Consider the following 440,629-nt stretch of genomic DNA (forward strand, 5'->3'; position numbering starts at 1 on the left):
CCCGGCATCCAGAACACCGTTGATCCAGTTTTCGTACTCGGGCAGGATCTCGCGCTTGACCTCGATCTTGCGCTCGATGCTCTGGATGTCCTTGAGCCGACGGCGGTCAGCATCCAACTTGGCCAGCATCAGTTCATAGGCCGTGTTACCGGCCAGGCTCTCACCTGGATCACTCTGTGCAGCCGCCATTGCGGCAGTCACAGTCTCAAAGCGCCGTTGTGCTGGGCTGCTCATATCAACCTCCGTTAAACAAGGGTGATGTTCTCGGCCAGCGCCGCGCAGCCGTAGTCTTCCAGCTCGTAGGCATCATTGGACGACTGGAACGTGTCGATCCGGTCGCGGGCGGGGTTGTCGATCACTGATCGGCGCTGTGCGCCTTCCTGGTAATACAGGGACAAGTTATCCAGGCGTGTGACCAGAATCGCATTGGGCGGGAAGAACGGCACGCGAACAGCTGGCAGATTGCCAATACGTTTCTGACTGATGATCAGATCAGCCGCCAACTGTTCGGTCGGAGCCTGGCTGGTGTTCACCAGGGGGAAATACTTGTCAGCCAGCAATTTGCGGCCACAAATGGCCACCAGCTTGGTGTCCTCCTGGTGCCAGGGATCGACCATGTTATTGACCAGGTCAAACACGACCGCATCCAAGTTTTTGTATTCGGCTGACACACCGACCTTCAGCTCGCCCGAGCCTGCGTCCGTCTCAAACAGACGGCGCTGAGGAGCTTTGGTACGCAGCTTTTGCAACCAACCAATGCCCACATCCTGCAGCAGTGGATTAGCAGCAGGATCAGACGTAGCTGCGCGACTGGTGCCGTTAAAGCCGATGGTGATTCGGCTAAGCGCAATGGCCTGCAAAATCATATTCGTCAGGCGTACCTGGAAGTCAGGAAACTTAGCCCACTGGTCCAGCTGGGCATACGTCACATAGGTGTCGTAGTTGGTTTGTTCACAGCGATATTTGTTGTTGTCCAGCTCGGCCACAGACTTGGGCTGACGTTCTTTGTTTTTCGTGTCAGTCGTGCTGGCAATAGGGCCACCAATGCCCAGGCCGATTTTCTCGCCTTCCTGCTCGCGCACGCCAAAGAGATTGATGCTTTTCAGGAACTCGCTGGACTCCTGAATTTTGTTTTCCATGGTCTGCTGCACACTCGGGTCAGCAGTGAACTTGCTGATAACAGCGGCCAGTTGGACATGGTTCAAAGTAGCCAAGCGGTTCAGCCAGGCGTCAAAGGCAATGCGGGTTTCGTTACGCATGAATGTTGCTCCGTGATTCGGTGATGGGGATCAGCAATCGGTCTGTACCAGGCCGTTATCGCCTGTGGCGGGAGGGCGATGCTGTCTACCAGCATCAGTGCTTTCGATGAGCTGCTTAAAATCGTTGAAGTCTTGGCGCAGCTCAGCCAGCTCTTTGCCCTGGCCCTTGAATGCAGCCTGAACGCTCGCCAGCACCTGCTCTTGCTCAGTGCTGTGTTTAATCACATCCCCGACCAGTTCGACCAGCTCAGTCAAATCTTGATCCGTCGCCTTGTTTTGCTTCTTGAACATGGCGGCCAGGTTCTTCAAGCTCTCGGAAAAACGAGATGGCTGCTCGTCCTGGTCTTCTTCAAAGTCCAGATCCAATGCCGTAGCCACGCTGAACAGGTTGCCCTTGTCCTGCTTGCGCCCCGCCAGCGGTGAGTTGTCGGCCTGCTGCTGGGAAAACTGCAGCATTTCTGTACCTAAAGAGGCTGGGCTGTCCGTGACGCCCAGGCCGGTCAAATAAGCCTTGCCCGAGCCAGTGAAGTCAGGATTAATTTCGATGGAGCTGTAGACCTTCTGGCGCTTCTTGTTCAGCGCAACCAGCTCATCAGTAGGATCCAGCTGAGCGAACAGCTCCAGCTTGCCACCCTCGCCTTCTCGGGCTTCAAGCGCCAACACGTCGCCATAGGCGCGGAAGCTGCTGTCTGGGTGGATGCCGCGCAAGTGCTCCAGCCAGATACGAGCGCCGAACTTCTTCGGATCGTAGCTGGCGGCCATTTGCTGGATCCATTCGCGGGTAATCGTGCGCCCGTCTGTAGCCGCACCTTCGGTGGCTACACGGAAAAACTTGGGTTTGAATTTCATGCCTTGCTCGCTGTGTTTGACGACGATAGGGACATGATTGCCTCGCCAGCCTGATGCCTCAAGCAAGCGGGTTTCGCCATGCTCGATGGCGAATATCAGACAGTGTTTAATTAGGAGGGGCCTGCCTATTCTGGCGGCATGCTCACCGTAGAACACGATCACGACAACCGCCGCCTGGCCAAGTTTCTGTACTGGCAAGGCTGGTCTTTAACAGCGATTGCCCAGCACCTGGGCGAGCGCCGATCTACCGTGGGGTCGTGGAAAAGCCGTGATGGCTGGGACTCAGCCTCCGCCCTGGAGCGTATTGAGGGCGCTACGGAATGCCGCATGGTGCAGCTCGTCCTGAACCCCAACAAGAGCGGATCCGATTACAAAGAGATTGACCTGCTTGGCCGCCAGATGGAACGCTACGCTCGGGTGCGTAAATTCTTGGGCGCGGAGGGCAACGAGGTCGACCTGAACCCGAACCTCGCCGCCCAGAACAGCAAGCCGCGAAAAAAACCTCGCAAGAACCACCTAACCGACGAGCAAATCGCCAAACTGGTGGAGGCTTTTGAAGGGTCGATCTTTCAGTACCAGCGGGTATGGTGGGAATCCAAGAACCAGCGCACACGCATCATTCTGAAGTCGCGCCAGATCGGCGCTACATGGTTCTTTGCACGGGAAGCCCTGCTGGACGCCCTGCTGACAGGTCGCAACCAGATTTTTATCTCTGCATCCAAGGCCCAGGCTCACGTCTTCAAGCAATACATCCTGGCGTTTGTGCGGGAGGTACTGGACATCGAGCTGCGCGGTGATCCCATCGTGCTGTCCAATGGGGCCACGCTCTACTTCCTGGGCACAAACTTTCGTACCGCACAGAGCTATCACGGCAATCTGTACGTGGATGAGTTTTTCTGGATCCCGAACTTTGAGCAGTTGAACAAAGTCGCCTCCGGCATGGCCATTCACAAGAAATGGCGTAAAACCTATTTCTCAACACCATCGGCCATGAGCCATGAGGCCTACCCGTTCTGGTCCGGGGAGAAACTGGGCAAGATCCAAGCCAAGTCCACCATCAAAATGGATGTCAGCCACAATGCGCTCAAAATGGGCCGTCTGTGCGCAGACCGGATCTGGCGTCAGATCGTCACGATCTATGACGCAGAAGAAGGCGGCTGCGACCTCTTCGACATCGAGGAACTGCGCAACTTCGAGTACACCGAGGAAGAGTTTCAGAACCTGCTGCTGTGCATCTTCCTGGACGACACCAAATCGGTATTCCCGCTACAGCTGCTGCAGCGCTGCATGGTGGACTCGTGGGAGGTCTGGACTGACCTTAAACCCCATGCTGCACGTCCCTTTGGCAATCGAGAGGTCTGGATCGGCTACGACCCAGCCGACACTGGCGACCACCAGGGCTGTGTCGTTCTTGCCCCGCCTGCCGTCCCTGGCGGCAAGTTCCGACTCCTTGAGCGGCTCCAGTTCAAAGGCCTGGACTACGAACAGCAAGCCGCCGAGATCCAGAAACTCTGCGGCAAATACCACGTCACGCATATCGGCATCGACACCACCGGCATGGGCGGGGCCGTCTATCAGTTGGTCCGCAAGTTCTTCCCGGCTGCAGTAGCAATCAACTACTCGGTCGAGGTCAAAACAGAGATGGTGCTCAAAATGCAGAACGTCATGCGCAATGGCCGGTTTGAGTTTGACGCCGGTGCCGTTGACCTGGCCCAGTCGTTCCTGTCTATCCGTAAGCAGCTCACGCCAAGCGGTCGCCAAGCGACCTATGCCTCTGGCCGGACACGCGCCGTAGGCCACGCCGATCTGGCCTGGGCCTGCATGAATGCCATCTATCACGAACCGCTACACGGCAGTACCGAGTCGTCTGCCAATATTTTGGAGTTTAGCGAATGAACGCAGTCACCGAAGCGACAGACCAGGTGCAGGCTGAGCAACCAGGCATTGAAGCCTTCACGTTTGGCGAGCCTGAATCCGTCCTGGACAAAAGCCGCATCATGGAACACTTCCAGGTACTAGATGCCGGAAAGTGGTATGAACCGCCGGTGTCTCTGGATGGCCTAGCCCGATCCTTCCGTGCAAGTCCTCATCACAGTTCTGCCATCTATGTGAAGCGGAACATTCTGGCCAGCGCCTTTATCCCACACCCGCTACTCAGCCGCGAGGACTTCAGCGCCTACGTGCTGGACTACCTGGTGCTCGCCAACAGCTATCTGGAAGTGCGCCGCAATCGCCTGGGCGCACCAATCAAGCTCAAACCAGCGTTGGGGAAGTACGTAAGGCGGGCCAGCCAGGAAGAAGACCGCTATGTCTTTCTGCATTCATGGTCCAAAGAACACTGGTTTGAACCAGGGCAGGTCTATCAGCAACGTGAGCCGGATCTGCATCAAGAGATCTATGGGGTGCCTGAGTATCTATCAGCATTGTCATCGGCTTGGCTGAACGAAGAAGCAACCTTGTTCCGCCGCCGCTACTACAAAAACGGCTCACATGCAGGCTACATCATGTATGTAACCGATGCGGCTCACAATGACACCGACATTGACGCGCTGCGAAAGGCGGTCAAGAGCAGCAAGGGTGTGGGGAATTTCCGCAACCTGTTTATGTATGCACCAGGTGGAAAAGAAAAAGGCCTACAAGTCATTCCGCTGTCGGAGGTAGCGGCCAAAGACGAGTTTTTCAATATAAAGAACGTCACTCGAGATGACATCCTGGCAGCACACCGAGTGCCACCACAACTGATGGGTGTAATGCCAACAGTCACGGGGGGCTTTGGATCGGTCAAACCCGCAGCAGAGGTTTTCCTTATGAACGAACTGGTACCGTTGCAAAACCGACTCCGCTCAATCAACGAGTGGCTGGGCATTGAAGTAGTGCAATTTGATACGTACAAGCTAATACAGGGTGATTAACTCTACTTAACCCCTATCTAAGTGAAAGGAGCTCGCCTTAAATGCGCACCGGCCTGTACTAACACAAGACACCGCTCCTTTGCGCGTGTCACAGCATTATATAAAAGCCTACGCTTTTGCTCATCAGTTCCACTTACAGCCGCAGGCCAAAGCACAATCACGTTATCAAATTCCCGATTTTTTGCCCCATGAACGGTCATACCATGCCACTTCCTCCCCCCCCCATTACCTAGTCGACGCCGTTGAGAAAATGACTTCTTAATAGCCTGCTCAATTTCCTCTTTGGAAAAATCGGTTCTACCCTTAGCTCGTCGTTGAATATCCATCCAATCAACGAGATCATGCAGGAGCCGTCGATCACCAGCATCTGACAATAAGGAAGTTATATATGGAATGTCATTCACAGATTGAAGAACTATTCTCTCCAGAAAATTGGCTACAGATCTTGCTTCCGACTCTTCCCAAGAAATCGTATAAGGCCCAGCTCCGCCACGAGTTGTATTATTAGCCGCCCACAAGATTGATGCCTGTGCAAAATCTCCTAATGCAGGAGTAATCACTGCAACACTTCTGCCTCCGCCATAAAAACGCAGATTGCCATTCACCCAGGCACCGGCGAGTGGCGGTCTTGGAGTTAACTCAATCCTAAACGTGTTATCTGATACTGGAGGCCTGCCTTCTCGTATAGCAGTCGCAGCATTAAGCAATTCTAAATTGGATGTTCGCCGTGGCTGTGTAAGCTCTATCACAGACTCGAATGCCCCTAGCCATTCACAAGCAGGGTTTGGTCTTAAATTTTCATTCAAACATTGAAATTCATCAGCAGCGACAAACAGAGTCAACCTATTAACCAAGCCTTGCACAATTCTCAGCCTACTCTGCGTCATATCCTGCGCCTCATCGACTAAAAAAATCGGGAAAGTAGAGGCTACCCAACCACATACATCGTCAATCTGCAGTAGCTGTCCAGCAGCGTCGCAAACTCGTTCATAATCATCTGGCTGGATATCGGTAAACCCTAACTCCTCCACCAAGGATGACCACCTCTGAACCAAGCGCCAAGCGAAGCTGTCTATTGTCGAACAATCTGTCCTTCTAATAAGAGTAGGCAGGCGCTTGAGTCGGTCCTCAAGACGTCGTCGTGACCCATGCATGAAAGTCAGTGCCAACACTTTCTGCCCTTCCTGAAGAGGAAACATTTCCAGGTGATCCCCCAGGGCCTCCATCAACTGGTGAGTTTTTCCGCAGCCTGCGCCGCCAATAAATCCTTTAATCATCACGACTAAACACCCACACTCCATCGCTATCAGGAATAAAACGCCGAGTATCCTCTGACCCTACGCAAGCACATGCAAGCCCACCAAGTAAATCTGCGGCGCGCGCTCTACAATCAGAGGTGGAAGCGATTGCTTCAGCAACAAGTTCGTAGGCGATGATATCCATTTTCTTATCCTTCAGATAAGCAACAACATCCTCGACACTATTAACGGCCTCGATCGGTAGTTCCACTAATTTAGGTATCGCTTCTGTTGGGTTCGCTTCCAACACCCACCCCACAATGTCTTCAATCATGGCATCATCATTCCACCGTATCAGCGCAGCCGGAGGAGGGTTAGTTTGTTGTAAGCGCGATATGTATAGCAGTCCTTGAGCATCACCATCCACTAGACAGCAAACATTTGGATGAAGCCGACCCATTAACTGATGAGTTTCAACTACTTTTGCATCATCAGTTGGCAGTACTCCAACTTCAATTCCAAAAGGCCGAAGCATAGACTCCGCCCAACCCATAGCCATCATTAACGGTTTCAATATGCACCGCAGCAATTGGAAGTCAGCCCTGCCCTCTGGAATTAACACAGACGGCTGCATTAACGCGGCCAGGACATCCACACGGTTATGCTGGAAAAATTTGCGTTGCCAATTAGGAGCCTCATTTGGCAATGGACGATCCAGAAAAGGCTCAGCGGACAAAAAACCATCCTCCTTTCTTAGGATCAATACAGAAGTAGGATCCGCCATACTCGCCACTAGTGGCGAATGAGTCGTGACAAAGGTCTGCGTTGATAAGGCTTGGACTCGCTGAACTAAACGCTGCTGTGCTGCAGGAGGTAGATGCACTTCCGGCTCCTCCAGAGCCATCAAAAAACCTCCTCCGCTTGCTGCTCGTGCTCGGCCTAATTCAAGCAATAAAAGTAAGCCTTGCATTGAAATAAGCCCACTTCCCTGTCGAGCTGCAGGGATGCTAACTCCATTAACACTAGAAAAATGAGCCGTTACCGCCTCCATAACTGACCGACTGTCAGTTCCTGTCAGGCGTAGCTGAACCGTTGGTGCATTTGGAAACGAAAGAGCCAACTCATTATTTATATTTTGGATTAACGGCTCTATACCTGGGTCGGCGTCAATAGGTTGAGTTGGAGTTCTTAAGCGATCACGCTCTGCTAACAAAGCCGAAGCAGGTTGGGCAGCAGCAGCAAGCACGGTTCGCTTAAATAATTCATTTCCCCACGAAAAGACCTTATCCCAAGTGCGACTTGCTCTAACCAAATAGAAACCTAACTCTTGAATTAACCGTCCTGGTACAGGTATAGGTGAGTCATCAGAAAAAGGATCGAAAGGATTTTCATGATCATGAAAATACCGCACCATTTCCACTGCTAAAGAGTCGCTATCAAATCTGGCCTGAACGGCAATCTGACAACACAACATTGAGGCACTCTCACTACGTGTAGGGTGCACTGATCCATCAGACTCATCTAGCCATTTAATGACTGCCCGCCCTTCCCGAAACCACTGATTACTTTGTTCAGGATCGTTGTTCGGAAAGCCTGAGATTGTGGCAACAAGCTTCATACGATCTAAAGCCTCTGGCCGAGAGCCGAAAAAATCATGTTCCGTCAACTCACGTACGAGGCGGTCTCGCCCACACAGAAGAGCTAAAGCTTCAATCAATGTTGTCTTGCCAGAATTATTATCACCTATTAGGACTGGGTGTTTTCCAAAACGGACAAACGCATCGCGTATGCCACGAAAATTTTCAATTTTAAGTGATGCAACTCTCATAAACCCTCAACCCAGACAGTCGATTCAAAAACCAATCCGCATACAGAAATCCCATTAACTACTTGAGGGGAAAACTATTTTCAAAACTCAATAACATCAAACATTTGGTGAAACACCAACTAAAAAAGTAACAAATAAGACATCAATAACGACGTAATAAGAAATTTCAAAATTAATCGATTAAATGCATTCTAGCCCAAGATCGCCGTCCCCTCCGCGCCTGCGACGCTCACCGAATAAGCACCTTTTAACGCAGCCCCTCAAGCCCTGGCAGGCCCGCCATTGGCGCGGCTCACAAGGAATAAGGGGTACGCAACCCTAACGCACTTTGACGCAGCTTGGGACGTATTAAACACGGCCAGTTGGGCTATCTAGTTCTGGCTTGGACATGGGTAGGGCATGGGAAAACAGTAACCTCAATAACCAGAGCCAAAAAAAACTCGTAACCTATTGATAAATATAACCTTCCGAGGTTACCCCTATAAGATAATCTTAAGTAACCAAAAAGATAACCAAACCATAAGCAGTTGATTAATAAGGAAATAATAAAAACAAGAAATTATCTATAGTTAGGATAACCAGATTACTGTTAGGTTATTAAAAAGTTATCTTTTCTGTTTTCTCTGGAAGGCGCTTAAACACTGGCTTACAAGGTGATTGCCAAAGACAGGTTATCAAGGTTACTGTTTTCCCATGCCCTCCCGACTTTTTTGGTAGGACGGTATCCAGGCAGGGCCGCAGCGCAGAACTTGTTGGATAACCTATCTGGGTAGCAGCTACTGCCGGTGACAGTACTAATGACAGTATTTATCAACTCGTAAAACCCATACACCGCCACAAACAAGGCTTATAATGGATGATATGAGTGCGCCCCAGGCCACCAAGAATTCAAACAAAAAGCCCAGTCAAACGACTGGGCTTTTTGTTTTTCCGGGGCCCGCCCTGAGGGCTCTACCTCTTAAACAAGAGGTGGGCACTCACCAGACACAGTGGATCACACCGTCAGTAATGCCCTTAGACCTGGTGAGGTGCCAAGCAGCCCTTCACTCGACCTGATGAACGCGGTTGCGGCCATCCGCCTTGGCCCGATACAAGGCCGCATCAGCTAGAGCCAGGGCTTCATAAAGATCATTGCCATGTTCTGGGTAACAGGCCACCCCCAAAGACACGGTCACACTCCCAACTGTCTCAAATACCGTCTGCGCTACCGCACGGCGTAAACGCTCTGCAAATTGGCCCGCCGCCTCAAGACCTGTCTCTGGCAACACAACCACAAACTCTTCGCCTCCCAGGCGAGCCACGACGTCTTCCCGACGCGCTTGGGTCATAATCAACTCTGCAATCGCTTTAAGCACCTCGTCCCCAAGCGCATGGCCAAACCGATCATTGACCGCTTTGAAATGATCAACATCAATCATCACCACCGCTACGGACTGCTCGGCATCTGTCATTTCTTCCAAAGCGGCATCCAGACCGCGCCGATTCATCGTCCCAGTCAAGGGATCTGTTGCCCCCTGCTGGTACAGTTTGCGAATTCGACTGCCTATCGCAGAAAAGCTTTGCATCAAGCCCTGTCGAATCAGGGCAGCCTCAACATACCAACCCTTAACAAAGCGAATGCGTCGAAAATCAGCGTGATTATCCAGATTGGCCGCCGCAGTGGCCAACTGGCGCAATGGGCTGGCAATAAGCCCGGATAAATACCAAATTGCCAGCAGACTCAATGCAAATACTGGCAAAGCAAGCAAGAGTGTGCGCAACAACAGCTCACTCGTATTCGCGAACACACGCTCTGTGGGACGCTGTGCAATGACGAGCCAACCAGCGGCCGGAATCGCTGCCACACTGACCAGCTCCTGATCCGGATTGATCTCATCAGGCTCGGGCAAGGACTGTCTGCCGGTGATCTGTGGCTGTTCGGTCACTGTCGCCACGTCCTGGGCCGTAGTTCCTATCTGACTTTGCTCCGGATGATAAATAATCGTCTGCGAGCCATCAACGATGCGAAAGTAAGTTCCTTCCTCATAGCTCAATTTATCAAGCGACTCTTGCAATGCACTGCGGCTTTGCAAGTACATACCCCCACCAATAAACCCCGCGTAGGCTCCATCAGGTGCGAAAACCGGAGTAGCAACCATCGTCATCCACCGCCCTTCCCCTCCCTGAAATGCGCTTGCGACCATTGGCTCTGGCACGGCCTTGCCCTGAAACAGTTCCGGCCACAAGGGCAATGCCACATTCCGAAATACAGCGCCTGGGCTAGCGGCCAGCACTGAGCCTGACACATCAACCAAGACAAGCGCATCGAACGCCTTGGTGACCTCCATCACTTGCTTGAACTCTTCCCGTATAACGGCTACATCGAGTTGTCCTGCCGTGATATCCAAAGCAGCGCTTTTCAGTACCGCAGCCGATGAGCGAAGAAAATCATCACTGGCGTGCGCCAGCCTTTCCGCATAAGCCTGATTGACTCGTACACTTTGCTCGAGCAATAGCCCCTGCTGCACCCGATAAGCGGCATGCAAACTGCTAAACAAAACCAAAAAAACGAAAGACAGGCACAACCACAAGATCAGACTTCGCAAATTAACCGACCTGCGTAGTGTGAACATTCGTCTAAAGCGCGGGATTTTTATCATTGAGAATAGCGGCAGGGCGGTGGTGGATATCCATACTATTTTACGTAAGACCATCTGAAACATGCAGATTCCGACGTCAGTCCGCATTCACAAGTAACCCAGAACGCTTTACTCAGTGCCTAGCCCCGCTGATACTGCAAGCAGCGCCCCTTGTAAGGCAACTCCTTGCCCTCGGGCGTGAAGATAGGCCGGTCACGCAAACACACTTGCCGTACCAGCTCAAAGCCGTAGTGCTCCATTTCCTGGGTGAACTTATTGCGATGCCCCCGGTCCGGATCCACCAGCCAGACTTCGGCCTGCTCTTTCGCACGTTGATTGACCAGCTCTGCCAATTGAACGGGTGTATTGCCTTCATAAAGCAGGTCGCTACCCACGATCAGATCGTAACGCTGCTTGGCAGGTATCAGGCCCAAGGAAGCCAGCAAATCGGGGCAGGACTGCTCACCCCACTGCGCATGAACATACGGCAAATCGGACAAACCGTTCAACGCCTGATTCAGCTTCAAGAAATGCGGCACCATAGGATGACAATCGCTGGCGTGAATGTTTGCGCCACGTTTATGCATCATCAAACTGGTCAGACCCAAACCGCAGCCCAACTCCAGAATGCTTTCACCCTCCCGAACCGGACGGTTTTTCAGTTTGCGCGCCAGTTGAATGCTGGATGGCCATAGCAAACCGAACAAGGGCCAGACAGCCGAGCCTATCCCCAAAGATTGTGCGTGTCCCAACGGGTCGGCGTATTGCATGTGATCGGCCAAGGAACGAATACGTAACGATTCTCTGGACGAGATTCGTATATGCTGGATACGGGTTGTTAACTTGGCGGGCGTGGATGAGGTCGAGCCATATGAGTTTGACATAGACTCATAATCGTCCATATTCACGCAAAAAGCGAATTTTTAATTATTTTGTCGTCGTTTAAACTATAGATAGCCGAATTTAAACGAATTTCCGCTTAACGCCGCTGATAAGGACCACTATTGTTCAAAGACCTGATTAACGACCTCAACGACCATTCCATCGTGGAACCTGACATCTTTCTGGACGTCCCCTTCGTCCCCAGCGATGACCAAGTCATCGACACCCTGCTGCAACTGGCTCAGACCGGGTACAAGGACATCTTGTATGACCTAGGCTGTGGCGATGGGCGTATTGTCATTGCCGCCGCCAAAAAATACCGCTGCACCAGCATCGGCATAGAACTGGACCCGCTGCGCGTTGCCGACGCCATGGAGCATGCTGGCCATGCAGGTGTGGAGTATCTGGTGGACTTTGTGGAAGAGGATCTGTTTACCGCAGACTTCAGCCAAGCCACCATCGTGACCTTGTACTTGATGGACACCATCAACGCCATCCTGCGCCCGCGCTTATTGCAAGAGCTGCGGCCCGGTGCGCGCATTGTGTCGCACGCCTTTGATATGGGCGATTGGGAAGCTGATGAGATCCTGCATGTGGGCGGCATCAAAATCTACAAATGGATTGTGCCGGCACAGGTTGCAGGTGAATGGGAGTGGGAAGGTCTGGACGGGACGGACTACCGCTTGCAGCTCAAGCAGCGTTATCAAAATGTCAGCGGGAAAATCTGGATGAATGGCAAGCCCGCGCTGCTGACCGATCTTTATCTGTCCGGCGATTGTCTGGAACTAAGCGCACAGGCCGGTGCGGCCTCCCCCGTAATCAACTCCAACCTGTACTTCGACCATCAGGAACTGCTGTCCGTAGAAGAGGTACAAGAAGAAGCCTGATCCCGCAGGCCCCCTGCCGATGGCTCGTCCACTGCCTGCGCAGGCACTCACAGATTACTGACAAAGAGAAACGTCTCTTAACGGCATATCGCGCTGACAATGCTAGGCTGTTCTAACCCTTGTTTATCAAGCAAAGGAATCAGCCTTATGCGTTTTTCTTCCCTCAAAGCGCGATGCGCAATGGCCTTGGCCACCGTCAGCGCCACCCTTGCCTTGTCGGCCCCGTCACTGGCGGACGTCATTATTCCCATGAACCTGGCTACCGAAAGCGGTGCTGGCGAGCAAATCGGCCAAGTCAGCGTTCGGCAGACTGAACACGGCCTGGTTTTCACACCAGATCTGAAGAATCTCAAACCCGGTGTACATGGCTTTCATGTACATGAGAACGCCAGCTGCGCGCCCAGCGAGAAAGATGGCAAGGTAACGCCTGCCGGGGCAGCCGGTGGCCATCTGGACCCTAACAAGACCGGCAAGCACGGTTTCCCATGGGGCAATGGACACCTGGGTGATTTGCCCGCCCTGTATGTCCAGGCCGACGGCAGTGCCAGCACTCCCGTTCTGGCTCCGCGCCTGAAGTCCCTGGATCAGATCAAGGGCCGAGCCCTGATGATCCACGAAGGCGGTGACAACCACTCCGATCACCCTGCACCACTGGGCGGCGGTGCCGGACGTTTTGCTTGCGGAGTGATCAAGTAAGCGCCTTCATCCCTTTAACTTTTTCAAGGAGAGACCATGAACGAAACGATTGAATCTTCCTTTGAACAACTGCAAGAGATGATCAAGGACATTCGCTTTGCGATGTTCGTTACCCATTCGGAGGGCGGCCAGCTTCATGCCTGGCCCATGACCACGCAACAGGCCAAGATGGGTTCAAGACAGGAGGACGTTGAGCACGACAAGCTCTGGTTCTTCATGGCCAGATCCAGCCAGGTGGTTCACAACCTGGTGGTCAACCCTCATGTCAACGTCAGCTACGCCGACCCCAAAACTGACACCTATGTGTCGGTTTCGGGCATGGCCAGCGTTGTGGACTCCATGAATCAAAAGGAGCGCTTCTGGAACACGCTGGTCGAGGCCTGGTTTGAAGAAGGCATTACCGATCCGGATGTTGCTCTGGTCTGCGTACAGATAGACAGTGCCGAGTACTGGAGCGTGCGTGAAGGCAAGCTGGCCCAGGCAGGCAAGATGCTCAAAGCAACCCTGATGGGTGAGCAACTGACAGAAATGGGGGAGCACGGCAAAATCAGCCCTGCCACCCAACCAGATCGTTGAATGTAGCCTGCTTGTTCACTGAAACCTGACGCCCGGCCTTGCGCCGGGCTTTTGCTGGCAGTCTGGGGGATGCAGGCGTTCCCCCTCGGTCAACGTCCTTCCAGAAGCCGGGCAATGCGCGTGTACAAAGGCCCGGTCAGCACCAGCACACATACCATGCGAGCAACTTGGAAAGAGGTCACCATAGGCGCGCCCAACTGCAGGACTTTGGCGGTGATGGCCATCTCTGCAATGCCGCCAGGGCTGACACCCAGCACCAAAGTCGGGTAGGCAATATCAGACAGCCGATACAGGCCGTAGGCAAAGCCAAATGCCAAGGCCAGGTTGATTATATTGCTGACGGCGGCAACGCCCAGATAACGGGGTGCCCGACGGAAAAAATCCGGGCCGAACTTATCACCCAAAGCCCAGCCAATGCACAACTGCCCCAGGTTGGAAATTTCTACCGGCAAGCCCGACAAAACAATGTCCTTGTACGTCAGGACGGCCACCACCAGCAACGGCCCTAACACCCAGGGATTGGGCAGGCGCAACACTTGAAAGATAAACCCTGCGGCACTGCTCAAGAGCACCAAAAGAGCCAGACCGGGCAAGTTCAGAAAGTCGGGTCTGACCACCGCCCCGGCCTGCTCACCCGAAAAACCCAAGGCCTCGAATGCAAAGGGAATAATCACCACCACCATCAACACCCGCAGGCCATGTGCAGAGGCAACCAGATCCGGGCGTGCGCCGTAACGCTCCGCCAGCCCTGTCATCTCGCTGGCCCCCCCTACCGCGCTGGCAAACCAGGCCGTACGCAGGTCCGTACCGGCAAAGCGAGTCAACATGAAGGCACCCATACAGCACAAGATCAGCGCAAACACCATGCCCATCACAATGAACACGGCATTGCTGCCAATCAGGTGAACCATGGCGGGGGTGAAATAAAGCCCTAGAGAGGCCCCAATAACCCACTGCCCTGCGTTACGCGCCAGCGGCATGCAGGCGGCCGGACTACCGGCCATTTTTGTGGCCGCCGTCAGGATCAAGGCACCCAACATCCAGGGCAAGGGCATACTCAGCCAAGCAGCCACCCAGGCCCCTATCAAGGCCACGCCAAAACCTAGGGCAATTCGAAACCAGTTAGCCATAACAAACACGACAAGACCAGGCCGCAGCCTGGCTCTCCCTCCCAATATCCCCCACCCAACCGGTGGGGGCCACCTCATTATATTTTGTCGTGTCCTTGCTTGCGGGCCGTAATACGACGCAACACGATCGGACCTACGCTAACTAAAACAGCAGCGATCCACAAGCCAATGGAAATGTTGCTCTCGAACAGAATACCGATTTCGCCATTCGTAATAGAGAGCGCACGACGCAAATTCTGCTCCATCATATTGCCCAGAACCACGCCCAGCACCATGGGCGCCATAGGCACATTCATCTTACGCAGGAAATAGCCCAGGACACCGATACCGACGACCAACAGCAGATCAAACGTCGTGCCGTTGATGGCATAAACACCGATATAGCTAATCGCCAAAATACCCGGCACCAACAAGCGCGGAGGAATCGCCAGCATGGAAGCAAATACCCGCACCATAGGCACGTTCATCAGAAACAGCATGACGTTGGCGACCATCAAGGAGGCAATCAAGCCCCAGACAATCTGTGGCTGCGACTCAAACAGCGCTGGCCCCGGCGTGATGTTGTAAAGCGTCAAAGCCCCCATCATGACCGCTGTCGTGCCCGAGCCGGGCACACCCAGCGTCAACATGGGAATAAAGGAGCCGGTTGCCGCACTGTTATTGGCCGCTTCGGGCGCAGCCAGGCCTCGCAAATCGCCCTGCCCAAACATGGCATTGGGGTCCTTGCCTTCGATGTATTTTTTCTCGTTAGCATAGGTTACTGCTGAAGCCACACTGGCCCCGGCACCGGGCAAGATACCGATAAAAAAGCCCATCACGCCCCCGCGTATGGTGCTCCACCACGTCATGCGCAACTCTCGCCAATTAAAGAGCTTACGTTTGCTTTTAGGCACCTCAATCGACACACCGCCCAGCAGGTTCTCCAGCATCTGCAGCATCTCGGCCACAGCAAACAAACCGATCACGACAACGACAAAATCAATACCGTCTGCCAAGTTCGGAATGTCAAAACTGTATCGGTACACCCCCGAGTTCGCATCCACCCCAATCGTAGAGATGAACAGGCCCACCATGGCTGCCAGGATACCTTTGACAGGCTCATCCCCCAACAAGCTGGTCAAGGCGCAAAAGGCAAAGACCATCAGTACAAAATACTCGGCAGGACCGAATGCAACGGCCCAACCCGCCAGCATGGGGGCCAGCAGCACAATCCCGCAAATGGCAATCGTGGAACCGATAAAAGACGCAAAAGCGGACAAGGACAAGGCCACACTGGCCATGCCTTTACGTGCCAGCGGATAACCATCCAATGTCGTCATGACCGCGGCTGCTTCGCCCGGCACATTGATCAAGATGGATGTAATACGTCCACCGTATTCAGCACCCACGTACACGGCCGCCAATAAAATCAAGGCAGACTCGGGCGGCAATTTCATTGCAAACGCAATAGGCACCAGCATGGCGACACCGTTGATGGGCCCCAGCCCCGGCAAAACGCCCACAATGGTGCCAATAAAAGCACCAATAGCGGCCACCAGCAGATTCTGGGCAGAGAACGCAACACCAAAACCGACACTTAAATAGTCAAGAATAGAGCTCATAACCACTCTCCCAGGATGCCGTACGGCAGAACCACATCCAGGCCCAGGTCAAACAACAGAAACAAGCCCACGCCCATCGCCAGCCCGCCAATAAGGGCCTGCTTCCAGGAGCCGCCAAACAAACGCCCAACCAGTGTCGCCATAATCGTAGTGGCGACAATAAAGCCCAACCATTGAAAGAGCCAGGCATAGGCCGCCAGATACGCCACCATCATCAAAATGCGGCCGTTGGCACCCGGTGGATTGGCAGCCACTTGCCCTCCGCCCTTGATCATCAAGCGCAAGCCACACAGGGCGATAATCAGCGCCAGCAGCAAGGGAAAGGCTTTGGGCCCGACGGGCTCATAGGAAAAAGGGGGTTCTAGGTCGTAGCCAAAGGCGGTGATCAAGGCGGCAAGCACCAACGCACCCACGCCTAACACGCGATCATTTAGCGTCATGATGGAATCTCCGGATTCACCCGCCATGGACGGCGGGGCAAAAGGCGGTGTTCCCGATCCAAAAAACGGGGGAACACCGTACAGATTTACTTCTTGATCAGGCCGAAAGAATCAGCCAACTCGCGATACTGAACCACGCGTTGTTTGACATAGGCGTCCAGTTCGGAACCGGTCATGTTGAACGGGAACAAACCTTGCTGTGTTTGCAAGCGGGTAAATTCAGGCGTTTTCATCAGACGATCAAAGGCCTGAACCCACCATTGATACTGCTCGTCAGAGACTTTGGGACCAACGTAAAAACCGCGAATAATCGGCCATTCAATATCAAAGCCTTGCTCTTTGGCAGTAGGAACATCAGCCAAGGCACCGTCCAGTCGCTTGTCATTGAACACGGCCAATACGCGGATGGGAGCCCCCCCTTCCAACATCGTGTGTGCCTCGGCAGCGTCACCCATATAGGCCTGAACGTGACCACCTCGCAACGCTGTGATGGCTTCGCCACCGCCTTCAAACGCTACGAAACGCATTTTGCGAAAATCCACATCGGCGGCACGCGCTGTCAAGGCGGCTTTCATCCAATCCTGGCCGCCAACAGACCCGCCCGCCCCCAACACGATTTTGCTCGGGTCAGCCTTGAAGGCCTCCATCAAGGACTTCAGATCCTGATAGGGCGAGTCGTTACGTACGATAGCAACACCGTAATCACTACCTATCGATGCCAGCCAGCGCACATCTTCTACCGAATACTTGCCAAACTTGCCCTGCGCCAGATTAAGCAAGGAGCCGCCGGAGAAGGCAGCAATCGCATTGCCGTCGCCTGGGCGCTGCGCCACGATGTGGTTATACGCGACCGCTCCCACACCACCGGGCATGTAAACGGTTCGCATGGCATTTTCCAGCAACTTGGTTTCCAGAAAACCGTTGACGGCCACGCGGCAGGTCAAATCAAAGCCGCCACCGGGTTGGGCCGGAGCAATACACTCAGGTTTGGACGGTTGCTGGGCATGTACACCGCTCAAACTGCTCAGGCCCAAAATGCTGCTCGCAAGCAGCACCCGTAGTTTCGTGTGAATAGTCATTGGATCGCCTCCTGGATGATCGTCGTCGTTGTAATGGTTGCGACCTTACCGGAGCGAAGCTTTCGCCTAGCTTTCAATTACCCTGAAAACCGCCAATCTCAAGGGTATACCCTAGATTAAAAGATCAATGCTTGAGCGTCTCAAACTCCAAACGCACGATCAAGCCGCGCTGCTGTGGCCCAGCCTGCAAGCTCATGCGAGCACCATGAATTTGAGCGATGGCCTGCACAATCGCCAAACCCAGCCCCGAACCCTGCAAAGCCTTGCCCGCCTCTCCCCGCCGAAAGCGATGGCCCGCCTTGGCCATATCGTCTGCACTCATGCCCGGGCCGTCATCCTCCACTTGCAGATAGCACATTCCGCCCTCTTGCCTGACAGACACGGTAATGCGAGCACCCCGTGGGCAGTACTTGATGGCATTGCTGACGATATTGCTCAAGGCCTGCTGCAACAGCCAAGCCTCTCCCGCCACTCGCACCGGCTTTGAAGGGACATCCAGCCCCAGATCCTGACGACGCGATCGAGCCAGGCTCCACAGCTCGTCAACCACCAACCCTGCCTGCTGACACAGATCCACTGTTCCCAGGGCAGCACGGCTGCGCAACTGATCAGCCGCATCGCGCACCCGCGACAGGGCCACCATTTGATGCGTCATCTGGGCCGTATTATTCAAACGCGACTGAATCGCCTCCAGCACCTCTTTCATTTCTTCTGTCTTGGCCAGGGTCAGGGCAAAATCCACCTGAGTCAGCAAAACGGCCAAAGGCGTTTTCAACTGGTGAGAAGCATCATCCAGAAATTGCTGCTGCTCGCGTGACTTACGCGCATAGCGATCCATATGCAAATTAATGGTCTGCACCAAGGGACGCACTTCTCGGGGCAGGCTGGCCTCGCTGATGGGCTCCAGATTATCGGGAGAGCGATACCGTACCTCTGCGCTCAGCTTGCGCAAAGGGCGCAACGCCAGCAAGGTCCCCACCAAAATCAGCACAGTAAAAAGGCTGAGAACCGCCACATCCTGAATCAGATTCTGAATAATGACTTTACGGATGAACTCGTCACGCTCGCTCAAATTCTCGCCCGCCTGGATCAAGACACGACTGTCCTGATACGTCTGCAGCCGCCCATCCGACTCCAGCGCCACCGCCGCAATACGTAAAGGCTCTCCCAAATAGTGCGCGTCATAAAAAACAGGCTGATTGCTCACCAGCCTGCCCGGCGGCAAAGGCATGCCGGTAAACCCTATTTCCGACAAACCATCTTCGGTGGCCACCCGGAAATACACCTGACTGCTGATGGTGTATTCCATGAACTCCATCATGTAGTAGGACTGCTCCATGGCCAGCCCACCACTAATCGTCATCAAATTGGCCGACATGGATTTCAACGCCCCCGCCAAGGCCCGATCAAACGCCGCATTGACCTGATCTTTCAGTGTCATGCTGGAAATGAACAGGGACACTGCCGAAGTCAGCAAGGCCGCCGGAATCAGCATGACCAACAAAGTGCGACGCAGACTACTCAAGGCCATAGAGGCTCCTGCAAAGACATGAACTTACGGTTCATCTTCGCTGACCGGCTCCAGGCAATAGCCTATGCCGCGCAAGGTAATGATGTGGACATCCGAGGCCTGCAGCTTTTTGCGCAAACGATGCACCAGCACCTCGATAGCCTCGATATTGATTTCATCTTCATCTTTCTCATTGAGCCGGTCCAAAATGAACTGCTTGTTCACAGGCTCACCACTACGCTGCACCAGAATGCGCAATACCTCGGCCTCACGCGGTGACACGGACAAGAGCGCACCGTCCAGCGTAAAACGCTGTGTGGACAAGTCATAGACCAGGCTGGCACACGCCATACGGGGCTTGTCCTTGCCACGGCTACGACGAATCAAGGCGTTGACGCGGGCCACCAGCTCTTCAATACGAAACGGTTTGGGCAGAAAATCGTCGGCACCACACTCCAGCGCTTCTACCCGCTCCTGCAAAGAATCACGCGCCGTGAGAATCAACACAGGAGTGCGGTTATCCTCCGAGCGCAAGCGGGCCAGCAAGGCGCGCCCATCCATGCCCGGCAAACCCAAGTCCAGAACCAGCGCATCAAATTCCTCGACCTGCAGACGGTGATAGGCCACCATCCCGTCGTTGGACCACTCAACCGAAAACCCTTTCTTTTGCAAGCTGCGGGTCAGCCACAGGGCCAAATCAGGCTCGTCTTCAATCAATAAAATTCGCATGGCGGATAGTAAAAAAGAAAACAGAACAGAAGCAATAGTACGCCGCTGGACCTTATTGACCGCGCTTTACGCGCTAATGGGTTCGGTCAGCTCCAGTACAAAACGACGTAACCAGCGACTTTGCTCATCGTGCTCTTTGTTGATATCCCAAATCATGGACACCACAAACGACGGGACACGCAACGGGACGGGCGAGACAGCCAGGCGGCTATTGCACTCGGCAAAAGAGCGGGCGGCGTAATCAGGCATGGTCAGCACCAAAGGGCTGCCAATAATCGCGTTGATCGCGCCGGAAAAATGAGTGAACGAGGCCTTGACCTTACGCTGCAGACGCTCGGCATCAAATAGCTCATCCACAAAACCCCGCAAGCCATCAAAAGACACACGTCCATGATGGGCATGCAGATACTCCTGCTTGCTAATAGGCGTCGAAAACTGGATGGACTCCTTATCGTATATGCAGATATATGAGGCAGGAAACAGCACTTGAGACTTGTGCATGGTGCTCAGGAATTTGGGGCTGGAACAGATCGCCAGATCCGCCCCATGCTCTTGCATGCTTTGCGGCCATAAATAGCTGTTGGTTTGATAGAAAGAAAAGCCGATCGTCCAGCCCTGCTCGTCAGCCATGCGAATCATGCGTTTGGCCAGCATATTTTCCAGATCGTCAGACAAGGCAATACGAAAAACCCGACTGGAGCGTCGTGGATCAAACTCTTGATCGGAGGTGACCAGCGCCGAAATGCTTTTCAAGGCTTCGGATATCTGCGGGGCAATCTCCAAGGCACGATGCGTAGGCGTCATTCCGTGCGAGCCACGCGTGAACAACTCGTCGTTAAAGACCACCCGCAACTTGCGCAAGGACGCACTGACCGCACCCTGGGTCAGAAACAAGGCATTGGCGGCTTTGGTGACGCTGCGCTCGTTCATCAAGCACTGAAACACCAGCAGCAGGTTCAAATCCACGCGCCTGATATTAGCAATATTAATTGAAGCCATTTTCCTAATTAGTTTGAATAATTATTTGGCTTGATTAGACTAAAAATCACCCACAACCACAATAAGGGTCAGGTATTTATCTGCCCCGCTCGAGGAGACCTCTATGGGCACTGCTACCATCGCCCCTTCACATGCCAATTCGCCCCCTCCAGGCCAGCCGGCCCTAAGTCGAAAACAAGTGCTTGCCGTGGGTATCGGCAACTTTATGGAATGGTTTGATTTCGCAATTTACGGCTACTTTGCAGCCGTTATCGGCAGCATTTACTTTCCCTCTGACGCCACGGGCGTTTCCCTCTTGTCGTCCTTGGCCGTGTTCGCGGTGGGCTTTGTCTCGCGTCCCTTTGGCGCCCTGATTCTGGGGCCCATTGGCGACCGCTTTGGCCGCAAGACCGTGCTGATGATTACCGTTTTTGGCATGGGCGTCTTTACCACCTTGATTGGTCTGCTGCCCGGCTATGCCACCATCGGCATTGCCGCTCCCATCCTGTTAGTCATTCTGCGCTTTCTACAAGGGATGATGGTGGGCGGTGAGTGGTCGGCCGCCGGTATTTTCCTGGTGGAAAGCGCCCCCGCCAATCGTCGCGCCAGCGCCGCCAGCGTGGTGACCTTCACGGCCGGTATCGCCTTTCTGGTGGGGACTGCCACGGCCGCCGCCATCAACGCCAATCTGAGCCAAGAGCAGGTTTACAACTGGGGCTGGCGTGTACCTTTCGTGTTGTCCATTGTGATGACCTTCATTGCGGTGTTTATTCGTCGCAAACTGAACGACACCCCCATCTACCACGAGCTGCAGGAAAAGAAAGCCAACAACACCCTGGAGCGCGTCTCGCCCAAGGACAAGTTCAACGCCTTTGTACTGTCCTTTGCTTTCTCCGCGCTGTTTCTGGTGTCGCTGTACTACTTCATCACCTACGCCAATAACCACCTGGTTTCCGTTCTGGGCATGGGCAAGACAAACGCTCTGTGGCTATGTAGCGCCGCGTTGGTGGTGTATTGCATTTTGCACCCGCTGGTTGGCCGTTTCTCGGACCACTACGGTCGTCGCAAACTGGCCTTGTTCGCCGCCGCTGGCCTGACCATCATGGCCTACCCGATTTTTCTCATGATGAATACCGGCAAACCGGCTCTGATCCTGTTGAGCCTGACTATCCTGGCTTTTCTAGTCGCCATTTCCGCCGTCATGAACGTGGTGCTGCTGGTAGAGGTATTCCCGGCCTCGATCCGCTCCACCGGCGCTGCCCTGGGTCACAACGTCTCGTCGGCACTGCTGGCCGGCCCAGGCCCCTTCATTGCCGCTGCCCTGATCCAGTACACCGGTAACCCGAACGTACCGGCCTGGTACCTGGCTGCCGTATCCCTGGTGTGCTTCCTGATCCTGTATACCCGCCTGCCCGAAACCAAAAACGTGGACTTGTCCGCAGGCTGACTTTTAAAGGAGAGCTAGTTATGAGCAAAGTTGCTGTTATACAAGCGGCGTCCATCCCGTTTGACTCTGCCAGCAGTGTCGAAAAAGCCGCTGCCATCTTGCAGCGCGTGGCTGCCAACGGCGCCACCCTGGCTGTCTTTCCTGAAGCCTTTCTGGGGGGATACCCCAAAGGCATCAGCTTTGGCAGCGTCATCGGCAACCGTCGTCCCGAGGGCCGGGCCCTCTACCAGATGTATGTAGAAGGCGCCGTCACCCTGGGCGGCCCTGAGCTGGAAGCACTGGCCGATGCCGTCACTCAAACCGGTGTGTACACCGTGATGGGTGTGATCGAAAAAATGGGCCGTACCCTGTACTGCACCGCGCTGACACTGGCTCCCGGCCAAGGCGTGGTGGGTATCCACCGCAAACTGATGCCGACAGGCCAGGAGCGTCTGGTCTGGGGCTTTGGCGATGGCTCCACCCTGGGTACCGTCGATACTCCCATGGGTCGCATCGGCAAGGTGATCTGCTGGGAAAACTACATGCCGGCCCTGCGTCAGACCATGTATGCCCAAGGCACCGAGCTGTACTGCACTCCCACGGCAGACGACCGTCCCACCTGGGCCTCATCCATGATTCACATCGCCGTTGAAGGCCGTGTATTTGTGCTGTCCGCCTGCCAGGCTATCCGCCTGAACAACTACCCCGAATCCTTCCAGAAAGAGTTTGCTCTACCCGGCGAATTTGCGCCAGACAGCTACGTCATGCACGGCGGCAGCATGATCGTCAGCCCCACCGGCGAAGTGCTGGCCGGCCCGGTGTTTGACGAAGAAACCGAACTGTACGCCGAGCTGGATATGGACCTACTCAAACAGGCCAATCTGGACTTTGACGTCTACGGCCACTACTCGCGCCCTGACATCTTCTCCCTGCATGTCGACACCCGCGCCAAACAGGTTGTGAAACTGCAAACCGAAGACTCGGGCGAATAAAACCACTGCATCTCGCCCCTCAAAAAAACCGGCCCCATCGCGCTTTTGACGTGATGGGGCCAGACCTGCTTCAGAGCCAAGTACAGCCTGCTCTCTGTGCCTGCTCTTTCCTGTGACAGCTTTCTTCTTTATCCCGTTGGCTCTAGCTCAAGGCCAACGGGTCCAGCACGGGCTGATACGTAGACACCTGCAACTGCGTCTCGTCCAGACCCATTCCCTGCGCCAGAAGAGCCAACATAGCCTGGCTCAACGGAACAAGACCTTTCTCGATCACGTTATATTCCGCCACACTGATCCCCAGCCGGCCGGCCAGGCGTTCGCGCTTGATCTCCAGATACTCGCGCCAGGCTCGAATCAAAGTCCAGCGATGCGTGCGCATATCCTTGAGCACCGCATACGGAATCCCTTTATCCGAACGCACAAAACGCGGTGCGGCCACCAGCTTGCGCACACACTCGTCTTTCATGGCATCGCGTGTCAACAGATGGGCATACAACACAGCCTGCTCGGGCAATGTGCGAGGATCGGTATCTTCAGTGGTCAATAAATACGTGTTCATCATGGCTGACAAATCTAGGGATGTAAGGTGACGGTGAACCATGAACTTACCGACCCGCTCCAGCCCAGTCTGTCAGATAATTCTGAAAGTGCCCCCTGCCCGCCCTCCCGACTGATCCTGATCAACAAAATACGCCCACACAAACCATAAAAAATGCCCCTGAACACGTTCAGAGGCACTCGTCCAAAACACAGCACGGCGCATATCAACAACAACAACAACAACAACAACAACAACAACAACAACAACAACAACAACAACAACAACAACAACAACCAAACCACACGACACCACGTCTAGATACATGAAGGCCTAGGGCCACCCAAGCACAGCGCCATAAAGCCGTGAAGTCGTGAAGTCGTGAAGTCGTGAAGTCGTGAAGTCGTGAAGTCGTGAAGTCTCCAAAGCATCGCGCAATGAAAGCCCAAATCAAAAGCCCAGAGTCAGCCCTCCTAAGGCATGAATTCCCTGAGAGCCCCTCTGGCCTGCGCCGGGGCCTTGGGGCGATTCAGAGCGCTTGCCGCAGGCGGGAGATCAGGCAGGGGTACAAGCACCCAGTTGTTTGAACCCGACGCTTGTACTTGGTCCGGGGGACCAAGTACCGGGTGAGTTCTGGGTGCGCCCTGCCTGATCTCTCGACAAGGGGACCGGTGCGCAGCACCGGCAAGAGCTCAAGCCCCAAGGCCCCGGCGCAGGCCAGAGGGGCGTCTTCACTGAGACAATTCCTGCCTGAGTCCTTATTCCGCCCCCCAACTACAACCTGCAGGCATCAAAACAATCAGAAGTTATATTTCACCCCACCAAAAAAGCTTCTGCCATTGCCCGCCAGATAAGTCGGCATCGCCTCCGAAGCCGAGCGACGAATCACATAGCTGCTGGCGTAAGTCTTATCAAAAATGTTATCCGCCATCAGATAAGCACTCCAATGCTTGTCATGCTGATAAGCAACCTTGAAGCCCCAAATGGCATAGGCATTTTGATGCGTGCCTTCCACATTCTGATGATTGGTCGGCGTATCCGAAGCCAGCCAGCGCACATTCGGCCCCAAACGCCAGCCACCACGGCGATACATCAACTCTGCACCCAGCAAATGCTTGGGCACCCCGGCAATACGATTGCCCTCATACTCGCCCCCACGGAAACGGAAATCGCTGTAGGTATAGGACAGGCGATAGTCCCAACGTCCTGCCGCCGGAGCAGGCAAAGAACCGCTCAAACCCGCTTCCACCCCCTGGTGCCGTGTGCGATCGCCATAGTTGAACGTCACTGACGACGCCCCCGTCGCATCACTGACAGCCATCAGCTCATCTTTCACATTGCTGCGATACACAGCCAAGGACCAGTCCACCGCCGACTCGCCACTACCCAAACGCCCGGCTCCGCCCAACTCAAAAGTCGTGGCCTTTTGCACATTCAATTCCGTCAGCCCCGTCACTGCCGAACGCACATTCATGGGCTGGGGCACTTGCGCACTGATGATCTCCCAATACGTAGGCGCCTCATGACTGCGGCTGACATTGGCAAACACCCGCAAATCCTCGGACGGCTGCCACACCACGCCCAGTTTCGGGCTGGCATACGACCATTTCTGATCCAAGGTCTCGCCACCCAAACGATTGCGCGCGTCACGAATCGCCTGGCTGTACTTCACATCCCCCACCACCGTCCACTGGGGTGCCACATTCCAGCTCAAGCCCAAGAGCGCATTGCGGTTTTCAGCACGCAGGCGATAGTCCCCAAAAAACAAGGCGCGGCTGCCATTGGCGGGATTAACCGCGTACAGCTCACGGTCCATATCACTGCGCGCCCAGTCCAGCGCAAAGCGATAATCCAGGCTGCCTTCACGGCCCGCTACCTGCCATTGCGCCCCATAGGTATGCCCTTTGGTGGGCGAGGACACCTGCGGATTCGTAAAAGTATCGTCCACGGTCTGCCAGTACAGGCCCACGGTGTGGTTGAACTCCTCCGTTCCCCAATAGCTGCGGTTAGCCAAGCGGAACTGCGTGGCCTTGCGATTCGGGTCACGCTTATAGACATTCGCCGCCCTGTCCTGCGGCGTGTCGTAATCACCCATCACACTGCGCGGATCGCTGTAGAGACGTTCACGCGGGACCACATTGGGAATATCAAACTTCAAATCCACATAAGACAGGTAGGTACGGTTCTCGAACTGCCCGCGTTTGAAGCCAATATTGCCCTGCACATTCGTACGCTCGGAATCCGAGTGATGGCGATAGCCATCGGCCTTGTCATGGCTGACAGCCAAGCGCCCATCGAATTCGTCCGTCTGAAAACCCTTGGCCGCATGCAAACCCAGACGCCCAAAGCTGCCGCCTTCCACGCTGATGGTGTCGCCTTGCGTGCCGCTCATGGAGCGGAAATCCAGCTCACCACCCAAGGTGGTCGCACTGGCCGACAAGGCATTCGCACCTCGGCGCACACTGATCAGGGAACTGTTACGCGGTTCCAGAAAACCAATCACAAACGAGCCATCCGCCTCATTCAAAGGCAGGCCATCTTGCAACAACAAAACACCTCGATTGACCGGATTACTTTGAATGCCCGAACCCCGGATATTGAGCCGTGGCTGATCAATGCCACCAAAAAAATCCTGCACCACCAGACCGGGCTGATAGTCCAGAGCATCGCGCAAGGTCACCAGACGCACTTCGTGCTGCGGCAGAATCAAGTTGGTGCCACCGGGCACGGCATCCAGACGGGCTTTTTCTTGTCGCAGATCAGCCTGCAGCACGCTTTGCCCAACAGGCGCCTTGATGACAATGGGAGACAAGGTGGAGGTAGACGGCTCGGCCCAGGCGGCGCCCGACCACAGCCCTCCCAGCGCCAGGCTGACCGTCAGCCGACGCAATACAGGAACGTGTGACATCGTATTCTCGATAGAAAGTGAAATTACCAGTGCAGATAAAACATGGTCTTGGCCAGGATCACGATCCCGACCATGTGACAGAACACGCTTAGGTGAATGCGCTTGAAATGGATGGACTTCATGCGTCCGGTGCGTCGCAAGGTCATGGCGGTCAGAAAGTGAGCAAAAACGCTCAACGCCAACAGAATCTTGATGGTCAGGAACAGACCCAAAGTGTTATCAAAAGGGTGGGCCAGCGCCGCGCGGTGATGCCAGGCCAAACCTATCCCGGCGCTGTACAGAACCAACAGAACCCAGGGCATGATGCGCCGGGCACGGTCACCAATGGCAATCTCCAAAGTACGCATGGCCTCTCGTGGCACGTGCTTGCGTATGCCTTCCAGCATCAGGACTTCAAAAAACACCGTGCCGATGAAAAATAGTGCGGCAAACAAATGGAACAGCAGAATCACGGGATAGACAGTCATGGCGTCAAAGCCTCCTGAGACAAGAGTTGGGCATACAAAGAATCGGCCAGACGCTCGCGGGCAGCGGCATCGACAGGGCTGGCAGGCTCAAACAGTTGGCCCTGCCCTTTTTGCAGTAGCAGGCAAGAGTCGGCCACCCGCATCAGTTCGCGAGGTTGATGGCTGACATACAGCAGTGCCGCTCCAGTTTCTTCCAGACAACGCAGGCAGACTTGGGCCAGACTATGGCGCAAGGCCGGGTCCAGGGCACTGAAAGGTTCGTCCAGCAGCAGAAGGTCCGGCTGCAAGGCAAAGGCGCGGGCCAGTGCCACCCGCTGCGCCATGCCACCAGACAACTCCCCCGGCCAGCACTGGGCAACACTGGCCAGCTCTACCTGAGCCAACCAATACATGGCACGCTCTTTGGCTTGAGCAGCCGACAGGCCCTGTGCCCTCAGCGGAATCTGCACGTTATCCAGCACGCTGCGCCAAGGCAGTAAACGAGGCTGCTGAAACACCAGCACGGGGTGACGAAACGGGTTCCAGATCTGGCCGCTATCGGGTTTGATCAGCCCTGCCACCAAACGCAGCAAGGTACTTTTGCCTTCACCACTAGGCCCCAGAACGCCCAGGCGCTGCCCGGCTTTCAAAGTGAAACTTAAATCCTGCAAAACCGGCTTTCGTCCAAACAGGACCTGGACATGGCGTAGCTCAAGCATGGCTGTCCTCCCGCCACTGTCCCAAACGACGCTGCAAGGGTTGCAGCAGAACAAATTCAATCGCGGCCACCAAGCCCAGAATCAACACCACCCAGGCATATAGCTCGGCACTGTCAAAGGTGCTGCGCGCATTGGCCAAGGCATAGCCTGCACCACTTTCTGCGCCCAGCACTTCGGCCATCACCACCAGACGCACACCGCCGCAGCAGGCAATCAACAAGGCAGCCGTCAAGGGAGCCGTTAAAGAAGGCAGATACAGGTGGCGCAGACGACGCCACCAGCCAAAACGATAAACGTGGCTCATCTCGATCAAGTCGCGGTCCACCTGCAACATGCCTTTGACCGTGTTGACGTACATGCCCGGCACCATCATCAGCACCGTCATGAAAATCACCATGCCCGAGCCCAGACCAAACCACAGCATGGCCAGCACAACGACCACCACAGGAGGGATGGCCATCAGCAGCCAGCGCAAAGGCTCCAGCAGGCCACGCAGGCGCGGGCTATGTGCCGCCAGAATCCCCAGCGTAAAACCGATGGAGCAACCCACACTGACGCCGACTGCCACGCGCAAGAGGCTGGCTCCAGCGTCATTCAGAAAGTGGCCGGACATCATCAAACGCGGAATCGCGCGGGCGGTTTCTATAGGCGAGGCCATCAACAAAGGCCCCAGAAACAGGGCGCTGATCTGCCAGCACAGCAAGATCAGCAACACACCCACAACACCCCAGACGCGTGAGCTACGGGCCGTCAAATGAGGCTTGACCTTCATGGCCCATAAAACCCGGCAGCAGGCAGACCACCCCCCAAGGCTTGGGGGTGCTGATCCGCCAGCAATTGATACAGCGCTTCCAGTTGAGGGCGGATTTCACTGGCTGGATGACTATCCAGACGGGTCTTTTCAATCGCAGTTTGAATTGCCGGAACAGGGAACTGAGGCAAATAGCCATGAACCATTTGGGCGCACGCTTGCGGTTGCTGACTGCACCAACGGGCCGACTCGGCATACGCCCGCTCCACAGCCTGATTCAGCTCGGTGTCCTGAGCCACGGTGACGTTAGCCATGACACCGGCTTGGGGCAGTGCCTGTTGCGAAGGGAAAACCTCCGCCCAGGCTTGCTCCAGGCTTTGGCCGCGATGCAGATCTACCTTCTTCTGCTCTGCCTGCCACAAGAGCAAAGAAGCGGTAGGCTCCACCAGCAAGGCCTGATCCCCCTGCCCGGTCAGCATCAAAGCAATGGCATCCTGAGCATCGCGGGTACGGCGCAAGCGCACGGCATCCTTGCCCGGCTCGGCTTGCTTGGCCAGCAAGGTATCCAGCAGAACAGCAGGCAGATCACGCTGGAATGGCACCAGCAGTTCTTTACCAGCCAGATCGCTAAAGTCCTTGACCGCCGGATCTCGGCTGACCAGCCACAAAATCCCCCAGACCGAGATATTCAATTGCTTGACGGCTTGCCCCTTGTTGAACATCAAGGCGGACAAATTGCTGGGTGCGGCGCTGTAATCCACTTCTTTTTTGGCCAGCAAAACACGCAACTGATCCGGGTTTTGCCACAGACGAAATTCCAGCTTGTCCGTGTATTGGCTCAAGGCCTGGGTTTGCGCCATATGCATCAAGGGATAGGACACCACCGCAGCGGGGCCAGCCAGAGTCAGGGACTCGTAGCGGGGCGCGGCCTGGGCACCTGCGACACACAAGGCCAAGAGCAAACCAGCCCAAACACGCCCCGAGATGCGGCGGATGACTATGCCACGGCCATCTCTTTTGGAAATACCCAGCACCGTAGCGCTAAACCGCGCCAAAACCCGCTCCTTAACTGCATCAAAAACGTGAAGCTGTTCCCCGGTTTTTAGATCAGGTTCATCCAGACGGGGCATGGCAGCATGCTTACCCGATACGCCAGCATCGATTGCCCTGGGAACAGCCTGGTTTAAAGTCAGCCCACGCGCGTGGCAGGCTATCGCCTGCTGCCCTCTGTCTGAACGGGCGTTTTTTGCCTGAGGAGCAGCCCAGCGGCAAAACCCTTGATAGCTATATGGCATGAAGATTCGTATAATGAGAACTATTATCAAATGGAAATTCTCCCATCTTCATCTCAGCGCCCAAATGACAAAAGTCAACATGCCCGGCCTGTGCCCCGCTTTGTTTGAATTACTGGCCCGCCACCGCCTCCTTCAAGGTTTGCCCATCGAGGCCATCGAGCATTTGTGCCGTGACGCCTTGGCTCAACACGCCTATCCGGGACAGATCCTGTTCGATGAAGGAGACGAGGCCCGCTATTGCTTGCTGGTCGATAGCGGCCAGGTAGAAATCCTGCGCTATAGCCAAAATGGCGACGAACGTGTTTTTCACGTGTTCGATCCCGGTCAACTGGTGGCGGAAGCGGCCATGTTCATGCCCCACGGCCGCTACCCCATGTGCGCCCGTGCAAGGGGGCCCGTGCATGTTTACAAGCTCTCACGCAGCAGTTTGCAAGAAGCCTGCCGTCGCTGGCCCGACCTGGCCATGAACATGATGGCCGGCCTGAGCAGTGCCTTATATGCACAGGTCAATAAAGTGGACTGGATTTCCGCCAGCTCAGCGGCCGAGCGCCTAGCCAACTACTTGCTGAATCTGCAAGCCCGCCAAGGGGAAAATATCCAGCTTCCCTTGAACCAGCGGCAACTGGCCGCCCATTTGGGCATACGGGCAGAAACCTTGAGCCGTTTGTTTACCGACTGGCAGGCGCGCGGCTATGTCAGTGGCAAACGCAGCGACTGGCAAGTACGCGACCAGGCGCATCTACGACGTTTAGCCAGCCCTGCACAACGCTCCTTTTAAGTAGCCTCAGGCCTATCAACGCAACATCGTCCAACTGAATCCATCAGCCCCTGACGCAGGGCCACAGGCCCCCTCTTTTTTAGTCGCTGCCTTAAAAACGGAGCAAGTGTTCATCGCTGCCTCAAACCAGAAGCAAATTCGCGCCGCCGCCATACCGTCATGACTTTTGTCATTGGAGGACCTTTCAAGCAGACCGAGAATGCCGGCTTTTAGCCCCTTTGCTTGATATCCATGACACACGCGCTGCCGCAGGCCGATTACACCGAAGCCGACATCCGCCAATTGGTGACCCAGTTCTACGCCCAGGTACGGCAAGATGCACAGCTAGGCCCGATTTTTGAACACACGGTGAAAAACTGGGACGAGCACCTGGATATGCTGTGCGATTTCTGGTCGGCCATTTTGCTGGGCACACGCCGCTTCAAGGGCGCCCCCATTGCGCGCCATGCGGCCCTGCCCACCTTATCCTGGCCCTTGTTTGAGCGCTGGCTGGCAATTTTCCACCAAACCACAGCGACGCTGGGCAAACCCGCCCTGCAAGAAAAGGCAAACGCCATGGCAGGCCGCATTGCCGCCAAACTTTGGCAAACCTATCAGGCGCAAAGCAATCAAACACGCCTGCCCGACACCCTGCCCGAAGGGCTGGAACGCTACAGCCAATCCCCCGTTTTCACGCCAGACAATTTGCCCGAGGCCCTACGCCGCGCTCACAACACCAAAGTCGGCACCTGGGGGCTATTGCGGGTCCAAACCGGCGTGCTGCGTTTTGTGCTGGACCAGGAGCCCTTTACCGAAGTGGTCCTGACCGCCGGGCAATGCGTGGCGATTGAGCCCCAGGTCCTGCATCACGTGGAATTCGAGCTGCCCGGCAGCTTCCAGATCGAGTTCTTCAAACAAGCCCGCTGAATTGAAAAAATCCCTTACAAATAGTAGGTGAATACCCGCATCACCGACTACACTTGCGGCTCTGGCGTGAAAACCTCAATAGAATCAAGATTATTCTTGATCAATATGACACGCCCTTCGGGCAGCAACCCATAAGCTCAACGCTTATACTGTTCAACTATAAACCAGGGGCACCGCTCACAAGGCGCCCCCTTCAGATTTCAAACACGAAAACACAATCCTATTGGAGAGCCGCATGGTGAACATGAATCGGCGTCAGTTCTTCAAAGTGACGGGGGCCTCGCTGGCCAGTTCCAGCATGGTTTTGCTGGGCGCTGCGCCCACCCCCGCCATGGCGGAAGTCAGGCAGTACAAACTGACCCGCATGACAGAGACGCGAAATACCTGTCCTTACTGTTCTGTAGCCTGTGGGGTGCTGCTGTACTCCCGTGGTGACGGTGCCATGAATGCCGAGCCCAGTGTGGTTCACATCGAAGGCGACGCGGATCACCCGGTCAACCGCGGCACACTCTGTCCTAAGGGCGCAGGCTTGGTGGATTTCATCAAAAGCCCCAACCGACTCAAATACCCCGAATACCGCGCCGCTGGCTCGGACAAATGGGAACGCATCTCCTGGGAAGACGCTTTCACGCGTATTGCCAAGCTGATGAAAGAAGACCGCGACGCCAACTTCCAGACCACGGCTGAAGACGGCACCGTCGTCAACCGTTGGCTGACCACGGGCATGCTGGCGGCGTCGGCAAGCAGTAACGAAGTGGGCTATATCACCCATAAAGTCATCCGCAGCATGGGTGTACTGGCGTTCGATAACCAAGCACGTGTCTGACACGGCCCGACGGTGGCAGGTCTTGCCCCGACGTTTGGCCGTGGAGCGATGACGAACCATTGGGTCGACATCAAGAACGCGGATATTGTGCTGATTATGGGCGGCAACGCAGCCGAGGCGCACCCCTGTGGGTTCAAATGGGTGACCGAGGCCAAAGCACACAACAATGCAAAACTGATCGTTGTGGATCCACGCTTTACGCGTTCGGCATCCGTGGCGGACTATTACGCACCGATACGTACCGGTAGTGACATCACCTTTCTGGGTGGCGTCATCAAATACCTGCTGGATAACGACAAGATCCAGCACGAATACGTGCGCAACTACACCGATATGCCCTTTATCGTGCGCGAAGACTTTGACTTCGAGCAGGGGCTGTATTCGGGCTACAACGAAGAAAAACGCAGCTACGACCGATCCTCCTGGGACTACGAGCTGGGCGAGGACGGCTATGTCAAAACCGACCCGACCTTGCAACACCCACGCTCGGTGTACCAACTGCTGCGCAAGCACTACGAGCGCTACACGCCCGAGATGGTGGAACGCGTCTGTGGCACGCCCAAGGACAAATTCCTGAAAGTCTGTGAAATGCTGGCCTCGACCGCTGAACCGGGTCGCGCGGGCACCATTTTGTATGCACTGGGCTGGACGCAACACACGATTGGCTCGCAGATCATCCGTACCGGCGCTATGGTGCAGTTGCTGCTGGGCAATATTGGTATTGCCGGCGGTGGCATGAACGCGCTGCGCGGACACTCCAATATTCAGGGTCTGACTGACCTGGGTTTGATGTCCAACCTGCTGCCCGGCTATCTGACCTTGCCCAACCAGGCCGAGCAAGAGTTTGACGGCTACATTGGCGCACGTGCCCTTCAACCGCTACGCCCTAACCAGCTGAGCTACTGGCGCAACTACAAGAAGTTCCACGTCAGCCTGATGAAGGCCTGGTTCGGTGATGCCGCCCAGGCCGAGAACAACTGGGCCTATCACTACCTGCCCAAGCTGGACAAGCTCTACGACATGCTGCAAGTGTTCGAGCTGATGGACGAAGGCAAGATGACGGGCTACATCTGTCAGGGCTTTAACCCCCTGGCGGCAGCACCGTACAAGGCCAAGCTGCTGCGTGGTTTCTCCAAGCTCAAATACATGGTCATCATGGACCCGCTGGTCACGGAAACGTCAGAGTTCTGGAAGAACTATGGCGAACACAATGATGTCGATTCCGCTTCCATCCAGACCGAAGTGTTCCGTCTGCCCACCACCTGTTTCGCCGAGGAAGAAGGCGCACTGGTGAACTCGGGCCGCTGGTTGCAATGGCACTGGAAGGCCGCCAACCCTCCGGGCGAGGCCAAGAGCGACATTGAGATCATGAGTACGCTGTTCACGCATATTCGCTCGCTGTATCAGAAAGAAGGCGGCGCCTTCCCTGACCCGATCCTGAACCTGTCCTGGCCGTACTCCAATCCGGATGATCCAACCGCCGCTGAACTGGCCAAGGAATACTCGGGACGAGCACTGGTTGACCTGGTCGATCCCAAAGATCCGACCAAGATCATACGTAAAGCAGGCGAACAGCTCGATGGCTTTGCCCAATTGCGCGACGACGGCACCACGCTCAGTGGTTGCTGGATCTATGCCGGCGCCTGGACACAGCAAGGCAATATGATGGCTCGCCGAGACAATAGCGATCCAACCGGCATCGGCCAGACGCTGAACTGGGCCTGGGCCTGGCCAGCGAACCGTCGCGTGCTCTACAACCGTGCCTCCTGTGACCTGAACGGCAAACCCTTTGACCCACGCCGCAACCTGGTTCACTGGGACGGCAAGCGCTGGGGGGGGGCAGATGTCCCTGACTACAAGGCCGATGAAAACCCGGCCGATGGCATGGGACCGTTCATCATGAACCCCGAAGGGGTAGCCCGCTTCTTTGCCCGAAAAGGCATGGCAGAAGGCCCCTTCCCCGAGCACTACGAGCCCTTTGAAAGCCCGCTCAGCTACAACCCGCTCAGTCCTGACGAGCCCCGTGCCATTACCAACCCGGCCGCGCGTATCTTCAAGGACGACCTGGCCGCCATGGGTACGGTAGACAAGTTCCCTTATGTGGGCACAACCTACCGCCTGACCGAGCACTTCCACTACTGGACCAAACACGTGGAGCTGAACGCCATCGTGCAGCCTGAACAGTTTGTGGAAATTGGCGAGGAACTGGCCAAGGAAGTGGGCATCGTGCACGGTGACCGCGTCAAGGTGTCCTCCAACCGGGGCTATATCAAAGCCGTGGCGGTGGTGACCAAGCGCATCAAGGCCCTGAACGTGGATGGCAAAGTTGTCCACCAAGTGGGGATCCCGCTGCACTGGGGTTTTGTGGGTCTGGCCCGACCCGGTTTCCTGATCAATGCGCTGACACCGCCCGTCGGGGACGGCAACTCGCAAACGCCGGAAACCAAGGCCTTTCTGGTTCAACTTGAAAAGGTTAAGGAGTAAGCCATGGCCTTGCAATCACTCGATATCAAACGGCGCTCCGCAACCACCACCCCATCGCCCAGCGTGCGCGAGCCCGTGGGCGGGGAGGTGGCCAAGCTGATCGACACCAGTAAGTGCATTGGCTGTAAGGCCTGTCAGGTCGCCTGCATGGAATGGAACGATACGCGCGACGAAATCGGCCACAACGTCGGGGTGTATGACAACCCGGCCGACCTGACCGACAAGTCCTGGACCATCATGCGCTTTGCGGAGTATGAAAACCCCGCTGGCGATCTGGAATGGCTGATTCGCAAAGACGGCTGTATGCACTGCGAGGATCCGGGCTGTCTGAAGGCCTGTCCCTCGCCGGGCGCCATCGTGCAGTACACCAACGGCATTGTGGATTTCCACGAGGAAAACTGCATTGGCTGCGGCTACTGCGTGACCGGTTGTCCTTTCGATGTGCCCCGCATTTCGGAAAAGGACAAGAAAGCCTACAAGTGCACCTTGTGTTCAGACCGTGTCGCGGTCGGACAGGAACCGGCCTGTGCCAAGACCTGTCCGACCGGCGCGATTGTGTTCGGTACGAAAGAAGACATGCAGCACCACGCTGCAGAGCGTATCGAAGACCTGAAATCGCGTGGCTTTGAAAACGCCGGTCTGTACGACCCGGCTGGAGTGGGTGGCACCCACGTCATGTATGTGCTGCATCATGCCGACAAGCCCGAGCTGTACAGCGATCTGCCCAAGGACCCGCAAATCAGCCCGATGGTCTCGCTCTGGAAGGGGGTAGCCAAACCGCTGGGGGTTGCGGCTATGGCACTGACCGCCCTGATTGGTTTCTTCCACTACATCCGAACCGGTCCTAACGAGACTGACGAGGAAGACGAGCGCCGCGCCGATGAGGACGCCCGCAAGATCCAGGAGGCTCACCATGACTGATCACAACCGCAAGGGCATGATTCAGCGCTACACCACCAGTCAGCGCATTAATCACTGGATCATTGCCATGAGCTTTGTGCTGCTGGCCTTGTCCGGGCTGGCGCTGTTTCATCCGTCAATGTACTGGCTGACCAATCTGTTTGGTGGCGGCCCGTGGACACGCATTCTTCACCCGTTTATTGGCGTGGTGATGTTTGTGTGCTTTTTCCTGTTTGCAGCGCGCATGGTACGGCACAATATGTTCTCCAAGGGTGACGCGGCCTGGCTGCGTCACTTCAAGGACGTACTGAACGCCAAGGACGAGCGCATCCCCGAAGTAGGCCGTTACAACGCCGGGCAAAAGATCCTGTTTTTTGCCCTGGTGATCTTCATGATCGGCCTGCTGGCAACCGGTGTGGTGATGTGGCGCGAATACTTTTCCGCCTTCTTCCCCATCTGGGCTATCCGCCTGGCCTCCGTGCTGCATGCGGTCTGCGCCCTGCTGATGATTTGCGCGATTATCGTGCACATCTACGCCGGTATCTGGGTAAAGGGTTCGGTCAAAGCCATGACCCGTGGCACGGTCACCCGTGCCTGGGCCTGGAAACACCACCGCGCCTGGTTCCGTGAAGAAATGGAAAAAGGTCCCAGCCGTCCTGCTGAATAAGCGGGGCTCTGTTTTATCAGCAACCCGGCTGCCATGCGCCATTTCGGGCATGGCAGTCTTGTTTTCAGGAGTCTGTCTTGCAACGCATCCTTCCGCGCGGCGAAATCGAAAGTCTGGACCACACTTCCATCCCCCGACTGCGCCTGCCTGTGCGAGCCAGCGTCTTTGCAGACCGGGCAGCACGTCTGCGTCAATTGTCTGCCGACAATCCCGTCGGTGCCTACCTGCTCTTGCTGGCGCATCTGGTGGACGGGCAGCACAAGCAGCTCACTGCGCTTGCCCCCGCCGAACTGCCCGCTGATGTGCTGGAAACGGCACAACGCCACGGCATGCCGCCCTTGCTGGCCTCGGGCTGGAAGCGCGATCCGCAGTGGCTCAGTATTCTGAGCAACCTGCTCAATCACATGATCCAGACCTCGGATGTGCCTGCTGCCGCCCAAGAGGTTTGCCAGGGTCTGCTTAAAAAGGCCGAGTCCAACCCGCAAAAGCTGGAAGATCTGGCTGACGCGATTCTGGCCGAGCAATTGCCTGAACAAGACGGTGCCGCTGCACCTTTTGTCATGGCCGCCTTGCAGGTCTACTGGACGCATCTGGCCTGCTCGCTGACCGAAGGCCAACTGTCTGTGACCAGCCCCTTTGGCGTATGTCCGTCCTGCGGCAGCCTGCCCGTATCCAGCGTGGTACGTGTGGGTGGTCGTGAAGATGGTTGCCGCTATATGTGCTGCCCACGCTGCAGCGTGGAATGGCATCTGGTACGTGTGACCTGCTCGCACTGCGAAAGCACTAAAAGCGTGGCTTACCACGCCATTGAAGATGGCCCGGAAGGCATCAAGGCCGAGTCCTGCGACAACTGCCATACCTACCGCAAAATCTTCTACCAGGAAAAGCAGTTGGGCATAGACCCGGTGGCGGACGACCTGGCCAGTCTGGCTCTGGACGTTTTGATGGGCGAAGAAGGCTATTCCCGCGCCAGCGGCAATCCGCTTCTTTGGCAGCAGTCTTAAGCTAAGATTCCCCTACGCCTTGTACGCAAGGCGTAGCTGACGGACCCTGCCCATAGACTCAAATGCCTGCCTTTGAATGATGAGCCCTACTCCTGAACTCTCCCCCGCCCATATCCCTTCCCTGGATCGCTTACTGCGCTCGCCAGAGTTCGAGCCTTTACTAAGCCAGTTCGGTCACACACGCCTCAGTCAAAGCACTCGCGCCCATTTGCAAGTACTGCGGGATACGTTGTTCAAGGGAGCACTACGTCCTCAGGACCTGGCGCCCGCCCAGCTCGCCCAAGCACTGCAGGCCAAGCTACAAGAAGCATCCCGACTGCAGCTGCGCCCGGTTTTCAATCTGACCGGCACCGTGCTGCACACCAATCTTGGGCGTGCGATGCTACCGGATGAAGCCATCCAGGCTGTCGTCCAGGCCATGCGTTCACCCGCCAATCTGGAATTTGACCTGCAAACCGGTGGCCGAGGCGACCGGGATGACCTGATCAACCCCTTGCTTTGCGAACTGACTGGTGCTGAAGCCGCCACGGTGGTCAACAATAACGCCGCCGCCGTGCTGCTGATGCTCAGCACCCTGAGCCCCCGGCGCGAAACCGTGGTGTCGCGCGGCGAACTGGTAGAAATTGGCGGTGCCTTCCGTATCCCTGACATCATGAAGCGTGCCGGTGCCCGCCTGCATGAAGTGGGCACCACCAACCGTACCCACGCAGCCGACTACGAAAACGCCATCAACGAGCGCAGCGCCATGTTGATGAAGGTGCATTGCAGCAACTACGCCGTCAAAGGTTTCACCAAAAGCGTTTCTGTCCAGGAAGTGGCACAGATCGCCAAGAAGCACGGCCTGCCCACCAGCGTGGATCTGGGCAGCGGTACCTTGGTGGATCTCAGCCAATGGGGCCTGCCGCCCGAACCCACCGTGCGTGAAACCATCGAAGCCGGGGCCGATATCGTGACCTTCAGCGGCGACAAGTTGCTGGGTGGCCCCCAGGCCGGTCTGATCGTAGGCCGCGCAGACCTGATCGCCAAGATCAAGAAGAACCCGCTCAAACGCGCTTTGCGTGTAGGCAAAATCACACTGGCCGCGCTGGAACCGGTACTGGCCTTATACCGTTCGCCCGAGCGCCTACCCGAACACCTGACCACCCTTCGTTTGCTGACCCGGCCATCGGCGCAGATGCGCGCCCAGGCGCTACGTTTGGCACCAGCCTTGCAGCAATGGGTGGGGACACAATTTGCAGTCGAACCCACTGCGATGCTGAGCCAGATTGGCAGCGGTGCTTTGCCCGAAGACGTGCTGCCCAGCTTTGGACTGCGCTTTGCCTACCAAGGCACAGGCCGTCCGGGTCGCCATCTGACAGAGCTGGAAAAACGCCTGCGTACCTTGCCCCAACCCGTTATCGGGCGCATTGCGCAAGATGCCTTTTGGCTGGACCTGCGCTGTTTGGAAGAACAATTTGAAGCTGACTTCAGCGCACAACTGATCTGCGAGCAAGCATGATTGTTGGTACTGCAGGACATATTGATCACGGCAAAACCACCTTGATCCGCGCCTTGACGGGTGTGGATACCGACCGTCTGGAAGAGGAAAAAAAGCGCGGTATCTCCATCCAGTTGGGCTATGCCTATACGCCCTTACCCGACGGGCAGATTCTGGGATTTATTGATGTTCCCGGCCACGAGCGTCTGGTACACACCATGGTCGCAGGTGCAACCGGCATTGATTTTGGCCTGCTGATCGTGGCCGTAGATGATGGCGTCATGCCGCAAACCCGCGAGCATTTGGCGGTGCTGCAACTACTGGGTTTAGACGCCGGAGCCATCGTGCTGAGCAAGGCGGATCGCGCCGATGCCGCTCGGATTGAAACCGTCAAAGCCCAGCTGCAAACACTTGTCCAAGGAAGTTTTCTGGACAATGCGCCCGTCTTCGTTGTCGATGCCCTGTCCGAGGACAAACCCGGTCTGGAAGCGTTACGCCAGCATCTGCACACACAGGCCTTGCAATCCACCACACAAGATGGCCAAGGCTATTTCCGTCTGGCCATTGACCGTGTTTTTACCCTGCAAGGCCACGGCACGGTCGTGACCGGCACGGTACACGACGGCGTGCTGGATCTGGATGGCCCGGCGATGGACTTGCGCCTGATGCCACGGGGCACGCCAGTGCGAGTACGCAGTATTCATGCCCAGAACCAGGCCTCGCGCCAGGCCCGAGCCGGCCAGCGTTGCGCCCTGAACCTGGGTGGAATTGATGTACAGGATATCGAGCGTGGTGACTGGCTGGCCGACGCCCGCTGCTTCATCCCCTCCACTCGTATCGACGTGGAACTGAGCCTGCTGGACAAAGATATTCCCGCCCTACGCACCTGGTCGCCCTGGCATGTCCACATGGGGGCCGCTCACCTGACGGCCCATGCCGTGCCTTTGGATGGCGAATCCTTGCAGCCCGGCCAGACCGGCAAAGTCCAACTGGTCTTTGACCGTCCCATCTGCACCGTAACGGGCGAGCGTTTTATCCTGCGTAATGCCCAGGCCAGCGAAACGGTCGGCGGCGGGATTGTGCTGGACCCGAATGCACCGGACCGCAAACGACGCTCTACGACGCGTCTTGCCTGGCTGGAGGCCTTGGCACAATGGACGCGCGGCGGACCATTGGAGGGCCTGCTGGCCCACGCACCTTACGGTCTGGACGAAGCGACACTGCTGCGTCTGTCGGGAGGATCTCAACACGGCTTGAGCGCCCCTGCCAATGCCCGCTGGCGCACCGGATCTCGCCCACAAAGTCAGCCTATCTTGCTAAGTAATGCGCGCCTGGAAACGCTGTGTCAGCACATAGAAAGCGTGGTGCTGCAGTATCACGAGCGCAATCCGGACGAACCGGGCCTGTCCATCAGCCGCTTGCGACGCATGGCCGCCCCCACCATGCCCGACGCCATCTGGCAACTGCTGACCGAGCACCTGCTGGCGGAACAGCGCTTGGCCCGCCAAGGGGCCTGGTTGCATACGCCGGGACACCGCGTCACCCTGAGTCCCGAAGATGAAGCCCTGGCTGCCGCCCTGCTGCCCTTGATCGAGGCAGGCCGCTTCGATCCTCCGTGGACACGCGATCTGGCCAAAGCAACCGAGTACCCGGAAGACCAGACTCGCAACGTGCTGCGCCGACTGGTGCGCCAAGGCGAACTGTTTCAGATCGTGCACGACCTGTTCTACCACCGTCGCCAAATCGCAGTCTTGGCCCATATCGTCAAGGAGCTGCACAGCGGCCAGGGCGTCAGCGCCGCGCAGTTCCGGGACGCAACGGGGTTGGGCCGCAAACGGGCCATTCAGATTCTGGAATTTTTTGATCGCGTCGGCTATACACGACGTGTACGTGATCGCCACGTCTTACGCGGCGAAGCCTGGACACAAGCTGACTGATGCAGCGTGTTGATCATAGGCTTGATCGTTGAAGCGTAATCGGCCCTAACGTATGATAGGGCCTCTTGAAGGAAAGCATTCGTGCCCGGTGGCACGGCCGGGCTTCAAACCCGGTTGGGGGCGTCAGACGTTCCCAGGTAGGTTCGACTCCTGCTGCTTTCCGCCAATTTCTGCAGCGGCCTCCAGCACACTGGCAGGCCCTGAACTACGGTAACGTCTGTGTGGGCTCAGCCTGCGCCTCAGGCGTTGAACGACGCCCTGCTGTCGGCCCCGAGTCAGAGCACGTCACCGCCAGTACCTGCGCTTGTTGATCCCCCAAGCTAAGCACACTGTGGGGAAGCTCCGAGTCAAAGTAAACGGAATCGCCCGTCTCCAAGGTCATGCTGTACTCTGCAATGGTCACTTGCACTTGCCCTTGAATCACAAACAAAAACTCTTCTCCCCCATGCGGGAAGGTTGGCGCAGGCTGCTGGTGATCATGCGGAGGGTAAATGACAAAGGGATCCATCAAACGAAAGCGTCGCCGCCCGGCCATGCTCTCGTAACGGTAAGCGCTATGGCCGGCTACGCTGGGCAAGGGCATACGATCGTGCCGCCGCACGACACACACACTTTCGTCTTGATCCAGATCCGCCTCTCCGATCAACTGCGACACCCCCATGCCATACGCCTGAGCCAACTTGACCACAGTCGAGATGGACGGCGCACTGACGGCCCGCTCCAGCTTGGACAAATAACTTTTAGTCAGACCAGTACGCTGAGCCAATTGCTCCAGCGACAAGCCATGTTGGCGACGCAGAGCGCGCAAGCGAAAGGGAAGATGGGTCATGTGGGCTAAAAAGAGGTGTGGCGCCCGAGGCCAGCCTCAGGGCGCGTAGAAAAAAGCAGCCTCTTATTCTACTCAAAAACATCCGTATGGCGTTTCAGCGCTTTACGGGCATAGTATTCAAAGCCGATCTCGGAGCGACGCGGCCTCAAAATCCAGTCATGAGCCTCCCGACCCAATTCCGGCGCAATAGGCTGAATCTTTCCGGCGGACATCGCCAACAGTTGCATGCGCGCAGTACGCTCAAATTGCAAAGCCAGAACACAAGCCTCTTCTACTGAGGCCGCTGCCACCAACATGCCATGGTGTGACAACAAAATGGCGCGTTTATCGCCTAAGGCCTCAGCAATGATCTGCCCTTCTTCATTGCCCACGGGCACACCAGGCCAATCTTTCAGGAATGCACAGTCCTCATACAAGGGGCAGTTGTCCATATGAGAGACCTCTAGCGGCACCTCCAGCATGGACAGGGCGGCCACATGCAGGGGGTGCGTATGAATGATGCAGTTCACATCGGGTCGAGCACGATACACCCAGGAGTGAAAGCGGTTTGCCGGATTAGGCATGCCGTACCCTTTCAACACGGTCAGGTCCTCGTCCACCAACAAAACATTCGTCGAGGTGATCTCATCAAAACCCAGGCCCAACTGCTGGGTAAAGTACGTGCCCTCCTGTTCCCCGCGTGCGGTGATCTGGCCAGCCAGCCCGGAGTCATGGCCACCATCAAAAAGAATACGGCAAGTCAGCGCAAGCTTTTCGGGAACACTGCGTTCAGGGATTTCAAAAATTGCCTGCATCTGACTTTGTGCCTGTTCAATCAGCACAGATTTAGACAAGCTCATGGTGTCACTCATAACCACTCCTTTTGTAAATGACAATCCTGCTCACAACAGCGGGACATAGCCCGCCAGGGCCTGCATACGTTCAAGCCAACGTCGGACCGATGGATAGCAGCGCAGCTCATAACCACCTTGCTGCGCCATACAGGTATAGGGAAACAAGGCAACATCCGCGATGCTGGGCCTGTCTCCAACAAAATAGCGATGTCGCTGCAAATGCGCCTCCATATGAGCCAGAGCCTTGTTGCCCTGTTCACGCCACGCCAACACCGCAGGAGCATCCACCGCCATCGTGCCGCGCAATGTCACCCACAGTCTTGGCTGGGCAAGGTTGGCCATATGCTGCGTCTGCTCAAAAGACAACCACTGCAAAACCTGTGCCTGGGCCAGTGCATCGGCGGGCAAGAACGCCGTACCCTGTGCCAAATACCACAAGATGGCGGCCGACTCCGCCAGCCAGGGCCCCTCCCGAGTCCGCAATACCGGCACCTGTTCCCAAGGGTTGATACGCCGAAACGCCTCGGTATCCAGATCCCCCTCCACGATGGACAGGCTGCGCCGCTGTAGCGCTATACCCAAATAGCCGCACAGCAGTCGTACCTTCCAGCCATTGCCGGTATAGATCGTGTCGATAAGCTCCAGTGCCGGTTGGTTCATCGTCTGCTCCTTACTCCAGACTGATGTCTGCGGTCTGCACAATACGCTGCCACTTGCTGCGCTCGGCCGCGATAAAGTGTTGGTACTCGTCCTGGGTTCCGGTGTAGACCTGACTGCCTTGCTGCTCCAGATGAGCTTTGAACTGCGGGTCAGCCAGTGTCTTTTGCAATGCCGTCTCCAACACTGCAACGATCTGCGGTGGCGTACCGGGTGGAGCCAGCAACACGTTCCAGGAACTGATGCGCAGCTCAGGTGCACCCAACTCCGCGCTGGAAGGGACATCAGGAGCAGCCGGGGAACGCTGACTATCAGCCAAGACCAGGGCGTGAAGCTTGCCCGCCTTCACTTGCGGCATGATCACTGGAATGGCATCCATCACCATGTCAGCATGGCGGCCCACCACCGCGCTGACCGCTTCCCCCCCGCTCTTGAAGGGAATATGCCGCACATCAAGTTTCTCCGTTAGCTTGAACAGTTCAATCCCTAAATGTGGAGAACTCCCGACTCCTGCTGACCCAAAGTTCAGCAGACCCGGCTCCTGCCGGGCATGGCTGACCAGTTGGGCGTAGGTCTCTGTACCCAGATCCGAACGAACTGCCAGCACATACGGAGACCCCGTCACCATACCGATAGGCACAAAAGCGTGTGGGTCGTAGTTGATCTTGGAGGCCAGCAAGGGATTGACCACCTGTGTGCCTACGGTCCCCATGAACACGGTGTACCCGTCCGCCTTGGCATTTTGCGCGGCCTGAGCGGCGATCATGCCGCCAGCACCGGCCCTATTTTCAACAATCACGGTCTGATCCAACTCCTTACCCAACTGCTGGGCAAGAAGGCGTGCCACCAGGTCTGTAATGCCTCCTGCGCCAAAGGGCACGATCAAACGCAACGGCTGGGCGGGAAACGTCGTTGCCTGCGCCGACCCCGCAATCATCATCAAGGCCGCCCACCCGGCCATCGCTAAACCAAAAATCTTTTTCATGAAGTGTCTCCTGAACTTTTTAAGTTTGAATTGTTCAGGACACATTCTCATCAAAAATGACCCGTCGTGTCAAATAAAGAAATTAATGTCCTTCAAGACTTCTATCAGGACCAAGAAAAGAGGCGGCATGCTTATTTTCAGGACTCATACCGCTTTCCTAGGCATGACACCTTTCTGAAAAAAAACAGAATTTTTCCTATAGAACAACGATTGTCCAGAACACCATCGAAGGCTCGTCCGTGCAGCCCGTGTTTCTGACACCACACATTCGTCAGCTTTCTCGACAAGCAACACATTTTTAAACAAAATGCTGATTGCGAACAATTCTCATTATATTTATCGTTATCAGGGAAGAGATTATGAATGTATTGACGCTCCCGGCTCGCCGCCCGATCTTTGCATTAGGCCTGCTCGCCACGGCCTTGGCAGCCAGTTTCAATGCGCAGGCACAAACCTCCAGCGTGCGTGGTGGGGTCACCTCACTAGAAGAAATCCGTGTCTTGCCATCGGCAGAAGAAGCCGTCAAACAGGCTCCTGGCGTGTCCACTATCACCGCCGACGATATTGAAAAACGTCCTCCCGCCAACGATCTGTCCGAACTGATCCGCACCATGCCCGGTGTGAACCTGACCGGGAACAGCCCATCGGGCTCCTACGGCAATAGCCGCCAGATCGACTTACGCGGCATGGGTCCGGAAAACACCTTGATCCTGATTGACGGCAAGCCCGTGAGCTCTCGGGACTCCATTCGCATGGGGCGTAACGGGGAACGTAATACCCGTGGCGACAGTAACTGGGTCCCTGTCAACGCCATCGAACGCATTGAAGTGTTGCGTGGGCCGGCAGCCGCGCGCTACGGCTCCGGTGCCGCCGGTGGTGTGGTGAACATCATCACAAAAGCGCCTACCGACACCTTTTCCGGCTCGGTAACCGCCTATGGCTTAATCCCCGAGGACAGCGATTACGGCTCCACACGTCGCACCGGCTTTAACCTGTCTGGCCCCATCGCCGACAAACTGTCTTTCCGCGTCTACGGCAATATCGCCAAAACCGATGCAGACAAACCTGCCTTGAACGCTAAATCCTCCGGCATTAATGTCAGCGAAACAAACGTGCCTCCAGCAGGCCGCGAAGGTGTGCGTAACAAGGACATCAACGGCCTGGTCCGCCTGGATATCAACCGCGACCATCGCCTGGAACTGGAAGGCTCATTTAGTCGCCAAGGCAATATTTTTGCTGGCGAGCGTCTGTTCACCAACGGCAATGCCACCATCGCTTCACTGGCCGATGACGGGGCCGAAACCAACATCATGTATCGCCGCGCTGGATCGTTGAGCCACTATGGGGACTATGGCCAAGGCCGTCGTTCGCGGCTTACCTTTGCCTATGAAGGCACCACCAACTCCCGCTTGAATGAAGGGCTGGCCGGAGGTGGCGAAGGCAGTATCTCCAACCCTGGCGCAGGTTCCGTATCAGAGTTGCGTTCGTTGAACCTGTCCGGCGAATACAACACGCCCTTACAGATCGCCAACAAGCACGTGCTGATGACCGTGGGTTTTGAACACCGCGACCAACGCCTGGATGATGACTACGCCACCCGCTCTGGCCAGACCATCAACAAGAACGCTGACTCCAAAAGCAAGGCTCGCACCACTGCCGCCTATGTGGAAGGCAATATCGAGCTGACTGAAGCACTGACCGTCACCCCCGGTGTCCGCTTTGATCACCACAGCAAGTTTGGCGACAACTGGAGCCCCAGTCTGAACGCCTCCTACTTCCTGACCGACCATCTGACCCTGAAAGGCGGTATTGCCCGCGCTTTCAAAGCACCTAACCTGTACCAGTCCAACCCCAACTACCTGTACCAGACGCGCGGTAACGGTTGCCCGTACGACCCCGTAACAGGCCAACGCGTGAGCGGCCCTTGCTACATCTTCGGTAACGACGATCTGTCACCCGAGCGCAGCATCAACAAGGAAATTGGTCTGGCCTACGACAAGGCCGGCTGGGCAGCAGGGCTGACGTACTTTCAGAACGACTACAGCAACAAGATTGTGGCCGATATGGGCGACCAGACTATTCCGGATGCGGTGAACATCGGCGGCTCGCTGGTGCGTCCCTTCCAGTGGGTGAACTCCGGCAAGGCCGTGATCCGTGGTCTGGAAGGCAATCTGACCATCCCGATCCTGGGCGAGAACGGCGAGACACTGAGCCTGAGCAATAACCTGACTTACATGATCACCAACAAGTCCAAGGAAACGAATCAGCCTTTGACTGTCATTCCACGCTACACCCTGAACAGCACGCTGGATTGGCGCGTGAACGACAAGCTGTCCATGCTGGCAACCGCCACCCTGTATGGCAAGCAAAAGCCACGCTCACAGAACCTGTCCAATAACTCGACCGTCACAGGCGATGGTCTGCGTGAACGTGGTTCGTATGCCATCTTCGGCCTGAGCGGTGCTTATCAAGTGACCAAGTCCACCCATATCCGCCTGGGCGTCAACAACCTGTTCGACAAGCGCTTGTACCGTGAAGACTCCGGTAGCGGCCAAGGTGCCAACACCTATAACGAGCCTGGCCGTCAATACTACGCAACCTTGACGGCCAGCTTCTAAGGCGTCTGGCTGTACCCCGGACGCTTTCGGGGGTCCGGATGACTTCTTGTTGTATCAGCCCCTGCCCTTCCCAACGGGAGCAGCGGGGGCTGCTTCTTGCCCCGCGTTAACCCAAGTCAGCTCTCCCCGGCCCGGCCCCAACAACGCTAGACTAAAGCCTTGTTGGCCATCCGTCCGGCTACAGAACCATCACATTCGGGAGCTGATCTTGTCATACATTGAACCGGATCTGGCGATCTACGCCGGGCCTCGTGCCTATCGTCACATTCAAAACCAGGGTTTGCATGCCAAAGATATCAGCACACTAATTGGCAGCGCGGGCGGGCCCAAGGCGTTGGCCTTGACCGGGCTGGATCAGTATCTGTTTGGGGACTGGCTCAACACACATGACGAACCGCTGTGGTTGTTTGGCAGCTCAGTGGCCTCCTGGCGTTTTGCCTGCGCGGCTCAACACGATCCGTACAAAGCTTTTGCGGACTTTGCCCAGCTCTATATACACAGTCCCTTTTTACCCAACTCCACGGTCGCGGACATTACCCGGTCTACCCAGACTATGCTGAAAACGTTCCTCGGGGACGCCGACTCACAAGCAGCAATCCTGAACCACCCGCGCTATCGCTTCGCCATTACCGTGGCACGCAGCAAAGGCTGGGCAGGCTCCCGCAATCAAAAACAGCTTGGCGCAGCCCTGCTCGGCTGCATGGTCGGCAACTATGTGCACCCGGCCATCCCGCGCTGGTTCTTTGAGCGGGTCATCGTACACGACACCCGCAGCCCCTTGCCCATCCACGGCAAGCATCACGATCAGGCTCGCTACGCGGCACTGGATCAGCACAATCTGTTCCAAACCTTGGCTGCCAGCACCGCCATTCCAATGGTCATCGACGGTGTTGATGCCGCTCATAACTGGCCCGCCGGGCTCTACCGGGATGGGGGGCTGGTGGACTACAACTTTTGCGCACTGGATCTGGACAGCCCTGGCCTGACCTTGTTTCCCCATTTCACGCAAAAAATCAGCGCCAGTTGGTTCGACAAATACCTGCCACGCTGGCAGAAGGCCCGTCGTCCCCACAGCCTGGATAATCTGATTTTGTTATGCCCTACGCCCCACTTTTATCAGCGTCTGCAAGACCACAAAATCCCCGATCGTTCCGACTACAAGCGTCTGTCTGATGCAGATCGACGTCTGGCCTGGCAACACGCCGTTGAACAAAGCCAGCGCCTGGGCGAGCAGTTTGCACAGTGGGTCGCTGCGGACCAGCTTGCCCAGGTGGTGCGTCCCCTGCCCTTCCCATAACTGGCGCTTGCCAAGCCAAAAGGACAAGTCAGCTCAAAACTGATAGCGCAAGGACGCCATCACATTACGCGGGGCGCCGTAGGTATGACTGCTGTACGCCAGGCGATAGGTTTTGTCGAAAATATTATTGAAATTGACGGTCAGATCCGCCCGAGGCGTAATGGCATATCGCGCCATCAGATCCACCACCGCATAGGCTTTCTGTGTGTTGGTTTCACGGGCTACGCCGGTCAGTTGATTATCAAAGATCTTGCTTTGCCATTGCACAGAGCCTCCTACCGTCAACTTATGCCACGCACCGGGCAAGCGATAAGTCGTAAACAACTTGACCTGATCAGCCGGGATATCCGTCTTGATCTTCTCGCCATCAGCACCACGGAAGCGGTAATGGGTATAGCCGGCGCCCATTTGCCAGCCAGGGGCAAGCTCGCCATTGATCTCGAACTCAATCCCCTCAGAGCGCGTATTGCTGGCAGCGGTGTACGCCTGGGCACCGCTAGGCGTCAGTTCTTTGCCATCGACGACAGCCAGATTGTCCTTGCGAGTCTGAAACACCGCCAACGATGCGGACGCCGCCTCCCCAGGGAACAAATACTTAACCCCTACCTCGTAGTTAGTACCTTGTTCAGGATCCAGATAATTACCGTCTCTGTCCTGGCTGGACTGAGGATTGAAGATTTTCGTATAGCTGGCATAGCTGGCCCACTGCTCATTCCAGTCGTAAACCAGACCGGCATACGGAGTAAACACACCATTCTCTTTGCGTAATCTCGCATTGGAGTGATCCTTCCAGTTGGTGACTCGTCCACCCGCAATCAAGGCCAATTTGTCCGTCAAGCGCAGGCGCGTTGCGGCATAAGCCCCCCACTGTCGCGCACGCTGATTATCCGGTCCGGTAATTTTCAAGTCCGGGCGCGGCACGTTACGGTCAAAGTCTTTGATCTGCGCAATAGGGATACGCTGACGCGCATAAGCCGTGTCATGCCGGGAAAGCTCGTAGTAATTGGCGCCCAGCATAACGTCATGCCCTTGTCCCCACGCCTGAAACCGCCCTGTAATGGTTATGTCGGCCGTATCTTGAGTCGGTGTTTTTTCGTTGAAACCCGCCGTCATGGAACCGCGTCCCTGCGGGGTCGGTGCCGGAGCGGCAACACCATACAACTGCTCGTTATTCAGCCAAGAACGCCCCATCGCCATTTGAATGGACCAGTCGTCGTTGAATTCGTGTTCAAGTTGAGCAAACGCCATCGTTCGGCGCTGTTTGCTGTACGCCCATGCTGCCGTCGCAGAATCGCTGCGATCCCACTGCACCAGATTTCCGGCCGTATCCGAGACACTGAATGCGTGCATGCTGGATCCATCGTAACGATTATCCATGTGCTCAATGCCTAATCTGGCTACCGTTCGCGCCCCCAGATCCGCTTCGATCACACCATAGAAAACGTCCCGTTTACCCTTGTAGCCTTCCTTCCAGGAACGAGACTGATCATAGGCTGCAACCAGGCGCCCCCGCACAGAACCACTATCGTTGAGCGGACCTGAAAGATCCGCCATGCCCCGATACCGGTCCCAGGTCCCCACCCCTGCTGAAACCTGTCCTTGAAACTCGGCTGTTGGCCGTTTGCGCTGCATCATGATGGATGCCGACGGCTCTCCGGCTCCACTGAGCAGGCCGGTCGCACCACGCACAATGACGACATTGTCATAAATGGCAGTGTCCATGACACTGACCCCGCCATAACCTTGCAAGGCAGCAGCCGTCGTAGGCACCCCATCAATCACGTAATTCGTGATGTTGAAGCCACGCGCCTGAAATGAGGTGTAGCCTGCGCCGTCATCACCATATTGCTGGCGACTGACACCGGGACTTTGCTCCATGACCTGCCCCAAGGTATCCAAACCTTGGTCTTCGATACGTTGTCGCGTAATAACCGTTGCAGACTGAGGCAGCTCCTGTAGTGTCATTGGCAGCTTCAGAATCTGAGGAACGGCCTGCTGCTGATAGCTGCCTGTCCCCTCTGACTTCTCATTTTGAGCCCGCACTTTGATGGATGACAGGGTGGATACCTCTTGAGGCGTTTCCTGAGCCTGCGCCGCGCTCATCAAAAGCCCCAAAACCATAGAGTACCCGCCAGCCCAAACCACTACTTTCATGACTTCCCCTATTAATTAAATACGAATTGTTCTCATTATTGTAATGCGAACAAATTATTTTTAAACACGAACATTCGTAAAAAACAGGAAGGTACTCAGACACGAAGTCACCTCGTTCTCAAGACACAACCACTCTCAGGAGACAAACCCGTCGGTCGGTCCATGACGTCCAGACCTCGCTTAAGTGCATTTATCGATTTACCATGACAAGTTCCGATCACAACCTCCCCCCCGAGCACTATGGATACTCCTATTCGTCTGACCCAATACAGTCATGGAGCCGGTTGCGGCTGCAAGATCTCTCCCAAGGTACTGGACATTATCCTGGCCGGCAGTGGTGCCCAAAACGTAGACCCGAATCTGTGGGTAGGCAATACCTCGCGTGATGACGCGGCTGTCTACGGTTTGAATGAGGAAACGGGCGTTGTCTCGACCACCGACTTTTTCATGCCCATCGTGGACGATCCCTATGACTTTGGCCGCATTGCCGCGACCAACGCCATCAGCGACATTTACGCTATGGGCGGCAAGCCCATTATGGCGATTGCCATTCTGGGCTGGCCCATCAATGTGCTGTCTCCCGAAGTTGCCCGTGAAGTGGTGCGTGGCGGTCGTGCTGCTTGCGATGCCGCTGGCATCACCCTGGCCGGTGGCCACTCCATTGACGCACCCGAGCCTATTTTTGGTCTGGCTGTAACCGGCGTGGTCAATAAAGGCCAGTTAAAGCGTAACGACACGGCCACCGAAGGGTGCCAGCTCTATTTGACCAAGCCGTTGGGCATTGGCGTGCTGACCACCGCCGAGAAAAAGGCCAAACTGCGTCCCGAAGATCAAAACCTGGCGCGCGACTGGATGTGTACGCTGAACAAACCTGGCAGCCGCTTTGCACAACTGTCTGGCGTCAAAGCCATGACGGATGTAACCGGCTTTGGTCTGCTGGGCCACCTGATCGAAATGGCAGACGGCAGTGGCCTGACGGCCCGTTTGAACCTGGACCGTGTGCCCCTGCTGCCCGGCATCGAATACTACCTGGAGCAAGGCTGCGTCCCCGGCGGCACACAACGTAACTTTGACAGCTACGGCCACCGCATCGCCCCCATTAGCCAGGAACAAATCAATATCCTGTGCGACCCGCAAACCAGCGGCGGTTTGCTGGTCGCGGTAGAACCTTCTGCCACCGCCGAATTTATAGCCACGGCTGCCGAGCTAGGCCTGCAACTGCAAGCCATCGGGGAGTTCATCCCTGCCAAAACCCACGCCGTCGAAATCGCTTGATGCGCCCTGATACCCACCACTACCGCGAGCTGTTCCTGAATGATGCGCCTTTGATGGACGCTCGCGCTCCCATCGAGTTCAGTAAAGGGGCCTTTCCTGGCGCATTGAACCTGCCACTAATGAACGATGAAGAACGTCATCAAGTAGGAGTCTGCTACAAGCAACATGGTCAGGAAGCGGCTATTGCATTGGGCAACAAGCTGGTCAGCTGCCAGATCAAGGAAGAACGCCTGCAAGCCTGGGCGCAGTTCACGCAAGCCCATCCCGACGGCTACTTGTATTGTTTTCGGGGTGGTCTACGCAGCCAGATCACACAAACTTGGCTACGCGAAGAAGCAGGCATTCGATACCCCCGTGTCGTAGGTGGCTACAAGGCCATGCGCGGCTTTTTGCTGAACAATCTGGAGCAGACTGTCAGCAGCGCCCGCTTTCAGATTCTGGGGGGCATGACAGGCACCGGCAAAACCGATGTGTTGCAGCAGCTTGATCACAGCCTGGACTTGGAAGGCTACGCCCACCATCGCGGCTCCAGCTTTGGTAAACATGCCACTGCTCAACCCAGTCAGATCAACTTTGAACACCGCCTGTCCATTGCCATGCTCAAGAAAACAGCGCAAGGGCATCAAGGCTTTGTGCTGGAAGATGAAAGCCAGACCATAGGTCGCTGCAGCCTGCCGCTGAACCTGTACCGAGGGATGCAGCAGTGGCCCCTTATCTGGCTGGAAGACAGTCTGGAAAACCGCATTACCCGCATTGTGCGCGACTACGTCCAGAATCTGCACGCGGAATTCACACAGCAGTCCGACCCGCAAACCGGCTTTGCCCTGTTTGCCGAGCAACTGCGACAAAGCCTGTCCCGAATCACCAAGCGATTGGGTCATCAACGCTACCAGCAGTTGGCAGCCATCATGGATGCCGCCTTACAGGAACAGGAACGCAGTGGTGCGCTGGACGGCCACCGGGAGTGGATTGGAGACTTGCTGACGCAATACTACGACCCCATGTACAGCTACCAACGTGAACAAAAAGCCGATCGGGTCATTTTTCAAGGTGATGCCGACGCAGTCCTGAATTATTTGCGTCGCCACGGCTAAATCACACCTTAGGCCCAGCCCACCAGGCTTGCCATCATTTATCGCAGATCAGCGACAGACTGACACTGGCCCGCACCCACTCTTGTCAGAATCTGTCCTTGCTCTGACACAAAGAGCAAACAAAGGGTAACCCCTACCATCTCGCAAGAATCTTGTTGCAGGTGGTAAGAAATGACGTCCCTCAATCGCTTGGCCCGGCATGTCCAGTTGCGTACTATCTGGCTCCTGCTTTTCCTGCTGGCAGCCTGTCTAAGCAGCACTTCCGCACACTCCAGTTCGCGCATTGCCCACTTCCTGCCGGACATTGCCCTCAACGAGATCTTCCCCACTGCCACCCACACCAGCGAGCCCGCAGGCACACTGCCTGTTGCCAGGGTGTTCAAGGATCAAGAACAGCTAGGGTATGTGTATGTAACGACCGATATCGTCAACACGCGCGGTTACTCCAGCTTCCCCATCGACACTCTGGTCGCCATGAGCATGGATGGCAGCATCGTCGCCGCCAAGCTGCTGGAACACCATGAACCCATTGTGTTGATCGGTATCCCGGAATCCCGGGTCGAAGCCTTTATTCAAGGCTATATCGGTCAGAACTACATCAAGAACCGTCCCAAGCCCGGCGCACCGCCACCCGTCGATATCATCAGCGGTGCCACGGTGACCTTGATGGTGGTGGGCGACAGCATCATGCGCTCCTCCCAATTGGTGGCCCGGCAAGAGGGCATAGGCCAGCCTGCCGCCCCCGCCACAGCACCCGTGGCCGTCAAGCGCAGCATCGATACCAGCAATCACACGATTTCCAGCTGGGACGAGCTGCTCCAAAGCGGAGCCATCCAACGTCTGCACGTCAGCGTGGCCGACATCAACCAGGCTTTTATTGATAATGGCCGTACAGAAGCTGCCGCCCATCCGCAGGAAGGCGATCCGCAAGACACCTTTATTGATCTGTACGCCGCCTTGGTCAGCGTGCCTAGCATCGGGCAAAGTCTTTTGGGCGAGGCCGACTACAACTATCTGCAGCAAGAGCTAAAACCCGGCCAGCAAGCGATGCTGGTGTTGGGCAATGGTCTGTATTCCTTCAAGGGATCGGGCTATGTGCGCGGCGGGATTTTTGATCGCATCGAAATCATCCAGGATCTGGACAGCTTTCACTTCACTGACCTGGACCACCAACGCCTGCCCGGCGTAAAAGCCGCCAATGCGCCGGATTTCAAAGAAGCCGCCCTGTTCAAGATCCCGGCTACCGCCACCTTTGATCCTGTCCTGCCCTGGCGACTGCAACTGCTGGTACAGCGCGTCCTGAGCGTCAAAGACAAAGCCTTTGTCACGCTGAGCCTGAACTACCAGCTTCCTGATGCCTATTTGACGGCGCCCCCTCCCGCTGCAGTTGCCCCGGAAGCCGCAGAGCACGATGAGCTGGAAACCGCCAACCAGCCTTTGTACAAGCAAATCTGGGCCGGCAAGAAAGTACAGATTGCCGTGCTACTACTGTCCTTGCTGACCCTGGGTGGCGTCTTTTTCTTCCAGGACACGCTGACCAAACACGAAGTGTTCTACCAGCGCTTTCGCATCGGTTTTCTGCTGTTCTCCCTGGTATGGATTGGCTGGTACGCCTCGGCCCAGCTATCGGTAGTGAACGTACTGACGTTCTCCCACGCCCTACGCACCGATTTCCGCTGGGAATACTTCCTGATGGATCCACTGGTCTTCATCCTATGGATTGCCACCGCCATCTCTCTGATTTTCTGGAATCGGGGCGCTTTCTGTGGCTGGCTCTGTCCCTTTGGGGCGCTACAAGAACTGGCCAACAAGCTGGCCCGCTTCCTGCGCATTCCCCAGATCAAGGTGGCTTACAGCGCCCATAAACGCTTGGTTTCCATCAAGTACGTAATCTTCATTGTGCTGTTTGGCGTTGCCCTGTACGACATGGCCGTAGCCGAAAAGATGGCCGAAGTCGAACCCTTCAAGACCGCCATCATCCTGAAATTCATCCGCGACTGGCCCTTCACGATCTTTGCCGTGCTGCTGCTGATTGCCAGCCTGTTTATCGAACGCTTTTACTGCCGCTACCTCTGTGCGCTAGGTGCAGCCTTGGCCATCCCCGCCCGCCTGCGCATTTTTGACTGGCTGCGGCGCTACCCCATGTGTGGCAATCCCTGCCAGCGTTGCGCGACCGACTGCCCCGTACAAGCCATCGAACCCGAAGGCCCGATCAATCCCAATGAGTGCATCCAATGTCTGAACTGCCAGATGCTGTATCACCACGAGAAAAAATGCCCGCACCTGATTCAAAAGATCGCCAAACGCAAGCGAGATAAGCCGGCTCCCGTCGCCGTTGCCAGCTCGCTGCAAGACGATGCTGCTGCCCGCCCTACCGTGCGTCCACGCAGCGTAGACAGTACTGATTCCACCCCCGCCACGCCGTGAGACGTCTGGGCGCGTCCCAGCGCCAAGTCGGTCACGTCATCACACACAAGGAAAATCACACCATGTCCGAGAACAAGCAGGATAAACAAGGTTTGAGCCGCCGCGCCTTTCTGGGCACCGCCGCCTTATCCGGCGCTGCTGTGGTCAGCGCCACCCACATTGGCAACGCCTTGGCCGATACCAAAAAAGCGCCGAACGGGCAAAATGCTCACATCGAGCCAGGCGAGCTGGACCAGTACTACGCCTTTAACTCCGGCGGTCAGTCTGGCGAGATCCGCATCATGGGGCTGCCCTCCATGCGCGAGCTGATGCGCATCCCGATCTTCAATATTTGTAGCGCCACCGGCTGGGGGATTACCAACGAAAGCCGCCAGATCATGCGCGCCAACCTGACGCCTGAAACCCTCGCTTTTGCCGATACCTTGGGCGGCATTCTGCCTAACGGCGATGCTCACCATCCCCATATGTCCTTTACCGACGGGACCTACGACGGGCGCTTCATCTTCATCAATGACAAGGCCAATAACCGCGTGGCTCGCGTGCGCTGCGATGTCATGAAGTGCGACAAAATTATTGAAATTCCCAATGCCGACGGTGTACACGGCCTGCGTCCCCAACGCTACCCCCGCACCGGCTATGTATTCTGCAATGGCGAGCACATCGTCCCTCTGCCCAATAACGGCACGATCTTTGGCAACCCCAAGGAAAACTACTTTTCTGTCTTTACCGCCATTGATGGCGACACCATGGAAATCGCCTGGCAGGTGATCGTAGACGGCAACCTGGACAACTGCGACGCCGACTATCAAGGCAAGTACGCCTTCTCCACCTGCTACAACTCCGAAAAAGGAGTGGATGTCGGCGAGATGAGTGCCAACGAGCAAGACTGGGCCGTGGTGTTCAACCTCAGGGCCATTGAAGACGGCGTCAAGAAAGGCGATTTCAAGGAGATCCAGGGCGTCAAAGTGCTGGATGGCCGCAAAGGCTCACGCTACACCCGCTATATCCCCGTGCCCAACTCCCCGCACGGTTGCAATGCCAGCCCCGACGGCATCCATGTGGTCTTTAACGGCAAACTCTCGCCCACTGTCACCATGATTGATGTGCGCCGCCTGGACGACCTGTTTGCCGACAAGATCAAGGCACGCGACTGCGTCGTGGCAGAACCTCAACTGGGCCTGGGCCCGTTGCACACCGCCTATGATGGCCGTGGCAATGCCTACACCACCTTATTCATCGACAGCCAGATCGTAAAGTGGAACATTGCCAAGGCGATTGAAGCCTACCAGGGCAAGGACGTCGATCCCATCATCCAGAAGCTGGACGTGCACTACCAGCCCGGACACAACCACACCACCATGGGCGAGACCAAAGAGGCCGATGGCAAGTGGCTGGTGTCACTGAACAAGTTCTCCAAAGACCGCTTCCTGAACGTAGGTCCACTCAAACCAGAAAACGATCAACTGATCGATATTTCGGGCGACGAGATGAAGCTGGTTCACGACGGCCCAAGCTTTGCCGAACCGCACGACATGCTGCTGGTTGCCGCCGAGAAGGTACGACCCAAGCGCGTCTGGACCCGCGACGACCCCTGGTGGGACGGAGCGCGGAAAATGGCCGAGAAAGATGGTGTCACCCTGGAAGGTGCTTCCAAAGTCATCCGTGATGGCAACAAGGTACGGGTCTACATGACCGCCGTAGCGCCCGTGTTCTCCGTGCCCAGCTTCGAGGTCAATCAGGGCGATGAAGTCACTGTTGTCGTCACCAATATGGAAATGATCGAGGACTTGACCCACGGCTTCACCTTGTCCGGCTACGGCGTAGCCATGGAAATTGGACCGCAGCAAACTAGCTCGGTCACCTTCACGGCCTCCCGCCCCGGTGTGCATTGGTACTACTGCCAGTGGTTCTGCCACGCCTTGCACATGGAAATGTCCGGTCAGATGAATGTGAAACCCAAAGCCTGACGGTGACATGACGTCTTTTCACCTGCTCCCCACCCGTACACGGTGCTTGTGCCCAGCCTCTGGGCGCAAGCTGGCCTTCAAGCGGTTGACGGTCCTGGCCCTGGCGGCCAGTGCCCTGGCTGCCGTTCAAGCGGCCACCATTGAAGTGCCTGCCGATACCGCGCTGCAAACCGCCATCGATGCTGCCCAGCCCGGCGACATCCTGGTGTTGGCCCCCGGCACGTATCAGGGCAATATCATCGTGAACAAACCTTTAACGCTTCAAGGCCCCAGCAACCGGCAAGCCGTGTTGATGGGCGAACGTGAAGGCCGCACGGTGTGGGTGCAGGCGGAAGATGTGCAGATACGTCAGATTACCGTGCGTAATTCCGGCTTGAGCCTGCCCGACATGGATGCGGGCATCTTCCTGGATAAACCCGCCCATAACGCCCTGATCGAACACAACGACATTCTCGACAATCTGGTGGGAGTTTACGTTTGGGGGCCCCATAACGCACTGGTGCAACACAACACCATCGTGGGCAATAAAGAGCTGCGTTTGAACGAGCGCGGCAATGGCGTGACGGTCTGGAACTCCCCCGGCTCACGCATTTTGCACAACGATATCTCCTGGGGTCGCGACGGGATTTTTTCCAATGCCAGCCGCGACAATGTCTTTAGCCATAACCGCTTTACCCAACTGCGCTATGCGGTGCACTACATGTACACCAATAACAGCGAAGTCAGCAGCAATGTCTCCATCGGCAATGACATTGCTTATGCCCTGATGTTTTCGCAGTTTCTGACGGTACGTGAAAACATCAGCATCAACAGCACACATCAGGGCTTGATGCTCAACGCCGCCCAACAATCGACCATTACCGACAATATCGTGGACGGGGCCGAGAAAGGCGTTTTTCTCTACAACGCCAACTTCAACAAAATCTCCGGCAACCTGGTTCAGAACACCCAGATCGGGGTGCACTACACCGCCGGTTCCGAAGGCAATGAAATCACGGAAAACGCCTTCATCCAGAATCAGAACCAGGTGAAGTATGTCGGCACCCGCTACCTGGAATGGTCCAGCAAGGACCGGGGTAATTACTGGAGCGATCACAGCGCCTTTGACCTGAACGGTGACGGCATCGGTGACACCGCTTATCGCCCCAATGGCCTTGTTGAACAACTGGTCTGGCGAGCTCCTTCGGCCCGCGTGCTTTTGAACAGCCCTGCCGTCTCTATTGTGCGCTGGGCGCAAACCCAATTTCCCGCCATTTTGCCCGGCGGCATCATCGATAGCGCACCACTGATGCGTGCACCCGACAATCCCGTCTGGGAGCGTTACAAGGCCAATCATGACTCCATCCAATAACGGTCCCGCTCCGGTCGCGCTGGCCAATGTCAGCAAGCTGTACGGCCAGCAGCGCGCCGCCAACGCGGTGAACTTCGAGCTTTATCCCGGCCAATGCACCGTGCTGGCTGGCCACAATGGTGCGGGCAAAAGTACCGTCATCAAGTTGATTCTGGGCCTGATCCGCGCCGATGAAGGCAAGGTCACTTTGCTGAACCACGACGCCAGCTCGTCCCAGGCTGCCCGACTGCGAACCCATATCGGCTACTTGCCCGAAACCGTCGCCCTGCACCCTGCCTTGACCGGCACCGAAACCCTGGCGTTTTACGCCCGCCTGAAAGGGCTACCTACCCGTGACAACCAGGCTTTACTGGCCCGTGTCGGCATTGCCCAGGCTGCTCACAAGCGCGTGGGCACCTATTCCAAAGGCATGCGCCAACGACTGGCACTGGCCCAGACCTTGCTGGGCAAACCCCGTGTGCTCTTACTGGACGAACCTACAACAGGCCTGGACCCAGCCTCCCGCCTGCTGTTCTACGAAATCGTGCAAGAACTGCGCGATGCCGGTGCCACCATCCTGCTCAGCACTCACGCCCTAGCCGAAATGGAGCGTCTGGCAGACCGCATCATCGTGATGCAGCAGGGGAGCAAGATTGCCGATGGCACCTTGTCCGAACTGCGCCAACACGCGGGCTTGCCGGTACGTATTCGCCTGACTGTGGAACGAATCCCCGATCCTGTTCCGCAACACTGGGATGTCATCGGTTCCCGGCGCCTGGAGCGTCACTGCACCGAAGCCGAAAAAATCCAGATCCTCCGCCAGGCCCATGCCATTGCAGGATTGACCGACCTGGAGCTGGAGTCCCCCGGTCTGGACGAGCTGTATGCGCACTTTTTAAAGCGCGAGGATTACTAAGCCATGAACCCTGTTCTGATCATCATCCAAAAGGAAGTGCGCGACGGACTGCGCAATCGTTGGGTGCTAGCGGTCACCCTCTTGTTGGCGGCACTGGCTTTGTCTCTGGGCTTTCTGGGCAGTGCCCCCACGGGCAGCGTCAAGGTAGACCCGCTTACGGTTACCGTGGTCAGCCTGTCCAGCCTGTCCATTTTCCTGATCCCGCTGATTGCCATGCTGCTGTCCTACGACGCCATTGTGGGCGAAATCGAACGCGGCACCATGTCCTTGTTGCTGAGCTACCCCGTCCATCGCTGGCAGGTTCTGGTCGGTAAATTTCTGGGCCATGTCCTGATCCTGAGCCTGTCTACCGTCGTGGGCTACGGTCTGGCAGGGGTCACGTTACAGATGGCGCATGGCGGCCTGGACTTCAGCGTCTGGACGCCCTTTCTGGCCATGATGGGCGCCAGCATTCTGCTCGGTGCCAGCTTCTTGTCCTTGGGGTATTTCATCAGCACCTTGGTCAGAGAACGTGCCACTGCGGCCGGGCTGGCCATCGGTATCTGGCTGTTTTTTGTAGTGATTTATGACATGGCGCTACTGGGTATTCTGGTCGCTGACCAAGGTGCCATGATCACCGCCTCCTGGCTGAACATCATCCTGCTGTTCAACCCTACGGACGTGTACCGCTTGCTGAATCTGACCGGCTACGAAAATGTTGCCATGTTTGCCGGCATGGCCGGTTTAAGCGAACAGGCTCGCCTACCTGCCAGCGTCTTGATGAGCGTTCTGCTGCTGTGGATCGCCGTGCCTTTTGGTCTGGCCAGCCTGGCCTTCAACAAAAAAGCATTATGAAAAAACTGCACACCCTACTCTTGCTGTGTCTGGGCCTGATACTGGCTGCCTGCGGTCAGCCCGAACCCATACAAGCCCCACCGCCACCCGTCGTCCAGATTCCCCAAACCGCCGTGGGCCACTACTGCGGCATGTACTTGTTCGAGCATCAAGGCCCCAAAGGGCAGATTCTTCTGCGCGAACGCGAAGCACCACTCTGGTTCACCACCATACGCGAGGTTTTCGCCTACACCTTATTGCCCGAAGAATCCAAAGCGATTGCCGCCACCTATGTCCAGGACATGGCCCAGCGCGATCAGGACGGCCTGTTTCCCGAACAAGCCTGGATACCGGCACAAGAGGCCTGGTATCTGATCTACAGCCGCTATACCGGCGGCATGGGCACTATCGATGCCCTGCCCTTTAGCCAGGAGCGGGCCGCCAAGGACTTCCAGCAACAACATGGCGGCCAACTGGTTCGCTTTGCCGACATGCCGGAGAACTACATCTTTGGTGCGGTCGCACTGCCCTGAAACGCTTATCTTCCTGATCCCAGGTACTTGCCATGACTTCTACTCCTGTTTCCCGTCGTCGTTTTATCGGCATTGTGGCCGCGACCAGCGCCCTGACTGGTGTGCCATGGGCCGCCAAAGCGATGCAAGCGGCCACTACCCCGCTCAGCTCCTGGCAAGGTGTGGCTTTGGGTGCGGACGCACAACTTCATATCCATCACCCCGACCCCGCGTTTGCACAGTTGCTGATAGACCAGGCCCTGTCCGAAGTACAACGTCTGGAGCGAATCTTCAGCCTGTATCAAAAGGACAGCGCCTTGCGCCGCTTGAACCGCGACGGCTATCTGAAGCACGCTCCCGGTGATCTGACACGACTGCTGCTGGAGTCAAAGCGCATTAGTGAACTCACGGATGGGGCCTTTGACCCGACCGTGCAGGTGCTTTGGGATCTGTATAGCCAAGCGGCTCAACGCAGCGACACGGCTTCCATTCCCGACGCTGCCCAGATCAAGCAAACGCTGCAGCAGGTTGACCACCAAGCCATTCACATTCAAGACGACACTATTGAACTACAACGTCCTGGCATGGCCTTGACGCTGAACGGGATTGCCCAAGGCTACATTACCGATCGCATCACCGAGCAGTTGAAACAGGCAGGCCTGGAACACGCCCTGGTTGATATGGGCGAGATACGTGGCCTGGGTATGGCTCCGGGTAATCGTCCCTGGCGCGTCGGCCTGGCAGGCGATCAAGCAGAGCCTGTCAGCTTGTTGCGACTGGATGTGCACAATCAGGCGGTCAGCACCTCGTCTGGATCAGGCACGGCACTTAGCCGCGATGGCACTGTTACTCATCTGCTCAACCCTGCCAATGGTCAGGCCCGACCTTTGTATCGCAGTGTCTCTGTCGTAGCGGGAAATGCCACCATTGCCGACGCCTTGTCCACGGCGTTCTCATGGATGTCGCCACAAGAGATTACGCGGGTTCTGGCAAGCGACCCCGGTTTGCGGGCATGGGTACTGCCCTACGATGGGAATCAACTGATCGCCCTGCACTCGTAAACACCAAGACAAACCCGCTTACCGGCAGACGCTCAAGCCCGATAAAGCCTCGTACAATGGCGGTTTCGTCTACTGCAGGCTAAATCTCCATGTCCGTGAACTCTCCAAACCTTCCCTGTGCTGCCCCTTTACCCGGTCTGCCAGAATGGGCCGGTTTTTGCGAGGCAGCACGCCGGTCCGACCATTACGCGCTGGACCTGCATTGCCTGAAGGCCGCGGGCCTGCAAGTGGACTTGAGTGGACAGCGGCATTCACCAGAATTACAGACGGCAGGAGCCGCCCTTTTGGCGGCTCGCCACTTCGACACGGCACGTCAACAACTGCTTAACGGCGGCATCGTCAACAGTACAGAACAACGTGCCGCCTGGCACAGCGCCCTGCGTGCGCCCGCCCCCACGGCGGAAGTCGCCAAGGAACGCGAGCGCATGAACGAATTCGTGCGCGTAGCGGATTCCGAGCGCCGCTGGCGCAACATCATTCATATTGGTATTGGTGGCAGCGACTGGGGCGTGCGCCTGTCCCTGGCAGCCTTTGGCTATCGCCACAGCTGGCGCAATGTACGCTTTCTGGCCAACATCGACGGCCATGCGCTGGAGCATGCCTTGTCCGGCATGGACCCTCACGACACCTTGATCGTGATCGCCTCCAAATCCTTCACCACAACCGAAACCCTCAAAAACGGCCAGCGCGCCCTGGAATGGCTGCAAGCCGCTGGCGTTGCCAACCCCTACGAGCAAATCGTTGCCGTCACCGCCCGCCCTGACACTGCCTCCAACTGGGGCGTGCCACAAAAACAAATCTTCCAGTTCTGGGATTGGGTCGGTGGCCGCTTTTCCCTATGGTCTGCCGTCAGCCTGACCACTGCCCTGGCCGTCAGCAGTGATGTCGTCGCTGGCATGCTGTCCGGCGCTGCCGCGATGGACCAACACTTTCAGGAAACCCCCATCGCCACCAACGTGCCCGTACAAATGGCACTGGCCGGCGTGGTCAATCGAAGTGTGCTGGGCTATGGCTCATTGAATATCTCGCCCTACGATTTCCGCCTGGGCAATCTGGTCCCCTATATACAGCAACTAGATATGGAGTCCCTGGGCAAGTCCGTCACCACCAGTGGCGAACCCGTTGGCTTAGCCACCGGCGCCGCCGTCTGGGGGCTGGCTGGAACAGACGCACAACACACCTTCTACCAATGGCTGCACCAAGGCAGCGATGGCGCTCCAGTGGACTTTATTGTGTGCCAGCAGGCGGATCACAATCAGGCCGAGCACCATAATCTGCTGCTGGCGAACTGCCTGGCCCAACGCGAAGCCCTGATGCGCGGCAAGACCTACGAGCAAGCCTTGGCCGAATGCGAAAAACAAGGTCTGGGCGAACAGGCATCCAAACTGGCCCACCACCGCGTGCACTCGGGCGGACGCCCCAACACGCTGATCGTATTGCCCCGCCTGAATCCCTTCTCGCTAGGCGCCCTGCTGGCCTTGTATGAGCACAAGATTTTTGTGCAGGCCTTGATCTGGGGGATCAACCCCTTTGACCAATGGGGGGTGGAGTACGGGAAAGTATTGGCGAACGGAATTTTGCAGGAACTGTCGGGAGAGAAAGAAACCTCTGCTGAGCATGATGCGTCTACTCGGCATTGGATAGACGTTTTCAAAGCTTGAATCCAGGCCGGCGCTTACAGCGTCTGCTTAAACATTACCCCACTTGAGCACATCCACTCCCGCGCCAGGTCATGAATCGCCGCATCCCGATGCGGCGTTTTTGTCTGACCTCCAGTGGAGTTCCAGATAAAGTAATCCACATCCCCACACGGCGTCCCCAGAGCTGCGTAGACCGAGGGCATGATGGGAACGTGGTCACCATACCAGCACAGGCTGGTTGGCCTATCTGAAGAGCTCAAGGCCCCGCGCAGACGGGTCAGCATGGCATCAGCATTACGGATATGACGCAAGTAAATCGTCAGATCCTCGCAGCCAGGCGGGGGGGCTTGCTGATACAAGGCCTCGATATCCCCCGCTGCAACTTTTTCCAAGTGCAAAGGCCCGTGGTTCTCCATCGTAATCACGTGAATGAATACCGGCCCTGTGGCCTGCTCCAGCACACTGGCAACTTTCTCCGCCACTGCCAGATCGCCGATATAAGGGCCTGTACGCGCTACATCGGCAAAGGTTTTGATATCCAGAAACTCGTCAAAACCAAATAATGGAAACACGCGATGGCGTTGGTAAAAGCTGGCGGGATAAGGGTGAATGCAGATCGTGCGGTAACCTTGCTGCTTCAACCAGGAAGCCAAAGTCGCCACGGACCATCCCGCGCATACTGCGCGATAAGGATTAAAACGGTGCACACCCAACGCACGGTTTTCTATACCGCTTAAGAAGGAAAACTCCGAGCGCACCGTGTTGGCTCCCCAGGCGGGAACCTGCAGATATCCGCTGGCAACTGCTTCGGATTTGAAGCGATCAAACTCCGCCAGAATCTCTGGCCGAATCCTGTCAGAAATTCGCCGGGCATCAAAGAAAGACTCGCTTTGCACGGAAACCAGATGCGGCAGATCGGCCAAGGAATCCGCAGCGCTCAAAACAGACGAGGTCTTCGGAGCTGCATTTTCAAAAGGGGAAGACAAGCTTGGACGTTCTCGGCCTTGCTGCCAATAACGCCAGAAGCTGGCTAACAGCCCCAGGGCTTGCACGTCCTGCTCCGGTGCAATCTGCACCATCAAACGCGCCCTATTGCCCCACAGCAACAAACCCAGACTAAGCGCAGCAAGCAACGCCAAGGCGCCCCATTGCCCGGTCCAGGCCGCCCGCAAGGCGGGCACGGCTTCCAGCCATAAACCAATCGTCAGGGCAGCAATAAAACCCGCTGCCGCCAAAAAGAATTTGCCCCATCCCAGAAAAGGAATATAAAGCCGAGGGTGACGGATCGCATCCGTAAAATATTCGTAATCCTGAAACACAAAGGCTTCACGCAATGCCTTGAACTTGGCATTGCTGACCACAACCAGCAGCAGGAAAAACGCGCACAGCAAGGCCGTGGCAAAGATAGGCCGCCCCAGCACAAAAACCAGCACGACATACGCCAGGCCATACAGCCCCATATGCAAAGCCCAGGCCGCTGCAGGACGACGCCAGCGGGCTGCCGTTTGCAAAAAGCGCTCCAGCCCCACTGTTAGAGCCAGCCCCGACAACGCAGCCAGGATTGCAGTCCAGAATCCCGGCTCAAGCGTCATAACCGATCTTGCTCAGAATAAAGACGGACACCCGGGCGGGCAGCACGGCCAGAAACCAGCAACCAAGATTCAATGGAAACGGAAAGCTGATGCGCGCTTTATTGGCTTTGAGACCGCGGGCAATACGACGAGCCGCTTTTTTCGGAGTCCACAAGAACGGTTTAGGGCCCGGCATGGCATCGCACATGGGCGAGCTGACGTAGCCTGGCATGACCACATTGACCTTGATCCCCTCCGGTGCCAACCAGCCACGCAGGCCTTCGCCATAGGCTTTAACAGCCGCCTTGCTGGCGCTATAGGACGGTGTCGTTGGCAAACCAAAATAGGCCGCCAAGGAACTCATCAAAGCGATCTGTCCGCGCCCTCTCGCCCGCATGGCAGGCAGCACCGATTGCACGACTCGCAGCGAAGCCTTCACATTGATATCCAGCAGCAGCTCGGTATCTTCCCAGGCCTCCGGCTCGCCATTGGGGCCAACATGAATATTCATGCCCGCATTCACGATGACAAGATCAAACGCGGCACATTGCGACAAGCAGGCATGCAAGGCATCCAGATCACGCAAATCCAACTGATACGTCTTTACCTGCGCGCCCGCTAGCCGGCAGCGCTCGGCCAAAGGCTCCAGAATCGCAGCATTGCGACCATGCAAAGTCAGCTCTGTACCGGGCTTGGCATAGTGAAGCGCCAGCTCACCCCCAATAGCACTGGTAGCTCCGGTAATCAGAATTCGCTCCTGCCCTGCGGGTTCAGCTACGCCCACGCGCTCTCCTTTCTTGAAAGGACCAGTACAAAACCATGCCAAAACCGACACACACCGTCGCATTCAAGGGAACCAACAAGTAGTTGCCCATACGTATGGCCACATACAGAGCCAATGCGGAATACAGGAAGGTGAACACTTCACCAATCAGCAAATACAGATTGATGCGGGGCTGTCTTGCTGCCTTCTCGCCCTCGCCTTTGGGCGTGCGGTTAAATTCCCCGTAGACCTTGAAGGCGGCTCGGACGCCACCGACAAAATAATACCAAGCCATGGGCGGGAACATGGCGACATACAAGTAGGTATGCCACAGAGTGCCCAATACACCCGGCCTGTCATCGAAACGCGCGCCCTTGCGAGCCCCAAAGGCATTATTCAAGGCCCAGACAGCGACCAGCAAGAAGAACAGCGGCGCCCCCCACAGCAAGACCACATGGTCAAAATCCAGCAAATAATTCAGCGGCAGGCTTAACAAAATCAAGGCGTAAATAGACGCCAGCATGACCGATGAAAACATCATGGAGAAGGCATGCATGCGCTTCATCAAGGGCATATCCTGCTGCCACATCTGGCCCAGGTGCTTGAAGGCGCTGTGTATCAGCCCTCGCCCCCAACGCTCCCGCTGCACACGGAAGGCGCTGATGTTCTCGGGCAAGGTGGACATGGACACCACATCGCGCAGATAGGCGTACTTCCAATCCCCAAACTGGGCCCGATAACCCAGGTCCACGTCCTCGGTAATGGTGGAGGCATTCCAGCCGCCCAGTGCCTCCACGCAAGCGCGCCGCCAGACACAGGAGCTGCCACTTAAAGAGGCCATATCCCCGTCTTCACTCAGCCCCACCGTCACATATTGCTGGTGACCCATTTCCATGGCCTGAAAGCGGGTCAGGAAAGAATGGTCGCGGTTTTCATAACCAATACCTGTCTGCAAAAAACCCAGCTTCGCGTCCTTGAAAGGCGGAATGGTTCTTTGCAAAAAATCAGCGGGCGGCAAAAAATCTGCATCGAAGATCGCAAAAAACTCGCCCTGGGAATGCTGAATGCCATGCACCAGATTCCCGGCCTTATAGCCCGTACGATCAGCACGCTGAATGCGGCGAATCGGCACACCCTGACTGGCCAGTTGATTCACCTTGTTTTGGGCCAACAGCGCCGTCTTATCTGTTGAGTCGTCCAGCACCAGAATTTCCAGCGCAGATACCGGGTAATCCAGACGACAAGCCGCATCGATCAGACGCTCGACAACGGCAGCCTCGTTATAAATCGGTAGTAGAACACTGACCTTGGGATACCAGTCTTGCTGCACGGACGCAGACGTTTGCACCAGCTCACTTAGCTTGCGTCGTTCCACCCGGCGCGAGATCAACAGTACCCGTAGCTCCAAGACTACGTACAGGGCAAAGGCCCCGACAACCAGCAAGAACAGCGCCTGAATCAGGTACGCAAAAATGCTCACAATCATGGAAACAAGCGCACCCTAGAAGCCGACCACATCAGCCAACTCCTGGAGGCGATGCTCCCAAGTGTGGAACTGGCGTACATAAGCCGCCCCCGCCGCCGCACGCTCGCAGTCCTGTGCAGAGGGGCCTTGGCGCAGACGAGAAAACAATTCACTGGCCTGCTCACGGGAATGCACCACGTGGCAGAAATCACGAAAATAACGATCCACCGCCCGACCGGGGTTAGTCACTGCAATACCTCCGCTGGCCAGAATTTCCAGCAAGCGGCGTGAGCACATGGTGTCGGAGTCCGTGACCGAATTCACGTTCAGACACATTACATGCTCTTTGTAGATACGCCCGGTCTCACGGTGCGGCACCTGGCTATGCACCTGTAAATGCGTCGAGCGAGGAAAGCGGAACTCAAGATGCCGAGACAGCCTGTCGTGATTTCTGTCATAGGCATTCAGATGCATTTGAGCATCCTCACAGGCCCCGAAAATCATGTCCAGAAAACGGCGACGTTCACTCAGGATACGGCGGTAATAACTGCCTGTAAAACACCCTTCCTTGCGCGTAAACCCAAAGCCCGTGAAATGATGAAACGCAGGCTGATACGGCATACTCAAGGTGTTCACGGGCACATCAGGATTCAGGCGGGCGCGATAGCGCGGCAGGCAATCGCTATCGGTGGTGAACACATAATCAAAAGCCTTGGCTACATCAATGAAGTGTTCAAAATACGCCCCGTCGTCCTTGTTCCAGAACACCGTGGGCACGCCCTGATCTTTAGCAAACTGCACCAGCTTATAAATCGTGCGAGGCGTACGCAAACGAATCAGACGCGACTGCTTGGCCAGCTCGTAACGCCACGCCCCACCCAACCCATGAAACACGGACTCCACAAAGAGCAGATCAGGCTTCCAGGAGGAGATGACCTCCTTGTAATTGCGCGGGCTAAGAATACGAATCGAGCACTCGGCCGACAGGCAGTCTGCCGTAAAGTAGTCCGAGACCAAGGCGACTTTCAATTGCCCAAACTGCCCTGCGGGCTTGCCATCTTCGCTGACGGTGGGGTGCGTATAAATACGAGCACCCAGAGCCCGGATTGCGCGGCCAATCATGAGTTCGCCCCGGCCGGCAAAGCATGCACCACAAAGTCCGCCCAACTGCGACGCTGCGAGGCTTCTTCGCGCGCCAAAGCACCATCCTGCGCCAAGACTTCCGGACCTGCCTGAAACGTTTCCTCCAGCACACGGGCCAAGTCCTGCACATCCCCTGCTTTAAAAAAGCGCACCGAACGACATGGCCCAACCTCGTCTTGAAACACCGGCAAATCCGGCACCAGAACAGGCTTGCCCATCGCCATCGCCTCGACCAACTTGATGGGAGGCACAATGCGACACACTTCAAAGGGACGACGAGGAATACATACCAATGCGGCCTTGGCCTGCAAGGCGCGGGCTTCTTCAGGCGAGACCCGACCCGCAAACAGCACGTGATGCTCCATACCCAGACTTTGCACCTGGTCCTGCAACTGAGCGCGTGCCTCCCCATCTCCAATAATGGTCAGGGTCACATCCTTGCCACGGCCCACCAAGTCCGCCACGGCGTCAATCAAGACATCCAGCCCCTCATAAACAATCAGAGAACCGGCGTAGACAATGGTATTGGGCTGCACATCCTGGACAGCGCCAGGAGTAAAACGCGAGGGGTCCACGCAATTGGGCATCAGGCCCATGCGTGCCGGGTCAACATTCCAATGCTCGCGAGCGTATTGGCCCAACTGCTCGGAAATAACAAACAAACGGTCTGCCTGACTGGCGACCAAACCTTCCAGCTCCAACCCCTGCTTGAAACCCTGAGAATCCCGAAACTCCGGCATGCGGGAAGCCCGGCTCAGCTCCCACAAGCCACGCATTTCATATTGGAACGGAATGCCTAACTGACGCGCGGCGATCAAGGCCGGCAAGGCATTGACGTGGTTGGAAGCAGCATGAATGACGGCGACGCGTTGCTTGATGGCTTCCTGGGCGATGGAGGTGGCAGCTTCGATGGCGAACTGCATGACGGGGCGCTTGTTGGAGGGATTACGCGCGTGGGCGTAGCGCACCCCATCCACCAGGGTTTCGTCTAGCTCGGTGTCCACCAATCTGTCTTTACGATCCCATGGATAACCGGGGCGTGTCAGCACGCAGATATCCCCGCCTGCCGCTTGCATGGCGCGGATAATTTCATGAGTCCGAGTGGTGTAACCACTGATGTGATACGGCAAGGCACTGGCTGGCACATACAGCAACCGTCCTGGTACGGGCTCGTAAGGTGTTTCACGGCGCTGACCGCGTCGAGTCTGCCGACGCACCGTAAATAAGGTCAAACGCCGGCTCAGAGCCATCCAAGGCTCCCGCAACAGCCCACGCCATAACTTAAAGAGCATTTTCCTCAGGCCTTTTTCTGAATTTTATTGTCCGGTTCTACTTGCAGCTCTGCCAGCGACAAGTCCACCGTATCAGGCACAACAATTTTTCCACGAGCCTTCAAATCCAGAAACTCTGCCGTCGTAATAACGTCATAGTCTTTAGTCAGGCGGGCCAGCAACTTGCGATAGCCCTCCATGCGACTATCGTCACGATATTCACCCAAACCGTTCTCGTCCCAGAACAACAAGGACCAGGAGTGCAGCAAGAAAACCGCAAATGAAGGGTTGCCACTAAGCGTATTCAACAGTAACTGCCCCCACCAGGGGCGGAAGCGGAAATAGCTGGACTCTGGGTAAGTAAGGCGAGCCCACCACTCCGGCTTGCCTACCTTACCTAGAATCCGTTTCTCGGTCATGGGCACCTCAATCACGCCATTGGACCAAGTAAAGGGATTGTTCGTGGGCTTGCTGTAAATACACTGATTATTATGCACGGCGCATACAGAATTGTTGAAGGACAAAGGAATACCCACTGCCTTCAGGGCACGAATCGTATCCGCATTCCAGCGGAACGAACCCGCACGATGCGCCAGAACCGGCTTGCCTGTTACCTCGGACATCAAACCCGCAAAGTGCTTGAACACGAACTCGGCACGAGCCTGCTCGGTGTACTGGTTCATGTACTGTGGACGGTTCGACAAACCATGCTCTTTCCAGAAGCTGTCAGGCAAGTACTCGGGGTGCGTGTGCAGTTGCACATCCTGGCCTTGTTCATCCAGCCAGCGCACAACCTCCTTCAGCTCATCCAGACGGGAGTAAGCCCCGCACAAGTCGGTAAAGAACACATGCTTGACGCCGAACTCGTCACCGATCTTGCACATCTCGGCCACCCCGGCCGTACCTCTTGGAAATCGCCCCCAGATCAGACGATTAACGTGATCGTCAGAGGCGCGCTTGGGCAGTGCCTCTGTATCGACCGTAATCATTGCGTAGCGATCCCTCATACCTGTGTTTCTACCTGCTCTAAGTTAACTGTTCGCGAAAGACGGATTTTACCCCGCGCCTGCAGATCTAAAAAATCCGCTGTGGTGATCACGTCGTAGTCCTTAACAACTCGTTGCATGAACAGGCGGTAGCCCTCCAGCAAACGATCGTTGGTGTAGTGGAAATGGCCATTTTCATCCAAATCCAGCAAAGACCAAGAATGCATCAACACCACCGAGACTTTGGGTAAAGACCACAGAGGATCCTTCCAGAAAGTCGTAGGCCGTGAACCATATTGAAAATAAGAAGACTCCGGGTAGGTCAGACTGGACCAGCGGTCCGGTTTGGCATCCGACACACCGGGTGTAAAACGCTCTGTTACCGGGACTTCAATCGTGCCGTTGGACCAGGCATAAGGCAAGCAATCAGGCTGGCCTGTTGGACAGCGCTTCAACAAGGCGGCACGCATGGACTGGTTGAACGACAAGGGAATACCGACTGCCTGCAAAGCACGGATTGTGAGGGCATTCCAGCGGAAAGAACCGGCGCGATGGGCAAGGATGGGTTTGCCAGTGACGTCAGAGATCAGCTTGCCGAAGTGTCGGAAGACGAATTCGGCGCGGGCTTGGTCTTTGAATTGGTTCATCAAACCGGGACTGGGAGGCAAACGGTGTTTGGCCCAGAAAGACTTGGGCAAGGTTTCAGGATGGGCATGTAGCTGCACATCCTGACCTTGTTGATCCAGCCAGCGAACTGCTTCCAGCATGTCAGCTTGCTGCCCCAGCGTGGCGCATAAGTCCACAAAGAACACATGCTTGGCACCGAACTCGTCGCCAATAGCGCTCATCTCGCGGATGCCGGCAGTTCCCGTGGGGTGTTCGCCCCAGACCAGGCGTTGGACGTGTTTGTCCATAGCACGCCTGGGCAAAGCTTCCGTATCTACCGTTAACAGCGCATAGCGCTTGACCAAATCAAACTCTCCTGGCTGTATATAGCAGCCCTTCTCTCTACGAGCTGGCAGGCTGACCAGCAGAGTCGGCCTTCACATTTGCAAAATTCAAGAACTACTTCTTCCATAGGTATCTTGGAAGCGCACAATGTCATCTTCACCCAAATAGGATCCTGACTGCACCTCGATAAGATGTAGCGGTATTTTCCCTGGGTTCTCTAAACGATGGGTCTGCCCAAGGGAAATATATGTGGACTGATTTTCCCCAAGCAAAATTTCCTTATCATCCAGCGTGACCTTGGCCGTACCACTAACCACAATCCAATGCTCCGCTCTATGGTGATGCATCTGGAGAGACAGTTTTTCCCCTGGCTTGACCATAATGCGCTTGACTTGAAATCGCTCACCGGCGTCAATGCCCTCATACCACCCCCAAGGACGATAAACACGCAGGTGCTCCATATGCTCCTTACGGTCATTACGGGCGAAGTGCTCCACAGCCTTCTTCACATCCTGCGCTTTGTCTTTATGCACCACCAGCACAGCATCAGGCGTCTCGACAACAATCACATCATCCAGACCAATAACCGACAATTGTCGACTTTCGGAGCGCAAATAACTATTACGCGTATCGCTGACAAACACGTCACCTTTCACAGCATTACCATCCGCATCTTTGGCGCTGATATTCCAAAGAGAATCCCAAGAGCCTACATCACTCCAGCCCATATCTACCGCGACCACAGCGGCACGGGTAGTTTTTTGCATCACGGCGTAATCAATGCTTTCAGATGGGCAGGCCAAAAAGTCTTCAGAGGATGGTCGAATAAAATCCAGATCCTCCGAACGGTTCTCCCAAGCCTGCACAACAGCCCCATAAATATCAGGACGATGCTCTTGCAGTTCCTCAAGAAAGCGACCGGCCGTAAACAGAAACATGCCGCTATTCCAGGAATAGTCGCCACTGTCCACATACTGCGTGGCCGTTGCTACATCGGGCTTTTCCACAAACTGCGCTACGGTATGCGAAACACCCCCCCCGTCTAACAGCGGCTCTCCTGCCTTGATGTAGCCGTAGCCTGTTTCAGGGGAACTGGCAGGAATCCCAAAAGTCACCAGATAGCCAGCTTGCGCAAGCCTAGCTGCTTCATGTACGGCGCTGGCAAATGCAGCGCCATTTTCAATACTGTGATCAGCTGGCAACACCAGCATTAAAGCGTCAGTGCTTTGAATTTTAGCCAAGTGCAAAGCTGCCAAGGCAATAGCGGGAGCGGTGTTACGTCCACTAGGTTCCAGATACAAAGCAGCCGGAGACTGGTTCAACGCAAGCACTTGTTCACGGACACTGAACCGATGCTCCTGATTGCAAACGAGCACTGGCTCGCTGACCAGGGTTTGCGCATTAGCCAAGTTCATGGCCCTCTCAATAGTCGCTTGTAGCATTGTCTTCTGCTCAATCAAAGACAACAACTGCTTAGGATACTTAGCTCGTGATAAGGGCCACAAACGCGAGCCGCTGCCACCGGAAAGAATAACGGGATGAATGGCTACTTTCATTACTAAAAAACCAATTCCTTTTGATGTCTAGCCGCAAGGGTAATTGCAATAAAATTCCTCGACAAAGTTTCCCTTGTCACCCCTCTATTTCGAGCATCTAAAATATCATCATCCGAACTAAAATGAATACTAATTGGCTCAATAGCTGTAATTTTATCTCTAAAATTGCTCAAAGCCCAATGCCCATACCAGATAGCCTCCCATGGAGAATACAAAAGGAGATCTGAAAAACTCAGCCCCTCACCCCTCAAAAACCTCCACATATGAGAAACAACCAAGCTAGACCAAACAATAGGGGTTGGCATAAAAAAAACTTTACTACTATCCTTCCTTCCGAAAGAAAGGTTAATTAACCCCCCAACCTCAATTGGCTTTTTACTTAAAACATCTTTATTACCAATTAAAGACCTATCTATCTGGAACATCCTATCAAAATAAAAATTAACCTTCTCTTTATCCATAGAATCGGGCGAAATTTCACCCAAAGCCACCGACAAAGAAAAATCATTTCCTTTTGAATACCTATAATATCTCTCCGTCAGAACAAGAGGAATTTCAGAGTCCTTACCAAACAAATCAAAATCAGAAAAATTCCTAATAAACTGACAATCCGAATCTAAAACAAGATATTTATCAACACCTGGAGAAACACCAAACATAAATTTAATTAACTGTTGCTCTCGCCACCCAGGCAATCGCTTGTTTATAGAAAAACAAGCTATATCCTCCTCAGCCATTAACCCCACCCACTCAGGAAGAGATTTCTTAAAAACCTCAAAATCCTTATCAGGCACAGCCACAACCAAGGGAATATTGTCTATGTTGTGCTTTTCCACTGACTCGCACAACAAAGAAACTCTCTCTAGGTCAGGAGCAAAAGTTTTTAGAAAAAGATAATTTCTTGACATTCAAGGTCCAAAAAAAATTAAAAACAGCCCCAAAACCTATCTAACGACCATTTGATCTAAGGCATTAAAAAATCTCGTCGACACAGCATCAGCCTGCACCTGCGCTAGGGCATCCTCATCGTAACGTCCTCGACGGCCCTCCATAACTTCAAACATTACGGTCAATAGGCCATTAGGAGTCGTGCTGTCAAAGCGCACCACTCCCAACCCATCTAAAGACCGCGACGCCATGCCGTCGGGCATGATAACAGGGAGCCTGAAACCGGCCGCCATATACGCGGCTCCCGAGTTAAGTGTTTCCCCATATGGCAAAACCATCACGTCAGCAGCACGATGAATGTATTGAATTTCGTGATCGGGGATATTGCGCATCAACAGCCGCACCCTGGGGCTCATGCCCCAACGTTGCTTCAAAACTAACACTGTTTCTGCATCACTGGGGACGCCCCCCACAATTGCCGTTACTGGCCGCTGGGATTGTTGCTGTAGCTGGTCAAAAACAGACAGGAATCTCTCAAGGTTCTTGTATGGCTGAATAGAGCCAAAGTAACCAAACACAAACTCCTCTGGCCCAATGTCATAGTAATTTCGAGCAACATCAACACTGATGCCGTCGGGATAACTGCCGGAGTACAGCATGTGGGGAACCACAAAGGTCGCAGGCGCCTTTCTGGAAAACTCGCGCTCCAGCACAGAGACATGCTCTTGCTGCATGACATGGATCGCATCGAAGTTTTCAAATATCCATTGGCGCAAGCGAAGAAACACAGCGGGAAATCGGTTTTCGTGCGGAAAAATGTTATGCGCTGTCCATAACAGCTTGGCATCTGTACGAGTCCGGAAAGCCAAAATATCTTCACATAAGACATCCAGGCGTGTACTTGCCTCAACCTCATCACGACTATTGTTGAAATAACCGCTAAACCAATGAGCATGCAGCACAATGGGACCTGGCCAAGAAATATGTTTCAAGATTCCTGGATCACCTACTCCAATCGGGATGTACTGCCGCAAGCCTGCTTGCTCATACAACAACGCTTGGTAGCGGTTGTTCCAGGTCGGAGGCATAACAAGCAACAGGCAAGGCGTATTGGCTTGTGTCGCCGAAACAGCCCCAAGATACTTGCCATAGGCTGCAGCCAACACACGGGGGGCATCATCCTGCGAAATCAGTGGTATAGGCATTGTCATTACTTGGCACCTCCTTGCTTGCCATCCCGATGAAAGCGACGGGCTGCCTCATAGATATCCCCATACCGCGCCACTACACTTGACCAAACTCGTTCACTCATTACCCAGTCGCGAGCAACATCAGCACGTGCCTTCAACTGTTGTGGATTCGACAATTCAGACGCAATCAGCACTGCCAGGGCATCCACATCGCCAGCAGGGAAAACACGTGCGCGCTCCTCTTGATCTCCTGCTATTTCAGCCGTAACAGGGCGATCAGACATGATTACAGGGATGCCCTGCGACATCGCTTCAAAAGGCTTTAGCGGTGTTACATAATCCGAAGCAAAATCCTCAATACGTGGCACAACAAACAAATCAATGGTGTGATACCAATTTCGAATTTCTGAATGGTCTACATTGCCCGGCATCACGACATACTGCCCCAGACGTCGCTCTGACACCATCTGGGCAATACGACTCCACTCTGGCCCATCACCGGCAATCACCAGATGAATATCGAGCCCCTGATTACGTAGTTTTGTAAAAGCATCCAACAAAACTCGATGGCCTTCACGCTGCGAAAAATTGGAGATATATCCAATTGTCTTCTTATTGAGCACTCCAATCTTATGGCGCAACTGCGTCACTTCCTGTGGCTCTGACATCGTCTCAAAGGCCTTATCAATCGCATTAGGCACAAAGAACAATCGCTCCCTCGGCACTCCTCTTTCCATCAAATTGACCATCATGGCTTTGGAAATCGTCACCACCACATCGGCTCCCGCCATGCAACGGTCTTCTTGAAGGGTGCGTTGCTGCGTTAGCCGGTCTCCCATGTGGTCACTCAGCAGTGGTCGCCAAGTATGTTCATGGAAAGAACGTACTTCATAAACAAAAGGTAAATCATTGGCCCGAGCCAAGGCCAGACCTTTCACCGCATTCTCATAGCCGCGAAAACCTGAAGCAGCATGAATCAAACTAACCTGATGGGGTGCGACTGCCTGATTCCACATTTGCGTTTCCAGGCTCAACAGGTCAGTTACTTTAATTTGCTTGCGATTCAGCCCTGGAAAATGCGGGTAACAAATCTGCACTCCGTTACGCTCGACAATATCCAAGCCATCCTGCGCTGGCAGTTCATTCTCTGGTCTTGGAGAGTTGAGAGGCATACATACAATCGGCTTCAAGCCCTGTCGAGCCTGTGCCTCAACAATAGCTGTTGAACGTACCGCCCCACCTGAGCTTTCGTCTGGATAAATCACCTTGAACAAATGCATGACAGACAGAGAATCTGACTCATATCTCGCCTGCAGAGGCAAAGACGGCAGCCAATTCAAATCCAACTCTTTCAACTCACTGGCAATGTAACTAGCCCGTAAAGCCGCCTTGGCATCTTTCTTCTGATGCGCAGCCCAAGCTTCTGACAACAACCAACGTGACTGTAAGTCGCGGGTCAAGGCTGCCAATTCCATGCCTTGGCGTACCTGATCTGGATCCATTAAAGATACATCCTGCCCGACCAGCACATCATCAGGCTCGATCCCGGAGACATTTAAACCTGTGATTGACACCAGATCAGCAGAGGCCTTGGAAACCAAATAAAACACGGCGTTCACAGCACCGGGGGGCACAAAGAAACACTCACTCAAGGCATGCTCGCCCGACTGAGCCTTGTTTGAACTGGCATAACGCACCCAACCCAGATCAACCAACAACGTGCAACCCGTATTATTACCCTGCTGGATTAACTCATGATCGTGATTAAAGTACATGGGGTAGATCATCAGGCGTGACAGATCACCAGCAAAGTCTTGCAGCGATAACTTGCCTGACACCCGCACCCATTTCTGGCTATCAACACCAAGTGCTGCTTCACCCACAATGTTCAAATTCTTTTTGATCAAGCTAGCGTAGAAGCCATTGGCATGCACTCCCGACGTAATAGTTCGGTAGTCTTGCCAATTAATGTAATCAAGCGCGCGCTCAGCGATCTTCTCTTCCCTAAGGAAATCACTGAAATTTTTTGGGATACGCCTGATCTTAAGCCCTTCTGGAGCCAGCAGCGCCACCCCTTCCTCCGGCCAAGAACGCCATTGAACCTTGACAGCGGAGTCCGGTACTTTAAGAAACAGGTTGATCGGTATGTAACCATCAAGCTGGCGACATACAACAGGGGTATACGCCACCATGTCGTTTGCGGTTTCCAGGCCAGGAACCACTGGAACAAGCAGCTTGCCGTTTCGGTCCAGAAACCTGATTTCCAAACGCCCCACTTTAGAGCGCAATTTGCCAACCGCCTTCAAATGGCCAACAAGCTCGACATCACCTGAGCCTGAAGGCAAATCAATAAGTCCCTGTAGGCCACCGACCTTGGCCAGTTCTCGTATTTTGGTAGCCTGCACCGACGTTGTGCGATACACGTCACTACCCTTCCAACGTAGTACTCTTAACTCCAGCCGTGTTGCACCAGGGGGGGCGACAAAAGACGTTTGCATCACAGGTTTAGGCGATTGCTTTAGCTCAGTCGCTTGCAAGTAGCGATATCCCCCTACCTTGCTAGAGACAGGCACATCCCCAGCTGGGGACAACAAACGGTTCTGCTGATCAAAAAAACTAGGGTGGGCCAATATCGAGTTCTTCAGCGTTGGCTGGTCGCACTCCGCCACGAACTCAATATTATAGGCTTCACCCTCCAGAACATCACTGACGCACTCAGCAAGAATTTCTGAGCCTTTGAAGAAGCGCACAGCATCTTCAACAGCCAACTTGGGCTCACTCAAGAAACGAGCATTACTATGCCCCCAAGGAAACAGTTCAACCGAAAATGCGGTTGCATTTGGTGGAACTATCACTCGACGTTTGGCCTGAACCTTACCTATCGTCCGTGTCGGTCCAAAATAAAAATACGAGCCAAACTGCTTAGAATAGGCAATATCTGACCCCGGGTCCTGAATCACTTCACCACCCGCAGTCCAAAACCTGATGGCCGCTACAAAAGGAGCGCCTTTAGACTCTCGCAACAGCTCTAGATCACTTGATAAAACAACCTCTCTGACAGCACTAACATCTATTTTCCTGACCCAGACAGAAACAGGCTTGGCCGAAACTGCTGGGGCGGCGACAGGAGCAGGAGCCGGAACTGCTGCAACAAGTTTGGGAAGCTCTGGCAGCTTGATGGGCTCAGGCACTACTGGCTGAACCTCAATATCGAAAATATCTAACCGCGGGCGATTAACCAAGGCCAGTTTTTTAGCCCCCCAACGGTGCAAGTAGATCGATGCAATTTTGAGTCCAGGGGGGAACCGCAATTGCAAACCATCAAAAAACAAAGCTCCATCCTCTCCGCGCTCACCCAGATAAAGATAAATGCCATATTTTTCTGAATAGTTAAAATTTGGAATTCTACGAGACACCACAGATCCCGTATGATCCAGAAGCTCAAATGAGATTAAAGCCGGAGGCTTGGCCCTTTGCACTCCTTTCGCTTTGAGCGTGCAGAAAAAAGCAGCGCCACCATCGATACGCCGATCACCAATCTCTATTTTCTCTACAAAAGTTTCATATGAATTCTGAGAACTCTCTCGCCAACCCATTACATCACCATTAAAAATTAAATTCGTAAATAAGAAAAATAGAGACCGCTACACAAACAAACTCATTTCCCGCTCTGCCATCAAAACAGCATCACTTTGCTCACGGGCGCGCTTGGCTGAGTTGGCGGACAAGCGCGCAAATAGCTCTGGCTCAACATAGAGACGTTCAATAGCATCAGCCAGACCCTGAGCATCTTCGGCAGCCACCAGAAATCCGCTGTTTTCATCCATGAACTCAGGTACCGCCGCAACGGCATTACTGATAGGCACCAAGCCACTGGCCATGGCCTCGTCCCTGGACACACCTTGTGAATCCCAGCGAGTCGGATTTAAAAAGATGCCATACTCCTGCTGGATATCTGCCACTTCTTGATGAGTAATAAACCGGCGTTCAATGCATACATTCGTAAAGTTTTCCACCGGCGCTACCGTCTCTTCAAACAAAGCACCATCACCGATCAGCATGAACTGCAGTTGTTTGAAAATTGGTTTTTCAGAAAGGGCCAGAATGGCCTTAACACTTAGATCGTTCGCATACTTCCTGGATGCATAAGAACGTATAGACAGGATCCTCTTTCTTTGCTCAAGACTTTTCTCACGGTAGCGGAAAATCTGCGTATCGATCGGATTATGGATAACGCTGTATTTATCCTCAGATAAGCCAATTTGCAAATCCTCAAAAATCTCTTGAGCAAAATAAGACGATACAAACACCATGTGCAGGTTAGCTGGTGGGTTTGCAAAAATACTCCGCCAAAATACCTGGCGCTGATCACTTAATCGCTTCTGCCGTGTCACTTCGGAGTCTGCCATAGTCTCAAACTCAAACTCCCGCCTCCACCAGGCCTGGATTTCCGAACCATGAGCCCAGACCGTAACCTTCACGCGATCTATGTACTTTTCCAGCACCCTCCACATTTTCTGATCCAGAATGTGAACTAAAACATGGCTAATTTGTCCAGAAGCCAGGGTTGCATCCAGTAACTCTGCATCTGCGGCCGCAACGTCGACGCCTTCGAACTCCCGATACTCAACCGCCCCTTGTCCAAACTTATATATATCAACGAGTTGGCCCGCCCGCTTGTAAGAGCGCACGCGACTATGCAAAAAACCATAGCGGTAAAGGTCGTCATAAGCTGGATACTGCTTAGCTAAAACTAAATATGGCGACTTGCTAATTAGTACCGCCGGTCGTTCCGATGCCCCACCCAATATCAGCTTATCAACCGTTGCGTCACCCGGCCCCTCAAAACGCAAACCAAAACGCACATACTGACACTCAGGAGGGATCACTAAAGAATGTTTCTGCCCTGCATGATTCATTTGGTGCGAGATCTTTACACCATGCTCATCCTGAAACTCGAAGACTGTACGTACATCCATCGAGTATTTTCCCTGCAATTGAATCTGGCTATTCAACACCAAATTCAACTCCTCTCGAGTCTTGGTACCTTTGGCGTACAGGTAAGAATATTGCCCCTCCTGCAAGGATGAGGTCAGACGCAAACGCTCACCCTGCACAGACAGCAAAACCGCCCCCTTGGAAGACATCCAACCGTGGAGCTCACTACCAGTCAACTGGGTTAACTCATCCCCTTCGGAGACAGGGTTTAATTCTTGTGCCAGCAAACCTTCCGCAATCGGTGCTAGCTTTGTCTGAAACGAAACACCTTGATCTACAACGGACAAGTCGACAGCTTGAGCCCGGGCCTTCTCAGATAAGTTTGCCCCCGCTTCAATATAGTTAAACTCATCAAGGGCCAACATATCCGGAAGCACAAATGCCCCTTGCTCAAAACAAGCCGCCCATCCACCCACCACTTCGCGCAAGACCGACAGGCGAGCCAAAGCAGCCCGCACAGATAAACGATCAACAGCGTGGTAGGGGGCCTGTCCGGTGGACAAAGAAACCTGCCCGTCTTGGGCAACATAGCGAACTGATTTACCAAAAGCGACTGCTTGGCTGTAGGTGCTCGCCAATACCAAATCAGTTAAATACTGATCACCATACCAATCATCAGGGTGCAAAGCGCCCATCAGAGTGTCCGGTGGCAAAGCCGCAAGTTGCAATGCAGCATCCTCCAGCGAACGATATACACAAACATCCTGGCCATGTGTCAAAGACATATGGCCCAAGTCACCAATCAAATAAAGTTGTTTATTGGCATAAGCTTGTCGCGCATAGGCCTCTTTCACCAGTGAAACATCTTGTTCACTCTGGACCTGAGCAAGAAGCACAACCACAGGCTCATAAAGCTGAAAGGCCTGTCCCGTGACTTTGGCACGAATGTACGCAAGACGATGAGCATACGTATGCTCACTCATTACTTTTCGCAACCCAAGAAGACGCAGCTTCCTGTACGCAAGCTCATCATCAAGAATGTCGCGCAAACGCCCCGTCAGTTGTGATGGATTGTCCGAGGACACAATCAAATCCCCAAACAACAAACGAGCACCACGAGAAAAGTTGGAGACCACAATCGTGTTGGAGGCCAGCAATTCATAAACACGCCGCGCGAACATCGTCTGCGACTGTTTAATGGTGTTCATATTGATACCGTACCGGTATCCCTTGTAGGCGCGATCTATTTCCGCAAAGGGTAACTTGCCCAAAATCATGGGTCGATATTCATCAGGGAATCGATAATGAGGGTGCTCGTTATCCGCATTTCGGTCATAAATATCAACGGGTCGCAGCCCCTTGACCGCCTCAATCAACGCTGCGAAATCGCGCTGCCGCTCCGGATAACGCAAATAATAAGAGCCAGCAAAATTAAAGGCGTCTTTTCGATCGTAAGTCTCAATCGGATTATGTGTTCTGGGTTGGGCAGCGAAGGGTAAGAAATACACGTGGTCGTGCCCAACATGAGTTTTGTATTTGGGGACGCAATCCATATCCGTCGTAAATACATAATCCACCTGTTTGGCCAGAGGTATAAAGGTGCCAAAATGCACCGGGTCTTCTTTATTCCAAAGCAGCGTTGGTACACCATGGCGTTTGCACCAATCAATACAAGCATTGATTTCAGGCCCGTTAGTACTGATTTTCAGCTTCCAGAGCTGGTCACACCCATGCCATGCTGACTCAATAAAAAGCAGATGTGGGCGAAACTTCTCCAACTGTTCAATACACTGTTCAGGATGAAGTTGTAAAAGCTGACACTCCGGGTCATAAGAATGAAAAGTAAACTCATCCATCACCCCCGCAACTCGTAAGCCCTGGGCAGGCAAGTCTCGTAACTCTGCCTGCACCACAGGGTCGGCCAAGCGCTGCTGACACAAAATCACATTTGCCGCAAAGTACTTTCTGCCCACTACACGACTCAGCTCGCTATAGATCTCCATAGCGAGCGCATAATCCCCATTACGAAATGCTTGAGCAGCGCTGCTCACTTTCGATTGCAACATATCAGCCTTTTCCGCCTTCCTAACGCTTATTCCGCGAACAAACCTACAACATCAATACACTGAGCATGCTTGCGAATCTCAGCAACTTGCTCGATGAATGGGCGATGTTTGACAAGAACGCAGACGACGTCAGCATCAGCCAGCGCGCTACCCAGAGCGGACAGCTCAATTCCAGTGCCTTGTAGCTTGGCGGGCAATTCTTTGATGTTGGGTTCTACGGCGTGTACTTTGCATCCCAGGCTGGCAATCTTCTTGGCAACACCAACAGCAGGGCTTTCGCGCAAGTCATCAATATCGGGTTTAAAGGCCAAGCCCAGGCATGCCACTTTAATGTCTGCCATGCGTGCGTCAGGACGCAGCGACAGCACTCCGGCAATAGCGGCTTTGACTTTCTCCACAACCCACTCAGGTTTGTAGTCGTTGATCTCGCGAGCCAAGCGAACAATGCGGGCCTCTTCAGGTGTTTTGTCCACGATGAACCAAGGGTCCACAGCGATGCAATGACCACCCACCCCGGCACCAGGCTGCAAAATATTAACGCGTGGGTGACGGTTAGCCAGGCTGATCAGTTCCCACACATTAATATTCAAGCGATCACAAATCAGGGACAGCTCGTTGGCAAATGCGATATTGACATCGCGGAAGCTGTTCTCGGTCAGTTTGCACATTTCAGCGGTACGGGCATTGGTTGGCACCAAAGCACCTTCCACAAAGATCCGGTACAGCTCGGTAGCCATCTCGGTGGCTTTTTGTGTCATGCCGCCAATGACGCGGTCGTTACTCACCAATTCATGAACAACACGACCTGGCAAAACACGCTCTGGGCAATAGGCCACCTGAATGTCAGCTTCCTCGCCTGCTTGCTGAGGGAAACTCAAATCAGGACGGGCCTCGGCCAGCCACTGGGCCAACTGCTCAGTCGTACCCACCGGGGAAGTGGACTCCAGAATGACCAGATTGCCTTTGGCCAACACGGGAGCAATGGCTTTGGCTGCATCGGCGATATAGCTCAGGTCAGGTTTGTTGCCTTCCAGGAACGGAGTGGGGACAGCAATCAAAAACGCGTCAGCGGGTTCTGGCGTCAGCGTAGCGCGCAAATAGCCACCGTGCACAGCAGCCTGCACCAGCATATCCAGTTCAGGCTCAACAATATGAATCCGGCCCTGATTAATCGTATCGACCGCGTAAGCATTCACATCAACGCCAATGACCTTCTTGCGGCGGGAGGCAAATAATGTGGCAGTAGGCAGGCCAATATAGCCCAGGCCGATCATGGAGAGAGTTTCAAACATGCTGGTTTTCCGAATCAAGAGATCAAAGTTTTTAAAATTTCGCTAATGCGGGTGGCGGCCTTGCCGTCCCCATAGGGGTTGTGCGCCCGCGCCATACGCTCATATTCCGCAGCGTCATCCAGCAACTGCGTGGCAGCGCTAACAATGGCGTGTGTTTCTGTTCCCACCAAACGCACCGTTCCTGCATCCACGGCTTCCGGGCGCTCGGTTGTGTCTCGCATCACCAATACCGGTTTGCCCAAAGAAGGCGCTTCTTCTTGAATGCCCCCGGAGTCAGTGACCAAAAGATCACAACGATCCATTAGGTAAACAAAGGGCAAATAATCCAATGGTTCGATCAAATGAACGTCGGAAACGTCGGATAAGATACGACGTACTGGTTCCTGAACATTTGGATTCAAGTGCACGGGATACACCACCTGCACATCGCCACGAGAGGCAATCTGGCGCAAAGCCAGGCAGATGTTTTCAAAACCAGAGCCAAAGTTCTCGCGACGATGCCCCGTCACCAGAACCAAGCGTTTGGCTGGATTGATAAAAGAGAACTGAGCCTCAAAGCGGCTACGTAGTTCCGAGTCCTGACGTACGCGCGCTGCTACATCCAACAGCGCATCAATGACGGTATTGCCTGTAATATGCACCGTCTTGGGATCAACACCCTCATGCAATAAATGAGACTGCGATTGCTCGGTTGGAGCAAAGTGCACATCAGCCAATACGCCCGCTTGGCGACGGTTCATTTCCTCTGGCCAAGGCGAGTACTTATTATGAGTACGCAGGCCAGCCTCTACGTGACCGACCTTGATCTTGGCGTAATAAGCTGACAACGCTGCAGCCATCGTAGTGGTCGTATCACCATGCACCAAAATCATGTCTGGTTGCCATTGCTTGTACACATCACGCATACCCAACAACACATTACTGGTGATGTCATACAGGTCCTGACCTGGCTTCATCAGGTTCAAGTCAAAATCAGGTTTGATAGAAAAAATATCCAGAACCTGATCCAGCATCTGGCGGTGCTGACCCGTGACACACACGCGCGCTTCAAATGCAGAGTCAGCAGCCAATGCCTTAACCACCGGAGCCATTTTGATGGCCTCCGGTCGTGTGCCAAATACAGTCAAAATTTTCATTTTTAAAACCTTGCAATCCTAAGAGAAATAAGCCGTATAAGCTGATAAATACACGCCCTGCACCGACCCTGACAAATTACTCAAACTAAGACCCAGCTCTCTGCTATCAAGCCAATAATCAACACTCACTTCCATTTGCTCTCGTATATTTGACGAGCTTGATCGAAACGATATTGCTTTGCTGCATTTCTAAGACTTAGAAGTTGTTGTTCTTCAGACTCACTGAAAGCCATGCCCTCTGGCAATAAGCTTATCAATGCCTCCGCCTCCAATAACTCTCCCACCTCATACAATCGAAACGCTAACCACTTTTGTCGGAATGGAAGCGGTTCCAATTCATAGGCCCGTCGAGCCAGATTAACCACAATCTTGTCATCTATCTGAAGCTGACTACGAGCAACGGCAGTCCAAGCATTTGCCTGTAAAGAGAGACATAGAGGAACTTCACTCAACAAAGCTTCAACCGCTGCTTGTCCACCTGAAGCGTATGCCTGTACTACCTTCTCAAATGACTTGCCTCCCAAGGCTTTGGAAGGACGCGTATTCCGGTTCTGCCGCCATGCCCGCCACAGAGACACAGGAGCGGAGATAAAACCACTTACTGAGCCTGCAGCATCAATAAGTATTCTTCCCAGCTGATTCTCCAAAGCCTTTTGTGACTTCAAAAAAAACAAATGCGTCTGTGCTTCCACCAACGCGTGGCAACGAATGTTCTCAGCTAAAGCCTCAAACAAATAATCAAGCACATCCTCCGACACGGCCGGTTTTGTCCCTGCCTCGCGCAAAACCGCAGCAGAGATGTCACCGGCATCACCTAACAAGCACACCAACTCGCGTTGAAGCAACTCCAAGTGATCAAATAACAATCGGTTTTCATCACTTAGCAACTTTATTTGTGCCTCCCGCTCCTGATCCGGCACTTGCTCACCACACGAAGATACCTTGCTCATTCAAGCGCACCCCCGATCAATCCACATGGTCCAAGACAATGCTCTTGAGCAGCTTCAAAATCCCGGCCAGGATCAGCGCCAACAGCAAAGTCACCAAGGTGTTGTACAGACGACGCGGCTCCATCGGATACTCGGGCAAGGTGGCGGACTGCAGCACAGACACTTTCTCCAACATGCGAGTGGCATCAATCCTGCCTTTCTCCAAAGCAGTTAAAGAGGATTTGTAGAGCTCTTGTGTGAACTTCACATTCATATCCAAGCGATAAAACTCTTCTACATAGGCATTCAACGTGCCGCCGGACGGCGTCGCCAACTTCAGCTTTTCTTGCTTAATTTGCTCGTCCACTGCTTTCAAAGACTGTTTAAGCATCAGAATATTGGGATGGTCACGATCCAATGACTTGGGCAAAGAGGCCAATTGGGTCTGCAACTGAGCCCGCTGCCCTTCCAAGGCAGCCACAATCGCATTAATACTTTCTGCTGTGGCTTGTGGGGACAATAAACCGGCTTCATTCTGGTAGTTCAGCAAGTCCTGGCTCGCTTGTTGAAAGCGCTCCTGCGCCTGGTCAACCTGAGTAACCAAGAAATCGACCTGAACCTGGGCCATTTCATGGCCCAAGACGTTCATATAACGCTCGCCTTCCTTAACCAGCAGCTCCGTAATCGCCTGAGCCATCTCGGGGCTATAAGCTTGGACCTTGATGCGCAACACACCAGAGAAATCATCAAACTCCACTTCGACACGACGCAGGTAATGACGGTGAAACCACTCTAGCGACGCATCCTGGAACCACATCCGCGACACCAGATCATGATCCGAGGAACTGTAATGCGTACGTAAATCCAAAGACTGATCGAGCTTTTTAAGCATGTCCACGGACAACAAGTAATCACGCAACAACAACTGGTTCGCGCGATCAACAGTAGCCACACCCGATACCAACATCCCTAAGTCAAAAGAGGGGGCTCCTACCGAGTCTGTCTTTCGGATAATGACGTTAGCCTCGGACACATAGCGGTTCGAGGCAAAGATCAACCAGTACGCCGACGTCAAAACAGCCAGGATCAGAATCACACGTACGGCGTAATCAAATAAGCGCAATGAAAACCACGAACGCAGGCGAGCTCCAAAGGTAGGTTTCTTTGAAACGGCTTGATTAGAAGCGGTGCTAGCCGCCTGCGTAGTGACTTGAGGTGTATCTGTCATTTTGGAAGCGAATCCTTGTAGGCATTGAGCGCATCGTCAATCTGGTCAAACCAGTGCGCTCGTCCTTGATGCAGCCAGACACCCGCCTGGCAAAATTGTTTTAAGGTTTTATTGTCGTGAGCCACCATGATCAAGCCCGCGCGATTGGTCATGGTTTTAAAGGCGTCCGCGGCTTTCTTACGGAATGCCGCATCACCCGCTGCCGTCACCTCGTCCGAGATGTACACATCGAAATTAAAGGCAAACGACAACGCAAACTGAAGGCGGGAGCGCATTCCAGAGGAGTAGGTATAGACCGGCTCCTCAAAAGCTCGACCCAGTTCAGAAAAATCTTTAATAAAAGCCAGCCGATCTGCCAGATCTTCTTGATGACCATGCACTCTGCACACAAACTTGGCGTTTTGGCGGCCGGTCAAGGTGCCCTCCAACCCCCCGTTACCCATGGGCCACGACACCCTGCACATACGCTGCACCGTTCCCTTATTGGGGTGATCCACCCCACCGATCAAGCGCAACAACGTAGATTTCCCAGCACCGTTAGAGCCAATCAAACCCACATTTACCTTGGGTGGGATTGTCAGGTTGACCCCTTCCAACACCCAACGGCCCACACCATGGGCGGTCTTGTAGCGCTTATAAACATCCTTGACGACGATCATTTCATCACCAACTGCTGTGTAAAGCGTCTATACAAAACCAGGCCCAGAAATAGACTGACGATCCCCCACAGATACAGGTATCCCATGCTGACGCCAGGCACCATGTGGTAGTAATTCGCAAACCCTTTACGCACCAACTCCAGTCCATGCACCAAAGGATTGAACAAGAGCAGATCCCGATAAGGCTGGGGAACAGCAGAAATCGGCATGATGACCCCAGAGATCAAGTACAACGGCATCATCATGAGTTTCAATATGTGCTCTGTCTCACGAACCAAGGCCATCAAGACAGAGGCCACCAAGCCATAGCCCACACCAAAAAGCCATAACCCAAACATCGCCATCAAAACCTGCAAGGGGTCATCAGGCCGTACGTCATGCCCAAGCAAGGCTGCTCCCGCTAAGATAATGGCGGACACCAAGGTCATCAAAAATGCTTCCAAAACACCTCGTGCGACATACGTGTCAAAGGGATGAACCTGCCTGTAAGCAAACAACGGCTTATTACTATCGGCAGCGTGCATCACCTGCATCGCCGTACGACGAAACATAAAAAACGCCAGCATCCCCACCACAATCCAAACGGTGACATCAATGCCACCGACCGTACGCAGACGAATCACGGTGAAGATAAACGTGATGAAACTGATATGCAGCACCGGCTCCATCAACAACCAGAACCAGGCAGCCCGCATATCAAACAGACGGTCCAAGGATTCGCGCAAAAGCAGCGCCCGCCAGACCGACCAGGTGACGGCCATGGGGCTGCGCACCTGATTACTCATCTCGACCTCTACTAAAAATTTTGCGTTCAACCATGAGGCTCATCACTTCATCATGTTGTTCAAGGTCGTACTAGGCACGGCCACCGACACCACAAGACGCAGGAACTTCTGGAATTCAGCCGCTGGCGAGTTGGAGACGTAGATCACGTCCTTGTCCTGCACCGGGAAGTTCTGGGTGACAAAGAAAGAAGCCGGGTCACGCAGGTCGATCTCGTACACCACGGGTACGAGGCCCTGCTTGTCCAGCAGGGTCGACTCTGGCGCACCGTCCACCAGCGCAGCATCTTCAAAGCGGAAGACAAATACACCGCGAGCATCAGCACGTGAGGTATCCAGGCCGCCGGAGCGGGCCAGGGCCTGCACCAGGGAAATACCTTGGGCTTCAAACGGAATCTCTTCGTTCTTGCCTGTGGCGCCCAATATAGAGAAGCTTTGGTTCTGATACAGCGCCGTGATCACATCGCCCGGCTTTAACATAATGTTCTGGCTCGGATTACGGATGATCGTATCCAAGGCCATCGTCGATGTGTTCTGCTCACGCGAGAGCTGAATGGCGATACTGTTTACGGCTTGTTTAACGCCACCTCCGGCGGCCAAGGCATCCAGCAGGCGCTCGCCTTTCGGTGTCAAGGGCATCAAGGTGCTTTGATTGACTTCGCCCACCACCGTCACGTTGGAAGAGTTGTTCTGGGTGACACGCACCAATACTTGGGGGTTATTGGCCTTGCCTTGCAAACGCTTGGCAATGCTTTCTTCAATCTGTTGGGTGTTGTGGCCCTGGACAGCAATACGGCCTGCAAAAGGCATGCTGATCATGCCATCTGAGGTCACCATTTGTGACGGGAAGGCAACGGCATTCGTCGTCGCTGCCGTCGCCTTGGGATCCAAGGAAATACTGCCAAACAGCATGGCAGGCGGCGCTTCCCATACCGACACTTCCAGCACATCGCCGGGGCCAATCAGGTAGTTGTTCGAGCCCGAGCTAGGGAACTGGGCAGCAAAGTCACCCATGCGCTTTTTAGCGGCCAGTTTCTTGGTCAGGGAGTCAGTCACATTGACCAGAGTGATGCCTTCGATACGGCCATCACGTCGTTCTTGCACTTGCTGGCGGCTGGGGCCATCGGCTGGCATCCAGTCGGGCATCGTGGCACATCCGGCCAGTACGGCGACCAGGGTACTGGCCAGTACGGGCCGTCCTATTGCGGCGATCTTGCTAACTGCTGTGTGTAGTAATTGAGCCATGCTTATTTCTTCATGAGCGTATGAACGGTTTCACACGCCAGGTCTATGTCATCCTGGCTATGCGTGGAAGACAGAAAAAAGCGCAAACGTGCTGCTTTTTCTTCTACCGCAGGATGGATAATGGGTTGCACATTCAGACCGGCATCAAACAACTGACCGGACAATTTGACTGCTTTCAGAGAGCTGCCGGTAATCGCAGGAATAACGGCGTAGCCTTGGGCAAAACCGGTATTGATCCCCAGCGAGCGCATCGAAGTCAGAAACTGACTGCCACGCTCTTGCAGGTTTTGTACACGCTCGGGTTCCCGACGCATGATCTGCAAGGCTTTGAGCGAAGCGGCCGCCAACACGGGAGAGATTCCCACGCTGTACACAAAACCGGAGGCGGCGTATTTAAGCAATTCCACCAGCGCACGATCACCAGCGATGTAGCCGCCGCAACTTGCCAAGGTCTTGCTCAAGGTGCCCATCCAGATATCGACATCTCGACCCACCACACCAAAATGCTCGTGCGAGCCACGGCCCGTTTTGCCAAGCACACCCAGAGCGTGAGCTTCATCGACCATCAAAAACGCTTTATAGCGCCGTTTTATGTCAATAAATGCAGGCAGATTCGGGATGTCTCCATCCATGCTGTACAAGCCTTCAATCACAATCAGCACACGCTCGAACTGGCCACGAATATCGGCCAGAATGCGCTCCAGGGCGGCACTATCGTTGTGAGGAAATGAACGGCGGGCGGCACCCGATAACTGGATGCCTTGCAAAATACTGTTGTGGATCAGGCTATCGTGAATCACCAGATCCTTGGGACCAAACAAGTAACCAATGGTGCTGACGTTGGTGGCGTGCCCACTGACGAAAACCACGCAATCATCCACCTCATAGTTCTGGGCCAGTTCCTCTTCCAGCTCGCGCTGAACACGGCGCTCGCCCGCAACCAAACGGCTGGCCGAGGCCGATGTGCCGTACTGGTCCATCGCGGCTTTAGCGGCTGCATTGACTTCAGGGTGTGCTGACAGACCCAGATAGTTGTAATTGGCGAAGTTCAGATAGTCGCGCCCGTTGATCCGGGTATGCGCAGCCGCTACACCGTCGTGGCTGCGAAAAAATGGATTGCGCACGCCCATACGATCGGCCATGGCCTTGGGCACCAGCATTTTCTCGTAACCAGGGTGGCGGTCAAAGCGGGTGAAGGCATCCGGAATATGGCTGGCCGCGCCCTGACGGCTGGCAGACTGATCGGCCATGCGACCATCGCCGGTCGCTTGCCCAGTTTTACGTCCCAAAATGCGCTGAATCAGTTGTGCTTTACTACCTGGCGCCAGATCGTTCTTACTCATGAATCAGTGATGTCCCTGTTTCTGCCAATCGCTGTACATCCTTGGCCAGTCCTTGCAAGTCCGTATCGGACATCTCATCCCCGTGCTGACGTACGACATCGGCGACCAGATGCCCTGCATCGTGCTCTGCCGAGTCCTCGCCACCAGCCGTCAACTTATCGACAATGCGGGCGGCGACGTTCCAGACGGTGGGAGAATCGTTCAGCACCATGGCGGGCAACTGCACGCCAAAGCGTTGCTCCAAGCCCAAGGCCAACTCCACGGCCATCAAGGAGTCCATGCCCAGATCATGCAAGGAGCGTTGAGTTTCGATACGGTCTACTTCAGTACGCAAAATGTTGGCGACTTCCTGCGCCACCCATTCGGCCACCAAAGCGTGAATTTGCTCGGGCGTTTTACCAGCGATCAAGGCGTGAATATCCTGGCCGTCGCTACCGGAGTCCTGGTCCTTGCGAGCACGATTCAAGATGGCAAAGCGTTCGCTCTGGGCCGAGGCCAGCAAACGGGCCAGGGCATTCCAATCGAAGTTAGCCACAATGGACACTTCACCGTTAACAGCCAGCACGCGATCCAGTTGATCCAATGCCTGATCGGATTGCAGAGACGCTTTGCCCAGGCGTTTGCCCAAGCTGTCCTTCACGGTTTCATTGCGGGTCAGGTAACCTGCGTCGCCAATCGGCCCCCAAGCAATGCAAGAAGCCGCCAGACCCAGGTTCTGACGCAGGCGCGTCAGCCCTTCCAGGCCCGCGTTGGCGGCCACATAGTTCGCCTGTCCGGGGTTACCAATAGAAGTCGTCACCGAGGAATACAGCACGAAGTGGGACAAACTCACATCCTGAGTGGCCAGGTGCAGATTCCATGCCCCCACCAACTTGGTTTGCAGCACCTTGTTCAAGCTGTCCTGATCCATATTCGCGATCAGGCGATCATCAAACACGGCGGCAGCATGCAGCACACCCGTTAACGGACTATCACTTGCCTGAATCTGGGCGACGGCAGCTTGTACCGCTGCACAATCCGTGACGTCACACGCCACGATTTGCACACGACAGCCTTGTGTCTGGAACTGTTCCAGCAGCGCTTGTGCACCCGGGGTATCGGCACCACGGCGTCCCGCCAAAACCAAAGAGCGCACGCCACGCTTGACCAGCCATTGGGCTGAAGCCAAACCGAAGCCAGACAAACCGCCCGTTACCAACCACGTGCCCTGTGTGGACAAGTCGATAGGGGTCGCTATTTGTTTTGCGGGCAGGTGGGGCCGGGCATCCTTCAAGGACACCACCAGCTTGCCGATGTGACGAGCCTGTTGCATGGCGCGGAATGCATCGACCACATGCTCGGCACCGAAACTGCGGTAAGGCAATGGGAACAGCGCGCCGTCATGGAACAGTTCCATGACTTCTTTGAACAAACGTCCTGCCAGGGCTGGACGTCCTGTCAGCAACTGGTCGGCATCAATACCGAAGTAACTGATATTGCTCTTGAAGGGACGCAGACCAATCGGTGTGTTCTCGAAAAAGTCACGCTTGCCCAGTTCCAGGAAACGGCCAAATGGGCTCAAGACATCCAGGCTGCGGCGCATGGCTTCACCTGCCAGGGAGTTCAGCACCACATCCACGCCCTCACCGCCAGTGGCATCCATCACATCCTGAGCAAAGCTCAGGCTGCGCGAATCGAACACATGGTCAGCGCCCAACAAGGAGGCGAACACTCGCTTCTCGTCCGTGCCAGCGGTGGCATAAATCTCTGCGCCCAAATGGCGGGCGAGCTGGATTGCAGCAATTCCCACGCCGCCTGCAGCACCATGGATCAGCACCTTCTCGCCGGGCTGGATATGGGCCAGGTGCGTCAGCGCGTAGTACACGGTGAAGAACACAGTGGGAACGGTAGCGGCGGCTTCAAAATCCCAACCTTCAGGCATGGGAGCGATAGCATCCGCACGTGTCACCACATGGCTGGCAAAGCAGGAGGAACCAAAACCCATCACCGGCTGGCCGACCGACAGGTTAGTGACATCGGCCCCAAGGCGTGTGACCACACCCGAGAACTCCAGGCCCAGGCTCGCACCGGCGAACCCGTTTTCTACGGCTTCGTCCGGCAACAAGCCCATCAAGTACATCACGTCACGGAAGTTCAGGCCCGCTGCCATGGTGCGGACTTCGACCTGATCCGCAGCCAGAGTGGGCGCTTGAACAGCTTGCCATTCCAGATTGCGCAACTGTCCGGGCACGTGGAAGTCCAACTTAAAGCGGGCATCCTGGCCTAATTGAGCACTTACAAGCTGAGTGGCCTCTTGCAACACCAAGGTATGGCGTGCGTCTTGAGACAAGACAATTTCTGTCGCACCATCTGGCCACAGCAGCTCGCACTCCAGGCGCTGAGCGATGTTGCCGGCATTCAGATCGCCGGCCAGATCGATCAGAATGCAGGACAAGGCAGGCAGCTCGTTCATAACGACGCGGCCAAAGCCCCACAAGGCCGACTGGGCAGGATTCACCGCCCAATCCAATTCTTCCGCCATCGCAGGCAATGCTCCGCCGTGCGTCACCAGGAACAAACGGCTTGCAGCAGCACGGGCGGACAAGCTTTGAGTCAGGTTCAGCAGTTGCGCACTGGTCTGGCTGACAGCAGCAACGGTATCAGCCCAACCCAGCATCGGCACCACATTCAGCGTGTGCTCATCAGCCAAAGCGTCGGCACTGGGTGGCCAGGCTTGGGCGCAAACCGTCTGTCCGACTGCCTCCAAACGAGCTTGCAAAGAATGGGCATGCGTTTGGGAAGCCTCGTCAAACAACAGTAGCCACTGGGCTGTAGCGACGGCCTCCAGATTCTGACCTGTCTGCTTTGTCGCGGCGCTGGCCAAAAGCAAATAAGCACCTTCGCTCAACGCCTGAGCGGCAGGCTCTGGGGCTGTTTGTACCTGCTCAAAACCCGCTTGCTCCAAAGCCCTGTGCCAGCCTTCAGGCGACAGCAAGGAAGAGGATTGCGACTCAGCGGCTGTATGCCACCAGCTTGGGTCCAGACCGGACAGAAAATCCGCATGCCAATCAGGGTGACACTCGGCCAGCAGCAAAACACCACCTGTAGCCAGCCACTGCTTGCTACGCAGCAAAGCAGGTGGAACATGCACGGTACGGTGCAGGCTGTGACGCAAAATCACGACATCAAACTGTGTGTCGTTGGACTGATCCAGTTGCCACTCTTGCAAATCAAAACCGACAACTTGCACATTGGCTAGCGCATGATGTTGCGTCGCCTGACGTGCCTGCAAATCGGCATCCGGCAAGGCCAACACATACTCAAACTGATCTTCAGACAAACAAGCCGCCAGCGTCTTGGGCAAATCGCTAGGGCCAACAGCGACTTCCAGCACACGCAGCCGCTGGGAAACCGGCAAGTTCGCAGCCAGCTCTCGCAACTGGGCTTCCAGTGCCTGACGCACACCCAGATACATGGGGTCATCGTCATACAGCACTTCAACCACCGGGGAACGGCGCAAGGAAGCCAGCAGTTTTTCGCCTGAAAGATCACCACGTAACAAGGCGGGCAGTTGGCGGCCCACCGAACCAATCTGGGTCAACTGCGGCAGGCTGCTCGGGGAGTCCTGCAAAATCGTGCGCCACAAGTCCTGGGCAGAAGGCATATCCGCCTGCTCCGCCACTCGATAGCTTTCCCCATCTTGCAGCAGCGCTTCACTGCGCAACAGCTCACTCATCCAGCAGCCATACGGACTATTCAATACCTCGGCACTGAGCTCGGCTGGTTTAACGTCCTGGAAGGCTTCATAAATAAAGGACAGACTCAAGGCATCCAGCAAAGGCAAAGTCTGCTGGAACCAGGTTTCGCGTTCTTGCTGCTGATCGACCAGTGCAGCCCAACCGCTTTGGGCCAGTTGTTCAGGCGAGAGCGTAACGGCGGCTCGCTCATCATGAGGATGAGGACGCAGATACGGGTTAATTTGCCAGTTGGAGACCGCGTGTCGGTCCTGACGCAAGAAATGTGCCGCGCGGAAACGACAAGCCTGGGCGCTGGCCAGCAAGCGGCCATCAGCACCATACAGCTCAAAGTCCGCCAGTACCGAACGGGCACTGCTGCGACGCAGATGCGCACGGAAATGCGTCACTTGCCCTTCGGTGGACAAGGTAAAGCGGCCTACTTTCACAGGCAATAAGGCAACGCCTTGGCCTACTTCAATATCTTGTGCGAAGAAATCCACCAGAGACTGGTAGCACACGTCCATCAAGGCCGGGTGCAGCAGATAACCGTCTTGCTCCAGGCTGACGGGCATTTCCAGTTCCGCATGCAGGTACGTATCTTGCACCTGTGAGACCTTCAAACCCTGGAAGGCTGGACCGTAGTCCAAGCCCAAGGAATGTGCCAGACGATAGTGGCGATCACGATCAATCTGCCGTTCCGCCGAGCTTAGGGGCGAGAGCTCTGGCTTGGGCATGCGCTCATCCGAAGCCAGAATGCGGCCACTAGCGTGTACCACCCACTCGTCCTGGCTCAGGCGTTGGCGGCTCTTGATATAGAAACTGCCATCGCGCGGACTCAGCACAAAGCGCAGGCTGCGGGCATGCTCACCGTCAAAGACCAGCGGAGCCAGAATATCCAGCTCGTCCACCTGGATCAGTGCTTCGCCCAGCCACTCGCGGGCTGCGGCCAAGGCCATCTCCAAATAAGCAGCGCCGGGGTACACCATGGCCCCACCCACTTTGTGATCAGCCAGCCAAGGCAAAATCACCGGGTCTAGTACGTTTTCCCAGCTGATATCGCTATCGGGCAGGCGCCAACCCAGCAAATCATGTACTCGTCGGCGCTCAATGGAGCGCATCCCTTCTGTGCTGGTCTTGTACCAATGACGCTCGCGCTGCCACGGATACACAGGTAGATCCACCGGATTACCAGCCACGGGGAAACGGGCCTTCAACTGGGAAGGCAGCAGAGCCAGGGTATGCAGGGCCGTATCGACCAGACGCTGTGGGCCATCGTCATGCTTGCGCAGGCTGGACAGCACAACACCCTGAACATCGGCCTGAGTCAGGGTTTCACGGATGTAGCGCTGCAAAATGGCATGCGGGCCAATTTCCAGAAAAACACGGCAGCCCTGCTTGGCCAGGCAAGCAATGGCCTGCTCAAACTGCACGGGCTCGCGAATATTGCGCCACCAGTACTCCACACCCAGCTCGTATGGAGGCAACTCTTGACCGGTAACGGTCGAAACAAAACGCGCCTGTGGTTCCGGCTGGCCGGGCTGCAAGTCGCCCAGGCTCTTTTCCAGATGCGGCAACAAGCCATCCATATAGGGGCTGTGAAAGGCGTAATCCAGATCCAACAAGCGAAAGAAAACGCTTTGGTCTTCCAGGGCAGACTGAATGCGTTGCAAGCCCTCCAGGCTACCGGACAAGGTGATATTGGAGGGGCTGTTCACACCCGCCACATTCACGCCCAAGTCCGCACCCTGGCTTTCCAGCAAGGTGTTTACCGCTTCCAGCGATAGACCAATAACGGCCATCCGGCCTTGACCACGAGTCAGGCCTTGGGCCTGGCTACGGGCACAAATCACACGTATGGCTTGTTCCAGATCCAGAGCACCAGCGGCCCAGGCTGCAGCAATTTCACCTACGCTATGTCCCGTGACGGCATCAGGCTGAACGCCATCTTCGCGCAGCATGCGCGTCACAATAACCTGCAGGGCAAACAACAGGGGCTGGGCAACGGTCGTGTCGTCCATACGGGAGGCAGCAGGCTCGGCCTGCAATTGCTCCAGTAACGAGAAACCCGCCAAGGGCTGCATCAAGGTGTCCAGCTCGGACAGCAGTGCGGCGAAACGAGGGGACTCGCGCAACAAGGTCACGCCCATACCCAACCACTGCGCTCCGTTACCCGCATACACGAAAGCCAGTTGAGCTTCTTTATCCAGGGCATCTACCGTTTGCAGACCCTGCGGGTCTTGCCCCTGCGCGTAAGCACGCAATTGCGCCACGCCTTCTTCAACCGTTTCGGGCTGAATGATCAAAGCACGAGCCAAAGTCTGCCGACCGTGCGCTACCGCGTAACTGACATCGTAAAACGCTTGTGCCGTCTTGCCATCCAGCAAATCCGCATAATTACCAGCCTGTTCCCGCAGGGCGGCTTCTGTTTTGGCCGACAAGACTAAAGGCGGCAAAACCGAGTTCGGCGCAACAGTCGATTGACCAACGCGTGCGACAGGGGCCTGTAGCAAAACGTGTGCGTTGGCACCACCAAAGCCAAAAGAATTAAGGCCCGCCACCAAAGGCTTGCCGTCGGTACGATGCAACTGACGGCCTTGCGGTAACAATTCCAGATTCAAGCCGTCAAAATCAATCGCGGGATTGGGGGTGTTCAAATGCAAAGCAGGCGGCAGGGCTTGATGCTGCAAAGCCAGCACCGTTTTGACCAAACCGGCCATGCCGGAGGCTGACTCCATATGCCCCAAATTCGCTTTGACTGAACTAATAGGCAAACGCTGTTGGCGCGTTTTTCCATACACCGCACTGATTGCGGTAGTTTCAATAGGGTCGCCTACTGCCGTACCGGTACCGTGGGCCTCGACAAAGTCCACATCACCCGCAGTCAGGCCGCTGCGCTCTAAAACGGAGCGCATCAACTCAATTTGTCCCTGGCAGCTAGGGATGGTGATGCCGGTCTTGCGAGCACCATCGGCATTCACGCCCGTAGCCAAAATGACAGCCTGTACCTGATCACCATCGGCTAGTGCTTGCTCCAAAGGCTTGAGCATCAGTACCGCACCGCCCTCGGAACGGACATAGCCATTGCCGGCCTCATCAAACGCCTTGCAGCGTCCGTCTGCCGACAACATCGACGCTTTGGTAAAGCCGACAAAGGGATAGGGGTGCAGCAACAGATTGACGCCACCGACCAAAGCGGTCGAGGCCTCGCCATTACGCAGGCTTGAGCATGCTTGATGCAAAGCCACCAAGGATGACGAGCAGGCGGTATCCACCGCCATGGACGGTCCGTGCAAGTCGTAGATATAAGACAGACGGTTGGCCGCAATACTCATGGTATTGCCGGTCATCATATGGGCAGTCAGGCTGGCCAAATCATCCAGGCCGCGCATGCCGTAATCCAAACCGGAGATACCGACATAAACCGCACAGTCACTACCAGCCATGGCGGACGGCACAACGCCCGCGTTTTCCATGGCTTCCCAGGACAGCTCCAGCAACAGACGCTGTTGCGGGTCTAGCCAGGCGGCTTCGCGTGGGGAGATACCAAAAAAATCCGCATCAAACTGGTCGATACGCGACAGAACGCCAGCCGAAAACGTGATGCTGCGACCCGGCTCGGACCTTTTGTCGTGTTGCAATTCGGCAGTCGCCCAGCGATCAGCGGGAATTTCCGTGACCAGATCGCGCTTTTGAATTAAAGCATTCCAAAACTGGTCGGGCTGCGATAAATCGCCCGGGAAGCGAAACGCCATGCCAATAATAGCGATTGCTCCAGACGCAGTATTGCTTTTATTAATATCCGTACGGGATGCTTTTAACTCCTTAGCACCCTTTCCTGTATTTTGAGACACGCACCCTACCCTTTCGATCTTTACTGACTTGCCCTGTCATCGCGGAGCACGGAATAGTCATGTTTGATAAAACGCTATTTCGGACAACGACTCCTGACATAGCCGTGTCGCAGACAGCACACCAGTAAACAATGGCGAAAATTACACCTAGTTACTATGACTTACAAACCCCAATTACATGTAAATTACACAAACTCAATGCAATCAGATAATATTTATTTTCGATTTTTATTTAAGCAATGACGCAAAAATAAAAGATCAAAATTAAATACCCACTATTAATATTGTTCTATTTATTGTTTACAACAAAAAATGTGTGTTTGAAAAATGACAAAACCTTGGTCATATTCACCAAGGAAGTCCAATCAAGCCACTAGGCAAAACATCAACGCTGCTTTCATTTCGCTGCCACCTTGAGAAAAATGAAACTATTAACGTGATATTAAGCAAAGTCTTTTTCTCACTAAAAAACTTTTCCTACTGGTGCTAACCTGCTGCACTGCAAAAAGATTAGCAGCTCGGAATGTTACCATTACGCAGTTGTTCTAATCCATAAAGAATTGAAATGAGACACAGGCGCACTGTAACAATCCACTGCTGCGCGAATGCCTTTAAACAAGCTTCTTCAAGACTATCAGGCCACTTACAGGTCAGTCATAATTGACAATCAAGTGCGTTACAACAAGAGAAAAAAGACCAGGTAATCGCATCTAAAATCTCATTTTTGATACAAACAAGACAGACGCACGACCAGCGCAAAACCGTTACTGGTGCCGGTATACGATGCCCCCCTTCTGGCCTACGCCCCCAGTACTACCAAAGCAGTGTTTTCCCTTAGCCGCATCAAAAACACCCGAATCAGGGCAGTTTTTTTGGGGGTTATCCCTCATCTATAGCTAGGCACACCTAGGCTCTATACGAATTGCCTTATGGCCTGGCTGTCGCACGCCGTTACATTGAAGTGGCTTGATCTAATAATTAATCCACTCTGGAGACATTTCATGGGTACGAACGCGACCACCGCACCCGTCGACGAACGATTACCAAACGGCCGACTGGCGGCGCTGGGCTTGCAGCACGTTTTGGTAATGTACGCCGGTGCTGTCGCGGTTCCACTAATTGTGGGCCGGGCATTGAACCTGACGTCTGAAGAAGTATCTATCTTGATTGCCGCTGACCTGTTTGTCTGCGGCATCGTGTCCATCATTCAATCGATGGGCTTCACGCAGTACTTTGGCATCAAACTGCCCGTCATGATGGGCGTAACCTTTGCCGCTGTGGGCCCCATGGTGTCCATGGCACAGGCCAACCCAGGTCAGGAAGGGGCCCAATTGCTTTTTGGCACCGTGATTGGGGCGGGGATCATCACCATGATCATCGCCCCTGCCGTTAGCCGCATGCTGCGCTTTTTCCCGCCTGTGGTGACCGGCACCATTATTGCCATGATCGGCATTACGCTGATGCGCGTGGGGATCAACTGGATTTTCGGTAACCCTGTCGGCCCTACCGCCCCCACGGTCATTAACCCCGACCACCTGGCCTGGATTCAACACGCACAATCGGCTGCGGCCATGCCCGGCTCTGCCTTGCCCCCACCCCCAGAAGGTCTGGCCTTGAAAGCAACGGTACCCAACCCGCGCTATGCCAACCTGACCGGTCTGGGCATTGCCGCCATCGTGCTGACCTCGATTCTGCTGATCGCTAAATTTGCAAAAGGCTTTCTGGCTAACGTGGCCGTATTGCTGGGTATTGTCATTGGCGCGGTTGTGGCGTCGGCCATGGGCATCATGACTTACGAAAAAGTGGCCAACGCTGCCTGGGTGGATCTGGTCTTGCCATTCCACTTCGGGATGCCTCGATTCAACCTCCTTCACATTGCCACCATGACGCTGGTCATGATTGTGGTGCTGATCGAATCGACCGGCATGTTCCTGGCGTTGAGCGATATGACAGGCAAGAAAGTAGATCAGAAAGATCTGGCACGCGGCCTACGTACCGACGGTCTGGGCACCTTGCTGGGCGGTATTTTCAATACCTTCCCCTACTCCAGCTTCTCGCAAAACGTGGGTCTGGTTGCCGTTACTGGCGTACGCAGCCGCTTTGTCTGCGTGGCCGGTGGCGTGATTCTGATTATTCTGGGCCTGCTGCCCAAGATGGCGGCCCTGGTTGAGTCCCTGCCTACCGTGGTTCTGGGCGGCGCCGGGATTGTGATGTTCGGTATGGTGACGGCCACTGGTATCCGCATTCTGTCCGGCGTGGACTACAAGACCAACCGCAATAACTCCATGATTGTGGCCATCTCCATTGGCGTGGGCATGATTCCTCTGGTGGCCCCCAACTACATGCAGTGGATGCCTCACGCCATTCACCCGCTGATCGAGTCGGGCATCTTGCTGACCTCGATTGCTGCCGTTCTGCTGAACTTGTTCTTTAATGGTGCTAAAGAAGATACGCATGCAGCGGTAGAAGCCGCCAAGCACGCTGAAGCCTGAAACGCTTGCCAAGCTTGTCGTGAAACCGGCCTGTCGAATCCATGACAGGCCGGTTTTTTATCGTCCGATACACCAAGCGAAAACGCCCCTTTCAGGAACTGCCAACTGAAAACGGCGTACAAGTTACTTGTCGCTGGGCTGTCCAAAGAGAAAGATCGCCTCCTTGCTGGGCATCAAACCAAAGGCGCAGCGCGTGGCTGCTCCCCTTTTCTGACATCACGAAGCAAAACGCCGTGCACCAGCCACACACAAGGCAGCGCCTAAAGTGACCCAGATCATGCTGGCATTGACGGACTCGCCCAATAAAGCGGCAGCCAGTCCCAAGCCCATAAAAGGTTGCAGCAACTGTAATTGCCCCACCGCAGCGATCCCGCCGTGTGCCAACCCTCGATACCAGAACACAAAACCCAGGAACATGCTGAATACTGATACATAGCCGAAACCTAACCAGGCGGCAGTGTTCACATGACTGAAGCTCTGGGGCCAGAACCACAGCATCATGACGAACATGAAAGGCAAGGAAAGCACCAAGGCCCAGCAAATCACTTGCCAGCCGCCCAGACGACGTGACAGGCGTCCGCCTTCGGCATAACCCAGGCCACACACCACCACGGCGGCCAGCATATACAGATCCCCTTGCCAGGCCGCATCCAGACCTTCTCGCGCGGCATAGGCCATCACAAGCAAGCAGCCTAAAACAGAGCACACCCAGAACACGGGTTTATGCCGTTCACCAGCCAAGACCACCCCAAAGAGCGCTGTGCACAAAGGCAACAAGGCGACGTACACAATGGAATGCGCCGAAGTGATGTACTGCAGGGCCAGCGCCGTCAGCAAGGGAAATCCCAGCACAACACCAAAACCAACCACGGCCAGGGGTAAGAGGTCCGATCGTTGTGGCCGTGCCACGCGCCCAATCACTAACCAGGCAGCCGCCAGCAAGGCGGCGACCACCGCTCGCGCTCCGGTCAGGAAAAAAGGATCCATACCCAGCACAGCAACACGCGTCGCCGGTAAAGAACCGGCAAAGATTGCGACGCCCATAAAGCCGTTTAGCCAGCTGACTGCCTTGCTATCCATCATTCGCTCCGACAAAGATGCTTGTCAGTACAACACAGCTATGCCAGCATACCTAGGCACAGTCCAGTACAGTTTTAAAAAACTGTACTGCCCACTAGACCCATACACCGTGCCCAAGCCCGCCCCATGTCTGCCGTTACCCGTATAGACCACATCATGCAATCCGTGCGTGAACACATCGCGGCACGGACATATCCGCCCGGCACCCGCCTGCCTTCGATACGTGCCCAAGCCCAGGCAGCGGGGGTTTCCGTGTCCACCATTGTGGAAGCCTATGACAGGTTGGCGGCTGAAGGCCTGATCCAAGCTCGTGCAGGGTCCGGCTTTTACGTGACGGCTCCGTTGGCCCCGCTGAACTTGGCCGCCCTGGATCCGGCTTTGGAGCGGGATATTGACCCGTTATGGATCTCGCGCCAATCCTTGGAAGCAAATGCAGATGTATTAATGCCGGGCTGTGGCTGGTTACCCTCAGACTGGATGTACGACCAGGGAGTGCGTCGGGGCCTGCGCAAGGCAGCGCGTAGCCACAGCTCAGACTTAACGGACTACGGTTCGCCACTCGGTCTGGAGGCGTTGCGACAACGACTGGCCCGCCGTCTGGTGCTGTCCGAAATTGATGCGGCGCCTCATCAAATCATGCTGACCGACTCGGGCACACAGGCCATTGATCTGCTCTGTCGCTTTTTCCTGGAGCCTGACGATACCGTCTTGGTCGATGACCCGTGCTACTTCAATTTCCACGCCTTATTGCGAGCGCACCGAGCCAAGGTCGTCGGTGTGCCCTACACGCATCAAGGCCCCGATCTGGCGGCTTTTGAGGCGGCATTGCAAGAGCACAAACCCCGCCTCTACATCACCAACTCTGGCATACACAACCCAACTGGCGCACGCCTGTCGGCCATGACGGCACATAGCGTACTGGCCATGGCGCAACGTGCTGACCTCTATATTATTGAAGACGATATTTTCGGAGATCTGGAAACCCGCCCCGCAACCCGGCTAGCTGCACTGGATGGCCTGTCCCGCGTGGTGCAAATAGGCAGTTTCTCCAAAACACTATCGGCCTCGCTGCGTTGCGGATACATTGCGGCCCAGACTGCCTGGATCGAAAGCTTGGTGGATTTGCGTACCGCAACCAGCTTTAGCAGCAACCGCCTATCCGCTCAGATTTTGAATAGCGCACTTAGCGACAGCGGCTATCGCAAGCATCTGGAGCGCGTTCGATACCGGCTCTCCAAAGCAATGGATCACAGCCTGACCCAGTTGGAGCAGCTCGGCCTGACACCCTGGCTGCACCCCCGCGAAGGCATGTTTCTATGGTCACGGCTGCCCGCTGGACATGACGCCTTGAGTCTGGCCCGTGCGTGCCTGCCGCAGGGAGTGGTACTGGCCCCAGGCCCTGTGTTTAGCCAAGCTCCTGATGCCAAGCAGTTCCTGCGTTTCAACGCCGCACAATGCACGGACAAACGCGTCTTTAGCGTACTGAAACGCGCACTGGACAAAGAGCTGTCTGTCTAAAGCGCCCAGAGGTTTCAGGCCTCCTGCCGCCACACCCATATCAGTGTCCCGGTCGCGGCCAGGGGATTACAATCTGCCCTGTTATGCGGCCCATGTGGACCGCCACCACTGCCCCCATTCCCATGTCCCCAAAAGACTTACGCGATTTATTCCTGCTGGCCGCCATCTGGGGCGGCTCGTTTTTATTTACGCTGCAAGCTGCCCCCGACTTTGGTCCCTTCCCGCTGACCGCCGTGCGTGTCGGTTTCAGCGCCTTGGCCTTAATGAGCTACATCACCGTCACCGGACGTTTACCCTCCTTTCTGGCGAACTGGAAACCCATCTTTGCACTGGGTATTCTGAATGCCGCCGTACCCTTTTCCTTATATGCCTTTGCCGCCTTGCGGCTGGAATCGGGGCTGCTGGCCGTCTTGAACGCCATGGCTCCCTTGTTTGGTGCGCTTGTCGCCCGAGTCTGGCTGAAAGAGCGCCTGACACCCAGCCGCATTTTGGGGCTTTGTCTGGGTTTTCTGGGCATTCTGATTCTGGTGTACGACAAACTTAGCTTCAATAAAGGCGCCGAGGGCTGGGCCGTACTGGCTTCTTTGCTGGCTACCGTGTTCTACGGTATTGCCGCCAACTTTACCGCCCGCTACCTGCGTGGTGTACAGCCACAGGCCGTCGCCGCAGGCAGCATGGTCAGCGCAACATTGGTGCTGTTGCCAGCGGCTATTTACTGGTGGCCCGCACAGTTTCCGGGTCTGCATGCCTGGGGCGCTGCGCTGTCCTTATCCTTGCTGTGTACAGCGGTCGCCTACCTGATTTTTTACCGCCTGCTGTCCAATGTCGGCCCCTCTAAAACCATTACGGTGACCTTTCTGGTGCCGCCGTTTGGGGTGCTGTGGGGTGCCTTGCTCTTGGACGAAGCGCTGACCGCGCAGATGCTGATCGGCATGAGCACCGTACTATTTGGCACCTTGCTGGCCACAGGACTGATCGGCAAACGCAAGGCAGCGTAGGTCAGCTACGCCGCCTTGCGCACCCAGCTCTACATGTGGGCCGCAATGATGGAAACAGATAAGCAAGACTAGCCGTCCAGCCCCTGCTCCTGCCGCCAATGCTGGTAACGTTGCTCCAGCACCAGGCGCAAGGTTTCATAGCTGTTCCAATCGTCGGGCACGTGATAAATCGATGGCAAGGCCGCGTCGTCCAGCGTATCCACGTAATCGTCCAGAAACAGCTCGTCGTAATAAAAATCACTGAAAGCCTTACCCAGCTCGGACAAGTACTCGCTGACCAGCACATCATCGCAACACTCTTGCAGCAGTTGCGAGCCTTTGAGCATGTGATCACGGCACTGGCGAACCTCATTAGGGTAGCGATCTACGAAAGCACTCGCCAACAGGTCTTTTTCCACCAACCAGGCCAAATACATACCTATGTGTGTACGGCCGCCTTGCGGACCCAGATCGGCGGGATAATCTCCCCCAACATGCCAGTCTACGGCGTCATATTTAACGGGATCAGTGTGCGTTTTCAATGTCGAACCTCCGTAGGGATGCGTATGTCCTGAATCAGTATATCGATCACACAGCGGGTTTTAAGAAAACAATCTTAATAGTATCAATCCATTAGACACTCACACAGGGGACAGCCCAATAAAAAGCCGCCCGAAGGCGGCTTTGTCCAGCAACGATAGAAACAGCAGCAGATCGGAAATTATGTTCGCTCGAAAATCCCGGCGGCTCCCATGCCAGTACCAATACACATGGTGAGCATGCCGTATTTCAACTGACGACGCTGCAAGGCATGAACCACGGTCGCGGCACGCATGGCACCCGTTGCACCCAGAGGGTGGCCCATGGCAATAGCACCGCCCAGCGGATTAACGCGCTCGGGGTCCAGGCCCAGATCACGGATCACCGCCAGAGATTGAGCAGCAAAGGCTTCGTTCAGCTCGATCCAGTCCATCTGGTCTTGCTTCAGGCCAGCCAAGGCCAGCGCATGAGGCACAGCTTCTTTAGGGCCGATACCCATAATCTGCGGCGGCACACCACGGACCGAGAAGGTCACGAAACGGGCCAGCGGCGTCAGGTTGTGCTCACGCAACGCACGCTCGGAAACGACCAGCAAGGCACCTGCCCCATCTGAGGTCTGCGAGCTGTTGCCAGCCGTGACCGAACCACGCGCAGCAAACACGGGACGCAGTTTGCCCAGCACTTCCAGGCTGGTATCAGGACGTGGACCTTCGTCACGATCAACCACTTGGGTCTTGACGGAGATTTCCTGAGTGCTCAGGTTCGGCTGACGGCGTGTGACCGTCACAGGCAGAACTTCGCCCGTGAACTCGCCGGACTCCCACGCCTTGACGGCTTTCTGGTGCGACGCCAAGGCAAATGCGTCCTGATCCTCACGGGACACTTTCCACTGACGCGCCACTTCTTCGGCAGTCAGACCCATGCCGTAGGCAATACCGTAGTTCTCATCCGAGGTAAAAATCTCGGGGCTGAACGAGGTGTTTACACCCATCACCGGCACCTGGCTCATGGACTCCACACCCGACGCCACGAGGATGTCCGCCTGGCCCGTACGGATACGGTCGGCAGCAATCGCAATGGCACTCAAACCCGAAGCGCAGAATCGGTTGACGGTCATCCCGGCCACGGTGTGCGGCAGGCCTGCCAGCAGGGCAGAAATACGCGCAACGTTAAAGCCTTGCGGGCCTTCAGGCAGAGCGCAACCGGCTATCACCTCTTCAATGGCCGCAGGGTCCAGTTTGGGAACATCGGCCAGCATGCCGCGAATGGCCTCAGCCAGCAACTCGTCAGGGCGGTAGGACGAAAACACACCACGAGGCGCTTTTCCGATGGGCGTCCGCTTGGCAGCGACGATATAAGCTTGTTGTACAGTCATGTCTACTCCTTGATCCGCTCTAGTTACGCACTGGCTTGCCAGTGCTCAACATCCCAGTGATACGTTCCTGGGTCTTGGGGGAATTGAGCAGCTCCAGGAAAGCCTGCCGCTCTTGCGCCATCATCCAGGCTTCATCCACCAGCGAGCCGGGATCCACATCGCCCCCGCAGATCACGGTTACGACTTTCTCGGCAATATGGAAGTCATATTCCGAGATGAAACCACCTTCTTTCATGTTCACCAACTGTGCTTTCAGCGTGGCGATGCCATCGCGACCGGCAACCGGGAAGCGACGTGGCAATGGCGCACGCCAACCAGCGCTGGCCAGAGCCTGTGCCTGACGTACGGCCACGTAAACCAGTTCCTGGCGGTTCATGACGATGGTGTCAGACTCTTTCAGGAAACCAAGCTGACGGGCGTCCAGAGCGGAGCGCGACACCTGGGCGCTGGCTATAGCCAGAGCAAAACGCTTCAGATAGGCCAGCAGCGGGGCATCGGGTGCACCCATGGCTTGCAGTTCAGCAGAGCGACGAGCCGAGTAAGCCAGACCACCTGCGCCTGGAACCAGACCCACACCCACTTCAACCAGACCAATGTAGGACTCGAAGTGAGCGACGCGGTGCGCGCAATGCACAGCCAGTTCGCAACCGCCACCCAGTGCCAGACCGGCCACAGCAGCCACCACCGGCACTTGGGCGTAACGGATACGCAAAACCATGTCCTGCATGGCACGTTCCACAGGCTCAACGCCGGCCACACCTTCTTTCTCGAACACAGGCAAAATGGCTTTCAGGTCCGCGCCTGCGGAGAATGGATCACCCTCCTGGGCCACCACCAGCGCCTGATACGAAGCTTCGGCCAATTCAATGGCCTTGAACATGCCATTGACCACACCGGGGCTTAGCGTGTGCATCTTGGTCTTGAAGGACACGATCAGCACATCTTGTGGGTGCGGCGCGGGCAGTGTCCAGCAACGCACCGACTCATCTTCAAAAACGGTGGTGGTTTCCAGAGATTCGACCTCGCCAACCAGCAAAGGTGTGCCAATGTGACGCTGGTAAACAGGCAGATGGCTACGGCCTTCAAAACGGCTTTGCGAAGGATTCCAGGAGCCAGCGGCGGTGTGTACACCTTGCGCTTCCCACACAGGACCACGAGTCGCCCAGTCTGGCAGCGCCTGGCTGCTCAGCGTCTTGCCCTCTTGAATGTCCTGGTTGATCCACTCCGTCACCTGACGCCATCCGGCAGCCTGCCAGATCTCGAACGGGCCTTGCTTGTGGCCAAAGCCCCATTTCAAGGCCAGATCCAGCTGACGTGCGTTGTCGGCAATGTCTTGCAGATGAATGGCGCTGTAGTGGAAGGTATCACGTAGCACCGCCCACACAAATTGAGCCTGAGGTTTGTCGGACTCGCGCAGCTGACGCAGGCGCTCAGCCGGGTCACGTACGGCCAAAATGGCGGCCACATCGGGATCAATTTTCTGGTCAGCGGCCACGTAATCACGCTGCTGGACATCGAAACGCTGAATCTCGCGGCCCTTCTTGCGGAAGAAACCGGCGCCGGTCTTTTGACCCAAGGCGCCCGCATCAATCAGGCCCTGCACTTCTGGCGGCAGGCCAAAGTGTGCTTTGAAGCTGTCATCGGGCAGTTGATCCTGCATGGTGCGGATCACGTGTGCCAGCGTATCCAGACCAACCACGTCGGCGGTACGGTAAGTACCCGATTTGGCGCGGCCCAGGCGTGTGCCCGTCAATTCATCAACCTGCTCGTAGGTCAGGGAGAAACGGCGAGCCTGCTCGAACACGGACAGAATGCCAAAAACACCAATACGGTTACCGATAAAGTTGGGGGTATCTTTGGCGCGAACCACGCCCTTGCCCAACTGCGATACCAGGAAAGTTTCCAAAACATCCAGCAGCTCAGGCTGGGTGTATTTCGTGGGGATCAGCTCCACCAGGCTCATGTAGCGCGGTGGGTTGAAAAAGTGCACGCCGCAAAAACGTGGGCGCAGCGCTTCAGGCAGAACATCCGCCAAGGACGTGATGGACAAACCGGACGTGTTGCTGGCAATAATGGCATTAGGGTTCAGTGCTGGCCCGATCTTGCGATACAAATCCTGCTTCCAGTCCAGACGCTCGGCAATGGCTTCGATCACCAGATCGCAATCGGCCAGACGATCCAGATTGTCTTCGTAGTTGGCGGGTTCGATCAGGTCAGCCAAGTCTGGCGTACCTAAAGGAGCGGGATTCATTTTGCGCAGATTGGCAATGGCACGAATGGCAATGCCATTTTTTGGACCCTCGCGGGCGGGCAGATCAAACAGAACTACTGGTATGCCTGCATTGACGCAATGAGCGGCAATTTGCGCGCCCATGACGCCGGCACCGCACACGGCGACCCGACGCAAGGTACGGGCACTGCCCGTCACTGCACTGGCTGAACTAGATGTCATAGGTTTGTCTCCAGGAAACTAAAACCCCACGCAGCATAAGGCCCCAAAAGGACGCTCTACGATGCGAGGCAATCGAATAATCGTACACGCACAACCGGCTTTAAGACCATAAAGTCTTTTTTATTTTCAATCAAAGATGAGCATAGATCAAATCCGTCTTCATAAAACGGTCCATGTTCTGATCCTGGCCGGCCTGTCTATTCACTTAGATTTCTTTGCATAAAATTCAAACGGTTGTTTCAATGTCTTTTATTTCAATAGATTGAACCTATAAAAAGCCTATTTCCCCCTCCATTATCAGCAATTGCTTCATACCCTATCAAGCTGGCACCACACATGGTTTCAAGTTGTTTATTTAATTTTTTTCTTATTTATTTCAATTCATTTTTATTTAATTTTTTGATTTACTTTAATTAATTTTTTTCTTTAAACATTTCAAACAAATAAGGAACACTTGGGGATGGCAAGAGCTTAGAGCCATCCCTGCCCAGCAGCCATGCTCTTACTGATAAAGGCACCGCAGCACCTTTGGCAAGGAGGATCAGCCCCCTACCCCAGCCCACAAGAGGGCAAAAACGGCTTAATTTGTATGCCAGAATGCTCAAACTTCCACTTTTGACGAGCCCTATCCGCCTTCATTGCCCTATGACCCGGTCTCAAGAAGCTCCCCCTTTATCCTTAAGCGCTCTGTTTCTGATCTTTGCCCGCATTGGCCTGACCAGCTTTGGCGGGGGCTTGAGTGGCTGGCTAATGCGCGAGTTTGTCGTCCAGCGACGCCTGATGAGCCAGGCAGACTTTCTGAGCGGTCTGGCCCTATCCCAGGCACTACCCGGCATCAATGTGGTGAATCTCTCTATCTGGATTGGTTACCGTCTGCTGGCCGGACCTGGAGCTTTGCTTGCCACGCTGGGCATGGTGCTTCCCCCGCTGCTCCTGGCCATTTTCATGCTGATTGGTCTAGAACAACTGACAGGCTCTACCCTGGTGCCTCAGGCCATGGCCGGGATTGCCGCAGCCGCCATCGGTCTGTCGCTTGAAATGGGCGTACGCTCGGCGCGCAGCGCAGCTACCGGAATTGTGCCAATTGCGATCATGTTGGCGGTTTTTCTCGGCATTTTCGTCATGGAATGGAGCCTGATCCCCGTTATTCTGATCTGTGCGCCGCTCTCCGTCTGGTACGCCTGGCTGCAGCTTGGGGATTCATCGGCAGCACAATCATGATCACGGTCCTGTTCCAGCTCATGCGCGTGTTCGCGCCTCTGTCTTTTCTGACTATAGGCGGCGGGCAGAGCATCATCCCGGAAATTCACCGGCAATCGGTAGAAATCCATGGCTGGCTCAACAATCAGGAGTTTCTGGACCTGTTCGCCCTGTCGCGCCTGACACCCGGCCCGAAATCCTTGCTTGTGACTCTGGTGGGTTGGAAGGCAGCAGGCTGGGCCGGTGCCCTGGCCGCATCCGTAGCCATTTTTCTACCATCGGCCTTACTGATCTACTACTTGGCGACTATCTGGAAACGCCATGAAGGCACGCGCATCATCCGCGCTATTGAAATCGGGCTACTACCCATTGCCGCAGGCATGATCCTGGCCGCCAGCGGCACAATCCTAAAAGCGGCTCAAGGCGGATTGTGGGCCTGGGGCACAGCTCTGGCCTGTACGGCCATTCTGCTGCTAAGTCGCATCAACCCTTTATGGTTACTGGCAGGTGGCGGATTGCTCTTTGCCTTGATGCAACCTGCCACCTAAGATAAATTCGCCCCGTAAACATGAGGACTTCATCGCTAGACCCGACTTTAAGTAAGTGGCTGTATCAGGCGCCACAAAATGGGTCATAAAAGCGTCACGATCCTGTGTTCAGAAAGCGCAAGACATTGAGCCGCCAGAGCTGCAAGCAGTACAATGGCAGGTCCTTTTACCTCCCTTTTGCCCGCGACATGGCTGTAAATACTGACCAAGCCGTACTAAATCTGGATTCTGCCTCGCTGGGTTATGGTGCTTTTACCGTACTGGCGGACGTGTCCATGACCGTCCAGAAAGGCCAGGTCGTTGCCATGATGGGGGGATCGGGTTCCGGAAAAACAACACTTCTGCGTGCTGCTACTGGGCAAATTCGCGCCCAAAAAGGCACGGTCACGGTTTTTGGCCAGGACCTGGCCAAGCTGGACGGCGAGGCCCTGCGCCAGACGCGTCAACGCATGGGTGTACTGTTTCAGCAGGGTGCCCTGTTTACCGACCTGAACGTATTTGAAAACGTGGCTTTCCCTTTGCGGGAGCTAACAAACGATTCTGAACCCGCCATTGAAGATCGTGTGCTGGACAAGCTGGACGCCGTTGGCCTGCGTGCCGCCGCCCATTTGGGCATCAATGAAATCTCTGGCGGTATGGCCCGCCGGGTTGCCTTGGCTCGCGCCATTGTGCTGGAGCCCGAGCTGATTCTGTACGACGAACCCTTTGCCGGCCTGGATCCTATTTCTATGGGCATTACCGCACAACTGATTCGAGACCTGACGGACCGCCTGAACTGCGCTTCGGTACTGATTACGCACGATGTGGCCGAATCTTTTGCCATTGCTGATCAAGTCTATATGGTTGGCCAGGGACGTTTGCTAACCCAAGGCACGCCCACCGAGCTGCGCGCCTCCAAAGATCCCTACGTGCAACAGTTCCTGCGTGGCGAACCCGATGGCCCCATCGCCTTTAACTATCCCGTCACCCCGGCTTTTGAAGCCTGGCTCCAAAATCGGACGACGCGCTCATGAACTTCATTACCGCCCCGATTAGCGCGCTAGGCACTGCGATACGCAACAGCATTTACGGGCTGGGCGCATTCAGCCGCCTTTTTGCTGCCTTGCTAGCACGTTCATCGCTGCTGTGGCGCCGCCCCCGTCTGGTTTCCCAGCAAATTCACTTTATCGGCAACTATTCGCTGCTGATCATTGCCGTTTCCGGCCTGTTCGTCGGTTTTGTGCTGGGCTTGCAAGGCTATTACACACTGAATCGTTATGGTTCCGAAGAGGCGCTGGGTCTGCTGGTCGCCCTGTCTTTGGTACGAGAACTGGGCCCCGTTGTGACCGCTTTGCTGTTCGCTGGTCGGGCCGGTACGTCGCTCACGGCCGAGATCGGTTTGATGAAAGCCGGTGAACAGATTGCTGCCATGGAAGTCATGGCAGTCGACCCCTTGCGACGCCTGCTGGTGCCGCGTTTTTGGGGTGGCATTATTGCCATGCCTATTCTGGCCGCCGTCTTTTCCATGGTCGGTATTTTGGGCGGCTATATCGTCGGCGTACAAATGATCGGCATTGATGCCGGCGCCTTTTGGTCACAGATGCAAAATGGCGTCGATGTGATTGATGACGTACTCAACGGTGTGATCAAGAGCCTGGTATTTGGCCTGATCGTGACCTTGATTGCGCTGTATATGGGCTGGCATGCCAAGGCCACGCCCGAAGGCGTTTCTCGCGCGACCACACGCACCGTTGTCAGCGGCGCTTTGGCGGTATTGGGCACGGACTTCCTGCTCACCGCCCTTATGTTCAGTTAACTATTTAGGAATTGCTCAGCTATGAATCGCGAGAAAACCGATTTCTGGGTTGGCCTGTTTGTTTTGCTGGGGCTGGTCGCACTGGCATTCCTGGCTCTGCGGGCGGGTAACCTCAGTTCTTTTTCCTTTGCCAAAACCTACCAGGTCTCTGCCAAGTTCGATAATCTAGGTGGCCTGAAACCACGTGCGCCCATCAAGGCCAGCGGTGTGGTCGTTGGTCGAGTCAGCTCCATTGGTTTTGACAATCAGGACTTCAAAGCCGTGGTCACACTGGATATGGACGAACACTACAAATTCCCCGTAGACACGTCGGCCTCCATTCTGACCTCGGGCCTGTTGGGTGAACAATACATAGGTCTGACTGCCGGCGGCGACGACAAGAATTTGCAAAGCGGTAGCACCATTACCTATACCCAAAGCGCGGTTGTGCTGGAGGAACTGATCAGCAAGTTCCTTTACAACACGGCCTCCAATGACGGCGGCTCCAAATCGGAGTAGTAAACCGCTGACTCATGCTCATTACAGACGACACAACCATGAATACAACAACTCGCCGCTCTTACTCCCTGCCTCGTGGAGTCCGTTTGAGCCTGGTCGGTGCCAGTGCTGCCCTTGTGGCCGGTTGCGCCAATGTGCCCAACCCCAACCCCCAGGACCCATGGGAGAGCATGAACCGTGGCATCTACGCTTTTAACGAAACCGTGGACGGCGCGCTGATCAAACCCATTGCAGAAGGCTATACCGCCCTGACACCGCAGCCTGCACGCACCTGCATTAGTAACATTTTCAACAACCTGGGCGATGCCTGGTCGGCCGTCAACAGCTTCCTGCAAGGCGAGCATGTTGACTTCTTCAACACCCTGGGCCGTGTCCTGTTCAACTCCACCATGGGCCTGGGTGGTTGTATCGACGTTGCCACCATGAACGGCTCTGAGCGCATCCCCAACGACTTTGGCGTAACGCTGGGTGTATGGGGCATCAAGCCTGGACCTTACGTGGTTCTGCCCTTCTTTGGCCCAAGCACGGTTCGTGACGGTTTGGCACGTGGCACCAGCTTCCTGGAAGGCTTTTCCTCCACGGGTCCGATCATGGCGATCAAGGATGTACCGGTACGCAACAGCATCATGGGTCTGTGGGCGCTGGATGCCCGCGCCGGCGTGCTGGATACAGAAAAACTTGTTAACGACATCGCCCTTGACCGCTACAGCTTCATACGCGACGCTTACCTGCAACGACGCCATGCGATGGTTCAAGACCGCCGCACCGGTGGCGACACCAGCCAGGATCTGCCTGACTACTCGGACGCAGACGAATAAAAACGCCCTGCCCGCAGAACATTATTCCGGAGTTTTTTTATGATTTCCCGTCCCGCCTTGGGCGGGACTGCTTTGCAGTCCTCTCCCTCTCGCCTGATTTCCTGGGTTCTGACCACCTGTGCCGCGCTGGCCCTGTGTTTGTATGCTGTCGCCGCGCACGCCCAAGCCGCCGACCCTAAAGGCGAGCCCAACAAGTTTGTTGAAACGGTTGGCAATCAGGCATTGCAAGTTGTCAAGGCAAGCGAGGCCATCCGCAAGGGTGATCGTGCTGCCATCACGGCCGCTGTGAACGAAAACATCATGCCGTACGTCAATCTGGAAAAGACCACTCGCCTGTCCGCTGGCCGCTACTGGCGCCAAGCCAGCGCAGATCAACGCCAAAGACTGGTCGAGGCTTTCAAGGGCACCTTGGTTCGCACCTACAGCGGCGCCTTGTCCCGTGTGGATGACAAGACCCAGCTGACCATTCTGCCTTTCCGTGGTGATGCCAATGCGGACGACGTGGTTGTGCGCTCCTCGCTGACCCAGTCCAACGGTGGCCCGGTTGGCGTAGATTACCGCCTGGAGAAAACACCTGAAGGCTGGAGAATCTACGACTTGAACGTGGAAGGTATCTGGCTGATCCAAAACTACCGCAACCAGTTTGCCCAGCAAATTGAACAAAGTGGCATTGATGGCCTGATTCAGGCGCTGAACAAGCAAAACAGCTAAGACAGGCCGTGGCAAGCTCGGGCGCTTTGGTCGAGCTTTCTTAAGCAGACCAGAGTCGTACTCTATAATAAAGAGCCTGATCACCCCCAAACAGGTCTACGCCCATGCGTAGGCCTGTTTAGTTAACAAAGACGCTACCGCGACGACTTGTACCGCCACACTCGCGTCAGGCCAACCAAATTGCCATGTCCGCCTTCAAACTCGATAACGTCAGCAAACGCTTCGCCCCCCAAAGCCGGGGACTCAAAAGCCTGTTTTCCCCTCCCCGCTCCGATGCCGGTTTTCTGGCCGTCGATCAGGTCAGCCTGACTATCGAACATGGTGAGTTTTTTGGCTTGCTCGGCCCCAACGGCGCCGGCAAAACAACCCTGATTTCCATGTTGGCAGGCCTGACCCGTCCCACCAGCGGCCAGGTCAGTGTCTGTGGTTACGATGTGCGCACCCAGTACCAAAAAGCCCGCCAATCGCTGGGCGTGGTGCCACAGGAAATTGTTTATGATCCCTTTTTCACTGTTCGTGAAACCTTGCGTCTGCAATCGGGCTATTTTGGCCTGAAACACAATGATGACTGGATCGACGAGATCCTGGCCAATCTGGCCTTGAGCGACAAGGCCGACACCAATATGCGTGCCTTGTCCGGTGGCATGAAGCGCCGCGTGCTGGTTGCCCAGGCACTGGTCCATCGCCCCCCTGTCATTATTCTGGATGAACCCACTGCCGGTGTGGACGTGGACCTGCGCCGCACGCTGTGGGAATTCATCATTCGTCTGAATCAACAAGGCCACACCATCTTGCTGACCACCCACTATCTGGAAGAAGCCCAGGCCCTCTGTGGCCGACTGGCCATGCTCAAGAGTGGCAAGATTGTCGCCCTGGATACCACACAAGCCATTATGGAACGCGCGGGTGGCCACGATCTGGAGGATGCATTTGTGCGCATCATGCACAACGAAGGAAAAATGGGAGTCGCACTGTGAACCAGAACCCCTCTCCCAAACACTGGGGTGTGCCACAAAACACGGACGCACCCACAAGCAAGATCGGCACCCTGAGCCTGCCCCCTCAGCCCAAGATGGGCTCGGGCTTCCCGACACTGCTGCGCAAAGAGCTGATGCGTTTCTGGAAAGTGGGCTTTCAGACCATTGCCGCTCCGGTGCTGACAGCGCTGATGTATTTGCTGATTTTCGCCCACGTACTGGAAGGTCGCGTCACGGTGTACGACTCCGTGCCCTATACCGCCTTCCTGATTCCGGGCCTGATGATGATGAGCATGTTGCAAAACGCCTTTGCCAACCCCTCGTCATCATTGATTCAAAGCCGCATCACAGGCAATCTGGTCTTTATCCTGTTGCCGCCACTGTCGCACCGCGAAATTTTCGCTGCTTATCTGCTGGCGTCCATCGCCCGTGGCATCTGTGTGGGCCTCTGTGTCTGGTTGGTGTCCCTGTTCTTTGTCTCCTTGCCCCTGGCCAAGCCTTTGTGGGTATTGGTCTTTGCCGTCCTGTCTTGCGGCATCATGGGCACCTTAGGCTTGATCGCCGGCCTGTGGTCTGAAAAATTCGACCAGTTGGCCGCGTTCCAGAACTTTCTGATCATGCCCGCCACCTTTTTGTCAGGTGTGTTCTATTCAATTCATAGCCTGCCGCCGTTTTGGCAGACTGTTTCACACTGGAATCCGTTGCTCTATACCATTGACGGATTCCGCTACGGTTTTTTTGCCGCCTCGGATATTTCTCCCTGGTTCAGCCTGACCGTTGTCGCCAGCGTCTTTGTTGCGCTGTGTCTGATTTCGCTACGCCTGCTTGCCTCAGGCTATAAATTACGGAATTGATCTCATGTTGCCGACTCCCGAACAAGTTCACCAATACATTGCCGACAACCTGCCCTGTGAACACTTGCAAGTGCAAGGCGATGGTTCGCACTTTGAGGCCCTGATCGTCAGCACCGCCTTTGAAGGCAAACGCCTGATTGCGCGTCACCAACTGGTCTACAAGGCCCTGGGTGACCGGATGAAAGCTGAAATCCACGCCCTGTCCATGCGCACGCTGACCCCCGACGAATACAAGGCCAATCCGAATGGATAAATTACGCATCACAGGTGGACAACGCCTCAATGGCGAGATCACCGTCTCTGGCGCCAAAAACGCTGCTCTGCCTATTCTGTGCGCCAGTTTGCTGACTGCCGATACGGTGTACCTGGACAATGTCCCGCGTCTGCGCGATATCGACACCACCCTGAAGCTCTTGGGCCAGTTGGGTGTCACCCAGGAGCGAAATGGCACGCTGGAGCTCAATGCAGGCAACATCACCAATCTGGAAGCGCCCTACGAACTGGTGAAAACCATGCGCGCCTCGATTCTGGTGCTGGGCCCCCTGCTGGCCCGCTTTGGCCAGGCCCGCGTCAGCCTGCCCGGTGGTTGCGCCATTGGCCAACGCCCGGTAGATCAGCACATCAAGGGTCTGGCTGCCATGGGTGCAGAAATCCATGTCGAGCATGGCTTTGTGAATGCCCGCGCCAAACGCTTGCGTGGTGCAGTGGTGCGCACGGACATGGTGACAGTCACCGGCACCGAAAACCTGATGATGGCCGCTGTCCTGGCAGAAGGCCAAACCATTCTGGAGAACGCGGCCCGCGAACCGGAAATTATTGATCTGGCCGAGTTGCTGATCAAGATGGGCGCCAAGATCCAGGGCCACGGCACCGACCGCATCGTCATTGACGGTGTCGAGCGTCTGCACGGTGCCAAGCACACCATCTGCCCCGACCGTATCGAAGCCGGTACTTTCCTGTGCGCCGTTGCCGCTACGGGCGGTGAACTCACCCTGCGCAATACCGATGCCGACGCCATGGGCGCCACGCTGGACAAGCTGCGCGAAGCCGGTCTGCACATTGAAACCGGCCCAGACTGGATCAAGGCCAGCATGAATGCTCGCCCCAAGGCCGTTAGCTTTCGCACCAGCGAATATCCCGGTTTCCCTACCGACATGCAGGCTCAACTGATGGCCTTGAACACCATTGCCGACGGCACCGCCTCGGTTGTGGAAACCATCTTTGAAAATCGCTACATGCACGTGCAGGAATTGAACCGTCTGGGTGCACAGATTGATATCGAAGGCCATATGGCCGTGGTTACCGGCGCCCCCTACCTGACGGGCGCTACCGTCATGGCAACCGACCTGCGTGCGTCGGCCAGTTTGGTCATTGCGGGTCTGGCTGCTCGGGGTGACACCACCGTCGAACGCATCTACCATCTGGACCGTGGCTACGACCGTATGGAAGCCAAGCTTCAAGCCGTAGGCGCCAACATCGAGCGAATCAGCAGCAAGGAAATCTAATGAGTCCCGCCGGTTTAAATCAACCTCTGACGCTGGCCTTGTCCAAAGGCCGGATTTTTGACGAAACCCTGCCTTTGCTGGAAGAGGCGGGCATCAAAGTGCTGGAAAGCCCGGAAACGTCGCGCAAACTGATCCTGCCCACCAACAATCCGGACCTGCGTCTGATTATTGTGCGTGCCACGGACGTGCCGACCTACGTGCAGTACGGTGCCGCCCATATCGGGATTGCCGGCAAGGACGTGTTGTACGAGCACATGGAACAGCACCCCGGCGGTCTATACCAGCCCGTGGATCTGAACATTGCCCGTTGCCGTCTGTGCGTAGCCGTGGCGGAGGGCTTTGACTACCATTCGGCTGTCAAACAAGGTTCGCGCTTGCGTATCGCAACCAAATACACGCGCGCGGCTCGCGAACACTTCGCCAGCAAAGGCGTGTACGTGGACCTGATCAAGCTATATGGCTCCATGGAGCTGGCCCCGCTGGTCGGTCTGGCTGACGCCATTGTGGATCTGGTCTCCAGCGGCGGCACCCTGCGTGCCAACAAGCTAGTGGAAGTGGAAGACATCACCCCCATCTCCTCGCGTTTGATCGTCAATCAAGCTGCCATGAAAAACCGTGGTACCCAGCTACAACCCCTGATCGACGCTTTCTCTCGCGCCTCGGTGGACGAGTAAAATCTCCCCTGCTTCTTGCAGGGGACAAACAGCCGGACAATCCTGCTTGCGCAAAAGACGCAGACCGCCTTTTGCGCAAGCGAAATGTTATACACTGGCCCTTGATCCTTAGCTTTTTCCTATAGCGACATGTCACTGATCCATCGCCTGAACTCTCAATCCGCCCAGTTCGATGCCGAACTGCGCACGCTACTGGCTTACGAAGCGTCTGAAGACGCATCTATCGAGCACGCTTGTGCCGAGATTCTGCATCGTATCCAGCATGAGGGAGACACGGCCTTGTTGGATTACACCCAGCGCTTTGACCGACTGGCCGTTGAACAGGCTTCGGCACTGGAAATTTCTAAAGAAGAGCTGTTTGCAGCCCTGGACAGCCTGCCCGCCGATCAGCGCAAGGCACTGGAGCAGGCCGCCGAGCGCGTGCGCCGTTATCACGAACATCAACGTGCCCAAACCTGGACCTACACAGAAGCCGACGGCACCGTGCTGGGCCAGCAAGTCACCCCCTTGGACCGTGTGGGACTGTATGTTCCCGGTGGCAAGGCCGCTTACCCCTCCTCGGTTCTGATGAACGCCATTCCCGCCAAAGTGGCGGGTGTTCCTGAACTGATCATGGTCACGCCTACACCCGATGGCGTGCGCAACCCTATCGTGCTGGCCGCCGCCGCCATAGGTGGTGTCGATCGCGTGTTCACCATTGGTGGCGCACAAGCCGTGGGCGCCTTGGCTTACGGCACGGATACCATTCCTGCGGTGGACAAGATTGTCGGCCCCGGCAACGCCTATGTAGCCGCTGCCAAACGCCGCGTCTTTGGTGTGGTGGGTATCGACATGATTGCCGGCCCCTCCGAAATCCTGATCATCAGCGACGGCAGTGCTCCGGCCGACTGGGTGGCCATGGACCTGTTCTCCCAGGCCGAACACGACGAGCTGGCCCAGGCCATCTTGCTGTGCCCCGATGCCGACTTTCTGGATCAGGTTGAAGCCGCTATCGAACGCTTGTTACCCACCATGCCACGCGAGGACATCATCCGTCGCAGCCTGTCTGGCCGGGGAGCCCTGATCCACGTCCGCGATCTGGACGAGGCCTGTCAGATCAGCAACCATATCGCGCCGGAACACCTGGAAGTCTCTACCCGGAACGCCCAGGACTTGTTGGGCAAAATCCGCCATGCTGGCGCCATTTTCCTAGGCCCCTACAGCTCCGAATCGCTGGGCGATTACTGTGCCGGGCCTAACCATGTCCTGCCGACGGCACGCACTGCGCGTTTCTCGTCACCGTTGGGCGTCTACGATTTCCAGAAACGCAGCAGCATTATTCAGGTTTCAGAATCAGGCGCCCAGACACTGGGACCCATAGCCGCTACGCTGGCACAAGGCGAGGGCCTGTACGCCCACGCTGCCAGCGCGCAATTCCGATTGAACCAATCCTGATACCGGCCTTGCCGCCGGCTCTGATATGCGTACCGCCGAGATTACCCGCAATACCAATGAAACCCGCATCCGCGTGGCCGTTAACCTGGACGGCACCGGCCGTCACTCGCTCAACAGCGGTGTGCCTTTTCTGGACCACATGCTGGACCAGATTGCCCGCCACGGTCTGATCGACTTGGATGTGCACTGTGAGGGCGATACCCACATCGACGACCACCATACCGTCGAAGATATCGGCATTGCGCTGGGCCAGGCATTTGCCAAGGCTGTCGGTAGCAAAGCCGGTCTGCGCCGCTATGGCCACTCCTACGTGCCGCTGGACGAAGCCCTGTCGCGCGTCGTCGTGGACTTCTCCGGTCGCCCTGGTCTGTTTTATTTTGTGCCCTTTACCCGCGCACGAATCGGTCAGTTCGATGTAGACTTGGCACGCGAGTTTTTCCAGGGTTTTGTCAACCACGCCCTGGTTTCTATGCACATCGATAACCTGCGCGGCGAAAACGCACATCATCAGTGCGAAACCGTGTTTAAAGCCTTTGGTCGAGCATTGCGTATGGCTCTGGAGCTGGACCCACGTAGCGAAGGCGTGGTGCCTTCGACCAAAGGGGTTCTGTAAACGTCCTTTGGACACACATCGTGACCACTATCGCTATTGTCGATTACGGTTCGGGCAACATCTTCTCGGTTGCCCGGGCACTGCATGCCGCTGCACCTGATGCGCGCATTGTTCTTGCTCAAACTCCTCAAGCCATTCTGGATGCGGACCGGGTTGTATTACCCGGCCAGGGAGCCATGCCCGATTGCATGGCCCACCTGGACCAATCCGGTTTGCGCGATGCCTTGCTGACTGCAGCCCGCAGCAAACCTTTATTAGGTATCTGCGTAGGCGAACAAATGCTGTTCGACTCCAGTCAGGAAGGCAATGTCCCCTGTTTAGGTCTGATTCCCGGCCAAGTGCGCCGTTTTGAGGGCCCAAACTACAAAAGCAGCGACCACGCCTCCGGCACCGGGCTGAAAGTGCCCCATATTGGCTGGAACCGCGTACACCAGACTCAAGACCACCCCTTATGGGCTGGCATTGAAGATGGCGCGTTCTTTTACTTTGTGCATAGCTACTTTGTCGATCCGCTGCATATAGATCAAACTTGTGGTTCGACGCACTATGGCCAACGCTTTACCTCGGCGATCGCAAACGCTAATATTTTTGCGTTGCAATGCCATCCTGAGAAAAGTGCGGACAACGGCCTGCAACTGTTCCGGAATTTCGCCAACTGGAAGCCATGATTTTTCAATAAAGCTTCCTAGCGTCTTTTCGACTTTTTCCGACCCAGTATTTCTTACGTTTTTTACGGCTAAAGACCATGCTTTTGATTCCCGCCATCGACCTTAAAGACGGGCGTTGTGTGCGCCTTCGCCAGGGTGACCTGGACGACGCCACTATTTTCTCGGATGATCCGGCCAAAATAGCAACACAGTGGCTCGAGCAAGGGGCCCGGCGCCTGCATCTGGTGGACTTGAACGGCGCTTTTGCCGGCAAGCCCAAGAACAGCGAAGCCATCAAATCCATTATTGCGGCCATTGACGGTGAGATTCCCGTACAGATCGGGGGCGGTATCCGCGATCTGGACACCATCGAACGCTACTTGGACGCCGGAATGAGCTATGTCATTGTTGGCACAGCCGCCGTCAAAAGCCCAGGTTTCCTGCAGGACGCTTGCAGCGCTTTTCCTGGCAGCATCATTGTTGGCCTGGACGCCCGTGACGGCAAAATCGCCACCGATGGCTGGAGCAAGCTGACACGCCACGACGTACTGGACCTGGCCAAGAAATTTGAAGACTACGGCTGCGAATCCATTATCTATACGGATATTGGCCGCGACGGCATGTTGACAGGCGTCAATATCGAAGCCACCGTCAAACTGTCTCAGCACGTCAAGATTCCTGTGATCGCCTCGGGCGGCGTCACCAACCTGAAAGACATCGAAGACCTGTGTGCTGTCGAGCACGAAGGGATTGAAGGTGTCATTTTGGGGCGCAGCATTTATGAAGGCACCCTGGATTTTGCCGAGGCACAAACGTTTGCTGACGAGTACCCGGCATGAGCCAGGTTGCTGCCAACGAATTAGCCTGCCGCATTATCCCCTGTCTGGATGTCACCGCCGGTCGCGTGGTCAAAGGGATCAACTTTGTGGATCTGGTCGATGCCGGAGACCCGGTAGAGATCGCCCGCAAATACAACGACCAGGGTGCCGATGAGCTGACCTTCCTGGACATTACCGCCACCTCGGACAACCGGGATCTGATCTTGCCGATCATCGAACAGGTGGCCAGCCAGATTTTCATTCCGCTGACAGTCGGTGGCGGTGTCCGTGAAGTCACGGACATCCAGCGCCTGCTCAATGCCGGTGCGGACAAGGTGTCCATTAACAGCGCCGCCATCAGCAACCCTGATCTGGTGCGTGCTGCCAGCGATCACCACGGCACGCAGTGCATGGTTGTCGCCATTGATGCTCGCCGTGTCAGTGCCGAAAACGAAGCTCCCCGCTGGGAAGTCTTTACTCACGGCGGACGTCGTGGAACGGGTCTGGATGTCGTGGAATGGGCAGCCCGCATGGCCGACTATGGCGCAGGCGAGCTGCTGCTGACCAGCATGGACCGCGACGGCACCAAATCCGGCTTTGATCTGGAACTGACCCGTGCCGTATCCGATGCGGTCTCCGTGCCCGTTATCGCCTCTGGCGGCGTGGGTGGCCTGCAAGACCTGGCTGACGGCGTGATCAAAGGTGGTGCTAGTGCCGTGCTGGCCGCCAGCATCTTCCACTATGGTCAACACACTATTGCCGAAGCCAAGGATTTCATGGCTGCGCAAGGTATTCAGGTGCGACGCTAATGGCAGACTTACCGGCCTGGCTGGCTGAAATCCGCTTTGATGAACAAGGTCTGATCCCTGCGATTGCACAGGACCAGGCCACGGGCAAAATCCTGATGGTCGCCTGGATGAACCAGGAGTCCCTGCAAGAGACCGTCAGTACTGGCCGTGCCGTGTACTGGTCGCGTTCCCGCCAGCGCCTGTGGCGCAAAGGCGAGGAATCCGGCCATGTGCAGCACGTCAGCGACTTGCGCCTGGACTGCGACGGCGATGTTATTTTGCTCAGCGTGGAACAGCTTGGTCAGATTGCCTGTCATACGGGACGTGAAAGCTGCTTTTATCGCCAGTTGCAAGGCCAGAGCGATCAAGCACAATGGGTGGTGGTTGATCCCGTCCTGAAAGACCCGGAGCATATTTACCGATGAACGAACAACCTACTGTCGAGACTATTCTCGATCATCTTGGCCGCACTCTGAAGTCCCGTTTGCCGGCACAAGGCGGGGACCCTTCCTCGTCCTATGCCGCCAAGCTTCTGGCCAAAGGGCCGGATGCGTTCTTGAAGAAGATCGGCGAGGAGGCAACCGAGCTGGTCATGGCGGCTAAGGATCAGGAACGCGAACGCATTGTCTGCGAAACCGCAGACCTGTGGTTTCATAGCCTGGTGGCCCTGACCTATTATGGTCTGGAGCCTCGTGATGTCCTGACAGAGCTGCTGCGCCGTGAAGGCACATCGGGATTGGAAGAAAAAGCTTCGCGACCTAAGGATCAAGCGTAATCCTGTCATCTAGTCGCGCTACACTGTCCTAATACCTAGATTTTCAGCATTCGCCCAGCGAGTGCTTCGCTACCGAGGTTGCTATGAGCGAGAACTGTCTTTTCTGTAAAATTGCTGCCGGTCAGATCCCGTCCAAAAAGGTATACGAGGACGAGGATTTTCTGGCATTTCACGACATCAACCCAGCGGCTCCTATTCATATTCTGGTCATTCCCAAAAAACACGTCGTCTCCATGCAGGACGTATCGGACCAGGATAGCGAATGGTTGGGTAAAATGATGGCTTTGGCTCCTTCCCTGGCCGCAAAGGCTGGTTGTCGCCCCGGCCCAGAAGGCGGTTTCCGCATTGTCATCAACAACGGTTTGGATGGCGGGCAGGAAATCAACCATTTACACATGCACATCTTGGGCGGTGAGCGCCCATGGCAACAACGCGCAGCCATGGCTGCTTAAGGGAGATACATTATGGGTAGCTTTAGCATTTGGCACTGGTTGATCGTTCTGGTCATCGTCGCCCTGGTTTTCGGCACCAAAAAACTGCGTAACATCGGCTCGGATCTGGGCGGTGCAGTCAAAGGTTTTAAAGAAGGCATGAAAGAAGTTGGCGACGACGAGAAAAATCCCGAGTCTGTCAGCCAGCGTACGGCAGATCCCCAAACAATCGATGTGCAGGCAAAGGAAAAGTCCGATCGCACCTGACTTTTACGTGAGTCTCCATGTTTGATATCAGCTTTACTGAGCTACTCCTGATTGGTGTAGTTGCTTTGATCGTTATCGGTCCGGAGCGCCTTCCCAAAGTGGCTCGCACGGCCGGGCATCTGCTTGGCCGCGCTCAGCGTTACGTCACCGAGGTCAAATCCGATATCCAACGTGAAATCAATCTGGATGAGGTCAATAAGCTCAAAGACCAGATGGAAGACGCTGCGCGTTCGGTACGCAGCTCGGTCCAGGACACAGGCAAAAGCCTGAGCCAGCCTCTGACCGAAGCGCGCGACACGCTACAAAATGCGTCGGAGTCCGCACGTAAGGCCTTTTCAGATACCGCTGACAGCGCGACTACAACGCCCGACGCCGCTTTAACAGAACCGGCTGCCAGCCAGCCAAGCACGGATGCAGCCGCCCCACCAGCGCCTAGCGCGCCTGCCAGTGACGACGCTCCCCGTCCTACGGATGCTCCCGCCCACCCCGCTAAAGGACCTACGGCATGAGCACCGACGCGCCTCAAGAAGACACCTTTATCTCTCACCTGGTAGAGCTGCGCACACGCCTGTTACGCGCCGTTATTGCCGTGGTGGGAATTTTTATCGTGTTGTTTACCTATCCGGGTGCCTCGGCAATTTACGATGTGTTGGCACAGCCCATGATGAGCTCGCTGCCCGAGGGCACACGCATGATCGCCACGGGGGTAATTACCCCTTTCATGGTGCCGGTCAAAGTCACCCTGATGGCAGCCTTCGTGCTGGCCTTGCCGATTGTGCTTTATCAGGCATGGGCCTTTATTGCGCCTGGCTTGTATAACCACGAGAAGAAACTGGCGTTGCCCCTGATCATGACCAGCACCTTGCTGTTCATCGCTGGCATGGCATTTTGTTATTTCGTGGTGTTCCGCACCGTTTTCCATTTCATCGCCACGTTTGCCCCACAATCGATTACGCCAGCTCCGGACATCGAAGCCTACCTGGGTTTTGTCATGACCATGTTCCTGGCATTTGGCATTACGTTTGAAGTGCCGATCGCAGTGATCTTGCTGGTAAAAACAGGCGTTGTGACGGTAGCCAAGCTGCGTGAAATCCGTGGCTATGTCATTGTGGGTGCCTTTGTCATCGCTGCTATTGTTACTCCACCGGACGTGGTCAGCCAGCTTCTGTTAGCAACGCCGCTATGCCTGCTCTATGAGTTAGGGATTCTGGCCGCCAGCCTGATCAAAAAACGAGAAACGGAAAGCAGCGAAGGCCGTGAGCTGGACCTGTAAAACGATCAAAGCAGCATCGGTCTGTACACGCTAGGTTTTTGTCAGTGCAGGCCCAAAAATGGCTCTCTTGCCCTGCTCCAAAAAGAGCAGTCCTAGAGAGCCATTCTTTTATAGACGCGTTGCAAAGCCCTTGTGCCGCTACGATCTGTAAAACAGCCAAAAACCGGTACAGCCCTCAAGGCCATGGCCCTTCAACCCTTCTTCGAGGGGCACCCCACCAGGAAAAAGCAGGGAAGCTGCTGACCTTACTTGCGCACCTGAGGCCGCATACCAACCTTGACAGGAACATCCAGCTCCTTGCCATCGCGCAGCACACGTAACGTCACGGTCTGTCCAGGTTGCACGGGGCCAATCTGGTTGAGCAGATCAATTGAATCGGTCACTGACTGACCATTCAACCCCAACACGATATCCCCAACCAGCAAATGGGCCTCGGCAGCCGGGCCATGACGCTGCACGCTGGCAATAATCACACCCGCATCACTTTTCAGCTTGAAGCTCTTGACCAAGTCTGGCGTGATGTCCTGCGGCTCCAGCCCCAGCCAACCCCGCGTCACTTCTCCATTACGAATGATCTCGTCCATAATGGCCAGCGCTGTCGAAGCAGGAATGGCAAAGCCGATTCCCAGCGACCCTCCGGTTTCAGAATAAATAGCGGTATTGATCCCCACCAGTCGGCCCGTCACATCCACCAAGGCACCACCAGAATTGCCCGGATTGATTGCCGCATCTGTCTGGATAAAGTTCTCGTAAATATTGATACCCAGGCGATTGCGCCCCAGCCCCGACACAATACCCATTGTGGTGGTTTGCCCCACTCCGAAAGGGTTGCCGATAGCCAGTACGACATCTCCCACCTGCAACTGATCCTGGGACTGTGTCCGGATCACCACCAGTTTGGGCAGATCGATCTTGAGCACAGCCAGATCGCTTTCCGGGTCCGAGCCAATCAGGCGAGCCTTGGCCTGACGCCCATCCGACAAGGCCACCTCAATGGCTTCGGCCGCCTCGATCACATGGTAATTGGTCAGGATATAGCCTTGTTCGTGTACGATCACGCCCGAGCCCAGGTTGATTGTGGAGCGACGCCCCATCAGATCAGGCAGTTCACGGAACAGACGTTGCAAATCGGGGTCTTCCAGCAAGGGAGAATTGCCTTCCAAATGCTTGCTGGTGTACACATTAACGACAGCCGGCGCGGCCTGGGTGACCGCCGAGGCATAAGACAAGGGGCTCTCCTGGGCGACAGGGGCCAGTAAAGAAGGAACCGGTGCCGGCATGACCACCGCATCAGTTGTGCGCACGGGTAACTGGGGTGCTCCCAACCACTGAGGCCTGAATGTCACCACAATAAAAAAACCCGCTAAGCAGATCGTCACCGCTTGAGCAAATACTAGCCACAATCGACGCATAGCACTCTTTCAGATAAGGATTTCCATGACTCAGGTTTCAACGGCAGAACTGGCCAACTGGCTCAATAGCACCTTGGATATCACCCGTTTCAAGGACTACTGTCCCAATGGGCTCCAGGTCGAAGGCAAGCCCTATATTGGCAAACTTGTCACCGGCGTAACGGCCTCGCTGGCGCTGATTGATGCCGCTATTGCCCGCCAGGCGGACGCAATTTTGGTACACCACGGCTGGTTCTGGAAAAACGAGAACCCATGTATTGTTGGCACCCGAAAAACTCGTATCGAACGCGTCCTGTCGCATCAGCTTAACCTCTTGGGCTATCACCTGCCCCTGGATGCGCATCCCGAGTTTGGCAACAACGCTCAACTGGCTCGGCAATTAGGCATTGAGGTGCTCCGTGATGCAAACGGCTTGGCACAAACCTGTGGCCCGGACGGACTGGTCTGGCTGGGTGAACTGCCTGCCCCCGTTTCACTGGAAACATTCGGCCTGACAGTTTGCAATAACTTACACCGCAAACCACTAATTGTTGGTGATTTACAACGAAAAGTCCGCCGAATCGCCTGGTGCACGGGAGGCGCACAGGGTTTTATTGATAGTGCCGTTGCCGCCCAAGCCGATCTTTATATCAGCGGTGAGGCCTCAGAACAGACCTTTCACAGCGCACAGGAAAACAATATTGCCTTCATGGCTGCCGGCCACCATGCCACCGAACGCTACGGCGCCAAAGCTCTGGGTGAGGAAATTGCGCGTCAATTTGGTATTGAGGTGGAGTTCATCGACATGGACAACCCGATCTGACTTCACCAAAAACCAGCACATATGACCTTGAACAAGCTTTAAAGCCCCGCATGGCTAGACAAGCCCAGGCCAGGAAAGGCTAAAATCAGGCATCCGGCGCGGGCAAACTTGGCCCTGCCGGTGGGTTTACATAAACAAAAGGTGCCGAAAGGCACCTTAAAGCTTTGATACGTTTGGGCTTTTATTTTTTCAGCGAATCCCTGATCTCACGCAGCAACAGCACGTCTTCAGGGGTTGGCGCGGGAACGACTTCCGCTGCTTCTTCCTTGGCCACCGTGGCGCGCATACGGTTAATCATCTTGACCATGCAAAACACCACGAAGGCCAGCAAGATGAAGTTGATCAAAATGGTCAGGAAGCTACCCCACGAAAGAACAACAGCCCCTGCCGACCTCAAAGCTTCCAGGGTTTCTGGGCCGGTAAAGCCCTCTGGTCTACGCAAGACTGTGAACTGATTGGTAAAATTCACCTCGCCGCCAAGGATGAAACTGATGACGGGCATGATGATGTCTTTTACCAGCGAGTCGATAATCTTGCCGAAAGCAGCGCCAATAATGACACCGACCGCAAGGTCCATCATGTTGCCTTTAACGGCGAACTCCCGGAATTCGTTCAGGAAACCTCGAGCCTTGTTCATATGTTCACCTTTGATCAAGTTATGCTGCGCTGGGTAACGCGTATAATGTGCGGTTGAATAATATACCCAGGCCCAAATCCGTAAATTGTGGTATTGCCCGAGTCGGGCAGGAATAAGGATACTAGAATGAGTCAGAACACGACACAGCCCGATGCCAGAGGCGCGGTTGATTTCAATCTTCCGCCCGATCCTTCGCGCCGCACCTGGGTCGCCACCGCCTGTGCATTAGGTGGTGTTGCTGGTGTGGCAACAGCTGTTCCCTTTGTCAGCTCCTTTGCTCCTTCGGAGAAAGCAAAAGCGGCCGGCGCTCCCGTAGAGGTTGATATTTCCAATATCGCCCCCGGTCAGATGCGCACCGTTGAATGGCGCGGGAAACCGGTCTGGATTCTGCACCGCACCCAAGAGCAACTGGACGCCCTGCCCAAGCTCGATAGCCAATTGGCCGACCCTGACTCGGACCGTCCCGGCTACACCCCCGCGTACGCCAAGAACGAATACCGTTCGCGTCGCCCTGAAATCTTTATCTGTATCGGTATTTGCACCCACCTGGGTTGCTCCCCTACCCCGCATCTGGCCGCTGGCGCTGGCGCCGGTCTGCCCGGTGGTTGGGAAGGCGGCTTTCTGTGCCCCTGCCACGGCTCCACGTTTGACCTGGCCGGCCGGGTCTACAGCAACAAGCCTGCTCCGGACAATCTGGAAATCCCGCCCTACGAGTTCTCGGCCGACGGCACGATGGTTACCATCGGCGTAGACGAAAACAACAAGGCCTAAGGCGGCTGTAACCCAATACGTACTATTTAAAAGATAAAGGAGCCGTTTCATGGCTGGCGAGAAAACCGTCGAAACGACAGGACTCTTGGGATGGATTGACAGGCGCTTCCCCCTGACATCCATGTACAAAGAGCACATGTCAGAATATTACGCGCCGAAGAACTTCAACTTCTGGTACTTCTTTGGTTCCCTGGCACTGCTGGTGCTGGTCATCCAGATTGTGACTGGTATTTTTCTGGTCATGAACTACAAGCCTGATGCCAAACTGGCCTTTGAGTCGGTTGAGTACATCATGCGCGAAGTGCCCGGTGGCTGGATCATCCGCTACATGCACTCCACAGGCGCTTCCATGTTCTTCGTGGTGGTGTACCTGCACATGCTGCGCGGCTTGTTCTACGGTTCTTACCGCAAGCCTCGTGAACTGGTGTGGATCTTTGGCGTTGCCATTTTCCTCTGTCTGATGGCTGAAGCCTTCATGGGCTACCTGCTGCCATGGGGCCAGATGTCCTACTGGGGCGCCCAGGTGATTGTTAACCTGTTCTCGGCCATTCCTTTCATTGGTCCTGACCTGGCTATTTTCATCCGTGGTGACTACGTGGTGTCCGACGCCACCCTGAACCGCTTCTTTGCGCTGCACGTCATTGCTGTGCCTCTGGTCCTGCTTGGCCTGGTTGTGGCTCACCTGATCGCGCTGCACGAAGTCGGTTCCAACAACCCTGACGGTATCGAAATCAAGAACGGCCCCAAAGACGCACAAGGTCGTCCTTTGGATGGCATTCCCTTCCACCCCTACTACTCGGTACACGACATCCTGGGTGTGGCTGGCTTCCTGATTGTGTTTGCCGCGATTGTGTTCTTTGCCCCTGAAATGGGCGGCTACTTCCTGGAGTTCAACAACTTCAGCCCAGCCGATGCGCTAAAGACTCCTCCACACATTGCGCCTGTCTGGTACTTCACGCCTTTCTACTCCATGCTGCGTGCCACAACCGCTGACTTTACCTGGGTTCTGGCCGGTGCTTCCGTGCTGGGCGCGCTGGTGCTGTTCGTCAAAGGCAAGCTGCCCGGTATCTGGCGTCTGGCTGTTCCAGCCATCCTGATCGCTGTTGCTGTGTTGCTGCGTGTTATCGACGCCAAGTTCTGGGGCGTGGTGGCCATGGGTGGTACGGTCGTGATCCTGTTCTTCCTGCCTTGGCTGGACAAATCGCCTGTGAAGTCGATTCGTTACCGTCCTACTTGGCACAAAGTGCTGTACGCGATTTTCATCATCAACTTCCTGATCTTGGGTTACCTGGGCACGCAGGCCCCGAACGACTTGTTCAACCTGCTGAGCCAGATCGGTACGGTAATCTACCTGGCATTCTTCCTGTTGATGCCAGTATGGAGCCGCATGGGTACATTCAAACCCGAACCTGATCGCGTGACTTTCCGCCCTCACTAGGCCCCCAACACGAAACGGAATGACCATGATTAAAAAACTGCTTGGCGCTCTGGCCTTGTCCCTTACCTGCACGGTGGCTGTGGCCGCCGAAGGTGGCTATGCCCTGGAGCGCGCGCCCGACCGCATGAATGACATGGCGGCTTTGCAAAATGGCGCAAAACTGTTTGTGAACTACTGTCTGAACTGTCATAGCGCCAACTCCATGCGCTACAACAAGCTGACAGATATCGGCCTGACCGAAGAAGACATCAAGAAAAACTTGCTGTTCTCCTCGGACAAGGTGGGTGATCTGATGAAGATCGCCATGACCCCGGAAATGGGCAAAAAATGGTTTGGTGCTGCTCCTCCTGACCTGTCCGTGATTGCACGTGCCAAGTCCACCAACCTGGGCCCTAGCGGCGCAGACTACATCTACACCTACCTGCGCACTTTCTACCGTGACGCATCCCGTCCTACAGGCTGGGATAACCTGGTTTTCCCAAGCGTGGGTATGCCTCACGCCATGTGGGAGCGCCAAGGTGGTGTGACTTTGCACCGTACGACCGTGGCTGAAACCGCCAAAGACGATGGCAGCAAAGAGTGGGTCAAGACAGTCGCCAGCTACGATCCCGCCGGCTTCTCGTCCGTCAAAACAGAAGTATTGGACAATTACACTGGCCATGCCTCCGACTCGGTCAAGCTCGAGCCCGTCAATGCCAAGATGGCTGCCAAGTACGACAGCGATGTCGCCGACCTGGCCAACTTCATGGACTGGATGGCAGAACCTGTGCAACTGGAGCGCAAGAAAATTGGTGTGGGCGTCATCCTGTTCCTGCTCTTGTTCTTTGCCGTTGCATGGCGCCTGAACAGCGTTTTCTGGAAAGACATCAAGTAAAACGCTATGCTAGACGGGCAGGCCTAACTAGCCTGCCCGGCTTTTTATTGTTAAAACCCTCTGCAGGGTTTTAAGTTCTGAGCCGTGAGGCTCTTGTTTTTATTTCTACGACTGGAATCTCCTACCATGATGGTGCTCTACTCTGGAACAACTTGCCCATTCTCACAGCGCTGCCGTTTTGTGTTGTTTGAAAAAGGCATGGATTTCGAGATCCGCGACATCGACTTGTACAACAAGCCTGAAGATATCGCCGTCATGAACCCCTACGGACAGGTGCCCATCCTGGTAGAACGTGACCTGATCTTGTACGAATCGAACATCATCAATGAATACATTGATGAGCGTTTCCCGCATCCTCAGCTGATGCCTGCGGACCCTACCATGCGCGCCCGTACTCGCCTGTTCCTGTACAACTTCGAGAAGGAACTGTTTGTACACGTGGCTGCCCTGGAAGACCGCCGCAACACGGATGCCAAGGCACAAGAACTGGCCCGTCAGCAAATCCGCAACCACTTGTCGCAGTTGGCTCCGATCCTGCTCAAGAACAAATACATGCTGGGTGAAGAATTCTCCATGCTGGACGTGGCGATCGCTCCCCTGCTCTGGCGCCTGGACCACTACGGTATCGAACTGCCCAAGAGCGCTGCTCCTGTGCAAAAGTACGCCGAGCGCGTGTTCTCGCGTCCTGCTTACATTGAAGCGCTGACGCCTTCCGAAAAAGTCATGCGTCGCTAATTCATTATGCAAGAGACCTCTACCAAACCCTACCTGTTGCGCGCTCTACACGAATGGTGTTCCGATCACGGATACACACCACACATTGTGGTCACGGTAGACGCCAACACTGTTGTTCCACGCGGCCATATTCAGGATGGTCAAATCACCCTGAATATTGGGCATCTGGCCACCAATGGCCTGATCCTGGGTAACGATTACATTGAATTCCAGGCCCGCTTCGGCGGTGTCACGGAAGACATTTTCGTGCCCGTAGCGGCCGTATCGGCCATCTACGCACGCGAAACAGGCGCTGGCATGGGTTTTGAGGTCGTCGAATCCGAGCCTTACGCGGAAGGCGAAGCACCAGAGGCAGCCCCTGAAGCGACACCGGAAGCGCCCGTTGCCAAAAAAGACGCTGACAAGGTCTCGCACCTGAAAATCGTCAAATAAGGCGCGTTCGACGCAGACAAAAAAGGCTCCGTAAGGAGCCTTTTTTACCTCTTGGATAACCAGTTCTACTACAGATATCAAATAGTAGAACCGGTCACCCAAGCACTTGCATTGTCACTGAGCGCAGCCAAGAACACTCTCTTTAATTAAGCACGCTAAGTTCTACCCCTACTGCACCGCCTCAGCCTGATTGCGACGACGCCCAGCCGCCACACGCCACTCCAACAAGCTCTTGAGCATCACGGACACGATGGCGAATAGAGCCAGTAGCGCAGCCGCTGTAAAGGCCGCAGCCGCCTTGTTATCGTTGTTCAACTGATCCACCAGCAGGGACAAGGTCAAGGTCTGATTCATGATGGTGCCAGACACCACGGACACCGCGCCGAACTCGCCAATCGCACGAGCATTGGTCAGCACCACGCCATACAGCAAGGCCCATTTGATATCCGGCAGCGTGACGTGCCAGAAGATCTGCCAACCATTGGCACCCAGACTTAACGCCGCCGCCTGCGCGTCCGAACCTTGCGCCTGCATGATAGGAATCAGGATACGGGCCACATAAGGCGTGGTCACAAAGATCGTGACCATCAGGATTCCCGGCCAGGCGAACATCAACTGGATATCACGTGCGCTTAACCACTGTCCCAGAGACGACTCCACACCGTAGACCACCAGATAACACAGGCCAGCTACCACCGGAGAAACCGCGTAAGGCAAATCCACCAAGGTACTGAGCAAACGGCGGCCACGAAACTCGTAATGCGTCAGACACCAGGCCAGCAGAATGCCAAAGACCATGTTCAGGGGCACCGTCAGCACCGCCACAAACAGGGTAAGCCCAATGGCGTGCAGCATGTAGTCCTCTTGCAGATTGCTCCATAAAGCTGGCAAACCATCGCCCAAGGCTTTGGAGAAGATCAGTATCAGGGGGACCACCAGCAGCCCCAGCACCAAGGCAATGCCCAAGGCCAGAATCAGGCGATCAGCCGTGCTTTTAGGTGTTTTTCTCATGACGCCCTCCGCTGCCAGCCCAACAAGCGATTCTGCACTAGTTGCAAGGTGAACAGCAGCAGCAAGGAGGCGATCAAGATCACCGAGGCAATCGCCGCCGCCGCCGGATAGTTGAATTCTTGTAGGCGCACAAAAATCATCAGGGACGACACTTCGGTTTTGTAGGGAATGTTGCCAGCAATCATGATAACTGCGCCGAACTCACCCAAACTGCGGATAAAAGCCTGGGAGGCTCCCGTGACCAGCGCAGGAATCAGCGGAGGAAACACCACTTTGCTGAACGTCTGCCAGCCACTGGCACCCAGTGTGTGGGCAACCTCTTCGTACTCGGCCCCCAGCTCTTCAATCACGGGCTGCACAATACGCACCACAAAGGGCAAACTGGTAAAGGTCATGGCCAGAACAATGCCGGGGTATTGATAGGCGATCTTCCAGCCTTCCGGCAGAAACTGACCAAACCAGCCGCCGGGCACAAACAGCGTCGCCAAGGTCAAACCCGCTACCGAAGTCGGTAAGGCAAACGGCAGGTCTACCAAAGCATCGATCAGGCGACGCCCCGGAAACTCAAAGCGCGTGATGATCCAGGCAATAATGAACCCCACCACGCTAGCAGTCAGGGTGGAGTAAAGGGCAGCGCTGATCGTAACCTGATAGCTGCTGACGACGCGCTTATCCGTGACCGCACGCCAATAATCGGCCAGACTCATTTCACTGACGTACATGAACAAGGCCGACAAAGGCAGCAGCACAATAATGGACAGGTACAGGACGCTAAAGCCAAAGCTCAGCCCAAAACCCGGCATGACGGGGCGACGCAGAAAAAAGAGTGGCTTTAGCGCAGTCTTCGCCCCGGAATCCTGCACCCCGCCCACAAGAGTACGGCTCATGAATTACTTGGCCAGCAACTGGTCCAACACGCCATTCGCGGCAAAGTGGCGGCTTTGAATATCAGTCCAGGAACCCAGGAGGTCGGTGGGGTTGATCAACTTGACCGGTGCGTATTTGGACTCAAACTCCTTGGCAACAGCAGGATCCGTCACACGGTAGTTGAAACCAGCCAACAGACGCTGAATCTCCGGGGTGTACTGGAACTTCAGGTATTCGGTCGCCTCCTTGCGGGTGCCCTTCTGGTCAACCACACGATCCACCACGGCTACGGGGAACTCAGCCAATACGCTGACGGGGGGCACCACCACTTCCAGTTCACTGCCCTTGAATTCATCGCTGGCGGCAATATTAAGCACTTCGGATTCAAAAGTCAGCAACACATCACCCTGACCATTCTGGGCAAAAGCCACAGTCGCACCACGGCCCCCGGTGGGGAAGCTCTCGACATTAGCCAGCACCTTACCGACAAACTCTTTGATCTTGGCTTCATCACCGCCAAAGGCTTCATTGGCATACAGCCAGGACGCCAAATAGGTGTAGCGAGCATTGCCCGAGGTCTTGGGGTTCGGGAACACCAGTTTCACATCGTCACGCACCAGATCATCCCAGGACTTGATGTTCTTGGGATTGCCCTTGCGCACCAGGAAAGCGATAGTGCTGTAGTAAGGCGAGCTGTTGTTCGGGAATTTAGTGGCCCAGTCCTTGGCCACCGCGCCGCGCTCGGCCAGGAACTCAATATCGGTGACCTGGTTGAAGGTCACGGTATCGACTTTCTTGCCCTGAATAATGTCCTGGGCCTGACGGGAAGTTCCGGCAAAAGACTGATCAATCTTGATGTCTTCGCCCGTAGTGGCTTTCCAGTGCTCGACAAACTTGGGGTTGATCGCCGCAAATGTCTCGCGCGCCACATCAAACGAGGCATTCAGCAAAGAAACCTGGGCGCTGACGTTACCACCCAGCAAAGACGTCAACAACAAGGCAGAGCCAACAACAGACTTCAATTTCATGGTGTTCCCCAACGTTCCCGGACGCGGCCTTCGGAGCCCGTCACTGATGTTCAATTGTGCGCTTTCTATATAAGCACAGCTTGGATAGATCAGATTATGGGTAGGGAGAAAGGCATTTAAAACGACATTTTCATCATGCGCTTATAACCAGAACCTACTTACTGGCTGAGCCTGTGAGTCTTGGACCACATCAATATTTTTCTGGTGATTGCTTCTTCTCGAAAATTCCGGCTATAATCGTCAATTCGCCGGCTTAGCTCAGTTGGTAGAGCAGCGCACTTGTAATGCGAAGGTCGAGGGTTCAACTCCTTTAGCCGGCACCACGAATAAAACAAAACGCCAAGCTTTCAAAAGCTTGGCGTTTTGTTTTTCTGCTGTCCGAGTCTTGCTGCTAGCCAGGCGGGAACCCCTCGTACTGAATAAGCCCATCAGCAATCTCATGCCACGCGGCTTTTGAGCCCACGAAAACGTGACAAGTGGGACGCAGACCAGGGTCATCGTCCAACACCCCTAACGCCAAGCCCAGCTCTTCTGGTTTTTGATCGAATTTAGTCAAAATATTTGACCCGCACCTGGAGCAAAAACCCCGGTGCTCTCCTGGCGATGACTCATAAAACCGCAGCAGTTCCTGACCGCGACGCCAATGAAATTCCTTGGTCTTGACCTTGCCCCGCGCCCTGAATGCAGAACCATGCGACTTGCGACACATGCTGCAATGGCAATAGAGCAGGTTCGTAATAGCGCCGGTAATCTCAAAGACCACGCCTTGGCAAAGACAGCTTCCTTTCACACGCCATACCTCCAAAGAGTAAGTTTCCCGCCGCAGATTTCAGCGGGCGTCGGACACCTTACTCGATAGAGGATACAAGACATTGGGTCAAATCTGCCGGGCATGAAGCCCCCAATAAAATCATCGTCCGTTCCAGCTCCTGAGCGACCAAGCCCAACACGTCAAAGACGCCCTGCTCGCCGCCTTGAGCCAAACCGTAGGCGACGGCACGTCCCAGGAATGCGCCCGTCGCTCCACAAGCGATGGCCTTGGCGACATCTGCACCACGCCGAAAGCCGCTATCGATAAACACCGGCATCTGCGTTTTGACGATATCCATGATTTGCGGGAGAACGCTGATTGTTGAAGGCGCACAATCCAGTTGTCGGCCACCGTGATTGGACACAATCAGTCCATCTACACCGTAATGCAAGGCCTGACGCGCATCTTCAGGATGGAGCACACCTTTGATCAGCAACGGGCCGTCCCACTTGGAACGCAGCCAGGAGACATCATCCCAAATCAAGCGGCGGTCCATGCTTCGCGCCAGCAGTGCTGCCTGTGCCTGAGCAGAAGTGGCTCCTTGCGTGGGCATCAGGTTGACAAACTGGGGTTGGCCGGCCAAAGCCTGACGCCACAGCCAGCGGGGCTGAGAAGCCATATCCAACAATAAGCGGGGGCCTGGACGAAACGGCAATTTGAAGCCGTGGCGTATGTCCTTTTCTCTATAACCACCTACAGGCACATCGACGGTCAAAACCAAGGCTTCGAACCCGGCTTGGCGGGCGCGATCCAGAATGGAATTGGCCATGCCCCTGTCTTGCATCACATACAACTGCATCCAGCATGGGCCTTCGCAGACTTCACGCACCTGCTCCAAAGGGCTATTGGAGGCAGTGGACAAAATGTACGGCAAGCCCGCCTTGCCTGCGGCACGCGCTGCGTGCAGATCCCCACGTGGACGCACGACATCGATCAAGCCAACGGGAGCGACACCAAAAGGCGCAGCCCATCGGCGTCCAAATACCTCTATTTCTGTTGATACCGCCGACGTATCACACAAACTGCGTGGCGACAAAGTCAGCGTCTGCAAATCTGCCTGATTACGAGCCAGACAGAGTTCGTCTTCTGCCCCACCAGCAACATAGTCATAGACAAAGCGTGGCAGGCTGCTTTGGGCCGCTACCTGAAAATCTTGAATATTGAGCCGCATGATGCAAGCTGCCTCCCACCTGATGCCGGGCGTACAAGGCCCGATTCAATTTAATTGTTTAAGCATCAAGTATATAGTTGAAAGCACCGCTCCATGCAAAGAAAACACGTCTGTTTCTGCTCAGCCAAAGGAGAACGTGTTGGCAAGAACAGGCGACCAAGCTGACGACGGGCAGACGGAGGGTCGTATAAGGGGCGACCAAGCAGATACGCCGGCACCTTGGCTAGCTAACTCCTGCTCGTCACGGACTTCCCACTAATACGACCCATCTCCAGATTCGGTATTTGGTCATTAGTCGAAAGCAGAGCGATTACTCCAACCCTGTAAATAGGGCAACTTCGTGACCTGGTGCTTAACAGGTACTCAAAACTTTGCAAACCAGGCAATACTGGCTAACACTGGCTCAGAAAGAAGCAGCAGTTCAAGCCAGAAGCTTGAAACCGCTGCGTTATTCCTGAGGCAGTCTTTACAATCTAACCGGCGTCACAAGACTGCCTTGCGTAAGGTAACTCTCAACATTCTTTAACACCAGCTCGCACATGGCGGCACGGGTTTCACGGGTTGCGCTCCCTACATGAGGCAGCACGACTACCCGCTCGTTACTTAACAACTCGGCAGGCACATCGGGTTCGTTCTCGAACACATCCAACCCGGCGCCGCCTAATTGGCCATTATCAAGAGCCGCCACCAAGGCTTTTTCATCCACCACAGAGCCGCGAGCGACATTGACCAGGTAGCCGTTGGGCCCCAAGGCTCTCAAGACCTCGGCAGACACCAGATGGTAAGTTTGCGGGCTGCCGGGGCACGCCACGATCAGGAAATCGCACCATTGCGCCAAAGCCAGCAATGAAGGCTCGTGCTGCCAAGGCAATTCGGGTTTGGCGCTACGTGTGTGATAGCGGATCTCCATATCAAAGCCGATAGCGCGACGCGCAATAACCTGCCCGACTCGTCCCATACCCAGCATGCCCAGGCGCTTGCCACTGACCCGAGTGCTGGGCATGGTCGGGCCGACACGAGGCCAGTCACCACGCCGGACATGTCGGTCGGAAGCCGAAATGCCACGCACCACATCGATCAACAAACCAATCGCCAAGTCGGCCACGCAGTCGTTAAGAACGTCTGGAGTATTGCTCAGCATCACCCCACGCGCACGGACTGCATCCAGGTCGATGGCATCGTAGCCCACGCCCAGGCTACAAATAGCCTTCAAATTAGGCAGTGCCTCAATCAGCCCCTTGTCTGCGCCCTGCGTTCCTGTGGTGACCAGCACCGTAAACTCACCGCCACGCTCACGCAAGAACAGCGCTTGATCGGGCGCATCACTCAGGGTTTCAACCGGACACAAGGCAGGCAGTTTGCCCGCCAGAGGAGGCGGCAAGGGGCAGGCTTGAAGAATCTTCGGGTTCATGGTCATGCTTCGCTTGTAAAGACGTCGAAATCAACTTGTTTAAGCAGGGCATTGCTCTGGCGTATGACATGACCGGCAGCACAGGCCTTGCGACGATAAGCCAACCAGCGCGGGTCAGCCTCCAGTGCGTTACGACGGGCTTCCCGGTCAGCCATATCCTTGTATGCCCACAGATGCACCACCTGATTCAGTTCGCCTACTTCCGTGGTGTAGTAGCCGTGACAAGCGCCCAGATGTTCGATTTGTACGGCACGCCCTTGCGTTGCATACAGGGACAGGAAGTCGCGCAGCAGGCCGGTAGGGATGGTATAGGTTCTTTGGTCGATAATCATGTTGCGAATCCGTTGTTATCCAAGGTATTTGGGCAAGAGCAGCGAAATAACTGGAAAAGCCAAGAGCACCGCCAGGCGGAAAATATCCGCTACCACAAAAGGCAAGACTCCCCGATACAGCGTGCCCATCTTCACGTCGGGCAGCAGGCTTTTCAGCACCATGACGTTCATGCCCACAGGCGGGGTGATGAAACTGATTTCTGTGACCACCACTACGATGATGCCGAACCAGACCAGATCAAAGCCCAGGTGCTGCACCAGCGGGTAGAAAATAGGCACGGTCAGCAAGACCATGGACATGCTCTCCAACACACTGCCCAGCACGATATAAATCGCGCAAATCAGCAAAATCACTACGATCGGGCTCATCTCGAACTGCTGCACCCAGTCCTGCAAGTCGCTGGGCATGGAGGTGAAATTGATAAAGCTGGAAAACAGCAAGGCGCCGATCAGCACCAAGAACAACATGCCCGTCGTACGCGCCGACTCAACCAGCACATTGGACAGTGTCTGCCAGGTCAAACGGCCACGCAGCAGCGCGAACAGAAAGGCACCGCAAGCACCAATCCCAGCCGCTTCAGTAGAGCTAAATACCCCGCCATAAATGCCGCCCATCACGATAATGAACAACACCAGCACCCCCCAGACATCGCGCAGCGCACTCAAACGCTCTTTCCAACTCATGCGTTCACCGGGAGGCCCGGCATTAGGGTCGCGCCAGATCGTCCATCTGACCGCCAAGAGGTAGAGACCCACAGCCAACAGGCCGGGCAGAACACCGGCGGCAAACATCTTGCCTATGCTTTGTTCGGTCAAGATGGCGTAGACCACCATCACAATTGAGGGTGGAATCAGAATGCCCAGCGTGCCACCCGCAGCGATCGAACCAGAAGCCAAGGCACGGCTGTAACCGAGCCTACGCATTTGCGGGTAGGCCACTTTGGACATGGTGGCCGCCGTCGCCAGACTGGAGCCACACACCGCGCCAAAACCACCACAGGCCACTACCGTAGACATGGCCAGCCCACCCTTTCTATGCCCCAAAAATGCATAGGCGGCAGCGTAAAGCTCTTTGGACAATTTGGCTTGAGTAATGAAGTTACCCATCAAGATGAACAGCGGCAGCACCGACAGCAAATATTGAAAACCGCTTTCACGCACCACTGCGCCGGTCATGGCGTAGGCCGAGGGCCAGTTGCGCATGATGCCAACACCGATAAAACCCACCAGGGCCATGGAAAACGCTACGGGCACCCGCAGGAAGATCAAAAGGAGCATGGCTGCAAAGCCAATCAGCGCTTCAGTCATTCTGTGCCTCTTGTTCCAGATGGGCCGTCTTTGCGTTCCTGCTTCGGCCAAGCTGCCCCAACTCCACCAGTGTGTTGACGAACAGCATGATGCTCATGAAGTAAACAACCGGAGCCAATGGCAGCCCCAGCAAGGTGGTCTGATCAGCGTACTCGGCCGCCGACTCGGCTTGTGTCCAGCTGACCATAGCCAGCAAGGCACTGATCCCCGCTGCCAGCAAGTGGCTGGAGATATGAACGACTCGCGCGCCCCTATCCCCACCGGGAACGGGCACCAGGTCGACCACAATGTGTTCACGCGCCATGGTGGCAAAGACAATGCCGCAGAAGATCACCCCCACCATGAGTATTTCCGTCAGTTCTACCGCACCCATCACCGACACGTTGAAAATGTAGCGTCCTAGTACATCGGCCAAAGTCAGCAAGGCCAGCGAGACCATGCATAACTCAGTCAAACGCCGAAGACCCGCTCTTAATAAAGAGAGAATGGAGTTCATGCTTTGTAGCTCCGGGACTGCTGGCGCACGCGGCGTCCAGCAGGTTCAAGACAGTCTGAATACGCTGATCACTGGCCGCTTTCCCGCGCTTTCAGATCGGCACGAAACTCGGCCAGCACGGCAGGCCCGTCTATGCCCTTGGCCTTTGCAGCAGCAAGCCAGGTTTGCTCGAACGAAGCTGTGCGCTCTTTGACGGCGGCAATCAGCTCTTCACTGGCAGGGTGAAACTGCACATGACTTGCCTGCAGGGTTTTCAGGGCGGCCACATCCGCATCACCCCAGGCCTTGCCCCCCATGCGCGCGATATGCTCACCCGAAAGCCCCATCACAATCTCGCGGTCTTTTTCAGACAAGCGATCAAAGGCACCCGGATTCATGATGATGCCGTGCAAATCGGCATAAAGGCCGCCGGGAAAAACCGTCGCATGTTTGACGACGCTGTCCAGACGAAACGAAACAACCGATTCAGGCGGGAAAAGAACCCCATCCACCACGCCGGTGCTAAGCAGTTCATACGATTCGGAAGCAGGCTTTACCACCGCATTCACATTCAGCGCCTTGGACAGATCGGCCTGCATGCCACCGCCAATACGCAGCTTCAGGCCATCGAAGTCGGCAATGTTTTGTACCTGTTTTTCTGTGGTGTAAACACTGCCCGGGCCGTGACCATAAATGCCCAGCAACTTGATACCGCGATGCTCTTTGGCATCTTGCAGATACTTGCTATAGATATCCCACGCTGCCAGCGAGGTGGACTCGGCGCTATTGCCCGAAAACGGCAGCATGGCAAATTTCATCAAATCGAAATTGCCGGGGTAATAGGAGTAGGAAATAAAGGCCAGATCAACCAGACCATTGCGTACCGCATCCAGATGCCCAACCGGGTTAGTGGCCGCCTTGGTCAGGAAGTTGATCTTGACGCGCCCTTCGGTGGCCTGCTCCACCTCTTTGGCCCAGGGCTTCATGAAATTAGCGACCAAAACATGTGTCTGCGGAATCCAGGCCGAAAAAGTCAGCTCCACCGGTTTGTCCGCTTTTGCGGGACCTGCCGCCACACCCAGGCTCGTTAAGGCAATACCCAACAGGCGAGAAATCCATCGGTTCTTCATGGGGAATCCTTTTTAGTGGTAGATCGTTATAGGTATAGTTAGCCAGGCCCTTCAGGAAACAAGAGCCTGTTCAATCAAGGTTTTGACGTCACCGTCATGCTGCATACCCAACTGCGTGGCGATTGCCGTTGTCAACGGTGGCCACTGGGCAAACTGCCGATCAAACTGGGGGTTGGACTGAAAACGCAAACCCGCATCGGCCCCCCGGCCATAGCGGGATTTCGCAGCCTGTACCAGGTCTGCAACTTGAAGACGCTGGGCGGGCAGATTCCATACTCGCCCCTCCGGCAAGCGGACCGTTTCGATGCTTGCCGTTGTCAAAAGATGTTGTACGCAGGAAGGCAAAGAAAGCAGCCATATCCACCCCTGCGGGCCGATGGGACACTCGTAAGTGCTACCAGCGGCAAGGGCATGAATCAAGGAGCTGGCAAATGAAGACAGCGCCGTTTCGGCAGTCATGGGCCTGGCAACCACGGTAGGCAAGCGAACCGAGCGACTATCCAGAAAGCCACGGCGGCTGTAATCGGCCAACAGCAACTCCACCATCCGCTTCTGCGTCCCGTAACTTAAGGTGGGTGCCACTGGGGTGTTGTCATCTACCTGCTGGGGCAGCGGCGTACCGAAGACACCAATACTGCTGGCATACACCACAACGGGGCACTGTTCTTGTTGTCGCAAGTGCTCGAACAAGCTCACCGTGCCGGCGATATTGACGCGCAGGCCCAGCGCGAAATTCTCCTCAGCAAGCCGACTGGTCACCGAGGCCAGATGGAAAACCGTATCAGGAACAGGGGTCAAAGCGGCCTGCAGCACGGTTTCATCGGACAAGTCACCGCTAATGCAGCGCAGGCCAGGCTCGTAGTGATAGCTTTGCTCTTCAAAAGCCAGATCCACCAAGGTCAGGCTTTGAATTTCTTTGGCCGCCAAACGTTTGGCTACCGCACGGGCCAGCGCTTGACCGATGTAGCCGTTGGCGCCGGTAATCAAGACATGCTTCATGGCTTATCTCCCGGCAGCCTGCGGGCAAGCTACAGCATGGCGATGGGGCACAGCCAGCACACTGCGATCACGCAAGGGCTGACACCAGGCCAAACCTTCTGACGGCAATGCGCGAGGCTGATACTCGCAGCCCAGCCAAGCGTCGTAGCCCAAAGTGGGCAAGGCAGCCACGCCTTCCAGCAAATCATGTTGTGCAAGATCCGGCTCGTAGCGCCCATCGGCACCCGCGATCTGCACATAGCCGATCCAGGGCGCACAGGCCGCAACGCTGGAACGGACGTCCAAACTTTCTTTGACGCAGTGGTAGTAATCAAATTGCAGGCGCAGGCGCGGGGAATTGAAATGCTGGAGCACCTCTATGACCTGTTCGGGCAAATAATAAAAATACCCGGCCATATCACTGCGATTGAGCGCTTCCAGCGTCAGGATCAAATCATCCGCTTCAGCCAAGGCTAAAGCATGTTCCAGATTACTGATCAGTGCGGCCCGACCGTCTTCCTGCGCAAAGGGGCTGACATCGCCCGCCATCACGTGGATACGACGGCACCCGGCCGCCTGTGCAACCGCACGGGCACGATCAAAGGCTTGCCGAAACTGGGTCTGTGCGCCGGGAATCGCCGCCCAGCCCAGCCTGCCCTGCCCCTCGCCTATTGGCGTATTGATGAGCGTCAGCTCCAGCTTTGTGGTTTGCAGTTGCTGCGCGTACCACGCCGGAGCGTAGTCATAGGGCAGCAAAATCTCAACACCCTTAAAACCATCGGCCGCCGCAGCCTCAAAGCGTTCGCTCCAGTCCAGGTGCCGATACAACCAACTGAGATTAGCGGATAGTTGCATGGGGCTGCCCGCCTTATGCGCTTATCTGGCGAAGGAAGGCGTCACGCTGCTCAGGCAGAACGACACTGACCAAGGCAGACACTTCGGCCTGACCTAAACCCATGGCGCTAGCCACACGCAACATTTGCTGCACGCTGGCCGCCACCGGCATAGGCGCACCACTTTGTTGAGCATTGGCGATCAGGGTGTCGATATCCTTGAGCATGGTGGACAGCGCACCGATGCTTTTTGCCTGTGCTTCTATCATGCGCGGGGCAAAGATCTGCAAGGGCTTGGAGTCCGCCCAGCCGCCCGCCAGTGCGGGTGCCAGTTTGTCCACATTGATGTTATTGCGTCGTGCAAAGCCAATGGCTTCGGCCAGTGCCGCGATCGAGGTCGCCACGATAGCCTGGTTGCACAGTTTGGTCGCCTGCCCGGTCCCAGAAGGCCCCATATGCGTGATATTGCCGGCATAGGCGCGCATGGTAGCCTCGGCCTCGGGCATATGGGTTTCGCTACCACCTGTCATGATGGCCAGCGTACCGGCCTCCACGCCTGGAATACCGCCAGACACTGGGGCATCAATCCAGTCAGCCCCGCAACTTTGCGCCAAACGAGCGGCCAAGTTGCGCGTGGCTTCCGGGTCGATGCTGGAGTGATCCACCAGCCAATTAAGACCTGCTGCCTGAGCAATGCCATCCGCACCGAACACCACGGCCTCGGCAGCCTTGGCGTCAAACAGGCATAGCAAGACACCGTCGGTGCCTTCAGCCGCTTCGCATGGCGTGCTCACAATCTGCGCACCGAGCGCCGCCAAGGGCTCGGCCTTTTCCCTGGAACGGTTCCAGACTTTGACCTCGTGGCCCGCTTTCAGCAGGCGCTGCACCATAGCAGCACCCATCAATCCTAAACCGCAAAAACCGAGTTTCATCTTATACGTCCTCAAGCTGTTCTTGCGGCCACTGGGCAGCACCCGAATGGGTCACTGCCCCTTCATTGGTCGGCCCAACCAGACGTGCGTACTTCTCCAACGCGCCCGCCAAACGATCTCGTACATAGGGTTTCCATTGCGCCCGGCGTACGGCCAGTTCCTCATCGGACACATGCAACTGCATGCTGCTTTGCGTAGCGTCGATGGTGATACGGTCACCGTCACGCACCAAGCCGATGTTCCCACCGGCTGCCGCTTCAGGGCTGGCATAGCCGATGCACATGCCGCGTGTCGCACCCGAGAAACGGCCATCGGTCAGCAGTGCCACTTTCTCGCCATTGCCATGGCCGTAAATGGCGGCGGTAACGCTTAGCATCTCGCGCATGCCGGGGCCGCCTTTGGGGCCTTCATTGCGAATGATCAGTACATCGCCAGTCTCGTAGGCCTGCCTGGACACCACGGCCATACAATCTTCCTCGGTTTCAAAGACACGGGCGCGGCCTTCAAAAACCAGAGACTTCAAACCGGCAATCTTCAGCAAGGCCCCGTCCGGACACAGATTGCCCTTGAGCACAACCAGACCGCCTGACGCATGAATAGGCTGATCACTGCTACGCACGATACGACCATCAACATCGGGGAAACTTTCCAAGGCCTCGGCCAAAGTTTCACCGGTAATGGTCAACACATCGCCGTGCAGGTGCCCGCTCTTCAAGAGAGCCTTGAGCACGACGGGCACCCCACCGATCACGTCCAGATCGCGTGCCAGATAACGGCCACCGGGCTGCAAGTCGGCGATAAGAGGTGTGCGGTTAAAGACCTCAGCCAGATCATCCATGGTGAAGCGGATACCCACCTCGTGCGCTATAGCAGGGATATGCAAGGCCACGTTGGTTGAGCCGCCCGTCGCAGCCACAGCCGCAGCGGCATTTTCCAGGCTCTTGCGTGTGATGAGATCACGCGGCAGTGGACCACCATTTTCCAGAATTTCCATCACCCGACGACCGGCACGGCGAGCCAGTGCGTGTCGTTGGCTGTAGACCGCTGGTGTGGTCGAAGACCCCAGGAAGGACATGCCCAAAGCCTCGGCCACCATACCCATGGTATTGGCAGTGAACTGGCCCGGACAGGAGCCGACAGTCATGGCACAGTTGCGCTCGATGCCGTGCAACTGCTCCAGGGAAATCGCCCCGGTCTGGTAGCGGCCCACCCCTTCAATGGCGGTCAGCACGGTATTTTCAGTGCCATCGGGCGAGTAGCCCGGCAACATGGAACCGCCATAAATGAACACCGAGGGAACATTAAGCCGTGCCATGGCCATCAAGGTGCCGGGCAAGGTCTTGTCACAACCACCCAAACCGACCAAAGCATCATAGGCGTGACCACGCACGGCTATTTCCATACTGTCGGCAATCATCTCGCGCGAGACCAGACTCATGCGCATGCCAGCGTGGTTCATGGAGGTGCCGTCAGACACGGAAATCGTGTTCATCATGACGGGCACGCCACCACCTTGTGCAACCCCCAGGCGCACACTGTCTGCCTGCGGGCCCAGCGATTTGGAACAGGGTGTGTTGTCTCCGGCGGTTCCGATGATGGCGACCATCGAGCGGTCCAGGTCATCATCATCCAGGCCCGTTGCACGCAGAAAGGCTCGGTGTGGGGTGCGGGTTACGCCCTCGGTCACTGCTTTTGATCTATGTTTTTTTAGCATGGTCTTTGGTGGGGAATGAGTAGTTGAAAGATCGATTCAATCGGGCAGATCCAAGCGGTCAAATATCCAGGAGACATCTTCCTGAATGTATTGACGTGCCTGGGCGAAATTGCCGTTACGCAGCGCGATTACGGCGGACTCGTGCAATTGGTCCGAGGAGTCCTCGTTGTGGAGTAATTCGCGGGTTTCGCGCAGATAAGCACCTGACTGCAGCCACAGGCTCTCGATCATGGCGAGCATGACCGGAGACTGGGCGGCGGCGTAAATCGTGAAATGAAAGATCCGATTTTTTTCCAAGCTGCTGGCCACGCCTTTGGGCGTACGACGCTCTTGTGTAATTTCTTGCGCCAACTGTTCCAACTGATCCAGCACAGAGGATGTCAGCAAGGGGCCGGCCCACTCGGTGACGGTGCCTTCGATCAGAACGCGTGCACGACGAATATCGCTCAAGCAGGCTTTGGTGATCAGCGGAACACGCGTGGTGCCGTTGGGCAACGGCTCTAGCCCCTGTTGTGCGACCAGGCGGCGTAATGCTTCACGCACGGGCATGGTGCTGGTGCCCAGCGCGTCGGCCAGGTATTGAATACCCAGCACTTGGCCGGCACGGTATTCCCCGTGCATCAGCTTGTTTCGCAGGGCTTGATAGACCGCTTCGTTAACGGATTGCCGAACGATAGGTTGAAAAGCTTCGAGCGGAGCACTGGCGCTTGCAGCATCTGAATGTTTCATTAGATTCCGTCACAAAGTTAGTTCGAGCAATGATTTGTGATTTTTGATCAATTCTAAGGACGGACTTCTTTGACAATAAATCAGAGCTAACCCTTAGCTGCCTAACTCATCATGGGTAACGCGGCAAAACGTAGGATCACGTCGCATATCAAGGTTTACAGCGTAGTGAATCAGGGTGCAGGCTTGACCATTACCGGGATTGGCAGCTCGTTAAGCCCCTTGAACTCCTGCAAGGAAAAGCTGGTTTGCGCTTGCCGGACACCCGGCAAACGGTGCAGTTTCCGTTGCAACAACTCCGAATAGCTGTCCAGGTCCTTGGCCACCACCATGAGCAAAAAGTCGGCCGGGCCTGCAATGCCATGACACATCACTACCTCCGGAATATCGCGTACCGCTTCTACAAACTGCACCGAACGCGCTTCGTTCTGAAAGTCCACACTGATGCTGACGAAGGCCACCACACCGTAGCCCAGGCCGCGACGATCCAGCCGGGCGTGGTAGCCTGAAATAAGCCCGGCTTCTTCCATGCGACGGATCCGGCGCCAGCAAGGCGACTGCGATATACCCACTTTTTGCGCCAGCTCGCTTGTGGTGAGCCTGGCGTTTCGTTGCAGCTCGGCCAGTAAACTGCAATCCACCTCATCCAAATCTATTTGCATAAAAAAACCTGTTTTTAAAGTTTTCTAGAAAAAATTATGCTTCTATAAAAAACAGCTTGGCGCAAGACCCTTAAATCCCTAAGATCAACGCATAAATTTAAGTGGGATTGAATAATGAAACCACAGACAACATTCAGCTTTACCCCTGTGCCCGCCTGCTCGGGTGACTGCACCGCGCCACTGATGGAAACCTTCGGGCACGATGCATGGCACACTCCCCTTGGCGCGCAACGCGACTTTGGTTTTCCAGCGACCCACGCGACCTGCTCTACAGGCCGCACAGGTCATGATTAATGTACCGGGAACAGAACAAATGAATGCTTCCAAGGCATCGGCTGACAAGGGAATCAGCGAGACAGAGCGCATTGTTTCGGAAGAAAAAGCGCAGTTGGATTTCAGCCAATCCATGAGCTATGGCGATTACCTGCACCTGGACGAGGTGCTGGGCGCTCAGCACCCGCTCTCGCCTGCCCACGACGAAATGCTGTTTATCATCCAGCACCAGACCAGTGAACTCTGGATGAAACTAATGCTGCACGAACTGAACGCGGCCACTGAATCGGTCGCTGCTGACCGATACGCCGACAGCTTCAAGATGCTGGCGCGTGTCTCGCGCATCATGGAACAACTGGTCAGCGCCTGGACGGTGCTCTCGACCATGACCCCGCCGGAATACACTGCCATGCGGCCTTATCTGGCCAGCTCCAGCGGCTTTCAAAGCGCACAATATCGCTGTATTGAGTTTGCTTTGGGCAACAAGAATGCCGCCATGCTCAAGCCACATGCACACCGCCCTGAGCTACTCCGCCAGGTTGAGGCCGCTTACCGTGCCCCCTCGCTGTACGATGAGTCGCTGCGTCTGTTGGCCCGCCAGGGTTTTGACATTCCCGCAGACTATCTGGAGCGTGACTGGACGCAGCCCTACGTGGCCAGCCCCGAAGTCGAAGCTGCCTGGTTGCAGGTTTACCGTGACCCACATGCACACTGGGACCTGTACCAGTTGGGTGAGAAACTGACCGACATTGAGGACGCCTTCCGTCTTTGGCGTTTCCGCCATGTCACGACGGTTGAACGCGTCATCGGCTTCAAGCGCGGCACCGGTGGCACAGGCGGCGTCAGCTACCTGCGCAAGATGCTGGACGTGGTGCTGTTCCCTGAAATCTGGACGGTTCGGACCGCGCTGTAATGCCAGCCTCACACGACTTACTCTCCGCGCAGGAGCGCGAGCGCGAATACTCGCCCAGCTCCTGTATAGGCGGAAACTACGCGCCTTACATCGAGGACTACGCCACGCTTAGCGCAGCGGCCTTGCAAAGCGGATCACGTCATACCGAGCTGGCCTATGGCAGTGCCGCCGCACATAAGCTCGACCTCTTTTTGCCTGCGCCGCGCGACTCGGAATCCCTCCCACCGCTGCTGCTGTTTATTCACGGCGGCTACTGGCAGGAGCTCTCCAAGGCGTCCTCTTTGTTCTCGGCCCCGGATTGCACCAACGCGGGCATCGCCTTTGCGGCCATCGATTACACCTTGGCACCGCAAGCCTCTGTCCATGACATGGTGCTGGAATGCCGCCAGGCACTGCGCTGGCTGTATGAGCACGGTAAAGAACTGGGTTTTGATCCGCAACGTATTGTCGTTTCCGGCAGTTCTGCCGGTGCGCATCTGGCAGCCATGTGCTGCCTGCGCGGATGGAAAGACGACCCTGATTTGCCTGTCGGCGCACCTGCAGCCGCGGTGCTGGTATCGGGCATTTACGATCTACAGCCCCTGATTGGCACCAGCATCAATGAGGCACTGTCTCTGGACGTGGACAGTGCACGAGCGATTAGCCCTCAACTGCTTGATCTGAACGGATTTCCTCCCACCATCATTAGCTGGGGAGAAATCGAAACCTCGGCGTTCAAACGCCAGAGTCAGGCTTTTGCCGACGCGCTGAACGCACTGGGCGCCCAATATCTGCCCCCCATCGAAATGCCCGCACGCAACCACTTCGATGTCATTGTTGACCAGGCTCGCCCCAACACCCGTTTGGGCGATGCAACGCAGGCGCTCTTTGCGTCTTTGCCGGTCATCTCTACTCGGAGCAAGTGATGAAACAAGTTGTCGACGTCGGGCTTCCTCCCCTCAAGCAAGCGTTCTCCTGGGCTGTCAAAGCCAAAGGGGAAATGCTGTTCATGGTGGCCGGGCCTGTGCGGCCGGACGGCAGCATCGATACGGGAAGCATCGAGCAACAGGCTCGCCTGACCTTTGCCAATATGCAACGGGCCACTCAAGCAGCGGGAGCTAGCCTGGAAAACGTCACCCAAGTGCTGATTTACATGACTGATATCGCCGATATGGACGTCATCGACAAGGTCTACAGGGAGTCTTTCTCCGCGCCCTTTCCCAACCGAGCCAGCGTGGGCGTGGCCGCTTTAGTGGAGCCGGGCATGAAGCTGGAGGTTGTGGCTTACGCCATGATTCCTTGAGGCTGACAAAGGCGGGGCGCCGCAGCAGCCCCCATCTGTTTACAGCGAGTCAAACGGATCCTGCGTGCTGGGCAAGCCCGTATCATCTCCCAGTACAAAGCGCGGGATGAACTGCAGCACATACTGTCGCATGGCCTCGACCAGACGCTGTGCATCGGGGCGTAGTTCGCGTGATCGCAGCGACACCACGCCGACCATATAAGGCACGTGGATATCAATGGGGCGCAACACCACATTCGGCAGTGGCAGGCCGTGGGCAGTGAAGGGGTCGATCAAGGACACGCCTACCCCTTGGCTGGCCAGAACCAGCCCTTCCAAAGACGATGCAACCTCGATATGACGAATATCTTCCGGTGCTTCCGGACTGGCGCGCAACAGAGCGGTTGCCAGGGTATGACGCAGGCGATGGCGGTTCTGAATGGAAATCAGGGGCGTGCCTTGAATATCACTCAAACGCACCAGTTCGTGCTCGGACAGGGGATGATCCAATGCCATACCCAACAGACACGGACTTTGTCCTGACCAGTGCAAGGTGCAACCATCAATATCGAGCGGCAAACTGGTAACAGCCAGATCTGCCCGCCCTTCGTCGATGGCTTGCACCACCTCTTCCGGCTTTACCGTATCAATAATCAGCTTTTGCTTGAAGGCGGGATTGTGATGCTCCATGATGCCCAGCGCTTGGGGCAGCAACCCAATAGCCAGCGCATGAGTGGCCACGATACGCAGGGGCCGCAGGCCGCCACGGGCGATTTCCAGAGCGCGACTTTGCAGCACCTCCAGATTCATCAGCACCGGCCTGGCTTCCAGATAAAACTCGCGCCCTTGATCGGTCAGGGTGACCTGCGGACGGGTACGAGTAAAAAGCCTGAAGCCCAGTTCCTGCTCCAGCTCCTGAATCTGGCGGCTGACCACAGGCTGAGAGCGGTCCAGCAAACGGCCGGCAGCGGTCACACTGCCTGCGGACATCACAGCTGCAAAAGCTTCTAATTGGCGAATTTCCATGTCGGTCTATGTGAATGCCGCATTTATCAACATGAAATATTCTAATGCGGAATAGTTAGCCGGACTAGCGTTTCACGCCGAAACACTGCTCCAACGTGGGGAAAGAACCATCACGCACCTCCGCCGCGTACTGCGCTGCCGCTTGCGAGATCAAGGCACCCACATCCGCGTAAGGTTTGGCAAATTTGGGAATCTTGCCGTTTGTCAGGCCCAGGATATCTTCAGTTACCAACACCTGGCCATCACACGCAGGCGATGCACCGATACCGATCGTAGGAATGGCGATGGTTTCGGTAATCCGGCGGCCCACACTTTCCGCCACCCCTTCCAACACCACACCCCAGGCACCGGCCTGGGCATGTGCGACGGCATCGTCCAACACGCGCTGGGCTGCAGCATCGGTCATGCCTTGAGCCTTGTAGCCACCCATGGTGTTGACGTACTGAGGCATCAAACCCACGTGGGCCAACACAGGCACGCCGCGCTCGACCAGAAAGCGGGTCGTTTCAGCCATGGCTTGACCGCCTTCCATCTTCACTGCCTGGGCACCACTGGCCGCGAGCATACGCGATGCGTTGGCAAATGCCTGCTGGGGTGATTCCTGATAGCTGCCAAAGGGCATATCCACGACAATACAAGCGTGCTTAGTAGCACGCACCACGGCCGCAGCATGGGCAGCCAACATATCCACCGTAATGCTCAGGGTGTCAGGCATGGCATACCCTACCATCGCGGTCGAATCGCCCACCAGGATCATATCCATGTGCTCGTCCAGCATTCGTGCGATAGGCGCGATATAGGCTGTTAACGACGCAATTTTTTGTTTGCCCTTATAGGCGGTCAGAGCGGGAACGCTAATGCGAACCTGCGTGGTATGTACGCTCATACTTACTCCAGCTGGAACCCCATAGGACAACGCTTATATGGGATTATGAATGATGCAGATTGCAACATCTTAATAAAAAATCCAGTCGACGCCTCTATAATCGCCGCAGGACAAAAAACAATAAGCCAATTTCCTGCCTACGTACAAGCTTCACGTGTCCATCCCGTGTGGATTCAGGTCCCTTTAAGGACTTTTGCCTTGACACCGCCTGTACTCTAGGACCTGTTAACACGATGTAAGGAGATTGCGTTAACAGGCCCTAGGCCCCGATCGTTCCCCATGCGCGGTGGTTTCATCAGCCAGACCCTGGCTGTTTTGCCGTGCACTCTACCGAGGAGAGACTTATGTCGACTACCCCCCCAACAATCACCTTCCACGACGATAACCGCGCGCCACAACTGGGCCTGGGTGTCTGGCAGGTGCCTGCCGAGCAAACGGCCGATGTGGTGTGCAGTGGCATCGAGGTAGGCTACCGCCTGATCGACACTGCTGCCATCTACGGCAACGAGGCCGAAGTCGGTCAAGGGATTCGTCAGTCCAAGGTGCCACGCGAGGAGCTGTTTGTGACCACCAAGCTGTGGAATGACATGCATGGCCACGACAACACCCGTGCAGGCTTTGAAGAAAGCATGGACAAACTGCAGCTCGAATATGTGGATCTGTACCTGATTCACTGGCCTGTGCCCAAGAACCGCCAGTACATCCAGACCTGGGAAACACTGATCAATCTGCGCAATGAAGGCCGCGTCAAATCCATTGGTGTGTGCAACTTCCTGCCCCAGCACCTGCAAACCTTGCTGGACAAGACCGGCGTGTTGCCTGTGCTCAATCAGATTGAGCTGCACCCCGGCTTTCAGCAGGCAGAGTCTCGCCACTACCATGAAGACCACGCTATCCAGACGCAAGCCTGGAGCCCACTGGGACTGGGTACGCTGTGGGACAATCCGGTACTGAACAAGATTGCCAAGGAACATGGCCGCTCTGTGGCGCAAGTCATGCTGCGCTGGCAGATTCAACTGGGCAATATGGTGATTACCAAGTCCACCTCCCCCGAACGCCAGCGTGACAATATGGACATTTTCAGCTTCGAGCTCAGCGAGCAGGACATGGCAGACATTGCCGGTCTGGACCAGGCCGAAGGTCGTCTTGGCCCGGATCCAGAATTGTTCCGCTTGCCCAAAAGCACTGTCTAAGGCTAAGCCTTGGGGCGCACCCGTCTTGCAGGCCCGGACAGGAAGGCGGCAAGAAGAGGCGCCAGAGCAAACAGCCACAGCAGAGCCTGCGCTGACTGGCGCGCGCCCTGCACCCCACCGGGGTCTGCAAAGCCCGAGGCCGTGGTGATGATCCCGGCCAATGCAGCCCCCAAGGCCATCGTAAACAGCTGCAAGGTCGTAATGGCAGCCGAGGCAATATTCTCCTGGCCCTTGGGCGCGGAATGAAAGACCCGTGTCAGCAGGTGCGGCCAGGCCAGACCAATCCCTATTCCAACGCCCAGTAAGGACAGGTACAAGGCCCAGGAATAATCCCTGCCTTCGCTCAAACCCTCCCACGGGATAAACACGCCCAGGGCAGCCAGCGACAAGCCCGAGAGCACAGGCCCGGCAATAATCAATCTGTCCCCGGTTTTCAGCCCACGGCTGGAACTGGCAATCGAACCCAAGGTCCAGCCACCGGACATCAAGGCAGTCAGGTAGCCGGCTTTCAGCGGGCTCATGTGATGGATGATCTGCAGGAAATACGGAATGAAGATTTCCGTTGCCACCGCCACACTGACCAAGCCAATACCAGCGTACAAACTACCCAAGGCGGTGTTGATGGAATAGGTGCCCTGCGGAAACAGGCGGCTGGTGGACTTGCTGTCGGCACGCGCCATCAGATACACCAGCATCGCGCCACCCACGACACCGGCCAGATTGATCATCCACGACGTGGACAGGCTACCTGCCGACATGACCAGTACCGAGGCGGTCAGCAACAAGACCTTGCCCAAGGTCGAACCGGATTGACGCGTTTCAGGGGCACGCGCATCACGCAACTGGGTCCAGACCAGAATCGCCAGCAAAGCAGCACACGGCAGGACACTCCAAAATGCCAGACGCCATTGGCCCATCTGGGCAAACACCCCGCCAATCGCCGGTCCCGACAAGGTCGCCACGCCCCACATGCTGGACACCAGGGCCATCACGCGCGGCCAAAGCCGCTCTTCAAACACCAACCGGATCGAGGAGTAGCTCAGACCCAATAGCAAGCCACCCCCCAATCCTTGAATCGTGCGGGCAACAAGCAGGAAAGGCATGGAAGGCGCCGCCGCGCACAAGGTCGTGCCAATCGCAAAGAACAGCAGCGACACCAGAAAGCTGTGTCGCAGGCCCCATTTTTCCAGGACTTGGGGTGACAGGGCCGAGCCCAGAATCGATGCCACCACAAAGAGCGTGGTATTCCACGCGTAGTACTCCAACCCGCCTATATCTTCCACCACGGAAGGCAAAATCGTGGTCGCCACGTACACATTGATCGCGTGAACAGCCACGCCTCCGGCCAAGGCCAGCGAGCGCAAGCCATTACGGCCAGACAACAACTCAGACCAAGATGCTTCTTGGGTATTCGCCATTTTTCTTTATCCACACAAAAGGCCGGCAAAAGAGCCGGCCCCTAAACACACAAATGCGCCAGAGGCATGACACCACTGGCGCACCTGCTGGCGTGTCAAATCACGCCGTGGCCTGCTGCCGAGCTTACGCTTTCAACAAGCCCCGCAACACGTACTGCATGATACCGCCATGACGGTAATAATGCGCTTCGCTAGGCGTATCAATTCGGACCAGGGCCTCGAACTCAATATCGCCAGCACGCACTTTGACCTTCTCGGGGATCTTGTCCTGATTCAAGGCGGTAATGCCTTCGATGTCGAAGACTTCATCGCCCGTCAGACCCAGGGTTTGTGCGTTTTGGCCAGCCGGGAACTGCAAAGGCATCACGCCCATGCCCAGCAAATTGCTGCGGTGAATACGCTCGTAAGATTCGGCAATGACTGCCCGTACACCGAGCAGCACCGTGCCTTTGGCCGCCCAGTCACGCGAAGAACCCGAACCGTATTCCTTGCCCGCCAAAATGACCAGCGGGACATCGGCACTCAAGTAATTGCGCGAGGCATCGTAAATCGTTGCCACGGGCGCGCCGTCTTGTGTGAAGTCGCGTGTGTAGCCCCCTTCCGTACCCGGAGCCAGTTGGTTACGCAAGCGCACGTTGGCAAAGGTGCCGCGAATCATGACTTCATGGTTACCGCGACGCGAGCCGTACGAGTTGAAGTCCTGCGGCTGTACGCCGTGGTCCATCAAATAGGTGGCCGCTGGCGACATGCGTGCAATCGACCCAGCCGGACTGATATGGTCGGTCGTCACCGAGTCACCCAGCTTGGCCAGCACGCGTGCGCCACGAATATCCGAGACAGGGCTGGGGTCACGCTTCAGGTCAATGAAATATGGGGGTTTGCGCACGTAGGTAGAGGAATCCTGCCATTCGAAACGATCCCCTTCGGGTGTAGGCAGAGAGCGCCAACGCTCATCACCGGCAAACACATCGGCATAACCATCGCGGTACATATCCGAGGCAATCGCCTTGCTGATCACGTCCTGCACTTCAGCAGCAGAGGGCCAGATGTCTTTCAGATACACATCCTTGCCATCGCTACCCTGCCCCAAAGGCTCCTTGTACAGGTCGATATCCATCGTGCCCGCCAAAGCGTAGGCCACCACCAGCGGTGGCGACATCAGGTAGTTCATTTTCACTTCGGGGTGAATACGGCCCTCGAAGTTACGGTTACCCGACAAGGTGGACACCACGGCCAGATCGTTTTGATTAATCGCCTGGCTGACTTCTGGAATCAGTGGGCCGGAGTTACCGATACACGTGGTGCAGCCGTAACCCACTAGGTCAAAACCCAGCTTGTCCAGATAGGAGGTCAGGCCGGCACGGTCGTAATAGTCGGTAACCACGCGCGAGCCTGGGGCCAGACTGGTTTTCACCCAAGGCTTGCGGCTCAAGCCTTTTTCCACCGCTTTCTTGGCCAGCAGACCCGCGGCCATCATCACACTTGGGTTGGAGGTATTGGTACACGAGGTAATGGCGGCAATCACCACCGAGCCGTGATCCAGCTCGCACTGGCTACCGTCGGCCAACGTGAACGTCACCGCCGCTTTACGAGGTGCGGGTGGCTTGTGCGAAGGCACGTCCGACGCAGGGAAACTCTCTTCCACGGCCTCGTCATAGGTCGCTACATCGTCGCCCAGCAGATCACGTACCGAGGTACGGAAGGCGGATTGGGACGAGGACAGGGCAATGCGGTCTTGCGGGCGCTTGGGGCCGGCAATCGAGGGGACGACCGTGGACAAATCCAGCTCCAGGCGCTCGGAGTAGCGAGGCTCGTGCTGCGGGTCATGCCACAGACCCTGGGCCTGGGCATACTCGCGCACCAGGTCGATCTGCTCTTTGGAGCGCCCCGTCAGCTCCATGTAGCGCAGGGTTTCCTCGTCAATCGGGAACATGGAAATGGTGGAGCCGTATTCGGGGCTCATATTGCCGATCGTGGCACGGTTGGCCAAAGGCACAGCGCTGACGCCAGGGCCATAGAACTCCACAAACTTGCCCACGACACCGTGCTTGCGCAGCATATCGGTAATCGTCAGCACCAAGTCTGTCGCCGTAGTGCCTTCAGGCATTTGACCTGTCAGCTTGAAACCCACAACACGGGGAATCAGCATGGAAATGGGCTGTCCCAGCATAGCGGCTTCGGCCTCGATACCGCCTACGCCCCAGGCCACCACGCCCAGACCGTTCACCATAGGCGTGTGCGAGTCCGTACCCACACAGGTATCGGGATAGGCCAGTTGACGGCCTTGTTCGTCGCGCGTAAAGACCACGCGGGCCAAGTGCTCCAGGTTCACCTGGTGAACAATACCCGTGCCCGGTGGCACGACCTTGAAGTTATCAAATGCACTTTGGCCCCAGCGCAGAAACTGGTAGCGCTCCATATTGCGCTCGTACTCGATCTGTACGTTGCGCTCAAAAGAACTGGGTTTGCCAAAATCGTCCACGATCACCGAGTGGTCAATAACCAGCTCTACCGGTGCCAGGGGGTTAATTTTTTGCGGGTCGCCACCCAGCGCCTGCATGGCTTCACGCATGGCGGCCAAGTCCACAACGGCTGGCACACCGGTAAAGTCCTGCAGCACAACACGTGCGGGGGTAAAGGCGATTTCACGATCGGGCTCGGCAGCAGGATCCCAGGCGGCCAGGGCGCGAATATCATCCGCGGTCACATCGGCGCCATCCTCGGTGCGCAGCAAGTTTTCCAGCAGGATCTTCAAACCATACGGCAGGCTGGCAACATCCAGGCCATCTCCACGAACCGCATCCAACCGATAGTAGTCGTAGGACTGCCCGCCGACATCCAACTGGTGCAAAGCCTTAAAACTATCTACGCTTTTCATATCGGGATCTCCATGGAAAGGTGCCGGCCGATACCATTCAATTTACCCAGCCAGCGATACTCATGTGGTAATTGTCTATTGGTCTAGACCATTTCACATCTTACACGTTGCTGTTGCCCCCTGCCGGGCGGACTGTCCTTGCCGTGGTCTCCAGCTGCATTTAAACGACCCCAAAAAAATTCTTTACGTATAATGAATTAGGGCAGTTCTTGCCTTCCCCAGCTCCTTCCAGCCCTTTTTCATCCTAGCACTCGCCCATCCTCATGTTTTTTGTCGATCTGCGCCGGCTGATTTTGCTGCTGGCTACTGCCAGCAGCCTGCTGACCATGGGTTACACCTTATATGGAGCCTACTGGGCAGAACGTACCCTGTTAATGGACCAGGCCCTGGAAAAGAACCGGGCCTATGCGCTGAAACTGGCAAGCAGCACAGATGCCTTTATTGCCAATTTGCAGCAGCAACTTCGTTACAGCGCCAATCTGCTCTCGGGCCCCGCCCCAAAAACTGAGCAGCAGCTCAATGCGGAGGTCAACCGCCTGCACGAGCAAAACAACAGCTTCAACTCGGTGCTGATTCTGGATACCAAAGGCCAGGTACTGGCCAATGCCCCTTACAACCTCGGCCTACTGGGCACCGTATTGCATGGTGAGGGCACCCGACATGCTCTGAACAGCAAAATCCCCCTGGTCAGCTCCCCGTACATGTCGGCCACTGGCCGGCTGCTGATCTTTCTGTCGTACCCCATTCTTGACGTTGATGGTAACTATCAGGGCCTGGTAGGCGGCTCCATCTATCTACATGAACCCAATAGCCTGAATGCGCTGCTAGGCGAGCACTTTCATCGTGACGGCTCCTACATCTATGTCGTCGACAAAAACAAACGTCTGCTTTATCACCAGGATACAAGTCGCATCGGCGAGATTATCAGCGACAACCCTGCCATTGATGCCGTCAACCAAGGCAGGATTGACGCCTTGGCCTTGGAGAACTCTAAAGGCACAGACATGCTGACCGGCTTTGCCCCCAGCAAGGATGTGCAATGGGGCCTGGTCGTACAAAGCCCCACCGACACCGTTTTGAAAGAACTTAGCGGCCTGCTGGGTAAAGTGTTGCGCAACTCCATCCCATTTTTTGTCGCTGTCCAGATCCTTATCTGGATGCTGGCCATGCTTATTGCCAAGCCTTTGCGCCAGTTGGCCCGCCAGGCTCCCCACTTGGACACAGACTTGGCCGGCTCCCGCATCAGCCAGGTTCATGCCTGGTACTTTGAGTCCCGCCAGATCAAACTAGCCATGCTGCTGGGCCTGAAACGCGTCAATCGCAAGATGGGCGTCATGGATATCGAGCGCAATACTGACCCACTCACCAGCCTGACCAATCGTCGTGGCATGAATGCCATGCTCCAGCAGTGGAGAGACACAGACACCCCCTTTTCCGTTCTGGCGGTCGATATCGACCACTTTAAACGTGTCAACGATACCTACGGCCACGACGTGGGCGACCTAGTGCTGTGCTTTTTGGCCAACACCATGCGAGCCTGCACCCGTGACACGGACCTGGTTTGCCGCGTCGGGGGAGAAGAATTCAGCATCTTCCTGCCTGAGCAGGATATCGACCAAGCCGTACAGCTAGCCGAGCGTCTGCGCATATTGATCAGTAAAACCAACAGCCCCACAGGCTCGCCCATTACCATCTCCATCGGAGTGGCAAATTGGCCCATCCATGCTCGTGAACACAGCACTGTCTTGAAATTGGCCGACGAGGCGCTCTACACAGCCAAACGCAATGGCCGCAACCGTGTTGAAATCAGCTCTCAGAACGATCAGGTGAGAGAAATGCCCCCTCCCCTCTGAACAAGAGGAGGGCTGGGCCAACTTAAAGACGACGCAGCACCTTGATCTGCACATCTACCTGCAGGTCAAGGCGCGTCAACTGACGCACTCGCTCCAGACCCGGCATACTGGCACGAAACATATGAGGGGTCATCAACAACAAATCTGCAATTTGTTCCTGCGTATGTAGCGATACCTCAAAACGGATACGCTCGCTGTGCTCCAAGCAAAAGCCGGCTGCCACGGTTTGCTCTTGGCTCTTGTCGACCTTCAGACTGCTGTAAATGATACGGCGCAGCTCCAACAAATGGTCTGCACCTGTCTCCACCTGCACCCAAATGCCGCCGGGTTTCAGCGCCCGTAAAAACTCATCGGGAACGGCAAAACCAAACAGGCACAGCACGGCATCCAAGGCACCGTCAGGCACGGGCAAATGTGCGTTGCTCCCTACCAGCCAACGTATGTCTGGTGAGCTGCGTGCTGCTGCCATGACAGCCCATTTGGAAATATCCAGACCGATCAGGGCCAGTTGCCCCTGTTGATCCTGCTGACGCAAATAACGCGGATAATAGCCTTCCCCACAGCCTGCATCCAGACAAGCGTAGGGCGCCTCCCCTTCCAATCCATCCATCAAAGCACGCCACACACCTGCGGCAATAGGTTCGTATACCCCCGACTCCAGATAACGGCGACGCGCCGCCACCATCTCCTTGCTATCTCCTGGATCACGTGAGCGCTTGTTTTGTACAGGAAGCAGATTGATATAGCCCTGGCTGGCCGTATCGAAACAATGGCCCGAAGGGCAGCGCCAGCTGGGAGCCTCGAACAAGAGCGGCAAGCCGTCCAAGGGACAGCACAGTTGCTCAAATAGGGGTGGGGAAAAGTCAGACATGAATGAATCGCTCTACGGCCACCGTGGCCAAGGCGATAGTGTAGCGCCCCGGCTTGCCTGTACCGGGGGTCACGACAAAGTTACGACTCGGACGCAAAGGCCAGCGCGTCGCGCAACAAGGCCTCGATCAAGGGCTGAATGTTGTGAGCAGCCGCTTCGTTGTAATCAAAGGGCCACTGCTCTTGCATATAGCAGCACTGCGCCATCTCCAACTGCACAGCATGAATGTTCTGCTGAGGACGTCCGTAATGGCGGGTAATGTAGCCACCTTTGAAACGACCATTCAGCACACTACTGTAGTCTTTGTTGGCCAAGGCCGTTTTCATCAGACGATCGCTCAAGGCAGGATCACAGCTCTGACCATTGGCCGTCCCAAAATTCAGATCCGGCAGACGGCCTTCAAAAAAGCGCGGAACCACCGAACGAATCGAGTGCGCATCCCACAGAACTACACGACCATGCAAGGTCAGCAGACGCATCAGCTCTTCTTCCAGCTTCTGGTGATACGGTAGCCAGATGCTCTCGCGGCGCTGGGCAATCTCACGTTCGTCCGGCTCTTGTCCAGGCTGGTAGATAGGCTCATCGTCAAAGGTATCCAAAGGACAGAGACCGGTCACACTTTGCCCTGGGTACAGGCTGGCATTGTCCGGCGGGCGGTTCTGATCGACAACAAAACGCGAGTACGTCGCCACCAGCACAGACGCGCCCAATTGCTGAGCGCACTCGTATAGACGGGGAATATGCCAATCCGTATCCGGCACCTGACGCGCTGACTCCGTAAAACGCGCCAACAAGGCCGATGGCACATAGGTGCCCGAATGGGGCATGGAAATCAACAAGGGGGCAGTGCCCGGATAAAACTCAAAGGCCGCAGGAACGGTCATGGCAGACTCCAGTCTGTTTCAGCACACAATCAAGAAGAAATAGGATACAGATCACCCCGGCGGTGCAGCCAGGCCGGGAGCGACTCTCGCATGCGCTGCACGCGCGCGGGATCCAGATCGGCACAGATATAGCCAGGGTGATCGGGCATGCAGGCCAATACCGTACCCCAAGGGTCAATAATCATGCTGCGGCCCAGACAAGGCATTGCGGGGCCAGGGCCACCGATCTGCGCGGCGGCCAGTACGTAGCACTGGTTCTCAATGGCACGGGCACGCAACAGGACCTCCCAGTGATCACGGCCAGTATGCACATTAAAGGCTGCCGGCACCACCAGCACATTCGCGCCACGGGCACGCAAGGTACGGAACAGCTCGGCAAAGCGCATGTCGTAGCAAATGCTCAGGCCCAGATTCAGCTCCCCAACCTGCACATTTTGCAAATGCTGACCATGGCAGAAATCGTCGGACTCACGATATTCCAGACCATTTACCACGGCGTCGTACAAGTGCACCTTGCGGTATTGCGCCACGATTTCACCGTCTGGCGAAAACGTCACGCTGGTATTGCCCAGGCGATGATCAACAGGACGGCGCTCGTGCATGGAACCCAGATGAATCCAGGCACCGGTGCGGCGAGCCAGGCTGGCCATGTGATCGGTCACCAGACCCGGAATGGGTGTGGCGTTTTGCTGCAACCATTGCGTATCACCACGCACATCGCTGTACTCGGGAGTCACAATCAACTGTGCCCCGTCTTTGGCGGCGGCCAGCACCCAATGTTCTAGCTGATCCAAATTGGTTTGGCGGTCGCGGCCGCTATCCAATTGCACCAGGGCAACACGTGTCGTAGACATACTTTTATCCTTTCGGACCGGCTCAGTACTGCAAGGCGCGGGCCGTTTCCAAGGCCAGACGGGACAAGACACCCGCCCCCTGGCCACCGTATAAAGAGGTGCTGGTGCGGCCATCGGTAAAGCCATCGGCCATCACGGCCAGCACCACACTGCGTTCGCCCATCGTCAAGATACCGGCATCGTGACGCAAACCGGGCAAGGAGCCGGTCTTGTGAGCCAGTTGAGCGATAGAAGGCAGCATTGCCGCAAAGTGACCGCGTTCGCGCTGGTCCGCCAGCATATCCAGCCCCTGCTGACGCAGGTTTTCCGGCAAAGCAGGCGAATGCAACAGGTACAGCAAGGCCGAGCAAGCATCCTGGGCCGTGGTCCAGTTGTCCTTGCCGGCCTCGCGCGCCTTCATGTCCATCATGTGACGCTGCAAGTCCGTATGCTGCAAACCAGCCTGGGCGCTCCAGGCATTGATGTTATCCATGCCCAGCAAATCGATCAGGGCATTGGTGGCGACGTTATCGCTCAGGATAATCATCAGCAAGGCCAGCTCGCGCAGGCTCAGGCTGGGTACGCCGGGCAACTGACTCAAAATGCCGGTGCCGGGTGTGCGGTCGCCCTCGGGCAGAGGGTAAACCGACTCCAGCGACAGCTTGCCCTGGGCCACCTGCTCCAGCAAACACAAGAGCATGGGCGTCTTGATCAGGCTGGCCGACGGCATGACGCGCTGCGCATGCCAGTCAAACAGGGAAGTGCCATCGGTAGCGTAGACCGCCATCGAAATACGGGCGGACTCCTGGGTCAGCAAAGGCTCCAGTCGCTCTTGCAAGCGCTCACGAACCAGCGGCGCATCCAACAACTCGCTTCCCACGGTAAACATACACTCTCTCCTTCAGTACTCAGACCAGAATCATGAACAGGCCAGCGAACATCAACAGATTGATGATCATGACCGCCCAGCCGTTATACAGCATGTACTTAAGTTGAGTGGAGCGTGCCAGGCCCATCTGGCCGAACATATCTGAAGAAGGGAAAGGACCAAACCAATCAATCTGCGAACTGCCCAAAATGACGGCAGCGGTTGCAGCAGGACCCACCCCAGCAGCAGCCAGAACCGGGCCAAAAATCTTGGCGGTAAAGGTCATCTGCGCCACAGCAGCACCCGGGATATGGCCCACCACGTTAAAGGCCACAATCAGCATGCACAGCACCGCGCCACTGATACCGATCAGGTACGGCTGCACCGAATCGAGCAAGGCGTGATAGGCGTTCAGTTGGTCCACCAGTACCAGCACCGGGTTGAACAGCCAGAACAGGAAGAAGATCCAGATCAGCTTACCCGCACCGGCATACATGGCCTGCAGGATTTCGCGTGGGTTCATGCCACCGGCCAGACCTGTCGCTGCCCCCAGGGACACCATCACAATAATGGCGTAAGCAAAGCCAGCTTTAGAGGCGATACCCACAGCAGCCAGACCCACAATGGTGATGCAAAACGCCCAGGCAGCACGCACCGCCTTGGGTGAAGCCTTGGCATTCACGTCAAACGCAGCCGCACCTTGAGCGGCCTCTTCGTACTGAAACTGGTCTTTGGTGATCTTCTGAATGCGACCGGACATGAACCAGCCCGTCAGCAAGGTTGCAGCCGCCATAGGCAGACCGGCCACCAGCAGGTAGTCGGTGTAGCTCAAACCCGTCAGACCCGTTACCGTCACCACGTTAGGGGTGAATGGACCCAGCACCAGACCGGCTGAACCAGCGCTTTGGAACAGGGCCGCCACAGCGGGGGGAGACAGACGCACGGCAGCAGCAATCGGGATCACCACCGCCGCAATAATGGCGTTACCGCCCGCCAAGGTACCCAGAGCGCCACAGATCAGGGTGGACGCCACCATGATGCCCAGACGCACACGCACCGGATTGGACAAGCCAATACGCTTGACAATCGCTCGTACCAATTGCTCGGCAGCACCGGTACGGGCGGCCACTTCACCCACCCCGGCGCCCAGCACAATAATCAAACCCACCACCGCAATGAACGAGCCCAGGGACTCGGCCAGCAGTTTACCCATAGCAATCGGCGTAGTACTGGTCATGATGGCGCCCAATACAATCGCACCAATCGTGGCCAGAACAATATCCACACCCAACAGGGCGATAAGCGCAAACACCACCACCGGCGTCAAGCCCCACAGGGAGCTTTCACCCGGCATGTAAAAGTGGGTGTACAAGGCAATCGCCATGCCAATTAAAAACACCACCATGGCTGCATTGCGCTTGCCCGTTGGCATTTGTTGCTGAATGACACTCATGTCGTCTCCTTAACGATCCTTCCTGACCAGTGTTCAATAACCGGCCTGCATGTGATGCAATCGCACCGCTCTGGTTGACTACCCCAGATCCTGGCGACTGCTTTCTTGTCCAATGCGCCGCTTATAGCGGGATAATCGGCGCATCCAGGCTTTGCGCCTGAGCGGCAAAGGCGCGGTTAAGCACCTGTCCGGGCCGCTGCTCCGGGGCGGCAGGATGAACCTGCACGCCATTCACAAACACGGTCTGCACACCTTGAGACGGTAAGGTGGGCTGCTCCCAGGTGGCGCAATCTTGCACCGTTTCGGGATTAAACACCACCAGATCCGCCCAGGCGCCGACTTGCAACACGCCGCGGTTTTCCAGCCCGAAAACCGAGGCAGGCATGGCCGTCATTTTGGCGACCGCCTGCTCCAGGGACATCAGGCCATCTTCGCGTACGTACCGCCCTAAAATGCGCGTGAAACTGCCCCACAAACGAGGGTGGGGATGCGCATCCGCAGGCAATCCGTCCGAGCCCACCATGCAACATGGGTGGCTGAAAATGCGCTGGACTTCTTTGTCGTCCATCGCAAAGTAAATCGCGCCAGCAGGCAGTAAACGCCGTGCGGCCGTTTCCCGGTCACAGCCCCACTGCTCGGCAATCTCGGCCAGATACAGGCCATTGCACTCGGGATGAGGCTCGGACCAGGTAATACGAATCTGGTCTATGGTGTGGGCACGCTCAGGGATCAGGATCGTGGAACTGCCCGAATAGGGATAAATATCCAGGGTGGCCTGCACGCCATCGGCGCGGGCCCGATCAATATTGGCCAAGGTATGGCTGCTGCGGCCCCAATTGGCCGGCATCATGCACTTGTGGTGCGACACCAAGGTGGCACACTGCGTCTGACGGCCTACCGCCAGCACTTCTTCGACGGACTCCTGCACCGTGTCGCCCTCATTGCGAATATGGCTGGTGTGCAGGGAACCTTTGGAAGCGGCAACACGGGCCAGACCTTCCAGTTCGGCCGGTTCGGCCATGCAGCCGGGCTCGTAAGCCAGGCCGGTACTAAAGCCCACGGCGCCTTCTTCCAAGGCCTTGGCCAGCAAGGCCTCCATAGCCTTTTGCTCGTCGGCGTCAGGCTGGGACAAGGGGTCCTGCATCACGGCCATGCGCAAATTCGCGTGCCCGACCAACGCTGCCACGTTGATCATGGGCTTGAGATGGCGCACCGCTTGCACGTACTGCGCCATGTCGTCAAACAAGGGCGAATCGCCCAGCAAGGCCAAAGCCGCTGCCGAGTTGCCCGGCAAAGGAGCGGGGAAGGCGCTGACACCACAATTGCCGACCACAACCGTCGTAATGCCCTGGCTGGTTTTCCAGTCCAGAACGGGCCGTTCGATGAACATCAAATCATCATGGCCGTGAGTATCGATAAAACCAGGAGCCACCACATGGCCGCTGGCGTCCACCGATTGCTCGGCGTGCCAGGCACTCAAGTCGCCAACCGCGACAATACGCCCCTCTCGAATACCCACATCACCACGCCAACGCGGGGTGGCCAAGCCATCAATAATCCAGCCATTGCTGATCTTGACGTCCAAGCTGCGGTCGTCTGTCTGCATTTACGTCTCCACTTACCCTCCCACAAAAAGGGGAGTTGACCGCATTATCCAAAGGTATTATTAATATGAAAAATTGTTTAAGTTAATTGATTAATCAGAAAATGAAATGGACAGACTTCCCAAGCACATCACGCTCAAGCACCTGAATGCCTTTGTTGCCGTCGCTCAGGAGGCCAGTTTCACCCATGCCGCGCGTCGTCTTTTTCAAACACAATCCTCGGTCACGGGCCTGATTCAGCAACTGGAAGTTGCCCTGAATACCACCTTGTTCAACCGCACCAGCCGCCGCGTATCCCTGACGCCTATTGGTCTGGAGTTCCTGCCGCGCATCACCCGCCTGCTGGCGGATTTTGATGGCGCCATCAGCGATGTCATGCGGTATGGGGAATTGAAAAGTGGGCGGGTCAGCGTGGCTGCCGCCCCATCGGCCATTACGGATTTGATAGCACCGGCTGCCGCGAATTTCTCGCAACAGCACCCCGCCGTGCGGCTGTACTTACGGGATGACAACTCAGGCCGCATTCAGCGTCAGATCGTGGCCGGGGAAATCGACTTTGGTCTGACCAGCCCCTGGGCAGATGTCCAAGGACTGGACAGTCAGCCCTTGCTGGAAGACCAGTTTGGTGTGCTCTATCGCAGCGACGACAAGCTAATCAAACCAGAGGCCAATAACACGGTCAGTTGGTCTGCCCTGAATGAGCGCAAGCTGGTGGGCGTCGTAGACGAGACAGGCATCATGGCAGTGCTGCAATCACGGCCCGATCTGCCTATAGAAGCGTCAGCCCCGTTTTATGAGGCCTCCAGTACCACCTCTCAAGCGGCACTGGTGCAAAGTGGTCTGGCCATTGCCCTGCTGCCAGCCTTGGCCGCACAACGAGTCTTGATGCCCGGCCTGAGCTTTTCCTTGCTGCAGGCACCTACACTGGTCCGTACTCTCTGTTTGATGTTCCATCTGGAACATGATCTAACCCCCGCTGCTGCTGCCCTGGTAGAGGAAGTTCGAGCCTACGTGAAAAAAGCTCCTTTACCGCCTGGGTGCCGTGCTCTGTGAGAGACGCACCGCGAAGCCGGACATAGAATCGCCCCACGCCTGGCCTGATCAGAATGCCGTCATACGAGGACTCCGTTCGGTGCCCTTTTTGGTAAGGCCTGTCGGCGCGGCGTGCTCTTTTCGTCCTATCTGGCCGTCGACCTCTGAAATCATGGCCTCTCCCCTGCCCGCCTCCTCTCCTTTAACTCTCCACCTATATACCAGCACATTAAAAACGGGCCTGAGCAAAACGCTCAGACCCGTTTTTTCTTGCTGCCAGTATCCATCACTACTAAATAGAAACCACCAGCGATTCAGTCTTTATCTACACGGCATTAAACCGTCAAACCACCCGATACTTCCAGCGTGGTGCCATTGATGAAACTGGCTTCATCCGAGGCCAAAAATGCATACACATTGGCGATTTCCTCGGGTTTGCCCATGCGACGCAGCCAACAATGGTCACGAAAGCCTTGCAGCACTTTTTCCGGGATGGTTTTCAGAATGTCTGTCTCGATAAAACCGGGACAGACGGCATTGACGCGTATCCCTTTGGGGCCCAATTCCCTGGCCCAGGTTTTGGTAAAGCCAATCACCCCGAACTTGCTGGCTGCGTAATTGGTTTGGCCATAATTGCCGTACAAACCCACCACGCTGGAAGCGTTCAGAATGCAACCGCTTTCCTGCTCCAGCATCACTGCCGCCACCGCCTGGGTGAAGTTAAAAACTGCTTTCAGGTTGACATCAATGACATCGTCAAACTGCTGCTCGGTCATGCGTACCAACTTGGCATCTTTGGTGATCCCGGCATTGTTCACCAACACATCAATGCGGCCAAACTTTTGCTTCACATCCGCCACCATGGCATCAATCTGCGCACGGTCTGTCACGTCCACGGTATAGCCCACAGCAGTAACGCCATTGCCACTTAAAGACTGCGCTGCTTGACTGACGGCATCCGCATTACGATCGCATAACACCACAACCGCTCCTTCCTGGGCAAACTTCCTGGCTGTTGCCAAACCAATACCTGCTGCCGATCCGGTAACAACCGCCACTTTATCTTTCAATCGCATTCCAGCTACCTTTTAAAAATCGCTCCACGCTGTCATGCAAACACAGGTTTTTACAGCACCCAAACAGACCATTGCCTGCAAACTCGTTCACACCAGCACACTGTTTTGTACTCCGATCACTTCCAGATCGCCAGTCAAAGTGAGCAAATTTTGTCCCAAAGGCAATGGCCCCAAAATGAACCACACTGCACGCCGACGCTTACTGGCCGGACGTAAACTTGGTGTGGCTGTTGATCAGGTTGCGGTAGTCGGGGATATGGTTGGAGAACAAGGCGCCCAGACCTTCCACGTCGTTACGCCAGTCGCGGTGCAGTTCGCACGCCACGCCGAACCAGGTCATCAACTGAGCACCGGCGGCAGACATGCGATCCCAGGCGGAATGGCGCGTCAGCTCGTTAAAGGTGCCCGACGCATCGGTGACCACAAACACATCAAAGCCTTCCTCCAGAGCCGATAAGGCCGGGAACGCCACGCACACCTCGGTGACCACACCGGCAATAATCAGTTGCTTCTTGCCAGTAGCCTTGATCGCTTTCACGAAATCTGCGTTATCCCAAGCATTGATCTGCCCAGGCCGGGCAATATACGGCGCATCAGGAAAGGCTTCTTTCAGCTCGGGGACCAACGGACCGTTCGGGCCTTCTTCAAAGCTGGTGGTCAAGATGGTGGGCAAGTTGAAGTACTTGGCCAGATCAGCCAGCGCCAGCACATTGTTCTTGAACTTGTCGGGATCAATATCACGCACCAGAGACAGCAGCCCGGTTTGGTGGTCTACCAGTAGGACAGCGGCTTGATCTTTATCCAGTCGTTTGTAAGGCGTCGTCATCTCAGTTTTCCTTAACGATGATTGAAAGGGATGGATGCAAAAACTGCACCCGGTACTGCCACAGCGCTTGAGGTAATCGCGCTGCAAATCAAATCGGTGAAACCGGCCAGCATGGGCGGTGAAGGCGGACCAGGCCGCCCTCACCCACTTGCCTTACGAGGCCGCCGTAGTGGGTGCCATCGCACCGAAGCGACCGCTATTGAAGTCATCCATCGCCTGCAAGATTTCCTGCTTGCTATTCATGACAAAAGGGCCATGCCCCACAATGGGCTCATCAATGGGCTGACCACTGATCATCAAGACGACGGCGTCGTTGTTGGCTTCGATGCTGAACTGGCTACCTGCCCGATCCAGCACCACCAGTTGCCCTTCACGTGCCACGCTTTGGCCATTGACCAGCACCGTTCCATGCAGAACCACCAGCGCAGCCGTCCAGCCCTCTGGGCTTTCCAGCTCGGCAATGTCACCCTGATTCAGACGCATATCCCATACATTCATGGGAGTGAAGGTCTTGGCAGGGCCTGTGGCACCGTCCTTTTCTCCGGCAATCACGCGCACCATGCCAGCGGCATCAGGCAGTGCGACCACAGGAATTTGCTGGTCGGTAATGGCCTGATAGCCAGCAGGAGCACTCTTGTCTTTGGCAGGCAGGTTGACCCACAGCTGCACCATTTCCAAAGTGCCACCCGAACGAGCAAAAGCGTCGGAGTGATACTCCTCGTGCAAAATGCCCGAGCCAGCCGTCATCCACTGCACATCACCGGGGCCGATCGTGCCGCCCTGGCCCGTGGAGTCGTGGTGCGACACCTCGCCCTTGTAGACGATGGTGACGGTTTCAAAACCCCGGTGCGGATGCTGACCAACGCCGCGTTTGTGATTGCTAGGGGCAAACTCGGCAGGGCCGGCATAGTCCAGCAGCAGGAAAGGGCTCAACTGTTTTGCGTGTGTGTGGTACGAAAACAGGGAGCGAACGGGGAAGCCGTCGCCCACCCAGTGAGGACGGGGAGCGCTATAGATACCAAGAATTTTCTTCATGTCCATCTCCTTGTTTCAACATAAGAGACAGCATAAACTCGGGACAACGAAGCCAGTAGCCCCCTAAATCGGCCATCTATGTTCCATTTATGGAACGATAAAACTGCCATGCAAGATTTAAACGACTTGTACTTCTACGTTCAGATTGTGGATCACGGGGGCTTTGCCCCGGCCGGTCGCGCACTAGGTTTGCCCAAATCCACCCTTAGCCGCAGGTTGGCGGCTTTGGAAGAGCGCTTGGGGGTACGGCTGATTCAGCGCTCCACCCGCCGCTTTACCGTGACCGAGATCGGCCAGACCTACTACGAACACTGCAAGGCCATGCTGGTGGAGGCTGAGGCGGCACAGGCAGCCATCGAACTGACACGTGCCGAACCACGTGGTGTGGTGCGCATCAGTTGCCCGATCACCTTGCTGAACGCTCATGTCAGTAATATGTTGGCCGACTTCATGGTCAGCTACCCGCATGTCACCGTCCAATTAGATGCGACCAACCGGCGTGTCGACCTGATCGGGGAAGCGCTGGATATTGCCATTCGCGTCCGCCCCCCTCCATTGCAAGACAGCGATCTGGTAATGCGTGCGCTGTCCGACCGTAGCCAATGTTTGGTCGCCAGTCCGGAGCTGATCGCCCGACACGGCTTGCCCGGTTCGCCGGCCGATCTAGCGGACTATCCCAGCCTGGCCTTGGGTCTGCCGCAGCAAAACCATACCTGGACCTTGTTCGGCCCCGACGGGGCACAGGCTGTGCTGCATCACAGCCCTCGCCTGATCACCACCGACATGACAGCCCTGCGCTGTGCCGCCTTGAAAGGCGTCGGTGTAGTTCAACTGCCAACCCTGGTAGTTTGTGATCAATTGGCCGACGGCTCTTTGGTGAAACTGATTTCGGAATGGGCTCCCCGACGCGAGATCATTCATGCGGTGTTCTCATCCCGTCGCGGGCAAATGCCTGCCGTGCGGGCGCTGCTGGATTACCTGGTCGAGCGCTATCAGCAGATGGATGAGGACTGACTGGACTGCACGAACCAGTTGGAAACAAGAGGGGTAAGCATTCCTGAATGCCCCCACCATGACACCGCCCAGTCCTGCCGCACACACAAAAACGCCCTGCTTATGCAGGGCGTTTTGTATGCCTGGCAATCAAGCCTGAGGATCAGACGCCGCCATTGAAGTCGCGGACTTGCTTTTCAGCTTCTTCACGTGCAATGCCATAGCGTTCCTGAATTTTCCCAACCAGATATTCGGTATTGCCTTCAGCAACATCAATATCGTCATTGGTCAACTTGCCCCATTTTGCCTGAATCTTACCGGACAACTGTTTCCATTTACCTTTAATCGTATCTTCATTCATAGTCGCTCTCCTATTTCAAAAGGAATTCACAATAAGGATTGATGGCGAAATAATTATTCCGGCTTGACTTTCAATCCCGACGAATCGACTTTCACAACACCTTTTACACTCTCCGTTGCAGCAACGGCTTTTTTGTGCTCAATTTCGCTGGGCACGGTACCGGTCAATGTTGCAACACCATTATTGGTCTCAACAGAGATATCCGTGCTTTTCAAATCCTTGGTGCTGGCCAGGTCAGCCTTGATTTTGGTGGTGATCCAGGTATCGCTGACGGCTTCGCCCGCAGTTGCGGAATGGTCCTGATTAACGGCAGGCTCATTAGCCATTGCGCCGCCTTGCAGGCCAAGACTCAGGGCCGAGGCCATTAAAAAACTGGATAGGATGGCGGATTTTTTCATAGATTTTCTCCAATATCAGAAAGAGTATTTTTAGAATTAAAAATTCCCTTAACCCTGCTATTAAAAGGAGTCCAATGCAATCAAAAAAATTTCCTTGTTTGCAATGGATGGTTCTACCGTAACATTTCCAACCCACCCGTAAACTACGAAATGCTACAAGCATTTTCCTTATAAAAATTTAATCTATTTTTAATTCAACCCTATTCATCCAAGCTATAGCAGCCAGTTTTTAGCCATCAGATTCAGATCATCATGCTGACTCGACTCAATCTGCCCTAACACGCTCCACGACTGCTGTTCACACGTTTTCAACCAAACCACTATGCACCCTTGAAGCAGGGAGGAGCCGGGGCAAGAACAGAGCCCTTAAGCCAGGCTTTGTTGTCTGAAGGAGGCACTCAGACCAGATACATAAGGTAAAAGATTTAGCAGAGCGGCTAACAAAACCACCGCCTTGGCGACCGTGCTTGCGATGCAAACACGGCTACCCCGCCTAAGACACACAAAAGAAAAGAGCCAGATCATCATGTCGATAATCTGGCCGAAATCAGAACAGGGTGCAGACCTACACGCCCCGCCTCGAACAACAGGGCAAATATCAATCAACGCAAATGATGCACCTCCTGCATTCCATACACCTGCACCGGCAGGCCCGCCTGACGCGCTTTAAGCTGCAAGGCCAGGTACTGGGAGTAATGACGCGACTGGTGCAAGTTGCCGCCGTGGAACCACAGATTTGGCTGCTGCGTCGGTTTCCACATATTGCGCTGCTCGCCTTCCCACGGCCCGGGGTCTTTGGTGGTTTCCGAACCCAGACCCCAGCACTTGCCCACCCGGTCCGCCATTTCCTGGCCTGCCAAATCAGCCACCCAGCCATTCATGGAACCGTAGCCCGTGGCATACACCACCAGGTCCGCTGGTAATTCCGTACCGTCGCTCAACACCACGGCGTTCTCGGTCAAATGACTGATGTCAGTCCGCGACTTCAGCTTGATACTGCCATCGATAATCAGCTCGCAAGCACCCACGTCGATGTAATAGCCGGAAGCACGACGCAGATATTTCATGAATAAGCCGGAACCATCGTCGCCCCAATCCAGCATGAAGCCTGCCGCCTCCAGCTTCTGGTAGAACTGTGCATCACGCTCGCGGATCTTGTCGTACACAGGAATCTGGAAGTCCGCCATGATGCGGTACGGCAGGGAGGCAAAGAGCAAGTCTGCCTTGCGCGTGGTGACTCCCGATGCCAGTGCCCGTTCGGAATACAGATCGCCCAAACCGATCTCCATCAGGGAGTCGGATCGCACAATGTGGGTGGACGAACGCTGCACCATGGTGACGTCCGCCCCCGCCTCCCACAATGCCGCGCAAATATCGTGCGCCGAGTTATTGGCCCCGATCACCACTACTTTCTTGCCCGCATACGCTTCCGGCCCGGGGTGCTGCGAGGAATGTTGCTGCTCACCCTTGAACACATCCTGCCCCTGTATGTTGGGCACATTCGCCTTGCCGGACATACCCGTGGCAAAGACCAACTGCTGGGGCCGCAGGGTCATGGGTTTGCCGTCACGTTCGATCTCCACTTCCCAGGTCTGGTTGACTTCGTCATAGCGCACCTTCTTGCACACGGTGCTGCTCCAGTAATTCAGCTCCATCACCTTGACGTACATTTCCAGCCAATCGCCAATCTTGTCCTTGGGCGCAAAGACAGGCCAGTTGTCAGGGAAAGGCATGTAAGGCAGGTGGTCGTACCAGACGGGGTCGTGCAGGCACAAAGACTTATAGCGTTTGCGCCAGCTATCACCAGGCCGGGCATGCTGATCAATGATGAGCGCAGGCACATTCAATTGCCGCAGACGCGCACCCAGCGCAATACCACCCTGCCCGCCGCCGATCACCAACACATAGGGCTGCTCCGTGGTGCCCAGCTCCGCCTGCTCTTGCTGACGGCGCTCCTGCCAGGTCTGGCGACCCCGCCGGATGCCATGCTCGGCCCCCATGGGACGGCGCACACCCAGCGGCTCCTCGTGACCTTTCAGTTCAGACATGGTGGTCAGCAAGGTCCAGATCTTGCCATGCTTGACGCGGATATGGCCGTAGCCACGCGCCACATCGGTTTCCACACGGAACCAGCCTTCCACCAGACCCTGGCCGTCGTCACTGACCGGCTCGGCACTGTCGCGCTCAAACCGGGCTGACATGGCGCCTTGTTGCTGCTGCGTCAGCATGTCGCGGATCTGCTCGCGCCCTTCCATGGTTCGGATATTCCAGGTGAACATGACCAGATCACGCCAAAAGCAGTCTTGGGCAAACAGGGCTGCCGCATCGTCTGGTGCATTGCTGGCAAGCGCATGGGTCAACTGTTCAAGAACCGTGTCCAACTGTCGCGCAGACGGCTGCAGTTGCTGCTGTGTTTGCATGATTTGTCTCCATATCGTTTTAATGTTGCGCCGGGCTTTTGCTGCCCAGCTATGGAGTACATAGCAAACACCGTGCCAAACCGGAAACGGCTTGTTTTAAAGGAGTGTCGCTTGTTTTAAGGCGATGAAACTGTGCCAGTTGTGGCACAGGTGGTGCATCAGGTGTCGCAGCCTGTGTCTCAGGTCGAGTCTTAGTGAGTCAGACCTGCCCGTTTGATATAACGATGCAAGGTGGACCGGCTGATTCCAAGCTGCCGAGCCGCTGCGCTGACGTTGCCACTACAGGCCTGTAAGACCTGCTGCCAGGACGATTCCCCGGCCGAATGCACCGTTATCGGGCTGCCTGTAGAGGTGGCAAGGCGCCGCTCTCGCAAAGCCTCTGGCAAATCCTGCACCTCAATGCAGGAGCCTTCTGCCAAGGCCAGTGCCAGCACCAAGGCATTGTCCAGTTCGCGCAAATTACCCGGCCACTCGTAAGCTTGCAACGCTTGCCAGGCCTCGGGGGACAAACCGGGCACATCACCCTTATTACGCCGATGCAATATCTGCTGCACCAACCATTCCAGATCACTGCGCTGACGCAAGGCAGGCAAGGTCAGCACGGCCGCATTCAGGCGATACAGCAAATCCGCACGGAAGCGGCCTTGCTCTACCAGGGCACTTAAATCATGGTGGCTGGCTGAAATCACGCGCAGGTCCACGCGCTTGCTTGTGCGCGCGCCCAAGGGCATTACCTCGGACTCGGCCAGTACGCGCAGCAAACGACTTTGCAGGGCCAGCGGCATATCGCCAATCTCGTCCAGGAAGAGAGTGCCGCCATCAGCCGCCTCAATCAAACCCGTGCGACCTCGTGCAGCGCCGCCGGTATACGTGCCGGCCAGATAGCCAAACAATTCGCTTTCAATCAGGCTCTCGGGCAAAGCCGCACAATTGACGGCCACAAAATTCCCGCGACGGCCGCTAGCCGTGTGAATCGCACGCGCCAGATATTCTTTGCCCGAACCCGTCTCGCCCTGCAACAGCACCGGCATCTCCCGCGTTGCCAAACGCGCGGCTTTCAACAGCATGGATTGCATGGCCGCATCCGTGCCCGCCAAGCCGCGCAGAGCCTCTGGCAAAGCGGCATCCACGGCCGCCCCATCCATCCCCACAGACCGATTGCTCAATACACGCCGAGGCTCAATGGCATGGGCAAACAACACGCTGCCATCCCGCGCCATGATGACCCGTTCCTGCGTAGGGCGATAGCGCATCAAGGTCGGTAACTGATCCACTTCCAGATGCACAAAGCGCACCAAGCTCTGCCCCAGCAAGCCTGCAGGATTGCGCCAGTCCACCCCCGCCGCCCGCGCCAGAATCCGGGCACCCGTATGGGTCATGCCCTTGATACGGCCAGAGCCATCAATCGCAATCGCCGCTTCCGGATCAATGTCCAAAAACTCTGGCGACTGCGACAAACATAAAATCCATTCCTGCCGATGGCAGGCCATCAAATTGGCCAGTTCAATACGGCGGGTCGCCGCGTTGGCAAGGTGTAGCGCCAAACCCTGGCTGGCCTTGGCCTGTGGAGACTGCAACAAGGACAAATCCAGCACCGCCGCCAGTTTGCCGTCGTCATGATAGATAGGCGCCGCCGTGCAGGACAGGGGCGCATGCATATGATCGAAATGATCGTTTTGATGAATGGTCAGCGCCTCGCCCGTATGTAGGCAAGTGCCCACCGCACACGTCCCTGCGCGCTCTTCGGACCATTCCGAGCCCATATACAGACCAGCCTGCCGCAAGGCATCGCGCTGGCCTTCCGACCCCAGAAAATCAACCGTGACGCCCTTGTTATCGGACAGCAGCAACACGTAATTCAGCCCGGAAACCTGCTGATAAAGACGCTCCAGCCCGGAGCGCGCAATATTGATCAGGGCTTCGGACTGCTGACGGTGCTCGCGCAACTGGGAATCGGGCACGATATAGGCCTCGCAGGCCTGGGCCGGGTCCAGCCTGTGATGCTCGATGCATCGCCGCCAGCTATGGACCACAGCCTGATCGCGCCGGGACAGGCTTCCCTGCCAAACAGCCGTAATCTCCTGAACATGTGCCACATGTGAAGACTGCATATCTGCGCTCATCCCGAAAACAGGCCACCCCCGGACGGGCGCGGCCTATCTTCCAGTGTGCCGCCATGCTTAGCTACCGTACATGGAGGTTTTCCTTGAGATGCGGTGCAGCATCAAGCACCGGGACTATCTGATCAGGTCGGAATACGATAACTACGCATGCGCCGCAGTCCTTCAGACAACCGCTCCTGCATGAGCGATTCCAGACGAGATCCAAGCAGGAGGCGCACCTGATCAAACTGCCCTTCTATCCTGTCCAGCAGCCGGTCAAGCAGCTCCACCGCCTCTTCATCGCCTGACAAACCAAAGGCTTTGGCATCGTGTAACGCATTGGCTCGGCTGATCTGGCGGCTTCCATGACTCAACTCCATCGCTAGATACTGAGGGATGAAATCTGGATTAGGAACGACATCAAAAGCGGGCGTCAAACGCCATCGGCCCTGATCATGAAGATAATGGATTGCATGGTTGCGGGGATGATCATCGTCATTGCCAATAACCGCATTGAAAATCATGCGACAGAACAACTCAATGGCGTCCTCCTGAGGAGCGCCTATCATCGTCAACGTTCTGGCCAAGTTCGGATAACTCCAGGCCGATGAGCCTGAATGACCGGGACACTCCGTCTGCAGCAAGGATGCCGCACTCAATGTCATGACCCTAAGGCCATGTTGGCGATCAAACCTCAATGAGCGCATCACACTCAGTGCGGAGTCCTCACCAAAACCCGTGTACGCGGTTTGTGCAAAGTTCAAACCCACTGCCCGGCCCCACTCTTGAGTTGCATGTTCAAGACGCGGAATATCCTCGGTATCAGATGGCAGGATCGGTTTCACAAGCCAGAACTGATCACCATCACGAACAGTTGCTTTCGGTCTTGCTCCACCCATATTGGGTGTGGCCATCAGCCGGCGACGCAAATGCGGATCGACCGGAGGGCGGCGCAGTTGCATTGCTTGCAGCTCTGCGCTGAGCTTTTCAATTTCTGCGATGGGCGGGGCGGACAATTCTGCGATCGAGGGCTTAGGCGAAGAGCCGACCGCCAGTGCTCCCCAACGCTCGGCATTACCAGCCTTCAGAAGATAAGCATGGTTTGGAGAGCTATCACTTAATCCGTGTTGCCGTTGAATGAGTAAGCGGCCCCATGCGTCGGGACAAGCATCACGTAGCGCATCATGCAGGCCACCATAGCGACTCGCCTGAATTGGAACAGAGCCACTCAGCGGTAAGTTAACCGGATCAATTGACCATGGTAGACCTGCATCCTGATAGCTAGGCGCATACATAAACTGACCAAGCTTGGCTGACGAGTCGTGGATATACCGGCCAACGGTCACCCATTGACCCGTGTCAGGCCGCTGCAAATAAACGTATAAGGGCTTAGAAATACTCATCGTCATCTCTGCCCAGTCTTGCACGCCCCTTCGTATCGCCGCTACTCCAATGAGCATCGGGCATTGGCACGATGGATTCGAGCAGACCGAGTGCTGCCAGAGCAGTCAAATAGCTCCCCATCGTCACAGCCGGATCGCCTCGCTCCATTCGGCGTAATGTACTTTCCGAGACCTCGACTCTTGAACTAAAGACTTGAGCTGTAATTTTCTGAGCAACACGTTGAGTACGAATGCAGCGCCCCCAAACCAGGGCCCGTGACTCGACGGCTGGCAAGTAAAAAGGGGTAGGGGCAAGTTTTTTGGGCATGGCACAGACAACAAATATCGTTCATAGATAACCGTTTATATCACATAAACTATAATCTATGAACGCTTTTTGACGGATCCTCCTGGCTTTCTGACCCTCACACAAGCTGAGAATCCTTAGCCAGCTCCGCCAAGTGTTGAGCAAAACCCCCTTCTGCACCCGCTGCATTCACATGGTCGAAATACTCGTACCAGCCGCTGGCTTTGATACCGGCCAGCAATGCTTGGCATGCCTGTTGATTTGGAAAACGCCAAATGCCCATAAAGCGGTGGTCGCTGGCGTGATCAATATCGTGTTCAGTCGCAGCCAGAGACAATACCTCAATACCCAGGCTGGAAAGACCGCCCATTGCTTCCTGCAGACTGGCCAGAAAGTGCTGTCGCTGCTCGGCAGGCAGTGCATTCCACTTGGCATTGGGTGAATAAAGCTCGATCAGATAGTGAGACATAGGCGGGTTTCCTTTCGCTAAAGATACGCACAACGTGCTGAAAATCTCAATTTAGTTAGATATCTAATCTTATAGTTTCACACTAAATACCGCAAGCAATCCAAACACGTAGAAAAGCCCGAGCTCAGCATGACGCCGAACTCGGGCTTAGATCCACCTTGTCAATCAATCATGCAGCATGGCTGCTGGTGAAACCAGCTTAGAACTGGATACGCACCATCCGTTCTTTGGTCCCTTTTTCCTTGCTGTTACCATCGTTCTTCACCGACACGTACAAGGCTTTTTCAGCGGGGATGTATTCCAGGCTGTTAGGGTGTGGGGCCAGCTCAATGGTTTGCAGCGGCTTGTAGTTCACCGTGTCAAATACGCTGACCGAGCCCTTGCCTTCTTTCTCGCGCACACCACCTCGGTTGGCTACAAACAGACGCTGGGATGCGGCATCAAAACGCAAACCAATCGGCACTTCGCCGGTGGGCATGACCGCCAGGGTTTTGCCGTTAGAAGCGTCCAGCACAAACACTTGGTGGCCTGGGCTGCGACGCTTGTACTCACGCTCCAGGTGCAGGTTACGGGCGTCATCACGGTCAATCCCCTGGTCTACCCCGAAGAGGCGGTTGTGCTCGGGGTCATAGCTCAGGTTCAACAGTTGGTCCGCCTGTGTTTCCCACACTTGGTCAATGTTCAGCGTCTGGCTGTTCACCACCATGATCTGGCCTTGCATATTGGAGACAAACAAGCGGTTATTGGCCTCATCCAGGGTGATACCCACGACGTTATAGCCAAAGCCGGGCAGCACTTTTTCCAGTTCCATGGTCTGGGTATTCACCACGAACAGCACGCTGTCGAAACCCAGGCCCAGACCAGGCGCAAACACGCGGTGGTTTTTCTTGTCCACCACCAATTCACGCATTTTGTATGGGTAGTCCTCGGTGACGTTAAAACGCTCCAGCATCTTTAACAAACCCTCTTTGCGTGCCTGACCAAAATCCGCAGCCGCAATGGCTTCCTGGAAATTGATTTTTTCTTGTACGGCAATACGCTTGATCAGTTCCTTGCGAGCGGTATCAACCACGGCAATACCGCCATTAAAGCCCTGTGTCAGATAAAGTCGGTCGGCCGCATCGTCCAAAGCCACGCCAAAGCTTTTAACGTCCATCGGGATTTCTTGCTGGATCGCCAAGGTCATGGGATCCAGCACCAAGGTGCGCGACAAGGTTTCATCCTCCCAGTTTGGCGAGGACACGAACAAACTGGATTGCTTGGGGCTGTAGACAATTTCCAGCACCTCAGCGGCCGTGGGTTTTTGCATGATCTGTTCTTGAGTGACGGCTTGATAGGCAACGGGAGCGGGTGTCTTGGCATGAACATAGCTCGTGGATACTCCCATTGCCAAGGCAAGGTAAACCGCAGAAACAAGAGAGCGAGAAGTAAACAAGGTCATAGAATCGGCTCGAAAGAAGATAGGAAAAAGGCTTACCACTGGTAATCAATGGACAGATGCACATTGCGCGGCGCGCCGTAACGTGCCCGGAAGATCACGAAGTTGTCGTAATACCGTTTGTCAAAGAGGTTGTTGACGGTGAGCTTGGCATTCCAGTGCTGGTTTACGCGGTAATTGGCGTGCAGACCCACCAGGGCGTAGCTGCTATGGGTGTCTTCCAGCGCCTTGCCATTGCTGGCGGTATAAGGGCGGCCGGCCGTCCACAGATCCCGCTTGCCAAACCAGTTCACGGTGGCACCGGCGCTCAGGCCCTGCAACGCGCCAGAGAACTGGTACATGGTGCCCAGACGGAAGGTTTGGCTGGGAATGTAGGTGTGGATACGCTCGCCCTCGCCGTCTTTAGTGCTGGCGTAGCTATAAGAAGCAAATACGTTCCAGTTCTTGCTCAGTGCGCCGTTCAGTTCCACTTCAAAACCCTTGGTTTTGTTGCCTGCGCCCGAAGATACATAGGGGCGGCTGCCATCAGGCAAGAGGAAATCATCCGGCACCGAAGGGTCCAGCACGGCCAGATTGTTTTGACGGGTCTCGAAAGCAGCCAGGGAGAACTGCAGAGCCTCGTCCATCACGCTGCCTTTCAGACCGATTTCCCGGTTAACCCCGGTGATAGGGTCCAGAAAGTTCTCGTTGATGTCTTTGTAGCTTTGCGGTTGGAACAGGCGGGTATAGCTGGCGTAGGCAGTCAGGTTCGGGTTGATGTCATACGTCACTCCAAAGTACGGCGTAATTTCATTGCGGTTGCGCAATTCATTGGACACGCCGGTGAACTGGCCGTCTTTACCGTAGTTGTCGCGGTAGGTTTTGTAGTCCGACAAGCGCATGCCCATGATCACATTCAGCGGATCAATAATGTTCAGACGCGTGCCGGCAAAGAAGCCGTATTCGCGTGTGTGGACCCGGTTCCATTCCCCTGTACGGCTGACACTGGGCTCGGGCATATAGCCGTCCCAATCGTAAATATTGGGAATGAACCAGTTGCGGGTATCGCTGACCTGCATGGTGTACGTGGTGTCACGCTTGCGAGTGCCGTTAAAACCAAACATCAACTGGTGCTCACGGCCAAACATCTTGAAAGGACCATTGGCCGACAACTCCAGGTTGTCCTGATGGCGATAGCCATTGGCGGCCAGGTTAGCGCGGATACCCATACCGGATCCGTCCGGACGCACCACGGGGTTCACGCCCTGCCCCAGACCGGTAATCAAGGCATCGCCATCGTCACGTTGATGGCTGTAGCTAAGCTTGGCATTCCACTTGTTTTCAAACTCGTGCTCGACCGAGAAGAAGGCGTTTTGATGCTTTTTATCCCAGTAGGTCCAGTCCGGCACCAGCGACATGGAACGCGAAACGTCAATACGGTCACCCTCGCTGGTAAACAAAGGCACGCCCATATTGCCTTCACCACGCAGCTTGGCGGTTTGATAGTCGTAGCCTGCGGTCAGCAAGGTTCGATCAGTCAGGTCAAACTCCAGCATGCCGGACAGCAAGTCGTTCTTGTGATCCTGGTGATCCATGAAGGAGTCCGCCTGCTTGCGCGAACCAATAACGCGCATCCGTAAACGGCCATCCTCGGTCAGCGGGCCAGTCACATCGGCTGTCACACGCTTATCGTTCCAGGAACCATAGTGGGCGCTTAATTTGCCGCCAAACTCAGCCTGAGGGCGTTTGCGAATCAGGTTGATCAAAGCGGAAGGCTCGCCGGTAGGAGACAACAAACCTGTCGCACCGCGCACGACTTCCACGCGGTCGTATAAATCCATATCCAGAGAAATAGGATTGAATGCGCCACGTCCAGCCGCCCGGTAGCTGCTTTGCACGCCATCCACCTGCACATTGCTGATGTCAAAGCCACGAGCCTGAAACTGAAAGCCGCCACCGACTGCCGCCGTATTGGCCGTCACGCCGGTGGTGAAGTTCATCACATCATCAAAGCTACTCAGGCCAAAGTCATCCATTTGCTGACGCGTCATCACACTGACCGATTGTGGGGTGTGCTGGGTGTCCATGTTCAGACGGGTGGCGGTACTGCTGGTGCCATTGAGCGTGTACAGGCCGGTGTCTTCAGTTGCCCGGGTCAGGCTGCCCTTAACACGCACGGGTTCCAACTGAGTGGTTTCCGTAACAGGCCACAAGTTCACCGTATTGGCATCACGCGAGTAGCGAATGCCCGTGCCAGCCAGCAAGGTATCCAAGGCCTGCGCGACGCTGTAATTGCCTTTCAGGCCCGCACTTTGCTTGCCTTCGGTCACACTGCCCGCGCCAACCAGATACACCCCGCTCTCTTGCGAGAAACGCATCAGCACACGGCTCAAGGGGCCGGCTGGAATGTCATAACGCTGGATCTTGTCGGCCATCGGGCTGTTTTGCGTAGCCGCCTGGACAGGCTGGATACTCACAACAAAGGCGCTGCCGGCCATCAACACAGACAGGGCCAGGGCCAGTGGACGCAAAGAGGCGCAATGCGATCCTGCATCCTTGGACAGGGAAAGGGGATCGGGGCGACGATGCATAAGGAGACATCCTTCAAAAACACGGGTCAGTCACAATAAAAACGATGAACCTGAACGATGTTTTTGCGTTGATGTTCAGTACTGAGCGGGCACTGCGGCCCGCCTCCTGCTTCATTGGCCTCACGCCAATCAGGTCCTCTTACTGTCTAAAACCACTCAGTCTCCATAACCCGGAACCTGCTTTTGCCTGTTTTTTTGAGTTTTTTGTTAAAAAACGGCAAGTCATTGAATTTTATAGGATTTTATTTTTATTTTTTTTGCTGAAAGCGGTTTTGAAATGCCCTGAGCAATCAATCCAGAGCTTGCACACTGGTCCACCAGGGCATGGGCTGGTCGATACGAATCGGCAATGCCGAAGCCAGCATTTTCAGCACACGGTCCGTATCATGAATGGGGAAACTGCCATAGACCTTCAGGTCAGCCACGGCATCATCCACACCCAGATAGCCTTTGCGGTAACGACCTAATTCCTTGATCACGCTACGCAAGGCGATGTTGTCAGCCACCAGAACGCCTTTGGTCCAGGCCTCACGTGCCTGCTCGGCGTCCATGCTGTGCCGGATGCGCTGCGCACTAAAGTGCACCTGCTTGCCCGCCTGTACCGTGGCGGTGTTTTGACCTTTTGCCGTAGACACCTGCACGGCCCCTTCATAGACCGCCAACTGCGTACAGTCCTGGTCCATACGCACATTGAATTGCGTACCCAAAGCGCGCATATAGCCCTGCGGGGTTTGAACGGTGAACGGCCTGTCCATGTCGTCCTTGGCCGTCTGGATAAAGATCTCGCCCGACATCAACACAATATGGCGAGCCTGCGCGGTGAACTTCACATCAATTGCCGAGGAGGTGTTCAACCAAAGCCGAGAGCCGTCTGCCAGCACAATCTGGTTCTGCTCGCCGGTTTGTGTAGAGTGGTCAGCCGCCAAGGCCAGAACACTGGATGGCAGCCAGGACTGACGCCAGCTCAACCAGCTAGCAACTCCCGTTCCTGCCAGCGCAACCACACCGGCCAGAACGCGACGACGTTGATGCAAACGCTCGTTGGCCGTGTGCAATTTCTCCACCACACAGCGCGAATCCGGCGCCGTACGTACCGGCTCAAAACTGCGACTGACTTCCTCCACATAACGCCAGGCGGTACTGTGCATCTCGTCCTGCTTAAGCCAGCTCTGCCAGGCGGAACGTTGCTCGGCACTGGCCTTGCCATCGCGCAGACAGGCATACCATTCGGCGGCTTGCATCAAAACGGCGTGGGGAGGAGTGGACGAGGAAGACAAACTGGAACCGTGCTTCATGAAACTTAGTACTGAGGTTCCTGACGCAATTCGGCGACGGTCTGGCAAGCCTGCAAGCTGATGCAGCCCAACATGGCTTGCGCCACATACTTGCGCACCATGCGACCGGAAATACCCATTTCTGCGCCGACCTCATCGTCTGTCATCTCGCAAATGACGGCCAGGGTAAACGCCTTGGCCGCTTTGGGAGACAGGCTGCTGAGCATGGCGCTGATCTCTTCCAGGGCCTGCAAAATCATGGCCTGACGTTCTGCCGAGGGGTAAACATTCTCGGGCGTCGCGGCCAGAATATCCAACCAGGCCTGTTCAATTTCCTGACGTCGCCACAAGTTGATGCACAGGTTTTGCGCTGTCTTGCGCAAATAGGCACGGGCTTCGCCGGGACTGGCAAATTGCCAGCGGGAACGGCTGCTTAGCAAGCGTACAAACGTATCCTGCGCCAAGTCAGCCGCCTGGTCTGCCCCACCCAATCGATGATGCAGCCAGCGCTGCAACCAACTGTGGTGGTCGCAGTAAAGTGACTCGACCGAATCGGCCAAAGACACACCTGACAAGGGTAGAACTGAAGATGACACGAGGGTACTCCGCACTGACAGATAATGAGAATCGTTATCAATTATTATATGGTGCTGTCTGTACAGTTCGCCAGCGGTGTGTGTTTGGGGCGACAAATGGGGCTATTTTGAGGGACTCCGCTCGCTTCTTCAGATCTTCAAATACAAAGCTCCCTCTACTGGGCACAAACCTCACTATCGGGTATATCGCTATCAATAAGACTCCGATTTTCTTCTTATTTATGAATAGAATTTTGTAACGGTTAACTTTTTCTGAATACTTCATGGCCCACCAAATTACGGGCTCCAACCGCTTAAAAATCAAAACCCACCGAAATCAATGTCAATTCGGTGGGTTTTGATGAAACTCGGACAGTGTCAATTGACAACAGACCGGACAGATTTTACTTCCGGTCTTTGCCGCTTAAATCTCGCTCACTCCACCGTCACACTCTTGGCCAAATTCCGTGGTTTATCCACGTCTGTACCGCGCGAGCAGGCGGTGTGATACGCCAGCAATTGCAGTGTCACGGTGTGCAAGATGGGGGACAACTTGCCGTAGTGCTCTGGCATGCGGATCACGTGCACACGCTCGCTGCTGCCGATACGGGTATCGGCATCAGCAAACACGTACAGTTCGCCACCGCGTGCGTGGACTTCTTCGATATTGGATTTCAGCTTTTCCAGCAGCTCATCGCGTGGGGCGATGGTGACTACAGGCATGGCTTCGGTGACCAGGGCCAGAGGGCCGTGTTTCAGTTCACCGGCGGGGTAGCCTTCGGCGTGGATGTAGCTGATTTCTTTCAGCTTCAGCGCGCCTTCCATGGCGATGGGGTAATGCATGCCACGGCCCAGAAACAAGGCGTTTTCCTTGCTGGCAAAACGATCAGCCCAGGCCATGATTTGCGGCTCCAGTGCCAACACGGCTGCGATAGCGGTAGGCAAATGGCGCAGGGCTTTCAGGTAGTCGCCTTCCTGCTCCTGATTCAGATGTCCTTTGACTTGAGCCAGTGCGATGGTCAGCAAGAACAAGGCGGTCAACTGGGTGGTGAAGGCTTTGGTCGAAGCCACGCCAATTTCTACGCCAGCACGGGTGATGTAGGACAGTTTGCACTCGCGCACCATGGCGCTGGTGGCCACGTTGCAGATGGTCAGAGTCTGCTCCATGCCTAGGCTGCGGGCATGCTTCAAGGCGGCCAGGGTGTCGGCGGTTTCGCCGGACTGGGAAATCGTCACCACCAAAGTGCGGGGGTTGGGCACGCTGTCGCGGTAGCGGTATTCGCTGGCGATTTCCACGTTAACGGGGATTTTGGCCAGGGACTCGATCCAGTAACGGGCGGTCAAACCGGCGTAATAGCTGGTGCCGCAAGCCAGAATCAGCACATTGTCGATATCCTGAAAAACCTTGTAGGCCTGGTCGCCAAACAGCTCGGGCGTAACGCTTTCAATGTCTTGCAAGGTATCGCCCACCGCACGGGGCTGCTCGAAGATTTCCTTTTGCATAAAGTGGCGGTATGGGCCCAATTCAGCCGCAGCGGTGTGCAAATGCACGGTGTGTACGGGACGATCAACGGTGCGGCCGTCCTTGTCCATGATCCACACTTTATTGATCTGCAGATCGATCACATCACCGTCTTCCAGGTAGATGATTTGATCGGTGGTTCCGGCCAATGCCAGGGCATCCGATGCCAGGAAATTTTCGTTCTGGCCCACGCCGACGACCAGGGGCGAACCATGGCGAGCACCCACCACACGATGCGGCTCATCCTGGCAGAACACGGCAATGGCATAGGCACCGGTCAAACGGCGAATAACCTGCTGCACGGCCTCGAACAGGTCACCGTTGTACAGGTGGTCGATCAGGTGAGCGATCACCTCAGTATCGGTTTGGCTCTCGAACACGTAGCCTATGTTTTGCAGCTCGGTGCGCAGTTCGTCATGGTTTTCGATAATGCCGTTATGCACCAGCGCAATACGCGCTTTGCCCTTGCCGGAGAAATGCGGGTGGGCGTTATGAGTCGCCGGTGCGCCATGGGTTGCCCAGCGTGTGTGAGCAATGCCGGTAAAGCCTTGCAGTTGATCCGCCTTGACCTGCTCTTGCAGCTCGGCCACGCGCTGTGTACTGCGTGCCCGCAACAACTGGCCCTGCGCATGAACAGCAACCCCGCAAGAATCGTAGCCCCGGTACTCCAGGCGCTGCAGCCCCTCCAGCAGCACGGGAACAATATCGCGTTGCGCCACCGCGCCAACAATTCCACACATAGCCAACTCCTGTTCATGGCCCCTTTTGGTGGGCCAGCTAATCAATTCAATCCGCCTATTCTGATCTGAAACACAAAAAATTTTATGTCTATTTTTTTCTAAAATGAATTAAAATTTCATTTAATAATCGATATGAAAGAAAAACAAATTTCATTTTATTTAACGGAATTTTATTTCATCATAGATAGATAAACATTGTCATGATTGAACTGGACGAGCTGGACTTACGCATTCTGGAGCAGCTGCAAAATGATGCTTCCATCAGCAATCAGGCGCTGGCTTTGCGCGTGCATGCCTCTGCCCCAACTTGCTTGCGGCGAGTACGTCGTTTAAGTGAACAAGGGGTGATTCGCAGGCAGGTCGCCTTGCTGGATCCGGAACAACTGGGCCCCAGTTTGACGGCGATTGTAGAGATTACGCTGGACCGTCAGGGTGAAGAATATCTGCAGCAATTCGAGCGCCTGATGGCACCGGAAACTGCGGTGACGCAATGCTATCGGGTCTCTACTGGCGTGGATTTCATTGTGATCCTGCAGGTCAGCGATATGACGGCATATCACAAGCTGGCTCATGCCCTGTTCACCAACCAGGCAAATATCCGCAATATTCGCAGCTTCTTTTCGATTCATCAGGCCAAGTTCGAGACACGAGTCCCTTTACCGGCGGCGAAGATCTAAACCAGGCCAAGTTTTTACGCCGAAACGCTATCGGCAAAGAACATGGCTGTGGCTGTGGCTGTGGCTGTGGCTGTGGCTGTGGCTGTGGCTGTGGCAGGAATTAAAACACACGTGAAGGTCAGCACAAGAGCAAAGAGTAGAACGCGCAGAAGCAGATTAAAACAGCCGCGTTCAGGTTTGTGCGCGTTGTTGCACCAGTTGCTGATACAGACGCAGGTAACGCTGCACCATGACAGCGGGGTCATGCTCCTGCTGCACCCAGCGATGTGCCAGTGCGGCCTGTTGCCGCGCGGCCGTCGGATTGCTCAAAGTGTCGTCCAAAGCCTGGGCGATGGCTTGCGCATCCCCTACCGCGCATAAGGTACCTCGCCCATTGTCCAACAGCTCGCTCAAGCCCCCCGCCATCGTCGCCGTCACGGGAACGTCGTACACGAACGCATCCAGGACACTGGAACCCAGAGCCTCATGCCGAGAACTCAAGACAAAGCCATCCATCAGGCGATACGCTTGTTCAGGGCGAGCTTCAAAACCCGCCAGCTTGTAGCAGGACTCCAGGCCCAATTGCACAATCAGTTCCTGTGCCGCTAAGGACTCGGAACCAGGCGCACCAAAATGCAAAAACACAAAGTCCTGACGACGCTGATACAGGGCATGAACGGCACGAATCAGGGTCAAGGGATCTTTCTCTGCCGTCAATGCTGCCATCGTCCCCAGAACGTGCAAGCCTTGCGGATTCCAACGCTGCCGCAAGTGGTTCACATAGGCTTCATCCTGCTCGACGTACTCGATGGCACTAGGAATCACATCTACGGAAAAGCCCAGGCGACGCGGCTCTGCCGCTGCTGCCTGGCTAATCGCTACCAAACGATCCACCTTGCGCCATTTCCAGCGCGTGCGGCGCTCTTTGAAACTTAAGGGGATGCTTGCGTGCCGCCCACTACGCTGCTCGATACGTTTACGATCAACCGGAAAAGCCGTGCGACGTGTAAAGACGACCCGCTTGGGCAGCCAGAAATGCAGCAGGGCCAACCAGCTCATGCAGGACGCGGTTTGAGAGTGGACGATATCAAAGCCACGGCCATGTACCAGCAAGTAGCGCAGTGCGGCACCCACAGAAGCACACTCCACCACGCTCAAGCCCTGCTCTTTGGCACGCTTGGCCAATTCCTCATCGCGTCTGGCCAGCAAGCTGACCTGATGGCCAGCCTGCTGCATATGCAGCAGACTCAACAAGGTCTGCCGCTCACCACCGCGCCAGCCGCGCTCGAAATTAAGCTGCAGAATGCGCATGGCGACCACCCAAAATCCGCCCATCCGGGCTTGCTGCGCCACCCAAGCAGGCAGCACGACTCCCCTTGCAGCGCAAAGGGGGCCATACCAAAGATGGGCTAACACACATCAAGATTTACGGACCGGGCGCTTCCAGCCGGACACGCTGCGCTGTTCCGAACGCGACAGGGTCAACTGATCATCCGGTGCATTGCGCACCAAGGTCGTACCCGCACCAATCGTTGCGCCACGGCCTACGGTCACCGGGGCTACCAACTGCGTGTCCGAACCGATGAAGGCATCGTCACCAATCACGGTACGGAATTTATTCACGCCGTCGTAATTGCAGGTGATGGTGCCTGCGCCAATATTCACACGCTGGCCCACATCGGCATCACCGATATAGGCCAGATGATTGGCTTTGGAGCCTTCGCCCAGTTGGGTGTTCTTGATTTCCACGAAGTTGCCTACGTGGGTGTGATTGGCCAGCACAGCACCCGGACGCAGGCGGGCGTAAGGGCCAATACGGGCTTCTTCACCGACCTGAGCTTGCTGCAGATGGCTGAAGGCCTCGATCTGTGTACCAGCACCGATGGTCACGTCACGCAGCACGCTATGCGGGCCAACACGCACGCCGTCTTGCAGCACGACCTTGCCTTCAAACACGCAGCCCACATCAATGAACACATCGCGGCCACATTCCAGTGTGCCGCGCAGATCAAAGCGGGCTGGGTCAGCCAGTGTCACGCCTTTTTCCAGCAAGCGACGGGCCTGCTCGGCTTGCCACAAACGCTCCAGCTCAGCCTGTTGAATGCGGCTATTCACACCCAGGGTTTCCCAGCCAGCAGCGGGTTGAGCAGCTTGCACCGACACGCCATCGGCAACCGCCAAGGCGATGATGTCGGTCAGGTAATACTCGCCTTGTGCATTGTCATTGGTAATACGGGTCAACCAGTCTTTCAGGCGGGCCGTGGGCGCCACCAAAATGCCGGTATTGACCTCTTTCACGGCACGCTCGGCGTCGTTGGCATCTTTGTGCTCAACAATGCGTTGCACGGAACCGTCAGCACCGCGAATGATGCGGCCATAGCCGGTGGAGTCTGCCAGCGTTTCAGTCAATACAGCCACGCCTTGGCCACGCGCGGCCAACAAGCGTCGCAAGGTGTCAGCCTGGACCAGAGGGACGTCGCCATACAGAACCAGCGTGGCGTCATCTTGCTGGTCGCCACCGACCAGTTCAGGCACAGCCTGTTGTACAGCGTGGCCCGTGCCATGTTGAGGTTGCTGCAAGGCAAAGGCCAGCTCGGCCTGAGCGAAGGTTTGCTGAACGCGCTCGGCGCCATGCCCCACCACGACCACAACTTTTTCCGGCTCCAATTCACGTGCGCTGTCGAGCACGTGGGCCAGCATGGATTTGCCGGCGATAGGGTGCAGTACTTTGGGCAGGTCAGACTGCATACGCTTGCCCATGCCTGCTGCCAGAATCACGATATTAAGCATAAAAATTTACCTACTAGGTTGGTCGATCCGTTTTTTTGGTACTACTTTTGGTGCTGCGCGTGGCGGTTTTTTTAGCCGCCGTTTTGGTGGCCGCCTTGCCCGCCGTTTTAGTCGCTGCTTTTGCGGCCGGTTTTACCGGTTTGGCTGTTGCCGGAGCACTGGTCTTGGCAGAAGTCTGGGCATCGGCGGCGGCCGGTTTAGGGGGCTTGGCCGACCCGGCCGCTTTGGCCTTGGTCGCCTGCTGGCGATAGTTTTCCACCTGCTGCATCGATGCGGCTGTAGCGGTCGCCATGGCATCGAATTGCTGTTGCAGCATGTTCCACCACGCTTGCGCAGCGGGACTACCTGCACCTGCGTCCTGCTGAGCGCCGGGCTGTTTATCTTTGGGGCTGTCCTGATTGGCAGCCGCGTCGGGCTGTGGCGACGCTTGTTGTGGCTGTGCCGATGCTTGCTGGAAGGCCGTTTGCGCTGCGGTTTCAGGCTGACTGACCCCAGGCTGGGTGCTCGAGACACCAGCGGCACTCTCGGCCGCTGCAGCACCGGCCGCCATGGGATTGAAAGCCATAAAGGCTTCAAAAGGATTTTTCCCACCAGCAGCCTGGGTGCCTTGCTGCGCCATGGTCTTGATCGCCGCCAGGGTGGAGCGCTGAATCTCCAGCCCCTGGATGGTGGTGCTCAGCATGGACAGGTTCAACTGCAACCAGCTCTCCACTGCACGCAAGTCACGGATACGGCGATCCAGATCATCAGGGGACAAGCTAGGCATCATGCCCGAGCTGACATCGCCCGCTCCCCCGCTGGCCATGTTTTTCCAGGCCTGCGCCATCATATCCATGCTGCGCAGCAATGGATTGTTGCCGCTGCCCAGGGCATTGAAATCAGGTATACCAAAAGGATTCGGGTTCATGCGTCGCTCCCATCAGGTTGGTGCCTGCCCGGTAATGCCCAGGTTCAGGCCAGCTTGTCCAGATGCTGCTTGATGCTGTCGATCAGCACCACTTGCGCTTCCAGGGTGAACAAATCTGCTTCTATCATTTGCCAGGCTTCATCCAGCGTCAATAAGCGAAACTCACTAACCTCGCCGTCCATATTGCGGGGCCGCACATCGTCAGCCAGCACGCAATCGCTAACCAGGGCGTTCTCCACCTGATAGCCTTCCGGCAGGCGACGATGCATGCGCAAGGACACGCGCAAAGGGGTGCAATTGACCAGCACGGACTCGGCCAAACCTGCTTCTTCATAACTTTCGCGTATGAGGGAGGTCTGCAACGATTCACCGCTGACCGCCAATCCCCCGACCAACGTGTCCCACATATTCGGGTCTGTCGATTTGGTGGGGGAACGACGCGCGGCCCAGATTCGGCCGTCTGTGGACCAACCATTCAAATGCACCGCTTGCGTCAGAAAACCCAAGGGCCGCACTGCACCACGTTCAATGCGGGACAGACATTGCCCTTCTCCGACCACGTCCAACAACTCGTCACGCCAGGCCCGGATGCAACCGCCTTCCTGCAAACGCAAGGCGACCTGATCCAGGACCTGAGCCAAGCTCAGTTCCTGGCTGGGGCAATCGCTCAGACGCAAGACATCTTCTTCAATCGAGACCCCGGGCAAGGGCTCAATACAACGAGCGGCCTTGGGGGTGATCCATCCGGCCACGCGCCCATCAACAGTGACAGGACGGCTGCCCGGCGGGGGCAATTGTTGCAGCTGACTGGTCAGGCTGGCCATGCGCTGACGCAAGGCCTGAGTAAGTGATCGGTTCTGGAACAAAGTCATAGTCGGCGATTGTAATTCAAGCCTTGCTCCGTTACGGCTTTTGTAGCGTTTAGTCCAACCTTGTCGTCTAGGGACATACCCTGCCCTTGAAGGCTAAAGCAAGTTCTATATAATTTCCGTGAACAAATAAGCAATTAAAAACTTCGAGCGGACCAGCACTTAGCTGCCACAAGCCCGCCACTGCAACACAGCAGTTTCTTCCAGCGTTGGATTTTTCGGAGCGTTGACGCAGCCGAACCCCGGTTTGGCATGGCAACACCAAAAGAGGGACAACAATGAAGATGTGGAGAAGTTTATTTGCTCTGACCGCCTGTTCGACGGCAGGGCCTAGCTTGGCTCAGGTCACCAATATGGAAGGTGGCCCCCGTGTCAATCAGCTCAATTTGCATAACGGGGTTACCCCCATCGCCCAGGACATTGCCTGGCTGCATTGGATGATGCTGATCATCTGTACCATCATCTTTATTGGCGTGTTCGGTGTGATGTTCTATTCCATCATCCGGCATCGCAAGTCCAAGGGTGCAATTGCCGCGCGCTTTCACGAGCACCTGGGGGTGGAAGTAGCCTGGACTATCATCCCCTTTCTGATCGTGATCGGCATGGCGCTGCCTGCCACCAAAACGGTGGTGGCCATGAAGGACACCAGCAGCGCCGATCTGACCGTCAAGGTCACGGGTTATCAGTGGAAATGGGGCTACGAGTATCTGGACGGCCCGGCCACTGGCGTGAAATACCTGTCCAACCTGTCCACCCCCCGCGCCCAGATTGAAGGTCGCGAACCCATTGGCCCCAACTATCTGATGGAAGTGGACAAGCCACTGGTCGTGCCGGTCAACAAGAAAGTGCGCGTCATGCTCACTGCCGAGGATGTCATCCATTCCTGGATGGTGCCCGAGTTTGGCGTCAAGCAAGATGCCATCCCTGGTTTTTTGCGCGATACCTGGTTCCGTGCGGATAAGGTCGGCACCTACCGTGGCCAATGTGCCGAGCTGTGCGGCAAGGACCATGCCTACATGCCCATCGTGGTGCAAGTGATGGAGCAAGACGACTACGACACGTGGGCCAAAGAGCAGAACGACTTGATGACTGCCCAGGCCGACGATCCCAATAAAGAGTGGACAAAAGACGAGTTGATCGAGCGCGGCCAACAGATCTTTGCGCAAAACTGCGTGGCTTGCCACCAGGCCAACGGTAAAGGCATGCCCGGCACCTTCCCCGCTCTGGATGGCGATACGAAGTTTGTCCTTGCCCCCAAAAAAGGCCAGATTGACACGGTGTTAAACGGTCACCCTGGCACCGCGATGGCCGCCTTCCGCAATCAACTTAACGACGTTCAGATTGCAGCGGTCATTACCTACACACGCAATGCCTGGGGCAACGCGGGCAAAGGGCCTGATCCTGTCGTGATGCCCGCCGATGTCCAGCAACAGCGCTAATTCTGCGCGCACCGCCTATCACACTATCAATCCATCCCTGACTACGGCCAGGGGGAGTGCAGCAAGGAGTCAAGCATGAGTAGCGTCACCGTCGACCATGTAGCGAACCCGAGCGGACATGATGATCACCATCATGCCCATGCCACCCCTAGCGGCTGGCGTCGCTGGCTGTTCGCCACCAATCACAAAGACATCGGGACCATGTACCTGATCTTCTCCTTTGTGATGTTGCTGGAGGGCGGCGTGCTGGCCTTGCTGCTGCGTACTGAACTGTTCCAGCCGGGCTTGCAATTTTTCCGGCCCGAGCTGTTTAACCAGTTCACCACCATGCACGGCCTGATCATGATTTTCGGCGCGATCATGCCGGCCTTTGTGGGCTTTGCCAACTGGATGATTCCGTTGCAAATCGGTGCCTCGGACATGGCCTTTGCCCGCATGAACAACTTCAGCTTCTGGCTGCTGCCCGTAGGCGCGATTCTGTTTACCGCATCTTTCTTTGTGCCGGGCGGCGCACCTGCCGGTGGCTGGACCATGTATGCCCCGCTGTCCTTGCAGATGGGCCCCGGCATGGACTTCACGATTTTTGCGGTTCATATTCTGGGCGCGTCCTCCATCATGGGAGCCATCAATATTGTGGTGACGGTATTGAACATGCGCGCCCCTGGCATGACGCTGATGAAAATGCCGCTGTTTTGCTGGACCTGGCTGATTACCGCGTACCTGTTGATTGCGGTCATGCCTGTGCTGGCCGCTGCCGTGACCATGCTGCTGACCGACCGCCACTTTGGCACCCACTTCTTTAACGCAGCCGGTGGTGGCGATCCGGTTCTGTACCAGCACATTTTCTGGTTCTTTGGTCACCCCGAGGTCTACATCATGATCTTGCCGGCCTTCGGGATTGTGTCGGCCATCGTGCCGGCCTTCTCGCGCAAGGCCCTGTTTGGCTATGCCTCCATGGTGTATGCAACCGCCGCCATTGCAATTCTGTCCTTCCTGGTGTGGGCGCACCACATGTTCACCACCGGCATGCCAGTAACCGGGCAGTTGTATTTCATGTACGCCACCATGCTGATTTCCATTCCGACCGGGGTGAAAATCTTTAACTGGGTGGCCACCATGTGGCGCGGTTCGCTGTCTTTTGAAACGCCCATGCTGTTTTCCATCGGCTTTATCTTCGTGTTCACGATTGGCGGCTTTACCGGCCTGATCCTGGCCGTAGCCCCCATTGATATTGCGGTTCACGACACCTATTACGTGGTGGCTCATTTCCACTATGTGCTGGTAGCCGGATCGCTCTTTGCCCTGTTTGGCGGTGCCTACTACTGGCTGCCCAAGTGGACAGGCCGCATGTACAACGAACGTCTGGGCAAGATCCACTTCTGGTCCACCATGATCTCGTTCAACGTGACCTTCTTCCCCATGCACTTTCTGGGTCTGGCAGGCATGCCACGCCGCTATGTGGACTACGCTGGTCAGTTCACGGATTTCCACCAGATTGCCACCATTGGCGCCTTCTGGTTTGGCCTGTCGCAACTGCTATTGATCTACATCGTGATCCAGGCCGCTCGCGGTAAAGGGGAAGTGGCCAGTGCCAAGCCCTGGGAAGGCGCAGAAGGTCTGGAATGGACGGTGCCCTCGCCCGCCCCGCATCACACCTTTGAAGTCCCCCCTGTCGTCAAGTAACACTGGAGGAACGCCCATGACCCCCGAACAACGCCGTCGCAACCGCCGTCTGGGATTGCTCCTGGCCGTGTTCGTCATTGCCATCATGGCCTGGACCTTTCTAAAAGGCAGTCAATTTCTAGGACAGTGATATGGATGACGATTTTCGGGACCTCACACGGCGCAAGCTCAGTTTTTTCCAGACATTGAAAGCCATTGCCTGGGGTTTTTTTGGAGTCCGTCGTGGCAGCGACCATGAACAGGACATTGCCAAGATCAATCCGGTCTATCTGATTATTGCCGCCTTGATCGCCACGGTTGTTTTCGTTGTGGGCCTGATTATGGTGGCCCGCTGGTTCATTGGTCAGGCCGGCTGAACCCTGGCCGGATACTGTGCCCCAGGGCACATGACCCGAAGGAGAACACTATGCATGTCGAGACTACGGCTCACCCATCCAAGGCGCCGTATTACTACGTCCCCGGCTTGTCGGGACACCCGGTACGCGCCAGCCTTTCCCTATGTCTGACGCTGCTGGGTGCGGCAACCTGGATCAATAACTGGCCGGGCGGTTTCTGGGTGTTCCTGGTCGGGATTCTCAGCTTCCTGCTGGTCCTGTTCTTCTGGTTCAGCGACGCCGTGCGTGAATCCGAAACGGGCCTGAACAGCACACGCGTAGACATCTCCTATCGCTGGAGTATGTCCTGGTTCATCTTTTCCGAAGTCATGTTTTTTGCCGCTTTTTTCGGGGCGCTCTGGTATACCCGCGAAATTTCCACACCGCTGTTAAGCGATCTGGATCACCGCGCCCTGCTCTGGCCGGACTTTACCGGGACATGGCCCAATCAGGGGCCAGCGGGCACGATCGCTCCGTTCCAGACAGTTGGCCCGCTATGGCTGCCAACGATCAACACGGCTTTGCTGCTGACCTCGGGCGTTACCCTGACCATCGCTCACCATGCACTGCGCGCCAGCAAGCGTAGCAGCGCAATCTTCTGGCTGTTCATGACGGTCGCACTGGGCTTTGCCTTTGTGGCCTGCCAGGCCTACGAGTACCTGCACGCCTACGCCGAACTGAACCTGAAGTTCACCTCCGGCGCCTATGGGGCCCTGTTCTATATGCTGACGGGTTTTCACGGCTTTCACGTGATTATCGGTGCCACCATGCTAACGGTGATGCTGATACGGTTGATGCGCGGTCACTTTACCGCCGAGCACCACTTTGGTTTTGAAGGTGCCGCCTGGTATTGGCACTTTGTGGATGTGGTGTGGTTGGGCTTGTATCTGTACGTCTACTGGTTCTAGTGATTCATGCCCCAGGCCCATTTCTTCGGGCCTGGGTTTTTACTTCAGGCCAAGGGCACGCCGGTGCTTTCAATCCAACCCAGATAATGGGCCAGCAACACAAACAGGAACAGGGCCACGGACAAGCCCACTCGCCAGGTCAAGGCATAGGCCATGCGATTGGAGTTACCCCGGTCCCGCATCAAATACACCAGGGCCGAACCCAGCGACACAATAATCCCCAGAAACACGATCAGAACTAGCACACGCATTACGTCTCCCCCGCTTCAGGTTGAATGGATGTCCAGCAACAATTCTCGTTCTTCTTCGACTCGACCCCTGCTTGCCCTGGTTTGTCTGGGTTTGCTGATGCTGCTGTTCATTAGCCTGGGGCGTTGGCAACTGAGCCGCGCACAGGAACGTCAAAGCCTGGCACAACAAATTGAACAAGGCCGCCAACAAGCTCCCCTTCATATTGATTCCCAGGCCAGCCTGGATAAAGGTGCCTTGTGGCAGTCTGTCGCCGTGCACGGCTCCTGGCGCAGTGAGTTAACTGTACTCCTGGATAATCGCAATTTCAAAGGTAAGCCGGGCTACTGGATTGCGACTCCTTTTGTGCTGGACGAAGGTGATCTGGCAGGCTCCAGCCTGCTCGTACTCCGAGGTTGGCTGGCTCGCGTACCGGGACAGGCGCCTAGCGTACCGGACGCACCGTCCGGCTCCGAGACCATCTCCGGTGAATTGCTGGAACGCGTGCCGCGTATGTTTGAGCTAGGCAGCAGTCCCTTGCCCGAGCACTTGCCCAGCCCTTCTGGTACGCCCCCTGTGGTGCAGAACCTGGCCCTGGAAGATCTGCGCAGCCGCATTGATATGCCTGTACTGCCCCGTGTGCTGGCCCAGACCGCCCCCGCCTCGCAGTTACAAACCAACTGGCCCGACCCGAATATCGACTTTGAAAAGAACCGGGGCTATGCCCTGCAATGGTTCGGTTTTGCCCTGATTGCCCTGTGTGCCTGGATCGGTGTAGCGTGGAAATGGCTACGACGCTCCAGACCCAACTTTGCCCCTACAAGGAAAACCTGACGTGGACACGACTCAAACCCCTGCCCGCCCGCGTTCCCTGACTCCGTTGTATCTGCTGCTGGCAGTCAGTCTGGCACCGGTACTGTTTGCGCTGGCGGCCTACTACATGCCTTCGTTGGGGCTGCGGCCTGAGCAAAGCAATGCCTATGGTCAGTTGATTGAGCCACAACGTAGCGTACCGACACCTGCCACCCTACCCTTGCAGACCCTGCAAGGCGAGGCCTTTGATCTGCAGTCCCTGCGGGGCCGCTGGGTACTGGTCAGTGCCGACGAGAGCGCCTGCCCCGAAAGCTGCGTACGCAAGCTGTTTATCCTGCGCAACTCCCATGCCAGCCAGGGTAAGAATGTAGACCGACTCGCCCGCGTCTGGTTTGTGACGGACCAAGGCCAGCCTTCGGAACAAATTCTGGAAGCCTATCTAGGCACTCATATGCTGCGCGCCGATCCGGGCCAGTTGGCCGAGTTTCTAGCCCCTGGAACCGACAGCCGTGCTGCCGAACAAGCAGTCAAAAATGGCATGTGGATCATCGACCCCAATGGCAATTTAATGATGGTTTTCCCCGGTGATGCCGACCCTATCAAAGTTCGCACCGACATACGCAAACTGCTGAACAACTCACGCATCGGATAAGTTTATGGCCGATATCCGCCAACGCTACCGCAAACTGGTCTACCTGACCTGGTTCCTGACCTTGGACCTGATCATGTTCGGCGCTTTTGTCCGTCTGACAGACTCGGGCCTGGGCTGCCCGGACTGGCCCGGTTGCTATGGCAAACTCTCGCCGCTAGGCGCGAGCGCACATATCGAGCAAGCCTATCAAGCCATGCCTTATGGCCCAGTCAGTTGGGGCAAGGCCTGGATTGAAATGATTCACCGCTATGTGGGCGCGGCCTTGGGCATGTTGATTATTGCCATCGTCTGGATGGCCTGGCGGCATCGTCACACCTTGGGCCATTCGGCTCGGCTGGCCCTGTTCACCTTGCTGGCCGTCTGCGTGCAAGGTGCCTTTGGTGCCTGGACCGTCACCCACAAATTGATGCCTATTATCGTCACCACCCACTTGCTGGGCGGCATGAGCGTACTGGCCTTGATGACCTGGCTGGCCGTACGCGAGAACCCCGGCCCGCCGGTCTCTCCTGTCACCCGCCGCTGGCGACCTTGGCTGATTGGCGCCTTCATTCTGCTAACGATTCAGATCGGCCTGGGTGGATGGGTCAGCACCAACTATGCGGCGCTGGCCTGCATGGACTTTCCGCAATGCCACGGCCAATGGATACCCGAGATGGATTTGCATGGCGGGTTTTCGCTGTTTCGCGCGCTGGGCGAGCTGCCTTCTGGCGAGATGATTTCCCAGGCTGCACTGACCGCCATTCACTGGGTTCATAGAAATATGGCCTTTCTGGTGTTTCTGATTTTGGGTTCAGTCGCGTGGAAACTGCGCGCCGATCCCGTACTGCGTCGCCCGGCAACATTAGTCCTTTTGTTGCTGTTGGCCCAGCTCGTCACGGGGTTAACCACGATCTTTTTCCAGTGGCCTCTTTTGATTGCCGTCCTGCATAATGGGGGAGCTGCCGGTCTCGTTTTATGCTGCGTCACCCTGTTGGTACGGCTTTCCCGCAAGTCGACTGTCCCCCAAGGAATACAGTATGACAAACACCGCTACCCTGGCTCCCGCCTCGCTCCTGCGCCAGTATCTGGTACTGACTAAACCACGAGTCACCCAACTGGCTGTTTTCTGTGCCGTAATCGGCATGTTTCTGGCTGCTCCCGGCCTGCCCGATCCGGGTACGGTGGTCGCAGGCACGCTAGGCATATGGATGCTGGCGGCTGCCGCCTTTGCCATCAATTGCCTGATCGAAAGCCAGATTGATGCCCGCATGCTGCGCACCGCCCGACGCGGTACGGCACGCGGCACCATTACCCCACCCCAAGTGCTGGCCATGTCCGGTTTGCTGGGCGGCATAGGCATGCTGGTGCTGTACTACTGGGTCAATCCGCTGACCATGTGGCTGACCCTGGCCACCTTCATTGGTTACGCGGTGATCTATACCGTGATCCTCAAACCCCTGACCCCACAAAACATCGTGATCGGTGGTTTGTCCGGTGCCATGCCGCCTGCTTTGGGCTGGGCCGCCATCGCCAACGCTGTACCGGCAGAAGCCTGGCTGCTGGTGCTGATTATCTTTATCTGGACGCCCCCGCACTTCTGGGCCTTGGCGCTCTACCGTCAACACGACTACCAGCGCGCTGGCCTGCCCATGCTGCCCGTCACTCATGGCAAAACATTTACGACGCTGCATGTGCTGCTCTACAGCTACATCCTGATGGCCTCCAGCCTGCTGCCCTTTATCATCCGCATGAGCGGCCCTCTGTACCTGGCTACCGCCCTTTTGCTGGGCGCCCGTTTCATTCAATACGCCCATCAACTACACCGCCACTACAGCGATGAACTGTCCCGTAAGCTGTTTCGCTTTTCCATTATTTATCTGGCGGTTCTGTTTGGGGCGCTGCTAGTGGATCACTGGGTGCGCTTGATCTGATCAACACAAGGATGTAATACGTAGACTTTTGAGACATGTTGGAAAAAACACTATTTTTCGACATATCTCAAAAACATGTCTATCGCTTGTACACATAATTCATATGTGTTTAAAAAATAGAAAAAAATCGACATATCAGGCAGGTCTCAATAGAATTCATAGCGTGATCCACATGTTTCTTTAGGGACCTAAGTATGTTCAATCCACAAGTGCCGTACAACGATCTGCCCCGGCTCCCACCACAAACTGACATTGAAACCAAGGCCATTCTGAAAGCCTGTATCCAGGCACAGGCATCGTTAGCAGAATTAAAAGGCATGGCAAAGCGCATTCCGAACCAGGAAATGCTGATCAATATCATCCCCATGCTGGAAGCACAGGCAAGCTCAGAAATCGAGAACATCGTCACAACGGCAGACCGGCTCTTCCAATACGCGAACGACGCCTCGAACACACAGGCTGATCCGGCAACAAAAGAAGCCCTGCGTTACCGTACAGCGTTACACAAAGGGTATCGCTCCCTCAAAGAAAGACCTCTGACAACAGCCACGGCTGTGGACATATGCCAAACGATCAAGGGTGTGGCAATGGATATCCGCAAGGTGCCAGGAACCGCCTTGATGAATGATGCAACCCAGCAAATTATCTATACCCCACCTCAAGGAGAAGCGACGATACGTGATCTTCTCTCAGACTGGGAGAACTTCATTCATCAACAAAGAGATATCGACCCTCTTGTTCGCATGGCAGTCATGCACTATCAATTTGAAGCTATCCACCCGTTCAGTGACGGTAATGGACGAACGGGCCGGATACTGAACCTGCTGTTCTTGATCTCTGAAAACTTGTTGGAAGTCCCTATCCTCTATTTGAGTCGTTACATCATTCAAAATAAGCAGGAGTACTACCGTTTACTCCTGCAAGTAACAACAGAGCATCAATGGGAACCGTGGATTTTGTACATGTTGGAAGCTATCCACCGCACATCTGAATGGACCGCTGCAAAAATCAACGCAATCTGCGACCTCATAGACAACACGCGGGAGCGACTTCGCAACGAAGCCCCGAAGATATACAGCCATGAACTGGTTGATCTAATTTTTATGCAGCCGTATTGCCGAATCCCAAACCTAGTGGAGCAAGGAATTGCACAACGGCAAACCGCATCAAAAATACTGAAAGATCTTGTCGCCTTGAAAATCCTGAACGAAGTCACTGTCGGGCGCGAAAAGGTCTTCATCAATCTAGGCTTGATGGCCTTGCTAAAGGGAGACAACGCCCGCTAAAAGCAGGCGTTGTCTCTACTCAACTTTCTTGCGTCTTAGGTGGTAGCGGCGGCCCTACAAAATTCTCCGCCTCACTCAAAGCATGCGCCAAGCCAAATAGCGGTGGCAGTGCTTCGTGCTGGCGTTGGCCGGACTCGAACTCTTGCCAGACTTGGTAGGCTCGCTGGCGTTGACGCACGACTGCCTCGATCTTTTCACTGAAGATAGGATCTTTGCCACGCAAGGTGTCGAAGTCGCGCTCGGTCAGCATCAGCAGGCGGCTATAGCCCAGAGAGCGGACTTCGCCCGCATGGTCGCTATGCTCGACGACATTCACCTCGCCAATCGTCTGCCCTGTTCCCAATTCGACCAGACTGCCATCGGGCAAGGTCAGCTCCAGTGCTCCGGAAGCCACAAAGAACATGACGCGCATGCCGCCGTAGCGCAGATGAATCTTCTGGTCCGGCAGAGCCAGACGGGGGCGCAAGCGTCGCGCCAGTTCTTTTTTGGCCTGCTCGGAAATGCCATCGAACATGGGCACCTGGGCAATCAACTCCATGGCACTCATGGTCATGTCCAGAGTGGGACGCTCCTCCAGATAGCGCCAGCGTTGCGTGATCTGTTTGACCAGATCCGCGTACATCTCGCTGGTAATCAGAGAGTGCGACAGCATGGTGCGATAGTGGGCTCTCTCTTGTGCCGCCGCCACTCGCGCCAGATAGGATTCCTGCAACCATTGTGCAAACACAGGGTATTGCAGCGTCAAGGAATGCAAGGCATCTTCCAGTTGCGACAGACGCAATTGATGGGCCTGCACAATCGTACCGGTGGCCTGCTGCCCCAATAAGGGAGCCAGCTCCGTTTGGGCAAACTGTATCAAACGCTGGGCCACTGACCGCTTGGCGATCAGGTTCGAGAAACGCTTGTCCAGTTCCCGGACCAGCCAGCCTTGCCGGCCAAATAGATAATGCAAGCGCAACGCATAACGAAACCCTCGGGAGTAACGCAGGTCTGATGCAATGGCGGCCTCAAAACCAGCCAAACCCGCCTGACGCACCGTATCGTTCATGCGCTCGGCCCGGCTTAACAAGGACTCGGCTGTTTTCCAGTCCACAATCTGCGATTTCAACTGCTCGTAAAACAGCTCCACTTCACGGGCCGATAGAATCGCCATGCCCATTTTCACTTTCTGCGCCTCGGTCAGGCTTTGGATCTGACCCGACGCCACACCGGCCTGACTGACCTCAAAAACGGTACACAGGCGCTCAATAACTTGTGGCTTGATTTGCTCTTGCCGACCCAGTTCCTCGGTCTTGTCGCGCAGCTCTTCCAGGGCCAGACTCACCGCCTGATCGCGCAAATGGCGCTCCAGAGGAGTCAGTTGGTTCAGACCCAAACGACGAATCAAAGGCCGCAGACTGATCCCGTTCACAAACAAAGTCAGCAACACAAAGCCCGTCGTGGCCACGCCGATGAACTGGCGCACATCATGCGGGATAGCGTGTTGCTCGGTGACGGCCAAGGCCAACGCCAAGGAGACAGCACCACGCAGCCCACCCCACAGAATCACCACCCGATAGGGACGACTGACTCGGGTCCCAAAGCGGGTGCGCCCCAGCAAGGGCAACACGGCAAACACCATGACAGCCCGTGCCAGCAAGGTCACCACAAACAGCAAGGCGACCAGGCCGATCTGCATCCAGGTGATTTCAGCCATCAGGCGCGGAATCAACATGGCAGCAAACAAGAAGATCAAGGAATTGGCCAGAAAGCCCATCTGGGACCAGGAGCTGCTCAAGAGTTCGAAGGTCGCGGGCGACATGCGGGTGCGGCCTGTGGAGCCCACCACCAAACCGGAGATGACCGTGGCAACCACACCAGATACACCCAGATAGTGCTCGGACACAAAAAAGGCCAGATATGCCAAGGCAATGGTCAGCGTCACTTCCGCTGCGGGCCAGCCTCGTAACAGCACGAACAGGCCACTGGCCAGACGCCCCATCAGGAAACCCGCAACACCACCGCCCAAGAAGCTGAACAGGAAACTGCCCAGCACGGTGCTGCCACTTAATTCGCCACCGCCGGTCAACACCGCCAGCAGCACCGAGTACAAGGCAATCGAGGCTGCGTCATTGAACAGGGCCTCGCCCTCGACCAGCGTGGACAGACGTTTAGGCGCACCCACTTCACGGAAGATACCCACCACAGCGACTGGGTCTGTGGTGGCCACAATGGCGCCCAGCATCAAACAGACCACCAGCCCATAGGAAGAGGCCACGTTCAGGGCATAACCCACGGCAAAGGTACAGACCACCACGGCCACAATGGCCATCATCAAGATGGCGCCTATATCATCGAGCAACCTACGCAGGTTCATGGCCAGCGAAGTCTCGAACAGCAAGATAGGCAGGAAGGCGTAGAGGAATGTCTCGGAGGAGATGTCGAAGGCTTGCAGGGTGCTCAGAAAGTCCGACACCATCTTGGGTGCCCAGGCATGCAGATGCAACAGGATGCCCAGCGCAAAGCCGATCAGAGCCAAGAGTACGGAGTACGGCAGTCGCAAGCGTCCCGCCAAAGGCGGCATAAAGGCAACCAGCCCCAACAGGCCTGCCAACCCAAACACAAACTGCCCAATCTGCATCGCGACATCCTTTGTCATCGGCATTGAGTCTACCGGCATGTACCTACGCATTCAGGCGTGGACAGGCCAGATCGACACGGAAAATCCCCCCGCTTTCCGCATAAGGCAGAATAGCGCCTTTTCCCCGCATCACAGCCACCGAACTATCTTTTTCTCGCAAAATTTACGTTTTTTGGCCTCTGGCCCCGCACCCAGAGCCACATCTACACAAAGATACGACAGCGAGCCGGAATCTGCGCCAACGCAAATTCGCCTTTGACATAACTGGTTATACTTTCGCATCATGAATTTTCCGCGTCCCTTTCCTGCTGCGACTCGCTGGCCCCATCGTCTGGGCCTGTGCTTGTTGTTGCTGGCTGTGGTGCTGCGCGGAATCGTGCCTGCGGGCTACATGCCCACGCAAAACGATCAGGGCTATGCCCTGGCCTTCTGTTTGCCTTCAGGACAAAGCCTGCCCCCTGAAATGGTGCAGCACTGGGCAGCCTTGTTGGGCGAGGACACCGCTGACCATTCGGACGAGGCTACTACCAGCGCCACCTGTCCATTCTGCGTCATGCTGCAAGCCGCGTTGACGCCCGCGCCTGTGGCTGTCGCCACACCCTTGAGCCTGGGCCACTTCCGGCCCTTCCTGCTTCCCCCGCTTGATCCCGCCCTGGCACAGGCCTTTATTCGTGGCCCGCCGGTGGGACAACGAGCCCCACCCTTTCTTCTTCCTGCCTGATTTCCCGCGTTCGGCTCTGCCGCTGCGCCTTTTCTCCTTTGCTGCTATTGCCCAAGCGGATTTGCCGCTGGGCGACGGCTGCTCTTCGGAATTTAGTCATGAAGAAATTAGTAAACCCCGGCCTGATCAGCGCCGGTGTTCTGGCCTGTGTGCCCTCTATTGCCCTGGCCCAATCCACCGTTATCGAACAACTCAGCCCCATTGTGGTGACAGGGGTGGCTCCTGAATCTCCCTTGCAGTTCAGCACCAATCCCAAACTGCCGCGCCTGCCCCTGCCCGCCAGCGACGGCACAGACTACTTGAAAACCATCCCTGGCTTTGCCGCCATCCGTAATGGCGGTAGCAACGGCGACCCGGTGCTGCGTGGCATGTTTGGCTCGCGCCTGAACGTGCTGACCAATGGCAGCTCCATGCCTGGTGCCTGCCCCTCGCGCATGGATGCGCCCACCTCCTACATTTCGCCCCAATCCTTTGATGAGCTGACCATCATCAAAGGCCCACAAAGCGTGCGCTGGGGGCCAGGCGCGTCTGCCGGGACGGTACGTTTCGAGCGCAAAGCGCCTGGCTTTACCGAAAGCGATGCCACGCTGGACGCCAGCATCCTGGGCGGCTCGGCTGGTCGTCACGCAGGCAATGTGGACTTTGCTGCAGGCAATGCCTCTTACTATGCCCGCCTGACCGCCAATCAGGATCGCGCGCAAGACTACAAGGACGGGGATGGTGAGCGTGTGCCTTCGCGCTGGAAAAAATGGAATACAGACGTCGCCATTGGCCTGACACCGGATGCCGATACCTTGCTGGAGTTAAGCGCAGGCACGGGTGACGGCTATGCCCGCTATGCCGGTCGTGGCATGGACGGCACCAAATTCAAGCGCGAAACCTTGGGTCTGCGCTTCCAGAAAGACATGCATGAAGGCGTGCTGCGAAATGTGCAGGCCCAGTTGTATTACAACTACGCCGATCACGTGATGGATAACTACGAACTGCGCCCCTTCAAGCCCAGCGGCGGTATGTCCATGCCTATGGCTTCCAATGTGGACCGTCTGACCTGGGGCGGCCGCTTCAGCATGGACTGGGCCTTGAGCGACGACCTGACGCTCACCACCGGCGCGGATGCCATGCGCAGCCGCCATCGCAAACGCAGCGCAATGGGGATGCAGGACTACCGTGATCAGGATTGGGTAAAAGATGCCGAGTTCGACAATATCGGCATCTTCACCGAGGCCCGTTGGGATCTGAATGACGCCAGCCGTTTGATTGGTGGTGCGCGTCTGGATTGGGCCAGCGCCCGCGATCTGCGCCCCAGCCTGGGCAGTGGCATGATGAGCAAGCCCAACCCCGGAGCCAACGAGCGCCGTCGGGAAACCCTGCCCAGTGCCTTCTTGCGTATCGAGCATGATCTGGATTCCCTGCCTTTGAGCCTGTACGCCGGTATTGGTCATGTGCAGCGCATGCCGGATTATTGGGAACTGATTTCCCCGGCCAGCGGTCCGCAAGGCAGCCCCAGTGCCTTCCTGGGGATTCAACCTGAAAAGACCACGCAGCTGGATTTTGGCGCGCAGTACAAGGATGAAACGGTCTCGGCCTGGGCTTCTGCCTATATCGGCCAGATTCAAGACTACATCTTGTTCGACTACCTGCCCGGCGGCATGATGGGCAAGAAAACCCAGGCCCGCAACGTCAAGGCCCGCATTATGGGCGGCGAATTGGGTGCGGACTGGAAAGCGACGCCCAACTGGACCTTGGGCGGCAGCCTGGCCTATGCCTGGGGCCGAAATAGCACTGATGGCCGCGCTCTGCCACAAATGCCCCCGCTGGATCTGCGTCTGACAGCGGATTATGTGCAAGGTCCTTGGTCCGCAGGCGGTGTCTGGCGCATTGTGGCCAAGCAAAATCGCTATTCGCAGGGACAAGGGAATGTGGTGGGTTACGACTTTGGGCCTACCGGCGGTTTCAGCACCTTGTCGCTGTACGGCGGCTACAAAATCAACCGCAATCTGTCTGTGACAGCCGGTGTGGATAATGTGTTCGACAAGACCTATGGCGAACACCTGAATCTGGCCGGGAACAGTGGGTTTGGTTTTGGGGCAGCAAGCCGCTTTAATGACCCTGGTCGCACCGTCTGGCTACGCGCTGCTTTGACCTTCTGATCGTTTTTGCCTGCTAGGTCAGATGGACTCAGCAGGCAAAAAGGCTGAAAAATCAGGGCAAAAAAAAGGGACACCTAGCTGGTGTCCCGTAAACATCCGCTTCAAAAGGGAGGGGAAGAGGAGAAGCCGAAGCGGATGTGCAAATGCCGAATTGCATAGGTGGCAAAAATCAGCAAATGTATTGTTTAGTCCGCGAAGATCAGCTTAAGTTCTGCCGGTTTCCCTGGAAATTTGTAACTCTTTAAAACGACTTAAACTGCTGCCGCCAAAGCGACACGCAGCTTCTTGAATGCAGCCACTTCAATCTGACGGATACGCTCTGCCGACACGCCGAATTCGGCAGCCAGATCGTGCAAGGTCGCGCCACCATCGTCCTGCAACCAGCGGGCGCGCACAATGCGCTGCGAACGCTCGTCCAGCGTGTCGATCGCTTCTTCCAGGCCGCTGCCTTCCAGCATGTCCTGAGCACGACGTTCCAGCACACGCGAGGGTTCCTCCTGCCCTTCGTCGGACAGGTAAGAAATAGGCGCGAAATGGTCATCGTCGTCATTAGTCGGGGCTTCCAGAGCCATATCGTGACCGGACAGACGCACTTCCATCTCGCTGACGTCCTGTGGACGTACATCGAGTTCACGCGCAATCGCGTCTACCTGCGCCGTATCCAGCGTTTGTCCGTCCGGACGCATGCGGCGCAGATTGAAAAACAGTTTGCGTTGGGCCTTGGTGGTAGCCACTTTCACCATGCGCCAGTTGCGCACGACGTATTCATGAATCTCGGCCTTGATCCAATGCACGGCAAACGACACCAGACGCACACCGCGTTCTGGGTCAAAGCGTTTGACGGCCTTCATCAGGCCCACGTTCCCTTCCTGAATCAGGTCGGCATGCGGCAAGCCGTAACCCAGGTACTGGCGGGCAATGGACACCACCAGACGCAGGTGCGACAAAATCAGTTCGCGCGCAGCATCCAGGTCATCCTGGTCGCGCAGGCGCTGACCCAGCTCGGTTTCGCGTTCGGCGCTGAGCATGGGCAGACGGTTAACAGCAGAAATATACGCTTCGATCGTCCCCAGTGCGCCTGGATTAGACACGGCGGCGACGAGTTCATTACCAGACGCCAGGGCCAAAGCGTTCGCTTGTTGTGTCATGGAAAATCCTTCAAAGGTCAGCCGGCGAGAGCACTCAACAAGGCCCTCAAACCGCCAAAAACGTATTTCAACAATCATTGAGTTTAGCACTCGATGGGCTGGAGTGCTAAAAATTTCGGATACAGGAATAAGAGCGTCGCAGCAAGAAAAAGTTCACTACTTGAGGGGAAACAGCGGTCAATCGGTGGGCAGAACGCCACAAACAGGCAAAAAACCGTGTCTGCCTGAGAGTAACGCCTTAAGGCCCACCTGAAAATAACAAAGTACGACCTTGTTTATCCAACGATCACAGTCGCTCGGCGTGGAAATTCAGATGGTCCTGAATGAAGGTCGAGATGAAGTAGTAGCCATGGTCATAGCCGTCGTGACGGCGCAGGGTCAAAGGCTGTTTGGCCTGCTCGCACGCCTGCTCGAATACGTCCGGATACAGTTGTTCGGCCAGAAAACCGTCGCTCAAACCCTGATCCACCAAAATTCCGGCAGGATACGGCGCGCTGGTCTTGGCCATCAAGGCGCTGGCGTCGTGCTGTTCCCAGGCCTGACGATCCTGACCCAAGTAGGCACCAAAGGCTTTTTCACCCCAGGGGCAGCGGGTTGGCGCAGCAATAGGCGCAAAGGCCGACACGGAGCGGTACTTGCCGGGATGGCGCAACGCCAGCGTCAAGGCACCATGACCGCCCATGGAATGACCAAAAATACCCACACGGCTGGCATCACCGGGCAGGATGGTCGTGACCAGCTCAAACAGCTCCTGGGTCACATAGCTTTCCATGCGGTAATGCTTGTTCCAGCCCGGTTCAGTGGCATCCAGATAAAAACCGGCACCCGTGCCCAGATCCCAGCCCTCATCCTCCCCTGCCACACCAGCGCCACGCGGGCTGGTGTCGGAAGTCACCAGCATGATGCCGTGCTCGGCAGCGTAACGCTGGGCACCGGCCTTGATCATGAAGGTTTCCTCTGTGCAAGTCAGCCCTGCCAGAAAAAACAGCACAGGCACACGGCCTTGCCCGATGGCCTCTGCCAGACTGGCGGCCCCTTTCTGAGCGCCGGCCTGTAGTTGTGGCGGCATATACACAGAAAACCGCATGGGCAGACCAATCGTCTGCGAAGCGTGTTGGTAATAACGCTGCCAGCCATCAAAACAGCGGTGTTCGTTGAGCAGTTCCAGTGTCTGAGTCATAGCCCCCTCTTGTTCTCAATTGCAGATCCGGCCCAAAGCCGGTGGCACACCCCCAGGGCGGCAACGGACTCTGGCACCGGGATAAAGGGTGCAGGCAGCGGCCTGCGCCCTCTTCCTGCGACGTCTATCAGTACATCACCACCGAACGGATGGATTTACCGGCATTCATCAGGTCGAAACCTTCATTAATGCGTTCCAGCGGCAAAGTGTGGGTGATCAGATCGTCGATATTGATCTTGCCATCCATGTACCAGTCCACAATTTTCGGTACGTCGGTACGACCACGAGCGCCACCAAAGGCAGAGCCCTTCCATTCACGGCCGGTCACCAACTGGAACGGACGAGTGGAGATTTCGGCACCGGCCTCGGCCACCCCAATAATGATGGACTGGCCCCAACCACGGTGGCAGCACTCCAACGCCTGACGCATCACCTTGGTGTTGCCAATACATTCAAAGGAGTAATCCGCGCCGCCGTCCGTCAGTTGAATAATGTGGTCCACCACGTTTTCAACGTCATTGGGGTTCACAAAATCAGTCATGCCGAACTGGCGAGCCATGGCTTCGCGCTCGGGGTTGATGTCCACACCAATGATCTTGCCCGCGCCCACCATCTTGGCGCCCTGGATCACGTTCAGGCCGATACCGCCCAAACCGAACACCACCACGTTGGCACCGGCCTCCACTTTGGCGGTAAACAGCACGGCGCCCAAACCGGTGGTCACGCCGCAGCCGATGTAGCACACCTTGTCGAACGGCGCGTCGTTACGAATCTTGGCCAAGGCAATTTCTGGCACCACGATGTGGTTGGCAAAAGTCGATGTGCCCATGTAGTGGTGCACAGGCTTGCCACCGATGGAGAAACGCGACGTTCCGTCCGGCATCAGGCCCTTGCCCTGAGTAGAGCGAATGGCGGTACACAGGTTGGTCTTGCGCGACAGGCAGGATTTGCACTGGCGGCACTCGGGCGTGTACAGCGGGATCACGTGATCGCCGGGACGCAGGCTGGTCACACCCGCGCCCACATCCAGCACCACGCCTGCGCCTTCATGGCCCAGGATGGCCGGGAACAAACCTTCTGGATCCGCGCCAGACAGGGTGTAGTAATCGGTATGGCAAATGCCCGTCGCCTTGATCTCGACCAGCACTTCGCCCGCTTTGGGACCTGCCAGATCGACCTCTTCAATCGTTAGCGGTGCGCCCGCTTTCCAGGCAACTGCTGCACGTGTTTTCATGTGGTCCACCCTCCGGGTAAAAGTAATTATGGTTACGGCAAACTCGGTCCTTCGGGACCAAACTCTTAAAGTATAGAGAGTATTTTATAAGGCGCTGCCCGGCTGGCGGCACCTTGTATGGGTAAAGACCCGCACAACGTACAGGATTGCCCTCAATACAAAGACGATTTACCCGTCAGCAGCACGCCCAGGCGCAACATACCATAGGCCAGGTAATCAACCAGCCGGCTGAACACCCCCAGACGCTGATATTGCTCCGGGTAGACTCTGGCAGCATTGTGTTCGATCTCGTACTCCAGCTTGGTCTGCAAATTCTGGGTAAATGGCTGATCCTGAATCAGCACATTGGCCTCACGCGCCAGGAGCAGGCTGAACGGATCCAGATTGGACGAGCCCACCATGGAGTAGTCATCGATGACGGCTACTTTGGCATGCAGATAGCTGGCCTTGTACTCATACAGCTCAATGCCATGATCCAGCAACTGCCCATACATGAATCTACAGGCCCGATATTGCAGGAAATATTCGGCATGGCCTTGCAACAACAAGCGTACTCGCACACCACGTTCGGCGGCTTGCTCAATATGCCGTCGCAAGGTGCGGCCCGGAAAAAAATAGGCATTGGCCAAAATGACCTGCTCTTTCGCCTTGCACAACAACTGCAAATAAGCCTGCTCAATTTGCTGACGATGGCGCACATTATCCCGCAGCAACAAAGTGGCCCGTATGCCTTCAAAGACCTGGCCGGCCTGCTCCGCCTTCTTGCGCTGCTGACGGCGCTTGCGCCATTCGCGCCACAAGGTGAAACGCTGGGTGAAGCTGTCCCAATCCTTGCGTCTGCGCCAGGCCATACGCAGCCATAAAGCCTGCTGCGCCCGCACCATGTCATCGACAATCGGCCCTTCACAGCGCACGGCGAAATCAAAACGCGGCATACCCTGCCCATTGATCAAGGGCACATCATCAAAGTCATCCAGAATATTAATGCCACCCACAAAACCAATGCGCTCATCGACCACCAGCATTTTCCGGTGCAGTCTGCGCAGGCGTCGCAAGGACAGGCGGGGTTCGCGCCACCCTTGCGGCTTGGGGCGATAAATCCGGTAGCGCGCACGCATGGCCTTTAACTGCTCGGCAATTTGCAAGGCATGCACATCGCTGCCAAAGCCATCAATTACCACGCGTACGCGCACACCGCGCTCACTGGCTCGACGCAAGGCGTCCAAAACACAGTGACCACTATCGTCCAGATTGAAGATATAGGTTTCCAGATGCAGACGCTTTCTGGCCTGATCGATGGCTTCGCAGATAGCCGGAAAAAACTCCTGGCCATTTTGCAGCAAGGTGATTTGATTACCTTCGTGCCAAAGTGGATCGCGCTTCAGACTCGGCATGCTGGCTAGGCCTATACGTTAGGAAACCACTGAATGCCCCGTTACGGCAGCTCCAGCTCGGTCAGGATAGGGGCATGATCGGACAACTGCTTCCAGGGGTCTCCCACCAGCACGCGGGCATTACGCACTGCAAAACCACGCTGATAGACACGATCCAGCCGTAACCAGGGAAATGCTGCGGGGAAAGTACGAGGTGGGGGTGTCATGCGTGCAGCACCATTGACACCCAGTTGGATGCCTTGGTCCGGCACAACCAGCCCGCTTTTACGCATGGTACGCAGCCATTTGATGGGCTGGCGCAAGCGGAAACGGTTATCGGCCTGACCGCGAGGCGAGAAGGAAAACACTTCGTACAGATTCAATTGCTGCACAAAGATAGGCGCCAGACGGTTATTCCAGTCGTTGAAATCGCCCGCGATCAACAAGGGTTCGTCCGCAGGGACAATGCGCTTGATACGATCGAGCAAGGCCTGAACCTGGCGAACCCGGCCACTGTTGAACAGGCCCAGATGAACCACAATGCAATGCACCGGACGGCCGCCAACATCAACAACCGCATGGAGCAAACCGCGCTGTTCCATACGATGGTCGGAGATGTCCTGGTTTTCGTACTGCAAAATGGGAAAGCGCGACAGCAAGGCGTTGCCGTGATCCGTATGAGGACGAACCACGTTGCACCCATAAGCCGTATTCATGCGCAAGGCAGCGGCCAGCGATTCGTGCTGGGCGTCCAGACTGCCTTGCAGTTGGTTACGCCCCTGCACTTCCTGCAAAAACAACAAGTCGGGAGACAATCCGTAAAGTCCCAGGCGCAGATCCGCCAAAGACTCCCGTTTGCCAGAAGCCGAACGGCCTTTGTGAATGTTGTAGCTGACTACCCGAATCACTGACACGCCGTCCCCCGCTCTGACTTACTTGTTTTCAACAGCCCGCAGACGAATATGCAACTCACGCAGTTGCTGCTCATCCACAGCCGATGGGGCCTGGGTCAGCAGACACTGAGCACGCTGTGTCTTGGGGAAAGCAATCACATCACGAATCGAATCGGCACCGGCCATCAAGGTGACCAAACGATCCAGGCCCAGAGCCAGACCGCCATGTGGAGGCGCACCGTATTGCAGCGCGTCGAGCAGGAAGCCGAACTTCAGTTGTGCTTCTTCAGGACCGATCTTCAAGGCATTGAACACCTTGCTTTGAACGTCAGCACGGTGGATACGGACCGAACCGCCGCCCACTTCCCAACCGTTCAGCACCATGTCGTATGCCTTGGCAAAGGCCTTGCCGGGATCGGTTTCCAACAGGTCTTCATGGCCGTCTTTGGGGCTGGTGAAGGGGTGATGAGCCGCAAAGTAACGGTTTTCGCCCTCGTCGTATTCGAACATGGGGAAGTCCACCACCCACAGAGGCTTCCAGCCTTCCTCAAACAGACCGTTCTCTTTACCAAACTCGCTGTGACCGATCTTGATACGCAGGGCACCGATCGCATCGTTGACGATCTTGGCCTTGTCCGCACCAAAAAAGATCAGGTCGCCGTTCTGGGCGCCCGTGCGCTCCATCAACTGCTTCAGAACGTCAACATGGATGTTCTTGACGATCGGCGACTGCAAGCCTTCAGGAATCGAGGCAACATCGTTGACCTTGATGTAAGCCAGGCCCTTGGCACCGTAGATACCGACGAATTTGGTGTAGGCGTCGATTTCGCTGCGGGGCATGGCGCCACCACCAGGAATGCGCAGGGCAACCACACGGCAGGATGGGTCATTGGCTGGGGCGGAAAAGACCTTGAAGTCCACTTCACGCATCAGATCAGCCACGTCCACGAATTCCAGTTTGACGCGCAGGTCAGGCTTGTCCGAACCGTAGCGCTGCATGGCCTCGGTCCAGCTCATGGTGGGGAACGTAGGCAGTTCCACGTTTTGCACCGTACGGAAAATGTGCGTGACCATGCCTTCAAAGATCTCGCGAATCTGCTCTTCGTTCAGAAAAGAGGTTTCGCAGTCGATCTGGGTAAATTCTGGCTGGCGGTCAGCGCGCAGGTCTTCGTCGCGGAAGCACTTGGTGATCTGGTAGTAGCGGTCAAAGCCCGAGACCATCAGCATTTGCTTGAACAACTGGGGCGACTGAGGCAATGCGAAGAATTCGCCCGCGTTCACACGCGAGGGAACCAGATAGTCGCGAGCGCCCTCAGGGGTGCTCTTGGTCAACATGGGGGTTTCAATATCGATGAAACCCAGGTCGTCCAGATAGCGACGGGACTGCATGGCCACTTTGTAGCGCAGCATCAGGTTGTTCTGCATTTGCGGACGACGCAAATCCAGCACGCGATGCGTCAGACGCGTAGTTTCGGACAGATTGTCATCATCCAACTGGAAAGCCGGGGTGACCGAGGCATTCAGGATTTCGATCTCATCACACACGATTTCGATCTCGCCCGAACGCAGATCCGGGTTGACGGTGCCTTCAGGACGGGCCTGAACGCGGCCGGTAATGCGCAGGCAGTACTCATTACGGATACGTTCGGCCACTTCAAAGGCCTGCACGTTGTCAGGATTGACGACAACCTGCGCCAGACCCTCACGGTCGCGCAGATCAATGAAAATCACACCCCCGTGGTCGCGGCGACGATGTACCCAGCCAAACAAATTGACCGTCTGGCCCAGGTATTCTTTGGAAACCTCGCCGGTATAACACGTACGCATCTAGGATGACTCCGAAATAGTAAAAACTGCAAATTGGAAAATTCAGGTTCCAGCCAAGGGAGGTGTCCCTTCAGACTGGTCAGAAACTGGGGGTAAGGCGATCGACTCGGCAGGGCCGACCACACCCATGGATACGATGTATTTAAGCGCCGCATCCACTGTCATGTCGAGCTTGTGTACATCGGCCCGAGGCATCATCAGGAAAAAACCGGAAGTTGGGTTGGGTGTTGTGGGCACGTAGACGCTGACAAAGTCGTCTCCCAATATCTGCGCCACTTGTCCGCCCGGTACTCCGGTCAAAAAAGCAATGGTCCAGGAGCCAGCCCTGGGATACTGCACCAGAACGGCTTCGCGAAACGCCTGACCATCGGGTGCCAACACCGTATCACTGACTTGCTTGACCGAATTATAAATGGAACGCACCAAAGGAATACGCCCAAGTAGCAATTCCCAACGATCCACCACCGCACGGCCCAGGTAATTGGCCGCCAGTAAACCCGTACCAAACAAGACCGCCAGCACCAGCACAATTCTAAAGCCGGGAATTCGCAGGCCGAACAGGGCCTGCGAAGACAGAAACTCCGGGACCACGCTCTCCAGCGTTTCGATCAGCAAAGTCATCACCCAGACGGTGATGACCAAGGGCACCCAAATGAGCAGGCCAGTGACGAAATAACGCTTGAAGGGGCGCATAAGAAGTGGTGTTAGCTGGACGATGAGGACGTGGGTGTCGCCGCAGGCGCAGGCGTGGACGTAGCGCCACTGTCCGCGGACTTGCTGCCACCCTGGTTACGAAAATCCGTTACATACCAGCCCGTACCCTTGAGCTGGAATCCTGCCGCCGTTACCTGTTTGGTAAAGGTAGGCTGATTACATTCTGGACAAACCTCTAAAACGGGGTCCGACATTTTTTGCAGCACATCTTTTTCGTATTGGCACGAGCTGCATTTATACGCATAGATAGGCACGACTCATCCTAACAAAAAGCCGAAACAAACTTCGAGAGATAAATAAGTAGGGTCGAAACCAGCAAATTTCAAGCTGGGGACCCGCTCAAAAAGAACCCGAAAAGAGTTCACAGGGGCACTTCTGACGTGATTTTAGCCCTTTTTGGGGTGCAATCGCACTGAACTTCACCCCGCCAGACAGGCCGCCTGCGGCGGCCATCCGATTTAGATCAAAAATAGGCAGGCAGCAATCAAGGTCGGTGCTGCGGCGCTAAGCAGCAGGCGCAGGGGTGAGATGGCCCCGTCCGGAAAGCTGCCTTTCAAAATGGAGAAGCCAGCGGGGTTCGGTGCATTGGCAATCACGGTCAAGCCACCGCCAGTTACAGCACCTGCCACCAGCATGTATCGCCAAATGTCCGACGTACCTTCAACCAAAGAGCCCAGATAGGTCAAGGCAGCATTATCGGTCACAGCGGTCAAGGCCGTTGCACCCCAGAACAGCACCGTCGGCGACAGGCCGCCCAGCAAATCCTGCAACCACCATTTTTGCAAACCACCCAGCACCACCAGACCGGCCAGAAAGAAACCAACCATCAGACCTTCGCGCACCAGCAAGGGGTTCTGGTAATGCTTGTACGAATGGGCATAACCAATGAACAGCATCAGCAACGCCATGAACACAATGGGGTGATGCGCACCGAGCACAACCGCTATCAGGAAAGCCACGTGAACCGCCATGACACCAATCGGTACCGGGCGTTGGGTTTGGCTGGGCTCGGGCATGCCCTGCCCCATTTCCAGCAAAGCTTTACGGCAAATCAGTGTGACCAAAGTGGCATTGATCAAGACGGCCAAAATAGCGCGCCAACCAAAATGCGTTGCCATAAAGGCGCTGTCCCAGCCAAACGTGCTGGCAACCATCAGGACAGGCGGTGCCGCATACGCGGTCAAGACGCCGCCAATGGACACGTTCACAAACAGCACACCCACGGTCAAATACTTGAAACCGGCATGGCCTTGATGGCGGAAATACGCCTTATGCAGCAGCAAAGCCGCCAAGGTCATGGCAGCGGGCTCGGTAATCAGGGAACCCACCAACGGCACCACGGAAATGGTGATGAAGTAGGTGGAAATCTGGTTCGACACGGGTACCGCTCGTGCCAGCACCGACACGATCTTGTTCACCAGCTCCAGAATCGGGCGGCTGGCGGCAACCACCATAATCGCAAACACGAACATGGGCTCGGTAAAGTTGCGGCTCTCCAAATACTCGATGGCCGACTGCAAGTCCACAAAAACGGCCATATAAGCCACCAGCACACAGGCCCAGACGCCAAACACGGCTTCGACCTCGGACAACATGTGCCATAGCCCTGCATGGCTGCCGCCTTTATTGGCCAAGCGTGCAAACACCGGAACCGAGAAGGTGTGGACGATGGCAATGGCAAACAGCGCCGTTGCAACATACTCAAGAGGAGAAGCCATTCTTCGAACCTTTAAAGCTTTATGTAAATTGCTGCGTATCAAACCAAACTGATTGTGCCCGCCAACGCGGCCACCACCAGCAAAACACCAACCCAGATGTTGGCACGGAAAAGGCGCAGGCCTCGTTCGGGATAGCGCACGTCAAAATGTTTCATCTGCCACAGCAGATGGGCACCAATAACCGCCATCACGGCGTAATACAAAATCCGCTCGTCCAACAGCAAACCGCCTACCAGCCAGCACAACATGGCGGCTATATAAAAACCGCTGATCCAGGTCTTGCCGGCCTCACGAAAACGCAAGGCGGTCGAGTGCAGACCCAGCTTGGTATCGTCGGCCACGTCGATATAGGCATAGATGGAGTCATAGCCTACCTGCCACAAAATCGCGCCCACCCACATCAGGATGGCACCCAAAGGCACTATGTTCTGCGTGTCGGACCAGGCCATCAGCATGCCCCAGTTAAAACAGATCCCCAGAACCACTTGCGGCCAATAGGTAAAGCGCTTGCACAGTGGGTAGATCATCACAATGGGAAACAGGGCCAGCGCCAGCCAGCGGCTGTACTCATTGATGGCAAAAAGCAGCAAGGCACACACAGCCATCTGCGCCAGCACGAAGATCACGGCCTTGCGCATGGTGAGCTGCCCGCTGGTCAAAGGCCGGAAACGGGTGCGTTCAACCTGGTGGTCAAAGTTGCGGTCCGCCATATCGTTAAAGCAGCAGCCAATGCCACGCATCAACAAGGCACCCAGGGAAAAGATCACCACACGCCACAAGGTAGGAAGACCGTCCGCCGCCTGCACCAGAGCGGCCAGGGCGGGCAAGAGGGTCAACCAAGTGCCCACAGGCCGGTCCAGCCGGCACAAGCGCGCATAAGGCCCCCAGGAGGCGGGCAAATAACGGGCCACCCAGTCATTGGTGGGGCGCATATCGGACAGATCTGGGCGCGGAGAAGACTCCGAAGCGGATGGAGATGTCATAGAGGTAAAACCTAAATCCAGGCCTTGAGCCATAGACTAGAAACAGGCATACCCTCTGGCTGAGGGTATGCGGTGGATTCCAGGAACCTGCTCATGCTCCAGGAGCAAAGAGAGCAAAATGGACGACCCTTGAAAACCACAACGCTGGCCAGCCAGCGCGTGAAAAGACGCAGACCATCAGTCTGCGTCCATTGCCTGCCAAACACCCATCAGGCTTCTTTGATGAGTTTACCCAAGATGGCGATGCCTTCGCGAATTTTTTCCTCGGGCACAGTCGCAAAGCTCAGGCGCAAGGTGTTGCGTTTGACGTCCTTGCCCGCGTAGAAGGGCTCGCCAGGCACAAAAGCCACCAGATTTTCAATCGCTTTTTGCAACAGGGCCGTGGCATCCACGTGCTCGGGCAAGGTCACCCAAATGAACATGCCACCTTCAGGACGAGTCCATTGGGCCGTATCCGGGAAGTTCTTGTCCATCGCATCGAGCATGATGGCGCACTGTTTCTGGTAAATATCGCGCACTTTGGGCAGGTGCTGTTCCAGGAACCCGTTATGTACGGCTTCGTAAACCGCCATCTGCGTCAACGTGGAGGTATGCAAGTCCGTGGCCTGTTTGATCTGCACCAGCTTGTCGATGATTTTGGCAGGAGCCACGATGTAACCCAGACGCAGGCCGGGAGCCAGAACTTTAGAGAAGGTGCCCAGACGAATCACGGTGGCACCTGCCTTGCGGCCCAAAGACAGCAAGCTGGGCAGGCGTTCGCCAGCGTAACGCAGTTCGCCGTAGGGATCGTCCTCGACGATTGGGATATGTGCGGCAGCACATCGTTCCACCAGATCCTGACGACGCTCCAAGGGCAAACGCAGGCCGGTCGGGTTCTGGAAGTTAGGCAGTGCGTACAGCAGACGGGCACCCATAGCTTCAGGAGCCGACACGTACTCGGGAATCATGCCCTGACCATCGGTAGGAATCGCCACAAAAGAAGGGTCGTACACCGACAGAGCCTGCAAGGCACCCAGGTAAGTAGGCGATTCCACCAACACCTTGCTGCCCTCGTCAATGAACAACTTGCCCAGCATATCCAGCGCTTGCTGCGAACCGTTTACCAGCAGGATTTCGTCGGCGTGTACAGGGGAGCCTTCGGCGCTCATTTGTTCTGCCAACCACTGACGCAGGGGCAGATAGCCTTCCGTGGTGGTGTATTGCAAGGCCATACGACCCTGCTCGCTCAGTACCTTATTGAACGCGCTTTGCATTTCCTCGACAGGAAAGCCAACTGGAGTGGGCAGACCGCCCGCAAAGGAAATAATCTCGGGACGCGCAGTGACCTTGAGAATTTCACGAATTGCGGAGCCACTCAGTTTCTGGGCACGTTGGGAAAAGGTAAAAGACTGCGAGAGGGTATCCATGATTCGGAAAAGTCCTGAAGAAGAACGATTAAATACTTCATATGCAAACTTTCTAGCTTGCAACAATGAACGCAGGATGCCGGACAAACCAGGCATCCTGCACCTTTGAATGAGTTATGACGCGGGTTTATTAGCGTATACCTTGCCACCAAGCGGCTTGCAGCGCAAGTAGCCAAACCGTATCAGCTCGGGATTTACCCTGAAAAATCGATCTCCCCTTCAAGGCAATCGTCGCACTTTGTCTAGACTCAGCTATTGTATATACAATTAAAAATCTGCTCGGAGCCATGCCACCATGAGCGACCCTCACCCTGCCACTTTGCTTGACCTGCTAAACATCAGCAGCCTGCCCGCGCAGCCCTGGAAAAACGGTGGTGGCACCACGCACGAAATACGGTGCTCCCCAAAGAATTCCGATTATGAGCACTTTGACTGGCGCATCAGCCTGGCCCAAGTCCACACTTCCGGCGATTTTTCACGCTTTCCCGGCATAGATCGACACATCATGTTGATCAAAGGCGACAACATGCAGCTAACCCACCATGACCACATTCATGTGCTGCACCCTTTCCAGCCCTACGCCTTCGCGGGCGAGGACCGGGTGGCCTGCGTGTTACCGCTCGGACCCACGCAGGACTTGAATCTGATGCTGCGCCGGGGCCGAGCCCAGGGCAGCCTGCAAGCCTGGCAAGGACGGAATGCTCCCATGACCTTGGCCGCAGGCACGCACTTTCTGTATGCACCGCAAGGCGGCTACCAGCTCCAGTCCGACATACATCGCTGGACCTTGAACACCGGGCAGGCCCTGACAGGCAGCACATCCGCCCCCTTGTCGCTGCAACTGCAGGCCGAGCACGCTGATGCTCCACTGGTCTACGCCTATATCGCTCCCACGGAATAAAACCATGCGCTACACACTTTGGACTGATTTACGCTTGGCCCCCAACGCCGACCCCGAGCAAGTCATTGAAGATGCCTGCCTGGTCGAACAGGCAGGCCGTATCGCCTGGATGGGCCCGCGCCATGCTCTGCCCGCACAGTGGCAGCAAGCCACAGAAGAACACAGGCTGGGAAACCGCTGGGTCACTCCAGGCCTGATCGATTGCCACACTCATCTGGTTTACGGCGATAACCGCGCCCAGGAATTTGCCTTGCGGCTGGCAGGGGCCTCCTATGAAGACATCGCCCGTCAGGGCGGGGGCATTGTGTCCTCCGTTAACGCCACCCGCTCCTTGAGCGAGGACGAACTGCTGGCCCAGGCCCTGCGTCGTCTGGATGCTTTGCTGGACGAAGGCGTCACCGCGATCGAAATCAAATCCGGCTACGGCCTGAATCTGGAGAGCGAGCGCAAGATGCTGCGTGTGGCCCGTCGTCTGGGTGAGTTACGTCCGGTAACCGTACGTACCACCTTTTTAGGGGCCCATGCCCTGCCCCCTGAATTTGCCGGGCAAACCGATGCCTATCTGGATCTGGTGTGCGATCACATGCTGCCCACGCTGGCACAAGAAGGACTGATCGATGCGGTTGACGTCTTTTGCGAGCGCATTGCCTTTGATTTGAAGCAGTCCGAGCGCGTCCTGAAAGCAGCCCAAGACCTGGGCCTGCCCGTCAAAATGCACGCCGAACAGCTCTCCAACCTGGGCGGTACAGAAATGGCAGCACGCTACCACGCCCTGTCTACCGATCATCTGGAATATCTGGATGAGGCCGGTGTCATCGCCATGAAACAAGCAGGAACCGTGGCCGTACTCCTGCCCGGTGCCTACTACTTCCTGCGTGAAACTCAGTTACCCCCTATCGGATTGCTACGTAAACACGGCGTGCCCATGGCCCTGTCCACCGACAGCAACCCCGGTACCTCCCCCTGTGCTTCCCTATTACTGATGCTGAATATGGGCAGCACGCTTTTCAAGCTGACAGTCCCTGAGGCCCTGGCAGGTGTCACCCGCCATGCTGCCAAAGCCCTGGGTGCCCCGAATATCAGCGGTGAATTGAGTATCGGGGCCCGCGCCGACTTTGTTGCCTGGGATATAGACTCCCTGCCCGAGCTGGTCTACTGGATGGGCCTGCCACGCTGTGCCCTGGTCGTGTACCAAGGAATCATCAGCCGTGACCTGCGTAAGGAATCACCATGACTATTCTGCGGCACTACGATGCGCTCTGGGCCCCCTGGGCCTATCTGGACAGCCAATGGCAAGCCAATGTACTGCTGCGCTGGGACCGGGACGGTACGCTGACGCATGTTCTCCCCGAAGCCAACCAACAAGACATAGACACCGCAGGCTCCGTATATAAGGCACTGGGCGCCGCACTGCCGGGCATGCCCAATCTGCATTCACACGCTTTTCAAAGCGCCATGAGCGGGCTGACTGAATTCCGGGGACAAGGCCAGGACAGTTTCTGGAGCTGGCGTGACCTGATGTACCGCTTCGCCGCCCGTCTGGAACCCGAGCACATGCAGGCCATTGCCCATTGGCTCTATATACAGATGCTAAAAGCAGGCTACACCAGCGTGTGCGAATTCCACTACCTGCATCACCAGCGCGACGGCCAAAATTACGCGCCCATAAGTCTGCTGGCCCAAGGCGTCATGGAGGCGGCCAGCGCCAGCGGACTGGCCATTACCCTGCTGCCCGTGCTGTATCAGTACAGCAATTTCGGCAGTCAGGCTCCCCGCCAGGATCAACAACGCTTTTTGAATAGCCCCACACAGTTGCTGTACCTGCTGGAGTCCTTGCACTCCAGCCACCCGTTGAATGCTGACCGGCGTTACGGTATTGCGCCCCACTCCCTGCGCGCCACCAATATTGCTTCCATCAATACCCTGATCGACGGCCTGCACAGCCTGCCATCACGCCACCCGATTCACATCCACATTGCCGAGCAAATGGCCGAAGTGCTGGCCTGCCAGGACGTCAAAGGCTGCAGCCCGGTGGCTTATCTGTATGACAACTTCAACGTGGACGAACGCTGGTGTCTGGTCCACGCCACTCATATCGACGAGCAAGAGCGCAAGCAAATTGCCCGCAGCGGTGCCGTAGCCGGCTTGTGCCTGACCACCGAAGCCAATCTGGGCGATGGCCTGTTCCCCGCCGCCGCCTTTCTGGCCGAGCATGGTCATATGGGTATAGGCTCGGACAGCCATATCTGCGTGGACTGGCGCGCCGAGCTACGCTTGCTGGAATATGGTCAACGATTAATCAGCCAGCAACGCAATGTGCTGACTTCACCCCAACAGCCTTTTGTGGCGGACTACGTGTTTGAGACCTGCACGCGCGGCGGCGCACAAGCATCCGGACGAGCCAGCGGGCAACTCAGCCCCGGCCATCAGGCGGATTTAATGGTGATTGATCTGGAACACTCCAGTCTGGCGGGGCTGGACAGTCAACATTGGCTGTCAGCTCTGGTCTTTTCCGAGCGCGCCCACGCCAACCCGATTCGTGATGTATTCGTCAGCGGTAAAGCCTGTGTGGCAGACGGCCATCATCCGCAAGAAGAAGCGGCCTTTGCCGCCTATCAAGAAACGCTGAGTAGTCTACTGAACAAGGCTTAGGTACAAAAAAATCAGATAATGGCCTGTAAGCCCTTGTCGGCAATGATGTTCAGCAACTTGAGCGCCGGGCCGGTAGGATGGGTTTCACCTTGCTCCCACTTGCGTATGGTCGATGCCGTGGTATGCAAATAAAGCGCAAATACCGGTTGGCTGAACTTCAAGCCTTCTCGCAGCCGCTTGATGTCGGCTGCATCGAACTCCCGAACTGGCGGCGGACAAATCGCGTCAAACTCGCGCATCGTCACCTTGCCAATCGCTCCTGCCTCCTGGAGCGCCGCCAGGTCGCCGCGTAGCGATTCGATGATCTTGCTCACAATGCACCTCCAATAACACGTCAGCCTGCAATGCATTAAACAAGGCTTCAGGGGACAAACCCAAGAACACCTTACCGACAAATTGCAGCGCTTTCTTCTCATCCTGCGTGATGTTCCCCTTGTCGCTCTTGGAGAACCCATGCAAGAACACATAACGGCTACCTATTCTGGCCGAAAGCAAGCTGCGATAGCCGCCGCTTTTGCCACCACCAGGGCGAGCTACCCGCTTCTTGTATAAGGCGCCCCCCAAGTCCACATCGATCAAACCGCTTTCCATCTCATGAACTGCCTTGCACAAGGCAATATCGGGCAGCTTCTCGGCCGCCTGCCATCGTGCAAAGTCTTTGCGCTTGAGAACGCACGTCATATCGACCTCCAAACTATACCCGTATCGGATACACTTATCAATCTCTCGCCGTGGAACAACCGATTCACCACCCGCTCAGCCACATTCCACGCCTCGTTATGAACATAGCGCATACCGTGCCTGCCTACGTATGGGACGCAGCAGCAGCCGTAGCATTCAGCGTGGACTTGTGCCGGCAGGGTGTAGTCCAGCGAAATGCAATGCTGGAGTCGTCGTGAAGCCCCCCCCCACGCTACGCCTTCGGCTTGCTGCCCCCGAGGGGGAGCTTTTTGTCTTGGGGCGGCCCGGCGACAAAAAAATCCCCGGCTTGGTGATCCAGGCCAGGGACAAGTTCGTGGAGACAAAAACAATCAGCAGTACTTCATGAAAACTAAAACAGATCCGCCGCCGTCGCTGCCAAGCTTTCGTCCAGCACCAAGGCTTTCAGGGCCTCGATATCGGGAGCCAGATAACGGTCCTGATCGTAGAAAGGAACGGCCTGACGAATCGCATCCTGCACCTTCTTCAAACGCGCCGAAGTCAGCAAAGGCGCATGAAAATCAATGCCCTGTGCCGCACACAACAATTCAATTGCCACAATCGCAGCCGTGTTCTGTGCCATGTCTTCCAGCCTGCGCGCCGCAAAGGTTGCCATGCTGACGTGATCTTCCTGATTCGCCGAAGTCGGCAAGCTATCCACACTGGCGGGATGGGCCAGCGACTTGTTTTCCGAGGCCAAAGCCGCCGCCGTCACATGGGCAATCATGAAGCCCGAATTCAGGCCTGCGGACGGCACCAGGAACGGAGGCAGTCCGGAGATGCTGGCATCAATCAGCAAGGCGACTCGACGCTCTGCCAAGGCCCCCATTTCAGCAATGGCCAGAGCCAAACCATCGGCGGCAAACGCGACCGGCTCGGCATGGAAGTTGCCGCCTGAAAGCACCTGATCCGGCTCGCCATCCTTACCGGGGAACACCAGTGGGTTATCCGTGACGGCATTGGCTTCGGTCAGCAAGGCACGTTCGTTTTGCGTGATCAGATCCTGAATCGCGCCCATGACCTGGGGCTGGCAACGCAAGCTGTAGGGGTCCTGCACCTTGTTGTCATTGTCCCGGTGCGACTGACGAATCTGGCTGCCGGCAAGCAGTTCCCTATACAGGCGGGCCGCGTAAATCTGTCCTGGCTGCCCACGCACCTCATGGATACGCGGATCAAAAGGCGCATCACTGCCTTTGGCGGCGTCCACGCTTAAGGCACCGGCCAGAATCGCATTGCGGAACAAGGTCTGGGCGCGGAACAGGCCGTTCAGTGCCAGGGCCGTAGACACTTGCGTGCCATTGATCAGCGCCAACCCTTCCTTGGCAGCCAGCACAATCGGGGTGATACCGGCCTTGGCCAAAGCCTGCTGGGCCGGCATCCATTCACCCTGCCACTTGGCTTGTCCTTCACCGATCAGGGTCAGTGTCATATGCGACAAAGGTGCCAAATCGCCCGATGCGCCCACGGAACCCTTGGACGGAATGAAAGGCACCACGCCCGCATTCAAAATATTCAGCAAGGTCGTGACCACATGCGAGCGAATACCCGAAAATCCCCGTGCCAGACTGGCGATTTTCATAGCCATGATCAAGCGCGCAACCGCATCGGACACCGGCTCACCCACTCCCACGGAGTGCGACAAAATCAGGTTCTTTTGCAACTGCTCCAGATCGTGGTCGGGAATGCGTTGCTGGGCCAATTTGCCAAAACCGGTATTGATGCCATAGGCGGGATTACCTTCACGGATAATCTTGGCCACAATGGCCGAGGACGCATCCATGGCCCCGATCGCCTCTGGCGGCAGAGTCAGAACAGTCGGTTCCTGCCAGATTTGGCGCAGTTGTGCCAAGGTCAGTGCGCCGGGAGAAAGTTCGATACGCTTGCTCATTTATCTGTCCTGTTGTTCTTACTTGATCATGGGCAATGTCAGCCCGAAACTCTTGGCCGTTTGAATCGCCAGCTCGTAGCCTGCATCCGCATGACGCATCACACCACTGGCGCAATCGTTAATCAAGACCCGCTCCAGACGGGCCGCCGCCTGCTCGCTACCGTCGGCCACAATCACCATACCCGCGTGCTGGCTGTAGCCCATACCCACCCCGCCCCCGTGGTGCAGCGAAACCCAACTCGCCCCGCCTGCGGTATTCAACAAGGCATTGAGCAAAGGCCAGTCCGACACGGCATCCGTGCCATCACGCATACTTTCAGTTTCGCGATTGGGGCTGGCCACCGAGCCGGTATCGAGGTGGTCACGACCAATCACAATTGGCGCTTTCAACTCGCCGTTACGCACCATTTCATTAAAGGCCAGACCGGCGCGATGACGCTCGCCCAGCCCCAGCCAGCAAATTCGTGCAGGCAGGCCCTGGAAAGCAATGCGTTCCTGCGCCATGTCCAGCCAGCGATGCACGTGCTGATTGTCCGGAAACAGCTCTTTGATTTTTTGATCGGTTTTGTAGATGTCTTCCGGGTCGCCCGACAAGGCCACCCAGCGGAATGGGCCTTTGCCCTCACAAAACAAGGGGCGAATATAGGCGGGCACAAAACCGGGAAAGTCAAAGGCATTGGCCACGCCTTCATCAAACGCGACTTGGCGAATGTTATTGCCGTAGTCCACAACCGGAATACCCATTTTCTGGAAATCCAGCATGGCCTGCACATGGACCACGCAAGACTTGGCAGCCGCTTGCTGAATACGAGCATGTTGAGCGGGATCTTGCTGCGCCGCCTGCCACTGCTCCACCGTCCAACCCGAAGGCAAATAGCCATTGAGCAAATCGTGGGCGGAGGTCTGGTCCGTGACCAGATCAGGTTTCAAACCACCGGCTTGGGCGCGTCGCACCAGCTCAGGCAGCACGTCAGCCGCATTGCCCAGTAAGCCAATCGACACGGCCTCCTTGGCGGCCGTGTGCTGAGCAATCAGCTCCAGCGCATGGTCCAGATCCCGCGCCTGCTTATCCAAATAACGAGTCTGCAAACGGAAGTCAATACGGCTTTGCTTGCATTCAATCGTCAGCGATACCGCTCCAGCAAAGGTCGCGGCCAAAGGCTGCGCACCGCCCATGCCTCCCAGGCCAGCGGTCAGAATCCAGCGCCCGGCCAGCGAACCACCAAAATGCTGACGGCCTGCCTCGGCAAACGTCTCGTAGGTGCCTTGCACAATGCCCTGGCTGCCAATGTAGATCCAGCTACCTGCCGTCATCTGTCCGTACATGAACAAACCGGCCTGATCCAGCTCGTGAAACTTTTCCCACGTGGCCCATTTGGGCACCAGATTCGAGTTGGCCAGCAACACACGCGGTGCATCGCTATGCGTACGGAATACGCCCACCGGCTTGCCGGACTGAATCAGCAAGGTCTGGTCATCCTCCAGTTCGCGCAAGCTGGCCAGAATCTGGTCGTAGCACTCCCAGTTCCGGGCTGCACGCCCAATGCCGCCGTATACCACCAGATGTTGCGGATTCTCGGCCACGGCTGGATCCAGATTGTTCTGAATCATGCGGTATGCGGCTTCCGCCACCCAGTTTTTGCAACTAAGCTGTGTCCCCGTGGGGGCATGAATCTGCCGCGCAGGATCGAAACGAGGATCTTGGCGGGCCGCCGAAGTGTGATGATCTGGCATGGTGATGTCCTCCGTCTGAGGTGTCTCTGGGTACGCGCTGGTTCTATCTGGCAGGCTGCTCCACACACTGATGGCAGGCCCAGGCGCCGACAAAACAACGGTTTTCTTGTAAGCTCACGTCAATGTATAGTCATTTTTTCAAGTTGTCTATACATATACCAAGCAGAGTCTTGCATAAGCTCATGACCGTGAGCATGGCTTCACTCACTGCCCAGTTCACGACCTTAAGTCTGGTCTGCGCGAGGCCCTTTTGAGTGTGGACACGTCCTACAGGAAAGCATAAGAATGGATGCCCCCCAGACGAGCAATACGCCCTCCGAATCGGCGTTACCCGCCTACCTGCAAATCAAAAATTTTGTGCTGGAAAAAATCCAATCCGGCCAATGGCGCGAAGGCGATCTGATTCCCACCGAACTGGCTTTATGCGAGCAGTTTGGTGTGTCACGCATGACGGTCAACCGCGCTCTACGTGAACTGACCACCGACAAGTTGCTGGTCCGCATCAAAGGCTCGGGCACCTATGTGGCGCAGCCCAAATTCCAGTCCACCTTGATCGAGATACGCAGCATCGCGCAGGACATACGGGAGCGCGGCCACCAACATAGCTGTCAGGTGCTGAGCGTAGAGCGGCTGCAGGCCAGCCCGGCTCAAGCGCGCTTGTATGGCATTGCACCGGGCTCAGCCCTGTTTCATTCCATTATTGTTCATGCAGAAAATGGCTTGCCCATCCAATATGAAGATCGTCTGGTGGATGCGCACATGGCCCCAGATTACATGGAGCAGGATTGGAGCCAGATCACGCCTAACGAGTATCTGCTGCGGGTTGCCCCCTTGCCGACCGGCTTTTACAGCATTGAAGTGCTGGTGCCTCCCGCCAGAATCGCACAAGCCCTGCACATGAAAGAGCAGCAGCCCTGTTTGGTGATGGACCGCCGCACCTTCTCCAGCGAGCAGTTCACGACTCACGCAAGACTGTGGCACCCTGGCGACCGCTATAAATTCACCGGCAAAATGTAGGCTGTAAACCTGCTCCGCCTGGAGTTTGAGTCCCAAACGCATCGATCAGGCGGACAGACTTCTCGCCTTCCTGAGCCATACAACATCGCCATTTTCTTATCGTATTGACCAGGCACGACCCGCCCTTGAGCTGATCACTTGCAACCCCCACCTTCCCTCTATCAGCCTATTGCCACCACACCGGAACGGGCCTGCTCATGCTGGCGATAGCGGGTCAACGACAAGCCTGTGTGACGCTTGAAGTAACGGCATAGATACGAGGGATCCTCAAAACTCAACTGATCGGCAATCTGCCCGATTGCCAACTGACTGTAGGAAAGCAGCGCCTTGATCTCCAGAACCACCTGTCTGTCGATCAAGGCCTTGGGGCTGTCGTTGAAGAACTCTTTGCTCAGTTGGGAGAGGTAAAACGGCGTGATATTGAGCGCATCCGCATAAAACTTCACCTCTCTGTGCTTTCGACATTGCTGGCCTACCAGCTCCCAGAAACGCCAGCTGATCATTTCCTTGCGGCTGAACGACTGGCTACCCTGGTATTCGGACGGAATCTGCTCGGCAATACGCAGAAAGAAGTTCTGCAGCTGATTACGCAGCATGATGTGTTGATACCGCCCTCGGGCCTGCACAATCTGGCGCAGTTGCACCAGCCATGCGGCCAGCAAAGCCCGATCCTTTTGCAGGGGCACACACAAGGGATTGTCGTGCAGGAACACAAACAGGGAATTGGGCAGCGGATAAGCCACTTCTGACGCCAGGTTCTTGGGCATCAACAGGAAAAACACCTTGAAGCCTTGCGAGCGTCGTTTCAGCAAGGTCATCGTATCTTCGGCCAGCACCAGCACATCATGGGTACGTACGACCTGATCCTTGAAGTTCAGGCTGACCAGGGCGCGACCCGACAGGCAGATCATCAAGGTCATATAGGCATGACCAAAAGACAAAGGCATGCCCACGCCTTCGGACAGCGTTGTCTCGCCCGTCAGGCAGCCGTCTTGGGCGCTGAATAATTGTGGAATGTGATGCATGGGGCTGAACTGTCCTTGACTGGCTAACAACAGGCAAGACTTTCTAAAAGTACCGAAACTGCCAAGGTCCCGCTCTGTTCGTCAAACCCGCCAGCTTCTATTCTGTTTGCTGCTTGACCGTGAGTAAACAAAATGAAACTTCAAACAGAAAGACTTATTTTACGCCCCTGGCAGGACAGCGACGCCGAGGATCTGTACGAATACGCCAAAGATGAACGAGTCGGCCCGATTGCAGGTTGGCCGGTTCATACCAGCGTTGAGGAAAGTGCCGAAATTATCCGCACCGTTTTCAATATGCCCGAAGTGTATGCCGTCGTACACAAGGACAATGGCCGCGCCGTCGGTTGTATTGGCATTCTGATCGGCAAGTACAGCAACTTCGAGATCAGTGCAGAAGAAGGCGAAATTGCCTATTGGATTGGCGTCCCTTACTGGGGGCAAGGCTTGATCCCCGAGGCCGTGCGCGAAGTGATGCGACACGCTTTTGAAACGCTGAAACTGAAGGCCCTGTGGTGTGGCTACTTTGCCAACAATACCCAATCGCAAATTGCGCAAGCCAAGTGTGGCTTTCGCCATCATCACACCGAGGAAAACAAGTACAACCAGTTCCTGCAGGACTACCGGACTGAACACATCAGCCGTATTACGGTCCAGCAATGGCGGGCCTTGCCCAAACAACCGGCCTAATCCCAGCCATCATCCTCCGGTCAGTTGGAAGCGGCATCCTGGGACTGACTCACACACAAGAACAGCTCCTGGGCTTCTTCGATGCTTAATGTCAGACCCAAGCGTGTCTGCAGGCATTCAGCCCAGGATGCCACCCATCAGAAACTCGGCACTGCCCATGGCAAACAGGCTCAGGGCAAGCAGATAGACGCCAGACGGGATGGTTCCGGTAGTTTTCAGGCTACTCATGACAGATGTCCCAACAAATTACATCGCCTTAGGCCACTTGCTGGATCAGCAAGGCCGCAAAGTACATGCCCAGACCAAAAATTGCGTGTGTCAGCACGCTGCGCAAACGATTGATCCAAGGCGTAGGGGTACGCGATGCAGCCACTCCGGCACCCATGGCAGGCTGCATGACAAAAAAGGGCATCACCACCGTCACCGTGCCCACCATGACGGCGGGCAGCCAGCGGGGATCTTGCAGCCATGCGGTGCCATAGACCGCGACCAGCAAAAAGGCGAAAACAATGCCCACGGCATAGTGAATGAACCAGCCCAGGGCAGACTCCCCCGCAATCGGTTCAGCCTTGCCGATATGGCTGTGCGTAATCTGGCCACGCAGCAAATGTCCGGCCCAGCGGCCCACCATGGCGTAGTTCAGCGTAGCAACGCCCAGCGCTTTTTGAATCAAGCCCCAAATATCCATAAAAATGGTGGCTCCGACCCCAATCAGCATCACCTGCACCCACTCATTGATCGATAACATTGGCAATCCTTTCCGTTGATAAGCACCTTGTTTTGAGTGATCATAGAAGTTGAAGTCAACTTCAAGTCAATAGGTACACGATGGATATTTCAGAAGTCGCCAAACATACCGGCTTGCCCTCCTCCACCGTGCGTTATTACGAGAAGGAGGGCCTGATCAGCGCAGTCAGCGCCCCCGGTGAACGACGCCGTTTTACACCACAAGTGCTGGATCAACTGGCCTTGATTGCCCTGGGGCAAGCGGGTGGTTTATCGCTGGAAGAAATACGGGCCATGCTGCCTCCCGATGGGGCTCCGCAGGTAGACAGGCAATTGCTGCTGTCCAAGGCCGATCAACTGGATGCCACCATCAAGCGCCTGAAAGCCATGAGCGAAGGCTTGCGCCACGCTGCCCACTGCCCCGCCGCCAACCATACGCAATGCCCGACATTCCAGCGCTTGCTGAAAGCTGCCGCCATCCGGGTGAAGAAGAACAAGACCGGCAACTCCAGCGAGGCAGTGCGTCTTGCCAAAACCGGATAGGACAGAAACGCAACAGCCATACTGGGTTGAAGCTTCAAAGCCATAAAAACCTCCCCCTATAATGGGCAACTGCCGCAACAAGGCCATATACCCTCTTGGGGATTGCGCTGACCGGTACACGTACCGCATTTCGCCAACACCCCCCAGCAAATTATTTAAGTGAGGAGCCGTCTACATGACGAGCACTAAGTCAGCAACTGAATAAGCCGCAACAAGCTCTTATCTTGTTGCGGCGTTCTGTACTTCCAATCCCGCTGATTGATAACAAACAGACGCCGCCCGATTTCTTTTTCGAGTGGTAATTTTGTTATGTCTTCCTCACGCTCTTCCTGGGCTTTTACGCTGCCAGCCGCCTTGCTGCTGATGGCGCCCTTCGACATCCTCGCCTCCCTGGGGATGGATATTTACCTGCCCGTCGTCCCGGCCATGCCGGCGCTTCTGGGCACCAGCCCTGCCGTCATCCAACTAACCCTTAGCCTGTACATGCTGCTATTGGGTGCCGGGCAACTGATCTTTGGCCCCCTGTCGGATCGCATAGGCCGACGGCCTGTTTTGCTGACAGGGGCCGCCCTGTTCGTGCTGGCTTCAACAGCCGCCGCCCTGTCCAGCTCCGCCTGGGCTTTTGTGGGTTTTCGGGTGCTGCAAGCACTGGGGGCTTCGGCCACCCTTGTGGCCTTGTTTGCCACAGTGCGCGATGTCTATGCCGATCGCCCTGAAGGAGTAGTGATCTATAGCCTGTTCAGCTCCATCCTGGCTTTTGTCCCCGCCTTGGGGCCGATTGCCGGTGCTTTGATTGCCCGTGCAGGCGGGTGGCAGGCCATCTTCCTGAGTCTGGCTGGCATAGGACTGCTGGCCTGGATCCATGCACTGCTCAAATGGCCAGAAACGCGGCCTGCCAAACCAATACATTCACAACAGTCCGCACTGGCCGTACTCAAAAGCCCGGCCTTTTGGGTCTACACCCTGGGCTTCTCTACCGGGATGGGGACATTTTTTGTCTACTTCTCGACCGCGCCACGAGTCTTGATCGGACAAGCGGGCTATTCGGAAATGGGCTTTAGCCTGGCCTTTGCCAGTGTTGCCCTGGTGATGATTGCCACCACCCGCCTGTCCAAAGCCATTGTTGCTCGCTGGGGCACAGCCGGGAGCCTGAAACGCGGCATGGGCTTGATCGCCCTTGCCGTCCTGCTACTGGCAGCCGGACAACTCTGGCTGGATCCCTCCTTTGCCAGCTTCATCCTGCCCATGTGGCTGGCCGCCATTGGTATTGTGATGACCGTATCCGTCACCGCCAATGGCGCCTTGGCTCAATTCAACGACGTGGCCGGTTCCGCCGTGGCGATCTACTTTTGCGTGGAAAGCCTGATCGTTAGCGTGATCGGTACGTTGGCAGTGACCCTGTTGGATGGGGATACGGCGTGGCCGCTGGTGGTCTTTGGACTAGGAATGAGCAGTGTGGTTTTGCTGGCTTTGATGCTGCTGGAGGCAAGAATCAAACGCGAAGTTTGAAGATAAAAAAGGGAAGGCTTTCGATAAGTCTTCCCTTCATTTGGATCACCCGTCGTCACTTTTCATAAATAATTCCAGGAGCGAGCTATGGCGGACAATAAGGCAATCAAGCGTACCCATGTCCGTAATCCCAGCCCTTATGTGTTCTTAGGGCTGGGATTACGGACATTAAGTCTGCAAGTCGTCGGGTTTCTTCTAGCGAAATAGCCCGCAAAAGACTTGCGCGACAAACCATCACGCTCACCATCGAGCAGAACAGACACTCTCAGTTCTGTGTATCGCCAGCCTTCTCCAGATTCAAGTCATACGTCACCCACGCTGTTGCCTGAGCCAGACCATCGTACAGCCTCCGCGCCTGGGCATTGTCAGCCGCCGTGATCCAGCGCAGAAACGGCCAGCCTTGCTCCTTACCGGCTTGGGCGACGGCCTCAATCAAACGACGGCCCAGTCCGCTGCCTCGCTGTTCAGGAGATACAAACAAGTCATCCAGAAAGCCTGCTTCTTTGCCCAACAAAGGCTCCGGGAAAGGACGGTAATGCGCCAGGCCCAGCAACGCACCATCCGCCGTCGTTGCCACCTTGCCCTGCAAAGGATGCCGCGCATCCAGCAGCCAGGACCAGGTCCGAGCCAAGATATTTTCGTTCATGGGTTCTTTGTAAAACTCGGCATACTGCCGATACAGCCGCTCCCAGGCAGCCCGGTCTTGCGGCTGCAAATCCCGGATCTGAATACCATCGGCTCCGGGCTGTTCTGCACTGCTAGTCATGCTTGTATTCCCCTGTCGCTACCAAGCTGTTGCAAGGGCTGGCTGCTCCTGGTGAGAGGCAAAATGCGGCAGCACATATTCAGCCAGCTCCTGGACAATTTCCGCCGCCGGTCGCTGCGAAAACTGAATACCCAAAGCGGCATGATTCACACCCGCTGCCTGCCATTCCTCCAACAAGGTCATCAGCCCCTTGCGCCCGGTACGCAGTGTAAAGCCACCGCGCAAAGGGGTGCGTGGATAATCAGGGTCGTCCACCAAATCCAGCCACTCGTTGGTCATATGCGGACGAAAGCCGCCATCTGGAATCCGAGCGCGCCAGGCCCGAATTTTCGCAGCCAGCTTTTGCGGGCCCAGCGGCGTATGAGTCGCTTCCGGGTAGGTCAACCAACCATCGGCGTGTTCTGCAATCCATTCGGGCGACTGTCCCGAGGAACTGGTGACAATCAAAGGAATGGAACCATGCACGGGCTTGGGTAGCAGCTCTGCCGTATCAAAGCGGCCTAGCGGAGAGTCGATATTCAATTGCCCCGCTTGCGTTAACTGACGGAAGTAGCTGACAGCCTGCGCGAAACGCTCTGCCCGTTCGGCTCGCTCCACGCCATAGGCGGGAAACTCCACGGGCCTGTCCCCGGAAGCAATACCCAACACCAGGCGTCCGCCCGATAACTGGTCAATGGTGAAGGCGGATTTGGCCAGGTCGATCGGGTGACGCAAGGAGAAAATCGTACTGCCCGTGGCCAAGGCCACCCGCTTGGTGCGAGCAGCCAAAAAAGCCAGATAGGTAAAGGGGTCGAACACTTGCCCCGCATCCCCGAAGCTGTGGTCATACAAAGGCACGTCACGTACCCACACCGCCGCAAAATCCTGGCGGTCTATCTCCTCTACCAGCGCCGCCTGCCCAGCCAGCACACTCATATCGCCTTGATAAAAACGCAGGGGCAGAAAGATACCCATGGTCAGACAACCCGGCGCAAACATGCGGCTATAACCAGGATGAGTGGCAAAGGCAGGGAAAGATGAGCCTTGAGTCTGGCTTGTTTCAATCGTCATGATGTTTTCTCCTCAAGCGCCGGTAGCAGGTTCAGGCAAGGTGATGCCTTTACGAACGGCTGGGCGCTGGGCCACACGTTCATGCCAGGCGCTCATGTGCGGGTACTGGCTGAAATCAAAGTCGATAATTCGCGCAATATGCGTCCAGCCAAAATGCGCAATGTCGGCAATGGAGTAGTCCTGTCCTGCCAGATAAGGATGGTCTGCCAGACGTGTATCCAGCACGGTGAACAGATCATTCACCAGACGGCGGTAGCGCTCGATAGCGGCCGGAATCTTCTCCTGGGCGAACAGCTCGAAGTGTACGCGCTGGCCCAGAATCGGCCCCACGCTGGAGGAATGAAATTGCAGCCATTTGATCGTTTCCCAGCGTTGCTGGGGATCGTTTGAAAGCAATTGGCCGGTTTTCTCTGCCAAATACAACAAGATCGCGGCAGACTCGAACAGGACAATGCCCGTTTCATTGTCCTTCATCACCGGGATACGTCCATGCGGATTCAAGGCCAGAAACTGCGGCTGCTTATGCTCATTCGCATCAATACGCACATGATGCAGGCGATACGGTAGCGCCAGTTCTTCCAGAGCGATGGTTGCCTTAAAGCCGTTAGGCGAACTATCGGTGTACAGATCAATCATGGTGTGGCTCCCAAACAGCAAGTTCGCTCTTCTTTTGCATATAGATAAGCTAAACTTTAAAAACGATTCAGAAGCCCATTCTCCCAAGCTATACAGACAAAGAAAAACGATTAAATCTGCTTTAGAGATTTAGATAAACTAAACCATGAACCCTGTCTTTCCTTTGCAGGCTCTGCGCGCCTTTACCGAAGTCGGACGCCACGGCAGCATCAAGCTGGCCGCCCAGGCACTGGGCGTGACCTCGGGCGCAGTCAGCCAGCAAATCCGGCTGCTAGAAGATCGCTTGGGCGTCACACTGTTCGTGCGCAGCCACCACAAAATGAGCCTGAGCGAAGCAGGTGAACAGGTCTACCCTGTCCTGCTGACGGCGTTTGACCAGATCGAACAGGCCATGCACACGCTAGACGCCACCAAGCAGCGCAAGACACTGACAATCAGTACCGTGCCTTCCTTTGCCGCTTCCTGGCTGATTCCCCGGCTGGCCGACTTCAAGCAACAGCATCCTGATATCGAAATCCGTGTGGAGGCCTCCCCCACGCTGGTGGACCTGCGCCGCGACAACGTCGATATCGCCATTCGCCACGGCTTGGGCGTGTATCCCGGCTTGCAGGCCGAGCCCTTGATGGCCCCTGTCTTGCTGCCTGTAGCCAGCCCCGCCTTGCTGAAAGACAAACTGGCCATTCAGGAACCGGCGGATTGCCTGGCATGGCCATTGCTGCAGGATGCCGACCGGGCCGACTGGGCACTTTGGCTGTCTGCCAACGGGGTAAAGGACGATGCGCGCGCCGATCGCGGCACGGCTTTCGAGGATGATTACTTGCTGATTCGCGGTGCGATTGCGGGCCTGGGACTAGCCTTGATACCGCAGGAGTATGCGCAAGATGAAATCGCCGCAGGCCGCTTGGTGCAAGTGCTGGACAAGCCCTGGCCAGCCCGCTTTGCCTACTACCTGGTGACCTTGCCCAGTACGACGCAAAGAGCAGAGGTCCGTGCCTTTAGTGATTGGATCATTGAACAGGCACAGCTATAGCAAGGTCGCCAGGCTTCTTACTGCTGCTGCGGCTGTAGTAGTTGTTGTGATGGTAGTGGTAACAATGACGGCTATCTCAGAGCAGAAGGGAAAATAAAACAGCGCATGATCGCTTCCCCATCCAGCCTATGTAACACCACCACTTCAACAGTCCCGATATCACGCCCCCCTGCTCCAGACATCGAAAATCCGCCTGACTTCCAACAAGGAAGCATATGATTTTTTTTTGAAAAAAAACCCCGTCCCAACAGGACGGGGCAAACCTCAACAAGCAATTGAAAAACGCTTAGGGCAATTCCACGGCCACCGGGCCACGGGGACGGGAACAGCACAACAAGACTTTGCCCTCTGGCACCGGATCCAGAGGCTCTTCAAAATAATCAACCTCGCCCGATACCAGGGTACACATGCAGGTATTGCACAGGCCCGCCCGGCAATTGAAGTCCGGGCTCAAGCCCGTTTCTTCAGCCAGATCCAGCAAGGAAGGACAGTCCTCATGCCATTGAGCCTGACGGCCATCGGGCAGAAACGTCACGGTCTGCGTGGCAGCCGTGGCAGTTTCATCCACGACGGCGGGCGACTCCGGCTCTGACGCACTTGCAATCGCACTGCCAAGCACCTCAGGCCCTGCCCCTGACGGCTCTGGCTGAACAACGCTGGCCGCAACATCACCGGCCAAGGTGTTTTCCAGCACCGTCGCCGGACCAAAAAACTCATAGTGAATGCGCTCTCGCGCCACACCCAGGCTACGCAGCACACCGTAATTGCTCTGCATGAAGGCACTAGGCCCACACAGGTAAAACTCGTAATCATCCAGTGGCAGCCAATGCTGCAACTGCTCACGTGTAATCAGTCCCGCCACATGGTGCAAACCGGCTTGTTCATCATCTTCAGTCGGGTTGCGATAGCAGAAGTAAAGTTGCACACCCTCGCGTTGTGCGGCCAGTTCGCGCATTTCATCCGCAAAGGCATGCACCGTGCTGTTATCACAGGCATGGATCACAGACACCTTACGCTGACTGTGTTTAAGCAAACGATGCAACATAGCCAGCAAAGGGGTTTGGCCCACGCCACCGCTAAGCAGCACCACAGGCCGCTGGCTGCTTTCATCCAGCACAAACTCGCCCATCGGTCCGGCCGCGCTCAGCACATCGCCCGGCTGCACCTGTTGGTGCAGATAGGAGGAGGCCAAACCATCAGCCACGCTTAACCCTGCTGGGGCCTTCTCGTGCTTGACGGAAATGCGCAGTCGATCCGTGCAGTCGGGGTCCCCCGACACGCTGTAGTTGCGCAACACGGTTTGCCCGTCAATCTCCAGGCGAAACACCAGATACTGGCCCGGCTGATAAGACGGCACAACACCGTCCACCGGCTCCAGGACAAATGAAGTAATCACGTCACTTTCGCGCTGTTTTTCCAGTACGCGATAGGCCCGGAAACGGCGGCTGGCCGTGTTCTCGGTGGGCGCAGGCGATGCAGTCGTATTCATCACGCTCAAGCCGTCGTGGTCTCGCTGGTAACGGCTTGCTCGGCCTGAATCATCTGGCTGATCTTGCGACGGAAACGCAAGGGGCCGGAATCCAAGGGTAAATCCAAAGCGGCAGGACGCTCTTTCAGGGCCTTATGCACTTCTTCCAGAACCACTTTGTCTTCCAGGAAGGCGTGGCGCACGTCTTCGTTGAAAATCTTGGAAACGGCCTCGTCATCCGGGCTGAAATTACGCAGTTGGAACCAGAAGTAGCGGGTGTGATCTTCGTCGATAGGCGTCAGGAAGTTATAGGAGTCCATCAGGAAAACGTCCTGGTGGTACTCGCTGGGCTCTTCGGTGGCGGCACCGGCGGGCAGGAAGATAGCCTTGATCACGGCCAGCGATGGGAAACGCACTTCGTATTGCTGCTTACGGTCGCAATTGCCTTCAAATTTCACAAACTGCTTGTAAAACGGTGCAACTTCCACATTTTTGGACCAGCGCGAGACCGTCACGCCATGGTCCTCAACCTTGACGGTCAAGGGCAGGCCGATGATGTCAGGGCTACCAAAGGAGCTTTGGTGGACCCAGGACACGTGCGACGGGTCCAGCAAATTGTCGGTGACGTACAGGTAATTACAGTCCAGCTCCATGGCATCGCCACGGTTCACACCCCACTCGGGATTATCCCACTCGGGGATGTCGATCAGTTTGGACGGATCAGCCAACTCAGGGTCACCCATCCAGACCCAGACCAGACCAAAACGCTCCGTACAGGGGTAGCTGCGCACCACCGCACTTTTGGGGATTTGCGCCACACCGGGCGCTTTGGTACAGGAGCCGCTGCAATCAAACGTCAGGCCGTGATAGCCGCATTCCACCTGGTCGCCAATCAAACGGCCTTTGGACAAAGGCAGACGGCGGTGTGGACAGGAATCTTCCAGAGCGACTGGCTGACCGTCTTCACGGCGATACAGCACCAGGTTTTCGCTAAGCATACGCACGGGCAGCAAGCTGCGACCGAGCTGCGTAGCCAATGCGCCTACATACCAGGCATTGCGTACAAACATGATTTACCCCCAACTCTGAATGCGGTGCATGAAGGCTGAACGAGCCCATTCATGCTCTCTTGTCTTTGAAGCGCTCCGACCTGCTGGCCAGGGCTTCTGCGCCACTGTGCGGGAACACCTAGAGCACCGTATCAATCTGGCCCCGCTTGAGCTCGCCAGCCGTGGCGAGACTTGCGCTTACGTTCTTGCTCATCATAATCGCAATTAAATTCAGCCTACTATCCATATCGTTTAGAATTTCTAAAGTTAAATGACTTTTCTGGACGGGGTCTAAGCACCATGGATACCTTGCCTCCCTTACGCGCGTTGCAAGTCTTTGAAACTCTGGGCCACAGTCAAAGCCTGCAAGAGGCTGCCCGTCGCCTGAAAATTACTCCCGGTGCCATCAGCCAGCAATTGCGCCTGCTGGAGGACAGGCTGGGCTGTAGCCTGACCTACAAAGAAGGCAAACGCTTGCGGCTGACGGCGGCGGGGGTGCGTTTTCATGAAATCTGTACTCAGGCGTTTGAGCTGTTGCGCGACGGCCAGCAAGAAATGGAGCGTTCGCGCAACACCAGCCTGCTGTCCATCAGCGCTTTGCCCTCCATGCTTAAAACCTGGATGGCCCCGCTGGCGTTTCAATGGCAGGAGCAGTACGACCCGGAGCTGACCCTGCACCTGAAAGGCAGCCATGCCGAGCCGGACCTGGAAGCCGAACAAATCGACTTTCGGATCACCTACGGTCAGGCCGCCGCCCGCCCCCGCAGCTTTACCGAGCTTTATACAGACCGTGTCGTTCCCGCCTGCAGCCCGACCCTGCTGCAAGGGCAAGCCGCCTTGCGACATCCCCGTGACCTATTGAACTATCCCTTGCTGTCCTCGGACTGGCAGCCACGCTTTACCTCGCCCCCATCCTGGCGCGACTGGTTTAAGTCTTTGGCTATACACATAGGCAATACGCCCCTGGATCGCTTCCGTGTTTTTTCCCTGTCGCATATGGCACTGGAGTCCGCCGTGGCAGGCCAGGGGTTTGTATTGGCGCAATGCTCGATGATAGAAAAAGAAGTGCGCAGCGGGCAGTTAATTCTGCCCTTCTCCCATTCCTTGCCCCTGCCCTGGCCTTATGTACTGACCCGACGGGCGGGTGCGTTTGAGTCACCTCATAGCCAGGATTTTCATCGCTATTTATTGAAACAGGCACGACAACAGGAGCAAATCAATCAGGAGCTGTTGCTGCAAGCATTAGCCTGAGCAATGTCGCAGTACGACGAAATACAGCCAGATTGCCGATAGACCTGCTGGCCTGGCCGTGGCTAAGCACTAAACCATTGAGTGCTTCAGCTACATAGGCGTAGGACTATTCGATGGCTTAGCTCTACATCGTTCCACTTTCAGTTCAGTTTCCAGCACTCAGCCAGGTGAGCAAAACAGGTCGAGCGCCTGGATCAGACAAGTACATATAAGCGGCTTCTACCGCCCGATAAACGCAACTGCGGATGCATTTCTAGCATCAACAAAAAAGCGTGTTTACCGCCCCCGAAGGGGCCATCAACACGCTCTTTAATCCTGCTGAAGAAACTTCAGCGTCTTAGGCCACGACGGCAGCCAGCGACTCCGCGAAGTAATCCACGTTGGACTGGTTCAAGCCTGGCACGCTGATGCGGCCAGACTCCAGCACATACACGCCAAAATCATCACGCAGTTTCTGAATCTGCTCTTTGGTCAGGCCGGTGTAGCAGAACATACCTTGCTGTTTGACAAAATAGCTGCTGTCGTACTGGGGAGCCAGCTCTTTCAGGCGATCATGTACACGCTTGCGCATGGCAGCAATACGCTGACGCATGGTTTCCACATCTGCCGCCCATTCGGCCAGCAAAGACTCATCCGACAAGACCGAGGCAATAGCCTGTCCACCGTGCGAGGGCGGGTTGGAGTAGATGCGACGCACCACGGCTTTAAGCTGGCCCAAAACGCGGTCAGCTTCGTCCGCGCTCTTGCACACCACCGACAAGCCGCCGCAGCGCTCGGAGTAGTAGGAGAAATTCTTGGAGAAAGAATTGGCCAGCAGGAAAGTCAGTCCTGCATCGACCATGGCGCGCACGGCAAAGGCATCTTCATCCAGGCTACGACCAAAACCCTGGTAAGCCATGTCCAGGAAAGGTATCAGCTTGCGCTGCTGCAGCACAGGAATCAGTTGCAGCCACTGCTCGTCGCTCAGATCAGCCCCGGTGGGGTTATGGCAGCAGGGGTGCAGCAGGACAATGCTGTACTCGGGCAGGACGGAAATATCTTCCATCAGGCCGGTGAAATCCAGACCGCGAGTAGCGGGATCGTAGTAGCGGTAAGTGTGGGTAGGAATGCCCGATCCACGGAAAATGGAGTGGTGGTTATCCCAGGCTGGATCGCTGATCCACATTTCGCTATTGGGGTAGGCTTCGTGCAGGAAGTCGCCACCCACTTTCAAGGCACCCGAACCACCCAGTGTCTGGATGGTCGCCACACGACCTTCTTGCAACACTTTGCTGTCGGCACCAAAAACCAGTTTTTGCACGGCGCTGCGGTACGAAGCCAAGCCTTCGATAGGCAGGTAGCCACGTGGTTGGCCCTTGGCTGCCCATTGCTCTTCAGCGCGGCGAGCCACATCCAGCAAAGGCAGACGGCCTTGCTCGTCGTAATACAAACCAATGGTCAGGTTGACCTTGCGGTCGCGCGGATCGGCGTGAAATGCCTCGTTCAAACGGAAAATCGGATCGCCACCATAGGCCTGCAAATGCTCAAACATGCTTGTTCCTTGAAAAATTACGGTTGTGGGCCGCCCGGTCTGGTCGACGGTCTATTCAAATAAGCATTGACCTTATACCTTGGGCCTACTTTAGCCAATATCTTGGGGATTTTTTTTGCAGCACATGGGCACGCGAGCGATGCGTGAATGCGTCATCAGACTTGTCCCCCCTTGGTTCGGCACCGCACCTGTTCTTGTCTAGTCGGTGCAGGCAGTCAAACACCAGCGTCACCATGCAGTCTGTTCATACCTCCAGCAAACCGAAGGTGCAAGAACGTGAACACGGTGTACCAGCTTGTCTGCCTGGGCCTTGCCAGCAACGAATATACATGGCTTTCTGACGATACAGAACCATGCACTTTCATTCATTCTGCTTTTGCTCCGCCCGCGTTGCCCACATGACACCGCATGGTCATATGCAGATCCCGCCCAAGACCGTTAACATGGGACTTTCACCGTTTCAACAGGAGTCCGCCGTGTCCGTATCGCCGCTGCCCAGCCCCGTATCCTGCCCTTTAGAGGGGGCCAGCAACTTCCGTGATATTGGCGGCTATGCCGCAGGCTCTGGTTCCTTTCGTAAAGGCCGTGTCTACCGCTCGGACCATTTGGCGAATTTAAGCAGCCAGGATCTGGACACGCTGCAGGAACTGGGCATTGCCTGTTCACTGGATTTCCGTGGCGCACACGAGCGCAAACGCTCTCCCTACCAATACAGCTTTCTGACCAGTCATGCGCTGACCGTCGAACCCACCGTATTGCCCGATTTTCTGGACATGCTTGCCAAGGGTGAAGTGGATGTCAAAGCAGCCTATGGCACGATGAACAAAACCTACTCTGAATTCGTGACCGCACATGCAGCCACGTTTGGACGGGTCTTTGACCAGTTGCTGGACACCCATACTCCCCTTGTCCTGCACTGCACGGCGGGCAAAGATCGCACCGGCTTTGCGGTTGCCTTGCTGCACCGCGCCGCTGGCGTACATCCTGATGATGTGATGCACGACTATCTGCTTACCAATCAATTTTTCCGCCGCCCCGATCTGCCCGATAACCGTGGCATCAGCGACGAAGTGCTGGATATTCTCTGGGGTGTGCAGCCCGAGTTTCTGGAAACCGCCTTCAAGACCATTGATAAGACACACGGCAATCTGGAGAACTTCTTCCAGAACGCCTTGAAGCTCAGCCCCGCCCGACGTGCGGCCTTACTGGAACGCTACACCGCCTAAACCACGCCTACCGAGGCCTCTGGCAACTCCCAGTGGCCGTCCAGGCTCAAGGCTGGCCCTATCACATTGCGCCAAGTGGGCAGATCATGCATTTGCGTGAACAAAGGCATGCAATAACGTGGCTGCACCATATCCACCAGCCAACGCAAATCCGTCAAACGCGGGTGAGCATTCCAGCACAAGGTATGCGTGCCGCGCGGAGCATGCGGGGCCACATAGCCAGTGTGAATCAACAAGCGATCGCCAGGCTCGGCATTGCCGTCCGAAGTCCGCGCTTGCTGCTCACGAATCAACTCTCCTGCCTTACCCTGACAACCGTCCGGTTCACCAGCCAAAAGCAGGTGTGCTTGGGGATCAAACGTAGCCGCACGCGGCATCAGTTCGCGCAAGGATTGCTGCACGCCTGGCAACAACAGATCGCTGCTTTGGCTGATCATGCGGGTCAGGTTTTCGTAGCAGGACGCATCCATGCTCCAATCCTCAAAGCCTTGCTGCTGACGCCACAAGGCAATCTCGATCGCCCGGCCCGAAGGCGGCACCGGCAACAAAGCAGGATGGGACTGCAGCAAGGACTCCAGAATGCTCCAGGCAACGTGATGAGACTGATCATACAAACCATAAGACGCATCCAGTAACGCCAGATACGCAGGAGGTGGCAAATCAAAGGGAAACAGCAAGGACTCGCAGGAAAAGTCCCCGCTATAAAACAGACCGCCACCCACATCCAGATGCAGCCAGACACCCCCCAAGGCATGGCCGGACAAACCAGTGCGAACGGCAATATCGCCAATATAAGTCGTGCCGCGTGTCGGCAATTCACGCCAGATCCGACCGGCAGGCAAGCTGCGCGCGGTCGAGGCCGTGGCGTAAACAGGAATGTGTTCGGGCAGTTTGGATAAGGAGCCCATGTGGTCCTGGTGATCATGCGTCACCAAAATGGCATCCACCTCCAGCCCCTCATGCCAATCGCACACCTGACCGGGGTACAAGGGCCCACCGGCATCTAGCAGCAGTCGCAAGCCACATGCCTGCACGAGAATGGCGGCAGGCACTTTACCTCCAGAGCCGCTTAACACCGTCACCCGTGTCTGGTTCATGCTCCGTCCCCTACAAGGCATTGTGGCCAACCTATCACCCAACCACACCCGGCATTCTGCTTTGCAGCACGGCGTAACGCGGGGCGCAAAAGCAAAGCATCAATAAGCGCAATGGGCCGCAGCTCACGCTGCCGGACAGAGAAAGGCATCAACTTAAAGAACCAGAGCCACCGAAGTGCCCTGCCTTAAAAAAAACGACGACAGGATCAGATTAAACAAGTGTTCTTTCAGCCCTGTTACAGATTTATGGCAGTTCGATGGCAGTGCCCGGTGAGCAAACCGAAGCCACCCCCGCTGCTTCAACTATGTCTTATTGGCACTCAGGTGCTGAATCGACCCTGGCGAAACGCCCCCGGTGCAACGCCAGTCCAACCCTTGAAAGCACGCTGAAATGCAGCACTGTCTTTAAAACCCAGTTCCTGTGCCAGTTCCGCGAAAGACATCGAATGAGCATTCAAACGAATAATGGCCATATCGCGTCGCAACTCATCTTTCAAAGACTGAAACGATGTCCCTTCCATCGCCAAGCGCCGCTGCAATGTCGCTGTCGACATATGTAAAGCACGAGCCGTAATTCCCAGATCTGGCCAGCTAGGTCGAGTGCGTTGAAGATACTCACGTACCCTGGCACTGACCACATCGGTGGAGCTGCGCGGCATGATGATATTGGCCTGAGCATCCGCTAGAAACAGACGTAACTCCGTCTCACCCCGTCGCACTGGCGTCTTTAACCAGGCGGCTTCAAACCACAGGGCAGTTTGTCCGCGCTTGAACTCTAAATGGGCAGGGAACACTTTGCCATAACTACCGGCATGGGGAGGATTGTCAAACGCGAAGTCAAAGCGCACCACCGGCAAGCGGCCACCGATGAGCCAGGCCAGCAAACGCCAGAACACTCGCAGTAATAGCTCATGCAAAAAAATCGGCTCTCCAAGAGAACCGTTAAAACGCAAACCAAGGCCGGCAAGATCACCCTTGCTATGCAATTCCAATGCCACGTCCTCCTGCAATAACCAAAAGGTCCTGGCTATACGACGAATTGCGACTTCCAGATTATTCGCCCCCAGGGCCGAGCGACTTATCAGCGCAAAGCTGCCCAGTTTCAAGGGGCGCGATAAAAAACCAAGACCTTCATCCTCGCGCTGTTCAATCAACAAACGAAACAAAGCACTGTATTGACAAGCCGTGACTCGGGCTCCCGCATGTCCAATCAGCTCAGGAGAGATGTCTGTAGCGTTTAAGAACGGTCCAATATCTTCGCCCCGCATTTGTAAACCCATCAGCATGCCACTGACTAAGGCAATCGGCACAGTAGCCGGAGCCTTAAGGGGGGCGCGGGGAGCGCGTCGCTGATTGAGGTGTTCTGCCATTCGATCGATGCCTTGTGTCATTGCTGGAGCGGGCACGCATTTTTACTATAGGTCACATAAACCAAGCAGTCGATCCGCATCAATACGAACATGACGGGAGACAAAAAAATGTACCTGACTCAAGCGTTACATCGCGCGGTTCAACAAAAGCCTGAACGTATTGCTGTGCGCTACGGCAATCGGGCCTGGACCTTCCGCCAACTTGGAGACCGTGTAGCCCGCCTGGCCGGTGCGCTACAACATCTGGGTATGAAAGAAGGCGACCGCGTCGCCATCCTTGCCCTGAACTGCGATCGCTATCTCGAATACCAGATGGCCGTCCCTTGGGGTGGCGGGGTACTTAACCCATGCAACACCCGCTGGTCCGCCTCGGAAACGCTGTACGCACTGAACGACTCAGGCTCTACGATCTTGCTCGTCGATGACACATTCTGTGACCTGGTCGAAAAAATCCGAAGCGACGCCACCACTCTACGCGAAGTGATTTACTGTGGGGATAATCAGGCACCTGCGGGCATGCACGACTATGAAACCTTATTAGCCACCCATGCCGCCATCGCTGATGTCATGCGCCGCGACGAGGATCTGGCCGGAATCTTCTATACAGGCGGCACCACCGGCTTTCCTAAAGGCGTCATGCTGAGCCACAGCAATTTGCTCAGCTCTGGCCTGGCCCTGCGAGCTGAAGGTATCGCGACTCCTGATGGCATCTATCTACATGCCGCCCCCATGTTCCACCTGGCCGACATGGGCATCGCCATGCCTCACTGGATCGAAGGCAATACTCAATCCATCATCACCGCGTTCTCTCCGGAAAAGGTGCTAGATACACTGGAGCGTGACCGCGTGACACACATGCTGCTGGTGCCGACCATGATCCAGATGCTGGTCGATCACCCGTCCATGCAGCAAGCCCGCGACTTAAGTGCACTGCAAACTATTATTTACGGGGCTTCGCCCATTTCTACGGCCGTCCTTGAGCGCGCCATGAAAGCCTTGCCTCACGTCAGTTTCATGCAGGCCTATGGCATGACCGAACTGTCTCCACTGGCAAGCATCTTGCCCGCCTTTCACCATACACATGAAGCACGCAGCCTCAACAAGCTGAAATCGGCTGGCCGCGCCAGCTTATGTACCGAAGTACGCATTGTGGACCCACTGGATCAAGAGGTTCCGCGTGGCACGGTGGGCGAGATTGTCGTACGTGGCCCCAATGTGATGCAGGGCTACTGGAACAAGCCTGAACAAACCGAACAAGCCCTGCGCAATGGCTGGATGCATACCGGTGACGGTGGTTACATGGATGAGGATGGTTTCATCTTTGTCGTGGATCGCCTGAAAGACATGATTATTAGCGGCGGCGAAAACATCTATTCCGTTGAAGTCGAAAACGCACTGGCCCAACACCCCAGCGTCGCCGCCTGTGCAGTCATTGGCATTCCCAGCCCCGAGTGGGGCGAAGCGGTCCATGCCGTCGTCGTTCTCAAGCCCGACGCATCGGTCCATGCTGGCGACCTGATGGCTCACTGCAAGACCCTGATTGCCAGCTACAAGTGCCCCCGCAGTGTCGTTTTCCAAGAGACTCTGCCCTTGTCAGGGGCCGGCAAGCTTCTCAAAACCGAGCTGCGCAAGCCCTACTGGGATCAGCAAGACCGAAAAATCAGCTAAGTCATTTCCCTTTAAAGGAGTCTGTATGAGCTCTTCTGTCATCGTGGCCGGTGTCGGCATGATTCCCTTTACCAAGCCTGGGAGCAGTGAACCCTACCCCGTCATGGCTACCAAGGCCATTCGTGCCGCACTGGCTGACGCCCATCTGGGCTACGACAAAGTCCAGCAAGCCTACGCCGGGTATGTTTATGGAGACTCGACTGCAGGCCAGCGCGGGCTCTATGAAGTAGGCATGACAGGCATCCCTGTAATCAATGTGAATAACAACTGCTCGACCGGATCCACCGCTCTATATCTGGCACGTCAGGCGATTGCCAGCGGAGCGGCCGACTGTGTACTGGCCTTCGGCTTTGAACAGATGACACCCGGCGCGCTTGGCTCTGTATTCAATGACCGTCCCAGCCCGTTCGAGAAGTTCGATGCCATCACCGCTGAGCTGATTGATGTTCCCGATATCCCTTTCGCGCTGCGTTACTTTGGCGGTGCCGGCCTGGCCCATATGCAGGAGTTCGGCACCAAGTTGGAGACCTTTGCCAAAATACGTGCCAAAGCCAGCCAGCACGCTGCCAACAACCCACTGGCCCTGTTTCGGACTGTTGTCACTGCGGACGACGTCATGGCCTCCCACATGATCTGGCCTGGCGTCATGACCAAACTGATGGCTTGCCCACCCACCTGTGGTGCAGCTGCTGCGCTGCTGGTCTCCGAGTCGTTCGCCAGAAAACAAGGCCTGAATACGAATGTTCGTATCCGCGCCCAAGCCATGACGACCGACACGCCACCTACCTTCGACGCTCGGGACATGCGCGAAGTCGTGGGTTTCAGCATGACTCGCAACGCCGCTGAACAAGTCTACGAAGCAGCAGGTGTGGGGCCAACCGACATCAATGTCGTAGAGCTGCATGACTGCTTTGCCCACAACGAACTCATTACGTACGAAGCACTCGGTCTGTGCCCCATCGGCGGCGCCGAGAAATTTGTCTGCGATGGTGACAATACCTATGGTGGCCAGGTTGTCACCAATCCATCCGGTGGCCTGCTTTCCAAGGGACATCCACTGGGCGCAACCGGGCTGGCGCAGTGTACTGAGCTGGTTGAACAGCTAAGAGCCAATGCCGGGACTCGCCAAGTCGACGGGGCCCGGCTGGCACTTCAACACAACCTGGGTTTGGGCGGTGCCTGCGTCGTCACCCTGTATGAAAGGACACAATCATGATCGATAAGAAATGGATTGGTCATGAAGTCGGCCACTCGGTCTTGCCCATTGAACGCAGCCGTCTGCAGTTTTTTGCCAAGGCCATCGGTGACACCAACCCCATCTACACCGATCTGCAAGCCGCCAGACAAGCAGGCTATGCCGATTTGCCCGCTCCTCCTACCTTCCTGTTCGCTGCCGAACTGGACTCAGGTGCCCTATTCGGCCTGCTTGACCTGCTGCAAGTCCCTCATGCCAAGGTTTTGCACGGCGAAGAAGGTTTTGAATACTTTGGCTCGGTTGTCGCAGGCGATACCGTCACCGTCAGCTCTTATGTCAAAGATATTTATGACAAAAAAGGCGGTGCACTGGAATTTATTGAAATCGAATCGAATGTGTGGAACCAGCGCGGGGAGCAAGTGGCCCGAATGCGTTCCGTCACCGTCGTGCGCCACTGAAGGAGACACCATGAGCAGCATCAACTATGACGCGGTACAGGTGGGCGACAGCTTGCCCCCCTTGACGCTCGTCCCCGTGGATCGCCGCATGCTGGCGCTGTTTGCCGGTGCTTCGGGGGACCACCATCCCATTCATATCGATCTTGACTACGCCCGTCGTGCAGGGATGCCGGATGTTTTTGCACATGGCATGCTCGGCATGGCATGGCTAGGTCGTTTGCTAACCGGATGGGTAGAACAATCACAACTACGCCGCTTGGATGCCCGATTTCAAGGTATTACTCACCTGGGCCATGTCATGTGCTGCAGCGGGCATGTTATTGAAAAACAAGAGGTCAATGGTGAACGCTGCCTACGTATCGAGCTGCGCAGCACCAACCAATACGGGCAAATCAAAATCGCGGGCGAAGCATTAATCGCTTTCCCTGATCTCTGAATCAAGAAAAACGGCAGGAGACACTCATGACTCAAAAACTCGACGGCAAAGTTGCCCTTGTCACTGGCTCTGGCCGAGGCATAGGCCGCTCAATTGCACTGAAACTGGCCAGTGAAGGCGCACGTTTACTGATCAACGACCTGGATGCCGAACCCGCTCAGGAGGTGGTTCAAGCGATCCGTGATATGGGCGGCGAGGCAGTCGCCTGCATGGGCAGCGTCACTTCCCCGGACTTTGCCGAGCGATTCATTGGCACAGCAGTCAGCGAGTATCAAGGGCTGGACATCATCATCAACAATGCCGGCTACACCTGGGATAGCGTCATTCAGAAAATGACTGACGAACAATGGTACGCCATGCTGGATTGCCACCTGACAGCACCCTTTCGCATTCTGCGAGCTGCACAACCGGTCATCCGCCGCCTGTCCAAGGCCGAAGGTGAGGCCGGTCAGCGTGTCATGCGCAAAGTGGTCAATATTTCTTCGGTTGCCGGTCTATTTGGCAATGCAGGTCAAGCGAACTACTCGGCGGCCAAGGCAGGAATCGTCGGCATGACACAAACCCTGGCAAAGGAATGGGGACGGATCAATGTCACCGTCAACTGCGTGGCTTACGGCTTAATCAACACCCGCCTGACCAGCAGTGTCGCAGGCGAGTCCACGACCAATATTGAAGGACGCGAAATCAAAGTCGGCGTAAATCCCGATTTGCTGGCTGCCATGGAGCGCAACATCCCCTTGGGTCGTGCCGGCACCCCAGACGAGGCGGCCGGAGCCGTTTACCTATTCTGCACTCCCGAATCGGATTACATCAGTGGCCAAACACTGCTTTGCAGTGGCGGCCTGACCGGTATTTAAAGAGGCCCACCATGCTACCGCAACTGCATCGCCATCCCTGGATGGATGAGGAGATTGAAGCTTTTCGCGAACAGGTGCGCCGCTATATTGCGGGCGAGCTGACGCCACACATGGACCATTGGCGACGCCAAGGCTACATTCCCCGCGAAGTCTGGCACACATTCGGACAGATGGGGTTTCTACTGCCAGAAATCGAAGAAACCTATGGCGGTGCAGGCGCAAGTCTGGCCTATCAGCTCGTCGTGCAAGATGAGCTGGCCAAAGCGGAAGTGCCCGCCACCACAGCCGTACACAGCATCGCCACGCATTACATACTGGACTACGGCACGGCTGCACAAAAACAACGCTGGCTGCCCAAACTGGTCAGTGGAGAGTTGCTGGCTGGCATCGCCATGACCGAACCCGGTTGCGGTTCAGACCTTCAGGCCTTACGTACCCGTGCGCGGCTTGAAGGAAATGAATACGTAATCGACGGCAGCAAAACCTTCATCACCAATGGCTTTACCGCCAATTTGCTGGTGGTGGCGGTACGTACCGGAGAGGCGGGCAGCCGAGGAGTCTCACTGATTATTCTGGAAACTGAAAATCTAGCTGGGTTCCAGGTGGGCAAACGTCTGGAGAAGCTGGGCCAGCATGCTTCCGATACCGCTGAACTGTCGTTTAACCATGTCAGAGTCCCGGTTGAACACCTGCTAGGCGAAACAGCAGGAAAGGGTTTTGCCCAGTTAATGAGCCAGCTTCCCTACGAGCGCCTGTTGCTGGCCGTTCCCGCTGCCGCCGTCATCGAGCGTGCTGTAGAGCTGACCCTGGAATACACGCAGCAACGCAAGGTGTTCGGCCAGACGCTCTATGAATTACAAAACACGCGCTTCAAACTGGCCGAGTGCGCCACTCTGGCCCATGTGGTGCGCACCTTTGTCAATGACTGCACCCAACGTTTGCTTGACGGTCAGCTTGATGACACTGCGGCCTATATGGCCAAGTGGTGGTGCACCGAACAACAGCACAAAGTCACGGACGAGTGCTTGCAGCTCTTTGGCGGCTACGGCTATATCACGGAATACCCGATTGCCAGAATGTACGCGGATGCCCGAGTACAACGTATCTACGGCGGTGCCAACGAAATCATGAAAGAACTGATTGCCAGAAGGCTGCCCGCATGATGCCGCCCCTGACTGGTATCCAGATTGTGGAGTTTGAGGGAATAGGGCCGGGGCCATTGGCTGGCCGCATGCTGGCTGACATGGGCGCACAAGTGACGGTTATTGCTCGCCCACAAAAAAGTGCCGTAGACGAACGAATGGGGGCCGCCACCAACCCCATTCGCCGTGGAAAAAGAACCGTAACGTTGGATCTGAAACAAGCTGACGATGTCGCCACCGCTTTACAACTGATCACCCAAGCAGACGCACTACTAGAAGGTAACCGTCCCGGCGTCATGGAAAAATTGGGCCTGGGCCCGGCTGACTGTGCTGCACACAACCCCCGGCTGGTATACGGCCGCATGACAGGCTGGGGACAATCCGGCCCCCTGGCACAGTCGGCAGGTCACGACCTGAACTACGTCGCGCTCACCGGCCTGCTGTCACTATCGGCACACAAGGGCCAAATGCCGATGGTGCCCCCCACTGTCGTAGGCGACGCTTCGGGGGCACTAGGCCTGGCCTTTGGCATGGTCTGCTCATTACTGGAGGCGCGCTCAAGCGGCAAGGGACGAGTCGTGGATGGGGCAATCGTCGATGTGCTGGCGATGCTCGGCAGTATCGCCCAGTGGGTCCGTGCCAGCGGACAACTCGATGGAGTTTCACCCAGCCCCTTTCACGACTCGCCTTTTTACGATGTGTATCGTTGCGTCGATGGCGGTTTTATAACGCTCGCAGCCTTGGAGCCGCAATTCTATGCCTTGGCGCTGAGCAAGCTGGGCTTAAGCGATGTGGACCCGGCCGCGCAGTATGACACGCGTCAGTGGCCAGATTTCAAAGCCCGGCTGACACGCCTCTTTGCCAGCCAAACACGAGCGCACTGGTGTGCGCTTCTGGAGGGCACGGATGCCTGTTTCGCACCGGTACTGAGCCTGAAAGAGGCCGCGTGCCACCCCCACAATGTGGCACGCGGCATCTACCACACCGCCGCCGACAACAGCATACAGGTTGCCGCTGCCCCACGCTTTCTTCCCTTAATCACGTCGTCTGACACAGGCGCCGACCGTCATGAGCAACGCTAGGGGCAGCATGTCTGTCAAGCGGGAAAAAACCAGATCAACACCCAATTGCGTCGCCACCATGACGCACACAGGAGAAATCATATGCAGCAATCCGATGGAGTCGCCTGGGGTATAACCGAGAGCGTGGGTCGGATCGTGCTCAAACGGCACGAATACGCCAACACACTTTCACACGCAGCCAGCCAGGCTTTGATACAAGCCATCAATAGTGTGCTCGACCAACAGCCACGCGTTGTTCTTCTTGCAGCCGAGGGAAAGATCTTTTGTGCTGGAGGTGACATTGCCGAGTTCGCTGCCGCTGGTCCAGCCCTTGCAGATTTAGTCGACGATATCCTTGAACCACTACACCCCGCACTGTATCGCCTGGCAACAGCCCCCATGCCTGTCATTTCGGTACTGAACGGGCCTATCGGGGGTGCAGGCATCGGTCTAGCACTGTGTGCGGACTTTGTACTGGCTGCGCAATCGGTCAAGCTTCGTACTGGCTACGCCGCACTGGGTTTATCGCCAGACCTGGGAGCCTCGTACTTTCTGGCTCGTCGCGTTGGCGCAATACGCGCCCAGCAATGGCTGATGCTCAGCCAAACCATCAGTGCCCAAGACTGTCTGACTCACGGTGTGGTGGATGCACTCTACCCAGAGGATGAATTGACACAAGCAGCAGAGGACTTGGCGACACGACTGTCGCAATCTGCCCGTGCCTCGTTAACCAGCATTAAAACCTTATGCTCCGGTCTGCCCGCCCGCGACTTACACACCCATCTTCAACTGGAGCACCAGTTTCTTACAGCATGCGCACGCCGCACGGATGCACAGGAAGGAATACACGCGTTCTTCGAGCGGCGAGCACCCCGCTTTACAGGGAACTGATGCCGTTTTGCCGTGCTACGCACAAAAAAAAGAGCGCCAGATCAGCGCTCCTGAAAAGGGGGACTACAAACAAGAACTTAAATAATGAGGGGCGTCAAAAATACCGCCAGAATCACGGCCATTACCAAGCGCATGACGATACCCAAGGTCGCAGCCAGCATGACTTCTTTTTCATTCAGATCTGAACACTCGGCCCAGACCACCGGAATCTGTCCAAATACCGCCGATAAGGGCAGGCCGGACGAGGCCAGAACGAACGCCCCCACGACCAGGGAGGGATCCAGTGTCGAGGCAATAGCCTGCAATTTACCCATTGCCAGTGTCGGGCTGACCAGGATGGCCAACACGCCCGTTTCGGGATGAATGTTCAAGGCCAGCAAACCACGTTCAAGCACATCGCTGATCGGAGCCCAAATGCCGATATGTTCCAGCAAGCCAATGACACAGAACACCAAGGCCACAGCCGGAATCAGGATCAGCAGCAACAATTCCACCCCTTCACGGGCCGCCTTGAACAGCATGGGCGCAAAATCAATATTCGGCGTGAAACGAGGCGCAGCCAGCAAATCCACCGAACGGACGTTGCGATAAACCAGCCGTGACAACAGCAGGGGGGACAGCAGCAAGGGGCCAAAGACCGCAATCAGCACCACGGCAAAGACATTCACTCCAGCAAAGGTCAATGCCATCATGCCCAGCATGAAGGTCGAGAAAGATTGCTGGGACTGCACCATCGTGGCAACCGCAATTTTCTGCTCGTCTTTGGTCGCCCCTGCCTGGCGCAGCAAGGGCCCCGAGATACGACCAGCCGCATTGATATCGCCAAAAATGTTGTACACGCTGGGAATGATGACGGCCGGATTGATCCCGATAGCCCGCATCGCCGGCATAAAAACCCGCATCATGGCATCGGTAAAGCCCAGACGCTCCAGCAGCCGCCCAATAATGACGCTGATAATGACCGCCACCCCAACCTGCCCGGTCAAAAACACATCCACCACAACGGGTTTGACCTTGTTCAACACGGTATCAAAGGCACCGGACAAGGTAGCGGGAAAGAAAAACAGCGTCAGCATGGCCGCAACCAGCAAGCTCAGGCCCACCACCTCGATACGCTCCAAAGGACGGCGGCCCGCAGGCGGTGAATGCACAACCTTATCGATTTCTATTGTTTTGTTATCCATGTCTGTCTCCGTTCAGGAAGCTGGATTTACTGGAAGCTCAGCACGTTCTTGCCCATGAGATGGGCAGTCGAGAAATGCCGGGCGTATTCACGCAAACGGGCACCCCCCACTTGATGCACCGGCGTAGACGTCACCCGATCGCGGAACATCACCACCTCGACACCATCGAGCAAGGCGCTCAAGGCATAAGCCAGTGGCAGTCCGTTCTCCAGAATTTCCAGTACATGGCTGTTACCTACCAGAAAATTCAGCCCCAGTTCACGGGCGCATTCAATCAAGGCATGGCCGTCATAGACTCGGCTAATCGACGCCAGCACCGTATCCACTCCTGGGTTCTGAGCAACTGCCTGGCGCAGATGTTCAGGACTGAATCCCGTATGCGGGAAGATATGCAAAATACGGCTGACTGGACTGCTACGTTCGCCCAGTCGAATCGCACCGCGCGTCAAGGTGCTGGTCTCCAGAATATTCTCGTTGTCCTTGATGCGACGCTCGGCCTGCAAGATCTGATCTTCCAGATCCAGCCCCATGAAACCGTCCAGCCTATCGAGCATATCGCCCAAGGTTTTCACCCCTTCCAAGGGCTCGCCCACGAACATTACATTGCCATGAATACCTCCATAGGCGATATCACTTTTAGCCACTTTGTGGCCATGCAGATACGCAATGCCCGGATGCAAGCCATGAAATGCCTCATGACACTCCAGCGCTGCCACGCCATACAGGTCCAGATAATCCTTCAGGGTCACGCCCCCACAACTGGCGGCATCTGCGATGGGATGGTGCGCCACAATGGCATCCACCCCAGTCGCGCCGGCCAACTCAATACTCAGTTCGGACATGGTCATGCACACGGCCACCTTGCGCACTTCCTTGTTGGGGTCTCCATGAATCAGCCCCGGAATTTCCAGCACTTCCTTGCCGTAAATTCCCGAGGACTTCCAGATCACGAAAGGATGATGGCCGCACTTGACCTCATCCATACAGGACACCATGCGTCCCCCCGTAATGACATTCAACGCATCCAGCAAATCGGCTACATAGGCCATGATTTTGTCTCCAAATAAAAAGCCGGCCTCAGGCCCTGGGAAATCCCAGGGTCCGAGGCCGGCGGTATGCGAGCACTTCCTGTCGGCAACTTCCCCAAGCGGGCCGGTCAGGGCCTGGGCTCGGTTCCAAAGCCAATTGCACACCGGGCAATCCACTCTGGACGGAAGGACAACAAGACTGTCTACCAGTCAGCTTCTTTTTATCGATTCGGAACTCAGGGCAGCGGTTTGCACCGGCGCCACTGCGTTCACACTCCTTTTTGCAACAACACCATGGTGGAAGACAACTGCGCTGTCGCGTCGTAATCCTTGAAAATGGCGACGACATCCAAGCCATACTCTTCCACCAAAACCTGCTTCATCTCCTTTTTGAAAGCCTTGATCAGGTACAGATCGGCCAGATCGGCAATATGTGCGTTTTCACGGCTCAGCGTCTGCAAGGCAGGCTGGCGTTTATGAACGGCCAACATGCTGATCCTGTCATCGAGCACATCAATCTTCAGTGTCACCACACCTGATGCAAAAATACTGCTGTTGATGCGGTTGTAGTCCCGGGTCAGCGCCTGCTTGAATTCGCCCATAGAAGAAAAGCCTGCCATCACCATTGCCTACCCCCAACCTATTTGAATTATTGTCGTTTACTCGTATTCAGCGACCGCCTCCTGCGCCATCCTGCCATGCTGATAACGGCGATACGCCAAACCAGCAACAGCAATATCTTCAATCGCCACACCCACTGATTTATACACGCAAATACCCTGTGCGTCGTAACCTTGTCCACGCCCCAATTGCAACCAATCGCTTAACTCGGATACCTTGCCCTGAATGCCGCAATCGGCTGCAGCCAGAATCAGATCCCCGGCCTCGGCAAGCGTCTGCTCCCCCCACTCCACAATGATCTTGCCTGCCCGCTGCAAGCAAACATCATCCAGCTCCCGCGCCGTGGGCAGACTAGAACCAACAGCCGCGACAAAGCAACCTGGTTTGAGCGTACGCCCATCAAACAAGGGCTCACGGCTGCGACTGGCGGTAACCAGAATATCTGCCTGAACCGCGATCTCATCAGGGCGTGCTGCACGTACCGGTACGCCACAGTCCAGCTCCAGCTTGCGGCAACGCTCCTGATCCACATTCGGGCTCCAGACCAGCACACGGCGCAAATCAAAAGCCTGGCAAAACTGCTGGACATGCGCGGTGCCCTGAGCCCCGAGCCCCAGCACTCCCAAGGTTCGAGATTGGGGGTTTGCCCCCCGCTGTGCGGCCAGCACCGAGCACGCGGCAGTACGCCACTGCGTAATCGCACCGGCATCCAGCGTTGCCAAGGTTTGTCCACTGCGCGCATCAAACAGCACAATCACAAAGTTGAACCTGCCGTGTACGGTCGTATAAATTTTGACCCCAGCGACTTGCTGGCCTGAGATAACCGCCCCCAAGGTAGATAAGCGCGTATCGCCCACCTGCGTGCGCACACGACGTTGCTGCGCCGCCTGCCCCTGTCCAAACTCAAGAAAAGCCTGCTCCAGCACCTGCTGTACCGCAGGCGCATCCAGCAGTGTGTGTAATTGCTTATCGGTCAAATGCAGCATGGGCGGCTCCTTTTACCAGCTCACCGTCACGTCACCGCGCACAAAAGTCTGGCACGCCATACGAAAACCCTCTGCCAGATCCTGCTCGGACAAGTGTTTATGTTCCTTGGCCTTGACCTCATCCGTATTGCTCAGCCCTTCCGTAATTCGGCACTTGCAGGTACCGCAGATACCGCCCCCGCACTTGAACGGGATGCCGCCTCGCTCGCGAATCGAAACCCGCAGCAAATTGCTGTTCTCGGCGGCAGACACCACCAAATCATTATTCGACGCAAATGTAATCTGAACCATATTCTGCTACCTCAGGATTGCTGCTTTACCAGGGGCTGCGTCCCTGTTTTGTGACCCGTAAGCTCACATTGGCGCAACTCGGCCTGTAGGCTGCCAAAGTGCGTCAATCCGGCCAGTTCTTCATAAGCCTGCTCGGCTGTGGCAAATTTTTCCATTTGCCGAGTAGGAATGTCATTGATCGTGCCATTTGGCGCCTCTTCCACAATGCGAACCCGCGACCCGTCCTGGATACGCGCAATGGCAAACACCGCTTTGAAACGACCCTGAAAATGGTATTCATACGCCGCCACCATTTCCACGCCCACACCCGGCTCCGTACGGTATTCGCCTGGCTTGCTCGTTAGCACCACATACATCACTGCACCTCCTGTATCTCTGCCTGCTCCAGAACGATGTCCTGGTTAATCCACAACTGGCACGCCAGCCGCCAGCCCTGATCCAGCCGCTCGCCTAATTGCTTTTTCTCTTTCCAGTTGGCCGCTGGCAGATGCTCAGCCCCCTCCAGCACCCGACACGCACATTTGGCGCACTTGCCCATCCCACAGCCATAGGTCAGATAAGGAAAAGGAAACTGCTTGATCCCTGCCCGGACCACCAAATTGGTGTTCTCCTGCACCTCGCCCACATGTGTCTGGCCGTTTTTATGAAAAGTAATGGTTGGCATAAGACCTCCTGCTTGCTGCCAATGATGCGACCGGATTGCGAGCCCTGACCGCCTGAAAAAAAACAAGAACGGTATACCAAGTTAAAAATTGCACTTTTCCCACAACAGATTTCTTTAGTTTTAGATACAGTTTCCTGCCTATTTGAGTAGAAACCCCTATTGCGGTATACTTAATTCAATTCAACCCCTAAACGAGATTGCTATGAAAACCCCCGTCGAACTTCGCTACTTGCAGCGTCCCGTCGGCGAGCAGTTGCTGCCACATCTGGCTCAGCGCAAGCATCTACGCCGTCGTATTCCGCTCATCAATCTGCCCTCACTCACTGAACTGTTTGGCAGCCGAAAAAAGCGCGAACCCGAAGTCGCCCAAGATCAGCTCCCACACAGCGCCTAAGCAAGAGAAGGCTCTGCCGAGCGGCTATCGGACTGAAAGTTGAACGCATCGGCATACATGAACTGCTCATTGGCACCATGCTCCTTGAACAAGCCACGGGCCTGCTCAATCATCACGGGTGAGCCACACAAGTAAATGGCATGCTCAGACAGGTCAGGTTCATCCTGGCATACCTGTTGTTGCACATAGCCCCGAGCGCCTTGCCAGCTCTCGTCGGCATGCGAGAGCACAGGCACGAAACGGAATTCGCACAAGCGGTCTGCCCAGGATTCGATCTCCTTGGCCAGATACAAATCCTCGGGTCGGTTCATGCCCCAGTACAGGCTCACAGGTGGGCAGTCGTCCTTGTCCAGCAAGGACTCCAGAATCGCCTTGATCGGTGCAATACCCGTACCGGTTGCCACCATGACCATGGGTCGCCAGTCGCGCTCGCGCCAATAGAACACCCCCAAAGGCATCTCCAGCAGCAGCTCGTCTCCAGCCTTCAGGCCGGGCAAACACACTTGGGTAAAACGGCCGCCTTCCACTTCCCGTACATGCAGTTCAATACGCCCATGGGCCGCATCGGCATTGGCCATGGAAAAACTGCGCGCACGCCCGTCCTCGAACAAGATGTTCAGATACTGACCAGGACGGAACTGCACGTGTACGTCCTGGGGTAACTGCAAGGTCAAGCGCCAGATTCCTTGGCACGCCCGCTCCACGCTATGCACCTGCGCCCTGACCTGCTGCGTGTCAGGCAGCTCATCACGATGGGCGGCCAGACTGATTTCAATATCCGCATCCAGTCGAGCCTGACAGGCGGCGGCATGGCCCTGCTCGTGCTCCTCATCGGCAATACTCATGGGCAGGCAGTCGTCCTCGTAACAAACCTTCCCTCGGGTAACCTGAATGCGGCAGGTACCGCAACCGCCAAACTCACAGTCGCTATAAATGCGCACGCCTTGCCGCTGAGCGGCCTGCAAGAGGGTCTCTTGCGGCTCTACCCAGAACTGCTCGCCGGTTTCCTTGATGTCGACACGATGGGCCATGACCCGTCCTCCTGATGCCACTATTTCTTGATGTCCGCCTGAACCAGCACGTCCAGACCCTCTGCCTTCAAGGCCTCGGCCAAGGCCTGCAAGCCGGCCACACCGGCTGCCGTGTCCTGCTCGCCGTTACCGCCGCTCAGGCCAATACCACCGATTACTTCCCCATTGACCACAATGGGGTAGCCGCCCACAAAGGCCGCAAAGCGTCCCTCAAAGCTGAGCTGAATCCCGAAGGCCTCGTTACCAGGCAGTGCCGGACCATTGGGCGGCGTGGTGAACAAATGGGTGGAGCGCTTGTGGCCGGCAGCGGTAAACGCCTTGTTCCAGGCAATTTGTGCGCCAGTGATGCGTGCCCCATCCATGCGCTCCATCACGATGGGATAGCCCCCTTCGTCAACCACGCAAACAGTCTCCAGCACGCCAATCTCTTTGGATTTGGCAATCGCCGCGTCCACCATCAAGCGCGCTTCGCGCTGTTCGAGACGTAGGATTTTTTTCATAAGTCTTCCCAGTATTTCCGGTTAATAAAATTCAGATGCCGCGATACACGGTCTTGATCTGGGTGTAGAACTCCAGACCAGCCCGACCCGACTCGCGGAAAGTGGATGTGCTGGACTGTTTCAGTCCACCAAAAGGGGCGTTGATCAAGTTGCCGGTTGTTGTGCGATTGATCTTGACCGTCCCGGCCTCAATGTCATTGGCAAAGCGATGCGCATAGTCGGCACTGCGCGTCACAATGGCGGCCGACAAGCCATATTCAGTGTCATTGGCCATGGCCAGCGCCTGCTCGTAGGAATCAATTTCCAGCAAGGCAATCACCGGACCAAAGATTTCTTCGCGGGCAATACGCATCTGCTGGGTCACGTCTGTAAACAAAGCCGGGCGCATGAACAAGCCACGTGCATAGTCGCCTTCGGTCAAACGCTCGCCGCCCAGTAAATGGGTGGCCTCCTGCTTGCCGATGGCCACATAGTCCAGAATGCTTGCCAGTTGGCTTTCGGTGGCAATGGGGCCCAGGTCGGGGTTGCCATTCAAACCATTACCCACGGTCAAGGCGCTGACTTTCTCTACCAAGCGCCGGGTGAATTCCTCTTTGACCTGACGATGCACCAGCACACGGCTGGTGCCCGTGCAGGCCTGGCCACTTAAGGAAAATCCACCTTGAACCACCAGCTTGACGGCCAGATCCAGGTCGGCGTCTTCCATGACAATCAGGGGGTTCTTGCCACCCAACTCCATCTGGGTACGAGTGCTCATGGGGGCTTGACGACAAATATCTTCACCCGCCTGGGTCGAGCCGGTAAACGAAATGGCGCGTACCTGAGGGGATTGCACCAGCGTGGGCCCCACTTCACTGGCCCTGCCATGTACCAGGTTCAGTACACCGGCCGGAACCCCTGCTTGTGCAAAGGCTTCGCACAGGTAATAACCCGTCAACGGCGTCTCCGACGAAGGTTTGAAAACGACGGTATTACCCGTAATCAAGGCAGGCGCAATTTTGCGTGCCGGGATGGAGATGGGGAAATTCCAGGGCGCAATTACGGACACCACACCCAAGGGTTCGCGCTGGGTATACACCAGTTGCTGCGCATCATCCTGCGGAAAGGTCTCGCCGGTATAGGTCTGGCCTTCAACCGCATAAAAACGCAGGGTCTGGGCCGAGCGCCCTACTTCCATCTTGCTTTGCGCCAGCGTTTTGCCCTCTTCTCGCGTCAGACCCTGAGCGATACGATCAACATTGGCATCCAGCCAGGCCGCCGCCGCATTCAGCACACGGGCCCGGGTGGAAATCGGTGTTGCTCGCCATCCTGCAAAAGCAGCCTGAGCAGCAGCAACGGCTGCCTGTGCGTCCTCAGCCGTGGACAGAGGGAAAGCCCCCACGACATCGTCCCGATCGGCCGGACTCAAATTGGGCTTCGTGCGCCCACTCTGGCTGGGCTGCCACTGCCCATTAATGTAATTGTCGAAAACGACGTCCTTGAGATTGTCCACCGCTGTACTTCCTTGTTTCTAAATCGGCGGGCAGCCTATCTGCCCGCCCGGCTGGCCGACTTACGCTGCTTCCAATTGCAGATCCTGCAAGCTGATCTCGTCTTTGACGTAATCGTTGTACAGGGAAGTGGTATACAGTAGACGCATCTCGGCACCAATTTCGCAGATACGCAAGCAACGCTGCTGCAGTTCCACCGTGTTCGCATGCTCAAGCACGATCTGGTAGCCACGCTCGCCGTGGATTTCGTCCGACACAATGTGCAGGTCGAAAAACTCCACTTCTTCGTCCGTGAAGCCGTATTTTTCGCGCAAGGTTGGGGTCTGCTTGCGGTAAATGGATGGCACTTGGGACTCCAGGCCCACCACCAGTCCCGCCACGGCGACGACGGGGTCTTCACGCATGGCAATGGCATAACACCAGGCCTGCAAGGCGCGGGTGGTGGCATTCATGTTGTCGGGGTCTTCAATACGTGCCCGTGTCGTGCCGCAAGCTTCGCCAAAGCGGATCAGCAGATCTGTGTGGCGGTCACCGCCAATTTCCTCTTCGTACATATTGGCCAGCAAGAAGTCTTTGGCTTCCACGTATTCAGCGGGAGTGCGGGCATACAGATAACCCAGGTAATCGGCAAAAGGGCCGACATAGTGATAGTGGTTTTCAGCCCAGCGAGCCAGATGCTCACGGCTTAGCTTGCCGCTGGCCCAGGCAATACTGAAAGGGGAAGTATTGGCACTTTTCCCTTTAATGGCGGTTTCCAGTGCGGTGCGAAATTCATCGCGATTCAGCAGTTTTTCCATGACTGTTTCCTTGTTGAAAGACGTCGCCCTGACAGCAGCCGACGAAATATGAGGTTTGGACTATTTAAGTATATTGTATACCGTCTACTATTTTAGAAAGTAGGGAATAACCCTGCCTGTTTATCAAACCAACGCCACGCAGCCATCTTTGCGCGGGTCCGATACGGCTTTCAGGCGGCCATCCGCCAAGCGCTCCACCGCTTGTGCACCGCCAAAATCGCTACGGCCTGCCAGTTCGCCGACTCCCTTGTCGGGCGCCCCATACCCGTGTTCACGCAGGAAGGCCGTACGGCTCGCATCAAAGCCGTCTTCCAGAGCCAGACGCCCAGCCCCCTCCAGACGCCAGCGCGGTGCGAACAAGGCTCGCTCCAAAGGCCAGCCATCGCGCAAGACACGGGTCCATATCTGTATCTGGCCCTGGGGTTGCATCAAACCGCCCACCACACCCAGCCCCATATGGAACTGGCCCGCCTTCAAGGCCAGAGACGGGACAACCGTGTGATACGGACGTTTTCCCGGACCGGGGCCATTCACATGCCCAGGCTCGGAGAAGCCAAAGCCTCGGTTTTGCAGCACAAACCCACAGCCAGGCACGGCGAAACCGGAGCCAAACCGTTTGAAAATACTGGACATGAACGTGACGGCCAATCCGTCCTCGTCAACCACAACCGTGCAAACCGTATTGCCTGCCGGATCACACACGACCTGAGCGGCATGAGTCATTGCCCCTTCGGTCGCCTGGATCAATGCCAACTCCGCCTCATCATCATCCAAGGGTCGGTGCCAGGCGCTTTGGACCGCGTCCAGCACGGCCACCCCATGTGTGTTGGGCGGACACTCATACAGACTGAACTCACCCAGCGATGCGCTGACCGGTTCACAGAAAAATCCTTTATGCTGACGAAAGTCCTCCGCCCGCAACAGCCCCTGTACCCGTTCCATTGCCTGTTCAGCCTGCCATGCGGGGCGCCCCAGATAGAAGGCATCGGGTCCTTGCGTGGCGATGTCCTGCAAGACAGCCGCCAGCTCCGGGTTCAGGTACTGCTCTCCTGCCTTGGGCGGCTTGCCCGCCCTATAAAGAGCGGCACACTCGGGATCGCGATGCAGCACAAAATCAAAGATTTGCCATTCACGCGCCGCCACCGACGCCACCGCAAAACCTTCCTGTGCTGCCTGGATGGCGGGCTGAAGCAAGCGGGCCCAATCCAGACGGCCATAGCGCTGATGCATATCCCACCACCCTCGCACCAGGCCGGGCGTGGTAATGGACAGCACATGGCGCTCGGGAATCCGTCCCCCAGGCAAGGCCTGAACCTGCTCTGCCTTCAACAGCAAAGGCGCCGCTCCGCTACCGTTATAAGCCACTGGCTTACTGTCCGGCGGTGCAACCATCGCCAGCAAGTCGCCGCCTATCCCCGTTGCCATCGGTTCAACGACGCCCATGACGGCATCAGCCGCAATGGCCGCATCCACCGCACTACCCTTGAGTTCCAGCATGGCCTGCGCGGCCCGAACCGCCAAGGGGTGTCCGGCAGCCACGGCCCACTGTTTCCCCAAACCCTGTTTTTCACCTGCGCTATAGGCTGTCGTTCCCATACCGATCATCCAAACACCAGTACGGCACAGATTGTCGAAATCGCCATCCCGGTCAGTACCGGTACCGTCAAGGCCCGCACCAGATCGAGCACATGCACCCGAGCAAAACCTGCCACCGCAATCAGGGACGACCAAGCGATCAAGGTGCCACCACCGGTCCAGATCGCACCGATCTGTCCTACCGCTGCCAAGGTTTCGATGTCCAGACCCGACACAGGGCTCAACGCCGAGGCCAGGGTGCCCGTCAGAGGCAGACCCGAGAAGCCCGACCCATCAATACCCGAGATCATCCCCACCAACAGGACACCAAACGCCACCAGAAAATGATTGTCCGGAATCAGATGCTGACCGGCTGAAATCAACTCGAACAAGAGGCTAGGTGTTTGTGCCAGTGGAATGCCTAAAATGGCAGAGGTCGCTTCACTGGCGCCCAGGAAGAAGAAACCAGCGATTGGCAACACCGAGCCCATGGCACGAAACGCGAAGACAAAACCATCGGTCATATGATCCGGACAGGTGTCCAGCATGCGCCGTGGACCTTCTGCCATACAGGTGGCAATCATCATCAACACAAAGGCGACGCCCCCCACCAAACCGGCAGCATCTCCACCACGCAGAACGGGTAAGGACGGGATAAAGCGGGGCAGCAGCATGATGCCAATCACCGCCAGGAACGCCAGTGGTGTGATCCAGGCCAGAATGCGCGAATAACGTTCTTCCTTGGCACTTAAGCCGGAGTGCACCGTGTGTTCATTACCCGCCGTCCCACGGGCCATCTCTGCCTTGTCATACGTCCCTTGGGATTCCACGTCATCCAGCGTGCTGTCCGGTGCCTGACGCATCCAGGCGTCCAGCAAACGGCTGTCTGCCGGCTTGAAATGGCGACGCATCAACAAGAACGCCAAGGTCAGCGCGACACCCCCCGTAATCCAGGACAACACCAGCGCGCGGTCAGCCAGCACGGCAACATCAGCACCGACACCGGCTGCCTTGGCGCTGATGCCCGGAGCAACCCCAATGATGTAGTCCGACGATAACGCCATGCCCTGCCCACAGATGGCGATCGCCATCGCACCGACCAATGGTGGCAAACCAGCCGCAATAGCCGCCGGCAGCAAAATGGCCGACACCAGAGGCACTGCAGGCGTAGGCCAGAAGAACAGGGAAATAAAATAGGTCGCTGCAGCAATCATCAAAAAGGACGAGGCACTATTGACCATGACCTTGCGAAAGGGGGCCACCATCTTCACATCGGCTTCCAGGCGCTTTAAGGAATTGAGCAACGCTGTCATGAAGGTGATTACCAGGAAGATGTTGAACAGTTCCTGAGCCGCCACGAAGCTGGCCGAAAAAATACTGATTAAGCCCTGAATAGGGCTGCCCGTTATGGCCGTGACTACCGCCAAGGTCCCAATGACGGATGGCACCACTACGTTGGCCCGGAAAATCATCGTAATGATGATCACCAGGACGCTAATCAAATAAGCCCAGTGCGCCGCACCGAGCACCACGTCGCTTTGCATGTATCCCCCTTTCCTTCTCTTTTTTCTGAATATTTAGTATTCCTGAAACGGTATACTATCTTCAATTAATGATCGAAATCAGAAAAAACCATCAAAAACTGGGGAAAACTCTAAGAATTTCATGCTTGAAACACTTAGATTGAATACCTTATACAAATAGAAGGATGTGTATGGCGGCTTTAATTGACCTCGTGGACCCGCTGTCCTGGCTGCTGATGGCCTGCCTGGTGGTTTTGGCCGCGTTTTTACAAGGAGTGGGAGGGATTGGATTTGCCATGCTGGTGGCGCCCATTGCCGCCCTGATCTTCCCACAGCTAGTACCAGGGCCGCTGTTGGCCTTGGGCGGTAGCGTCTCTTTACTGGCGGCCCTGCGAGAACGTCAACATATCGTGCCTAATGTCGTGGTCTGCGCGCTGGGCGGGCGGGCCGCGGGCTCGCTTATCGCTGTCTTGGGTATGACGCAACTACCGATAGCCGCCGTCAACCTGGGTTTTGCATTTGCCATCTTGGGCGCAGTCGCTCTCAGCGCCTGGGGCCTGCGAATACTACCCTCCACACGCAACATGATTCTGGCGGGTATTGCATCGGGGATCATGGGCACGCTAACCTCGGTCGGCGCCCCTGCCCTGGCAATTGCCATGCAGAATCTGGCGCCGGCACAGCTACGCGCGTCACTCGGCCTTATTCTCTTTCTAGGCGCGAGCCTGTCTTTGGTATTGCTGATGCTGGTTGGCCTGTTCTCCTTGCAACAAGCCATGCTCAGCATTGTGCTCTACCCATTCATGTTGCTGGGTTTTGCTCTATCAGGACAATTACGCCATCAAGTCAGCCTGCCATTAATGCGCAGGCTGCTATTGGGTATTTGTTCCATCAGCGCCCTGGTCTTGATTGCACGCACACTGTGGCACTGAATACTTAGCCCCTAAACTGTATACCATATTCAGAAAAGTGCGCCTACACCGTATAATCGTGTCTGGCCCTTTTGCCCGATTGCACAGGTCGTACCATGAATATCCCCAGTTTCAACCTTCCCAATTCCCTTGTCGATGCGGATAACCGCCGCTTGGGTGATCAGCATGCCTCATTGTTTGCGGTAATACGCGACCAATTGCGTGAACGTATTCTGAGCGGTGAATTCCATCCTGGCGACCGCCTGGTGGAGGGCAAACTGGCGAGCGAGCTGGGGGTCTCGCGTATTCCTGTACGGGAAGCCCTGCGCGAGCTGGCCTCCGAAGGCCTGGTCACTATCGAACCACGACGGGGGGCCTCCGTGGCCATATTGTCGGCCGAGATTGCCTATAACATGGCTGAAGTGCGCGCCACGCTTGAGGGGCTTAATGCCAAGTTGGCCGCTCAACGCCAAGACCCGGCCAATATTGAAAAACTGCAAACCATTCTGAGTCAGGGCCATGAAGCCATGGATGCCGGCAATCTGGAATTGCTCAAATCCCTGAACCGGCAATTTCATGAAACCCTGGCCACCATGTCGGGCAATATCGTACTGACCGAGCTGATGCGCTCCTTACGTGATCGCACCGCGCTGCTCTTTGCCCCCAGCAATCTGCAGCGCATCCGCCAGAACTGGGAAGATCACGCCCAAATCCTGAACGCGGTTGTGGCCGGTAACAGCGATCTGGCCAACCTGCTGGCGACCCAGCACGTACACAATGCGGCCAAGGCCTATCAGGATGCCCAAAACGGCGAGAAAACCTGATCAAGCAGAGCGGCCCGCTCTTAACGCGGTCTCAAAGACCATCCAAACCGATGCCAGGCGCCGTTGGTACTTGTGTGCGCCACCAAACAACAACTCGCTTTGCAGGCTGTCGATCAAGGCCATGTAAGTCATGGCCAAGGTATCCACACGTAAACCCGTCTCGGACTTGGCCAGGGCAGACAGCTCCAGGGCCTGATGGATGATGCTTTCCAGGTCCTCCATGAACACGTGCATGGGTTCCATCACCACATCGTACAAATGCACAGGCGGGGCAAATAAGGTACGAATCCAAAAACGTACTTGATGCGATTGCTCAAAGCGCTCCTGTACCCCTTCCAGATAGGCCCGCAACTGCTGCTTGATCTCATCGCCCCCTTGCAGAACCTGACGTGCATGGTTCAGCTCATCATCCACAATCTTTGGAATCAGGCTCAGAAACAGCTCATCCTTGTTGCGAAAATGGGCATAGACAGAGGGCTTTTTAATGCCCACATCCGCGGCAATCTCGTTCATGGTGGTGGCATCAAAGCCCTGAATAGCAAAGCGTGCCAACGCGGCATCCTGCAGTTTTTCAGTCGTGGTTTTGCTCACAGTCCAACACGCTCTCAGTCAAAGACTCATCATCAAGGCCACCGTCACGGCCCGCCGCAAACGCTTATTTTACAGTCCCCAGCTCCCCGACCGATCTTGTTACCGTGCGGCAACGGCCGGCCAGAACATACAACAGAATCGACAGCAGACCGCAGCCACCAATCGCCAAAGGCACAACGTGCGGCCCAGGCACCGCCAGACTGACGATGTAGCCCACCACCGCCGAAATCAGATAATGGAACATACCCATCAAGGCCGCAGCGGTACCAGCCTGAGGGCCAGCCACGTTCATGGTCAAGGCCGTCACGTTACCAAAAACCATTCCTAAAGAACCGACCGACATGGCGATCAAGGCTGCATACAGGATCAGGCCCGCCACGTCTGCTTGCACCGCCACATACAAGAGCCAGGCCGAAGCCGTATGGACAATCAGCCCTAAGGCCAGCACCCGAGAAGTAGGCATCCCGGCCTTCAACACGTAATTGCTGACGACCCCACCCAGGACCAACGCCACCGAGTTACCGGCAAACACATAACTGAACACAGCGGGCGACAAAGCAAAATGCTGCGTGAACACAAAAGCCGAGCCACTGATATAAACAAATAAGGCAGCCAGTGCAAAACCACCGGAACCGGTATACGCCATGAATGGCTTATTGCCCAGCTCGCGTCCATAGGCGCGAACAATATGACCGGGATTCAAAGGAACACGCTGCGTCACGGGCAAGGAGTCCGGGATGGTCTTGAGCCCCCACAACAAACCCATCGTCCCTAAAAAAGCCAACATCCAAAAAATGGCCCGCCAATCTGCATGGCGCAATAAATACGCGCCCCAAATAGGAGCCACAATCGGTGCGATCATCATCACCTGCATCAATAACGAAAAGATGCGTGCCGACTCTTTCATATCGCACAAATCCGCCACAATCGCGCGCGGTGTGACGAGCCCTGCTGCCGCACCCAAGGCCTGAATAAAACGCGCAAGGAGCAAAGCCTCAACCGATGTGGCCAAAGCACCAAGAATCGAACCAATCACAAAGATGACAACGCCCAGCAGCAAGGGAACTCGGCGCCCGAAACGGTCCAGCAAAGGGCCATAAATACCTTGCCCCAAAGCCAGGCCCGCCAGAAAGATAGACAGCGTTTGCTGAATCCGGCCCGAGGAAACTCCCAGCTCCTGCGCAATGGCAGGCATACCCGGCAAATACATATCGATTGCCATCGCATCCAATGCCGTCAACATGGCCAGCAACAAGATCAAGGACCAAGCCAGGCTCCTGGTACGTGACAAATCACTCATGTTGCACTCTCTGTCGCACGGAAAAACAAAAACCCAAACACACTGACACCCCTGTCCATAGCAATTTCAATCCAAACTACCTACCGATAGGTAGGAAAGTCGTTACTGTACTCTTTTTCAGGATGTGGGCGAAAAAAAACCCCGGTAAATACCGGGGTTCCTGAGCGCCTGAGCAGTTAACACTTAAATGTCCAGCAAATCACCCATGTCATCAGCGTGCTCTTCTTCCACGGCCATGATCTCGACCAGCATCTGGCGAGTGGTCGGGTCGGTGTCACCAATGCGTTCAATCATTTGGCGATAGGACTCGATAGCAATACGCTCGGCAATCAGGTTGGCGCGAATCATGGATTTGATGTCACCGCTATCGTCATATTCCGCATGGCTGCGTTGGGCCAGGTTTTTGGGATTGAAATCCGGCTCGCCGTTCAACTGCACAATACGTTCGGCAATGCGGTCGGCATGCTCGGCCTCTTGCTGGGCATGCTCCAGAAACTCGGCTTTGATAGGCTCGTTGTTCAAACCGGTGGCAGTAAAGTAGTGGCGCTTGTAGCGCATCACACAGACCAGCTCAGTGGCCAGAGCCTCATTGAGCATTTGGATGATCTCTTCACGATTGCCCTTGTAGCCGGATGCCACCGCACCATCGTCCACAAACTTCTTGGCAGCTGCGCGGATAGCGGCAACATCGATAGGACCTTGGCTGGGTTTATCAGCTTTGTGCTTACTCATTGCATTCCTCCGTATTGATTCCCACCGCAAAAGCGCGGCACTGTATCGTGCAACAACCGGAAACGAACACACGGACTCCATAACCAACAAGTGCTTGCCCTAAGGACAAGCGCTTTACCTAGACCTGGGCTTGAAGTCTGCACGCTGCTGGTGATCCAAACCGGTCGCGCAAGAAACTGAACAAAGTGAATAGGTGCCTTTCATGGTAGCGATTGCCCCTTGGCTTGGAAAGCGCAAAACAGCCGCCTCCAGTTGCAGGAAACTAGGTCTTTGAGCAATAAAAAACTGAAAATCAGGCCGTATGAAAGCCGCTCAAAATCACCATCCATGCGGGCTAAGCACGAAATTTGCTACTGGTTTTCCCCAATAAAAACGGCTATCGCCCTTCTCAAGCAGAGATACAAGCTCAAACACTTGGATACAGGTTCGACGCTATCAACGGCCTGTCTCAAGCCAGTATTGATATGTTTTTTATTTATCGCCTCCTTTCATAAAAAAACGACAACATCGATTAATATGAAACGGTCGTTACTACTTCTTGATTGTTATGACATCAATGAGATGGCTACTTCTGACCTATAAAGTCCCCTCTGAGCCTAGTGCCAAACGCCTGGCACTATGGCGACGTTTGAAAAGCCTGGGCGCGGTGTATCTGCAAAACGGGGTGTGCGTGCTGCCCAAAACCGACGAGCATGTACGCCGCCTAAAGGTGCTGGAAAACGACATCGCCACCATGCAAGGCGAATGCGTCTTGCTGGAAACCATTGCACTGGACAAGGCCCAGGAAAACAAGGTCATCGCCCGTTTCACGGACGAGCGCAACGATCAGTATCAGGAGCTGCTGGGCCGGTGCAAAGACTTCGAGGCCGAGATCGACAAGGAAATTTCGATTCAGAAATTCACCTATGCCGAACTGGACGAAGAAGAAACTGACCTTAAGAAACTGGAAAACTGGTACGAGAAAATCCGGAAGCTGGATTTTTATGGCGCCCCCCTGGCACCGCTTGCCCAAGAGCGTCTGCAAGCGTGTCAGGCACGGCTGGATGCGTATGCCCAGATGGTCTATGACGCTCATGAAGAAAACTGCTGATCCTGCACCGACACCGGCCGCCGCCCCCTCCAGGGCCAGCATTCACCGCAGCGTCTGGGCATTGGGCTTTGTATCCATGTTCATGGACATTTCCTCAGAACTGATCCACGCTCTGCTGCCCATTTACATGGTTACCGTCCTGGGTACCTCGGTACTGGCAGTAGGCGTTATCGAAGGCATTGCCGAGGCCACCGCCTCCATCATGAAAGTGTTTTCCGGCGCGGTCAGCGACCGTTTTGGAAAGCGTAAACTGCTGGCCCTCATTGGCTATGGGCTGGCAGCCCTGACCAAACCCATTTTTCCCCTGGCAAACTCACTGGACTGGCTGGTCGGCGCCCGCGTTGTAGACCGCATCGGCAAAGGCATACGCGGTGCCCCCCGTGACGCCCTGATCGCCGATGTCACTGGCCCCGAATCGCGTGGGGCGGCCTACGGTTTGCGGCAAACGCTCGATACCGTTGGCGCCTTTGTCGGCCCCCTGCTGGCCATCGGGCTGATGTGGTGGACAGCCAATAATTACCAGTTGATCTTCTGGGTTGCCGTGCTGCCTGCCTTTGCTTCGATCGCCGTTCTGGTGCTCTTTGTGCGCGAGCCCACCTTACCCGCCAACACCCGCCCCCGCAAACTACCCCTGAACCGGGAAGACCTGAGCCGTTTGGGTTCCCGCTACTGGTCGATTGTCGCCATTGGTCTGGCCTTTACATTGGCCCGTTTCAGCGAAGCCTTCCTTCTCTTGCGCGCAGAGGCCAGCGGCTTACCACCCATGTGGGCTCCAGCCGTCCTGGTTGTCATGGGAGTGGCCTTTTCCCTGTCTGCCTACCCTGCAGGTGTGCTGTCGGATCGCATGCGTAAAACCGACCTGCTCCTGATCGGAGTGACCCTGCTGATTGCAGCCGACCTGCTCCTGGCCTTTGTCCCCGGCTTGCTGGGTTTGGGTCTGGGCGTTGCTTTGTGGGGCCTGCATATGGGCTTTACCCAAGGCCTGTTCAGCGTCCTGATTGCCGACAGCGCCCCCGCCGAACTGCGTGGCACCGCCTTTGGCCTGTTCCATCTGCTAACCGGCATCGCCTTGCTGCTGGCCAGTGTTATTGCCGGTGTGCTCTGGGACACCATTGGCTTCCAAGGCACCTTTGCCGCTGGCGCACTTTTTGCGATTTTGACTGGGGTAGGTTTGGTCACCCTACGACACTCAACCCAAGGAGCGTTCTAAGCCACGGCCTGAGTCCCTCAAGCGACAGGCCATTATTGGCAGCCAATGTGCTTGTGTCGAAACCCCACAAAAAAGCCCCTGCCAGCACGGTACTGGCAAGGGCCTTTGAACTTTGGCTTAGTAGGTTTTAGAACGGAATATCGTCATCCATATCGGCCAGATTGTCCGACATAGGAGCGGTATTACGTGGAGCCTGTTGTTGTTGCTGTTGTTGTTGAGGCGCTGGACGCTGAGCACGTTGCGGTGCCGGCGCACCACCACCGCCACCACCGTATTCACCACCGCCCATACTGCCACCACCCATCTCACCACCACCGTCGCGGCCACCGAGCATTTGCATTTGCTCGGCGATAATTTCCGTGGTGAAACGCTCCTGACCGTCCTGGCCCGTCCATTTACGGGTGCGCAAACGACCTTCTACGTAGACGGGGCGGCCTTTGCGCAGGTATTCGCCCGCGATTTCAGCCAGACGGTTATAGAACACCACACGGTGCCATTCGGTTTCCTCGCGGCGCTCGCCGGAGGTACGGTCTTTCCACTGCGAAGTCGTGGCAATGGAAATATTGCAGATGGCCGAGCCTTCTGCGCTGTAGCGTACTTCTGGGTCGCGGCCAAGATTGCCCACCAGAATGACTTTATTTACCGATGCCATGAAAAAAATCCTGTAGTCAAAAATTCTATATCAAGCCGTATTATCGTGGATTCGTGCCTTAATTAACACTCCCTCCCCACTCCAGGAAGGGCCGTTTTGTCCACGCAAACGATCCCGTTACGGCACCTTGAACGGCGTATATGGCTAAGCACCCGGCAAAGTCACCTGTTACGCCCAGCTCTTGATTCTTGAGGCCAATCCGGCCACTTTACTTGCTGCTGCCTGCCACGTCTTTGCACAAGCGTAACAGGCAATACCTTCTAATATTTATCTTTGAAACCACGCGCGGTCAGCAACCACAGCACAGCCAACGCAGCGCCGGTCCATAACACCCATTGGGTGAGCCCTCGCCCAGCCAGCACGCCCCCGATCAGGCCTCCGGCAAACACGCCCAGGGACTGGGAGGTGTTGTAAAAACCCAGCGCCAAACCTTTATATTCTGGCGGCGCGACGCGCGACACCAACGAAGGCTGCAAAGCTTCCAGCACGTTAAAGCCAATAAAGAAAAAAGTCAGCGCTGCCACCATGGGAACCAGCGAGTCACGCGCCCAAGGCATGACGGCCAGCACCACAATCAACAGCAAAACGGCCAGTTCCAACGCGTGTTTGTGACGTTTGCGGGTCTCTGTCCAGAACACCGCAGGCACCATCAGCACAAAAGACACCAAGATAACGGGCAAGTACACCTTCCACAAATCCTGAGTGCTATAGCCGCCCAAGGTAGCCAGAATGCCCGGCACCACAATGAACAGGGACATCAGGATAAAGTGCAGACAGAACACGCCAAAGTTCAGTCGCAATAAGTCCAGGTGACGCAGAACCTGTCCGGCCGTGACCTGCACAATCGAGGCTGGCGCTTTAGGCGCACTGGGCACCACAAAAGCAGCAATCAACAAACAGACAAAGCCCAGCAAGCTGATGGCCCAGAACAGTCCCGACAGGCCAAATTGCCCTACCAACACCGGCGAGAGCACCAGCGAGACGGCAAAGGACAGGCCAATAGACCCACCCACCATGGCCATGGCGCGTGTACGTACTTCGGGGCGAGTGGAGTCGGCTACCCAGGCGGAAATGGCTGCCGACACCGCCCCCAGACCTTGAATACAGCGGCCTACCGTCACCCAGTCAATATTCTGTGCCAGCGCCGAGATCACCCCGCCGACCACGAACAAGGCCATGCCGATGACAATAATCGGCCTACGCCCAAAACGGTCTGATGCCATCCCCAAGGGAATCTGCAAAACAGCCTGGGTCAGACCATAGGCACCCAATGCAAGACCGACTCGCGCGGCATCGTTACCGCCGGGCAGGGAATGGGCGGCAACCGCAAAAACCGGAGTCAGTAAAAACAGACCCAGCATTCGACAGGCAAACAGCAAAGCCAGCAAGATGCTGGCCTTGCGCTCTTGCTGAGTCAGACTCAAGCGCTCTGGGCGCGATCCGGCCGTATTCATGGTTTGGTGTGTACTCATTTAATACTCTGTCACAACTGGGCTAGCAGAGAGCCCGGATACCCGTTCACATAAATTCTGACGCAACGCGCTATAGTAGCAAGTTGCCTTTTGACAAGCCTAAATAAAGCGATGGAAGCCATCCGCATTCGTGGTGCCCGTACCCACAACCTGAAAAACGTCTCCGTAGACCTGCCACGCCACCAATTGGTCGTGCTGACAGGGCTGTCCGGTTCTGGGAAGTCGTCTCTTGCCTTCGACACCTTATATGCCGAAGGCCAGCGGCGCTATGTGGAAAGCCTGTCCGCTTATGCACGTCAGTTTTTGCAACTGATGGACAAGCCAGATGTGGACTTGATCGAAGGTTTGTCGCCTGCCATTGCCATCGAGCAAAAGGCAGCAGGTCATAACCCGCGCTCCACCGTGGGAACCACTACCGAAATCCACGATTATTTGCGCCTATTGTACGCGCGCGTCGGAACTCCTTACTGCCCGGAACACCACTTGGCCTTGCAGGCCCATAGCGTGAGCCAGATGGTAGACCAGATTCTGCAATGGGAGCCTGAATCCCGCATTGCCGTCCTGGCTCCCATGTACCGCGCCCTGGTGGGCGATCTGCAGCGGGAGCTGCGCGGTCTGCAAGCCCAGGGCTTTGTACGGGTGCGCGTCGATGGCGAGATCTCCAGCATTGAAGACCTGCCCGCGCTCAATGCCGAGCAGGCCCATGATCTGGATCTGGTCATAGACCGGCTACGTATCAAACCGGATAGCCAGCAGCGTCTTGCCGAGAGCCTGGAGACGGCTTTGTCCACCAGCAATGGCCGCTGTCTGGTGGTCAATCTGGATACCGGTTTGGAGCAACCCTATTCCAGCCACTACGCCTGCCCGGTCTGTGACTACTCCCTGCCCGAGCTGGAGCCGCGCCTGTTCAGCTTCAATAACCCGGCAGGTGCCTGCCCAGACTGTAGCGGCCTGGGACAAGTGGATGTATTTGACCCTGAACGGGTAGTGGCCTTTCCAGAGCTGAGTCTGGCAGGCGGTGCCATTGCAGGCTGGGATCGACGCAATGCCTTTACCTATACCTTGCTGACCAGTCTGGCGGCCCATTATCACTTTGATATCGAGGCCCCCTTCGAGTCCCTGCCCGAAGAACTGCGCCGCACCGTGCTGTATGGCTCTGGCGCGGAAGAAATCCCCTTTCTCTATTTGAATGAGAAAGGACGCACCACGGTAAAAACACACCCATTTGAAGGGGTCATTCCAAATCTGCAACGTCGCTGGGCGGAAACCGATTCCAGCGCCGTACGCGAGGAGCTAAACAAGCTGCGTCGCACCCAGACATGCCCGGCCTGCCATGGCGCACGTCTGCGTCTGGAAGCGCGTCACGTCCGTATTGGGGATGATCCCATTCCCAGCCATGCGGGGTGCCAGCATCATGCAGGCACCGTGTCTGCCAACCCAGCAGCCATCATTGTCGACACGCTGTCTGACAATGCCGTACAGTGCGTACAAACCAACTCTACAACTCAAGGACAAGCCAAGGGTCTGGCCATTTATGAAGTCGAAGCCCTGGCCTTGTCTGACTGCCTGGCCTGGTTCGAGCGTCTGTCGTTAACAGGCGCGAAAAAAGAGATTGCCGACCGCATCGTGCGTGAAATCCGCCTGCGGCTGGAATTTCTGAACAATGTGGGTCTGAACTATCTGTCTCTGGACCGCAGCGCCGACACCATTTCCGGTGGCGAGGCGCAGCGTATTCGTCTGGCCAGCCAGATCGGCTCCGGTCTGACCGGCGTAATGTATGTGCTGGACGAGCCTTCCATTGGCCTGCACCAGCGCGATAACGACAAGCTGATCCAGACCCTGCAGCACCTGCGGGACCTGGGTAATAGCGTGATCGTGGTCGAGCACGACGAGGACATGATACGCACCGCCGACTATGTCATCGACATGGGCCCCGGCGCGGGCGAACATGGCGGGCAAATCACCGCCCAAGGCACACCCGCAGAGCTGGCCCAGAACGCCAAGTCTCTAACCGGCCAGTACCTGTCCGGCAAGCGCCAGATTGCCGTTCCCAAACGACGTCCCGTTGACGACAGCCTGAACTGGCTGCGCCTGTACGGTGCCAGCGGCAATAACCTGAAGTCCGTTGATTTGGCAATTCCGGCCGGACGACTGGTCTGTATTACAGGCGTGTCCGGTTCGGGCAAGTCCACACTGATCAACGACACACTGGCAACCGCCTTCTCACATTTGCTGCACCGTGCCCATGCCGAACCCGCGCCCTACGAGCGCATGGAAGGGCTGGAGCACTTCGACAAAATCATCAACGTCGACCAAAGCCCAATTGGTCGCACCCCGCGCAGTAACCCGGCCACGTACACAGGCATGTTCACCGCCATTCGTGAACTGTTCGCCAGCGTGCCCGAGGCACGGTTGCGTGGCTACGACCCAGGCCGCTTCTCCTTTAACGTCAAAGGCGGCCGCTGCGAGGCCTGCCAGGGCGATGGCGTAGTCAAGGTAGAGATGCATTTTCTGCCTGACGTTTATGTACCTTGTGATGTGTGCCAGGGCCGTCGCTACAACCGCGAGACGCTGGATATTCGCTACCGGGGCCGCAATATCAGCGAAGTGCTGGACCTGACGGTTGAGCAGGCACTGGAATACTTTGATGCAGTCCCTGCGGTTGCACGCAAACTGACCACCTTGATCGATGTGGGTCTGTCCTACATCCGCCTGGGTCAAAGCGCGACCACCCTGTCTGGTGGTGAAGCGCAGCGGGTGAAACTGTCACTGGAACTGTCCAAACGCAGCACCGGCCAGACCTTGTATGTGCTGGACGAACCTACAACTGGCCTGCACTTTCAGGACATTGCTGTCTTGCTGGCAGTTTTGGACAAGCTGGTTGAGTCCGGCAATAGCGTGGTCGTGATTGAACACAATCTGGATGTGATCAAGACCGCAGACTGGATTGTGGACATGGGGCCAGAAGGCGGCCATGGCGGTGGGCAAATTGTGGTGCAAGGCCCCCCGGAGACTGTTGCTGCTTGCGAGCAAAGCCATACCGGGCGTTACTTGAAGCCTTTGCTGCAGCGTTAAAGCCCCTCTGGGCAGGAATCAAAGCTGTCAATAAGACATAGGGAGGGGGCCACGCCCTTGAGGCGGGAAAGCGCGTTGCTGATTGCTGATTGCTGATTGCTGATTGCTGATTGCTGATTGCAATAATGATCATTGCCGTCACGACGTTTTACCGACCTGAATTACACAAAAGCCGATAAAACATGCAGCTCCAACACGCTCATCAAACAAACCGTGCAGCCTGGCATGGCTTCATGCGTTAAAGCAAAGCCTGCAAAGCCTACATCTTGAAAATAGCGTCGTGCTCACGAATGGCATGACGGTCCGTCATGCCAGCGATGTAGTCAGCCACAGCACGAGCCTGTGCAATCGGGTCTTCGCGCCGATGTTCGGCTGCTAATAGACGCGGATCATCCACAAACGCCTGAAACAGGTCACGCACGATGTGTTGCGCCTTGTTCATCATGCGCACCACTTTGTAATGGCGGTACAGATTGGCGTGCAAAAAACGTTTAAGCTCATCGGCCTGGGCGCGCAGCTCGGGCGAAAAACCGGCCAGGCGCGGCAGGTTCCGGATTGCATCTGCACTATCGGGACGGTGTTCTTCCAGCTTGGCGCGCGTAGTTTCCGTTAAATCCACCACCAGGGTGTTGATCATGCCACGGATAATTTCAGCGACCAGCCGCTGGCCACTCAAGCCCGGATACTGAGCCTGCACATGCTCGTAATGCGCACGGAACAGGCGTAGTTCCAGCAATTGTTCCAAGCGAATCAAGCCAGAGCGCAGACCGTCATCAATATCGTGATTGTTGTAAGCAATTTCATCGGCCAGATTGGCCATTTGCGCTTCCAAAGACGGTTGGCTGCGGTCAATAAAGCGCTGGCCGACTTCGCCCAATTCACGCGCATGCTTTAGGGAACAGTGCTTCAAGATCCCCTCGCGGGTTTCAAAACACAGGTTCAAACCATTGAAGGCGGCATAACGCTCTTCCAGCTCGTCCACGATTCGCAGACTTTGCAGATTATGCTCAAAGCCCCCGGCCTCGGGACGCAACTCCTGCATACAGCTATTAAGCGTGTCCTGGCCAGCATGGCCAAACGGAGTGTGACCGAGATCATGGGCCAGGGAGATGGCTTCGATAAGGTCTTCATGCAAACCCAGATTGCGGGCAATGGCCCGCGCCAGTTGGGCCACTTCCAAACTATGCGTCAATCGTGTTCGGAACAAATCACCTTCGTGGTTAATAAAAACCTGTGTTTTGTATTCCAGCAAACGAAACGCATTGCAGTGAATAATCCGGTCGCGGTCCCGCTGAAAGGCGTTGCGGCCTTGGGGCGCTGCCTCTGCGTAACGCCGGCCGCGGGACTGTTCAGGGCGACAGGCATAAGCGGCAAGCATTTGCATCGGTTTTACTCCTGTTCCACCGTTGTAAAGCGGGCCAATGCCTGGCGCACTACATCCGGCGCGACCGCCTGCACCTTGGCATGGCCTAATTTATCCAGCAGCACAAAGCGCAGTTGGCCACCTTCATTTTTCTTGTCCACCTGCATCAACTCCAGCCAGCGGTCTGCAGGCCATTGTGGTGGCGTGATCGGGCATCCGCTAGCTTGCACCAGGGCTTTGATACGAGCGACATCCTGAGCCGGCAAACCACACACCAGAGCGGACAGCTCAGCAGCCATAATCATGCCGCAACCCACGGCTTCGCCATGCAACCACTGACCGTAGCCCATACCAGACTCAATCGCGTGGCCAAAAGTGTGACCAAAATTCAAAATAGCACGCAGACCCGACTCGCGTTCGTCCTGTGAAACCACCTCGGCTTTCACCTCGCAAGAGCGGCGGATCGCATGAACAATCTGCTCCTGCTCCAGACGGCGCATGGGGGCGATCTGCTCCTCACACCAGTTGAAGAAATCCAGATCGTAAATCATGCCGTACTTGACGACTTCAGCCAGACCAGCGGAAATTTCGCGAGCAGGCAAGGTCTTGAGTACGTCCGTATCCACTTCCACGGCGATGGGCTGGTAGAACGCACCCACCATATTCTTGCCTAGCGGATGGTTAATGGCTGTCTTGCCACCGACCGAGGAATCCACCTGCGCCAGCAACGTCGTGGGGACCTGTACAAAGCGCACACCGCGCATGAAGCAAGCTGCCGCAAAACCGGCCATATCGCCAATAACGCCACCACCCAAGGCCACGATCAGGGCCTTGCGATCCAGATGAGCACCCAGCAGCGCGTCAAAAATCAGGTTCAGAGATTCCCAGTTCTTGTAGGCCTCGCCATCGGGCAGTTCGATCACATGGACGGGCTTGCCCGTTGCGGCCAGGGCTTGTTTGACCGGTGCCAGATACAAGGCTGCCACCGTAGGATTAGTGACGATCGCAATGGCAGACGTATCGGCTGGCACCGTGCCTGCAAGCTGCGCCAGACGCCCGGCGGCGATCTGGATGGGATAAGCGCCACCCTGGGCGTCAACATGCACTACAGACATTTAGCAACCTCGTTCTTTCAACTGGGACAATAAATGGCGCACCGCATGATGAACCGGCGCCGAGCCAGTTTCAAAGCGGATATCCGCCACTTCTTCATAGAGGGGTTCGCGCGCTTGCAACAGTTCCTGAATGCGGGCGCGTGGGTCCGCTGTTTGCAACAGCGGTCGGTTACGGTCTCGGGCCACGCGACGGTACAGCTCGTCTACAGTGGCACACAAGTACACTACGATACCGCGATCTTTAATGATCTGGCGATTGGCCTCGGACAAAATGGCCCCGCCTCCCGTTGCCAACACGATACCGCTCTGGCGCGAACAAATATCGAGCACCGCCGATTCACGTTTGCGGAACCCTTGCTCGCCTTCGAACTCAAAGATAGTGGACACTCGCACGCCGCTCCGGGCTTCCAGCTCGTGGTCAAGGTCCATAAACTCGCGTTTGAGCTCCCGCGCCAATTGGCGGCCAATGGTTGTTTTACCGGCTCCCATCATGCCCACTAAAATAATGGGACGTGGGCCAGTTTGTTGTAAATGGAGCAGCTCGGCGTCTGATAAAGGATCAGGATGTTCTACAGGCATCAGCTCGGCGGGTAAAGAGTGGTTCATTTGTGTATTATCCCATTAGCCTTCCCTAAGCACAGTCCGCTTGCTTAGTATTATTTTGTTACATTGATACTTGATTTGAGGCCCAGTCCTGCTGCGTTTGGACTTTAAAATCAGCCCTAATGAGTTCTTCTTCCCGCTCCCCCAATTCTAAACCCGAGCAAAGCTCCGGTTCCTGGCTTGCCCGCCTCATCATCAAGACCTCGGTCTTTTTTGTGGGGCTTGGTCTGTGTGCCGCCCTGCTCGGATCGCTGGCGCTGGCCTTAGCCTGGCCCAACCTTCCCGATCTAAGCGCCATGATCGACTATCGCCCACGGGTGCCACTGCGTATTTACACGGCGGACAAGGTACTGATCGGCGAATTTGGTGAAGAACGCCGCAATGTGCTGCGTTTTGACGAAATCCCCGATGTCATGAAATCGGCCATTCTGGCGGCCGAAGACGACCGTTTCTACCAGCACGGTGGTATTGACTGGATGGGGGTAGGTCGCGCCGCCCTGGCCAATATGACCCACATGTCCAAGACACAAGGGGCCAGCACGATCACCATGCAGGTAGCACGTAACTTCTACCTGTCATCAGAAAAGACCTATACCCGTAAATTCTACGAACTGCTGCTGACCTTCAAGATTGAAGCAACACTGTCCAAAGACCAGATTCTGGATCTGTACATGAACCAGATTTATCTGGGTCACCGTGCTTATGGTTTTGCCGCAGCGTCGCGAACCTATCTGGGCAAGCAGTTGGGCGAGATCACAACGGCAGAAGCCGCCATGCTGGCCGGCATTCCAAAAGCGCCCTCGCGCTTTAACCCCATTGCCAACTTCGAACGCGCCAAAACTCGTCAAGCCTATGTGCTGGGCCGCATGCGCTCGCTGGGCTACATCACCGAGCAAGAGTACCAAGACGCCCTGGCACAGGAAATCGTTGTGAAATCGGCCCTGGGCACGCCCGCCGGTGGCTATGCCATCCACGGTGAATACGCGGCTGAACTGGCACGCCAGCTACTGTACGGCGTCTACCAGGACAATGTGTACTCGCGCGGTTTCAATATCTACACCACGATCCAGTCCACCGACCAGGAAGCTGCCTACCTGGCTGTGCGCAACGGTATTCTGGATTACACCCGTCGAGCTCCTTACACCGGCCCTCAAGGCCAAGTGGATCTGCCCGCTGATATTGAAAACGACCACGCTCAGTTAGATGCCATTCTGGACGACCTGCAGGACAAGTACCCCGATACGGGCGACCTGCTGACCGGCGTGGTGCTGGACGCCAGCCCCAACCAGATTCGTGTTGCCCGTACCGCCCAACAAATTATTGATGTCAACGACAAGCGCGCCTTGAAGATCGTGGCTCGCGGCCTGGTAAAAAATGCCAAAGCAGACGTACGCATCCAGCGCGGCTCCGTGGTTTATCTGTTCCGCAATGACGATTACTGGGAAGTACTGAATATGCCTGCGGTGCAGGCTGCTTTTGTGTCGGTACGCCCGCAAGACGGCGCTATCCAAGCCATGGTCGGCGGCTTTCACTTTTCAGATGGGAAGTTCAACCGCGTCACCCAAGCCTGGCGTCAGCCCGGCTCCGCCTTCAAACCCTTTATCTACGCGTCTTCACTGGAGCGCGGTTTAACCCCTGCTACCCAGATTTCGGACGAACCCTTTGTTCTGACCGCCGCCCAGACCGGCTCCAAGCCATGGACGCCCAAGAACTATGGGCGCAGGTACGAACCCATGCTGACCATGCGTCAAGGTTTGTACAAATCCAGAAACATGGTATCTATCCGTATCATGCAGGCCGTCGGCCCCAAGTACGTGCAAGATTATGTGACTCGCTTTGGTTTCGACAAAGCCCGTCAGCCTGCCGTTCTGCCGCTGGCTCTGGGTGCCGGTAGCGTGACTCCCCTGCAAATGGCCGGCGCCTACGCGGTCTTTGCCAATGGCGGTTACCGTACCGAGCCCTACCTGATCGACTACGTCACCGACAGCACCAATAAAGTCATCATGCGTGCCAAGCCCGTTGTGGCGGGTGATGCCGCTGCACGCGCCATTGATGCCCGCACTGCTTACGTCATGAACGACTTGTTGCGCGGTGTGGCGACCTCCGGTACTGGCGCCCGCGCCTCGCGCACATTGAAGCGCACAGACATTGGTGGCAAAACAGGCACCACCAACGACTCTCAGGACGCTTGGTTTGCTGGTTACACGCCAGATCTGGTCGGTATTGCCTGGATGGGCTTTGACAGGCCACGCAGCCTGGGCTCAGGTGAAACCGGCGGTGGTGCCTCCATGCCTATCTGGATCAACTACATGCGCACTGCACTCAAAGACAAGCCCATCGTACCTCCCGGTCCTATGCCGTCTGGCCTGTCGCGCATCAACGGGGATTTCTACTTTGACGAATTCCCGCCCGGACAAGCCATTGCCCGTGTTGGTCTACCCGCTCCGGGTGACGACTTCCTGCAACAAGGCGGTGGGGATCAAAACGATGGGATTGGCGACCTGCTGCGGCAACTGGACTCTGACTCCGGCTCCTCGGGCGCTGAAACGCAACCCTTCGTCCCCTTCTAGATCCAGTACCCAAACGCCGGCACCGCCGGCGTTTTTTATGCTTTGCCCTTCAAAATGGCATAATGCTCTGCATTGTCCGCACTCGCTCAATACCTTATGAACAAACTACGTTCTTCCCGCCTGCTGGCCTTGCTGACACTTAGCGTTTTTCTCAGCGCTTGCGGCTACAAAGGCCCCTTGTATCACCCTCCTGCGCAGGAAGCGGCGGACGCCCAAACAGCGCCGCGCTGATTTCCGCCCTGCTCGCGCTTAACCTCTGTTATTTGACGACACCATGACCGTTGCACCTCACTTCCAATTTCAGAACAACACGCTGCACGCCGAGCAAGTTCCACTGAACAAGCTGGCTGAAGAATTCGGCACCCCTCTGTATGTGTACTCCCGCCAAGCCTTGCGCGACGCTTGGGAGTCCTATCGAGTAGCCGGCCAGGGCCGCAAGTTGTTGGTGTGCTATGGCATGAAGGCCAACTCCAATCTGGCCATTCTGCAAGAATTTGCCCGTCTGGGAACCGGCTTTGATATCGTGTCGGGCGGTGAACTGGCCCGTGTCATCGCCGCTGGTGGCGACCCAGGCAAAGTCGTGTTCTCCGGTGTCGGCAAACAGGTTTGGGAAATCGAAGCGGCCCTGAAAGCAGGCGTGAAATGCTTTAACGTTGAATCCGAAGGCGAGCTGGAACGCGTTGCCCAGGTTGCAGAACGCATGAATGTGAAAGCACCTGTTTCCTTGCGCGTGAATCCGGACGTGGATGCCCGCACCCATCCCTACATCTCCACTGGTCTGAAAGGCAATAAATTTGGCGTGCCTATTGATCAAGCGCCTCGCATCTACGCCCGTGCCCAAGCACTGCCTAGCCTGGACATTGTGGGTGTGGACTGCCACATCGGTTCACAAATCACCGAGGTCAGCCCCTATCTGGACGCATTAGACAAGCTGATCAAGCTGATCCTGGCCTTGAAGGAACAAGGCGTGAATCTGACTCACCTGGATTTGGGCGGTGGTCTGGGCATTCGCTACACTGACGAAACCTTGGTTACCCCCACCCAATTGCTGACCGAAGTCTTTGCCGCCTTGGACAAGAACGGCCTGGGCCATCTGGAGATCGTGCTGGAACCTGGCCGTTCCATGGTGGGTAACGCCGGGGTACTGCTGAGCCGCGTGGAATACCTCAAGCATGGTGAGACCAAGAACTTCGCCATCATTGATGCTGCCATGAACGACTTGATCCGCCCTACCTTGTACGATGCCTGGCACAGCGTGGAAGCGGTAAACCCTCGTCCCGTAAGCGAGGACACCCCCCATTACGATTTGGTTGGCCCTATCTGCGAAAGCGGCGACTGGCTGGCCCGTGACCGCCAACTGGCGCTGCAACAAGACGATCTAATCGCCATTATGTCCGCCGGTGCCTACGCCTTTACCATGGCCAGCCAGTACAACACCCGCCCCCGTGCGGCTGAAATTCTGGTCGATGGGAATCAGGTCCATGTGATCCGCCCGCGCGAAACACTGGAAAGCTTGTTTGCCACCGAACAATTGCTCCCCTAAATCCAGGGCAAGAATGCAGGTTACAACCATTCAGCCTTAAAGAACTCTCGAATCTGACCGTAAAACAGGCCGGGATTGCGCTGCCATCAGCAGGCATCGCAATCCCGGCCTGTTGCGTCCTAGCCGGAAAAGCACAGATTTCGCTGTCAGTGGCCAGACAGTTCGATGGTAAGCGCTGGAGACTGTACCACCATCATGACCACCCCAGGGATACCGACCCACAGCTTTGAGCCTGTTACATCGGCTAGCGAACGCTTGATTCGCGGCTTAAGTCTGTACGTCATCCCTTTGTTTCTGATCATGCTCACGTTATGGGTATTGTTGTTCCTACCCAATCGCTACCCTAGCGTTCCCGGTCAAAATTTAGGCATTCAAGCACTGGCCAGCCAACAAGAGCATGCGGATCCAGAGTTATTGACGCAATTGGAAAATGCACCGTCCCAACAACGGCTGCACCTGAACGAGCCCCATTGGCTGCTGCTGACCCTGCCTGCTCCCTTGCCTGAACAAGAGCAAGTCCTACACTTTCCCGCCTCCCCGATTTCCTCGCTGCACTGTGAAGATGCCCGTAGCGGCAAGACTCTGCGCAATAGCGAGCTGTCCCCGCCTGCAGCCCTGTCACCGACCCCGGTCAAAAGCTACACCCTGGAACTGGACCAGACAAGCCACACTGCCACCGTTCTGTGTCGTGTCCAGACCTCACGTCCCACGCTACTGCAAGCCCAGCTCTGGGCCAGCTCTGACGTCACCAACTCTTCAATTCACCTTAGCCGTGGCATAGGGCTGCTGGAAGGCGGCTTGCTGACCATGGCCATGTTCATGCTGGTGCTGGCCGCGACCAACCGCGCCTGGATTTACCTGCTGCTGTCTGTCTGGCTGATTGGCAATCTACGCCTGGGTTCGATGGCGATGGGTTGGGATACTCAATGGCTAGGCCAGATCCTGCCCTCCCAGTACATGCCCGTACTGCGCCAGGTCACCATTGCCTGCTACTTCATCCTGAGCTACTCCCTGTTCACCGTCTTGCTGGGCAACTCCATCACCACCGCCCGCCTGCAACGCTTGCTACCCACGGTCGGCATACTGGGCTTGATCCTGCTACCCGTATCCCTGCTCGCTCCAGCTTCAGTGTTCCAGCCCCTGATGTGGATCAGTACCATCTACGCGCTGTGCTGCGTCTCGGCCGTGCTGCTAGCTGTTCTCTTGCATACCCGCTCGCGCATCTTACTGTGGCAACTGGTGCTACTGAGCATGGCCTTGTGCATGCTCATTTCGTCCGTCTTTCTGGTGACGTTTGGCTATTCCACCTTTGTAGAGAACTTTAACGGCGTCATCGCCTTCCTGCTCTCCAACCTAATGGTGGCTCTCGCTGTAGGCGAACGCTTGCGGGAGGATCGCAGCGAATCTCTGCGCGCCCGTAACGAGCTGATGGCGCACTACCTGGTCACCCCTGTTGGCATGTTCACCTTGAACGAGTCCGGTGTCTTTTTGCGCATCAGCCCCATGTTGAGCCGCATGCTCCACATAGAAGCAGACCCCAGCGAAACTACCATTTACTGGACGGACTTTTTCCCCGAGCAAGACTGGAAAGCTGTCGCACAAAGCACCCAGAACGGCCAGGATGTCACCATTACCCACTACGACGCGAATGCTCAGCCATGCCAATTCGCTTTGCGCGTGGCCATCGTCAACCAGTGCATTGAAGGCTCCCTGCAAGATGTGACCGCCCGCGCCGAGACCTACCGCCAGCTGCGTCTGATGGCCGACAACGACCCAGTGACCAACGTCCTGAACCAGCGAGGAATCGAAAAAGCCCTGGATGGTCTGCTCAATCGCAGCCAGAACGACAAACCCTGCTTGTTAGCTTATCTGGACCTGAACCACATCAAATATGTGAACGGTACGTTTGGCCATTCCTCGGGTGACGCCCTGCTGCTTAAAGTCTGCGAACAATTGGAATCCGTTCTGCGCAGCGAAGACAAAATCGGTCGCATCGGTAGCGATGAATTTGTGATCATCTTTGAAGATTGCGAACCGGACCAAGCCCGCGCTCTGGCCAATAACGTACTGGAGTCGCTGAACAAAAGCCCCGTATTGGCGGGCAACCGCAGCTTTAACCTGCGCAGCACATTGGGGCTGGTCGAAGTCGCACCCGGTATGGCTCCGCAAGAGGCCATCTCCGCCGCCAGTCGAGCCTCCCGCGACGCGCGCCGACTGCATCAAGACATGATCATCTATGGGCAGGACTCCAACGCCCTGCAAGAACACGCCGAAGAGCTGCGTCTATTTGAAGAACTGGAAGGCGGTTCTTCCCGCGCACTCTACCTGGAAATGCAGCCCATCGCCGCCTTGCGCCGCCCCATGGACAGCCTGAACTTCGAGGCCCTGCTACGCGTGCGCGACTCCTCCGGCCAGCTCATCCCTACTGGCCGCATCATTGCAGCAGCTGAAGAAAGCGGCACCATCACCATCATCGACAAATGGGTGTTCTCCGCCACCCTAGAGTGGATGGCCAAACACGAAGCCCAACTGAGCAAGACCCAATGGGTCACCATCAACCTGAGTGGCGTGTCCCTGAACGACGACACCTTCATCGAATGGCTCTTTGACATTCTGGCCCGCTTCGAGCACCTGGCCCGCCGATTGTGCGTTGAAATCACCGAAGGCGTGGCACTGGATGATCTGGAGCACACCCGCAACTTCATGCGACGCCTGCAGAAAATGGGCGTACGCATTGCCCTGGACGACTTTGGGGCGGGCTACACCTCCTTCTCCTACCTGCGTGAACTGCCCGCCGACGCCATCAAAATCGACGGCGCGCTGATCTGCGACATGCTGAAAAAAGAAACCAACGTCGCCATCGTGCGCACCATCGTCGAACTGGCCAACAACCTGGGCATGATCAGCATTGCCGAATGGGTAGAAGACGTCCCCACTCTAAAAGCCCTACAAGAACTGGGCGTGGACTACGTACAAGGCTTCATCATCTCTAAAGCCTGCACCCCGACTGAACTGCTCAAAGCCCAAGCCATCACCGACCTGGTCCACGACGGCGCAGCCAAACAGTTCCTGATCGAGTCCCAGGATAAATTCCCGCCAACCATGTAAATAGATAGTCACCCAAGGCCCACAGCAGGCCTTGGTGGCCCATGACAAGACCTTGCGCCACCTACGGACGCGCACTCGTATCAAATGCCATAGGAACGCTATAAAGGCTTTTTGACCATCATCGCCCCAATAGTCAGCTCACTTTCCCGTTATCTACAGCAAGCCACGCCAAGATACGCATCACAGTCAGAACAAGCCCCAACACCCGGCCGCATCACAGCCCTGAGTCTGGCCAGACAGCACCACCTAATACAGAGAGCAATCCTGTCCAAACGCAGACCGATGTCTAAGCGTCACGCTGGAAACAGATTCAAGGAATAGATACCGCCGCCACGCTAGCTTTGTTTTGGGGCTCTGACTCTGACTCTGACTCTGACTCTGACTCTGACTCTACAACAGGCTAAGCCGGTCCCTCTTGGAACAACAAGCGCCCAGTCACACCCTACACAGAGAAAAACGCAATTTTCCCTCCCATATCGCCCACTTGCCCCTCACCCCCTCTGAAGTCAGAGGGGCCATAAGTAAACACTGTGAGCCGCTGGTGTGCGGGTCAGGGTGTCGAGGCGATTCAGAGTGCCTGCCGCGGGCGGAGTATGGCGTAGGGATGCAAGCACCGTTCTGTTCGCGCCCGACGCTTGTTGAGTGTCCGGGGAACACTCAACCGGGCAAGTTAACGGTGCGCCCGTAGCCATACTTCGACAAGGGTACCGGTGCGCAGCACCGGCAGCGCTCAAGCCCCGACACGCTGACCCGCACACCAGCGGCGTCTTCCGGCGCCTATGCCCCCCCAGAAACACCGTTCAAGGTCCACCAAAAAAACAAGCAAATAGCGGTCCCCCCACGCTACGCCTTCGGCTTGCTGCCCCCTTTGTTGTCGAGGGTGCCGAGACTTGGGACGCTCCAGCGGCAAAAAACCCGAGTCCGGCATCCAGCCAAACTCGGGTTTTCCATTTTCAACCAAGCATTCTGAAACCAATCCCCCAGCCCCAGAACAGCAAAAAGACTTACAGCTCCCCGTAGGAATGCAGCCCCGACAAGAACATATTCACGCCCAGGAATGCAAAGCTGGTAATCAACAAACCAGCCAGCGCCCAATACGCCGCCATCGTGCCACGCAGGCCCTTGAGCAAACGCAAGTGCAACCAGGCCGCATAGTTCAGCCACACAATCAAGGCCCAGGTCTCTTTCGGGTCCCACTGCCAGTACGTACCCCAGGCATCAGCGGCCCACAACGCCCCCAACACCGTCGCCACCGTAAAGAAGGCAAAACCCACTGCAATCGCGCGGTACATGATGTCATCGAGCACTTCCAAGGAAGGCAGTTTGCGCGAAATCGGACCACGGAAATACAAAATCGTGCCCACCATCACACTACCGATACCGAAATACAGCATCCAGGTCGGTGACAACTCCCGCGAGCCAAAAATCATGGGCTCGGCACATAGGATGGCGCCCAGCAAAAACACGGGTATCAGCTTGGCACGCGAACGTGTCTCACCATTTTCCTTAACCAGATAGGCAAAGCCCACCATGGCAGCCAAGGAGAAGGTACCGTAACCAATAAAGTTGGCCGGCACGTGCAACTTCATCCACCAGCTTTTCAGCGCAGGCACCAAAGGCTGGATCTGATGCGCATCACGCGTGAAGGAATACCACAGCAGGAAAATAACCAACGAGCTGATCGCCAACAACACAAAGCCACCCAAGGCTCGGGTGTTGTAACGACGTTCGTAATACAGATAAAACAAGGCCGTAATCAGCGCCAGCAAGACAAACACTTCATACAGATTACTGACTGGAATATGGCCAATGTCCGGGCCGAGCAAGTGACCTTCGCGCCAGCGTACCAACAAGCCTGTCGTGCCAGCATACACAGCCGCCCAAGTCAGACCCGAACCCATCCAGGCGGCCGTATTGCTGAAAAAACCAGCCCAGTACATGACTGTGCCCAGAATGAACAGCGCACACATCCACAAAATAGCGGACTGGGACGAGAACAAATACTTCAGCAGAAATACCGAATCGGCCTTTTCAATATCTCCGGTACCCAGACCCTCACCCGTGCTATACAGCCAGACTGCCAGCAAAGCAGTCAAACCCGAGAGCACCAGCAAGGTACGCAGCGGACGCCACAACCACCCTAGCCAGGCCACAAAGGGGACAAAAGCCACCAGAATGATCTTCTCGTAGTAATCCATGCTGGTGCTGTACACATTGAGCGCATACGCCGCACCCAAAGCCAGTACCACCAGAAACAGCACATCCGTCCAGTCCGGACGGCCACGGATACCGCGCCGGTCACCACTGGATGCGATATTGTCTTGCCACATCGTTGGAGTGGCCGAAGAAAGGGTCTGCGCCATAGTTGCTACACCTTGTCAGACAGATAGCCGGTTGAACGCCGCTTTCAGGCGATCAAACTCGAGGTTAAAGTCCAAGTTGCGACGTTGGGATGTCATGGCAGCCATTACGCTGCTGCCTAGCTTGTGAGGGCGAATCCATACCCACACACGGCGATCCCGAATATAGAACATCGAGAACACGCCAATAATCAGAAACAAGCAACCCAAGTACACAATGTACATGCCTGGGCTGCGCGCCACCTGAAATACGCTGGCCTGAACTTGCTCAAAACTGTCCAAGGTCAACATAACGGGTGCCGGGTAATCGGGTAGATTGGCAAAGGCCAGAACAGCAGACTGAATCCAACGATTGGCATCGTTATTTTCCTGACTGTAATCCAGCTCCGGCAAGCCTTGTTGCTGTCTGACCAAATCACGCAATTCCGATAGTGTGAACTGAATCATGGGAATTGCAAAACTCAGGATACGCTCGCGCTCGGCCTCGGGGACACGGCTGATCAGGCCATCAAAACCGGCACGCACAAAAGTCTGCAAAGCGGTTCGGGAAGCCGAGAGCATCAGCTCTTTTTGCTCGGGCGAAGAAGAATTACGTTCGGCAAAACGCTCGGCCGCCTGGTTTACCAGGGCCTCGTTCTGTGTCGCCGCCCGCAAATCCATGAATTCTTTCAAGGAACCCTTGTCGTCAGCCGGGAAACGCACGTAACGGAACGGTTCGGCGGGCGAAAAACGCATCCCGGCCAGAAACACCAGAGTGCCGTCCAGCTCCACTGGCAACATGTAGTTCACAAACTCGCGGGACTGGCCCTGGTCGTCGATCAGACGATAGTTCACGCTGGGGCCAACGTTCTTCAAGTTCTGATCTTTCTTGTTAGCTGCGCTACCGGTAACCGCCGCCACGTGTTCAATCATGGCCTTGGGCTGAGGGTCACCCTCGGTCAGGTTTTCCACATTGATAGGCCGCAACTCAGTCAGTTGCACCGTCAAAGCATGCTCATTGGGACTTTCCTGAGCCGCGATGCCTACGGTCTCGCCCACCTTGCCACTCAGAGCAAACGTCTTGGAGCCAGGGCCTACCAAAGGATAGCCCTTCAAGCTGAGAATACTGCCACCATCATCAAAGCCGGACTGGTAAACCGTCACGCCCTTGTAACGCAAAGGCTCGTTCACCTCGATCGTGCGCTCAAAGGTATCACCCGTGACGGGATCGGTTACTTCCACTTCGCTCTTGAAGCTGCTGGGCATGCCAGTGGAGTAATACTCCACCAGAAAGCGCTTGAGCTCCAGTGCAAAAGGCAGAGGTTGAATCAGGACGCCTTCACCAGAATTGATCACGGCAGTCGCGGTACGGGCACCTTCAGGCACCAGCATATTGGCGCGAAAGCTGGGGTTGCCCAATCCCAGTCGACCCGACTCGGGCACTTGGGAAATCAGTATGTTTTCTGTAATGGGCTGCTTGCCGCCCAGCCACACTTGCAAGCGCACGGGCAATTCGCTGTCGAGCAGACCGCCCACACAGATCACCACGATGGCCAGATGAGCAAAGATGTAACCCAGCTTGTTGGCGCTGCCTTTTTTGGCCGCCATCATCATGCTGCCATCGTCGTCCTTGCGCACGCGCACCGCATAACCTTGGGACTGCAACCAACCTTGAACCTGCTCCCGGTTGTGTTCGGGGGCACCGGCACTTTCCAGCTCCACACGATGGGGAAAGGCTTTGAGACTGCCACCGCGCACGTGCTCCTTGAAGGTGCGCATTTCGCGGATCATCTTGGGGGCATTGCGGATAACGCACAGCGTGGTCGAGACCACCAGAAACGTCATAATGACCATGAACCATCCACTGTTGTAGATGGACCAGATCGAGAAGTGATCGAACAATTCAAACCAGTAGGGGCCGAACTGATCGATATACGTATTAGCGGGCTGGTTTTGCGCCAGAACAGTCCCGATCAGGCTGGCTACGCAAATGAACATCAGCAAGCTGATGGCAAAGCGCATCGAACCGAGCAATTCCAGGAAATCGGCCGCAAAGCGACGCACAGAGGATACTTTTTTCACAAAGGCTAGCTTAGGAGGTGGGTGGGGTTCACCGGAAACATCCAGACTTTGAGCACTGAAAGTGCCACAAGTTCGATGACTGGACAAAATACCAACACAAGACCCGGCCCAAATCGGCACCGCCCGGTGTTAAGGCACCCAAACCGCCACAACCATCAAAGGAAGCTGGGGCCACAAGGTGAATGTCAGGCTCTAGGCAGTCAGGGGGCCATTGGCCCCCTTGGACTGATTAACGCAGGCCAGCGGCGAAATCCGACACGGCGGCAATGTCAGCATCCGACATGCGATCGGCAATGTCGTGCATTTCAGCACTATTGGCACGGTCACTGCTACGGAACAGTTTGAGCTGTTCAACAATGTAGCCAGGGTGCTGACCGGCCAGACGAGGATATTGTCCTGGCATGCCAGCACCATCAGGCGAGTGGCAAGCGGCACAGGCAGGAACACCACGCTCGGGCAAACCACCGCGCCAAATCTTCTGGCCGCGTTCCATGGTGTCTTCTTTAGTGGCGTTAGCAGCCTGATCCCAGTTCACAGGCTGTTGGGACAGGTAAAACGCCACGTTCTTCATGTCTTCTTCGGTCATGCCCGCAGCAATGGCTGTCATCAGGCTGTTGGCGCCCTCAGGGCCACGACGAGAAGGAAGGGACTTTTCATCCTTGGCACGGAAATCGTGTAGCTGCTTGACCAGGTACTCGTACGGCTGGTGAGCCAGCGACGGGTTGACCGGAATAATACTGTTGCCGCCATCCCCGTGACAGGTCACACAGGCCAGCACGCCACGCGACATCTCACCTTGCAGGTAGAGCTGCTCGCCTTTGGCGGCATCTGGCTTGGGCAGACCAGCTGCATGGGCCACGTTAGCGGTAAAAACCACAGAGCAAGCCATCGTCAGGCTGCTTGCGATAACGACTCGGGAAAGCGCACGCTTCATTTGGACCTCGATAATCGCGAATCAATCGGGGTGCCGCATGCGCCCCGCAAAAGCCACCGTAAGCCGCTGGTCAGTACCCAGTGGACTACGACATTACTGTTTCAAATCGAGAGATTATACAATAGGCGCTGAACCAATATGGAATTACGCTGCAACCATGTCGATACTGCACCGCGCTCACTTCACGATTTCAGCTGCTCAGATCGATCAGCTGCCCCCTCCCGGACCTCCCGAGGTCTGTTTTGTGGGGCGCTCCAATGCGGGCAAATCCTCCGCCATCAACGTATTGGCCAACCAACGAAAACTGGCTTTTTCCAGTAAAACGCCGGGACGAACACGCCTGATCAATATGTTCGGTATTCCCGATCCGCTCTCGCCAGGCGACTTTCTGGGCCACCTGGTGGACTTGCCCGGCTATGGCTACGCTGCCGTGGCCCGCCACGAAAAGCAGGACTGGGCCGAAATTCTGGGCGATTACCTGGCCACCCGCCCCTCGATTGCCGGCATTGTGTTGCTAATCGACATCCGACGCGGCGTGACCGACCTGGATATGCGTCTGGCCGATTGGATTGCGCCTACCGGCAAACCCGTACTGGCGCTTTTGACCAAAGCCGACAAACTGCCTTATGGTCAACGCATCAAGGCGGTGGCCGAAGTGCGTCGCCAGCTCCGAGAAATTGGCGCCCTGCATGCGCTGCCCTTCTCTTCCACTGATCGTATCGGTTTGCCCGAAGCGACCGAATGCATCGAAAACTGGATTTCTCCGAAGGTTGTTCCATGACTCGTTTTATTCCTCCTGCCGACTTTCCTAATACTCGCTTGCGCCGTAACCGCCGCGACGAGTTTTCCCGCCGTCTGGTGCGCGAAAACCGCCTGTCCACAGACGACCTGATCTACCCGGTCTTTGTGCGTGAAGGCGAGAAAGTTCAGGAGCAAGTCGGCTCCATGCCAGGCGTCATGCGCTATTCGCCAGACGAACTGATGCGCGTGGCCGAACAGTGTCTGGAGCTGGGCATCCCTGTGCTGTCCCTGTTCCCTTCCATCGACCCGTCCCTGAAAACGCCGGATGGCAGCGAAGCCGCCAACCCCAGCGGCCTGATTCCCCGCGTCGTGGGCATGCTCAAGCAGCAATTCCCAGAGCTGGGCGTACTCACTGACGTGGCGCTGGACCCCTACACCAGCCACGGCCAGGACGGCATTTTGGACAATGACGGCCACATCCTGAACGAAGAAACCGTTGCCATGCTGATCCGTCAGGCCCAGACCCAAGCTCAGGCGGGCGTGGATATTGTGGCCCCCAGCGATATGATGGACGGCCGTATCGGCTCCATCCGCGCCGCTTTGGACAAGGACCAGTTCATCCACACCCGCATCATGGCGTACTCGGCCAAGTACGCCAGTGCCTTCTATGGCCCCTTCCGCGACGCGGTGGGTTCGGCTGCCAATCTGGGGCGTTCCAACAAGAACACCTATCAGATGGATCCAGCCAACCGTAACGAAGCTCTGCGTGAGGTGGCCGCCGACATCCGTGAAGGCGCCGATATGGTCATGGTCAAACCTGGCCTGCCTTACCTGGACATCCTGCGTGACGTGAAAGACGCCTTTGGCATGCCCACCTATGCCTACCAAGTCAGTGGCGAGTACGCGATGATCAAGGCCGCTGCGCAGAACGGTTGGCTCGATCACGACAAGGTCATGATGGAGTCTCTGCTGGCCTTCAAACGGGCTGGTGGCGATGGCATTCTGACCTATTTCGCCATCGAAGCGGCCAAGCTGATGCGCGAACAGAACTGCTGATTCATATCAATCAGAATGCAAAAAACGCAGCCCGTGAGCTGCGTTTTTTGTTGTGTGTACGCGACGATGTACCGTCTGTTAGACCCTGATAAGCCCGGTTTTGGGCAAATCAGAAACGTCAGGCACCGGCCAAAGCCTCGTCGAGCACCGTGGAGAAGCGACTGGCATCCTGAAAACCGATCACGCGCAGTTGTTCCAATTGTTTCCCCTTGGAATCAAAAAACATGATGCCGGGAGGGCCGAACAGGCGGAAATGTTTGAGCAGTTCACGATCCTCTGGCGTATTGGCGGTGACATCCACCTGCAGCAATTCAAACTGCGCCATGCGTTGCGCAACAGAGGGATCACTAAAGGTGAAGTTCTCCATTTCAATGCAGGACACGCACCAGTCTGCGTAGAAATCCAGCATCACGGGGCGTGTGGTCTTGGCCAGACGCTCCTCCAACTCCTGCAGCGTCAGCACGCGCTGAAACTCCACCTTGTTTTGCGCAGCGGCCACCGTACCGGACGATTTCAGCCCTTCCAAAGGACGAATCACGCTGGGACGACCCAAGGCAATGCTGATCATCATCATGATGGCCCAGACCGCCAGCATCATGCCCACACCCTGTCGTAAACCCGACCAAGGCGTACGTGCAGCCGTGCCGCGCCCGAACGCTCCCAGCAAGGCAGCCGCCCACAAGGCCAGGACAACCCAGCCAAAAACGGCAATCGTGCCCGACATCAAGGGCGAGACCATCCACCAGGCCGTCGCCAACAGCAACACACCAAAAGCGGTTTTGACGCTTTCCATCCAGGCACCCGCCTTGGGCAACACACTGCCCGAACCCGCACCCACAATCAGCAACAAGACGCCTGAACCCCAGGCCAAGGCAAACAGAGCCGAGCCACCCAGGACCACATCACCCGTCTGCGAGATAAACAGCAGCACGCCAGCCAGCGGTGCCGCAACACAAGGGCCAACAATCAAGGCAGACAGCATGCCCATCAGGAATACGCCGCCCAGTTGCCCGCCCGGCAAGCGATTCATTGTTTCGTTCAAGCGATTTTGCAGTGCCGCCGGCGCCTGAACCGTAAACACATCCAGCATGGACAAGGCCAACACCACCAGAATCAGGGCGAACAGACCCAAGACCCACGGATTCTGCAACCAACTTGCCAAGCCCGCACCCAGCAAGCCTGCTGCCACGCCCAGCAGGGTGTAGACCAGGGACAAGCCCAGCACAAAGGCAAAGGCCATTTTCAGGCCGTGCCAGCGCGATGGCGCAGGCTGATTACGTCCAGCAATGATGGACAGCAAAATCGGCACCATCGGCAGGACGCAAGGCGTAAAGGACAGCAGCAAGCCGAACACAAAGCTCAGCAACACAATCTGGCCCCAGCCAGCCTGCTTGAGATAATCGGCCAGGCCCACATCACTCAGGTTCAGCGCCGACGCGACACCGCCTGTAGTGGCGGCTGTAGTCGTAGCAGCCGTTGCTGCCGTGTCTGTTTTCTGAGCCGTGGACTCACCCGGCGCAGGCACCGACACCACACCAAAAGGGCCCGCCACTTCCCAGCCCTGTCCGGTCGGGATCAAGGTCAAGGTTTGCGTTGAGGGGGAATAGCACAGGCCGGCATCGGCACAACCCTGGCTGACCACATCAATGTTCAGATCCTGACCAATCGCGCTATCGGCCAGGACAGGCACGCGCAGGGTGACCGAGTTTCGATAGACCTCCATCACTTCATCAAAGGTCGGGTCGTACACCTTTTCGCCATCGGGAAGCTGGGGACTGCCCAGATGCTCAGCCTTCTCGGTCGAGACCCCGAAACGCTTGCGATACATATAGTATTCAGGCCCAATCTGAAAATGGATGTCCAGTTGGTCGGGCTGGCTCATGGCCGCGGTCAGCACAAAAGCCTGTTCCGGGTCCAGAAACTCTTCTTCTGCCTGCGCCGTCAACGGCATTGCCAGCCAGGCCAGCATCAGGACAAAGAAAACAGCAAACCACGCGCCAAGACGCTGGGCAGAAAACGGGGAACGCTTCAAAGACAAAGACACAAATCTATTCCGGTTTTTTAGGCTGGGCTATCTGCGATCAGGCAGGACGGGTCTGGGTACGAGCCCAATCCAGATAAGCGGTGAAACCACCAACAACCGGAAGCACAATCAATTCAGGCAGATCGTAAGGATGCTGCTCGCGCAAGCGATCTGCCAATTCCGGTAGCCGGGCCACTGTGGTTTTGAAAGTCAGCGTAATTTCCTCATCGCCCTGTAACTCCCCTTGCCACATGTACATAGACAAGCTAGCAGGCGCAAGGTTCGCACAAGCGGCAATTCCATCCTCAACCAAGTGATGAGCCAGGTATTTGGCCAGCATCATATCGGGCACGGTGGTCTGCGCCAGTACTACTTGCTGCGCATCCATATCGGGCAGGGTCAAAGCCAGTTTGGGTTTGGAACTGGAGGAATTCTCAGAGGACATGCAGGGCTCCTAATCAGAGCCCTTAGTGTAGCGCCGGATGCCTGTGCTTAAACGCTGGATCGAGGTCGACTCAAGCCGCTTAATGTTTCAGAGGGGCGCTCGCCATAGCTATGCCGATAGTCGGCCGAGAACTGCCCCAAGTGGGTAAAGCCACAAGCCAGGGCTACCTCGGTGACCGACATGCCACCTTGCTGCAAATATTGGCGGGCGGCTTTCAAACGCATCTGTTTCAAACGCGCCATCGGTGCGACACCTAGATGCTCCCGAAACCCGGCATACAGGCTACGCACGCTGACACCTGCCGCCTGCGCAATATCGCCAATGGTGATGGGCTGGCCGGTCTGGCTTTCCATGAAGTCCAGGGCACGCCGCAAAACATGCGGCAAGACGGCCGCTGTTTTGTGAGAAGGTTGATTGTGCTGATGCAGCTCGAACAAAGCGTAGATCAACGTCTGCTCGAACTGGCGCACCTGACGGGGTTGATCAAACAAGGTGCCATCCGACACTTCGGCAAACTGCCAGTCCAGCAAACGGCGCAAGCTGGCCCCACCGGGCGCATCCAACGGGATGGAGGGCTGAAACTCCAGCGGACCGCGCACAGGTTGCGCAAAATAATCCTGATAATGGCGCTCCAACCCTTGACGTCCAATACGCACAAACAGCTTATCGGCCTCCAGGCTATGTTCCATGCTGAAGGCTTGAGTCGGGCTAATGATGGAAGCCAGGCGCGAGGTCGACGCGAAACGCCCATGCGCCGTATGAATCTGCTCTTGTCCCGACAGGGGGATTTGCAAGAGATAGAAGTCGTCCAGTGGCTGAGGCGCAATCTGCACCTGCGCCCCATAGCGCAAACGACCATAGGCCACATCCTGGCCTTGGCGTAGAGACAGGCGTGCATTCAGACGCTGACGGGTATCGGCCAAAGTCAGGCTATGCGGGCAGAAAACCTGGGAGATATAGTGCTGAACGCAGTCCACATCCTGCGAATGCAGCTGGGCATAGCGATTCAGTATGGTGGTCATGAGCGTCGCAACAAGCGATAAAAAAAAGCTGTACCTTAGTGTGGCACAGCCTCTTGCACTGCAACATCGAGACAATCCCTAGGCCGCCCGGGCCAGGGACGGCAATCCCGACGAGTTACTGACCCTGAAAGCGGCCAAAGCGTCCTTGCCAGTACAGCAAGGGCGAATCCTGTTCCTGCTCGGCATGGTGTACCTGCAACACACGCCCCAATACCAAGGCGTGGCTATGACGCTCAATCACTTCCACAATCTGACAGGCCAAAGCAGCGGGCGCCTGTCGGGCAAGCCAGATGCCGTGCTCAGTACGCAGCCAGTCGTGTCCAGCGTAACGCGCATCGCCTTGCTCGCCTTTGAAACCGGCAAATTGCAAAGCCATGCCCGCCTGCTCAACACCCAGGATATTTACCCCAAACAGACCGCTATCACGCATCAAAGGCCAGGACGAGGAGCTTTGATTCACGCAGACCAGCACCTCTGCCGGATCTGCGGCTACCGAAGTGACCGAAGTCGCGGTCAGGCCGCTGCGCTGACCCTGGTGTTCGACCGTAATCACATTAGCCGTACCCCCCAGATGGCGCATAGCAAGTTTGAACTGCTCGGCAGAAACTCCAGGCGCGTATAGCGCTTGGTCTGTCGGCAAGGAAGCCAATTCCACAGGCATGATTCACCTTTTCTAATCTTATGGGCAGCACAGTCATCGGGACGATGCTGCCTGTGTGGCGTACGTGAACTGGCTATCCCCCTGGGCAAGCCAAAGCCTGCCCGATAGCCAGAAAATCGCTCTTAGCGAATGCCACGCTGCTGCAACAAAGGCAGCACAGTATCACGGAAATAAGGGAATTCCTTTACATAGTCCACAAAGGACAAGGTTGTTCCCCGGAAACCGGCTTCGTGCAGAGCACACAAACCGTCAGCCACTTGCTCGGGTGTACCCACCAGTGGGAAACCACCGTGGCCCGCCGCCATGCGTTCACGGATTTGCTCCAGCAGCTCGTGCGGGAAAGAATGAGCGTGGGCAAACTGCAAATTCATCAAATTATCCACGGCACCATTGTCGATATTGGCCATGATGCGTTCCCACTCGGCCTGGGCCTCGGCTTGCGTAGGACGGCACACAACGTGCGAGAAGGTCATCACATCGACTTTACGGCCCTGCGCTTGGCCTTGTGCCTTGAGTTCAGCCACCTCTTTCTTAGAGCGCTCCAGCTCCATGGCGGGCGTGAACAGGAAGTTGGCATTACGACTGGCAAACTCACGGCCTTGAGCGGAACCGGCAGCGTTAAAGATAGGCGGATCAAATTCAGGACGAGGATTGCCGTAAACACCCTTAGCCTGGAAATATTTGCCATCCCAATCGAAACGGCCATCGTGGTGCCAGATTTTCTTGATCAGGTCGAACCATTCTTGCGCATAGCCGTAACGGGTTTCATGATCATCAGGCAGCTTCACACCCAAAGCGTCATACTCAGGCTTGTTCCAGCCGGCCACGATATTCAAACCGACCCGGTTGCCGCTCATCTGGGCCATGGTGGCGAGCTGCTTGGCAATCACCACAGGGTGGTTAGCAACCGTGTGCACAGTGGCAAACACGCTGATATTGCGAGTATTGGCCAGCAAGGCAGTCGCCCAGGTGACGGTTTCCAGCACGTAACCGTGGAAATCGGTTTCGCCACCGTAACCAATCCAACGGGCGATAGGCAACATAAAGTCAATACCGGCATCGTCCAGCAGCTTGCCCAGCTTCAGATTGTTTTCCCACGTAGCCTGCCAGCGATCGGGCAAGGTTGATACCGTCATGCCACCACCGCAATTGGTGGCAAAGGTTCCCAGCAGAAACTTATCGTGTGTGAGCAATGTATTCTGTGCCATCGCCAGTCTCCTGAAAATCGTTGTTCTTTACAGCTCACCACCATGGCGAAGCTGACATAGCGCAGATTTTAGGGAGCGGCCCTAAGGCCCACTATCGGATCACTGCCGCTTTTATCAAATGCCTGCAATTATTTGAACTTTAAAGCTCTACAGGTCAGAAAACCTAGTAAAAACCCTTATATAACAGCGCCTTGTTGTTTTTTTTGAGCTGTTTTTAACAGTCAAAGCACCCTGCTTTACGCCTTTTCACTGTGCTGAATGGAGCCGACATTCTGGCTCAAACCCGCGCTTGGACCTATATAAGGGGTAGGCTTGGCACCCGGCCTGGGGAGCAGGCAAAACGACGGTGAGAAACAAGATCAGCAGCAACAAGGTTAAGACCTTTCCAAAAACGCCTAGCCCTTGATGAACAAGACCATACCGCCGCCAATAAAAAAACGGACTCCTGAGAGTCCGTTTTCAATACTACGAGAGAAACAAGCAGCGCTTATTCAGCAGCGGCTTCTTCCTGAACTTCTGGACGATCCACCAGCTCCATGAATGCCATAGGAGCATTGTCACCCTGACGGAAACCCATTTTCAGGATGCGGGTGTAGCCGCCGTTACGCTCTTGGTAACGTGGGCCGAAAACTTCAAACAGCTTGGTCACTGCATCGCGGTCGCGCAGACGGGCGAAAGCCAGACGACGGTTTGCCAAGGTTGGGTTTTTAGCCAAAGTGATCAGGGGCTCAACCACGCGACGCAGCTCTTTAGCTTTAGGCAGTGTGGTTTTGATGGCTTCGTGAGTCAGCAGGGACACGGACATGTTGCGGAACATGGCCAAACGGTGGCTGCTGGTGCGATTCAGTTTACGTAGACCGTGACGGTGACGCATGATGATTTTCCTAAATAATGAATCTAATTGGCACGCCGCTTATGCGGCATGCGTAAATCTGGTTCTTCTATCAGCTAGGCTGCGGACCAGATGGACAGCGCAAAACAATAGCACATTTTCAGCCGCCACTCACACTTTTTGCAGGTGTACAACACCAGAAAAAGTGTAAGTGGCGTCCAAGAAACGTCTGTCTTGCTGACTACTTATGGACGCTCAAGACCCAGTGGTGGCCAGTTTTCGAGCTTCATGCCCAAAGTCAGACCACGTGCAGCCAACACTTCCTTGATTTCGTTCAAGGACTTGCGGCCCAGGTTTGGAGTCTTCAACAGTTCGTTTTCGGTACGCTGGATCAGATCGCCGATGTAGTAGATATTTTCGGCTTTCAGGCAGTTTGCGGAACGAACGGTCAATTCCAGATCGTCGACAGGACGCAACAACACAGGATCGATCTGTGGTGCGCCACGTACTGGAGCTTCGTAGGCATCGCCCACACCTTCCAGAGCAGCAAACACGGAGATTTGATCCATCAGGATGCGAGCGGACTGGCGAACAGCTTCCTCGGGCGAGATCACGCCGTTGGTTTCGATGTCCAGAACCAGCTTGTCCAGGTCAGTACGCTGTTCCACACGGGCGTTTTCGACCGCGTAGCTAACACGACGCACAGGGCTGTAGGACGCGTCCAGCACGATACGACCGATCGTGTGGGTGCGGTCATCAGCCAGAGCACGAACGTTACCAGGCACGTAGCCACGGCCTTGCTCAACCTTGATCTGCATTTCCAGCTTGCCGTCATCGGTCAAGGTGGCAATCACATGATTGGGGTTGATGATTTCAACGTCGTGCGGCAATTCGATGTCGCTAGCCAACACCTGGCCGGCGCCTTCTTTGCGCAGGATCAGGGTAACTTCTTCACGGCTATGCAGCTTGAATACCACGCCCTTGAGGTTCATCAAGATATCAACCACGTCCTCACCCACACCTGGCAGTGTGGAGTATTCGTGCACCACACCGGTGATCTGCACTTCAGTCGGTGCATAGCCGGTCATGGAGGACAGCAAAATACGACGCAGTGCGTTGCCCAGAGTGTGGCCGTAGCCGCGCTCGAAAGGCTCCATGATCACCTTGGCGTGATTTTTGCTGATTGGTTCGACTTCAATGGAACGGGGTTTCAAAAAACCTTGAGACATTCGATTTCCTTTTCAATACCCTCGGCTCGTTACACCGATAAGGCTGACGGAAACTGGCCTAAGCCAGCAGAAAGTATCGCAAAGCCCACTTGCCGAAAAACGGGAAGTGGGCTTGCTTTACTGCATTGTGTAAGCGGTCTTCGCGTAAAAGATTAACGCGAGTACAACTCAACAACCAGCGATTCGTTAACGTCTTGAGCGACGTCAGCGCGATCGGGAACTTGCTTGAAGACGCCGGACAGCTTGGCAGCGTCAACTTCCACCCACTGAGGCAAGCCAATGCCAGTTGCCAGATCCAGGGATTCCTTGATACGGCCTTGGGATTTAGCTTTTTCGCGGACGGCAACAACGTCACCAGCCTTGATCAGCATGGAAGCGATGTCAGCGGTATGACCGTTGACTTCGATAGCACGGTGGTTAACCAGCTGGCGAGCTTCAGCACGTGTAGAGCCGAAACCCATTCGGTAAACCACGTTGTCCAGACGCGATTCCAACAATTGAATCAGCGTTTCACCGGTGTTGCCACGGCGGCGGTCAGCTTCAACGTAGTATTTGCGGAACTGCTTTTCCAGCACGCCGTACATACGCTTGAGCTTTTGCTTTTCGCGCAGCTGCAGACCGAAGTCAGACGTACGAGCACCGGAGGTGCGGCCGTGCTGACCAGGACGCGATTCCAGTTTGCACTTGGAATCCAGCGAGCGACGGGCGCTCTTCAAAAACAGATCGGTACCCTCGCGACGCGAGAGCTTGCATTTTGGTCCAATATAACGAGCCACTTCGCTTCCCCTTAGATGCGACGACGCTTGGGCGGACGGCAGCCGTTATGCGGAACCGGTGTGATGTCTGCAATGCTGGTGATCTTGATACCCAGAGCATTCAGAGCACGCACAGACGATTCACGGCCTGGACCGGGGCCCTTGATGCGAACTTCAAGATTTTTAATACCGTATTCCATGGCAGTACGGCCGGCTGTTTCAGCGGCAACCTGCGCGGCAAACGGCGTGGATTTACGAGAGCCTTTAAAGCCCGCGCCACCCGACGTAGCCCAGGACAATGCGTTGCCCTGACGGTCAGTAATGGTGATGATCGTGTTGTTAAAAGAAGCGTGGACGTGAGCAATCCCGTCCGACACGCTTTTTTTGACTTTCTTGCGTGCGCGTGAAGCGCTGCTAGAAGCTTTGGCCATCTTCTATTCCTCGATTATTTCTTCAGGGACGCGGCGGCACGACGCGGACCTTTACGGGTGCGAGCGTTAGTGCGTGTACGTTGGCCGCGCACTGGCAGACCGCGACGATGACGCATGCCACGGTAAGTTCCCAAGTCAGCCAAACGCTTGATCGAGAGCTGAACTTCACGACGCAGGTCACCTTCTACAGTGAACAAGCCGATCTGTTCGCGAATGCGCTCGAGTTCCGCGTCGGTCAGATCTTTGACCTTCTTGGAGTATTCAATACCCGATGCTTCGCAAATCTTGCGAGCGCGGGTGCGACCGATGCCGAAAATCGCGGTAAGACCGATTTCGGCGTGTTGATGCGGCGGGATGTTAATGCCGGCAATACGGGCCATGGTTATTCCTTGTTAAATCGGTTGCGTTTCGGCAACTTAGCCTTGACGCTGCTTATGACGTGGATCGGTGCAGATGACACGCACCACGCCATGACGTTTAATGATTTTGCAGTTGCGGCAGATCCGCTTTACTGATGCCATTACCTTCATGGTTTGACTCCTAGTTTCCTGTAACCGGCCGCTTATTTGGAGCGGAACACAATTCGTGCTCGGGATAGATCATAGGGCGTGAGCTCCACAGTGACCTTATCGCCCGGCAGAATCCGGATATAGTGCATACGCATTTTGCCTGAAATGTATCCGAGCACTACGTGACCATTTTCCAGCTTGACGCGAAAAGTTGCGTTGGGAAGGTTCTCAAGAACCTGTCCCTGCATTTGAATGACGTCGTCCTTTGCCATTTTCGTGAATTACCGCATCGGCAAGCTCGAGCCTTTGAAGTTAGCCTTCTTGAGCAGCGAGTCATATTGTTGTGACATGACATAGGCCTGGGCCTGCGCCATGAAGTCCATGGTTACTACAACAATAATCAGCAAGGAAGTGCCGCCAAAATAAAACGGTACATTCCAGCGCATTTGCAAGAACTCTGGGACCAGACACACCAAGGTAATGTAGATCGCACCGGCCAATGTCAAACGCATCAAGATCTTGTCGATATAACGCGCTGTCTGATCACCGGGACGAATACCTGGTACGAAAGCTCCACTCTTTTTCAGGTTGTCTGCAGTTTCGCGGCTGTTAAACACCAGGGCCGTGTAGAAAAAGCAGAACAAAATGATCAGCGCGGAGAACAAAGTAATGTAAAGCGGCTGACGCGGCGACAAAGCAGCCTCGATTTCACGCAACCAACCCAGACCGGGCGTGCTGGAGAACCAATTAGCAATTGTCGCTGGCAACAGAATAATGGACGAAGCGAAGATCGGAGGGATCACGCCAGCCATGTTCAGTTTCAGCGGCAAATGCGAGCTTTGACCACCATAGATACGGTTACCTACTTGCCGTTTGGCGTAGTTGACCGTAATACGACGCTGACCACGCTCGACAAAGACGACGAAGTACGTGACGGCGGCTACTAAAACGAGGATAAACAGTGCCGATAGAATCGACATGGAATCCGTACGCACCAGATCAAGCATGCCGCCCAAAGCATTGGGCAAACCCGCTACGATACCGGCGAAGATCAGGATGGAAATACCATTACCCAATCCACGTTCAGTGATTTGTTCACCCAGCCACATGACGAACATGGTGCCAGTGACCAGTGTTACCACTGTCGTGAAGCGAAACAGCATCCCTGGGTCGATAACCAGACCGGGCTGCGATTCTAGAGCGATGGAAATCCCAACTCCCTGGAACAAAGCCAAAAAGACCGTTCCGTAACGGGTGTATTGCGTGATCTTGCGACGACCCGACTCACCCTCTTTCTTGATTGCTTCCAGCGTGGGCACCACAGCGGTCATCAATTGCATGATGATGGACGCAGAGATGTAGGGCATGATTCCCAGTGCGAACACTGAGAATCGCTCTAAAGCACCACCGGAGAACATATTAAACAAACCCAGAATACCACTCTGGTTTTGAGTAAACAGTTCGGACAAGGCATCAGGATTGATGCCTGGTACCGGAATGTGCGTACCCAAGCGGTAGACAATCAGGGCGAGCAACAGGAAAACGAGACGACGTTTCAAATCGCCGTAGCGCGGACCCGACTTACTCTGTGCCTGAGCTTTTGCCACCGTGACCCCTTTTTATTCCAGCGAGCCGCCGGCTGCTTCGATCACGGCGCGAGCGCCGGCCGTTGCATTAATGCCTTTCAGCGCAACTTTACGGGAAAGTTCACCGGACTTGATGACTTTAGCGTAACGCACCATTTGGCCAACCACGCCAGCCTGCTTCAGTGCCTGGACGTCGATAACTTCGGCATCCATTTTTTGCAGTTCGGACAGACGTACTTCTGCGTACAGGTGGTCGTCCAGGGTGGTGAAACCACGCTTGGGCAAACGACGTTGCAAAGGCATTTGACCGCCTTCGAAACCGACTTTATGAAAACCACCCGAGCGGGATTTTTGGCCTTTATGACCACGTCCGCCGGTTTTGCCCAAGCCGGAACCGACACCGCGACCAACACGACGTGCTGCGTGTTTGGCGCCAGCGGCGGGCTTGAGATTGTTCAATTGCAATTCAGACATCCCGATTCCTTTCAGGCTTCCGAGACCGTAACCAGATAATCCACCTTGCGGATCATCCCACGAACCTCAGGAGTATCAACCAATACACGGCTGGTGTTGACTCGGCGCAGACCCAGGCCGCGAACGGTGTCGCGGTGGCTTTGCTTAGTACCGATGACCGAACGCACCAACGTAACTTTGATTTGTTTCTGTGCCATGACTTACCCCAGAATTTCTTCAACTGTCTTGCCGCGCTTGGCAGCAATGTCAGCCGGTGTCGAGCAAGCACGCAAGCCGTTCAAAGTAGCGCGAACCATGTTGTATGGGTTGCTGGAACCCAGGCTCTTGGCTACGACGTTGCGCACGCCCATCACTTCGAAGATAGCGCGCATTGGGCCACCGGCGATAACGCCAGTACCTTCAGCGGCGGGCGAGATCAGAACGGTAGCTGCACCGTGCTTACCCACTACGGTGTGATGCAAAGTGCCGTTTTTCAGAGGCACTTTGATCAGACCGCGACGGGCCTGTTCCATTGCCTTTTGAACAGCAACGGGTACTTCGCGGGCTTTGCCCTTACCCATGCCGATACGACCATCACCATCACCGACTACGGCCAGCGAAGCAAAGCTCATGGTGCGACCACCTTTAACGACTTTGCTGACGCGGTTGACCGCAATCATCTTTTCTTTCAGGCCGTCATCGCGCTCTTGCTCTGGAGCCTGTCTGCCTTGTGCTTTAGCCATTTGATAATTCCTTTAGAATTTCAAGCCGGCTTCACGCGCGGCCTCGGCCAGCGCTTTCACGCGGCCATGGTAACGGAAGCCCGAGCGGTCAAAAGCAACCGTCTCGATGCCCGCAGCCTTCGCCTTTTCGGCGACGCGCTTGCCAACCAGGCTGGCTGCCGCTACGTTGCTGCCAACGGCCAATTCTTTGCGAACTTCGGTCTCGACAGTGGAAGCACTGACCAGAACGCGGTCGCCTTCGGGCGAGATGATGCTCGCGTAAATATGCGTATTCGTGCGATGCACCGACAGGCGGTGTACGCGCAGTTCGGCGATCTTGCGGCGAGTAGCCACTGCACGACGCATACGGGATTGTTTCTTGTCCATGATTCGTCCTTGCCTGCGGGCTTATTTCTTCTTGGTTTCCTTGAGGATGACGCGTTCGCCGACATAACGTACACCCTTGCCTTTGTAAGGCTCTGGTGGACGATAGCCACGAATTTCAGCGGCAACCTGACCAACCACCTGCTTGTTCGAACCCTTGATCACGACTTCCGTCGGAGTTGGGCACTCGGCTTTGACGCCTTCAGGCAGGTCGTGCACGATGTCGTGCGAGAAACCCAGTTGCAACTTCAAGGCATTACCCTGGACGGAGGCACGGAAACCCACGCCAACCAGACTCAGCTTGCGTTCGAAACCGGCGCTCACGCCAACAACCATGTTGTTGACCAGTTGGCGCACGGTGCCGGACATTGCGTTTGCGTGACGAGTTTCGTTCGCAGCAGCAAAAGACAACTGACCGTCTTGAAGTTCAATGGTGACGTCGCCAGTCAGAGTTTGAACCAAAGTGCCCAGAGGGCCTTTGACCGTGATCTGATCAGCGGCAATAGTCGTTTCTACGCCCTTGGGCAGGGAAACGGGATACTTAGCGATACGTGACATATGATGTTCTCCTTATGCCACGTAGCACAGCACTTCGCCACCGACGCCAGCTGCACGCGCCTTGCGATCGGTCATCACGCCGCGAGACGTGGACACGATGGCAACACCCAAGCCGTTCATGACTTGAGGGATGCTTGTGCTGCCTTTGTAGATGCGCAGTCCAGGACGCGAAACGCGGTCGATGCGCTCGATGACTGGCTGGCCGGCATAGTATTTCAGGGTGACTTCCAGCTCTGGCTTGGCTTTTTCGCCAACGATGCGGAAATCTTCGATGTAGCCTTCGTCTTTCAGCACAGCAGCAATAGCTGCTTTCAGCTTCGAGGAGGGCATGCTAACCGATGTCTTGTTGACCATTTGCGCGTTACGCACGCGGGTCAACATATCGGCGATTGGATCGCTCATGCTCATGTGTATTTCTCCTACCAGCTGGCCTTGGTCATACCGGGGATCTCGCCGCGCATTGCCATTTCGCGCACTTTATGGCGAGTCAAACCGAATTTCTTGAAAACACCACGAGGGCGACCGGTGATAACGCAGCGGTTGCGTTGACGGGTCGGGTTCGCGTTGCGTGGCAATTGTTGCAACTGCAAACGAGCCTCGTAGCGCTCTTCGTCAGACTTGGACTGGTCGTCAATAGTCGCTTTCAGTGCTGCGCGCTTGGCGGCGAATTTCTCAGCCAGCTTGGCGCGCTTGATGTCGCGATTGATGAGGGAAAGTTTAGCCACGTTGCGCCCCTTAGTTGCGGAACGGGAAGCTGAACGCGCTAAGCAGCGCCTTGGCCTCTTCGTCCGTCTTGGCAGAAGTAGTGATGCTGATGTTCAGACCACGCACTGCGTCGATTTTGTCGTACTCGATTTCAGGGAAAATGATTTGCTCTTTAACCCCCATGTTGTAGTTGCCACGGCCGTCAAACGCACGACCCGACACACCACGGAAGTCACGAACGCGTGGCAGAGCCACAGCGACCAGACGATCCAGGAATTCGTACATGCGTTGACCGCGCAGGGTCACCATACAACCGATCGGGTAATCTTCGCGAATCTTGAAACCGGCAATAGCTTTGCGGGTTTTCGTGATAACGGGCTTTTGACCAGCAATTTTGGTCATGTCCGATACCGCATTCTCGATAATCTTCTTGTCAGCAACCGCTTCCGAGACACCCATGTTCAGAGTGATCTTGGTGATGCGGGGTACTTCCATGATGCTCTTGTACTCGAACTGCTTTTGCAGGTCGGCAACCACTTTTTCGCGGTAGAACTCTTGTAAACGTGCCATGTTATCCGCCCCTTAAGCCTTGGCGCCAACGGCCTTGCCGCTGGAACGATAAACACGCGTTTTCTCGCCGTCGATCACCTGGATACCAACACGGTCGCCCTTGCCGGTTTCTGGGTTGAACAGCGCAACGTTCGAGATGTGGATAGGCATGGTCTTATCGACAATACCACCCTGCGTGCCAGCCATAGGATTGGCTTTAACGTGTTTTTTGACTACGTTGATGCCTTCCACGATAACGTGGTCTGCATCGACGCGTTGCAGCACTGTGCCACGGCGTTTTTTATCACGGCCAGTCAGCACAATAACTTCGTCGCCTTTACGAATTTTTTGCATTTTTTTCGCGCTCCTTACAGCACTTCGGGAGCCAAGGACACGATCTTCATGAACTTCTCGGTACGCAGTTCACGCGTAACGGGTCCGAAGATACGGGTGCCGATGGGTTCCAGCTTGGCATTGAGCAATACGGCGGCATTGCCACCGAAACGAATCAGCGAACCGTCTTTACGGCGCACGCCCTTAGCGGTACGAACCACTACAGCGTTGTAGATTTCGCCTTTTTTGACGCGTCCGCGCGGGGCCGCTTCTTTAACGGTAACTTTGATGATGTCACCAATTGCGGCATAACGGCGCTTCGAGCCGCCCAGCACCTTGATGCACATTACGGAACGCGCACCTGTGTTGTCGGCCACGTCCAGCGTGGTCTGCATTTGAATCATGATTTTTCCTGTTCCAACTTAATTGCAACGATCCAGCCAAAATGACTGGGTCACACAACCAGTTTTGGTCCCGTCAGATTCGGATCCAGCCAGTTCGATACCGTAAACCCGATCTCGATCTGGTCCGGCAAGCCGAACCCTAGGTTGAAATCTTGCGAGAGACAAAACGTTGTATTACCAACTTCAATCCGGATAGGCGTCTAAGCCTCTCCGGTCAAAATAAAGAGGTAAGCCACATATACTAGCAAATAAGCCCCAGAAAAACAAGGATTTATTTGCTAAGGCCTTGGCGCGACGGCGTTTTCACGCAACAACGCATCCAACTGGGCGCTATTGCTGGTTCGCGTTACCCGCCGCAAACCAATCCCCAACTCCCGCAGGCTTTGCAGGAACGCGGTCAGCAAGTGCCGTCCTCCCACTTCAGTCTGCAAAGTTTGGGCACGCTCATCGTCCAGGACAATATATTTGAGCGCCATCACATGCAGCCACAGAATCGATTCGGGCTGTTCCAGAACACGACGTAGACCAAATTGCACACCCAAGGGACGCAATGTATCCACAAAAGCGACCGTTTCGACATCGTATTCGCTCAGACAGTAAGCATCCAGTTCAATAATCAAACGTTGAGCCTTGTCACCAGCTTTGACCAGAACCTCGGCCACCTGATCCGCAAAGCCGGGCTTGATCACCGAGGCCCAGGAGACGCGAACACTCAAACTGCCCTCGTTGCTGGCCAGCCAGTCACTCGCCAGTTCCATCGTGCGCAAGTCACACAGCCCTGACAGACCCAGACGCACCGCCACCGGAATGAATAAATAGGCCGGTAAACTGGCCTGACCTTGCTGCTCAGGCAACAAATTCAAGGTTGCATCGTAAATCTGACCAGCCTGACCCCACACCTCGACGCCCGGTTTCACATTCAATTCAATGCGGCCTTGCTCCAGACCGCGCTCAATACGCGAATGCCATTCCTGCTCGCCAATGGACGATCCCGCCTCGGAATGGACGCCTTCGGAGGGACGGTACTCCACCTCCTGGTGCCCTGCCCCTTCAGCACGCATCAACGCATTGTCCAAACGCGTCATCACGGCGCTAAGCGTGTCCTGTCCTTCGTAGTTCGTCATCGCCATCGACCAGCGGCACAGACTGCCATCGGGCAGGGGCTGGCGCAGTTCCTGCAAAGCGTTACGCAACTCTTGCGCAAAACCCATCACCTGAGGACCCGTCTGGCCCTGGAGCAGCACAATAAAGTCAGAGCCATTCAGGCGGGCCAGATTGCCTGAGTCCATGCCATTTTTCTGCAATAGTTCAGTACAGCGCTGGGTGAGCAACTTCAACCAGGCATCCACCGCATCGCGCGACAAAGACGTATTCAATGGCAGTAAGTCCCGCTGACGGAACAGGAGCACATGGCCACCTTCTTCTTGCTGAAGAACCTGACGGAACAGGTTCACGAAATATTTGCGGTTAGCCAGGCCCGTTACCGGATCACAGTTCAACTCCAACTGCAGTTGCTCGATTCGGGCGTTTTGCTCCTGGCTACTGACACGGATGCGTCTTCGCACGGTGCTTAAGGTATGTGTCACGGCTTCCAGCTCGGGAATCGTGCGTACTTTTTTGCGGCTGGGTACAGATTCACTTTGATCCATCTGCTGCAACTCGAACTGCACATGTTCGCGCAAGGCACGACGCAACCAGGCCATGACCATCAAGACAAACACACCCCAGGCAATTCCAGCGCCCAACACCAGCAAGGTCACGCGCACAAAGCTTTTCCACAAACTGGCACGGGCGTATTCGTCAGCGGGTTTTACCTCAATAGTGCCGATCTGGTTCCAGCCGTTGCTGACATGAGCCGAGGCCACAGGCACCTCAATCGGCAAGGAGTTGGCAAACCACGCAGGCGAAGACCCAGTGAACTCCTTTTCTTGTTGAGTGCTACGCTCCACCAAAATCGTACCGGAGGTGTCAGCAAAACGAATACGCTCAAATTGCCCGGTATCGTACAGAGCAGCAATCAGCAGCTCTTGGGTCACCGGATCCTGGTTGCTGGGTTGGGACAAGGTCAAGGCCAGCGAAGTCGCGGCCGACTCACCCTGAGCCTGCAACTGACTGCTCAAGTATTGCCTTGCCGAGTCAACGCTGAACCACAGCGTGCCAATCAAGATAGCAAGAATCGCGCACGAGACACTTAGCAGGAGCTGTTTAAGTAAAGACATAACGCTTCCGTATATTCCATAAATTCTGGTCTAGCCCACCCAGCAAGGGTGTCCTGAGAGCTGTTTCCGATCAGGGCTCAAGCCCTGGGGCCGGTACATCATCAAGGAACAAACCCTTCCTTACGCATTTTTTCCAGCAAACCACGCCAGCGGCTGATACTGTCTACCGAACCTTTCTGGGCGTTACCCACATACACCCCTTGGGAATTGAAGCTGAACACGGGGGTCAAATCAGGACGCTGGCTGGCGGGACGAATCGAGCCACTTAAATTATCCAGCAATAAAGGCTCGGACTGCGGTGTGGGGTAGTAGCCCAGCACCATGTGCGCAATACTTTGGCCACCTACTTGTGCCCGTACATAAATCAATCTTAATTTTTCATTGGGCACACCCAGGTGTAACAAGGAAAAATATTTGCCAATCACAAAATCCTCGCAATCGGCCGCCATTTTGCCCAGCGTTTCAATCGGTGTTGCCCAATAATCCAACTGCCCCCAGATGTGAATATCCTCACCAGCCATTGCATTCGCGTTCCAGAAATCGTTGACGACATCCAGTTGGCGGCGCTCGCTTTGCCCGCGGGCGGAGTCCAGGTTAACGATCCAGCGATCTACAGCATTTCCAGCACGGGCGCCAAAGCGGGAGACGGCAGTCTGGCGAATCTTGCTTGCCTCGAATTGCAAGGCTGGCACCGACAAAGGCAGCCACACCAAAACAAGCAGCGCAATCAACGCTAGCAGCGCAACCCTAGATCGAAGAAAAAGGCGTAGCCAGGCAAAAGACAAGAGCACGTCAATCCCAAATAAGCAAACCCTTATAACGGCCTTATAGCGTGCCTATTTAGTAAACACTTGATAACCGCTATTGACCACTAAGGCCTGAGCAAAAGCCCCCCGCCTGATCCCTATTCACATCCAGACCGGTCAGACAAACAAATCATAGGCACAAATACTACAGGATGCTATTGGCAGAAACGACAAGCCAAATAAAACCCCACAAGCCCTGACGGACTTGCGGGGTTCAATACGCTACCAACTACCGTAGCGCTCAGTGAATACACAATTTAGAAATCACTGCTCTTTAAGGTGCCGTCTTTAAGCGAGTTAGCAATCTGAATTGCTTTTTCCGCATCAAAGTCGATATTTTCCAAAATGATCTTCTGATCAAACTGGCTATTGCCTTGAGAGCTGATACCGATTTCCATCTTGCCACTGTCGGACTCTTTTACGGACAAGTACTTGCTCAGGTTGGCATCGCTACCGTCATAACCACTTAACAGATCGCTAATGTCCAAGGTGTCTTCACCAGCCGCACCAAAGTCCATCACACGATCTACAGCAGGCTTGGCAACACTACCCTGGTCTCCGGCATTCCACTGGAAGGTGTCATTGCCAGCACCACCGAACAGGATGTCGTCACCAGCACCACCGATCAATGTGTCGTTACCACCCTGACCATACAAGATGTCGTTACCACTACCGCCATCCAGGGTGTCATTACCACCACGGGTGTCACCAGCCACATTGAAGGCTTCGTGATTTCCCTTGATGTAGGCGTACAAGTCGGTGTTGCTTGGAGCAGACCCATTCTTGAGTTCAAGGAATACCTCCAGCGCCTTCAAGCCGGCTCCATCGGGCAAGTCAGCAGGACGACCACCTGGGATTTCATGCCATGGCAAGACATCACCATCGGTATTAATCGCATCACCAAAGATGATGTCGTTACCGTCACCACCCAATACAGTGTCATCGCCCACATCCAGCAACTCGCTGCTGCTCGAACCACCCTGCAAGGCAGCAGCCAAGTCTTCAGCGGTATGCACGATGTCAGGTGTGCCGGCAGGGCCGTACACCCAACTTCCTTGCCAGGACCACCTACCTTCTTGCACCCAAACCTCTTTATCACCGACAGAGGATGTGTCATCGAAGAACTGCAGATAATCTTGGGCCACACCGCTGCCAATACCGATACCATGCACAGCGCTCAAATCGCTTAAAGCCGCAAACGCGTCGATCGACTCCTCCATGATCGTACCAGTTGTCGAGCTACCACTTCCTTTGACCTGCTGACCATCCATGTAATACGTTGGATTGCCGTCGGTCAGGAAATAAGTCAGATTCTCAAACTGGAGACCAGAAGTCTGCTTAGCCGCTTGTTCATTAAACCATTTCACGGTTTCATTAAAGGCAGCTTCATAGTTCGTACCCTCATACGCGCTCAGATTGTTAAGGGCATTAATCAAAATATGCACATTATCTGTGGTGAGATTATCCAGCTTCACTACTGAGGTAGCTGTTTTGGCAAAATCAACCAACACCACATTCACAATGCCATCGTGGTCCTTCAAGTCCTCGGCCAAATTCTTCAAGGCATTGATAGCCAACTGCATACGTGTCAAACCAGGAGTACCGGATGCGGACCCCATACTGCCGGACGTATCCACCACCAACGCAATGTTGTAATTCTTACCGGGTTCAACAGTCGTAACCGTGCCACCGACGTCAGCCAGAATAATGTCATCACCCTGACTGCCCTGCAGCGTGCCACCACTGTTGTCACCATCATAGACTTCACCGTGGTGCAGCGTGAGGCTGACAGGAACCTGGACATCCTCAAAGTTTCCGTCCACCGCTACTACCTTGGCAGTCAGATCTTTAGTGCCATCGGTGGTCACCGTCACCGAACCTTTGCCATTTCTGTCCAGCGTTACCTCGTACGTCTGACCGTCGATTTCTACCGTTGCCGTCGGGAAGGTAGTCTCAAAGTCATACTTGCTAGGATCAGGCGGGTTCGAGGTCTCGATATCAAACACAACCTCGGATTCCATGCCAGGAATACTGGTTGCATCATCATTGACCACCTCTTTGTAGGAAATGGAATGCACCAGATAGTCATCGGTAGCGCCGGGAGCTGTGAACTCTGCTTTCGTAAAGTTCTGACCACTGCCTGGCTCAAACGTGTATGCCAAATCGACTTTGTCTGAGCCGCCGGCTACCCGTTCGGTCTTAGTCACATCACCATTCGCGTCGTAATACGTAACCAAGGCTTGGGTGTTGGAACCACCACCAGAAATGATGGCCCAGCCCACTGAGTTACCCGCGGCATCAAAGAACTCAACCTTCGCTTTTTCAGAATTGGCTCTCCAGGCAAACTGAACATCAAAGGACTTGACCTCATTGTTGAATTCAACCGTGAGTGTCTCACCATAGCCAAGCTCTTTGTCGTCGCCATTTCCAGCCTGTCCAGACACACCAAAGCCATCATGGTCCGTACCTGTCACTGTAGAGACATTAGTAGTCTGACCATTTTTATCGGTGGCTGTCACGGTAAAGCTGCCAGTGTCACCAACATTGCCCACATCAATGGTCGAAGTCTTGGTAACCGTTGCCTTAATACTGACCGACGTTGGGTCAAAGTCATCCACAATGACGGTACTTGCAGAATCCTGAGTACCCACAGACAGATGATCAAACGCATCATTAGCATCTACAACGCCCGTAATCTCTACCTGCAAGCCCTCATTAGGCTCTTTGTAAACGTCATCTACCGTATTAACAGTAAATTCTGTTTCGGACGTCCCGCCCTGAATAGTCACACTATCAGGCAAGGTGCCGGTATCGCCCGCATTGGCGGCAGCGCCACTCCAATCAAGAGTCACATCGATACTTTGACCTGCTGGCACTGTGACCGCATTGCCCGCACCATCGACTAACTGCACGGTATAACGCAGCTCTCCACCCTCAGATACGCTAGCGCTATCTACAGAGATGATCGCAAAGACTTCACTCATATCCACAATCGTGGCATCACCGCTGTCGGTAATACCGCCAGGCAGATCCGTGCCACTGGCGGTTTGACCCGTCAGTGTGGCTTCCAGGGTGAAGTCCTCATTACCTTCGAACACATTGTCGTCGGTCGTGGGCACCGTCACCACAATGCCATCGGTCGTGCCAGCGGGCACCGTCACGCTGTAGCTGCCATCGGCGTTCTTGGTCACGGTCACATCTTGACCGTTGATGGTGACAGTAGGCTCACCAATGTCGCCGTCCTCGATCTCACCACCCAAGGTGAAGGTCAGGGTCGTGTCGGCATCGACCGCCTTATCCAGGCTCACGTTAAACGTGGCGTTCTCGCCTTCGTTCACGTTACCGGCATCGTCCACCGTCAGGACTGGAACGTCCGCACCGGGGTTCGGGTTGGTTGGATCGGTCGATTCGGTATCCACAATCGTGGCATTACCACTGTCAGTAATACCGGTGGGCAGATCCGTGCCACTGGCGGTTTGACCCGTCAGTGTGGCTTCCAGCGTGAAGTCCTCATTGCCTTCGAACACATCGTCGTCGGTCGTGGGCACCGTCACCACAATGCCATCGGTCGTGCCAGCGGGCACCGTCACGCTGTAGCTGCCATCGGCGTTCTTGGTCACGGTCACATCTTGACCGTTGATGGTGACAGTAGGCTCACCAATGTCGCCGTCCTCGATCTCACCACCCAAGGTGAAGGTCAGGGTCGTGTCGGCATCGACCGCCTTATCCAGGCTCACGTTAAACGTGGCGTTCTCGCCTTCGTTCACGTTACCGGCATCATCCACCGTCAGAACCGGAACGTCCGCACCGGGGTTCGGGTTAGTTGGATCGGTCGATTCGGTATCCACAATCGTGGCATCACCGCTATCGGTAATACCGCCAGGCAGATCCGTGCCACTGGCGGTTTGACCCGTCAGTGTGGCTTCCAGCGTGAAGTCCTCATTGCCTTCGAACACATCGTCGTCGGTCGTGGGCACCGTCACCACAATGCCATCGGTCGTACCAGCGGGCACCGTCACGCTGTAGCTGCCATCAGCGTTCTTGGTGACCGTCACATCCTGACCGTTGATGGTGACCGTAGGCTCACCAATGTCGCCGTCCTCGATCTCACCACCCAAGGTGAAGGTCAGGGTCGTGTCGGCATCGACCGCCTTGTCCAGGCTTACGTTGAACGTGGCGTTCTCGCCTTCGTTCACGTTACCGGCGTCATCCACTGTCAGAACCGGTACGTCCGCACCGGGGTTGTTTGGATCACCATCCACAATCGTGGCATTACCGCTGTCGGTAATACCGCTAGGCAGATCCGTGCCGCTGGCGGTTTGACCCGTCAGTGTGGCTTCCAGCGTGAAGTCCTCATTGCCTTCGAACACATCGTCGTCGGTCGTGGGCACCGTCACCACAATGCCATCGGTCGTGCCAGCGGGCACCGTCACGCTGTAACTGCCATCGGCGTTCTTGGTCACGGTCACATCTTGGCCACCAATCGTCACCGTAGGCTCACCAATGTCGCCGTCCTCGATCTCACCACCCAAGGTGAAGGTCAGGGTCGTGTCGGCATCAACGGCCTTGTCCAGGCTCACGTTGAACGTGGCGTTCTCGCCTTCGTTCACATTACCGGCGTCATCCACCGTCAGGACAGGAACGTCCGCACCGGGGTTCGGGTTGGTTGGATCGGTCGATTCGGTATCCACAATCGTGGCGTTACCGCTGTCGGTGATACCGGCAGGCAAGTCCGTGCCACTGGCGGTTTGACCCGTCAGTGTGGCTTCCAGCGTGAAGTCCTCATTACCTTCGAACACATCGTCGTCGGTCGTGGGCACCGTCACCACAATGCCATCGGTCGTGCCAGCAGGCACCGTCACGCTGTAGCTGCCATCGGCGTTCTTGGTGACCGTCACATCTTGGCCACCAATCGTCACCGTGGGCTCACCAATGTCGCCGTCCTCGATCTCACCACCCAAGGTGAAGGTCAGGGTCGTGTCGGCATCAACCGCCTTGTCCAGGCTCACGTTAAACGTGGCGTTCTCGCCTTCGTTCACGTTACCGGCGTCATCCACCGTCAGAACCGGTACGTCCGCACCGGGGTTGTTTGGATCACCATCCACAATCGTGGCATCACCGCTGTCGGTAATACCGCTAGGCAGATCCGTGCCACTGGCGGTTTGACCCGTCAGCGTGGCTTCCAGCGTGAAGTCCTCATTGCCTTCGAACACATCGTCGTCGGTCGTGGGCACCGTCACCACAATGCCATCGGTCGTGCCAGCGGGCACCGTCACGCTGTAGCTGCCATCGGCGTTCTTGGTCACGGTCACATCTTGACCGTTGATGGTGACAGTAGGCTCACCAATGTCGCCGTCCTCGATCTCACCACCCAAGGTGAAGGTCAGGGTCGTGTCGGCATCGACCGCCTTGTCCAGGCTCACGTTAAACGTGGCGTTCTCGCCTTCGTTCACGTTACCGGCGTCATCCACCGTCAGAACCGGTACGTCCGCACCGGGGTTGTTTGGATCGCTGTCCACAATCGTGGCATCACCGCTATCGGTAATACCGCCAGGCAGATCCGTACCGCTGGCGGTTTGACCCGTCAGTGTGGCGTCCAGCGTGAAGTCCTCATTACCTTCGAACACATCGTCGTCGGTCGTGGGCACCGTCACCACAATGCCATCGGTCGTGCCAGCGGGCACCGTCACGCTGTAGCTGCCATCGGCGTTCTTGGTCACGGTCACATCTTGGCCACCAATCGTCACCGTAGGCTCACCAATGTCGCCGTCCTCGATCTCACCACCCAAGGTGAAGGTCAGGGTCGTGTCGGCATCGACCGCCTTGTCCAGGCTCACGTTGAACGTGGCGTTCTCGCCTTCGTTCACGTTACCGGCATCGTCCACCGTCAGAACTGGTACGTCCGCACCGGGGTTCGGGTTGGTTGGATCAGTCGATTCGGTATCCACAATCGTGGCATCACCGCTGTCAGTAATACCGGCAGGCAAGTCCGTGCCACTGGCGGTTTGACCCGTCAGTGTGGCTTCCAGGGTGAAGTCCTCATTGCCTTCGAACACATTGTCGTCGGTCGTGGGCACCGTCACCACAATGCCATCGGTCGTGCCAGCGGGCACCGTCACGCTGTAACTGCCATCAGCGTTCTTGGTCACGGTCACATCTTGGCCACCAATCGTCACCGTAGGCTCACCAATGTCGCCGTCCTCGATCTCACCACCCAAGGTGAAGGTCAGGGTCGTGTCGGCATCAACCGCCTTGTCCAGGCTCACGTTAAACGTGGCGTTCTCACCTTCGTTCACGTTACCGGCATCGTCCACCGTCAGAACCGGTACGTCCGCACCGGGGTTGTTTGGATCGCTGTCCACAATCGTGGCATCACCGCTGTCGGTAATACCGCTAGGCAGATCCGTGCCACTGGCGGTTTGACCCGTCAGTGTGGCTTCCAGCGTGAAGTCCTCATTGCCTTCGAACACATCGTCGTCGGTCGTGGGCACCGTCACCACAATGCCATCGGTCGTGCCAGCGGGCACCGTCACGCTGTAGCTGCCATCGGCGTTCTTGGTGACCGTCACATCCTGACCACCAATCGTCACCGTAGGCTCACCAATGTCGCCGTCCTCGATCTCACCACCCAGGGTGAAGGTCAGGGTCGTGTCGGCATCGACCGCCTTGTCCAGGCTCACGTTAAACGTGGCGTTCTCGCCTTCGTTCACGTTACCGGCATCGTCCACCGTCAGAACTGGTACGTCCGCACCGGGGTTCGGGTTGGTTGGATCGGTCGATTCGGTATCCACAATCGTGGCGTTACCGCTGTCGGTGATACCGGCAGGCAAGTCCGTGCCGCTGGCGGTTTGACCCGTCAGTGTGGCGTCCAGCGTGAAGTCCTCATTACCTTCGAACACATCGTCGTCGGTCGTGGGCACCGTCACCACAATGCCATCGGTCGTGCCAGCGGGCACCGTCACGCTGTAGCTGCCATCGGCGTTCTTGGTGACCGTCACATCTTGGCCACCAATCGTCACCGTAGGCTCACCAATGTCGCCGTCCTCGATCTCACCACCCAAGGTGAAGGTCAGGGTCGTGTCGGCATCGACCGCCTTGTCCAGACTCACGTTAAACGTGGCGTTCTCGCCTTCGTTCACGTTACCGGCATCATCCACCGTCAGAACCGGTACGTCCGCACCGGGGTTGTTTGGATCACCATCCACAATCGTGGCATCACCGCTGTCGGTAATACCGCCAGGCAGATCCGTGCCACTGGCGGTTTGACCCGTCAGTGTGGCTTCCAGCGTGAAGTCCTCATTACCTTCGAACACATTGTCGTCGGTCGTGGGCACCGTCACCACAATGCCATCGGTCGTGCCAGCGGGCACCGTCACGCTGTAGCTGCCATCGGCGTTCTTGGTCACGGTCACATCTTGACCGTTGATGGTGACAGTAGGCTCACCAATGTCGCCGTCCTCGATCTCACCACCCAAGGTGAAGGTCAGGGTCGTGTCGGCATCGACCGCCTTATCCAGGCTCACGTTAAACGTGGCGTTCTCGCCTTCGTTCACGTTACCGGCATCGTCCACCGTCAGGACTGGAACGTCCGCACCGGGGTTCGGGTTGGTTGGATCGGTCGATTCGGTATCCACAATCGTGGCATCACCGCTGTCGGTAATACCGCCAGGCAGATCCGTGCCACTGGCGGTTTGACCCGTCAGTGTGGCTTCCAGCGTGAAGTCCTCATTACCTTCGAACACATTGTCGTCGGTCGTGGGCACCGTCACCACAATGCCATCGGTCGTGCCAGCGGGCACCGTCACGCTGTAACTGCCATCAGCGTTCTTGGTCACGGTCACATCTTGGCCACCAATCGTCACCGTAGGCTCACCAATGTCGCCGTCCTCGATCTCACCACCCAAGGTGAAGGTCAGGGTCGTGTCGGCATCAACGGCCTTGTCCAGGCTCACGTTGAACGTGGCGTTCTCGCCTTCGTTCACGTTACCGGCGTCGTCCACCGTCAGAACTGGTACGTCCGCACCGGGGTTCGGGTTGGTTGGATCGGTCGACTCGGTATCCACAATCGTGGCGTTACCGCTGTCGGTAATACCGGTGGGCAGATCCGTGCCACTGGCGGTTTGACCCGTCAGCGTGGCTTCCAGGGTGAAGTCCTCATTACCTTCGAACACATCGTCGTCGGTCGTGGGCACCGTCACCACAATGCCATCGGTCGTGCCAGCGGGCACCGTCACGCTGTAGCTGCCATCGGCGTTCTTGGTGACCGTCACATCTTGGCCACCAATCGTCACCGTAGGCTCACCAATGTCGCCGTCCTCGATCTCACCACCCAAGGTGAAGGTCAGGGTCGTGTCGGCATCAACCGCCTTGTCCAGGCTTACGTTGAACGTGGCGTTCTCGCCTTCGTTCACGTTACCGGCGTCATCCACTGTCAGAACCGGTACGTCCGCACCGGGGTTGTTTGGATCACCATCCACAATCGTGGCATTACCGCTGTCGGTAATACCGCTAGGCAGATCCGTGCCGCTGGCGGTTTGACCCGTCAGTGTGGCTTCCAGCGTGAAGTCCTCATTGCCTTCGAACACATCGTCGTCGGTCGTGGGCACCGTCACCACAATGCCATTGGTCGTACCAGCGGGCACCGTCACGCTGTAGCTACCATCGGCGTTCTTGGTCACGGTCACATCCTGACCGTTGATGGTGACCGTAGGCTCACCAATGTCGCCGTCCTCGATCTCACCACCCAGGGTGAAGGTCAGGGTCGTGTCGGCATCGACCGCCTTGTCCAGGCTCACGTTAAACGTGGCGTTCTCGCCTTCGTTCACGTTACCGGCGTCATCCACCGTCAAGACAGGAACGTCCGCACCAGGGTTGTTTGGATCACCATCCACAATCGTGGCATCACCGCTGTCGGTAATACCGCCAGGCAGATCCGTGCCACTGGCGGTTTGACCCGTCAGCGTGGCTTCCAGCGTGAAGTCCTCATTACCTTCGAACACATTGTCGTCGGTCGTGGGCACCGTCACCACAATGCCATCGGTCGTGCCAGCGGGCACCGTCACGCTGTAGCTGCCATCGGCGTTCTTAGTGACCGTCACATCTTGACCGTTGATGGTGACAGTAGGCTCACCAATGTCGTCGGCCTCGATCTCACCACCCAGGGTGAAGGTCAGGGTCGTGTCGGCATCAACCGCCTTGTCCAGGCTCACGTTAAACGTGGCGTTCTCGCCTTCGTTCACGTTACCGGCATCATCCACCGTCAGGACTGGAACATTACCACCGTCACCATCCACAATCGTGGCGTTACCGCTGTCGGTAATACCGGCAGGCAAGTCCGTACCGCTGGCGGTTTGACCCGTCAGTGTGGCGTCCAGCGTGAAGTCCTCATTACCTTCGAACACATCGTCGTCGGTCGTGGGCACCGTCACCACAATGCCATCGGTCGTGCCAGCGGGCACCGTCACGCTGTAGCTGCCATCGGCGTTCTTGGTCACGGTCACATCTTGACCGTTGATGGTGACAGTAGGCTCACCAATGTCGCCGTCCTCGATCTCACCACCCAAGGTGAAGGTCAGGGTCGTGTCAGCATCGACCGCCTTATCCAGGCTCACGTTAAACGTGGCGTTCTCGCCTTCGTTCACGTTACCGGCGTCATCCACCGTCAGAACGGGTACGTCCGCGCCGGGGTTCGGGTTGGTTGGATCGGTCGATTCGGTATCCACAATCGTGGCGTTACCGCTGTCGGTAATACCGGCAGGCAAGTCCGTGCCACTGGCGGTTTGCCCCGTCAGTGTGGCTTCCAGCGTGAAGTCCTCATTACCTTCGAACACATCGTCGTCGGTCGTGGGCACCGTCACCACAATGCCATCGGTCGTGCCAGCGGGCACTGTCACGCTGTAGCTGCCATCGGCGTTCTTGGTCACGGTCACATCTTGACCGTTGATGGTGACAGTAGGCTCACCAATGTCGCCGTCCTCGATCTCACCACCCAAGGTGAAGGTCAGGGTCGTGTCGGCATCGACCGCCTTGTCCAGGCTCACGTTGAACGTGGCGTTCTCGCCTTCGTTCACATTACCGGCGTCATCCACCGTCAGAACCGGTACGTCCGCACCGGGGTTCGGGTTGGTTGGATCAGTCGATTCGGTATCCACAATCGTGGCATTACCACTGTCAGTAATACCGGTGGGCAGATCCGTGCCACTGGCGGTTTGACCCGTCAGCGTGGCTTCCAGGGTGAAGTCCTCATTGCCTTCGAACACATCGTCGTCGGTCGTGGGCACCGTCACCACAATGCCATCGGTCGTGCCAGCGGGCACCGTCACGCTGTAGCTGCCATCGGCGTTCTTGGTGACCGTCACATCCTGACCACCAATCGTCACCGTAGGCTCACCAATGTCGCCGTCCTCGATCTCACCACCCAAGGTGAAGGTCAGGGTCGTGTCGGCATCAACCGCCTTGTCCAGGCTTACGTTGAACGTGGCGTTCTCGCCTTCGTTCACGTTACCGGCATCATCCACCGTCAGAACCGGTACGTCCGCACCGGGGTTCGGGTTGGTTGGATCGGTCGATTCGGTATCCACAATCGTGGCATCACCGCTGTCGGTAATACCGCCAGGCAGATCCGTGCCACTGGCGGTTTGCCCCGTCAGTGTGGCTTCCAGCGTGAAGTCCTCATTATCTTCGAACACATCGTCGTCGGTCGTGGGCACCGTCACCACAATGCCATCGGTCGTGCCAGCGGGCACTGTCACGCTGTAGCTGCCATCGGCGTTCTTGGTCACGGTCACATCTTGACCGTTGATGGTGACAGTAGGCTCACCAATGTCGCCGTCCTCGATCTCACCACCCAAGGTGAAGGTCAGGGTCGTGTCGGCATCGACCGCCTTGTCCAGGCTCACGTTGAACGTGGCGTTCTCGCCTTCGTTCACATTACCGGCGTCATCCACCGTCAGAACCGGTACGTCCGCACCGGGGTTCGGGTTGGTTGGATCAGTCGATTCGGTATCCACAATCGTGGCATTACCACTGTCAGTAATACCGGTGGGCAGATCCGTGCCACTGGCGGTTTGACCCGTCAGCGTGGCTTCCAGGGTGAAGTCCTCATTGCCTTCGAACACATCGTCGTCGGTCGTGGGCACCGTCACCACAATGCCATCGGTCGTGCCAGCGGGCACCGTCACGCTGTAGCTGCCATCGGCGTTCTTGGTGACCGTCACATCCTGACCACCAATCGTCACCGTAGGCTCACCAATGTCGCCGTCCTCGATCTCACCACCCAAGGTGAAGGTCAGGGTCGTGTCGGCATCAACCGCCTTGTCCAGGCTTACGTTGAACGTGGCGTTCTCGCCTTCGTTCACGTTACCGGCGTCATCCACTGTCAGAACCGGTACGTCCGCACCGGGGTTGTTTGGATCACCATCCACAATCGTGGCATTACCGCTGTCGGTAATACCGCTAGGCAGATCCGTGCCGCTGGCGGTTTGACCCGTCAGTGTGGCTTCCAGCGTGAAGTCCTCATTGCCTTCGAACACATCGTCGTCGGTCGTGGGCACCGTCACCACAATGCCATTGGTCGTACCAGCGGGCACCGTCACGCTGTAGCTACCATCGGCGTTCTTGGTCACGGTCACATCCTGACCGTTGATGGTGACCGTAGGCTCACCAATGTCGCCGTCCTCGATCTCACCACCCAGGGTGAAGGTCAGGGTCGTGTCGGCATCGACCGCCTTGTCCAGGCTCACGTTAAACGTGGCGTTCTCGCCTTCGTTCACGTTACCGGCGTCATCCACCGTCAGAACCGGTACGTCCGCACCGGGGTTGTTTGGATCGCTGTCCACAATCGTGGCATCACCGCTATCGGTAATACCGCCAGGCAGATCCGTACCGCTGGCGGTTTGACCCGTCAGTGTGGCGTCCAGCGTGAAGTCCTCATTACCTTCGAACACATCGTCGTCGGTCGTGGGCACCGTCACCACAATGCCATCGGTCGTGCCAGCGGGCACCGTCACGCTGTAGCTGCCATCGGCGTTCTTGGTCACGGTCACATCTTGACCGTTGATGGTGACAGTAGGCTCACCAATGTCGCCGTCCTCGATCTCACCACCCAAGGTGAAGGTCAGGGTCGTGTCGGCATCGACCGCCTTGTCCAGGCTCACGTTGAACGTGGCGTTCTCGCCTTCGTTCACGTTACCGGCATCATCCACCGTCAGAACCGGAACGTCCGCACCGGGGTTCGGGTTGGTTGGATCAGTCGATTCGGTATCCACAATCGTGGCATCACCGCTGTCGGTAATACCGGCAGGCAAGTCCGTGCCACTGGCGGTTTGCCCCGTCAGTGTGGCTTCCAGCGTGAAGTCCTCATTACCTTCGAACACATCGTCGTCGGTCGTGGGCACCGTCACCACAATGCCATCGGTCGTGCCAGCGGGCACTGTCACGCTGTAGCTGCCATCGGCGTTCTTGGTCACGGTCACATCTTGACCGTTGATGGTGACAGTAGGCTCACCAATGTCGCCGTCCTCGATCTCACCACCCAAGGTGAAGGTCAGGGTCGTGTCGGCATCGACCGCCTTGTCCAGGCTCACGTTGAACGTGGCGTTCTCGCCTTCGTTCACATTACCGGCGTCATCCACCGTCAGAACCGGTACGTCCGCACCGGGGTTCGGGTTGGTTGGATCAGTCGATTCGGTATCCACAATCGTGGCATTACCACTGTCAGTAATACCGGTGGGCAGATCCGTGCCACTGGCGGTTTGACCCGTCAGCGTGGCTTCCAGGGTGAAGTCCTCATTGCCTTCGAACACATCGTCGTCGGTCGTGGGCACCGTCACCACAATGCCATCGGTCGTGCCAGCGGGCACCGTCACGCTGTAGCTGCCATCGGCGTTCTTGGTGACCGTCACATCCTGACCACCAATCGTCACCGTAGGCTCACCAATGTCGCCGTCCTCGATCTCACCACCCAAGGTGAAGGTCAGGGTCGTGTCGGCATCAACCGCCTTGTCCAGGCTTACGTTGAACGTGGCGTTCTCGCCTTCGTTCACGTTACCGGCGTCATCCACTGTCAGAACCGGTACGTCCGCACCGGGGTTGTTTGGATCACCATCCACAATCGTGGCATTACCGCTGTCGGTAATACCGCTAGGCAGATCCGTGCCGCTGGCGGTTTGACCCGTCAGTGTGGCTTCCAGCGTGAAGTCCTCATTGCCTTCGAACACATCGTCGTCGGTCGTGGGCACCGTCACCACAATGCCATTGGTCGTACCAGCGGGCACCGTCACGCTGTAGCTACCATCGGCGTTCTTGGTCACGGTCACATCCTGACCGTTGATGGTGACCGTAGGCTCACCAATGTCGCCGTCCTCGATCTCACCACCCAGGGTGAAGGTCAGGGTCGTGTCGGCATCGACCGCCTTGTCCAGGCTCACGTTAAACGTGGCGTTCTCGCCTTCGTTCACGTTACCGGCGTCATCCACCGTCAGAACTGGTACGTCCGCACCGGGGTTCGGGTTGGTTGGATCGGTCGATTCGGTATCCACAATCGTGGCATTACCACTGTCAGTAATACCGGTGGGCAGATCCGTGCCACTGGCGGTTTGACCCGTCAGTGTGGCTTCCAGGGTGAAGTCCTCATTGCCTTCGAACACATTGTCGTCGGTCGTGGGCACCGTCACCACAATGCCATCGGTCGTACCAGCGGGCACCGTCACGCTGTAGCTGCCATCAGCGTTCTTGGTCACGGTCACATCTTGACCGTTGATGGTGACAGTAGGCTCACCAATGTCGCCGTCCTCGATCTCACCACCCAAGGTGAAGGTCAGGGTCGTGTCGGCATCAACGGCCTTGTCCAGGCTCACGTTGAACGTGGCGTTCTCGCCTTCGTTCACATTACCGGCATCGTCCACCGTCAGAACTGGAACGTCCGCACCGGGGTTCGGGTTGGTTGGATCAGTCGATTCGGTATCCACAATCGTGGCATTACCACTGTCAGTAATACCGGTGGGCAGATCCGTGCCACTGGCGGTTTGACCCGTCAGTGTGGCTTCCAGGGTGAAGTCCTCATTGCCTTCGAACACATTGTCGTCGGTCGTGGGCACCGTCACCACAATGCCATCGGTCGTGCCAGCGGGCACCGTCACGCTGTAGCTGCCATCAGCGTTCTTGGTGACCGTCACATCCTGACCACCAATCGTCACCGTAGGCTCACCAATGTCGCCGTCCTCGATCTCACCACCCAAGGTGAAGGTCAGGGTCGTGTCGGCATCAACGGCCTTGTCCAGGCTCACGTTGAACGTGGCGTTCTCGCCTTCGTTCACGTTACCGGCATCGTCCACCGTCAGAACTGGAACGTCCGCACCGGGGTTGTTTGGATCACCATCCACAATCGTGGCATCACCGCTAGCGGTAATACCGCCAGGCAGATCCGTGCCACTGGCGGTTTGACCCGTCAGTGTGGCTTCCAGCGTGAAGTCCTCATTGCCTTCGAACACATCGTCGTCGGTCGTGGGCACCGTCACCACAATGCCATCGGTCGTACCAGCGGGCACCGTCACGCTGTAGCTGCCATCGGCGTTCTTGGTCACGGTCACATCTTGACCGTTGATGGTGACGGTAGGCTCACCAATGTCGCCGTCCTCGATCTCACCACCCAAGGTGAAGGTCAGGGTCGTGTCGGCATCGACCGCCTTGTCCAGGCTCACGTTAAACGTGGCGTTCTCGCCTTCGTTCACGTTACCGGCATCGTCCACCGTCAGAACCGGTACGTCCGCACCGGGGTTGTTTGGATCACCATCCACAATCGTGGCATCACCGCTGTCGGTAATACCGCCAGGCAGATCCGTGCCACTGGCGGTTTGACCCGTCAGTGTGGCTTCCAGCGTGAAGTCCTCATTGCCTTCGAACACATCGTCGTCGGTCGTGGGCACCGTCACCACAATGCCATCGGTCGTGCCAGCGGGCACCGTCACGCTGTAGCTGCCATCGGCGTTCTTGGTCACGGTCACATCTTGACCACCAATCGTCACCGTGGGCTCACCAATGTCGCCGTCCTCGATCTCACCACCCAGGGTGAAGGTCAGGGTCGTGTCGGCATCGACCGCCTTGTCCAGGCTCACGTTAAACGTGGCGTTCTCGCCTTCGTTCACGTTACCGGCGTCATCCACCGTCAGAACCGGTACGTCCGCACCAGGCTCACCGGTGTTGCTATCTGTAATCGTGGCAGTACCTTCGCCCGTTACATCCCTCAACTCCACATCACCCACAGTACCCGTCAGCTCTGCATCCAGAGTGAACTGCTCTTCGCCTTCAAAAACGGCATCATCCACAGTGGGGACGGTAACGGTAATCTGGGTCTCGCCAGCAGGCACATCCACGCTGAACTTGCCATCGGCATCAACGGTCACGGTCTGCACCACGCCATTGCCTACCTGCACCTGAACGGTACGGGGCTCACCATCGGTCCACAGATCGCCAAAGCCTGCACTGCCCTCGTTAAGCTGGAGTTCCAGCGTCGTGTTTGTTTTTACTTGATTGCTTAAATCAACCACAAAAACAGCGTCACTACCCTCGCTCAGAACAGGGTTATTAACAGCCAAACTAGGAATGTCATTATTGGCGGGCTCGGTTGGACCTGTTGGATCGGTAGGATCAACCGGCACTTCGCGGCCATCATCAACAATTGTGCCTGTACCTTCACCCTGGACTTTATCAACAGGGGTACCGTTCTGTGTCTCGCCTTCTTGCGTAACAGTCAAGGTGAAGTCTTCTTCACCTTCAAAAACATCATCGTCTTTAGTATCTACAGTTACCGTGACGTCAGTGACACCGGGAGGCAGTGTGAAACTGTATGTGCCATCACTATTTTGTGTGACAGGCACCGTATCACCATTGGGCAATTGCACAACAGGGGGCTGATCAAGAGCTATATCGCCATCGTCCGTGGAGCCATGCCCCAATTGCAGCGTAACCGTGGTCTCGTTGTCGACTGGTTTACCAAAATTCACGTTGAAGGTACCCGAACCTCCCTCACTGATGACCGTGTCGGACACAGTAATCGCAGGTACATCGTTATCTTCAACGGTAGTCGTTACCGGATCGCCGTACTCAACCTTCTCGTAGTTGCCGCCCGTGCTGCTCTCAATCCCGACATTTTCCGGGATATTGCCTTGCACCGTCCCATCATCAGGACGAGCTGGATACGTGACAGAACCGCTAGTCTCACCTTCTTTGATGATAATTTCCTGACCATTAGTCAGTTTAATCACCAAGTCTCCGCCTTGCGGAGGATTTTCAACTGTTGCGGTAATGGTGATGTCCTCACCTTCTACAACCGTATCGGGGCCTTCCAAAGTAATTTTTGTAGCATCATCATCGTCCGTGATGGTGCTGCTGGATGTACTGCTCGTATCCAGATTCTCGTAGTTACCGCCCGTTGTCGTGCTGATACCAATATCCTCGGGACGATCGCCTTGTGTGTAAGCATCATCTGGATAAGGATTATCAACAAGCACCCGGCCTTCCGTACTGCCAACCGGAATCGTAATAGTGCTGCCATTGGTCAGCGTGATGATCAGATCTTGCCCAGTAACTGGGTTATCGACGCGCGCAATGATTTCAAATGGCTCGCCTTCCGTGACTCGCTCTGGTGTTTCCAATGTCACAGTCGATGTGCCAGCAACGAGAGTTGGGTCCGTCTCATCGCCACCACCACCGCTAAAACGAGGCAATTCTGTGCCTAATACGCCTGGTTTGGGATACTCCAGGGCTAATGGTCGGGTTGTCTCAACAATACTGACCAAACGCACAAAACTACTTCCGCCCTCTCCGCCACCCGTCAGCACAGCAGCGGTAGGATCTAACTGTTCAAATGGGTCATTACCCGCTTCCAGTGCTGCCAGTACTGCAGCAATCGCTGGATCATCAGGATTGGTCAGAACGGCCACAGCAGGATCGACATCCGTCTGGGCAATATCGTCACTCAGCAAGAATTCCCGATTATCGGAAATGGTCATAGGCGGCCCGCCAGGAATCTCGAGCTCGACAAATGCGCCTGTTTCGGTAGTGATCTCAGCGTTTACGGGAACACGCATTCCCTCTTTGAGCGCTACTTTTGAGCCATCGCTGGTACGCATCCATGCTGTACCTTCAACGCGTGTCACTAAAACAGTATCCAGTGCCATAATTGTCTGATTCCTAAAAAAGACCGTCGCAATGCGACCATCTGAAATTGGCTTTCTTTGGTATGAGAATAGCGAGTTGATCTGCTATGTGATATTGGCGCTGCCGCCAGTTCGCCGCTTTACTTGCGATTCTTTACGCAAGTTGACAATGCAGGACTGGACGGCCCAAACAGGCTTATGAAATGCCGTGTACTTTTAGCGCCAACATTAAACGATCAGTTACACCAAGCTTTTCAAAAATAGCTTGAAGGTGGGCACGCACTGTTCGTTCAGTAATGCCAAGATCCTGGGCAATCAATTGATTGGAGTGCCCCAACGAGGCGCGTTGCGCCACCTCGATTTCACGGCTGGTCAAGTTGCTTTCCCAACCCGTGCGAATTTCCAAGTGACGAGTCACGTCACTGAGCAGGCGACTCAGCAAAGACTCTCCCACCCAAACCTGACCCGAGGCCACGTGCTCCAACACTTGCTCCAGCAGAGCCGACGAGCTGTACGCGTGAATATAAGCTCGGGCGCCCAACGCCAATACGGCTTGCCCTTCAGAGTCGACAGGCCGAGGGCTGGCGACCACCACCTTCATCCCTTTTACTGCCTGTACCCATTGCGGGTGATTCCATAACGCAAGCGCACTGTCCATGACGACAAGCTCACGATGTTGCTGTTTCCACCGTAACAAATCCTCCATACCTCGCCCTCGGGCAGGCAAGTAGGTTACGGAATTCTGGTGACTCCAATGCTGCCACAAGGCTTCATCGTTCGTCAGAAATAAAACCGAATTTACTTGTCGCATACCGCTTTTCCCTTACTGGTAACACGAGCTAAAAAGCCATCAGCTCTGAGGCTGACGTGGGATTATTTATCCTCTATCGTCAGCACTACTCCCCCCGTACAGGCCACCCCTGCCGCTTTAACGCTCTGTAAAGGCGTTAGAGCGGGCCCTGAGAATGGGTTTGAGTAAATACTGCATGACAGTGCGTTTACCCGTGAGGATATGAACCTCTGCCACCATGCCAGGCAAAATAGGCCGATTATCATCACCCACGTAAACGGTATCAGTGCGCACTTTGGCTATATAAAATGAATTACCCTTTTCATCGGTAATCGTATCGGCACTGGTTTGCTCCAACACCCCGGCAAGACCGCCGTAAATCGCAAAGTCATAGGCAGTAAACTTAACTTCAGCAGATTGACCCGGGTGAAGAAATCCGATGTCACGCGGATGGATACGCACCTCCAACAACAAGGAGTCATCAGTCGGCACGATCTCCAAAATATCCTTACCAGGTTGCACAACCCCCCCCACCGTATTAGCGGCAAGAGTTTTAATCGTCCCACGTACTGGCGAGCGCACTTCAGCCAATCGGACACGATCCGCCAATGCGCGCTGCCCTTGCTCTAAAGAAGCCAATTTGGCGCGAGTTTCTGCCAGCTCTGTACGAGCCTGGTTACGGAATGTAATTTCAACATCACCGATCTTGTTCTGCGCCTCTTGTATGGAGGCCTCGATCCTGCTTATTTGCGCCGTAGCGGCTCGTTGTTCTCCGCAATAACGCGCTACATCGCGCTGTAAGCGCAACAAATCCACTTCAGAAACAGCCCCGCTTTTCAGCAAAGGCCGCGTCATTTTCAATTCTTGCGATGTCAGGCCACAGCTCGATGCCGCCTGATCCCGATTGGCCTGCGTTTCTCGTAGCTCTTGCTGGCGTTGATGCAGTTGCTCCTGAGCGACAGAGATATTGGAGCGCAGCTCCTCGGTACGAGCTTGCCAGACGCGACGCTCCATTTCAGCAAGATCCGGCGCCTTTTCCACAACCTCGGCAGGCATATCCAGGGCTTGATCAGCCGCAATGGCCTCAAGCCGGGCCGCCTTGGCCAACAACGACAAGGACTCTGCCTCATTCTCACCCAAGGAAGACGATGCTCGCGTGGGATCAATGCGCAATAGCACCTCGCCCTGCTCAACGGATTGCCCGGGCCTGACAAGAATTTCCTCAACAACACCACCATCGAGGCTTTGTATGATCTGTACCTGCCGAGAAGGCACCACCTTCCCTTCTCCACGCACAACCTCGTCAATGTTGGCCAGACTTGCCCAAACAATCAGCACGCAAATTGCCAACAGCGTCAACCAGATCAACAAACGCGAACCGCGAACCTCTTGCTGACGTGCCGTCCAAGCTGCATTTTTGAGAACACTTCGGCTTGGTGCAGGCCCAGCATCGGCCTTCAGCCTTGCCCGTATCCGGGAAAACAAACTTTTTTTCGTCATGTCGCGCTCCGGGCCTTGCCAATCTGCCCACTACGCAATGCTGTAATGACCTGCTCCTTGGGACCATCGGCCACAATTCGCCCCATATCCATGACAATCAAGCGATCAACCAAGTCCAGTAGCGCTGTACGATGCGTGACCAGCACCACCGTTTTGCCTTCACATTCAGTGCGCAAACTATTGCGCAAAGCGGATTCGCTTTGATTGTCCATGTTGCTGCTAGGCTCATCGAGCAACAGAATAGAGGGGTTTCCCATCAAGGCCCGGGCCACCGCAACCGCTTGACGCTGACCGCCAGAGAGCGAATCACCACGCTCGCCGATCATCATGTCGTAGCCATCTGGGTGCCGACGAGCAAAATCATCCACACCCGCCAACTTGGCGGCAGCCAACATCTGATCATCCGTAACGTAGGGCGAACCCATCGTCAGATTATGTTTCAAGGTGCCATAAAACAGCATCGGATCTTGTGAGACATAGCCCATAGAACGACGCACATCAGCTGGGTCAATCTGCTGATTATCGATACCGTCTAACACAATCGTGCCCGAGGTCGGTTTATACAAGCCCAGAATTAACTTGGACAACGTGGTCTTACCTGAACCTATACGCCCGATAATGGCCACTTTCTCCCCTGCCTTGAGGGAAAAACTAAGCTGATTGATCACATTCTGAGTTGCACCGGGATACGCGAAACTAACACCACGGAACTCGATGGCACCTTCAAGATAAGGCCGAGGCACAAAATTGCGATCATCAGGGTGTTCGACCGGCAACTCCATATACGTACCAATCGAATCCAGCGACGTACGCGCATTCTGATATTGCATCATCAGCCCGGCCACTTGCCCAAATGGGGCAAGACAACGGCCCGCAATCATGGAGGAAGCAATAATGCCCCCCATCGACAACTGCGCGTCCTGAATCAGATATACACCGATGATAATCACGCAAATCGTGACCACTTGGGTCAACATCTGCACGGTGCTTACCGTTACAGCCGAAGTCATCTTGATTCTGGCCCCTTGTCGAGCCAGGTACTCTGTAGACTGCTCCCAAGCGCGCTGGGCATTGCTCTGCGCATTCAATACCTTCAAGGTTTCAAGCCCAGCCAAGGACTCCACCAGGCCTGCATTGCGCTGTGCAGCCGCTTGAAATGTTTGCTTGGTCAACCGCTCCATCCGAGCCTGGGCAAACCAGGACACGGCAAGAATAATGATGATAGCCACGACCGGCGGGATTAACATCCAAGGCGATATCCAGGCCAGTACCGCAAGAAACAGGACGACAAATGGCAAATCGACCAGCGTTGTCAGACTGGCCGAGGCAATAAAATCGCGCACAGACTCAAACGAGCGCAAATTGGCGGCAAAAGAGCCCACCGAAGGCGGCCGATTCTCCATGCGCAAATCCAATACCCGCTCCATAATCCGTGCTGATAACTGAATATCAACCCGCTTACTGGCCGCATCAACCACATACGCGCGTACGCTGGTCAACAGAAGGTTCAGCACGAGCACCAAACCAATCCCTATAGACAGTACCCACAACGTTTCTATCGCATTGTTAGGCACCACGCGGTCATACACATTCATGGTGTACAAGGGGATCGCCAAGGCAAACACGTTAATCAGAAACGCCGCTCCGAGCGCATCCCGATATAACTTCCAGTTTTGCGATACGGTCGCCCAAAACCAATGCTTGCCTTTCAGGGGCGTTATACCCTCTGTTGCTCGCACCTCGACCCGAAAGTCAGGTTGTACAACCGCGAGCAGGCCAGAATACAGCTCCTGCAACTGCTCCAGGTCAATTTCACTGGGGCTGCCGCTTTCTGGAAAATGCACAAGAGCACGATCATCCTCGAAGCCCAACAACACACAAGCCCGACTATCGTTCAGCAGCAAAATGGCTGGCAACAGATTGGGATTGAGTTCGGCAAACGAACGGCGCCAAATACGCGAGGTGCAATGCCCACGCGCTGCAGCCCGACTCAAAAGAGCGGGCGTCAGGCGTCCCTTCTGCAAGGGCAGACCCGTAGACAGATGCTGGGCCGTACATGGATTGCCGTGAATACGGGTAATCTCTACCAAACAATTCAGTAACGGATCATCATGAGTCAGATGAGGCGGGATACTGAATGTCTCGCTCTGTGGTGTTGGATTTTCAGATGAGTGGTTCGTCGTCATTAATCAAATCCAGCGAATCTCGCAGGCGCTGACGGGTTTGTTTGCGCTCGTTTAATTTAGCCAAGGCTTCAGGGGGCAAATCAGTCATGCGAAGAACGCCATTCGCAATCAAGGCGTCAATCAAGTCTTCCAGAACCCGAATAAAACTGGCATCCGAGACTGACAGCTCTTGTTTATAGCCCTCTTCTTCTGGACTCATATAGCCCCCTAACCTTCAAGTACGCTCAAGCAAAACCAATTAGTTCAGCCCAGCTGTTTTTTCACGCAAGACCGGCGGAGCCATATCGTCACGATAGTCAACTGTTATCGGAGTCAGATTGCTGGTATCCGGTACAGGTGCCATACATGCCTGAAAGGCCTCTTCGGGGAAATCCAGTTTGGCGGCTTCGTCCGGTTGCTCCGAGTAGGGCTGCGCCAAACCAACTGCTGATACCAGACGGTGCGACAGCATCAACCAGCTGTACTCGGCCTGTTGCAGGTCATAGGTGGCATTGGCCAACGCACGACGGGCATCAAACAATTCGTTTTCAGTATCCAACAAGTCCAGCAAGGAACGCTGGCCAATCTGAAATTGCTGCATATAGGCCACACGAACTTTAGACGTAGCCAGCTCATGTTGTTGCAGGAAAGGCAACTGGGCACGCAAACGTTGAACGTTGTTCCACGCTACGGACAAGTCCTGTTGCACGTTGCGGCATGTATAGTCGCGAACATCCCGCGCGGCATACTGCTGGGCAGTGGTCTGACGAATGCGCGCCATATCTGCCCCACCCCGGAACAGGTTATAGGACAGCACTAACTGCACGTTGGAGTTTTGGGCATCACGGTAAGACGATCCGGGTGGATCATTTTTATCTTTACCTGTTGCCGCACGGAACTCAAGTTTTGGGGACATACGCCCTTGAGCCACATGCTTGCCAAACTCGGCCGCTTGATACAGAGCCTGTTTAGCCAAAATGGAAGGACTGTTGCGCAAAGAAGGCAAGAAATCGCTGGTTTTTGTGGGCAGGGATTCGCTCAAGGAAGGAGCAGGCTGCAACACCTCAGGAGCCGCTACCCCGACGATACGACGATAGCGCTGCAAAACGTCATTCAAGTTCCCGGCCTCGGTCATAACGTTACTTTGTGCCAAAGACTGGCGGCCATATGCCTGTTCCAGATCAACACCACGCCCGACGCCCGAGCTGGAGCGCTCCTCGATCTGCTTCAGGATATTCAAGTGCAGATTGTAATTTTCACGCGCCAACTTTTCCATTTCGCGGTAGCGCAGCACGTCAATATGAGCATTCGCCGCCTCCAGCGCCAAGGAATCTACGGAAGCCAACAAATCATAGTAGGTGGCCAGTTTTTCGTAGCCCAACTGACGCACCTGATTAATCGACGAGAAACCATCAAAAATCAACTGGCGTAACTGCAAGCTATAGCCACTGCGAGACCAGTTCACAGACGATGCACTGGATGTGCTACCACGCCACTCCCGACCTACCCATCCTTCGGCATTGACTTCAGGCAATAACGCACCACGGCTGACATTCTGCCCTTCCAACGCAGACTGGAAGTCTTGAAAGCGAGCGCCAAGTTCGGGGTTGGACATAATTGCCCGCTCGATACTGTCTTTGAAGCTCAAGCTGTTTTCCTGCGCATGAACTGGCTGAGCCAGCACAAGCGCTGTCAGCAGCGAACTTACCGTTAGAGTTTTTTTACCACGCACGTCGGCCTCCGTAAGATCCTGTGCTGCGCCCACAACGGAGAACATCACCTCAGCGTTGTAACGCATTGCCAGATCAAATATAAGTACAAAAATGAAAGAAGAATGGGTTCGGTGTGCCGCCTAAACAAAGCGAAAGAAACACCCCCCGAGGGCCCAACACCTATGTATTGCACATGGGCTTTACATCTAAGGCTGGTAAACACATCACCAGCCGCAGCAGTATGTTCATAATGGACCGGGGCAAGACAAGGCGGAGCTACAGGCTTCTGGCCTGTATTCTTGGAGCATAACCTTGTGTCTAATTGTGACTTTTTGCACGAAAACACACTATGATCGTCACACGAGTCACGGGACAAATTGTATCTTAGATTACAAGGGCTTTCGTCGATGACAATGTTAAAAATGATAAATAGCCTGTGACAAAAAGGGCAACAAAACTCTGAAATTAAACGATTTTAAGAAATCAGGGGCTTAACAAATAATAGCGTCATCATGCCCTACTTCTAGATTTCTCCGTAAGAATCTACAAAATCTTTCACCTTAATAAGTATTTAGGTTACATCAACACCCAACAAAATTTTTAACATGCAATAAAAATAATTTTCTTGTCATACCTCTCGGCAACACGCTTATTGCAAATGCCACATTTGTAACTTTTACTTATGACACTGCAATGACCCCTACCCGCCGTATCAAGCAAAATCTAAAAAGAAATTAATAATCAAAAACTTATAACAGTCTTTGAATTTCCACCCAGGTTAACGGGCACACCCGAAGCAAAACCAATCCCACCCTGGTGTTAGGCCACTCCCACTCTACAGGCAGGAAAACGGGCTGATAAACAGCCCGTTTTTTTACCACTTCCCTACTCCTTGTCCAGATGGCCTACCACTGATAGCCTACCCCTGCCGCCGCCCCGAGGTCTCCTCGAGACGTACCGTTGGCATTGACCTTGTACACCCAAGTCCCACTTTCCGATACACGGGAAACACCTAAAGCGTAGCCCGACTCACCATTCCAGGTCCCACCCGCCAAAGAGACCATATTGCGCCCTGGCAAGTACGCTTGTGGCAAGGCCGCTGTTGCCATGGCGGCAGCGACCCCGGCACTCAACTTGCGCTCCTGAGACTGCAGATCACGATCCAGACGCCGCACAGACTCACCAAAGCGTGTCTCGGCCGCCTGGCTTGCTGCCCTTAACTGAGCCACATTGACAGCATCTGTCTCCTCACTACCGGGAGCTAGCCCTGTCAACTGCCGACCACCCAGATTCACTTCGCCCTGAGAACGATGGACACCATCCAAGCCATAGGCAACATATTCCTGGGATGCTCCGCGCACAGCCTGCGACCCGGCCCCTAGTGCGACACTGCCTTGCACAGCCTTCGCTCCCGAGCCCAGCGCCACACCGTCAGTACCCGCTACGGCACCCGCTCCCACTGCGACACTTCGATCTGCAACCGTACCGCGACCAGCCCCCGAGCCAATTGACACATTGTCATTGCCTTGAACGCCCCCACCGGCGCCAGCACCATGAGCAATATTGTTATCACCCGTCACATCGCGGCCCGCCCCCAGACCTAATGCAGCGTTACCCTCACCTGTGACGCCATAACCCGAATAGGAACCCAACGCCATATTGTTGGAACCCTGTACATTCTGGCCGGCATTCTTACCCTGGGCCAAATTGCCATTACCCACTACCTGTTGACCGGCATTTTGGCCCATTGCCAAATTGCTATCACCTTGCACATTACGGCCGGCCTCCTGGCCCAAGGCGGTATTACCATTTCCGGTTACGTCACGCCCCGCATTGCTTCCATAGGCAGCATTGTTATTGCCCACCGTATTCGTGCCTGCCCAAAAGCCCATGGCATCGTTGTAGTCTCCCTTGACGTTTTGTCCCGCACTACGCCCAATCGACTGATTCCACCCCCCTTCGACATTGGTGCCGGCGTAATAACCAATAGCCTGATTGGCATTTTTGCCGCTGACATTAGAGCCGGCGCCTTCCCCAATACCCAAATTCCAGTTCGTCGACACATCATTGCCAGCGCCCTTGCCCACCGCAATATTCACGCTGCCTGAGACATCCTGGCCTGCGTTATTGCCAACCGCCACATTGTTCTTCCCGCCCACATTCTGCCCGGCTCCCTGACCATACCCGGCATTGCTGCCATCCCACACAGCAGGCGGAGCAGTCTGAGCCCGCACATCCATTGGCTGCAACACAGCCCCCAGCACGGCTGCCGTCAATACCCCATTCACGGCAGCGGCTACATACGTGTATTTCATGAATTTCTCACACTCAAAAAAGCAGCTCGACACGCCCGTAGCCTCAAAACTCCGGGCCTGTCTCGTTAGACCTTACAGTTGCACCGCCATAGCAGGATCGCTGACGCCATGCTTGCCCGTTTCCATACGACCGGCAAAACGGCGCTCAAAGCCTTCGGCCTGCACCGAAAAGTCGTACCAGTTCCCACTGTCTTTCACCGACCAACGCTGCTCAGTCACCTGTCCGGGCTCCACAAGCAGATCCCATGGACCATCTGTGCGATACATGTTCGACAGCACCGTCGCCTTCTGAGCACGATCACCCTGATTGAACAGTTTCAAATAGACATCACCTGCAGTCGGCTCGTAACAGACCTGCACTTCCAGCGATACACCTGTCTCGGTATTGCCCACAAATGTGCGCACAAACCCATTCGTGCTGTACACCCAGAACTCGTAATCCCCGTTGTCCTGTGTGACATCCCAGGTATCCGACAATAATTTTCCAGCCTCGACGGTGTAGCGACGCGGGATCAAGTCCAGATGCTTCTTGTCATAAACATGGAAAACAGCCCCTGCTTGCCCGGTATTGCTAAACAGCAGCTCGACAGAACCTTTCTTGTCTACTCGCGCACTGGTATGCAATTCATAGGGCAAGGCACGTGAATAACGAACACCGGCTTCCTGATACAGAGGCTGCGGTGTCGCAGGCGGTTCAGCGCGAGGCATCGTCTTTTGCTGTGCTTCCATCGCCTTGTAGTCGCTCATGTCAGGCAAGGTCGGGAAGGAAGGATCATTCGGGCTGGCAAAGTCAAAGGCCGAGGTCAAATCCCCACACACTGCGCGATGCCAAGGGCTAACGGCATCAACGGTGATATCGAAACGTTTTTCCAGAAACTGGGCCACAGAGGTATGGTCAAACACCTCGGAATTGACCCAGCCGCCACGACTCCAGGGGGAAATAACGTACATCGGCACGCGTGGGCCCAAACCCCAAGGGCGCAAATTGCCACTGATGGTGTCATCGGCCTTCAAATACTTACGAGCAGGGTCGGAGAAATACTCACCGTCAAGCGAGACCGTCGATTTACCCATCAACTTGCCATCGACGTCATAAGAAGGGACAGCAGGGGGAGGCAAATGATCGAACAAGCCATCATTCTCATCAAACGTAATGATGAAGGCTGTCTTACTCCAGACTTCCGGGTTCGCCGTCAAGGCATCGAGTACCTGCGAAATATAATCCGCACCTTGAGCTGGGCTACCACCACCACTGGGGTGCTCAGACACCGAGGGCCAGGGCAGGATCCAGGACACCGCAGGCAAGGTCGCATCCAGCACATCTTGCTTGAGGTCCTCCAAGCTGTGATTGCTCATGCCCTGCTCATACAAAGGCTCACCGGGCTTGGACTCACGGAATGACTCAAAGGCCAGACCTCCGTGCATAGCACCCGTCCAGTTATTGTTCGGATCCTGATAAATACGCCAGCTCACACCCGCGTCCTGCAAGACATCAGGCAGGGTTTTCCAGGTAAACGCCGAGCCTTGATAGGTATAGCCCGGTGTCGGTAAGGCCCCTTTGACCCAACAGCGCAGGTTAACGGGTTCCGAATCGGAGTCTGTGCAATTGACCCCCATGCGGCCGAGTTTGGGATCGTAATTAGAGCCAGACCAGAAAATAATCCGGTTAGGATCTGTGCCAGTTGCAATCGAACAGAAGTTTGCATCACACATGGTGAACGATTCGGCCAGCGCGTACTGGAAGGGGATATCGTCGCGTTTGTAATACCCCATCGAGTACGCTTTTTTGTATTTGGGCCACAAACCAAACTTGCCTTGCCCCCAGGCCGCCTGGGCATCTGGCATGTTGTGAGGCGTGCCAGGAACAAACAAAGCGTTCATCGTGGCCGAGTTCAAATGGTAAGGCAGCACTTCCTTCGTACCGTCAGACTCATGCCAAACGGATTTACCCGACTCCAAAGGAATCGGGAAACGATCGCCAAAGCCACGAACCCCTTTCATCGTGCCGAAGTAGTGGTCGAACGAACGGTTCTCCTGCATCAAAATGACAACATGCTTGACGTCCTTAATCGTTCCTGTATCCACCGTCGCTGGAATAGCCAAAGCGCGTCGAATGGAAGCGGGCAACATTGCCATCGCCGACAAAGCGCCAGCAGTCTGAGCAGAAGCCCGGAAAAACTTACGTCGGCTCGGCTGGGACAGTTCGATACCAGCATCGTCTGGGGGCAGAATCTTGGTCATGGTGCTAATCACTCAAAAAAGAAAAACGTCATCAAGGAGCGCAGCGCAACTGCGGTGTCTCAGGGAGCTCGGGTTGTTCAATATCGCCACCGCCACCAGGTGGCGGGGTAGCAGAGGAATCTGTATCAGAGCCACCACCACAGGCGGCCAGTGTCAAACTCAGGGCAATAGCCGCAACAACGCTACGGCCCAGTACAAAGTACGAGGTCATGAATCACTCCAGATCGGGAAAACAGGGCCGGCACGAACCGGCAGGGACTTGATAGAACGGCAGCCCTTACGGGATGCCGCTACTTAGCTCAGGCGCTGACGCAAGCGGGCCGCTACCTGATCCAACAAAAAAACGGTGATAAAGATCACGACGAGAATGGTCCCGACGTGGGCGTATTGATACATGTCATAGCGTCCTTTCAGCTCTTGCCCAATACCGCCCGCACCGACCAAACCCACCACCGTCGCCATCCGGACGTTACGATCCAGGATATAGAGGGTGTAGCCAGTAAATTTAGGCATTACCTGAGGCAATACGGCATACGCCAAAACCCGCAACTTGCCCGCGCCGATCGCCGTCAGCGCCTCTTGTGGCTTCACATCAGCAGTCTCGATATCCTCGGCATAGAACTTGCCCAAAAACCCCATGGAGTGGATGGCCAATGCCAAGACACCAGCAATCGGGCCAAAGCCATACGCCAGCACCAGAAACAAGGCGGAGATCAGCTCTGGCATGGCCCTAAATAGGCTGACCAAGGCCCGTGCTGTGACATAAAACACGCGATGCGGTGTGTAATTGCGCGCACTCCAGTAGGCCAATGGCGCACTCCCCACCATGGCTAACAGGGTGGCCCAAATGGCGATCTCGAAGGTTTCAACCATCTTGACGGCTACCCGCCACACATACCCCAACGGCTCAACCAAGTAAGTCTGCGTATAGACCTCTTCTTCCATCTGCAAGGTATGCGGGTTCAACGATTGCTCGACCACATCAACCGTTTCCACATAGGCAAACAAAGGGAGTTTCTGCGGGTCAAAACCTTCGATACGGCTCACTTGAGTGCGATATGACACCTGCAAGGGAAACATGTTGTCTGCCAAGGCGCTCAGACCCGAAGTCACCTGCGACTGATCCTTAATACCAACCGTCGCCAAGACCCCATCTGCACTCAATGCCGCCATACGATCCATCTCTACCCGCTTGCCGGTATACAACAGCGCAATAAGCACCACGATCGCTATCAAAACGGCCCGCACACCGTAAGGAGGATCCAAATGCCAAGCGGCTGCACTTTCAGGCTTATTCATGACACGCCCTCCACCAACACAGTGCCCGGTCTGACCGTCGAACCGCCTGGCGATGCAGTGGCACGGCCAGGCGTCATGACCGCCCCAGACCATGCCTCCACGGGACTTCCTGGCGTCCCAGCCTGGTACAAGGCTGTGGCTGCGGCCTCATCGAATGCACTGGCTGGCCCATCAAAAACCACAACACCCTGGCGCACCGCCACAATCCGATCCGCAAACTCACGGGCCAGCTCTACCTGATGCAAACTGCACAGAACAGTCGCCGCCCGATCACGCGCCTGGCTACGCAACAAACTCAAAATGTCACGGCTGATGCGCGGGTCCAAGCTGGCCACCGGCTCATCAGCCAGCAGCACCGCAGGCTCCAGCATGAATGCACGGGCGATACCAACCCGCTGCTGCTGCCCGCCCGACAGTTCACTGACGCGCCGATGCAAATGCTCCGGCTGTAGTCCGACCTCACGCACCAAGCGGCAAGCCCGCTCGCGTAGTGAGGCTGGAAACTGCATCAAAAACGCTCGCCACGCAGGCAAACCGGGCAAGGCTCCTGACAGCACGTTCGTCGCGACGGTGGCACGCGAGACCAAATTAAAGTGCTGATGCACCATCCCAATTCCCGGTCGCACCGCTTTCAAGCTGCTGCGCTGCACACGCTGGCCATCGACCCAAACTGCCCCCTGCGTAGGAACAGTGAGCCCATTAGCCATACGTAACAAGGTCGATTTGCCTGCTCCAGAGGCCCCCAGCAGCACACAGAACTGTCCTCGAGGCACACTCAAAGACACCGATTTGAGCGCAGTCGTGCCATCGGGATATCGCATCCCCACAGATTCAAAACGCAACATGGCAGCGATCTCGTTCATCACACTCACCGCTGTGCAGCCTTGGCCAGAATCTCGCCTTTGACCTCGTCAGTGAGCAATGACATCTTGGATGCGGGGCCACTGAACTGCTCTTCCGAGAATGCCGTGTCGTAGCGATCCAATTTGGCACCGCCATAGCCACGCACCATGTCTGGAGTCACGCCTGGAGCTTGATGAACCGTCGAGAATGCTTCTTTCAAGGTCTTTTTCAGCCCCTCAGGCAGTTTGGTGTTCATCGCCAGCGGGGGATAAGGAATTGGCTCGCTCTTGAAGATAACCTTGACCGATTGAGGATCAACAGCGCCTTGGCGAACAGCTTTGTCAAAAGAGTCAAAAGACAAGGCGGCTGCATCGACCTGCCCTTGCACCAAAGCAGCCAAACTGCTGGCATGGCTACCGGTCAAATGCAACTCGGCCAAATCCTGGGCGGGATTCATGCCATCGTTAATCATAGAAGCCATCTGAAACGTGAAACTGGATGCCGAATTGACATCACCAAATGCGGCACGTTTGCCTTTCAGGTCCTTCAAAGAGGTCACAGAGGATTCTTTCGGGGCAAACATGGCGGCGTAATAGGAAGACTGCCCCTTTTGCACACCCACCGCTAACAACTGAGCGCAACCCCGGTCATGTGCCTGCACATAAGAGACAGGTCCCAGAAAGGCAACTTCAGCCAATTGGTTGCACATCCCTTCCACCACAGCTCCATAGGACTGCCCAACCGTCAAATCAAAATGCAGACCCGTGCTGCTTGTGATCGCGTTGAAGATGGGTTGGTAGTCTGCCTTGGTACCGGACTCTGTACCGCCATCAGCAGGGATCAACAACACGCGCAAGGGGTGCTGTTGTGAACCATCCGCCAATGCCTGTGCCTGTGCAGCGGCGAACGGAGTCAGCATGAAAGCCAGGGCCAATGCGGAAAGATGAAAGCGGTGCGTCTTCATTTCGATAATCCTTGTCGTGAAAAGGTGTGCGTCATGACATGGGTACTTGTCTGACATCGAAACGAAGATTAGCTGCCTTATATGACAAAAAAATGAAAATAGCTCAAAATAACAAAAATGATTTTTGAATAATGTTCAGTTAGAATTTGGGCCATTCCATCGCGCAGAGCCGGCATTGCGGCCAGTTCGACGCGGTCCTTTTTTGACACTCTGTATCTCGTTTATGACCTCCTTGCTCTCTGCTGCGCCACCCAGCTCCCAACCCGATGCTCCATCGGATGCATCATGGCTCTCTCAGTCCCTAGGTTTGATTCTGGATTTAGATGGCACACTCATCCGTGGCGATGAAGTACTACCCGGCGCCAAGGAATTACTACATTACTGGGAGGGTCGGTATATCGTGGTTTCCAACAACTCTACCCATACCGCACAAACGCTGGCCCCCCAACTGCAAGCATTGGGGTTACCAGTGCCACCGGCCAACTTGGTGCTGGCAGGAGAACAAGCCATACATCACATTGCCTGCCGCTACCCGCACAACCCGCTTATGCTGTGCGCCTCTCAAGCGCTGCGGGCACTGGCCATGGAGCTGGGTTTGACTCTGGTAGAGCGAAATGCCGACATTGTTCTGCTGACGCGAGATCGCCATTTCAGCTATGACACTTTGCAGCAAGTCATCCGTGAACTCAGCCAAGGCGCCACGCTTCTGGTCAGCAATGCTGACCTGACCCACCCTGGCCCGCAAGGTCTACTCACCCCGGAAACAGGCGCACTATTACAGGCGGTATTAGCCTGCATACCTGGGGCGCAAGCGGAAATTCTGGGTAAACCGCAATCGATGCTATTTAGGGAAGGCTTGCAACGTCTGGGCTTGCACAATGAGCATGTGACCGTTATCGGGGACAATGCCGCCACAGATGCCTTGGGTGCAGTCAGCCTCGGATTAGGCTATCTACTGGTCGGCCCATCCTCACAAGCCGACGCGCCAGACGTAGGCGCCTTGATGCTCCGAAACATCCCCGTGCGACGTCATCTCCACGAAGTCAGCCAAGGTTAATAACGCTTGTTGGATAGCACTTCAAAGGTGCTGCGCAAGGTCTGCACCGATTTATCATAGTCAGCTAAGGCCAGGCAGGCGATCAAGGTATCAATAATAGCCAGTTGAGCCAAACGACTGGTCATCGCCTCGGTGCGAAAATGGGTTTCGCGAGACATGGTATGCAAGACGACATCGGCATAGCCTTGAATCGGAGACTTGCCAAAATTGGTAATACATATCGTGCTGGCGCCCGCCTCTTTAGCCAGACGAGTGGCCAGTACGGTTTCATGTGTACTGCCCGAATGAGAAATTGTCAGCACAACCACCTGCGGCCCGGTCAGCGAAGCGCTGATAGCCTGCACATGTGAATCCGTGACCGCTGTTGCCTGCAAACCAATACGCAACATCCGGTAGTGGGCATCGTGCGCAATCACCGACGAACTACCAATACCGTAAATTTCAATACGCTGCGCCTGACGGATCAACGCAACCGCCTTGGCCAAGGCAGCCGGATCGAGTACCGACTCTGTCTCTTGCAAGGTTTGAATATTGCTGTGAAAGATCTTGCTCACAACCTGATCGATTGAGTCACCCGACTCCAGATCCTCGTGTATGTACTGGACGGGTTGCACAATTTGCTGGGCCAGCGAGATTTTTAATTGCTGAAAACCTGTTGCACCCAGCAGTTTGCAAAATCCAACTACGCTTCCCTCACTGCATTGCGTGCGCTCAGCCACTTCACTGACCGACATGTGGACCACATCTGCCGGATAGTTAATGACAAATTCACCAATGCGCTGTGAGGCCGCCCCCATGGTCGGTAACAAACTCCGAATGCGCGCCAGCATGGCCTGAGGAGTGCTGCGAGGAGACTCTGCCTCCGGTGAGATACGGCGTGTACGTTTCGTGGTGACCATGACAGGAATTGGATTTCAGACAGGAGAGTTTTACTATGAGTCAAAGACGGCCATACAGGATGATCCTGCCATTTTAACGAGCCGACATGACAATGGGAGCATAGGCCGCATAAACGGCCAATGCTCATCAGGCCCTCGCGACCGGCCCTGTCCCTTCGGTGCGCTGCATTCGATCTGCACAGTCTACTCTGGAGAAAAGCACATGTATCAACATCTGGCCCTCTATATCAATGGCCAATTCCTGGACGGGCAAGGTCGTCAGACCCAAGCCGTCATCAACCCAACCGATGGCAGTACCTTGGGCCAACTGCCCCTGGCATCCCAGGCAGATCTGGATGCGGCTCTGCATGCCGCTCAAGCCGCGTTCCAAAGCTGGCGTCATAGCTCGCCCATGGATCGCAGCGCGATCTTGCGCAAGGTGGCGGAACTATCCCGCGAACGCGCCCAGGAAATTGGCCGTAACCTGACGCTGGACCAAGGCAAACCGCTGGCCGAGGCCGTGGGTGAAATCATGTCCTGCGCCGATCATGCAGACTGGCACGCCGAAGAATGCCGTCGCATCTATGGTCGCGTTATTCCCGCACGCAACCCCAAAGTGCAACAACTGGTCTTGCGCGAACCCATTGGGGTTTGCGCCGCCTTTACGCCATGGAACTTCCCCTATAACCAAGCCATTCGTAAAATCTGCGCGGCAATTGGTGCAGGTTGCACGATCATTCTCAAAGGCCCCGAGGACTCCCCCAGCGCAGTCATGGCCATTGCTCAAGCCTTCCACGACGCCGGTCTGCCGCCAGGCGTGCTGAATATTGTGTGGGGTGTGCCACACGAGGTCTCGGACTACCTGATCCGTTCGCCCATCGTGCGCAAAGTCTCCTTTACCGGCTCTGTACCAGTAGGCAAACAACTGGCTGCGCTAGCCGGCGCTCATATGAAACGCATCACCATGGAATTGGGCGGTCATTCTCCCGTGCTGGTCCTGCCCGATGCCGATGTCGCCCGCGCCGCCCGTCAGTTGGCTCGTTTCAAGATCCGTAACGCGGGACAGGTTTGCATTTCGCCCACGCGCTTTTACATCCACGACGATATTTACACCGCGTTTGTGGATCGCTTCACCCAAGAGCTGGCCAATGTCAAAGTGGGTGATGGACTGGACCCGGATACGCAAATGGGCCCCTTGGCTCACGAGCGCCGCATCCCCATGATGCAAAAGTTTGTCGACAATGCCCGCTCTCTGGGCGGCAAAGTGCTGTTGGGTGGTGAGCAGATCAAGCGCGACGGTTTCTTTTTCTCGCCCACTGTACTGACGGATTTGCCAGACGATGCGCTGGTCATGACCGAGGAGCCTTTCGGCCCTATCGCACCCCTGACTCGCTACAGCGACCTGGACGATGCCATCGCCCGCGCCAACAGCCTGCCTTTTGGTTTGTCGGCCTATGCCTTTACGCAATCCTTGCAAGACGCACATCGACTGGGCACCGAGCTGGAATCCGGTATGGTCAATATCAACCACTTTGGCAGTTCCCTGCCCGAAACGCCGTTTGGTGGCGTCAAGGACAGTGGTATTGGCAGCGAAGGCGGTGCGGAAACCTTTGACGGATATTTAGTCACCAAATTTGTGACTCAAATCTAAAGCTGGCTCCTGGCCCTGCTTTGCAGGGCTAGGGTGAACCCCTACTGTACTAACCGCCTATTCCCGCTACATTATTCAAACACTCGTTTGAAATTAGGAAATAACGGTGAAACGCTCTGATAGGACACAGTCCGCCATTCTCGATGCAGCCGAACATCTGTTCGCGCTGTATGGTCACGAAAATACCTCCATGCGCCAGATTACGGCGCAGGCCAAGGTAAACCTGTCGGCTGTTAATTACCACTTTGGCAGTAAAGACGGACTGACACAGGCCGTATTTCAGCGCCGCTTGAACAGTATCAATCAAGAACGCCTGGAAAAGCTGGCTTTTTATCGCCAACAAGCCGGTGAGGGTCCGTTGAAAGCATCACAGGTAGTGGATGCCTTTTTTGGGCCACTAATCCGCTTGGCGGGTTCTGGCAATGGCACACCACGCTCGTTTATTCCTTTGCCCGGGCAAGACCGCCCGGCACCGCAAGACTTCATCCAATCCATTTGTTGGGACGAGCAAGTCGCCATCTTCCTGCCTTTCAAGCAGGCTTTGCACGAAGCCCTACCCACCGTGCCCGAAGAAGAAATCATCTGGCGATTTCATTTCATGCTGGGTGCCACCTCTTACGCCTTGATGGGCACCCAATCACTACGTCGGGCCTTGCAATTACCCCTTAGCGACAGCCCCGAAAGTGAGCAACAACTGCAACAGCGTCTGATGAGTTTCCTGCTGGGTGGATTACGAGCGCCTTTACCCGCCAGCACCTGAGCTGAACGGTCCTGACCACCAAGCTACACCAAGGTGAACCACGCCCCTCTTTTAAGGGCAGCAAGTCGAAGGTGCAGCGTGGGGGTATTTTTTACCGCCGGGCCGCCCCAAGGCAAAAAGCTCCCCCTTGGGGGGCAGCAAGCCGAAGGCGCAGCGTGGGGGCATTTTTTTCTTTTCTTAGCTAGTCCGGAGTTGCCATGTTTGTGACCTTGCTATTGATAGTGCTAGTGCTTGGCTGCGTCTACGTTCTCAAAAACCGGAATCTACGCACCAAGTGGTTAAGCCGCCCAATCTACCGCGCTTTTTCCAGTGTTTTGCCTGCCATGTCCCAAACCGAGCGCGATGCGCTGGAAGCGGGTACGGTCTGGTGGGAAAGTGAACTGTTTCGCGGCAAACCCAACTGGAATACCCTGAGCTCTTATCCAGCCTACCGGCTGACCGATGAAGAGCGCCAGTTCATGGACAATGAAGTCAATGTGGCTTGCGCCATGATTGACGACTGGCAAGTCAGCCAGGAAGACTTCGACATGCCTGTCGAGGTCTGGAATTACCTGAAAGAAAACCGCTTCTTCAGCCTGATTATTCCCAAGGAATACGGCGGTCGCGGTTTTTCGGCGCAAGCGCACTCGGCAGTCGTGGCAAAGCTCTCCACCCGCAACTCGGCTTTGTCCGTATCGGTGATGGTGCCCAACTCGCTAGGCCCGGCTGAACTGCTGCTGCACTACGGCACCGACGAACAAAAGCAACACTACCTGCCCCGTCTGGCCGATGGCCGTGACATTCCCGCTTTCGCACTGACCAGCCCTTGGGCCGGTTCCGATGCCGCCTCCATTCCTGACGTAGGTATTGTTTGCAAAGGCGAATGGGAAGGTCAGGAAGTGCTGGGCATGCGCGTCACCTGGGACAAGCGCTATATCACGCTGGCTCCGGTGTGCACCTTGCTGGGTCTGGCCTTCCGCCTCTATGACCCGGACGGTTTGCTGGGTGGCGAAAAAGACATTGGCATTACCTGCGCCCTGGTCCCTAGCGACCACCCTGGTGTCGATACCGGTCGCCGTCACTTCCCCTTGAATGCCATGTTCATGAACGGCCCCACCCGTGGCAAAGACGTGTTCATGCCGCTGGAATTCATTATTGGTGGTCCCGACATGGCTGGCCAAGGCTGGCGCATGTTGATGGAATGTCTGGCTGCCGGCCGCTCCATCTCCCTACCCTCCTCCTTTACCGGCATGGCCAAACTGACCAGCCGCGCCGTGGGTGGTTACTCCGCTGTGCGTACCCAGTTCCGCAGCGCCATCAGCAAGTTTGAAGGTGTGGAAGAAGCACTGGCTCGCATTGCTGGCCATACCTATGCCATGGATGCCGCCCGCACCATGACGGCTGCTGCCGTGGACCTGGGCGAGAAACCTTCCGTGGTCTCGGCCATCGTCAAATATCACGTCACCGAACGTGGTCGTATTGTGGTGAACGACGGTATGGACGTGATTGGCGGTAAAGGTATTTGTCTTGGCCCCTCCAACTTTCTGGGCCGTGCTTATCAACAGATCCCCGTCGGTATTACAGTGGAAGGCGCCAATATTCTGACGCGTAGCCTGATCATCTTTGGTCAAGGCGCGATCCGTTGCCATCCTTTCATTCTGGAAGAAATGACAGCCGCGCTGGATCCTGATCGTGAAGCCGGTTTGCGTAAGTTTGATCAGGCATTTTGGGCACACATTCGCTACACCCTGGCTAACACGGGCCGTTCCTTCTGGCTGGGCCTGGGTGGCTGGCGCTTGCTAAGTGGCCCTACCGGCACCGCCAAGGCCATGCACACCTACTACAGCCAGGCCAGCCGTTACAGCGCCGCCTTCTCCTTGCTGGCCGACGCGTCCATGCTGGTGCTGGGAGGATCCCTGAAAATGCGTGAGCGTCTGTCCTCGCGTCTGGGGGATGTGCTGTCCGAGCTGTACATGCTAAGTGCCGTGCTCAAACGCTATCAGGACGAAGGTCGTCAACAAGAAGATGCTCCTTTGGCTCACTGGGCGGCTCAAGACGCCCTGATGCGCGCTCAACACGCCCTGGACAAGGTGCTGGAAAACTTCCCGAACCGTCCTTTGGCGGCCGTGCTGCGCTTCCTGGTCTTCCCTCTGGGCCAGCGCCGTCTGGGTCCCGATGACAAACTGGATCACACCGTTGCCAAACTGTTGACCAAACCCGGTGCCACTCGTGATCGCCTGACCTACGACACTTACTTGCCTGACGACGATATGGAACCCGTCGGTGCGATTGAAGCCGCCTTGCTGGCGACGCTGAACACTCGTGATATTGACGCCAAAATCCGTCAGTTCGAGAAAAGTGGTCAATTGCAGGACAACCCCAAAGCCAACGTGCGCGATCTGGCCGAAGCCGTCTTCCAGGCCGGTGGCATCACCGCCCAGGAATATGAACAAATCCAGGCCCGCGATATCGTGCGCGACCGCGTTATTGCCGTGGATGATTTCCCCTTCGATCTGCGTCGGGAAAATCCTGCCGCTGAAGCCGCCAGTGGGAGCCAAGTATGAGTTTTCAACCGGTCTATATTATTGACGGCGCACGCAGCCCGTTTCTGAAAGCGCGTAATGCGCCCGGCCCTTTCTCCGCTGGAGATCTGGCCGTGCAAACTGGGCGCGAGCTGCTGCTGCGCCAACCCTTTGGGGCCCCGCAACTCAGCGAGGTCATTCTGGGTTGCGCCGCCCCCTCGCCCGATGAAACCAATATCGGCCGGATTCTGGGTCTGCGTCTGGGCACAGGTCACAAAGTGCCCGGCTGGACGGTCATGCGAAACTGCGCCTCGGGCATGCAGGCTCTGGATTCTGGCGTACAGGCCATTCAAACTGGCCGTTCGGATCTGGTGCTGGCCGGTGGCGTTGATGCGCTGTCCCATGCCCCCATCTTGTTCAGCGATGACATGGTGCACTGGCTAGCCACCTGGGGCAAAGCCCGTAATGTCGGCGCCCGCCTGAAAGCCCTACGCAGTTTGCGTCTGTCCTATTTGAAACCTGTCATCGGCCTGCTCAAAGGGCTGACCGACCCCGTGGTTGGGTTGTCCATGGGCCAGACCGCTGAAAATCTGGCGCATGAGTTTGGCATTACCCGTCAGGATATGGACGAGTTTGCGGCCCGCAGCCATCGTCTGACGCTACGCGCACAACAAGAAAACGCGTTTGAAGAAATCGTGCCGTTGAGCGACACGCGCGGCAATAGCTACCCGCAAGATGATGGCGTGCGCGAAGACTCCACGCCCGAAAAACTAGCCAAGCTGCGCCCGGTCTTTGACCCGCCCTGGGGCAATATCACAGCCGGTAACAGCTCTCAGGTAACTGACGGTGCGGCCTTGTTGATTCTGGCCAGTGAAGCAGCCGTCAAAGAACATCAGCTCAAACCCATTGGCCGCATTGTGGATGCGCAATGGGCTGGGCTGGACCCGGCCACCATGGGCCTGGGCCCTGTTTTTGCTGCGACGCCTATTTTGGAGCGCAACCGCTTGGCCCTAAATGGCCCGGACTTGTGGGAGATCAACGAGGCTTTTGCAGCACAGGTACTAGCATGTCGTGCTGCATGGGACGATCAGCAGTGGTGCCAACAACACCTGGGCCGTGATGCTTTGGGACTGCTGGATATGGACAAGCTCAATGTGGACGGTGGCGCTATTGCAATTGGTCATCCGGTGGGTGCCTCCGGTGCCCGAATTGTGCTGCATTGCTTGAATGCCCTGCGTCGTCGCAACTTGCGTCTGGGCATGGCCGCTATTTGTATTGGCGGCGGTCAAGGCGGCGCCATGCTGATCGAATCGCTGCAAGGAACTGAATCATGATGCCCGTCGCTACCTTGGATTTGCAAAACTTCACGCTGTACACGGACGATCAGCACATTGCCTGGCTGAAAATCGATTGCGTGGGCAGCTCGGTCAACCGGCTCTCGGCAGCCGTCCTGCAGGAACTGAATCAGACGCTGGACTACCTGAACAGCCATCCTCCTAAAGCACTGATTATTTACTCCGGCAAAGCGGCCGGTTTTATTGCCGGTGCCGATATCGATGAGTTCTCCGAACACGGCAACAACCCGGAAAAAGGGCTGGCACTGGTCACACGCGGCTGGACCGTTTTCAACAAGCTGGCCAAGCAAAGCTACCCCACGCTGGCCCTGGTACAAGGGCACTGCCTGGGCGGTGGGCTGGAACTGGCCCTGGCCTGCCGCTATTGCCTGACCGTGGATCAAGACGACACACGGCTGGCTCTGCCCGAAGTGATGTTGGGTATTTTCCCCGGCTGGGGTGGCATGTTGCGCCTGCCTGAATATATAGGCCCTGCCGCTGCCATGGACTTGATGCTCAGTGGCAAGAGCGTAGATGCCCGCAAGGCTGCTCGCCTGGGCATGGTCGATGCCTGCGTTCCCGTCCGTCTGGCCAAGCAAGCCGCCGTCAAACAAGTACTGAGTGGCAAAAAACCACGTCGTGCCAAAGGTCTGCCACGCCTGATGAACAGCAAGCTGTTGCGCCCCCTGGTGGCGGGCCAAGTACGCAAGCAGCTAGAAAAGCGCGATCCCTATCAGCACTATCAGGCCCCACGTGCCATTTTGGAAATCTGGGAGAAGCACAACGGCAATGCCTTGAAGGCTCCCGAGCTGATCGAGCAAATTACCCGTTCCAACACCGCCGCTAATCTGCTGCGTGTCTTCCATCTGCAAGAACGACTAAAAAGCATAGGCAAACATTCATCGACTCAAGAGATCAGCCATATCCATGTAGTCGGTGCAGGCGTCATGGGAGGCGATATTGCGGCCGTATGTGCACTGAAAGGCATACGTGTGACCTTGCAAGACCAGGACCGCAAACGCATCGCCCAGGCTCAAGGCCGTGCTGCCAAGCTGTTCCAGCGTCGTCTCAAAGACCACAGGCTGGTACAGGCCGCCCTGGATCGCTTGATTCCAGACCCAGACGGCCACGGCATCCCTTCTGCAGATCTGGTTCTGGAAGCGATCTTTGAGAACGCCGATGCCAAGCGCAGCCTGTACACCCGCATTGAGCCCCTGCTAAAAGCCGGTGCTGTGCTGGCAAGCAATACCTCCAGCCTGCCCCTGTCCGAGCTCAGCCTGAATCTGATCAATCCGGAACGGCTGGTAGGGATTCACTTCTTTAACCCGGTATCTCGTATGCCATTGGTTGAAGTGGTGGAAAGTGAACTGCTGGCTCCGGACGTACGCAGCGCCGCCTATGCCTTTGTGAATCAGATTGGCAAACTGCCCTTGCCCGTTAAAGACAGCCCTGGTTTTCTGGTCAATGCCGTCCTGGCTCCCTATATGTTGGAAGCCATGCGCTGCGTGGACGAAGGGCTGGATCCGGCCACCGTGGACAAAGCTATGTTGCAGTTCGGCATGCCGATGGGCCCGCTTGAGTTGGCCGACACCGTAGGCCTGGATATTGCCCGTGATGCCGGTGCCCAACTTAGCCAGCAGGCGGCCATGCCCGCTTGCCTGAAAACCCATTTGGACCGTCAGGAACTGGGTCGAAAAACCGGCCAAGGTTTCTATACCTGGAAAGAGGGTAAAGCACAGAAATCTCCTGCGGGAACGGTTCCAAACGGTCTGGCAGACCGCTTGATCAAACCGCTGGTCGAACAGACCGAACACCAGGTTCGCATTGGTGTTGTAGAGGACGACGATCTGGCCGATGCAGGTGTCATTTTCGGTACCGGCTTTGCCCCATTCAGGGGAGGTCCTCTGCACTACAAAGCAACACAAAAACAACGCAATTAGTTCGAATTGGCACAAACACCTATACGCCGATTGGCCTAGGTCATGCACCATAGAAAACAAACGGGTGTTTTAAAACCTGTCCCAAGCCTCTGTCAGACGTCGCACCTATACCTTGGAGAAGAGACATGAAAAAGACGGTTGTAGCTTTGCGTACCATCCCCGCCTTGCTGATTCCTCTGGGAATGAGCATGGGAATGGGTCAAGCCCAAGCGGCTGGTTTTAACTTGCTAGAACAGAATGCGAGCGGCCTGGGTAATGCCTACGCGGGCTCGGCCGCCATTGGTGACAATGCCAGCACGATCTACTTCAACCCGGCTGGCATGACCTTGTTGCCCGAGACGAACTTCTCGGCAGGTTTTAACGCGATCAAACCTACGTTCAAGTTCACCGATAAAGGCAGTACCGACCCCCTGGCCTTGACGGGTGGCGCCAGCCGTCCCGCCACCGGCGGTTCGGGTGGTGACGCCGGTAAAGTCGCCGCTGTTCCCAATATTTATCTCTCCCACCAGCTCTCGCCCAAATGGTGGGTGGGTTTGGGTATTGGCGTCCCGTTTGGTCTGACGACTGAATACGACGAAGGCTGGGTTGGCCGTTACCACTCCGAAAAGTTCGCCATTGAAACCATCAACGTCAACCCGTCGGTAGCCTACAAGGTCAACGATCAGCTGTCCTTCGGTGTGGGTGTGAACTGGCTGCACATCGACGCAGACTATCGTCTGGCAACACCCGTTGGTTACCATCCCGCACTGGGCCCACTGGACATGAGTACCCGCGTCAAGATGAAAGGCGATGCTTGGGGTTGGAACGCTGGTTTGCTCTATCAAATTACCCCCAGCACTCGACTGGGCGTCTCCTATCGCTCGCAAATCAAGGTCACGGCTGACGGCGATACCAAATTGCGCAATCGCAACATCCCTGCCGGCATTCCCGCTCCCAACATCAACTGGGATGCCGAAGCCACCATCAAGCTACCTGACACCGCCATTGTCAGCTTGGTACACGACTTGAACTCGCGCTGGCAACTGCTGGCCGACGTGTCCTGGACAGGCTGGAGCAGCATTCCACGCCTGACCATTGAAAACAGCGGCCCCGGCGCCAAAGATTCCGGCCTGGAGTTGAAATTCAAGGACGCTTGGCGTGTCGCCTTCGGTGCCAACTACCACTACAACGAACAATGGACGTTCAAGGGTGGTGTAGCGTGGGACCAATCGCCCGTACGCGACAAGAACTACCGTCCAACCGCCCTGCCTGACAGCGACCGTTACTGGGTTTCCCTGGGTGCCCAATACCGTCCCAGCAAAAACGCCACGTGGGACATCGGCTACACCCACTTGTTCCTGAAAAACACCGATATGAATAACAACACCGATGTCGGCGCTCGTGGTTTGACACGCGGTACCTACAAAAACAGTGGTGACATTCTGGGCGTGCAGTTCAGCTATCGCTTCTAAGGATGCATTATGGCCCGCAGTCGCCGCATGGAGCTGCTCGCACGCCTGCCCCCCGCATGGCGTGCCCGCTTTTTGCAGCTGGGCTTTAACTGGCACCCCGCCTTCCGGGCAACCGGCGGGCGGGTCCACAAAGTTTCAGCGAACTTGCAACACATCGTCGTACGCCTGCCATTGCGTCGACGCACTCGCAACATCAATGGTTCTTTATTTGGTGGTTCCCTGTTTGCCATCACCGACGGCGTGCACGCCACGATGCTTCTGGCTGGCTTGCAACGTCATGTCATTGTCTGGGACAAGAATGCAGAGATTCAGTATCGCCGTCCAGGCTACCAGACACTGTATGCCAACTTTCAAATCAATCCAGACGAACTGGACGCCATACGAGGACAGCTAGACCAATACCACGAGGCTGAAGCCACATTTACCGTGCAGATCCAGGACCCTGAAGGCCAGATCTACACCACGGTGGAACGCACCATCTATATTGCCGACGCCCACTTCTACCAGCAGAAATCACAATCACGCTAATTTGTCGGAGGATCGCTTCATGTTCACCCCCCGCTGTGCCGCCCTGATTTTAAGTCTGTCCCTAGGGCTAACCGCCGCTCAGGCGGCTACTGTTGCAAATGTCACCGTACCAGACATGGTCACCGTCCAGCAGCAAAGCCTGAAACTGAATGGGGCAGGCCTGCGTAAGAAAGTTGTTTTTAATGTGTACGTTGCCGCCCTATATACCGCGTCTCCTTCCCAGGATGCCGACACCATCATCCAGGCTCCCGGCCCGCATCAAGTACGGATGGTTCTTAAACGCGACCTGGACGCCCAAACCCTGATCGATGCCCTGAAAGACGGCATTCACAGCAACCTGACGGATCCAGAAAAACAGGAATTGGCCCCCGTTATCAAGCAATTTGAAGACTTGATGCGGCAAGTTGGCCAAGCCAAAGAAGGCGACATCATCGTGCTGGACATGAATACCCCCCAGGTCACGATTCTGTTTAACGACAAGGTTTTAGGTCAGCTCTCCCACCCTAATCTGCCCCCTGCTTTGTTGAAAATCTGGTTAGGCAAAAAACCTGCCCAAGAATCGCTCAAAAAGGCCCTGCTGGGATTGTCTTGAACCTACTCGCCCTGGAGCGCTTCATGGATAAAGTCTGGCTGCAGAACTACCCCGCCGGTATTCCTGCCACTATCGAAGATCAGGCCCAGCAGTACTCGTCCTTGCTGGATGTATTTGAACAAAGCTGCACCGAGTTCGCACAGCGCACGGCCTACATCAGTATGGGTAAACACATGAGCTACCGCGAACTGTCGGCCAATGCCTTGGCCCTGGCCAGTTGGCTGCAAAGCCAAGGCGTGAAAAAAGGTGACCGCATCGCCTTGATGATGCCCAATATGCTGCAATACCCCATCAGCCTGTATGGGGTGTTGCGCAGTGGGGCCACCATCATCAACACCAACCCGCTGTATACCGCCCGTGAGCTGCGTCACCAGTTGCAAGACAGCGGTGCTGAAACCATCATCATTGCGGAAAATTTTGCCCACGTGCTGCAAGAGGTTTTACACGAAACACCTATCAAGCGAATCATTGTGACCAGCGTGGGCGATTGCCTGGGTGGCTTCAAAGGCTGGCTGGTCAATCAGGTGGTGCGCCACATTAAAAAAGGCGTGCCTGCCTGGTCCTTGCCTAACTCCGTCTCGTTCAAGACGGTGCTGGCACAAGGGCGCGGCCGCGCACCTGCTCCCGTCACACTGACCCACGATGACATTGCCTGCCTGCAATACACGGGGGGCACCACGGGCGTGGCCAAAGGGGCCATCCTGACCCACGGCAATCTGGTCTCAAACCTGAGCCAGGCTCTGGCCTGGATTCGCCCCAATCTGAAAGAAGGCCAGATCGACTGCATTGTCACTGCTTTGCCGCTCTACCATATCTTCGCCTTCACCGCGAACCTGCTGGTATTCCTGCGCCTGGGCGCAGAAAACCTGCTGATCATCAATGCTCGCGACATTCCGGCCATGATCAAGGACATGTCCAAAATACGGTTTACCGCCATTACCGGGGTGAACACCTTGTTCAATGCCATGCTGAACAATGCCGAATTCCGTAAGCTGGATTTCTCCTCCCTGCGCTTTACACTGGGCGGCGGCATGGCGGTGCAGGAAGTGGTCGCCCAGCGCTGGCTGGAGGCTACAGGCAAACCTTTGGCCCAGGCGTATGGTCTGACTGAGACCTCCCCCGCTGCCACCATCAATCCGCTGGATAAACAAGAGTTCACCGGCTCCATTGGTCTGCCCATCCCATCGACCGACATACGCATACGCGACGAAGACCAAAACGACTTGCCCCTGGGCGAGACGGGCGAGTTGTGCATTCGTGGTCCGCAAGTCACCCCGGGTTACTGGCAGCGCCCCGATGAAACCGCCAAGGTTTTTGATCGCGATGGTTTTTTACGCACGGGCGATATCGGCTATATGGACGAGCAAGGCTATGTCTTCCTGCTGGATCGCAAAAAGGACATGATTCTGGTCTCGGGCTTTAACGTCTATCCCAATGAAGTCGAAGCCGTGGCTGCCCAGCATCCGGATATTGTCGAGGCCGCTGCCGTCGGTGTTCCCGATGAAAAAGCAGGTGAAGTCGTCAAACTGTATGTCATCAGCCGTAATCCTGACCTGACAGAACAAGACGTGATCGCCTTTTGCCGCAAGAACCTGACCGGCTACAAGGCCCCACGCAGTGTCGAATTCCGTGACGATTTGCCGCGTACCAATGTGGGCAAAATCCTGCGTCGGGAGCTGCGTCCGTAGCACGTCTGGTGCACACGCTTAGACCAGGATGAAAGGGGCTTATGCCCCTTTTTCATTAACCGACGTATTCATAAACAAATAAGAATCGGATCGTTCGTCGCCCTGATACCGCTCTTTAGAATGGGACAAACTATTGATATAAGCGAGTGTCAGAATGCACGCCCTGTCCCGCCTCTCGGAGGCCAATCGCACCGCGATTGCCCACATTACCGACGAGCTCGATCCGCTTTCCCTGAACTGGCTATCCGGCTATCTCGCTGGTGTCGCTCAAGTACGCCACACCGGCCTTCCCGCTCAAGCGCCTGTTTCCCCTGAACTGTCTTTGGTGCCCGCCGCCGCTGCGCCCGCCCAACGACCTGCCACCATTGTGTTTGGCAGTCAGACAGGCAATGCCCAACGCGTCGCCGAAGCCTTTGCCCAACGCTGCGAAGCCGCCGGTATCCCCGTGCGCCTGCTGCGCGCCGACCGTTACCCCACGCGCGAGCTGAAAGAAGAGCATCTGCTGTACGTCATTATCAGCACCCAGGGTGAAGGCGATCCGCCAGACGACTCCATCGCGTTCTTCGAATTCCTGTCCGGTGCCCGTGCTCCCAAACTGCCCGAGCTGAAATTCGGTGTGTTGGGCTTGGGTGATTCCAGCTACCCCCTGTTCTGTGGGATCGCGGAAAAGATTGATCAACGTCTGCTGGCTCTGGGTGCGGAACGCATTCTGGACGCAGGCCTGGCCGATCTGGATATTGATACCGTTGCCGCCCCCTGGCAAGACAAGGCCTTCGGTTTTCTGGAAACGGATCACCAGGCTCACGCTGCGGCAACAGTTCCTGCCGCCCAGTCCAGCAACGTTACAGTGCTGGAAACCCAGACTCGCAGCACCTTCACTCGCGACAATCCCTTTCAGGCCACCGTACTGCAAAGCCAAAGCATTACGGGCCGTGATAGCACCCGCAATATCTATCACTACGAGTTGTCGCTGGAAGGCAGTGGCCTGAAGTATCAGCCCGGTGATGCACTCGGTGTTTGGCCTACTCAAAATGCCAAGCTGGTCGACGCGGTCATTCAGACTTTGAAACTGGACCCACAAGAGACCGTCACCATTCAGGACAAGTCGCATACGCTGCAAGCGTGGCTTAGCCACTACCGTGAGCTGACACAACTGACCAAGCCTTTCCTGGTGGAACTGGCCATGCGCAACAACGATGCCGTGCTGCAAACCGCTGTAGGTCCGGATGGTTTGAGCACCTTGCAAGAGCTGCTAAAGACTCATCAAGTGCTGGACGTACTGGAACGCTTCCCGGCCACCTGGAGCGCTGCCGAGCTGGTGCAAGCCTTGCGCCCCCTGGCACCCCGCATGTACTCCATCGCCTCCAGCCAGTCCGAGGTAGATGAAGAAGTGCATCTGACCGTGGCCAATGTGCACTACCAGTTCAATGAACAAGATCGTTGGGGCGTGGCTTCCGACTATCTGGCCCGCCTGAACGAAGGCGATACCGTGCCGGTGTTTATCGACCCCAACACACGTTTCCGCCTGCCTGAAGACAGCAACCGTGACGTGATCATGATTGGTCCCGGCACCGGCGTGGCCCCCTTCCGTGCCTTTGTACAAGAGCGCAGCGTTCAAGGTGGCGAAGGTCGCAACTGGCTGTTCTTTGGCAACCCGCACTTTCACTCCGACTTCCTCTACCAGACCGAATGGCAACGCGCCTTGCAAGACGGCCAGTTGCAACACCTGGATCTGGCCTTCTCGCGCGATCAGGAAAACAAGGTTTACGTCCAGCACCGCTTGCTGGAAAAAGCAGCCGATGTTTACGCCTGGATTCAGGGCGGCGCCCACATTTATGTATGCGGTGATGCCAATCAAATGGCCAAGGACGTACACCAGACCCTGCAGGAAATCGCCCGCCAGGAAGGTGGATTGGACGCAGACCAGGCACGACGCTGGTTGGAAGAACTCTCGGCGCAGGGCCGCTACGCCCGCGACGTTTACTGAGAAGCAAGAACATGACAACTAAGAAAATCGCCGCTATCGAGCAAGTCAAAATTGATAGCCGCTATCTGCGCGGGGGCATCACCGAAGGTCTGGCCGACCCCATTACCGGCGCCATCAGTGAAGACGACAACAAGCTGCTGAAGTTTCACGGCAGCTATCAGCAAGACGACCGCGACCAACGCGAAGAGCGTCGCAAACAAAAGCTGGAACCGGCGTTCAGCTTCATGATTCGCGCCCGCTTGCCCGGTGGTGTGGTCACGCCCGCCCAGTGGTTGGCCTTTGACCAGATCGCCTGTGACTGGGCCCAGTTTGGCCTGCGCATCACCACCCGTCAGACCTTTCAATGGCACGGCGTGCGCAAGCCCTTTTTAAAACCCACCCTGCAAGCCATTAACAAGGCCATGTCCACGACATTGGCTACCTGCGGCGACGTGAACCGTCAGGTGGTCAGCGCCACCAATCCCTTGCTGTCCGAACAGCACGGTCTGGTTCAAGAGTGGGCTGACAAGATTTCCGAAACCTTCTTGCCCAAAACCCGCGCCTATGCCGAGATCTGGCTGGACGGCAAAAAAGTCGAAGACGCCATTGATGGCGAAGACTTTGAACCGATTTACGGCAAAACGTACCTACCCCGCAAATTCAAGATCGGTATTGCCGTGCCTCCCTTAAATGATGTGGACGTATTTGCGCAGGACATCGGCCTGATCGCGATTATTGAAAACAACCAGTTGCTGGGCTTTAACGTCGCCATTGGCGGCGGCATGGGTGCCACTCATGGCGACGACACCACCTACCCTCGACTGGGCAGTGTGATCGGCTTTGTGCGCCCCGAGCAACTGCTGGCCGTTTGCGAAGCCGTTATCACCACGCAACGCGACCACGGCAACCGCGACGAACGCCGTCATGCCCGCCTGAAATACACCGTGGATAAGTTGGGTGTGGACTGGTTCCTGGAAGAAGTGCAAAACCGCAGTGGCCAAACGCTGGAGCCTTCGCGCCCCTATCACTTTGACCACAATGGCGACCGCTTCGGCTGGACCCAAGGCAGCAATGGCCGCTGGCACCTGAGCCTGCGTATCGATTCGGGCCGCATCATGGATACCGAAGTCGGTCCCTGGCTGACGGGTATGCGTGAAATTGCCAAGATTCACCAAGGGCAGTTCCGCCTGACCTGCAACCAGAACCTGATCATTGCCGATGTGCCTGAAGAAGATAAGGCCAAGATCGACAAGCTGGTCGCCGATCACAAGCTGGATGTGTACCAGACACAAAGCGGCATACGCAGCAGCACGATTGCCTGTGTTTCTCTGCCAACCTGCGGTCTGGCCATGGCCGAGAGCGAACGCTACGCCCCCATCCTGCTGCCCAAGCTGGAAACCTTGCTGCACAAGTATCAACTGCGTGACGAACGCATTGTGCTGCGTATTTCCGGCTGCCCCAACGGCTGCGCCCGTCCTTACCTGGGTGAAATCGCTCTGGTGGGCCGTGCTCTGGGTCGCTATGACTTGCGTTTGGGGGCGAACTTCAGCGGCGAACGCCTGAACGTCATCTACCGCCAGAATATAGATGAACCTGAGATTCTAAGCATTCTGGACGAGCTGTTTGGCCGCTTTGCGGCCGAGCGTCTGGAAGGTGAACATTTTGGTGATTTCCTGGTTCGCGCTGGCGTCGTTGCCGAGCCTTCAAGCCGCTTGATTCCTTTGGTTTTACAACCGGCCTGATATGAACCTTTTTCCTTTATTCGCCAACTTGAAGCAGCGCGCCGTACTGGTGATCGGCGGTGGAGAAATCGCCGAACGCAAAGTACGTCTGGTTCTGGCTGCCGGTGCCCAGGTGACACTGGTCGCCCCCTATGTAGTGGACAGTCTGCAAGAGCTGGCCGAACAAGGGCGCATCACCCTGATTCGGGAGCGCTATCAGGCCCCACATCTGCGAGGGGCCTGGCTGATTATTGCCGCCACTGACAAGCGAGACGTAAACCAGGTGATTGCCCAGGACGCACAAGAAGCGCGCATTCTGGTCAATGTGGTGGACGACCCCGAATTATCCAGTTTTCAGGTACCTGCCATTGTGGATCGCTCACCGCTGATTATTGCGATTTCCTCAGCGGGATCAGCCCCCATGTTGGCACGGCGAGTACGGGAGCAATTGGAAACCATGTTGGACCACAGCCTGGGTGCGATCAGCCGTCTGGCACAGGAGTACCGCAGTGCCATTCGACGCGCCCGCCCCGAGCTGGGTGCGCGCCGCCGTTTCTACGACTGGCTGCTGGATGGCCCGGTGGGTGCAGCACTACGCAGCCACCAGAATGAACAGGCACGCCTTAGCCTGGAAAGCGCACTGCAACAGCCTGAATCGCCCCGTGCCACACAAGGCCGTGTGATTCTGGTGGGAGCCGGTCCTGGAGATCCTGGTCTGCTGACGCTGCACGCCTTGCGCGCACTGAATCGTGCCGATGTAATTCTGTACGATAGACTGGTATCCGATCAGGTAATGGAGCTGGCCCGTCGCGATGCGCACCGCATTTTTGTCGGCAAACAGTTGGGCGAAGACCATCATCAAACTCAGAACCGTATTCATCAGCTGATGATTGAACACGCTCGCGCCGGTCAAACCGTGGTGCGCCTGAAAGGCGGCGATGGCTTTATTTTTGGTCGCGGCGGTGAAGAGCTGGAATATCTGGCTAAGCACGGTATCGCGTTTGAAGTAGTGCCCGGTATCACGGCTGCCATCGCATGCGCGGCTTACAGCGGCATTCCCCTGACACACCGCGATCACGCCCAGTCCGTGCAGTTCGTGACAGCACACCGCAAAAGCGGTCACGGTATCGACGATTGGAACCCGCTGCTCGATACCAGCCAGACAGTGGCTGTGTACATGGGTTTGCAGCAAATCCTGGGCTTTAGCCATGAGCTGGTGCAGCGTGGCCGTAGTGCCACTACGCCCTGCGCCTTGATTGAAAATGGCTCGCGCCCTGAACAGCGCACCTTGCTGTCCACACTGGAGAACATCGCCCAGGATGCACAGCAACACCAGTTTGCCAGCCCCTGCATTTTGGTAATTGGCCAGGTTGCAACCTTGGGCACGACTTTGTCCTGGTATGGCGAGTTGATTGATCAGCTCAGTCCACGTGCCGCGATTGAACAGGATGCGGATAGTACGCTAGTCGCTGCCTGAACCCGCCGTCCCTAGAGTAATAGCTGCACCAAGATGAACATGAAAAGGCCCTCAACATGTCTTGTTGAGGGCCTTTCTATTCGGTATTCCGGTGCTTCTGCAACAGCCGCCAGACACGCACACCACCGTTAACGAGCGATGCAGCAAAAGTGTGAAACGGCAGGTTCCGTGGTCATTTTCCTACCCTGCACTTCTTGAAAGCACTGAGCAGTCAACTGCCTCACCCTCCATGAGGTCGAAGGGCAAGCGTATGTTTTTAACGCTGTCCAAAAGCCGCAAACAAGGCTCGCAAAGCACTATCCAGCAGATAGCCAATCAGACCAATCAGGACAATTACGGCCATCAATTCGGAATACGCCATGCGATCACGCGTATCCAGAATCAGGTAACCCAAACCGGCTGATACGCCCAGCATTTCACAAGGCACCAGCACAATCCATAAGACACCAATCGCCAGTCGGCTACCTGTCAGCACCGAGCCAACAATGCCGGGCAGAATCAAATACAAAAGCGTTTCCAACTTGGTGGCTGCCAGACTGCGACCCAGCATCAGCCAGCGCGGATTCAAATGACGTACACCCGAAGCCGTATTCAGCAAGACAGGCCAGACACCGGCCACACCCAGCAGAAAATAAATCGGTGCATCCCCAATCCCGAAGGCCATGACGGCAATGGGCATCCATGACAGGGGCGAGATCATGCGCAAGAACTGGAACAAGGGAGTTAAAGCAGCATGAGCCCGATTAGACAGGCCCAGCAGCAAGCCAGCGGGCACGCCGACACCCAAAGAGATCGCCAAGCCTACAAAAATACGCTGCAAGCTGGCACCGACGTGCATCCAGGTCTCCGACCAGCCCAGTATTTCCAGCAGGCTATTAAACGCGGCTGCAGGCCCAAACTGTTGCATCAAGGGGCTGCTGGACCAGACTGTGGCCAAGTACCACAGCACGACTCCCGCCAACAAACCGCCCAAACCCCACAGGGTGCTGGCAATCCAGGCATTCATTTTGGGGCGTCGCAAAGACGCAGCCGATCGCGGCTCGGACTGCGTCACAGGCGTCGCACGGGAAGAAGTAGCAGACGCGCTCAAACTCATACAACAATGCTCTCGTTGCGGGTGTACTGCTCGGACAAGCCAAACTGCGCCAGGCCACCCTGCTTTTCCAAAGCGGCACGCACAAAACGATCATCCACCAGATCACTGGCTACGTGTTCAGGAGACAATCCTTCCAGAAAACCACGCTCGCCCTGGATCAAGGTCCCTTGCAGCATTTTCACCAAAGACTCGGTGTAGCTGGGGAAGGGATAGGGTTGAAAATCAATGCGCTGGTCGTCCCAGTCCGGGTGACGAATCACACCAGACTTCACGTATTGAGCGCGATCAGCCGGATCCGGGGACAGCACTTTCAAAAGATTTTCCTGAGTGTGCGGGGTATAACGGTTGCCTCCTTCACGCGACAGGATTTGAGCAGCCTCGACACGGTTGCTCCGTATCCAGATCTGCGCCTTGACCAGACCCTCCACCACACCTTGCGACCATTGGGGACGAGTCTGCAAATCCTGCTCGTGCATGAAGGCCACGCAACAGGCGTGATCGCGCCAAACGTCGCCGGTAAAACGCAAAATGCGGCCCATTCCCTGGGTTTCTGCCAAGGCATTGAAGGGTTCAGCTACGGTAAAACCGGCAATCCGCCCCGACGCCAAAGCCGGGGGCATATCGGCAGGAGCCATCACCACCAGATTGACCTCGTTGGCAGCCAAGGCAGCGGAATTTTTCACCACCGGCGTCAGGCCATGTGCTTTGAGCACATGCTGCAAGACCACGTTATGAATGGAATACCAGAAAGGAATGGCCACCGTCTGCCCACCCAATTGTTCGGCCGAGCTGATGTTCTGCGCCACCGTGATGGCAGAGCCACTCATGTGATTCCAGGCCACCACTTTGGCAGGCACTTTGCTACCGTAGCGCGCCCACACTGTCATGGGCGAGAGCAAGTGGACCAGGTTGACTTGACCAGAGATAAAGGCCTCAACCAGTTGCGCCCAGCTGCGCACCATCACGGGTTTCTCAACCGCAATGCCTGCTTGTTCAAAGTATCCATTGTGATGTGCCACCAACATGGCGGTAGCATCAGTAATCGGCAAATAGCCGATACGCAAAGGCGCGTTCGACTCGCTTTGTGCACGGGCAGCGCCTTGAGCCAGCAAGGGCGCGGCTCCCGCTACCGTCAGCAAGGACGCCAGTTTCAGCAAGTCGCGACGGGTACGAGACGTAGGAGATTCAATCATAAAGAGCACCTTACGAAACAGAGGCGTGAACCGCCTGGGAGAGGCTTTGCTCCAGATTGGCCACAATTTCCAGGCGTATGGTCTGAAGCCAGTTGTCCAGATGAGATCGGGGATGGGCCGGGCAGCTCCATTCCCGCTGCAAACTGGCAGGACGGCCCCCTAAAAGCAGGGCACGGTCTGCCAGCAAGAGCGCCTCATCAATATCGTGAGTGACCAGCACAATGGCGCAGCCGGTCTGATCGCGTATCGACAGAATCAGCTCTTGCATCTGACGGCGGGTCACCTCGTCCAGCGCACCAAAAGGCTCATCCATCAACAAGACTTGCGGACGTCGAGCCAGACAACGCGCAATGGCAACACGCTGTGCCATCCCGCCCGACAAGGCACCGGGACGCTGGTGGCGGCTTTCATATAAACCGACCTGACGCAGCGCCTGTTCAACGCGCTGGCGGCGCTCTGCGGCGGATACGCAAGGCTGACGAGCAAAGCCCAAACCAAAGCCGGTATTGGCCTGCACATTCAGCCACGGCAAGAGAATGGCTTCTTGAAAAGCCATAGCCAAAGCAGGATGAACTCCACGTACGGCCTGTCCCAAAAAAGACACCTCACCCAGTGTGGGAGTCTGCAAACCGGCCAGGACTCGCAACAAGGAGGACTTGCCGACTCCACTAGGCCCCAGCAACGCCACGATCTCACCCGCAGCCACATTCAAGTCCAGGTTCTGCAAGATAGTCTGGCCACCGTAGGCCAGGCTGATCCCCCGTGCGGACAAAAGCCCGGCCTCTTCAGAATCGGTATGCAGGGGGGCGGCGGAATTCATACAGCATCCTGCCCAAGTTCAGCTTTCAGTTGCGCCACGGTGGGCGAAATCAAAGGCACCAGCATGGCTTCCCGATAACGGCGCAACAATTGGGGATGCTTGCCTTGCATATAGGTCGCCCCACCAATGGCGGAGCTTTCCAAAGCCACGGCCTGCGACGCCAGACTGCTTAACTCGATACGGACGTTGAACAGATCAGGCGGCGTAGCCGAGCCGGGTTTACGTACGGCATCAACCAGCACATCCGACAATTCCTGCACACGATCCAGCAAGCGGCGGGCGGGCTGTTCCTGCACCCATTGGCAGCGTGGCGCCGCCAGCACTTGCTTCAAGGAACGACGTGCCAGCCCCATGGCCATGCCGCATTGCAGTGCCATGAAACGAGGGCGCACCGAGCGCACAAAGTGACCCGCATCGGGATGCAGCAAACGCTCCTGTCCCAGACGCACGGTATTGAACGTCAAGGCTGCGGTATTGCTGCCACGCAGTCCGACCAGATCCAGATCCGCCGAACGCTCCAATCCTGGATCGCCCAGCTCTGCCACCCAAATGCCGGCCTGATCCTCGGGCATGGCGGCCACAATGGCGACCAGGCAATGATCGGGGCGCAGATTAGTAATCCAGGGCAAACGGCCTTCAAACTGCCATTGCCCTTGTTCGGGCTGGGCACGCACTTGCAGCTCTTCAATACCACCCAAAAACTTGATGGCATTGGACAGGCCCGTCGCACCGGCAATACTGCCGTCCAGCAAACCCGGCAAATAGCGCTCACGCATGGCAGGGTCCTGAACGTCGCGCAGGTATTCAATGAACGTACGCTGGCTCCACAGGACAAAACCCGCTGTCAGCGAATGCTCGGCCACTTCCACGATAGATTGAACGGCATCACCGAAGTCAGAAAAGTCTGCTTTCAGGCCCAGACCCAACAAACCGTCTTGTGCCAGGCGAGGCAGCAAGGCCTGTGCCTGGGACGCATCGCTGTCCAGTGACAGGGCATGCTCTTCCAGCCACTGTGCCAAGCCGCGCGACAAAACAGGACGCTCTGAGGCCAGCGCAGGCTGCTCAGCACGCTTTAGGGCGTTTCCCATGCGTAGGCCTCCAGCTGGCTATTGAGCGGCGTACGGGCCAGATTATTGGCAAAGTTGCAGATCGTCGCCAAACCAATGCCGGTAATCACTTCCAACGCCTGCTGGTCACCGTAACCGGCTGCGCGGAAATCGGCCAGAGCCTGATCCGACACCTGACCACGGGTATCAATCACCGCACGGCTAAACAAAGCCAGAGCCTGCAGGCGCTCGTCGTTGATCTGGTCAAAGCCACGCGCACGCAAGGCAGCCAGGATTTCCGGGTCCAGCTTGGCTTTATTGGTCGCAATGGCGGTGTGACCGGCCACGCAGAAGCGGCAACCATGAGTGGTGCCAGCGACCAGTTGCACCACCTCGCGCTCGACCAGCGACAGGCTGGCGGTGGCGTTCAGGGCGGACATATCCTGATAGGCTTGCAAGGCAACGGGCGCATTGGCCAAAATAGCCAGCAGATTGGACAAAAAGCCGCTACCACGTACCGCTTTTTCAAGGGCTGGTTTGACCACCTCTGGTGCGGAGTCCACAGTATGCAAGGTTAAGCGGGTCATGATGGCGACAATTCCTTAGTTAATCCGAGAAGGTTTCATTGTCGATTGCCTGACGCCTTATCTCCATGTGCGAACATAGCGGTATTCATATTAAAAATATCCACGAAAAGAAATAAGCATATTTTCTGCATGAGCCACTCTGCCTTTCCTGACAGCCATTGCGCCGTTGATTCCAAAGACACCGGACACCCTGTGGAGGATCTGCTCTTGTCCGGGCTGGAGATCTCCGCCAGCCTGTTTCACTTGGGGCAATACTGCAATCAATGGGAAAGCAGCTTGCACGGACATCAACGGGCAGGCTTTCATGTGGTCTTGCATGGGCCGTGCTGGCTACATATTCAGCATCAGGAAGCCTTGGCCTTGCAGGCGGGTGATGCGGTGTTCTTCTTGCGTGATGTGCCCCATCGCCTAAGCTCTTCACCCACGCCGCCGAACTGGAATGTGGCCATACAGCGGCAAGCCATGCAGAATCTGGAGCCACAAGTGCCACAGAGCACGGGCTTGCTCTGTGGCTTCCTGGATCTAGGCCGTGGTTTGAGCGAGTTGCTACTGGCAACGGTGCCGGATGTCTTGCTGATTGATGGTTCGCAGGCGGATGCGGATTCGGGGCGTCCCTTGCTGGACTTGATTCAGGCCGAGATGCGACGTCAGCCACAAGCTAATTCCAGCCTGCTGGAGAAGCTGGTGGAGCTGTTGTTGTTCTATACCTTGCGTCAGCAAATCGGGCAGGCACCCGCCCACGGAGCCCTGCCTGCCGGCTTGATTCATCTGGCTAGCGATCCTGCGTTTGGTGGCTTGATCGAGCAACTACTGCGTGAGCCTGCCAAAGCCTGGTCGGTGGACGATATGGCCGCCTACCTGAATATGTCACGCGCGGCCTTTCACCGACGCTTTACCCTGCTCTGCGGGATGGCACCGGCCCAGGTTCTGTTGCAGCTACGCATGCAGTTGGCCAAACGCCAGTTGGAGCAAGGGCTGACCATGGAGCAGATTGCCGAACGTATCGGCTACAGCTCTGCAGCAGCCTTTAGCGCTGCGTTCAGGCGCAGTGTCGGTGTCAGCCCGGCACAATGGCGCAAACAGGAACCACGTGGCTAAGTCTCGAGTACGACTTACGGCGGCAACTAGCCTCTGTTTTCAGCCCAATCATCCACGCGGGTAAATGGCTCGAACCAGAGGGTCGAGTCAATGTCCTGTGCAAGATGCCCTGCTGCCCAGGCAGGAGTGAATCCCACGGGCACTCAAAAACACACGCTAGTTCCAGCCTTCATGCCAGCACCACGCACACCATACGGTCATCCTGATCTTCCAGCACTCGTCGGCAAACAGCCGGGCATAAAAAAACCCCAATCTGTAAACAGATCGGGGTTTTTTGACTTACCAGAGCCAGACCGGAGCCTGGCATCTGAGCAAGCGTTTAGATCACGCGGGCTGCTTCGATCAAACGCACAACAGTCCAGGACTTGCTGCGGCTGATAGGACGACCTTCGGTAATCTCAACGGTATCGCCTTCGTTGCACTGGTTGGTCTCGTCATGCGCTTTGTACTTATTGGAGCGCACGATGATCTTGCCATACAAAGGATGTTTAACGCGGCGTTCAACCAGAACGACGACAGTTTTGTCCATCTTGTTGCTGACAACTTGACCGATCAGGGTACGTTGACGTTTTTCGGTAGTTTGAGTTTCGCTCATCTTACTTTCCTGCGGTCTCAGCCATGACAGTACGGACGCGAGCGATGTCGCGACGTACTTTGCCCAATTGGCTGGTGTTGGAAAGCTGTTGAGTAGCACGCTGCATGCGCAGGTTAAATTGTGCTTTCAACAGGCTCTCGAGCTCTTTCTGGAGCTCGGCGGCATCTTTAGTACGGAGTTCGCTGGCTTTCATGACGTCTCCTTAAGCACCGATCTGACGCGTTACGAACGTCGTCGAGATAGGCAGCTTGGCAGCGGCCAGACGGAATGCCTCGCGTGCCAGCTCTTCGCTAACACCTTCCATTTCGTACAGGACCTTGCCTGGTTGAATCTCAGCGACCCAGAACTCTGGATTACCCTTACCGTTACCCATACGAACTTCGGCAGGTTTCTGCGAAATTGGCTTATCGGGGAAGATACGGATCCAGATGCGGCCACCACGTTTGATGTGACGGTTAATTGCACGACGTGCTGCTTCAATCTGGCGAGCAGTCAGACGGCCACGGTCAGTGGCTTTCAGACCAAATTCGCCAAACGAAACTTGCGCACCGCGAGTTGCCAGACCGGTATTACGGCCTTTGTGCTCTTTGCGGTACTTTCTGCGAGAAGGTTGCAGCATGTTTTATTCTCCTTCGGACGCAGCAGGAGCAGCGTCTTTACGAGGACCGCGGCCACGACCACCTGGACGGCGGTTTTCAGGGCGGTCACCACGTGGACGACGTGGGCGGCGCTCTTCAGGGGCTACGGTGTCAACAGGCATTTCGCCGTTAGGCAGCATGTCGCCCTTGTAGACCCAGACCTTGATACCGATGATCCCGTACGTCGTGTGCGCTTCGGAAGTGCCGTAATCGATGTTAGCGCGCAGGGTGTGCAGAGGCACACGGCCTTCGCGGTACCATTCGGTACGAGCGATTTCGATGCCGTTCAAGCGACCCGAGCTCATGATCTTGATGCCTTGGGCACCCAGACGCATGGCGTTTTGCATGGAACGCTTCATCGCACGACGGAACATAATGCGCTTTTCCAATTGCTGAGCAATGGAGTCGGCGATCAGTTGAGCGTCGGTTTCAGGTTTGCGAATTTCTTCGATGTTAACGTGCACGGGCACGCCCAACAGTCGCTGCAGGTCAGCCTTCAGGCTTTCGATGTCCTCGCCGCGCTTGCCGATCACTACACCAGGACGAGCCGAGTAAATAGTGATGCGAGCATTTTTGGCAGGACGCTCGATGACCACACGGCCAACGGACGCGCTTTTCAGCTTGCGTTTCAGGTATTCGCGCACACGGATGTCATCAGCCAACATCGTACCGAACTCAGCACCGTCAGCGTACCAACGCGAGCTCCAGTTACGGTTAACAGCCAGGCGGAACCCAATTGGGTGGATTTTCTGTCCCATTGTGACTCCTTAAGCGCCGACTTTGACCACAATGTGGCAAGTCTGCTTCTCAATACGGTTACCGCGGCCTTTGGCTCGTGCAGAAAAACGCTTCAACGACTGAGCCTTGTCCACGTAAATGGAGGTGACTTTCAGTTCGTCGATATCGGCGCCGTCATTGTGCTCAGCGTTGGCAATAGCCGATTCCAGAGCTTTCTTGATGATGCCAGCGGCTTTCTTAGGAGTGAAAGTCAGCGTATTCAGAGCGTGAGCGACGGACTTGCCGCGGACCATGTCCGCAACCAGACGTGCTTTTTGCGCCGAAATATGGACTCCACGAATAATTGCTGTAGTTTCCATCACTTATCTCCGGGCCTTTTTGTCCGCAGCGTGACCCTTGAACGTACGGGTCAAAGCGAACTCGCCGAGCTTGTGGCCAACCATGTTCTCGTTGATGTAAACGGGAATGTGTTGACGGCCATTGTGAACGGCAATCGTCAGCCCAATGAACTCGGGCAGGATGGTAGAGCGGCGCGACCAGGTTTTGATTGGTCGCTTGTCGTTACCCACAACGGCTGCGTCAACCTTTTTGATCAGGTGAGCATCAACGAATGGGCCTTTTTTAATCGAACGTGACATAGTGTTCGCCCCTTACTTGCGCTTACGGCGCGAAACAATCATGTTGTCTGTGCGCTTGTTACGACGGGTGCGGTAGCCCTTGGCAGGCGTACCCCATGGGCTGACTGGCTCACGGCCTTCACCCGTACGACCTTCACCACCACCGTGCGGGTGATCGACTGGGTTCATCGCCACACCGCGAACGGTAGGACGAATACCACGCCAGCGAACAGCACCGGCTTTACCGATTTGACGCAGGCTGTGATCGTGGTTGCTGACTTCGCCAATCGTGGCGCGGCAGTCGATGTGAATGCGGCGAACTTCACCGGAACGCAGACGTACTTGAGCGTACGTGCCTTCACGAGCCAGCAACACAGCGGAACCACCAGCGGAACGAGCGATTTGAGCACCCTTACCAGGCAGCATCTCGATGCAGTGAATGGTTTGACCCACAGGAATGTTGCGGATAGGCAAAGTGTTGCCGGAACGGATAGGAGCTTCCGCGCCAGAGACAACCGTTGCACCCACTGCCAGACCACGAGGGGCGATGATGTAACGACGCTCGCCGTCTGCGTAGCACACCAATGCGATGTGAGCGCTGCGGTTAGGGTCGTATTCCAGACGTTCTACTTTCGCAGGAATACCGTCTTTGTTGCGACGGAAGTCGACAATACGGTAGTGCTGCTTGTGACCGCCGCCACGGTGACGAACCGTGATGTGGCCGTTGTTGTTACGGCCAGCACTGCTGGATTTCTTTTCCAGCAAAGCCGCGTAAGGAGCGCCTTTGTGCAGTTCAGGGTGAACTACTTTGATCATGCCACGGCGACCTGGCGACGTTGGTTTTACTTTTACCAATGCCATATTAGTTCACCTCAGAAAAGTCGAGTTCCTGACCGGGCTTGAGCGAGACATATGCCTTGCGCACACTGCGGCGGCGACCCATGAAACGGCCAAAGCGCTTTTCTTTGCCCTTCTGATTGAGCACCTGCACCGACTCAACTTCTACCTTGAACAGCAGTTCAATAGCAGCTTTGATTTCAGGCTTGGTAGCATCAGGAGCGACGCGGAAAGCGATTTGCTGATTTTTTTCGGCAACGTACGTGGCTTTTTCAGTCACGACAGGAGCCAGAATGACTTGCAATAGACGTTCGGCGTTCATCCCAACATCTCCTCAAACTGAGCGACAGCCGCTTTGGTGACCAACACTTTTTTGTAGTGGATCAGGGACAGCGGGTCAGCGTAGCGTGGCTCAACCACAGCAACGTGAGGCAGGTTACGCGTAGCCAAGTACACGTTCTCGTCCAGCGCGTCGGTGATGATCAGCACGGATTCCAGGCCCAGGTCTTTCAGCTTGTTGGCTGCCAGACGAGTCTTGGGTGCTTCCAGAGTGAAGGAATCAACAACCAACAGACGCTCGTCACGGACCAACTGAGACAGAATCGCGCTGATACCGGCGCGGTACATCTTCTTGTTGACCTTGTGCGTGTAGTTTTCTTCACCGGTGTTGGGGAATGCACGACCACCTCCACGCCACACGGGCGAGGATGTCATACCAGCACGAGCACGGCCAGTGCCTTTTTGGCGCCATGGCTTTTTGGTGCTGTGGTTGACTTCGGCACGAGTCAATTGCTTGCTGTTACCGCTGCGAGCATTGGACTGGTATGCAACAACGATCTGGTGAACCAGAGCTTCGTTGAATTCACGACCGAAAACGGTTTCGTTGGCCTGCAATGTGGATGCAGCTTGGCCTTGTTCGTTCAGGAGCTTCAGTTCCATGGATTAGGCTCCTTTCACAGCAGGGCGCACAACGATATTGGCATTCTTGTGACCTGGGACAGCGCCCCGGACCAACAACAAGCCACGCTCGGCGTCGACGCGGATCACGTCAAGATTCTGAACCGTACGGGTAACATCACCCATATGGCCCGACATTTTTTTACCTTTGAACACACGGCCTGGATCCTGGGCTTGACCAATGGAACCGGGTACGCGGTGCGAGCGCGAGTTACCGTGGCTGTTACGCTGGCCGCCAAAATTGTGGCGTTTGATGGTACCGGCAAAGCCTTTACCGATCGTGGTGCCCGTAACGTCAACCTTCTGACCCGCTTCGAAAATGCTTTCCACAGCAACTACGGAACCGGCGGAAAGCTCGGCGATAGCAGCAGGGTCGAGGCGGAATTCTTTCAGGATGCTGCCAGCTTCAACGCCAGCTTTTGCATAGTGCCCTGCCTGGGGCTTGGTAACGCGTGTTGCACGGCGGGTGCCAAAGGCAACCTGTACAGCGGCGTAACCGTCAACTGCGGGCGTCTTGACCTGGGTGATGCGGTTGTTGGACACGTCCAGCACGGTCACAGGGATGGACTCGCCTTCCTCTGTAAACACACGGGTCATGCCAACTTTACGCCCAACAAGGCCCAGCCGCCACGCGGCAGGCGTAGGTGTCGAGTTCGACATCGTTTTCTCCATTCCTGACTACGATTGGTCAGGGCTAACTGAGAGTACACGCAATGATTTGCGCGACGACCATAGCCAAAACTTTTTGGCTAAGCTAGTAAATATAGCACGCGGCTGTAAAGCCAAGCAAGATTTACTGCAAAAATCTGCCCTAAACTGCTTGATTGACAACAGTTTTTTCGGATTTGGCCGTCGTGGCTATGCAGTCACGATCAGAAAAATTGATTCATGATCAATTTTTTATTGATGTGCCTTATTCACAAAACGGGCGACGTATTCGTTCACTGGTTCATCACGAATTTGAGCCGGAGTACCGCTTTGTTCCACCCTGCCCTCGCGCAACACCACAATATGCTGACCCAAGCGCAATGCCTCATCAATATCATGCGTAATAAAGATGATGGTTTTGTTCAGGCTGCTTTGCAGGCGTAACAGCTCGTCCTGCATCTCGTAGCGAATCAAGGGGTCCAGCGCCGAGAAGGCCTCGTCCATCAGCAGGATGTCGGCATCCACAGCCAAGGCACGTGCCAGACCGACCCGTTGCTGCATCCCCCCTGACAATTCATCGGGGTAGTTATCGGCATAGTCGTGCAAACCCACACGCTCCAACCATTGCCGAGCCTGCTCCCTGGCTTGCGAGCGCTTGTCGCCCCGTACCTCAAGACCGAAAGCAACGTTCTCCACCACTGTCAAATGGGGCAGCAAACCAAAGGCCTGAAAGACCATGCTGATTCCATAGCGGCGAAATTGCCGCAAGCGGGCCAAGTCCAGCTGCAATATGTCCTGCCCGTCCACCAACACCTGCCCGGCGCTCGGATCGATCAGGCGGTTAATGTGACGCACCAGGGTGGATTTACCTGAACCGGATAAGCCCATCACGCAGGAAATCTGCTGTGCAGGAAAACAGGCATCCACACCTGCCAGCCCCACAATGCAATCCGTCTGCTTTTGTACGGCCTGTTTGTCGGCCCCCTGCTTTAACAACGCCACCGCTTCCGTCGCCCGGCTGCCAAAGACTTTATAGACATCTCGCAACTCTATCTTGCAGGTCTGCTCGCCCGAGGGTGTAGGTATGGTATTCATGCTTGCCTCCTGACCTTGCGACGATGACGCTGGGAGCGACCAAAGGATTGAGAGATTCGGTCAATAACAATAGCCAGGATCACAATTGCTACTCCCGCCTGCAAGCCACGCCCTATATCCAGGGTCTGAATGCCGGCCAGTACGTCTTCACCCAAACCTTGGGCGCCAATCATGGAAGCGACCACCACCATGGACAGTGCCATCATCGTAGTTTGATTAATGCCCGCCATAATGCTGGGACGTGCCAGAGGCAGAGTCACTTTGATCAGCATTTGCCAACGCGTAACCCCATAGGCTTGTGCCGCCTCCATCACATGCTTGTCCACCTGTTGCAAACCCAAACTGGTCAGGCGAATCAAGGGAGGAACGGCATACACAACAGTGGCCAGAACCGCAGGTACTTTACCCAGGCCAAACAACATCAGCACCGGAATCAGATACACGAAGCTGGGCATGGTCTGCATGACATCCAGCACAGGCGTCAGCACTTTTCTAAGCAGACGGCTGCGGGCACTCAGAATACCCACCGGGACACCGATCAGGACAGAGAAAACAGTTGCCACCAAAACCAGGGTGAAAGTTTGCATCAGCTTGTCCCACAGGCCCATGGCGCCTATCAAGTACAAGCCCCCCACATACAGCAAAACGGGCAGAAAGCGACGCTGTCCCCACCAGGCCAACAAGCCGGTCAAAGCCAGAATCGCCCAGGCAGGCACCTGTTGCAAAGCGCGTTCTACCGGCAAGATGGCATATGTCAGAATCCACGAACTGATCTGGCGAAAGCCTGTCCCCCAATCTTGCACGGCAACCAACAACTGACGATTCACCCAATCTGCAGCTGACCACTCCGGGAAGAAGCGGGACTGCGCTGCGGCTATGGGCTTTGTTGCCGGAATATCCAAGGCCGCCTGCAAGCGATCTGCCTGAGCCACCGGCATCCACTGACGCCATTGCTCTGCATTCTCTTTCAGGAATTTCTGGACCTGCGTACTAGCATTTTGCCCACCTTCCGTCATGCCCAAAATGATCTGGTTCATCTGTTCGGGCTCCAGCTGGATCTTTTCAAACAAGGCCACCAGCTCGGGGTGAGACTCCACGAAAGGGGTGGAAACCGCAACCCCTATATTGGCCAAGATGAAATCCGTAGGACAAATCTCGCCCTTGCCTGAGACAGCCGCCTTCCAGCAGGTTTCATTGAAAGGCGCACTGGCTAACTTCTTGAAGGAGTATTTCGCCATCAGGCCCGCAGGCTGCCAGTAATAGAACAGGATTGGCTCACGTCTGTCATAGGCGGCACTGATTGCCGCATCCAGCGCCGCACCCGTACCGGGTCGGAAATTCTGATAGTGTTCGCCCAGGCCATAAAGATCAAATAGGCGGCTATTGAACGTTTCACACACCCAGCCGGACGGACAGTTATAGAAGCGGCCCTTGTCAGGTTGCTCCGGATCACTAAAGACGGCGGCGTAGCGTCCCAAATCCTCAACTTTCTGCAGATCAGGAGCCACTGGCTTGATTCCCTTGGCAGAGTCGCCATCGACTACATAGTCTGGCACATACCAGCCCTGCTCAGCCCCGCCTTTTAAGGTATTGCCCAGCACCTGAACCTGACCGGCTTCAATGGCTTTTTCAATGATCTCTGTGCGTCCGGACCAGATCTCGCCAATCACCTGAATATCATTCTGAGCTAAGGCACTTTCCAGAGCCGCCGAAGAACCCGGCACCCGTTCCGTCTTGCAGCCGTAGGCCTTCTCCAGAATCTGCTGATACAGCTCAGTGCTAAACGCTGCGCTTTCCCAGCTCAGATCAGCCAGCCGTATGGGTTTGTCGTCCGCACACACTTGCGCTGATGCACTGCTTGCCCACAGACATAGCCAGAGTGCCAGGAAATACCACCAGGCTAGGAACGGCTTTCGTCTCCGATTTATCATTCTTGTCCTCCTTAAAGCCTGCACATCGTCGCATTTGTTTCCGGGTCAAAGTGTGTCCGGTCGTAAAAAATATACCAAAACCCCCTTTATCCAATAGCAATGCTGTGATGAATGCGCCACGAAGAGGCAAAGAGCAAGGCTATCGTCCTTTTTAGGGGAATCGAGCAATCGCGGCATCCGCTTCTACATCAGAAACAAATCTACAGACGAAAAAAAAACGCCATGCAGTTGCATGGCGTTTCTTTCGATGTATCTCGAACAGCTAGGCAGAATTACTGCAGAGCGATTTCGACGTCAACACCGGCTGGCAAATCCAGACGCATCAGAGCGTCAACGGTCTTGTCGGTAGGATCGACAATGTCCATCAAGCGCTGGTGGGTACGCATTTCAAACTGATCGCGCGATGTCTTGTTGACGTGCGGCGAACGCAGAATGTCGTAGCGACGGATACGTGTTGGCAGTGGTACTGGACCACGAACAACAGCGCCGGTGCGCTTGGCGGTTTCTACGATCTCAGCAGCAGACTGATCGATCAACTTGTAATCGTAAGCCTTCAGACGGATGCGGATTTTCTGGTTTTTCATGGGTAATCCTAAAGAACGATATAAGTGGGGGCTTTGTGACTGGGCTTATCGATTACTCGAAAAGCCCTGAGCAAAAAGCACCCCTTTTGGGGGTAGCAAAGACGCGGCGGGAAGGTTTGCACCTTCACACCGCGATCAAGGCTTATTACTTGATGATTTTTGCCACCACGCCAGCGCCAACGGTACGGCCGCCTTCGCGAATAGCGAAGCGCAGACCTTCTTCCATGGCGATAGGAGCGATCAGGGACACTTTCATCGAAATGTTGTCGCCTGGCAGAACCATTTCTTTGTCTTCTGGCAGCTCGATGGTGCCGGTCACGTCAGTCGTACGGAAGTAGAACTGAGGACGGTAGCCCTTGAAGAAAGGCGTGTGACGACCACCCTCTTCTTTGGACAGAATGTACACCTCAGCGTCAAAGTCGGTATGAGGCATGATCGAACCGGGCTTGGCCAGAACCTGACCACGCTCCACGTCTTCACGCTTGGTACCGCGCAGCAACAGACCGACGTTATCGCCAGCTTCGCCTTGGTCCAGCAGTTTGCGGAACATTTCAACGCCGGTGCAAGTGGTCTTGACCGTGTCTTTGATACCCACGATTTCGATTTCTTCGCCAACCTTGATGATGCCGCGCTCAATACGACCGGTCACAACCGTACCACGGCCAGAGATCGAGAACACGTCTTCAACAGGCATCAAGAAAGTACCGTCAACGGCACGCTCAGGCGTAGGAATGTAGTTGTCCAGCGCCTCGGCCAGAGCCAGAACGGCTTGGCTGCCCAATGGGCCTTCGTCGCCTTCCAGAGCCAGTTTGGCCGAACCCTTGATGATCGGGGTGTCGTCGCCTGGGAAGTCGTACTTGGACAACAGCTCGCGAACTTCCATTTCAACCAGTTCGATCAGCTCTTCGTCATCAACCATGTCGGCCTTGTTCAGGAACACGATGATGTAAGGAACGCCAACCTGACGGCTCAGCAAAATGTGCTCGCGAGTCTGGGGCATTGGACCGTCAGCGGCCGAGCAAACCAAGATCGCGCCGTCCATCTGGGCAGCACCCGTAATCATGTTCTTGACGTAGTCAGCGTGGCCGGGGCAGTCAACGTGTGCGTAGTGACGGTTAGGCGTCTCGTACTCAACGTGCGAGGTGCTGATGGTGATACCACGTGCTTTTTCTTCAGGGGCGTTGTCGATCTGCGAGTAATCGCGTGCTTCGCCGCCGTATGCCTTGGACAGAACCGTGCAGATTGCAGCGGTCAGAGTGGTTTTACCGTGGTCAACGTGACCGATAGTACCGACGTTGACGTGCGGTTTAGTCCGTTCAAACTTACCTTTTGCCATGATTTATCCCAATTATGTTTTACAGGAAAACAAAAAAATTGTTGAGCAGCCCGCCATAAGGCGGGCTGATATTGCTATTACTTACCGCGAGCGCTGATCACTTCGTCAGCCACGTTCTTTGGAGCTTCAGCATATTGCTTGAATTCCATCGTGTACGTAGCACGACCTTGTGTTTGCGAACGCAGGCTGGTCGAGTAACCGAACATCTCGGCCAGAGGAACCTCGGCCTTGATGACCTTGCCACCACCAACCATATCGTCCATACCCTGCACCATACCGCGACGGGAAGACAAGTCACCCATCACTGTACCGGCGTATTCCTCAGGAGTCTCAACCTCAACAGCCATGGTTGGCTCCAGCAGAACTGGGGAAGCCTTGCGCATACCATCCTTGAAGGCCATCGAAGCGGCCATACGGAAGGCGTTTTCGTTCGAGTCCACATCGTGGTACGAACCGAAGAACAGCGTAGCTTTGACATCCACCACTGGGTAACCGGCAACCACACCCGAAGACAGCGTTTCGCGGATACCTTTTTCAACAGCAGGAATGAATTCGCGAGGAACCACACCGCCCTTGATGGCGTCAACGAACTCAAAGCCGCCGCCTGCTTCCAGGGGCTCCAGCTTGAGGACAACGTGACCGTACTGACCACGACCACCGGACTGTTTGACGAATTTACCTTCAATTTCGTCGCAAGTCTTGCGGATGGTTTCGCGGTAAGCCACTTGTGGTTTGCCCACGTTGGCTTCCACGCCGAATTCACGACGCATGCGGTCTACCAGAACTTCCAGGTGCAGCTCGCCCATACCGGAAATAATGGTCTGGCCGGATTCTTCGTCGCTGCTGACGCGGAAAGAAGGATCTTCCTGAGCCAGACGGGACAAGGCCACGCCCATTTTTTCCTGGTCGGACTTGGTTTTTGGTTCCACTGCCTGCGAAATCACGGGCTCCGGGAACTCCATGCGCTCCAGAATGATGTGCTGGCTGGCGTCACACAGGGTTTCACCTGTGGTCACGTCTTTCAGGCCCACCACGGAAGCGATGTCACCGGCAACCAGCTCTTTCAGTTCGGCACGGTTGTTTGCGTGCATCTGCAAAATACGGCCGATACGTTCTTTTTTGCCCTTGATAGGGTTGTAGACCGTGTCGCCCGAACGCAGAATGCCCGAGTAAACGCGCACGAAGGTCAATTGACCAACAAAGGGGTCAGTCATCAGCTTGAACGCCAGAGCAGACATAGGCTCTTCGTCGTTGGCTTTACGATGAATAACGTTACCATCGTCATCCGAACCTTCGACAGGTGGAATATCCACTGGCGATGGCAGGTAGTCGATCACGGCGTCCAGCATGCGCTGTACACCTTTGTTCTTGAACGCGGTACCGCACAGCATTGGCTGAATTTCGCAGGCAATGGTACGTGTACGCAGACCCAGGTTGATGTCCTCTTCGGAGAGGTCACCATTTTCCAGGTACTTGTTCATCAGGTCTTCGCTGGCTTCAGCAGCCGACTCGAGCATTTTTTCGCGCCATTCTTCAGCCGAAGCTTGCAGCTCGGCAGGAATGTCGGTGTAGTCAAACTTCACACCGTTGCTGGCTTGATCCCAGATGATTGCTTTCATCTTGATCAGGTCAACCACGCCCTGGAAGCCGTCTTCAGCACCGATCGGGATAACGACAGGCACGGGGTGAGCTTTCAGACGCAGCTTGAGCTGGTCGTAAACCTTGAAGAAGTTAGCGCCAGTACGGTCCATCTTGTTGATGAAAGCCAGACGAGGCACGCCGTATTTGTTGGCTTGACGCCATACGGTTTCCGACTGAGGCTGAACACCACCCACCGCGCAGTACACCATGCAAGCGCCGTCCAGCACGCGCATGGAACGCTCAACTTCAATGGTGAAGTCAACGTGACCGGGGGTATCAATGATGTTGATACGGTGTTCTGGGTAATTGCCCGCCATACCACGCCAGAAAGCAGTGGTAGCAGCCGAGGTAATGGTGATCCCGCGCTCTTGCTCTTGCTCCATCCAGTCCATGGTGGCCGAACCTTCGTGGGTTTCGCCCAGCTTGTGGTTCACACCGGTGTAGAACAGGATGCGCTCGGTAGTGGTCGTTTTCCCGGCGTCGATGTGAGCCGAGATACCGATATTGCGGTAGCGCTGAATGGGGGTTTTGCGGGCCATGGTTATATGTCCTCAGATTACCAACGGAAATGGCTGAATGCTTTGTTAGCATCGGCCATCTTGTGCGTGTCTTCACGCTTTTTCATTGCACCGCCACGGCCTTCAGCCGCATCGGACAATTCGCCGGCCAGGCGCAAGTCCATCGATTTTTCACCGCGCTTCTTGGCGGATTCACGCACCCAGCGCATGGCCAGAGCCAGACGACGGACAGGGCGTACTTCGACAGGTACCTGGTAGTTAGCACCACCAACACGGCGGCTCTTAACTTCAACAACAGGTTTTACATTATTGATGGCAGCATTAAACACTTCGAGCGGATCTTTGCCGGTTTTCTGCGCAATTTGGTCCAGCGCGCCATAAACAATACGTTCGGCAACAGCTTTCTTGCCGGACAGCATGACCACGTTCATGAATTTGGCCAGCTCAACGCTGCCAAATTTTGGGTCAGGTAGGATTTCACGTTTGGGTACTTCGCGACGGCGAGGCATTTTAATTTCCTTGTGACTATTCAGTTGAACCGCTTTTCGCGGTCTCGGCCATTCATGACAAATGACCACTTACCTACCATGGCGCAAAGGCCACGGTTGCACGGATCCAGATCAGTGAACTGATCGATGGATACATGGATTACTTGGGACGCTTGGCGCCGTACTTGGAGCGGGACTGTTTACGGTCCTTGACGCCTTGCAGGTCAAGAGCACCGCGAACGATGTGGTAACGCACACCTGGCAAGTCTTTGACACGACCACCACGGACGAGAACGACCGAGTGCTCTTGCAGGTTGTGGCCTTCACCACCGATGTAAGAAATAACTTCGAAGCCGTTGGTCAGACGCACTTTGGCGACTTTACGCAGAGCGGAGTTAGGCTTCTTGGGGGTCGTGGTGTATACACGGGTGCAAACACCGCGGCGCTGTGGGCAGTTCTCGAGCGCAGGGCTCTTGCTGCTAACGCGGCTGACTTCGCGCGGTTTACGCACGAGCTGGCTAATGGTTGGCATGACCTTTACGTATCCTATAACGTACTTTACGTACTGGTTGACGTATGTGTTTTGAAAAACGCCGTCCAGTTGGCGGGTTTTGAAACCCTGTACCGGAAGCGGCATTGCGCAATACCACTCCCCATAAAACACGAAAAAGAGCGGTCTTGCACATGGCTTGGGCTTGATTTCAAGCACTCAAAAAGTGCCCGCAGCCCCTAAATTCAGGGCTGCCATCAAATTACTGCAAGGTGTACCGGCAAAGGATCCTTAAAGTAAGCTCTAAAATTTACCACAGTAAACCCTTATAGGTCAACGATTTGGACACCAATCCGGCGGTTTCCCGTTGTCACGGCACACGCATGGAAGCACTTGGTCACTCGCTATCTACATATCGTTATACTGCAGGGCTATTGCACTTCTGCGACAAGGACAATGCCCATGATCATCGCTTCCCTGGAAGACGACCTCGTCCAGGCTGAACTGATTGCCCGGATCTTGACCGAGGCTGGCTATGAGTGTCGCTCCTTTCATCAAGGAAAAGACCTGCTGGCTGCTCTGGCCAAGCCACATGATTTCGGCTTATTGCTACTGGATTGGGAACTGCCCGATGTCAGCGGCCTGGATGTGTTGCGTTGGGTTCGCACCACACTAGGTCATGCTCTGCCGGTTCTATTCTTGACCAGCCGTACCCAGGAAGAGGATCTGGTCACGGGTTTGCAGGCCGGAGCCGACGACTATATTAGTAAGCCCGTACGCAAGGGAGAGCTGGTTGCGCGCGTCAATGCCGCTGTCCGGCGTATGGATTTGAACACTTCGGCCATTCAGGACAGCCGCTTCTCGTTTGCCGGCTATGATATTTTTCCTGAACAAGGTCATATTGTGCTCGATGGTGAAACCGTCACTCTGGCGCCCAAAGAGTTTGAACTAGCCCTTTTGCTGTTTCGTAACCCCGGCCGCCTGTTCTCACGCGATGTTTTAAGCTCCGCAGTGTGGAACCGGGAAATTCCGGCCACGTCCCGTACGCTGGATACTCATCTGTCCAACATACGACGTAAACTTCAACTGCGCCCCGAAAACGGGGTACGCCTGACAGCGTCCTACGCCCTTGGCTATCGCCTTGAACTTTTGACCGACCCTTGCTAGCTCACTTCCTATGATTACTTTGCGTATCGCCGCTCCTCTTGTTTGCGGCCTGCTTTGGGGCGGCGTCGTGTCAGCCCAACCTTCCGGAGCACGTGGCGAGAACTTTGTCTACAAAGTGATGTCCGGTGACACTTTGCTTGATATTTCCCAGACATACACACGCCAAAGCCGGAACTGGTCCGAAATCCAGCGTTTGAATGCGGTGGATGACCCTTATCGTCTGCCCATTGGCAAAGAGCTGCACATCCCGTTTCGCATGATTCCGGAAGTGGCCGCCCCCGCCCGGATTACGCACCAAGCCGGCCAGATTCTGGTTAACGGTCAAACACTGGGCGCAGGAACCACTCATTTGCAAGAGGGGGATCTGATCCGCACAGGCAGTAATGGTTACCTGACGCTGGAGCTACAGGACGGCAGCCAACTGAGTGTGCCCGCCCAGGCCTCCTTGAGCGTGACCCGAATGCGTGCCTTTGAGGGTACAGGTCTGACCGACTCGATCATCGCCCTGGATGATGGCGATGTGGAATCGCGCGTATCCCCGGAAAAGGCCGGCGTAGGTCGCTTTGAGGTTCGCACTCCCGTCAGCATTACCGGCGTAAGGGGTACAGAGTTGCGTGTGCGTACACAGCAAGGCATGGCACACAGCGAAGTGCTGGACGGCCGCGCAGAGTTAGGAACGCAGCAACGCAGCGCCCCCACCGCCCTGAAACAGAACCAAGGTGCCGCTGTGGGAACAGACGGCAATATCCTGGCACTGGCGTCTTTGTTGCCTGCTCCGCAGATCTCCACGCCCGAGCGTCGCGGCGGCCAATGGAGCAGCACGATTCAGGCTGTGCCCGGTGCCCAAGCCTATCTGGTTCAGACCTCCACCGACCCCCAAGGTGCCAAGCTGTTGTCGCGGGCCATCACAACCGAGACCGATATCCAATTCAGTGCTTCGCGTCCCGGCACCTACTACGTCACCGTACGTGCCATTGACCGCCACGGCCTGATGGGTCCGGACACGATCGAAAGCTTTGAAGGCGCTGCCAGCCTGACCAGCTCGGACGGCCAGGCCGTAGCCAACAATTTTGGCGACCCCATCTTGCTGTCTCAGTTCTAAAGCCTGAACGGCGTACGCCATGAACAGCCCGGCCCCCAGAAACAGTAAGCTACTGTCTGACCGAATTCGGAAGGAATGGCATCTGGTTTCGGGCTTGCTGGTGCTGCTGACCTTGTTGTTCAGCTCCCTGCGTGATGACTTCGCGCTGGGCAAGCTGAACAACCTGATTTACGACTTCACCATGGCGGCAGCAATTCCACAGGCCGCCCCCCCGGACATTGTCATCGTCGCCATTGACGACTACAGCATTGCCAATCTGGGTTTTTGGCCCTGGCGACGTATCAGCCATGCACAACTGCTGGGCCGCCTTGAGCAAGCACGCGCGGTGGGCATAGACCTGGTCTTTCAGGAACCCAATCCCGCCTACCCAGATGATGACCTTGCCCTTTCCGAGGCCATTCGCCATCATGGGCGCGTTGTCCTGCCGCTTATCTACGACGTTCAGCGTGATGCTGTGCATACCGCCATTCCCCTGCTCAGCAAGGCGGCCAAGGCATCGGGCTACATCAATATCGAACCTGATCCGGATGGCGTCGTACGTCGTGTCGCCTTGCAACGAATTACCCCCTCGGACCGAGTGCTGCCACACTTTACGATTGCGATGTTGCTGGCCGGTGACGACACGGATTTGGCCTTGCAAGCCCTGAGCGCCAGCAAGACGGACACTCCTCACATTCCCTTTTTGGGTCGCAGCGGTCATTTCCAGATCGTGCCTTACTTCAATGTCCTTAACGGCGATATTCCGCCCTCCTTCTTCAAGGACAAATATGTGCTGGTCGGCTCCTGGGGCAGTGGACTGGGCGATACCTTCCCTACTCCATTGTCCAAAGCCGGTATGAGCAGCATGTCTGGCGTCGAAATTCTGGCCAATACCCTGCAAGCAGTACGCAGTAATGAATGGATACGCACGCCACCAGCCTGGTTGATTGCCTTGGCAAGCTGCCTGCCAGTATTGCTGGCTTGTCAGGTTCTGATCTACCTGTCTCCACGTGCGACCTTGCTAAGCTTGATTGGGCTGGTCATTGCGATTTTGCTGGTGAACTGGATCGCCATGCATGGCTTCAATCTGTGGATTCCGCCGCTAGCCAGTCTGATAACCATACTGCTGGCCTATCCACTTTGGCATTGGCGCAGTCAGGAAGCCGCCTTGAATCAAGTCACTGAGGAACTGAACAAGCTGCAGCTGGAATACCCCGATGTCAGAACCGCATTGAACGAACGCTTGTCTGGCTTAAATGCACGTAACCTGCCCCATCGCCTGACCCAGCTACACACATCCATCGATCTGCTGCGCCAGGCTCAAACCAAGCGTGAAGAGACCTTGCGCTTTATTTCGCATGATATGCGGGCTCCCCAGAACTCCATCCTGGCGCTGACCAGCTTGCAACGCCAGGATGACAGCAAGCTGGCGCCCGATCAGTTCCTGCACAAGATGGAAGGCTATGCCGAGCAAACACTGGAACTGGTGGATAACTTCATCAGTCTGGCACGGGCTGAGGCGATGGAGATGGTACTCAGTCCCCTGGCCCTGTCCGATCTGCTGGCAGACTGTGTGGACGATGCCTGGGCCAGTGCCAGCAAACGCTCCATCAGCCTGAATCTGAATGACTCAGAGCTGGTCTGGGTGAACGGTAACGCCCCCATGCTGCGCCGTGCCTTTACCAACCTGATTCAAAATGCCATCAAGTATGGGCCGGACGGCAATCAGATTGATATAGACCTGGTTCTGGATAAAAAAACAGTGCAGGTGTTGGTCAAGGACCAGGGCTGGGGTATTCCGGCAGAAAATCAGGCCACTATTTTCGAGCCCTATCACCGCGCCCATGAGAACGCCGCTGGCGCGCCTTCGGGCAGTGGGCTGGGTTTGGCCTTTGTAAAAACCGTCATCAACAAACACGGTGGGGATATTGTGCTGGACAGCACCAACGAGCAGGGCTGTACCTTTATCGTCTCCCTGGCCACGATTGATGTCTGCGATGAAGACTGAATTCTGGCGCAACAAGGCCCTGCCCTATGTAGAAAGCCGACGCGCCTGTGACAGCCGTACATGCTACCTGGAGCACAGCCACCCCACCTACTCGATTGGTGCTGTTGACAGCGGCAGCAGCATCTTTACAGGCGCACCCGATGGCCCCATTGAGCTTACGCCAGGCTCTCTTGTTCTTGTACCCGCGCACCGCAGCCACGCGTGCAATCCCCTGCCGGATCAATCCTGGAGCTATCAAATGCTGCATCTGGACGCGATATGGCTGGAGCAGCTTTGGCAAGAAAGTACGGGACTCAGTCTCAAGGCCCAGGAACCAATTCGTGTTAGCCACGAACCGCTGCTTTATGCGGCCTACTGTGAGTTGAACGCCCTTTTGTTTTCAGCCGCTCCCGTACTAAACAAAGAAGCAGCGCTGATCGAATTTTTGCTCCACTATTGGCCAGCTCACGGCCAGCTCTTGGCACCGGCTCCACCACCTAGCCCTGTTTTGCAAAAAAGCCTGGATCGCTGGATTGACGGTCAACTAAGCACTATTCCCCTGCACGAGCTGGCTCAGGAAACAGGCTTCAGCCGCTACCAACTGATCCGCGCCTTTCGTCGCCATACCGGCCTGACTCCGCAACGCTGGCAACTGAACCAACGCGTCAATCTGGCTCGGGACGCCTTGAAACAAGGTGAAGAGCTGGCTGATATTGCCTATCGTCTCGGTTTTTCGGATCAAAGCCACTTTCAGCGCGTATTCAAGCACTACACCGGCGTTACCCCAGGTCAATACCGAGGCTAGAACACGCCCGGTGCCCTGACCGTTTGCGTGCGCACTTTTGTTCAATACGACTCCCAACCTTCTGGTCACACTGCCGTTTTGTCCAGGAGCTACTGCTGTGTCTTTGTTCTTGCTGATTGCCGGCACCCATTTCTTGGCCTTGCTCTCCCCCGGCCCAGACTTCTTCCTGATTGCGCGCAGCACCTTGGCCCATGGCCGGCGGGTGGCAAGTGGCGTTTGCGCTGGTGTGGCCTTGGCCAATGGCATTTACATCAGCTTGGCGCTAACAGGCTTTGCCCGGATGAGTAGCAGCAGCCCCCTCTTTCTATTGCTTCAGGGTGCCGGGGGGCTATATCTGCTGTATTTAGGCATGAAATTCCTGCAGACGGCCCGTCACAACAACCAGCAACAGATCAGTGCATCTGGCGCTTGTGCAGGCGGCTGGTGGCACCATGCCCTGCTGGGACTGCTCTCCGGGCTGCTCAATCCCAAGAACGCGCTGTTTTACGCCAGCCTGGCCTCGGTACTGGCCAGCAGTCGCGCCAGTACGGGTCTACAGATACTGCTGGGCCTATGGATGTTTTTTATTGTTTTGCTCTGGGATTTGTTCGTTACTGTTCTGATCGGGCATCCTCGCTGGCAGCAAGGCATAAAAAAGTATTTGCCCCGTATCGAACAGCTTTGTGGACTACTGCTGTGTCTGCTTGCGGTGGCCGCACTGTTGAACGTTCTCCAGCATCTGAATGGGGGCTGAATATGCCGAAAAGCGATACCTAGTCTACGCTGTCGTCAAGCCGCCCGAAGGCGATAGAGTGAGGCTGTTAGAGCCACATCAAACGATGAGAAAACAAATCATTCGCGGGTTCGGACGGGGCGCTATAAGCCGTTAAAATAGTCCGGGTCTATGTTTTGTTAAGCACCTTTAGTGCGCTACAGTCTATGCTGTAAGACCGGAACAACACCCCCGTGTCCCGTTCCTTTTTTTGTCAGTTTTCAAGGAGTTATTAGAATGTTTGCCAAACTTGCTTTCACAGCCGTTCTTGGATTGGCCAGCGTGCCTGCTTTTGCTGCTTGCGACGTTACCATCGAAGGCAATGACTCCATGCAGTTCAACACCAAGAGCATCGTTGTTGACAAGACATGCAAGGAATTCACGATCAATCTGAAACACACCGGCAAGTTGCCCAAAGCAGCCATGGGCCACAACGTCGTGATCTCGAAAAAATCCGATGAAAGCGCAGTTGCTACCGATGGCATGAAAGCCGGTCTGGACAACAACTACGTTAAAGCCGGTGACGAGCGCGTTATCGCCCACACTGACGTGATCGGTGGTGGCGAAAGCACCTCCGTGACCTTTGATGTATCCAAGCTGAAAGCCGGCGAAGACTACGCCTTCTTTTGCTCCTTCCCAGGTCACTGGAGCATCATGACTGGCGAAATCAAGCTGGGTAGCTAAGCGCATCCGCTTGTAGCCGCCAGACGGCCATAAAAAAACCCCACGTGGCATAGCCATGTGGGGTTTTTTTGTCGCCTGGATCATCTGGTTTTATCCGAATACCTGAAAGTATCGGCCCACCCTGAATAAACAGGATGGGGAACCACACGATTTAGCTTATTCCTGATCGCCCTCTGGGGCTTCAGGTTGCGCCTGCTCAGACTCGGAGGCACCCGACACAAAGACGGGGTCTTCCGAAGGCTCAGGAGCCGATGCGAACGGGTTTTCCAGTTCACGGGCTGCTTTGCGCTCTGCCACTTCAAAGGCTTCTTTTTCCTTGCGGGCAGCATGGAAAGCCATACCGGTACCAGCAGGAATCAGACGGCCCACGATCACGTTTTCTTTCAGACCACGCAGATCGTCGGTTTTGCCCATGATGGCCGCTTCGGTCAACACGCGAGTGGTTTCCTGGAAGGAAGCCGCCGAGATGAAGGAGTCAGTCGACAGCGAGGCCTTGGTAATACCCAGCAGCACGTTTTCGTACGTAGCAGGAATACCGTTTTCAGCCAAGACGCGATCGTTCTCGTTCAGCAGTTCGGAGCGTTCAACCTGTTCACCCGTGATGAAGCTGGTATCACCGGCATCCACAATGTTCACGCGGCGCAGCATCTGACGAACAATCACTTCAATGTGCTTGTCGTTGATCTTCACACCTTGCAGACGGTAAACGTCCTGCACTTCGTTAACAATGTAGTTGGCCAGTTTCTCGATACCCTTCAAGCGCAGGATGTCGTGCGGATCAGCCGGGCCGTCCACAATCATCTCGCCCTTGTTCACCACTTGACCGTCGTGAGCCAGAACCTGTTTTTCCTTCGGAATCAGGAATTCGTGGCTGACGCCGTCCAGGTCAGTAATGACCAGACGCTGTTTGCCCTTGGTGTCTTTACCGAAGGAAACCGTACCCGTGACTTCGGCCAACAGACCGGCATCCTTGGGCGAACGGGCTTCGAACAGTTCGGCCACACGTGGCAGACCACCGGTAATATCCCGAGTCTTTTGCGATTCCTGAGGAATACGCGCCAGAATCTCACCCACGGACACTTGCTGACCGTCACGAACGGTAATCAGCGCACCCACTGGGAAGGAGATATTGACCATGTGATCGGTACCCGCGATCTTGATCTCCTGACCCTGTTCGTTCAGCAGCTTGATCTGAGGACGCATGGTGATCTTGCCACCACGTGTCTTGGGTGTGATCACAACCAGAGTCGACAGGCCGGTCACTTCGTCCACCTGACGAGCCACGGTTACGCCCTCTTCGATATTCTCGAAGCGAACCGTACCGGTGTACTCGGACACGATAGGACGGGTCAGCGGATCCCAGCTTGCCAGACGCTGGCCAGCCTTGATCGCATCACCATCACCGACCGTAATGGTGGCACCGTAAGGCACTTTGTGACGTTCGCGCTCGCGACGATTGTCGTCAAAAATGACAATTTCGCCGGAACGGGAGATCGCAACACGTTCGCCCTTGGCGTTGGTCACATAGCGCAGACCGATTTCAAAACCGACCGTACCTGCCGTCTTGGTTTCGACCGAACTTGCCAGTGCAGCACGCGAAGCGGCACCACCAATGTGGAACGTACGCATGGTCAACTGGGTACCCGGTTCACCGATGGACTGAGCCGCGATAACACCGATAGCTTCACCACGATTGACCAGCGTACCGCGGCCCAGATCACGACCGTAGCAGCTTGCGCACAAGCCATGACGGGTTTCGCAAGTCAGCGGAGTACGGATCTTGACTTCATCAATGCCCAGGTTGTCGATCAACTCGACCAGATCCTCGTTCAGCAAGGTGCCGGCGGGGATAACCAGTTCCTGGTTGTCAGGGTTGACGATGTCGGTCGAGGCCACACGACCCAGAATCAGATCGCGCAGGGGCTCGATAACCTCACCACCATCCAGGATGGCTTTCATGGTGTAGCCGCCCTTGGTACCGCAATCGTCTTCGGTAATGACCAGATCTTGAGTCACGTCGACCAGACGACGAGTCAGGTAACCGGAGTTAGCCGTCTTCAAGGCCGTATCAGCCAGACCCTTACGAGCACCGTGAGTCGAAATAAAGTACTGCAGTACGTTCAGACCTTCACGGAAGTTCGCGGTAATAGGCGTTTCAATAATGGAGCCATCTGGCTTGGCCATCAGACCACGCATACCAGCCAGCTGACGAATCTGTGCAGCCGAACCACGAGCACCGGAGTCCGCCATCATGTAGATGGAGTTGAAGGACTCTTGGCGTACTTCTTCACCAAAACGGTTGGTCACTGGCTCGGAAGCCAGTTGCTCCATCATGGCCTTACCCACGCGGTCACCGGCTTTGCCCCAGATGTCCACCACGTTGTTGTAGCGTTCCTGAGCCGTCACCAGACCGGAGGAGTACTGCTTGTCGATTTCTTTAACTTCATTGCTTGCCTGGGCCAGGATGCTTTCCTTGACGGCAGGCACAACCATGTCGTTCATGGCGATGGAAATACCACCGCGTGTTGCCAGACGGAAACCGGACTGCATCAATTTGTCCGCAAAAATCACGGTGGCACGCAGGCCACAGCGACGGAAGGACTGGTTGATCAGACGCGAAATTTCTTTCTTTTTCAACGCACGGTTCAGTGCGGTGAAAGGCATGCCCTTGGGCAGAATTTCGGACAACAAGGCACGGCCAGCCGTCGTTTCGTAACGCTTGATGGTCTTGACCCACTCACCGTCTTCGCCCTTCTCGAATTCTTCGATACGGACGGTCAGACGAGTTTGCAGCTCGACTTCCTTGTTGTCGTAGGCGCGCTGGACTTCGGCCACATCGGCCATGAACAGACCTTCGCCCTTGCCATTTACCAGTTCGCGGGTCGCATAGTACAGACCCAACACGATATCCTGGGAAGGAACGATGGATGGTTCGCCGTTGGCGGGGAACAGCACGTTGTTCGAGGCCAGCATCAGGGTGCGCGCTTCCAGCTGGGCTTCCAGCGACAGCGGCACGTGAACGGCCATCTGGTCACCGTCAAAGTCAGCGTTAAAGGCGGCACACACCAAGGGGTGCAGCTGAATCGCTTTACCTTCGATCAGGACCGGTTCAAAAGCCTGAATACCCAAACGGTGCAGCGTCGGTGCACGGTTTAGCATGACCGGATGCTCGCGGATCACCTCTTCGAGGATGTCCCACACCACCGGTTCCTGGCTTTCCACCAACTTCTTGGCCGCCTTGATGGTCGTAGCCAGACCCATCAATTCCAGACGGTTGAAGATGAAGGGCTTGAACAGTTCCAGCGCCATCAGCTTAGGCAGACCACACTGGTGCAGCTTCAACTGAGGACCCACCACAATCACGGAACGACCAGAGTAGTCCACGCGCTTGCCCAGCAGGTTCTGACGGAAACGACCGCTCTTGCCCTTGATCATGTCGGCCAAGGACTTCAGTTGACGCTTGTTGGCGCCGGTCATGGCTTTACCGCGACGACCGTTATCCAGCAAGGAGTCCACGGACTCTTGCAACATACGTTTTTCGTTGCGCAAGATGATGTCCGGAGCCTTCAGTTCCAGCAGACGCTTCAAACGGTTATTACGGTTGATCACGCGGCGGTACAGATCGTTCAGGTCGGAAGTCGCAAAGCGGCCGCCGTCCAGTGGCACCAGCGGACGCAAGTCCGGTGGCAGCACGGGCAGCACTTCCATGATCATCCAGTCTGCCTTGATGCCGGATTTCTGGAAGCCTTCCAGTACTTTCAGACGCTTGGAGATCTTCTTGATCTTGGCATCCGAGCCAGTGGCTTTCAGTTCGGCGCGCAGGCGCTCGACTTCGCGATCGATGTCGATCGTACGCAGCAATTCGCGCACCGCTTCCGCACCCATCAGGGCGTGGAAGTCATCACCGTATTCTTCGGTCTTGGCCAGGAAATCGTCATCGGACATGATCTGACCGCGCTTGAGCGGGGTCATACCAGGTTCGATCACGCACCAGGCTTCAAAGTACAGTACTCGCTCGATGTCACGCAGGGTCATGTCCAGCACCATGCCCAGACGGGATGGCAGGCTCTTCAGGAACCAGATGTGAGCAACCGGGCAGGCCAGTTCAATGTGACCCATGCGCTCGCGACGCACCTTGGAGACGGTGACTTCAACACCACACTTCTCGCAGATGACGCCACGATGTTTCAGGCGCTTGTATTTGCCACACAAGCATTCGTAGTCCTTGATGGGACCAAAAATCTTGGCGCAAAACAGACCATCGCGTTCGGGTTTGAACGTGCGATAGTTGATGGTCTCTGGCTTGCGGACTTCACCGAAAGACCAGGACCGGATTTTCTCGGGCGAGGCGATGCCGATCTTGATGGCATCGAACTGCTCGTCCTGAGTGACTTGTTTAAAGAGATCGAGTAGCGCTTTCATTATTTACGCTCCAAATCCATGTCCAGGGACAAGGAACGGATTTCCTTGACCAGAACGTTAAAGGACTCCGGCATACCGGCGTCGATCACGTGGTCACCCTTGACAATGTTCTCGTAGACCTTGGTACGGCCGGCGATGTCGTCGGATTTAACCGTGAGCATTTCCTGCAGGGTATAGGCGGCGCCATACGCTTCCAGCGCCCAGACTTCCATCTCCCCGAAACGCTGACCACCGAACTGTGCCTTACCACCCAGCGGCTGCTGAGTAACCAGCGAGTATGGGCCGGTGGAACGAGCGTGCATCTTGTCATCGACCAAGTGATGCAGCTTCAGGTAGTGCATGTAGCCTACAGTGACCATACGCTCAAAGGCTTCGCCGGTACGACCGTCAAACAGGCGAACCTGGGTGCGATGCGGTGCCAGTTGCAAGTTCTCAGCGATATCGTCCGGATAGGCCAGACGCAGCATCTTGTCAATTTCCTGCTCGGTTGCCCCATCGAACACGGGGGTAGCCAATGGCAGACCTTTTTGCAAGTTGGTGGCCAGGTTCATCACTTCGTCGTCAGTCAACTCGTTGATACGAGTTTTCTTGCCGGTCGTGTTGTAAACCTTGTCCAGGAACGCGCGCAGTTCGGAAACCTGCACGTTCTTTTCCTCTTGCATCATGTCGTTGATGCGGTGGCCAATACCCTTGGCAGCCCAACCCAGGTGAACTTCCAGAACCTGACCCACGTTCATCCGCGAAGGCACGCCCAGCGGGTTCAGAACGATGTCCACAGGGGTACCGTCAGCCATGTGCGGCATGTCTTCCACGGGAACGATGCGGGAAACCACACCCTTGTTACCGTGACGACCAGCCATCTTGTCACCAGGCTGCAGACGACGCTTAACAGCCAGGTAAACCTTGACCATCTTCAGCACGCCAGGAGGCAGCTCGTCGCCTTGGGTGAGCTTCTTGCGCTTTTCTTCAAAAGCCAGATCGAACTGGTGACGCTTTTGCTCCAAGGATTCCTTGGTGTGCTCCAGCACCAGTGCGTGTTGCTCATCAGCCAGACGGATGTCGAACCACTGCCAGCGATCCAGATCGTTCAGGTAGTCAGCGGTCAGCTCGGTGCCCTTGGGCAGCTTGCGTGGACCACCGTTGACGGTTTTGCCGACCAGGAACTTCAAGGCACGGTCAAAGGCGTCGTCTTCAACGATTTGCAGCTGATCGTTCAGGTCCTGGCGGTAGCGACGCAGTTCATCATCAATGATGGACTGGGCGCGCTTGTCACGCTCGATACCTTCACGGGTAAAGACTTGAACGTCGATCACCGTACCGACCATGCCCGAAGGCACGCGCAGGGAGGTGTCTTTAACGTCAGAGGCTTTCTCACCAAAAATGGCGCGCAGCAGTTTTTCTTCCGGTGTCAGCTGAGTTTCACCCTTGGGTGTCACTTTACCGACCAGCACGTCGTCGGCACGCACTTCGGCGCCGATGTACACAATGCCGGAATCGTCCAGACGGTTCAGCTGAATTTCGGACAGGTTGCTGATATCGCGGGTGATATCCTCAGGTCCCAGCTTCGTGTCACGGGCAACCACCGTCAGCTCTTCGATATGAACCGACGTGTAGCGATCGTCCGCCACAACCTTCTCGGAGATCAGAATCGAGTCCTCGAAGTTGTAGCCGTTCCAAGGCATAAAGGCGATCAGCATGTTCTGACCCAGAGCCAATTCGCCCAGGTCAGTCGATGCACCGTCAGCCAGCACGTCACCACGAGCCACGATATCGCCACGTTTGACGATAGGACGCTGGTTGATGTTGGTGTTCTGGTTGGAACGGGTGTACTTGGTCATGTTGTAGATATCTACACCGACCTCGCCAGCCACGTTCTCGTCATCGTGCACGCGAATAACCACGCGCTGTGCGTCAACGTCTACCACCACACCGCCACGACGGGCTTGTACGGTCGTACCCGAGTCAACAGCAACAGTACGTTCAATACCGGTACCGACCAAAGGCTTCTCAGGGCGCAGGCAAGGAACCGCCTGGCGCTGCATGTTGGCGCCCATCAGTGCTCGGTTGGCGTCATCGTGCTCCAGGAACGGAATCAGCGAAGCAGCCACAGACACGATCTGCGAAGGAGCCACGTCCATGTAATGGATGTTCTCGGGCGCAGTCATCATGGTTTCGCCCGCTTCACGGCAAGCAACCAGATCGTTCGCAAAGGCACCGTCTTCGGTCAATTCGGCGTTAGCCTGAGCGATGACGTAATTGCTTTCTTCAATAGCCGACAGGTAATCGATCTGTTCACTGACCTTGCCGTCAACAATCTTGCGGTAAGGCGTTTCCAGGAAACCGTACTCGTTCAGACGAGCGTACAGCGCCATGGAGTTGATCAGACCAATGTTTGGACCTTCAGGCGTTTCAATCGGGCACACGCGACCGTAGTGGGTTGGGTGCACGTCGCGCACCTCAAAGCCTGCACGTTCACGCGTCAGACCACCAGGGCCCAGTGCCGAAACACGACGCTTGTGCGTGATTTCGGACAGCGGGTTGGTTTGGTCCATAAACTGCGACAGCTGGCTGGAACCGAAGAACTCTTTAACAGCCGCAGAGATGGGCTTGGAGTTGATCAGATCGTGCGGCATCAGGTTTTCGGTCTCAGCCTGGCCCAGACGTTCCTTGACAGCACGTTCCACACGCACCAGACCGGCGCGGAATTGGTTTTCGGCCAATTCGCCTACGCAACGAACACGACGGTTACCCAGGTGATCGATATCGTCGATCTGACCGCGGCCGTTACGCAGACTCACCAGCACCTGAATGGTGTCCAGAATGTCTTCGTCGGTCAGGGTCATGGGACCTTCGATGCTGTCACCACGGCCCAGACGGCTGTTGACCTTCATGCGACCTACGCGCGACAAGTCGTAGGACTCTTCGCTGTAGAACAGACGGTTGAACAGGGCCTCAACCGCTTCTTCGGTTGGTGGCTCACCGGGACGCATCATGCGATAGATCGCGATACGGGCAGCATTGGAATCCGCTGTTTCGTCAGTGCGCAGGGTCAGGGAGATAAAGCCGCCCTGGTCCAGTTCATTGATGTACAGGGTCTCGAAATCACGCACATTGGCTGCGCGCATTTCGGCCAGAATGGATTCGGTGATTTCGTCGTTGGCGTTGGCAATCACTTCGCCGGTTTCGGCGTTGATGATGTTCTTGGCCAGCACACGACCCAGAAGGAAATCTTCCGGGATGGAAATGTATTCGATCTTGGCTGCTTGCAGGTCGCGCAAATGCTTGGCATTGATACGCTTGTCCTTTTCAACCAGTACGCGACCGTCGCGGTCGGTAATGTCGAAACGGGCAACCTCGCCCTTCCAGTGTTCTGGAACGAATTGCAGCTTGCCACCTTCCTGGTGCAGTTCGATGTGGTCGAACTCGAAGAAGTGGGCCAGGATCTGCTCTGGCGTCAGGCCAATGGCCTTCAGCAAGATAGTCACAGGCATCTTGCGACGACGGTCGATACGGAAGAACAGAATGTCCTTAGGATCGAACTCGAAGTCCAGCCAGGAACCACGGTAAGGAATCACGCGCGCCGAGAACAGCAACTTGCCCGAGCTGTGCGTTTTACCGCGGTCATGTTCAAAGAACACGCCGGGTGAACGGTGCAGCTGGGAAACGATGACTCGTTCGGTACCGTTAATCACAAAAGAGCCGTTATCGGTCATCAGGGGCATTTCGCCCATGTAGACTTCTTGCTCTTTTACTTCCTTGACGGTAGGCTTGCTCACCTCGCGGTCCATGAGGACCAGACGAACCTTCGCCCGCAAGGGGGAGGCATAGGTCAAACCACGAAGTTGACACTCTTTGACGTCGAACACCGGCTCGCCGAGCGTATAGCTCACGAACTCTAGCCGCGCCATTTGGTTATGGCTTACTATTGGAAATATGGAACTGAAAGCTTCCTGCAAGCCTTCAACCTTACGCTGAGAAGGCAGCGTGTCCTTCTGCAAGAAGGTTCTGAAAGAATGCAGCTGGGTAGCCAACAGGTAAGGAACCTGCTGTACGTCTTCACGTTTGGCGAAGCTCTTGCGTATGCGCTTTTTTTCGGTGTACGAATAAGGCATGAGCACTCCGACTCAAGGGTTACACGGACCGTCAACCACGGCCCTGGTTTACGACTCTAAAAAACCCGACTTTCTACAATACTAATTAAAAATCGTGGGTTTTCTGGAAACGCAAAAGCCCGGGAAGGCTTGAAACGCATTCCCGGGCATCTATCGATACTCTTACTTGAGCTCGATCTTGGCGCCAGCTTCTTCCAGCTTCTTCTGAGCGTCTTCAGCATCAGCTTTGGACAGGCCTTCTTTAACAGCCTTAGGAGCACCGTCAACCAGATCTTTGGCTTCTTTCAGGCCCAGACCGGTGATTTCGCGCACGACTTTAATGACGCTAACTTTGTTTGCGCCAACGTCAGCCAGGAACACGGTGAATTCGGTTTGCTCTTCAGCGGCAGCAGCAGCGCCACCAGCAGCAGGAGCTGCAACAGCAACAGCGGCGGCAGCAGCCGACACACCGAATTTTTCTTCCATTTCTTTGATCAGCTCGGACAGTTCGAGCACGGACATTGCGCCGATGGCGTCAAGGATTTCAGCTTTAGTAGCCATTTTTAAGAACTCCAGATATTAGGTAAATGCCAGGTTTGGTTGTCGTTCGCAACGACGAAGTTTCCTGAAGGAAAACTGCTTACGCAGCTTCTTTCTGATCGCGCACAGCCGCCAGGCCGCGAACAAACTTGGTGGGAACTTCGTTAAGCGTACGCACAAAAGTAGCGATAGGTGCTTGCATGGTGCCCAGCAGTTTCGCCAGCAGTTCGTCGCGCGAGGGCATTGTGGCCAGAGCCTTAACACCATCAGCATTCAGAACGCTATTGGGCAGCGCACCGCCCATAATGACCAATTTGTCATTGGTCTTGGCAAAATCTGCAACGACTTTCGCCGCAGCCACGGGATCTTCACTGATGGCGTACATCAGAGGACCCACGAGCTGGCTGGAGATACCGTCAAACGAGGTACCTTCCAACGAACGACGAACCAGCGTGTTTTTCATAACACGCAGGTAGACGCCAGACTCACGCGCTTTTTTGCGCAATACGGTAGCAGAAGCGACGTCCAGACCACGGTACTCGGCGATAATGATCGATTGGGCCTTTGCCAGTTCGGCAGTGACTTCTTCGATGACTACCGCTTTCTCTTCACGATTGAGACTCACGGTTGAACACTCCTTCAAACGATGTCGGGAAGGCTTCCCAACATCAACCGAATGCGGCGCACCTGGACGAGTTCTATTACGAATTCTTCCACGGGCGCCGTCTACGTTGGATGGAGCGTATTGCCCCGATTAAGCATTTAGGTGACTAGTCAGCCCAACTGCTCCAACGGTCTTTGACAGCAGTGATCCTGTAAACAGGATCGCAGCCCAAAGTTCTTTTTTCTAACTGTTGATTAAACAGTCAGAGATGCAATTTCAACACGTGCACCGCCACCCATGGTGGAGGACACGGCAACCTTGCGCAGGTAAACACCCTTGGCAGCAGCTGGACGAGCCTTGTTCAAGGCGTCAACCAGGGCGACCAGGTTGGTTTGCAGCTGTTCAACGTCGAACGAAGCGCGACCAATGGTGCTGTGAATGATACCGGCCTTATCGGTACGGTATTGAACTTGACCAGCCTTGGCGTTTTTAACAGCCGTAGCAACGTCAGGAGTCACAGTACCGACCTTGGGGTTTGGCATCAGGCCACGAGGACCCAGAACCTGACCCAGGGTACCGACAACACGCATGGTGTCGGGCGAAGCGATCACAACGTCAAAGTCCATTTGACCGGCTTTGATTTGCTCAGCCAGATCGTCCAGACCAACGATGTCAGCACCTGCTTCGCGAGCGGCGTCGGCTTTTTCGCCTTGAGCGAAAACGGCAACACGCACGGATTTACCGGTACCAGCAGGCAGAACCACCGAGCCACGGACCAGTTGGTCGGACTTACGGGGATCGATGCCCAGCTGAACGGCGATATCGATGGATTCGTCGAACTTGGCAGTGGCAGTGTCTTTCACCAGGGCCAAAGCTTCGGCCACAGGGTAGAACTTGTTGCGGTCGATCTTGGCAGCAATAGCGGCTGCGCGTTTGCTTACTTTAGCCATGACTTACACCACCCCTTCAACGTTGATGCCCATGCTGCGAGCGCTACCAGCGATGGTACGCACAGCGGCGTCCAGATCGGCGGCGGTCAGGTCGGGTTGTTTGGTCTTGGCGATTTCTTCAGCCTGAGCGCGAGTCAGTGTACCGACTTTGTCCGCGTTAGGACGTGCAGAACCGGATTTGATACCAGCAGCCTTTTTGATCAGGATGGTTGCTGGAGGAGTCTTCATGATGAACGTGAAGCTCTTGTCAGCAAAAGCGGTGATCACCACAGGAATTGGCAGACCGGGTTCCAGACCCTGTGTCTGGGCGTTGAACGCCTTGCAGAATTCCATGATGTTCAGACCGCGCTGACCCAGCGCTGGACCGATTGGAGGGGATGGGTTTGCCTTACCAGCTGGGACTTGCAGCTTGATAAAGCCGACGATTTTCTTCGCCATGCTTAGCTCCTTGCGGGTGATGACGCCTGACACAGACTGCGCCAGGCTTCCCGGGGGTTGTAATTAATCAGGTCTTTTCGACTTGATCGAAATCGAGTTCGACAGGGGTAGCGCGGCCGAAAATAGTAACGGTGACACGAACCTTGTTTTTCTCGTAGTTAACTTCTTCGACGTTACCGTTGAAGTCTGCGAACGGGCCGTCCTTGACGCGCACCAGTTCACCCACTTCAAACAACACTTTGTGCCGTGGCTTTTCAACGCCCTCTTCCATTTGCGACAGGATTTTTTCCACTTCGCGCTCGGAGATGGGAGCGGGACGGTTACCGGAACCGCCCAAAAAGCCGGTGACGCGCGGCGTACTTTTTACCAAATGCCAGGTTTCGTCGGTCAAAGCCATCTCGACCAAAACGTAACCGGGGTAAATACGTCGCTCTGTAATTGATTTCTTGCCGTTTTTTACTTCAACGACTTCTTCCGATGGAACCAGAATGCGACCAAACGCTTCTTGGAGTTCAGCGCGTTCAATGCGCTCCACCAGAGCTTTGTGCACGCTTTTTTCCATGCCGGAATAAACGTGAACCACATACCAGCGTTTGCTCATGTGTGCCCTTTATTTCCAGCCCAGCAACAGGCCATAAATGATCCAGCCGAGCCCTTTGTCAATCAGCCACAACAAGATGGCCATAACGGCAACAAACACAAAGACAATACCTGTCATTTGTGTTGCTTCTTTACGGGATGGCCAGTGAACGCGACGCACTTCCGTATAAGCATCACGAGAAAAAGCGACCAGGCGACGGCCTGTATCGCTAAACCAGATAATTAATACGGCGACGATTAAGCTGGCAACAAATACCCCAGCGCGAACCAGTGAATTTTGACCATCCAGAACGGAATAGCCAACAATACCGGCGGCGACGACTAGGACCGCTAGGCCCAGCTTGATGCGCTCGGAACCTCGGTTAACGGTTTCTACGTTGGTATTCGACATATTCCGACGAGTGACGCCACGCGAGGTGGTGGCGAGTGACTGTGGTGGCAGGGGCAGAAGGAATCGAACCCTCAACCTTCGGTTTTGGAGACCGACGCTCTGCCAATTGAGCTATACCCCTATACCGCGACAAACCATAGCGCGCTAAATGCTATGTTTGGCTTTTAGGCAAAAGAGGATATTAACCTCTTTCGCCTAAAATTACTACTCTTTTTTTTACTTGATGATTTTTGCCACCACGCCAGCGCCAACGGTACGGCCGCCTTCGCGAATAGCGAAGCGCAGACCTTCTTCCATGGCGATAGGAGCGATCAGGGACACTTTCATCGAAATGTTGTCGCCTGGCAGAACCATTTCTTTGTCTTCTGGCAGCTCGATGGTGCCGGTCACGTCAGTCGTACGGAAGTAGAACTGAGGACGGTAGCCCTTGAAGAAAGGCGTGTGACGACCACCTTCTTCTTTGGACAGAATGTACACCTCGGCGTCAAAGTCCGTGTGTGGCTTGATCGAACCGGGCTTGGCCAGAACCTGACCACGTTCCACGTCTTCACGCTTGGTACCGCGCAGCAGCAAACCAACGTTATCGCCAGCTTCGCCTTGGTCCAGCAGTTTGCGGAACATTTCAACGCCGGTACAAATGGTCTTGACCGTGTCTTTGATACCCACGATTTCGATTTCTTCGCCGACTTTGATGATGCCGCGCTCAATACGACCGGTCACAACCGTACCACGGCCGGAGATCGAGAACACGTCTTCAACAGGCATCAAGAAAGTACCGTCAACGGCACGCTCTGGCGTAGGAATGTAGTTGTCCAGCGCATCGGCCAGAGCCAGAACGGCTTGGCTGCCCAATGGGCCTTCGTCGCCTTCCAGAGCCAGTTTGGCCGAACCCTTGATGATCGGGGTGTCGTCGCCTGGAAAGTCGTACTTGGACAACAGCTCGCGAACTTCCATTTCAACCAGTTCGATCAGCTCTTCGTCATCAACCATGTCGGCCTTGTTCAGGAACACGATGATGTAAGGAACGCCAACCTGACGGCTCAGCAGGATGTGCTCGCGAGTCTGGGGCATTGGGCCGTCAGCGGCCGAGCAAACCAAGATCGCGCCGTCCATCTGGGCAGCACCCGTAATCATGTTCTTGACGTAGTCAGCGTGGCCGGGGCAGTCAACGTGTGCGTAGTGACGGTTAGGCGTCTCGTACTCAACGTGCGAGGTGCTGATGGTGATACCACGTGCTTTTTCTTCAGGGGCGTTGTCGATCTGCGAGTAATCGCGTGCTTCGCCGCCGTATGCCTTGGACAGAACCGTGCAGATTGCAGCGGTCAGAGTGGTTTTACCGTGGTCAACGTGACCGATAGTACCGACGTTGACGTGCGGTTTAGTCCGTTCAAACTTGCCTTTAGCCATGGCAGACTCCTGAAGGGATAGAACGATAGAGAGAAGAGAGATGTGGTGCCCATGACGCGGATCGAACGCGTGACCTCTCCCTTACCAAGGGAGTGCTCTACCACTGAGCCACATGGGCATTCAACTTCAGCCCAGAATGGCCAAAGATTTTAAACCTGGAGCGGGTGAAGGGGATCGAACCCTCGTCTTAAGCTTGGAAGGCTTCTGCTCTACCATTGAGCTACACCCGCAGACTTTTCTTCACCCTCTCCTAAAGCCGCCTTGCTGGCTGACTTTAGAAAAGTGCTGGTGGTGGGAGTTGGATTCGAACCAACGTAGGCGCAGGGCCAACAGATTTACAGTCTGCCTCCTTTAACCACTCGGACATCCCACCCGAAGCGAAAATCGAATTATGGGCATGTTTTGCGAAGTCGTCAAGTCTTTTACGAATAAAACCGAATAATTCGATGAAAATCTAAAAAAAAACTGATTTTGACCGGTTTCCTTACTGGTTTTGCCACTGTCTTGGGGCGCCGGGGATACCATTTTTGAGCGCATTCAAAACCAGACAAACAGGACGGAATGCGGGTAAACACATAGATTTTTTCTTGTTTTCAGGGCTTATTTTTGTAAGCAAAAGATACGACATCAGGTTTTCTGCTTTTAATCCGGCTTTCAGGCATCTTCCCTACTCTTTCCTTCTCCTCCTTAAGGTCCTTATCTTGCTGTTTTCTACTGGCTGGAGCACAAGCAAGCAATCTGAATAATCATGCAACCATGAGCAGTCCCGCAAACAAGGTTGGATTGTCCAACAGCTTTAGGAAGGGGAAATCCATCATTTCAGAAGTTTTTCTAATCCATCTCCTTCTTGCCGCTTCTTTTTTACAGGAAGCTGCGGACCATTAACAAAACGCGGCTCATAACAACGAAAAAGCCGACCTGTGGTCGGCTCTTTCAATGGCAATCGCATTGTTTGTAGCTTAATGCGGGCCTGGCTTAATCGTTCGTTTGCTCCAGCAGGGATGACAGGCCCTGCTTTTCCAACAAGGCGTTCAGATGCTCCCAGCCATGAAACGCGATCTGCAGCTGACCTTTATCCTTGGCCCCCACCTTCAAGGTCACTTTAGTCCCCAAGTGGTCAGACAACACTTTTTCAAAGCGCTGTACGTCCCCATTGCGACTGGCCTTGTTCTGAGCCTGTTTGTTGGCAGGTTCGTCATCCTCATGCAGGGCACGGGCAACCAGTTTCTCGGTTTCTCGTACCGACAGACGGCGGGCAATCACTTCGTTGGCCAGCATGATCTGACGAGCAGCGTCCATAGCCAGCAAGGCACGGGCGTGCCCCATATCGATGTCCCCGGCCAGCAGCATAATCTGCACAGGCTCTGCCAGGTTAATCAGACGCAGCAGGTTGCTGGTGGTCGAGCGCGAGCGGCCAATAGCCTGAGCAGCCTGCTCGTGGGTCAGCCCGAACTCGTCCAGCAGACGTTTGACGCCTTGTGCCTCTTCCAGCGGATTCAGATCTTCACGCTGAATGTTCTCAATCAAAGCCATGATGGCGGCATTTTCGTCGCCAACTTCGCGCACCAGGACGGGGACTTCTTCCAGACCTGCAATTTGCGACGCGCGGAAACGACGCTCACCAGCGATGATCTCGTACTTGCCTTTATCCTTACCCGACAAGGGACGCACCAAAATTGGCTGCATCACACCTTGGGCGCGAATGGACTCGGCCAGCTCATTCAAGGCTCCCTCGTCCATTCGAGTGCGCGGCTGATATACCCCTGCCTTCAGCAGCTTAACGGGCAGGTTGGAAGGCGGGCCATCGCTTACCGCCGCTTCGCCCTTTTTCCCTATAGTTGCGATAGCGCCTGTGTCTGCGCCGAGCAAGGCATCCAAGCCTCGACCTAGACCTTTTGGTTTTCGTGTAGCCATGCTTACATTCCTATTGATTCTTGTGTGCCTTATGCCTTATCGCTGCGGGAGTCTTTCTTCAAGCGCTTGATCAGCTCTTTGCCAAAGTCCATATAGGCCTTGGCACCCCGGGAGTTCTTGTCATAGACAATACCTGGCATACCGTGACTTGGCGCTTCAGCCAAACGCACATTACGTGGCACCACCGTCTTGAACACCTTATCGCCAAAATGGGTCTCGATCTGATTGGAGACTTGCTGCTGCAAGGTGACACGACCATCAAACATCACCCGCAGCAAACCAATCAACTGCAGATCCGGATTGATATTGCGATAGACCCGTTTAACCGTATTGACCAGATCCGAGAGCCCTTCCAGAGCAAAGTACTCGCACTGCATGGGGATGATGACCCCATGCGCGCTAGCCAGGCCATTGAGCGTTAACAGCGACAAGGTAGGTGGGCAGTCGATCAGCACAAAATCGTAATCGTCCAGCACCTGTGCCAGAGCCTGTTTAAGTTGTTGCTCGCGCTCTTGCATCTGGATCAGGTCGATTTCCGCGCCCGACAACTCCCTATTGGAAGGCAAGACGTCATAACCACCTGTTTCTGAATGTATCTTTACATTAGCAATGCTTTCATCGCCAATCAGTACTTGGTACAAATTGCCAGACAGGTTGTTCTTATCAATACCGCTACCCATAGTGGCATTGCCCTGGGGATCCAGATCAATCAACAAAACTTTTTTCTTCAGTACCGCAAGTGCAGCGGCCAAATTGATCGCGGTGGTTGTCTTGCCTACCCCACCCTTTTGGTTCGCAATACAGAACACATAGGCACGGGGAGATTTTTCGTCGTTTTTACTCATGATTATCCTTGCTGCACCAACCACACTAGACAACGCTGTGCCTCTAGCTCCGGTACGGTTAATGATTCTATTCGTTCGACTTGCCAGTTACTTTCCGATTGCAATGCGGCTATTTCCAAGTCAGGCTCTTTACCCTTCATAGCTGCAATGCGCCCACCTGGTCGAACATGCCTGCCTGCCAAATTCACGAAATCAAGCAGCGAAGAAAAAGCTCGGGAAACCACAATATCTGCCTGCATGGGTTCCTGCTGCTCTACACGCACATGCATTGCCGACAAATTAGGCAAGGCCAAAGCCCCCACCATTTGTTGAACAAATGCCATTTTTTTCTCAACAGCATCAATGCAAGTAATGTTCCACGTGGAACATGCTGCTGCCAAAACAACACCCGGCAAACCAGCCCCTGACCCTACATCCACAATCCGAACCGATTCTTGAGCCGATTGATTGTGGCCGGCCAGGTAATTCTGAAACGGGCGCACAATAGACAGGCTATCAAAAATATGTTGCACCAGCATTTGATCTGGGTCACGCAGGGCAGTCAGATTATAGGTACGGTTCCAGCGCTGCAACTGATTAATATAATCCAGTAGCTTGCGCACCAAGGCAGGATCCTGATCCAGACCCAAATCCAGCAGGGCCTGATTCAGGCGTTTTGAAAAAATGTCGCTCATACCGTTTGTTTGTTTTTTTGCTTGCGCTTCAGGTGAACCAGCAATAAAGACACCGCCGCAGGTGTCACACCCTGAACACGTCCGGCCTGGCCAATGGTCAAAGGCTTTGCAGCCTTCAAACGCTGCCGCACTTCAATCGACAATCCCTTGATATCGTCGTAATCCAAATCTTCCGGAATGCCCTGCTCTTCCAGCGCTGCCTGACGAGTCACCTCGTCCTGTTGACGCGCCACATAGCCTGCATACTTCACTTGGATTTCAACCTGTTCAACATACACCGGATCGTCCAGACCGGGGCCTGCTACGGGGGCACCTTGATCATTGAGTACAGCCATTAGCTTTGCATAGTCCACTTCGGGACGCTTGAGCAAATCGAAGAAAGAGTATTCCCGTTCGATATTTTTGCCTAACAGTGCATTGGCCTGGTCAGCGGGCAAGCTACGAGGGTTCACCCAGGTGCCCTTCAAGCGCTCAATTTCACGTGCGACAGCATCGCGCTTACGGTTGAATTGATCCCAGCGGACATCATCCACCAGCCCCAATTCGCGACCCATTTCCGTCAGTCGCTGGTCGGCATTATCTTCCCGCAGGCTTAAACGATACTCCGCGCGAGAGGTAAACATGCGGTACGGCTCGGTCACCCCACGGGTAATCAAATCGTCTACCAACACACCCAGGTAAGCCTCGTTACGGCGTGGGTACCACTGTTCTTTATCTTGCGCCAAACGGGCGGCATTCACCCCAGCCAACAAGCCCTGTGCGGCTGCTTCTTCGTAACCCGTCGTGCCATTAATCTGGCCGGCAAAGAACAAGCCACGAATTTGTTTGGTTTCCAAAGTCGGATACAGAGATCGGGGATCGAAATAATCGTACTCAATCGCGTAGCCGGGACGCATGATACGGGCATTTTCCAAGCCAGGCAGACTGCGCACCATTGCTAATTGGATATCGAAAGGCAGACTGGTGGAGACACCATTAGGGTAAATCTCAGTCGTGCTCAAGCCTTCAGGCTCCAGAAACACTTGGTGGCTGCTCTTGTCTGCAAAGCGATGAATCTTGTCTTCAATCGATGGGCAGTAACGTGGGCCAATACCCTCGATGGTGCCCTGGTCGCTATACATGGGCGAGCGATCCAGGCCCGAGCGAATAATATCGTGGGTACGCTCATTGGTGTGCGTAATCCAGCAAGGCATCTGCTGGGGATGCATGGAAACATCACCCATATAGGAAAACACCGGAATCGGATCACTATCGCCTGGCTGAACTTCCAGACGAGAAAAATCGATTGTGTTGGCATCAATGCGTGGAGGGGTCCCTGTCTTCAATCGCCCTTGTGGCAATTGCAGTTCCCGCAGGCGGTGGGCCAAACTGATGGAGGGGGGATCCCCGGCCCGGCCTGCCGAGTAATTATTCAGACCTACGTGGACCAAGCCATTCAAAAAGGTACCTGCCGTCAGAACCACGGATTTGGCTTTGAACTCCAAACCAATCTTGGTGACAGCCCCTACCACCCGATCACCTTCCACAATCAGGTCTTCGACCGACTGCTGGAACACCATCAAGTTGGGCTGATTCTGCAGAACCTCGCGGATAGCTTTGCGATACAAAGAGCGGTCTGCCTGTGCACGCGTTGCACGCACGGCTGGCCCTTTGGAGCTATTCAGGGTGCGGAATTGAATACCAGCATGGTCGGTGGCCAAAGCCATCGCCCCGCCCAGCGCATCCACTTCTTTAACCAAATGCCCCTTGCCAATCCCCCCAATAGAAGGGTTGCAGGACATCTGCCCCAAGGTATCCATATTATGGGTTAACAATAAGGTAGACACACCGGTTCGAGCTGCCGCTAAAGCCGCTTCGGTACCAGCATGTCCGCCGCCTATGACAATAACGTCAAACTCTTCGGGATAAATCATGTCAGAACAGCTAAAAAATAAAAATCAATTATACGATTACCAGCACTGGATGTTCCACGTGAAACACATGAAACCAATATCTGTTCCACGTGGAACACAGTTTTTTGCGTAAATACCACTGTGGATAACTTTGTGGAGAAACAGACCGTTTTTTATCCCCAGGCCCGACTACGGCGCGTGGGTTATGCTTTCAAAGGTTTTTTTTGACCATAACACGCCCAGGAGCGAAGCTATAAAAGGCGCGCTTATCACCCTTAAACCCCATAAAAGTAGCTATCTAAGCGGCTACCCTCCAGCAAGTGGGTAAAGGCAATCCAAGTAGAGAGCAAAATTGTGGATAACAGAACAATCAAAAAAACACTGCCGGATAAATAGGAGCACAGCGCAACAGTCAGGTGACAAGGGAATTTGCGCTGAGAAGGAGAAGGGATAGCTCCCAATTTGCCAATCTGACTACTTTGTCTGCAGACAAAATCAATTAACAAAAAGAGATCCTTCAGACAAGACCAGGCTTGTGAGCGAGACCAGGCAGTGCTTTAAAAAATGCCGTTTTATCTCCGGTCTGTCTGAGAATATGAAGCTTGATTAGACGCTCAGGTTTAAGACACAGGTCTATCAGAAAAATTCCTGCAGTCACAACGGGGCTGCCAGACACACCAGAAAAACAAAGTTCGGACTGTATATAGGGAACAGCTATATCGATGTAAGAAACTGTCCTGAACCCAGGGTTCCACGATCAACGGAAAAGCGTGGAATCTATGGTATTTTCGTCAAGAATTTATCTGATACTACGCCGCCCAACTTTTGCTCAAATCTGAAGCACGGGTGCATTTTTATTATTCCTATCCGTTGACCCATGCAGATCACATCCAAGCTCCCTTCTGTGGGCACCACTATCTTTACTACCATGAGCCAATTGGCCCTGGAGTACAAAGCGATCAACCTCGGACAAGGCTTTCCAGACTTCAATCCAGATCCGGCTCTGATTGAGGCCGTACACCAAGCCATGCTCGATGGTATTAACCAATATCCCGCCATGGCTGGCTACCCTGCCCTGCGGGCAGCTATTGCCAACAAGACACTCGCTCGGTATGGCCACTGTTATAACGTGGATACGGAGATTACCGTTACCAGTGGCGCGACCGAGGCCTTGATGGCCAGTTTTCAAGCCTTTGTGCATGCAGGCGATGAAGTCATTGTCATCGAGCCCTTCTATGACTTGTATATCCCCGCCATCGAGCTAGCAGGAGGTATTCCTGTTACCGTGCCCATGACAGCGCCTAGCGAGTCTGTACCTTACTACCGCGTGGATTGGGAGCGTGTGGAAAAAGCCATCACCAACAAGACTCGCATGCTGGTGATTAACTTTCCGCACAATCCGACCTGTACCCTATTGCAGCCCCAGGACCTGGATGCGTTGGAACAGATTGTAGAAAAGCATCCTTTGATCATCTTGTCCGATGAAGTCTATGAACATCTGACCTTCGATCAGAAAGAACATTTAAGTCTGGCTACCCGTCCCCGTCTGGCGGAACGAGCAGTGATCGTTTCTTCCTTTGGCAAGACCTTCCACGCTACAGGTTGGAAAGTAGGCTATTGCTGTGCTCCAGCCATTCTCAGCACGGAAATCCGTAAGGTCCATCAATACACTGTCTTTACCGTTCCCAGCCCTTTACAGGCCGGTTTGGCCGCTTATATGCAGGATCCTGCTACCTGGGAGCGCCTACCTGCTTTCTACCAGGAAAAGCGCGATCATTTGCACCAAGGTCTGCAAAACACCCGCTTCACACCTATGCCCAGTGAAGGGACTTTTTTCCTATTGGCCAGCTATGAAAATATTTCGGAGCTGTCCGAGTTGGATTTTGCCAAGTACCTGAACCAGAACTACGGAGTAGGCGCGATTCCTGTCTCAGCCTTTTATCTGGAACCCAATTCTGCACAGGCTAACCATCGTTTACTGCGTTTTTGCTTTGCCAAGCAGCACAACACCTTAGATCAGGCTATTGAACGCTTAAAAAAGGTCTAGAGCCTCTCTTCATCTTGTTTTTCAAACCGCCGATAGGCGTTTTTTTTTGCCGCCGGGCCGCCCCAAGGCAAAAAGCTCCCCTTGGGGGGCAGCAAGCGCGAAGGCGCAGCGTGGGGTTTTTTTGTTCCCGATTTTTGTGGACAAGTACGACAGCGCTAATCTGTCCTTTCGCAGCCAGAAAAGACGGATCGCTGCACTGCAAAACATCGCAAGCGTTTTGAGACCCAAAACATGGAACACGAACCACAAAACCCGTGTTTTGCACCCCACAAAGCGTCAAAGGTGAAACAAGCAATTCAGTCTTCAAGAGTCATCCTGTTGATAACTTTGGGGGTAAACCTGATTTTTTGCCCAGTTATCACTTCTTTTCTTTTGATAAAAACAAGCACAAGCCAACGCTACAGCTTCTGCGTTTCAGTCCCCACCATCAGCAAAGAAAACGACTTCAACATTAAAATAAAGAAAAATATAGATATAAAACAAGGACTTATTACAAAACTACGTACTTTTCACTTACTGTCTATCTGTGAAAATACACAGTTCATCAAGCCCTTTCCAACAACGTAAGACGAGTGTGAGCATCAACACACGCCTTACCCACAAAATGTGGATAAGTCAAAAATTCAAACAAGATTGGCCTAGTACAAGCTCCAGGCGCAGCAATCCCTGAAACCATAGTCAATACTTGGCCAAACAAGTCTTCCAGATAGAACTCCCCTCTTTTGCTATCAGACCCTTTATTTGAGTTTTTCTCATACTGACGAAACCCCCCAGTGACTTGATAGCAAAGTCGACCTTGCTTGATGCTGAAAATGAATTTTTAACTTCTGCGGTTCAAATTCCTGCATGCAAAAGTCGCATAAGCCAGCTTCGAGCAAGATCGTGATTTTTGTTCATGGACTGCATCTTAGTCGAGAACTTTTGGCTTGCAAAGGGTTGGGGCCTGGCCTGCAAGGAGTTGAACTTATCTTATATAACAAGCACTTAAATCTTTTATTAGAATTAATGGATGGAGGCCTGTTGATAAGTCGAACAAGTGTCTTTAACAACGATAAAACAAGAACTTAGACCTTTTTTTTCCGGGGATAGATCTAACGCTTACCGGTGGATGGTTTAGGTACAACTTTTAGACTTCACAAAGAAGCACCTACTTATGCCTTATGTATCCACACCCTGTTCACAATGCCCTTCCTAGAGCTTATCCACAGAAAAGAAAATTGTAACAGCGAGCAGAAAAGTGAATTTAGCGGGTTGGATACGTAAAACCGGTGTCCGTCATGATGATTTTCTCAGGCCAACGCAAAGCGGCCAGGTGAAAGGCGGAGTCTTCGGGCTCCTGATCTTTACGGCGATCACGCCAGCGAGCCCCAACGGAAAAATCCACGCAAAATGTGTTTTTCTTCGCTCCGTGCCAGGAAAAAGGATCTATATCCTTGAATAACAAGGAGTATTTAGACATTTTCGCTGTCGGCTGAGGAAAAAGCTGGCGCCAATAATGACCAAAAATCACCGGAATATCGTCCTGATAACTGTCCCACCAAGGGGTACGGTCGGAAAAACGCCATCGGTTACCCGCAAAAAAGGGACGATTTGCCGGTCCTTCAGTCCCGGAAGTGAGCAAACGGATGGGGTTGAAGTCATTTTTGATCAAATCGTAGTCAATGTAGGCCTGCAATAACGGCACCAACGCCTCTGGATCTTCGATTTTTTCTTTCCATTCCTGTTTTGCAGCTAGATATTTATCCAGAATTCCTTCTTTTTCTGCATAATTATCTGCTTTACGCTCGCATTCGAAGAAAAAATCAAGAAAATTTTCGCTTTTAACCGATCGAATAGCATCAATTGCTGAATTATTCCAGGCGGCATGCACAATTCTGAGGTCGTTTCTTTCTAATACGATAGGTAATGAGCTTAAAAATTTTTTAATTTCATCTTTATTCTTTGGTTTTACACGCGTAAATGGCGAGTAATTTTTTAAATCTGACTGATATCGTTGGTCAAAATACCAACCTGATCCATCTTTTGCATCGTCTATCAGCAGATTGATTTCATGATTACCTAATATTCCTTTTGCTTTATTTTTATTTATCAAGAACTTAAGGTATTCAATGACTGCCGGACTGTTTGGACCTCGATCACAATAATCTCCCACGAATATCAGACTACGTTGCTCTGGATGAGAGCCATTTTCTTGGTAGCCCAAATTTTGGATCAGTTGTTGCAAGGCCTGAAGTTCTCCATGTACATCGCCGATGATGTCTAAAGAACCTGAAGGTAAGGGCTGTACAAGAAAGTTGGGCATGGGTGAAGATATCTTTATTTAATAATAACTATATATATAACTGGTAATGGATAATGGGTGTCTGTGGATAAGTCGCATAGATGAAAATTTACCTTTAATTTCAGTGACTTATTGAACATTTTTGCCTGTGTACCACCTTGATGGAGTCGGTGGACCAAAACTGGACAAATTTTGAGGTCTACAAAGATAGGTGACTTATCCCCCTTTCATCCACAGCACGTCCACAACAGGCCTTCTTGGAGCTTATCCACAGGGCTTCAAGGCTAGTCGTGGCCTTAAATATAGCTTTTTTGCCCAATCCTTGACTGATTTTCTGGCTGGATCCCCCCTTCAGGGAGCGTCTGGGTGAGCTGAGGTCGGTGTTTGTACCCGTACCCTGTTTGAGCAAGAATTAAGCCTTTATAATATCCACAAACTATTCACTTTCTTATTAACGGTTATTTTTAATAGATTCCATATTTTCATTTTTGGCTTAATCTATTTTGTTAATAAAATTGTGGATTTCTTTGTTATGCAAGCCTGTGGATAAGTTGGCCTATCACGACCGTTATTAGTTTCTCTGGCCCAAACAAACTCCTATCTTTGTGATTCAATATATTGGTTTTGTTTTTCACCCTAGTTTTTATTTTTATCTACAGGAAATAAAAAATTAGCAGTCCGATTTATTGTTTTTAATTGTTAGTTGGATTGTTTTCTTGCTATTCGTCTTTCCTTTATATAGACAGTTTTTTTGTTGATTAATATTTTTTTAAAAAAAAGAAATTAATCAATAATTTGAATCTGTTTATCCCTGTCCTCCAGCTATTTTCTTTGATTATCAGTTGATTTCTTTCTTCGCTTTGTAGATAAATAAAAGAATGGCTTGGAGCAGAGCAATAAACATTGAATGATCAGGTTTAACGGTGGAACCTATCTGCCGACCCGACCCGACCCGACCCGACCCGACCCGACCCGACCCGACCCGACCCGACCCGACCCGACCCGGCGTGCTGTGGCCATGTAGATCTGGATGTTTTCTCTGTATTGGATATAAACCCAGATTCTGTCTCGGCCTGCTTCAGCTTCTTTAGCCTGGGCATGCTTGATCGACCGTTCTCAGCCTGGATGCCGAGCGTGGCTTTTTGGCGATAGCGGGTAATTTGTTTAGTCAGCTATCTGCTTTGATAGGACAATCTGCTCACCGTGGAACTTCCAGGGCATTGGGGCGACAAAGCCTTGAGTTTGAAGCACAGATCGCCGCCACAGTGAGGCAAAACAGGGGCTTGCTTGAGTGCATAGACACTATGCTGCTGTCGCGGCGGGTGGTATCACCCACTTATCTTTAAGGGGTATGTTTTTTCCTTGGCAATAGCAAGGGTATTCTCCTGCTAGCCTGTGGCTTGTATCGCTATAAGAAATAGCGCGAAACCTCCCCTCATGTAACAATTGCCGCCAAGGCTGTTTAATCCTTAAGTATCGTCTCGCTACTCACCCCGTACTTCATGTCTCAACCGAATATCGAAGAAGCCGCTCAGGATTGGCATGGCTTGCTCCAGAAAGTGCCCCTGGCAGTCCGTGCTCATGTGCTGACTATCACTCAAGATAACCAGGACGAGCTTGCGACCCACTTTTATACGCATATGCTCAAGCATCCTGCTGCGCAGGTGTATCTGTCACATGAACAGGTGCACAAGCGTTTGCATCGTTCCTTGCGCAGTTGGTTGGTTCAGCTGTTTTCGGTAGATGAGCACAGTGATATGCAGGACCAGGTCAGGCTGCAAAATCAGGTTGGCGAGGTCCACGCACGGGTGGGGGTACCTGTTCATCTGGTGCTGCGCGGCGCACGCTTGCTCAAGGGGCGTTATGCCCGCTTTTTGTTTGAGTCCTCGACTGTCAGCTCTGAGCAAGCGTGGGAGTGCTTTCGTTACGTTCAGAGCTTTATTGACTTGGCGATGGAGCTGATGAGCCATGCCTATGCCAATTCTCGTGAGCGTAAATCCCGTGCTGAAGAGTCTTATCGCCTGTTTGCCATTGTGCAGAACGCGGCGGCCGAGCGTGGGCGACAGCGTGCCGCACTGCTGGATTGGGAAAATCTCTTTATGTTTGCGATGGCGGTCAACAATGGCGTGACGCCTGCCCCGCGAATTGGAGATTCGGACTTCGGTATTTGGTTCAAACATAAGGGCGCTCATGCGTTTCAGGGCACGGTAGAGAGCCGTGAGATCCTGGATCTGATGAACCTGATTGATACCGAGTTGATGCCCGCGTTCGAACAAGGGGACACGAAAGGACAGATTTCGCGCTTGCACGAGCTGCGTGATCGAACCCGGGCGATTGGTTTGCACCTGGATCGCTTGTTTGAGCAGCAAAACGAGCTGGAGTCTGGCAGGGACGTGTTGACCCGCCTGTTAAGCCGCAAATACCTACCTGTAGTGCTTAGCCGTGAAGTGGGCTATGCCCAGCAGCGGGGGTCGCGTTTTGCGCTGCTGGCCGTGGATATAGACTTTTTCAAACGTGTCAATGATACCTACGGACATGATGCGGGCGACCGCATCTTGCGTCAGTTTGCCGAGCTGCTCAGTAATAGTGCTCGTGCCGGTGATTATGTATTCCGTCTTGGCGGCGAGGAGTTCCTCCTGGTATTGGTCGATGTGGATGGGGATGGAGCAGTGCGTGCTGCCCGCAATTTGCGTCTTCGCATTCATGCGGAAACCTTCCGGGTTGTGGATGGGGAGAGCATGAATATCACTGCCAGTATTGGCGTGGCCCTGTACGATGGCCACCCGGATTACGAGCGTACGTTGCGCCGGGTTGACCGCGCCTTGTATCAAGCCAAAGAAGAAGGCCGCGATCGGGTTGTGTACATTTGACCGGGCACGCTTGCCCACCCTTTTATGTCGTATGGCAGCAACCTGTGCTACAAGTGCGTATTGTTCTGTTCTTGCCAGTGTTTGCCGCCTGATTTCTGACTGTGTGTGGCCTGTGAAGTGCTTGTCCCGGGCCGGATGTGGTGCGATAAACACAATTACATTGAATGGCATCAATGCTTTGGCCTCAGGTTGAAGCAGGATTTGTTTGCGAGCTGATTTTATGCATCCCCGTTTGGCTGTTCTACCCCAGTATCTCCTTCCTAAGCAGGCTCTGACCGAGTTTCTAGGCGGCTTGGCCTCTAAGCCCTTGGGCGGGCGTACGACCTGGGCTATCAAGCGCTTTATTGACCGTTACCAGGTCGATATGAGTGAGGCGGAAAACTCCGATCCAGCCAGCTACACTACGTTTAACGAGTTCTTTGGCCGCGCCTTGCGCCCGGGCGCCCGCCCTATCGCGGATACGGCACTGGTCAGCCCTGTCGATGGTGCTATTAGCCAACTGGGGCCTATTCAGGGCGCCGAGGTGTTCCAGGCGAAAGGCCATAGCTATTCAACCATCGCTTTGGTGGGTGGTGACGCCAAGGAGGCTGCTCGCTATCAGGATGGGGTGTTCGCAACCCTGTATTTGAGTCCCAGCGACTATCACCGGGTGCATATGCCTTGCGCGGGTGTTCTCAAGCGCATGATTCATGTGCCTGGTGACTTGTTCTCGGTCAATCCTACGACAGCGCGTGGTGTCCCTGGCCTGTTTGCGCGTAACGAACGTGTGGTCTGCTTTTTTGACTCCGAGCAAGGCCCTTTTGTACTGGTGCTGGTGGGGGCGACGGTGGTGGGCAGTATGGTCACGGTTTGGCACGGTGTGGTGAATGCCTCGCGTGATGGCAAGATTCACGAATGGAATTATGACGGCCAGGGTATCGCCTTGGAAAAGGGGCAAGAAATGGGTCGATTCTTGCTGGGTTCTACCGTTGTGATGCTGTTTCCTAAAGAAAGCGGATACCGCTTTGATCCTGGCTGGCAGCCGCAAGGCGTCATTCGTCAAGGTCAGGCGATGGGCTATCAGGGCTAAACCCTGTTTTCTAATGAGTAAAACCTGTGTTCAAGTGGACACAGGTTTTTTTTTGTCGTCGGGCCGCCCCAAGGCTCGGCGCCCTCGGCAAAAAACTCCTCCTGAGGGGTAGCAAGCCGAAGGCGTAGCGTGGGGGCATGGTTGACGGTTCAGCGCTTAAAAATCAATTTGTATTTAAGGTGTAGGTGGAGTAGGTATGAAAAGGTGGGGGGCGATGGTGATCAAGATTCTGGTCTTGTTATTGGTCTTGGTAGTAGCGGTCTGGGGGACGCTTGCACTGCAATTTCAGCTTTCGGCAAGCCTTGGGCGCTGGCTGGCATTGGCCGGCTGGGTCGCGGTGGCTGTACTGAGTCTGTACGCCTTGGGTAAGGGCAAGAACTGGCTCTTTGTGCCTCAGGCGCTGGGCTTTTTGGTGCTAGTGGGCTGGTGGAGCAGTATTGTGCCTAGTAATGACCGGGAATGGGCTCCTGATGTCGCCAGAATAAGCGATGGACAGGTCAATGGTTCGATTGTGACTTTGCACAATGTGCGTGACTTTACCTGGCGCAGTGAGACCGATTTTGACGAGCATTGGATAAGCCAGGACTATGATTTGCAGACACTCAAATCGGTAGATATGTTTCTTTCGTACTGGATGGGGCCAGTGATTGCCCATACCCTGGTGTCTTTCGGGTTTGAAGATGGGCGCCATGTGGTGTTTTCGGTAGAGATACGCAAGGAAAAGCATGAGGCTTTTTCTGCAATAGGCGGTTTTTTCAAAGACTTTGAGTTAAGTCTTGTCGCGGCAACAGAGCAGGATATTGTGCGTACTCGCAGTAATATTCGCGGCGAAGACGTATACATGTACAGCGTGGATTTAGCTAAACCCGCTATGCAGGCCTTGTTCTTGTCGTATGTAAAGCAAGGCCAGCAATTGCAGACTACTCCCCGTTTCTACAACACGTTGACGGCTAACTGCACCACCATTGTTTATGACATGGTCTCCAGGATCGTGGATGGCGTACCGTGGGACTGGCGTGTGCTGGCGTCGGGCTATCTGGACGAGTATGTGTATGGTTTGAATGCTTTGGCACCCGACCATAGTTTTCAGGAACTGAAGCAACTGGGTTACATCAATCCAAGAGCCTTGTCACAGCGGGAAGGGCAGGATTTCTCAGCCCTAATTCGACAGGGTTTGCCTCTCGTAAAGCCCTTTTAAGGCTGTTTTAGGTGCTTTTGTTCCACGTGAAACATATGTTTTTCTTGTTATGATCTAATAATTAGATCGTTTCAAAAACAAAGAAGTAAATAAAACCCCATCATGTAAAAAAACATATGATGGGGTTTTTTATTTCAAATCTCCGGCTTAAGGAATAAGCTTGGCTTGAAAAAAATAAATCTTACTGCGTGAGATCTTTTTCCTGGGGCGGCTTAAGGAGTTGCCCGCCACTGCACTAGTTGCTCTAGCGTCATGGTGTTGCCACCACATACAACAACCAGAATATTTTTGTAAGGGGCTAAGGCCTCGTGATCTAGATACAAGGTCGATAACGCTGCGCCGCATGCGGGTTCCACCAGAACACGATGGTCGGTCAGAAAACGTAAACAAGCGCTGACGGCCTGGGCATCACTGACCTGAATGCAGGTGGTGGGATGGGACTGGCTAACGGCATATGCCTGATCGCAAACACGAGGAGCTGCCAGCGAGGTGGCAACCCCGCTGACCTGGCTTAGTGTGATGTGCCGGCGTTGCCGCACTGATTCGCCCAGGCTGGCTGTGCCCTCGGTTTCGACAGCAATAATGGTGGTCTTGTCCCAACCCTGCTCTCGCAGACCTTGGGCGACGCCGCTTAGCAAGCCTCCTCCCCCTACCGCCAGCAAGACGGCATCGGGCTGCACGCCCATTTGGGCTACTTCAGCAATCAGGCTGGCATGGCCTTCCCAAAGCAAAGGGTCGTCAAAGGGATGGATTAAGGCATCATCTTCTTGCACCAGGGTCAGCGCATATTCATGGGCTTCCTGCCAGTTCTTGCCGACCACGTGTAGTTCGGCTTTTTCCCGTTGAATCAGGCGTCTGGCGTGTTCGCTGGTGCTTTCGGGAACGACGACAAGGGTGGGTATGGTGAGCCGGCGCCCGGCGTAAGCGACAGCAATCCCTGCATTGCCACCCGAGGAAATGATAAAGCGTTTCTTGTTTTGTTCAGCGTGATGCTGGCATAGGTGCCCAATACCGCGAATTTTGAATGATCCGCTAGGTTGCAATGCATCCATTTTCAACCAGATTTGTTTGCCTAGTGGTTCGCTCAAGGCATGTGAGTAAATAAGTGGTGTCTCAAGGTGAAGAATCATTTCTTATCGTTCCAGATTTTATAGTGATCTGTGGGGCATGATAAGTGCTCAAGGCCCTGTTCACCCCATTTTATCGGTCTGAAACATATGTGGCTGAAAATATTGAGCAGTGTCTGGTGGCGGTCAGGTCAAGCGTGCGGGAAACGATTTGGTAAGGATGTTTATAGCAAAGAGCCTGGGTTCGGTAACTGCCCTCGTTCTTTGCACCCAGTCTCTTTATTAGCGTTTAATGTGAGGCAGCTTACTATCTGTCTGATAGTCTGCACCTTCTTACAATTTAGCTTCTTCGGAACCGTAGTGTCTAAGCTAAATCAAGGGCTTATCTGATAAAATGCTAGCCAAACTGCCCGACTCAAGACCTCTTTCTACATAGGATGCAGGCCCGGTCTCAAGCGTTTAATTTTAGATGCGTGATACGCACAAAAAACCATTCCAATCACTCCGGCCATAAAGCAGGGTTGTTTTTTGCTTTGCCTGATCGGAATAAAAACAATAATAACCAGAACTTATTTCTAGAAAAGGCGCTGTTGTAGCGGCTCTTAAAGGAATAAAGATTTTGTTATGAAAACTGCTACCAGACCTGCTGATATATATATGCGTTTTTTGCAGCTCGCCGATTCGCTGCATACCCTGCCTTGCTTGCCCTGCCTGGACCCTCTTGAAGAGCGTATCTTGGTGCTGGTTGCCAAGGCGTCAAAAGATTGTTTGCGTTTGTCGGTACGCGATGTCATGGCCGTAGAGCGGCTGGGATCGCCAGCGACCATACACACCCGGCTCAAGTCCATGCGCGAGAAAGGCTGGATCGTTCTCAGTGATACGGAGGACACGCGCCGCAAACAAGTTGATTTGAGCCAAGCGGCCTTGCTGCATTTTGACCGTCTTTCTGCCTGCCTGTTAGAAGCGGCCAATGTCTGATTGCACCAATAATGCGGTGATGCATTGTGTGTAATTCCAGTATCTGTAGACAATAAGCTTTTGGCTTGAAGCTAATGCGTTGGACGCGTTCGGGTGCAGGCAATGGAATGCAAACACGCATTTATCCAACGAGTCCGCATGCCCAGCACAAAAAAGAAGGGATAAAAACAAGACGCTTGCTCCAAGATTTACCTGCCTGTAAAGAGTCTATTTTTCTATACTCAGGGTTCATATTGAATTTCCAGGCTTGGAGGCAGAATGCGCTTACCCATCTATCAGGTCGATGCCTTTACTGACACCTTGTTTGCAGGCAACCCTGCTGCCGTGGTGTTGTTGTCCGAGTTCCCTGACGATGCCTTGATGCAGTCGATTGCGGGAGAGAACAATCTGGCGGAAACCGCCTTTCTGGTACCACAAGGCCAGGACTTTGGTCTGCGCTGGTTCACCCCTACGGTAGAAGTGCCCTTGTGCGGTCACGCCACCTTGGCCAGTGCGGCAGTCGTACTGCAGCATGTGCGTCCCCAGGATAGCCAGGTGGTATTTCATACCCTGAGTGGTGCGTTGACGGTGCGTCGTGACCAGGGGGCTTATGTCATGGACTTGCCTGTGCGCCCTGTTATCCGTGTGGATGACAATCCGTTGCTGGAAAAAGCCTTGGGTACCAAGGTTGCGCAGTTGTGGCGTAATGACTTCACCCATTTGGCCGTGTTGGAGACGGAAGCGCAGGTACGAGAGCTGCAGGTGGATACGGCGGCCATGCTGGCCAGCGGTTGTGAAGGGTGTATTGTGACTGCGCCAGGCTCGGGCCAGTTTGATATCGTCAGCCGCTTTTTTGCGCCTGGTCACGGTGTTGAGGAAGACCCTGTTACGGGTTCGGCGCACTGTGCTTTGCTGCCTTACTGGGCCCCTATTCTGGGGAAAAACCATTTACTGGCGTTTCAAGCTTCTTCTCGAGGCGGGGTGCTCGATTGCTCTTTAGAGGGTGATCGCGTGTTTCTGAAGGGGCAGGCCGTCATGTATATGGAAGGCCATATCCAGGTCGGTTAAGACGGCCTAAGGCGTTATAAGCAGGCCTGGCATTGCTGTTCCCCTGTATGTAACGCCCTTTCCTTGCAGCAGTACCGTGCTATCAGCACAGCCGTTAGAAAGACAAGCCAGCGTATTTTGGTTCGGTTTTCTTTATGACGGCTTTTTATGTTTTTTTGATCTCTTATGATTCCTGTTGCGCCCTTCTCCTCGATACTTTTGCTGATTCTTACGCTTGGCCCGATCGCACTGTTTTTTCTGTTGGTCTGGGCGGTTTCGCTTTTAGTGCAGCCACGACGCCGGGCAAACTTTAAGAAAAACCCCTGGCCGCGAATCCTGTTTTTGCTCCCCTTATTGGTATTGGCGGCTTACTACAGCGTTTTTCAATGGGAGAGCTATCGGTTTGAAAAAAAGCAGCAACAGGAGCTGGCTAGCCGGCAACATGTTTTAAAAGAGCCGGGCCGCTTTGCCGGGGTGGATATGCCAAGCGGAACAGAGCTGGAATTGAGTGTGTGGGGCGACCCAGACAGCGTGTCCTGGGCCCGTTTTCCAGAGGCTGTGAAGATAGGCAACGCTCTTGTATTGTCATTTGAGCGCCCCCGGCCCGATCTGCCAAACTCCAGTTGGAAACTGCATCTGGCAGGCGATGCAACGCTGGAGGGTTGGCAGTGTGATGGCAATCAAGTGCTTGAAATGGAACAAGATCCTATGGAAATGAACGGCTTTCGTTTTGTCAGCTGTTTTTTGGCCAAAGGCAATCAAATTACAGGCTGGAGTCCTTATGCGGCGGCCGCCAATATGAGTACGGCTCCAGACTTCGTTCTGGAGCTACCTGCGGGTACTTTGGTGCAGTCCAGACCCGCTGGGACCTTGTATACGAATGGAGAGCGGGATCAGGATCGCTGGATGGTGCGCGTTGAGGCAGAGGGCTTGCAGGTCCGTGCCTGGAACTTGCCGTTGGAGCGCGCTTATTTCTCGGTCGATAAGAATAAAGACCTGCTTTATCTCTCCCAAGCGCGATTGGCCCAGGAAATTCAATTCGGTGGATTTCCCTATTTGGCCGGTACGCGTGTGTCTACACCCAACTATCGTTTTTACCCGCAGTGGCCCCTTTTATTGAAAATGGTATTGCCGGCGGGTGAGGGTTCGGATCACAGTAAAGAACAATTCCACGAACTGCTCAGCGGCCAAATTTTGGACGATTTTCACTAGTTAACGGCCTGATTTTGGCTTTTTTTACCTGTAATCTGCATTTTTTTTGTAGTGAGTGTAATTAAATAAGGCGAATTTGTTTTGATTAGCTCAATTTGAGTTAATGTAAGCATTTGAAGCGTTTGTATAAAATAAAAACGTAACGTTTTCAAACGTCGACAGCTAGACAGCTAAAAAGTTGGTGGCTACTGGTTTCCTTTCCTGAGGTTTTGGGCTCGAGCGGCAGGGACTTGCCGCCACGCTGAAACCACCCTATTGCTGGCGTAACTGAACAAGGTTAGATGCCGCTATGACGACATATCAAGGGGAGCTGCTGGAGCATACGCAGGCTCACGCACAAGCTGCTTATTGGTTTACTCGCTTGAACTCCGGCGAGGCGACTGCAGCCGAATTACGAGAGTTTGAGGATTGGCGTCGTGACAATCCAGAAAATGAACGTTCATATCGATACATTTGCTATTTTTGTGACGCCAGCCTGGATGCGCCCGAGCATGAAATCCGCCGTTTATTGGCCAGTTCGGGTGAGAAGGCGGCGTTGCTCAAGCCTTATCACCGAGGTCTGCTGGCCGGTTTGTTTGTTTTGGCCTTGGCGCTGACGGTGTTTTTCTTTTGGCCGGAGCGGGTACTACGACAAGAGCATCTGATTTCGGGGGCACAAACGCTGGAGCAGCGGTTTGTGGATGGCGCGGTGGTGCAATTGGGCCCCGACTCCGCTCTCGAAATCCGCGAGTACGAGGACAGGCTGAATCTGCAACTGTTACGCGGTCAGGTCACTTTGCTGCTGGCTGACCCCACACCAAAGAGCGTGACGGTCTTTTCCAGCTTTGCGCAGGCGCGCAGCAACAAGGGGCAGTTTTCGGCCTTTTTGAACAGCGATCAAATGACGTTTGCGGTGGATACAGGTTCGATCGAAGTCTCCAGTGGAACATGGTGGCGCCGACAGATTCGGGTCTTGATTCCGGGTCAGTATCTTGATGTTGACCGGTGGTCTGGCATGAAACGGGTTCAACCCGCTCCTGTATCTCCCAATGAGGCCGACTAAAAGTCGGCCTCTTACATTCCAGCGCGTTTAGAACGTCCAGTTCAGGAACAATTTACCGTTTATATCGGCCCGGCTATCCCCAAGTAAACGGGTATTGGCCGACAGCCCTAAACGCAGGCGCTCGGATTGTTGCAAGCTGATGCTGGTTCCCAGCGATAAAGCATGACGATCCACTCGCGCATAACGCCCTTCAAAACCCACAGACTGGGCACTGGCAAAGGCCGCTTCCTGAGTCTGATGACGGCTTAGCAAAGCCTGCTCCCAAGCGATGGAGAAGGCTGTTTGCAATTGGCGATCCTGGCTTAAATTCCAGTTTTGACGCAGGGCCAGGCCAAGCGAAGCCTGTAAGGCATGTTGACGGCTGGAATCCAAACGCAGGCGGCTGGCGGCATCGCCACTTTCTTCCAGCCCTGGGCGACGGTAATGGAGATAATCCAGAGCCAGAACCGGGCCGATGCTGCCGTTTTCACCTAGCGCCCAGTTGTAGCCAGTCTGTACCCCCAGTGAGAAGGTATGGCCTGTCCAATCTGAAGCAGGACGCGCCTGATAGCCCGCAAAGCTGATAGTGCGGTTCATCTTGCCTTGTTCAATACCCACACGTAGCTGAGCCAGACCGTTCCAGCCTTCCTGGCTGTAGGCACGATAGCGGGCATGGACACCCAGGCCCAAGCCAGTCAGCTTGCTTTTGGCCTGGAAGGGGGCGTCTACATTGACGCGTTGTTCGTTGGCATTGCCGTGTACGCCCAGACTCCAGTCACTGCCCTGAGCGCGATGTTCTGCCCCCAGCATCACCCCATAGGTTTGGCTGCGGTGGTCAACATCGTTGCTGCCCAACTGCCAGTGGTAGCGGCCACCATAGGTTTGGATGAAGCTTTGCCAGCCGCTCTTATCGATACCGTCGGTTTGACGCAGTTGTTCGGACACCAACTGTTCGCGGCGCAAGGAAGCGGCGGTTTGGGCGGCGTAGGCACCTGTACTTAGCTGATCCAGGGCTAGACCAATATCGCTGCCATCTGCACGCGAGAAGTCCATGGCTTGATACACGGCTGCCAGGGACTGATTACCCGAGGAAGCCTGTGCCAGGCTGGTACCGACAGCGGCGGCATTGGGCGATGCAGCGTATTGGGCATACGCATTCTGATGACGGCTGACAGTCCAGCCATCACCGGTACTTTCCACATTCAGGGTGGGGGATGCCAACGTGGCGCTGAGCACCGCAAACTGCCCTTGTGTCTGGCTGGCAGTGAACACCTTGTCCTGATTCAAGGTCCAGCCGTTTTGATACCAGTCTGGCTGCAGGTCCACGTTCAACTCGCCATCGAGCTGAGCCAGGCCCTGCACATCAATATGATCATTCTGGGTGGTCGAGGCTTCCACCAGAATCCGGCCATTGGCGCCTTGGACAAAATTGCCCTTGATCGTCATGTTCCCGTAGGAGTTTCCGGGGCTGAGTGTGCCGTTATTGGTGAAGTTGTATTCAGGGTTGAGGGTGAATTCGCTATTGCCATACAGGGTCGCGCCCTGATCCACGCGCAAGCCGTACAGCTCATGCTGGCCATTCAAGGACGTTGCGCCCCCGGCAATGACGACCGCCAGACTGTTCAGGCCCTTGATATTGCCGTCATAACGCATCTGGAAGCTGGAGTCGGCAGCGCTGGTCGCGCGCCCATTCTCATCGGCTTTTTGACCAAAGCTGATGCGGGTCAGCAGCGGTTGCTGGTCGGAGTCGCGGCGCTTGTAATCCGAGGTAATGTCACCTGTGATTTGTGCACCCTGCAAAATATTGATGTTCTGTACCCAGGCATTGTTCGCGATATGGATGGCCGCCTTCTGACCCGATAAGGTGCCGGACAAATCGTAATTACTGATCAAGGCACCTTGCAATATCTCCGGTACAGCGCGTAGCTGACCTTTAGCCATGAGCATCCAGGAGCCGTGATATTCATCGTCGCTGCCCATGGCGTTCTGGCCAAAATCGAATAAGGCTCCGACGCCATCCTGGCCATCTGCCCGGACCTCTCCTTGCTGGACAATATGGTGATGGCGGCCATAGCTGAACTGCAGGCCACGACCATACCAGCCCTGGGCATGAATACGCGTCGCCTCGGGAATGATGAGCGTGTTTTCGCTACCATCCACACGTACACCGACCCCGCCTGGCCCGGCTGTCAGTAGATCCGCCGCTTGGGTAATGGTATTGCGTTCGCCATAAATGTGCAGACCCAAGCCTTGTGTGGCCATGTTGTACTGACCGGGCAAGTAGGCTGTGCCGTCTTCATTGCGCGCAAAGTAGCCATTGGTATTGTTCAAGGTGACGTCGTCGCCATAGACCGAATAGCCAAAGAAGTTGCGGCGATCAATGCTCAGCCCGATGTCTTGCAAGGCGGCAATTTCAGCTTCCATCAGATTCACGTAGTTGCGATAGGTCTGATGGCTCATCAGGCTGTTGCGCAGCTCGGTGTGGCTCATGTAGTTGCGGTCCACTCCATACTGTGGCTGGTCGTGGAAGTTCAGGATACTGACGGGAATGCCCGGCATGGCGCCATTCAGGACTTCCTGTACGTGATCGCCGGTGAAGTAGCCCTTGTCCTGGCGCAGATCAAAAGCGTCTGGGTCATACGGATTGGTGCAAACCGAACACAGGATTTTCTGCCCAGGGCTGGGGGCTCGACCCTGATCATCGCGCAAACCCAAGGCCCAGGGGCTGAGGTCATTTTGGAAGAAGGGGTCGGGTGGATCGAAACTGTCTGCAGGCAGGTTGTCCGTGACCGTGTTGCTGATGCCCAAGGCATGGGCCAGCTCGTGGAAAATCACTGCGTTGTAGTCAGCCTTGCCAGTTAAGGGCAGTTGGCTTGGGTTGACCGGAGCCGTATCCAGATCAAGCTTGCCGACGCTGATAACGGCATCGGGGTTATTCGGATCGCCCTGGAATATTCCCTGCAAGCGCGCTTGCAAGGCCGAGATGGTGAAGTTGGGATGGTCAGGGTTGTAGAGTGAAGCACCGTAGGCATTGGCGTTCTGGTCATTCATGGTGCCCAGATTGATCACAGCCGGTGTGTACCCTACGGGCAAATTAATGATTTCGGCCCAGCGCTCCAGCGCGGCACGAATTTTCAGTCGACCATTCTCGTCAATATTCCAGGGGGAAACGCGTGGATCGGATTGATCCGACGTATCGTAGCCCCCATCATCAGGTCCATAGATCCGCAATTCAAAGGCCTGCTGGCCTTGTTTGTTCAAAATGGATTCTGTCTGGTAAGCATGGGCGCTGCTGGCCCAGCTCAAGGCCAGCAGGGTGTGGCCTAGTAGCGCTTTGATTTTGAAGTCCATGTGATTCAGATAATGTGAAGACAATGGTTAGGGGGCATTTTTTGTATAAAAGTAAATAAAAGTGTCTTTTCTTGCTACTTATTTCTGAGCTGTGCCGAACATCTGAGTAAAAGGCGCAACACCTGGTGCACACATCACGGTAAAGAACGAGCGGGTTGCAGCCGTAACCCTCTAGGGGATGATGTGTACAAGAGAGGAAAGTATGACCATAGAGATCAGTGGACAGGGTTTAATACATAGACAAACTATGCCTGTGGCCGAGCCATTAAACGCGACGGCCATGACGCCCCCTGTGGTGCCCGAGCAAGAAGAGTCTGGCTCCATAGACTCATCGGGACGTATCAAGGTGCACCTGTCTCCCATGGGAAAAGATCTGTCATTGACCAGTCAGCAAGCTCAGAAAAAGGGTCGTGACAAGGATATTGATAGCAGTTCTTTGCCCGATGGCATCAAGGACATACTTAAACGTATTCGTGATCTGAAAGAGCAGATTCAACAGAAACTGATGGAGCTGCAGCGTATCCAGGCCAGCAACAAAAGCAGCGAAGCGGAAAAAAAGCAGGAATTGGATCGTGTGCAAAGCGAGCTCAATAGCTTGAACGGTGCTTTATCCAGTGCGCATGCCATGTTGAACAAGGTCATGGACGACATTGAGTTGGACGGTGATGCCCGTATGGAAGTTGGGGATTTATTGATGGCGTAAAAAAAAACCGTTCAACTGGTTTTGGGAGCCCTTGGGGGCGCAGGCGGGTGTGCCTAGGCGGTAGGCCTGCATGGACATGGGCTGCGCCCCTTTTTTACTTTAAGCAGCCAGGGGCTGCTTTTGCTGACGCTCAAGGCTGGTTTGCCACCGTCAAAGCTCGCGTAATTTTGCAGTTGAGCTGATGCGGAGACATCAAATTGGCGGTGACTTGTGCCTTGGTGCGAATGATGTAGGCGGTCGAGGGGTTCAAATCAATGCAGTACACCACCAGCGAGCCGCCCCCCAAGGGAGCCGAGCCAATATAGACGCCTAACTGATCGCTGGCTGTGGAGTCATTGTGCTGCTGGAAGCCCTCTCGCGCTGCTGTCTGCTGAACCGTATTGAGGCACTGGGCCACGCTGAGACGGGAAACGGAACGCTGTTCTGCCTCCAGCTCCAGAGGTATCAGTTCTTGAGCCTGTACTACCCCAGCGCCATGAATCAAAGCCGCCATCAAAACCCACTTGTTGAGTGTGCGCATGATGCCCTCCCGCAGGAGACAATGGAGTGTTCAGCATAGTCCTGATTGATCAGGGCAGGCTTTGATAGTGCTTAATTCAGGGACGAATGTCGGGTTTTTACTGAGGTGGGGGCAAGCCATGTGGGAGTGATCAGCTTCCGAATTTGAGGAGCCTAGTTCTTTTATTGCTTTATCAAAGTCACTCTCAAACAAGCTATCTTGTATGACGCGATATTTCTCGAACTCGCTTTCAGCATGAGTCTGGGCCAGCTTGGCAGAAATCTTGCCGCTATCTTGCAGAATTTCCCGGTCGTCGAACTCCAGAAACATATCCAGGCGTTTGGCCCAGTCTTCCATAGTCATGGGGATTTTGCGGCGGGCACGGTTTTCAGCCAGCTCCAGATAGGCATTGACGATGCGCCCCAAGGCATCCAGCTCGTTTTGTTTCAGGTAGTTCTTGACAATACTGATGTCTGTTTTCAGTATTTTTCCATTGGGAGCATTGGCCCAGGAGGTAAGTCCCGTATGGGCTTGGCTGCTGTCGGCACGCTGATGAATAAGCTCCGCTGCAGTTTGGCCGTGAATGGCGTAATGCAGCTTGTTCTGCACCTTGGCAAAGAAGGATTTACTGGTCGGGGCATTCTTGTTGTAGTCCACGCTGGTTGCGTAGATATCGGTGATCTTCTGGTAGAAGCGCCGTTCGCGTAGGCGTATTTCGCGGATTTCTGCCAGCAACTGCTCAAAGTAGTCTTCGTTTAGAAAACTGCCGTTCTCCATGCGCTGACGATCAATCAGGTATCCCTTGATCGCAAATTCGCGCAGGATGTGGGTGGCCCATTGGCGGAATTGGGTGGCACGGATGGAGTTGACCCGGTAGCCAACGGAAATAATGGCGTCGAGGTTATAGAAGTCCACCAGACGCTTTACGTCCCGATTACCTTCTTGCTGAACTATCCGGAATTTCCGGATAGTTGCCTCGGAAGCCAGTTCATTGCTGGCAAAGATATTTTTTAAGTGCTCATTGACCGTGCGTACATCAACGCCAAAAAGCTCCGCCATCAGCTTCTGAGACAACCAGACCGTCTCGTCTTCGTAGCGGGCTTCGATGCTCTGTTCGCCGGCCTGGCCAGTGAAGATCAGAAATTCAGTAGTGCTATTTCGAATCAGCTTCTTGCCGCTCATGCCTAGTTCCTCTGCACATCAATGGCTCAGTCTTTTGATGAGGTCACTTCCCAATACAAAAACTGGAGAAAATCTCCCCCAGCAAATCATCGCTGCTGAACTCGCCGGTAATTGAGCACAGATCCAGATGTGCCAGGCGCAGTTCTTCGGCAAACAGGTCCAGCACCTGATCGCTGTGCGTAGCGTGCTCTGCGGCCAGGCCCAGGTGGTATTCTGCGCGCTCCAAGGCGCGCAGGTGTCGTTCCCGCGCCAGCCAGGGGGATTCACTGCCGGGGTTCCAGCCGGCGATATCCAGCAAGGTGCGGCGCAGTGTGTCCAGACCTATATCCTTACGGGCAGAAATCGGTAGCACGGTGGCGCCGCTTTCCTGTGCAGGCAAGGCTGCCTGTTGTTCTGCTGTCAGCAAGTCTATCTTGTTATAGACGCGCAGCACGGGTACATGTGATGGCAGGCGAGTGGTAATGGCACTGTCCAGCTCGTCTTGCGGGTTGCGAGCATCGAGCAGGTGCACGATCACGTTGGCTTTGGCGATTTCGTCCCAGGTACGGGCGATACCGATGCGCTCGACGGTGTCCTCGGTGTCACGCAAACCGGCGGTATCCACGATGTGTAGCGGGATGCCGTCAATGTGGATCAGCTGCATGACACGGTCGCGGGTGGTGCCGGCAATATCGGTCACGATAGCCACGTCCTCACCGGCCAGTGCGTTAAGCAGGCTGGATTTGCCCACATTGGGCTGACCGGCCAGTACAACGTGCAGGCCCTCGCGCAGAATCGCCCCCTGACGCGAATGCTGCAGGATGCGTTCCAGCTCGTCCTGTATGCCTTGCAGGGTGGCCGCCGCCTGGTATTTTTCCAGGAAGTCGATTTCTTCTTCGGGAAAGTCCAGCGTGGCTTCCACCAGCATGCGCAGGTGAATGATGCGGTCAGCCAGGGCGTTGACCTTATTGGAAAACACGCCCGACAGGGAGGCGACGGCACTGCGGGCAGCGGCCTCCGAGGAGGCGTCAATCAAGTCGGCCACGGCCTCGGCCTGAGCCAGGTCCAGTCTGTCATTCAAGAAGGCGCGTTGGGTGAATTCTCCCGGTTCAGCCAGTCGCAGGCCCTGATCTTTACCTGCTTCCAGGCAGCGATCCAGCAGGCGGCGCAGAACAGCCGGGCCGCCGTGGCCTTGCAGTTCCAGCACGTCTTCGCCGGTATAGGAGTGCGGGCCTTTAAAGAACAGTGCAATGCCCTCGTCGATTGCCTCGCCTTGTGCATCCTTGAAGGGCAGAAAGTGGGCATGACGCGCTTGCAGCGTACGGCCAAACAGGATGTGGATCAGAGCATCAAGCTCTTTGCCGGACACACGGATGACACCAATACCACCCCGGCCGGGGGCGGTGGCAATAGCCACAATAGGGGAAGAGCTGGACATGGTCAGATCGATCAAAGAGGCGGAACAGAACCGTATTGTAATGGAGCAGGTAGACGGTTCGGGCTTGGGGCGCTAAGCCTTGTTGGTATCTGAAACGCTTGTGTTTATGTCCCTGTGGACTAGGCTCTTGAGAATCAGGCAATTAGGCAATCGGTCGTGTGGGAGAACCTAAAAAGGCCAGGGCAAACAAAAAGCCTTTGGACGTGTCATCAAAGCGACTGAGGCCAGCCGTCTGCGCTTCTTTGAGCCTAGTGATTGTTCACACAAACCACCAGAATCTCCACGCTTTCCCCGTGTTCGCACAGATACAGGTGACCCAGATTGCTTTTGAAGTAGATGCTGTCGCGCGCTTGCAGTACATGCCGGCGGCCGTCCTGGAACTGCATGGTCAACTGCCCTTCAATGACAAAAATAAATTCTTCGCCTTCGTGTTGGCTGAAGTCGCTGGCATCGCGCGGTTTACCGGCCAGCACGCGCCCGTGCATGGGCGTCATTTTTTTGTTGATCCATTCCGATGCCAGCATGCCGTATTCATAGCGGTGAGCATGGTAGGTTACGGTGCGTGAAGCCCGTCCCACCAGGATGTCCATGCCGGACTCGTTCTGATCACGAGGCGTCTTGAACAGGTCGGACAAATCCATTTTCAAGGCCCGGCTGACGGCCAGGAATTTCTCGTAGCTCAGGCCAATCAGGCCGCGCTCTGCCTTGGACAGGGTGGACAAAGACACATTGGATAAACGTGCCAACATGAGCAGGGTCAGGCCCTGACGCTTGCGTTCATCACGTATGCGCGCCCCCATGGCTGTCTTGCTTAATAAGTTGGGGGTGGTGTTAACCAAGTCTTTTGTCATAACCGAAAGAAGTAATAAACAACATTCTTATAAATATTATTGATTTTCTTATAAGAAAACTCTGTCCTATTGTATAGAACTACACGCTTTACGTTGGGAGAAAGAAGGCATGACTGCGTTGTTTGATCCTACTGCTTATCCCTCTACCTCGGTGGAATGGATAAAAAAACTGATTGCTTATGATACGACAAGCCGGGAATCCAACCTGGAACTGATTCACGACGTACAGGCCTATTTACAGCAGCAAGGGCTGGAAACCGTGCTGACGCATGACGCCAGCGGCCGCAAGGCCAATCTGTTTGCCACTATTCCGGCAGCCGATGGCACACGTACCGGTGGCATTGTTCTGTCGGGCCACACTGATGTGGTGCCCGTAGATGGCCAGAACTGGAGCAGCGACCCCTTCAAGGCTGAGGTTCGTGACGATCGTCTGTATGGCCGTGGCACGTGCGACATGAAAGGCTTTGTCGGTGTGACCCTGCAATTGGTTCCTGAGATGTTGGCGACCAGGCTGGCCAAACCCATCCACCTGGCCTATTCATACGACGAAGAAGTGGGTTGTGTGGGCGCGCCTGTCATGATTGATGATCTGGTCCGTCGCGGCGTTCAGCCCGAAGGCTGCGTGGTGGGTGAACCCACCAGCATGCGCACCATCGTGGCGCATAAAGGCATTAACGCTTATCGCTGCCGCGTACATGGTCATGCCGCGCATTCCTCGCTGACTCCTAAGGGCGTAAACGCGATCGAACATGCGGCACGCATCATCACGGCTATTCGTGATCTGGCCGACGACTACAAGAGCATGGGCCCTTACGACCACGATTTCGACGTGCCCTTCACCACCTTGCAGACCAGCATGATCCGGGGCGGTATCGCCTTGAATACCGTGCCTGACCTGTGCGAATTCGAGTTTGAATACCGCAATCTGCCCGGTGTGGACCCCGAGCCGATCTTGCAAGAGATACGCGAATTCATCGACCTGAAAGTCCTGCCCGCCATGCGCCGCGAGCATCCCGATGCTGTAGTGGAGCTGGAAAAGCTGGCCAGCGCCCCCGGCCTGAATCCCGAAGAACAAGCTGCCATTACCAAGCTGGTACGTGAACTGACGCGGGACGACACGGTACGAAAAGTGGCCTATGGCACAGAAGCAGGTCTGTTCCAGCAAGCCGGTATTCCTTCGATTATTTGTGGCCCCGGCAATATCGAGCAGGCCCACCGCCCCGATGAGTACGTGGAATTGGCCCAGGTGGAGCAGTGTGAGCAGTTCTTGCGTGCTCTGATTCGCAGCCAGGCCGTGACCGCTTAAAAACAGACAAACAGGTTTCAACGCAAACCCATGACAACAGAAAAAGTTACCCAGGAAAATGTGGTGCAGGCGCACGAGCGTCTGCGTCCCTATGTGCGCCAGACGCCCGTGTTTGATTACCAGACCGGGCGTCTGGATAGCGCCGTCAATTTCAAGTTCGAGCATTTGCAGGCCTCGGGCACCTTCAAGGCACGTGGTGCTTTCAATAACTTGCTGAGCTTGTCTGAAGAGGCTCGCCAGCAAGGGGTGACCTGCGTGTCGGCCGGCAACCACGCCGTGGCCGTGGCCTATGCTGCCCATCAAATGGGGGTGAAAGCCAAGACTGTCATGATCAAGACGGCCAGCCCGGCACGGGTAGCCTTGTGCCGTGAATATGGGGCTGAGATTGTCTTTGCTGATAACGGCGAGCAGGCGTTTGAGCTGGTGCGCCAGATTGAAAAGGATGAACAGAAAACCTTTATCCATCCGTTCAGCACCTACCCCACCGTGCTGGGAACCGCCACGCTGGGCTACGAGTGGTTGCAGCAAGTGGGCAAGCTGGATGCGGTGCTGGTGCCCATTGGTGGTGGTGGTTTGGCTGCGGGTGTCTCGGCTGCCGTTAAGCTGTGGCAGCCTGATTGCGTGGTCTATGGCATTGAGCCGGTAGGCGCAAACGTCATGGCACTAAGCCGCCAGGCAGGCGAGCCGCAAAAAATCGGTGCCATGCAGTCCATCGCAGACAGTCTGATGGCCCCCCATACCGACGAGTTCAGCTTCCGCGTGTGTCAGGACAATATCGACACGCTGGTGACCGTCAACGACGACCAGATCCGCGCTGGCATGCACTTCCTGTTCAATGAATTCAAGATGGCTACGGAACCAGCGTGCGCGGTGGCGACCGCTGCCTTGATGTCCCCTTTGCGCAAACATCTGGCCGGGCAACGAGTGGGCGTGTTGTTTTGTGGTTCCAACACGGATACCGACACCTTTATCCGCCATATCACTACGCCACTGGCGCAAGGCTAACCATGCAGCTTAGCGTTTATGTAGCAAAAGCCCAGGAAGTGTACGAGGGGCTGGGTATGGGGGCGGCGATTGATCTGATGCGCCAGGGTTTTATTGCCCTGCAGCAAGGGCGTATTGACCAGCCCTTGCGTACGATTGTGCGCAGCCATTTGTCCAGCGGTTTTCTGGGCATGATGCCTGCCTGCATTGATATGCCGGAGATTTATCCCGAGCCTTTGTACGGTGCCAAGATGGGCACCCTGTTTCCAGACAATGTGCGCTTGGGTAAAGACCCCCATCAAGGCTGCGTGCTCTTGATGAGCGGTTTGACTGGCGAGACGCGTGCCATTCTGGATGCCAGCAGCGTGACGGCATTGCGCACTGCGGCGGTCAGTGGCTTGGCCACCGATATGTTGGCGCGTCCGGATGCCAGCGTGCTGACCTTGTTTGGCGGCGGACATCAAGCCTTGTGGCAATTGCGCGCCGTGGCGCAAGTTCGTCGTTTGAGCAAGGTGTTTGTGCTTACCCGCTCTGCACAATCGGCCCAGCATTTTATTGAGGAAGCTCAGGCGTATCTGGATTGCCCCTTGATAGCGGGCGTCTCGGCCCAGGAAGCCGTGTCCCAGTCGGATATGGTACTGACGGCCACCAGCTCTGCCACACCTGTCTTGCAGCGTGAATGGCTGCGCCCTGGCACGCACATCACCGCCATGGGTTCCAGCACACCCGCCAGCAGTGAACTGGATGGACCCACCATGACGGCAGGCCGTTTGTTTGTGGATCGTGCGCAATCCACGCGTAGCGAGTCGGGCGAATTTTTGAATGCATGTAAACAGGGTTACTTGTCAGCCGATACTGAGCTGAACGAGTTGGGGGCGGTCCTGGAGGGGCAAGCCGCAGGCCGCAATGACAACCAAGAAATCACGATTTTTAAGTCCTTGGGACTGGCATTTGAGGATGTATTGACGGCGGCTGCCTTGTTAAGCCGTCATGCCGCACAAGGCAATGGACGAGTAGTAGAACTTTAATCGCGTCATCAAGAGGTAGGGAGACAAGTAATGAAAAAGAAATGGGCGCAGGTCGTGTTGGGAACGGCCTTGGCATTGGCAGCAGGTATGTCTGTTGCCAGCAAATTGCCGGACACCATACGCTTGGTCGTGGGCTATCCGGCGGGGGGAACTGCGGATGCCGTTGCGCGGGTATATGCCGAGCAACTGCGTGAAAAGCTGGGTGTGAATGTGGTGGTGGATAACCGCGCTGGCGCAGGTGGGCAGGTTGCTGCCCAAGGTTTTTTGCGCTCGCCTACGGATGGTTCGGTGCTGTTGGTTGCCAATAATCACATGATGACCACCCTGCCCCTGACGGTGAAAACCGTCAGCTACGACCCCATGAAGGATTTTGCGCCGGTGGCGGTGATCGCCAAGTTCGAGCATATCTTTGTGGTCGGTAAAACCACGCCGGCCCATACCTTGCAGGAGTACGTGGAACTGGTCCGTAAAGAACCGGAGAAGTACGGCCATTACGGTATTCCCGCTCCTGGCAGCGCCCCCCAGTTCATGGGCTATAGCATTGCCAAGAAGAACGATATCCAGATGTCCCCCGTACCGTACAAAGGGGGCGCCCCCCTGATCAACGACCTGTTGGGTGACCATATCCCTGCTGGCGTGGATGCGGTGGGCATGATTACCGAGCATGTCGCCGCCGGTTCGGTGCGGGTGCTGGGAATTACCGGGGCTGAACGCCTGCCTATTTTGAAGGACGTGCCTACTTTTGCAGAAATGGGCTACGGCGATTTGAAGGCCTCGGGCTGGATGGGGATTTTTGCACCGCTGGGCATGGAGCCGGAGATGGTCAAACAGTTCCAGGATGCCTTCAATGAAGTGGCCAAGCTGCCACGTATTGAAAGCGCGATTGTGCCGATTGGCTTCCGACCTGAATCGGGCGACGCGCAGGAGTTGGCCCGTACGGTTCAGGCGGACCTGGATACCTGGGGGCCCATCATCAAGGAGTCGGGGTATTTGCAGCAGTAAGGCATAAAGCGGCCAAAAACATGCCGTCATTACACCCCAACGCTTGGTTTTTTATTCAAGCGCTGGGGTGTTTTTCATGATGGCGACGGTAAGTTGTCCAGGCCCATGAGGCTAACGCTGTCGCTGGAGAGAATGCATGGCTTGAGCGCCCTGCTCAGGGTGCCAGCAAAGGCTGTAAGGCTTGGTAAATGTCTTGAGTCAGATCCTTGCCGGGGAACATATTGGCATGGACGATCAGGCCTTCCAGGCAAATGAAAACCAGCAAAGCTTGCTGGTGGGCCTTGTCACCAAAAGGCTCCTGCAAAATCGCTTCTATCAGTGCCAAGATAGCTAGCTTGTGCTCTTGTGCAATCGCACAAGGCTGAGGGTTCACCGCCCCGAATTCTTCCGATGCCTTGATGAACATACAGCCATGGAAATCCGGTGACTGGAACCAGCTTTGATGCCACTGGAACAGCGCCTGAATCTTGTCCTGATAGCGTTCATGCGGCTCCAGATACTGCAGCAAGTCTTCCATAAAATTGCGGTGTCGCAACTCCAGCGTCTCTTTGATCAAGCCATCTTTGGTGCCAAATTGCTTGTAGACCGTCATGCGGGCTACATCGGATTCGGAAATGATGCGTTCAATTCCGACATTGCCGTAGCCGTACTGGCTGAAAAGGCGCAGGGCCGTTTCCAAAATCGTATCGCGCTTCGTGTTTTTCATCATCGTTGACTCAAGAAGGTAGCCTGGGAAAGTTTGACAGCCTCCAGCAGAATGATTATTGTACACGTCGGTAGATAGACCGATCGGTCTATTTTGTTTCGGAGCTTCGGATGCGCTTTCTATTTTCTCGAATTCAAGGGGGCGGTGTACTGCCGCCTCGGCCACAAAGCAAGCAGGTTTTGCTCAGTTTTCTGGGAGGAACTATAGGCATCATGGTGATTGCCTATTTGACGCAGCAGTTTGGCTTGCCCTTGATGATGGCTCCCTTCGGAGCGACCTGTGCTCTGCTGTTCGCAGCACCCGACTCACCCTTGGCGCAGCCACGCAGCGTGATCGGTGGACATTTCATTGCCAGCCTGGTGGGTGTGGTGATTGCCAAGTATGTGGGTGCCGGTCCTGTCGAGATGGGACTGGCGGTGGGCTTGGCTATTGCCTTGATGCATGCCAGCCGTACCTTGCATGCCCCGGCTGGTGCTGATCCGCTGGTTATCTTGCTGGCCGGTGAGGTCTCGTGGTCTTACTTGTTTGTGCCCTCTTTGCTGGGCTCTATCGTGTTGGTGGCGATCGCTGTGGTGATCAACAACGTGGGGCATGAGAAAGCCTGGCCCAAGTATTGGTATTGATAGGCTTGTCTCATGCCGACCACGACTGGTTTTAAGGCTTCCATTCGGGAGCCGACAGATGGGGATGCCCACAGACATTTGTCGAGCAGGCTGTTGAGCTTATTTCACCGGCGTACACAACTCCACCACAATGCGCTCCGGCGTCTGCACATAAGACACCACCTGTCCCCAAGGCTTGTCCTGCGGCGGCGCCAGTTCTGTGCCCCCTTCTGCCAGCGCCTTGGCATGAGCGGCAGGTACATCATCGCAGACCAGGGCAACTTCGATACCCAGCGGTACTTCTGACGCGTGCGGTGACAAATGGCCTTTTGGGTAGTTCATGTAGGCCAGCATTTCGCCCGCAAAGGCCAAGGTGGTTTGGCCGGTTTCCAGCTCGCCGTACAGCCCGGTTTCATGCAGCATTTTGGTAGGCAAACCAAACGCACGGTTGAAGTAGTCCAGTGCCTGGCCGACATCGGGAACGTAGATGATGGTATAGCCAAATTTCATAGTGGGGCTCGGTAGGAGAACGCAGGGCCAGTGCAAAAAAAATCGGCCCCCCGATTGTAGAGGGGGAGCCGATTCTTGGATGGCTTAAACAGCCCGATCAGGGTTTAAAGCTGACCGCGTTTTGTCAGTTCTGCTTTTACACCAGCACCGTAGGCAGGGTCTGCCTTGGTGAAGTGGCCCAGCTGACGCTCGATGATTTCCTTGGGAACACCGGCCATGGCGTCGGCAATATTGCTGAACAGACGCTGCTTTTCCTCGTCGTTGAACAGGCGGAACAGATTGCCGGGCTGTGAGTAGTAATCATCATCTACGCGGTGATCCCAGTGATCTGCCGGCTGACCGTCCAACGCCAGAGGCGGTTCGCTGCGGGGAGCCTGTTGCCATTGACCTTGGCTGTTGGGTTCGTAGTTGATCGTGCCGCCGTTATTGTCGCCTGTACGCATGGCACCATCACGGTGGTAGCTGTGGAACGGACAACGCGGTGCGTTCACCGGCAGCAGGCCGTGGTTCACGCCCAGACGGTAGCGCTGAGTGTCGCCGTAGGAAAAGATACGGCCTTGCAGCATGCGGTCGGGCGAGTGGCCAATACCGGGCACCAGGTTGGCAGGTGTAAAGGCGGCTTGTTCAACTTGGGCGAAGTAGTTGGTGGGGTTCTCGTTCAGTTCCAGCATGCCCACATCGATCAGCGGGAAGTCGCCATGTGGCCAGACCTTGGTCACGTCAAAGGGGTTGATGTGGTAGGTGCGTGCCTGCTCTTCGGTCATGATCTGAATGCGCAGCGCCCAGCGTGGAAAATTGCCCTTTTCAATGTTCTCGTATAGATCGCGCTGCGAGCTTTCGCGGTCCTGACCCACGACTTTGGCCGCTTCTTCGTTGGTGTAGTTGGCAATGCCTTGCTGGGATTTGAAGTGGAATTTCACCCAGTGGCGCTCGCCCTTGTCGTTGATCAGGCTGTAAGTGTGCGAACCGAAACCATGCTGTTGACGAAGGTTACAGGGCAAGCCGCGGTCGCTCATCAAGATGGTGACCTGGTGCAGGGACTCGGGCGATAAGGACCAGAAATCCCAGGCGGCGCTCATATTGCGCAGGTGGCTGCGCGGGTCGCGTTTCTGTGTGTGGATGAAGTCGGGGAACTTCAGTGGATCCCGTATAAAGAAGACAGGAGTGTTATTGCCCACGAGGTCCCAGTTTCCGTCTTCGGTATAGAACTTGATGGCAAATCCTCGAACGTCGCGTTCTGCATCGGCGGCTCCTGCTTCACCAGCTACGGTGGAAAAACGTAAGAAAACGGGGGTCTGGCTACCTGGTTTAAAGACCTTGGCCATGCTGTACTGACTGATGTCGTGCGTGACGGTAAACGTGCCGAAAGCGCCCGAACCTTTGGCGTGTACGACACGCTCGGGGATGCGTTCACGGTCAAAGTGAGCCAGCTTCTCCAGCAGCCAATAATCCTGCATCAGGACGGGACCACGAGGGCCGGCTGTCATGGAGTTCTGGTTCTCCTCCACAGGGCGGCCAGCGGCAGTCGTCAGGGTTTTGTTGCTCATTGTGATTCTCCGTTGAAGCTGACCCGAACCGAGTGGGGCGGGTCGTTTTAAGAAGTTAGGATCAGTCTACGTGCCTTGTTCAAAATAGTTAAATCAAATGATTTTAGCGAAGGAATAGTTTTTTGCTATTGGCAGGGATTCTCATCCCGATCATAGCGGTAAGTGCAGGACTTATGCATGAAACTTGTGCGACAGGATATGGCAGCAAGATCGGGCCAATTCTATAAGGCCAGAACACGAGCTGTGTTGAATCAGTGTTGGGGCGTTTTATTGGCCTGGCTGTCTGGCTAGGGCTGTGCCTGAGTCTGATAAATGACAGCCGTGTTCAGTGCTACGTTTGAACATTGTTTACTTGCTCTGCTTCATGTCATCTGGCTGGCAGCAGGCATAAAAAAAACCCCGCTAAAAATATAGCGGGGTTTTTTGTCTCAGAGCGAATTAGCTGTTGGCCGCTTTCGCGCTTTTCTTTTCGATCTGCACCATGATGTAGCGCTGCTGGGCGATGGACAGGATGTTGTTCACGCACCAGTACAGAACCAGACCGGCGGGGAAGAAGAACATCATGCCACCAAAGACCAGAGGCATCAGCATCATGACTTTGGCTTGCATTGGATCAGGTGGCGTTGGGTTCAGCTTGATCTGCAGGAACATGGTACCCATCATGATGGCGGGCAGAATCATCCATGGGTCGCGTGCGGCCAAGTCGTGAATCCACAGAATCCAGGGTGCACCGCGCATCTCGACGCTGCCCAGCAGCACCCAGTACAGCGCAATGAACACGGGGATCTGAACCAGCATGGGCAAACAACCCCCCAGCGGGTTGATCTTCTCGGTGCGGTACATCTCCATCATGGCGGCGTTCAGCTTGGCCTTGTCATCGCCGAACTTCTCGCGCAGGGCTTGCATGCGTGGAGCAAATTGCTTCATCTTGGCCATGGAGCGGTAGCTGGCAGCCGACAGCGGGAAAAACACCAGCTTGATCAGCACGGTCAGCGCCACAATGGCCCAGCCCCAGTTACCCAGCAGGGAATGCAGCCAGGTCAGCAGCTTGAACAAGGGCTTGGAGATGATGGTCAGCCAGCCGTAGTCCACCACCAGGTCCAGACCGGTAGCCAGTTGCGACATGGCTTTCTGGTCTTGCGGGCCTACCCACAGGGCGGCGTCCACTTCCTTGCTTTGGCCGGCAGCGATCGAACCGACCGACTCCAGCGTGCGCACGGCGTACAGATTGTTGCCCAGCTTCAGGATTTCATTGGTGCGCTGCAGGTCCTGGGCAGGAACCCAGGCCGTTGCAAAGTAATGTTGCACCATGCCGATCCAGCCGTTATCCACGCTGCGAGCGTAGGTGGCCTTGTTCTTGTCGATGTCCGAGAAAGTGATTTTCTGGAATTTTTCGCCGCTGGAATAGACCACAGGACCGGTAAAGGTGCTGTACAGGCGGGACGAATCGGGTGGGTTGTTGCCGTCACGGGTCAGTTGCAGGTACAGGCGTGGGTCAATGGCCGAGCCGGTATTGTTCTGGATATCGTGACGAACCTGGATGTCGTAGCGGCCTTTGTGCAGCGTGTAGGTCTTGGTGACTTTCACGTCGTCCGAAGTGGCTTCAAACACCACATCCAAGGTATCGCCCGTCATGTTGTGCTGGCTCGAGACCAGAGTGAACGGGGTCAGGTGGTTGGGCAGATTCTGGCCGGCGGCACCCACAATACCGGACTGGGCCAGGTAGGTGGAGGCGGGCGAGTTATCCAGCAGCACCATGGGCTGCTCGGGGTTTTCGGGCGAACCGTACTTCAACAGTTCAGCCTTGATCAGTTGGGCACCTTCAGTGCTAAAGCCCAGCTTGTAGACGTCTGTTGTGATGTCGATGGTTTGCGCTGTGGCAGACACCGCGCTGTTGCTCGAAGGCAAGGCAGCAGACGCAGTCGGCTCTTGAGCAGCGGGAACACCACCGTTTGCGGCAGGTTCGTCGGAGGCTGCTGGCGCTTGTGTGGTGGCTGGGGTGGAAGCGAACAGCGATGGCTTGCCGTTATATTCCTGCCAGTTGTTCCACAGCAGCAGCAGTGCAAAGGAGAAGATCATCCATAGGATGGTGCGTCGGATATCCATAGCGCCTGTATCACATTTATAAAGCTGAGCAAAAGCTTAGCAGTTTAACGTAGCTGGTCAGCAAACAGGGGGTTGCCTTGAAAAACAAGGCGCAGACCAGGACGGTTTTAGAAAGTGTTGCGGTCTTCGGGCGTGCGAGCGGGCACAGGATCATGCCCTCCCTTGCACCAGGGATTGCAGCGGCAGATGCGTACACCACCTAGCCATAAGCCTTTGAGCGGGCCATGAATCTCAATGGCCTGCAAGGCATAGTTGGAGCAGCTGGGGGTAAAGCGGCAGTTTCTACCGATCCAGGGACTCAGAAAAAACTGGTAAAAGCGGATCGGTGCCGAAGCCAGTTTGCGCATCATGGCCGTACCTTTGAAAACAAGGTGTTGGCTTCATCGCGAACCAGTTGCTTTAAAGCGGTCAGCGACACCAGAGGCACCTTGCTGTGCAGCCTAAAGACATAGGCGGCATTGGGCAAGCCTTCGCGTTTGTGGCGGAAGGTTTCACGCAAGATACGTTTGATGGTGTTGCGGGTGACGGCGCGGTTGGCAAAGCGCTTGGGGACGATCAGTCCCAAACGGGCGCCTTCGGTCTGGTGTGGGTCCTCGCCACGAGAGCGAGTGACCACGAACAAAGCCCCGCGACCTACGCGTTGTCCTTTTAATGACTGCGCGTATTCGGTGGGGCTATGTAAGCGAGCCGTAGCTGGAAAGGAGGCACGCATGATGCGTATCGTGGGAGTCGGGCTTTAGATAAGAGATCCATCACCCTGGGCCCCGCATCCCGACATGGCTTATACAGCCAGACGTTTGCGACCTTTGGCGCGACGTGCGTTCAAAACAGCGCGGCCACCGCGAGTTTTCATGCGAACGCGAAAACCGTGGGTACGCTTGCGACGGGTAACAGAGGGTTGGTAGGTGCGTTTCATGGTGTATCCAAAAAAATGAGCCGCCAGAAATCGCAGAAAATCTCCACCCCGACTGCGCAAAGGCTTGGGATCTGGCAACAGAAAATCGTGTTAAGCCCGTCATTTCAGCAAATTCTTTCTGTTGTGTCAATTATTTAGCCCGATATTACGCAACTAAATTTGTTAGCCTGTGGATAACTTGGTACAGCTCAGGGTAGAATCGAGGTTTACAGAAGTGATGACCG

Annotated in this window: 377 protein-coding genes, 6 tRNA genes and 1 pseudogene (1 of these 384 cut by a window edge); 145 read left to right on the forward strand and 239 right to left on the reverse strand. The window is 55.6% G+C overall.

The window, feature by feature from the left end; all coding sequences use genetic code 11:
* The 3 genes in view from gpM to OKX01_RS16955 are tightly spaced (at most 30 nt apart) and all read right to left on the reverse strand, a layout consistent with a single transcriptional unit that may run on beyond the window.
* Nucleotides 1-234: the start of a phage terminase small subunit gene (gene gpM / locus OKX01_RS16945; protein WP_264672130.1), read on the reverse strand. 429 nt of this gene lie to the left of the window's left edge; only the first 234 of its 663 coding nucleotides appear in the window; the start codon lies at nt 232-234; its stop codon lies off the left edge, out of view.
* Nucleotides 235-245: 11 nt separating this feature from the next.
* On the reverse strand, nt 246-1,259 hold the full coding sequence (locus OKX01_RS16950) for a phage major capsid protein, P2 family (RefSeq protein ID WP_264672131.1): 1,014 nt from the start codon (nt 1,257-1,259) through the stop codon (nt 246-248).
* A gap of 30 nt (nt 1,260-1,289) precedes the next feature.
* Nucleotides 1,290-2,174 carry a GPO family capsid scaffolding protein gene (locus OKX01_RS16955; protein ID WP_264672132.1) on the reverse strand — a complete coding sequence of 295 codons (885 nt, stop codon included), beginning with the start codon at nt 2,172-2,174 and terminating at the stop codon, nt 1,290-1,292.
* A 72-nt stretch (nt 2,175-2,246) separates the two neighbouring features.
* Here OKX01_RS16955 and OKX01_RS16960 point away from each other — a divergent pair, with 72 nt between their 5' ends.
* The gene (locus OKX01_RS16960; protein WP_264672133.1) at nt 2,247-4,004 is read left to right on the forward strand and encodes a terminase large subunit domain-containing protein; all 1,758 of its coding nucleotides are present in this window, start codon (nt 2,247-2,249) and stop codon (nt 4,002-4,004) included.
* Nucleotides 4,001-5,020, forward strand: coding sequence for a phage portal protein (locus tag OKX01_RS16965; protein WP_264672134.1), 1,020 nt, complete (start codon nt 4,001-4,003; stop codon nt 5,018-5,020). The genes OKX01_RS16960 and OKX01_RS16965 overlap by 4 nt, the downstream gene beginning before the upstream one ends.
* Before the next feature lie 17 nt (nt 5,021-5,037).
* Here OKX01_RS16965 and OKX01_RS16970 read toward each other — a convergent pair whose 3' ends face one another.
* The 4 genes from OKX01_RS16970 to OKX01_RS16985 form a co-directional block, all read right to left on the reverse strand.
* Nucleotides 5,038-6,297: an ATP-dependent helicase gene (locus tag OKX01_RS16970; RefSeq protein WP_264672887.1), complete on the reverse strand. Its 1,260-nt coding sequence runs from the start codon at nt 6,295-6,297 to the stop codon at nt 5,038-5,040.
* Nucleotides 6,290-8,086 carry an ATP-dependent nuclease gene (locus OKX01_RS16975; RefSeq protein WP_264672135.1) on the reverse strand — a complete coding sequence of 599 codons (1,797 nt, stop codon included), beginning with the start codon at nt 8,084-8,086 and terminating at the stop codon, nt 6,290-6,292. Before OKX01_RS16975 ends, OKX01_RS16970 begins: the two co-directional genes overlap by 8 nt.
* A gap of 1,043 nt (nt 8,087-9,129) precedes the next feature.
* Nucleotides 9,130-10,578 carry a sensor domain-containing diguanylate cyclase gene (locus OKX01_RS16980; RefSeq protein WP_264672136.1) on the reverse strand — a complete coding sequence of 483 codons (1,449 nt, stop codon included), beginning with the start codon at nt 10,576-10,578 and terminating at the stop codon, nt 9,130-9,132.
* 266 nt (nt 10,579-10,844) lie between these two features.
* Nucleotides 10,845-11,588, reverse strand: a complete 744-nt coding sequence (locus OKX01_RS16985) for a class I SAM-dependent methyltransferase (protein ID WP_094198447.1) — start codon at nt 11,586-11,588, stop codon at nt 10,845-10,847.
* Nucleotides 11,589-11,708: 120 nt separating this feature from the next.
* On the opposite strand from OKX01_RS16985, the gene OKX01_RS16990 reads away from it, so the two are divergent.
* The 3 genes from OKX01_RS16990 (at nt 11,709) to OKX01_RS17000 (ending at nt 13,745) form a co-directional block, all read left to right on the forward strand.
* On the forward strand, nt 11,709-12,473 hold the full coding sequence (locus OKX01_RS16990; RefSeq protein ID WP_264672137.1) for a class I SAM-dependent methyltransferase: 765 nt from the start codon (nt 11,709-11,711) through the stop codon (nt 12,471-12,473).
* A 147-nt stretch (nt 12,474-12,620) separates the two neighbouring features.
* Nucleotides 12,621-13,169, forward strand: a complete 549-nt coding sequence (gene sodC / locus OKX01_RS16995; RefSeq protein WP_264672138.1) for a superoxide dismutase [Cu-Zn] SodC — start codon at nt 12,621-12,623, stop codon at nt 13,167-13,169.
* Nucleotides 13,170-13,205: 36 nt separating this feature from the next.
* Complete coding sequence (locus OKX01_RS17000; protein ID WP_264672139.1) at nt 13,206-13,745, forward strand: pyridoxamine 5'-phosphate oxidase family protein; 540 nt, start codon at nt 13,206-13,208, stop codon at nt 13,743-13,745.
* An 89-nt stretch (nt 13,746-13,834) separates the two neighbouring features.
* On the opposite strand, the gene OKX01_RS17005 is transcribed toward OKX01_RS17000, so the two are convergent.
* The 7 genes from OKX01_RS17005 to OKX01_RS17035 all read right to left on the reverse strand — a co-directional run bounded on the left by OKX01_RS17005 (nt 13,835) and on the right by OKX01_RS17035 (nt 21,233).
* A complete protein-coding gene (locus OKX01_RS17005; RefSeq protein WP_264672140.1) occupies nt 13,835-14,875 on the reverse strand; it encodes an AbrB family transcriptional regulator in 1,041 nt (346 codons plus the stop codon).
* 77 nt (nt 14,876-14,952) lie between these two features.
* On the reverse strand, nt 14,953-16,476 hold the full coding sequence (locus OKX01_RS17010; RefSeq protein ID WP_108728442.1) for a tripartite tricarboxylate transporter permease: 1,524 nt from the start codon (nt 16,474-16,476) through the stop codon (nt 14,953-14,955).
* Entirely contained in the window at nt 16,473-16,916 is a 444-nt protein-coding gene (locus tag OKX01_RS17015; protein ID WP_094197922.1) for a tripartite tricarboxylate transporter TctB family protein, read from the reverse strand. The genes OKX01_RS17010 and OKX01_RS17015 overlap by 4 nt, the downstream gene beginning before the upstream one ends.
* Before the next feature lie 86 nt (nt 16,917-17,002).
* Entirely contained in the window at nt 17,003-17,995 is a 993-nt protein-coding gene (locus OKX01_RS17020) for a Bug family tripartite tricarboxylate transporter substrate binding protein (RefSeq protein ID WP_094197923.1), read from the reverse strand.
* Between the two features lie 124 nt (nt 17,996-18,119).
* Nucleotides 18,120-19,526, reverse strand: coding sequence for a sensor histidine kinase (locus OKX01_RS17025; protein ID WP_094197924.1), 1,407 nt, complete (start codon nt 19,524-19,526; stop codon nt 18,120-18,122).
* A gap of 24 nt (nt 19,527-19,550) precedes the next feature.
* Nucleotides 19,551-20,234: a response regulator gene (locus OKX01_RS17030; RefSeq protein WP_094197925.1), complete on the reverse strand. Its 684-nt coding sequence runs from the start codon at nt 20,232-20,234 to the stop codon at nt 19,551-19,553.
* A 66-nt stretch (nt 20,235-20,300) separates the two neighbouring features.
* A complete protein-coding gene (locus OKX01_RS17035) occupies nt 20,301-21,233 on the reverse strand; it encodes a LysR family transcriptional regulator (RefSeq protein WP_094197926.1) in 933 nt (310 codons plus the stop codon).
* A 103-nt stretch (nt 21,234-21,336) separates the two neighbouring features.
* Between OKX01_RS17035 and OKX01_RS17040 the strand changes: the two genes are divergently transcribed.
* Nucleotides 21,337-22,659: an MFS transporter gene (locus OKX01_RS17040; RefSeq protein ID WP_238988609.1), complete on the forward strand. Its 1,323-nt coding sequence runs from the start codon at nt 21,337-21,339 to the stop codon at nt 22,657-22,659.
* Nucleotides 22,660-22,679: 20 nt separating this feature from the next.
* Nucleotides 22,680-23,630 carry a carbon-nitrogen hydrolase family protein gene (locus OKX01_RS17045; protein WP_108728439.1) on the forward strand — a complete coding sequence of 317 codons (951 nt, stop codon included), beginning with the start codon at nt 22,680-22,682 and terminating at the stop codon, nt 23,628-23,630.
* A gap of 142 nt (nt 23,631-23,772) precedes the next feature.
* On the opposite strand, the gene OKX01_RS17050 is transcribed toward OKX01_RS17045, so the two are convergent.
* The 7 genes from OKX01_RS17050 to OKX01_RS17080 all read right to left on the reverse strand — a co-directional run bounded on the left by OKX01_RS17050 (nt 23,773) and on the right by OKX01_RS17080 (nt 30,122).
* The gene (locus tag OKX01_RS17050) at nt 23,773-24,192 is read right to left on the reverse strand and encodes a helix-turn-helix domain-containing protein (protein ID WP_159063959.1); all 420 of its coding nucleotides are present in this window, start codon (nt 24,190-24,192) and stop codon (nt 23,773-23,775) included.
* 69 nt (nt 24,193-24,261) lie between these two features.
* Nucleotides 24,262-24,495, reverse strand: coding sequence for a hypothetical protein (locus tag OKX01_RS17055; protein WP_264672141.1), 234 nt, complete (start codon nt 24,493-24,495; stop codon nt 24,262-24,264).
* A gap of 472 nt (nt 24,496-24,967) precedes the next feature.
* Complete coding sequence (locus OKX01_RS17060; RefSeq protein WP_264672142.1) at nt 24,968-27,076, reverse strand: TonB-dependent receptor family protein; 2,109 nt, start codon at nt 27,074-27,076, stop codon at nt 24,968-24,970.
* A gap of 23 nt (nt 27,077-27,099) precedes the next feature.
* Nucleotides 27,100-27,543: a CopD family copper resistance protein gene (locus OKX01_RS17065; protein ID WP_264672143.1), complete on the reverse strand. Its 444-nt coding sequence runs from the start codon at nt 27,541-27,543 to the stop codon at nt 27,100-27,102.
* A complete protein-coding gene (locus OKX01_RS17070; RefSeq protein WP_264672144.1) occupies nt 27,540-28,241 on the reverse strand; it encodes an ABC transporter ATP-binding protein in 702 nt (233 codons plus the stop codon). Before OKX01_RS17070 ends, OKX01_RS17065 begins: the two co-directional genes overlap by 4 nt.
* Nucleotides 28,234-29,013, reverse strand: coding sequence for an ABC transporter permease (locus OKX01_RS17075; protein WP_094197932.1), 780 nt, complete (start codon nt 29,011-29,013; stop codon nt 28,234-28,236). Before OKX01_RS17075 ends, OKX01_RS17070 begins: the two co-directional genes overlap by 8 nt.
* Nucleotides 29,010-30,122, reverse strand: coding sequence for an ABC transporter substrate-binding protein (locus OKX01_RS17080; RefSeq protein WP_238988608.1), 1,113 nt, complete (start codon nt 30,120-30,122; stop codon nt 29,010-29,012). Before OKX01_RS17080 ends, OKX01_RS17075 begins: the two co-directional genes overlap by 4 nt.
* 229 nt (nt 30,123-30,351) lie before the next feature.
* Here OKX01_RS17080 and OKX01_RS17085 point away from each other — a divergent pair, with 229 nt between their 5' ends.
* From OKX01_RS17085 to OKX01_RS17125, 9 genes are all read left to right on the forward strand, one after another.
* Entirely contained in the window at nt 30,352-31,065 is a 714-nt protein-coding gene (locus tag OKX01_RS17085) for a Crp/Fnr family transcriptional regulator (RefSeq protein WP_264672145.1), read from the forward strand.
* A gap of 231 nt (nt 31,066-31,296) precedes the next feature.
* Nucleotides 31,297-31,971: a DUF1971 domain-containing protein gene (locus OKX01_RS17090; RefSeq protein WP_264672146.1), complete on the forward strand. Its 675-nt coding sequence runs from the start codon at nt 31,297-31,299 to the stop codon at nt 31,969-31,971.
* A 235-nt stretch (nt 31,972-32,206) separates the two neighbouring features.
* Entirely contained in the window at nt 32,207-35,281 is a 3,075-nt protein-coding gene (fdnG, locus tag OKX01_RS17095) for a formate dehydrogenase-N subunit alpha (protein ID WP_159063960.1), read from the forward strand.
* A gap of 3 nt (nt 35,282-35,284) precedes the next feature.
* Nucleotides 35,285-36,202, forward strand: a complete 918-nt coding sequence (gene fdxH / locus OKX01_RS17100) for a formate dehydrogenase subunit beta (protein WP_021447214.1) — start codon at nt 35,285-35,287, stop codon at nt 36,200-36,202.
* Nucleotides 36,195-36,848 carry a formate dehydrogenase subunit gamma gene (locus OKX01_RS17105; protein ID WP_108728432.1) on the forward strand — a complete coding sequence of 218 codons (654 nt, stop codon included), beginning with the start codon at nt 36,195-36,197 and terminating at the stop codon, nt 36,846-36,848. Before fdxH ends, OKX01_RS17105 begins: the two co-directional genes overlap by 8 nt.
* A 77-nt stretch (nt 36,849-36,925) precedes the next feature.
* The gene (gene fdhE, locus OKX01_RS17110; protein ID WP_264672147.1) at nt 36,926-37,852 is read left to right on the forward strand and encodes a formate dehydrogenase accessory protein FdhE; all 927 of its coding nucleotides are present in this window, start codon (nt 36,926-36,928) and stop codon (nt 37,850-37,852) included.
* A 79-nt stretch (nt 37,853-37,931) separates the two neighbouring features.
* Nucleotides 37,932-39,350: an L-seryl-tRNA(Sec) selenium transferase gene (gene selA, locus OKX01_RS17115; protein WP_264672888.1), complete on the forward strand. Its 1,419-nt coding sequence runs from the start codon at nt 37,932-37,934 to the stop codon at nt 39,348-39,350.
* Complete coding sequence (selB, locus tag OKX01_RS17120; protein ID WP_264672148.1) at nt 39,347-41,266, forward strand: selenocysteine-specific translation elongation factor; 1,920 nt, start codon at nt 39,347-39,349, stop codon at nt 41,264-41,266. The genes selA and selB overlap by 4 nt, the downstream gene beginning before the upstream one ends.
* A gap of 70 nt (nt 41,267-41,336) precedes the next feature.
* Nucleotides 41,337-41,432 (forward strand) — tRNA-Sec (locus OKX01_RS17125).
* A gap of 39 nt (nt 41,433-41,471) precedes the next feature.
* Here OKX01_RS17125 and OKX01_RS17130 read toward each other — a convergent pair.
* The 4 genes from OKX01_RS17130 to OKX01_RS17145 all read right to left on the reverse strand — a co-directional run bounded on the left by OKX01_RS17130 (nt 41,472) and on the right by OKX01_RS17145 (nt 44,570).
* Entirely contained in the window at nt 41,472-42,095 is a 624-nt protein-coding gene (locus tag OKX01_RS17130) for a helix-turn-helix domain-containing protein (protein ID WP_264672149.1), read from the reverse strand.
* 68 nt (nt 42,096-42,163) lie between these two features.
* Nucleotides 42,164-42,946 (reverse strand): aldolase, encoded by a 783-nt coding sequence (locus OKX01_RS17135; RefSeq protein WP_094197943.1) that lies wholly within the window; start codon nt 42,944-42,946, stop codon nt 42,164-42,166.
* A 30-nt stretch (nt 42,947-42,976) separates the two neighbouring features.
* The gene (locus tag OKX01_RS17140; RefSeq protein WP_264672150.1) at nt 42,977-43,588 is read right to left on the reverse strand and encodes a glutathione S-transferase family protein; all 612 of its coding nucleotides are present in this window, start codon (nt 43,586-43,588) and stop codon (nt 42,977-42,979) included.
* A gap of 10 nt (nt 43,589-43,598) precedes the next feature.
* Nucleotides 43,599-44,570, reverse strand: a complete 972-nt coding sequence (locus OKX01_RS17145; protein WP_264672151.1) for a Bug family tripartite tricarboxylate transporter substrate binding protein — start codon at nt 44,568-44,570, stop codon at nt 43,599-43,601.
* Nucleotides 44,571-44,929: 359 nt separating this feature from the next.
* Between OKX01_RS17145 and OKX01_RS17150 the strand changes: the two genes are divergently transcribed.
* Both OKX01_RS17150 and OKX01_RS17155 read left to right on the forward strand, forming a co-directional pair.
* Nucleotides 44,930-47,188 (forward strand): FepA family TonB-dependent siderophore receptor, encoded by a 2,259-nt coding sequence (locus tag OKX01_RS17150; RefSeq protein WP_108728428.1) that lies wholly within the window; start codon nt 44,930-44,932, stop codon nt 47,186-47,188.
* A gap of 208 nt (nt 47,189-47,396) precedes the next feature.
* On the forward strand, nt 47,397-48,485 hold the full coding sequence (locus OKX01_RS17155; protein WP_230019364.1) for a hypothetical protein: 1,089 nt from the start codon (nt 47,397-47,399) through the stop codon (nt 48,483-48,485).
* A 33-nt stretch (nt 48,486-48,518) separates the two neighbouring features.
* On the opposite strand, the gene OKX01_RS17160 is transcribed toward OKX01_RS17155, so the two are convergent.
* Nucleotides 48,519-50,639, reverse strand: a complete 2,121-nt coding sequence (locus OKX01_RS17160) for a TonB-dependent siderophore receptor (protein WP_230019365.1) — start codon at nt 50,637-50,639, stop codon at nt 48,519-48,521.
* Between the two features lie 240 nt (nt 50,640-50,879).
* On the opposite strand from OKX01_RS17160, the gene selD reads away from it, so the two are divergent.
* The 10 genes from selD to pgi all read left to right on the forward strand — a co-directional run bounded on the left by selD (nt 50,880) and on the right by pgi (nt 63,695).
* Nucleotides 50,880-51,914 (forward strand): selenide, water dikinase SelD, encoded by a 1,035-nt coding sequence (gene selD / locus OKX01_RS17165; protein WP_094197948.1) that lies wholly within the window; start codon nt 50,880-50,882, stop codon nt 51,912-51,914.
* Nucleotides 51,914-53,008, forward strand: coding sequence for a tRNA 2-selenouridine(34) synthase MnmH (gene mnmH / locus OKX01_RS17170; protein ID WP_264672152.1), 1,095 nt, complete (start codon nt 51,914-51,916; stop codon nt 53,006-53,008). Before selD ends, mnmH begins: the two co-directional genes overlap by 1 nt.
* A 171-nt stretch (nt 53,009-53,179) precedes the next feature.
* Nucleotides 53,180-55,435, forward strand: coding sequence for a NosR/NirI family protein (locus tag OKX01_RS17175; RefSeq protein WP_264672153.1), 2,256 nt, complete (start codon nt 53,180-53,182; stop codon nt 55,433-55,435).
* A 62-nt stretch (nt 55,436-55,497) separates the two neighbouring features.
* On the forward strand, nt 55,498-57,402 hold the full coding sequence (gene nosZ / locus OKX01_RS17180) for a TAT-dependent nitrous-oxide reductase (protein ID WP_264672154.1): 1,905 nt from the start codon (nt 55,498-55,500) through the stop codon (nt 57,400-57,402).
* Between the two features lie 7 nt (nt 57,403-57,409).
* Nucleotides 57,410-58,753 carry a nitrous oxide reductase family maturation protein NosD gene (locus OKX01_RS17185; RefSeq protein WP_238988606.1) on the forward strand — a complete coding sequence of 448 codons (1,344 nt, stop codon included), beginning with the start codon at nt 57,410-57,412 and terminating at the stop codon, nt 58,751-58,753.
* Nucleotides 58,737-59,648: an ABC transporter ATP-binding protein gene (locus OKX01_RS17190; protein WP_264672155.1), complete on the forward strand. Its 912-nt coding sequence runs from the start codon at nt 58,737-58,739 to the stop codon at nt 59,646-59,648. Before OKX01_RS17185 ends, OKX01_RS17190 begins: the two co-directional genes overlap by 17 nt.
* 3 nt (nt 59,649-59,651) lie before the next feature.
* Nucleotides 59,652-60,482 (forward strand): ABC transporter permease, encoded by an 831-nt coding sequence (locus tag OKX01_RS17195; RefSeq protein ID WP_264672156.1) that lies wholly within the window; start codon nt 59,652-59,654, stop codon nt 60,480-60,482.
* Nucleotides 60,479-60,994: a nitrous oxide reductase accessory protein NosL gene (locus tag OKX01_RS17200; RefSeq protein ID WP_264672157.1), complete on the forward strand. Its 516-nt coding sequence runs from the start codon at nt 60,479-60,481 to the stop codon at nt 60,992-60,994. The genes OKX01_RS17195 and OKX01_RS17200 overlap by 4 nt, the downstream gene beginning before the upstream one ends.
* 32 nt (nt 60,995-61,026) lie before the next feature.
* Complete coding sequence (locus tag OKX01_RS17205) at nt 61,027-62,034, forward strand: FAD:protein FMN transferase (protein WP_264672158.1); 1,008 nt, start codon at nt 61,027-61,029, stop codon at nt 62,032-62,034.
* A gap of 89 nt (nt 62,035-62,123) precedes the next feature.
* Nucleotides 62,124-63,695, forward strand: a complete 1,572-nt coding sequence (gene pgi, locus OKX01_RS17210; RefSeq protein WP_108728419.1) for a glucose-6-phosphate isomerase — start codon at nt 62,124-62,126, stop codon at nt 63,693-63,695.
* Between the two features lie 14 nt (nt 63,696-63,709).
* Here pgi and OKX01_RS17215 read toward each other — a convergent pair whose 3' ends face one another.
* From OKX01_RS17215 to OKX01_RS17315, 21 genes are all read right to left on the reverse strand, one after another.
* Nucleotides 63,710-65,266 carry an LTA synthase family protein gene (locus OKX01_RS17215; RefSeq protein ID WP_264672159.1) on the reverse strand — a complete coding sequence of 519 codons (1,557 nt, stop codon included), beginning with the start codon at nt 65,264-65,266 and terminating at the stop codon, nt 63,710-63,712.
* Nucleotides 65,256-66,029, reverse strand: a complete 774-nt coding sequence (locus OKX01_RS17220; RefSeq protein WP_264672160.1) for an SDR family NAD(P)-dependent oxidoreductase — start codon at nt 66,027-66,029, stop codon at nt 65,256-65,258. The genes OKX01_RS17215 and OKX01_RS17220 overlap by 11 nt, the downstream gene beginning before the upstream one ends.
* Complete coding sequence (locus tag OKX01_RS17225; RefSeq protein WP_108728416.1) at nt 66,016-67,494, reverse strand: glycosyltransferase; 1,479 nt, start codon at nt 67,492-67,494, stop codon at nt 66,016-66,018. Before OKX01_RS17225 ends, OKX01_RS17220 begins: the two co-directional genes overlap by 14 nt.
* Before the next feature lie 15 nt (nt 67,495-67,509).
* A complete protein-coding gene (locus OKX01_RS17230) occupies nt 67,510-68,595 on the reverse strand; it encodes a glycosyltransferase (RefSeq protein WP_264672161.1) in 1,086 nt (361 codons plus the stop codon).
* The gene (locus OKX01_RS17235) at nt 68,592-69,866 is read right to left on the reverse strand and encodes a glycosyltransferase family 4 protein (RefSeq protein ID WP_264672162.1); all 1,275 of its coding nucleotides are present in this window, start codon (nt 69,864-69,866) and stop codon (nt 68,592-68,594) included. Before OKX01_RS17235 ends, OKX01_RS17230 begins: the two co-directional genes overlap by 4 nt.
* A gap of 47 nt (nt 69,867-69,913) precedes the next feature.
* Complete coding sequence (locus tag OKX01_RS17240) at nt 69,914-70,894, reverse strand: polysaccharide deacetylase (RefSeq protein WP_264672163.1); 981 nt, start codon at nt 70,892-70,894, stop codon at nt 69,914-69,916.
* A complete protein-coding gene (locus OKX01_RS17245; protein WP_264672164.1) occupies nt 70,891-71,787 on the reverse strand; it encodes a polysaccharide deacetylase in 897 nt (298 codons plus the stop codon). The genes OKX01_RS17240 and OKX01_RS17245 overlap by 4 nt, the downstream gene beginning before the upstream one ends.
* A 144-nt stretch (nt 71,788-71,931) precedes the next feature.
* Nucleotides 71,932-73,380, reverse strand: a complete 1,449-nt coding sequence (locus OKX01_RS17250) for a mannose-1-phosphate guanylyltransferase/mannose-6-phosphate isomerase (RefSeq protein WP_264672165.1) — start codon at nt 73,378-73,380, stop codon at nt 71,932-71,934.
* Between the two features lie 2 nt (nt 73,381-73,382).
* Complete coding sequence (locus OKX01_RS17255; protein WP_264672166.1) at nt 73,383-74,288, reverse strand: DUF6492 family protein; 906 nt, start codon at nt 74,286-74,288, stop codon at nt 73,383-73,385.
* Nucleotides 74,289-74,324: 36 nt separating this feature from the next.
* The gene (locus OKX01_RS17260) at nt 74,325-75,479 is read right to left on the reverse strand and encodes a glycosyltransferase (RefSeq protein WP_264672167.1); all 1,155 of its coding nucleotides are present in this window, start codon (nt 75,477-75,479) and stop codon (nt 74,325-74,327) included.
* The gene (locus OKX01_RS17265) at nt 75,479-79,054 is read right to left on the reverse strand and encodes a glycosyltransferase family 4 protein (protein WP_264672168.1); all 3,576 of its coding nucleotides are present in this window, start codon (nt 79,052-79,054) and stop codon (nt 75,479-75,481) included. Before OKX01_RS17265 ends, OKX01_RS17260 begins: the two co-directional genes overlap by 1 nt.
* Nucleotides 79,055-79,102: 48 nt before the next feature.
* Nucleotides 79,103-82,462, reverse strand: coding sequence for a glycosyltransferase (locus OKX01_RS17270; protein ID WP_264672169.1), 3,360 nt, complete (start codon nt 82,460-82,462; stop codon nt 79,103-79,105).
* A gap of 26 nt (nt 82,463-82,488) precedes the next feature.
* A complete protein-coding gene (wecC, locus tag OKX01_RS17275) occupies nt 82,489-83,754 on the reverse strand; it encodes a UDP-N-acetyl-D-mannosamine dehydrogenase (protein WP_230019382.1) in 1,266 nt (421 codons plus the stop codon).
* A gap of 14 nt (nt 83,755-83,768) precedes the next feature.
* Nucleotides 83,769-84,890 carry a non-hydrolyzing UDP-N-acetylglucosamine 2-epimerase gene (gene wecB / locus OKX01_RS17280; RefSeq protein WP_108728408.1) on the reverse strand — a complete coding sequence of 374 codons (1,122 nt, stop codon included), beginning with the start codon at nt 84,888-84,890 and terminating at the stop codon, nt 83,769-83,771.
* 125 nt (nt 84,891-85,015) lie between these two features.
* Nucleotides 85,016-85,840 (reverse strand): hypothetical protein, encoded by an 825-nt coding sequence (locus OKX01_RS17285; protein ID WP_264672170.1) that lies wholly within the window; start codon nt 85,838-85,840, stop codon nt 85,016-85,018.
* A gap of 16 nt (nt 85,841-85,856) precedes the next feature.
* Complete coding sequence (locus tag OKX01_RS17290) at nt 85,857-87,047, reverse strand: chain-length determining protein (RefSeq protein WP_203226723.1); 1,191 nt, start codon at nt 87,045-87,047, stop codon at nt 85,857-85,859.
* Nucleotides 87,044-87,706, reverse strand: a complete 663-nt coding sequence (locus OKX01_RS17295) for an ABC transporter ATP-binding protein (RefSeq protein WP_108728406.1) — start codon at nt 87,704-87,706, stop codon at nt 87,044-87,046. Before OKX01_RS17295 ends, OKX01_RS17290 begins: the two co-directional genes overlap by 4 nt.
* The gene (locus OKX01_RS17300; protein ID WP_264672171.1) at nt 87,703-88,491 is read right to left on the reverse strand and encodes an ABC transporter permease; all 789 of its coding nucleotides are present in this window, start codon (nt 88,489-88,491) and stop codon (nt 87,703-87,705) included. Before OKX01_RS17300 ends, OKX01_RS17295 begins: the two co-directional genes overlap by 4 nt.
* 42 nt (nt 88,492-88,533) lie before the next feature.
* Nucleotides 88,534-89,733: a polysaccharide biosynthesis/export family protein gene (locus tag OKX01_RS17305; protein ID WP_264672172.1), complete on the reverse strand. Its 1,200-nt coding sequence runs from the start codon at nt 89,731-89,733 to the stop codon at nt 88,534-88,536.
* A gap of 2 nt (nt 89,734-89,735) precedes the next feature.
* Nucleotides 89,736-91,076, reverse strand: a complete 1,341-nt coding sequence (locus OKX01_RS17310) for an aminotransferase class I/II-fold pyridoxal phosphate-dependent enzyme (protein ID WP_264672173.1) — start codon at nt 91,074-91,076, stop codon at nt 89,736-89,738.
* Nucleotides 91,069-98,643, reverse strand: coding sequence for a type I polyketide synthase (locus OKX01_RS17315; protein WP_264672174.1), 7,575 nt, complete (start codon nt 98,641-98,643; stop codon nt 91,069-91,071). The genes OKX01_RS17310 and OKX01_RS17315 overlap by 8 nt, the downstream gene beginning before the upstream one ends.
* Before the next feature lie 1,001 nt (nt 98,644-99,644).
* On the opposite strand from OKX01_RS17315, the gene OKX01_RS17320 reads away from it, so the two are divergent.
* Entirely contained in the window at nt 99,645-101,135 is a 1,491-nt protein-coding gene (locus OKX01_RS17320; protein WP_094197974.1) for a nucleobase:cation symporter-2 family protein, read from the forward strand.
* Between the two features lie 216 nt (nt 101,136-101,351).
* Here the strand turns inward: OKX01_RS17320 and OKX01_RS17325 are convergent, their stop codons facing one another.
* A complete protein-coding gene (locus OKX01_RS17325; protein WP_094197975.1) occupies nt 101,352-102,215 on the reverse strand; it encodes a DMT family transporter in 864 nt (287 codons plus the stop codon).
* A gap of 126 nt (nt 102,216-102,341) precedes the next feature.
* On the opposite strand from OKX01_RS17325, the gene OKX01_RS17330 reads away from it, so the two are divergent.
* Entirely contained in the window at nt 102,342-103,733 is a 1,392-nt protein-coding gene (locus OKX01_RS17330; protein ID WP_264672175.1) for a PLP-dependent aminotransferase family protein, read from the forward strand.
* Nucleotides 103,734-103,855: 122 nt separating this feature from the next.
* A complete protein-coding gene (locus tag OKX01_RS17335) occupies nt 103,856-104,731 on the forward strand; it encodes a DMT family transporter (RefSeq protein WP_264672176.1) in 876 nt (291 codons plus the stop codon).
* Nucleotides 104,732-104,799: 68 nt separating this feature from the next.
* Here OKX01_RS17335 and OKX01_RS17340 read toward each other — a convergent pair whose 3' ends face one another.
* The 3 genes from OKX01_RS17340 to OKX01_RS17350 all read right to left on the reverse strand — a co-directional run bounded on the left by OKX01_RS17340 (nt 104,800) and on the right by OKX01_RS17350 (nt 108,999).
* Nucleotides 104,800-105,252, reverse strand: a complete 453-nt coding sequence (locus tag OKX01_RS17340; RefSeq protein ID WP_094197978.1) for a hypothetical protein — start codon at nt 105,250-105,252, stop codon at nt 104,800-104,802.
* Between the two features lie 179 nt (nt 105,253-105,431).
* A complete protein-coding gene (locus OKX01_RS17345) occupies nt 105,432-106,625 on the reverse strand; it encodes an acetyl-CoA C-acyltransferase (protein WP_264672177.1) in 1,194 nt (397 codons plus the stop codon).
* A 19-nt stretch (nt 106,626-106,644) separates the two neighbouring features.
* Complete coding sequence (locus OKX01_RS17350; RefSeq protein ID WP_230019467.1) at nt 106,645-108,999, reverse strand: 3-hydroxyacyl-CoA dehydrogenase/enoyl-CoA hydratase family protein; 2,355 nt, start codon at nt 108,997-108,999, stop codon at nt 106,645-106,647.
* Between the two features lie 723 nt (nt 109,000-109,722).
* Here OKX01_RS17350 and OKX01_RS17355 point away from each other — a divergent pair.
* From OKX01_RS17355 to tatC, 23 genes are all read left to right on the forward strand, one after another.
* Complete coding sequence (locus OKX01_RS17355; RefSeq protein WP_094197981.1) at nt 109,723-110,298, forward strand: chromate transporter; 576 nt, start codon at nt 109,723-109,725, stop codon at nt 110,296-110,298.
* Entirely contained in the window at nt 110,295-110,825 is a 531-nt protein-coding gene (locus tag OKX01_RS17360) for a chromate transporter (protein WP_094197982.1), read from the forward strand. Before OKX01_RS17355 ends, OKX01_RS17360 begins: the two co-directional genes overlap by 4 nt.
* A gap of 188 nt (nt 110,826-111,013) precedes the next feature.
* Nucleotides 111,014-111,838, forward strand: coding sequence for an ABC transporter ATP-binding protein (locus OKX01_RS17365; RefSeq protein WP_094197983.1), 825 nt, complete (start codon nt 111,014-111,016; stop codon nt 111,836-111,838).
* Nucleotides 111,835-112,620, forward strand: a complete 786-nt coding sequence (gene mlaE / locus OKX01_RS17370) for a lipid asymmetry maintenance ABC transporter permease subunit MlaE (protein ID WP_162496915.1) — start codon at nt 111,835-111,837, stop codon at nt 112,618-112,620. Before OKX01_RS17365 ends, mlaE begins: the two co-directional genes overlap by 4 nt.
* A 21-nt stretch (nt 112,621-112,641) precedes the next feature.
* The gene (gene mlaD, locus OKX01_RS17375) at nt 112,642-113,118 is read left to right on the forward strand and encodes an outer membrane lipid asymmetry maintenance protein MlaD (protein WP_094197984.1); all 477 of its coding nucleotides are present in this window, start codon (nt 112,642-112,644) and stop codon (nt 113,116-113,118) included.
* 38 nt (nt 113,119-113,156) lie between these two features.
* On the forward strand, nt 113,157-113,936 hold the full coding sequence (locus OKX01_RS17380; protein WP_249460452.1) for a VacJ family lipoprotein: 780 nt from the start codon (nt 113,157-113,159) through the stop codon (nt 113,934-113,936).
* 39 nt (nt 113,937-113,975) lie between these two features.
* Complete coding sequence (locus OKX01_RS17385; RefSeq protein ID WP_094197985.1) at nt 113,976-114,647, forward strand: phospholipid-binding protein MlaC; 672 nt, start codon at nt 113,976-113,978, stop codon at nt 114,645-114,647.
* A gap of 185 nt (nt 114,648-114,832) precedes the next feature.
* Nucleotides 114,833-115,624: an ABC transporter ATP-binding protein gene (locus tag OKX01_RS17390; protein WP_108728398.1), complete on the forward strand. Its 792-nt coding sequence runs from the start codon at nt 114,833-114,835 to the stop codon at nt 115,622-115,624.
* A 95-nt stretch (nt 115,625-115,719) separates the two neighbouring features.
* On the forward strand, nt 115,720-116,478 hold the full coding sequence (locus OKX01_RS17395) for an ABC transporter permease (protein ID WP_094198456.1): 759 nt from the start codon (nt 115,720-115,722) through the stop codon (nt 116,476-116,478).
* A 4-nt stretch (nt 116,479-116,482) separates the two neighbouring features.
* Entirely contained in the window at nt 116,483-116,731 is a 249-nt protein-coding gene (locus tag OKX01_RS17400) for a BolA family protein (RefSeq protein WP_009455487.1), read from the forward strand.
* Nucleotides 116,724-117,983 carry a UDP-N-acetylglucosamine 1-carboxyvinyltransferase gene (gene murA, locus OKX01_RS17405; protein WP_264672178.1) on the forward strand — a complete coding sequence of 420 codons (1,260 nt, stop codon included), beginning with the start codon at nt 116,724-116,726 and terminating at the stop codon, nt 117,981-117,983. The genes OKX01_RS17400 and murA overlap by 8 nt, the downstream gene beginning before the upstream one ends.
* Nucleotides 117,983-118,657, forward strand: coding sequence for an ATP phosphoribosyltransferase (gene hisG, locus OKX01_RS17410; protein WP_094197988.1), 675 nt, complete (start codon nt 117,983-117,985; stop codon nt 118,655-118,657). Before murA ends, hisG begins: the two co-directional genes overlap by 1 nt.
* A 129-nt stretch (nt 118,658-118,786) precedes the next feature.
* Nucleotides 118,787-120,091: a histidinol dehydrogenase gene (gene hisD / locus OKX01_RS17415; protein WP_094197989.1), complete on the forward strand. Its 1,305-nt coding sequence runs from the start codon at nt 118,787-118,789 to the stop codon at nt 120,089-120,091.
* A 25-nt stretch (nt 120,092-120,116) separates the two neighbouring features.
* On the forward strand, nt 120,117-120,704 hold the full coding sequence (gene hisB, locus OKX01_RS17420; protein WP_094197990.1) for an imidazoleglycerol-phosphate dehydratase HisB: 588 nt from the start codon (nt 120,117-120,119) through the stop codon (nt 120,702-120,704).
* A gap of 20 nt (nt 120,705-120,724) precedes the next feature.
* Complete coding sequence (gene hisH, locus OKX01_RS17425; RefSeq protein ID WP_094197991.1) at nt 120,725-121,372, forward strand: imidazole glycerol phosphate synthase subunit HisH; 648 nt, start codon at nt 120,725-120,727, stop codon at nt 121,370-121,372.
* Between the two features lie 77 nt (nt 121,373-121,449).
* Nucleotides 121,450-122,190 carry a 1-(5-phosphoribosyl)-5-[(5-phosphoribosylamino)methylideneamino]imidazole-4-carboxamide isomerase gene (gene hisA / locus OKX01_RS17430; protein ID WP_094197992.1) on the forward strand — a complete coding sequence of 247 codons (741 nt, stop codon included), beginning with the start codon at nt 121,450-121,452 and terminating at the stop codon, nt 122,188-122,190.
* Nucleotides 122,187-122,978, forward strand: coding sequence for an imidazole glycerol phosphate synthase subunit HisF (hisF, locus tag OKX01_RS17435; protein WP_094197993.1), 792 nt, complete (start codon nt 122,187-122,189; stop codon nt 122,976-122,978). Before hisA ends, hisF begins: the two co-directional genes overlap by 4 nt.
* Complete coding sequence (hisI, locus tag OKX01_RS17440; RefSeq protein ID WP_108728395.1) at nt 122,978-123,382, forward strand: phosphoribosyl-AMP cyclohydrolase; 405 nt, start codon at nt 122,978-122,980, stop codon at nt 123,380-123,382. Before hisF ends, hisI begins: the two co-directional genes overlap by 1 nt.
* Nucleotides 123,379-123,732, forward strand: coding sequence for a phosphoribosyl-ATP diphosphatase (locus tag OKX01_RS17445; RefSeq protein ID WP_094197995.1), 354 nt, complete (start codon nt 123,379-123,381; stop codon nt 123,730-123,732). Before hisI ends, OKX01_RS17445 begins: the two co-directional genes overlap by 4 nt.
* Nucleotides 123,733-123,815: 83 nt before the next feature.
* The gene (locus tag OKX01_RS17450; protein ID WP_094197996.1) at nt 123,816-124,184 is read left to right on the forward strand and encodes a histidine triad nucleotide-binding protein; all 369 of its coding nucleotides are present in this window, start codon (nt 123,816-123,818) and stop codon (nt 124,182-124,184) included.
* A gap of 12 nt (nt 124,185-124,196) precedes the next feature.
* A complete protein-coding gene (tatA, locus tag OKX01_RS17455) occupies nt 124,197-124,430 on the forward strand; it encodes a Sec-independent protein translocase subunit TatA (protein WP_094197997.1) in 234 nt (77 codons plus the stop codon).
* A gap of 17 nt (nt 124,431-124,447) precedes the next feature.
* Entirely contained in the window at nt 124,448-124,939 is a 492-nt protein-coding gene (gene tatB / locus OKX01_RS17460; protein WP_125277144.1) for a Sec-independent protein translocase protein TatB, read from the forward strand.
* Nucleotides 124,936-125,703 carry a twin-arginine translocase subunit TatC gene (gene tatC, locus OKX01_RS17465; RefSeq protein WP_094197999.1) on the forward strand — a complete coding sequence of 256 codons (768 nt, stop codon included), beginning with the start codon at nt 124,936-124,938 and terminating at the stop codon, nt 125,701-125,703. The genes tatB and tatC overlap by 4 nt, the downstream gene beginning before the upstream one ends.
* A gap of 245 nt (nt 125,704-125,948) precedes the next feature.
* Here the strand turns inward: tatC and OKX01_RS17470 are convergent, their stop codons facing one another.
* Nucleotides 125,949-127,115: a S1C family serine protease gene (locus tag OKX01_RS17470; protein ID WP_249460464.1), complete on the reverse strand. Its 1,167-nt coding sequence runs from the start codon at nt 127,113-127,115 to the stop codon at nt 125,949-125,951.
* Between the two features lie 25 nt (nt 127,116-127,140).
* Between OKX01_RS17470 and OKX01_RS17475 the strand changes: the two genes are divergently transcribed.
* Nucleotides 127,141-127,917 carry a Nif3-like dinuclear metal center hexameric protein gene (locus OKX01_RS17475; RefSeq protein WP_094198001.1) on the forward strand — a complete coding sequence of 259 codons (777 nt, stop codon included), beginning with the start codon at nt 127,141-127,143 and terminating at the stop codon, nt 127,915-127,917.
* Nucleotides 127,918-128,098: 181 nt separating this feature from the next.
* On the opposite strand, the gene mscL is transcribed toward OKX01_RS17475, so the two are convergent.
* Nucleotides 128,099-128,554 (reverse strand): large conductance mechanosensitive channel protein MscL, encoded by a 456-nt coding sequence (gene mscL, locus OKX01_RS17480; protein ID WP_094198457.1) that lies wholly within the window; start codon nt 128,552-128,554, stop codon nt 128,099-128,101.
* Between the two features lie 126 nt (nt 128,555-128,680).
* On the opposite strand from mscL, the gene petA reads away from it, so the two are divergent.
* The 5 genes from petA (at nt 128,681) to OKX01_RS17505 (ending at nt 132,804) form a co-directional block, all read left to right on the forward strand.
* Nucleotides 128,681-129,325, forward strand: a complete 645-nt coding sequence (gene petA, locus OKX01_RS17485; RefSeq protein ID WP_094198002.1) for a ubiquinol-cytochrome c reductase iron-sulfur subunit — start codon at nt 128,681-128,683, stop codon at nt 129,323-129,325.
* A 49-nt stretch (nt 129,326-129,374) separates the two neighbouring features.
* Nucleotides 129,375-130,763, forward strand: a complete 1,389-nt coding sequence (locus tag OKX01_RS17490) for a cytochrome b (protein WP_094198003.1) — start codon at nt 129,375-129,377, stop codon at nt 130,761-130,763.
* Between the two features lie 19 nt (nt 130,764-130,782).
* Nucleotides 130,783-131,637, forward strand: a complete 855-nt coding sequence (locus tag OKX01_RS17495; protein ID WP_094198004.1) for a cytochrome c1 — start codon at nt 130,783-130,785, stop codon at nt 131,635-131,637.
* 126 nt (nt 131,638-131,763) lie between these two features.
* Complete coding sequence (locus tag OKX01_RS17500; protein ID WP_094198005.1) at nt 131,764-132,372, forward strand: glutathione S-transferase N-terminal domain-containing protein; 609 nt, start codon at nt 131,764-131,766, stop codon at nt 132,370-132,372.
* A gap of 6 nt (nt 132,373-132,378) precedes the next feature.
* The gene (locus OKX01_RS17505) at nt 132,379-132,804 is read left to right on the forward strand and encodes a ClpXP protease specificity-enhancing factor (RefSeq protein WP_094198006.1); all 426 of its coding nucleotides are present in this window, start codon (nt 132,379-132,381) and stop codon (nt 132,802-132,804) included.
* A gap of 168 nt (nt 132,805-132,972) precedes the next feature.
* Here OKX01_RS17505 and cysW read toward each other — a convergent pair whose 3' ends face one another.
* Genes cysW through cysP form a run of 3 tightly spaced genes read right to left on the reverse strand, consistent with a single transcriptional unit; the run spans nt 132,973 to nt 135,710 of the window.
* A complete protein-coding gene (gene cysW / locus OKX01_RS17510) occupies nt 132,973-133,815 on the reverse strand; it encodes a sulfate ABC transporter permease subunit CysW (RefSeq protein ID WP_094198007.1) in 843 nt (280 codons plus the stop codon).
* Nucleotides 133,812-134,702 carry a sulfate ABC transporter permease subunit CysT gene (gene cysT, locus OKX01_RS17515; protein ID WP_264672179.1) on the reverse strand — a complete coding sequence of 297 codons (891 nt, stop codon included), beginning with the start codon at nt 134,700-134,702 and terminating at the stop codon, nt 133,812-133,814. The genes cysW and cysT overlap by 4 nt, the downstream gene beginning before the upstream one ends.
* A 3-nt stretch (nt 134,703-134,705) precedes the next feature.
* The gene (cysP, locus tag OKX01_RS17520) at nt 134,706-135,710 is read right to left on the reverse strand and encodes a thiosulfate ABC transporter substrate-binding protein CysP (protein ID WP_094198009.1); all 1,005 of its coding nucleotides are present in this window, start codon (nt 135,708-135,710) and stop codon (nt 134,706-134,708) included.
* A 247-nt stretch (nt 135,711-135,957) separates the two neighbouring features.
* On the opposite strand from cysP, the gene OKX01_RS17525 reads away from it, so the two are divergent.
* A tRNA-Thr gene (locus OKX01_RS17525) sits at nt 135,958-136,033 on the forward strand.
* A gap of 68 nt (nt 136,034-136,101) precedes the next feature.
* Here OKX01_RS17525 and OKX01_RS17530 read toward each other — a convergent pair.
* The 13 genes from OKX01_RS17530 to OKX01_RS17590 form a co-directional block, all read right to left on the reverse strand.
* A complete protein-coding gene (locus OKX01_RS17530) occupies nt 136,102-136,500 on the reverse strand; it encodes a GFA family protein (RefSeq protein WP_108728391.1) in 399 nt (132 codons plus the stop codon).
* A gap of 58 nt (nt 136,501-136,558) precedes the next feature.
* Nucleotides 136,559-137,692 (reverse strand): alpha-hydroxy acid oxidase, encoded by a 1,134-nt coding sequence (locus tag OKX01_RS17535; protein ID WP_264672180.1) that lies wholly within the window; start codon nt 137,690-137,692, stop codon nt 136,559-136,561.
* 466 nt (nt 137,693-138,158) lie between these two features.
* Nucleotides 138,159-139,109, reverse strand: coding sequence for a 2-hydroxyacid dehydrogenase (locus OKX01_RS17540; protein ID WP_125277158.1), 951 nt, complete (start codon nt 139,107-139,109; stop codon nt 138,159-138,161).
* Nucleotides 139,106-139,435 (reverse strand): NIPSNAP family protein, encoded by a 330-nt coding sequence (locus tag OKX01_RS17545; protein ID WP_094198015.1) that lies wholly within the window; start codon nt 139,433-139,435, stop codon nt 139,106-139,108. The genes OKX01_RS17540 and OKX01_RS17545 overlap by 4 nt, the downstream gene beginning before the upstream one ends.
* A gap of 15 nt (nt 139,436-139,450) precedes the next feature.
* A complete protein-coding gene (locus tag OKX01_RS17550; protein ID WP_094198016.1) occupies nt 139,451-140,743 on the reverse strand; it encodes a TRAP transporter large permease in 1,293 nt (430 codons plus the stop codon).
* Nucleotides 140,736-141,239, reverse strand: coding sequence for a TRAP transporter small permease (locus tag OKX01_RS17555; protein WP_234354354.1), 504 nt, complete (start codon nt 141,237-141,239; stop codon nt 140,736-140,738). The genes OKX01_RS17550 and OKX01_RS17555 overlap by 8 nt, the downstream gene beginning before the upstream one ends.
* A 68-nt stretch (nt 141,240-141,307) precedes the next feature.
* Nucleotides 141,308-142,348, reverse strand: coding sequence for a TRAP transporter substrate-binding protein (locus OKX01_RS17560; RefSeq protein WP_264672181.1), 1,041 nt, complete (start codon nt 142,346-142,348; stop codon nt 141,308-141,310).
* A 51-nt stretch (nt 142,349-142,399) separates the two neighbouring features.
* On the reverse strand, nt 142,400-143,347 hold the full coding sequence (locus tag OKX01_RS17565) for an NAD-dependent epimerase/dehydratase family protein (protein ID WP_264672182.1): 948 nt from the start codon (nt 143,345-143,347) through the stop codon (nt 142,400-142,402).
* A 3-nt stretch (nt 143,348-143,350) separates the two neighbouring features.
* A complete protein-coding gene (locus OKX01_RS17570) occupies nt 143,351-144,181 on the reverse strand; it encodes a hydroxypyruvate isomerase family protein (RefSeq protein ID WP_264672183.1) in 831 nt (276 codons plus the stop codon).
* A 13-nt stretch (nt 144,182-144,194) separates the two neighbouring features.
* Nucleotides 144,195-145,091, reverse strand: a complete 897-nt coding sequence (locus OKX01_RS17575; RefSeq protein ID WP_264672184.1) for an NAD(P)-dependent oxidoreductase — start codon at nt 145,089-145,091, stop codon at nt 144,195-144,197.
* A 1-nt stretch (nt 145,092) separates the two neighbouring features.
* Entirely contained in the window at nt 145,093-146,805 is a 1,713-nt protein-coding gene (ilvD, locus tag OKX01_RS17580) for a dihydroxy-acid dehydratase (RefSeq protein WP_094198022.1), read from the reverse strand.
* A 36-nt stretch (nt 146,806-146,841) separates the two neighbouring features.
* Nucleotides 146,842-147,534, reverse strand: coding sequence for a GntR family transcriptional regulator (locus OKX01_RS17585; RefSeq protein ID WP_094198023.1), 693 nt, complete (start codon nt 147,532-147,534; stop codon nt 146,842-146,844).
* Between the two features lie 170 nt (nt 147,535-147,704).
* Nucleotides 147,705-148,193: an Lrp/AsnC family transcriptional regulator gene (locus OKX01_RS17590; protein WP_094198024.1), complete on the reverse strand. Its 489-nt coding sequence runs from the start codon at nt 148,191-148,193 to the stop codon at nt 147,705-147,707.
* A gap of 313 nt (nt 148,194-148,506) precedes the next feature.
* Here OKX01_RS17590 and kynA point away from each other — a divergent pair, with 313 nt between their 5' ends.
* From kynA to OKX01_RS17605, 3 genes are read left to right on the forward strand one after another with little or no spacing between them, the layout of a single operon-like run.
* Entirely contained in the window at nt 148,507-149,379 is an 873-nt protein-coding gene (gene kynA, locus OKX01_RS17595; protein ID WP_094198458.1) for a tryptophan 2,3-dioxygenase, read from the forward strand.
* Nucleotides 149,379-150,284 (forward strand): alpha/beta hydrolase, encoded by a 906-nt coding sequence (locus tag OKX01_RS17600; RefSeq protein ID WP_094198025.1) that lies wholly within the window; start codon nt 149,379-149,381, stop codon nt 150,282-150,284. Before kynA ends, OKX01_RS17600 begins: the two co-directional genes overlap by 1 nt.
* Nucleotides 150,284-150,661 (forward strand): RidA family protein, encoded by a 378-nt coding sequence (locus OKX01_RS17605; RefSeq protein WP_094198026.1) that lies wholly within the window; start codon nt 150,284-150,286, stop codon nt 150,659-150,661. The genes OKX01_RS17600 and OKX01_RS17605 overlap by 1 nt, the downstream gene beginning before the upstream one ends.
* A gap of 39 nt (nt 150,662-150,700) precedes the next feature.
* Here the strand turns inward: OKX01_RS17605 and OKX01_RS17610 are convergent, their stop codons facing one another.
* Entirely contained in the window at nt 150,701-151,666 is a 966-nt protein-coding gene (locus OKX01_RS17610) for a LysR family transcriptional regulator (protein WP_264672185.1), read from the reverse strand.
* 64 nt (nt 151,667-151,730) lie between these two features.
* A complete protein-coding gene (gene panB / locus OKX01_RS17615) occupies nt 151,731-152,552 on the reverse strand; it encodes a 3-methyl-2-oxobutanoate hydroxymethyltransferase (RefSeq protein WP_094198028.1) in 822 nt (273 codons plus the stop codon).
* 344 nt (nt 152,553-152,896) lie between these two features.
* Between panB and OKX01_RS17620 the strand changes: the two genes are divergently transcribed.
* Nucleotides 152,897-153,745: an aldo/keto reductase gene (locus OKX01_RS17620; protein WP_094198029.1), complete on the forward strand. Its 849-nt coding sequence runs from the start codon at nt 152,897-152,899 to the stop codon at nt 153,743-153,745.
* Between the two features lie 2 nt (nt 153,746-153,747).
* On the opposite strand, the gene OKX01_RS17625 is transcribed toward OKX01_RS17620, so the two are convergent.
* A complete protein-coding gene (locus tag OKX01_RS17625) occupies nt 153,748-155,163 on the reverse strand; it encodes an MFS transporter (RefSeq protein ID WP_108728382.1) in 1,416 nt (471 codons plus the stop codon).
* 124 nt (nt 155,164-155,287) lie between these two features.
* A complete protein-coding gene (acnA, locus tag OKX01_RS17630) occupies nt 155,288-158,041 on the reverse strand; it encodes an aconitate hydratase AcnA (RefSeq protein ID WP_094198031.1) in 2,754 nt (917 codons plus the stop codon).
* A 263-nt stretch (nt 158,042-158,304) separates the two neighbouring features.
* Between acnA and OKX01_RS17635 the strand changes: the two genes are divergently transcribed.
* Nucleotides 158,305-159,894, forward strand: coding sequence for a sensor domain-containing diguanylate cyclase (locus OKX01_RS17635; protein WP_094198032.1), 1,590 nt, complete (start codon nt 158,305-158,307; stop codon nt 159,892-159,894).
* Between the two features lie 22 nt (nt 159,895-159,916).
* Here OKX01_RS17635 and OKX01_RS17640 read toward each other — a convergent pair whose 3' ends face one another.
* The 6 genes from OKX01_RS17640 to OKX01_RS17665 all read right to left on the reverse strand — a co-directional run bounded on the left by OKX01_RS17640 (nt 159,917) and on the right by OKX01_RS17665 (nt 166,409).
* A complete protein-coding gene (locus OKX01_RS17640; protein ID WP_230019400.1) occupies nt 159,917-160,765 on the reverse strand; it encodes a putative RNA methyltransferase in 849 nt (282 codons plus the stop codon).
* An 80-nt stretch (nt 160,766-160,845) separates the two neighbouring features.
* Nucleotides 160,846-161,649, reverse strand: a complete 804-nt coding sequence (gene hutG / locus OKX01_RS17645; protein ID WP_108728380.1) for an N-formylglutamate deformylase — start codon at nt 161,647-161,649, stop codon at nt 160,846-160,848.
* Between the two features lie 29 nt (nt 161,650-161,678).
* The gene (locus OKX01_RS17650) at nt 161,679-162,503 is read right to left on the reverse strand and encodes a carbon-nitrogen hydrolase family protein (RefSeq protein WP_264672186.1); all 825 of its coding nucleotides are present in this window, start codon (nt 162,501-162,503) and stop codon (nt 161,679-161,681) included.
* 22 nt (nt 162,504-162,525) lie between these two features.
* The gene (locus OKX01_RS17655) at nt 162,526-163,371 is read right to left on the reverse strand and encodes a serine hydrolase (protein ID WP_094198036.1); all 846 of its coding nucleotides are present in this window, start codon (nt 163,369-163,371) and stop codon (nt 162,526-162,528) included.
* 19 nt (nt 163,372-163,390) lie between these two features.
* Complete coding sequence (locus OKX01_RS17660; RefSeq protein WP_094198037.1) at nt 163,391-164,803, reverse strand: gluconate:proton symporter; 1,413 nt, start codon at nt 164,801-164,803, stop codon at nt 163,391-163,393.
* A gap of 121 nt (nt 164,804-164,924) precedes the next feature.
* The gene (locus OKX01_RS17665; RefSeq protein ID WP_264672187.1) at nt 164,925-166,409 is read right to left on the reverse strand and encodes an N-acyl-D-amino-acid deacylase family protein; all 1,485 of its coding nucleotides are present in this window, start codon (nt 166,407-166,409) and stop codon (nt 164,925-164,927) included.
* A gap of 106 nt (nt 166,410-166,515) precedes the next feature.
* On the opposite strand from OKX01_RS17665, the gene OKX01_RS17670 reads away from it, so the two are divergent.
* On the forward strand, nt 166,516-167,460 hold the full coding sequence (locus OKX01_RS17670) for a LysR family transcriptional regulator (protein ID WP_264672188.1): 945 nt from the start codon (nt 166,516-166,518) through the stop codon (nt 167,458-167,460).
* A 314-nt stretch (nt 167,461-167,774) separates the two neighbouring features.
* On the opposite strand, the gene fabG is transcribed toward OKX01_RS17670, so the two are convergent.
* From fabG to OKX01_RS17685, 3 genes are all read right to left on the reverse strand, one after another.
* Nucleotides 167,775-168,515 carry a 3-oxoacyl-ACP reductase FabG gene (fabG, locus tag OKX01_RS17675; protein WP_094198040.1) on the reverse strand — a complete coding sequence of 247 codons (741 nt, stop codon included), beginning with the start codon at nt 168,513-168,515 and terminating at the stop codon, nt 167,775-167,777.
* 199 nt (nt 168,516-168,714) lie between these two features.
* A complete protein-coding gene (gene ycaC / locus OKX01_RS17680) occupies nt 168,715-169,341 on the reverse strand; it encodes an isochorismate family cysteine hydrolase YcaC (RefSeq protein ID WP_121739868.1) in 627 nt (208 codons plus the stop codon).
* Between the two features lie 153 nt (nt 169,342-169,494).
* Nucleotides 169,495-170,376, reverse strand: a complete 882-nt coding sequence (locus tag OKX01_RS17685; protein ID WP_264672189.1) for a pirin family protein — start codon at nt 170,374-170,376, stop codon at nt 169,495-169,497.
* A 108-nt stretch (nt 170,377-170,484) separates the two neighbouring features.
* On the opposite strand from OKX01_RS17685, the gene OKX01_RS17690 reads away from it, so the two are divergent.
* Complete coding sequence (locus OKX01_RS17690) at nt 170,485-171,390, forward strand: LysR family transcriptional regulator (protein ID WP_094198043.1); 906 nt, start codon at nt 170,485-170,487, stop codon at nt 171,388-171,390.
* A 142-nt stretch (nt 171,391-171,532) separates the two neighbouring features.
* Here the strand turns inward: OKX01_RS17690 and OKX01_RS17695 are convergent, their stop codons facing one another.
* From OKX01_RS17695 to glmS, 11 genes are all read right to left on the reverse strand, one after another.
* Nucleotides 171,533-171,730 (reverse strand): CsbD family protein, encoded by a 198-nt coding sequence (locus OKX01_RS17695; RefSeq protein ID WP_094198044.1) that lies wholly within the window; start codon nt 171,728-171,730, stop codon nt 171,533-171,535.
* 53 nt (nt 171,731-171,783) lie between these two features.
* Complete coding sequence (locus OKX01_RS17700; RefSeq protein WP_094198045.1) at nt 171,784-172,128, reverse strand: BON domain-containing protein; 345 nt, start codon at nt 172,126-172,128, stop codon at nt 171,784-171,786.
* A gap of 602 nt (nt 172,129-172,730) precedes the next feature.
* Nucleotides 172,731-174,548 carry an NAD(P)/FAD-dependent oxidoreductase gene (locus OKX01_RS17705; protein ID WP_264672190.1) on the reverse strand — a complete coding sequence of 606 codons (1,818 nt, stop codon included), beginning with the start codon at nt 174,546-174,548 and terminating at the stop codon, nt 172,731-172,733.
* A 191-nt stretch (nt 174,549-174,739) separates the two neighbouring features.
* Nucleotides 174,740-176,659: a sigma-54-dependent Fis family transcriptional regulator gene (locus OKX01_RS17710; protein ID WP_264672191.1), complete on the reverse strand. Its 1,920-nt coding sequence runs from the start codon at nt 176,657-176,659 to the stop codon at nt 174,740-174,742.
* Nucleotides 176,660-176,793: 134 nt separating this feature from the next.
* Complete coding sequence (locus OKX01_RS17715; protein WP_264672192.1) at nt 176,794-178,053, reverse strand: type II toxin-antitoxin system HipA family toxin; 1,260 nt, start codon at nt 178,051-178,053, stop codon at nt 176,794-176,796.
* 404 nt (nt 178,054-178,457) lie between these two features.
* The gene (locus tag OKX01_RS17720) at nt 178,458-178,808 is read right to left on the reverse strand and encodes a DUF6616 family protein (RefSeq protein ID WP_094198048.1); all 351 of its coding nucleotides are present in this window, start codon (nt 178,806-178,808) and stop codon (nt 178,458-178,460) included.
* A 199-nt stretch (nt 178,809-179,007) separates the two neighbouring features.
* Nucleotides 179,008-180,249: a YncE family protein gene (locus OKX01_RS17725; RefSeq protein ID WP_264672193.1), complete on the reverse strand. Its 1,242-nt coding sequence runs from the start codon at nt 180,247-180,249 to the stop codon at nt 179,008-179,010.
* A 32-nt stretch (nt 180,250-180,281) separates the two neighbouring features.
* Entirely contained in the window at nt 180,282-182,816 is a 2,535-nt protein-coding gene (locus OKX01_RS17730; RefSeq protein ID WP_264672194.1) for a TonB-dependent siderophore receptor, read from the reverse strand.
* 290 nt (nt 182,817-183,106) lie between these two features.
* The gene (locus OKX01_RS17735; protein ID WP_264672195.1) at nt 183,107-184,111 is read right to left on the reverse strand and encodes a FecR domain-containing protein; all 1,005 of its coding nucleotides are present in this window, start codon (nt 184,109-184,111) and stop codon (nt 183,107-183,109) included.
* Between the two features lie 5 nt (nt 184,112-184,116).
* Nucleotides 184,117-184,686: a sigma-70 family RNA polymerase sigma factor gene (locus OKX01_RS17740; RefSeq protein ID WP_238988602.1), complete on the reverse strand. Its 570-nt coding sequence runs from the start codon at nt 184,684-184,686 to the stop codon at nt 184,117-184,119.
* Between the two features lie 414 nt (nt 184,687-185,100).
* A complete protein-coding gene (gene glmS / locus OKX01_RS17745) occupies nt 185,101-186,927 on the reverse strand; it encodes a glutamine--fructose-6-phosphate transaminase (isomerizing) (protein ID WP_094198052.1) in 1,827 nt (608 codons plus the stop codon).
* Between the two features lie 200 nt (nt 186,928-187,127).
* On the opposite strand from glmS, the gene OKX01_RS17750 reads away from it, so the two are divergent.
* Nucleotides 187,128-187,604, forward strand: coding sequence for an Lrp/AsnC family transcriptional regulator (locus OKX01_RS17750; protein WP_094198053.1), 477 nt, complete (start codon nt 187,128-187,130; stop codon nt 187,602-187,604).
* 171 nt (nt 187,605-187,775) lie between these two features.
* Here OKX01_RS17750 and OKX01_RS17755 read toward each other — a convergent pair whose 3' ends face one another.
* From OKX01_RS17755 to OKX01_RS17770, 4 genes are read right to left on the reverse strand one after another with little or no spacing between them, the layout of a single operon-like run.
* The gene (locus OKX01_RS17755; RefSeq protein ID WP_264672196.1) at nt 187,776-188,951 is read right to left on the reverse strand and encodes a glycosyltransferase family 4 protein; all 1,176 of its coding nucleotides are present in this window, start codon (nt 188,949-188,951) and stop codon (nt 187,776-187,778) included.
* Between the two features lie 51 nt (nt 188,952-189,002).
* Nucleotides 189,003-190,373: a bifunctional UDP-N-acetylglucosamine diphosphorylase/glucosamine-1-phosphate N-acetyltransferase GlmU gene (gene glmU, locus OKX01_RS17760; protein WP_264672197.1), complete on the reverse strand. Its 1,371-nt coding sequence runs from the start codon at nt 190,371-190,373 to the stop codon at nt 189,003-189,005.
* A 13-nt stretch (nt 190,374-190,386) separates the two neighbouring features.
* Complete coding sequence (locus OKX01_RS17765; protein WP_264672198.1) at nt 190,387-191,280, reverse strand: PhaM family polyhydroxyalkanoate granule multifunctional regulatory protein; 894 nt, start codon at nt 191,278-191,280, stop codon at nt 190,387-190,389.
* 44 nt (nt 191,281-191,324) lie between these two features.
* The gene (locus OKX01_RS17770) at nt 191,325-192,152 is read right to left on the reverse strand and encodes an NUDIX hydrolase (RefSeq protein WP_094198057.1); all 828 of its coding nucleotides are present in this window, start codon (nt 192,150-192,152) and stop codon (nt 191,325-191,327) included.
* 275 nt (nt 192,153-192,427) lie between these two features.
* Here OKX01_RS17770 and coxB point away from each other — a divergent pair, with 275 nt between their 5' ends.
* The 5 genes from coxB to OKX01_RS17795 all read left to right on the forward strand — a co-directional run bounded on the left by coxB (nt 192,428) and on the right by OKX01_RS17795 (nt 196,553).
* Nucleotides 192,428-193,588, forward strand: a complete 1,161-nt coding sequence (gene coxB, locus OKX01_RS17775; protein WP_094198058.1) for a cytochrome c oxidase subunit II — start codon at nt 192,428-192,430, stop codon at nt 193,586-193,588.
* A gap of 75 nt (nt 193,589-193,663) precedes the next feature.
* Nucleotides 193,664-195,271 carry a cytochrome c oxidase subunit I gene (gene ctaD / locus OKX01_RS17780; RefSeq protein ID WP_094198059.1) on the forward strand — a complete coding sequence of 536 codons (1,608 nt, stop codon included), beginning with the start codon at nt 193,664-193,666 and terminating at the stop codon, nt 195,269-195,271.
* Nucleotides 195,272-195,287: 16 nt separating this feature from the next.
* Complete coding sequence (locus OKX01_RS17785; protein WP_219003578.1) at nt 195,288-195,401, forward strand: cytochrome oxidase small assembly protein; 114 nt, start codon at nt 195,288-195,290, stop codon at nt 195,399-195,401.
* A 1-nt stretch (nt 195,402) separates the two neighbouring features.
* Entirely contained in the window at nt 195,403-195,627 is a 225-nt protein-coding gene (locus OKX01_RS17790) for a DUF2970 domain-containing protein (RefSeq protein WP_094198060.1), read from the forward strand.
* Nucleotides 195,628-195,677: 50 nt separating this feature from the next.
* Nucleotides 195,678-196,553, forward strand: a complete 876-nt coding sequence (locus OKX01_RS17795; protein ID WP_094198061.1) for a cytochrome c oxidase subunit 3 — start codon at nt 195,678-195,680, stop codon at nt 196,551-196,553.
* Between the two features lie 44 nt (nt 196,554-196,597).
* On the opposite strand, the gene OKX01_RS17800 is transcribed toward OKX01_RS17795, so the two are convergent.
* Nucleotides 196,598-196,804: a twin transmembrane helix small protein gene (locus OKX01_RS17800; protein ID WP_042485541.1), complete on the reverse strand. Its 207-nt coding sequence runs from the start codon at nt 196,802-196,804 to the stop codon at nt 196,598-196,600.
* Between the two features lie 28 nt (nt 196,805-196,832).
* On the opposite strand from OKX01_RS17800, the gene OKX01_RS17805 reads away from it, so the two are divergent.
* The 5 genes from OKX01_RS17805 (at nt 196,833) to fic (ending at nt 201,442) form a co-directional block, all read left to right on the forward strand.
* Complete coding sequence (locus OKX01_RS17805) at nt 196,833-197,615, forward strand: SURF1 family protein (RefSeq protein WP_264672199.1); 783 nt, start codon at nt 196,833-196,835, stop codon at nt 197,613-197,615.
* Between the two features lies 1 nt (nt 197,616).
* Nucleotides 197,617-198,246 (forward strand): SCO family protein, encoded by a 630-nt coding sequence (locus tag OKX01_RS17810; protein WP_094198063.1) that lies wholly within the window; start codon nt 197,617-197,619, stop codon nt 198,244-198,246.
* Nucleotides 198,247-198,250: 4 nt separating this feature from the next.
* Complete coding sequence (locus tag OKX01_RS17815; protein ID WP_264672200.1) at nt 198,251-199,324, forward strand: COX15/CtaA family protein; 1,074 nt, start codon at nt 198,251-198,253, stop codon at nt 199,322-199,324.
* Entirely contained in the window at nt 199,263-200,156 is an 894-nt protein-coding gene (cyoE, locus tag OKX01_RS17820; RefSeq protein WP_094198065.1) for a heme o synthase, read from the forward strand. Before OKX01_RS17815 ends, cyoE begins: the two co-directional genes overlap by 62 nt.
* Before the next feature lie 194 nt (nt 200,157-200,350).
* Nucleotides 200,351-201,442, forward strand: a complete 1,092-nt coding sequence (fic, locus tag OKX01_RS17825; protein WP_264672201.1) for a protein adenylyltransferase Fic — start codon at nt 200,351-200,353, stop codon at nt 201,440-201,442.
* A gap of 19 nt (nt 201,443-201,461) precedes the next feature.
* Here fic and OKX01_RS17830 read toward each other — a convergent pair whose 3' ends face one another.
* Entirely contained in the window at nt 201,462-204,062 is a 2,601-nt protein-coding gene (locus tag OKX01_RS17830; RefSeq protein ID WP_264672889.1) for a cation:proton antiporter, read from the reverse strand.
* 283 nt (nt 204,063-204,345) lie between these two features.
* On the opposite strand from OKX01_RS17830, the gene OKX01_RS17835 reads away from it, so the two are divergent.
* Nucleotides 204,346-204,783 carry a DUF2946 family protein gene (locus tag OKX01_RS17835; RefSeq protein ID WP_230019413.1) on the forward strand — a complete coding sequence of 146 codons (438 nt, stop codon included), beginning with the start codon at nt 204,346-204,348 and terminating at the stop codon, nt 204,781-204,783.
* A 98-nt stretch (nt 204,784-204,881) separates the two neighbouring features.
* Entirely contained in the window at nt 204,882-206,933 is a 2,052-nt protein-coding gene (locus OKX01_RS17840; RefSeq protein WP_108728366.1) for a TonB-dependent copper receptor, read from the forward strand.
* Nucleotides 206,934-207,184: 251 nt separating this feature from the next.
* On the opposite strand, the gene rpoH is transcribed toward OKX01_RS17840, so the two are convergent.
* The 11 genes from rpoH to OKX01_RS17895 form a co-directional block, all read right to left on the reverse strand.
* A complete protein-coding gene (gene rpoH / locus OKX01_RS17845) occupies nt 207,185-208,081 on the reverse strand; it encodes an RNA polymerase sigma factor RpoH (RefSeq protein WP_094198069.1) in 897 nt (298 codons plus the stop codon).
* 286 nt (nt 208,082-208,367) lie between these two features.
* Complete coding sequence (fghA, locus tag OKX01_RS17850; RefSeq protein WP_264672202.1) at nt 208,368-209,261, reverse strand: S-formylglutathione hydrolase; 894 nt, start codon at nt 209,259-209,261, stop codon at nt 208,368-208,370.
* A 127-nt stretch (nt 209,262-209,388) separates the two neighbouring features.
* Entirely contained in the window at nt 209,389-210,495 is a 1,107-nt protein-coding gene (locus OKX01_RS17855) for an S-(hydroxymethyl)glutathione dehydrogenase/class III alcohol dehydrogenase (RefSeq protein ID WP_094198071.1), read from the reverse strand.
* A 152-nt stretch (nt 210,496-210,647) separates the two neighbouring features.
* A complete protein-coding gene (clsB, locus tag OKX01_RS17860) occupies nt 210,648-211,889 on the reverse strand; it encodes a cardiolipin synthase ClsB (RefSeq protein WP_094198072.1) in 1,242 nt (413 codons plus the stop codon).
* A 41-nt stretch (nt 211,890-211,930) separates the two neighbouring features.
* Nucleotides 211,931-212,782 carry an endonuclease/exonuclease/phosphatase family protein gene (locus OKX01_RS17865; protein ID WP_094198073.1) on the reverse strand — a complete coding sequence of 284 codons (852 nt, stop codon included), beginning with the start codon at nt 212,780-212,782 and terminating at the stop codon, nt 211,931-211,933.
* Nucleotides 212,783-212,800: 18 nt separating this feature from the next.
* Nucleotides 212,801-214,588: an aspartate--tRNA ligase gene (gene aspS / locus OKX01_RS17870; RefSeq protein WP_094198074.1), complete on the reverse strand. Its 1,788-nt coding sequence runs from the start codon at nt 214,586-214,588 to the stop codon at nt 212,801-212,803.
* A gap of 42 nt (nt 214,589-214,630) precedes the next feature.
* Nucleotides 214,631-215,281 (reverse strand): DUF502 domain-containing protein, encoded by a 651-nt coding sequence (locus OKX01_RS17875; RefSeq protein ID WP_094198075.1) that lies wholly within the window; start codon nt 215,279-215,281, stop codon nt 214,631-214,633.
* Between the two features lie 11 nt (nt 215,282-215,292).
* The gene (locus OKX01_RS17880; RefSeq protein ID WP_094198076.1) at nt 215,293-215,556 is read right to left on the reverse strand and encodes an FmdB family zinc ribbon protein; all 264 of its coding nucleotides are present in this window, start codon (nt 215,554-215,556) and stop codon (nt 215,293-215,295) included.
* A gap of 204 nt (nt 215,557-215,760) precedes the next feature.
* Complete coding sequence (locus OKX01_RS17885) at nt 215,761-217,020, reverse strand: putative Na+/H+ antiporter (protein WP_094198077.1); 1,260 nt, start codon at nt 217,018-217,020, stop codon at nt 215,761-215,763.
* Nucleotides 217,021-217,058: 38 nt separating this feature from the next.
* Entirely contained in the window at nt 217,059-218,003 is a 945-nt protein-coding gene (ubiA, locus tag OKX01_RS17890) for a 4-hydroxybenzoate octaprenyltransferase (protein WP_094198463.1), read from the reverse strand.
* A gap of 209 nt (nt 218,004-218,212) precedes the next feature.
* Entirely contained in the window at nt 218,213-219,409 is a 1,197-nt protein-coding gene (locus tag OKX01_RS17895) for a PLP-dependent aminotransferase family protein (protein ID WP_094198078.1), read from the reverse strand.
* A gap of 295 nt (nt 219,410-219,704) precedes the next feature.
* Here OKX01_RS17895 and OKX01_RS17900 point away from each other — a divergent pair, with 295 nt between their 5' ends.
* The 3 genes from OKX01_RS17900 to OKX01_RS17910 are packed head-to-tail and all read left to right on the forward strand — an operon-like array spanning nt 219,705 to nt 222,962.
* On the forward strand, nt 219,705-220,310 hold the full coding sequence (locus OKX01_RS17900) for a HutD family protein (RefSeq protein ID WP_249460515.1): 606 nt from the start codon (nt 219,705-219,707) through the stop codon (nt 220,308-220,310).
* A 4-nt stretch (nt 220,311-220,314) separates the two neighbouring features.
* Complete coding sequence (hutI, locus tag OKX01_RS17905) at nt 220,315-221,544, forward strand: imidazolonepropionase (protein WP_108728362.1); 1,230 nt, start codon at nt 220,315-220,317, stop codon at nt 221,542-221,544.
* Nucleotides 221,541-222,962: a formimidoylglutamate deiminase gene (locus OKX01_RS17910; RefSeq protein ID WP_249460516.1), complete on the forward strand. Its 1,422-nt coding sequence runs from the start codon at nt 221,541-221,543 to the stop codon at nt 222,960-222,962. Before hutI ends, OKX01_RS17910 begins: the two co-directional genes overlap by 4 nt.
* A gap of 11 nt (nt 222,963-222,973) precedes the next feature.
* Here OKX01_RS17910 and OKX01_RS17915 read toward each other — a convergent pair whose 3' ends face one another.
* The 4 genes and pseudogenes from OKX01_RS17915 to hutU all read right to left on the reverse strand — a co-directional run bounded on the left by OKX01_RS17915 (nt 222,974) and on the right by hutU (nt 227,283).
* Nucleotides 222,974-223,276: a helix-turn-helix domain-containing protein gene (locus OKX01_RS17915; RefSeq protein WP_035269706.1), complete on the reverse strand. Its 303-nt coding sequence runs from the start codon at nt 223,274-223,276 to the stop codon at nt 222,974-222,976.
* A pseudogene (locus OKX01_RS17920) lies at nt 223,263-223,643 on the reverse strand (type II toxin-antitoxin system RelE/ParE family toxin); the annotation flags it as partial. The pseudogene OKX01_RS17920 and the gene OKX01_RS17915, both read right to left, overlap by 14 nt.
* 370 nt (nt 223,644-224,013) lie before the next feature.
* On the reverse strand, nt 224,014-225,549 hold the full coding sequence (gene hutH / locus OKX01_RS17925) for a histidine ammonia-lyase (RefSeq protein WP_121739908.1): 1,536 nt from the start codon (nt 225,547-225,549) through the stop codon (nt 224,014-224,016).
* Nucleotides 225,550-225,567: 18 nt separating this feature from the next.
* Nucleotides 225,568-227,283 carry a urocanate hydratase gene (gene hutU / locus OKX01_RS17930; protein ID WP_264672203.1) on the reverse strand — a complete coding sequence of 572 codons (1,716 nt, stop codon included), beginning with the start codon at nt 227,281-227,283 and terminating at the stop codon, nt 225,568-225,570.
* A 285-nt stretch (nt 227,284-227,568) separates the two neighbouring features.
* Here hutU and hutC point away from each other — a divergent pair, with 285 nt between their 5' ends.
* Nucleotides 227,569-228,300: a histidine utilization repressor gene (hutC, locus tag OKX01_RS17935; RefSeq protein WP_094198084.1), complete on the forward strand. Its 732-nt coding sequence runs from the start codon at nt 227,569-227,571 to the stop codon at nt 228,298-228,300.
* A gap of 161 nt (nt 228,301-228,461) precedes the next feature.
* Here the strand turns inward: hutC and OKX01_RS17940 are convergent, their stop codons facing one another.
* Nucleotides 228,462-229,325 (reverse strand): AraC family transcriptional regulator, encoded by an 864-nt coding sequence (locus OKX01_RS17940; protein WP_230019421.1) that lies wholly within the window; start codon nt 229,323-229,325, stop codon nt 228,462-228,464.
* Between the two features lie 132 nt (nt 229,326-229,457).
* Here OKX01_RS17940 and OKX01_RS17945 point away from each other — a divergent pair, with 132 nt between their 5' ends.
* The gene (locus OKX01_RS17945) at nt 229,458-230,012 is read left to right on the forward strand and encodes a GNAT family N-acetyltransferase (protein ID WP_264672204.1); all 555 of its coding nucleotides are present in this window, start codon (nt 229,458-229,460) and stop codon (nt 230,010-230,012) included.
* A 256-nt stretch (nt 230,013-230,268) separates the two neighbouring features.
* Here the strand turns inward: OKX01_RS17945 and OKX01_RS17950 are convergent, their stop codons facing one another.
* The gene (locus OKX01_RS17950; protein WP_264672205.1) at nt 230,269-230,760 is read right to left on the reverse strand and encodes a DUF2938 domain-containing protein; all 492 of its coding nucleotides are present in this window, start codon (nt 230,758-230,760) and stop codon (nt 230,269-230,271) included.
* An 80-nt stretch (nt 230,761-230,840) separates the two neighbouring features.
* Between OKX01_RS17950 and OKX01_RS17955 the strand changes: the two genes are divergently transcribed.
* Together OKX01_RS17955 and cml are read left to right on the forward strand one after the other, a co-directional pair.
* Nucleotides 230,841-231,281 carry a helix-turn-helix domain-containing protein gene (locus OKX01_RS17955; protein WP_108728353.1) on the forward strand — a complete coding sequence of 147 codons (441 nt, stop codon included), beginning with the start codon at nt 230,841-230,843 and terminating at the stop codon, nt 231,279-231,281.
* A 309-nt stretch (nt 231,282-231,590) separates the two neighbouring features.
* Nucleotides 231,591-232,790 (forward strand): CmlA/FloR family chloramphenicol efflux MFS transporter, encoded by a 1,200-nt coding sequence (cml, locus tag OKX01_RS17960; protein WP_264672206.1) that lies wholly within the window; start codon nt 231,591-231,593, stop codon nt 232,788-232,790.
* A gap of 265 nt (nt 232,791-233,055) precedes the next feature.
* On the opposite strand, the gene OKX01_RS17965 is transcribed toward cml, so the two are convergent.
* The 3 genes from OKX01_RS17965 to OKX01_RS17975 are packed head-to-tail and all read right to left on the reverse strand — an operon-like array spanning nt 233,056 to nt 235,242.
* Nucleotides 233,056-233,556 (reverse strand): GNAT family N-acetyltransferase, encoded by a 501-nt coding sequence (locus OKX01_RS17965; protein WP_108728351.1) that lies wholly within the window; start codon nt 233,554-233,556, stop codon nt 233,056-233,058.
* An 18-nt stretch (nt 233,557-233,574) separates the two neighbouring features.
* Complete coding sequence (locus OKX01_RS17970; RefSeq protein WP_264672207.1) at nt 233,575-234,606, reverse strand: LLM class oxidoreductase; 1,032 nt, start codon at nt 234,604-234,606, stop codon at nt 233,575-233,577.
* 12 nt (nt 234,607-234,618) lie between these two features.
* Entirely contained in the window at nt 234,619-235,242 is a 624-nt protein-coding gene (locus OKX01_RS17975; RefSeq protein WP_230019426.1) for a glutathione S-transferase family protein, read from the reverse strand.
* Nucleotides 235,243-235,387: 145 nt separating this feature from the next.
* Here OKX01_RS17975 and gcvA point away from each other — a divergent pair, with 145 nt between their 5' ends.
* Nucleotides 235,388-236,272 carry a transcriptional regulator GcvA gene (gene gcvA, locus OKX01_RS17980; RefSeq protein ID WP_264672208.1) on the forward strand — a complete coding sequence of 295 codons (885 nt, stop codon included), beginning with the start codon at nt 235,388-235,390 and terminating at the stop codon, nt 236,270-236,272.
* A gap of 286 nt (nt 236,273-236,558) precedes the next feature.
* Here gcvA and OKX01_RS17985 read toward each other — a convergent pair whose 3' ends face one another.
* A complete protein-coding gene (locus tag OKX01_RS17985) occupies nt 236,559-237,761 on the reverse strand; it encodes an FAD-binding oxidoreductase (RefSeq protein ID WP_264672209.1) in 1,203 nt (400 codons plus the stop codon).
* 5 nt (nt 237,762-237,766) lie between these two features.
* Nucleotides 237,767-238,810: an aromatic ring-hydroxylating dioxygenase subunit alpha gene (locus tag OKX01_RS17990; RefSeq protein WP_264672210.1), complete on the reverse strand. Its 1,044-nt coding sequence runs from the start codon at nt 238,808-238,810 to the stop codon at nt 237,767-237,769.
* A gap of 279 nt (nt 238,811-239,089) precedes the next feature.
* On the opposite strand from OKX01_RS17990, the gene OKX01_RS17995 reads away from it, so the two are divergent.
* On the forward strand, nt 239,090-240,040 hold the full coding sequence (locus OKX01_RS17995; protein WP_264672211.1) for a LysR substrate-binding domain-containing protein: 951 nt from the start codon (nt 239,090-239,092) through the stop codon (nt 240,038-240,040).
* Nucleotides 240,041-240,377: 337 nt separating this feature from the next.
* Here OKX01_RS17995 and OKX01_RS18000 read toward each other — a convergent pair whose 3' ends face one another.
* On the reverse strand, nt 240,378-241,571 hold the full coding sequence (locus OKX01_RS18000; RefSeq protein WP_230019430.1) for an aromatic amino acid transaminase: 1,194 nt from the start codon (nt 241,569-241,571) through the stop codon (nt 240,378-240,380).
* A 476-nt stretch (nt 241,572-242,047) separates the two neighbouring features.
* Here OKX01_RS18000 and OKX01_RS18005 point away from each other — a divergent pair, with 476 nt between their 5' ends.
* Nucleotides 242,048-242,797, forward strand: a complete 750-nt coding sequence (locus tag OKX01_RS18005) for a tyrosine-protein phosphatase (RefSeq protein WP_264672212.1) — start codon at nt 242,048-242,050, stop codon at nt 242,795-242,797.
* Here the strand turns inward: OKX01_RS18005 and OKX01_RS18010 are convergent.
* Together OKX01_RS18010 and OKX01_RS18015 are read right to left on the reverse strand one after the other, a co-directional pair.
* Nucleotides 242,794-243,894, reverse strand: coding sequence for an MBL fold metallo-hydrolase (locus OKX01_RS18010; protein ID WP_108728344.1), 1,101 nt, complete (start codon nt 243,892-243,894; stop codon nt 242,794-242,796). The genes OKX01_RS18005 and OKX01_RS18010 overlap by 4 nt on opposite strands.
* 320 nt (nt 243,895-244,214) lie before the next feature.
* Complete coding sequence (locus OKX01_RS18015; RefSeq protein ID WP_264672213.1) at nt 244,215-245,264, reverse strand: AraC family transcriptional regulator; 1,050 nt, start codon at nt 245,262-245,264, stop codon at nt 244,215-244,217.
* A gap of 108 nt (nt 245,265-245,372) precedes the next feature.
* Between OKX01_RS18015 and OKX01_RS18020 the strand changes: the two genes are divergently transcribed.
* The 8 genes from OKX01_RS18020 (at nt 245,373) to OKX01_RS18055 (ending at nt 252,972) form a co-directional block, all read left to right on the forward strand.
* A complete protein-coding gene (locus tag OKX01_RS18020) occupies nt 245,373-246,932 on the forward strand; it encodes an acyl-CoA synthetase (RefSeq protein WP_230019432.1) in 1,560 nt (519 codons plus the stop codon).
* Between the two features lie 25 nt (nt 246,933-246,957).
* Nucleotides 246,958-248,148: a lipid-transfer protein gene (locus OKX01_RS18025; protein ID WP_230019433.1), complete on the forward strand. Its 1,191-nt coding sequence runs from the start codon at nt 246,958-246,960 to the stop codon at nt 248,146-248,148.
* Nucleotides 248,145-248,585 carry a MaoC family dehydratase N-terminal domain-containing protein gene (locus OKX01_RS18030; RefSeq protein WP_230019434.1) on the forward strand — a complete coding sequence of 147 codons (441 nt, stop codon included), beginning with the start codon at nt 248,145-248,147 and terminating at the stop codon, nt 248,583-248,585. Before OKX01_RS18025 ends, OKX01_RS18030 begins: the two co-directional genes overlap by 4 nt.
* Before the next feature lie 10 nt (nt 248,586-248,595).
* Entirely contained in the window at nt 248,596-249,021 is a 426-nt protein-coding gene (locus OKX01_RS18035; protein WP_264672214.1) for a MaoC family dehydratase, read from the forward strand.
* Nucleotides 249,022-249,047: 26 nt separating this feature from the next.
* Entirely contained in the window at nt 249,048-249,878 is an 831-nt protein-coding gene (locus OKX01_RS18040; protein ID WP_230019436.1) for an SDR family NAD(P)-dependent oxidoreductase, read from the forward strand.
* Between the two features lie 11 nt (nt 249,879-249,889).
* Nucleotides 249,890-251,041 (forward strand): acyl-CoA dehydrogenase family protein, encoded by a 1,152-nt coding sequence (locus tag OKX01_RS18045; RefSeq protein WP_264672215.1) that lies wholly within the window; start codon nt 249,890-249,892, stop codon nt 251,039-251,041.
* Nucleotides 251,038-252,102 (forward strand): CaiB/BaiF CoA transferase family protein, encoded by a 1,065-nt coding sequence (locus OKX01_RS18050; RefSeq protein ID WP_264672216.1) that lies wholly within the window; start codon nt 251,038-251,040, stop codon nt 252,100-252,102. The genes OKX01_RS18045 and OKX01_RS18050 overlap by 4 nt, the downstream gene beginning before the upstream one ends.
* Before the next feature lie 81 nt (nt 252,103-252,183).
* Nucleotides 252,184-252,972, forward strand: coding sequence for an enoyl-CoA hydratase/isomerase family protein (locus OKX01_RS18055; RefSeq protein WP_264672217.1), 789 nt, complete (start codon nt 252,184-252,186; stop codon nt 252,970-252,972).
* 77 nt (nt 252,973-253,049) lie between these two features.
* Here OKX01_RS18055 and OKX01_RS18060 read toward each other — a convergent pair whose 3' ends face one another.
* The 7 genes from OKX01_RS18060 to OKX01_RS18090 all read right to left on the reverse strand — a co-directional run bounded on the left by OKX01_RS18060 (nt 253,050) and on the right by OKX01_RS18090 (nt 257,746).
* Nucleotides 253,050-254,156, reverse strand: coding sequence for a hypothetical protein (locus OKX01_RS18060; protein WP_264672218.1), 1,107 nt, complete (start codon nt 254,154-254,156; stop codon nt 253,050-253,052).
* Nucleotides 254,157-254,182: 26 nt separating this feature from the next.
* Nucleotides 254,183-255,205, reverse strand: coding sequence for a Nif3-like dinuclear metal center hexameric protein (locus OKX01_RS18065; protein WP_094198101.1), 1,023 nt, complete (start codon nt 255,203-255,205; stop codon nt 254,183-254,185).
* 248 nt (nt 255,206-255,453) lie between these two features.
* A complete protein-coding gene (locus OKX01_RS18070) occupies nt 255,454-255,804 on the reverse strand; it encodes a DUF2294 domain-containing protein (RefSeq protein WP_094198102.1) in 351 nt (116 codons plus the stop codon).
* A 39-nt stretch (nt 255,805-255,843) separates the two neighbouring features.
* The gene (locus OKX01_RS18075; protein WP_264672219.1) at nt 255,844-256,791 is read right to left on the reverse strand and encodes an ornithine cyclodeaminase family protein; all 948 of its coding nucleotides are present in this window, start codon (nt 256,789-256,791) and stop codon (nt 255,844-255,846) included.
* 12 nt (nt 256,792-256,803) lie between these two features.
* On the reverse strand, nt 256,804-257,082 hold the full coding sequence (locus tag OKX01_RS18080; RefSeq protein WP_009457378.1) for a 2Fe-2S iron-sulfur cluster-binding protein: 279 nt from the start codon (nt 257,080-257,082) through the stop codon (nt 256,804-256,806).
* Between the two features lie 11 nt (nt 257,083-257,093).
* Entirely contained in the window at nt 257,094-257,438 is a 345-nt protein-coding gene (locus tag OKX01_RS18085) for a ferredoxin (RefSeq protein ID WP_108728341.1), read from the reverse strand.
* Nucleotides 257,438-257,746, reverse strand: a complete 309-nt coding sequence (locus OKX01_RS18090; RefSeq protein WP_094198105.1) for a 2Fe-2S iron-sulfur cluster-binding protein — start codon at nt 257,744-257,746, stop codon at nt 257,438-257,440. The genes OKX01_RS18085 and OKX01_RS18090 overlap by 1 nt, the downstream gene beginning before the upstream one ends.
* A 202-nt stretch (nt 257,747-257,948) precedes the next feature.
* Between OKX01_RS18090 and OKX01_RS18095 the strand changes: the two genes are divergently transcribed.
* Complete coding sequence (locus OKX01_RS18095; RefSeq protein ID WP_094198106.1) at nt 257,949-258,140, forward strand: hypothetical protein; 192 nt, start codon at nt 257,949-257,951, stop codon at nt 258,138-258,140.
* On the opposite strand, the gene OKX01_RS18100 is transcribed toward OKX01_RS18095, so the two are convergent.
* From OKX01_RS18100 to OKX01_RS18125, 6 genes are all read right to left on the reverse strand, one after another.
* A complete protein-coding gene (locus tag OKX01_RS18100; protein WP_108728340.1) occupies nt 258,137-259,171 on the reverse strand; it encodes a 2Fe-2S iron-sulfur cluster-binding protein in 1,035 nt (344 codons plus the stop codon). The genes OKX01_RS18095 and OKX01_RS18100 overlap by 4 nt on opposite strands.
* 20 nt (nt 259,172-259,191) lie before the next feature.
* A complete protein-coding gene (locus OKX01_RS18105) occupies nt 259,192-259,671 on the reverse strand; it encodes a GlcG/HbpS family heme-binding protein (protein WP_022983673.1) in 480 nt (159 codons plus the stop codon).
* Between the two features lie 31 nt (nt 259,672-259,702).
* Nucleotides 259,703-261,163, reverse strand: a complete 1,461-nt coding sequence (locus tag OKX01_RS18110; RefSeq protein WP_264672220.1) for an aldehyde dehydrogenase family protein — start codon at nt 261,161-261,163, stop codon at nt 259,703-259,705.
* Nucleotides 261,164-261,223: 60 nt separating this feature from the next.
* On the reverse strand, nt 261,224-261,958 hold the full coding sequence (locus tag OKX01_RS18115) for a TenA family transcriptional regulator (protein ID WP_094198110.1): 735 nt from the start codon (nt 261,956-261,958) through the stop codon (nt 261,224-261,226).
* Nucleotides 261,959-262,081: 123 nt separating this feature from the next.
* Nucleotides 262,082-263,554, reverse strand: a complete 1,473-nt coding sequence (locus OKX01_RS18120) for a gamma-glutamyltransferase family protein (RefSeq protein ID WP_264672221.1) — start codon at nt 263,552-263,554, stop codon at nt 262,082-262,084.
* 5 nt (nt 263,555-263,559) lie between these two features.
* Nucleotides 263,560-265,077: a hypothetical protein gene (locus OKX01_RS18125; protein WP_094198112.1), complete on the reverse strand. Its 1,518-nt coding sequence runs from the start codon at nt 265,075-265,077 to the stop codon at nt 263,560-263,562.
* Nucleotides 265,078-265,247: 170 nt separating this feature from the next.
* Between OKX01_RS18125 and OKX01_RS18130 the strand changes: the two genes are divergently transcribed.
* Both OKX01_RS18130 and OKX01_RS18135 read left to right on the forward strand, forming a co-directional pair.
* Nucleotides 265,248-265,988 (forward strand): TSUP family transporter, encoded by a 741-nt coding sequence (locus OKX01_RS18130; RefSeq protein ID WP_125277223.1) that lies wholly within the window; start codon nt 265,248-265,250, stop codon nt 265,986-265,988.
* Nucleotides 265,989-266,083: 95 nt separating this feature from the next.
* Complete coding sequence (locus OKX01_RS18135; protein ID WP_125277224.1) at nt 266,084-266,791, forward strand: GntR family transcriptional regulator; 708 nt, start codon at nt 266,084-266,086, stop codon at nt 266,789-266,791.
* On the opposite strand, the gene OKX01_RS18140 is transcribed toward OKX01_RS18135, so the two are convergent.
* The 3 genes from OKX01_RS18140 to OKX01_RS18150 all read right to left on the reverse strand — a co-directional run bounded on the left by OKX01_RS18140 (nt 266,792) and on the right by OKX01_RS18150 (nt 269,414).
* The gene (locus tag OKX01_RS18140) at nt 266,792-267,382 is read right to left on the reverse strand and encodes a TetR/AcrR family transcriptional regulator (RefSeq protein ID WP_264672222.1); all 591 of its coding nucleotides are present in this window, start codon (nt 267,380-267,382) and stop codon (nt 266,792-266,794) included. It lies immediately after the preceding gene.
* A gap of 64 nt (nt 267,383-267,446) precedes the next feature.
* Nucleotides 267,447-268,682, reverse strand: coding sequence for a multidrug effflux MFS transporter (locus OKX01_RS18145; RefSeq protein ID WP_230019447.1), 1,236 nt, complete (start codon nt 268,680-268,682; stop codon nt 267,447-267,449).
* Nucleotides 268,683-268,865: 183 nt separating this feature from the next.
* Entirely contained in the window at nt 268,866-269,414 is a 549-nt protein-coding gene (locus OKX01_RS18150; protein WP_094198116.1) for a ferritin-like domain-containing protein, read from the reverse strand.
* Nucleotides 269,415-269,970: 556 nt separating this feature from the next.
* Here OKX01_RS18150 and OKX01_RS18155 point away from each other — a divergent pair.
* Together OKX01_RS18155 and OKX01_RS18160 are read left to right on the forward strand one after the other, a co-directional pair.
* Nucleotides 269,971-270,504, forward strand: a complete 534-nt coding sequence (locus OKX01_RS18155; RefSeq protein WP_125277226.1) for a Chromate resistance protein ChrB — start codon at nt 269,971-269,973, stop codon at nt 270,502-270,504.
* On the forward strand, nt 270,488-271,714 hold the full coding sequence (locus OKX01_RS18160; protein WP_264672223.1) for an MFS transporter: 1,227 nt from the start codon (nt 270,488-270,490) through the stop codon (nt 271,712-271,714). The genes OKX01_RS18155 and OKX01_RS18160 overlap by 17 nt, the downstream gene beginning before the upstream one ends.
* Before the next feature lie 127 nt (nt 271,715-271,841).
* Here OKX01_RS18160 and ssb read toward each other — a convergent pair whose 3' ends face one another.
* Nucleotides 271,842-272,366 (reverse strand): single-stranded DNA-binding protein, encoded by a 525-nt coding sequence (gene ssb / locus OKX01_RS18165; protein ID WP_123050572.1) that lies wholly within the window; start codon nt 272,364-272,366, stop codon nt 271,842-271,844.
* Between the two features lie 260 nt (nt 272,367-272,626).
* Nucleotides 272,627-273,838 (reverse strand): MFS transporter, encoded by a 1,212-nt coding sequence (locus tag OKX01_RS18170; RefSeq protein ID WP_094198120.1) that lies wholly within the window; start codon nt 273,836-273,838, stop codon nt 272,627-272,629.
* Between the two features lie 111 nt (nt 273,839-273,949).
* Here OKX01_RS18170 and uvrA point away from each other — a divergent pair, with 111 nt between their 5' ends.
* Nucleotides 273,950-276,913, forward strand: a complete 2,964-nt coding sequence (uvrA, locus tag OKX01_RS18175) for an excinuclease ABC subunit UvrA (protein WP_094198121.1) — start codon at nt 273,950-273,952, stop codon at nt 276,911-276,913.
* A gap of 259 nt (nt 276,914-277,172) precedes the next feature.
* Here the strand turns inward: uvrA and OKX01_RS18180 are convergent, their stop codons facing one another.
* From OKX01_RS18180 to OKX01_RS18190, 3 genes are read right to left on the reverse strand one after another with little or no spacing between them, the layout of a single operon-like run.
* Nucleotides 277,173-278,297, reverse strand: a complete 1,125-nt coding sequence (locus OKX01_RS18180; RefSeq protein ID WP_094198122.1) for a deoxyguanosinetriphosphate triphosphohydrolase — start codon at nt 278,295-278,297, stop codon at nt 277,173-277,175.
* Between the two features lie 5 nt (nt 278,298-278,302).
* Nucleotides 278,303-279,391, reverse strand: a complete 1,089-nt coding sequence (aroB, locus tag OKX01_RS18185) for a 3-dehydroquinate synthase (protein ID WP_094198123.1) — start codon at nt 279,389-279,391, stop codon at nt 278,303-278,305.
* Nucleotides 279,392-279,997 (reverse strand): shikimate kinase, encoded by a 606-nt coding sequence (locus OKX01_RS18190; protein WP_094198124.1) that lies wholly within the window; start codon nt 279,995-279,997, stop codon nt 279,392-279,394. It abuts the gene before it with no gap.
* Between the two features lie 119 nt (nt 279,998-280,116).
* On the opposite strand from OKX01_RS18190, the gene OKX01_RS18195 reads away from it, so the two are divergent.
* From OKX01_RS18195 to OKX01_RS18210, 4 genes are all read left to right on the forward strand, one after another.
* Nucleotides 280,117-282,564 (forward strand): penicillin-binding protein 1A, encoded by a 2,448-nt coding sequence (locus OKX01_RS18195; RefSeq protein ID WP_094198125.1) that lies wholly within the window; start codon nt 280,117-280,119, stop codon nt 282,562-282,564.
* A 96-nt stretch (nt 282,565-282,660) separates the two neighbouring features.
* Complete coding sequence (gene lptM / locus OKX01_RS18200; RefSeq protein WP_094198126.1) at nt 282,661-282,795, forward strand: LPS translocon maturation chaperone LptM; 135 nt, start codon at nt 282,661-282,663, stop codon at nt 282,793-282,795.
* A 43-nt stretch (nt 282,796-282,838) separates the two neighbouring features.
* Nucleotides 282,839-284,107 (forward strand): diaminopimelate decarboxylase, encoded by a 1,269-nt coding sequence (lysA, locus tag OKX01_RS18205; RefSeq protein ID WP_094198127.1) that lies wholly within the window; start codon nt 282,839-282,841, stop codon nt 284,105-284,107.
* Between the two features lie 195 nt (nt 284,108-284,302).
* Entirely contained in the window at nt 284,303-287,215 is a 2,913-nt protein-coding gene (locus tag OKX01_RS18210) for a putative bifunctional diguanylate cyclase/phosphodiesterase (protein ID WP_264672224.1), read from the forward strand.
* 1,004 nt (nt 287,216-288,219) lie between these two features.
* On the opposite strand, the gene ccsB is transcribed toward OKX01_RS18210, so the two are convergent.
* The 3 genes from ccsB to OKX01_RS18225 form a co-directional block, all read right to left on the reverse strand.
* A complete protein-coding gene (gene ccsB / locus OKX01_RS18215) occupies nt 288,220-289,578 on the reverse strand; it encodes a c-type cytochrome biogenesis protein CcsB (RefSeq protein ID WP_094198129.1) in 1,359 nt (452 codons plus the stop codon).
* A 15-nt stretch (nt 289,579-289,593) separates the two neighbouring features.
* Complete coding sequence (locus OKX01_RS18220) at nt 289,594-291,636, reverse strand: cytochrome c biogenesis protein ResB (RefSeq protein WP_094198130.1); 2,043 nt, start codon at nt 291,634-291,636, stop codon at nt 289,594-289,596.
* Nucleotides 291,637-291,865: 229 nt separating this feature from the next.
* Entirely contained in the window at nt 291,866-292,570 is a 705-nt protein-coding gene (locus OKX01_RS18225; RefSeq protein ID WP_199827849.1) for a c-type cytochrome, read from the reverse strand.
* Between the two features lie 157 nt (nt 292,571-292,727).
* On the opposite strand from OKX01_RS18225, the gene yihA reads away from it, so the two are divergent.
* Nucleotides 292,728-293,351: a ribosome biogenesis GTP-binding protein YihA/YsxC gene (gene yihA, locus OKX01_RS18230; RefSeq protein WP_042489383.1), complete on the forward strand. Its 624-nt coding sequence runs from the start codon at nt 292,728-292,730 to the stop codon at nt 293,349-293,351.
* Nucleotides 293,348-294,367 carry a porphobilinogen synthase gene (hemB, locus tag OKX01_RS18235; RefSeq protein ID WP_094198132.1) on the forward strand — a complete coding sequence of 340 codons (1,020 nt, stop codon included), beginning with the start codon at nt 293,348-293,350 and terminating at the stop codon, nt 294,365-294,367. Before yihA ends, hemB begins: the two co-directional genes overlap by 4 nt.
* Before the next feature lie 118 nt (nt 294,368-294,485).
* Here hemB and dsbD read toward each other — a convergent pair whose 3' ends face one another.
* The 37 genes from dsbD to OKX01_RS18420 form a co-directional block, all read right to left on the reverse strand.
* Entirely contained in the window at nt 294,486-296,411 is a 1,926-nt protein-coding gene (gene dsbD / locus OKX01_RS18240; RefSeq protein ID WP_264672225.1) for a protein-disulfide reductase DsbD, read from the reverse strand.
* Nucleotides 296,412-296,448: 37 nt separating this feature from the next.
* A complete protein-coding gene (gene cutA, locus OKX01_RS18245; RefSeq protein ID WP_406846420.1) occupies nt 296,449-296,835 on the reverse strand; it encodes a divalent-cation tolerance protein CutA in 387 nt (128 codons plus the stop codon).
* A 47-nt stretch (nt 296,836-296,882) separates the two neighbouring features.
* Complete coding sequence (locus tag OKX01_RS18250; protein ID WP_094198135.1) at nt 296,883-297,857, reverse strand: AraC family transcriptional regulator; 975 nt, start codon at nt 297,855-297,857, stop codon at nt 296,883-296,885.
* Between the two features lie 115 nt (nt 297,858-297,972).
* Nucleotides 297,973-298,518, reverse strand: a complete 546-nt coding sequence (locus tag OKX01_RS18255; protein WP_094198136.1) for a flavin reductase family protein — start codon at nt 298,516-298,518, stop codon at nt 297,973-297,975.
* Nucleotides 298,519-298,640: 122 nt separating this feature from the next.
* Entirely contained in the window at nt 298,641-299,726 is a 1,086-nt protein-coding gene (locus OKX01_RS18260) for an LLM class flavin-dependent oxidoreductase (RefSeq protein WP_264672226.1), read from the reverse strand.
* Between the two features lie 487 nt (nt 299,727-300,213).
* Nucleotides 300,214-300,600 carry a 50S ribosomal protein L17 gene (gene rplQ, locus OKX01_RS18265; protein ID WP_003805334.1) on the reverse strand — a complete coding sequence of 129 codons (387 nt, stop codon included), beginning with the start codon at nt 300,598-300,600 and terminating at the stop codon, nt 300,214-300,216.
* Between the two features lie 203 nt (nt 300,601-300,803).
* The gene (locus OKX01_RS18270; RefSeq protein WP_003805337.1) at nt 300,804-301,787 is read right to left on the reverse strand and encodes a DNA-directed RNA polymerase subunit alpha; all 984 of its coding nucleotides are present in this window, start codon (nt 301,785-301,787) and stop codon (nt 300,804-300,806) included.
* 152 nt (nt 301,788-301,939) lie between these two features.
* Entirely contained in the window at nt 301,940-302,563 is a 624-nt protein-coding gene (gene rpsD, locus OKX01_RS18275; RefSeq protein WP_094198138.1) for a 30S ribosomal protein S4, read from the reverse strand.
* Between the two features lie 11 nt (nt 302,564-302,574).
* Nucleotides 302,575-302,973: a 30S ribosomal protein S11 gene (rpsK, locus tag OKX01_RS18280; protein ID WP_003805343.1), complete on the reverse strand. Its 399-nt coding sequence runs from the start codon at nt 302,971-302,973 to the stop codon at nt 302,575-302,577.
* A gap of 14 nt (nt 302,974-302,987) precedes the next feature.
* The gene (rpsM, locus tag OKX01_RS18285; protein ID WP_003805346.1) at nt 302,988-303,353 is read right to left on the reverse strand and encodes a 30S ribosomal protein S13; all 366 of its coding nucleotides are present in this window, start codon (nt 303,351-303,353) and stop codon (nt 302,988-302,990) included.
* Between the two features lie 36 nt (nt 303,354-303,389).
* The gene (rpmJ, locus tag OKX01_RS18290) at nt 303,390-303,503 is read right to left on the reverse strand and encodes a 50S ribosomal protein L36 (protein WP_003805360.1); all 114 of its coding nucleotides are present in this window, start codon (nt 303,501-303,503) and stop codon (nt 303,390-303,392) included.
* 32 nt (nt 303,504-303,535) lie between these two features.
* Complete coding sequence (gene infA / locus OKX01_RS18295) at nt 303,536-303,754, reverse strand: translation initiation factor IF-1 (protein ID WP_003805361.1); 219 nt, start codon at nt 303,752-303,754, stop codon at nt 303,536-303,538.
* A 9-nt stretch (nt 303,755-303,763) separates the two neighbouring features.
* Nucleotides 303,764-305,089: a preprotein translocase subunit SecY gene (secY, locus tag OKX01_RS18300; protein ID WP_003805363.1), complete on the reverse strand. Its 1,326-nt coding sequence runs from the start codon at nt 305,087-305,089 to the stop codon at nt 303,764-303,766.
* A gap of 12 nt (nt 305,090-305,101) precedes the next feature.
* On the reverse strand, nt 305,102-305,542 hold the full coding sequence (gene rplO, locus OKX01_RS18305; RefSeq protein ID WP_094198139.1) for a 50S ribosomal protein L15: 441 nt from the start codon (nt 305,540-305,542) through the stop codon (nt 305,102-305,104).
* A gap of 11 nt (nt 305,543-305,553) precedes the next feature.
* Nucleotides 305,554-305,739, reverse strand: a complete 186-nt coding sequence (rpmD, locus tag OKX01_RS18310; protein WP_003805366.1) for a 50S ribosomal protein L30 — start codon at nt 305,737-305,739, stop codon at nt 305,554-305,556.
* 3 nt (nt 305,740-305,742) lie between these two features.
* Entirely contained in the window at nt 305,743-306,264 is a 522-nt protein-coding gene (gene rpsE / locus OKX01_RS18315) for a 30S ribosomal protein S5 (RefSeq protein ID WP_003805367.1), read from the reverse strand.
* A gap of 12 nt (nt 306,265-306,276) precedes the next feature.
* Entirely contained in the window at nt 306,277-306,630 is a 354-nt protein-coding gene (gene rplR, locus OKX01_RS18320; RefSeq protein ID WP_009459977.1) for a 50S ribosomal protein L18, read from the reverse strand.
* Between the two features lie 21 nt (nt 306,631-306,651).
* Complete coding sequence (gene rplF, locus OKX01_RS18325) at nt 306,652-307,185, reverse strand: 50S ribosomal protein L6 (protein ID WP_108728328.1); 534 nt, start codon at nt 307,183-307,185, stop codon at nt 306,652-306,654.
* Nucleotides 307,186-307,197: 12 nt separating this feature from the next.
* Complete coding sequence (rpsH, locus tag OKX01_RS18330; protein WP_094198141.1) at nt 307,198-307,593, reverse strand: 30S ribosomal protein S8; 396 nt, start codon at nt 307,591-307,593, stop codon at nt 307,198-307,200.
* Between the two features lie 11 nt (nt 307,594-307,604).
* Nucleotides 307,605-307,910, reverse strand: coding sequence for a 30S ribosomal protein S14 (gene rpsN, locus OKX01_RS18335; RefSeq protein WP_042489405.1), 306 nt, complete (start codon nt 307,908-307,910; stop codon nt 307,605-307,607).
* A gap of 10 nt (nt 307,911-307,920) precedes the next feature.
* On the reverse strand, nt 307,921-308,460 hold the full coding sequence (gene rplE, locus OKX01_RS18340) for a 50S ribosomal protein L5 (RefSeq protein ID WP_009459981.1): 540 nt from the start codon (nt 308,458-308,460) through the stop codon (nt 307,921-307,923).
* 12 nt (nt 308,461-308,472) lie between these two features.
* Entirely contained in the window at nt 308,473-308,793 is a 321-nt protein-coding gene (gene rplX / locus OKX01_RS18345) for a 50S ribosomal protein L24 (protein WP_094198142.1), read from the reverse strand.
* 14 nt (nt 308,794-308,807) lie between these two features.
* On the reverse strand, nt 308,808-309,176 hold the full coding sequence (gene rplN, locus OKX01_RS18350) for a 50S ribosomal protein L14 (RefSeq protein WP_003805375.1): 369 nt from the start codon (nt 309,174-309,176) through the stop codon (nt 308,808-308,810).
* 278 nt (nt 309,177-309,454) lie between these two features.
* Complete coding sequence (locus OKX01_RS18355) at nt 309,455-311,395, reverse strand: LapD/MoxY N-terminal periplasmic domain-containing protein (RefSeq protein ID WP_264672227.1); 1,941 nt, start codon at nt 311,393-311,395, stop codon at nt 309,455-309,457.
* A gap of 101 nt (nt 311,396-311,496) precedes the next feature.
* Nucleotides 311,497-312,135 carry a transglutaminase-like cysteine peptidase gene (locus OKX01_RS18360; protein WP_395013983.1) on the reverse strand — a complete coding sequence of 213 codons (639 nt, stop codon included), beginning with the start codon at nt 312,133-312,135 and terminating at the stop codon, nt 311,497-311,499.
* Nucleotides 312,136-312,458: 323 nt separating this feature from the next.
* Entirely contained in the window at nt 312,459-329,378 is a 16,920-nt protein-coding gene (locus tag OKX01_RS18365) for an immunoglobulin-like domain-containing protein (RefSeq protein WP_264672228.1), read from the reverse strand.
* Nucleotides 329,379-329,553: 175 nt separating this feature from the next.
* Nucleotides 329,554-330,168 (reverse strand): response regulator transcription factor, encoded by a 615-nt coding sequence (locus OKX01_RS18370; protein WP_108728324.1) that lies wholly within the window; start codon nt 330,166-330,168, stop codon nt 329,554-329,556.
* A gap of 117 nt (nt 330,169-330,285) precedes the next feature.
* On the reverse strand, nt 330,286-331,647 hold the full coding sequence (locus OKX01_RS18375; RefSeq protein WP_249460571.1) for an HlyD family type I secretion periplasmic adaptor subunit: 1,362 nt from the start codon (nt 331,645-331,647) through the stop codon (nt 330,286-330,288).
* A complete protein-coding gene (locus tag OKX01_RS18380) occupies nt 331,644-333,833 on the reverse strand; it encodes a type I secretion system permease/ATPase (protein WP_094198148.1) in 2,190 nt (729 codons plus the stop codon). Before OKX01_RS18380 ends, OKX01_RS18375 begins: the two co-directional genes overlap by 4 nt.
* Nucleotides 333,811-334,032: a hypothetical protein gene (locus OKX01_RS18385; protein ID WP_094198149.1), complete on the reverse strand. Its 222-nt coding sequence runs from the start codon at nt 334,030-334,032 to the stop codon at nt 333,811-333,813. Before OKX01_RS18385 ends, OKX01_RS18380 begins: the two co-directional genes overlap by 23 nt.
* A 39-nt stretch (nt 334,033-334,071) precedes the next feature.
* Nucleotides 334,072-335,610, reverse strand: coding sequence for a TolC family outer membrane protein (locus OKX01_RS18390; RefSeq protein ID WP_230019571.1), 1,539 nt, complete (start codon nt 335,608-335,610; stop codon nt 334,072-334,074).
* An 819-nt stretch (nt 335,611-336,429) separates the two neighbouring features.
* Nucleotides 336,430-337,839, reverse strand: a complete 1,410-nt coding sequence (locus OKX01_RS18395; RefSeq protein WP_264672229.1) for a YadA family autotransporter adhesin — start codon at nt 337,837-337,839, stop codon at nt 336,430-336,432.
* 72 nt (nt 337,840-337,911) lie between these two features.
* On the reverse strand, nt 337,912-340,080 hold the full coding sequence (locus tag OKX01_RS18400) for a phosphocholine-specific phospholipase C (protein WP_094198151.1): 2,169 nt from the start codon (nt 340,078-340,080) through the stop codon (nt 337,912-337,914).
* Nucleotides 340,081-340,111: 31 nt separating this feature from the next.
* The gene (locus tag OKX01_RS18405; protein ID WP_094198152.1) at nt 340,112-340,291 is read right to left on the reverse strand and encodes a hypothetical protein; all 180 of its coding nucleotides are present in this window, start codon (nt 340,289-340,291) and stop codon (nt 340,112-340,114) included.
* 83 nt (nt 340,292-340,374) lie between these two features.
* Nucleotides 340,375-341,379 carry a phosphonate ABC transporter, permease protein PhnE gene (gene phnE / locus OKX01_RS18410; RefSeq protein WP_108728319.1) on the reverse strand — a complete coding sequence of 335 codons (1,005 nt, stop codon included), beginning with the start codon at nt 341,377-341,379 and terminating at the stop codon, nt 340,375-340,377.
* On the reverse strand, nt 341,376-342,242 hold the full coding sequence (locus OKX01_RS18415) for a phosphonate ABC transporter ATP-binding protein (RefSeq protein WP_230019567.1): 867 nt from the start codon (nt 342,240-342,242) through the stop codon (nt 341,376-341,378). The genes phnE and OKX01_RS18415 overlap by 4 nt, the downstream gene beginning before the upstream one ends.
* A gap of 5 nt (nt 342,243-342,247) precedes the next feature.
* On the reverse strand, nt 342,248-343,186 hold the full coding sequence (locus OKX01_RS18420; protein ID WP_094198154.1) for a phosphate/phosphite/phosphonate ABC transporter substrate-binding protein: 939 nt from the start codon (nt 343,184-343,186) through the stop codon (nt 342,248-342,250).
* Nucleotides 343,187-343,409: 223 nt separating this feature from the next.
* Here OKX01_RS18420 and OKX01_RS18425 point away from each other — a divergent pair, with 223 nt between their 5' ends.
* Nucleotides 343,410-344,243 carry an HAD-IIA family hydrolase gene (locus tag OKX01_RS18425; protein ID WP_094198155.1) on the forward strand — a complete coding sequence of 278 codons (834 nt, stop codon included), beginning with the start codon at nt 343,410-343,412 and terminating at the stop codon, nt 344,241-344,243.
* On the opposite strand, the gene OKX01_RS18430 is transcribed toward OKX01_RS18425, so the two are convergent.
* Nucleotides 344,240-345,142, reverse strand: a complete 903-nt coding sequence (locus tag OKX01_RS18430; protein WP_230019566.1) for a MurR/RpiR family transcriptional regulator — start codon at nt 345,140-345,142, stop codon at nt 344,240-344,242. The two genes, OKX01_RS18425 and OKX01_RS18430, sit on opposite strands and share 4 nt — an antisense overlap.
* Nucleotides 345,143-345,344: 202 nt before the next feature.
* Between OKX01_RS18430 and OKX01_RS18435 the strand changes: the two genes are divergently transcribed.
* From OKX01_RS18435 to cysG, 12 genes are all read left to right on the forward strand, one after another.
* Nucleotides 345,345-346,772 (forward strand): NAD-dependent succinate-semialdehyde dehydrogenase, encoded by a 1,428-nt coding sequence (locus tag OKX01_RS18435; protein WP_264672230.1) that lies wholly within the window; start codon nt 345,345-345,347, stop codon nt 346,770-346,772.
* Between the two features lie 106 nt (nt 346,773-346,878).
* On the forward strand, nt 346,879-347,532 hold the full coding sequence (locus OKX01_RS18440) for a TetR/AcrR family transcriptional regulator (protein WP_094198158.1): 654 nt from the start codon (nt 346,879-346,881) through the stop codon (nt 347,530-347,532).
* Nucleotides 347,533-347,729: 197 nt separating this feature from the next.
* On the forward strand, nt 347,730-350,075 hold the full coding sequence (locus OKX01_RS18445; RefSeq protein ID WP_108728316.1) for an acyl-CoA dehydrogenase: 2,346 nt from the start codon (nt 347,730-347,732) through the stop codon (nt 350,073-350,075).
* A complete protein-coding gene (locus OKX01_RS18450; RefSeq protein ID WP_264672231.1) occupies nt 350,072-351,367 on the forward strand; it encodes an acetyl-CoA C-acetyltransferase in 1,296 nt (431 codons plus the stop codon). Before OKX01_RS18445 ends, OKX01_RS18450 begins: the two co-directional genes overlap by 4 nt.
* Entirely contained in the window at nt 351,364-353,307 is a 1,944-nt protein-coding gene (locus OKX01_RS18455) for a 3-hydroxyacyl-CoA dehydrogenase NAD-binding domain-containing protein (RefSeq protein ID WP_249460586.1), read from the forward strand. The genes OKX01_RS18450 and OKX01_RS18455 overlap by 4 nt, the downstream gene beginning before the upstream one ends.
* Nucleotides 353,308-353,432: 125 nt before the next feature.
* Entirely contained in the window at nt 353,433-354,758 is a 1,326-nt protein-coding gene (locus OKX01_RS18460; RefSeq protein WP_108728313.1) for an OmpP1/FadL family transporter, read from the forward strand.
* A 9-nt stretch (nt 354,759-354,767) separates the two neighbouring features.
* Nucleotides 354,768-355,286 (forward strand): DUF4442 domain-containing protein, encoded by a 519-nt coding sequence (locus tag OKX01_RS18465; RefSeq protein ID WP_094198163.1) that lies wholly within the window; start codon nt 354,768-354,770, stop codon nt 355,284-355,286.
* A gap of 19 nt (nt 355,287-355,305) precedes the next feature.
* Nucleotides 355,306-355,878 (forward strand): chalcone isomerase family protein, encoded by a 573-nt coding sequence (locus tag OKX01_RS18470; RefSeq protein WP_108728312.1) that lies wholly within the window; start codon nt 355,306-355,308, stop codon nt 355,876-355,878.
* A gap of 23 nt (nt 355,879-355,901) precedes the next feature.
* A complete protein-coding gene (locus tag OKX01_RS18475) occupies nt 355,902-357,566 on the forward strand; it encodes an AMP-binding protein (RefSeq protein WP_264672232.1) in 1,665 nt (554 codons plus the stop codon).
* A gap of 154 nt (nt 357,567-357,720) precedes the next feature.
* On the forward strand, nt 357,721-359,553 hold the full coding sequence (locus OKX01_RS18480) for an assimilatory sulfite reductase (NADPH) flavoprotein subunit (RefSeq protein WP_264672233.1): 1,833 nt from the start codon (nt 357,721-357,723) through the stop codon (nt 359,551-359,553).
* An 11-nt stretch (nt 359,554-359,564) separates the two neighbouring features.
* A complete protein-coding gene (gene cysI, locus OKX01_RS18485) occupies nt 359,565-361,274 on the forward strand; it encodes an assimilatory sulfite reductase (NADPH) hemoprotein subunit (RefSeq protein ID WP_125277251.1) in 1,710 nt (569 codons plus the stop codon).
* Nucleotide 361,275: 1 nt separating this feature from the next.
* A complete protein-coding gene (gene cysG / locus OKX01_RS18490; protein ID WP_264672234.1) occupies nt 361,276-362,730 on the forward strand; it encodes a siroheme synthase CysG in 1,455 nt (484 codons plus the stop codon).
* A gap of 256 nt (nt 362,731-362,986) precedes the next feature.
* Here cysG and OKX01_RS18495 read toward each other — a convergent pair whose 3' ends face one another.
* The 5 genes from OKX01_RS18495 to OKX01_RS18515 form a co-directional block, all read right to left on the reverse strand.
* Nucleotides 362,987-363,736: an ABC transporter permease gene (locus OKX01_RS18495; protein ID WP_264672890.1), complete on the reverse strand. Its 750-nt coding sequence runs from the start codon at nt 363,734-363,736 to the stop codon at nt 362,987-362,989.
* Nucleotides 363,737-363,822: 86 nt separating this feature from the next.
* Nucleotides 363,823-365,019 (reverse strand): ABC transporter substrate-binding protein, encoded by a 1,197-nt coding sequence (locus tag OKX01_RS18500; protein WP_264672235.1) that lies wholly within the window; start codon nt 365,017-365,019, stop codon nt 363,823-363,825.
* A gap of 10 nt (nt 365,020-365,029) precedes the next feature.
* Nucleotides 365,030-365,839 carry an ABC transporter ATP-binding protein gene (locus OKX01_RS18505; protein ID WP_094198171.1) on the reverse strand — a complete coding sequence of 270 codons (810 nt, stop codon included), beginning with the start codon at nt 365,837-365,839 and terminating at the stop codon, nt 365,030-365,032.
* A complete protein-coding gene (locus OKX01_RS18510) occupies nt 365,836-366,927 on the reverse strand; it encodes an acyl-CoA dehydrogenase family protein (protein ID WP_094198172.1) in 1,092 nt (363 codons plus the stop codon). The genes OKX01_RS18505 and OKX01_RS18510 overlap by 4 nt, the downstream gene beginning before the upstream one ends.
* Nucleotides 366,912-367,472 (reverse strand): carboxymuconolactone decarboxylase family protein, encoded by a 561-nt coding sequence (locus OKX01_RS18515; protein WP_094198173.1) that lies wholly within the window; start codon nt 367,470-367,472, stop codon nt 366,912-366,914. Before OKX01_RS18515 ends, OKX01_RS18510 begins: the two co-directional genes overlap by 16 nt.
* A 129-nt stretch (nt 367,473-367,601) precedes the next feature.
* Here OKX01_RS18515 and OKX01_RS18520 point away from each other — a divergent pair, with 129 nt between their 5' ends.
* Nucleotides 367,602-368,570 (forward strand): AraC family transcriptional regulator, encoded by a 969-nt coding sequence (locus OKX01_RS18520; protein ID WP_264672236.1) that lies wholly within the window; start codon nt 367,602-367,604, stop codon nt 368,568-368,570.
* Nucleotides 368,571-368,889: 319 nt separating this feature from the next.
* Here the strand turns inward: OKX01_RS18520 and rpsQ are convergent, their stop codons facing one another.
* The 17 genes from rpsQ to rpsL all read right to left on the reverse strand — a co-directional run bounded on the left by rpsQ (nt 368,890) and on the right by rpsL (nt 381,725).
* The gene (rpsQ, locus tag OKX01_RS18525; protein ID WP_094198175.1) at nt 368,890-369,165 is read right to left on the reverse strand and encodes a 30S ribosomal protein S17; all 276 of its coding nucleotides are present in this window, start codon (nt 369,163-369,165) and stop codon (nt 368,890-368,892) included.
* 1 nt (nt 369,166) lies between these two features.
* Nucleotides 369,167-369,358 carry a 50S ribosomal protein L29 gene (gene rpmC / locus OKX01_RS18530; protein ID WP_003803032.1) on the reverse strand — a complete coding sequence of 64 codons (192 nt, stop codon included), beginning with the start codon at nt 369,356-369,358 and terminating at the stop codon, nt 369,167-369,169.
* Nucleotides 369,359-369,367: 9 nt separating this feature from the next.
* Nucleotides 369,368-369,784 (reverse strand): 50S ribosomal protein L16, encoded by a 417-nt coding sequence (rplP, locus tag OKX01_RS18535; RefSeq protein WP_003803033.1) that lies wholly within the window; start codon nt 369,782-369,784, stop codon nt 369,368-369,370.
* Nucleotides 369,785-369,787: 3 nt separating this feature from the next.
* The gene (gene rpsC / locus OKX01_RS18540; protein WP_003803035.1) at nt 369,788-370,561 is read right to left on the reverse strand and encodes a 30S ribosomal protein S3; all 774 of its coding nucleotides are present in this window, start codon (nt 370,559-370,561) and stop codon (nt 369,788-369,790) included.
* Between the two features lie 9 nt (nt 370,562-370,570).
* Nucleotides 370,571-370,900, reverse strand: coding sequence for a 50S ribosomal protein L22 (gene rplV / locus OKX01_RS18545; protein ID WP_009462426.1), 330 nt, complete (start codon nt 370,898-370,900; stop codon nt 370,571-370,573).
* A 3-nt stretch (nt 370,901-370,903) separates the two neighbouring features.
* Entirely contained in the window at nt 370,904-371,179 is a 276-nt protein-coding gene (gene rpsS / locus OKX01_RS18550) for a 30S ribosomal protein S19 (RefSeq protein ID WP_003803039.1), read from the reverse strand.
* 12 nt (nt 371,180-371,191) lie between these two features.
* Nucleotides 371,192-372,019, reverse strand: a complete 828-nt coding sequence (gene rplB, locus OKX01_RS18555) for a 50S ribosomal protein L2 (RefSeq protein WP_042489246.1) — start codon at nt 372,017-372,019, stop codon at nt 371,192-371,194.
* Between the two features lies 1 nt (nt 372,020).
* Nucleotides 372,021-372,317 carry a 50S ribosomal protein L23 gene (gene rplW, locus OKX01_RS18560; protein ID WP_003803043.1) on the reverse strand — a complete coding sequence of 99 codons (297 nt, stop codon included), beginning with the start codon at nt 372,315-372,317 and terminating at the stop codon, nt 372,021-372,023.
* On the reverse strand, nt 372,314-372,934 hold the full coding sequence (rplD, locus tag OKX01_RS18565; protein WP_094198176.1) for a 50S ribosomal protein L4: 621 nt from the start codon (nt 372,932-372,934) through the stop codon (nt 372,314-372,316). Before rplD ends, rplW begins: the two co-directional genes overlap by 4 nt.
* A gap of 3 nt (nt 372,935-372,937) precedes the next feature.
* Nucleotides 372,938-373,612, reverse strand: a complete 675-nt coding sequence (gene rplC, locus OKX01_RS18570; protein WP_003803046.1) for a 50S ribosomal protein L3 — start codon at nt 373,610-373,612, stop codon at nt 372,938-372,940.
* Nucleotides 373,613-373,852: 240 nt separating this feature from the next.
* Complete coding sequence (locus OKX01_RS18575; protein WP_108728302.1) at nt 373,853-374,695, reverse strand: quaternary amine ABC transporter ATP-binding protein; 843 nt, start codon at nt 374,693-374,695, stop codon at nt 373,853-373,855.
* A complete protein-coding gene (locus OKX01_RS18915) occupies nt 374,692-376,626 on the reverse strand; it encodes a glycine betaine ABC transporter substrate-binding protein (protein ID WP_264672237.1) in 1,935 nt (644 codons plus the stop codon). Before OKX01_RS18915 ends, OKX01_RS18575 begins: the two co-directional genes overlap by 4 nt.
* Nucleotides 376,627-376,898: 272 nt before the next feature.
* Complete coding sequence (rpsJ, locus tag OKX01_RS18585; protein WP_003803053.1) at nt 376,899-377,210, reverse strand: 30S ribosomal protein S10; 312 nt, start codon at nt 377,208-377,210, stop codon at nt 376,899-376,901.
* 145 nt (nt 377,211-377,355) lie between these two features.
* Nucleotides 377,356-378,546, reverse strand: a complete 1,191-nt coding sequence (gene tuf / locus OKX01_RS18590) for an elongation factor Tu (RefSeq protein WP_094198192.1) — start codon at nt 378,544-378,546, stop codon at nt 377,356-377,358.
* 77 nt (nt 378,547-378,623) lie between these two features.
* Nucleotides 378,624-380,726, reverse strand: coding sequence for an elongation factor G (fusA, locus tag OKX01_RS18595; RefSeq protein WP_094198180.1), 2,103 nt, complete (start codon nt 380,724-380,726; stop codon nt 378,624-378,626).
* A gap of 17 nt (nt 380,727-380,743) precedes the next feature.
* Nucleotides 380,744-381,214: a 30S ribosomal protein S7 gene (rpsG, locus tag OKX01_RS18600; RefSeq protein ID WP_094198181.1), complete on the reverse strand. Its 471-nt coding sequence runs from the start codon at nt 381,212-381,214 to the stop codon at nt 380,744-380,746.
* A 139-nt stretch (nt 381,215-381,353) separates the two neighbouring features.
* Complete coding sequence (rpsL, locus tag OKX01_RS18605; protein WP_042489490.1) at nt 381,354-381,725, reverse strand: 30S ribosomal protein S12; 372 nt, start codon at nt 381,723-381,725, stop codon at nt 381,354-381,356.
* A 420-nt stretch (nt 381,726-382,145) separates the two neighbouring features.
* Between rpsL and OKX01_RS18610 the strand changes: the two genes are divergently transcribed.
* From OKX01_RS18610 to azu, 6 genes are all read left to right on the forward strand, one after another.
* On the forward strand, nt 382,146-382,850 hold the full coding sequence (locus tag OKX01_RS18610; protein WP_094198182.1) for a response regulator transcription factor: 705 nt from the start codon (nt 382,146-382,148) through the stop codon (nt 382,848-382,850).
* Nucleotides 382,851-382,860: 10 nt separating this feature from the next.
* Complete coding sequence (locus OKX01_RS18615; protein WP_264672238.1) at nt 382,861-383,952, forward strand: FecR domain-containing protein; 1,092 nt, start codon at nt 382,861-382,863, stop codon at nt 383,950-383,952.
* Between the two features lie 19 nt (nt 383,953-383,971).
* The gene (locus OKX01_RS18620; RefSeq protein ID WP_234354362.1) at nt 383,972-385,939 is read left to right on the forward strand and encodes a CHASE2 and HATPase_c domain-containing protein; all 1,968 of its coding nucleotides are present in this window, start codon (nt 383,972-383,974) and stop codon (nt 385,937-385,939) included.
* Nucleotides 385,929-386,723: an AraC family transcriptional regulator gene (locus tag OKX01_RS18625; RefSeq protein ID WP_264672239.1), complete on the forward strand. Its 795-nt coding sequence runs from the start codon at nt 385,929-385,931 to the stop codon at nt 386,721-386,723. The genes OKX01_RS18620 and OKX01_RS18625 overlap by 11 nt, the downstream gene beginning before the upstream one ends.
* A gap of 97 nt (nt 386,724-386,820) precedes the next feature.
* Nucleotides 386,821-387,456: a LysE family translocator gene (locus tag OKX01_RS18630; protein WP_125277254.1), complete on the forward strand. Its 636-nt coding sequence runs from the start codon at nt 386,821-386,823 to the stop codon at nt 387,454-387,456.
* A 255-nt stretch (nt 387,457-387,711) separates the two neighbouring features.
* Nucleotides 387,712-388,158 carry an azurin gene (azu, locus tag OKX01_RS18635; RefSeq protein ID WP_094198186.1) on the forward strand — a complete coding sequence of 149 codons (447 nt, stop codon included), beginning with the start codon at nt 387,712-387,714 and terminating at the stop codon, nt 388,156-388,158.
* Nucleotides 388,159-388,314: 156 nt separating this feature from the next.
* Here the strand turns inward: azu and rpoC are convergent, their stop codons facing one another.
* The 17 genes from rpoC to mnmG all read right to left on the reverse strand — a co-directional run bounded on the left by rpoC (nt 388,315) and on the right by mnmG (nt 406,947).
* Nucleotides 388,315-392,580: a DNA-directed RNA polymerase subunit beta' gene (gene rpoC / locus OKX01_RS18640; protein ID WP_108728660.1), complete on the reverse strand. Its 4,266-nt coding sequence runs from the start codon at nt 392,578-392,580 to the stop codon at nt 388,315-388,317.
* Nucleotides 392,580-396,692, reverse strand: a complete 4,113-nt coding sequence (gene rpoB, locus OKX01_RS18645; protein WP_094198188.1) for a DNA-directed RNA polymerase subunit beta — start codon at nt 396,690-396,692, stop codon at nt 392,580-392,582. Before rpoB ends, rpoC begins: the two co-directional genes overlap by 1 nt.
* Nucleotides 396,693-396,854: 162 nt before the next feature.
* Nucleotides 396,855-397,232 (reverse strand): 50S ribosomal protein L7/L12, encoded by a 378-nt coding sequence (rplL, locus tag OKX01_RS18650; protein WP_003800851.1) that lies wholly within the window; start codon nt 397,230-397,232, stop codon nt 396,855-396,857.
* A gap of 79 nt (nt 397,233-397,311) precedes the next feature.
* Nucleotides 397,312-397,836: a 50S ribosomal protein L10 gene (gene rplJ, locus OKX01_RS18655; protein ID WP_094198189.1), complete on the reverse strand. Its 525-nt coding sequence runs from the start codon at nt 397,834-397,836 to the stop codon at nt 397,312-397,314.
* Between the two features lie 233 nt (nt 397,837-398,069).
* Nucleotides 398,070-398,765 (reverse strand): 50S ribosomal protein L1, encoded by a 696-nt coding sequence (gene rplA / locus OKX01_RS18660; RefSeq protein WP_094198190.1) that lies wholly within the window; start codon nt 398,763-398,765, stop codon nt 398,070-398,072.
* A 3-nt stretch (nt 398,766-398,768) separates the two neighbouring features.
* Complete coding sequence (gene rplK / locus OKX01_RS18665; RefSeq protein WP_003800842.1) at nt 398,769-399,203, reverse strand: 50S ribosomal protein L11; 435 nt, start codon at nt 399,201-399,203, stop codon at nt 398,769-398,771.
* Nucleotides 399,204-399,270: 67 nt separating this feature from the next.
* Nucleotides 399,271-399,804, reverse strand: a complete 534-nt coding sequence (nusG, locus tag OKX01_RS18670; protein ID WP_003800839.1) for a transcription termination/antitermination protein NusG — start codon at nt 399,802-399,804, stop codon at nt 399,271-399,273.
* Nucleotides 399,805-399,813: 9 nt separating this feature from the next.
* Nucleotides 399,814-400,194, reverse strand: coding sequence for a preprotein translocase subunit SecE (gene secE / locus OKX01_RS18675; RefSeq protein ID WP_009464327.1), 381 nt, complete (start codon nt 400,192-400,194; stop codon nt 399,814-399,816).
* A 45-nt stretch (nt 400,195-400,239) separates the two neighbouring features.
* Nucleotides 400,240-400,315, reverse strand: a tRNA-Trp gene (locus tag OKX01_RS18680).
* 95 nt (nt 400,316-400,410) lie between these two features.
* A complete protein-coding gene (gene tuf, locus OKX01_RS18685; RefSeq protein ID WP_094198179.1) occupies nt 400,411-401,601 on the reverse strand; it encodes an elongation factor Tu in 1,191 nt (396 codons plus the stop codon).
* 43 nt (nt 401,602-401,644) lie between these two features.
* Nucleotides 401,645-401,719: transfer RNA gene (locus OKX01_RS18690), tRNA-Thr, on the reverse strand.
* A 38-nt stretch (nt 401,720-401,757) separates the two neighbouring features.
* Nucleotides 401,758-401,831 (reverse strand) — tRNA-Gly (locus OKX01_RS18695).
* 56 nt (nt 401,832-401,887) lie between these two features.
* A tRNA-Tyr gene (locus tag OKX01_RS18700) sits at nt 401,888-401,974 on the reverse strand.
* Nucleotides 401,975-402,576: 602 nt separating this feature from the next.
* Entirely contained in the window at nt 402,577-403,515 is a 939-nt protein-coding gene (locus tag OKX01_RS18705; protein ID WP_108726977.1) for a ParB/RepB/Spo0J family partition protein, read from the reverse strand.
* 29 nt (nt 403,516-403,544) lie between these two features.
* A complete protein-coding gene (locus OKX01_RS18710) occupies nt 403,545-404,360 on the reverse strand; it encodes a ParA family protein (RefSeq protein ID WP_094198194.1) in 816 nt (271 codons plus the stop codon).
* A 2-nt stretch (nt 404,361-404,362) separates the two neighbouring features.
* Nucleotides 404,363-405,034: a 16S rRNA (guanine(527)-N(7))-methyltransferase RsmG gene (gene rsmG, locus OKX01_RS18715; protein ID WP_230019556.1), complete on the reverse strand. Its 672-nt coding sequence runs from the start codon at nt 405,032-405,034 to the stop codon at nt 404,363-404,365.
* On the reverse strand, nt 405,031-406,947 hold the full coding sequence (mnmG, locus tag OKX01_RS18720) for a tRNA uridine-5-carboxymethylaminomethyl(34) synthesis enzyme MnmG (protein ID WP_094198196.1): 1,917 nt from the start codon (nt 406,945-406,947) through the stop codon (nt 405,031-405,033). The genes rsmG and mnmG overlap by 4 nt, the downstream gene beginning before the upstream one ends.
* Before the next feature lie 856 nt (nt 406,948-407,803).
* Between mnmG and OKX01_RS18725 the strand changes: the two genes are divergently transcribed.
* Nucleotides 407,804-408,973 carry a methionine aminotransferase gene (locus tag OKX01_RS18725; protein ID WP_230019554.1) on the forward strand — a complete coding sequence of 390 codons (1,170 nt, stop codon included), beginning with the start codon at nt 407,804-407,806 and terminating at the stop codon, nt 408,971-408,973.
* 1,243 nt (nt 408,974-410,216) lie between these two features.
* Here OKX01_RS18725 and OKX01_RS18730 read toward each other — a convergent pair.
* Nucleotides 410,217-411,275, reverse strand: a complete 1,059-nt coding sequence (locus OKX01_RS18730; protein WP_230019553.1) for a metallophosphoesterase — start codon at nt 411,273-411,275, stop codon at nt 410,217-410,219.
* Nucleotides 411,276-412,756: 1,481 nt separating this feature from the next.
* Here OKX01_RS18730 and OKX01_RS18735 point away from each other — a divergent pair.
* The 3 genes from OKX01_RS18735 to OKX01_RS18745 all read left to right on the forward strand — a co-directional run bounded on the left by OKX01_RS18735 (nt 412,757) and on the right by OKX01_RS18745 (nt 416,391).
* Entirely contained in the window at nt 412,757-414,124 is a 1,368-nt protein-coding gene (locus OKX01_RS18735; RefSeq protein WP_094198199.1) for a diguanylate cyclase, read from the forward strand.
* A gap of 220 nt (nt 414,125-414,344) precedes the next feature.
* Nucleotides 414,345-415,193 (forward strand): archaetidylserine decarboxylase, encoded by an 849-nt coding sequence (gene asd, locus OKX01_RS18740; protein ID WP_125277259.1) that lies wholly within the window; start codon nt 414,345-414,347, stop codon nt 415,191-415,193.
* A gap of 196 nt (nt 415,194-415,389) precedes the next feature.
* A complete protein-coding gene (locus OKX01_RS18745; RefSeq protein WP_234354363.1) occupies nt 415,390-416,391 on the forward strand; it encodes a DUF4105 domain-containing protein in 1,002 nt (333 codons plus the stop codon).
* Between the two features lie 212 nt (nt 416,392-416,603).
* On the opposite strand, the gene OKX01_RS18750 is transcribed toward OKX01_RS18745, so the two are convergent.
* Nucleotides 416,604-417,521 (reverse strand): pyridoxal-phosphate dependent enzyme, encoded by a 918-nt coding sequence (locus tag OKX01_RS18750; RefSeq protein ID WP_094198201.1) that lies wholly within the window; start codon nt 417,519-417,521, stop codon nt 416,604-416,606.
* Nucleotides 417,522-418,082: 561 nt separating this feature from the next.
* Here OKX01_RS18750 and OKX01_RS18755 point away from each other — a divergent pair.
* The 4 genes from OKX01_RS18755 to OKX01_RS18770 all read left to right on the forward strand — a co-directional run bounded on the left by OKX01_RS18755 (nt 418,083) and on the right by OKX01_RS18770 (nt 421,716).
* Nucleotides 418,083-418,436 carry a MarR family transcriptional regulator gene (locus tag OKX01_RS18755; protein WP_021447165.1) on the forward strand — a complete coding sequence of 118 codons (354 nt, stop codon included), beginning with the start codon at nt 418,083-418,085 and terminating at the stop codon, nt 418,434-418,436.
* A 258-nt stretch (nt 418,437-418,694) separates the two neighbouring features.
* Nucleotides 418,695-419,483 (forward strand): PhzF family phenazine biosynthesis protein, encoded by a 789-nt coding sequence (locus OKX01_RS18760; protein ID WP_094198202.1) that lies wholly within the window; start codon nt 418,695-418,697, stop codon nt 419,481-419,483.
* 165 nt (nt 419,484-419,648) lie between these two features.
* Nucleotides 419,649-420,674: a hypothetical protein gene (locus tag OKX01_RS18765; RefSeq protein ID WP_264672240.1), complete on the forward strand. Its 1,026-nt coding sequence runs from the start codon at nt 419,649-419,651 to the stop codon at nt 420,672-420,674.
* A gap of 289 nt (nt 420,675-420,963) precedes the next feature.
* Nucleotides 420,964-421,716, forward strand: coding sequence for a DUF4880 domain-containing protein (locus tag OKX01_RS18770; protein WP_094198204.1), 753 nt, complete (start codon nt 420,964-420,966; stop codon nt 421,714-421,716).
* 27 nt (nt 421,717-421,743) lie between these two features.
* On the opposite strand, the gene OKX01_RS18775 is transcribed toward OKX01_RS18770, so the two are convergent.
* Nucleotides 421,744-425,046: an autotransporter domain-containing protein gene (locus tag OKX01_RS18775; protein ID WP_264672241.1), complete on the reverse strand. Its 3,303-nt coding sequence runs from the start codon at nt 425,044-425,046 to the stop codon at nt 421,744-421,746.
* A 280-nt stretch (nt 425,047-425,326) separates the two neighbouring features.
* Between OKX01_RS18775 and OKX01_RS18780 the strand changes: the two genes are divergently transcribed.
* Nucleotides 425,327-425,749, forward strand: coding sequence for a hypothetical protein (locus OKX01_RS18780; protein WP_230019549.1), 423 nt, complete (start codon nt 425,327-425,329; stop codon nt 425,747-425,749).
* 130 nt (nt 425,750-425,879) lie between these two features.
* On the opposite strand, the gene OKX01_RS18785 is transcribed toward OKX01_RS18780, so the two are convergent.
* The 4 genes from OKX01_RS18785 to OKX01_RS18800 form a co-directional block, all read right to left on the reverse strand.
* Nucleotides 425,880-426,269 (reverse strand): DUF6180 family protein, encoded by a 390-nt coding sequence (locus OKX01_RS18785; RefSeq protein WP_094198207.1) that lies wholly within the window; start codon nt 426,267-426,269, stop codon nt 425,880-425,882.
* Nucleotides 426,270-426,299: 30 nt separating this feature from the next.
* Nucleotides 426,300-427,430 carry a virulence RhuM family protein gene (locus OKX01_RS18790; RefSeq protein ID WP_264672242.1) on the reverse strand — a complete coding sequence of 377 codons (1,131 nt, stop codon included), beginning with the start codon at nt 427,428-427,430 and terminating at the stop codon, nt 426,300-426,302.
* 43 nt (nt 427,431-427,473) lie between these two features.
* A complete protein-coding gene (mnmE, locus tag OKX01_RS18795; protein WP_264672243.1) occupies nt 427,474-428,847 on the reverse strand; it encodes a tRNA uridine-5-carboxymethylaminomethyl(34) synthesis GTPase MnmE in 1,374 nt (457 codons plus the stop codon).
* A gap of 248 nt (nt 428,848-429,095) precedes the next feature.
* Nucleotides 429,096-429,647, reverse strand: a complete 552-nt coding sequence (locus OKX01_RS18800) for a helix-turn-helix domain-containing protein (RefSeq protein ID WP_003800785.1) — start codon at nt 429,645-429,647, stop codon at nt 429,096-429,098.
* 160 nt (nt 429,648-429,807) lie between these two features.
* Between OKX01_RS18800 and argE the strand changes: the two genes are divergently transcribed.
* The 4 genes from argE to OKX01_RS18820 are packed head-to-tail and all read left to right on the forward strand — an operon-like array spanning nt 429,808 to nt 434,018.
* Complete coding sequence (gene argE / locus OKX01_RS18805; protein WP_094198210.1) at nt 429,808-431,004, forward strand: acetylornithine deacetylase; 1,197 nt, start codon at nt 429,808-429,810, stop codon at nt 431,002-431,004.
* Between the two features lie 30 nt (nt 431,005-431,034).
* Nucleotides 431,035-432,009: a threonine/serine dehydratase gene (locus OKX01_RS18810; protein ID WP_264672244.1), complete on the forward strand. Its 975-nt coding sequence runs from the start codon at nt 431,035-431,037 to the stop codon at nt 432,007-432,009.
* 2 nt (nt 432,010-432,011) lie between these two features.
* A complete protein-coding gene (locus tag OKX01_RS18815) occupies nt 432,012-433,016 on the forward strand; it encodes an ornithine cyclodeaminase family protein (RefSeq protein ID WP_264672245.1) in 1,005 nt (334 codons plus the stop codon).
* Between the two features lie 30 nt (nt 433,017-433,046).
* Complete coding sequence (locus OKX01_RS18820; RefSeq protein ID WP_094198213.1) at nt 433,047-434,018, forward strand: tripartite tricarboxylate transporter substrate-binding protein; 972 nt, start codon at nt 433,047-433,049, stop codon at nt 434,016-434,018.
* 154 nt (nt 434,019-434,172) lie between these two features.
* Here the strand turns inward: OKX01_RS18820 and OKX01_RS18825 are convergent, their stop codons facing one another.
* On the reverse strand, nt 434,173-434,727 hold the full coding sequence (locus tag OKX01_RS18825) for a TetR/AcrR family transcriptional regulator (RefSeq protein WP_108726993.1): 555 nt from the start codon (nt 434,725-434,727) through the stop codon (nt 434,173-434,175).
* 107 nt (nt 434,728-434,834) lie between these two features.
* Here OKX01_RS18825 and OKX01_RS18830 point away from each other — a divergent pair, with 107 nt between their 5' ends.
* Nucleotides 434,835-435,347 (forward strand): HPP family protein, encoded by a 513-nt coding sequence (locus tag OKX01_RS18830; RefSeq protein ID WP_108726994.1) that lies wholly within the window; start codon nt 434,835-434,837, stop codon nt 435,345-435,347.
* Nucleotides 435,348-435,446: 99 nt separating this feature from the next.
* On the opposite strand, the gene OKX01_RS18835 is transcribed toward OKX01_RS18830, so the two are convergent.
* The 6 genes from OKX01_RS18835 to rpmH form a co-directional block, all read right to left on the reverse strand.
* A complete protein-coding gene (locus OKX01_RS18835; protein ID WP_108726995.1) occupies nt 435,447-435,836 on the reverse strand; it encodes a VOC family protein in 390 nt (129 codons plus the stop codon).
* Nucleotides 435,837-435,940: 104 nt separating this feature from the next.
* Nucleotides 435,941-437,383 (reverse strand): catalase, encoded by a 1,443-nt coding sequence (locus OKX01_RS18840; protein WP_094198218.1) that lies wholly within the window; start codon nt 437,381-437,383, stop codon nt 435,941-435,943.
* A 438-nt stretch (nt 437,384-437,821) separates the two neighbouring features.
* A complete protein-coding gene (gene yidC, locus OKX01_RS18845; RefSeq protein WP_264672246.1) occupies nt 437,822-439,489 on the reverse strand; it encodes a membrane protein insertase YidC in 1,668 nt (555 codons plus the stop codon).
* A gap of 107 nt (nt 439,490-439,596) precedes the next feature.
* A complete protein-coding gene (gene yidD / locus OKX01_RS18850; protein ID WP_021447161.1) occupies nt 439,597-439,839 on the reverse strand; it encodes a membrane protein insertion efficiency factor YidD in 243 nt (80 codons plus the stop codon).
* Entirely contained in the window at nt 439,836-440,201 is a 366-nt protein-coding gene (locus tag OKX01_RS18855) for a ribonuclease P protein component (protein ID WP_094198220.1), read from the reverse strand. Before OKX01_RS18855 ends, yidD begins: the two co-directional genes overlap by 4 nt.
* Nucleotides 440,202-440,270: 69 nt before the next feature.
* Nucleotides 440,271-440,405 (reverse strand): 50S ribosomal protein L34, encoded by a 135-nt coding sequence (gene rpmH, locus OKX01_RS18860; protein WP_003800771.1) that lies wholly within the window; start codon nt 440,403-440,405, stop codon nt 440,271-440,273.
* Nucleotides 440,406-440,629: the final 224 nt, after the last annotated feature.

It is taken from the genome of Alcaligenes sp. SMD-FA (assembly GCF_025960365.1).
GTDB classification, from domain to species: domain Bacteria; phylum Pseudomonadota; class Gammaproteobacteria; order Burkholderiales; family Burkholderiaceae_B; genus Alcaligenes; species Alcaligenes aquatilis.

Excerpts from the sequence above, each read along its gene's own strand:
- OKX01_RS16950 (WP_264672131.1), bottom strand. The coding sequence starts at position 1,259 with ATGCGTAACGAAACCCGCATTGCCTTTGACGCCTGGCTGAACCGCTTG.
- OKX01_RS16960 (WP_264672133.1), top strand. The coding sequence starts at position 2,247 with ATGCTCACCGTAGAACACGATCACGACAACCGCCGCCTGGCCAAGTTT.
- OKX01_RS16965 (WP_264672134.1), top strand. The coding sequence starts at position 4,001 with ATGAACGCAGTCACCGAAGCGACAGACCAGGTGCAGGCTGAGCAACCA.
- OKX01_RS16970 (WP_264672887.1), bottom strand. The coding sequence starts at position 6,297 with ATGATTAAAGGATTTATTGGCGGCGCAGGCTGCGGAAAAACTCACCAG.
- OKX01_RS16975 (WP_264672135.1), bottom strand. The coding sequence starts at position 8,086 with ATGAGAGTTGCATCACTTAAAATTGAAAATTTTCGTGGCATACGCGAT.
- OKX01_RS16985 (WP_094198447.1), bottom strand. The coding sequence starts at position 11,588 with ATGTCAAACTCATATGGCTCGACCTCATCCACGCCCGCCAAGTTAACA.
- sodC (WP_264672138.1), top strand. The coding sequence starts at position 12,621 with ATGCGTTTTTCTTCCCTCAAAGCGCGATGCGCAATGGCCTTGGCCACC.
- OKX01_RS17000 (WP_264672139.1), top strand. The coding sequence starts at position 13,206 with ATGAACGAAACGATTGAATCTTCCTTTGAACAACTGCAAGAGATGATC.
- OKX01_RS17005 (WP_264672140.1), bottom strand. The coding sequence starts at position 14,875 with ATGGCTAACTGGTTTCGAATTGCCCTAGGTTTTGGCGTGGCCTTGATA.
- OKX01_RS17010 (WP_108728442.1), bottom strand. The coding sequence starts at position 16,476 with ATGAGCTCTATTCTTGACTATTTAAGTGTCGGTTTTGGTGTTGCGTTC.
- OKX01_RS17015 (WP_094197922.1), bottom strand. The coding sequence starts at position 16,916 with ATGACGCTAAATGATCGCGTGTTAGGCGTGGGTGCGTTGGTGCTTGCC.
- OKX01_RS17020 (WP_094197923.1), bottom strand. The coding sequence starts at position 17,995 with ATGACTATTCACACGAAACTACGGGTGCTGCTTGCGAGCAGCATTTTG.
- OKX01_RS17025 (WP_094197924.1), bottom strand. The coding sequence starts at position 19,526 with ATGGCCTTGAGTAGTCTGCGTCGCACTTTGTTGGTCATGCTGATTCCG.
- OKX01_RS17030 (WP_094197925.1), bottom strand. The coding sequence starts at position 20,234 with ATGCGAATTTTATTGATTGAAGACGAGCCTGATTTGGCCCTGTGGCTG.
- OKX01_RS17035 (WP_094197926.1), bottom strand. The coding sequence starts at position 21,233 with ATGGCTTCAATTAATATTGCTAATATCAGGCGCGTGGATTTGAACCTG.
- OKX01_RS17040 (WP_238988609.1), top strand. The coding sequence starts at position 21,337 with ATGGGCACTGCTACCATCGCCCCTTCACATGCCAATTCGCCCCCTCCA.
- OKX01_RS17045 (WP_108728439.1), top strand. The coding sequence starts at position 22,680 with ATGAGCAAAGTTGCTGTTATACAAGCGGCGTCCATCCCGTTTGACTCT.
- OKX01_RS17050 (WP_159063959.1), bottom strand. The coding sequence starts at position 24,192 with ATGATGAACACGTATTTATTGACCACTGAAGATACCGATCCTCGCACA.
- OKX01_RS17055 (WP_264672141.1), bottom strand. The coding sequence starts at position 24,495 with ATGTATCTAGACGTGGTGTCGTGTGGTTTGGTTGTTGTTGTTGTTGTT.
- OKX01_RS17060 (WP_264672142.1), bottom strand. The coding sequence starts at position 27,076 with ATGTCACACGTTCCTGTATTGCGTCGGCTGACGGTCAGCCTGGCGCTG.
- OKX01_RS17065 (WP_264672143.1), bottom strand. The coding sequence starts at position 27,543 with ATGACTGTCTATCCCGTGATTCTGCTGTTCCATTTGTTTGCCGCACTA.
- OKX01_RS17070 (WP_264672144.1), bottom strand. The coding sequence starts at position 28,241 with ATGCTTGAGCTACGCCATGTCCAGGTCCTGTTTGGACGAAAGCCGGTT.
- OKX01_RS17075 (WP_094197932.1), bottom strand. The coding sequence starts at position 29,013 with ATGAAGGTCAAGCCTCATTTGACGGCCCGTAGCTCACGCGTCTGGGGT.
- OKX01_RS17080 (WP_238988608.1), bottom strand. The coding sequence starts at position 30,122 with ATGCCCCGTCTGGATGAACCTGATCTAAAAACCGGGGAACAGCTTCAC.
- OKX01_RS17085 (WP_264672145.1), top strand. The coding sequence starts at position 30,352 with ATGACAAAAGTCAACATGCCCGGCCTGTGCCCCGCTTTGTTTGAATTA.
- OKX01_RS17090 (WP_264672146.1), top strand. The coding sequence starts at position 31,297 with ATGACACACGCGCTGCCGCAGGCCGATTACACCGAAGCCGACATCCGC.
- fdxH (WP_021447214.1), top strand. The coding sequence starts at position 35,285 with ATGGCCTTGCAATCACTCGATATCAAACGGCGCTCCGCAACCACCACC.
- OKX01_RS17105 (WP_108728432.1), top strand. The coding sequence starts at position 36,195 with ATGACTGATCACAACCGCAAGGGCATGATTCAGCGCTACACCACCAGT.
- selA (WP_264672888.1), top strand. The coding sequence starts at position 37,932 with ATGAGCCCTACTCCTGAACTCTCCCCCGCCCATATCCCTTCCCTGGAT.
- selB (WP_264672148.1), top strand. The coding sequence starts at position 39,347 with ATGATTGTTGGTACTGCAGGACATATTGATCACGGCAAAACCACCTTG.
- OKX01_RS17130 (WP_264672149.1), bottom strand. The coding sequence starts at position 42,095 with ATGACCCATCTTCCCTTTCGCTTGCGCGCTCTGCGTCGCCAACATGGC.
- OKX01_RS17135 (WP_094197943.1), bottom strand. The coding sequence starts at position 42,946 with ATGAGTGACACCATGAGCTTGTCTAAATCTGTGCTGATTGAACAGGCA.
- OKX01_RS17140 (WP_264672150.1), bottom strand. The coding sequence starts at position 43,588 with ATGAACCAACCGGCACTGGAGCTTATCGACACGATCTATACCGGCAAT.
- OKX01_RS17145 (WP_264672151.1), bottom strand. The coding sequence starts at position 44,570 with ATGAAAAAGATTTTTGGTTTAGCGATGGCCGGGTGGGCGGCCTTGATG.
- OKX01_RS17150 (WP_108728428.1), top strand. The coding sequence starts at position 44,930 with ATGAATGTATTGACGCTCCCGGCTCGCCGCCCGATCTTTGCATTAGGC.
- OKX01_RS17160 (WP_230019365.1), bottom strand. The coding sequence starts at position 50,639 with ATGAAAGTAGTGGTTTGGGCTGGCGGGTACTCTATGGTTTTGGGGCTT.
- selD (WP_094197948.1), top strand. The coding sequence starts at position 50,880 with ATGGATACTCCTATTCGTCTGACCCAATACAGTCATGGAGCCGGTTGC.
- mnmH (WP_264672152.1), top strand. The coding sequence starts at position 51,914 with ATGCGCCCTGATACCCACCACTACCGCGAGCTGTTCCTGAATGATGCG.
- OKX01_RS17175 (WP_264672153.1), top strand. The coding sequence starts at position 53,180 with ATGACGTCCCTCAATCGCTTGGCCCGGCATGTCCAGTTGCGTACTATC.
- nosZ (WP_264672154.1), top strand. The coding sequence starts at position 55,498 with ATGTCCGAGAACAAGCAGGATAAACAAGGTTTGAGCCGCCGCGCCTTT.
- OKX01_RS17185 (WP_238988606.1), top strand. The coding sequence starts at position 57,410 with ATGACGTCTTTTCACCTGCTCCCCACCCGTACACGGTGCTTGTGCCCA.
- OKX01_RS17190 (WP_264672155.1), top strand. The coding sequence starts at position 58,737 with ATGACTCCATCCAATAACGGTCCCGCTCCGGTCGCGCTGGCCAATGTC.
- OKX01_RS17195 (WP_264672156.1), top strand. The coding sequence starts at position 59,652 with ATGAACCCTGTTCTGATCATCATCCAAAAGGAAGTGCGCGACGGACTG.
- OKX01_RS17200 (WP_264672157.1), top strand. The coding sequence starts at position 60,479 with ATGAAAAAACTGCACACCCTACTCTTGCTGTGTCTGGGCCTGATACTG.
- OKX01_RS17205 (WP_264672158.1), top strand. The coding sequence starts at position 61,027 with ATGACTTCTACTCCTGTTTCCCGTCGTCGTTTTATCGGCATTGTGGCC.
- pgi (WP_108728419.1), top strand. The coding sequence starts at position 62,124 with ATGTCCGTGAACTCTCCAAACCTTCCCTGTGCTGCCCCTTTACCCGGT.
- OKX01_RS17215 (WP_264672159.1), bottom strand. The coding sequence starts at position 65,266 with ATGACGCTTGAGCCGGGATTCTGGACTGCAATCCTGGCTGCGTTGTCG.
- OKX01_RS17225 (WP_108728416.1), bottom strand. The coding sequence starts at position 67,494 with ATGATTGTGAGCATTTTTGCGTACCTGATTCAGGCGCTGTTCTTGCTG.
- OKX01_RS17230 (WP_264672161.1), bottom strand. The coding sequence starts at position 68,595 with ATGATTGGCCGCGCAATCCGGGCTCTGGGTGCTCGTATTTATACGCAC.
- OKX01_RS17235 (WP_264672162.1), bottom strand. The coding sequence starts at position 69,866 with ATGGCTCTGAGCCGGCGTTTGACCTTATTTACGGTGCGTCGGCAGACT.
- OKX01_RS17240 (WP_264672163.1), bottom strand. The coding sequence starts at position 70,894 with ATGAGGGATCGCTACGCAATGATTACGGTCGATACAGAGGCACTGCCC.
- OKX01_RS17245 (WP_264672164.1), bottom strand. The coding sequence starts at position 71,787 with ATGGACAAACACGTCCAACGCCTGGTCTGGGGCGAACACCCCACGGGA.
- OKX01_RS17250 (WP_264672165.1), bottom strand. The coding sequence starts at position 73,380 with ATGAAAGTAGCCATTCATCCCGTTATTCTTTCCGGTGGCAGCGGCTCG.
- OKX01_RS17255 (WP_264672166.1), bottom strand. The coding sequence starts at position 74,288 with ATGTCAAGAAATTATCTTTTTCTAAAAACTTTTGCTCCTGACCTAGAG.
- OKX01_RS17260 (WP_264672167.1), bottom strand. The coding sequence starts at position 75,479 with ATGACAATGCCTATACCACTGATTTCGCAGGATGATGCCCCCCGTGTG.
- OKX01_RS17265 (WP_264672168.1), bottom strand. The coding sequence starts at position 79,054 with ATGGGTTGGCGAGAGAGTTCTCAGAATTCATATGAAACTTTTGTAGAG.
- OKX01_RS17270 (WP_264672169.1), bottom strand. The coding sequence starts at position 82,462 with ATGTTGCAATCGAAAGTGAGCAGCGCTGCTCAAGCATTTCGTAATGGG.
- wecC (WP_230019382.1), bottom strand. The coding sequence starts at position 83,754 with ATGTTTGAAACTCTCTCCATGATCGGCCTGGGCTATATTGGCCTGCCT.
- wecB (WP_108728408.1), bottom strand. The coding sequence starts at position 84,890 with ATGAAAATTTTGACTGTATTTGGCACACGACCGGAGGCCATCAAAATG.
- OKX01_RS17285 (WP_264672170.1), bottom strand. The coding sequence starts at position 85,840 with ATGAGCAAGGTATCTTCGTGTGGTGAGCAAGTGCCGGATCAGGAGCGG.
- OKX01_RS17290 (WP_203226723.1), bottom strand. The coding sequence starts at position 87,047 with ATGACAGATACACCTCAAGTCACTACGCAGGCGGCTAGCACCGCTTCT.
- OKX01_RS17295 (WP_108728406.1), bottom strand. The coding sequence starts at position 87,706 with ATGATCGTCGTCAAGGATGTTTATAAGCGCTACAAGACCGCCCATGGT.
- OKX01_RS17300 (WP_264672171.1), bottom strand. The coding sequence starts at position 88,491 with ATGAGTAATCAGGTGCGCAGCCCCATGGCCGTCACCTGGTCGGTCTGG.
- OKX01_RS17305 (WP_264672172.1), bottom strand. The coding sequence starts at position 89,733 with ATGGCTCAATTACTACACACAGCAGTTAGCAAGATCGCCGCAATAGGA.
- OKX01_RS17310 (WP_264672173.1), bottom strand. The coding sequence starts at position 91,076 with ATGAGTAAGAACGATCTGGCGCCAGGTAGTAAAGCACAACTGATTCAG.
- OKX01_RS17320 (WP_094197974.1), top strand. The coding sequence starts at position 99,645 with ATGGGTACGAACGCGACCACCGCACCCGTCGACGAACGATTACCAAAC.
- OKX01_RS17325 (WP_094197975.1), bottom strand. The coding sequence starts at position 102,215 with ATGGATAGCAAGGCAGTCAGCTGGCTAAACGGCTTTATGGGCGTCGCA.
- OKX01_RS17330 (WP_264672175.1), top strand. The coding sequence starts at position 102,342 with ATGTCTGCCGTTACCCGTATAGACCACATCATGCAATCCGTGCGTGAA.
- OKX01_RS17335 (WP_264672176.1), top strand. The coding sequence starts at position 103,856 with ATGTCCCCAAAAGACTTACGCGATTTATTCCTGCTGGCCGCCATCTGG.
- OKX01_RS17345 (WP_264672177.1), bottom strand. The coding sequence starts at position 106,625 with ATGACTGTACAACAAGCTTATATCGTCGCTGCCAAGCGGACGCCCATC.
- OKX01_RS17350 (WP_230019467.1), bottom strand. The coding sequence starts at position 108,999 with ATGGGCGCGCAAATTGCCGCTCATTGCGTCAATGCAGGCATACCAGTA.
- OKX01_RS17355 (WP_094197981.1), top strand. The coding sequence starts at position 109,723 with ATGACCCGGTCTCAAGAAGCTCCCCCTTTATCCTTAAGCGCTCTGTTT.
- OKX01_RS17360 (WP_094197982.1), top strand. The coding sequence starts at position 110,295 with ATGATCACGGTCCTGTTCCAGCTCATGCGCGTGTTCGCGCCTCTGTCT.
- OKX01_RS17365 (WP_094197983.1), top strand. The coding sequence starts at position 111,014 with ATGGCTGTAAATACTGACCAAGCCGTACTAAATCTGGATTCTGCCTCG.
- mlaE (WP_162496915.1), top strand. The coding sequence starts at position 111,835 with ATGAACTTCATTACCGCCCCGATTAGCGCGCTAGGCACTGCGATACGC.
- mlaD (WP_094197984.1), top strand. The coding sequence starts at position 112,642 with ATGAATCGCGAGAAAACCGATTTCTGGGTTGGCCTGTTTGTTTTGCTG.
- OKX01_RS17380 (WP_249460452.1), top strand. The coding sequence starts at position 113,157 with ATGAATACAACAACTCGCCGCTCTTACTCCCTGCCTCGTGGAGTCCGT.
- OKX01_RS17385 (WP_094197985.1), top strand. The coding sequence starts at position 113,976 with ATGATTTCCCGTCCCGCCTTGGGCGGGACTGCTTTGCAGTCCTCTCCC.
- OKX01_RS17390 (WP_108728398.1), top strand. The coding sequence starts at position 114,833 with ATGTCCGCCTTCAAACTCGATAACGTCAGCAAACGCTTCGCCCCCCAA.
- OKX01_RS17395 (WP_094198456.1), top strand. The coding sequence starts at position 115,720 with ATGGGCTCGGGCTTCCCGACACTGCTGCGCAAAGAGCTGATGCGTTTC.
- OKX01_RS17400 (WP_009455487.1), top strand. The coding sequence starts at position 116,483 with ATGTTGCCGACTCCCGAACAAGTTCACCAATACATTGCCGACAACCTG.
- murA (WP_264672178.1), top strand. The coding sequence starts at position 116,724 with ATGGATAAATTACGCATCACAGGTGGACAACGCCTCAATGGCGAGATC.
- hisG (WP_094197988.1), top strand. The coding sequence starts at position 117,983 with ATGAGTCCCGCCGGTTTAAATCAACCTCTGACGCTGGCCTTGTCCAAA.
- hisD (WP_094197989.1), top strand. The coding sequence starts at position 118,787 with ATGTCACTGATCCATCGCCTGAACTCTCAATCCGCCCAGTTCGATGCC.
- hisB (WP_094197990.1), top strand. The coding sequence starts at position 120,117 with ATGCGTACCGCCGAGATTACCCGCAATACCAATGAAACCCGCATCCGC.
- hisA (WP_094197992.1), top strand. The coding sequence starts at position 121,450 with ATGCTTTTGATTCCCGCCATCGACCTTAAAGACGGGCGTTGTGTGCGC.
- hisF (WP_094197993.1), top strand. The coding sequence starts at position 122,187 with ATGAGCCAGGTTGCTGCCAACGAATTAGCCTGCCGCATTATCCCCTGT.
- hisI (WP_108728395.1), top strand. The coding sequence starts at position 122,978 with ATGGCAGACTTACCGGCCTGGCTGGCTGAAATCCGCTTTGATGAACAA.
- OKX01_RS17445 (WP_094197995.1), top strand. The coding sequence starts at position 123,379 with ATGAACGAACAACCTACTGTCGAGACTATTCTCGATCATCTTGGCCGC.
- OKX01_RS17450 (WP_094197996.1), top strand. The coding sequence starts at position 123,816 with ATGAGCGAGAACTGTCTTTTCTGTAAAATTGCTGCCGGTCAGATCCCG.
- tatA (WP_094197997.1), top strand. The coding sequence starts at position 124,197 with ATGGGTAGCTTTAGCATTTGGCACTGGTTGATCGTTCTGGTCATCGTC.
- tatB (WP_125277144.1), top strand. The coding sequence starts at position 124,448 with ATGTTTGATATCAGCTTTACTGAGCTACTCCTGATTGGTGTAGTTGCT.
- tatC (WP_094197999.1), top strand. The coding sequence starts at position 124,936 with ATGAGCACCGACGCGCCTCAAGAAGACACCTTTATCTCTCACCTGGTA.
- OKX01_RS17470 (WP_249460464.1), bottom strand. The coding sequence starts at position 127,115 with ATGCGTCGATTGTGGCTAGTATTTGCTCAAGCGGTGACGATCTGCTTA.
- OKX01_RS17475 (WP_094198001.1), top strand. The coding sequence starts at position 127,141 with ATGACTCAGGTTTCAACGGCAGAACTGGCCAACTGGCTCAATAGCACC.
- mscL (WP_094198457.1), bottom strand. The coding sequence starts at position 128,554 with ATGAACAAGGCTCGAGGTTTCCTGAACGAATTCCGGGAGTTCGCCGTT.
- petA (WP_094198002.1), top strand. The coding sequence starts at position 128,681 with ATGAGTCAGAACACGACACAGCCCGATGCCAGAGGCGCGGTTGATTTC.
- OKX01_RS17490 (WP_094198003.1), top strand. The coding sequence starts at position 129,375 with ATGGCTGGCGAGAAAACCGTCGAAACGACAGGACTCTTGGGATGGATT.
- OKX01_RS17495 (WP_094198004.1), top strand. The coding sequence starts at position 130,783 with ATGACCATGATTAAAAAACTGCTTGGCGCTCTGGCCTTGTCCCTTACC.
- OKX01_RS17500 (WP_094198005.1), top strand. The coding sequence starts at position 131,764 with ATGATGGTGCTCTACTCTGGAACAACTTGCCCATTCTCACAGCGCTGC.
- OKX01_RS17505 (WP_094198006.1), top strand. The coding sequence starts at position 132,379 with ATGCAAGAGACCTCTACCAAACCCTACCTGTTGCGCGCTCTACACGAA.
- cysW (WP_094198007.1), bottom strand. The coding sequence starts at position 133,815 with ATGAGAAAAACACCTAAAAGCACGGCTGATCGCCTGATTCTGGCCTTG.
- cysT (WP_264672179.1), bottom strand. The coding sequence starts at position 134,702 with ATGAGCCGTACTCTTGTGGGCGGGGTGCAGGATTCCGGGGCGAAGACT.
- cysP (WP_094198009.1), bottom strand. The coding sequence starts at position 135,710 with ATGAAATTGAAGTCTGTTGTTGGCTCTGCCTTGTTGTTGACGTCTTTG.
- OKX01_RS17535 (WP_264672180.1), bottom strand. The coding sequence starts at position 137,692 with ATGCGGCTCAATATTCAAGATTTTCAGGTAGCGGCCCAAAGCAGCCTG.
- OKX01_RS17540 (WP_125277158.1), bottom strand. The coding sequence starts at position 139,109 with ATGACCATGAACCCGAAGATTCTTCAAGCCTGCCCCTTGCCGCCTCCT.
- OKX01_RS17545 (WP_094198015.1), bottom strand. The coding sequence starts at position 139,435 with ATGATTATCGACCAAAGAACCTATACCATCCCTACCGGCCTGCTGCGC.
- OKX01_RS17550 (WP_094198016.1), bottom strand. The coding sequence starts at position 140,743 with ATGACTGAAGCGCTGATTGGCTTTGCAGCCATGCTCCTTTTGATCTTC.
- OKX01_RS17555 (WP_234354354.1), bottom strand. The coding sequence starts at position 141,239 with ATGAACTCCATTCTCTCTTTATTAAGAGCGGGTCTTCGGCGTTTGACT.
- OKX01_RS17560 (WP_264672181.1), bottom strand. The coding sequence starts at position 142,348 with ATGAAGAACCGATGGATTTCTCGCCTGTTGGGTATTGCCTTAACGAGC.
- OKX01_RS17565 (WP_264672182.1), bottom strand. The coding sequence starts at position 143,347 with ATGAAGCATGTCTTGATTACCGGCGCCAACGGCTACATCGGTCAAGCG.
- OKX01_RS17570 (WP_264672183.1), bottom strand. The coding sequence starts at position 144,181 with ATGCAACTATCCGCTAATCTCAGTTGGTTGTATCGGCACCTGGACTGG.
- OKX01_RS17575 (WP_264672184.1), bottom strand. The coding sequence starts at position 145,091 with ATGAAACTCGGTTTTTGCGGTTTAGGATTGATGGGTGCTGCTATGGTG.
- ilvD (WP_094198022.1), bottom strand. The coding sequence starts at position 146,805 with ATGCTAAAAAAACATAGATCAAAAGCAGTGACCGAGGGCGTAACCCGC.
- OKX01_RS17585 (WP_094198023.1), bottom strand. The coding sequence starts at position 147,534 with ATGAAACATTCAGATGCTGCAAGCGCCAGTGCTCCGCTCGAAGCTTTT.
- OKX01_RS17590 (WP_094198024.1), bottom strand. The coding sequence starts at position 148,193 with ATGCAAATAGATTTGGATGAGGTGGATTGCAGTTTACTGGCCGAGCTG.
- kynA (WP_094198458.1), top strand. The coding sequence starts at position 148,507 with ATGAATGCTTCCAAGGCATCGGCTGACAAGGGAATCAGCGAGACAGAG.
- OKX01_RS17600 (WP_094198025.1), top strand. The coding sequence starts at position 149,379 with ATGCCAGCCTCACACGACTTACTCTCCGCGCAGGAGCGCGAGCGCGAA.
- OKX01_RS17605 (WP_094198026.1), top strand. The coding sequence starts at position 150,284 with ATGAAACAAGTTGTCGACGTCGGGCTTCCTCCCCTCAAGCAAGCGTTC.
- OKX01_RS17610 (WP_264672185.1), bottom strand. The coding sequence starts at position 151,666 with ATGGAAATTCGCCAATTAGAAGCTTTTGCAGCTGTGATGTCCGCAGGC.
- panB (WP_094198028.1), bottom strand. The coding sequence starts at position 152,552 with ATGAGCGTACATACCACGCAGGTTCGCATTAGCGTTCCCGCTCTGACC.
- OKX01_RS17620 (WP_094198029.1), top strand. The coding sequence starts at position 152,897 with ATGTCGACTACCCCCCCAACAATCACCTTCCACGACGATAACCGCGCG.
- OKX01_RS17625 (WP_108728382.1), bottom strand. The coding sequence starts at position 155,163 with ATGGCGAATACCCAAGAAGCATCTTGGTCTGAGTTGTTGTCTGGCCGT.
- acnA (WP_094198031.1), bottom strand. The coding sequence starts at position 158,041 with ATGAAAAGCGTAGATAGTTTTAAGGCTTTGCACCAGTTGGATGTCGGC.
- OKX01_RS17635 (WP_094198032.1), top strand. The coding sequence starts at position 158,305 with ATGTTTTTTGTCGATCTGCGCCGGCTGATTTTGCTGCTGGCTACTGCC.
- OKX01_RS17640 (WP_230019400.1), bottom strand. The coding sequence starts at position 160,765 with ATGTCTGACTTTTCCCCACCCCTATTTGAGCAACTGTGCTGTCCCTTG.
- hutG (WP_108728380.1), bottom strand. The coding sequence starts at position 161,649 with ATGACCGTTCCTGCGGCCTTTGAGTTTTATCCGGGCACTGCCCCCTTG.
- OKX01_RS17650 (WP_264672186.1), bottom strand. The coding sequence starts at position 162,503 with ATGTCTACGACACGTGTTGCCCTGGTGCAATTGGATAGCGGCCGCGAC.
- OKX01_RS17655 (WP_094198036.1), bottom strand. The coding sequence starts at position 163,371 with ATGTTTACCGTGGGAAGCGAGTTGTTGGATGCGCCGCTGGTTCGTGAG.
- OKX01_RS17660 (WP_094198037.1), bottom strand. The coding sequence starts at position 164,803 with ATGAGTGTCATTCAGCAACAAATGCCAACGGGCAAGCGCAATGCAGCC.
- OKX01_RS17665 (WP_264672187.1), bottom strand. The coding sequence starts at position 166,409 with ATGCAGACAGACGACCGCAGCTTGGACGTCAAGATCAGCAATGGCTGG.
- OKX01_RS17670 (WP_264672188.1), top strand. The coding sequence starts at position 166,516 with ATGGACAGACTTCCCAAGCACATCACGCTCAAGCACCTGAATGCCTTT.
- fabG (WP_094198040.1), bottom strand. The coding sequence starts at position 168,515 with ATGCGATTGAAAGATAAAGTGGCGGTTGTTACCGGATCGGCAGCAGGT.
- ycaC (WP_121739868.1), bottom strand. The coding sequence starts at position 169,341 with ATGACGACGCCTTACAAACGACTGGATAAAGATCAAGCCGCTGTCCTA.
- OKX01_RS17685 (WP_264672189.1), bottom strand. The coding sequence starts at position 170,376 with ATGAAGAAAATTCTTGGTATCTATAGCGCTCCCCGTCCTCACTGGGTG.
- OKX01_RS17690 (WP_094198043.1), top strand. The coding sequence starts at position 170,485 with ATGCAAGATTTAAACGACTTGTACTTCTACGTTCAGATTGTGGATCAC.
- OKX01_RS17695 (WP_094198044.1), bottom strand. The coding sequence starts at position 171,730 with ATGAATGAAGATACGATTAAAGGTAAATGGAAACAGTTGTCCGGTAAG.
- OKX01_RS17700 (WP_094198045.1), bottom strand. The coding sequence starts at position 172,128 with ATGAAAAAATCCGCCATCCTATCCAGTTTTTTAATGGCCTCGGCCCTG.
- OKX01_RS17705 (WP_264672190.1), bottom strand. The coding sequence starts at position 174,548 with ATGCAAACACAGCAGCAACTGCAGCCGTCTGCGCGACAGTTGGACACG.
- OKX01_RS17710 (WP_264672191.1), bottom strand. The coding sequence starts at position 176,659 with ATGCAGTCTTCACATGTGGCACATGTTCAGGAGATTACGGCTGTTTGG.
- OKX01_RS17715 (WP_264672192.1), bottom strand. The coding sequence starts at position 178,053 with ATGAGTATTTCTAAGCCCTTATACGTTTATTTGCAGCGGCCTGACACG.
- OKX01_RS17720 (WP_094198048.1), bottom strand. The coding sequence starts at position 178,808 with ATGTCTCACTATCTGATCGAGCTTTATTCACCCAATGCCAAGTGGAAT.
- OKX01_RS17725 (WP_264672193.1), bottom strand. The coding sequence starts at position 180,249 with ATGACCTTGTTTACTTCTCGCTCTCTTGTTTCTGCGGTTTACCTTGCC.
- OKX01_RS17730 (WP_264672194.1), bottom strand. The coding sequence starts at position 182,816 with ATGCATCGTCGCCCCGATCCCCTTTCCCTGTCCAAGGATGCAGGATCG.
- OKX01_RS17735 (WP_264672195.1), bottom strand. The coding sequence starts at position 184,111 with ATGAAGCACGGTTCCAGTTTGTCTTCCTCGTCCACTCCTCCCCACGCC.
- glmS (WP_094198052.1), bottom strand. The coding sequence starts at position 186,927 with ATGTGTGGAATTGTTGGCGCGGTGGCGCAACGCGATATTGTTCCCGTG.
- OKX01_RS17750 (WP_094198053.1), top strand. The coding sequence starts at position 187,128 with ATGATTGAACTGGACGAGCTGGACTTACGCATTCTGGAGCAGCTGCAA.
- glmU (WP_264672197.1), bottom strand. The coding sequence starts at position 190,373 with ATGCTTAATATCGTGATTCTGGCAGCAGGCATGGGCAAGCGTATGCAG.
- OKX01_RS17765 (WP_264672198.1), bottom strand. The coding sequence starts at position 191,280 with ATGAACCCGAATCCTTTTGGTATACCTGATTTCAATGCCCTGGGCAGC.
- OKX01_RS17770 (WP_094198057.1), bottom strand. The coding sequence starts at position 192,152 with ATGACTTTGTTCCAGAACCGATCACTTACTCAGGCCTTGCGTCAGCGC.
- coxB (WP_094198058.1), top strand. The coding sequence starts at position 192,428 with ATGAAGATGTGGAGAAGTTTATTTGCTCTGACCGCCTGTTCGACGGCA.
- ctaD (WP_094198059.1), top strand. The coding sequence starts at position 193,664 with ATGAGTAGCGTCACCGTCGACCATGTAGCGAACCCGAGCGGACATGAT.
- OKX01_RS17785 (WP_219003578.1), top strand. The coding sequence starts at position 195,288 with ATGACCCCCGAACAACGCCGTCGCAACCGCCGTCTGGGATTGCTCCTG.
- OKX01_RS17790 (WP_094198060.1), top strand. The coding sequence starts at position 195,403 with ATGGATGACGATTTTCGGGACCTCACACGGCGCAAGCTCAGTTTTTTC.
- OKX01_RS17795 (WP_094198061.1), top strand. The coding sequence starts at position 195,678 with ATGCATGTCGAGACTACGGCTCACCCATCCAAGGCGCCGTATTACTAC.
- OKX01_RS17800 (WP_042485541.1), bottom strand. The coding sequence starts at position 196,804 with ATGCGTGTGCTAGTTCTGATCGTGTTTCTGGGGATTATTGTGTCGCTG.
- OKX01_RS17805 (WP_264672199.1), top strand. The coding sequence starts at position 196,833 with ATGTCCAGCAACAATTCTCGTTCTTCTTCGACTCGACCCCTGCTTGCC.
- OKX01_RS17815 (WP_264672200.1), top strand. The coding sequence starts at position 198,251 with ATGGCCGATATCCGCCAACGCTACCGCAAACTGGTCTACCTGACCTGG.
- cyoE (WP_094198065.1), top strand. The coding sequence starts at position 199,263 with ATGACAAACACCGCTACCCTGGCTCCCGCCTCGCTCCTGCGCCAGTAT.
- fic (WP_264672201.1), top strand. The coding sequence starts at position 200,351 with ATGTTCAATCCACAAGTGCCGTACAACGATCTGCCCCGGCTCCCACCA.
- OKX01_RS17830 (WP_264672889.1), bottom strand. The coding sequence starts at position 204,062 with ATGCAGATTGGGCAGTTTGTGTTTGGGTTGGCAGGCCTGTTGGGGCTG.
- OKX01_RS17835 (WP_230019413.1), top strand. The coding sequence starts at position 204,346 with ATGAATTTTCCGCGTCCCTTTCCTGCTGCGACTCGCTGGCCCCATCGT.
- OKX01_RS17840 (WP_108728366.1), top strand. The coding sequence starts at position 204,882 with ATGAAGAAATTAGTAAACCCCGGCCTGATCAGCGCCGGTGTTCTGGCC.
- rpoH (WP_094198069.1), bottom strand. The coding sequence starts at position 208,081 with ATGACACAACAAGCGAACGCTTTGGCCCTGGCGTCTGGTAATGAACTC.
- fghA (WP_264672202.1), bottom strand. The coding sequence starts at position 209,261 with ATGACTCAGACACTGGAACTGCTCAACGAACACCGCTGTTTTGATGGC.
- OKX01_RS17855 (WP_094198071.1), bottom strand. The coding sequence starts at position 210,495 with ATGAAAACACGTGCAGCAGTTGCCTGGAAAGCGGGCGCACCGCTAACG.
- clsB (WP_094198072.1), bottom strand. The coding sequence starts at position 211,889 with ATGCCGAGTCTGAAGCGCGATCCACTTTGGCACGAAGGTAATCAAATC.
- aspS (WP_094198074.1), bottom strand. The coding sequence starts at position 214,588 with ATGCGTACGTGTTATACCGGCGAGGTTTCCAAAGAATACCTGGGCCAG.
- OKX01_RS17875 (WP_094198075.1), bottom strand. The coding sequence starts at position 215,281 with ATGCGCCCCTTCAAGCGTTATTTCGTCACTGGCCTGCTCATTTGGGTG.
- OKX01_RS17885 (WP_094198077.1), bottom strand. The coding sequence starts at position 217,020 with ATGGCTTCTCCTCTTGAGTATGTTGCAACGGCGCTGTTTGCCATTGCC.
- ubiA (WP_094198463.1), bottom strand. The coding sequence starts at position 218,003 with ATGACATCTCCATCCGCTTCGGAGTCTTCTCCGCGCCCAGATCTGTCC.
- OKX01_RS17895 (WP_094198078.1), bottom strand. The coding sequence starts at position 219,409 with ATGGATACCCTCTCGCAGTCTTTTACCTTTTCCCAACGTGCCCAGAAA.
- OKX01_RS17900 (WP_249460515.1), top strand. The coding sequence starts at position 219,705 with ATGAGCGACCCTCACCCTGCCACTTTGCTTGACCTGCTAAACATCAGC.
- hutI (WP_108728362.1), top strand. The coding sequence starts at position 220,315 with ATGCGCTACACACTTTGGACTGATTTACGCTTGGCCCCCAACGCCGAC.
- OKX01_RS17910 (WP_249460516.1), top strand. The coding sequence starts at position 221,541 with ATGACTATTCTGCGGCACTACGATGCGCTCTGGGCCCCCTGGGCCTAT.
- hutH (WP_121739908.1), bottom strand. The coding sequence starts at position 225,549 with ATGAGCAAGCGTATCGAACTTTCTCCCGGCGCACTGACCTTGGCACAA.
- hutU (WP_264672203.1), bottom strand. The coding sequence starts at position 227,283 with ATGCCAGATCATCACACTTCGGCGGCCCGCCAAGATCCTCGTTTCGAT.
- hutC (WP_094198084.1), top strand. The coding sequence starts at position 227,569 with ATGGATGCCCCCCAGACGAGCAATACGCCCTCCGAATCGGCGTTACCC.
- OKX01_RS17940 (WP_230019421.1), bottom strand. The coding sequence starts at position 229,325 with ATGCATCACATTCCACAATTATTCAGCGCCCAAGACGGCTGCCTGACG.
- OKX01_RS17945 (WP_264672204.1), top strand. The coding sequence starts at position 229,458 with ATGAAACTTCAAACAGAAAGACTTATTTTACGCCCCTGGCAGGACAGC.
- OKX01_RS17950 (WP_264672205.1), bottom strand. The coding sequence starts at position 230,760 with ATGTTATCGATCAATGAGTGGGTGCAGGTGATGCTGATTGGGGTCGGA.
- OKX01_RS17955 (WP_108728353.1), top strand. The coding sequence starts at position 230,841 with ATGGATATTTCAGAAGTCGCCAAACATACCGGCTTGCCCTCCTCCACC.
- cml (WP_264672206.1), top strand. The coding sequence starts at position 231,591 with ATGTCTTCCTCACGCTCTTCCTGGGCTTTTACGCTGCCAGCCGCCTTG.
- OKX01_RS17965 (WP_108728351.1), bottom strand. The coding sequence starts at position 233,556 with ATGACTAGCAGTGCAGAACAGCCCGGAGCCGATGGTATTCAGATCCGG.
- OKX01_RS17970 (WP_264672207.1), bottom strand. The coding sequence starts at position 234,606 with ATGACGATTGAAACAAGCCAGACTCAAGGCTCATCTTTCCCTGCCTTT.
- OKX01_RS17975 (WP_230019426.1), bottom strand. The coding sequence starts at position 235,242 with ATGATTGATCTGTACACCGATAGTTCGCCTAACGGCTTTAAGGCAACC.
- gcvA (WP_264672208.1), top strand. The coding sequence starts at position 235,388 with ATGAACCCTGTCTTTCCTTTGCAGGCTCTGCGCGCCTTTACCGAAGTC.
- OKX01_RS17985 (WP_264672209.1), bottom strand. The coding sequence starts at position 237,761 with ATGAATACGACTGCATCGCCTGCGCCCACCGAGAACACGGCCAGCCGC.
- OKX01_RS17990 (WP_264672210.1), bottom strand. The coding sequence starts at position 238,810 with ATGTTTGTACGCAATGCCTGGTATGTAGGCGCATTGGCTACGCAGCTC.
- OKX01_RS17995 (WP_264672211.1), top strand. The coding sequence starts at position 239,090 with ATGGATACCTTGCCTCCCTTACGCGCGTTGCAAGTCTTTGAAACTCTG.
- OKX01_RS18000 (WP_230019430.1), bottom strand. The coding sequence starts at position 241,571 with ATGTTTGAGCATTTGCAGGCCTATGGTGGCGATCCGATTTTCCGTTTG.
- OKX01_RS18010 (WP_108728344.1), bottom strand. The coding sequence starts at position 243,894 with ATGAACCAGACACGGGTGACGGTGTTAAGCGGCTCTGGAGGTAAAGTG.
- OKX01_RS18015 (WP_264672213.1), bottom strand. The coding sequence starts at position 245,264 with ATGGCAGAACACCTCAATCAGCGACGCGCTCCCCGCGCCCCCCTTAAG.
- OKX01_RS18020 (WP_230019432.1), top strand. The coding sequence starts at position 245,373 with ATGTACCTGACTCAAGCGTTACATCGCGCGGTTCAACAAAAGCCTGAA.
- OKX01_RS18025 (WP_230019433.1), top strand. The coding sequence starts at position 246,958 with ATGAGCTCTTCTGTCATCGTGGCCGGTGTCGGCATGATTCCCTTTACC.
- OKX01_RS18030 (WP_230019434.1), top strand. The coding sequence starts at position 248,145 with ATGATCGATAAGAAATGGATTGGTCATGAAGTCGGCCACTCGGTCTTG.
- OKX01_RS18035 (WP_264672214.1), top strand. The coding sequence starts at position 248,596 with ATGAGCAGCATCAACTATGACGCGGTACAGGTGGGCGACAGCTTGCCC.
- OKX01_RS18040 (WP_230019436.1), top strand. The coding sequence starts at position 249,048 with ATGACTCAAAAACTCGACGGCAAAGTTGCCCTTGTCACTGGCTCTGGC.
- OKX01_RS18045 (WP_264672215.1), top strand. The coding sequence starts at position 249,890 with ATGCTACCGCAACTGCATCGCCATCCCTGGATGGATGAGGAGATTGAA.
- OKX01_RS18050 (WP_264672216.1), top strand. The coding sequence starts at position 251,038 with ATGATGCCGCCCCTGACTGGTATCCAGATTGTGGAGTTTGAGGGAATA.
- OKX01_RS18055 (WP_264672217.1), top strand. The coding sequence starts at position 252,184 with ATGCAGCAATCCGATGGAGTCGCCTGGGGTATAACCGAGAGCGTGGGT.
- OKX01_RS18060 (WP_264672218.1), bottom strand. The coding sequence starts at position 254,156 with ATGGATAACAAAACAATAGAAATCGATAAGGTTGTGCATTCACCGCCT.
- OKX01_RS18065 (WP_094198101.1), bottom strand. The coding sequence starts at position 255,205 with ATGGCCTATGTAGCCGATTTGCTGGATGCGTTGAATGTCATTACGGGG.
- OKX01_RS18070 (WP_094198102.1), bottom strand. The coding sequence starts at position 255,804 with ATGGCAGGCTTTTCTTCTATGGGCGAATTCAAGCAGGCGCTGACCCGG.
- OKX01_RS18075 (WP_264672219.1), bottom strand. The coding sequence starts at position 256,791 with ATGCTGCATTTGACCGATAAGCAATTACACACACTGCTGGATGCGCCT.
- OKX01_RS18080 (WP_009457378.1), bottom strand. The coding sequence starts at position 257,082 with ATGGTTCAGATTACATTTGCGTCGAATAATGATTTGGTGGTGTCTGCC.
- OKX01_RS18085 (WP_108728341.1), bottom strand. The coding sequence starts at position 257,438 with ATGTATGTGGTGCTAACGAGCAAGCCAGGCGAATACCGTACGGAGCCG.
- OKX01_RS18090 (WP_094198105.1), bottom strand. The coding sequence starts at position 257,746 with ATGCCAACCATTACTTTTCATAAAAACGGCCAGACACATGTGGGCGAG.
- OKX01_RS18095 (WP_094198106.1), top strand. The coding sequence starts at position 257,949 with ATGAAAACCCCCGTCGAACTTCGCTACTTGCAGCGTCCCGTCGGCGAG.
- OKX01_RS18100 (WP_108728340.1), bottom strand. The coding sequence starts at position 259,171 with ATGGCCCATCGTGTCGACATCAAGGAAACCGGCGAGCAGTTCTGGGTA.
- OKX01_RS18105 (WP_022983673.1), bottom strand. The coding sequence starts at position 259,671 with ATGAAAAAAATCCTACGTCTCGAACAGCGCGAAGCGCGCTTGATGGTG.
- OKX01_RS18115 (WP_094198110.1), bottom strand. The coding sequence starts at position 261,958 with ATGGAAAAACTGCTGAATCGCGATGAATTTCGCACCGCACTGGAAACC.
- OKX01_RS18120 (WP_264672221.1), bottom strand. The coding sequence starts at position 263,554 with ATGGGAACGACAGCCTATAGCGCAGGTGAAAAACAGGGTTTGGGGAAA.
- OKX01_RS18125 (WP_094198112.1), bottom strand. The coding sequence starts at position 265,077 with ATGCAAAGCGACGTGGTGCTCGGTGCGGCGCACTGGGCTTATTTGATT.
- OKX01_RS18130 (WP_125277223.1), top strand. The coding sequence starts at position 265,248 with ATGGCGGCTTTAATTGACCTCGTGGACCCGCTGTCCTGGCTGCTGATG.
- OKX01_RS18135 (WP_125277224.1), top strand. The coding sequence starts at position 266,084 with ATGAATATCCCCAGTTTCAACCTTCCCAATTCCCTTGTCGATGCGGAT.
- OKX01_RS18145 (WP_230019447.1), bottom strand. The coding sequence starts at position 268,682 with ATGAGTGATTTGTCACGTACCAGGAGCCTGGCTTGGTCCTTGATCTTG.
- OKX01_RS18150 (WP_094198116.1), bottom strand. The coding sequence starts at position 269,414 with ATGAGTAAGCACAAAGCTGATAAACCCAGCCAAGGTCCTATCGATGTT.
- OKX01_RS18155 (WP_125277226.1), top strand. The coding sequence starts at position 269,971 with ATGAGATGGCTACTTCTGACCTATAAAGTCCCCTCTGAGCCTAGTGCC.
- OKX01_RS18160 (WP_264672223.1), top strand. The coding sequence starts at position 270,488 with ATGAAGAAAACTGCTGATCCTGCACCGACACCGGCCGCCGCCCCCTCC.
- ssb (WP_123050572.1), bottom strand. The coding sequence starts at position 272,366 with ATGGCATCGGTAAATAAAGTCATTCTGGTGGGCAATCTTGGCCGCGAC.
- OKX01_RS18170 (WP_094198120.1), bottom strand. The coding sequence starts at position 273,838 with ATGAGTACACACCAAACCATGAATACGGCCGGATCGCGCCCAGAGCGC.
- uvrA (WP_094198121.1), top strand. The coding sequence starts at position 273,950 with ATGGAAGCCATCCGCATTCGTGGTGCCCGTACCCACAACCTGAAAAAC.
- OKX01_RS18180 (WP_094198122.1), bottom strand. The coding sequence starts at position 278,297 with ATGCAAATGCTTGCCGCTTATGCCTGTCGCCCTGAACAGTCCCGCGGC.
- aroB (WP_094198123.1), bottom strand. The coding sequence starts at position 279,391 with ATGTCTGTAGTGCATGTTGACGCCCAGGGTGGCGCTTATCCCATCCAG.
- OKX01_RS18190 (WP_094198124.1), bottom strand. The coding sequence starts at position 279,997 with ATGAACCACTCTTTACCCGCCGAGCTGATGCCTGTAGAACATCCTGAT.
- OKX01_RS18195 (WP_094198125.1), top strand. The coding sequence starts at position 280,117 with ATGAGTTCTTCTTCCCGCTCCCCCAATTCTAAACCCGAGCAAAGCTCC.
- lptM (WP_094198126.1), top strand. The coding sequence starts at position 282,661 with ATGAACAAACTACGTTCTTCCCGCCTGCTGGCCTTGCTGACACTTAGC.
- lysA (WP_094198127.1), top strand. The coding sequence starts at position 282,839 with ATGACCGTTGCACCTCACTTCCAATTTCAGAACAACACGCTGCACGCC.
- OKX01_RS18210 (WP_264672224.1), top strand. The coding sequence starts at position 284,303 with ATGACCACCCCAGGGATACCGACCCACAGCTTTGAGCCTGTTACATCG.
- ccsB (WP_094198129.1), bottom strand. The coding sequence starts at position 289,578 with ATGGCGCAGACCCTTTCTTCGGCCACTCCAACGATGTGGCAAGACAAT.
- OKX01_RS18225 (WP_199827849.1), bottom strand. The coding sequence starts at position 292,570 with ATGAAGCGTGCGCTTTCCCGAGTCGTTATCGCAAGCAGCCTGACGATG.
- yihA (WP_042489383.1), top strand. The coding sequence starts at position 292,728 with ATGTCGATACTGCACCGCGCTCACTTCACGATTTCAGCTGCTCAGATC.
- hemB (WP_094198132.1), top strand. The coding sequence starts at position 293,348 with ATGACTCGTTTTATTCCTCCTGCCGACTTTCCTAATACTCGCTTGCGC.
- cutA (WP_406846420.1), bottom strand. The coding sequence starts at position 296,835 with ATGTCCTCTGAGAATTCCTCCAGTTCCAAACCCAAACTGGCTTTGACC.
- OKX01_RS18250 (WP_094198135.1), bottom strand. The coding sequence starts at position 297,857 with ATGACCACCATACTGAATCGCTATGCCCAGCTGCATTCGCAGGATGTG.
- OKX01_RS18255 (WP_094198136.1), bottom strand. The coding sequence starts at position 298,518 with ATGCCTGTGGAATTGGCTTCCTTGCCGACAGACCAAGCGCTATACGCG.
- OKX01_RS18260 (WP_264672226.1), bottom strand. The coding sequence starts at position 299,726 with ATGGCACAGAATACATTGCTCACACACGATAAGTTTCTGCTGGGAACC.
- rplQ (WP_003805334.1), bottom strand. The coding sequence starts at position 300,600 with ATGCGTCACCGTCACGGTCTACGTAAACTGAATCGCACCAGCAGCCAC.
- OKX01_RS18270 (WP_003805337.1), bottom strand. The coding sequence starts at position 301,787 with ATGTCTCAAGGTTTTTTGAAACCCCGTTCCATTGAAGTCGAACCAATC.
- rpsK (WP_003805343.1), bottom strand. The coding sequence starts at position 302,973 with ATGGCCAAAGCTTCTAGCAGCGCTTCACGCGCACGCAAGAAAGTCAAA.
- rpsM (WP_003805346.1), bottom strand. The coding sequence starts at position 303,353 with ATGGCCCGTATTGCCGGCATTAACATCCCGCCGCATCAACACGCCGAA.
- rpmJ (WP_003805360.1), bottom strand. The coding sequence starts at position 303,503 with ATGAAGGTAATGGCATCAGTAAAGCGGATCTGCCGCAACTGCAAAATC.
- infA (WP_003805361.1), bottom strand. The coding sequence starts at position 303,754 with ATGGCAAAGGACGACGTCATTCAAATGCAGGGACAGGTTCTTGAGAAC.
- rplO (WP_094198139.1), bottom strand. The coding sequence starts at position 305,542 with ATGTCTGAATTGCAATTGAACAATCTCAAGCCCGCCGCTGGCGCCAAA.
- rpmD (WP_003805366.1), bottom strand. The coding sequence starts at position 305,739 with ATGGCACAGAAACAAATCAAAGTTACGTTGGTGCGTTCGGTCATCGGT.
- rpsE (WP_003805367.1), bottom strand. The coding sequence starts at position 306,264 with ATGGCTAAAGCACAAGGCAGACAGGCTCCAGAGCAAGAGCGCGATGAC.
- rplR (WP_009459977.1), bottom strand. The coding sequence starts at position 306,630 with ATGGACAAGAAACAATCCCGTATGCGTCGTGCAGTGGCTACTCGCCGC.
- rplF (WP_108728328.1), bottom strand. The coding sequence starts at position 307,185 with ATGTCACGTATCGCTAAGTATCCCGTTTCCCTGCCCAAGGGCGTAGAA.
- rpsH (WP_094198141.1), bottom strand. The coding sequence starts at position 307,593 with ATGAGCATGAGCGATCCAATCGCCGATATGTTGACCCGCGTGCGTAAC.
- rplE (WP_009459981.1), bottom strand. The coding sequence starts at position 308,460 with ATGGCACGTTTACAAGAGTTCTACCGCGAAAAAGTGGTTGCCGACCTG.
- rplX (WP_094198142.1), bottom strand. The coding sequence starts at position 308,793 with ATGCAAAAAATTCGTAAAGGCGACGAAGTTATTGTGCTGACTGGCCGT.
- rplN (WP_003805375.1), bottom strand. The coding sequence starts at position 309,176 with ATGATTCAAATGCAGACCACGCTGGACGTGGCCGACAACACAGGTGCG.
- OKX01_RS18355 (WP_264672227.1), bottom strand. The coding sequence starts at position 311,395 with ATGTCTTTACTTAAACAGCTCCTGCTAAGTGTCTCGTGCGCGATTCTT.
- OKX01_RS18365 (WP_264672228.1), bottom strand. The coding sequence starts at position 329,378 with ATGGCACTGGATACTGTTTTAGTGACACGCGTTGAAGGTACAGCATGG.
- OKX01_RS18370 (WP_108728324.1), bottom strand. The coding sequence starts at position 330,168 with ATGCGACAAGTAAATTCGGTTTTATTTCTGACGAACGATGAAGCCTTG.
- OKX01_RS18375 (WP_249460571.1), bottom strand. The coding sequence starts at position 331,647 with ATGACGAAAAAAAGTTTGTTTTCCCGGATACGGGCAAGGCTGAAGGCC.
- OKX01_RS18380 (WP_094198148.1), bottom strand. The coding sequence starts at position 333,833 with ATGACGACGAACCACTCATCTGAAAATCCAACACCACAGAGCGAGACA.
- OKX01_RS18385 (WP_094198149.1), bottom strand. The coding sequence starts at position 334,032 with ATGAGTCCAGAAGAAGAGGGCTATAAACAAGAGCTGTCAGTCTCGGAT.
- OKX01_RS18390 (WP_230019571.1), bottom strand. The coding sequence starts at position 335,610 with ATGCGTTACAACGCTGAGGTGATGTTCTCCGTTGTGGGCGCAGCACAG.
- OKX01_RS18395 (WP_264672229.1), bottom strand. The coding sequence starts at position 337,839 with ATGAAATACACGTATGTAGCCGCTGCCGTGAATGGGGTATTGACGGCA.
- OKX01_RS18400 (WP_094198151.1), bottom strand. The coding sequence starts at position 340,080 with ATGACCAAGATTCTGCCCCCAGACGATGCTGGTATCGAACTGTCCCAG.
- OKX01_RS18405 (WP_094198152.1), bottom strand. The coding sequence starts at position 340,291 with ATGACCTCGTACTTTGTACTGGGCCGTAGCGTTGTTGCGGCTATTGCC.
- phnE (WP_108728319.1), bottom strand. The coding sequence starts at position 341,379 with ATGAATAAGCCTGAAAGTGCAGCCGCTTGGCATTTGGATCCTCCTTAC.
- OKX01_RS18415 (WP_230019567.1), bottom strand. The coding sequence starts at position 342,242 with ATGAACGAGATCGCTGCCATGTTGCGTTTTGAATCTGTGGGGATGCGA.
- OKX01_RS18420 (WP_094198154.1), bottom strand. The coding sequence starts at position 343,186 with ATGAAGACGCACCGCTTTCATCTTTCCGCATTGGCCCTGGCTTTCATG.
- OKX01_RS18425 (WP_094198155.1), top strand. The coding sequence starts at position 343,410 with ATGACCTCCTTGCTCTCTGCTGCGCCACCCAGCTCCCAACCCGATGCT.
- OKX01_RS18430 (WP_230019566.1), bottom strand. The coding sequence starts at position 345,142 with ATGGTCACCACGAAACGTACACGCCGTATCTCACCGGAGGCAGAGTCT.
- OKX01_RS18435 (WP_264672230.1), top strand. The coding sequence starts at position 345,345 with ATGTATCAACATCTGGCCCTCTATATCAATGGCCAATTCCTGGACGGG.
- OKX01_RS18445 (WP_108728316.1), top strand. The coding sequence starts at position 347,730 with ATGTTTGTGACCTTGCTATTGATAGTGCTAGTGCTTGGCTGCGTCTAC.
- OKX01_RS18450 (WP_264672231.1), top strand. The coding sequence starts at position 350,072 with ATGAGTTTTCAACCGGTCTATATTATTGACGGCGCACGCAGCCCGTTT.
- OKX01_RS18455 (WP_249460586.1), top strand. The coding sequence starts at position 351,364 with ATGATGCCCGTCGCTACCTTGGATTTGCAAAACTTCACGCTGTACACG.
- OKX01_RS18460 (WP_108728313.1), top strand. The coding sequence starts at position 353,433 with ATGAAAAAGACGGTTGTAGCTTTGCGTACCATCCCCGCCTTGCTGATT.
- OKX01_RS18465 (WP_094198163.1), top strand. The coding sequence starts at position 354,768 with ATGGCCCGCAGTCGCCGCATGGAGCTGCTCGCACGCCTGCCCCCCGCA.
- OKX01_RS18470 (WP_108728312.1), top strand. The coding sequence starts at position 355,306 with ATGTTCACCCCCCGCTGTGCCGCCCTGATTTTAAGTCTGTCCCTAGGG.
- OKX01_RS18475 (WP_264672232.1), top strand. The coding sequence starts at position 355,902 with ATGGATAAAGTCTGGCTGCAGAACTACCCCGCCGGTATTCCTGCCACT.
- OKX01_RS18480 (WP_264672233.1), top strand. The coding sequence starts at position 357,721 with ATGCACGCCCTGTCCCGCCTCTCGGAGGCCAATCGCACCGCGATTGCC.
- cysI (WP_125277251.1), top strand. The coding sequence starts at position 359,565 with ATGACAACTAAGAAAATCGCCGCTATCGAGCAAGTCAAAATTGATAGC.
- cysG (WP_264672234.1), top strand. The coding sequence starts at position 361,276 with ATGAACCTTTTTCCTTTATTCGCCAACTTGAAGCAGCGCGCCGTACTG.
- OKX01_RS18495 (WP_264672890.1), bottom strand. The coding sequence starts at position 363,736 with ATGAATGCCTGGATTGCCAGCACCCTGTGGGGTTTGGGCGGTTTGTTG.
- OKX01_RS18500 (WP_264672235.1), bottom strand. The coding sequence starts at position 365,019 with ATGATTGAATCTCCTACGTCTCGTACCCGTCGCGACTTGCTGAAACTG.
- OKX01_RS18505 (WP_094198171.1), bottom strand. The coding sequence starts at position 365,839 with ATGAATTCCGCCGCCCCCCTGCATACCGATTCTGAAGAGGCCGGGCTT.
- OKX01_RS18510 (WP_094198172.1), bottom strand. The coding sequence starts at position 366,927 with ATGGGAAACGCCCTAAAGCGTGCTGAGCAGCCTGCGCTGGCCTCAGAG.
- OKX01_RS18515 (WP_094198173.1), bottom strand. The coding sequence starts at position 367,472 with ATGACCCGCTTAACCTTGCATACTGTGGACTCCGCACCAGAGGTGGTC.
- OKX01_RS18520 (WP_264672236.1), top strand. The coding sequence starts at position 367,602 with ATGAGCCACTCTGCCTTTCCTGACAGCCATTGCGCCGTTGATTCCAAA.
- rpsQ (WP_094198175.1), bottom strand. The coding sequence starts at position 369,165 with ATGAGCGAAACTCAAACTACCGAAAAACGTCAACGTACCCTGATCGGT.
- rpmC (WP_003803032.1), bottom strand. The coding sequence starts at position 369,358 with ATGAAAGCCAGCGAACTCCGTACTAAAGATGCCGCCGAGCTCCAGAAA.
- rplP (WP_003803033.1), bottom strand. The coding sequence starts at position 369,784 with ATGCTGCAACCTTCTCGCAGAAAGTACCGCAAAGAGCACAAAGGCCGT.
- rpsC (WP_003803035.1), bottom strand. The coding sequence starts at position 370,561 with ATGGGACAGAAAATCCACCCAATTGGGTTCCGCCTGGCTGTTAACCGT.
- rplV (WP_009462426.1), bottom strand. The coding sequence starts at position 370,900 with ATGGAAACTACAGCAATTATTCGTGGAGTCCATATTTCGGCGCAAAAA.
- rpsS (WP_003803039.1), bottom strand. The coding sequence starts at position 371,179 with ATGTCACGTTCGATTAAAAAAGGCCCATTCGTTGATGCTCACCTGATC.
- rplB (WP_042489246.1), bottom strand. The coding sequence starts at position 372,019 with ATGGCATTGGTAAAAGTAAAACCAACGTCGCCAGGTCGCCGTGGCATG.
- rplW (WP_003803043.1), bottom strand. The coding sequence starts at position 372,317 with ATGAACGCCGAACGTCTATTGCAAGTCATTCTGGCTCCTGTCGTGACT.
- rplD (WP_094198176.1), bottom strand. The coding sequence starts at position 372,934 with ATGGAACTGAAGCTCCTGAACGAACAAGGCCAAGCTGCATCCACATTG.
- rplC (WP_003803046.1), bottom strand. The coding sequence starts at position 373,612 with ATGTCGAACTCGACACCTACGCCTGCCGCGTGGCGGCTGGGCCTTGTT.
- OKX01_RS18575 (WP_108728302.1), bottom strand. The coding sequence starts at position 374,695 with ATGAATACCATACCTACACCCTCGGGCGAGCAGACCTGCAAGATAGAG.
- OKX01_RS18915 (WP_264672237.1), bottom strand. The coding sequence starts at position 376,626 with ATGATAAATCGGAGACGAAAGCCGTTCCTAGCCTGGTGGTATTTCCTG.
- rpsJ (WP_003803053.1), bottom strand. The coding sequence starts at position 377,210 with ATGAAAAACCAGAAAATCCGCATCCGTCTGAAGGCTTACGATTACAAG.
- tuf (WP_094198192.1), bottom strand. The coding sequence starts at position 378,546 with ATGGCAAAAGGTAAGTTTGAACGGACTAAACCGCACGTCAACGTCGGT.
- fusA (WP_094198180.1), bottom strand. The coding sequence starts at position 380,726 with ATGGCCCGCAAAACCCCCATTCAGCGCTACCGCAATATCGGTATCTCG.
- rpsG (WP_094198181.1), bottom strand. The coding sequence starts at position 381,214 with ATGCCTCGCCGTCGCGAAGTACCCAAACGTGAAATCCTACCTGACCCA.
- rpsL (WP_042489490.1), bottom strand. The coding sequence starts at position 381,725 with ATGCCAACCATTAGCCAGCTCGTGCGTAAACCGCGCGAAGTCAGCCGC.
- OKX01_RS18610 (WP_094198182.1), top strand. The coding sequence starts at position 382,146 with ATGATCATCGCTTCCCTGGAAGACGACCTCGTCCAGGCTGAACTGATT.
- OKX01_RS18615 (WP_264672238.1), top strand. The coding sequence starts at position 382,861 with ATGATTACTTTGCGTATCGCCGCTCCTCTTGTTTGCGGCCTGCTTTGG.
- OKX01_RS18620 (WP_234354362.1), top strand. The coding sequence starts at position 383,972 with ATGAACAGCCCGGCCCCCAGAAACAGTAAGCTACTGTCTGACCGAATT.
- OKX01_RS18625 (WP_264672239.1), top strand. The coding sequence starts at position 385,929 with ATGAAGACTGAATTCTGGCGCAACAAGGCCCTGCCCTATGTAGAAAGC.
- azu (WP_094198186.1), top strand. The coding sequence starts at position 387,712 with ATGTTTGCCAAACTTGCTTTCACAGCCGTTCTTGGATTGGCCAGCGTG.
- rpoC (WP_108728660.1), bottom strand. The coding sequence starts at position 392,580 with ATGAAAGCGCTACTCGATCTCTTTAAACAAGTCACTCAGGACGAGCAG.
- rpoB (WP_094198188.1), bottom strand. The coding sequence starts at position 396,692 with ATGCCTTATTCGTACACCGAAAAAAAGCGCATACGCAAGAGCTTCGCC.
- rplL (WP_003800851.1), bottom strand. The coding sequence starts at position 397,232 with ATGGCTACTAAAGCTGAAATCCTTGACGCCATCGGCGCAATGTCCGTG.
- rplA (WP_094198190.1), bottom strand. The coding sequence starts at position 398,765 with ATGGCTAAAGTAAGCAAACGCGCAGCCGCTATTGCTGCCAAGATCGAC.
- rplK (WP_003800842.1), bottom strand. The coding sequence starts at position 399,203 with ATGGCGAAGAAAATCGTCGGCTTTATCAAGCTGCAAGTCCCAGCTGGT.
- nusG (WP_003800839.1), bottom strand. The coding sequence starts at position 399,804 with ATGAGCAAACGCTGGTATGTGGTTCACGTTTATTCCGGCATGGAAAAA.
- secE (WP_009464327.1), bottom strand. The coding sequence starts at position 400,194 with ATGTCGAATACCAACGTAGAAACCGTTAACCGAGGTTCCGAGCGCATC.
- tuf (WP_094198179.1), bottom strand. The coding sequence starts at position 401,601 with ATGGCTAAAGGCAAGTTTGAACGGACTAAACCGCACGTCAACGTCGGT.
- OKX01_RS18705 (WP_108726977.1), bottom strand. The coding sequence starts at position 403,515 with ATGGCTACACGAAAACCAAAAGGTCTAGGTCGAGGCTTGGATGCCTTG.
- OKX01_RS18710 (WP_094198194.1), bottom strand. The coding sequence starts at position 404,360 with ATGAGTAAAAACGACGAAAAATCTCCCCGTGCCTATGTGTTCTGTATT.
- rsmG (WP_230019556.1), bottom strand. The coding sequence starts at position 405,034 with ATGAGCGACATTTTTTCAAAACGCCTGAATCAGGCCCTGCTGGATTTG.
- mnmG (WP_094198196.1), bottom strand. The coding sequence starts at position 406,947 with ATGATTTATCCCGAAGAGTTTGACGTTATTGTCATAGGCGGCGGACAT.
- OKX01_RS18725 (WP_230019554.1), top strand. The coding sequence starts at position 407,804 with ATGCAGATCACATCCAAGCTCCCTTCTGTGGGCACCACTATCTTTACT.
- OKX01_RS18730 (WP_230019553.1), bottom strand. The coding sequence starts at position 411,275 with ATGCCCAACTTTCTTGTACAGCCCTTACCTTCAGGTTCTTTAGACATC.
- OKX01_RS18735 (WP_094198199.1), top strand. The coding sequence starts at position 412,757 with ATGTCTCAACCGAATATCGAAGAAGCCGCTCAGGATTGGCATGGCTTG.
- asd (WP_125277259.1), top strand. The coding sequence starts at position 414,345 with ATGCATCCCCGTTTGGCTGTTCTACCCCAGTATCTCCTTCCTAAGCAG.
- OKX01_RS18745 (WP_234354363.1), top strand. The coding sequence starts at position 415,390 with ATGAAAAGGTGGGGGGCGATGGTGATCAAGATTCTGGTCTTGTTATTG.
- OKX01_RS18750 (WP_094198201.1), bottom strand. The coding sequence starts at position 417,521 with ATGATTCTTCACCTTGAGACACCACTTATTTACTCACATGCCTTGAGC.
- OKX01_RS18755 (WP_021447165.1), top strand. The coding sequence starts at position 418,083 with ATGAAAACTGCTACCAGACCTGCTGATATATATATGCGTTTTTTGCAG.
- OKX01_RS18760 (WP_094198202.1), top strand. The coding sequence starts at position 418,695 with ATGCGCTTACCCATCTATCAGGTCGATGCCTTTACTGACACCTTGTTT.
- OKX01_RS18765 (WP_264672240.1), top strand. The coding sequence starts at position 419,649 with ATGATTCCTGTTGCGCCCTTCTCCTCGATACTTTTGCTGATTCTTACG.
- OKX01_RS18770 (WP_094198204.1), top strand. The coding sequence starts at position 420,964 with ATGACGACATATCAAGGGGAGCTGCTGGAGCATACGCAGGCTCACGCA.
- OKX01_RS18775 (WP_264672241.1), bottom strand. The coding sequence starts at position 425,046 with ATGGACTTCAAAATCAAAGCGCTACTAGGCCACACCCTGCTGGCCTTG.
- OKX01_RS18780 (WP_230019549.1), top strand. The coding sequence starts at position 425,327 with ATGACGCCCCCTGTGGTGCCCGAGCAAGAAGAGTCTGGCTCCATAGAC.
- OKX01_RS18785 (WP_094198207.1), bottom strand. The coding sequence starts at position 426,269 with ATGCGCACACTCAACAAGTGGGTTTTGATGGCGGCTTTGATTCATGGC.
- OKX01_RS18790 (WP_264672242.1), bottom strand. The coding sequence starts at position 427,430 with ATGAGCGGCAAGAAGCTGATTCGAAATAGCACTACTGAATTTCTGATC.
- mnmE (WP_264672243.1), bottom strand. The coding sequence starts at position 428,847 with ATGTCCAGCTCTTCCCCTATTGTGGCTATTGCCACCGCCCCCGGCCGG.
- OKX01_RS18800 (WP_003800785.1), bottom strand. The coding sequence starts at position 429,647 with ATGGGGGCGCGCATACGTGATGAACGCAAGCGTCAGGGCCTGACCCTG.
- argE (WP_094198210.1), top strand. The coding sequence starts at position 429,808 with ATGACTGCGTTGTTTGATCCTACTGCTTATCCCTCTACCTCGGTGGAA.
- OKX01_RS18810 (WP_264672244.1), top strand. The coding sequence starts at position 431,035 with ATGACAACAGAAAAAGTTACCCAGGAAAATGTGGTGCAGGCGCACGAG.
- OKX01_RS18815 (WP_264672245.1), top strand. The coding sequence starts at position 432,012 with ATGCAGCTTAGCGTTTATGTAGCAAAAGCCCAGGAAGTGTACGAGGGG.
- OKX01_RS18820 (WP_094198213.1), top strand. The coding sequence starts at position 433,047 with ATGAAAAAGAAATGGGCGCAGGTCGTGTTGGGAACGGCCTTGGCATTG.
- OKX01_RS18825 (WP_108726993.1), bottom strand. The coding sequence starts at position 434,727 with ATGATGAAAAACACGAAGCGCGATACGATTTTGGAAACGGCCCTGCGC.
- OKX01_RS18830 (WP_108726994.1), top strand. The coding sequence starts at position 434,835 with ATGCGCTTTCTATTTTCTCGAATTCAAGGGGGCGGTGTACTGCCGCCT.
- OKX01_RS18835 (WP_108726995.1), bottom strand. The coding sequence starts at position 435,836 with ATGAAATTTGGCTATACCATCATCTACGTTCCCGATGTCGGCCAGGCA.
- OKX01_RS18840 (WP_094198218.1), bottom strand. The coding sequence starts at position 437,383 with ATGAGCAACAAAACCCTGACGACTGCCGCTGGCCGCCCTGTGGAGGAG.
- yidC (WP_264672246.1), bottom strand. The coding sequence starts at position 439,489 with ATGGATATCCGACGCACCATCCTATGGATGATCTTCTCCTTTGCACTG.
- yidD (WP_021447161.1), bottom strand. The coding sequence starts at position 439,839 with ATGATGCGCAAACTGGCTTCGGCACCGATCCGCTTTTACCAGTTTTTT.
- OKX01_RS18855 (WP_094198220.1), bottom strand. The coding sequence starts at position 440,201 with ATGCGTGCCTCCTTTCCAGCTACGGCTCGCTTACATAGCCCCACCGAA.
- rpmH (WP_003800771.1), bottom strand. The coding sequence starts at position 440,405 with ATGAAACGCACCTACCAACCCTCTGTTACCCGTCGCAAGCGTACCCAC.